This is a genomic window from Akkermansia sp. GGCC_0220 (assembly GCF_017566105.1).
Lineage (GTDB): Bacteria > Verrucomicrobiota > Verrucomicrobiia > Verrucomicrobiales > Akkermansiaceae > Akkermansia > Akkermansia massiliensis.
In genome coordinates this window covers 1-388454 of the sequence record NZ_JABFCI010000001.1, presented here as the reverse complement: position 1 = coordinate 388454, position 388454 = coordinate 1, and the positions used below count along the sequence as shown (strand labels likewise).

At 58.3% G+C, this 388454-nt stretch carries 310 protein-coding genes, 6 tRNA genes, 1 other RNA gene, 1 pseudogene, 2 CRISPR repeat arrays and 2 riboswitches; of the genes and pseudogenes, 169 read left to right on the top strand and 149 right to left on the bottom strand.

Going from position 1 to position 388454, the window contains the following annotated elements; translation table 11 throughout:
* Positions 1-15: 15 nt before the first annotated feature.
* Positions 16-1032: a hypothetical protein gene (locus tag HJW02_RS01590; RefSeq protein WP_102722731.1), complete on the top strand. Its 1017-nt coding sequence runs from the start codon at positions 16-18 to the stop codon at positions 1030-1032.
* On the opposite strand, the gene HJW02_RS01585 is transcribed toward HJW02_RS01590, so the two are convergent.
* A complete protein-coding gene (locus HJW02_RS01585) occupies positions 1023-3524 on the bottom strand; it encodes an ATP-binding protein (RefSeq protein WP_102722730.1) in 2502 nt (833 codons plus the stop codon). The two genes, HJW02_RS01590 and HJW02_RS01585, sit on opposite strands and share 10 nt — an antisense overlap.
* Positions 3525-3562: 38 nt before the next feature.
* Positions 3563-4531, bottom strand: a complete 969-nt coding sequence (locus tag HJW02_RS01580; protein WP_102722732.1) for a tyrosine-type recombinase/integrase — start codon at positions 4529-4531, stop codon at positions 3563-3565.
* Positions 4532-5173: 642 nt separating this feature from the next.
* On the opposite strand from HJW02_RS01580, the gene HJW02_RS01575 reads away from it, so the two are divergent.
* From HJW02_RS01575 to trpA, 12 genes are all read left to right on the top strand, one after another.
* The gene (locus tag HJW02_RS01575) at positions 5174-5881 is read left to right on the top strand and encodes a prepilin-type N-terminal cleavage/methylation domain-containing protein (RefSeq protein ID WP_180970953.1); all 708 of its coding nucleotides are present in this window, start codon (positions 5174-5176) and stop codon (positions 5879-5881) included.
* A 42-nt stretch (positions 5882-5923) separates the two neighbouring features.
* Positions 5924-6709, top strand: a complete 786-nt coding sequence (locus HJW02_RS01570; RefSeq protein WP_102722735.1) for a prepilin-type N-terminal cleavage/methylation domain-containing protein — start codon at positions 5924-5926, stop codon at positions 6707-6709.
* Between the two features lie 30 nt (positions 6710-6739).
* Positions 6740-7810: a prepilin-type N-terminal cleavage/methylation domain-containing protein gene (locus HJW02_RS01565; RefSeq protein WP_022397253.1), complete on the top strand. Its 1071-nt coding sequence runs from the start codon at positions 6740-6742 to the stop codon at positions 7808-7810.
* Between the two features lie 90 nt (positions 7811-7900).
* Positions 7901-8641, top strand: coding sequence for a hypothetical protein (locus HJW02_RS01560; protein ID WP_102731802.1), 741 nt, complete (start codon positions 7901-7903; stop codon positions 8639-8641).
* Between the two features lie 21 nt (positions 8642-8662).
* Positions 8663-9652, top strand: a complete 990-nt coding sequence (locus HJW02_RS01555) for an aldo/keto reductase (protein ID WP_102722737.1) — start codon at positions 8663-8665, stop codon at positions 9650-9652.
* 397 nt (positions 9653-10049) lie between these two features.
* Positions 10050-12278, top strand: a complete 2229-nt coding sequence (locus HJW02_RS01550; RefSeq protein ID WP_022397250.1) for a sodium-translocating pyrophosphatase — start codon at positions 10050-10052, stop codon at positions 12276-12278.
* 351 nt (positions 12279-12629) lie between these two features.
* Positions 12630-14036 carry an anthranilate synthase component I family protein gene (locus HJW02_RS01545; protein WP_180970952.1) on the top strand — a complete coding sequence of 469 codons (1407 nt, stop codon included), beginning with the start codon at positions 12630-12632 and terminating at the stop codon, positions 14034-14036.
* On the top strand, positions 14020-15612 hold the full coding sequence (gene trpD / locus HJW02_RS01540; RefSeq protein ID WP_022397248.1) for an anthranilate phosphoribosyltransferase: 1593 nt from the start codon (positions 14020-14022) through the stop codon (positions 15610-15612). The genes HJW02_RS01545 and trpD overlap by 17 nt, the downstream gene beginning before the upstream one ends.
* Positions 15602-16387, top strand: coding sequence for an indole-3-glycerol-phosphate synthase (locus HJW02_RS01535; RefSeq protein WP_022397247.1), 786 nt, complete (start codon positions 15602-15604; stop codon positions 16385-16387). The genes trpD and HJW02_RS01535 overlap by 11 nt, the downstream gene beginning before the upstream one ends.
* Positions 16384-17031, top strand: a complete 648-nt coding sequence (locus HJW02_RS01530) for a phosphoribosylanthranilate isomerase (RefSeq protein WP_022397246.1) — start codon at positions 16384-16386, stop codon at positions 17029-17031. Before HJW02_RS01535 ends, HJW02_RS01530 begins: the two co-directional genes overlap by 4 nt.
* Positions 17028-18200 carry a tryptophan synthase subunit beta gene (trpB, locus tag HJW02_RS01525; protein WP_022397245.1) on the top strand — a complete coding sequence of 391 codons (1173 nt, stop codon included), beginning with the start codon at positions 17028-17030 and terminating at the stop codon, positions 18198-18200. The genes HJW02_RS01530 and trpB (HJW02_RS01525) overlap by 4 nt, the downstream gene beginning before the upstream one ends.
* A 22-nt stretch (positions 18201-18222) precedes the next feature.
* Positions 18223-19002, top strand: coding sequence for a tryptophan synthase subunit alpha (trpA, locus tag HJW02_RS01520; protein ID WP_180970951.1), 780 nt, complete (start codon positions 18223-18225; stop codon positions 19000-19002).
* Between the two features lie 124 nt (positions 19003-19126).
* Here the strand turns inward: trpA and HJW02_RS01515 are convergent, their stop codons facing one another.
* The gene (locus tag HJW02_RS01515; protein WP_102753007.1) at positions 19127-22144 is read right to left on the bottom strand and encodes an autotransporter domain-containing protein; all 3018 of its coding nucleotides are present in this window, start codon (positions 22142-22144) and stop codon (positions 19127-19129) included.
* Between the two features lie 1048 nt (positions 22145-23192).
* Between HJW02_RS01515 and HJW02_RS01510 the strand changes: the two genes are divergently transcribed.
* A complete protein-coding gene (locus tag HJW02_RS01510) occupies positions 23193-32642 on the top strand; it encodes a hypothetical protein (RefSeq protein ID WP_156340809.1) in 9450 nt (3149 codons plus the stop codon).
* Positions 32643-32766: 124 nt separating this feature from the next.
* On the opposite strand, the gene HJW02_RS01505 is transcribed toward HJW02_RS01510, so the two are convergent.
* From HJW02_RS01505 to ykgO, 4 genes are all read right to left on the bottom strand, one after another.
* Positions 32767-33177: an OsmC family protein gene (locus tag HJW02_RS01505; RefSeq protein WP_022397240.1), complete on the bottom strand. Its 411-nt coding sequence runs from the start codon at positions 33175-33177 to the stop codon at positions 32767-32769.
* Between the two features lie 181 nt (positions 33178-33358).
* The gene (locus HJW02_RS01500; RefSeq protein ID WP_102722751.1) at positions 33359-33670 is read right to left on the bottom strand and encodes a DUF1330 domain-containing protein; all 312 of its coding nucleotides are present in this window, start codon (positions 33668-33670) and stop codon (positions 33359-33361) included.
* A gap of 279 nt (positions 33671-33949) precedes the next feature.
* A complete protein-coding gene (metX, locus tag HJW02_RS01495) occupies positions 33950-35113 on the bottom strand; it encodes a homoserine O-acetyltransferase (protein ID WP_102722740.1) in 1164 nt (387 codons plus the stop codon).
* Positions 35114-35199: 86 nt separating this feature from the next.
* Positions 35200-35364 (bottom strand): type B 50S ribosomal protein L36, encoded by a 165-nt coding sequence (ykgO, locus tag HJW02_RS01490; protein ID WP_065529996.1) that lies wholly within the window; start codon positions 35362-35364, stop codon positions 35200-35202.
* 523 nt (positions 35365-35887) lie between these two features.
* Here ykgO and HJW02_RS01485 point away from each other — a divergent pair.
* The 3 genes from HJW02_RS01485 to HJW02_RS01475 all read left to right on the top strand — a co-directional run bounded on the left by HJW02_RS01485 (position 35888) and on the right by HJW02_RS01475 (position 39419).
* Entirely contained in the window at positions 35888-36610 is a 723-nt protein-coding gene (locus tag HJW02_RS01485) for a LamG-like jellyroll fold domain-containing protein (protein ID WP_156340810.1), read from the top strand.
* 590 nt (positions 36611-37200) lie between these two features.
* Positions 37201-39063 (top strand): glycosyltransferase family 9 protein, encoded by a 1863-nt coding sequence (locus tag HJW02_RS01480; RefSeq protein WP_180970950.1) that lies wholly within the window; start codon positions 37201-37203, stop codon positions 39061-39063.
* 74 nt (positions 39064-39137) lie between these two features.
* Positions 39138-39419, top strand: coding sequence for a helix-turn-helix transcriptional regulator (locus HJW02_RS01475; RefSeq protein WP_102722744.1), 282 nt, complete (start codon positions 39138-39140; stop codon positions 39417-39419).
* 33 nt (positions 39420-39452) lie between these two features.
* On the opposite strand, the gene pflA is transcribed toward HJW02_RS01475, so the two are convergent.
* Positions 39453-40235, bottom strand: a complete 783-nt coding sequence (gene pflA, locus HJW02_RS01470; RefSeq protein ID WP_156340811.1) for a pyruvate formate-lyase-activating protein — start codon at positions 40233-40235, stop codon at positions 39453-39455.
* Between the two features lie 16 nt (positions 40236-40251).
* Positions 40252-42519 carry a formate C-acetyltransferase gene (gene pflB, locus HJW02_RS01465; RefSeq protein ID WP_022397233.1) on the bottom strand — a complete coding sequence of 756 codons (2268 nt, stop codon included), beginning with the start codon at positions 42517-42519 and terminating at the stop codon, positions 40252-40254.
* Between the two features lie 375 nt (positions 42520-42894).
* On the opposite strand from pflB, the gene HJW02_RS01460 reads away from it, so the two are divergent.
* The 3 genes from HJW02_RS01460 to HJW02_RS01450 all read left to right on the top strand — a co-directional run bounded on the left by HJW02_RS01460 (position 42895) and on the right by HJW02_RS01450 (position 46389).
* Entirely contained in the window at positions 42895-43572 is a 678-nt protein-coding gene (locus tag HJW02_RS01460; RefSeq protein WP_240454300.1) for a GDSL-type esterase/lipase family protein, read from the top strand.
* A gap of 155 nt (positions 43573-43727) precedes the next feature.
* Positions 43728-44516 carry a GDSL-type esterase/lipase family protein gene (locus HJW02_RS01455; RefSeq protein WP_102722747.1) on the top strand — a complete coding sequence of 263 codons (789 nt, stop codon included), beginning with the start codon at positions 43728-43730 and terminating at the stop codon, positions 44514-44516.
* Between the two features lie 85 nt (positions 44517-44601).
* Entirely contained in the window at positions 44602-46389 is a 1788-nt protein-coding gene (locus tag HJW02_RS01450) for a sialidase family protein (protein ID WP_102722748.1), read from the top strand.
* A gap of 32 nt (positions 46390-46421) precedes the next feature.
* On the opposite strand, the gene HJW02_RS01445 is transcribed toward HJW02_RS01450, so the two are convergent.
* On the bottom strand, positions 46422-47783 hold the full coding sequence (locus tag HJW02_RS01445; protein WP_022397229.1) for an ankyrin repeat domain-containing protein: 1362 nt from the start codon (positions 47781-47783) through the stop codon (positions 46422-46424).
* A 524-nt stretch (positions 47784-48307) separates the two neighbouring features.
* Between HJW02_RS01445 and HJW02_RS01440 the strand changes: the two genes are divergently transcribed.
* Positions 48308-49132, top strand: a complete 825-nt coding sequence (locus tag HJW02_RS01440) for a Cof-type HAD-IIB family hydrolase (RefSeq protein WP_102722938.1) — start codon at positions 48308-48310, stop codon at positions 49130-49132.
* Positions 49133-49282: 150 nt separating this feature from the next.
* On the opposite strand, the gene HJW02_RS01435 is transcribed toward HJW02_RS01440, so the two are convergent.
* A complete protein-coding gene (locus HJW02_RS01435) occupies positions 49283-50374 on the bottom strand; it encodes an MBL fold metallo-hydrolase (RefSeq protein ID WP_102722936.1) in 1092 nt (363 codons plus the stop codon).
* A gap of 127 nt (positions 50375-50501) precedes the next feature.
* Here HJW02_RS01435 and HJW02_RS01430 point away from each other — a divergent pair, with 127 nt between their 5' ends.
* Together HJW02_RS01430 and HJW02_RS01425 are read left to right on the top strand one after the other, a co-directional pair.
* The gene (locus HJW02_RS01430) at positions 50502-50882 is read left to right on the top strand and encodes an NADH-quinone oxidoreductase subunit A (protein WP_022397226.1); all 381 of its coding nucleotides are present in this window, start codon (positions 50502-50504) and stop codon (positions 50880-50882) included.
* Between the two features lie 230 nt (positions 50883-51112).
* Positions 51113-52273: an MFS transporter gene (locus HJW02_RS01425; RefSeq protein WP_102722937.1), complete on the top strand. Its 1161-nt coding sequence runs from the start codon at positions 51113-51115 to the stop codon at positions 52271-52273.
* 42 nt (positions 52274-52315) lie between these two features.
* Here HJW02_RS01425 and HJW02_RS01420 read toward each other — a convergent pair whose 3' ends face one another.
* Both HJW02_RS01420 and HJW02_RS01415 read right to left on the bottom strand, forming a co-directional pair.
* Entirely contained in the window at positions 52316-52603 is a 288-nt protein-coding gene (locus HJW02_RS01420) for a hypothetical protein (RefSeq protein ID WP_146018146.1), read from the bottom strand.
* Between the two features lie 657 nt (positions 52604-53260).
* Positions 53261-53345 (bottom strand) — tRNA-Leu (locus tag HJW02_RS01415).
* 106 nt (positions 53346-53451) lie between these two features.
* Between HJW02_RS01415 and HJW02_RS01410 the strand changes: the two genes are divergently transcribed.
* Positions 53452-53904: a hypothetical protein gene (locus HJW02_RS01410; RefSeq protein ID WP_102726952.1), complete on the top strand. Its 453-nt coding sequence runs from the start codon at positions 53452-53454 to the stop codon at positions 53902-53904.
* Positions 53905-53943: 39 nt separating this feature from the next.
* Here HJW02_RS01410 and HJW02_RS01405 read toward each other — a convergent pair whose 3' ends face one another.
* Positions 53944-54324: a hypothetical protein gene (locus tag HJW02_RS01405; protein ID WP_022396598.1), complete on the bottom strand. Its 381-nt coding sequence runs from the start codon at positions 54322-54324 to the stop codon at positions 53944-53946.
* Between the two features lie 86 nt (positions 54325-54410).
* Between HJW02_RS01405 and HJW02_RS01400 the strand changes: the two genes are divergently transcribed.
* From HJW02_RS01400 to rplT, 4 genes are all read left to right on the top strand, one after another.
* A complete protein-coding gene (locus HJW02_RS01400; RefSeq protein ID WP_102722934.1) occupies positions 54411-56564 on the top strand; it encodes an excinuclease ABC subunit UvrB in 2154 nt (717 codons plus the stop codon).
* A 583-nt stretch (positions 56565-57147) separates the two neighbouring features.
* Entirely contained in the window at positions 57148-58710 is a 1563-nt protein-coding gene (locus HJW02_RS01395; protein ID WP_146018145.1) for a hypothetical protein, read from the top strand.
* A 124-nt stretch (positions 58711-58834) separates the two neighbouring features.
* Positions 58835-59044 (top strand): 50S ribosomal protein L35, encoded by a 210-nt coding sequence (gene rpmI, locus HJW02_RS01390; protein ID WP_012420592.1) that lies wholly within the window; start codon positions 58835-58837, stop codon positions 59042-59044.
* A gap of 149 nt (positions 59045-59193) precedes the next feature.
* Complete coding sequence (gene rplT / locus HJW02_RS01385; RefSeq protein WP_022396602.1) at positions 59194-59577, top strand: 50S ribosomal protein L20; 384 nt, start codon at positions 59194-59196, stop codon at positions 59575-59577.
* A 130-nt stretch (positions 59578-59707) separates the two neighbouring features.
* On the opposite strand, the gene HJW02_RS01380 is transcribed toward rplT, so the two are convergent.
* Positions 59708-60505, bottom strand: a complete 798-nt coding sequence (locus HJW02_RS01380; RefSeq protein ID WP_022396603.1) for a thioredoxin-like domain-containing protein — start codon at positions 60503-60505, stop codon at positions 59708-59710.
* 123 nt (positions 60506-60628) lie between these two features.
* Here HJW02_RS01380 and rseP point away from each other — a divergent pair, with 123 nt between their 5' ends.
* The 3 genes from rseP to HJW02_RS01365 all read left to right on the top strand — a co-directional run bounded on the left by rseP (position 60629) and on the right by HJW02_RS01365 (position 64619).
* A complete protein-coding gene (rseP, locus tag HJW02_RS01375) occupies positions 60629-62074 on the top strand; it encodes an RIP metalloprotease RseP (protein WP_022396604.1) in 1446 nt (481 codons plus the stop codon).
* Between the two features lie 34 nt (positions 62075-62108).
* The gene (locus HJW02_RS01370) at positions 62109-63494 is read left to right on the top strand and encodes a DUF6056 family protein (RefSeq protein ID WP_146018144.1); all 1386 of its coding nucleotides are present in this window, start codon (positions 62109-62111) and stop codon (positions 63492-63494) included.
* Between the two features lie 333 nt (positions 63495-63827).
* A complete protein-coding gene (locus HJW02_RS01365; RefSeq protein WP_022396606.1) occupies positions 63828-64619 on the top strand; it encodes a PEP-CTERM sorting domain-containing protein in 792 nt (263 codons plus the stop codon).
* A gap of 229 nt (positions 64620-64848) precedes the next feature.
* Here the strand turns inward: HJW02_RS01365 and HJW02_RS01360 are convergent, their stop codons facing one another.
* From HJW02_RS01360 to HJW02_RS01335, 6 genes are all read right to left on the bottom strand, one after another.
* Positions 64849-67992, bottom strand: a complete 3144-nt coding sequence (locus HJW02_RS01360; protein ID WP_180973740.1) for a UvrD-helicase domain-containing protein — start codon at positions 67990-67992, stop codon at positions 64849-64851.
* A gap of 19 nt (positions 67993-68011) precedes the next feature.
* Complete coding sequence (locus HJW02_RS01355) at positions 68012-70885, bottom strand: PD-(D/E)XK nuclease family protein (protein WP_102722503.1); 2874 nt, start codon at positions 70883-70885, stop codon at positions 68012-68014.
* Positions 70886-71303: 418 nt separating this feature from the next.
* Complete coding sequence (locus HJW02_RS01350; protein WP_102728431.1) at positions 71304-72221, bottom strand: DMT family transporter; 918 nt, start codon at positions 72219-72221, stop codon at positions 71304-71306.
* A 410-nt stretch (positions 72222-72631) separates the two neighbouring features.
* Complete coding sequence (locus tag HJW02_RS01345; RefSeq protein WP_102722504.1) at positions 72632-79078, bottom strand: alpha-2-macroglobulin family protein; 6447 nt, start codon at positions 79076-79078, stop codon at positions 72632-72634.
* Positions 79079-79508: 430 nt separating this feature from the next.
* A complete protein-coding gene (locus HJW02_RS01340) occupies positions 79509-80696 on the bottom strand; it encodes an iron-containing alcohol dehydrogenase (protein ID WP_102722505.1) in 1188 nt (395 codons plus the stop codon).
* 95 nt (positions 80697-80791) lie between these two features.
* Positions 80792-82300 (bottom strand): hypothetical protein, encoded by a 1509-nt coding sequence (locus HJW02_RS01335; protein ID WP_146018143.1) that lies wholly within the window; start codon positions 82298-82300, stop codon positions 80792-80794.
* A gap of 222 nt (positions 82301-82522) precedes the next feature.
* Between HJW02_RS01335 and HJW02_RS01330 the strand changes: the two genes are divergently transcribed.
* The 3 genes from HJW02_RS01330 to HJW02_RS01320 all read left to right on the top strand — a co-directional run bounded on the left by HJW02_RS01330 (position 82523) and on the right by HJW02_RS01320 (position 84899).
* Positions 82523-82597 (top strand) — tRNA-Arg (locus HJW02_RS01330).
* 356 nt (positions 82598-82953) lie between these two features.
* Positions 82954-84024, top strand: a complete 1071-nt coding sequence (locus tag HJW02_RS01325; protein WP_102722507.1) for a hypothetical protein — start codon at positions 82954-82956, stop codon at positions 84022-84024.
* 53 nt (positions 84025-84077) lie between these two features.
* Positions 84078-84899, top strand: a complete 822-nt coding sequence (locus HJW02_RS01320) for a hypothetical protein (protein WP_146018142.1) — start codon at positions 84078-84080, stop codon at positions 84897-84899.
* Here the strand turns inward: HJW02_RS01320 and HJW02_RS01315 are convergent.
* The 9 genes from HJW02_RS01315 to HJW02_RS01275 all read right to left on the bottom strand — a co-directional run bounded on the left by HJW02_RS01315 (position 84869) and on the right by HJW02_RS01275 (position 92191).
* Positions 84869-85108: a hypothetical protein gene (locus HJW02_RS01315; protein WP_146018141.1), complete on the bottom strand. Its 240-nt coding sequence runs from the start codon at positions 85106-85108 to the stop codon at positions 84869-84871. The two genes, HJW02_RS01320 and HJW02_RS01315, sit on opposite strands and share 31 nt — an antisense overlap.
* Before the next feature lie 222 nt (positions 85109-85330).
* Complete coding sequence (locus HJW02_RS01310; RefSeq protein WP_102753027.1) at positions 85331-87040, bottom strand: hypothetical protein; 1710 nt, start codon at positions 87038-87040, stop codon at positions 85331-85333.
* Positions 87037-87894: a hypothetical protein gene (locus tag HJW02_RS01305; protein WP_102722510.1), complete on the bottom strand. Its 858-nt coding sequence runs from the start codon at positions 87892-87894 to the stop codon at positions 87037-87039. Before HJW02_RS01305 ends, HJW02_RS01310 begins: the two co-directional genes overlap by 4 nt.
* Before the next feature lie 11 nt (positions 87895-87905).
* Positions 87906-89531, bottom strand: coding sequence for a hypothetical protein (locus HJW02_RS01300; protein WP_102722511.1), 1626 nt, complete (start codon positions 89529-89531; stop codon positions 87906-87908).
* A gap of 4 nt (positions 89532-89535) precedes the next feature.
* Positions 89536-89844: a hypothetical protein gene (locus HJW02_RS01295; protein WP_146019666.1), complete on the bottom strand. Its 309-nt coding sequence runs from the start codon at positions 89842-89844 to the stop codon at positions 89536-89538.
* Positions 89845-89894: 50 nt separating this feature from the next.
* Complete coding sequence (locus HJW02_RS01290) at positions 89895-91112, bottom strand: toprim domain-containing protein (RefSeq protein ID WP_146018140.1); 1218 nt, start codon at positions 91110-91112, stop codon at positions 89895-89897.
* 132 nt (positions 91113-91244) lie between these two features.
* The gene (locus HJW02_RS01285) at positions 91245-91466 is read right to left on the bottom strand and encodes a hypothetical protein (protein ID WP_102722516.1); all 222 of its coding nucleotides are present in this window, start codon (positions 91464-91466) and stop codon (positions 91245-91247) included.
* 267 nt (positions 91467-91733) lie between these two features.
* Positions 91734-92018 carry a hypothetical protein gene (locus tag HJW02_RS01280; RefSeq protein WP_102722517.1) on the bottom strand — a complete coding sequence of 95 codons (285 nt, stop codon included), beginning with the start codon at positions 92016-92018 and terminating at the stop codon, positions 91734-91736.
* Positions 92015-92191: a hypothetical protein gene (locus tag HJW02_RS01275; RefSeq protein ID WP_180970949.1), complete on the bottom strand. Its 177-nt coding sequence runs from the start codon at positions 92189-92191 to the stop codon at positions 92015-92017. The genes HJW02_RS01280 and HJW02_RS01275 overlap by 4 nt, the downstream gene beginning before the upstream one ends.
* Positions 92192-92450: 259 nt before the next feature.
* Here HJW02_RS01275 and HJW02_RS01270 point away from each other — a divergent pair, with 259 nt between their 5' ends.
* Complete coding sequence (locus HJW02_RS01270; protein WP_156340813.1) at positions 92451-92627, top strand: hypothetical protein; 177 nt, start codon at positions 92451-92453, stop codon at positions 92625-92627.
* 84 nt (positions 92628-92711) lie between these two features.
* Here the strand turns inward: HJW02_RS01270 and HJW02_RS01265 are convergent, their stop codons facing one another.
* The 7 genes from HJW02_RS01265 to HJW02_RS01235 form a co-directional block, all read right to left on the bottom strand.
* Positions 92712-93242 carry a GYF domain-containing protein gene (locus HJW02_RS01265; protein ID WP_180970948.1) on the bottom strand — a complete coding sequence of 177 codons (531 nt, stop codon included), beginning with the start codon at positions 93240-93242 and terminating at the stop codon, positions 92712-92714.
* A gap of 1513 nt (positions 93243-94755) precedes the next feature.
* The gene (locus HJW02_RS01260; protein WP_102722522.1) at positions 94756-95226 is read right to left on the bottom strand and encodes a hypothetical protein; all 471 of its coding nucleotides are present in this window, start codon (positions 95224-95226) and stop codon (positions 94756-94758) included.
* Positions 95227-95546: 320 nt separating this feature from the next.
* A complete protein-coding gene (locus HJW02_RS01255) occupies positions 95547-96143 on the bottom strand; it encodes a hypothetical protein (RefSeq protein WP_146018138.1) in 597 nt (198 codons plus the stop codon).
* A 122-nt stretch (positions 96144-96265) separates the two neighbouring features.
* A complete protein-coding gene (locus HJW02_RS01250; protein ID WP_180970947.1) occupies positions 96266-97546 on the bottom strand; it encodes a site-specific integrase in 1281 nt (426 codons plus the stop codon).
* 806 nt (positions 97547-98352) lie between these two features.
* Complete coding sequence (locus tag HJW02_RS01245; protein ID WP_146018137.1) at positions 98353-98946, bottom strand: hypothetical protein; 594 nt, start codon at positions 98944-98946, stop codon at positions 98353-98355.
* A 67-nt stretch (positions 98947-99013) separates the two neighbouring features.
* The gene (locus tag HJW02_RS01240) at positions 99014-99667 is read right to left on the bottom strand and encodes a hypothetical protein (RefSeq protein ID WP_146018136.1); all 654 of its coding nucleotides are present in this window, start codon (positions 99665-99667) and stop codon (positions 99014-99016) included.
* A 50-nt stretch (positions 99668-99717) separates the two neighbouring features.
* Positions 99718-99888, bottom strand: coding sequence for a hypothetical protein (locus HJW02_RS01235; protein ID WP_156340815.1), 171 nt, complete (start codon positions 99886-99888; stop codon positions 99718-99720).
* A gap of 519 nt (positions 99889-100407) precedes the next feature.
* Here HJW02_RS01235 and HJW02_RS01230 point away from each other — a divergent pair.
* On the top strand, positions 100408-101067 hold the full coding sequence (locus tag HJW02_RS01230) for a hypothetical protein (protein ID WP_146018135.1): 660 nt from the start codon (positions 100408-100410) through the stop codon (positions 101065-101067).
* A 13-nt stretch (positions 101068-101080) separates the two neighbouring features.
* Positions 101081-102007 carry a hypothetical protein gene (locus HJW02_RS01225; protein ID WP_022396616.1) on the top strand — a complete coding sequence of 309 codons (927 nt, stop codon included), beginning with the start codon at positions 101081-101083 and terminating at the stop codon, positions 102005-102007.
* A gap of 26 nt (positions 102008-102033) precedes the next feature.
* On the opposite strand, the gene HJW02_RS01220 is transcribed toward HJW02_RS01225, so the two are convergent.
* From HJW02_RS01220 to HJW02_RS01210, 3 genes are all read right to left on the bottom strand, one after another.
* Positions 102034-102486 (bottom strand): hypothetical protein, encoded by a 453-nt coding sequence (locus HJW02_RS01220; RefSeq protein ID WP_102726967.1) that lies wholly within the window; start codon positions 102484-102486, stop codon positions 102034-102036.
* A 111-nt stretch (positions 102487-102597) separates the two neighbouring features.
* Positions 102598-103119: a hypothetical protein gene (locus HJW02_RS01215; protein WP_022396618.1), complete on the bottom strand. Its 522-nt coding sequence runs from the start codon at positions 103117-103119 to the stop codon at positions 102598-102600.
* An 80-nt stretch (positions 103120-103199) separates the two neighbouring features.
* Entirely contained in the window at positions 103200-104108 is a 909-nt protein-coding gene (locus tag HJW02_RS01210; protein WP_102736324.1) for a hypothetical protein, read from the bottom strand.
* Between the two features lie 125 nt (positions 104109-104233).
* Here HJW02_RS01210 and tsaB point away from each other — a divergent pair, with 125 nt between their 5' ends.
* The 3 genes from tsaB (at position 104234) to HJW02_RS01195 (ending at position 106823) form a co-directional block, all read left to right on the top strand.
* Positions 104234-104902, top strand: a complete 669-nt coding sequence (gene tsaB, locus HJW02_RS01205; protein ID WP_022396620.1) for a tRNA (adenosine(37)-N6)-threonylcarbamoyltransferase complex dimerization subunit type 1 TsaB — start codon at positions 104234-104236, stop codon at positions 104900-104902.
* 74 nt (positions 104903-104976) lie between these two features.
* Positions 104977-106119: a citrate/2-methylcitrate synthase gene (locus tag HJW02_RS01200; protein WP_022396621.1), complete on the top strand. Its 1143-nt coding sequence runs from the start codon at positions 104977-104979 to the stop codon at positions 106117-106119.
* A gap of 89 nt (positions 106120-106208) precedes the next feature.
* Complete coding sequence (locus tag HJW02_RS01195) at positions 106209-106823, top strand: DUF2238 domain-containing protein (RefSeq protein ID WP_022396622.1); 615 nt, start codon at positions 106209-106211, stop codon at positions 106821-106823.
* Between the two features lie 107 nt (positions 106824-106930).
* On the opposite strand, the gene HJW02_RS01190 is transcribed toward HJW02_RS01195, so the two are convergent.
* Positions 106931-107395 carry a tRNA (cytidine(34)-2'-O)-methyltransferase gene (locus HJW02_RS01190; protein ID WP_022396623.1) on the bottom strand — a complete coding sequence of 155 codons (465 nt, stop codon included), beginning with the start codon at positions 107393-107395 and terminating at the stop codon, positions 106931-106933.
* Positions 107396-107474: 79 nt separating this feature from the next.
* On the opposite strand from HJW02_RS01190, the gene HJW02_RS01185 reads away from it, so the two are divergent.
* A complete protein-coding gene (locus HJW02_RS01185; RefSeq protein WP_022396624.1) occupies positions 107475-108038 on the top strand; it encodes a ribonuclease H-like domain-containing protein in 564 nt (187 codons plus the stop codon).
* 115 nt (positions 108039-108153) lie between these two features.
* Here HJW02_RS01185 and smpB read toward each other — a convergent pair whose 3' ends face one another.
* From smpB to HJW02_RS01170, 3 genes are all read right to left on the bottom strand, one after another.
* Positions 108154-108612 (bottom strand): SsrA-binding protein SmpB, encoded by a 459-nt coding sequence (gene smpB / locus HJW02_RS01180; RefSeq protein ID WP_022396625.1) that lies wholly within the window; start codon positions 108610-108612, stop codon positions 108154-108156.
* Between the two features lie 114 nt (positions 108613-108726).
* Positions 108727-108948, bottom strand: coding sequence for a DNA-directed RNA polymerase subunit omega (locus HJW02_RS01175; protein WP_022396626.1), 222 nt, complete (start codon positions 108946-108948; stop codon positions 108727-108729).
* Positions 108949-109023: 75 nt separating this feature from the next.
* On the bottom strand, positions 109024-109590 hold the full coding sequence (locus HJW02_RS01170; protein WP_022396627.1) for a pseudouridine synthase: 567 nt from the start codon (positions 109588-109590) through the stop codon (positions 109024-109026).
* Positions 109591-109695: 105 nt separating this feature from the next.
* Here HJW02_RS01170 and HJW02_RS01165 point away from each other — a divergent pair, with 105 nt between their 5' ends.
* Positions 109696-110472 carry a hypothetical protein gene (locus tag HJW02_RS01165; protein ID WP_146018134.1) on the top strand — a complete coding sequence of 259 codons (777 nt, stop codon included), beginning with the start codon at positions 109696-109698 and terminating at the stop codon, positions 110470-110472.
* A 103-nt stretch (positions 110473-110575) separates the two neighbouring features.
* On the top strand, positions 110576-111031 hold the full coding sequence (locus tag HJW02_RS01160) for a nucleoside-diphosphate kinase (RefSeq protein WP_022396629.1): 456 nt from the start codon (positions 110576-110578) through the stop codon (positions 111029-111031).
* A gap of 162 nt (positions 111032-111193) precedes the next feature.
* Here HJW02_RS01160 and HJW02_RS01155 read toward each other — a convergent pair whose 3' ends face one another.
* The 8 genes from HJW02_RS01155 to HJW02_RS01120 form a co-directional block, all read right to left on the bottom strand.
* A complete protein-coding gene (locus HJW02_RS01155) occupies positions 111194-112015 on the bottom strand; it encodes a glycosyltransferase family 2 protein (protein ID WP_022396630.1) in 822 nt (273 codons plus the stop codon).
* Positions 112016-112023: 8 nt separating this feature from the next.
* Entirely contained in the window at positions 112024-112968 is a 945-nt protein-coding gene (locus tag HJW02_RS01150; RefSeq protein ID WP_022396631.1) for a glycosyltransferase family 2 protein, read from the bottom strand.
* Between the two features lie 135 nt (positions 112969-113103).
* Positions 113104-113772 carry a prepilin-type N-terminal cleavage/methylation domain-containing protein gene (locus HJW02_RS01145; protein WP_102722532.1) on the bottom strand — a complete coding sequence of 223 codons (669 nt, stop codon included), beginning with the start codon at positions 113770-113772 and terminating at the stop codon, positions 113104-113106.
* 19 nt (positions 113773-113791) lie between these two features.
* On the bottom strand, positions 113792-115060 hold the full coding sequence (locus HJW02_RS01140; protein WP_022396633.1) for a type II secretion system F family protein: 1269 nt from the start codon (positions 115058-115060) through the stop codon (positions 113792-113794).
* A gap of 66 nt (positions 115061-115126) precedes the next feature.
* A complete protein-coding gene (locus tag HJW02_RS01135; protein WP_022396634.1) occupies positions 115127-116785 on the bottom strand; it encodes a GspE/PulE family protein in 1659 nt (552 codons plus the stop codon).
* Positions 116786-116813: 28 nt separating this feature from the next.
* Positions 116814-118460 carry a GspE/PulE family protein gene (locus HJW02_RS01130; RefSeq protein ID WP_022396635.1) on the bottom strand — a complete coding sequence of 549 codons (1647 nt, stop codon included), beginning with the start codon at positions 118458-118460 and terminating at the stop codon, positions 116814-116816.
* 211 nt (positions 118461-118671) lie between these two features.
* Complete coding sequence (gene dusB / locus HJW02_RS01125; protein WP_102722533.1) at positions 118672-119682, bottom strand: tRNA dihydrouridine synthase DusB; 1011 nt, start codon at positions 119680-119682, stop codon at positions 118672-118674.
* Positions 119683-120063: 381 nt separating this feature from the next.
* Positions 120064-120585: a YlbF family regulator gene (locus tag HJW02_RS01120; RefSeq protein WP_102722534.1), complete on the bottom strand. Its 522-nt coding sequence runs from the start codon at positions 120583-120585 to the stop codon at positions 120064-120066.
* A 297-nt stretch (positions 120586-120882) separates the two neighbouring features.
* Here HJW02_RS01120 and HJW02_RS01115 point away from each other — a divergent pair, with 297 nt between their 5' ends.
* Both HJW02_RS01115 and HJW02_RS01110 read left to right on the top strand, forming a co-directional pair.
* Positions 120883-122385 carry a glycosyltransferase family 39 protein gene (locus HJW02_RS01115; protein ID WP_102722535.1) on the top strand — a complete coding sequence of 501 codons (1503 nt, stop codon included), beginning with the start codon at positions 120883-120885 and terminating at the stop codon, positions 122383-122385.
* A 985-nt stretch (positions 122386-123370) separates the two neighbouring features.
* Positions 123371-127807 (top strand): autotransporter outer membrane beta-barrel domain-containing protein, encoded by a 4437-nt coding sequence (locus HJW02_RS01110; RefSeq protein ID WP_102722537.1) that lies wholly within the window; start codon positions 123371-123373, stop codon positions 127805-127807.
* Positions 127808-127965: 158 nt separating this feature from the next.
* Here HJW02_RS01110 and HJW02_RS01105 read toward each other — a convergent pair whose 3' ends face one another.
* The 8 genes from HJW02_RS01105 to larC form a co-directional block, all read right to left on the bottom strand.
* Positions 127966-129132, bottom strand: coding sequence for a pyridoxal phosphate-dependent aminotransferase (locus HJW02_RS01105; RefSeq protein WP_102722538.1), 1167 nt, complete (start codon positions 129130-129132; stop codon positions 127966-127968).
* Positions 129133-129303: 171 nt separating this feature from the next.
* Positions 129304-130869, bottom strand: a complete 1566-nt coding sequence (gene murJ, locus HJW02_RS01100) for a murein biosynthesis integral membrane protein MurJ (protein ID WP_102722539.1) — start codon at positions 130867-130869, stop codon at positions 129304-129306.
* A gap of 13 nt (positions 130870-130882) precedes the next feature.
* Positions 130883-131974, bottom strand: a complete 1092-nt coding sequence (locus HJW02_RS01095; RefSeq protein ID WP_022396645.1) for an adenylyltransferase/cytidyltransferase family protein — start codon at positions 131972-131974, stop codon at positions 130883-130885.
* Positions 131975-132124: 150 nt separating this feature from the next.
* The gene (locus HJW02_RS01090; RefSeq protein ID WP_102722540.1) at positions 132125-132769 is read right to left on the bottom strand and encodes a superoxide dismutase; all 645 of its coding nucleotides are present in this window, start codon (positions 132767-132769) and stop codon (positions 132125-132127) included.
* Between the two features lie 216 nt (positions 132770-132985).
* On the bottom strand, positions 132986-134446 hold the full coding sequence (locus HJW02_RS01085; RefSeq protein ID WP_102722550.1) for a family 10 glycosylhydrolase: 1461 nt from the start codon (positions 134444-134446) through the stop codon (positions 132986-132988).
* Positions 134447-134551: 105 nt separating this feature from the next.
* Positions 134552-135307: a nickel pincer cofactor biosynthesis protein LarB gene (gene larB, locus HJW02_RS01080; RefSeq protein WP_022396648.1), complete on the bottom strand. Its 756-nt coding sequence runs from the start codon at positions 135305-135307 to the stop codon at positions 134552-134554.
* Entirely contained in the window at positions 135304-136119 is an 816-nt protein-coding gene (gene larE, locus HJW02_RS01075; RefSeq protein WP_022396649.1) for an ATP-dependent sacrificial sulfur transferase LarE, read from the bottom strand. Before larE ends, larB begins: the two co-directional genes overlap by 4 nt.
* On the bottom strand, positions 136091-137311 hold the full coding sequence (larC, locus tag HJW02_RS01070) for a nickel pincer cofactor biosynthesis protein LarC (RefSeq protein WP_022396650.1): 1221 nt from the start codon (positions 137309-137311) through the stop codon (positions 136091-136093). Before larC ends, larE begins: the two co-directional genes overlap by 29 nt.
* A 201-nt stretch (positions 137312-137512) precedes the next feature.
* Between larC and HJW02_RS01065 the strand changes: the two genes are divergently transcribed.
* Positions 137513-138523 (top strand): polyprenyl synthetase family protein, encoded by a 1011-nt coding sequence (locus HJW02_RS01065; protein WP_102722541.1) that lies wholly within the window; start codon positions 137513-137515, stop codon positions 138521-138523.
* Positions 138524-138777: 254 nt separating this feature from the next.
* On the opposite strand, the gene HJW02_RS01060 is transcribed toward HJW02_RS01065, so the two are convergent.
* Complete coding sequence (locus HJW02_RS01060) at positions 138778-139434, bottom strand: hypothetical protein (protein WP_022396652.1); 657 nt, start codon at positions 139432-139434, stop codon at positions 138778-138780.
* 523 nt (positions 139435-139957) lie between these two features.
* On the opposite strand from HJW02_RS01060, the gene HJW02_RS01055 reads away from it, so the two are divergent.
* Positions 139958-140515 (top strand): pentapeptide repeat-containing protein, encoded by a 558-nt coding sequence (locus tag HJW02_RS01055; RefSeq protein ID WP_022396653.1) that lies wholly within the window; start codon positions 139958-139960, stop codon positions 140513-140515.
* A 106-nt stretch (positions 140516-140621) separates the two neighbouring features.
* Here the strand turns inward: HJW02_RS01055 and rsgA are convergent, their stop codons facing one another.
* From rsgA to HJW02_RS01035, 4 genes are all read right to left on the bottom strand, one after another.
* On the bottom strand, positions 140622-141677 hold the full coding sequence (gene rsgA, locus HJW02_RS01050) for a ribosome small subunit-dependent GTPase A (protein ID WP_022396654.1): 1056 nt from the start codon (positions 141675-141677) through the stop codon (positions 140622-140624).
* Complete coding sequence (locus HJW02_RS01045; protein ID WP_022396655.1) at positions 141674-142453, bottom strand: class I SAM-dependent methyltransferase; 780 nt, start codon at positions 142451-142453, stop codon at positions 141674-141676. The genes rsgA and HJW02_RS01045 overlap by 4 nt, the downstream gene beginning before the upstream one ends.
* 487 nt (positions 142454-142940) lie before the next feature.
* The gene (locus HJW02_RS01040) at positions 142941-144299 is read right to left on the bottom strand and encodes an MFS transporter (RefSeq protein ID WP_102722543.1); all 1359 of its coding nucleotides are present in this window, start codon (positions 144297-144299) and stop codon (positions 142941-142943) included.
* 158 nt (positions 144300-144457) lie between these two features.
* Positions 144458-146233 carry a peptidylprolyl isomerase gene (locus HJW02_RS01035; RefSeq protein ID WP_102722544.1) on the bottom strand — a complete coding sequence of 592 codons (1776 nt, stop codon included), beginning with the start codon at positions 146231-146233 and terminating at the stop codon, positions 144458-144460.
* A 330-nt stretch (positions 146234-146563) separates the two neighbouring features.
* On the opposite strand from HJW02_RS01035, the gene sufT reads away from it, so the two are divergent.
* Together sufT and HJW02_RS01025 are read left to right on the top strand one after the other, a co-directional pair.
* Positions 146564-147109, top strand: coding sequence for a putative Fe-S cluster assembly protein SufT (gene sufT / locus HJW02_RS01030; RefSeq protein WP_102722545.1), 546 nt, complete (start codon positions 146564-146566; stop codon positions 147107-147109).
* Positions 147110-147113: 4 nt separating this feature from the next.
* Positions 147114-147587 (top strand): hypothetical protein, encoded by a 474-nt coding sequence (locus tag HJW02_RS01025; protein ID WP_022396659.1) that lies wholly within the window; start codon positions 147114-147116, stop codon positions 147585-147587.
* Positions 147588-147960: 373 nt separating this feature from the next.
* On the opposite strand, the gene HJW02_RS01020 is transcribed toward HJW02_RS01025, so the two are convergent.
* Complete coding sequence (locus HJW02_RS01020) at positions 147961-148113, bottom strand: hypothetical protein (RefSeq protein ID WP_022396660.1); 153 nt, start codon at positions 148111-148113, stop codon at positions 147961-147963.
* A 2-nt stretch (positions 148114-148115) separates the two neighbouring features.
* Complete coding sequence (locus HJW02_RS01015) at positions 148116-149006, bottom strand: DUF3472 domain-containing protein (RefSeq protein WP_022396661.1); 891 nt, start codon at positions 149004-149006, stop codon at positions 148116-148118.
* Between the two features lie 105 nt (positions 149007-149111).
* Between HJW02_RS01015 and HJW02_RS01010 the strand changes: the two genes are divergently transcribed.
* Positions 149112-149366, top strand: a complete 255-nt coding sequence (locus HJW02_RS01010; protein ID WP_146018133.1) for a hypothetical protein — start codon at positions 149112-149114, stop codon at positions 149364-149366.
* An 18-nt stretch (positions 149367-149384) separates the two neighbouring features.
* Here the strand turns inward: HJW02_RS01010 and HJW02_RS01005 are convergent, their stop codons facing one another.
* The 12 genes from HJW02_RS01005 to HJW02_RS00950 all read right to left on the bottom strand — a co-directional run bounded on the left by HJW02_RS01005 (position 149385) and on the right by HJW02_RS00950 (position 164409).
* Positions 149385-150767, bottom strand: coding sequence for an NADH-quinone oxidoreductase subunit N (locus HJW02_RS01005; RefSeq protein WP_102722546.1), 1383 nt, complete (start codon positions 150765-150767; stop codon positions 149385-149387).
* Positions 150768-150814: 47 nt separating this feature from the next.
* Positions 150815-152239 carry a proton-conducting transporter membrane subunit gene (locus tag HJW02_RS01000; protein WP_102722547.1) on the bottom strand — a complete coding sequence of 475 codons (1425 nt, stop codon included), beginning with the start codon at positions 152237-152239 and terminating at the stop codon, positions 150815-150817.
* A gap of 21 nt (positions 152240-152260) precedes the next feature.
* Positions 152261-154093 (bottom strand): NADH-quinone oxidoreductase subunit L, encoded by a 1833-nt coding sequence (gene nuoL, locus HJW02_RS00995; RefSeq protein WP_102722548.1) that lies wholly within the window; start codon positions 154091-154093, stop codon positions 152261-152263.
* Positions 154094-154116: 23 nt separating this feature from the next.
* Positions 154117-154434: an NADH-quinone oxidoreductase subunit NuoK gene (gene nuoK / locus HJW02_RS00990; protein ID WP_012420642.1), complete on the bottom strand. Its 318-nt coding sequence runs from the start codon at positions 154432-154434 to the stop codon at positions 154117-154119.
* Positions 154435-154461: 27 nt separating this feature from the next.
* Positions 154462-155262, bottom strand: a complete 801-nt coding sequence (locus HJW02_RS00985; protein ID WP_022396666.1) for an NADH-quinone oxidoreductase subunit J — start codon at positions 155260-155262, stop codon at positions 154462-154464.
* A 36-nt stretch (positions 155263-155298) separates the two neighbouring features.
* Positions 155299-155862 (bottom strand): NADH-quinone oxidoreductase subunit I, encoded by a 564-nt coding sequence (locus HJW02_RS00980; RefSeq protein WP_102722833.1) that lies wholly within the window; start codon positions 155860-155862, stop codon positions 155299-155301.
* A 32-nt stretch (positions 155863-155894) separates the two neighbouring features.
* Positions 155895-157163: a complex I subunit 1 family protein gene (locus HJW02_RS00975; protein WP_102714210.1), complete on the bottom strand. Its 1269-nt coding sequence runs from the start codon at positions 157161-157163 to the stop codon at positions 155895-155897.
* Positions 157164-157198: 35 nt separating this feature from the next.
* Entirely contained in the window at positions 157199-158935 is a 1737-nt protein-coding gene (locus HJW02_RS00970) for a molybdopterin-dependent oxidoreductase (protein WP_240454302.1), read from the bottom strand.
* Between the two features lie 51 nt (positions 158936-158986).
* On the bottom strand, positions 158987-160387 hold the full coding sequence (gene nuoF / locus HJW02_RS00965; RefSeq protein WP_102722832.1) for an NADH-quinone oxidoreductase subunit NuoF: 1401 nt from the start codon (positions 160385-160387) through the stop codon (positions 158987-158989).
* Positions 160388-160416: 29 nt separating this feature from the next.
* The gene (locus HJW02_RS00960; RefSeq protein ID WP_102722831.1) at positions 160417-160998 is read right to left on the bottom strand and encodes an NAD(P)H-dependent oxidoreductase subunit E; all 582 of its coding nucleotides are present in this window, start codon (positions 160996-160998) and stop codon (positions 160417-160419) included.
* Positions 160999-161047: 49 nt separating this feature from the next.
* On the bottom strand, positions 161048-162292 hold the full coding sequence (nuoD, locus tag HJW02_RS00955; protein WP_102722830.1) for an NADH dehydrogenase (quinone) subunit D: 1245 nt from the start codon (positions 162290-162292) through the stop codon (positions 161048-161050).
* A gap of 677 nt (positions 162293-162969) precedes the next feature.
* Positions 162970-164409, bottom strand: coding sequence for a polysaccharide deacetylase family protein (locus HJW02_RS00950; protein WP_180970944.1), 1440 nt, complete (start codon positions 164407-164409; stop codon positions 162970-162972).
* Positions 164410-164635: 226 nt separating this feature from the next.
* Here HJW02_RS00950 and HJW02_RS00945 point away from each other — a divergent pair, with 226 nt between their 5' ends.
* Together HJW02_RS00945 and HJW02_RS00940 are read left to right on the top strand one after the other, a co-directional pair.
* Positions 164636-166249: a putative Na+/H+ antiporter gene (locus tag HJW02_RS00945; protein ID WP_022396674.1), complete on the top strand. Its 1614-nt coding sequence runs from the start codon at positions 164636-164638 to the stop codon at positions 166247-166249.
* A 24-nt stretch (positions 166250-166273) separates the two neighbouring features.
* Positions 166274-166876 (top strand): riboflavin synthase, encoded by a 603-nt coding sequence (locus HJW02_RS00940; protein ID WP_102722828.1) that lies wholly within the window; start codon positions 166274-166276, stop codon positions 166874-166876.
* Between the two features lie 223 nt (positions 166877-167099).
* Here HJW02_RS00940 and HJW02_RS00935 read toward each other — a convergent pair whose 3' ends face one another.
* Positions 167100-167960: a 50S ribosomal protein L11 methyltransferase gene (locus tag HJW02_RS00935; RefSeq protein ID WP_102722827.1), complete on the bottom strand. Its 861-nt coding sequence runs from the start codon at positions 167958-167960 to the stop codon at positions 167100-167102.
* Between the two features lie 626 nt (positions 167961-168586).
* On the opposite strand from HJW02_RS00935, the gene HJW02_RS00930 reads away from it, so the two are divergent.
* Positions 168587-169984: a hypothetical protein gene (locus HJW02_RS00930; protein ID WP_146018132.1), complete on the top strand. Its 1398-nt coding sequence runs from the start codon at positions 168587-168589 to the stop codon at positions 169982-169984.
* A 74-nt stretch (positions 169985-170058) separates the two neighbouring features.
* Here the strand turns inward: HJW02_RS00930 and HJW02_RS00925 are convergent, their stop codons facing one another.
* Together HJW02_RS00925 and HJW02_RS00920 are read right to left on the bottom strand one after the other, a co-directional pair.
* Complete coding sequence (locus tag HJW02_RS00925; RefSeq protein WP_180970943.1) at positions 170059-171918, bottom strand: 4-alpha-glucanotransferase; 1860 nt, start codon at positions 171916-171918, stop codon at positions 170059-170061.
* A gap of 578 nt (positions 171919-172496) precedes the next feature.
* Positions 172497-172643, bottom strand: a complete 147-nt coding sequence (locus tag HJW02_RS00920; protein ID WP_156340816.1) for a hypothetical protein — start codon at positions 172641-172643, stop codon at positions 172497-172499.
* A gap of 32 nt (positions 172644-172675) precedes the next feature.
* Between HJW02_RS00920 and HJW02_RS00915 the strand changes: the two genes are divergently transcribed.
* The gene (locus tag HJW02_RS00915) at positions 172676-173293 is read left to right on the top strand and encodes a hypothetical protein (RefSeq protein ID WP_102722824.1); all 618 of its coding nucleotides are present in this window, start codon (positions 172676-172678) and stop codon (positions 173291-173293) included.
* 112 nt (positions 173294-173405) lie between these two features.
* Here the strand turns inward: HJW02_RS00915 and rimO are convergent, their stop codons facing one another.
* On the bottom strand, positions 173406-174764 hold the full coding sequence (gene rimO, locus HJW02_RS00910) for a 30S ribosomal protein S12 methylthiotransferase RimO (protein WP_102722823.1): 1359 nt from the start codon (positions 174762-174764) through the stop codon (positions 173406-173408).
* A 26-nt stretch (positions 174765-174790) separates the two neighbouring features.
* Positions 174791-176227 carry an NfeD family protein gene (locus HJW02_RS00905; RefSeq protein WP_102722822.1) on the bottom strand — a complete coding sequence of 479 codons (1437 nt, stop codon included), beginning with the start codon at positions 176225-176227 and terminating at the stop codon, positions 174791-174793.
* Between the two features lie 172 nt (positions 176228-176399).
* Here HJW02_RS00905 and HJW02_RS00900 point away from each other — a divergent pair, with 172 nt between their 5' ends.
* From HJW02_RS00900 to HJW02_RS00870, 7 genes are all read left to right on the top strand, one after another.
* Positions 176400-176909: a hypothetical protein gene (locus HJW02_RS00900; protein ID WP_146018131.1), complete on the top strand. Its 510-nt coding sequence runs from the start codon at positions 176400-176402 to the stop codon at positions 176907-176909.
* Positions 176910-177002: 93 nt separating this feature from the next.
* Complete coding sequence (gene dnaG, locus HJW02_RS00895) at positions 177003-178805, top strand: DNA primase (protein WP_102722821.1); 1803 nt, start codon at positions 177003-177005, stop codon at positions 178803-178805.
* Between the two features lie 59 nt (positions 178806-178864).
* Complete coding sequence (gene rpoD, locus HJW02_RS14085) at positions 178865-180958, top strand: RNA polymerase sigma factor RpoD (RefSeq protein ID WP_102722820.1); 2094 nt, start codon at positions 178865-178867, stop codon at positions 180956-180958.
* 38 nt (positions 180959-180996) lie between these two features.
* Positions 180997-181728 (top strand): M15 family metallopeptidase, encoded by a 732-nt coding sequence (locus HJW02_RS00885; protein ID WP_022396683.1) that lies wholly within the window; start codon positions 180997-180999, stop codon positions 181726-181728.
* 95 nt (positions 181729-181823) lie between these two features.
* On the top strand, positions 181824-182876 hold the full coding sequence (locus tag HJW02_RS00880) for a TQO small subunit DoxD (RefSeq protein ID WP_022396684.1): 1053 nt from the start codon (positions 181824-181826) through the stop codon (positions 182874-182876).
* A gap of 248 nt (positions 182877-183124) precedes the next feature.
* Positions 183125-183463: a hypothetical protein gene (locus tag HJW02_RS00875; protein ID WP_208050591.1), complete on the top strand. Its 339-nt coding sequence runs from the start codon at positions 183125-183127 to the stop codon at positions 183461-183463.
* Positions 183464-183688: 225 nt separating this feature from the next.
* Entirely contained in the window at positions 183689-184102 is a 414-nt protein-coding gene (locus HJW02_RS00870; protein ID WP_102722817.1) for a hypothetical protein, read from the top strand.
* A gap of 14 nt (positions 184103-184116) precedes the next feature.
* Here HJW02_RS00870 and HJW02_RS00865 read toward each other — a convergent pair whose 3' ends face one another.
* Positions 184117-184743 carry a hypothetical protein gene (locus tag HJW02_RS00865; protein WP_102733101.1) on the bottom strand — a complete coding sequence of 209 codons (627 nt, stop codon included), beginning with the start codon at positions 184741-184743 and terminating at the stop codon, positions 184117-184119.
* On the opposite strand from HJW02_RS00865, the gene HJW02_RS00860 reads away from it, so the two are divergent.
* Positions 184744-185112, top strand: coding sequence for a hypothetical protein (locus HJW02_RS00860; protein ID WP_208050590.1), 369 nt, complete (start codon positions 184744-184746; stop codon positions 185110-185112).
* Between the two features lie 134 nt (positions 185113-185246).
* Here the strand turns inward: HJW02_RS00860 and rpiB are convergent, their stop codons facing one another.
* Together rpiB and HJW02_RS00850 are read right to left on the bottom strand one after the other, a co-directional pair.
* A complete protein-coding gene (gene rpiB, locus HJW02_RS00855) occupies positions 185247-186935 on the bottom strand; it encodes a ribose 5-phosphate isomerase B (protein WP_275539832.1) in 1689 nt (562 codons plus the stop codon).
* A gap of 174 nt (positions 186936-187109) precedes the next feature.
* Positions 187110-189323, bottom strand: a complete 2214-nt coding sequence (locus tag HJW02_RS00850; RefSeq protein ID WP_243759970.1) for a carboxy terminal-processing peptidase — start codon at positions 189321-189323, stop codon at positions 187110-187112.
* Positions 189324-189891: 568 nt separating this feature from the next.
* Here HJW02_RS00850 and HJW02_RS00845 point away from each other — a divergent pair.
* The 12 genes from HJW02_RS00845 (at position 189892) to HJW02_RS00790 (ending at position 208201) form a co-directional block, all read left to right on the top strand.
* Entirely contained in the window at positions 189892-190857 is a 966-nt protein-coding gene (locus HJW02_RS00845; protein ID WP_180976141.1) for a phosphatidate cytidylyltransferase, read from the top strand.
* A gap of 37 nt (positions 190858-190894) precedes the next feature.
* The gene (gene hrpB, locus HJW02_RS00840; protein ID WP_156340817.1) at positions 190895-193480 is read left to right on the top strand and encodes an ATP-dependent helicase HrpB; all 2586 of its coding nucleotides are present in this window, start codon (positions 190895-190897) and stop codon (positions 193478-193480) included.
* A gap of 114 nt (positions 193481-193594) precedes the next feature.
* On the top strand, positions 193595-195835 hold the full coding sequence (locus HJW02_RS00835; protein WP_102722810.1) for an inorganic phosphate transporter: 2241 nt from the start codon (positions 193595-193597) through the stop codon (positions 195833-195835).
* 518 nt (positions 195836-196353) lie between these two features.
* Positions 196354-197655: a redoxin domain-containing protein gene (locus tag HJW02_RS00830; RefSeq protein WP_102736294.1), complete on the top strand. Its 1302-nt coding sequence runs from the start codon at positions 196354-196356 to the stop codon at positions 197653-197655.
* 8 nt (positions 197656-197663) lie between these two features.
* Positions 197664-199046 carry a CCA tRNA nucleotidyltransferase gene (locus HJW02_RS00825; RefSeq protein WP_240454304.1) on the top strand — a complete coding sequence of 461 codons (1383 nt, stop codon included), beginning with the start codon at positions 197664-197666 and terminating at the stop codon, positions 199044-199046.
* 26 nt (positions 199047-199072) lie between these two features.
* Entirely contained in the window at positions 199073-200842 is a 1770-nt protein-coding gene (locus HJW02_RS00820) for an alpha-amylase family glycosyl hydrolase (protein WP_102722807.1), read from the top strand.
* Between the two features lie 135 nt (positions 200843-200977).
* On the top strand, positions 200978-203491 hold the full coding sequence (locus tag HJW02_RS00815) for an Amuc_1098 family type IV pilus outer membrane protein (protein ID WP_180970941.1): 2514 nt from the start codon (positions 200978-200980) through the stop codon (positions 203489-203491).
* 21 nt (positions 203492-203512) lie between these two features.
* Positions 203513-205156, top strand: a complete 1644-nt coding sequence (locus tag HJW02_RS00810) for a hypothetical protein (RefSeq protein WP_102722805.1) — start codon at positions 203513-203515, stop codon at positions 205154-205156.
* Positions 205157-205171: 15 nt separating this feature from the next.
* On the top strand, positions 205172-205900 hold the full coding sequence (locus tag HJW02_RS00805; RefSeq protein WP_102722804.1) for a lysophospholipid acyltransferase family protein: 729 nt from the start codon (positions 205172-205174) through the stop codon (positions 205898-205900).
* A complete protein-coding gene (folD, locus tag HJW02_RS00800; RefSeq protein WP_022396699.1) occupies positions 205873-206748 on the top strand; it encodes a bifunctional methylenetetrahydrofolate dehydrogenase/methenyltetrahydrofolate cyclohydrolase FolD in 876 nt (291 codons plus the stop codon). Before HJW02_RS00805 ends, folD begins: the two co-directional genes overlap by 28 nt.
* Positions 206749-206814: 66 nt before the next feature.
* A complete protein-coding gene (locus HJW02_RS00795) occupies positions 206815-207597 on the top strand; it encodes an enoyl-ACP reductase (protein ID WP_022396700.1) in 783 nt (260 codons plus the stop codon).
* Positions 207598-207748: 151 nt separating this feature from the next.
* Positions 207749-208201, top strand: a complete 453-nt coding sequence (locus tag HJW02_RS00790) for a hypothetical protein (protein ID WP_022396701.1) — start codon at positions 207749-207751, stop codon at positions 208199-208201.
* A 46-nt stretch (positions 208202-208247) separates the two neighbouring features.
* Here the strand turns inward: HJW02_RS00790 and HJW02_RS00785 are convergent, their stop codons facing one another.
* From HJW02_RS00785 to HJW02_RS00775, 3 genes are read right to left on the bottom strand one after another with little or no spacing between them, the layout of a single operon-like run.
* Positions 208248-209105 (bottom strand): diacylglycerol kinase family protein, encoded by an 858-nt coding sequence (locus HJW02_RS00785; RefSeq protein WP_102722802.1) that lies wholly within the window; start codon positions 209103-209105, stop codon positions 208248-208250.
* Positions 209102-210241, bottom strand: a complete 1140-nt coding sequence (locus HJW02_RS00780) for a transglutaminase-like domain-containing protein (protein ID WP_102733099.1) — start codon at positions 210239-210241, stop codon at positions 209102-209104. The genes HJW02_RS00785 and HJW02_RS00780 overlap by 4 nt, the downstream gene beginning before the upstream one ends.
* 12 nt (positions 210242-210253) lie before the next feature.
* Positions 210254-211300, bottom strand: coding sequence for a tRNA-dihydrouridine synthase (locus HJW02_RS00775; RefSeq protein ID WP_205597322.1), 1047 nt, complete (start codon positions 211298-211300; stop codon positions 210254-210256).
* A gap of 82 nt (positions 211301-211382) precedes the next feature.
* Here HJW02_RS00775 and HJW02_RS00770 point away from each other — a divergent pair, with 82 nt between their 5' ends.
* Positions 211383-212582 (top strand): 4-hydroxy-3-methylbut-2-enyl diphosphate reductase, encoded by a 1200-nt coding sequence (locus HJW02_RS00770; protein ID WP_022396705.1) that lies wholly within the window; start codon positions 211383-211385, stop codon positions 212580-212582.
* A 161-nt stretch (positions 212583-212743) separates the two neighbouring features.
* Here HJW02_RS00770 and HJW02_RS00765 read toward each other — a convergent pair whose 3' ends face one another.
* A complete protein-coding gene (locus HJW02_RS00765; protein WP_022396706.1) occupies positions 212744-212965 on the bottom strand; it encodes a hypothetical protein in 222 nt (73 codons plus the stop codon).
* Between the two features lie 79 nt (positions 212966-213044).
* Positions 213045-213308, bottom strand: coding sequence for a 30S ribosomal protein S20 (gene rpsT, locus HJW02_RS00760; RefSeq protein WP_022396707.1), 264 nt, complete (start codon positions 213306-213308; stop codon positions 213045-213047).
* A gap of 161 nt (positions 213309-213469) precedes the next feature.
* Here rpsT and HJW02_RS00755 point away from each other — a divergent pair, with 161 nt between their 5' ends.
* The 3 genes from HJW02_RS00755 to HJW02_RS00745 all read left to right on the top strand — a co-directional run bounded on the left by HJW02_RS00755 (position 213470) and on the right by HJW02_RS00745 (position 218954).
* Positions 213470-214078, top strand: a complete 609-nt coding sequence (locus HJW02_RS00755; RefSeq protein WP_022396708.1) for a beta-phosphoglucomutase family hydrolase — start codon at positions 213470-213472, stop codon at positions 214076-214078.
* A 196-nt stretch (positions 214079-214274) separates the two neighbouring features.
* Positions 214275-216083 carry a biosynthetic-type acetolactate synthase large subunit gene (gene ilvB, locus HJW02_RS00750; protein ID WP_240454305.1) on the top strand — a complete coding sequence of 603 codons (1809 nt, stop codon included), beginning with the start codon at positions 214275-214277 and terminating at the stop codon, positions 216081-216083.
* A 491-nt stretch (positions 216084-216574) separates the two neighbouring features.
* A CRISPR array of direct repeats spans positions 216575-218487; the repeat unit is 31 nt; unit sequence GTCGCACCCTCACGGGTGCGTGGATTGAAAC.
* A gap of 245 nt (positions 218488-218732) precedes the next feature.
* A complete protein-coding gene (locus tag HJW02_RS00745; RefSeq protein WP_146024276.1) occupies positions 218733-218954 on the top strand; it encodes a hypothetical protein in 222 nt (73 codons plus the stop codon).
* A gap of 55 nt (positions 218955-219009) precedes the next feature.
* On the opposite strand, the gene HJW02_RS00740 is transcribed toward HJW02_RS00745, so the two are convergent.
* The 15 genes from HJW02_RS00740 to HJW02_RS00670 form a co-directional block, all read right to left on the bottom strand.
* Entirely contained in the window at positions 219010-219240 is a 231-nt protein-coding gene (locus HJW02_RS00740) for a hypothetical protein (RefSeq protein ID WP_102749307.1), read from the bottom strand.
* Positions 219241-219523: 283 nt separating this feature from the next.
* Positions 219524-219757 (bottom strand): hypothetical protein, encoded by a 234-nt coding sequence (locus tag HJW02_RS00735; RefSeq protein ID WP_146024277.1) that lies wholly within the window; start codon positions 219755-219757, stop codon positions 219524-219526.
* The gene (locus HJW02_RS00730; protein ID WP_102749309.1) at positions 219754-220392 is read right to left on the bottom strand and encodes a hypothetical protein; all 639 of its coding nucleotides are present in this window, start codon (positions 220390-220392) and stop codon (positions 219754-219756) included. The genes HJW02_RS00735 and HJW02_RS00730 overlap by 4 nt, the downstream gene beginning before the upstream one ends.
* On the bottom strand, positions 220389-220562 hold the full coding sequence (locus HJW02_RS00725; protein ID WP_180976187.1) for a hypothetical protein: 174 nt from the start codon (positions 220560-220562) through the stop codon (positions 220389-220391). The genes HJW02_RS00730 and HJW02_RS00725 overlap by 4 nt, the downstream gene beginning before the upstream one ends.
* Complete coding sequence (locus HJW02_RS00720) at positions 220559-221086, bottom strand: host-nuclease inhibitor Gam family protein (RefSeq protein WP_102749310.1); 528 nt, start codon at positions 221084-221086, stop codon at positions 220559-220561. Before HJW02_RS00720 ends, HJW02_RS00725 begins: the two co-directional genes overlap by 4 nt.
* 2 nt (positions 221087-221088) lie before the next feature.
* Positions 221089-221349: a hypothetical protein gene (locus HJW02_RS00715; RefSeq protein WP_102749311.1), complete on the bottom strand. Its 261-nt coding sequence runs from the start codon at positions 221347-221349 to the stop codon at positions 221089-221091.
* The gene (locus tag HJW02_RS00710) at positions 221346-221591 is read right to left on the bottom strand and encodes a hypothetical protein (RefSeq protein ID WP_102749312.1); all 246 of its coding nucleotides are present in this window, start codon (positions 221589-221591) and stop codon (positions 221346-221348) included. Before HJW02_RS00710 ends, HJW02_RS00715 begins: the two co-directional genes overlap by 4 nt.
* Complete coding sequence (locus HJW02_RS00705; protein ID WP_102749313.1) at positions 221584-221895, bottom strand: hypothetical protein; 312 nt, start codon at positions 221893-221895, stop codon at positions 221584-221586. Before HJW02_RS00705 ends, HJW02_RS00710 begins: the two co-directional genes overlap by 8 nt.
* Entirely contained in the window at positions 221892-222176 is a 285-nt protein-coding gene (locus tag HJW02_RS00700) for a hypothetical protein (protein ID WP_102749314.1), read from the bottom strand. The genes HJW02_RS00705 and HJW02_RS00700 overlap by 4 nt, the downstream gene beginning before the upstream one ends.
* A gap of 13 nt (positions 222177-222189) precedes the next feature.
* Entirely contained in the window at positions 222190-222546 is a 357-nt protein-coding gene (locus tag HJW02_RS00695; RefSeq protein ID WP_102749315.1) for a hypothetical protein, read from the bottom strand.
* A 12-nt stretch (positions 222547-222558) separates the two neighbouring features.
* Complete coding sequence (locus HJW02_RS00690; protein ID WP_102749316.1) at positions 222559-222828, bottom strand: hypothetical protein; 270 nt, start codon at positions 222826-222828, stop codon at positions 222559-222561.
* 19 nt (positions 222829-222847) lie between these two features.
* Positions 222848-223795, bottom strand: a complete 948-nt coding sequence (locus HJW02_RS00685; protein WP_208050589.1) for an ATP-binding protein — start codon at positions 223793-223795, stop codon at positions 222848-222850.
* Positions 223796-223912: 117 nt separating this feature from the next.
* Positions 223913-225940 (bottom strand): hypothetical protein, encoded by a 2028-nt coding sequence (locus HJW02_RS00680; protein ID WP_102749318.1) that lies wholly within the window; start codon positions 225938-225940, stop codon positions 223913-223915.
* Positions 225941-225944: 4 nt separating this feature from the next.
* Positions 225945-226733 carry a hypothetical protein gene (locus tag HJW02_RS00675; RefSeq protein WP_102749319.1) on the bottom strand — a complete coding sequence of 263 codons (789 nt, stop codon included), beginning with the start codon at positions 226731-226733 and terminating at the stop codon, positions 225945-225947.
* Positions 226730-227002 (bottom strand): hypothetical protein, encoded by a 273-nt coding sequence (locus tag HJW02_RS00670; RefSeq protein ID WP_146024278.1) that lies wholly within the window; start codon positions 227000-227002, stop codon positions 226730-226732. Before HJW02_RS00670 ends, HJW02_RS00675 begins: the two co-directional genes overlap by 4 nt.
* Positions 227003-227468: 466 nt before the next feature.
* On the opposite strand from HJW02_RS00670, the gene HJW02_RS00660 reads away from it, so the two are divergent.
* From HJW02_RS00660 to HJW02_RS00510, 32 genes and pseudogenes are all read left to right on the top strand, one after another.
* Complete coding sequence (locus HJW02_RS00660) at positions 227469-227789, top strand: helix-turn-helix transcriptional regulator (protein ID WP_102749322.1); 321 nt, start codon at positions 227469-227471, stop codon at positions 227787-227789.
* Between the two features lie 58 nt (positions 227790-227847).
* Positions 227848-228138: a hypothetical protein gene (locus HJW02_RS00655; protein ID WP_146024280.1), complete on the top strand. Its 291-nt coding sequence runs from the start codon at positions 227848-227850 to the stop codon at positions 228136-228138.
* Positions 228139-228258: 120 nt separating this feature from the next.
* Complete coding sequence (locus HJW02_RS00650; RefSeq protein ID WP_102749324.1) at positions 228259-228981, top strand: site-specific DNA-methyltransferase; 723 nt, start codon at positions 228259-228261, stop codon at positions 228979-228981.
* Positions 228982-229100: 119 nt separating this feature from the next.
* The gene (locus tag HJW02_RS00645) at positions 229101-229433 is read left to right on the top strand and encodes a hypothetical protein (RefSeq protein ID WP_102749325.1); all 333 of its coding nucleotides are present in this window, start codon (positions 229101-229103) and stop codon (positions 229431-229433) included.
* Positions 229434-229529: 96 nt separating this feature from the next.
* Complete coding sequence (locus HJW02_RS00640; RefSeq protein WP_102749326.1) at positions 229530-229784, top strand: excisionase family DNA-binding protein; 255 nt, start codon at positions 229530-229532, stop codon at positions 229782-229784.
* A 73-nt stretch (positions 229785-229857) separates the two neighbouring features.
* Positions 229858-230523, top strand: coding sequence for a hypothetical protein (locus tag HJW02_RS00635; protein WP_146024281.1), 666 nt, complete (start codon positions 229858-229860; stop codon positions 230521-230523).
* Positions 230524-230562: 39 nt separating this feature from the next.
* Positions 230563-231165, top strand: a complete 603-nt coding sequence (locus HJW02_RS00630; RefSeq protein ID WP_146024282.1) for a M15 family metallopeptidase — start codon at positions 230563-230565, stop codon at positions 231163-231165.
* Between the two features lie 101 nt (positions 231166-231266).
* Complete coding sequence (locus tag HJW02_RS00625) at positions 231267-231491, top strand: hypothetical protein (RefSeq protein WP_146024283.1); 225 nt, start codon at positions 231267-231269, stop codon at positions 231489-231491.
* A gap of 104 nt (positions 231492-231595) precedes the next feature.
* Positions 231596-231745, top strand: a complete 150-nt coding sequence (locus tag HJW02_RS00620; protein WP_180976188.1) for a hypothetical protein — start codon at positions 231596-231598, stop codon at positions 231743-231745.
* 39 nt (positions 231746-231784) lie between these two features.
* Positions 231785-232282: a hypothetical protein gene (locus HJW02_RS00615; RefSeq protein ID WP_146024284.1), complete on the top strand. Its 498-nt coding sequence runs from the start codon at positions 231785-231787 to the stop codon at positions 232280-232282.
* A 75-nt stretch (positions 232283-232357) separates the two neighbouring features.
* Positions 232358-233809: a terminase family protein gene (locus HJW02_RS00610; RefSeq protein ID WP_102749331.1), complete on the top strand. Its 1452-nt coding sequence runs from the start codon at positions 232358-232360 to the stop codon at positions 233807-233809.
* A 1-nt stretch (position 233810) separates the two neighbouring features.
* Positions 233811-235565 carry a hypothetical protein gene (locus HJW02_RS00605; protein WP_102749332.1) on the top strand — a complete coding sequence of 585 codons (1755 nt, stop codon included), beginning with the start codon at positions 233811-233813 and terminating at the stop codon, positions 235563-235565.
* On the top strand, positions 235562-236803 hold the full coding sequence (locus HJW02_RS00600) for a hypothetical protein (RefSeq protein ID WP_102749333.1): 1242 nt from the start codon (positions 235562-235564) through the stop codon (positions 236801-236803). The genes HJW02_RS00605 and HJW02_RS00600 overlap by 4 nt, the downstream gene beginning before the upstream one ends.
* Positions 236804-236840: 37 nt before the next feature.
* Entirely contained in the window at positions 236841-237266 is a 426-nt protein-coding gene (locus HJW02_RS00595; RefSeq protein WP_146024285.1) for a hypothetical protein, read from the top strand.
* Between the two features lie 223 nt (positions 237267-237489).
* On the top strand, positions 237490-238272 hold the full coding sequence (locus HJW02_RS00590) for a hypothetical protein (RefSeq protein ID WP_208050588.1): 783 nt from the start codon (positions 237490-237492) through the stop codon (positions 238270-238272).
* Between the two features lie 88 nt (positions 238273-238360).
* Positions 238361-238894, top strand: coding sequence for a hypothetical protein (locus HJW02_RS00585; RefSeq protein ID WP_102749336.1), 534 nt, complete (start codon positions 238361-238363; stop codon positions 238892-238894).
* 26 nt (positions 238895-238920) lie between these two features.
* Positions 238921-239388, top strand: coding sequence for a phage protein Gp36 family protein (locus HJW02_RS00580; RefSeq protein WP_102749337.1), 468 nt, complete (start codon positions 238921-238923; stop codon positions 239386-239388).
* A gap of 368 nt (positions 239389-239756) precedes the next feature.
* Entirely contained in the window at positions 239757-240827 is a 1071-nt protein-coding gene (locus HJW02_RS00575; RefSeq protein WP_180976189.1) for a hypothetical protein, read from the top strand.
* A gap of 258 nt (positions 240828-241085) precedes the next feature.
* A complete protein-coding gene (locus tag HJW02_RS00570) occupies positions 241086-241724 on the top strand; it encodes a hypothetical protein (protein ID WP_102749339.1) in 639 nt (212 codons plus the stop codon).
* A 12-nt stretch (positions 241725-241736) separates the two neighbouring features.
* The gene (locus tag HJW02_RS00565; protein ID WP_102749340.1) at positions 241737-242201 is read left to right on the top strand and encodes a hypothetical protein; all 465 of its coding nucleotides are present in this window, start codon (positions 241737-241739) and stop codon (positions 242199-242201) included.
* 33 nt (positions 242202-242234) lie between these two features.
* Positions 242235-242447, top strand: coding sequence for a hypothetical protein (locus tag HJW02_RS00560; RefSeq protein ID WP_102749341.1), 213 nt, complete (start codon positions 242235-242237; stop codon positions 242445-242447).
* 33 nt (positions 242448-242480) lie between these two features.
* A complete protein-coding gene (locus tag HJW02_RS00555; RefSeq protein WP_102749342.1) occupies positions 242481-243062 on the top strand; it encodes a hypothetical protein in 582 nt (193 codons plus the stop codon).
* 74 nt (positions 243063-243136) lie between these two features.
* Entirely contained in the window at positions 243137-245743 is a 2607-nt protein-coding gene (locus HJW02_RS00550; protein WP_102749343.1) for a BACON domain-containing protein, read from the top strand.
* A gap of 61 nt (positions 245744-245804) precedes the next feature.
* Positions 245805-246161: a hypothetical protein gene (locus HJW02_RS00545; protein WP_102749344.1), complete on the top strand. Its 357-nt coding sequence runs from the start codon at positions 245805-245807 to the stop codon at positions 246159-246161.
* Positions 246162-246188: 27 nt separating this feature from the next.
* Positions 246189-246698 (top strand): hypothetical protein, encoded by a 510-nt coding sequence (locus HJW02_RS00540; protein WP_102749345.1) that lies wholly within the window; start codon positions 246189-246191, stop codon positions 246696-246698.
* A 46-nt stretch (positions 246699-246744) separates the two neighbouring features.
* Complete coding sequence (locus tag HJW02_RS00535; RefSeq protein WP_180976191.1) at positions 246745-249288, top strand: hypothetical protein; 2544 nt, start codon at positions 246745-246747, stop codon at positions 249286-249288.
* A 27-nt stretch (positions 249289-249315) separates the two neighbouring features.
* Complete coding sequence (locus tag HJW02_RS00530) at positions 249316-251490, top strand: hypothetical protein (protein WP_102749346.1); 2175 nt, start codon at positions 249316-249318, stop codon at positions 251488-251490.
* Positions 251491-251512: 22 nt separating this feature from the next.
* Positions 251513-252349: a hypothetical protein gene (locus HJW02_RS00525; protein WP_102749347.1), complete on the top strand. Its 837-nt coding sequence runs from the start codon at positions 251513-251515 to the stop codon at positions 252347-252349.
* A gap of 47 nt (positions 252350-252396) precedes the next feature.
* Positions 252397-253661: direct repeats of the CRISPR family, unit length 31 nt; unit sequence GTCGCACCCTCACGGGTGCGTGGATTGAAAC.
* A 483-nt stretch (positions 253662-254144) separates the two neighbouring features.
* Positions 254145-254246, top strand: a pseudogene (locus tag HJW02_RS14105) (hypothetical protein); the annotation flags it as partial.
* Positions 254203-254595 carry a tetratricopeptide repeat protein gene (locus HJW02_RS14100; RefSeq protein WP_343132755.1) on the top strand — a complete coding sequence of 131 codons (393 nt, stop codon included), beginning with the start codon at positions 254203-254205 and terminating at the stop codon, positions 254593-254595. The pseudogene HJW02_RS14105 and the gene HJW02_RS14100, both read left to right, overlap by 44 nt.
* A gap of 60 nt (positions 254596-254655) precedes the next feature.
* Positions 254656-255552 carry a phosphatidylserine decarboxylase gene (locus HJW02_RS00515; RefSeq protein ID WP_102721833.1) on the top strand — a complete coding sequence of 299 codons (897 nt, stop codon included), beginning with the start codon at positions 254656-254658 and terminating at the stop codon, positions 255550-255552.
* 618 nt (positions 255553-256170) lie between these two features.
* Positions 256171-256857: a PEP-CTERM sorting domain-containing protein gene (locus tag HJW02_RS00510; RefSeq protein WP_180970938.1), complete on the top strand. Its 687-nt coding sequence runs from the start codon at positions 256171-256173 to the stop codon at positions 256855-256857.
* 98 nt (positions 256858-256955) lie between these two features.
* On the opposite strand, the gene rpe is transcribed toward HJW02_RS00510, so the two are convergent.
* Positions 256956-257609, bottom strand: coding sequence for a ribulose-phosphate 3-epimerase (gene rpe / locus HJW02_RS00505; RefSeq protein ID WP_022396713.1), 654 nt, complete (start codon positions 257607-257609; stop codon positions 256956-256958).
* 23 nt (positions 257610-257632) lie between these two features.
* Positions 257633-260206 (bottom strand): leucine--tRNA ligase, encoded by a 2574-nt coding sequence (gene leuS, locus HJW02_RS00500; protein WP_102721840.1) that lies wholly within the window; start codon positions 260204-260206, stop codon positions 257633-257635.
* A 184-nt stretch (positions 260207-260390) separates the two neighbouring features.
* Between leuS and HJW02_RS00495 the strand changes: the two genes are divergently transcribed.
* Positions 260391-262076 carry a sulfatase gene (locus HJW02_RS00495; protein WP_240454306.1) on the top strand — a complete coding sequence of 562 codons (1686 nt, stop codon included), beginning with the start codon at positions 260391-260393 and terminating at the stop codon, positions 262074-262076.
* 707 nt (positions 262077-262783) lie between these two features.
* On the opposite strand, the gene HJW02_RS00490 is transcribed toward HJW02_RS00495, so the two are convergent.
* The gene (locus HJW02_RS00490) at positions 262784-263527 is read right to left on the bottom strand and encodes a hypothetical protein (RefSeq protein ID WP_146017735.1); all 744 of its coding nucleotides are present in this window, start codon (positions 263525-263527) and stop codon (positions 262784-262786) included.
* Positions 263528-263751: 224 nt separating this feature from the next.
* Here HJW02_RS00490 and nspC point away from each other — a divergent pair, with 224 nt between their 5' ends.
* Entirely contained in the window at positions 263752-264954 is a 1203-nt protein-coding gene (nspC, locus tag HJW02_RS00485; RefSeq protein WP_022396717.1) for a carboxynorspermidine decarboxylase, read from the top strand.
* Between the two features lie 23 nt (positions 264955-264977).
* Positions 264978-266915 (top strand): biosynthetic arginine decarboxylase, encoded by a 1938-nt coding sequence (speA, locus tag HJW02_RS00480; protein ID WP_022396718.1) that lies wholly within the window; start codon positions 264978-264980, stop codon positions 266913-266915.
* A gap of 71 nt (positions 266916-266986) precedes the next feature.
* On the opposite strand, the gene HJW02_RS00475 is transcribed toward speA, so the two are convergent.
* Entirely contained in the window at positions 266987-268054 is a 1068-nt protein-coding gene (locus HJW02_RS00475) for a site-specific integrase (RefSeq protein WP_180970937.1), read from the bottom strand.
* Positions 268055-268405: 351 nt separating this feature from the next.
* Here HJW02_RS00475 and HJW02_RS00470 point away from each other — a divergent pair, with 351 nt between their 5' ends.
* The 3 genes from HJW02_RS00470 to HJW02_RS00460 all read left to right on the top strand — a co-directional run bounded on the left by HJW02_RS00470 (position 268406) and on the right by HJW02_RS00460 (position 277171).
* Positions 268406-270544, top strand: coding sequence for a glycoside hydrolase family 2 TIM barrel-domain containing protein (locus HJW02_RS00470; RefSeq protein WP_102721830.1), 2139 nt, complete (start codon positions 268406-268408; stop codon positions 270542-270544).
* Between the two features lie 22 nt (positions 270545-270566).
* Positions 270567-274436: a glycoside hydrolase family 2 TIM barrel-domain containing protein gene (locus HJW02_RS00465; RefSeq protein WP_102721829.1), complete on the top strand. Its 3870-nt coding sequence runs from the start codon at positions 270567-270569 to the stop codon at positions 274434-274436.
* Positions 274437-274585: 149 nt separating this feature from the next.
* Complete coding sequence (locus tag HJW02_RS00460) at positions 274586-277171, top strand: glycoside hydrolase family 2 TIM barrel-domain containing protein (protein WP_102721828.1); 2586 nt, start codon at positions 274586-274588, stop codon at positions 277169-277171.
* On the opposite strand, the gene HJW02_RS00455 is transcribed toward HJW02_RS00460, so the two are convergent.
* Complete coding sequence (locus HJW02_RS00455) at positions 277166-278545, bottom strand: replication-associated recombination protein A (RefSeq protein ID WP_240454307.1); 1380 nt, start codon at positions 278543-278545, stop codon at positions 277166-277168. The genes HJW02_RS00460 and HJW02_RS00455 overlap by 6 nt on opposite strands.
* Positions 278546-278723: 178 nt before the next feature.
* On the opposite strand from HJW02_RS00455, the gene HJW02_RS00450 reads away from it, so the two are divergent.
* The 4 genes from HJW02_RS00450 (at position 278724) to HJW02_RS00435 (ending at position 283991) form a co-directional block, all read left to right on the top strand.
* Entirely contained in the window at positions 278724-280364 is a 1641-nt protein-coding gene (locus HJW02_RS00450; RefSeq protein ID WP_022396725.1) for a beta-N-acetylhexosaminidase, read from the top strand.
* Between the two features lie 365 nt (positions 280365-280729).
* Entirely contained in the window at positions 280730-281416 is a 687-nt protein-coding gene (locus HJW02_RS00445) for a hydrolase (protein WP_022396726.1), read from the top strand.
* A gap of 81 nt (positions 281417-281497) precedes the next feature.
* Positions 281498-282109, top strand: coding sequence for an antibiotic biosynthesis monooxygenase (locus tag HJW02_RS00440; protein ID WP_102721825.1), 612 nt, complete (start codon positions 281498-281500; stop codon positions 282107-282109).
* Complete coding sequence (locus HJW02_RS00435; protein ID WP_102721824.1) at positions 282096-283991, top strand: amidohydrolase; 1896 nt, start codon at positions 282096-282098, stop codon at positions 283989-283991. The genes HJW02_RS00440 and HJW02_RS00435 overlap by 14 nt, the downstream gene beginning before the upstream one ends.
* Before the next feature lie 107 nt (positions 283992-284098).
* On the opposite strand, the gene HJW02_RS00430 is transcribed toward HJW02_RS00435, so the two are convergent.
* Together HJW02_RS00430 and HJW02_RS00425 are read right to left on the bottom strand one after the other, a co-directional pair.
* Positions 284099-284386: a putative quinol monooxygenase gene (locus HJW02_RS00430; protein WP_022396729.1), complete on the bottom strand. Its 288-nt coding sequence runs from the start codon at positions 284384-284386 to the stop codon at positions 284099-284101.
* A 77-nt stretch (positions 284387-284463) separates the two neighbouring features.
* Entirely contained in the window at positions 284464-285402 is a 939-nt protein-coding gene (locus tag HJW02_RS00425; protein WP_102731116.1) for a hypothetical protein, read from the bottom strand.
* A gap of 895 nt (positions 285403-286297) precedes the next feature.
* On the opposite strand from HJW02_RS00425, the gene HJW02_RS00420 reads away from it, so the two are divergent.
* Positions 286298-286630: a hypothetical protein gene (locus HJW02_RS00420; RefSeq protein WP_146018125.1), complete on the top strand. Its 333-nt coding sequence runs from the start codon at positions 286298-286300 to the stop codon at positions 286628-286630.
* Positions 286631-286728: 98 nt separating this feature from the next.
* On the opposite strand, the gene HJW02_RS00415 is transcribed toward HJW02_RS00420, so the two are convergent.
* Positions 286729-287973 carry a 6-phosphofructokinase gene (locus HJW02_RS00415; RefSeq protein WP_022396731.1) on the bottom strand — a complete coding sequence of 415 codons (1245 nt, stop codon included), beginning with the start codon at positions 287971-287973 and terminating at the stop codon, positions 286729-286731.
* 374 nt (positions 287974-288347) lie between these two features.
* Positions 288348-289454, bottom strand: a complete 1107-nt coding sequence (locus tag HJW02_RS00410; RefSeq protein WP_022396732.1) for a substrate-binding domain-containing protein — start codon at positions 289452-289454, stop codon at positions 288348-288350.
* 418 nt (positions 289455-289872) lie between these two features.
* Between HJW02_RS00410 and HJW02_RS00405 the strand changes: the two genes are divergently transcribed.
* The 7 genes from HJW02_RS00405 (at position 289873) to HJW02_RS00375 (ending at position 294040) form a co-directional block, all read left to right on the top strand.
* Positions 289873-290964 (top strand): hypothetical protein, encoded by a 1092-nt coding sequence (locus HJW02_RS00405; protein ID WP_146018124.1) that lies wholly within the window; start codon positions 289873-289875, stop codon positions 290962-290964.
* 1 nt (position 290965) lies between these two features.
* The gene (locus tag HJW02_RS00400; RefSeq protein WP_102721819.1) at positions 290966-291376 is read left to right on the top strand and encodes a hypothetical protein; all 411 of its coding nucleotides are present in this window, start codon (positions 290966-290968) and stop codon (positions 291374-291376) included.
* Positions 291377-291594: 218 nt separating this feature from the next.
* A complete protein-coding gene (locus tag HJW02_RS00395) occupies positions 291595-291777 on the top strand; it encodes a hypothetical protein (RefSeq protein ID WP_146018123.1) in 183 nt (60 codons plus the stop codon).
* A complete protein-coding gene (locus HJW02_RS00390) occupies positions 291770-292681 on the top strand; it encodes a polysaccharide pyruvyl transferase family protein (protein ID WP_146018122.1) in 912 nt (303 codons plus the stop codon). Before HJW02_RS00395 ends, HJW02_RS00390 begins: the two co-directional genes overlap by 8 nt.
* A gap of 51 nt (positions 292682-292732) precedes the next feature.
* Positions 292733-293170, top strand: a complete 438-nt coding sequence (locus tag HJW02_RS00385) for an RHS repeat-associated core domain-containing protein (protein WP_146018121.1) — start codon at positions 292733-292735, stop codon at positions 293168-293170.
* A 32-nt stretch (positions 293171-293202) separates the two neighbouring features.
* Complete coding sequence (locus HJW02_RS00380) at positions 293203-293454, top strand: hypothetical protein (protein ID WP_146019640.1); 252 nt, start codon at positions 293203-293205, stop codon at positions 293452-293454.
* Positions 293455-293470: 16 nt separating this feature from the next.
* Positions 293471-294040 (top strand): hypothetical protein, encoded by a 570-nt coding sequence (locus tag HJW02_RS00375; protein WP_102721816.1) that lies wholly within the window; start codon positions 293471-293473, stop codon positions 294038-294040.
* A gap of 200 nt (positions 294041-294240) precedes the next feature.
* On the opposite strand, the gene HJW02_RS00370 is transcribed toward HJW02_RS00375, so the two are convergent.
* From HJW02_RS00370 to HJW02_RS00335, 8 genes are all read right to left on the bottom strand, one after another.
* A tRNA-Leu gene (locus HJW02_RS00370) sits at positions 294241-294323 on the bottom strand.
* A 135-nt stretch (positions 294324-294458) separates the two neighbouring features.
* Complete coding sequence (locus HJW02_RS00365) at positions 294459-298349, bottom strand: autotransporter outer membrane beta-barrel domain-containing protein (RefSeq protein ID WP_180970935.1); 3891 nt, start codon at positions 298347-298349, stop codon at positions 294459-294461.
* A gap of 103 nt (positions 298350-298452) precedes the next feature.
* Positions 298453-298591: riboswitch (cobalamin riboswitch) on the bottom strand.
* Between the two features lie 156 nt (positions 298592-298747).
* Positions 298748-299338: a bifunctional adenosylcobinamide kinase/adenosylcobinamide-phosphate guanylyltransferase gene (locus HJW02_RS00360; protein ID WP_102721814.1), complete on the bottom strand. Its 591-nt coding sequence runs from the start codon at positions 299336-299338 to the stop codon at positions 298748-298750.
* Positions 299313-300128: a cobamide remodeling phosphodiesterase CbiR gene (cbiR, locus tag HJW02_RS00355; protein WP_180970934.1), complete on the bottom strand. Its 816-nt coding sequence runs from the start codon at positions 300126-300128 to the stop codon at positions 299313-299315. Before cbiR ends, HJW02_RS00360 begins: the two co-directional genes overlap by 26 nt.
* Positions 300125-300865 (bottom strand): adenosylcobinamide-GDP ribazoletransferase, encoded by a 741-nt coding sequence (gene cobS / locus HJW02_RS00350; protein WP_102721812.1) that lies wholly within the window; start codon positions 300863-300865, stop codon positions 300125-300127. The genes cbiR and cobS overlap by 4 nt, the downstream gene beginning before the upstream one ends.
* Before the next feature lie 20 nt (positions 300866-300885).
* Positions 300886-301926, bottom strand: coding sequence for a nicotinate-nucleotide--dimethylbenzimidazole phosphoribosyltransferase (cobT, locus tag HJW02_RS00345; protein ID WP_102721811.1), 1041 nt, complete (start codon positions 301924-301926; stop codon positions 300886-300888).
* A 5-nt stretch (positions 301927-301931) separates the two neighbouring features.
* Positions 301932-302915, bottom strand: coding sequence for an adenosylcobinamide-phosphate synthase CbiB (gene cbiB, locus HJW02_RS00340; protein WP_102721810.1), 984 nt, complete (start codon positions 302913-302915; stop codon positions 301932-301934).
* Positions 302916-302918: 3 nt separating this feature from the next.
* On the bottom strand, positions 302919-305495 hold the full coding sequence (locus tag HJW02_RS00335; protein WP_102721809.1) for a cobyric acid synthase: 2577 nt from the start codon (positions 305493-305495) through the stop codon (positions 302919-302921).
* 336 nt (positions 305496-305831) lie between these two features.
* Positions 305832-305979: riboswitch (cobalamin riboswitch) on the top strand.
* 34 nt (positions 305980-306013) lie between these two features.
* Here HJW02_RS00335 and HJW02_RS00330 point away from each other — a divergent pair.
* From HJW02_RS00330 to HJW02_RS00320, 3 genes are all read left to right on the top strand, one after another.
* Positions 306014-308020, top strand: a complete 2007-nt coding sequence (locus HJW02_RS00330; RefSeq protein WP_102721807.1) for a TonB-dependent receptor — start codon at positions 306014-306016, stop codon at positions 308018-308020.
* Positions 308021-308166: 146 nt separating this feature from the next.
* Positions 308167-310284 (top strand): extracellular solute-binding protein, encoded by a 2118-nt coding sequence (locus HJW02_RS00325; RefSeq protein ID WP_102721806.1) that lies wholly within the window; start codon positions 308167-308169, stop codon positions 310282-310284.
* A gap of 99 nt (positions 310285-310383) precedes the next feature.
* Positions 310384-312726: a beta-galactosidase gene (locus HJW02_RS00320; RefSeq protein ID WP_102721805.1), complete on the top strand. Its 2343-nt coding sequence runs from the start codon at positions 310384-310386 to the stop codon at positions 312724-312726.
* A 250-nt stretch (positions 312727-312976) separates the two neighbouring features.
* On the opposite strand, the gene HJW02_RS00315 is transcribed toward HJW02_RS00320, so the two are convergent.
* Positions 312977-313579: a porin family protein gene (locus HJW02_RS00315; protein WP_022396750.1), complete on the bottom strand. Its 603-nt coding sequence runs from the start codon at positions 313577-313579 to the stop codon at positions 312977-312979.
* A gap of 147 nt (positions 313580-313726) precedes the next feature.
* Here HJW02_RS00315 and HJW02_RS00310 point away from each other — a divergent pair, with 147 nt between their 5' ends.
* The 4 genes from HJW02_RS00310 (at position 313727) to HJW02_RS00295 (ending at position 317367) form a co-directional block, all read left to right on the top strand.
* Positions 313727-315049, top strand: a complete 1323-nt coding sequence (locus HJW02_RS00310; RefSeq protein ID WP_180970933.1) for an amidohydrolase — start codon at positions 313727-313729, stop codon at positions 315047-315049.
* Between the two features lie 160 nt (positions 315050-315209).
* Entirely contained in the window at positions 315210-316598 is a 1389-nt protein-coding gene (lpdA, locus tag HJW02_RS00305; protein WP_102721803.1) for a dihydrolipoyl dehydrogenase, read from the top strand.
* A gap of 53 nt (positions 316599-316651) precedes the next feature.
* Positions 316652-317059, top strand: a complete 408-nt coding sequence (locus HJW02_RS00300) for a nucleotidyltransferase substrate binding protein (RefSeq protein WP_102721802.1) — start codon at positions 316652-316654, stop codon at positions 317057-317059.
* On the top strand, positions 317017-317367 hold the full coding sequence (locus HJW02_RS00295; protein WP_102721801.1) for a nucleotidyltransferase domain-containing protein: 351 nt from the start codon (positions 317017-317019) through the stop codon (positions 317365-317367). The genes HJW02_RS00300 and HJW02_RS00295 overlap by 43 nt, the downstream gene beginning before the upstream one ends.
* A gap of 87 nt (positions 317368-317454) precedes the next feature.
* Here HJW02_RS00295 and sucB read toward each other — a convergent pair whose 3' ends face one another.
* The 14 genes from sucB to HJW02_RS00225 all read right to left on the bottom strand — a co-directional run bounded on the left by sucB (position 317455) and on the right by HJW02_RS00225 (position 333510).
* Positions 317455-318582 (bottom strand): dihydrolipoyllysine-residue succinyltransferase, encoded by a 1128-nt coding sequence (gene sucB / locus HJW02_RS00290; protein ID WP_102721800.1) that lies wholly within the window; start codon positions 318580-318582, stop codon positions 317455-317457.
* A gap of 15 nt (positions 318583-318597) precedes the next feature.
* Positions 318598-321363 (bottom strand): 2-oxoglutarate dehydrogenase E1 component, encoded by a 2766-nt coding sequence (locus tag HJW02_RS00285; protein ID WP_102721799.1) that lies wholly within the window; start codon positions 321361-321363, stop codon positions 318598-318600.
* A 66-nt stretch (positions 321364-321429) separates the two neighbouring features.
* Complete coding sequence (gene cydB, locus HJW02_RS00280; RefSeq protein ID WP_102721798.1) at positions 321430-322467, bottom strand: cytochrome d ubiquinol oxidase subunit II; 1038 nt, start codon at positions 322465-322467, stop codon at positions 321430-321432.
* 21 nt (positions 322468-322488) lie between these two features.
* The gene (locus HJW02_RS00275) at positions 322489-323868 is read right to left on the bottom strand and encodes a cytochrome ubiquinol oxidase subunit I (RefSeq protein ID WP_022396758.1); all 1380 of its coding nucleotides are present in this window, start codon (positions 323866-323868) and stop codon (positions 322489-322491) included.
* A gap of 152 nt (positions 323869-324020) precedes the next feature.
* The gene (locus HJW02_RS00270) at positions 324021-324491 is read right to left on the bottom strand and encodes a L,D-transpeptidase (protein ID WP_102721797.1); all 471 of its coding nucleotides are present in this window, start codon (positions 324489-324491) and stop codon (positions 324021-324023) included.
* A gap of 17 nt (positions 324492-324508) precedes the next feature.
* Positions 324509-324964, bottom strand: a complete 456-nt coding sequence (locus tag HJW02_RS00265; protein WP_022396760.1) for a low molecular weight protein arginine phosphatase — start codon at positions 324962-324964, stop codon at positions 324509-324511.
* Positions 324961-326430, bottom strand: a complete 1470-nt coding sequence (locus HJW02_RS00260) for a CHASE2 domain-containing protein (RefSeq protein WP_102721796.1) — start codon at positions 326428-326430, stop codon at positions 324961-324963. Before HJW02_RS00260 ends, HJW02_RS00265 begins: the two co-directional genes overlap by 4 nt.
* Positions 326431-326448: 18 nt before the next feature.
* Positions 326449-327387, bottom strand: coding sequence for a phosphotransferase (locus HJW02_RS00255; RefSeq protein WP_102721795.1), 939 nt, complete (start codon positions 327385-327387; stop codon positions 326449-326451).
* Positions 327388-327477: 90 nt separating this feature from the next.
* The gene (gene trpB, locus HJW02_RS00250) at positions 327478-328701 is read right to left on the bottom strand and encodes a tryptophan synthase subunit beta (RefSeq protein WP_022396763.1); all 1224 of its coding nucleotides are present in this window, start codon (positions 328699-328701) and stop codon (positions 327478-327480) included.
* Between the two features lie 369 nt (positions 328702-329070).
* Positions 329071-329505: a MarR family transcriptional regulator gene (locus HJW02_RS00245; RefSeq protein WP_102721794.1), complete on the bottom strand. Its 435-nt coding sequence runs from the start codon at positions 329503-329505 to the stop codon at positions 329071-329073.
* A 670-nt stretch (positions 329506-330175) separates the two neighbouring features.
* Entirely contained in the window at positions 330176-330679 is a 504-nt protein-coding gene (locus HJW02_RS00240) for a hypothetical protein (protein ID WP_102721793.1), read from the bottom strand.
* Positions 330680-330706: 27 nt separating this feature from the next.
* Positions 330707-331174, bottom strand: a complete 468-nt coding sequence (locus HJW02_RS00235; RefSeq protein WP_102721792.1) for a GNAT family N-acetyltransferase — start codon at positions 331172-331174, stop codon at positions 330707-330709.
* 99 nt (positions 331175-331273) lie between these two features.
* Positions 331274-331783, bottom strand: coding sequence for a ferritin (locus HJW02_RS00230; protein WP_180970932.1), 510 nt, complete (start codon positions 331781-331783; stop codon positions 331274-331276).
* 98 nt (positions 331784-331881) lie between these two features.
* Positions 331882-333510 (bottom strand): hypothetical protein, encoded by a 1629-nt coding sequence (locus tag HJW02_RS00225; protein ID WP_102721791.1) that lies wholly within the window; start codon positions 333508-333510, stop codon positions 331882-331884.
* A gap of 154 nt (positions 333511-333664) precedes the next feature.
* Here HJW02_RS00225 and HJW02_RS00220 point away from each other — a divergent pair, with 154 nt between their 5' ends.
* Positions 333665-334126: a RidA family protein gene (locus HJW02_RS00220; RefSeq protein ID WP_102721838.1), complete on the top strand. Its 462-nt coding sequence runs from the start codon at positions 333665-333667 to the stop codon at positions 334124-334126.
* Between the two features lie 71 nt (positions 334127-334197).
* A tRNA-Leu gene (locus tag HJW02_RS00215) sits at positions 334198-334280 on the top strand.
* 16 nt (positions 334281-334296) lie between these two features.
* Here the strand turns inward: HJW02_RS00215 and HJW02_RS13985 are convergent.
* Positions 334297-334431: a hypothetical protein gene (locus tag HJW02_RS13985; RefSeq protein ID WP_257228082.1), complete on the bottom strand. Its 135-nt coding sequence runs from the start codon at positions 334429-334431 to the stop codon at positions 334297-334299.
* Between the two features lie 243 nt (positions 334432-334674).
* Between HJW02_RS13985 and HJW02_RS00210 the strand changes: the two genes are divergently transcribed.
* Positions 334675-335268 (top strand): ElyC/SanA/YdcF family protein, encoded by a 594-nt coding sequence (locus tag HJW02_RS00210; protein ID WP_180970931.1) that lies wholly within the window; start codon positions 334675-334677, stop codon positions 335266-335268.
* A gap of 241 nt (positions 335269-335509) precedes the next feature.
* Complete coding sequence (locus tag HJW02_RS00205; RefSeq protein ID WP_102721789.1) at positions 335510-336160, top strand: NUDIX hydrolase; 651 nt, start codon at positions 335510-335512, stop codon at positions 336158-336160.
* Between the two features lie 234 nt (positions 336161-336394).
* Here HJW02_RS00205 and HJW02_RS00200 read toward each other — a convergent pair whose 3' ends face one another.
* Positions 336395-336604 (bottom strand): hypothetical protein, encoded by a 210-nt coding sequence (locus HJW02_RS00200; RefSeq protein ID WP_146018118.1) that lies wholly within the window; start codon positions 336602-336604, stop codon positions 336395-336397.
* A gap of 271 nt (positions 336605-336875) precedes the next feature.
* On the opposite strand from HJW02_RS00200, the gene HJW02_RS00195 reads away from it, so the two are divergent.
* From HJW02_RS00195 to HJW02_RS00095, 21 genes are all read left to right on the top strand, one after another.
* Complete coding sequence (locus tag HJW02_RS00195) at positions 336876-337538, top strand: sugar transferase (RefSeq protein WP_102721788.1); 663 nt, start codon at positions 336876-336878, stop codon at positions 337536-337538.
* 36 nt (positions 337539-337574) lie between these two features.
* Positions 337575-338372 carry a polysaccharide biosynthesis/export family protein gene (locus tag HJW02_RS00190; RefSeq protein WP_022396773.1) on the top strand — a complete coding sequence of 266 codons (798 nt, stop codon included), beginning with the start codon at positions 337575-337577 and terminating at the stop codon, positions 338370-338372.
* Between the two features lie 24 nt (positions 338373-338396).
* Entirely contained in the window at positions 338397-340733 is a 2337-nt protein-coding gene (locus tag HJW02_RS00185) for a polysaccharide biosynthesis tyrosine autokinase (protein ID WP_102721787.1), read from the top strand.
* A gap of 120 nt (positions 340734-340853) precedes the next feature.
* Positions 340854-342350 (top strand): MATE family efflux transporter, encoded by a 1497-nt coding sequence (locus HJW02_RS00180; RefSeq protein WP_180970929.1) that lies wholly within the window; start codon positions 340854-340856, stop codon positions 342348-342350.
* A gap of 4 nt (positions 342351-342354) precedes the next feature.
* The gene (locus HJW02_RS00175) at positions 342355-343215 is read left to right on the top strand and encodes a hypothetical protein (RefSeq protein ID WP_102721785.1); all 861 of its coding nucleotides are present in this window, start codon (positions 342355-342357) and stop codon (positions 343213-343215) included.
* Positions 343216-343228: 13 nt separating this feature from the next.
* The gene (locus HJW02_RS00170) at positions 343229-344215 is read left to right on the top strand and encodes a hypothetical protein (protein ID WP_102721784.1); all 987 of its coding nucleotides are present in this window, start codon (positions 343229-343231) and stop codon (positions 344213-344215) included.
* Positions 344216-344220: 5 nt separating this feature from the next.
* A complete protein-coding gene (locus tag HJW02_RS00165) occupies positions 344221-345552 on the top strand; it encodes a glycosyltransferase (RefSeq protein ID WP_102721783.1) in 1332 nt (443 codons plus the stop codon).
* Entirely contained in the window at positions 345540-346214 is a 675-nt protein-coding gene (locus HJW02_RS00160) for an acyltransferase (RefSeq protein ID WP_102721782.1), read from the top strand. Before HJW02_RS00165 ends, HJW02_RS00160 begins: the two co-directional genes overlap by 13 nt.
* A 76-nt stretch (positions 346215-346290) precedes the next feature.
* A complete protein-coding gene (locus HJW02_RS00155) occupies positions 346291-347535 on the top strand; it encodes a hypothetical protein (RefSeq protein WP_180970928.1) in 1245 nt (414 codons plus the stop codon).
* Positions 347532-348380: a glycosyltransferase family 2 protein gene (locus HJW02_RS00150; protein WP_180970927.1), complete on the top strand. Its 849-nt coding sequence runs from the start codon at positions 347532-347534 to the stop codon at positions 348378-348380. The genes HJW02_RS00155 and HJW02_RS00150 overlap by 4 nt, the downstream gene beginning before the upstream one ends.
* On the top strand, positions 348362-349222 hold the full coding sequence (locus HJW02_RS00145; protein ID WP_102721780.1) for a hypothetical protein: 861 nt from the start codon (positions 348362-348364) through the stop codon (positions 349220-349222). The genes HJW02_RS00150 and HJW02_RS00145 overlap by 19 nt, the downstream gene beginning before the upstream one ends.
* Before the next feature lie 3 nt (positions 349223-349225).
* Positions 349226-350332 carry a glycosyltransferase family 4 protein gene (locus HJW02_RS00140; protein WP_102721779.1) on the top strand — a complete coding sequence of 369 codons (1107 nt, stop codon included), beginning with the start codon at positions 349226-349228 and terminating at the stop codon, positions 350330-350332.
* Positions 350329-350901: a hypothetical protein gene (locus HJW02_RS13980; RefSeq protein ID WP_102721778.1), complete on the top strand. Its 573-nt coding sequence runs from the start codon at positions 350329-350331 to the stop codon at positions 350899-350901. Before HJW02_RS00140 ends, HJW02_RS13980 begins: the two co-directional genes overlap by 4 nt.
* 7 nt (positions 350902-350908) lie before the next feature.
* Complete coding sequence (locus HJW02_RS00130; protein ID WP_102721777.1) at positions 350909-352147, top strand: glycosyltransferase family 4 protein; 1239 nt, start codon at positions 350909-350911, stop codon at positions 352145-352147.
* A gap of 2 nt (positions 352148-352149) precedes the next feature.
* Entirely contained in the window at positions 352150-353301 is a 1152-nt protein-coding gene (locus HJW02_RS00125; RefSeq protein ID WP_205597323.1) for a WecB/TagA/CpsF family glycosyltransferase, read from the top strand.
* 50 nt (positions 353302-353351) lie between these two features.
* Positions 353352-354443 (top strand): adenylyltransferase/cytidyltransferase family protein, encoded by a 1092-nt coding sequence (locus tag HJW02_RS00120; RefSeq protein ID WP_102721776.1) that lies wholly within the window; start codon positions 353352-353354, stop codon positions 354441-354443.
* Between the two features lie 25 nt (positions 354444-354468).
* Positions 354469-355599 (top strand): acyltransferase, encoded by a 1131-nt coding sequence (locus HJW02_RS00115; RefSeq protein WP_205575944.1) that lies wholly within the window; start codon positions 354469-354471, stop codon positions 355597-355599.
* A 521-nt stretch (positions 355600-356120) separates the two neighbouring features.
* The gene (locus HJW02_RS00110; RefSeq protein ID WP_102721774.1) at positions 356121-357356 is read left to right on the top strand and encodes a hypothetical protein; all 1236 of its coding nucleotides are present in this window, start codon (positions 356121-356123) and stop codon (positions 357354-357356) included.
* Between the two features lies 1 nt (position 357357).
* The gene (locus HJW02_RS00105; RefSeq protein WP_102721773.1) at positions 357358-357756 is read left to right on the top strand and encodes a hypothetical protein; all 399 of its coding nucleotides are present in this window, start codon (positions 357358-357360) and stop codon (positions 357754-357756) included.
* Between the two features lie 62 nt (positions 357757-357818).
* Entirely contained in the window at positions 357819-358058 is a 240-nt protein-coding gene (locus HJW02_RS00100) for a hypothetical protein (protein WP_146018116.1), read from the top strand.
* Between the two features lie 196 nt (positions 358059-358254).
* Positions 358255-358410: a hypothetical protein gene (locus HJW02_RS00095; protein ID WP_156340818.1), complete on the top strand. Its 156-nt coding sequence runs from the start codon at positions 358255-358257 to the stop codon at positions 358408-358410.
* 583 nt (positions 358411-358993) lie between these two features.
* On the opposite strand, the gene ssrA is transcribed toward HJW02_RS00095, so the two are convergent.
* Positions 358994-359353, bottom strand: a transfer-messenger RNA (tmRNA) gene (ssrA, locus tag HJW02_RS00090).
* An 81-nt stretch (positions 359354-359434) separates the two neighbouring features.
* Positions 359435-359511 (bottom strand) — tRNA-Arg (locus tag HJW02_RS00085).
* A 214-nt stretch (positions 359512-359725) separates the two neighbouring features.
* Here HJW02_RS00085 and HJW02_RS00080 point away from each other — a divergent pair.
* Together HJW02_RS00080 and HJW02_RS00075 are read left to right on the top strand one after the other, a co-directional pair.
* Positions 359726-361876, top strand: a complete 2151-nt coding sequence (locus HJW02_RS00080; protein WP_102721771.1) for an ATP-dependent DNA helicase RecQ — start codon at positions 359726-359728, stop codon at positions 361874-361876.
* Between the two features lie 327 nt (positions 361877-362203).
* Positions 362204-362296, top strand: a tRNA-Ser gene (locus HJW02_RS00075).
* Between the two features lie 1453 nt (positions 362297-363749).
* Here the strand turns inward: HJW02_RS00075 and HJW02_RS00065 are convergent.
* The 4 genes from HJW02_RS00065 to sucC all read right to left on the bottom strand — a co-directional run bounded on the left by HJW02_RS00065 (position 363750) and on the right by sucC (position 368033).
* Entirely contained in the window at positions 363750-364589 is an 840-nt protein-coding gene (locus HJW02_RS00065) for a hypothetical protein (protein ID WP_102733096.1), read from the bottom strand.
* A gap of 62 nt (positions 364590-364651) precedes the next feature.
* Positions 364652-365644 (bottom strand): hypothetical protein, encoded by a 993-nt coding sequence (locus HJW02_RS00060; RefSeq protein ID WP_102721769.1) that lies wholly within the window; start codon positions 365642-365644, stop codon positions 364652-364654.
* A gap of 298 nt (positions 365645-365942) precedes the next feature.
* Entirely contained in the window at positions 365943-366830 is an 888-nt protein-coding gene (gene sucD / locus HJW02_RS00055; RefSeq protein ID WP_102721768.1) for a succinate--CoA ligase subunit alpha, read from the bottom strand.
* Positions 366831-366851: 21 nt separating this feature from the next.
* Positions 366852-368033 (bottom strand): ADP-forming succinate--CoA ligase subunit beta, encoded by a 1182-nt coding sequence (gene sucC / locus HJW02_RS00050; protein ID WP_022397861.1) that lies wholly within the window; start codon positions 368031-368033, stop codon positions 366852-366854.
* A gap of 202 nt (positions 368034-368235) precedes the next feature.
* Between sucC and hisD the strand changes: the two genes are divergently transcribed.
* The 6 genes from hisD (at position 368236) to HJW02_RS00020 (ending at position 375296) form a co-directional block, all read left to right on the top strand.
* On the top strand, positions 368236-369534 hold the full coding sequence (hisD, locus tag HJW02_RS00045; protein WP_102721767.1) for a histidinol dehydrogenase: 1299 nt from the start codon (positions 368236-368238) through the stop codon (positions 369532-369534).
* A gap of 22 nt (positions 369535-369556) precedes the next feature.
* Positions 369557-370201, top strand: coding sequence for a TetR/AcrR family transcriptional regulator (locus HJW02_RS00040; RefSeq protein ID WP_102721766.1), 645 nt, complete (start codon positions 369557-369559; stop codon positions 370199-370201).
* Positions 370202-370227: 26 nt separating this feature from the next.
* Positions 370228-371124 (top strand): hypothetical protein, encoded by an 897-nt coding sequence (locus HJW02_RS00035; protein ID WP_102721765.1) that lies wholly within the window; start codon positions 370228-370230, stop codon positions 371122-371124.
* 226 nt (positions 371125-371350) lie between these two features.
* Entirely contained in the window at positions 371351-373018 is a 1668-nt protein-coding gene (locus HJW02_RS00030) for a tetratricopeptide repeat protein (RefSeq protein WP_022395992.1), read from the top strand.
* A 78-nt stretch (positions 373019-373096) separates the two neighbouring features.
* Positions 373097-374689 (top strand): hypothetical protein, encoded by a 1593-nt coding sequence (locus HJW02_RS00025; protein ID WP_022395993.1) that lies wholly within the window; start codon positions 373097-373099, stop codon positions 374687-374689.
* 316 nt (positions 374690-375005) lie between these two features.
* Positions 375006-375296, top strand: coding sequence for a hypothetical protein (locus tag HJW02_RS00020; RefSeq protein ID WP_146018110.1), 291 nt, complete (start codon positions 375006-375008; stop codon positions 375294-375296).
* 225 nt (positions 375297-375521) lie between these two features.
* Here HJW02_RS00020 and xseA read toward each other — a convergent pair whose 3' ends face one another.
* Entirely contained in the window at positions 375522-376886 is a 1365-nt protein-coding gene (gene xseA / locus HJW02_RS00015; protein ID WP_022395995.1) for an exodeoxyribonuclease VII large subunit, read from the bottom strand.
* A gap of 3 nt (positions 376887-376889) precedes the next feature.
* On the bottom strand, positions 376890-379052 hold the full coding sequence (locus tag HJW02_RS00010; RefSeq protein WP_022395996.1) for an AMP-binding protein: 2163 nt from the start codon (positions 379050-379052) through the stop codon (positions 376890-376892).
* Between the two features lie 617 nt (positions 379053-379669).
* On the opposite strand from HJW02_RS00010, the gene HJW02_RS00005 reads away from it, so the two are divergent.
* Positions 379670-388454, top strand: an 8785-nt coding sequence (locus tag HJW02_RS00005; RefSeq protein WP_208050587.1) for an autotransporter-associated beta strand repeat-containing protein, incomplete at its 3' end; no start/stop codon positions are given.

Sequence of the window (388454 nt, the reverse complement as noted above, 5' to 3'; positions counted from 1 at the left end):
TGATAACTATTTATTATGGTAGAAAAAAGAAAAATAAAATTTAAAATCGTATGTGACAGTCGCGAAAGTTTTCCTCACAAACAGTATGATGGGATACTATATAGTGACCATCCTAGATTGAAAACTATACAGGAATTTCAAGAATGTATCCAATATTTAGGCTATGATTGCGAATATTTTGGAGGTATTTATGAATTGATTAAGGCCTGCAACCATAAATACCAAAATAATGATTCTATATTTATTAACATAGGAGATGGCTTAGATCAACATTATAGTCGAGTACAGGCCCCAATACTTTTAGAATTACTAAATGTCAAATATACAAATTCAAATCCATTTGTTTCTGCATTATTGAGTAATAAACATTACACAAAACTTGCTGTGCAAGAATATGTAAAAACTCCTTACGGAATACTATTTTACAATGATCTTCCAATACCGCATCGGAGAATAGAAAAATTAACGTTTCCTGTCATTGTAAAACCAAATACGGAAGGTTCATCTGTGGGAATCACTCAACAATCAGTTTGCAATTCACCAGAAAAGGTAGAACAGCAAATCAGAAAAATGAGGGAAGAATTTCAGGAAATTTTAATAGAAGAATATATTCCTGGTTATGAAGTAACTAATTTAATTTTTGGAAATAAAAACAACTTGATAATGAATGAAGTAATAGCATTTTCTGTTAACAATAGTCTTTTTTTTGAAAAAGAAATTTTAGGGTTCAAAGAAAAAATACTTAAAAAAAGACAGCTGCTGCCAGCCACTCAAATTCTCAATGATGACATTATCAAGAAGATAAAACAAACAAGTGCATTATTAATGAAAGAATTAAATATATGGGATGTCTCTAGATTTGATTATAGAATTACACAAGACAATACTATCATTTTACTGGAAATTAATTCAGCTCCTCGACTCAGCAAAACAACAGAACTTGGTTTTATTGCCAATCAATATCAAACATCATATGAATCACTTGTCAATCTTTATCTTAAATGCGTCATGCGACGTTTACATCAATCATGAGAATAAGTTAAAAGCCAATGATCATAAGGAGTGCTGGAACAATATTGTGTATATAGATTCTCGGATTTTTTCAAAACAGACACATCAGGTAAATATTTAGAAGCAATTTTGCTTATTTTATCAATAGAAAATGTATTTTTCGAATAATGAAGTCCTACACAACAGTGATAACGGCATGCCTCTTCATCTGAAAATCTATCATAAACAAATGCCATAGCATTGTGGCATTTACGAATCACAGTTGGGTCAGTATTTTGTATAAAATACTCATTTTCTTGAAGTAAATGAAGCTGTGTATAGGCTTCTTTTTTCTTTCCTAGCAATGCATAGCAAATCGATAAATTTACAGCAATAGTTAAGCCTGCATAGGGGGAACAATTAATGATAGAAGCAGATAATAATTTATCAAGAGCAACATAATAATCCTCGCACAACATGTCTATTACAGCTCGATTATTTTGTGCATAAGAAACTTCATGAGGTTTAATTCTTGTCAGAATTTCTATTGCCAAATCAAACAATTTAATAGCTTGCGTAATATTTCCTTGTCGAAAATATTCAAAACCTAAATTGTTATTACAGCAGGCATATTCATATTCATCATCATAAGTTCGTGCAATTATCGTTGCCTTATTCAAGAGTTCTATCACATCATTGCCTCTATAATAATCTGAACAAGTGCGATACAATTTTGCTACTGATGCACATGGTTGATCATTATTGCGGAAATAATTGACATATTTGTAGTAAATTTTGTGGGCTTCTGATCGAGATTTTTGTCCTCCCATTTCCCACAAAAGGAAATGCTTGATATTGACAGCAGAAATATTTGCCTCGGAGTAAGGTTCTGTTAATGATATTGAATTATTTATGGCAAGAAGAGCATCTTCTTTTCTAAAAACCATATTATAAATTTTTGCCATGATATAGTAAGCAAAATATCGATTTTCAATAGATATTTCTTGTATATCAACTGAATCAATCAACTGCGCAGCTTGATCATAATATCCGAGTTCGTAGCAACAATGAGCTATTATAATATTCTGTTTCGAGGAACAAAATGATTTTGAAGAAAGTAATTGATTAAAAAATTTATACGCATTTGCGAATTTTTTCTTTCGACATAAGTAGGAACCAAATCCAAAATTAATTTTTTCCCAATTTGATTCGGAAGACTGATATGCATGTAGACAATAAAGATATGCATAGTCATCTATACTGATGGAGTTTTTTAAATTATGCGTTTTTATAAAGTGTAAAAACGTGCCGCTCCACATAGATTTAGGTATTTCTATTAACTTTTTATCTATTTTCTGATTAATAGAAAAAGAGATAAGATCATGACGAATACTTACCAATTCATTGAATGGATTGATTTCTATCAAATCTATTTCCTTTAATTTCATAATCGTGACTTCTGGATTTAACGCATTCGCAGGGAGCCATTTAAATAACTTTTGAATTACAAAGGAATTCAATTCACATAATAGAGGAAGAGGTATCGAAATTCCAAAAACAGACAAAATTATTAAAATTATTCTTTCTTCTAATCTATATGATTCTAAGGAAAATTCTACAAACTGTTCTAACATCGAAGTATCAATAGATGTCCATTCAAACTGTGCTTTATTATCAGATATATCGTATTGAATAGCTCCTGCATTGAGCAAGTATCTCAAAATTTCTTTCAATTTTTCTGGATTTCCATCACATATTTTGAAAATTAATTCAATGAATTTATAATCTTCTTTTTTTATATCAAAAGATTTATTCAATATATTGTAAAAATAAGTTATATCGCAAAAAGGGAATAGTTCTAATCTATTTACAGGAATTCTTTCATAGATAATTTTTTCCAAATTATCATTATCTCCCTTATCTTCCTTTGATGTTACAAGAATAAAACGAACATGCTTATTTTCAACATGTCTTTGAATTAAGTTAATAAGTATATCTTGAGTATTTATATCAAGTTTTGATATATCATCTAGCACAATAATCAGTTTTTTATTATGATGTTCGATTATATACTGAATATAGCTATCTAATACTTTATCTGCCGTTTGCTTTTTCTGATTCAAATCAATTATGTATGTTGTTTGATCGTACAGATAGTCTGCGAAATCCGAAATATCGATGCCTTTTCTTTTAAAAAAATAAATTATTAATATTTTTGATCCTTTAAAAATAGAAGTATAATGAATTTTAATAAAATCGCGCAACTTGATATTAGCCACTTTTTGAAGAACCTTTAATAAATTTTTTATATAGTTCCCCGAAGAATCAGAAGGATCCTGGTTGATATAAATACAAAATGTATCATCAATTTTATTATCCAGAACCTCTTTTAAAAGAGTAGTCTTACCACATCCAGAAGCTCCACATAACCATAAGATATCTCCTCTCTGACTCGCATCTCGATAGTTTTTGATCAGATTTCTCTCATTATTACGATTGACAAATGGAAAATCAAATAAAATGGTATTATTCATATGCTAATAAAAAACAGATAATAAATAGTTATCACTCTTTATTGTAGAATTATCTGCATATTTTTTCTTGGGTGAAAATTCTGAAGGATGACTCTTTGTTTGGTGGTGCTGACGTGGGTGTATATCTGAGTAGTGGCGAGGGAACTGTGGCCGAGGATGGTTTGGATGTATTTTATGTCTACGCCTTCTTCCAGAAGGAGGGTGGCGAAGGTGTGGCGGAATGTGTGAGGGGTGACGGGTTTGAGGATGCCGGATTTCAAGGCCAGTTTTTTGATCATGATTCTTACTGACTGGGAAGAGAGGTTGCGACCCAGACGGTTGATGAAGAAGAACGTGTTCTGACGGGAAGAAGGCAGACAGAAGCGCTGGTATTCGTGCAGGGCTTCCAGAATGGCGTCCTGGCATATTTGGATGACGCGTTCCTTTCTCCCTTTGCCATAGACTTTGATGAAGCCGTTATGGAGGTTTACGGACGCAAGGCGCAGAGCGCATAGTTCGGATACCCGGATGCCCGTGCCGAACAGGAGTTCCACCACGGCAATGTTGCGGACGATTTCCTGATAACGATACCCTGTTTTGCTTGAACAGGCGTTTTTCTCCCGGTACAGGGTAGTCAGGATGGAGGACACTTCCATGGAGTCCATGACGGGAGGGAGCAGGAAGGGAACCTTGATGTTGATTTTAAGCTTCCGCATGGGGTTGATGAAGTCATCGTCTTCCATTTCAATGAAGTTCAGCATGGCTTTGAGTGTAGCCATTTTTCTTTTCATGGTTCTGGGCTGAAATCCCGACAATGATTTAACGTATTGCTTCAAATCTTCTGCGGAAATAGCGGGCAAATGGCAGATGTTCCTTTGATTCATCATGAAGCCGGCGAATTGCCTCAAGTCGGTTGCATAGGCTTTCAGGGTCTTTTCACTAAGGTTTTTTTCATATTGGGAATGAAACAGGAATCGTTCGATGGTTTTTTCCAATAGGGATGGGTGTGATGTTGATGTATTTGGCATGGCGGAACGGAATAATAAGAGTGTCCCATGGGTGCAAGGTCCTTTTTGTGCCTCTATCACCAGGAATGCCGGGAGCATGGAATCTTCTGCGGTGCAGGAGTATCGTCCGGCATGGAGGGAACGGGGCCCGGGATGAAGGGGAAGAGTGACGGTCCTCTATTCTTATTATAAGAATGAAGTTCCTTTTCCGGAGAATGATGGAATGCTAGTTCCATTCCATGCGCTTTCGGAATTGTTCCTTTGTACATTAACCGGGAATTTCGTTCTCCAACGAGTAAAGGGTTAGATAGGCTTTCAGGCCCGGAGAAAGGATGAACCGTTTAAACTGCTTGGATCATTATGGGGCATTGCCTGCCCTCGGCTGCAGGAGGAGTGGTCGGGAACTCTGGAAAAGCGGCCTTCCAGAGGCGTTTCAAGAGCTTTTTCCTTCCTATGCTTCTTGAAATGTGTGGATTGAATCAGCCGGAAATTCCTTTCTTCCGGATGGTTCATGGTGCCGGGAATGATCGGGTGGTGAAACCCAGCCGGATTTTTATTCGGACCGGAGCATATCCGGCCTTCCCGTTTCTCAAAAAATGATTGCCGTGCCCGTGTGAAACGGGTAGCATGCCAAAAATCGTTGTTCAATCCTGCATCATCTGTATGAGATATTTTTCCAAGCATTCCGGAACGGCTTCGCACTGTTCCTCGTCAGGGAGCAAGGGGTTTACCCTGGTGGAACTGATTGTCGTCATCACCATTATGGTTGCCATGATGGCCTTGGCCGCCAGCATGTTAAGAGGCGGGGGCAGGGGGCAGGGCCTCCAGTCCGCCGTGGAGATGGTGGACGGCATGGTGCAGGAAGCCCGCCTGGACGCCATGGGCAAGGGAACGTGGAGCCGCCTGATTATCGTGAGCACTCCTGAGGACGAAGCCCGCAACATGCGCACCCTGGGCGTGATGTCCAAAAATACGCGCACCGGAAAGTGGCATCTGGTCAACCGTTTGCAGACTCTTCCCGCCGGGTTTTACATCAGCCCCACCTACAGCACCCTGCTGGAAGGCTCCAAGAAGACCAAGGGCAAGTCCGCAGCCCGCAGCTTTGCCAGCCGTGACGGGCAGGATACCGTCAATCTTCCGGGCAACCGGATGACGGATATTTATTTCATTGAGTTTGACGAGGAAGGCCGCATGTCCCAGCCGAACGCCCCCACCCGCCTGGTGGTGGTTTCCGGTTCCGCCGGAAACGGCAAGGAGGAGAAACCGACTCCGATGGTGGACGGCAAGCCGGGCCTGGCAGGCGGCATCGTGATTTATCCCAAAGGCAATATCAGCCGGCTGAGGACGACGGAGCAGGTGATTCCCAACTAATTCATATTTTACCGGATTTCCCATTTTATGTTGACCAAGTGTATGAAACAGTCTCGTGCCAAGGGGTTCACCCTGACGGAAGTGGTGCTTGCGATCGGCGTGGTTGCCGTGCTGATCGTGGTGTTCATGGCCATGTTCATTCCAGCCAGAAGGACGGTTCAGTCCGCTCTGACCATCCGCGAAGCGGACCGCATTGTCCACGCCCTGACGGCGGAACTTGGAGAGCTTCGCAATTCCGAGCGTGCCGCTCCCAATGCCAGAAAGTCTTCCACCACCAGATATATTTCCGCTTTCGACAAGGCGTTTTACTGGATGCAGTTTACGTCCAAGCCCGCTACGACCATTCTTGTTTACAATTACAGGGCGGATCTGACCAAGGGCGCCCGCAAGGACGGCACCCCCCAGCCCTGGCTGGAGGAAGGCGGGAGCATCCCCGGGCAGAATACGGCGGTGGTGACGGGAGTTTGCCTGGCGAACAACAAGGACCGCTGGGATGATTTCAAGGCGCTTGTCGGCCCCGTCTTCGCCGTGCGCATGACCCAGCTGGTGGTGGAGCGCATGGATTCCAACGCTTACGGGTACAAGCTGGCTCCCAAGTACGGGACTATTTATAATCCCTACAACCGCGGCAAGGTGATTACGGAGCCTTCCCTGTACGTTTATACGCCGGAGAAGGGCGGCGGCCTGAATTTGCCGTGGGGGGCGGAAGTCCTGTACCAGGCGGAGTTTTTCCAGCTGTTGAATACGGACCCTGAACGTTTGCAGCACCTGACGTGGGAGAATTTGAAGACTCCCATCTTTACGCGCAATCTCGCTTTCCGCCGCTAACGGGCATTATCTGAAGACCTCTGAAAAATCATGAAGACATTTGCCAAAATCAAATCCGGCGCGTTCACCCTGATTGAGCTCCTGGCAGCCATGACCATCACCACCGTGCTGGTGCTGGTGATTGTGGCCCTGACCTCCCGCGGGGTGGATATCTGGAGATGGGTGCTGCAGGATGTGCGGACCACCACGCTTGCCCGCACGGCCATGGATACCATGACCAAGGATTTTGAGAGCATGCAGTTCCGTGCCGGTAATCCCTTTGAATGGATGCTGGTGCAGCGGGACAGCGATCTGGTTTCCCGCGCGACCAAGACCACGGCGTCCAGGAAGAAGGGCGGTTCTTCCGCTCTGAATGAAGCCCGCGTGAACCTGATGACCATGGGGCCGGAAGGCGCCAAGATCACGAATGCCTCCCAGTTGATTTTCTTTACCACGGCTACGGACCGCAATCCTGCCAAGTCCAGCATGGACATGCGGAACGACCGCATCATCGGTGACGTGAATTGCGTGGGGTACAAGCTGCTTTACCGTGACCAGATTCTGGACCAGGACGCTACGGCGGAGTCTGACGGCTTTCCGGTTTATTCCCTGTACCGCAATTTGATCAGCGCGGAGGATACCGTGCAGAATCTCCTGGGCCAGCAGGACCTTTGGTCCGCTTATACCCGCTACCAGCAGGATGAGACCATTCCCGCCAATTTCCTGGTGGAAAACGTGGTGGAAATGACGCTGATTTTTGAAGTGGACTACCAGAAGAAGATCGGCAATTCCGGCAGCAACAAGTCGGACAAGGATGCCACGCAGCGGGCGTCCGTGCTGGTGCCCGTCATGACGACGGGGGCCAACCGGCTCGGTTCCTGCACCCAGATGGATGTGTACGGCAACCGTCTGGACATCATCGGCAGCAGCGTGAATATTGACGATTTGAAGTCCGGACGCGTCACTGCCGTGACGATTTCCATGACGGTGGTGACGGATGAAGGCATGGCCCTGGTGGACCAGATCCGGCAGAAGAAGCGTCCCGCCCCCTCTCCGGAGGAATTCTTTGAGCGCTATACCCGGTCCTTCACCCAGCGCGTAGCATTGCCCATGAACCGTTAGGCCTGTAGTATGAGGGCTGATGGGAGCGGGTTTTTCCGCTGCCGTTTCCCGCCCGGAGCGTCCTGCCGTTATTTACACTGTAGTTGCAAAATGTCTGGTTTCGCAAATGTCGTCGGCAATTTGTCCCCTCTGCCGGAGCTGGTGCTGTGGCGCGACCCGGTCGCCAGAAGCGGGGAGGAAGCCATGGCCGTGGATGAAGCCCTGCTGGAATGGGGAGAGAAGCCCGTGCTGCGTGCATACCGCTGGGCGGAGCCGACCGTGACCTACGGTTATTTTGACGAGGAAGCCACGGCACGCGCCATTTTTCCGGGAGAGGAACTCCATTTTGTCCGCCGCTGGACGGGCGGGGGAATTGTGGACCACCGGCAGGATATCCCCTTTACCCTGGCCATGCACCGCCGGGGAGAGAAGGAACGGCCTTCCAGCGCCACCCTGTACCGATGGATTCACGGGGCTTTGGCCCGTGTTTTGAGAGATTGCGGCGTGGAGTGCGTGATGCTGGACGGAGACGCCCCGGACGGTGGCCGCGCCTGTTTTGCCAGCCCCGTGACGAGTGATTTAGTACTTCCCGGCGGGGAAAAGCTGGCCGGTGGCGGCCAGAGAAGAATACGCGGCGGCGTTCTCCATCAGGGGAGCATCCAGAATTGCCTTCTTCCCGCCGGATGGGATGAAATGCTGGCCGCCCGTCTGGCGGACGGACATTCCCTGTGCGTGGAAGCGGAGCTGTTTCCCGGCATGAACGCTAGGGTGGCGGAGCTGCTGGCATCCAAATACCGCACGGAGGCATGGCGCTCCGGCGTGCGGCATGAGCGTACGTCCCATGCCCGGTAACCCTTCCCGTTTTTCCTTCCGATGAGTTACCTCCCCGATCCCGGCCGTTACAGTCATCTGGACTATCGCCGTTGCGGGCGCAGCGGGCTGCTGCTTCCTCCCGTTTCCCTGGGGCTTTGGCACAATTTCGGCGCTGCCGACGATTTCGAGAATGCGCGGCAGCTTATCCATGGCGCTTTTGACGCCGGCATCACGTATTTTGACCTGGCGAACAATTACGGGCCGCCTCCCGGCGCGGCGGAAGAATGCTTCGGCCGCATTTTCATGCAGGATTTGTCCCGTTTCCGTGACGAGCTTGTCATCGCTACCAAGGCGGGGCACCTGATGTGGGCCGGACCGTACGGGGACTGGGGTTCCCGCAAGCATATGCTTTCCAGCCTGGACCAGTCCCTTTCCCGCATGAAGCTGGATTACGTGGATATTTTTTATGCGCACCGGCATGACCCGGAGACTCCGCTGGAAGAGACGGCGGGGGCCCTCGTCACGGCGGTCCGGTCCGGAAAGGCCTTGTATGCCGGTATTTCCAAATTCCCGGCAGAGCAAACCAGGCAGATATGCGCCATGCTCAGGGAGGCCGGCGTGCCGTGCCTGGTCCACCAGCTCCGTTACAACATGTTCAACCGGGAGCCGGAAGAGTCCGTTTTTCAGGCCATCCGTGAAACGGGCACCGGGTGCGTCGCCTTTTCCCCCCTGGCCCAGGGAATGCTGACGGACCGTTATCTGGAGGGAATTCCAGCGGATTCCCGTGCGGCAGGTTCCTCCGTCTTTTTAACGGAAGAACGGGTCCGGGAGCATGGGGAGAAAATTCGCAGCCTGGCTGCCCTGGCCCGGAGCCGCGGCCAGAGCCTCGCCCAGATGGCGCTGGCCTGGGTGTTGAGAGACCCCGTGGTGACCACGGCCCTGATAGGCGCCAGCCGCCCCCAGCAAGTCATGGATTGCCTGAAAGCCCTGGAAAATACGCGGTTCACCGCGGAGGAGCTTTCCATCATTGACGGAATGGCGGACAGGTAGGCGCTGTTTTTTCCAATGGGAGCGTTTGCTTTTTCTTTTTATCCAGTTTTCCCGGAATCAGGGCAGCTTCAAGAATTGCCGGAGATAGCTGGCCAAGGAGAGCACATTGCGCGGAATACCACGGTTTTTTGCCGTTTTCCAGGGCTTCCGGCAGCAGAAAACCGTAACAAGAAGTAGGCAGTGGGAAAGAGGTGCGGCCCAGCCGCTTCCGGAACCACCGGAGTCAATTTGGATTAATCGGTGCGGTACTTGCTTCTTCCGTGAATCCGCCGGATTTTCCTGCGGTGCTGGTCTTTCCGCAGGAAGGTGAATTTTCCGTTCCGAACGGAGGTTTTTTCTTGGAGTAAAGTGGACCAGGTGTTATGTTCCTACCACTTTAATTTAAAGTGTACTGACAATGATAACCATCCAGGATTTATTTTGGCTCATCCCATCGGCTTCCGTGCTGGCCCTCATTTTTGCGGCCGTCTTTTTTTACCGCATGAAAGCCCAGGATGAGGGGAACGAGGTCATGAAAATGATCGCCAAGCACGTTCGCAGCGGCGCCATGGCCTATCTGCGGCAGCAATACAAGATCGTCACGATCTTCTTTGTGCTGATTACCGTCGTATTCGCTTTTCTGGCGTACTGCCTCCATATCCAGAATCCCTGGGTGCCGTTCGCGTTCATTTCCGGCGGCTTTTTCTCCGGCCTGGCCGGCTACATCGGCATGAAGACGGCCACATACGCTTCCGGCCGCGTGGCGAACGCCTGCCGCCATTCCCTGGACGCCGGCCTGCAGATCGCCTTCCGTTCGGGCGCCGTGCTCGGCCTGACCGTCGTGGGCCTTGCCATGCTTGACATTGGCGTCTGGTACTGGGTGCTGGACTGGTTTTATGAAGACATGGAGCTTTCCATGCGCCTGGTCGTCATCACCACCACCATGCTGACCTTCGGCATGGGGGCCTCCCTCCAGGCCCTGTTCGCCCGCGTGGGCGGCGGCATTTTCACGAAGGCCGCGGACGTAGGGGCCGACCTGGTGGGGAAGGTGGAAGCAGGCATTCCGGAGGACGACCCCCGCAATCCCGCCACCATCGCGGATAACGTGGGCGACAACGTGGGGGACGTGGCCGGCATGGGCGCGGACCTTTACGAGTCCTACTGCGGTTCCATTCTGGCATCCGCGGCCCTTGGCGCCGCGGCTTACATGGCCGTGCCGGAAATGGCGATCAAGGCCGTTCTCACACCCATGCTGATCGCCGCCCTCGGCACCATTCTCTCCCTGCTGGGCGTGTATGCGGTGCGCGTAAAGCGCGGCGCTTCCCAGACGGAGCTGATGGCCGCCCTGAACCGCGGCATCAACCTGAGCTCCTTCCTGATCGCCATCGCCTCAGCCTTCCTGCTCCAGCTCATCGGCCTGGACAACTGGGCGGGCATCTGGGGCGCCATCGTCACCGGCCTGGCGGTGGGCATCATCATCGGGAAGAGCACGGAGCATTACACCTCCCATGACTCCTATCCCTGCCGCAAGATCGCCCACAGCGCGAAGACGGGGCCCGCCACCGTCATCATCTCCGGCATCGGCATCGGCATGATTTCCACCTGCATTCCCGTGATCACCATCGTCGTGGGCACCGTGCTGGCCTACGGCATGGCCTCCGGGGACTGGCATTTCACCGGCGCTGAAATGAGCAAGGGCCTGTACGGCATCGGCATTGCCGCTGTCGGCATGCTTTCCACCCTGGGCCTGACCCTGGCGACGGACGCCTACGGCCCCATTTCCGACAACGCCGGGGGCAATGCGGAGATGAGCAAGCTGGACCCGGAAGTGCGCCGCCGCACGGACGCCCTGGACGCCCTGGGCAACACGACCGCCGCCACGGGCAAGGGCTTCGCCATCGGTTCCGCCGCGCTGACCGCGCTGGCCCTGCTGGCCTCCTACATTGAAGAGCTGAAGATTTCCATCCAGCATTGGGGGGACGCCACCGGAAACACCATGTACAAGATTAATGACGCGGTGAGCGTGGAAGTGTCCAAGATAGCTTCCTGCACGCTGCCTGAATTCATGAATTACTTCCAGGTGACCCTGATGAACCCGAAGGTGCTCATGGGCCTCTTCGTGGGCGCCATGATGTCCTTCCTGTTCTGCGGCCTGACCATGAACGCCGTGGGCCGCGCCGCGGAGAAGATGGTGAAGGAAGTGCGCCGCCAGTTCAAGGAAATCAAGGGCATCCTGACCGGGGAAGCGGAACCGGATTACGTGCGCTGTGTGGAAATCTCCACGGCGGGCGCGCAGCATGAAATGATCTGGCCGTCCGTGCTGGCGGTCATCACCCCCATCTGCATGGGCCTCGTGTTCGGCGTTCCCGGCGTGTTCGGACTGCTGGCCGGCGGCCTGGCCTCCGGCTTCGTGCTGGCCGTGTTCATGGCGAACTCCGGCGGCGCATGGGACAATGCCAAGAAGTACATTGAGCAGGGCCACGTGGGCGGCAAGGGATCGGAAAGCCATAAGGCCGCCGTCATCGGCGACACCGTGGGCGACCCCTTCAAGGATACGTCCGGCCCCTCCCTGAACATCCTGATCAAGCTCATGAGCATGGTGGCCATCGTCACCGCCGGCGTCAATATTGCCGTGACGCTGTTCTAAAGGTTGACAGTCATTATGTTCAAGGCCCGTGGGTTCAGTGGAATCCACGGGCTTTTTTTCCGGCGGCAGGAAGGACGCCGTGGATTTTTTTCGCCATTGACGGAAAGTTTTTTTGACAACGCCGGGCGGGAGGAGTAATAAACGCGCAGATGCAATTCAGCACTGGACAGCCCTTTTTTAGCACGACCCGTTATTATGGCAACGGCTATTGGTGGCGTATACCCATGTCCGGACGGGGGAATCCCGATGTGCAGTAGTAGCATCCAGCTATGACCGTTTTTCAAGAACTGCTTTGATTCCTCCGAGAGTCAAAGCAGTTTTTTTATTTTCAACTTACACCATCATCCATCCATGCAACCACCATCCATCATCACCCTCCAACAGCGCAGCCGGCGGCTGAGCGCCGATTTGGAAACGCCCATCAGCCTGTTCCTGAGCCTGACCCAGAACCAAACTCCCGGCCTTCTGCTGGAGAGCGCGGAGGTGGATGGCAGATGGGGCCGCTACAGCGTCATCGCCTGCGATTACCTGATGACCGTTTCCTGCGTGGACGCCAGGCTTTCCCTTTCCATCAGCGATGACCGGCTCGCTTCCCTGAAGGAGCTGGAAGGCATGCCTTACCTGGACGGCCTGCGCTCCCTGATGCAGCGTCTGGAACTGGTGGGGGACGACATGAGGCAGGCTCCCATCACGCGGGCTCTGTACGGCTACTTCGGGTATGAAACCGCCGCCCTGTTCCAGCCCAGGCTGGCGCAGGCCATCAGTCCCTCTTCCGCGGAATCCTGCCTGGTATTGGCGGGCACGGTGATCGTGTTTGACCATTTGTACAACCGCCTCACCCAGATCAGCCTGGGCGAACACCGGGACCTGTCCCACGCGCCCCTTCAGGAGACGGAAGAACCTTCCGTCGGGGAGGTTTCCCGCACGCCGGACCAGGCGGGCTACATGAAGGGCGTGGAGCATATCAAGGAGCTGCTGCACGACGGGGAGGCCATCCAGGTGGTGCTTTCCTCCCAGGCCTCCGCGGAGTTCCACGGAGACGCCTTCACGCTGTACCGCCGCATGCGCAGCATCAATCCCTCCCCGTACATGTTCTTCATGCGTCTGCCGGAGGTGACGCTGTTTGGTTCCTCCCCGGAACTGATGGTGCGCTGCACGGACGGCAAGCTCCAGCTCTCCCCCATCGCCGGGACGCGCAAGCGGGGCAGGGATGATGAGGAAGACTCCGCCCTGGCCGCCGACCTGCTGAAGGACCCGAAGGAGTGCTCTGAACACGTGATGCTGGTGGACCTGGGCCGCAACGACCTGGGCCGCGTCGCCAAGCCCGGCTCCGTGAAGCTGGAACGCCTGATGGAGATTGAACGTTTTTCCCATGTGATGCACATGACTTCCCGCGTGACCGCCCAGGTGAACGACGGATTGGACGCCCTGGACATCCTCGGCGCGGCCTTCCCCGCCGGAACGGTCAGCGGCGCTCCCAAGGTGCGGGCCATGGAAATCCTGGCGGAGGAGGAACCCCTGCCGCGCGGGCCGTACGCCGGCTGCATCGGCTGGCTGGGGCTGGACAGGAACGGCGTCCACATGGATTCCGGCATCACCATCCGCAGCATGTGGGTGAAGGACGGCCGCATCCACTGGCAGGCGGGCGCCGGCATCGTGTACGATTCAGACCCGGCCGCCGAATGGCAGGAGTGCATGAACAAAGGCAAGATTATTGACGTTATTTTGAAAGGAGAAGACCATGTTTCTGTTCATTGATAATTACGATTCCTTCTCGTGGAATCTGGTGCAGGCGTTTTACGCCCTGGGCCGCAAGCCCGTGGTGTACGCGAATGACGATCCGCGCATTCTGGACCTGGCGGCCAGCCCGGAGCTGGAGGCCGTGTGCATTTCCCCCGGCCCCAGCCATCCGCGCAACGCCGGGCTGTGCCTGGAGTTCCTGAAACGCCTCCCCGCCGCCGTTCCCGTGCTGGGCGTATGCCTGGGACACCAGCTCCTGGGCTACTTCGCCGGAGCGGAGGTTTCCCGCGCTCCGTACGTGATGCACGGAAAGAGCTCGGACATCATCCATGACGGTTCGGGGCTGTTCACCGGCCTTCCCAACCCCATGACCGTGGGCCGTTACCATTCCCTGGTGGTCCAGTCCAAGGAGGACGAGCCCAATCCCCGTTTTACCGTCACCTCCCGCGGGCCGGAAGGGGAAGTCATGGCCCTGCGCTATAATGACCGCCCCTGGGTGGGCATCCAGTTCCATCCGGAATCCATCCTGACGCCGGACGGCCTCCAGCTCCTGGGCAACTTCCCGGACAACATCGTTCCGGCAGGGCAGAAGGAAAAGCGCATCAACCGCATTCTGGACACGCTGGCCGCCGGGCAGGACCTGACGGCGGACATGGCCGCCGCGGGCTTTGCGGACATCATGGACGGCCGCATGACCCCGGCCCAGGCGGGCTGCTTCCTGATGGGCCTGCGCATGAAGGGAGAGACCCCGCTGGAGATGGCCCATGCCGTCGGCATCGCCCTGGGCCGCGCCAACCGTGTGGAAGGGCTGGAAGGGGACTGCATAGACGTGGTTGGCACGGGCGGCGACGGCCGCAGCTCTTTCAACTGCTCCACCGCCACGTCCCTGACGCTGGCCGGAATGGGGTACAAGGTGGTGAAGCACGGCAACCGCGCCGTGTCCTCCTCCTGCGGCTCCGCGGACGCCCTGGAAGGCCTGGGCTTCCCGCTGGACGTGGCTCCGGAGGACGTGCAGCGCCTGCTGGACGAGCGGAACTTCGCCTTCCTGTTCGCGCCCAATTTCCATCCCGCCTTCCGCAATGTGGGCCCCATCCGCAGGGAGCTGGGCATACGTACCCTGTTCAACCTGCTGGGGCCCCTCATTAATCCGGCGCGTCCCACGCACATCCTGCTGGGCGTGGCCCGTCCGGAGCTGGTGGAACTGCTGGCGGAGACGCTCAGCCAGTCCCACATCCGCAGGGCCGCCGTGGTGTACGGCGCAGGAGGGTATGACGAGGTGACGCCGCTGGGACCCACCAAGATGATGATCGTCCATAACGGCAGGCTGACGCCCATGACCCTGGACCCCGCGGACTACGGCATCCAGCCCTGCGAACCGGAGGACCTGGCCGTTCGGTCCAAATCGGAAGCCGTGGCCGTGCTGAAGGACATTCTGGCGGGGAAAGGCCCGCGCGCCATGATGGACATGGTGATTCTCAATGTGGGGGTGGCCATGTTCCTGCTGGAGGACCACATGGACCTGGCCGTCTGCATGGCGAAGGCCCGTGAGGCCGTCTGCGCCGGAGTAGGAAGGAGAACGCTTCATGCTGCTTGACCGGTTCAGGGAAGCCAAGGCGGAGGAAATAGCCCTGCTCACGGACATGGCCTCCCGCCGGGAGCTGCCGCACCCGTGGAAGGGGCACAGGCCGGACTTCCTGAAAGCCATCGCGGAGCCGCCCGCCGGGCAGTCCGTGGCCGTCATTGCGGAGTTCAAGCAGTCCTCCCCGTCGCGCGGCGTCATCGCCACCGGGCTGAAACCGGAGGAAGTGGCGGAACAGTATGCCGCGGCGGGCGCCTCCTGCATCTCCGTGCTGACGGAGGAACAATTTTTTGGCGGCCGCATCGGGTATCTGGAGCGCATGAGCCGCGCCGGGCTTCCGCTGCTCCGCAAGGACTTCATCTTCCACCAGCTCCAGGTGATGGAGACGGCCTCCACCCCGGCTTCCGCCCTGCTGCTCATCGTGCGCCTGACGCCGGACGCGCGGACGCTCCGCATCCTGAGGGAACAGGCGGAAGCCTACGGCATGCATGCCGTGGTGGAGGTTTTTGACGAGTCGGACCTGGCAATTGCCAGGGAATCCGGCGCTCGCATCATCCAGGTGAATGCCCGTGACCTGGATACGCTTGAAACGGACAGGACTGCCTGCCTGGACATGGGGAAACTCCGCCGTGAGGGGGAGGTGTGGATCGCCGCCAGCGCCATGAGCGCCGGGGCGCATCTCAGGGAAGCCGCGGAAGCGGGCTTCCAGGCCGTACTGATGGGGACTGCCCTGATGGACGGCGGAAAGCCGGGTGAAAAACTGGCTGCAATTTTAGAAGAAACAACATGAAGAAGCATTCATTCGCAATCAAGGTGTGCGGGATTACCCGCCAGAGCGATTTGTCAACCGCCATGGGGATGGGAGCCCATTTCTGCGGATTCATCTTTCATCCCAAAAGCCCGCGTTATATTGCTCCGTCACGCGCCGCGGCCCTGGACTCCGCGCTGATCCGCCGCGTGGGAGTCTTCGTGAACCAGAACGCGGAGGAAATCATGGACGTCATGAAAACGGCCCGGCTGGAATTCGCCCAGCTCCATGGCGCCCAGTCCCTGGACTGCGCCCGCCGCATAGGCCCGGAAAAGGTGATCCGCGTGCTGTGGCCGGACCGGTATGAATCCCTGGCGGCCCTTCAGAAGGAAATGGAACTCTGGGCGGACAGCTGCGCCTGGTTCCTGCTGGATGCGGGCAGCCACGGCGGCGGCCACGGCGTCTCCCTGGACTGGAACGCCCTGGCGGCTCTCAAATCCCCCCGGCCCTGGTTCCTGGCGGGCGGCCTTTCCTCCGCCTCCCTGAACAAGGCGCTGGAGCAGTGCACCCCGAACGGCATTGACCTGAACTCCGGCGTGGAAGCCATCCCCGGCCAGAAAAGCCCGCAAAAGCTGCTGGCAGCCCTTAAATCACTCATCTCCTACACCCCTTACCATATCGCATGAACAAAGAAGGATATTTCGGCAACTTCGGCGGCCGCTTCGTACCGGAAGCGCTGCGCCCCCCGCTCATGGAGCTGGAGGAAGCCATGGCCACCATCATGCCGTCCCGCGAGTACCGGGACGCGCTCCAGGACCTGCTGGTCAACTACGCGGGCCGTGAAACGCCCCTCACGTTCTGCCCCCATCTCTCGGAAAAGCTGGGCTTCCGCCTGTGGCTGAAGCGGGAGGACCTGCTGCACACCGGAGCGCACAAGATCAATAACGCGCTGGGGCAGGCCCTGCTGGCCAGGATGATGGGGAAAACCCACCTCATTGCGGAGACCGGGGCGGGGCAGCACGGCGTGGCTACGGCTACGGCGGCGGCCCGGCTCAAGATGGACTGCACCATCTTCATGGGCGCGGAGGACGTGGAGCGCCAGTCCATGAACGTCATGCGCATGAAACTGCTTGGCGCCCGCGTGTTCCCGATAGAAAGCGGTTCCCGCACCCTGAAGGACGCCATTAACGAGGCCCTGCGCTACTGGATTTCCCATCAGGAGGACACCCTGTACTGCTTCGGCACGGCGGCGGGGCCCCACCCGTTCCCCACGCTGGTCAGGCAGCTCCAGTCCGTCATCGGCACGGAGGCCCGGGCCCAGATGCTGGAACGCGCCAGAAGGCTTCCGGACGTGGTAGTGGCATGCGTGGGCGGCGGTTCCAACGCCATCGGCATGCTCCACCCCTTTGTGGAAGATGAAGGCGTGCGCCTGGTGGGCGTGGAGGCCGGAGGCACCGGGGAGCCCGGATGTTACAACTCCGCACCCATCAACCTGGGCAGCCCCGGCGTGCTGCACGGCCACGTGACCATGCTTTTACAGGATCAAGACGGGCAGATACAGCCGTCCCACTCCATCTCCGCCGGGCTGGACTACCCCGGCGTGGGGCCGGAGCACTCCCACCTGGCGGAAATCGGCCGGGTGCATTACGGCGTCATCTGTGACGCCTCCGCGCTGAACGCCTTCCAGACCCTGACGCAGGAGGAAGGCATCATCCCCGCCCTGGAATCCTCCCATGCCGTGGCATGGGTGCTGGACCATGCGGACGAGCTGCCCGCGGGGGGTGACGTGCTGGTGAACCTCTCCGGCCGCGGAGACAAGGACCTGGGCATCGTTAAAAAATATCTGAACCTTTAAGCAGCATCTTTCCATGAACAACATGCAGAAATCACCGTTGCAGGAAGCCGTGGAGCACGCCCATTCCCTCGGCAGGCGCGCCGTCATCCCCTTCATCACCGCCGGATTTCCGGACAAGGAATCCTTCTGGACCCATCTGGAGCGGATTGACGGAGCAGGGGCGGACATCATTGAAATAGGCGTTCCCTTCTCGGACCCCGTTGCGGACGGTCCTCTCATTGAACAGGCCTCACGGGACGCGCTGGCCCGCGGCGTAAGCCTGAAATGGATTCTGGACGGTCTGAAAGCCCGCAAGGGCCGCTTTTTCGCCAAACTGGCGCTGATGGGGTACGTGAACCCCTTTTACCAGTACGGGCTGGAACGGCTTGCCCTGGATGCGGCGGAAGCCGGAGTCAGCGGCTTCATCGTTCCGGACATGCCGCTGGAAGAATCCGGCATCTTCAGGGATGCCTTTGACCCCCACGGACTGACGCTCGTCACGCTGGTGGCTCCCAACACCTCCGTGGAACGAATGCGGGAATACAAGCCCCATACCTCCGGCTTCGTTTACGTGGTTTCCGTGCTGGGGACCACGGGTGGAAAGGTGGACCTGACGCAGAGCGTCACGGAAACCATGCGCCGCGCCCGGGCCGTATTTGACGTGCCTCTGGCACTGGGCTTCGGCCTCCAGACGCCGGACCAGCTTGACGCCCTGCCGGAAGACGCCCGTCCGGACGCCGCCGTCCTCGGCAGCGCCCTGCTCAGGCACATTGCGGAAGGGAAGGATGCGGCGGAATTCCTGGGCAAATGGACCGGAAAATAAAATAACATTTCTGTTAACGTTAAAAAGAGGCTGTGCAGAATAACTGCACAGCCTCTTTGCTGCTGGCCGCCCGTCAAAGATAAAGTAATTTTGACGGTTTTCCGGCGCCTGCAATCAGGCTCTGTCAATAGGCATAACTGACGCCGGCGTTAAACCGGTGCGCCGTGGCCTTGCTCCTTCCCTCAAACTCGTACCCTGCATACATCCTCCAGCGCGCGTTCAACTGCAGGGCGCTGTTCACGTTCACTCTCACCCCGTTCCGGTCAGGAGACGTTCCTTCCGCTTCCCAGCGGTACCCGTTGAGCAGCCGCTCCGCCTGCGCACTTGGGTTCCTGCGGTACACGTCCGGCACGTAGCTCACCATCGCGCTGTTGATCCATTCCCGGTCTTTCAGCTCACTGCGGTGCGTCAAGCCCACTCCCACCGGTACGCTCAGGTTCTTCAGGCGCCCCTTTTCAAAGCGCCTCGCGTCCCAGCCCGTTTCCGTAAACGCCTCCTGCGTCACGTCCGTATACTCCAGCCCCAGCATGACCTCCATTGCAACGGTCTCGTTTACCCGGCGGCTCCACTTCCCGGTGAATGTTCCAAACAGGGTTTCATTGGTCCACTTGCCGTGGGACCGGCCGCCCGTGTGGAAGGAATTCATCTTGTTGTCCGTCCAGCCATAGCCTGCCGTTCCCGTCACCAGCAACGTATTCTTCCTGTTGAGAACCTTGTGCCAGCCGCCGTAGAGCATGCCGATGCGCGTCTGCTGGTCAATATCTCCCGCAAAGCTGCGCCCGCGCATCTTGCCGTACAGGTCTCCGAAGCCCAGGCCCAGGATAGCGTGGGAAGTGATTCTCCTGTCCGCTCCCACGGAATAGCCGCCGCCGTGGTAGTCAAATCCGTCCCGTACTCCCTCGGAGGCGTGGTTGAGGAAATCCCCCATGCCCTTGACCCAGTAGTTGTTTTCCGGCCCGGTGATGAAGCGCTGGGCATCCAGGTTGCCCAAGGCGGCCCGGGACATCCCAAGCGCGTTGGCGGCGCTGGACCACATGGAGTTCATGGCCAGGGTACCTGCCAGTTCCGGAAGGATGTCCCGGATGGCGGAGTCCTCGGCGGGAGTCCAGACCAGTTGGAGTTGTTCCGGGAAGCCGTCACCATCCGCATCTACCCACTGGTGGCTCCAGGAGCCCGTGTAGGCATAGGGGCTGTCCACCCGGTCGGACCCGGTAGCCAGAGAATGGGCGCCGGAGAAGTCATCCGTGTGGGTCTGGTTGGCATCCGTCAGGACAATGAAGGCGCGCTGCTGCGCCCAGGAATTGTCTGCATAGAAGTAGTCCGCGGTAGTGCCCGTGTCCATGATGCCTATGGATCCGCCCAGGATGAAGGAACCGGTGGCGGAGATGGAAAGTCCGGTGGCGTTTGCCAGGGAGGCGGCTTCCTGCGCCTGCTTCTGCATGTCAAAGACGAAGCCGCGGGAAAGATCCACGTTTTTGGCATTGATGAAGGCGCTGGTTCCGGGGCGCAGGACGACGTCATTGTTGGTGATGGAGAAGGAGGCGGCATTGATGACGCTGCCCCCGGTGATTTCCAGAGTGCCGTGTTCCAGAGTCATGGAGGTATCGTCCCGCAGGCCGGCATTGCCGAAGACGACATTGTGTTCCAGGATGAGGGAGCCGCCGTAGAGGGTGGTTTGTCCCTTGAAATCGCTGTAGCGGCTGGCCACGAGGTGGGCGTCGTCTCCCTGGTAGAGTTCCCCGCTGAAGATGACAGTGCCATCCGTAGTGTGGGAGATGCCGTCGTCATCCGTGTACTGGTTGAGAGAGAGGGTGACGTTTTCCGTAGAACTAAAATAAGCCGCACTGGTGATCGGATCATTAAAGCGAACCTCCTTTCCTTGGGCGGCGGCCAGTTGGAGATGGTTGGTTCCGTCTACATGAATGGCGTTGGCAACGCCGTTTACCACGGAGAAGGAGCCGTCATTGTGTTGAGTGAACGTTCCCCCGGTCATGTTGCCGCTGAAGAGCACGTCATGCGTGAATGCCAGAAAGCGGCTGGAATTGTCGGTAGTGATCCCTTGCAGGTAAATGGCTCCACCGTAGGTAGAGGAATAGTTATTGGTGAAGATGGCGCCGTTACAGATCGTGAGGAAAGAGTTAACACCCTGCATATAAATCGCTCCGCCAGAGGAGTTGGAGTAGTTGGTGGAGTAGTTGGAGGAGGAGTCTGAGTAAGCATAATTCCCGGAGAAGGTAGCGTTGTCCCCCAGCGTCAGCATTGCATGGTCTCCACGCATATAAATCGCTCCGCCAGAGGAGGTGGCGGTGGTGGCGGTGGAGTAGGTGCCGGACTTGGAGAAAGTATAATTCCCGGAGAAGGTAGCGTTGCTCCCCAGGGTCAGCGTTGCATGGTCTCCCTCCATGTAAATTGCTCCGCCAAAGGAGGTGGAGGGGTAGTTGGATAAGTGGGAGGTGGAGTCGGAGAAAGTATAATTCCCGGAGAAGGTAGCGTTGTCCTCCAGAGTCACCGTTGTATAATCTCCACTCATAGCAATCGCTCCGCCAGAGGAGGAGGAAGAGGAGTAGTTGGAGGAGGAGAAAGCATAATTCCTGGAGAAGGTAGCGTTGTTCCCCAGGGTCAGCGTTGCATGGTCTCCCTCCATATCAATAGCTCCTCCGTAAGCACTATTGTTTGAATTATCAACATGGTTATTGAGAAATTGAACCTCTCCGGTGATTTCCAGAGATACGTTATCATCTGCTGTGCGTATCACTCCTGCGGCGCCATTGCTCCAGATGACGGAGTCCATCTCCAGCGTGTACTCTCCCGCTCCCAGGTTGTACAAGGGATTCTTACCCAGGCCGGATAAGTCTACGGCACAGAGTGCAGCCGGATCAGCGGAGCGGAAGTTGACAGGAACGGTTAGACCGGTAGTCAGGGAGGCGTCATCGTTGTTCAGAATCACCGTATCCCCGGCAACTAGGGCGACGGAGGAGACCAGTTCCTCCAGGGTGGAGTATATGTTATTGTTTGGATCGGAATATTGAGATGCGTCTACCATGAAGTCCGCCGCGGAGGCGGAGAAGGACAGGGAAATAATGGGAACCAGCAGAGAGGCCAGGAGGCTGCGGCGCAGCAACAAAGGAAGGATGGGTTTCATGATCAATAATAAGAATAAATATAGCCTTATGGCAAAGAGCAGAACTAAATAGCGGATTTCTAATCCGTATTTTTCTTCAGCCGCAGGAAGAAACTCAAGCAGGTACCATTTGAGAAATATCGGGTAACAGGATTGATTGTTGGAAAACTATGTATTTCTATGTGATTAAGTATTTTTGGGGCATTAAGAAATTTGCCGCGGCAAAAAAGAAAAGAATGAAGCATGGGGTTCTGAAAGATGAAGGGGTTTCGCTCAGCGCTCTATTTCAGAAGAGGAATTTGTCTTAAAATAATTCCCTATCATTGTAGTAGGATTGACATCGGATTAGAAATCCGTCACATGCCGGAAAAGGAGAAAATAATCATAGGACCCCGGAAGGAATAAACAGATGGAATTCCTCTGTTGTGCTTGGAGGAGATTGATTGATAAAGCCGGGAAAACGCGTTCAAGCCATGGAGTCCTCCAAGCTATCTGATGGCCGTTCTCCCGGGAACAAGGGGGCTCGGCCTTGCAAGTCCGTTTCTCTTCCGGATCCGTTCACTCTTCCTGTGTTTCAACGGACGCCGGTTCAGCGGTCCGTTCGTGCGGAGCCGTGCCCCGGAGTTCTGCTCAGACGCTTTACAAAACTGCGAGAGTGGGAAATTTTGGAAAATGGACCAGAGGCATATCCAGTCATTCTTCCTCAATCTCCAAGCAGATTCCTTCATAACCTGTTGCAGGGCATCTTTTTATTTTATCCTGCCATTAAAAGGGCAAATGCGGATTCGCAATCCGCTGTCTCCATATTCACCTATTATTCAAAATTCAATTATTGAATAACGTTTAACGAGCAATGAATTATCTATTTCCAAAATAATCCATTCAGAGCGAACTTGGAAAATTTTGTCAATGGGAATATTTCTGTACTGTTAGAAAACCGTTGCAACTGACTCTTTTCCTTTGACAGCGGATTGCGAATTCCTTATTTATATTCACAATCATATTCCCCTTGCCGTGTTGTGGGAAAGGTTCTTTTATGATTTATAAACCCTTAATTGTCAAACGTTACATGAAATTGCACCTTCCCTTGAATCTGCTGGCTGCCCTGATGACTTCCTTCTCAGGAGTAACACTTGGAACTGCCACTTTTGCAGGAGTCTCTGGTCTTTTAATAACTGTATCACAGGCTTATGCGGCGGACGTTGCTTTTAACGGAACGCAGGTTAACGTAGCGGCGGGGGGTACTTCCGCCTATGAAGTGGGCACTGTCACGGCTTCCACCACCTTGAATTTTGCCGGAGCCGGCACGGCCACCATCACCAATTTGAATGGAGACGCTCCGGAAGCCGTGCTGACGGTAAACCGCGTCGCCAACGGAAGAACGGCCCTCTCCACCCTGACCCTGAACGGGGCGGGCACCTTCAACGGCATTATTTCCCTCTATTCCAACACGACGGGGGGGACGCAGAACAACATCCTGAACCTCAACCACGCGCTGGCAGCCCAGAACGCCACCATCAAGCTGGGCGGCTACGGGTATACGACCGGAGCTTCCGTCCTGCAAGCGGGCGTGAACACCTCCATCAGCAAGCTGGAGCACAACAACGCCGCCGCCCTGATTACCGGGGAGGGAACCACGCTGACCATCACCGGGGATTCTTCCTCCTACGGCGGAAGCTTCGGCGGCACCGTGACGGTTGATTACACGGGGGGCGGCACGTTCACCCTGGGCAATTCCGACAAGACCGTGGCTCTGACCCCTGCCGCTTCCGCGGATGCCACTCTTAAAATCAGCAGCGGAACGCTTTCCCTGTTTTCCGGCAATGTCAACTGGTCACAGAAGCTGGTCATGGGGGACGGCACAACGCTCACCGTGCAGGACGGCCCCGCCGTTTCCGGATATTATAACTATGACGCCACTTCCATCAATGGGGATGGCTTTACCTTCTCCGGGGCAGCCACGTTCGGCACCGGAGTGAACCTCACTACCCAGTACGGCAAGAACATCAAATTCACGGGCGTGCTTACGGCCGCCTCCGGCTTTTCCATCAGCGGGGCCGATAGCGAATACACTTATTACACCCTGACCGGCACGGAAAACCAGATTGGCGGGACCATCGCCATCACCCGCAACTCCACTTCCCTGGGCATCAACGCTTCCGGTTCCCTCGGCACTGCCGCCGTAACCACTTCCTCCGGCAGCCAGTACCTCACTTATTACGGTACGGCGGGAGAAGCGGCGGACGTCATTGACAACTCCATCACCGGGGCAGGCAACTTTGTAGCCCAGTCAGGCTGGGTGCACCTGTCCGAGAACGTAGCGCTTACAGGCACCTACACCGTCAATTCCGGCGCCGTACTTTCCAAGACCGGCGCCATCACCGCCGCGCTTGCGGGAGGCAGGCTGGATGCAGGCAATGGAACCATGAATGTGACGGGACTGACGGGGAATGGAACCATCTCCGCCTCCGCGGGCACCATGAATTTCCAGGACGCCTTCACAGTGGGGGAAACGATGGGCATCCTCGCCAACGGTTCCGGAACCATTACGGGCAATGTAACGGTGGACGGCGGACGCCTGTACTACACCTCCATGGACAATGTGGGCAGCGTGCTTCAGAACGTGACGCTGACTTCCGGCCTGATTGATTTTTCCGGTTTCCAGGAATTCCAGGATCTGTTCGGTTCCGAAGCCCTGGTGAATACCTCCTACAACCTGGGCGTTGACCTGGGGACGGGGTTCACGCTGGCGGATATTGACGAGTCCCTGTACACCATCACCACCGTTGACGGGAAAACGGTTATTACCTTCACGGGATCCGGCGCGTATGATACCGCATGGGATTCCGCCTGGGAGCTGGAAAACGCCCCCACCTCCGGCGCCGGAACACTGGCGGACCAGCAGACGCTGGCCCTGTACAACATTCGCGCCGCGTCCATGCAGGAGGGCTTCGGCTCCGTGAACGTCGTGACCGGAACGGGTGACCTGACGGGAGTGACCCTGGCAGGCGGCTATTACAACACTGCAACCAATGCAACGGCCACGGAGATCACTACCGGCATCTGGACGGATGTGCTCGGGGGCAATTACGGCCTGATCATCGGCGGCAGTTATGCCAACAACTGGAGCGGCACCGGCAAGTGGAACATCACGGGTGACGTCCATACCCAGATTCAGGGGGATACCTCCGTCAACTGGGTGGTGGGCGGCAACTACAAGGACGGCCAGGCTGCCGGCATTACGGGGAACGTTTACGTGTCCGTGGACGGAAATGCCGTGGTCAAGGGGAGCGTGATAGGCGGCGGCACCGCGGCCCACAACTCCACCAACAACATTGACGGCAGCACCTTTGTCGTGGTGCGCAGCATGCAGAGCGTGACGGATGAAACCGTCTCGCTCAATTCCGTAGCCAGGGGCTTCATCATCGGCGGCAGCGCCTATGAAGCCAACTCCACTTCCAGCGCCGCCATCACCGGAAGCACCAATGTGACGATTGACCTGGGGACTGCCTCCGGCACCTTCGTCAAGAGCATCGTGGGCGGTTCCTACTCGGGCAGCTCCGGAACATATACGATCAACGGGGACTCCAACGTCAGCATCACTGCCGCCAGTGACGCCGTCTTTACCGGGGCCATTTACGGCGGCGGCTACGGCACTGCCGGAACTTCCACGGTCAGAGGCAATTCCAGCCTGACGCTGGATGGCGGCGCCTATACGGGAGCCCTTTATGCGGGCGGCGGCGGAGCAAGGTCCGCCGTGAACGGGAACGCCACCCTCACCGTTAAAAAAGCCGTGTTCCGAGCGGGCAGCACGCTGAATGTGTCGGAAGGCACGGTAGGGGGCACCTCCTCCCTGCTTCTGGGCGGTTACGGCAATACGGCGGACCAGGCCATCTCCTTCTCCAATACGGTCATTACCGGCTTCGACATTGTGACCATGTTCCAGAACTCCTTCTTTACGGGGAACCTGAACGTGGACGGCTCCAGCACGCTGGCCCTGGCGGGAGGCGCCGGAACGGGAATCAACGTGAATGGCACGTTCGCCCTTTCCGCGGAAGGGGAATTGAATCTGGACCTTACCGGGTTTGGCGCCTTGACGGACGGCATGTCCGTGCTCTCCACCACCGGACTGACCAACATCTCTTCCATCAAGGCCGTCTTTGCGGACGGCGTGGCGGGAACCATCACCCTTTCCAACAATGGCAGGGACCTGGTTTACACGGCGGAAACCCTCCTGCTGTGGGCGGGCGGTGAAAACGGGGTCTGGAGCGCGGAAAACATCTGGACGGACGGCGGCACGCCCGCCACGTATGCGGACGGCCTGGCGGTTTCCTTTGCAGACCAGGCCGGAGTCGCCACCTCCGCGGTGCAGCTTGATTCCGAGGTTTCCCCCGGCTCCATGCTGGTCCGCAACACCACCACCCGCTATGAGCTGGCGGGAACCGGAGTAATTGCCAATACCGCCGTTACCAAGGAAGGCACGGGAACCCTGGTGCTGGGCTCCGCTTCCATCCTCGGTACGGGAACCACCGTAGCCGTGAACCAGGGCGTTCTGGCGTTCGGGTATGATACGGACCTGCCGGCCACGGGCATCACCTGGGGCGCGGGTTCCTCCCTGGGAGCGGCCAACGGCGCGACGGTCACGGTGAATCTGGGAACCGTGACCAACCCGGCGTTCTCCCTTGCCGCGGATACCAACTCATTCATTAATCTGGTAACGCCTTCAGACCTTACCTTCGGCAATAACATCACGGGAGCCGGCTCCGTCCGGAAAACCGGTACGGGGCTGCTGAAATTGACGGGGGCCAACTCCGGCCACCTGATCGTGCAGGAAGGCAACGTCCAGATAGGGGGCGGCTCCACTGCCATCAATTGGGGCAGCGCCGGTTCCTCCGTCACCCTGCAGAACGGCACGTCCCTGATCATTGCGGGCAACAGCGCCCACCACACCATCGGTTCCGATCTGATTCTGGGCACGGCCGCATCTGACGCGGTCTCCCTGAAATGGGTGGACGCCTCCCAGGCAAACGCCACCAATTACCAGCATAACTTTACGGGAACCGTTACCGTCAACGGGGCGGCCACCCTGGTGGGCCGGGACAACTGGGCCAAGGAAATGGGCTTCACCGGAACGCTTACAGGCGCAGGCTCCCTGACCTACAGCCGCGGAGGGGGCGACGGCAGGTACAACTCCAACGGCAAGCTCATCATCGGCGGTGACGCCTCCGGATTTACCGGCATGATCACCATGAACGCCGCCAACGGGTACAGCACGGGGCTTGACATGCGCACCTCCATGGCGCAGGGCGGGGTCACCCTCACGTCCGGCACGGACACCACGGGATTCGCCTTCATGCGCGTGCTGGGGGATATTGAAATCGCCTCCCTGGACGGCACGGCCAACTCCCAGGTGGGCGCCGTGGGGGGAGCGCGTACGCTGACGGTGGGTTCCGGCACGTATAACGGCACCATCACGGACCACGGCGTTGCCATCGCCTACGGAGCCACCACCATCTCCTATGACACCACCGGAGTCCTCTCCCTGACCAAGGTCAGCGATGAAACCCTGACGCTGGGCGGAACGGTCAGCTACACGGGGCTGACGAACATCCAGGGTGGAACCCTTGCCCTTACTGCCGCAGGGGCCACGTCCCTGGGGAACATCACCATGGCGGCCAATACGCGGATGACGACCGCCGGGGCCCTGAATCTGGCGGCCAGTTCCACGCTGACCCTGGATATAAGCTCTTCCATCGGCGTGGGTGGGGCCTTCGGGGCCGGTACGTTCAACCTCACCCTGAATGGCCTTGAAGGCATTACGGAAGCCGGGGAATACACCCTGATTTCTGCTGCCAGCGGACTTGATGCCGCCAGCGCCATCTTCAACTGGGCCGGCTATACCGGAGACGAAACGCTGATTTACACGCTCGAACAGACGGGCACCACCCTCAAGTTGGTGGTGACTTCCGCCGGGGACGTTTGGATCTGGCAGGGAACGGAAGGCATGACCTGGAGCGACACGAACACGGGAGCCCAGTGGGGCATTGACGGCTCTGCGGATACGGCCGCCGGCCAGAACTTGGTCTTCAACAGCTCCGGAGCGGGAACCGTCACCCTGTCCGGCGCGGTGAATCCGGCCTCCATCACGGTGAACAACGCCGCGGGCAGCGACTATGTATTCGCCTCAGACGGCACCGGAAAAATTGCGCAGGGCACGCTGACCAAGCGCGGCGAAGGCAAGCTGACCCTGAACCTGGACAATACGGGCTGGGCGGGAGCCATCTCCCTCCAGCAGGGCGAGCTGGTGGCCCAGGTGGCCAACTCCCTCGGTTCCGGGGCTGTCACCATTACGGGCGGCACGCTCACGCTGGCTACGGCTGACGTCCAGCCGGGCATGGGCATGATCAACCTTCAGGGCGGGAGCCTCAATCTGGCGTCCGGCACCTTTGCCACGGCGTTCACCGCAGACAACATGACGTGGACGGACGGCTCCCTGATCCTGGGTGAAAATGTGACGGCTACCGCCGCCAAGGCCCTGGCCAACGGAAAAACCGTGGAACTGGCCGCCGGCTCCATGCTGACGGTCAGCGGCGCCAATGACAACACGGCGCTGAACCTGGATGCCTCCGGCACCGGCACCATTTCCGTGGGCCTGGGAACCAGCTACGGAGCCAATGTCCTGAACATGAGCACGGCATTCCAGGGAACCCTGTCCGTGACATCCGGGTACTTCCAATTGAACAACGTGACCATGGGAGCAGACGGCACCGTGAACCTGGCGGACTCCAATGTCCGTGCGGAATGGAACGGCACGGTCGGGGGCGCCTTTGCCAATGACATCATCTTTACGGGCAACCAGATATTCGCCACCAAGGACTTCACCCTCAGCGGCGATCTGAGCGGCACGGCGTTTTCCACCCAGGGTGCGGGCAACATCACCCTGACGGGCGGCGTCAACCTGGACGGACAGCTCAAGGTGCACCGCGGCACGGTTACGGTGAACTCCGCCAATGTGACCAAGCTGGGGGACAGCATTGACATCCAGAACAACTCCACGCTGGCCTTTGCCCGCGACTTCTCCTACGGCGGCGTCATCAGCGGCACGGCCGGCAGCACGGTATCCGTAAACGCCGGAACGCTGGAGCTCACCGGAGCGAACACCTTCCTGGGCACCCTCTCCATTGCGGGCGGCGCTACGGCGCGGCTGGGTGACGGGAGCGCCTGGGCCGGGGCCCTCTCCGGAGCCGGTTCCCTGGTCGTCGACACCACGGGGAATATAACGCTGGCGGCCGGCAACACCGGGTTCACCGGTTCCACTACGCTCTCCGGAACGGGCACCGTCACCCTCGCGGGGGCCGACTCCCTGGGGTCCGGGCGGGTCACCGTCAACAACGGGATTCTTGACCTGGCCTCCCAGAATGCGGCCAACGCCATCCTGATCACGAAGGGAAGCCTGGCAAACGCGGGAGCTAAAACCACCGGAAACGTGGAAGTGGCCGCTTCCGCCGGAACGCAGGGCGCCCTGAACACCATCAATCTGGGCGGTCTGTCCGGCTCCATGGTCGGCTCCATCGTCATGGAAGAATACTCCCGGCTCACCGGCATCTCCGGCGGCCTGGACATGACGGGAAAGACGGTGACGCTGAAACTGGATTCCGGCAGCCTTACCGCGGGCGGAACAACCGGGCAGGGCGTCATTGATGCGGACAGCCTGACGCTCTCCGCCGCCAACACGACCATCAACCTCAGCAACCAGGGCGTCCTGGACCTGCTCTCCGCCAACCGGGATTCCGCCGACGGCGTAGGGCTGGTGCTGACGACGGGAACGCTGACGGTGGACAACTACAAGCAGATAGCCTTCTCACCGCTTCTGGCCTCCCTCGGTTATGCCGTGACGGAAGTCCTGGGTGCGGACGGAACGCTGATGGTCAGCGGCAATACGGACCTCGTCTACCTCGTGGACACCACGCCCAACTCGGACAACCCCAACATCAGCGACTACGCCGCCCTGGATCCCTACAAGGCCGTGGGCATCAACGGAACCACGCTCAATGTAAGCCTGAACGGTGCTCCTGAAGCCTCCCGGAACGGAGACGGCCTGAAAGTCAGCAACCTGATCGGCAGCAATGGCGCTCTGGTGGTGACGAATACGGCGGCGGACGCTGCCGCCAACCATGCCGTGGTAGACCTGATCCAGAACGTTGACGCCGGAGGCAACAGCTACGGCGGCACCATCAGCGGGGACCATGTGGACTTTATCAAGAAAGGAGCGGAAACCCTCACCGTGGAAGGCAGCTTCACCGGAAATGACTCCATGCTGAGCTCCACGGAAGGGAACATTGTCCTGAACGGTACGGGCAACAGCCTCACTACGCTGGAGCTCGCCGGGGGAGACATCACGCTGGGCGGCAGGAATGACGGCGCCTCCCGCGTGACGACGGTGGAAAACCTGGCCTCCGGCACGGGTGGAGGAACCCTGGACCTGGGCCGCGGCGCCCAGCTGGTCCTCACCGGCCAGCAGGCCGGCAGCCATGTGACTGATGTGACCATTTCCGGTGACGGCACGCTGACTCTCGGAGGAACGGGAACGGACTCCTCCCTGACGCTGGGCAACGGCTCCTCCCTGGACGGCGTTCTGCTGGACATCCGGGAAGGTTCCGCGCTTTCCACCGCGGCCGGCTCCGTGAACACGGTCTCCGGCCTGACGGGCGGGGGCGCCCTGAAGCTGAGCGGTGCGGAAATGACGGTGGACTCCTCCGCCTCCCATACCTTCACCGGTACGCTGGACGGCGCATCCGGAACGCTCAACGTCAAATCCGGCAACGGCAGCGTGCAGACCATCAAGGGTGCGGGCAATGCCGGCTACAACCTGAACGTGAGCGACGGCGGCGCGCTGACCCTGGCCGGCGCGGCTGCGGAAGGCGGCAATCCCGCCCAGGCTGCCTACAAGGGCATTACAGTGAACGGAGGCACGCTCAACATCGGCAGTGCGGACGCTCCCAAGACCCAGTTGACTCTTGGCACGGACGGCTTGAGCGTGACGGGGAACAGCACGGTTACCATCACCACGTCCTCCACCACGGTGGATGGCCTGGGGAACCCCTTCGTCACCTCCAGCGGAAACATTACGCTGGGCGACGGAACGGGGGAAGTCACGCTCGTCATGAGCAACCTGGACACCCTGGTGACGGGGAGCACGGAAACGCTGAACATGGAACTGTTCAAGACGACGGACGGCGCGCTGGTATCCCTGGGCGACAACGTCACCCTCCAGGACATGATCCTCAGCTCCCTGTATGAAAACCTGTCTCTGACCACGAATGACAGCATGACGGCCATCATCCTCACCGGCACGGCGCGCACGGAAAACATCTTCCGTGACTCCTCCCTGACGCGGAACGCGGCCACCGGGGCGGACCTGCTGTGGAACTCCCGCTACCATATGGAGGAAGGCACCACCCTGCGCGACTTCTACACCTCCGTTCTGCTCTCCCAGAACGCGGGCGACTACTCCGGCGCGGCCCGCAAGCTGGCCGCCGCCGCGGGCAGCACGGTCACCAGCCTGGGCATCGCCCAGCGCGACTCCCTGCGCGACCAGATGGGCTGGATCCGCAACCGCGTGGCGCAGATGGGCGTGAACCCCGCGTACGTCCATGAGGACATGCCGTACTTCCACATGTGGATGCAGGGCACCGGGTCTTATGCCAAGCTGGACACCAAGGGGGATGAAAGCGGCTATGAGCTCACCACCTGGGGCGGAACGGTAGGAATGGACGTGGACATCAACGACAACTTCACCGCTGGCGCGGCCTTCACGGCCAACTACGGAAGCCTCACGGCGAATGCGGCGGATACCGCGGACGGTGACCTGGACAGCTACTACGTCAACTTGTTCGCCCGGTACCAGTCCCGCAAATGGTCCCACCTGCTTATCCTGACGGGCGGCTGGAATGATGCCAAACTCACGCGCACGGTGGATTACGGCACGGGTTCCTACCAGGCCCACGGCAGTACCACCGGGTCCGGCTTCGGCGCCATGTACGAGCTGGCGTACGACATCGCCCTCAATGAAGACAAGAGCGTGATTCTCCAGCCCCTGTTCAACGCCTCCATCGTGACGACGCGCATGGACGGCTACAGTGAAAGCGGCTCCGCCGGAAATGTCGGGCTGAGGGTGGAGGACCAGGAACTGACCACGGCCGCAGTCGCCGTGGGCGCCAGGCTCTCCGGCCTCATGGGCTCCAACGTCTTCGGGCGTGAAGCGCTGGGTGAAATCCGGGTGAACGTCTCCCAGGACATGGGCGACCGCCGCGGGCAGGCCAATGTGGGCTTCCTGGCGGACCCCTCCTACACGCGTCCGGTGTACGGCGCCAAGGTGGGAAGCACGGCCTTCCAGGCCGGTGTGGGGCTGAGCGTCCCCGTAGGCACCCAGGGCGTCATCTTCGTGGACGGCAATGCGGACATTCGCAGCGGTTCCAGCTCCATCAACGGAAGCATCGGCTACCGCTACAACTTCTAAAGGAAGAAAACGTCAGTTAATCAGAAGGCCGCTGCGGAATAATCCGCAGCGGCCTTCTTCGTGAATGGGCGGGATTTCTTTATAGGATAACGTGAAGAGTGATTTCCGCCCTCTCATGGGCGGCTTACTTCCATTCCCATTCAACGGGCGTTTCCATGTCCGGCCTCAGCGCCTGGCGGACCGGGCAGCTCATGGCCGTTTTTTCCAGCATGGAACGGAGGGGATGGCTGCTTTCCAGGGGCATTACGGCCTTCAGCTCAATCTTTTCAATCCCCTTGGAGGATTCCACCGCGCGCGCCAGAACGCGCATGCCTTTCAGGTCCACGCCCTTTCTGGCCGCGACCACGGAAACCAGGCTCATCATGCAGGAGGCGAGCGTGGAACCGAGCATCACGCCGGGGGAGGGAAACTCTGCGCGGCCTTCAAAAGAGGCGGGCAGGTCCGTGGCAAAAGTGATGTTGGAGGGAATGTAGGTGGTTTCACAGCGGAATTGCCCGACGTTCTCCGTCTCGGAGGTGTAATGAGTATCAGTCATAGGAGTGTGACAGCGGAACCCTGGATCGGGTTCACCTGAATTTGGTTATTTTTTTAGTTGGGCCGTCGCGGAAATCCGATTTGCAGGGGTGCCGGTCCATTCCGGCATGCGCGGCAAAGCCTCCCCTTATCCCCGTTCTCCTGTGCTTGCCAGGAAATCAATCCTGATCTGATGCAGCCCTTCACCGAGCTTCATCACCATCCGTTCCTTTCACGATGATGGCGTGGCTGTCAACGGAATCTTCACGCAGTGACTTGATCTGCCGGTATTCTTCCGAAGAAAAGCAGCGTTCCAGGCTTTCCCTGGAGGGAAAACGGATGACGATCACGCGGTCCGGCTTCCACCCGGAGCTCAGCGGAATGACCTCATTGGTCCTGACCAGGTATTCGCCGCCGTGTTTTTCAACAATGGGCTTCACTTCCCGGATGTAGGAATCGTATGGAGTGTCTGCATCGGAGCTTAAAGAAACCGTTACGATAAAATAATAGCTCATATCCTTCCTTTCCCTGGTGGCCGGCCCCTGTGCGGCTGCCATGAAATGCTCCGTGGGGAATTCGCAGTTTTCATGATTCGCCGGAAGCGTCCGGTGCCTTGACAGGGAGACTAAAGCCGGAGGGCTTTGCTGTCAATCCGTCTTCCGGGCTTGCCCGGACCCGTGGCGCCTCCTTGTTTGTGGGAATCGCTTTACAAGGGCGGGGGCCCTTGTTTCCGGGGATGCGGTTATCAGGAGAACGGATGGGGAGGGAGGTTTCCCCGGCTTGAACGGAAAAGCTTACGGAGTGTGTTCCGGGTGCCCTTCCGCCAGAATGCGCCGGATGGGTTCCGCGTAAAGCTCCGGCTCCAGCAGGAAGGAATCGTGCCCCTTGGTGGAAACGATGGTATGGAACTCCACGGGAATGCGCGCGGATTCCAGCTGCGCCACAAAATCCTGCTGTTCCGCCGGGCGGAAGCAGCAATCCGTATCAATGGAAAAGACGAGCGCGGGAATTCCTGCGCGGCGGAAGCCTTCCAGAGCGGTTTTAAACGTTCCGTCCGGAGCGTGGTCGCGGATGTCGAACTCCGCCCACATGTCCGCAATGCGGATGTAGGCGTTCGCGTCAAAACGTTCCGCAAACTTGGTCCCCTGGTGCAGCATGTAGCTCTGTGTGCTACGGGTGGGCGTCATCCATGTGAGCAGTCCGGACTTGCCCCCCACTTCCTTTCTGGCGCGCTGTTCCAGGCCTTCCTGGTATACGAACGACTTGTGGCCGATGATGCGCGCGAACGCCAGCCCCTTTTTGGGGGCCGGTCCCTGGTAATAGTCGCCCCCGCGGAAATCCGGATCAAGCTCGATGGCCAGGATTTGTTCAAACAGGGACAAACGGTGTTCAATGGAAGCCCGGTAGCCGGAGCCGATGGAAATGAAGCTCCGGACCCGTTCCGGGAACTGGCACGCGAAGCTGAGGGCGATCAGGCCGCCTACGGACGGTCCTGCCAGATGGATGCGTTCTATTCCCAGGCTGTCCAGCAGAAGAGCCTGGAGGCGCGCCTGGTCCGCCGCCTCCACATGCGGGAAACGGGAGCCGTAGGGCAGGCCGTCCGCGGGGGATGGGCTGGCCGGTCCGGTGGTGCCGTAGCAGCCCCCCAGGTAATTGGCGCAGATGATGCAGAAGCGGTCCGTATCCAGCGGCTTGCCGGGGCCGATGATGCTGTTCCACCAGCCCTCGTGGTTTTCCGGCTTCCAGAGGGACCCGGTGCCCGGAACTTCCGGATTGTAACCGTAGGCGTGCTGGCTGCCGGAAAGAGCGTGGAACAGCAGGATTACGTTGTCCTTCTCCGGCGTCAGGGCGCCGTACTGCTCGTAGGCCACGCGCACCTTGTCCAGCACGGCGCCGTTCCGCAGGGAAAAGGAGCCGGGCAGGTCCAGAAATCTGGTTTGGACGGTGGGAAGCTGCATGGATGTGCGGGAAGGGGCTTTGTCAGCAAAAAAAGACCGGCACCCGGCGGGCGGCGGTCTTCTTGAAATCTGTGCTGGGCCAGGGTTTACTTGACGCCCTTCTTGGAAAGACGCGTACCTGCCGTGGCGCCCTGGCGGGCTTTAAACTTGGGATTGCTCTTGCAAATCACATACAGCGTGCCCTTGCGCTTCACGATTTGGCAGTCTGCGTGGCGGCGCTTCATAGAGGCTAAGGAAGAAAGAACTTTCATGGTGTGTAACTCCGGTTTGGTGTTCGGTTCGGGAGACGGAATATACCGTTTGGTTAAGAATTGTAAAGTCATTTCTTTACCAAAAGTAAAATTGCAGTTCCGGACGAACTGCTTCTGCGGCTTGCGGAAGAGAAGATAGTACGCATGGACGGATTTGTAATCCGAAGTCAAGCCTACAAAATTGAAAGAAAAAAGGTTTGGGCAAATTTCGCTTGCCGGTGCCCGGTGATTTTGCGGCTCCGTCGCCTGGGAGCGGAAGGCTCCCGCCTTTCGTGGTTGAAACCCGTTCTGTAGCGCAGCGGAAGCTTCCGTTCAATAACCGTTGCCGCATACCGCCTGGCTGGGGAAAGGAGCTGGGTAATATCAATTAAGGTTCGTACCCACGATGCCGGAGTTTCGCGAAGGACAGCTTTTCCCGACTGTAGAATCAATACCGGATTACAAATCCGGTATTGGTTTTGCATGGAAGGGAAGGTTCTGGATATTCCCTTCAACCAACTGACGATCAACTCTGTTTAAGATAATGAAAAAGACATTCTTAACCATCATGCTGGCTGCCGGCATTGGTTCCGCCTGCGCCGCAACTGCCGCCGCCTGGGAATTTTCTTCCGGCACTCCCTCGGAACAATTCATGACGGGAAGCGGCATCAATCTGGAAGGATGGAGCATTTCCTCCCCGGTCAATTCAGCGGCTTCCTATACGGACTGGGCGACGGTGACGGGCGGGGACCGCAACATTTCTACGCAGACGGTGGGCATGTGGCTGGATTTGTCCTCCCTGGGGTCTGCCGCCACTATTTACAGCTTTGGAGAGACGGGTTTTCTCCGCGGCCTCCAGCTTGTTTACAACGGGGACGGCACGTTTACTTCCAGGAGAACGGGAGAAGCGGGCCAGACCTTCACCATTGGGCAGGACGTCATTGACGGAGGATGGTTCAACCTCTCCATGTCCCTCAGTACGGATACCACCACCCGGAAAACGGATTTCCAGATTTTCCTGAACGGGGAAAACATCGTGGATACCCCCCAGTTGTCCGCGGGGCTCAACGGCGGCCAGAACGGAACCGTGACCGTCGGCGGAGGCACGACGGATGAACATTCCTTCAGCATCGCGGATTTCAAGGCTTATGGTACCGCATTGACGGGACAGGAAATCAAGGAGGCGTGGAACATGGTTCCCGAACCAGCGGCCGCCTCCTTGAGCGTTCTGGGACTGATGGCGCTGCTGGTGCGCCGCCGGAAGTGAGAGAGGCGGAAAAAATACATTTTAAACGGCAGGCAGCAGGGCGGACATTTCCGGTGGGAATGTCCGCTTTTTTATTGTTTCACGGAACTGTTGCAGAAAGAAGGCTCTTCTTTTTCCGATGGCGGCTCTGGGGCGCCATGACTGGTGGAGTTTCTGTTTTTCCCGGCCCTTCCTTCGGACGTGCGGATGTCATGTAAACGGTATCCGCTGTCCGGACGGGATACATCTTTTCCATGACCTGCTGCGGTCCGGGTCCCTGTATGGCCCCGGGCTGCAGCTTGCGGCAGTTGCAGCCTTCCGGAAGCTTTTTCCTGCATTTGGAGGAGTAACAGTTCATGGTGAAATCCGGAACGGGACGGGAGGGCGGTGCAGTTTCCGTTCCGGCAGCGGTTCTTTTCCGCCGTGGGAAGGAAGCATGGAACGGGGCTTCCCGGGACGGCAGGCCGCCGGAACGCGGGAAGGAAGCCGCATGCGGGAGAATAAAGGGTTTGTGGACCGGAAGGGATTCGTATAAAATGTTCTCCGGTTTTCTTATGACGAGCTCCCCTTCATCCTCTCCTTCCCGCCCTGCATTTGCCCATCAGCTGGGAATGAAAGGATTCCTGATCATGGAAGGGCTGCTGAAGCTCGTGGGCATGAAAACGCTTTACCGCCTGGGACGCGTGGCGGGCGGCGTGGCGTGGTACTTGCTGCCGCAACGCCGGAAAATTGTGGAAAGAAACCTGCGCATTGTGCTGGATCCGGCCCTGCGCGGCAGGGAACTGCAAAAATTGAGCAGGGAAAATTTCAAAAGGACGATAGCCAATTTCCTGTGCTCCGCGAAGACGGCCACCCTGACGGATGAGCAGTTGAAAAAATGCGTCACCATCGCGGGGCATGAAGAATTTGCCGCTCCTGCGGCGGAAAGGCGCGGGCAGGTATGCGCCATAGCCCATTCCGGCAACTGGGAGGCGCTGGCGAGGATACGCGTGTTCTTTCCAGAAGTGGAACGTTACGGGTCCATGTACCGCCAGTTTGACAACCCGCTGATGGAGGAATACGTATACAAGCGGCGCACGGAGCGGGGCACGCGGATGTTTTCCAAGGAAGGCGGCATCAAGGCTCCCATGAAGATGGTCAAGGAGGGCGGCGCCCTGGGTGTGCTGAGCGACCAGTTCGTCTGGGAGGGGGTGTATGTCCCCTTCTTCGGCAAGGTGACCGGCACGACGCCGTTGCCCGCTTTGCTGCGGAAGAGGACGGGAGCGGATATGGTAGCCATCGCAGTACGCACGGATTCTCCCGGACACTGGATAGCGGACATGGGGAACGTGGTGGATTTTTCCAACTCGGACGGTTCCCTGGCGGGGGACACCATTGAAGTGAACCGGAGCCTGGAAACGTTGATCCGCAAGTCCGTTCTGGACGTGTTCTGGATGCACCACCGCTGGAAGTCCATCGACCGCTTTGCTCCGCAGGATAAAAAAACGGACGGCCTTCTGGAAAACATGGAGCTGCAGCCGTACCGCATTCTGGTGGCTGTTCCCAGGGCGCTGGATGAAGCCCTGGTGACCGTTCCCCTGGTCCGTGCGCTGAAAGCCGTCCGGCGCGACATGCAGGTGAACGTCATCTGCCCGTCCGCGCAGGCGGGGGTATGGAAGGCGGTGCCGGAAGTCACCCATGTTCTGCCGCACGATTCCCTGAATCAGCTCCGGGAGGCGCTGGCCGCGGATGAATTTTACAATGACGGTCCGCTGGACCTGGGCGTCATGCTGGACCAGGACATGGAAACGCTCAAGGCGCTGGAACCGTACGGGCCCATGATGTTCTCCGGGCTGGACACGCATCCCGGCGCACGGAAATACAAATTCCGGGTGAAGGCTCCCGTGCTGCGCGCCGCTCCCCCCATGCACCGGGTTCAACTTTATCTGCAACTGGGGGGGCTGCACGGGCTGGATGCCTGGAATCCGTCCCTGTTCCCGGTGAAAAAGGCGGCTGCGGCGGAAAACGCCCCCATCCTGCTGGCTCCGTTCTCCAGCTTGGGCAGCGCCAGTGAATGGAGTGAGGAACAATGGGCGGAGCTGGTTTCCCTTCTGCCGGGGAGGGCCGTACTGGCCGCTCTGGAAGAAGACCGGGAACGCGCGTCCGCTCTGGCGGAACGCCTGAATGTGGAGCTGGCGGTGGGAACTCCGGAAGCCTTGTTCCCCGTGATGGATGCCGCCGTGGCGGCCGTGGCTGTGGATGGTGACATTCCGTCCCTCTGCTCCTTCCGCGGTCTTCCGGTGGTGACCCTGTTTTCCACCCGCCTCCCGGACGTTTGCCGGCCCATGGGCCCCTTCAACCGCTCCCTGTACAGCCACCAGTGCTGTTCCCCCTGCTTCCTGAAGGAGTGCGACCGTGATGTTCCCTGCAACCGCCATATTGCCGTGCAGGAGGTATTGGATGCTCTGAGGGAAATAACAACCTCTGAAATTTAACGGGTTTCTCTACCAAGAAAAGAGCTTAGTCCTTTTTCTTATGATGAAGAAACGCCTGTGTTAAACAGGAAGTCATGTCTAAAGGCATTAATTTTAAAAAGTTGAGAAATGATGCCGGTTTAACGCTGGCACATCTTGCTGAATTGTCTGGATATGACGTGACCGATATAGTTCGTTTGGAACAGGGAGAAAAAATTCCTCCCTGCATACGGGAATGTATTCTTGCGTTGCTGTTACAAGCACGGGAGGAGGGTCTGGCTTTGGATGTCAGAATATGGCGTGAACGTGCTTTAAAAGCTGAATATAAGGTAGAGATTTTACTTGGAATGGTAAAAGGAGGAATGGATGTTTTATAAACGCCTCATGGTTGAAAAGAATTTTTCCTGCCTTCAATGCACGGAACTTTTTAAATTTTCTTCCTGGCGGAAGATGTTGCGGACCTGTTCCGTCAGTTCCTCGGAAGGTTCCGGAACGTCCTTCAAGGTGTAGTCCAGCTTCAGTTCATCCCACTTGAAGCGCCCCATCTGGTGGAAGGGGAGCACGTCCACGCGCTCCACGTTGCCCAGGCGCGCCGCATGGCGGGAGAGCTCTGTGATGTCTTCCATGTTGTCCGTGAGGCCCGGAACCAGGACGTAGCGCAGCCAGACGGGTTTGCGGAGGGCGGCCAGGCGTTCCGCGAATTCCAGGGTGGGGCGCAATTCCCCGCCTGCCAGGGCCCGGTACCGTTCCGGGTTCCACGCCTTGATGTCCAGCAGGACGAGGTCCGTATTCGCCAGCAGTTCTTCATCCGCGTTCGCGCCCAGATGGCCGGAGGTGTCCAGGCAGGTGTGCAGCCCCAGTTTCTTGCATCCTTTCAGTACGGTTCTCGCAAAATCCGGCTGGAAAAGGGGATCTCCCCCGGAAAGGGTGACGCCTCCGCCCGCCGCCAGCAGGAAATCCCGGTAGCGGGCTATTTCTTCAAGGACGTCGGCCGCGCTTCTGCGGCGTCCCCTCCGCACGTAGGAGGTGTCCGGATTGTGGCAGTAGCGGCAGCGCAGGCTGCACCCGGACAGGAAGAGGACAAAGCGGATGCCTGGACCGTCCACGGTGCCGCAGGATTCCACGGAATGGACCAGTCCGGTGACGGCAGTTTCACCGTCCGGGGCCGGATTCTGGGAGAAAGCCTGCGGCATCCGCTTCCTGGCTGGGTTAACGGGTATGGAAGGTGCGGTTGATGACCTCCTGCTGCTGTTCCCGGGTCAGCTTGATGAAGTTCACGGCATAGCCGGAAACGCGGATGGTGAGCTGAGGGTATTTTTCCGGGTGGTCCATCGCATCAAGGAGGGTTTCCCGCTCCAGCACGTTCACGTTGATGTGGTGCCCGGTGGCGGCAAAGTAGGCGTCCAGCAGGGAGACGAGCTTCGTGCGGCGTTCCCCTTCTTCCTTGCCCAGGGCCTGCGGCACGATGGAGAAGGTGTAGGAGATGCCGTCCAGGGAGTCGCCATAGGACAGTTTGGCTACGGAGAGCATAGAGGCCACGGCTCCGTTCCTGTCCCTTCCGTGCATGGGGTTGGCGCCGGGCGCGAACGGTTCCCCGGCGCGGCGGCCGTCCGGCGTGTTGCCCGTCTTCTTGCCGTACACCACGTTGGAGGTGATGGTCAGGATGGACTGGGTGGGCAGGGAGTTGCGGTAGGTGTGGAGCTTGCGCAGCTTTTCCATGAAGTTGCTGACCAGGCTGCATGCGATTTCGTCCACGCGCGGGTCGTTGTTCCCGTAGCACGGGAATTCCCCTTCCGTCTTGAAATCCACAATCAGGCCCTCTTCATTGCGGACGGCCTTCACGGTGGCGTACTTGATGGCGGACAGGGAGTCCGCGGCCACGGAGAGCCCGGCGATGCCCGTGGCCATGGTGCGCAGGATTTCCGGATCATGCAGCGCCATTTCAATGCGTTCATAGCAGTACTTGTCGTGCATGTAGTGGATGATGTTCAGCGCGTCAACGTAGGTTTTGGCAAGCCAGTCCTGCATCTTGTCGTACAGGGCCATCACTTCGTCGTACTTGAGCACTTCCTCCGTATAGCGCGGGGAGGGCGGGGCCACCTGTTTCCCCTTGAGTTCGTCCACGCCGCCGTTCAGGGCGTACAGCAGGCACTTGGCGAGGTTGGCGCGCGCACCGAAGAATTGCATCTGCTTGCCGATGCGCATGGCGGACACGCAGCAGGCGATGCCGTAGTCGTCGCCCCAGTGCGGGCGCATCAGGTCGTCGTTCTCGTACTGGACGGAGGACGTTTCAATGGAAACCCTGGCGCAGAAATTCTTGAAGGCTTCCGGCAGGTTCCCGGACCACAGCACCGTCAGGTTCGGCTCCGGAGCCGGACCCAGGTTGTACAGCGTCTGGAGCATGCGGAAGGAGCTGCGGGTGACGAGGGTGCGCCCGTCTTCCCCCATGCCGCCGATGGATTCCGTCACCCAGGTGGGGTCCCCGGAGAACAGGTTGTTGTAGTCCGGCGTGCGGATGAAGCGGACGATGCGCAGCTTCATCACGAACTGGTCAATGATTTCCTGCACTCCCTCTTCCGTGATGAGGCCCTGTTCCAGGTCGCGGGTAAAGTAAATGTCAAAGAAGGTGGAGACGCGGCCCAGGGACATGGCCGCGCCGTTCTGTTCCTTCACGGCGGCCAGGTAGCCCAGGTAGGTCCATTGCACGGCTTCGCGGGCGTTCCCGGCGGGGCGGCTGAGGTCGCAGCCGTAGGAGGCGCCCATCCGGGCGAGTTCCTCCAGGGCGCGGATTTGTTCGCTCATTTCCTCGCGCAGGCGGATCAGCTCATCCGTAAGGGGGGAATTTTCACGGTTTTTGAGATCCTTGCGGCGTTCGGCAATCAGCTTGTCCGTGCCGTACAGGGCCACGCGGCGGTAGTCCCCGATGATGCGGCCGCGGCCGTAGGCGTCCGGAAGTCCGGTGATGATGCCGGCGGAGCGGGCGGCGCGGATGTCGGAGGTGTAGGCGTCGAAAACGCCCTCGTTATGCGTCTTGCGTATCTTGTTGAAAATATCCGCCGTTTTTTCGCACATCTTGAACCCGTAGGATTCCAGGGCCTGCTGGGCCATGCGCAGGCCGCCGAAGGGCATCAGGGCGCGTTTCAGGGGAGCGTCCGTCTGGAGGCCCACCACCACTTCCAGCTCCTTGTCAATATAGCCGGGCTTGTGGGAGACGATGGAGGAGACCACTTCCTGGTCCGCATCCAGCACGCCGCCGTTGTCTATTTCCCGTTTCAGCAGGACCTTCAGTTCCTCCCAGAGCCGGAGCGTGCGTTGGGAAGGGCCGGAAAGAAACTCTTCATTGCCGGAATAGGGCGTGTAGTTGTTCTGGATGAAATCCCGTACGTCAATGGACTCCGTCCATGCTCCCGGCTTGAATCCCTGCCATTCCTGCGGAAGGGCGGGGGACTCCTTCAAGTCTTTTACTATGCTGATCATAAATAGGATGTAGTGAAGAAGACCGGAGAAAGACGCTCCGCGCCCGCTGAAAGCCCGGAAGCGGCGAAACTCCACACCGCCTGATTATACCGGGAATGTTAGCGGTCAACAAGGCCAATTCTTCCAGGCGGGGGAACTGGAACGGTTGCGCTGGTCTGTTTCAGGCATCTGGCTGTTCCGGAATAAAAAATGAGGGAAATTTACGGTTATGGGGGATAGTTTTTTCTTTACTCTCCAAATTGCCGCCAACAATATTTTAACTATCATTTTGATGAAATCCCATTCATTCCTCTGTTTGTTGCTGGCGGGAGTTTCTTGCGCAGCCTTTTTCTCCGGCCGTGCGCCAATGAGCTGCCGTCTACGCTAAAGCCTCAGGTGAACGAGCGCGCCGTTTATGACTGGAATGGCCGTCATAAGGCCGTGATGGAGAGGAACCGGAGCGTTAATCCGGAATATGCCGTCTTTGGCGACAGCATTACCCACCGCTGGGGAGGGGAGCCTTCCGGAGACAACAGGGCCCTGGGGACGGGAAAGGAGGCATGGAAAAATCTTTTCTCCCCTCATACGGTGACCAATATGGGGTTTGGCTCAGATTACGTGGACAATGCCTACTACCGTGTGCAGCTTGGGGAACTGGACGGAATCTCTCCGCGCGTGATCATCGTGCTTTTGGGAACCAATAATCTTGGCGGCAGGAAGGATACCCCCCAGTCATGCGCGGACAACCTCAAGGCTTTTGTGAGCCTGGTGGGCCGGAAGTGCCCGGCCTCTAAAATCCTGCTCCTGGGCATTCTGCCCAGAAAGGAAAAGGCGGTGGCGCCCTTGATTGTAGAAACCAATAAAATGATATCCGTTCTTGCTGATGGAAAGAGGGTGTTTTTTGCCAATCCGGGCACGGCGTTTCTGGCAGAAGATGGCGTGTCGCCAAAGAGCGGCCTGCTGGTGGATGGCTTGCATCCCAGTGCTACGGGATATGACGTGCTGGGGAAGGAATTGAGTTCGATTCTGGAGAAAATAGACGGCAGATACAAGGGAGGTTCCGTAGTTCGGTAAGACAGGAATGGGAGGATGCGCGTCCTGATGTTCCGGCGCGGCATGGCCGGCTGTCGGGGCAGTGGTCTTTTTCTTCCGGGAAAGGCCGCTTCAGCATGTGGTCTTGATGCGCGGAAGTATTTCTTTAAACTGCTTTTCAATTCCGTTTTTCCGTCATGAATTCCCTGCTGTATACGTTCACTGCGCTGCTGGGCGCCGCCTGCCTGGCGCTCCCCGCATTTTCCGCTCCTGCGGCCGCGCTGCCCGCCACCCTGAAGCCAGAACCCCACCAGCGGGATCCGTATGACTGGAATGCGCGGCATGAAGCCGTCAAGAAGCGGAACCGGGCCGTGAAGCCGGAATACGTGATGATAGGGGACAGCATCACCCATCATTGGGGAGGGGAACCCTCCGGAGACAGCAGGAAGGCGGGGGAGGCCTCCTGGGAGAAATTGTTCGGTCCCCATGCGGTGACCAACATGGGCTTTGGCTTTGATTACGTGGACAATGCCTATTACCGCGTGCAGGACGGGGAACTGGCCGGCATCTCCCCGCGGGTCATCATTATTCTGCTGGGAACCAACAATCTGGGGCACCGCAAGGATGCGCCGCAGGCCTGTGCGGACAATATCAAGGCATTTGTCCGCCTGGTGCATCAGAAATGCCCCTCTTCCAAAATCCTGCTGCTGGGCATTCTGCCCAGGAGGGAGAAAAACCTGGCGGAGCCGGTGAAGCAGACGAACAAGCTGCTCGCAAAGCTGCAGAATGGAAAAAACGTCTTTTTTGCCGATCCGGGGAAGGCTCTCCTTTCCGCGGACGGCGTTTCTCCGCGCAATGAATTGATGAAGGATGTAGTGCATCCCAATGCCAAAGGGTATGAGGTGCTGGAGAAGGAACTGTCCGTACTTCTGAAAAAGCTGGATGCGAAATACCGCGGCGGGAAATCCGCGGACAAGCATTCCTGACGGTGGTCTTTTTGCGGAAGGAGGGAATTGTGCTTGAAGGGGAAGTCCTGTTTGAGGAAAATGTACCGCCTTTAGTATTTGATTTATGAAAAACCTGTTGTTTGCGTTGTTTGCCGGTTCCGTCTGCTGCTGTTATGCCCAGCAGAACGCCGCTCCCGCTCCGGAGCCTGAAATTGTCGCTACGCCGCCGTCCGATGCCGGACGCGGCCTCATCCGCGTGAACTCCCGTGAAATCCGCCATTACTCCGGCACCCGCAAGGAACCGGACTACCTGGTCAGCAAGGACAACGGAAAGACCTGGGAAATGAAGGCGGCTCCGAGCGGTTACCCGCCCAACTACGGTGGCATTCCCAAGGAATCCCCGGCGATTGCGCGCAACCCCGTGACCAGGGAATTCATCCGCGTGCAGCCCATCGGAGGGTTCATCTTCCTCTCCAAGGGAGGCCTGGACGGCAAGTGGTTTGCGGTCACGAACGACGGCAAGCTGGAGGAAGACTGGAAAAATCCGGAGAAGCAGAAAAATCTGAAAAAACTGGGCGGCATCATGCGCACGCCCACCTTTGTCAACAAGGGCAGGAGGGTGATCGTGCCGTTCCATAACATGGGCGGCGGCACCAAGTTCCATATTTCCGACGACGGAGGCCTGACCTGGCGCGTGTCCAAAAATGGCGTTACCTCTCCCAAGCATGAAGCCAGGCCGCCCCACCAGGGCGTCAGGTGGTTCAACAATGCCGTGGAAGCCACAGTGCTGGAAATGAAGGACGGCACCCTGTGGGCGCTGGCCCGCACCTCCCAGGACCAGGCGTGGCAGGCTTTCTCCAAGGATTTCGGTGAAACATGGAGCAAGCCGGAGCCGTCCCGTTTCTTCGGAACCCTGACCATGAATACGCTGGGCCGCCTGGATGACGGAACCATCGTCTCCCTGTGGACGAACACGATGGCCCTGCCTGAAAACGCCACGGCAGGCAACGGCACGTGGGAGGACGTGTTCACCAACCGTGATTCCCACCACATTGCCCTTTCCAATGACGAGGGCAAGACCTGGTACGGATTCCGGGAAATCATTCTGGACGAACACCGCAACCATCCCGGCTATGCCACCCTGGACGGTCCGGAGGACCGCGGCAAGCACCAGAGTGAAATGGTGCAGCTTGACAAGAACCGCATCCTGATTTCCCTGGGGCAGCACAAAAACCACCGCCGCCTGGTCATTGTGGACCGCCGCTGGGTGGCTGCCAAAACGCGTTCCACGCAGACGGGCAGGGACCTGGACGGCCAGTGGACCATCCATACCTATATCCCCCAGAAAAAAGGCCATTGCAGCTATAACCGCAAACCCTCCGCTGAACTGGTGCCCGACCCCTCTGGAGGTGGAAAAAAAGTGCTGCAAATCAAACGCCTGAATGATCCAGAACTGGTTAATGAGAAATCCAATGTGGATTACCAGAACGGGGGCGCCACCTGGAACTTCCCGAACGGGACCACGGGGCTGGTCAAGTTCCGCTTCCGTGTGGCGGACGGGGACCAGGCGGACGATTCCGGCCTTCAGGTTTCCCTGACGGACCGCCTGTTCAATGCCTGTGATACCACCACGAAGGATTACGCCCTGTTCACCTTCCCCATCAAGCTGAAGCCCGCGCCCCATCTGCTGCTGGGCATGAAAAAAGTTCCTTTTGCGCCCGGCGCGTGGCATGAAATTTCCATTCTGTGGCAGGGGCCGCAGGCTGTGGTCTCCCTGGACGGGAAGAAGGCCGGAACGCTGAAAATGGCCAATCAATCTCCCAACGGAGCCAGTTACATCCATTTCATCAGCACCGGTTCCAAACCGGATGCCGGCATCCTGCTGGATACGGTGAACGCCCGGGTGAAATAAAAGGCGTCCTGCCGCAGGGGGGCGGCAGGAACTCAGCGGCCTCTCTTTTTCGGAAGCGGTGAAGCGTTTAACTCCGGCAGGTTCTTCAGGACCATGTGCAGATGGTCGTTTGACCGGTTGCCTATCTGCTGGAGGACCGTGCGCCCGTACTTGTCACGCAGGGAAGGGTCTGCCTGGTGGTCCAGCAGCAGGCGTGCAATGCCCAGTTTCAGGCGGTCAAGGGAATCGTCCCCCAGCAGCATGTCACGGCAGCACAGCATGAGGGCCGTTTCCCCGGCTGCGTTTTGATGGTTGACGTCCGCCCCCTCGCTGATGAAAAGATTGACCAGTTCCCTGATTTGGGGGAGATGGGATATATCAATGAAAGCCAATTGGCGGCACAGGTTCAGCAGGGCCGTGTCTCCCCCGGAATCCGGCGGAGCCGTGTTCATGGGCATGGCCGCGTTGACGTCCGCCCCGTACTCCAGCAGGGTATGCGCGATTTGCAGCGCGGTTTTCGGGGTGTTCAGGTTCAGGGAAAGAAGGGGAGGGGTCATCTCTCCGCGGAAATTGGGATCATACCCGGCTTCGCAAAGCTTGCGGACCAGAAGAGGGTATCCGGCAGCGGCGGCCCAGGTCAGCAGACTGGTTTTTTTACCCCTCAATTCCGGCTGGAGGGAAATATCCGCCCCGCATTTCAGAAGAAACAGAGCCGTTTCCTCATAGGGCGCCCCTCCGATGCCGGCTACGCAGGTCATGACGAGGGGAGGCCAGCCCATCGGGCCCGGTTTATCCACATCCGCGCCGTTCTGGATCAGCAGGTTAAGGCAGGAAAGCCTGTTGTGCACCGGCAGGGGTCTGGTATCGTCCATTCCGGGCTGGCAGGCATAAGTCAGGGGTGTATCCCCCTGTTCGGACCCCGGGATGGAGGGAAGGGCCTGGTGCGGCAGGATGATCTGGAGGTTCGGGTCCGCGTTGCGCTGCAGAAGGCGGCCCAGCAATTGCACCTCTCCGAGCCCCGCAGCCAGGTGCAGCAGGGTTTCGTGGGACGAGGTGCTGCAGCGGCCGTCCGCGCTCTCCGCCGTATTCCGGATCATCTGGAGCCTTTCCCTGATTTCGTCCTGCATGTACTGGCGCATGGAAACCTCGGAAAACATGTGCCAGTCAATATGGCGGGAATTGGGGGAAAGCCCGCGGAAAATGAAACGCTCCGGGCTGCGGTGCGCCGTGAAATCCGCTGCGGTAAGAATTTGCTCCCTTTCCGCTTTTGTCCAGATAGGGTTGAATTTCCATTCCGCGGGGGAAGGGTCATTCCTGAGGAACCAGAAAATGGTGGAGCCTGCGACAAGAGCCGCAAAAACGCTCAAAGCTCCAAGAAACCAGAGGGTTTTCTTTCTTAAGGTCGTGTGTATCATAAGCAGGGGAACTGCAAAAAGCCATGATGCAGGAATCCGTAACTTCGGGCAATGAAAAAATGGTACGCGCAAGGAATGCCCGGAGCGAATTATATGGAAATTTAAACGGCGGATTGTAATCCGGAGGGAGATTTTTTCCTGCCTGACATGGAAAAGAAGCCCGTGGATAAAGTCATTTGCGAGGGTGGCGGAAAATATGGTGTCATGCCCCGGACGTCATATTGGACATGGGTCTTATGATGTGGTTCATTTAATTCCAATTATTTGAATTATGTCCGGATTACAATCCGGTATGATGCGTTAGGCGTTGCGGTTGTGACGTCTGTCTTAAAATTTCTTTCATTTGCTGTTGTTGCCATTGAAGTTAAAAAATGCAGGGAGCACCAGTTTTCCGTAAAAACAGCCGGAAAAAAGGCGGCATTTCCGTTACTGTGTGCTGAAACGTCTCTTCCGCCGCCTGGCCCGTGCTGTCTGAAGCCGCTCTTGCCTTGGAAGAAACGGCGCATGATGATTCAGGCAACGTTATGGACTCCGTCAAACTTATTGCGTCCGATATGGATGGAACGCTGCTCAATGGAAAGGGAGAACTGGACCCTGCGTTTTTCTCCCTCTTTAAAAAACTTGAACACCGGGGCATCCGCTTTGCGGCGGCCAGCGGGCGCCAGTATGACGGACTGCGCCGGACCTTTGCCCCCGTGGCGGACCGGATGCTGTTCATTGCCGAAAACGGCGCCTATGTGGCGTCTGGTTCCAGAGAATGGCTGGTGCTGGACATGGACCGTGAAACGGTGGCCGGGCTGATTGCCATGATCAGGCGCATTGAAGGGACGTGCATTGTCCTTGCGGGCCTGGACTCCGCATATATTGAAGATAAACAGCCGGAATTCGTCCGGGAGGCCCGCCGGTATTACACCCGCTGCAAGGAGGTGGATGACCTGCTGGACGTGCAGGGGGACAAGCTGCTGAAAATAGCCGTATATGACTTCAAGGGAGCGAAGGAAAACAGTTATCCCCGCCTGAAGCATTTGGAGCATGGCTTCCAGGTGGCCGTCTCCGGAGAAAAATGGATGGACATCAGCCGGAAGGGGGCCGATAAGGGCGCCGCCCTGGAGCTGATTCAGCGGAAACTGGGCATTTCTCCGGAGGAAACGATGGTCTTTGGGGACCAGATGAATGATGCGGAAATGATGCGGCAGGCCCGGTTCAGCTATGCCGTGGCGAACGCCGTGCCGGAAATCCGTGCCATGGCCGCGTTTGAGGCCCCGTCCAATCAGGAAAACGGAGTCATGCAGGTGCTCGGAAAGTTGCTGGAGGTCCATGCTCCGCAGGGTGGGGCCGGGGACTGCTGAGCCGTCCGGTCCATATTGCCGGGAGCAGGGAAACTGGTAAAACAAGGGCATGGGGCATCCTGGCGTGGCTGGCAGGCTTATGTTCCATGCCGGTGATGGCCGTGTTCGCCTGCGTGGGCGGCGTTTTGCCGGGAACTGGCTTTCTGCTGTTCAAGCTGGAGGATCCCCTTCTTGGGATTCTGGCGGGGTGTCTGGTTCTGATGGAAGCGGCTGGGGACTGGGTTCTCCATTTGATGGGAGCGTAAACCCGTTGTCCGCGGCAATGAAGGATGCTTCCTCCACGCCTTCCCGGCGAAGGGCTTCCCGGAAATCGTCCAGCGTTTCCTGGTAGCCGTCGTCCGCCAGTTGCCAGGTGCCGAAGTGGAAGGCCATGCCCTGCCTGGCGCGCAGCGTTTTAAAGGCCCGGACTGCGTCGCGCGGCGACAGATGGACGCCTGCCATGAGTTCTTCCGGAAGATAGGACCCGATGGAAAGAAGGGCCAGGTCCGGAGAGCCGAGGCGGTCCCGTATTTCCGCGAAAAAGCGTGTCCGGGCCGTATCTCCGGCAAAATAAATGCCCGGACCGTCCGCCGCGCGCAGGAAAAAGCCTCCCCACAGGGACCGGTTGGCGTCTCCGTGGAATGGACTGCGGCCGCTGTAATGCCGTGCGGGGGTGAAGGTGACGGTGGTTTCCCCATCCCCGGACGGCAGGGCGGCGGACTGCCACCAGTCCAGCTCGCGGATCTGCGCCTGTGCGCCGCAAGGGCGCAGAAGCAGGCGGCGCAGCCCCAGAGGAACAAGAAAGACGGGGTGGAAGCGTTCCTCCAGCCTTTTCAGGGTGGGCGCGTCAAAATGGTCGTAATGGTCGTGTGAAACCAGTACGGCGTCCACCTGCGGCAGATCCTCCCATGCGATACCCGCGGGCCGCTTCCGTTTGGGGCCCATCCATGCCACGGGGCTCACGCGGCCGGACCAGACGGGGTCCGTCAGCACGTTCAGGCCGTGCAGCCGGATCAGGATGGTGGCATGATTGACCATGACGGCCTCCCATTGCCCCCGTTCCACGGGAACATGAAAGGAGGGAATACGGGCGTTTTCCGCCACGGACGGATAGGGGCGCGGACGGCGCGTGAGCATCCATTTGACGATGCTCCAGTGGCTGCGGTGCGGTATCGGTTCCGGAGAGTGGAACCGTTGCGCCGCCCGTTTTTCTAAGGAAAATGTGCGGCAGAGCCGTGACTGGAGGAAGGAATGCAGGGACATGGGGAACGCGGTCCATCATAACGGTTCCGGTTCCGGGAGGAAACGGGCGCCCCCGTCAGCATGAAAGCCGCCGCCCTTTTTAGTTTTGCTTTTCCGGGGCGTATATGGTACATCCGTGCCAGACGTCATGAATCAGGAATTCTTTTCAGTGCTTGTGCAAGTGGTGGCAGCCCTGGGGCTGGCCGGCATTATCTTGTTGCTCAGTATCTTGATGGGCAAGCGCTCCTCCGTGCGCAAGCCTGCGGACATTCCCTACGAATGCGGGATGATTCCCATGGGGGAAGGCGCTCCCATGTTCTCCGTGAAATTCTACATGGTGGCCATGCTCTTCGTCATTTTTGACCTGGAAGTGGTATTCCTCTATCCCTGGGCCGTCAACTTCCGGGACTATGTGATGATGAATCCGGAATCCTTCACGGCCATGTGCATCTTCATCGGCATTCTGCTGGTGGCCTACCTGTACGCGCTGGGCAAGGGGGCCCTGAACTGGCACCACGATCCCCGCTGACCCTTCCTTATTCCATTTCATCAAACGCCGTGCTCCGTCGGGAACGCGGCGTTTTTCATGGGGAAGAGAGGGGACAACCCTGGGAAATCCTATGGCGGGGAAAAATCCCCTTAAGGCTTATTCCTTGCCTCTATGTCTCTTTTGCGGATAAATTCTTATTGTATGAAAGATGATTTCTCTTGCCAGGGAAAGGGAATGGGGATAGCGTCTGCGTGACCAGGAAATCCAGCATGAATCTGCCTCTTCCCAAAACGACGCAGGGAGTCTACCGCCTGTCGGTCAGCACCTTCTATTTTCTCCAGGGCCTGGTATTCGCCAGTTGGGCGTGCCGTATTCCGGACATCAAGAATGCGCTGGGACTGAATGACGCCGACCTTGGCTCCGTGCTCTTTGCCGTTCCGGTGGGGCAAATGTCCGCCATGGCGCTGTCCGGCTATCTGGTGGGCCGTTGCGGCAGCCGGAGGATACTGATAGCGGCTTCCATCTTTTATCCCGCCGTGCTTGTGTATCTGGGCATGGCGTCCTCCTTCTGGGAACTGGCGGCGGGGCTGTTTTTCTTCGGGGTGGCCGCTAATTTGACGAATATCTCCGTCAACACGCAGGGCGTGGGAGTGGAGCGGCTGTACCAGTGCAGCATCATGGCCCGGTTCCATGGCTTGTGGAGCCTGGCGGGATTCTTCGGCGCCCTGCTGGGGGCGGTGATGGTGGACTGGAAGGTATCCACGGAAATGCACTTCATCGCCATTTTCCTGATGTGCATGGTCATTCTGGCCGTCTTTTCCCCCTCCCTCCTGCCGCGGGATGCACGCCGCTCCTCCACCCAGGGCGGAGGCATGTTCCGGAGCATGGATGCCTATGTCTTGGTGATCGGACTGATCGCCTTCGGAAGCATGGTGAGCGAGGGAACCATGTTTGACTGGAGCGGCGTGTACTTTGAAAGCGTGGTGCAGCCCGGTCCCGGACTGGTGCAGATGGGCTACGTGGCGTTCATGAGCACCATGGCCCTGGGACGCTTTACGGCGGACCGCATGGTGATGCGCTTCGGCCCCGTGCGCGTGCTGCGCGCCAGCGGCATTCTCATTGCCTCCGGGCTGCTGGTCTCCGTCCTGTTCCCCATGCTGTGGTCCGCCACGCTGGGCTTCCTGCTGGTGGGCTTCGGAACCTCCTCCATCGTTCCCCTTTGCTACAGCATGGCCGGAAAATCCAAAAAAATGATACCAAGCGTAGCCCTGGCCTCCGTCTCCACCATCGGCTTTCTGGGCTTCCTGCTGGGGCCTCCGGTCATCGGCCACATTGCCCATGCTTTCTCCCTCCGGTGGTCCTTCTCCCTCATTGCCCTGGTGGGGCTGGGCACGGCGTTCATCGCCCCCTTCCTGAAAAAGTTCAGGTAAACTTCCGGAAAAGGGAATGAGCGCGGGCATGCGGGTACGTCATTAAGAGCAACCTATGCAGCCCTTATTATCTATTCCAAAGTTATCTACAGGCAATTCTTCTATTTCTATGATGTTGTTTATGAGAATATCGCATTCCGGCAATTTTTTGATTTCCACTTCATATAGATTGTTGCTGCCGAGGTGGGCATAGACTACATAGATTTTACGGGGATCGGGTGAATAGTCTGGATTATCCGGGTAAAGAGACTGGATAGCTTGATAAATATCAGTTGGTGTGAGGGTTCCGCAATTGGCGTGATGAACATGGGCGCATGCTTGAGTGTGCATGTCTGTCGATGTGTAGATGACCGAAACGCACGATCTCAGGCCGACGGAGGACAATACTGCCGGATTGGCGTCAAATGTTAACAAGCCTTTATAATTGGTAATCAGCGGTTTGGTTTTTACTCTCCGCCTTCTGGGAATAAATGGAGCCGGGCCCTGATAGCGGCCGGGAGACAGTTGTGACCGTATTGTTGGGGGTGTGGTATGAAATTTCCGATATTAACGGGTTCTATTTTCTCTTGGGTATGGTATGCATGATTGTTTTTTTGTGTTGATAATAAGGATTTTAAATTAATTTTTAAGCAGAATTTTAGAATATTCTCTTTGCCGGAGGCACGAATTGACTTCCAAATGTACGGACAGGGCAGGCGAGTGCGAAGGGCGGCCGTCGGCTTTTCTGTTGGGAGCCGTCAGCCGGGTACTTCTTGTCATTACTGCGGAGTAATTCATTCAATCGCCTTACCTGATGGTGACAAGCGTAGATAATGATGAATAAGGCACTGGATTGTTGTTTTACATGGCGGCCAAATACCCGTGCATGATGTAGTTGGCATGGCGGAAATACCTTGTCAAATAGGGGCGAAAGCGGCTTGAAAGGGTCCAATTTTTCACCATAAAAAAACCCCCTCTTCAAGTTGTTTACTTAAAGAGTGTTATTGATGGTGCGCCTGGCAGGACTCGAACCTGTACGCCTTTCGGCACCAGATCCTAAGTCTGGCGCGTCTACCAATTTCGCCACAGGCGCGACGAATGCGTGGGCGCACTCTGCCATACCGCGCCCTGGCGTTCAAGATTAAACGGGGGAGCTTTGTCTTTGACATGCCCCAGGGCAGCCCGTATGGTGGCGGCCTATGAAAATGTTAATTACCCTGTTGAGTGTCTGTCTTCTGGCCGCGTCCCCCCATTCACGGGCGGATGTCAGGCTGCCCAAAAGCACTTTCACCACGGACCGAATGGAAGAGGCTCTGAAAACAGCGAAAGAGCAAAAGAAGCCCGTGGCCTATCTTTATACGAACACGGCCACGACCTGCCCGCTGGCCGCCGGCGTGACGGAGGGATTTCTTGAAGCCGTGGGAAAACGGTGCGTGCTGGTTTATCTCCCGGTGAAGGGAGGCAAGTCCACGGTGGCCGCTCCCGTGAAGGAGGCCCTGGAAAAGGGCAAGTTTTATCCCAAGCTGGTGCTGACTGCCAGCGACGGCTCCGGGGCGCAGTGCTTTACGTATGAGGCCTACCAGGCGGATTCCAAAAAAGCGGCGCGCGAGATCAAGAGGCAGATTATTGCCCTGGCTAAAAAGCAGTCCTGAACCGGAGGACGGAACATTCCGGGCGTTCCGCAGGGCAGTTCAGCCCATGATTTGCGCCGGAAAGGGGAATATTTTCACAAACAGGAAATCCAGCATTCCCACGCACAGGGCGATGCAGATGGCCTTTTTGGGCGACAGGCGGGGAGCCGTCTTCAGCCAGATGACGATTCCCGCGTGGACCGCCAGGGAGATGCCCACGGACCACCAGAAGAACGGAATGCCCGTCATGGCAAAGAGCGCCGCCAGCGGATAGGTGAACGCCAGGAAGATTTTCATGATGGCTTCCCATTCATGTCCGCGCACCATCATCAGTTGCTTGGATAGAAGGGAGACGTACAGGCAGGAGGGGACCACGACGCACAGGATGAGGGAGACGAACCCTTTTTTTGCATACCGTTCTTCCTGCGTGGGAATGTACATGCCGCATATACTGGGTCAGCAGGGGGGAATTGTCAAACATTGTCCTAGCCCGGCGGGGCGGGGGGATTATACTGGCTTCCTCGCGTATGTCGTCTTTTGAATTAAATTCCTCCTTCAAGCCCTCCGGGGACCAGGAGCAGGCCATCGGCAAGCTGCTCAAGTCTCTGGAGGCGGGCAACAAGCACCAGGGCCTGCTGGGGGTGACCGGGAGCGGCAAGACGTTCACGATGGCGAATCTGATCGCCCGGATGAACAGGCCCACGCTGGTGATTTCCCACAACAAGACGCTCGCCGCGCAGCTTCACTCGGAGCTGAAAAGCTTTTTCCCGAATAACGCGGTGGATTACTACGTTTCCTATTTCGACTATTACCAGCCGGAGGCGTACATCGCCAGTTCCGACACTTATATCGAGAAGGATTCCGCCATCAATGACGAGCTGGACCGCCTGAGCCTGAACGCCATGAATTCCCTGATGACGCGCCGGGACGTGATTGTGGTGGCGTCCGTCTCCTGCATTTACGGCCTGTCCACCCCGGAAGATTACCGTAACCTGACCCTGCGCATTCGTGAGGGAGACATCATGGACCGGGACGTGTTCCTCCGGCAGCTGGTGGAACGCCTGTTTGAGCGGCAGGATTTTGATTTTACCCGCGGCACGTTCCGCGTGCGCGGGGAGGTGGTGGAGGTGTTTCCCGCCTATTCGGAAGGGGAGGCGATCCGCGTGGAGTTTTTCGGAGACGAGGTGGAACGGGTTTCCCTGATTGATTCCACCTCCGGCCGCGTGCGGGAACGGCTGGGGAGTTACACCTTTTTCCCGGCCAAGCAGTACGTGGCCGCTCCGGAAAAACGGGCCGCGGCGCTTAAGGCCATCCGGGCGGAGCTGGAGGACCGCGTGGGATGGTTTGAGAAGCATGGGCGTCTTTTGGAAGCGCAGCGCCTGAAACTGCGTACGGATTACGATCTGGAGCTGATTGAAGAACTGGGCTTCTGCAAGGGGATTGAGAATTATTCCCGCCATCTTTCCGGCCGCCTGCCGGGCAGTTCCCCCTCCACGCTGCTGGATTTCTTCCCCAAGGATTCCCTGACCCTGATTGATGAAAGCCATGTGGCCGTGCCCCAGCTGGGCGGCATGTACGAGGGGGACCGCAGCCGCAAGAATATTCTGGTGGAGCATGGCTTCCGCCTGCCCAGCGCGCTGGACAACAGGCCGTTGAAATTCCATGAGTTCATGGAGAGGCAGAACCAGATCGTGTACGCCTCCGCTACGCCGGGGCCGTTTGAGCTGGTGAACTGCCGTGCGGACAACAAGACTTATATTCCCGTGCGCCGTGCCGCCAGGTCCGGGGAAAAGGCGCCGGAAGGCTTCAAGGGGATTCTGTTCACTTCCCCCAAGGATATCCGCGTCACTCCCAGCCCGTCTACGGAACCGGTGGAGAAGTTTGATCCCACGAAGCGTTCCACACCCCTGATTGTGGAGCAGATTATCCGTCCCACCGGCCTGCTGGAGCCGAAGATCACCATCCGTCCCCTGAAAGGGCAGATTGACGAGACGATTGCCCTGTGCAACGAGCGCGTTGCCAAGAATGAACGCGTGCTGGTCACGACGCTGACCAAGAAGACGGCGGAAGACCTGACGGAGTACCTGAAGGGGGTGGGGCTGAAGGTTTCCTACATTCATGCGGATGTGGACGCGATTGAGCGCGTGGAGATTCTGCGCGCCCTGCGTGCCCGGAGGATAGACGTTCTGGTGGGCATCAACCTGCTCAGGGAGGGGCTGGATTTGCCGGAAGTCTCCCTGGTGTGCATTCTGGATGCGGACAAGGAAGGTTTCCTGCGCAATGAAACGTCCCTGGTGCAGACGGCGGGCCGCGCCGCGCGCCATTTGAACGGGGAGTGCGTCCTGTTTGCGGATGTAATGACGGATTCCATCAAGCGGCTGATTGAGCTGACGGATTACCGCCGGGGCATTCAGGAGAAGTACAACCTGGAGCACGGCATTGTTCCCCAGACGGTGAGCCGGTCCGAACAGGGGCAGTTGAAACTGTATGCGGAAGAGGATGAAGAGTCCTTCCGCGTGGCGGAGGACGAGGCCGGGTACGGGCTGGAAGAGCGCATTGCCAGGCTGGAGGCGGAAATGAAGGAGGCGGCCTCCCATCTGGAATTTGAACGCGCCGCCCTGATCCGGGATGAAATCAGGCAAATGCGCGAAGGCGGTAAAAAAGAGCAGGGCATTCCTTGAAGAATGCCTCTTTTCCCCTCCGGAACGGGAAAGCCCGGATGTTCCAGACCGGGACGGAGGCAATGACGCCATTTTTCCGGGATCATCGTGCCGATGATTGATTTTCAAGCGTTTTTCCCGGGAGAAATGTTCCGCGGCAATCGCTGCCAAAAACGGGGAACCCTTTTACGGAGAAGGCATGGGAGGTTGCCGCATTTCAAAAAACGAATTGCTAATCCGGGGTCAAGGCCTGTTTTTTATAACAAGGGACTTATGCTGAATAGCCATGTCCTTATTGAGAAACGTTCCCTTGTGGTGAACCCTTCCGGAATTGCATGACCGGCCTTTGGAGCGGCGCAAGCCTTTGCAGCCGTTGAAAAGCAGGTGTCTCGCTACGATTCCCTGACTTTCAGGGAAAAAAGTTTTCTGCCGTTCCTGTTGATGTCCGGATGCCGCAAGGCTTGCGGCGCTCCCTGTGGCATGGAGTCCATTCCGTGCTAATCCGTAACGGATTAGCAATCCGTTAGTTTATCCGTCCAGGCGCCGGAGCGGCACTGGGTTCATTGACTGTGACGGAATGATGTTTGGCGTATTCTTTTTCTTCGTGATTCTAGCTTCTCTGCTTGTTTTATGGCGCTGGCGTGCGGATGACTGCATGCTGCCGTGGAAGAAGGTGGTGGCTGCCTGCGGAATTTGCAGTGTCATTCTTTTCCCCCTGGGTCTCGTGTTCCGTGCGGATGGCCTGTGTTTCGGAACCTGGGAGGGCGCCGCATCCTCTATTGTCCAGTATGGAATTTTTTTAATGGCTTTATGCCTGTCCGTACAGGCGTTGAATGGCGTGGTATGGTATGGCGCGCGCCATGAAACGGAGTGGAGCCCCTGGGGGAAATGGGGCGTCATGGCCGTTATTTCCATCGCTGTGCTGGCGTGGTGGTGGCATGCGGGTTCACGGTGTTCCTTTGATTTCCAATATCGCCAGTATCCCCAGATCGTCAGCGGACAGTATAATTTGATGCATACGCTGGCCCACACCCTGCTGTGCAAGGGTGTTTTAAGCGTCTGGCCGGAATTTCAGGCCATCGTTCTGGTTCAACTGGGGCTGCTGTTGTCCGTTTGCTTCATGATCGTTTCCTGGGCGGCGCGTGAACGGATGCGGGCGCTGATCGTGCTGGGAGCCGTCTTGCTGTGCCTGTTCCAGTTTGAGATGGTGACGACGGTGATCAAGGACGTTCCCTATTCCATTTTCCTGATGGCGCTTACGGTGGGATTATGCTCCTGGTTATTGGAAAAACGCACCTCCGCCCTGTGGCTGATCGGTCTTGGGCTGGCCGGAACCGGGAGCCTGCGCTATGACGGAGCCGTTCCGTTTTTTCTTACTGTCGCGGCCCTGTCCGTCCATATGTTCCATCACCGTGCGGAATTCCGCCGCCTGGGGATTCCCGTGATAGGGGGAATTTGCTGCTGGCTGTTCGCTTTTCTCGTCCTTCCCTTTCTGATGGATGCGGAAAGCGGCGCGTCCGGCACCAAGTATGCCAAGATGGCTCATGTGGTCTGTGATATTGTTGCAGAGGGCGGGAAGGTGAGTGACGGAGACATGGAGCTGATTGAACGGGAAATCATGCCTAGGGACGTCATCATGAGGCAGTACCGCCTTTATGAAGATTCCCTGCATCCCGCAGTGTCAGCCGGGTACGGGCAGAAGTATCTCCACACGGGCCTGTTTGAGTCCTGGGAGACGGGAATGAAGTATGGGTTTGCGTGGACCTTGTCCGGCAAAGGGGAACTTGTCAGGAATCTGTTTTTCTCCGTTTCTGCGGACAATCCCCTGCTGGCGGGGAAGATTCTTCTTCTGAACAGCCAGATGGTTTGGAACCTGCCTGCGGGCAATGTCAGGGATATGCCGCAGCTTTCCCTGTTTTACGGCTGCGTGCTCAGCTTCCTCGTTTACGGAATGATGAAGAAAAAGGCGTATCTGATCCCTTTTGTGCCATTTTACGGAGTGGTTCTGGCCATTGGCGCGGCGGCGACTACGTATGAAGTCCGCTATATGCTGCCTCTGGAATTGCTGTTCCCCGTCCTGCTGCTTTATTCCATCTCCTGCGCCAAAAGAGCGGATGTCCCGAAGGAGGGAGAGAAAAAGGAAGGCCGCCTTTCCTCCGGAATTTGAGCGTGCCGCACTGGTCCGGGAGGGGGACCGGGCAGGTGGGGAAGCGTGCCATTTTAACCGGAAAAATGTTTCGGGGTCATTTTCCACTTGCCAAGAGCGGATTGGCGCCTATACTCCTTCCACCATGACCCGCAAAGGTGGTATCAATAAAACTCGCAAGGCAGTCGCCAAGCGTTTCAAGGTTACCGGCACGGGCAAGGTACTGCGCCGTAAACAGGGTAAGCGCCACATCCTCCAGAAGAAATCCAGCAAGCGCAAGCGTCAGCTTGGCAAGGTGGCTCTGGTGGACGAAACGCAAGTCTGGGCAGTCAAGCAGAACCTGCCTTTCGCCTAAACCGCGGAAACGCTCGACCAACGCCGAGCTTTCCCCCCGCTGAACGGGGGGCCTTCATGCAGCCTTCTTCCAATGAGAAGATAAGAACAGGCGAGACTGCAGGGAGGTGAGGAAGAACAGTCTGTTCAAGATAGAAATAGAAATAAGCTATGCCACGTGCCACTAATGGACCGGCCTCTCGCAAGCGCCGTAAGCGCATTCTCTTGCGTGCCAAGGGTTTCCGCGGTTTCCGCAGCAAACTCTTCCGCTATGCCAAGGATGCTGTTTACAAGGCTTGGCAGTATGAATACCGCGACCGCAAGAGACGCAAGGGACAATTCCGCCGTCTCTGGATCGCCCGTATTTCCGCTGCCGTCCGCGACCGCGGTCTGACCTATTCCCGCTTTATGGAAGGCCTGAAAGCCGCCAACGTTGATCTGGACCGCAAGGTTCTTGCCGACCTGGCCGTCTCCGACGAAAAGGCTTTTGACGCCATCTTCGCCCAAGCGAAGAAAGCCATTGAAGCCAAGGATGGTGCCGCTCTCCGCGCCTAAGACGCAGCAGAGTCCATCTGTTCAGTAAACATTAACAAACAGCCCCGGAGGTTAGCCTTCCGGGGCTGTTTTGCGTCTTCATGTCCGGGTGCGGAAAAAAAACGTGAAATCCCGCCAGCGGAGGATTCGTTTATTCGGATTCGGCCGTTGCCTCCTTTTCCTTTTCCGCGCTGGCCAGCTCCTCCACCTTCCGCACCAGTCCATCCATGCTGCCGGAAGCGATTTTGTTCCCGTTGGCGTCCACCAGCACCAGGGAGGGGATGGGACCGGGATAATTCTTGCGGATCAGGGGGCTTTCCTTGGAAAGGTTGTCCAGGTAGCCGAACAGGAAGACCGGCCACGGCATCTTATTGGAAACGGCCCATTTCTGGGCGCCTTCCAGCGCATGGTCCATGCTGCACAGGACTACTTCCAGATCCTTGCGGGGAGCGATTTTATCCCGGTACACCTCCAGGTTGCGCGGAAGGGAGGCCCTGCACGGGCCGCACCAGCTCGCGGAATAATACAGGATAAAATACCTGGCGTTCCATTTGCCGTCCATTTTGACGAACTTGCCGTCCTTTTCCCGGTAGGTCAGCCCTTTCAGCTGTTTGCCCAGGACTCCTTTCGGGATGACCATTTTAGCCAGCTCCGCATCCGTCTTGCCGACCAGCTCCTTGTGGAAGTCAATCCAGTCCAGGTCCTCCCTGGAAAGTTTTTTGAGGGGAAAGGGGATTTTCTTTTTCGTGAAGACGTTCTGCATGATCGCGTTGACGCTGTTCAAGCCGGCCAGCCTGGCCTGGAAGGTGGCGCCCGTTTCCTTGTTCGTCCAGGTCCGGGTCATGGAGGGGATGTCCGCTTCTTCCTGAGGCGCGGCGTGAAGAAAGGGCGTACAGGCTATCAATGCGGCTGCCGGAATGCCCGTCATGAGAAACTTGGAGACAATCATCTTTCGTTGTTATGGTGTTTTCTGCCGCATGTCCAGAATTTAAATGTTCCCTCTGTCATTAGGACATCCTTGAAGCTTGTCCGCCGGGAGGCGTCATGATAGCCTGACCCACAAAGCACTACCATGGATAGCATTCTTTCCGTTCTTACCACCATTGCCATTATCTTCGGTGTGGTGATGTTGTTTAACTTCATGATTTTCATTCATGAACTGGGTCACTTTTTCGCCGCCCGCTGGCGCGGCCTGTACGTGGACAGGTTCCAAATCTGGTTTGGACGCCCCATCTGGAAAAAGACCGTCAACGGCGTGCAATGGGGGGTGGGCTGGATTCCGGCCGGCGGCTTCGTTTCCCTGCCGCAGATGGCTCCGATGGAGGCTATTGAAGGGAGAGCGGAGCTTCCCAAGGATTTGAAGCCCGTTACCCCCTTGGACAAGATCATCGTGGCCGCCGCCGGCCCCATCGCCTCTTTCCTGCTGGCCGTGTTTTTTGCCGTGGCCGTCTGGATGGTGGGCAAGCCTGATGTGGAGATGGGGGTGACTACGGTCGGCTTTGTTGCTCCGGACAGCCCTGCGGCCCAGTCCGGCATTCTGCCCGGCGACAGGATTGTGAAGGTGGACGGCCGCCCGGTGGACAAGTGGGCGGGCAATATGGAAGGCGTCCGGGAACTGATTATGCTGGGTGAGCATGACCAGGTAGTTTTTACGGTGCAGAGGCCTGGGCATGAAGGAGAGATGGAAATTTCCTGCGGGTTCCGGATTCCGGAAACGTCCTGGTGGCAGCGCTCCGGCATGCGCCAGGTAGGGCTGATGCAGGCGATGCCCTGCGTCATCGGGGAAGTGCTTCCCAATTCTCCTGCCGACCAGGCCGGATTGAAGCCGGGCGACGTGGTGACGGCTGCCAACGGGGAACGCATCTGGAGCCCTGCGGCGCTGGATGGGCTGTTGAAGAAGAATGAACCGCTTCTGCTGGACGTGACGGGCAAGGATGGCGCCGCGAGGCAGGTGAACATCCAGGGCAGGCTGCCGGAGAACTGGCACAACGGCGCGAACGGCTCCCTGCTCAAGGGCGCCCAGCCCATTCTGGGCGTAACCTGGGACCTCAGCTCCGTGGGCCGTGACGTAACCGTGCATCCTACTCCGTGGGCGCAGATCAAGCAGAGTTTGAAATGGATGGGAGATACCCTGGCGAAGGTGGCGGCCCCCGGCAGCAGCGTGGGCGTGGAGCACCTCTCCGGCCCTGTGGGAATTGCCAACCAGTTTTACAAGATGTTCTCCCTGGAGGAAGGCTGGAAGCTGGCCCTGTGGTTCTCCGTGGTGCTGAACGTGAACCTGGCTATCCTGAACATCCTGCCTCTTCCTGTGGTGGACGGCGGCCACGTGGTGATGAACACCATTGAGCTGGTTTTCCGCCGCCCCCTGAACGTGAAAGTGCTGGAATTCGTGCAGTTCGGCTTCGTCTTCCTGCTGATGGGCTTCTTCCTGTTCGTGACATTCAAGGACGTGGGGGATTTCTTTGGCAAGAAGCCGGACAAGCTGCCCACCCCGGTATTCAAGGCCGTGACGGATTAAACGCGGGCGGCGACCCTTGATACGGCTTGATTCCATGAAGCAGTCACTGGCGGCGCGTTTCCTGTTCCGGGCGGTGGTGCTGGCGCTTCTCGTGTACGCCATGCTGCTCACCTGGTGGACCCCCTTCACCGGGGACAGCTTCATGCATTCCGTATTCGGGGCTGGCCACCGTCTTGCCTTCCAGCCCGTGCTGGAACGGTGCTGGTGGTCGTACATGAACTGGAATCCCCGCCTGGGGGAATTCCTGGCTGTCTTTACGGCCACGGCGGGGAAGTGGCTTTTCCTGGCCGTCAATCCCTTTGTGATTCTTTCCCTGGCCCTGATGATGTTTTACCTGGCGCGGGGAAGGAGGGTGAATTCCGGGCACTGGCGGGATGTTCTGCTGTTTTCCGTGGGCGCCCTTCTTCTGCTCACGTCTTCATCCAGGCCGGGCATCACGATGTTCTGGCTGTCCGGAGGGACAAACTATGCGTGGTCAGCCGCCGTCTGGCTGGGCTTCCTGTGCCTGTACCGCGGCTTATGGGCCGGGACCTCCCGGATTAAGGACAGGCCCTTTTCCTGGCTCTGGATAGGCGTGGCGGCTTTTGCCGCCGGGATGACCAACGAGAACCAGATTCCCGCTTCCCTGGGCATGCTGTTCCTGTACTGGCTGTATGCGCGCTGGAAGAGCCTGGTTCTTCCCCGCTGGTTCTTCGTCGGCTGGGGTTTTCATGCCCTGGGTGGCGCCTGTCTTCTGCTGGCTCCGGGAAACGGCGTGCGTCTTCATTCGGAGACGGCGGGTGGCGCCGCCGTCCTTCATTCCTGGGCGGAGCGTTTCGGCGCCATTCCGGAACTGATGAATGCTTTTTACGAGTTCATGCCGCTTCCTAAAATCCTGCTGGCAGCCGTCGCCGTGGCCCTGATCCTGCTGACGTGGAGAAGAGGTTGGAAGACTTGGAAGGGGGCTTCTCTCCGCCGCATGTGCGTTTCCCTTCTGTTCATTCTGGTGGCCCATGCCATGGCAATCAGCTTTTTTGTGCGCGTGATTCCCGCGTGGCATGCCATGTTTTCCGCCACGGTGCTGATGATGACGGGCATCCTGGGGCTGTACGGGGTATGGATGGACGCCGCGCAGAGGCGTTGGATTCCTTCCTGCGTGCTGCTTGCGGCGGCCGGGCTGGCCCTGTGGGTATGCTCCGGGTATCTGGATGCCTTCCCGCGCATCCACCGCCAGTGCGAGGAACGGAAAATGTTCATCCGCCATGAACTGGAAAAGGGAGAGAGAAACATTGCGGTCCCTCCTTATGAGCCCGTGCCTCTGGCTCCCTATGTTTCCGTGATGTGGCGCATGAGCAGCGGAGACCCGGATGAATTCATCAACCGTTCCATTGCCCGTTATCTGGGAATTGAAAGCATCAGGGTGGCTGTGCCTGAACATTGACCGTCTTTTTTGGCGAATAGCTGTTTTCCCGGCGCGGCCGTATTCCGGTGGAAACGGCGGCGCGGTAAAAGTCCGGCTGTTTTTATAAACCGCCCTCCGGCCATCTTTTCTTTACTCGAATGCCGGTGGAACAGGAATGCTCTTGCGGGTCAATAATCCGATGATTGCATAAATTCTTTAATTAATATTAAATCTATTTATATTAAATACATTATATATATTTATGTCTTGATATGAATCACTCAATACATGGAAAACAAAAAAGATATATTATTTAATTTTTAGTGTTTTCCATTGACATCGGATTATTGATCCGGTTTACTTTGTGTCACCATGAAGAAGTCCTTGTTTTCTCTGGCTCTGATTTCAAGTTCCCTGCTGGCAGTGCAGGCGGCGACTGTGCAAATTGACTTCGGGCGCGATGACGCCGCGACAGACGGAGCCCTCAATATGAATTACGACCATTCCTCCGCAGCCCTGGGCACGATGCCGGGCGACGTCACTTTGGGATGGAGCACGGCCGGATACCCTGTGGGGGATGACGGCCATACCACGACCAAGACGCCGGGCGAAGAAAACGGGTGGAAGAACGCTTTTGGCGGCAGCATGCCTTTCTCCCTGGGAGACAGCTTCCGGGACGGCCTTTTAACGCAGACGGCGACCGGTTCCGGTTCTTTTACCGTCACTTTCAGCGGTCTTGCCGCCGGGGAATATACCTTGTCCCTTTTCGGCGGTTTCACGGGTAAGGACGTCTTTGCCGGACAGACGTGGACGATCGGAGGCGCCGATGCTTCCAACGCGACCTGGACAAACTTTGGCACAAACGCCAGCGGTGATTGGAACGAGCTTTCCACGACGACGGGCGACAGTTCCGGCGTTCTGGCTCCCGGGAATGCCGCAGACGGCTCCAATCCTTCCGCCAACAAGGGCCTTTATTCCACGGTGGAGCACATCGTGGTGGGAGAAGACGGGACGCTTACTCTCACGATTCAGGGGGACGGTTCCAGCAATTTTGGCCGTACGGCCCTCAATTACCTTTCCCTGACCCAGGTTCCGGAACCTGCTACGGCTACTTTGAGCCTGCTGGGCCTGGCCGCTCTGTGCCTGCGCCGCCGCCGCGCCTGACCAGGAAGGTTCCAACCGTTCTTATTCAAAGCTGTTCCGCGTCCGCGCGGGACGGCTTTTTTATTTAACGGCCTTTCCCTTTCCGCGCCTTCGGGGCGGCATGTTTTCCAGCCGCGGCAACGGTTTTTTCCATAGGGGCATTATCCGTCGTTAAAACAGGAACGCAGGGAGGAACGGCAAGGAAAATGCGGGGAAAGACAACTGCCGGTCCTTCAGGAAAAAAATTCCTTTAAATGCGGATGGTTTCCTTCAAATGGGTGGAAACAATGATGCACGCGATTCGTTCCGGCGGTATTCCGGTGATTCTGGACACGATGCGGGCGTAGGCGTTCAACTGGTTGGAGTGGCGTTTCCGCAATTGCTCCGGAGAGTCCGCATGGTCCGTCTTGAAGTCCACGATGCAGGCGCTTCCGTCATGAAGGAGCAGCCTGTCAATCACGCCGGAGATCCAACTGTTCCCGTCAATGGCTTCAATGCGCTGTTCCTTCATGATGCGTGCCGTTCCGGGAGGGGTGAAGAGTTCGCGGATGGAGGGAATCTCCATGCAGGCGGCCACCGTGCGTTCCGCCTCCGTGGCGGGATGAAGAGCCCATTCCGGCTTGTCCGATTCATCCCAGCGGGTAATCCGTTCAAAGACGGCGTGAACGGCTGAACCGAATGCGGCGGATTCCGCATCGTCGGCATATCTTCCTTCGTGGGCCGCGTCTTCTGCCGCCGGCAGGCCGGAGGGGGAAAGCCGCTCCCTGACCATCGGCCGTTGGAGGGGCCATTCCGGCGTGTCTTCCTCCGCCCGTTCCCGTACGGATTCCGTGAATTCTCCGTACCACCCGCCATGGCCGCAGGAATACAGGCATTCCGCCCCGGATTCCGGAAGCGTGTCTTCCGTTCCTTTTTCACAGGACCGGGCTGCGGAACGGACGACCTTCCACATGGAATCCGCGGTCATTTCACCTTTTTCTTCCCGGTAGGGAAGAATGACGTACGTGGCCCGCTTGGCGCGGGTGAGCGCCACGTACAGCTTGCAGAAGCCGTCAAACTGCTGCTGGGCGCGCCACTCCCGGTAAAGCTCCTGGAGTTGCGGAACGTTCGTGTAAACGTGCCTGGAAGGGACCAGCACGATTCCTTCTATGCTGCCCTCCCGGTTCTTTTTGACAAAGTGGGTCAGGTGCCTTCCGTCTGCAAAGGGGGCGTCCCTGCCGATCTGGGGCAGGATGACGATGTCGAATCCCAGGCCCTTGGATTTGTGGATGGTCATGATCCGGACGATGCCCCCGGCAGGATCCTCCCGGCGGGTCACGTCTTCCATGTGCCTGATCCATTCATCCAGGGAAACGCCCTTCTCGTCCACCTGTTCCGCCTCATTTTTCCAGACGGCCAGGCGGTCCCGGTGGAATTCGGTCAGTTCCGTTCCCGTCCGGGCCAGCCTCCGCTCCAGTTCCTCCATGACGGCGGCGTAGCCGTCCCGTTCCAGCAGGAGGCGCCAGGCCTTCCAGTCCATGCCTTCAGGCCGTTCCGGAGTGACGAGGGGCCGGAGGGGGGAATGGGTGAGCAGGCCTGCGGCAAAGGGGTCTCCCGGCATGAGCAGCCAGCGGAAGAAGTACAGCAGGTTTTTTCCCAGGGGGGAATCCACGCCCACCGGAACGTCGTCGCATACCTCCGCGGGAACGCCGTGGTCCGTCAGCCAGGTCTTGATGGCTAGCGCCTGGTTTTTCGTGCTGACCAGAATGGCGGTTTCCAGGCCGCGGCGCAGGGCTCCGGTACGTTTCAGGATGTCGGCTGCCGCCTGGCACACCAGGTCGTTGGCGGTGGAGGATTCCGCCTTGGGCGTCTGCCAGATTTGGGAGACGCCGGACCGGCCTTCCAGATGGGGGGCGCACCGGTGCTCCGGATATTCCCCCCATTGTTCCAGGGCGGCGGGTTCGCAGTCCGGAGCCGTCCGGGCGTAGTCGCAGATGTCGTTCACCAGGTCCAGCACGGGCTGGACGGAACGGTAGGAGGTGGACATGCCGCGTTCTTCCAGTTGAAGCTGGGTGGAAACGGAGCGGAAAAGCTCCGGATCCCCGCCGCGCCACTGGTACACGCTCTGCTTGATGTCCCCCACCACGAAGATGCTGCCTTCGCTCCCGGCCTTGGATTCCGTCAGGTCGTCCAGAAAAGGCTTGATGACGCGCCACTGGGACTGGGACGTGTCCTGGAATTCATCCAGCATCCAATGGTCATAGCGGCAGTACATGCGGTATTGCAGGTCCCTCTTGAGCTCCGGCGTGACGGCTCCCCCTCCCAGCATGCGCGTGACGTCGTGAAACAGGAACCTTCCCTTGTTGCGGACCAGGGAGGAGTATTTGCCTTCAAAAAGGAGCATCAGTCCGTGCGTGGCGCGGGTGCGGCGCAGCGCCTGCAGGACCTCCATGCGCAGCCAGCTCTGGATGAGTTCTTCCAGCGGAGGGGACCAGAAGTCCTTGAATTTTTCCCGCGCTTCTTCCACGGTGATGTTCCAGGAAGAACCTCCGTCCGTGCGGAAGCGCACGCGGCCCAGCCTGGCGTATTGGGAGAAACCGTTCAGGAAGCGCAGGAACAGTTCTTTGCTTTTGGAGCCGTTTTTCCCTTCCGGAGCGGGCGCCTGCTGTGCCTGGAAAGCCACGGCATGCAGGACGGCGTCAAATTGTTCCAGGGGAACGGGGGGGGCCAGTTCTTCCGGCGTGAAGCCCAGCGCGACGGGGTTTCCCCATGTTCCGGCGTCCGGTTCGTCCAGAAAAAGTTCGTGGTAGGTGTTGAGACGCCGCATCATGGAATCCTCCGCATCCGCGGCTTCCGCATCGGAGTCCGCTCCGGAGAGGAAGGCGTCTTCAAAATTCCGCCTCCGCTCCCTGTTCACGGAGCATTCCCGGTACAGGGAAAGCAGGGCTTCGCGGCGCGCCAGCTTCTCCGCCGTGGTGTCAATCATGCTGAAGCCGCTGACGCCCAGCTCAAAGGTGCTGGTGGAGGCAATCTGGGCAAAAAGGCTGTCAATGGTGCAGAGGTTGAGGCGCGCCAGGTTCTGCACCAGGATGTGCAGCAGATGCCGGAAACGCTCCCGGTGCAGGTTTTCCGCCTTCCATGCCTCCGTTGCTCCGGGCCAGATGCCGGGTTCCCCCGGCGTTCCCTTGATGACCGTCCAGAGCTGTTCTTTCAGGCGTTGCGCCCCCTCCTCGTCCGTAGCCCCCGCAGCCAGGTCCGTCAGGATGCGGTCCTTGAATTCCCCTGCCGCCTTCCGGGTGAAGGTGATGGCGATGAGCCGTTCGGGGTGGCTGCCGTGGTTCAGAGCCAGCAGCCCCAGGAAGCGCAGGGAAAGCTGGTAGGTTTTTCCCGTTCCGGCGGATGCGGAGATCAGCATGTTGGTCAGGGAGAACATCTCAGAAAGGCAGGTGGGGGGTGAGGTTGAGGCCCAGCAGGTCCTGCAGGCTTTCACGCCGGGAGGCCATCAGGTCCTTGAACACGTCGTAGGAGGGAGGGTTCCAGCCCAGTTCCTCCGCGGTGATGAGTCCGCGGCCTTCATGAAGGAGCTTCATCAGCTCCACCGTCCAGGCGCGCGCGCTGTCCAGCGCGCATTCCTCATAGCCGGGCATGGGGTCGTGAAGCGTGTCCCAGGCGGAGATGCCGATGTCCAGCGGATTGGCGGGAAGGGCGTAATACGCCGCCGAAGGGTGGCCGCCATAGGCTTCCGCGGCCCACAGCACGTAAACGGGCAGTTGCAGGTCTTTCCAGCGCGCGTGCGCCAGCCTTCCGTTTTTCTGGCGTTTGGTGTAGGGCCGCAGGGCCGGGGAAAGCAGGGACAGGGCGTCCGGGCGCCCGATCGTTTCCAGATGCTTTCTTTCACAGGATGCGGCTGCTCCCGTTTTGTAGTCAATGACCCGTATGCGGCCGTCCGCGTGGCGGTCGATGCGGTCAATGCGGAATTTCATGGGGAAGCCGCCCAGGGACCAGTCTTCCACCTGGTGCTCAAAGGCGATGCAGGACCAGCCTTCCTGAAGGTCCTGCAAATGCTGGACGGCGTAAACGGAAAGCCTCTGCTCCATGGAGCGTTTTTGCAGCAGCAGGGGCATGAGGGGCGTGGGGCCGTATTGTTTCCGGAAGGTTTGTTCCAGTATTTCCGTGATGGCGTCCTGAAGGGCGGCGGCTTCCATGCCGTCTTTCAGGACGGCATGTTCCCGGCAGAAGCATTCCAGAACATCGTGCAGCATGGTGCCCAGTTCGTTGACGGCCATGTCCTCCTTGTCCGGCAGGAACTCCTCCTCATTCATGTGCAGGGCTTCCCGCATCCAGAAGCGCATGGGGCACGCCAGGAACCTTTTGAGGACGGAGGGGGAAAAGGCCAGCCCTTTTTCCTTCCACGGGTTTTTGTAGCCGGGCGCCATCGCGCCGATGTCCGTGGCGGCCTTCCAGCCTTCTGCGGGCTGAAGGTACCAGCTTCCGCGCTGGTAGGGGAGGGGTGCGGGCGGATCGCTGATTTCCCGGAAAAGCTGTTCCACGCGGTGCGGCAGTTCCGCGTCCGGGCAGCGCATGAGCAGGGAGGAAGGCGTCAGCGGATCGTTTTTGCTGCTGGTCCGGGAGAGAATGATGGTGAGGCTGCCCTCCCGTTCCCGTGAATGGAGCAGGGCGGTCAGCAGGAAGCTGTCCCGGGCTTTTTTCCGGTTGAAGGAATCGATGCCTAGGGCTTCCCTCAGTTCCTCCGGCATGAACTGGTCGGAAACGCCGCCTTCCGGTACGGTCCCCTCGTTCAATCCCGTCAGAATAAGGTGTTTCTCCGGGCGGAAGTGGACTTCCATCCAGCCCAGGGAATCCAGTACCGCGTGGGCCTTCCTTCTGTTTTTGACGCGCAGCGGCTGAAGGCATTTCATCAGGAGCTGGAGGGCCGTCTCCGGTCTGGAGAAGGCGGTGGAGCGTTGCTGAAGGCGTATGAGGCCGGAAAGGCAGGAATGGAGCATTTCCATGGCTTCCGTTTCCGGACCGTAGGCGTTCGCCAGAGCCGGGAACCATTCCATCAGCCTTTCCCCCAGCGTGCCGGGTTCCGCCATCCGGTTCCGCCAGGCCAGAATGGCCTGGATGGAAGGGAGGGCGGCCGGATAAAATTCCTTCAGCCTGGAAATCAGGTAATCTTCCGATTCCGGAAGGAACTTCTGCTGGATTTTATCCAGCGCGGCGCAGCAGTACTGCTGGTTGCCTATTCCCAGGGAGGCGCAGAGCAGGGAGGAACGCGCCAGGCAGAAGACGGGCCGCGCCGCGCCCTTTTCTTCCAGCGCCTGCCGCAGGTGGCGGAGCAGGTCCATGACGCCGGTTCCGGCAAAGGGTTTCCCTTCCGGATTGTGGAGGCCCCAGCCGTATTCCCGCAGGGCGGCATCCAGGGCTACGTTCATGTCCGGATCACAAACGCCCAGGGCGACGTCCGGCGTTGTTCCCTCCGCTGTGCGGGCGACCATGCGGCACGTTTCCCCGGCCAGCCGGGCAGGGTTGGCCGTGATCCTGATCTGGGCGTCGCTGATATGGATGGGGCACTGGGTCCAGACTTCCGGAAGGGGGCATCCCCAGGAGTCAAAGGAACCGGCTTCCTCTTCCGGCGCGTGTATCCATATCTGGACGGGCACGCCGCTGCGTTCCGCATGCTGGAGGGCCTGGCGCAGGGGGCGCGGAACGTCCGCTACGCAGGCCAGGATGACGTGCCCTCCTGTTTCCCGCAGGGAATGGAGCAGATGCGGCGGTGCTTCCGCCTCCATGGCGGTTCTGTCCGCAAGCTGCCAGCCTTTCAACTGTTGCGTGCAGTACTCCGACAACCTGTCCATGTCCGTCCAGCGTTCGTCACGGCCCGCGCAGGAATCCTGGGCCATGCCGCAGGAAATGCCCTGGTTCGCCATGGCGTGTTTAAGGCTTTGCAGGCTGCCCGCCATTTCCAGCATGCTGGAAAAATCCTCCGGCATGTGCCGGGGGAACAGGCGCGGATAAAGACGGTGGGGAGAGGTTCCCAGCGCCTGGAGCCAGCCGGCCAGCTCTTCCAGGACGGAAGCCGTTTCCTCCTTTTCCTCCAGCCGGGGGAACTGGTCCGCCGGAATAACCTGGGGGGCGAAGATGGCCTGTGCGCTGGAAATGGAGGCAAGGTATTCCCTCAATTGCCTGCCGGATTCCCGTGTGGGGACCAGCACCAGATTCCGGTGGAAGTCGTTTCCCAGGGAAAGCAGCCGCTCCGCTACAGCCCGGCAGGCCGGTTTGTCCCAGGATAGAAAGAGTCGGTTCATGGCAGGGAAGCAGGACTCCCCGGAAAGGGGAAAAGGCGGAGACTACGGGCGTATTATACCTTGCCGGGGCGTATTTTCCCATCTATTTTTTCAGGGCTGCCGGGAGGGGGATGGGAGATCACGGAGTGTCAGGGGCTTTAGTGGCGTTTTAGCTTTGAGGGAGGGATGCCTTTTTTTGTATCCGCGGATTTTTGCCTGGGAAGGAAGGCTTCCGGTTTTTGGACGGGAGCTTTTCCGCCCCTTCGTGGAGGGGAATTTTCTCTTGCTGTGTTCCGCCCGGCGTCCGTAGGGACCGGGAGGACCTTCTTCCCAGAAGGGAGTTCACCAAGTGGCTTTTTCGGGAATGCCCCGCCTCCCTAAACAAGTGTGTTCATTCCTGCGTGGCTGTAGAAGGCCGTTTTCTGAAGTTCCCGATTATTTACGGCTCCTGAACGGCGGTCTTTTTTCCGGTTCTGGTGACCAGAAGCACGCCCGTGAAAACCAGCAGGACGGAAAGGGTTTTCATCCAGCCGAAGTGGTCCATCCCCCACAGCACCGCTACGGAAGAGGCAATCACCGGCTGGCAGTAGTTGTACATGCTGACCGCGGTGGGTTTCAGCCGCTGCTGTGCGAAGGACAGGCAGATGTAGCTTACAAAGGTAGCGAATGCCACCACGTAGGCAATGCCCAGCCACGTTTGCATGGGAAGTGCGGAATAACGGATGGAAACCACGTCCCGGAAGGTGAAGGGCAGGCAGGCGATGGCGGCGTAGGTGAACATCCATTTCATCAGGGTGACGGGCGAGTATCTGCCGATCAGGTTTTTAAAGAAGACGAAGTAAACGGCTACGCTGCACTGGGAGGCCAGGCAAAGGATGTCCCCCAGCAGGTTGTTGTCTCCCGGCAGGGCCGCCGCACGCCCTCCGCTGCCGGAAACCAGCAGAATGGCTCCGATGGCGCTGGCGCAGACCCCGATGATTTTTTTTCCCGTGATCATTTCCCGGAGGACGAAGGCCGCCAGAATCATGGTCAGTACCGGCGTAATGGTGGTGATGATGGCCGCATCCGCCGGAGAGGTGAATCCCACGCCCACCGTGAAGGCCATCTGGTTGAAAATGATGCCGAACAGGGAGGCGTAAAACAGGGTCAGCCGGTCCTTCCTTGCAATGGTTTCCCCGGGCACGAAGGCGGAGGCCAGCCAGAACAGGATGGCCGCTCCCAGCAGGCGGAAGGTAGCCAGGGAAGCGGAGCTGACTTCCCCCGGCTGCATGACCAGTTTGCTGACCGGAGACATGAGGCCCCAGATAATGGCCGCCGCTCCCATCGCGATATGTCCCTTCAGGGTTCCGGATTCCATGGTACGGCCCGCTGCGCAGCGGGCAACGCATTCTCCGCTTCCGCGGACGGATTGCAAGAGTTTTTAGCGCGGAACCGCAGCCCCGGAGAGAACGGCCAGGCGGGGAGAGGGGCATGCTCATCCGGGGAATTGGGAAGGTATGGCTCTCCGGTTTTTTCCCCCTGACGCCGGGCAGGTCCGGTTTCCGTCTTCATTTGATTTTAACGGGAAAATGATTGACCCGCCGTTCGTCCAAAATTGCATCGGCTCCTATGGGGCGGGAGTGGCGGTATTGCCCGCTTTCCGCCTCAACTCCATGCGGCAGGATTTGAGGCGGAACAGGAATAAGAAGACCCTGGCTGAAGTCCTGTTCCTTTACGGGGACGCTGATGCAGGCGTTTTTATCGGGGTCCCTGCGGGTGGCCGGGCTTCTATTCGGCAGGCATGGAGATGCCGATTTTGTGTTCCTTGCTGTTGCCGCGGAGTTCCGGCGCGTACATGGCCTCAATGACGGCCGGCAGGGCGCTGAAGCGTCCCGGGCGTTCCGCGCGCAGGCGGTGGCTGATCTGGTATTGTCCCATGGGCAGGGAGGAAAGGAAGACGCGTATTTCTTCATCCCCTATTTCCTTGTAGCCGGATACGGTCCCCATCCAGGCGTAGCCGCTGGTGGTTTCCTGTGATTCGCATCCCGCGGGCTTGGGGTCCAGGAGCATGAGGTATTCCACGTCGTTCTTCGTTTTCACGGTCATCACCACTTCAATGATGTCGCCGCTGGCGATGACGTCTCCGTCTTTCAACAGCGTGCGGCGGGTCAGGTCCTTGCCCTGGGAGACGAGCTCTCCGGCATCCGTCTGGGTGTCCTTCACGGAGTCGTCCTTCACCGTTTCCTTCCGGATGCAGTAGTAGGAGCGTTCCACGGTGACGGCATTCCCCGCGGCGGGAATGGGGTCTTCCAGGGAGAAGTAGCTGAGGGTGGAATTGGCATAAATGTTTCCGCTGCCCTTCTTCCTGCGGATGGTGATGACGTGGCTGCCGTCCGCCAGGTCTTTCCCGCTCATGCGGAAGGCGTTGTCAAAGGTGAACAGGGTCTCCTTCGTACTGGCGACCGTTTTGACCGGAACGCCGTCGTAAAGGATTTCCGCTTCCATGTCCTCCATGCCTTCCCTGGTCTGGAGAAGGTAGGCGGACAGGGCTTCCAGACAATCCGCCGTATCCTTGGTGGAGTCCCAGTAGGAACCGTTGGCGCGGTTGTTGAGCAGCCATTTGGCCAGGCGCGCCGTGACGGGATTGCCGGGGTCGCTCTTGGCCATCAGTTTCAGGTAGGCGGCCTGCGTGGCTACGCCGCTGCCGTACCACCGCCACCAGTAGCCTTCATTGGGAAGGCGCAGCCATGCGGTTTGCAGGGAGTCGTCCTGCTGGAGGAACTGGGAAATGATGGGCATTACCTTCTTGAAGTCGTCCATGCGGTGGGCGTCCAGCAGGATTTCCGCCAGTTGAACCTGGCTGATGACGGGAAGTTCCAGCCTGTCGCGGAACAGGTAGCGTTCCATGGGCAGGTTTTTGACGCCGCATTCCGCCAGAACGGAATAAACGAGGGTGTCCGTGGCGGAGACCGTCAGGCGGTAATCCCCCAGCTTGCGGATGGCTTCCTTCTTCTTCGGGCCGTCCGGCAGTTTTTCCAGTTTCCGGTATTCGTCTCCTTTCTCAAGAAGAGCGGCCTGGCTTTCCTGATAGTTTTTCAGCCAGCGGACGGCTCCGGAAAGCATCCCATCCGGGACATTGACCGTGTTTGAAGCAATCTTCAAGCCGTGCGCCACATGGGCCGTCATGACGGGGTCTCCCTCGCTGGCTCCTCCGAACCATCCCCAGGAACCGTTGGAGAGCTGCTTCTCCCGGAGGGAGGAGATTCCCTTGGCGGCCATCTTCTTCAGCGCGGCTTCATCATAAACGGGGTTGCGTTCCAGCTTCTTCATGATGCTGTCATGGAAGGCCTTGTTCTTGATGGCCTGGGGATTCAGATTACGGTGGCTTTCCAGCGCCGCGCCAGGATTCAGACCGAGCTGCTTGAGCGCGTCCGTCACGACGAGAGCGGGCAGGAAGCGGTTGAGCGTCTGTTCCACGCAGCCATAGGGGTATTCCGCCAGGTAGGGCAGGGCTTCCACCATGCTGAGGGCGATGCTGGGGGAAACCTTGACGACCAGCTCGCTTTCCTCCCTGCGCCGCTGCTGCGGCAGGGAAATGGAGAGTTTCTGCTCCTGTTCTCCGGGAAGCACCACGGCGCTCCCCGCATGGAGCTGCTTCATGCCGTGCACCAGCACGGGGAAGTTCATCTGCATGGCGTCTCCGGTGGAGCCGGACGCCGCCTCCATGGCGACGGCGGCGGTTCCCTCCCTGATGGCGGCGGTCCACCAGTTGACGACTGCCTGCCCCTGGGCGGGAACGTCCACTTCCCGCACGGCGGAATTGTCCGTATCTGCGGCGAGCCCCTTTACGGCCGGAGCGTCAGCCGGGAGAAGTTCCAGGCAACCGTCTTTCAGGGAAATGGAAACGCGGGCGCGGACGGCCTTGTCCGTCCGGTTGCGGACCAGGGCGCTGAGCATCACTACGTCTTTTTCCACAAAGAAGCGCGGGGCCTGCATGCTGACCATGAAGTCCTTCGTGGTCAGGAATTCCGCGGAAGCCTGCCCTACCTGCAATCCGGGGGTGATGGCCCAGGCGGCGGCTTTCCAGGTGGTCAGGTTGTCCGGCATCTCCACAGGAACGGTAACGTTCCCTTCCTCATCCGTCCTGAGCGTGCCGCACCACTTGATGCAGTCCGCAAAATTGGTGCGCAGTTGAATGTGCGGGGAACTGTTCTCCTGCACGTCTGCGTCTCCCTGTCCGGCTGCAAAGGAATCACTTTCTGCGCTTTCTTCATCCGAAGCCATCTGCTGCATGGCCGGAACCGGTGCGGCGGCGGGGACTGCCGCTCCTTCAGCCAATACGCGGCTTGCGGCTTTTCCGCTGATAGCATAATTACCGGATCTGACTCCTGCGGTAGCAAAGCCGTTGACGGCTCCTTTTTCCCTCCGCAACAGATAGCCGTAGTCACTGTAGAGCAGGGATTGGAAGTAGGGCTGGTCCGGGCCGCGGTCCTGCTGCGTTCCGGCGGCCGTCATTTTTTTCAGGCTGAGAAAGCCGGTTTCGTTCAGGCTCCCCCAGACGGTCTTGGCGATGTCCGTAATATTGGGGCGTGCGATATATTCCAGAGCCTTGTCATAGACGGCCAGGGTAACGATGCCGTTCCTGACGGGTTTGCCGTCCGGCCCTTTGACCTGAACCGTTACTCGCCCTTCTTCACCGGGCTGGTATTGGGATTTGCCCGGTGTTACGGAAGGAGCCAGAATCTGGCTGGCTGGCGGAATCAGCAGTTCGGCGGAAGCCGTGTGAAGTTCCCCGTTTCTGACGGTGAAGGCGTTCACGCCCATGTTGGGCATGTCTTCCCGGGTCAGGGGGCATTCCACCAGGGCGGTTTGCCGGTCCAGAGGGACCAGGCTGCGGGACTCGTCTTTCCAGGAATTGCGCAGGAAGGTCCAGACGCGGGCGTCCGGATAATCAGAGGCGAGGAGCAGTTTGGCCGTATCTCCCGGTGCGTATTCCTTCTTGTCCGGAGTGATGGAAAGGGGATTGATTTTAAAAGGATTCTGTTTGCCCTTGCCGTAGGAAAGGAACTGGAAAGACTCTTCCACCCTGTTGCCGTGTTCGTCCTTCAGGGTAGAGGAAAGGGCATACAGGCCGGATTCCCTGGTCTGGAAGGACAGGGTGGCTTCCCCTTCCTTTCCGGTGGTGATATTCCAGGTTTCCAGAGCCTCCCGGCTGCCGTCCGCGCGGATATGCTGCAAAACGGAGGTTCCCTTGGCGTGAGCAATCTTGGCGCCGTCCGCCGTGGCCGCGGTGATGGAGGCCTGCACCGGCGTTCCGGTGGGGGCGTAGCCGCGGTTCAGGGCGGTGAAGATGTTGAACGGGCGGAAGGTGGCGATGACCTGCCCGGAAGCGGAAACTTCCCGCAGGGAGGCATCCGTCACGCTGGCGGAGACGCGGTAGGTGATATTCTGGGATGCGAAATCCCGGGCGTCCTGCGCCGTGGAAAGCTCCACGGACGCTTTTCCGTCCTTATCCAGCGGCACCGTCTTTTCCAGGACGGTCAGGGGTGCATCCGGAGAAAAGGGAATGTAGTACGGGCTGAAAGACCTGTCGTACAGCCAGCTCCATTTCCAGTAGGGCGTCCAGACATCCGCTCCCAGTGTCCGGGTGATCGTAATGGTGGCCTTCCCCTCGCTTACGGGACCGCCCGCGTAATAGTCCGCCTGAATGGAGACGGGAATGGGCCGGCCCAGGCGGATGGGTCTGGAGGGGGCGTCCATCCTGACGGAGAATTCCGGCTTCTTGTACTCTTCCATACGGAAGAGAGGGGCATACAGCCGGAAATCCGGGTCCGCGGAATCATGCAGCTTCAGCTTGGCTCCATACTGGCCCAGCGGAGCTTCCGCAGGAATGAGCAGTTCCAGTTCAAAACAGCCGGTAGAATCCGTCGTGACGGTTTTTGGCGGAAAAACGCTCTCATCCCCGGTTGGGGAAGTAATGGTCAGCGTCAGCTTTTTTCCGGCGCAGTCCTTCGTTCCGGGATTTGCGATGTCCGGACGGAAGAGGACGCCCTTGAACCGCGCCGTCTGTCCGGGGCGGTATACGGGCTGGCTTTCCAGGAAGAAGCAGGAATAGGGGTCGGAGGCCTTGTTTGCCGTATCCATGAGATAATTGCCGGATTCCCAGCCGTAATCCGATACTCCCGCCAGCACATAGCTGTCCCCTTTGGAAGCGATGCCCAGGAACATGTTGTAAGAAGGAGTGCGGGAACCGCGGGGAGGGATTGTTTCTATCATGGCTCCGTCCTTGTCCGTGGTTCCCTTCACCTGGTGTTTTTGGAGCGTTTTATCCTCCTGGTAGCGAAGGAGGCGCAGGCTGCCCCCTTCCACGGGCATTCCCGTTCCGGCATCCGCCAGGAACCATAGGTTGCCTTCCGGCACGGAACGGCGCACCAATACCATGTCTGACAGAGTGAGGAAGCGGTGGAACCGGTAGCCGTTATCCAGCGTGACGGTAAGCAGGTACCAGCCGGGCTTGCGGGTGGGCACGGGAATCTGGGCGATGCGGTTCAGGTGCCGTTCCCCGGGAGCCAGAGCTACCTTTTCCCCTTTGATTTCTTCACCCAGATAGCGGGCGTAGGACGGCTCATGCAGCAGATTGAAAAGGAGGGTCCCCAGGCTGGAATACTTTTTCCTGTACGCGTTGCCCAGCGTGCTGGAGGTCTGCACCTTGTCCATGCGTTCCTCCTGCCACCGCTTCATATCCACGGAGCGGGCCGTCACGCTGGCCTGGGCGGCGTTGCGGTAGGAGAAGGCGACCGTCACCGGTTCCCCCGCCAGCAGCGTTCTTTTATCCGCATCAAACATTCCGTTGGGTTCCGTGATGGAGGCAATGCGCTTCTTCAGGTTGTCCGCAACGTGCAGGAAATCCTCCTTGTCCGTTTGATTCCAGGATTGTGCGTTCCAGGTCTGAAGGATTTTGCCTAAAAGCTCCGCGGCAGCGGGCCTCTGGTTGCGGGCCAGGAACTCATTGGCTGCCAGATTGCCGGCGTTAACGTAATAATCCGGCTCCGGAGTTACTCGGACCGCAGCGGCGATCCGGATGAAATCGTAATCCGGAGGAAGGGTGGTGAGCAGGAATTTTCCGTTGCCCGTCCGGTCGGTTTTAACGACGGTCTGGTTCGTTTTCAATTCCTCCGGGTTGATGCCCGCCACCATGCCCGCGTTGCCGGGGCCGTACACGAACTCCTGGTCCGGAGCCGTATTGGAATAGGAGAACAGCCGGTGGCACCAGGAGGCGGTGAAATAGTTGACCTGGTTGGCTAGTTCCGGGTTCGCCTGAATGGCGGCGTCCAGCAGCCAGCGCATGCGTTCCCCGTCGTTTTTAGCCGTCTCCCAGGAGGAAGAGGCATGGTAAAAGACGACTTCCGGCTTCCCCGTTTTGGCATTGACCGTGACGGGCACGGTGGCGACGTTCCGGAACGGGGGGGCTTCCTCCCTGGCGACGTACCCCGGCAGTTCCTTCAGGCTGGTGAGGTTCCCCAGGGCGGCGTAAGCCTGGAAGGGGGAAAGGGAACTGTAGCGGCTGCCTTTCACCAGCAACGCCTGAGCCGTCATGAAGCGCAGTTGTCCCAGAAGCTTCATGTTCTTTTCCTTCTCCGCCAGTTGCATGGCCTTGGAAAGGCACCGCAGGGCTTCCACCCGGTCCCTCGCTTCCCCGGAATATTCCCCGTCCCATGGCTCGGCGCTGCGGATGTAGGCGCCGTCCACCAGTTTGAACGTATGGCTGGCGTTCTGGTACAGATGGGCAGCGTCCATCAGGAAATAGGGATTGCCGCCGTGGCGTTTCATCTGCTCTTGCAGGATGGTATCCAGATTCGTGGAATCGTCCAGGGCATTGAGACGGGTCAAAGCCTGGTAATAAAGAAGAAGGTCCGCTCCGCTGTACTGGTCGTCGTATTCGTCAAGCTGTTTTAAAGCCTGTTTGGCCGCATTCTTGAACAACCTCTTTTCCAAAAGCTTTTCAATAGCCTCAACGGACTGCTTCCTCTGCTGGGAGATGGAAGTTGCCTTGTCCGCATCCTTGGCGCCTTTTTGGGATGAAGAAGTGGAATCTTCCGGAAGTCCTCCCTTGTCATCGGCATGGGCGGACGGGCCGTCCTGACGCTGTGGTGGAGTGGAAGCGGCTGCCGGGCACGGCATTCCGGAAGCCAGCAAGCCTCCCGCCAGAAAAAGCAGGGAAAAGATTCTGTTCATTCAACCAGACTACTTCCATGTAAAATATTTGGCAAGTTACAAGTAGGTTACAACATGCGGGAGATTGTCTTAATGCCGTTCAATGGCCAGAAGCGTTGGAAGGATTGACTTTCAACGAGCAAACCGGACTTCTTTTACGTTCCGGCCTGTATTCCGGTGCGGATCGTCTGCCGCGGCGTCCTTTTTGAGCTTTCAGGGCGGCTTCCTCAGGTTCCCCTCCGGAGGATATGCAACCGCCGTCTTCTCTTCTTCCCAGGGAAAGGGACTGCCTGGGTATATTTATATTCCACTGCCGTCCCCTCGTCCCGAATCAGCTCTGCCGGATGAGGGAGCCGAACCGCATGCATGTTCATGTCTCTGCGGGAGGGAAAGACGGCCTGCATGGCTGGCCGTCCCGGAATGCAGGATGAAGGAAGAAACGGGGATGCCGTCAATCGGGCAGCGGGCCTTCGCATGCCAGGCGGTAAATGGCCTGGACGTCCCGGGCGTCCAGTTTTTCCAGCCCCCCGATGGGGCCGCGCACGCTGATGGCCTGTTCCGCCATCAGTGGAAAATCCCCGGACTTGATGTTCAACTCTTCCATGGTCGTCGGAAGCCCCAATTCCCGGTAAAAACGTTCCAGACGGGAAATGCCTTCCCGGATGAGGGCATCCGGCTCCCGGAAGGAACCCTCCACACCCATCACCTTCACGGCGAACTGCGCGAACATTCCTTGGTGTTTGGGGGAAACATACTTCATCCATGCCGGGGTGACGACGGCCAGGCCCGCGCCGTGGTCCACGTGATACAGGGCGCTCAGTTCGTGCTCCATGGCGTGGCAGCCCCAGTCCTGTTCACGGCCCACGCCCAGCAGGTTGTTATGGGCGAGGTTGCCGGAAAACGCAATCTCCGCCCAGGCGTCGTAATCGTGCAGGTTCCCATTCAGGATGCGGGCGTTTCTCATGATGGTGCGCAGGGTGGTTTCGCAAAGGCCGTCGGAAAGGTCCGTATGCAGGGTTCTGGTGAAATAGCGCTCAAAAATGTGGCTCATCATGTCGCTGACGCCGTTGGCCATCTGGTGGTGCGGGAGCGTGAAAAACAATTCCGGGTTGATGATGCTGAACACGGGGCGCAATTTGGGAGAACCGTACCTCAGCTTCCGCCTGGTTTCTTCATTGGTGATGACCGTGTTCGGGCTGCTCTCGCTGCCTGCGGCGGGAATGGTCAGCACGGTGGCGACGGGCAGCGGGTCCGCCTGCGGCTGTTGTTTGGAAAGATACAGGTCCCATACGTCCCCTTCATGGGGAACGCCCAGCGCAATCGCCTTGGCGGAATCAATCACGCTGCCGCCTCCCACAGCCAGCACGAGGCCCAGGCCGTGTTCCCGGCAGAGGCGGATGCCTTCATATACCAGGGGAAGCGTGGGGTTCGGCTGGACGCCGCCCAATTCCTCATACTCCACGCCGGCGGCTTTCAGGGAAGCCGTGACGGCGTCGTAAAGGCCGGAACGCCTGATGCTGCCGCCTCCGTAGTGGAGGAGGACTTTTTTGCCGAACGGCTTGAGAAGGGCGCCCGCTTCATGCTGGGTTCCTTTTCCGAAAATGAGCGTGGTCTTGTTATCGTAAACGAAATTGAGCATGGCGGGGATGCGGTGACGGTACCTTTAACACTACGGCTCTTCCGTCCCCGGCTCAAGGCTTTTGTGCGCTCCGTTCCGCTTCCGGAAGGGCGGATTTATTGTTCCGGAGGATGTTTTTCCATATACCGTTCCAATTCCTCCCTGTTTTTCCGGAGCTGATTCAATTGGCCGGAGCCTTCCTGAAGATAATTGACGTCTCCCGAAGTCCAGAACGAATAAACGTGGTCCAGCACGGATGACTGAATAGGGGGGCAGGAATCCTCATCTTCCATGAATTCTTCTTTCAGAGCTTGCAGAATCAGGTCTTTGCAGCCCAGGTCCGTACTGAACAGCATGCCAGAGAAGGCTCCGTGATGATTCTTGCCGCCCCGGAAGCGGGAAAGCAAATGGAGATAAGTCTTCAATTCCTGTTCCGCAGCAGGTTCCAGTTTCAAAAAGGAACGCCGGACTCTCATTTCTTCCCCGTTCCACCACAAATCATAGGGCGTCATGGCGGGCGGATGGTCCATCCGGCTGAAATCGTACAGAAAGCGGGAATGCCGTCCCAAATACGTGGTGGCTGTGTGGAGAAATCCCTGGTGGATATAGGCGCCCCCGCACTGGCCGTCCGAATAAATTTTCATCCAGGCCGTGGCGTGTTCCGGAGCATTGGGGAACAGATCCTTCCAGACCGGATTTGTGGAAAGAGGCAGCGTCATACACTCTTTCCGAAGGAATGCTTCAGCAGACTTGCCCTGGCGCAAAGAGGGCTTTTTCCCTTCCCAAAAGTTATTTGCCGAGTCAGGACAGGAAGAATAAAATTTTGCGTCCAACTCTCGCCAGTAAAAACCGCGCGGAGGAACTTTCTTCATTTCCCCGGCAATTCTGCGGGTGTCGGCGCATAACTCATGAATCATGAGCTGGGTCTCAGGCGTAAAATTATCCATGCTCGCCGCGTCAACAAGAAGATGGAAAATGTGGAACATCTGGCGTTTCAGGGGTAAACGGCCGCGGTAATAATGCAATTCCGTGGCAATCAGGCCGGGAGCCGCGGAGTAAAAGGAATATCCTTGGTCACAGCACCCGAACATCTCCGCAGGAATGTCCAGCACGGCGGTTTCCAGGCACTTCTTCCAGGTGGTTTTGAGTTCCTGCGCCAGAGCATGCGGCAGGATGGCAACGCCGCGGCGAACGTAATTCCTGCTGTACTCCTGCCAATGCAGACGGCGGATTTTTTGATCCTTCCATGCATTCAGCAGAGCGGCAGAGGGGTGTAGCCATGCAGGGAATGTTTCTTCCGGAAAATAATCCGGAAGATATTTTTCAAGAAGGGAGGCCCACCAGCTCTTCCACAGGGGAGCGCTGTTGATAAAATAATCTGTTTTGTTGCCTTCTGCCGCTACCGCCCAGTGGAGTTCGTTTCCTATGAGGGCGACTGCGCGTTCCGGCTCCCAGGAGGGACAATCCACAGCGGCCATTTCATAATTCCGGGCCGCTTCCGGCAAAAGCAGAGACAGGACCCGGGGAGTATACCGTTCCCATTCCCAGTAAAGGCGGAGAGGGTAATACTTTACCTCCTCCGGGCTCAATCCTGTTTGATCCGGGGTTGGGGCGGGCCGGTACATGGCGCGTATGGCCGGCCTTGCGTCCGGCAGGCTGTCATGACAATGGCCGTATCCGGTCAGGGAAACGCAGAGAACAGAGAGAAAACAAGCAGTTGGGAAAAAACTCACGAAAACGGTTCTAGGAAAAAAATGCTTCAAAATCAAGGTTCATGGAGTAATTGCCCTGCTTTTTGCTTGAGCGGGGAAACCTTCCCGTTTATTGTCCTGCACGGACAATGTCCGGTCCCCGTAGTTCAATGGATAGAACGGGTCTCTCCTAAAGACTAGATGTAGGTTCGATTCCTACCGGGGACGCCACTTATAAAACTCTGTAAGTTAACTGCTTGTGGGGTTTTTCTTTTGCAAAACTCCCTCAATCAAAATTCACTAAAAGCGTGTAAAAACATGCCAAAACGTTAGAAAAATTGCACCACTTTAGCACCACCTTTTTCTCGGGCCGATGACGAAAACGATAAGGGAAAAAGAATGCTTCCTGCCGGGAGGGGGTGCGGAGGGTTTGATAAACATACTCTCCGTTCAACTTTGTCAATTTGCACGGGATTCATATGAATATGATTTGAAAGATGTTGGTCATCAATAAAGTTTCTTTTTTATACGAAGTTTTCTATTTTTGAAACTTGATCTAATTCGGAAACTTTTTATACTTCAGATACATGCTCAATGGATGGACATTTCAGAATCAGTTACAGCATAAGAATTCGCTGATGGAAGGTAAGCTTGTCTGGGATTCATCCTTGGATGAAGTACCCATGAAGTTCTCCGTCCCGTCTGTTCCCTATGTGTTTACGGCCATTCCGGAAATAAAATCCAAGTTTACTCCTCTGGATATAGACAAATTTATAGAAATGGCAAGGCACCGAAAAGATAGCGGCTCTTTTTCCCACTTCTTGATTGTTCCTTATTTATCAAAGTCGCATCTGGATCTTCTGGACCAGGAGCCCTGCATCCTGGCAGCAGACCTGTGCGGCAATGGCCTTATCAAGCAACCTTCTTTCTACATGCGCCTTTCCGGAAATCCCAATCAGTTTCCGTCTCCCACACGAGTGCCGCGTCCGTATAGCAACACGTCTGCCCAGGCAGCCATGGTTCTTGTGGAAGAAAAACTCTGGCCAGCCCAGCAGCAAATTCTGGAACGCATAGAGCTTCGGGGTGGGAGGATGACAAAAGGCCAGCTTTCCAGATTGATTACCTCTTATGAACAGGATGGCGCCATCCGCAGGGAGGGGAGGTCTAATGTTATTGTCCATAACCCTGGGCGTCTTCTGGACAGGCTGCATCAGGAATGGAAGCAACCGGAAGGAGAAGGCCCATACAATTACCGGCTCCCCTCAGAATTGAATTGGAGGGAGCTCATTATCAAGGCCAATGAACACAGAGTCAAATGGTGCTATGCTCCGGAGTACTCCTTGCGCCGCTATGCCTCCTTCGGGGAAGGCGGTCCCATGATCCTCTGGACGGAAGACCCTGCTTTCTTCTGGGAATATGGTAAAATGGAGGCGGTAAGCTCTCCGGCCTTCTCACAGTTGGAGCTCTCTTTTATTTCCTCTCCCCTGGCCTTCTTCCAGGCGGAGAAAGCGTTTGACGGTTCCATCTGGTCAGGTCCCGTCATGACCTGGATTCAGGCTTCTCGGGGGGATGCCCGCCAGCAGGAAACTGCTCAGCAACTCTATACAGACCTCGTTAACTTCCGCTACTCCAAGCTCCTCAACTTCGCGCGCTCATGAATGCTTTACCTCTCTCTCCTCTGGACCGGTCTCTCAAACAAATCTGGCCCTCCATGCAAAAACTTGATCCCGATGTCCAGATCCTTGGGGGTTATGGCCTCCTCCTCAAACAAAAATGGCTGAGAGACCAGGAAGGTGCCGTTCCCCATTTCATCCCCATGGCATCATGGACCAGGGAAAGCATTCCCCGTACCACCAAGGATATGGATATGGGCATCAGCCCAAGTCTAATTGTCAGTATGGAGGCCCAGAGTCAAATCCAGGAACTATTGACGCTCCAGGGCTTCGTTCCGGACCCGGAACCCAACAACCGCCGATGGGCCTGGGATGGAGGAGCGGGTATTGAATTGGAATTCCACGTTCCGGTTCCTCCCCCGTCCCTAAAAGACAAGTTGGAAACGGACAGTAAGCGCGTCAAAAATCCGCTTCTCCACCGTCGGAATTACGGTATCCACGGGCGTACCAATCCAGAACTTATAGGCTTTACGCACCACCTTTCTTTTAAGTACGACGGCCTTCGCCTAACCGTTCCGAATGTCTTGACAGCAGTTATGATGAAACTTGTTGCATTCAAGGAACGACTTCTTTCTTACCAAGAAGAGCCTGTGGTACGCAAAGGCAACTACTTCCAAGCGGAAAAACACGCCCGTGACGTCTTCCGTGCCGTAGCGATGGAAACGGAGGAAGACCAGCGGATGTTCCCTGACATTTTGCGGGAAGTGGGAGAGTCTCCCCTGTACCAGAATTGCCAGGAAATTATCCGGGATTACTTCTGCACCCCAGGCCAGGATGGTTTTGACTTCGTATCAGGTTTCTGGCACGAACATGATCGGGACTCTATCCTTCAGGAATTAAGAAGGTGGTTCAAGGTTTGATCTGGTTTCCCGGTAGAAGTACCACGTCCCGCCGTCAGGCTTCCGATCAGGTCGGCAACGCTCTTCCTCTCCACCGTGAACCGGCCCTCATGGCCGGCAAGGGAATAATCCCCGCTTTGCAGCGTTCCGCACCTAGACGGGAAGTGCTCAAAGGTGAGGGGCATTTGCTCCCTGTTGTCGATGATGATGACGGGGTGTTCCAGATTCATTTTTTGTCTCTCTCGCGTGCGCGCGTACGCGTACGCACATGTGTATATTTTTTCTCGAAAAATGTACCCAAAGGGTTAACTCATTCATTTTTCAATGTCAATATGGGTACTTTCATTTGTACCCATAGCGTACCCATAAGAAAGCAATGTATTGAATGTTAGTTGTTTTTGTTGAATTGTACCCGTGTTTTTCATTTTGTACCCATTATTTATTTCTTATATTCAATGAATTATGCTATCAATTGCAATCCTGATTCCCCGTTCCTTGCGGTCAATTCGGGTGTTGGGGCGGAAAAGCTGCTCTTCCATTCCCTTCACGTTCAGGAGAACCTTTTTCACGTTCACCCCCTCCCATTCCGAACCCTTGAATATCTCCCCGATCTTTCGGTTCTTCCTGGTGGCGGCAAAGTAGACGCATTTCTTCCCGTCCGCCGCCTTCCGGACGTACAAGCCGTAGCGTTCCAGAACGGTGGAATCTTCCGAAACTTCCGCGGCGGACGCCTCTTTGATGAACTCCCTGAGGGTGCGGTTCCCCATCATGGGCGGAGAATACCCCAGAAGCCATTCCAGGCAGCGTTCCCCGTCGTCGTCCAGCACACGGGCGTAATCGCTCCCGGAGGCCATGGCGGCGCATTCCTGCATGTCCTGGGGCGTCAAGCCTTCGGTGCTGGTGACAAAGTGCGCGGCGGTGTAGACGGTGGAGAACATTTCCGCGCGGCGGCCGTCCTCTCCCTGGCTGGACAGGTATTTCCTCAATGCTTCGATGTTGCGCCGGATGGCCGGCGCATGGTGCATGATGCGGGTGACGTATTTGCGCCCCAAGTCCCCGGCACGGATGACCGCGGCCAGTTCATCGTGCTTCCGGAAAATGGGGGCGGCTTCGGCAGGGTCTTTCTTTTCCAGTTCCAGTTCAAAAATGCGTGATTGCTCGCTGGCTTTCTCGATCATGGAGCGCACGGAGAACAGGAGAAAGGCGTTTCTCATGAGATAGGTGACGCTTTTCCCGTCCGCGCCGCCCTTGGTGATTCCTACGTCCCCATCCGTGGCGGTTCTCAATAGGGCAAGGATTCTGACCATGTTGGCGGTTTTGGCGGGGTTGTCGGAGTCCGCTTCATCAAAGATGACCGGGCAGGAGTCGCTTTCAAGCTTCTGACGAAGTCCGGCGTCCGTGGTTTCCAGTCCCTTGAAGTACCGGGCCACGCCTCCAATCAGTAATTCAATGCTTTTCCTCAAGGTGGTTTTACCGGTTCCCGCGGGGGCGTTGATCCAGCCATGGGCGCGGAAGTGCAGATACCCGGAAAGAATGGCCTGCGTGACGAGGCCCAGGCACAGGAAGGCGTCTTCCTTGCGCTTCCAGGAGTGCGCCCCGATGAAGGCCGCAACGGTTTTTCCTTCTTCATCCGTCAGAATGTCGTCTGACGGGGCCAGAAGGGGCTTTCCGGGCAGGTAGAGAGGCTTTCCCGTCCGGGCATGGTCCACGGGCAGGAAGGGGCGTTTCTGTGCGTTTTCCGGGCAAAATAGATAGACGGCATTGCCCGCATGGTACACGGCGGCCCCGTCTTCGTCCCATACGCCGCATTTCCGTATGGCGTCAGGGTCAAATTTGCGGTTGCCGGTTGCGTTAATACAGTAGTCAATGGCCCGGTCCATGACCTGACGGATTGTCAGCTTGCCGTCCGGGTCCAGTGTTTGTTCCCACCATTCCACTGGGGCAAGGAAGCGCATATTCAGCGGCGTGTGGTCCCTGGGGCTCCAATGGAACAGGAGTTCGGAACGGCGGGCGTAGTAGATGAATTGCGCTCCCTGGGTTCCCAAGGCCAGGAAGGGGGGCTTTTCGGCCTCTTCCCTGGCTTTCTGCAGGGCGGCGGCTTCTTCGTCCATGGAGTGCGCCCCTGGGGTCAGGGGCGTGGGTGCTAGGTCTCGGTTCATCATCTTTTGCGGTAAGGAAGGTTCACAACACCTCCCGGGCGTTTCTGTCTCTCGGTGGTATTGGCCCATTTGCCTATTGCGTCAATTTGTGTATTGATTCCCCTAAGCCCCTGATTTAATTCCTCTTTCAATCCATTAACGGCGAGCTTCGTTGCCAGACCTAATTCCTGAAGTTTAGCAACGTAGAGTTTGCCTATTTCCCGCATTTCTTCAGGGTCAATGAATCCATCAGCCGCGGCGGCTTCAATGTTTTTACGTATGGCGTCAAGGGCCTTGTTGGCTAAAGCTGATTGCTGAGGCGAGGAGTTTTCACCAGTCTTCATGATCAACCCCTGTACAAAGGTTTTAAATGCTTCTTTGGCTTCCTTCTGCTGTTCCCGCTGAAGGTTCTTCAACTCCTGTTCTTGCTCCTTCTCAAGCTTCTCCTGAGCCTTCTTGGCTTCTTTCGCCACCTTTTTGTCTTCTCTCTTGTTGAACAGGTCGATGTTCCCGACATTAATACGATCCTGCGTTCTCAATCCCCGTTCCTGGTCAACAATACTGTTCACGTAATTTGCCATGATGTCTCCCAGTTCCCCGGCTTTTTCGATAGCAGCGGCAAGACTCTTTTCAACTTCCTGCGCTTTAGTGTTTTGGTCTTCCAGGGCTTTCTGATATTCCCCGGCGCGGCTGTTCACGTCTGTTCCCTTCTGGTAGGATGGTTCAAAGTTCACATCAGATTGGCGGAACAACTCCCGGAGTTCGTCTATTCTGACAGTGGCGGCGTTTCCTTCATCCTGGGCGGTGTCACGGGCAGAAATAAGTCTTTCTCTCTTAGGGTAAAAGTGGTCTTTAAGCTTCTTTTGAGCATTTTCCACGATTTCCTTTCCTATAAGGCTTCTTGCTTCTCTCTCAAGTTGCTTATTCGCTCTTCTGTTTTTTGAAGTTCCTTATTGCTCGCATCAATCCGTTCCTGGGCCTTTTGCTGTTGATTGAACAGGTCTCGAACTTCCTGAAGGGAAGGCATTTGCCCTTGAATGAACTTCATGTCGAAATCCTTCCCCTGCCATTCATCACGGGCTTGAACGGCGGAATCTAATTTCTTCCCATGGTCCATGAACTCTTTCTGGGATACCTTCAAATCCAGAAGCCTTATTTTTTCGTCAAGATTCTGGTTGATCATCATCATTCCGTAGTCCCGTTGCCGCTTGGTGATCTTTCCGTCTTCAAAGTCATTGTCCAGATTCACGCGAGCAAGTTCGGCTTCCTGCGTGTCAATTCCCTTCTGGCGGGCGGCTTCCTCACGGCGTAGCTGTATCTGTCGCTCAATCTCCTCTGTCTGCAAACGGTATTGCGTCGTAATGCCCTTCACAAAGTCTTCAAACCCTTTGTTTATGGCGTTTGTACGGTCATTCCGGTTGTCCTCCATCATCAGGGAATAGCTCTTTTTGACGGCCTCGGCGGTGCCCGCAGCTATTTTTTTTATCCTTTCAGCCTTCTTTTCCGCCTCCTGGGCCAGCTCGTCGCTTTTGGTCTTGAAATGGTCAATCAGAGCAGTAATGCCGGCGGTGAGTCCGTCGATGAGCAGTATGGCCCAACCAAGCGGCCCCATGGCCGTCTTGATCGTCGTACCGAAGAGGCGGATGAACGGGATGGCACCCCGCAGGGAACTGGACATGCCAAGGATGCGCGTTGCAGCAAGGGTGACTTGTCCGGCCAGCCCCTTCACCTGTCCCGCTGTGAGCTCTCCGGCATCCCCTGCCGTCTTGATGCGCCGCCCCAAGTCCTGGATATTCTTCAGGGCGTCCGCCTGGGCCACGTTGTCCCCGGCCTTCCGGGCCTCTTCCAGCTTGGCAATGTAGGTTTCAAGCTCGGCCTGTAATTCCTCATAGGTGGCGGTGGCACGGCGGTTCCCGGCTTCCAGGCGTTCCACCGTAGCCGCGGCGACCTTCTGCTTCCGGGCCTCCGCCGCTTCTGCCTTGTCTGCCGCCTTGTCCGCGGCGTCCATTTCCTTGTTGTAGTCGTCGATGATTTTTTGCAGGTTTTCGTCAAGGCCATCCCCCCACTTCGCCCCAAGGTCCAGGTTGGAGGCTCTATCGTTGAGAACCTCAAAGACGTCATCCACCTGTTCCAGTTTCTTCCGAAACTCTTCGGAGGTCAGAACGGCATTGGTGACTTCGTCGATAAAACCGGTCAGGCCCGGATTGTCGTTAAAATCGGCTTTCATCCGGGAACCGGCAGCGGTCAGAGCATCAGCGTATTCGTCAAGCTTGCTCCGGGCGTTTTCCAGAGCCTTTTCCTGCCCCGGTCCCATGCCCTCACTCACGGCGGCGCTGGCATCTTCGGCAGCCGTTTTGACACGGCCCAGGGCATCGGTCACTTGGTTGATGGCTTCCGTACCTTCTCCGGCTCCCTGGGCCGCTTCCTTGGTCTTGTTGATGGCCTCCGCCGTCTGGTCGGCTCCGGAGGTGTCGGCGGTGGTCCTGATATTGATGTTTAGTTCTTTGTCTGACATGGCTTTATTCCTCCGTGGTTTTGGGTTCCATTTTCTGAATTTCTTCAATGATGTATGCGGGCAGTTTTCCATGTGTCAGACATTTCCGAATAAGCTCGGCTTTCTTCCGGAACGCTTCGCATGTCAATAATTCCCGGCAAACAAAGACGAAGGCTAGTCGTGAGGGAAGATCGGAAAGTTTTGCCGCTTTCATGATAGTCTCTTCCATTCCTTCTATGGCGTGGGCTGTGATTGGATTTGCAGCAATGAATTCAGCAATGAATTGTGCCGGTTCTTCGACAGTATTATTTTTCTGTTCTGGTGTTTGATTCATGATCATGTTGGTTTGATGTTGGTGGTTTCGCTGGGTAGTTGAAAGGGGGTTCATGCCATGAGTGCCGGGGCGTTCATGGCTTCAAAAAGACTTTCATACAGGGCGCGTTCCCCGGCACACAGAAGCATGTTCCGGGCGTCCTTGTAGGGGGGCGTCCAGTCACGGAGAACGCATCCGGCCACGGCCAGCCGTTCCCGCAGCTTGGCGGCGGCCTCACGTCCGGCCCGGTCCGCGTCCAGGGCAAGAATCACGTTCTTTCCGGCAAGCAAGGCGTCCCAGCCTGTTTTCATGCCGCTGGCACCAGGTATAGCCACCACGGCGGGAATCATGGCTTCCAGGCTCCCGCGCCGGTCTTCGTAGGGGCGGCGCGTGTCTGGATCCGTGTCTTGCTGGTAGGCTTCCCGGAAGCCTTCAAGGGCTTGCCCTATGGCTAAACAGTCGCTTTCCCCTTCCGTGACGATGACGAATCGCTTGCCGTGGGTGGAATCAATACCCCAGGGAGCCGCGGCTTTCCCTATGGGCCAAAGGAAGCGGATTCCGTGCGGATTGCCTTCGGTGGGGTTCATGGTCCCGTGGGCTTCCCATTGCCCGCTGACGAGCTTCAAGCAGGGGTTGGCATGGTGGTCCCGTCTCCGAAGCTTTGCTCCGGTGTAGCGGGTGTTTCCGTCCTCGTCTTCGGCTTGGTACAGGTAGAGAAGGCGCCGGTCTTCCGTGGCTCCCAGAAGCCCGCGGCCCTGCGTTGTGTCCGTGTGAATCAGCATCATCAGCGGAGAAAGGCCCAGTTCAGCGGCCAGTTCTCCGGCAAGCTGTTCGTCCGTGGCAAGGCGTTCTCGGCATGCGTCCAGTTCCGCCGCGTCCAGGTCGGAAACAAAACAGGAGGGGGCCACCGGAGGAGCGGCGGCGAGTGACGGCGCGGGGCGGGGCCTGACGGGCCTTCTACGGGCAGGAAGGGGCGTTCCGTCATCATCGGGCGGGCACACTCCTAAAACGTCACATACGCCCCGCAGAATGTCGGGAAAGTCCCGTTGCGTGTCCTGGCTGTTCATTCCGGCGTGAAGGTCGAACACGTCGCCGCCCTGGTCACAAACCCAGCACCGGAACCGACCTTCCCCCTGGTATTCTGTTACCTGCAATTTGGGGCGCGTGTGGGTTCCAAACGGGCAGGGATAAATCATGACGCCCCCGCGCTGCTGGGGTGGGCCCAGGACGCGCCGGCAATATTCGTTCAGGGCGTCAGGCGTCTTCAGGTCGGAGAGTTCAAATTTCATGCAGGTTTGTTCTTGTATTCCCTGCAATCGCATAGAGAATGCCCGCAAGGAATTGATTGATACTTGGTAGTTCAGCATTCCAAAGCCGTCCCCATGTTGGCGCATGAGGGGCGGCAACTCTTTCTTGTGGGTTCATTTACGCATCTCCTTTTGAGTGTGAAACCAGAGCATTATCTCTTCCACGCGAAAACGCTTGATTCCTCCGCGCTTCCCATTGCCAATGGTGAAATGGGGCATTCCTTCCTTGATTTGTGCATCAAGGGTGCTCAGGCTGATACCAAGGTATGAAGCCAGCTCTCGACGGTTGAGAACCGGCTTGATTCCTACTCCTTGTGTGTTTTCTTTTGCAATCATACGTTGTGTAGTGTTTCTTTGCTTGTCCTTATGCGTGGACACTTCTTCTTAATATACACTTTTTTCTGATTGTGTTAGTGGCAAAGTTCTTGAACATATTTTGACGCAATATGATTACTTATGATGCACTGATAGACATTTTTTACCCTATCTTCATGCCTGAAAAATACCCCAAATATACCTTTTTCTAGTGAAATCTTTAGACAAAAACCGCCCCGCCTTCTGCTTGTCTGCTTCAGGCGGGGCGGTTTATTTGAATGTTCCTCTCTATTCTCTCACTTCCGGTATAAACATTTCACCAGGAGGCAATAAATCTGCCACTTTGCGTTTGTACGCCGCCAGAAGCTCCGCAAGTCTCCTCACATGCGGTGGAGCTGGTTCTTTTTTCGCCTTCGGCATTCCTTTTCTCCAATTTCCACCATTCTTCCAGCATCTATAAGGAAGACCTTCTTCAACCATAATCCGCACAACGTCGGAAGCGGGCAACCCGGTAAACACCTCCATTTCCGCTAGTCTGTCCATAGTCGCATCATCCAATGGAAGGGAATTCATCTTGTCGTCTCCTTTCCAAGGAAGGGTTTTTCCGATAACAGGCGCGCTCCCCTGTTGAGAAGGGCAGAAATGAACTCTTCCGGGGTCTTCCCGGCCTTGGCAGCTTTCGCCTTCAGAATGGCAAGGATGTCGGGGTCAATATCCAAAGTGATTTGATACGGTGTTGCATTCATAACAATGCAATAAATACAACATTGTTGAAACATGTCAACTCAACAATGTAGCGTATTCGATTTTATCCTTGCAACATCGTTGAATCAAATACATCTTCCTTTCATGGAAAAGCAATCTGTCAAAGACTGGTTGAAAAGAATTGGAAAAGATAGAACGTGGCTTGGAACGCAATGCGGAGTAGGAAAGAGAATTGTTGATTCGTGGCTTTCAACTTCGCGTCCCATTCCAGGACCAGCGGGAAGAATTATTGAACGCCTCATGGTTCAGTACCCCGCCACGTCCAACGCCCCAGAAACTCCCCCCAGCGCGGCGGACAATGCAATCACGCTCACGGTGAACGATGCCACGTTTGACGCCTGGAATAAGGCCGCCACAGTGGAAGGAAAACTTCTCCGTCAGTGGTGCGTGGACGTCATCAATGATGCCTTGGAATAAGTCCTCGTCACCCTTCCGCAACCAAAAGAAAACGCCCCGTAACGTATTGCACGTCTGGGGCGTTTCTGTGTTCAAACGAAGCGGCTATTTTCGCTTGGCGAGGGTTTCAAGCAAGCCGACGGCGCGGGAAAGTAAACCGCTAACTTTGGCGCACCAGAAGAAACCAAGACCGGAAAAGATGAGAACCACGGCCCCCGCAATAGCAAACCCCGCATCAACGATAGGCTCCCCCTTGTGAGTGGAAGCGAGGAGAATGAGACACACAGCGGATAGAACAAAGCAAGCTATGCCAACAATCTGAAAAATCAGTTCAATAGTTATTCCCAACGAATCAATGTCCTTCTGCATCTCTTTCGGGGGCTGCTCCTTTGGAATGGGATCATATTCATTCATCAATCTTTCCAAAGCTTGTTTTTTAGATTTCTCACAGGGGTGGACTTCTTTCTTCTGTTCTGGCTCTAAAATTGTCCAAAATTCCACCCACTCTTGACTGCCAACAATGCAAACGAGGGTGTCTTCAGTCATCTTGCCGTCTGTGTAAAAGGTTTCCAAAGATTCAAAGAGATAAGGCCCTTCCGTGCGCCCGTCCTCCGTGGCAATGTAATACTGTTCCATGCTCTCCATCATTCCCGCCTGGGACGTTCGTTCAAGCTCAAAATGGAAATGGGGTGGCGTTTCACGACCCCACCGGCACCCGGAACCGGCCTCAATTCAAGGTCAGGATGCGGGGCAAGGGCTTTCCTCCTGATTGACGGCCTTCCCTTATTCGCTTTTCCCGTCCCTGAGGGTCTTTTACCTTCGGCAACGGCACTTCCCCGGCAGGGAATAACCCCAAACGGTAAGAGAGCCGAAGAATAAGACGAGTGCGGGCCTCGGCGTTCTCCTGGTCCTTGGTTTCCAGGTCAACCTTCACCCACTTCCGGGGCCTGGACACTCCCATGAACAGGGAAACATTCAGTTCAAACTTTCCGGCCTCGTTATGCTGCAAGTAATAGGATGCTTCATTCATTCCTTCATCATGGGCCACTGCATCCCTTTCGGGCAATATTCGGCAATGGACATTGAAATGAGACTGGAAGGGGCGTTCCAGAACCGGCCTTGGAACCAACATAGGTTCCCAGAATAACCAGTGTAGGTTCTTTTCCGGTTTCTGTCCGCATTTTGTCCGCTTCTCATGCGGACGTTTGTCCCCTCCGTAACGCCCATGTACGCATGAAGGCATTACAAAGGCGTTGCACCTTCATTCCTCCCTATGTGCCTGAAACTCGCTTTCAGAAAGCAGAATAAGGCGCGTTTCCCCTTCCAAGGCACGCACCAGGGCTTGAACGCCCCGCGCCATGCTGAAGGCCTCCTGCGCGTCCCTGGTGCCTAGTCCTACTTCGTAGAGCTTTCCCACAAGGCGCGGGTCTTTTACCCATGTCAGGCGCATCTTCCAGGAGCCGGGGCGCCCCTTTCTGTCTGGCTTGTTCCTTCGTAAGCGAATCGTCCTCTTCAGCATTCCCCAATGGTGGAAGAATCCTGGTATGGTTGCATGCCCCTGAAAATGGGCTACGTCGTCATTCCGTGACCAATACGCGCGCGGGCGCGTACTGTTCAGAAAAGGCAAGCGGCTTCCATGAATCCAGCGCGGGTTCCGTCGTGAAATGCGGAAGGGTGTAACCAACAGGAATACCCTTGTTCCAGAAATGAGGAAGGCCATGCTGCAGGGGTATTCGCGCGCGTACTGATTTGAAAATCCAGGGGACAACCGCAAACAAAGGGATTTCCCTCGCGCGCATGTGCGTACTGGTCGGAAAATACCTTTCCCTGAAGGTGAACAATTCCGCTTTCTATATTTTAGGACACATTCCGGACCCGGTATTTTCCCATGCGCGCGGGCGTAGGTGTCTGAAAAATCCGTCGCGGGTGGTGCTCACACTTGCACGGCATACGCATAGCAGATGCGCAGCATATGCCATCGGAACGGGAAGAGCTTGCCGCATTCCGGGGCGTTTCCTTGGCATCATTCGCCCCGGGTGTTCTCAAACATGCTCTATTCGCCCCGCTTTTGCCTGTTCTGCGCCGTTTCTCTTCCAAAATGGTACATGATAGCGAAAAAGGAGGAAACGGCTTAAAAACGGCCTTCAAATCATTCTTCCTCTTCCTGCATCTTTTTCCGGATCTGTTCAATCCGGTCCCGGACGGCGGCAAACCTGGTTCCCCTCCCTTGACCGGATGCCGCCACCGGGCCGTCGTTGGTCCCGTCCAGTTCCCCGGCAGGGCGGTTCCCGTAGCGGGCATTCAGCTTCCCGGCCAGCCAGCGGCGATAATTGGCGCGGCTGTTGTCCATGTGGGCGCGCTCCGGGGTGCTGGCGTCCAGAATGGCAAGCCCCTCTTCTGCCAGGGCATGGGCACCGATTTCCCGCGCGCGTGCGTAGTTGTCCCGAAAGTCCGGCCTATCCTTCATCCATCGGTACACGGAAGCACGTCCCGGCATGCCCTTTCTTCGGAGAATGCCCATGAGCATTTCACCGCTGGCCAGCCGGTCCAGAATCTCTCTGGCCAGCTTCGGAGAATACCCGCTGGGGCGTCCCTGATTCCGTGGAGTGGTCCTGCTCATTGTGCCGATCATTCCTTTCCATTACACGGAGAAAAGCTCCCCGGCAACTCTCAAGGTCGGACATTGTGCCGGGCAAATGTCGGACAATAGTCAGACAAGCCAATCATGAAATGTACCCATAACGGCCTGTTTTGTACCCAAATGTACCCATGAATGTACCCATAACAAGGTTGATAAATGAATGAGTTATATACTATGGGTACAAAGGAACAAAAAAATATACATGATGCGCGCGTATATACGTGCGTGCGCGTACTGGTTGGAAAATAATTTCACAAACTCCCCAGTTTCAAAGGGAAAGGTGCTCCAGAGCTTCGGAATTATTCTTTCTTTGTGTCTTTTCTAGGCCTTCCTCTCTTTCTTTTCGGAGGCGGCCACTCTTCTTCTCTCTCAAGTTGGAAGAAAAGTTTTAACGAACAACAGCCAGTAAGTTTTCTCCAAAATAATTGAGACAAAGTAACAATAAAACTATTCTTGCAGCCATATGGCGGGGGAAGTTCTATGATCGTTTTCCCTCTGGAAGACGTCGGCAACCATTCAAGCATACATTGATGCATTAACCGCCTCATATAGGAATTTGTATCCGGGCCACCTAAATCCCGTTGAATCTGTACATCAGATGTGTTTTGAAGGATGTATTTTTTTAATTCTACCCGTGTAGGCACCCTCCCTAATTGATAAAAGAGGTCGCATACATATTCCCCAATCAATATCCTTTTGTCTTTTATTCCTTCTGTTCCAAAATAATATGGATAATCTAAATTATGTTTCCTACAAAATGAACGGGTTACTCCTGTACGTATGTGTATATCTTTTGAATCATTGACAGTATTAAAAGACTTAGTATATTTTCTTTCCCCTGTTCGTGGATTTACTCTTTCTTTTATGTAAAAGACTGGATCAAGCAGATTCGCCATATACCTTTTTTCCCCCTTAGTCAGGATAACAGGACGTAAGCACTTATCCCAATTTCCGCCTTGTCGTCGAACTTCGATGACTACCCATCCTTTACGGTTTAACGGGTATTCCTTTGGCTTCGTCATTCTCCACCGCCTTCCGGGTAAACATTGAACCATGCTTCCGCTTCGTCCTGTCTCTTGGCCTGTCTGTAGTGCTTCTCCATTACAGAAACAGAATTTCCCATCCATGCGGCAACACGGGCATAGTCTTCATACATGGCACAGGCATAGGAAGCAAATGAATGGCGAAGGGCATCCTTTTCCCATCTGATACCGACTTTTCTCAATTCTTTTATTGTGCGCCCCTGGTATCCTTCACGGCGGTCCGTTGTATCACCCGGCACAATATACCCGGTGGGCGGTATACCGGTCTTGGTGGCCCATTCCAGCCATTGCTTACAAACATCTGGCAACGGCACAAACCGTGCGCGTCCCGTCTTGGACTTCCCATGATGAACCTTTACCAGATTCCCTTCCATGTCTATGTCTTCCCAAGAAAGGCGGGAAAGTTCCCGCGGACGGATACCGCAAAATGCCCCCAGTACAAGCCAGGGAATGGAACCTGGGCGGATTTGTTGAGCCGTGGAAAGAATTCTGGTCAATTCCGCCGCGTTGTACACTTCCCGGGGCGGTTCCGCCGCCTCTATGGCTGGTAATAGTTCGGAAGGATTCCGAGCAATCTTCCGTTGTGTAACAAGCCAGTTGAGGAAAATATTTACGGAGCGGCGGTAATGTCCCATTGTGGTTTTGCTGGGGTAACCACCAGAACGCCCCACAATGGAATCATGCAGGCGGCTTTCCAGTTCCCGCAATATTTCCGCATCATCGAACACGGAAACGCAGGCAGCACTCTTCAGCAAGGGATCAAGTATCTTTCCCGCATCTCTCACGCGGCGCGCAGCAAGCTTTTCCGCCTGTTCGCTATTGCGCCCCCTGGCTTCCTTCTCTTTATGCTTGGCGAACTCAAGGAACATGTCTCGTACCAGTGGACGGACTTCATCCTGTTTTTCTTCCCATGTGATCAAATGCTGGATAGCCTTATCAAGCGTTAGAGATTCTTTTCCCTCCATCAAACGCCCCTGCCTATGTGCACGCCAGGAAACGATAGCGGCCCGTTCCGTGGGGGTAAGCTGAAAGGCCTTTCCTTCCTGGTCCAGAAGAGCGGCTATTTCCTCATAACGCTGCACAGCGGCATCACGTGCCGGGAAAGTCTCCATTTTCTTTTCCCCGGCCAGGGTATTCACAATGCGCCAGCGCACTGGCTCACCCGGTCCTTTGGAATAGGAACCGATGCGGATTCCGCGAACCCGTTTTTCAGGCTTGCGTCCTCCATCATTCCAGATACTCTTTTCCCTACTCATGTGTTCCCAAGCGTTCCTGTTTGTTGGCATGGATTGTCGCCTTTTTCACCTGTACATGGCAAGAGAAAGTTGCACCATTTTAGCACCACCAATTTTTAACTCATTGGAAATTAGGTATAAACTGGTTCCTCCTAAAGACTAGATGCAGGTTCGATTCCTGCCGGGGACGCCACCTAAATCCTTCTAATACCTTGCGTAAGTATTGAAAATGCAAGGATTTTTATTTATTGCATTCCCCTAATGCATCTCTGATCTTCTGGGTCGAGCTACATTCAAGGGTACATTTTGTACTTTTCACAAGACATGCCCGCAATTTCTCCATCATGATGGCTGAGTGGAAGAAGAGAAACCATGCTTGGCTTGTTGCGTTGTGCGTTGTAGGGAACAGCAGGTAAAAACGGAGAGAATACCCGCCATTCTCAATGGTGGCCCATCCGAAAAAACGAAAGCTTTTGTAATGAATTGATTAAGGCAAGTAATTTGACACTAACTCCGGATTGATTTTAGTTTCGAGTGCCAAGTGTTCTATCAAGCAATTTGGCCTTTCAATCTTTTTTCAAGGTGCGATCGATAAATTGATGAATCTCTTGGTCGGAATATCCTGCCATCTTGATATATTTACGAATCTCTGTTTTTTTTGCCGGGAAATAAATTAGTAAGAAGAATCATGAAATTCTTCTCCGAGCGTTCAATAATGTTCTTTAGCAGAAGGTTTCGGGAAGTTTGCGTGTTGCTTACAACGGTGTAATCCTTGAATTGCTGGTCGTTGTCATGAATCCGTTTGTTCATGTCTTTAGAGACGTCATTTATCTTTTTTTCTGTTTCCGGTCCTGTTCCTTTTTTTGGATTTGAGCAATTTTAGAAAATGCGTTTTCCATGATTTCAATGTTTTTCTTCAGCGTGGCTTTTGCTTCTTTATCAGAAACGAATACCGGTTCGTCCGAGTAGGATTTTGATTTAGTGCCGTTGAGGAAGTCACGCATAATGGCAGCCCCGTAGGATGCCATCGATTCTCTTGATGCTTTATCATCGGGAAAAAGGTCGCGATAAGTGGAAATGGCGAGCATTTCCAGGGCTTCCTCCTTAAGATAAAGTTCTGCGTCGCGGCTGTTTATAGTGCGCCTTGCCTGATCGGCTGAATCTATGGTAAGAAGAGGTGTATTGGCGATAAAATAAAGAATCCAAGGGATATTGTTACGAATTTCTTCACTTGGAAATTCATTTTCTCCTGTAGACTTCCTGATGCGTTCGAGCTCCATGGCTGCTTCCTTGAAAAATTCTTCTGATTGACCTTTATCAAGAAGTTTTTTTAATGTTGATGCTGATGTCTGAGCGTTTTTTAAAACCTCAAGAGAATCAGGTTTGACGAGGCTGGCATCAAATAATTGTATTTTTGCCATAGTAGGATAGATGGAAAAAATGAAAATTCCAATTGATATTAATATATTTATCATTTTATATAAAAATTTATAATATTTGTTCTATAGCCTTTACCGAAAAAGGGACTTTGAATTTTGTAATGGTTCCGGAACAGTTTTTCTGTTTCGGGAATTCAGGATCATTTGTCCGTGTGACGGTAAATGTCTGTTGGATTTGTTCAATACGCTTCTTAATTTGAGTTGCTTCATAATTGGATAACCATGTCCATTTGCACGTTCCGTTTAATTTGGCAATGGTGTTAAATAACATAACCAAAGTTACGTGGTCATCTAATTCATTGCGCAAATTAGGAGGATCTCCCTTATTGCCGGGATCATGGTCGTTAAGTTTAAATGGCGGAGGTTCTTTTGGGTCAAGGACGGTACCCCCATCTTTCTCTATAATGCCACAGTTGGAAAAGCTAACGGACGTTGGATGTACAGTAATGATAATGTACCCAGTAATGCCGAACCCAATATTTGATTGATTGCTGTATTCTTCTCCTTTTTTTCCTGTTAAACGAGTAGGTTTTTTAAGGTTAAAAGTAATTTCTGCCGGAGGAAAATCCTCAGCTTCTGCTTTGACGGTAACATTATTATTTTCCATGATCAAGTCAGCCATCAAGGTTGCAGTGGTTCCGCGTCCATTTAACGTTGCTCCTTTTCCCTTCTTAGTCCAGGTAACCTTCGTATTCTTATTCAATGGCTTGCCTCCTTTGCGTGTTAGTGTCAGTGTTACAATTTCTCCTATGCCTATTTCTTTTCGCCCCTTATCCTTTTTTTATTCAATTTTTTAATGATACAATCAGCTGATGGGTTTTCTGTTTGGGATGTGATTTCCAGCATCCTGTTTTCTGCATGAACGTCTATGACGTTCATAAGGGCACAGGCGAAGGCAATCATAAAATATTTCTCTGTTCTCATGGCGTTGGATTAAAAGATCTTAAAGGTTAGAATGGATAAAATGACTTATAGAGCTGGAACGCGCGAAGTCAACTTGACAAGGTTGGACTCTATCCGGGATTTACACTCTCTTGAAATGGGGAGGGCTTTCAGCACTTATATGATGTGAATATATAGCAATTCTGGATTTGGCTATATTTTTTAAAGTAATTTTATTTCCTTGTTATTTGAGCAGATTTCCATTTTACCATGTTTTTTTATGAATAGTGGATGGAGGAAAGGAAAACCACGGAGAGCGGCGGGAAAGCAGGAATACTGAGTGGTCGCTATGTCCAGCTTGTTTTCAAAGCGTTCCTTTTTCCTTGCGCAGACGTTAGTGTTTGTTAGATTGCCCCCGTCGCTACCTCCATGAAGTGTTTTTCCGCGTGTCTCTTTCTCGTGTGTTCAGCTATCCATCCCGCTGTTGCTTCAACGAATGTTCCGTTGCTCCGGGATGCGGCGCTGCATTTGTCCTTCCTGAGAATTCTGGTGGAAGATCCTGTGACCAAAATTATTCCCCAGTTGCTGCTGGGGATGTCATGCGTTTATGAAGATCAGCTTGGGGGCCCCGTTTTTTATGAAGAGGCCCCGGAAGAGCTTGTCTGCACGGATTCAACGGGAAGAAGCCTGAAGATTTACAGGGTTTCCGCCGATGCAACCAAGGCGTCCGGCGTGGGACACGGTGATCCCGTCTGGTTTGCCGTCGCTATCCAGCGCCCTGATCCCGGTGCGGAGTGGGTGCGCCTCCGGGGATTTCTTTTGTGCGCTTTTGCTGATGACCTGGTGGAGCTGCCCGCTGTAGTCCTGCCTCTGCTGGAGGAAGGAACCAGGGTGGAATTGCCTCTTGAAAAGCCGCGGAAGGACAAGGTGGCCCTTACGCTGGAAAAAAACTTTAACCGCTGGAATCTGAAGGTGGAGGGAAGGAGTGATTTTTATTTCAATTCCATGAGTGTCAGGGAGGAAAACGGGCTTCCCCTGAAAGGCCGCGGCGATTTGAACAGCCGGGGCAGGAAGATGCGCATGTGGGGGAAGGATTACCGTGTTTCCGCCCGCTGCCGCTCCTTGCGCGTGGTGGTTTCCTATTGGAATAAGCGCATGTTCCGCAAGGTGCCCGTAGATATGAAGATCGGCCTGGGAGGGGCTGCCATTCCCGGCTGTTAGTCCGAATAAGCAGATGAAATGGTTTGTCACAATCGCCTGCTGGTGTGCGGGAACGCTGATGGCGGCGGATGTTCCCATCAAGAGCGCTTCTTATTCCGGCACCAGCTTGAAGGGCCCCGTCATCGGGCTGTCTTCCATGGGACTGGTGAGGGGGGAGCCTTTTAATTTCACCAAGACAGGCATCGTGCTGTATTGCGTGTTTCCCGGTTCTGAAATGCTGGCTCCGGAACAGCCGGAACAGGAATTGACGGCTGTCGATTCCAATGGCGTGCGTCTGAGGGTGCGCTCCGTCCGTCTATGGGAAGGGGTTATTGAGGACAAGAGCTTGAGGCGGGTAAACGTGAGCCTTAATTTAAAGGATGTTCCTTCTCCGGGAGCCCGCTGGATTCAGGTGAGCGGCACTCTTTTTCTCCCTTTGTGCCAGGGGCTGGAGTCTCTGGATTTCGGGATGGTGGAATTGAAGGAGAGCGGAGTTTCCATTCCGGTGCCGGACCCTATTGCCGTGCGGAGAGCCCTGGAGAATAACCGGGTGGAGGTAGCCGACATGTCCAAGCTGGAGACGGTGACGCTGAAAGTGACCAGGCAGACGGGGCGTAGCCGTCATGCGCCGGCGAACGAACCGGGGGAGGAATGGAAGTTCATGGTGTATTCCGAGGTGTATTCGGAGAAGATGTTCCGGGCGGAGGATTTTGTGTTTCACGATGTGAAAGGCGCAAGATTGAAGCCTGTCCCTACCTGCGACCATTCTTATAATGAATACAGGGGGAAGTCCTTCCTGTTCAGGAAATCGCCCCGGTTTGTAGAAGTGGCCGCCCTGTACCAGGGGGCCTCCCGCATCAGGCCGGTTCCCGTGAATATCAAAATAGGGATAGGCGGCGTGGTGCCGGAAGTCCTTCCGGCGCCTGCGGAGGTTCCTCAGGCAGATTCCGGTTCCCGCTGATTGGTCTCCAGCTATCGCCGATTGCCTCACCATTTGAGAAGGGCGTTGCCTCCCTGGGCGAATCCGGAGAGCAGGGTGCCTGCCGCGGCGGTTTTCTGGGCTCTTGCATTGGCGCGGCCCATGTACTGTTCCATGTTCGCCCGGTTGTACAGGGACTGGGCATTCCTCATGGCTGCCGCCGCTTCATCCTGAATCCGGGTTTGCAGGCGCGTCGCCAGGGCCTGTTCCCTGACCGGCACGGAACCATCCCGGAGCAGGGAGGACTGGGCGGCGTCCAGGCGGGCGTCGCCCATTTGCCGTGTGGCGTCCTGCTGCATGCGTTTGGCATTTTCCACGCCCGTCTGTTTCTGGAGGTCCGCCTCGTTCCTGAGGGTGGCGGCGTTTGCATCCGCCGCCTGCCTGGTGGCTTCTGCACTTTTTTTCTGGGCGGACGCGGAGGCCGCGCCCGCTGCCGCCGAAGTGGCGGCCAGTGTTATCATTCCCAAAGATGCTGGATCAAATCCCATGCGCGCATCCTGATACGAAAAACGGTTCAGGCGCAAGACGCCCGAACCGTTTGACATGAATCAGGGTTTGGCACAGAAGGGTTGCTATTCAATCACGATGCTTTCAATGTTCAGCACCGGATTTTCAGGAGTGGAATGAGGATCAATGGTTCCGGTAATGATGACGGCGTCACGTTCCTTCAGCCCGTTCACACCTTTGGCGGAGTGTTTGATGGGCTGGCCCTGGTCATCCACAAATTGAACGGTCATCGTGTTGTTTTTCCGTATTTCCACCGGCACCGTTCCGGTGGACCACACTCCGCGCTCCTTCATGTTGGCCAGGAGCTGGGCCGGATCCCCGATGGTGAAGGAGGCAATATTTTTTGAGAAAACGGGTTCATCCCCCAGTACGGCTCCCTTGACGGTGACTTTATCGCCTGGCGCCGCTTTTCTGGCATCCGAGACGACGAGTGCCCGCGGGAGGCCTACCATGTTTTCCGCGAATCTCACGGCCATCTGCTGGGTGACGTTTTGATCGGAGGTGAGGGCATTCACGGTTTCCTTGGGGTTGCAGCCCATCAGGGAAACGGCGGCCATGGTCAGGGTAATGAAGTGTGTGGCTTGCATGGAATCTCCTTTTTGCTGAAAGGTTGGATTCCTTTTCACCTTCTGCCGTTCATCCTTGCCGGTAAGGAAAAGAATATTTTTCACAGGAACAAGCCGGCCGCCAGCATGAGGAGGTCCCTGAGGGCGTCCCACAGCCTTTCCGCATTGTGGACGCAGTCCGTCAAAAAGCGGTGCAGGCTTACGGCGTTGAACAGGCGCAGCAGCACCAGGAAGAGAAGCAGGTTGGCAAAGTAAACAAGGATTAGGGAGAAGAAGGTTCCGTTGTCCGCCAGGTCCGGCTGGTCCTTGGGGATGATCCATGCCGTCCAGAACAGGTGGAAGCACCACCAGAAGCCCAGGCCGGAGTAAAGAAGGGCCTGGCAGGTGACCGTGGGCCAGAAGAGGTACGCCATCCCCCAGACCAGCCCCCACAGCATGGCCCAAAGAGGCAGAAAATAGGGAGAAAGGGAGATGAAGAGGTTGTTTTTATCCGTCTGGATGTATCCCCCATCCAGATCCGCCTTGAAGGCATGGATGGAGCCGCGGCTGCAAAAGACCGCCAGCACGTGAGTCAGTTCATGGCCCAGCACGTACAGGTACAGCAGGGATGAGGTGAACAGCCTGCTGCTGCCCAGCACCACCCACACGGCCGCCCCCATCAGGGCGTACCATACGGGGATGGAGAAGAGGATGTTGAGACTGCCGGAAGCGTGGGCGAGCTGGTCGCACAGGGACATGGCCGTAATCAGGGCCAGCGGGAGCAGAAGAAGGGTGGCTACGGCGTGCCTGACGAACCGGGTTTTGCGCGGAAGGTCCATGAAGGTGAATTCCTGGCATTCGTCCTCCCAGCATTCGGAGGTGACCTGGGCGCGGTAGGTCTTGTCCCAGGCGTCACGGTTGCATTGCCTCATCATGTCGCCAAGGCTTGCCGTGGAGCGCGGCTTCCGGGCGGTTTCTGCATACCGGCGCCAGTCCTGGCGCGGCGGTGTGTGTCTGGGTGCCTTGGGCATGCGGTGGTGAAGTGCAAGGCCAGCATAAGGGGACTTCCGCATAAATGCGAACCAAATTTGTTGCTTCCGGAAAGCGGGGGAAAAAATGTTTTATGCGCGCCGGAACTTCCTGTATAATCCACCGCATGCAAGATGCTCTGCTGGTTCTGGAAACTTCCTGCGCGCAGTCTTCCGCCGCGGCATGGGGCGGAAAGGAACTGCTGTGCCGGGTGGAATGGAGAGCTGAACGCAACCATTCCTCCGCCATCTTTGAGGCGGTGCGCCAGGCGCTGGATGCCCTGGAAGGACGGTGTTTAAAGGAAATTGTGGTCGGTTCCGGGCCCGGCGCCTACGGGGGAATCCGCGTGGCTCTTGCCGTGGCGGACGGCCTTTCCCTGGTGCACGGTTCCCGCGTGGCGGCGTTTTCCTCCTGGAACGGACTGGGCATTCACGACGGGAAGGCCTGCGTGATGTCCGACGCCCGGCGCGGCGGCTGGACCTGGGGAAGGCTGGAAAACGGCATTCTGGCGGCCGCTCCGGAAGTGCTGCCCGCAGAGCAGGCCCGCGCCCGCATGGCGGAATGCCTGGAAAATGGCGTGCCCGTTTATTCCACGGAAACGGCGGAAACTCTGGCAGCCCGGGAAATGACGGGGGGCGTTCCCGTGTACCCGCATGCAGAGGCTCTGGGAGTCGCATGGCAGTCCCTGGCCGCGGGCCGCAGGGAGGAACTTTTGGAAGGTCCGGCGGAACCGCTGTATGTAAGGGCGCCCCACATCACCTGCGCCAAACGCCCCGCGTGGGCCGTGAAGGCGTAATTAAGGTTTGACTTTCTGGAAGATTGTTAGACTTTTAATCGGTAATCTTCATCACTAGTAGCATTTTTTAAAACATGAGCAATGACACTTTTTCCGCACGACACACATATCCCAAAGGTTTAAAAGGAATCATAGCTAATGAATCTGCCTTGAGTGATGTGCGCGGTGAGGAAGGGCGTCTGCTGTATCTGGGCTACGATATTGATGACCTGGTGGAGATGTGCTGTTTTGAAGAAGTGATTTACCTGCTTCTCAACAAGCGGCTGCCCAACCGGGATGAGCTGGAGGGCATCAAGAAGCGCCTCCGTTCCGACCGCGACCTTCCCCAGCCCATTCTGGATTTCTTTAAAACGGCCACCAAGTCCGCCCGGCCCATGTCCGCCCTCCGGACGGCGGTTTCCATGCTCGGCATGTATGACGACCGGACGAAGGATTCCGGCCAGTTGAAAGAGATAGGCCTCAGCCTCATCGCCAAGGTGCCCGTGATGGTGGCGTACTATTACCGTCTGTGCCAGGGGCTGGACCTTCCCCCCGTGCGGGAGGATCTGAATGAGGCGGAACATTTCCTGTGGCTGCTGAAAGGAGAGGAGCCGAACCGGGATGAAGCGCACATTCTGGACGTGGCCTACATCCTGCATGCCGACCATGGCATGAATGCCTCCACCTTTGCGGCGCGCGTCTGCATCGCCACTCTTTCAGACATGTATTCCGCCATCACGGCGGCCATCGGCACGTTGAAAGGGCCGCTTCACGGCGGCGCCAATGAAGGCGTGATTGAGATGCTCAAGGAAATAGGTACGGAGGACAAGGTGGATTCCTACATTGAGGACAAACTGGCGCGGAAGGAAAAGATCATGGGCATGGGCCACCGCGTGTACCGTGTGCTGGATCCCCGCGCTCCGCATCTGCGCCGCATGGCCATCCGCCTTTCCTCCCGGATCGGGGAACCCAAGTGGATCCGCATGTCGGAACGCATCGCCAAACTTGTCCGGGAACGCAAGGGGCTGAATGCCAATGTGGATTTTTATTCCGCCACGGTTTATTACAGCATTGGCATTCCCACCAGGCTGTTCACCGCTATTTTCTCCATTGCCCGCTGCTGCGGCTGGGTGGCCCAGGTGCTGGAACAGATGGAGGACAATACGCTGTACAGGCCCCTGACCCTTTATACGGGCCCCAAGGACCGCATTCCGGTGCCTACCATTGACATGCGGTAAAAGTTTTTTAACGGAAAAGGCGCCGGAGGTAATCTCCGGCGCCTTTCCTGTGTCGGCTCCCGCGCTTTTCTGCTTCTCCTCTCTCCCTCATGAAAAATTATCCCTTCTACCTGCTGGCGGTATTCGCCGTGCTGTTCATTGCCCTTGGCATTTCCCCTTCTTCCCGTTCCGTCTGGGTGGCGGAGGTGATTCCCGTGGCGCTGGCGGTCGTCCTCCTGGCGGCCGGGTTCCGGAGATTCCGTTTCAGCAACTGGTCCTACACGCTGATGTTTTTCTGGCTGGCCTGCCATACGGTGGGGGCGCATTACACGTTTGCGGAAGTGCCTTTCGAGTGGTTCCGGGAGCTGGTGGGAGCCCTCCGGAACCCGTTTGACCGGGTGGCCCATTTTACGGTGGGGTTTTATGCGTTTCCCGTAGCGGAGTATCTGGTGCGCAAGCAATATGCGGGGAAAGTGCTGGCGGGGATTTTCGGCCTCTTTTTCGTGATGGCTGTAGCCGCGGCGTATGAAATCATTGAATGGCAGTATGCGGTCATTGTGGGCGGGAATGACGCGAATGATTTTCTCGGCTCCCAGGGCGATATATGGGACGCCCAGAAAGACATGTTCTGCGATACCTGCGGCGCTGTCGCCTCCCTGATTCTCTTTTATCTGGTGCGCCCCTGGCGGCGGAAGGGCGCGGAGACCGCTTCTTCTCCTGGCTAGGGAGCTCCTTCCATTTCCGATTGGACCGCCGCCGTTGCCGGGAAGTCCATTCATGCCCGTGGCCTGTCGTGACTGGGGCGGCAAGAAGGATTGCTCCGGTCTCCGTGTCAGATGCCGAGCTGGCGCAATCCTTCATAGAGGACAATCGCCACGGCGGTGGAGAGGTTCAGGCTGCGGGAGCCTTCTCCGGGCATCGGAATGGTCAGGGCGGTGCCCGCGTGTTCCTTCAGCATGCTTTCCGGCAGTCCGCGGGATTCCGGGCCGAAGACCAGGTAATCCCCCTCCCGGAAATCCGCCTCCCAGTGGGAGCGGCGCGCCTTGGTGCTCAGGTACCAGAACCGCGCGGAGGGATCTGCCGCCTGTTTTAACTCCTCCAGGCTGTCCCAGACATGCAGGTCCACTTTGGCCCAGTAGTCCAGTCCCGTGCGCCGCACGTGCTTTTCATCCAGGCTGAACCCCAGTGGCCGGATCAGGTGGAGCCTGGATCCCGTTGCCAGCGCCAGCCGCCCCGCAGCCCCCGTGTTATGCGGAATTTCCGGATGGAACATGACGATGTGGAAACGGGGCTGCATGAACCTATTTTCACCACAAACGCGCCTTCCGTTCAAGTGGGACTTGTCCAAAAGTGGCAAATAATGTACGTTTCCTCCGATGAGAGACATCGTGTATTTTGACTTGGAAACCCGTCATTCCGCAGCGGAGGTGGGCGGCTGGCACAATACGGCCGACATGCGCGTTTCCGTGGGCGTGACTTATTCCACGGCTTCCGGCAAGTACACGATTTATTCCGAGGAGATGGTGGACGACCTCATCCTGCAGCTTCGCCAGGCCGACCTGGTGGTAGGGTACAACCACGAGCATTTCGACTACGGCGTGCTCCAGCGCTATACGATGTGGAATATGATCGACATCACGAACAACCTCGATTTGTGCAAGGACATCGAACAGCGCGGCGGCGTGCGCGTCAAGCTGGATTCCGTGGCCGCCGCTTCCATCGGCTCTTCAAAAACGGCCGTGGGCACCCAGGCCCTCAAGTGGTGGGCGGAATACGTGCAGACGGGAAATACGGACCTGCTGATGGATATTGCCCGCTATTGCTGTTTTGACGTGAAGGTGACGCGGGATGTCCACTGGTACGGGGCGGAGCACGGTTTCATCCGTTATGACGACAAGAAGGGCGGCCAGGTGGAGTTGCCCGTGGATTGGAAGTTATAGTCCCTTTCCCGCGGCGGCTTTTCTATAGGGCGTTCCCGCTCACTCCGGCAGAATACAGAGCGGAGAGCAGGGAAACGGGAACGGCCTCCGGAAAGGAAGAAGCGGACGGCGTTGATTAACGGCGGTTGATGCGGGCCACTTCCCGCTGGGCTTCCCGCATTTCCACGCGGGCCTTCAGGTCATAGCGCTGGTCGCGGTGGGTCTTGCCTTTGCCAAGGCCCAGTGCCAGTTTTACCTTGCCGTTTTTCCAGTACAGCTTGAGGGCGACCAGGGAACAGCCTTTTTGGGAGGTCTGCTGTTCCAGTTTGAAAATTTCCCGTTTGTGGAGCAGCAGGCGGCGCGGGCGGCGCGACTGGTGCTGAAAGAACTCTCCGGCAGTTTCCCACGGCTGGATGTCGCAGCCGTACAGGAGCATCTGGCCGTTTTCCACCCTGGCGAAGGAATCGGCGATGTTCACCTTGCCGGCGCGGATGGATTTGACCTCCGTTCCCTTGAGTTCCATGCCGCATTCGTAGGTGTCCAGGATTTCGTAATCCCGGCGGGCTTTCTTGTTGGTGGAGATGTCGGAGCTCATGACTGGAGGGGAGGGATGAAAAGGCCCCGGGCTGGAAGAGCCGGGGGCCTGGTTGAAGAGGGGATGTTCCGTGCGGAAATCCGGGCCGGAACGGCAATAAGGGGGACGTGCTTTTTACTGGCTGTCTTCCTGGAGGCTGTCGGATTCCGCATGATAGACGAGCTTGCCTTCAACGATCTCCGTCAGGGCAATGTTCGCGTTGCCCATGTGGGGGGTGGTGGGGACCAAGGGAGCGCGGCCATTGTTGAGCTGGGCAACGCGGCGGGAAACCACGTTGATCAGCATCTGGGGCTCGGGAATGATTTTGGCGGCTTGTTCGACGAGTTCGGCTTTCATGTAAAAAGGTCTAGGTAGGATCTCCTGATGCGGAAAGACATATACAGGCTGCGCCTCCCCCTAATCAAGCCTATATTACGGCATGAGCTCCCTTCGTTCACGGGAGTCCAGCTCCTTCCACGCGCCGGGTTCCAGGCCGGACAGGGTGAACCTCCCGATCCGGACGCGCAGGAGCCGGAGCGTGGGAAACCCGATGGCGGCGGTCATGCGCCGCACCTGGCGGTTTTTTCCTTCCACGAGCGTCAATTCCAGCCATGAGGTGGGAATGGCTGCGCGGTAGCGGACAGGAGGATTGCGGGGCGGTACGTCCGACTCTCCGTGCATGGGGCGCACCCGGCAGGGCAGCGTGCGGTACCCCTGGATGGAGAGGCCGCCGCGTTCCAGAGGAAGCAGGTCCGTGGCGGACGGAACGCCTTCCACCTGGCTCCAGTAGGTTCTGGGATGCCGGTTGGAGGGGTTCAGGAGGCGGTCCACCAGGGCTTTCTCATCGGATAAAAGCAGCAGCCCTTCCGAATCCGCGTCCAGCCTGCCGACGGGATACACGCCGGCAGGAAAGCCGAATTCGGCCAGTGTCCGGTGGTGGGGAGCCTCCTGCGTGAATTGGGAAAGGACCCCGTAAGGTTTGTTAAACGCCAGAATCATGCCGTGCGCGGCAAGCGTAGCATGGGGCGCCGTCTTTGGCACGAGAAATTGAAGCGGCTTGACTTGCCCGCGCCGGGGAAGGAAAGTAACCCCATGCATGGAAAAATGGCAGGTTTTATCCTGATGCTGGCGTGCTGCGTGCCCGGCTGGGTTCAGGCGGCTCCGGATGCAGGAGAAGTGAAGGCGAAGATCGCGCGGAAAATCTGGCAGAATGAATGCGCCGGAACAGTAAAGGGGCTGGTTTCCTGGAACCGGGGGGAGGCGTTCCCCTCCCTGGGCATTGGGCATTTCATCTGGTTCCCCGCCGGGATTACGGAAAGGTTTGAGGAAAGCTTTCCCTCCTTTGTCCAGTTTTGCCGTAAGAGGGGAGCACGCGTTCCGGAATGGTTTTCCGGCGCGGCCCCGTGGCGCACCAGGGCGGAATTTGAAGCGGCGGACGTACGGGGCGGCCTTCCTGAACGGATGCGCCAGTGGCTGTCCAGCCCGGCGGCTCTGCAAATGCAGGCGGATTTCATTATTGCCAGGTCCGTGGCTGCCCTGGGGCGCATCAAGAGCCAGTCCCGCCGTCCGGCGGAAATGGCTGCCCGCTACAATGCCGTGGCGACGGCGCCCAACGGCATGTATGCCCTGATTGATTACGTGAATTTCAAGGGGGAGGGAACCAACCCCGCGGAACAATACCGGGGGCAGGGTTGGGGGCTCAGGCAGGTGCTGGAGGAGATGCGCCCGGCCTCTCCCGGACAGCCTGCGGCGGTTGAGTTTGCGGAGGCGGCCAAAAGGGTGCTCCAGCGTCGCGTGGACAACAGCCCGCCGGCCCGCGGAGAGGCGCGCTGGCTTGCCGGATGGCGGAACCGGTGTGATTCCTATAAGAGAAGCCTGTGACGAATTCCTTTCCCGGCGGAAAAGACCAGTTGCGCAATTATCCTTGACCTGCCGGGGATTAGGGTGTAATTCCCTCACTTCATCCTGAAACTTCGCTAATTTTATGCCAAACACTCAAGAAGAAACAACGCTGATTTTGCTGAAACCCGATTGCGTGCGGAAAAACCTTTCCGGCACCATTTTGAAACGTTTTTTGTCCGAAGGGTTTCGCCTGCGCGGCATAAAGATGATTCAGCTTGACGAGCCGGTCCTCCGGGAACATTACGCCCATATTCTGGACCTTGTCGTCAATGGGGAACCGCTTTTCCCGAAACTGCTTGATTTCATGACCAGCTCTCCGGTCATCGCCATCGCCCTGAAGGGGCCCGGCGTCATTGTACGCGTGCGCGAACTGCTGGGGCCCACCAATTCCCAGAAGGCGCAGAAAGGCACCATCCGCGGCGATTACGGAACGGACAGCATGATGAACATCTGCCATGCTTCCGACAGCCGGGAATCCGCCGCCGTGGAACTGGTGAGATTCTTCCGGGAAGAAGAGCTGTTTGACAGCCTTAATTAAGGTTTTATCCTTTTTCCATCCGGTTTGTGACGGGCCGCGGCTGTAAAACGGCTGCGGCCTCTGTCGTACCGGGAAGCGCCTTTATGGAAAGGAAGGGAGTGCCGGAGATTGGGAGGACGGGCCGGAGGCTCCGGGGAGGAGGGAAGGAGAGGGAGCAGCGGATTACTTTTCCCAGGGAGTGGTCAGGTAAAGGAAGGCCTTTTTCATGCGGTAGGCCTCCCGCATGAAGCCGTCCAGGATGTTGTTGCAGCTCTGCTTGGAAAAGGAATAGCCGTAAACGCGCTTGATGGCGGCGTCTTCGCTGTGCTGCTTCTGGCGTTTTAATTCGGCGTCCATGTCCCGGCGTTCCACATTGGGGGCGCTCAGGTTGTCGCCGTGCCAGCGGAAATCCGCCAGCAGCCTGTTGTAATGGACAAACTTTTTTCCGGCACGGCCCAGGCGCGCGTAATATTCCCCGTCCATATCGTAGCGGAACCGTTCGTCCAGCAGAAACCCTTCTTCAATCGTGGTGCTCCGGCGCAGGAACAGTGCGGTGGAGGCCAGGTAGGTTCCGTACCAGATGTGCATGTTCAGGCTGTAGGGAAGGGCTTTCATGGGCCGCTGGAGGGCTCCGTCCGGGCCGATGAAGTTCCAGGCGCCGTGCACGATGTCCGCATCCGGCCGGGAATCCGCAAAAGCCTTGACCGCAGCCAGAGCGCCCGGCAGCAGCCGGTCGTCCGTATTCAGCCACATGACCCACTTGCCGCGTGCCTTGCGGAATCCGCGGTTGATGCCTTCCGACATGCCGGAATCCTTTTCCACATGGAGTTTCAGGTGCGGATAGGAATTCAGGATGTCCAGCGTTCCATCCGTGGAGCCCGCATCCTGGATGATGTGTTCAAAGGTGGCCCCTTCCTGGTTCTTGACGCTTTCAATGCACTCCCGCACGTACCTGGCGTAGTTATAGCTGGGCGTGACGATGCTGAAATCCGGTTCGGTATCCATGGGGAGGGCTAGTTGGAAGGAGCGATGGAGCGTTCCCTGGCAATGTAAATGGGGCGCTTTTTAACTTCCGTATAGGTCTTGGCCAGGTACTGGCCCAGGATGCCCAGGCACAGCAGAACGATGCCTCCCATCAGGCAGAAGACGCACACCATGGAAGTCCAGCCGTAGGCGGAATGGGGCCAGATCAATTCACGGATCGTCAGTACAATGATGGAAAGGAAGGAAATGAAGGAGAGGAGCACCCCCATGATGGAAGCCAGCGCCAGGGGAGCGGTGGAAAAGGCCACGATGCCTTCAATGGAATACAGGAACAGTTTGAAGAAAGACCACTTGGTTTCTCCGGCTACCCGTTCCACGTTCTCGTATTCAAACCATTTGGTGCGGAAGCCCACCCATTCGTACAGCCCCTTGGAAAAGCGGTTGTATTCCTTCAGGGAAAGCAGGGCTTCCAGCACGGGGCGCGTCATCAGCTTGTAATCCCGGGCCCCGTCCACGATGTGCGTGTCCGATATCCGGTGAATCGTCTTGTAAAAGGCGCGCGCGAAGAAGGACCGCAGCAGCGGTTCCCCCTGCCTGGTGACGCGGCGCGTGCCTGCGCAGTCGTATCCTTCCTCCTCGATGGCTTTCACCATCTCCGGAAGCAGGGAGGGAGGATCCTGAAGGTCCACGTCCATGACGGCCGCGTAATCTCCCGTAGCGGCTTCCAGCCCCGCATAGATGGCGGCTTCCTTCCCGAAGTTGCGGGAAAAGGAGATGAATTTCACCTCCGGGGAATGCTCTGCCAGTTTCTTGACCATTTCCAAGGTATGGTCCGTGGAACCGTCATCCACGAAGATGAGTTCCAGGGCATAGGCCGCCAGGTGTTCCTTGAAAACCCGGTCTACTTCTTGCTTGAACGCCGGAATGGCCTGTTCTTCATTCAGGCAAGGAACAATCAGGGAAATGCGTTTCATGGCAATGCCCGGATCATACGCCAGAACCTGTCCGGATGCCAGCAAATAGTGCCCTGTACGCAGAGCGGCCTTCCTCTGCCGGAGAGGGAGGAAGGCTGCCGGAAAAAAGGGCCGTTCGCGGAGAAAAAGGAAGGATCAGAACTTCGGCAGGTTGCCGATGTCGTCTTCGTTTTCAGGGGCATGCGGGTCTTTGAGATCGCTGTCCCCGTCCTTGCCGAAGGACCAGAAATCATAATCCGGATTCAGGCCGTTGCCCATTTTCAGGTTCTTGGCATTGGCGGATTTGGTGGGGATGGCCTGCTCGCTGCCCAGGCGGTAGCGGTAGGGGGAGCCCCACGGGTCCGCCAGAATGTAGAGGGTGACCGGCCTTCCGTCCTTGCTTTTCACGTGGACTTCCCGGACGGTCGGGTTGCTCTTGGGCTGGGTGGCGGGGTTCAGTTCGTCATTGTAAATGGTGGTATCCCTGCCGGGCACGCCTTCATTCTTGTGATCCCCGAACAGGGCCATGTAAACGACGTTGGAGCTGTATTCCTCACCGTTTGCCACGGCCACGCCGTGATTGTTGAAAGGGGCTTCCGTACCGTAGGGGTAGCGGTCATGGTCGCTGTGGTAGCTTTCCAGCCCCATTTCAATCTTGCGGACGATGGATTCCGTGGCCTGCTCGTTCTTTCTGGTTTCAAGCCAGGTGTAGATGGAGATGGTCAGCGTGGCCAGCACCACGATGATGACCATCACCACCAGGATTTCCATGAGGGTGAAGCCCTTTGCCACCCGGAGGCGGCTGTATGCGGAGCGAATCTTCATCTGGTTCTGCGTAGGGAGGTTAACCCATTTTTTCAATGACCTGCAGTAGGGGCAGGAACATGGCGAACACGATGCCGCCCACGACCACGGCCAGGAATACGATCATGATGGGTTCCAGCATGGAGGTCATGGCCCCCACGGCATTGTCCACTTCATCATCGTACACGTCCGCGATCTTGAGGAGCATGTCCGGAAGCTGGCCGGTTTCTTCACCCACGTCCACCATGGAGATCACCATGGGCGGGAAGAGCTTGGAGGAAGACATGGGCGTTACCACGGATTCACCTTCCTTCACGGAGTCATGGATGAGGCCGATGGCGTCTCCCACGATCATGTTGCCGGCGGTGTCCTTGGTGATGGTAAGCGCCTGGAGGATGGGAACGCCGGAGGTCACCAGCGTGCCGAAGGTACGGGCGAAGCGGGCGATGGCGCTCTTGCTCTGCACGTTGCCGATGACCGGCATGGTCAGCAGGGCGGAGTCAATCTTGCGGCGGCCGTTGGGCGTCTTGCTCATGGCCGTGAAGATAGCGTACAGGATGGCGACGACGGCGGCCAGAATGACGGCGTTGGGCACGAATAAGGGCGCGGCCATGAACCAGTCACTGATGCCGAACACGAATTCGGAAATGGCGGGAAGCTCCTGGTTCTGTTCCGCGAACATCGCCTTGAATTTGGGAACGATGACCAGCATCAGGAAGATCACGATGCCCACCGCAATGAACAGCACGATGGAGGGGTACACCATGGCGGAGATCACCTTGCTCTTCAGTTTTTGCGCCTTTTCCTGGTATTCCGCCAGGCGGTTCAGCACGACTTCCAGCACACCGCCGAGTTCACCGGCCTTCACCATGTTCACGAACAGGCGGTCAAAGATTTTGGGATGCTGGGCCAGGGCTTCGGAGAAGGTGGAGCCGCCCTGCACGGAATCGCCCAGGGCTTCAATGGTCACGCGCAGGTTGGGGTTCGCCTCCTGCTTGGCCAGCACGTTCAAGCTCTGGAGCAGGGGAAGCCCTGCGTCAATCAGGGTGGCGAGCTGGCGGGTGAAAATCATCAGGGCCTTGGCCTTGATTCTGCCGCCCAGCCTGCCTTTTTGCTTCTTGCCTCCCTTGGCCTTCTTCTTGGCGGCGGGCGTTTGCTGAATCTTGCCTTTTCCCGCTTCTACGATCTGGGTGGGGTACAGGCCATGCGCCCGGATGGATTCCATGGCCTCCGCTTCGGAATTGGCCTCCAGGGTACCCGTTTTCTGGTCGCCTTTATGGTCAAGTGCTGTATATTGATATTTAGGCATATATGTGGTGTTTTAAGTGTTTTCTGCTTGGTGGTTGAAATGGTGGGTGCGGTATCCGGCTGTCCATTAAGTATACTTCAGCACTTCTTCAATGGTGGTATTGCCGTCGTAAATATTTCTCAGGCCGTCTTCACGCAGGGTGGACATGCCCATTTCAATGGCCTTCTGCTTCAGCACCACGGAGGGCGCGCGGTCCGTAATCATGTCCCGCAGGGTATCGTTGATATCCAGAAGCTCGTAGATCCCCTTGCGGCCCTTGTAGCCGGAGTTGGAGCATTTGTCGCAACCGCGGCCCGTGAAGAAATGCTTGTCTCCCAGTTCATAGGGAGACACGCCAAGCTGGGAGAGGATGGTGGAGGAGGGTTCATACGGCGTGCGGCAGTCCGGGCAGATGGTGCGCACCAGGCGCTGGGCCAGCACCCCTTCCAGGGAGGCTGCCACCAGGAAAGGTTCGCAGCCCATGTCCACCAGTCGCGTAATGGCGCCGGCGGAGTCGTTCGTGTGCAGGGTGGAGAGCACCAGGTGGCCCGTCAGGGATGCCTGGATGGCGATCTGGGCGGTCGCCATGTCTCGCATTTCCCCCACCAGAATGCGGTCCGGGTCCTGTCGCAGGAAGGCGCGGAGCACCATCGGGAAATCCAGGCCAATAGCTTCATTGATCGGGATCTGGATAATGCCGTCGATGTCGTATTCCACGGGGTCCTCCGCCGTCAGCACCTTGGAATCAATGGTATTGATTTCCCGCAGGGCGGCATACAGCGTGGTGGTCTTGCCGGCGCCGGTGGGACCGGTGACGATGAAAATGCCGTTGGGCTTGTGGACCGTATCCAGAATATATTCATGAATATGCGGGGGGAGCCCCAGGTTGTCCAGGTTCAGGTTGACGGAAGAGCGGTCCAGCACGCGGAGCACCACGGATTCACCGTACTGGGTGGGCAGGGAGGAAACACGCATGTCCACCGCCCGGTTCCCTATCTGCTTGACGATTCGGCCGTCCTGCGGAACGCGGCGTTCCGCGATGTTCATGTTCGCCATGACCTTGACGCGGGAAATAACCGGGACGGACAGGTGAACGGGCGGCGGCTGCATTTCATAAAGGGAGCCGTCCACGCGGTAGCGGATTTTGAATTCCTTTTCAAAGGGCTCAAAGTGAATGTCGGAGGCTTTTTCCTTAATGGCCTGCGTGATGACCAGGTCCACAAAGCGGATGACGGGCGCGGCGGCGGAATCTTCCGTTTCATTGTTGACCTGCATGTTGTTGAGCTCCTGCATCAGGTCCGTCATGGCGGCGGATTCCCCGCCGTACAGTTCGTTGATGCGTTCGGAAATCTGGTAATCCGGAGCGATGAGGACGTGGATGTCCTGGCCGAGGGCGAAGCGCAGGTCCTCCACCGTCTGCGGATTCAGGGGGTCCACCAGGCAGACGTACAGGCCTTCCGGGCCGTGCCGCACGGGCAGGGCGCCGTGCAGGCGCACGAGCGTGGCCGGCATCATGTTCTGCACGTTCGGGTCCGGCTGGAAGTTGTCCAGCGTAATGAATTCCGTCCCCAGGTCGCTGGCGATCATCTGCCAGATATCGTCCTTGCTGCCGATGATGCCGAAGTCTGCCAGCACTTCCGGCAGCTCCTTGCCGGAGACGGTCATTTCCTCCTTGATGTCCTTCGCCAGGGATTTGTCGATCATTCCCCGGCCGATAAAAAGTTCCAGTGTAAGATTGGTGTCCATAATAATCAGAATGAATTGCGGGGGAAAATCAGTTGGCGTCTCCCATGGTGACGTTCAGCACTTCTTCCGGAGAGGTGAGGCCGGCCAGCACCTTGCGCACGCCGTCCTCTCTCAGGGTTCTCATGCCCAGTTCCCGGGCGCGCTGGCGCAGCTGGGGGGAGGTCAGGTTCTCGTTGATCATGCGTCGCACTTCGTCGTCGATCTCGAAAATTTCAAACAGGCCCATCCGGCCCTTGAACCCGCCGCCGCGGCAGAAGTCGCAGCCGTGGGGGGCCTTGATCTGGCCCGGAGTGAGACGGGACATGTCAATGTTCAGCGTATGCGCCTGCTTTTCCGTCAGCACGCCGTCCACCTTGCAGCGGTCGCACAGCTTGCGGACAAGGCGCTGGGCCATGATGGCCCGGACAGAAGAGGCGATCAGGAAGCGTTTGATGCCGATGTCCGCCAGACGGGCCACGGCGCTGGGGGCGTCATTGGTGTGGAGGGTGGAGAATACCAGGTGACCCGTCAGGGAGGCGTTGATGGCGATGCTGGCCGTCTCCATGTCTCGAATTTCCCCGATCATGATGATGTTGGGGGCCTGGCGGAGCATGGCGCGCAGGGCGGCGGCAAAGGTCATGCCGATGTCCGCCTTTACCATCACCTGGTTGATGCCGGAAAGTTCGTATTCCACGGGGTCTTCCACCGTGATGATCTTTTTATCCGGGCGGTTGATGTGGTTCAAGCACGCGTAAAGGGTGGTGGTCTTACCGGAACCGGTGGGGCCCGTTACCAGGATGATGCCGTCCGGAAGAGTGATGAGGCGGTCGAACACGGCTTCGTCATCCGAGAAGAACCCGAGCTGGGGGAGGCCCAGCACCAGGGCTGACTTGTCCAGAATACGCATGACGATGCTTTCCCCATGGTTGCTGGGCACGGAAGACACGCGGAGGTCAATCTGCTTGCCGCCGATGTTCATCTGGATTCGGCCGTCCTGGGGCATGCGCTTTTCCGCGATGCTCATGGTGGTGCTCATCACTTTGAGGCGCGCGATGATGGGGCTGAGCAGCTTCTTGGGATGAGTGGCCACCTCCACCAGCTTGCCGTCCACGCGGTAGCGGATGCGGAGCCGGTTTTCCATGGGCTCAATGTGAATGTCGGACGCCCGCATCTTGAAGGCGTCCGTCAGCATCTGCTGCACCAGGCGGATGATGGGCGCGTCTCCGTCGTCCCCGTCCAGGCCGGCGGCGTCTGCCGGAACGGTCAGGTCACGGTAAAATTCTTTCAGGCGGCTTTCCACCGCGCTGTGGGTGGCGACGCTGAAAATCACGTCGCGCCCCATCAGTTGGGGCAGGCTGTCCATGGTTTCCAGATTCAGCGGGTCGTCAATGGCGATGTTGACGGAAAAGCCGTCGTCGGAAATGGGGATGGCCCGGAAGCGCCTGGCGAGCTCCGGCGTGATGAGTTCGCGCACCTCCTGGGGAATGTGCATGGAGCCCAGGTCCACGACGGGCAGCAGGGATGTGGAAGCCGCCACCTGCGCGATGACGTCTTCTGTAAGATAATTGGCCTGGATCAGGAAATCGACCAGGTCCTGGGTGGGAGATTTTTGACTGCGCGCGTATTGAAGAATCTCTTCATTCAGATAGCCGGCCTGCGTAAGAAGTTCGATGAGATATGATTCGTTGGAGTACACGTCGATCTCTGGAGTCTATGGTTGGAAGTCTGCCGAAACGGGACGGCAGGATACTCCCCTATTTCTGACAGGTTCGAGGCGTAAAGTCAACTTAGCTTCCCTCAAAAGGGCATTTTTTTTCAGGTGCGGAGGGGGAAGGGGAAGACGGCCTTCCTCCCATGCCGCTTGCCGGGCCTGCGGAATCTCCCGGAGGGCGGGATTTTTCCCGCTCTCAGGAGCGCCGGCGGGGAAGGGTGGAAAGCAGGTCTTCCAGCTCCGCCATGCTGGAGACGCGAGCCAGGCGGGAGCGCATTTCCTTGGCTCCCGGAAACCCCTTCGTGTAAGCCAGAATGCGGGACCTCATGTGGCGCATGGTGTGGAGTTCGTCCCCGTAATGGCGGGACTCCAGGGCCATCCGGGCATGACGCAGGATCAGGTCCGTCTTTTCCTGCGGATCCCTGGCCGGAGGCATGGCGCCGTGCAGCAGATAATATTTGGCGTCTCCGAAAATCCATGGATTCTCCATGGCCGCCCGGCCGATCATGACGCCGCTGACGGCTGTGTTTTCCTTCACGTACGCTACCGCCTGCGGGGTGGAAATATCCCCGTTCCCGATGACCGGCACGGACATGGCCCGTGCGCATTCGTCAATGATGTCCCAGTTGGCCGTGCCGGAATACTGCTGGGAACGGGTGCGCCCGTGAATGGTAATCATGGAAATTCCTTCATCCTCCAGCAGGCGGCAGGCGTCCATGGCGCACAGGCTCTGGAAATCCCAGCCAATGCGTATTTTGGCCGTGACGGGGATGCGGTCGCCCACGGCTTTCACCACGCCTCCGGCCACGGAGGCCAGCAGGGGAAGGTCTTTCAGCAGGGAGGACCCTCCATTTTTGCCCACCACTTTGGGGACCGGACAGCCGAAGTTGATATCGATGAAATCCGGTTTCTCATGGTCCAGGATTATTCTGGCGGCCTCTCCCATGTGGTTCCCGTCCGCGCCGAAAAGCTGAATGCCTATGGGGCGGTGCGCGTCTTCTATCTTCGTGTACCTCCGGTTTCTCTCCCATGACTGGAGAATGCCTTCCGCAGAGACGAACTCCGTCACCATGACGTCAACCCCCAGTTCCTTGCAGATGGTGCGGAAAATAGGGTCCGTTACTCCGGCCATCGGAGCCAGGAACAACGGGAAATCCGTTTTGATAAACGGCAGGGAAGCGGAAGCTGGGCGGTTGGAAAAAGTCATGATTCCTTAGAATGAGGCTAGCATGGGCCCATCTCCCGTTCAAGCGTCTTGCCCGTCCTGATGAAGAAAGCGGGGTGGGGAAAATGCAGGCGGCGTGCAAATGCGGCCCTCTTTTGAAAAAGCCTTTATGGAACGCCGCAGGCTTCTGCGGCATCTGAGAGAATATGCGGTCATGGGCCGCAATTTTTGATATTGGTTCGCTGGCGCTCAGTTTTTCCGGTTGCCGCAAAGGCTTGTGAAGCCCCTGACGGTTTTCAGGCCAGGGCGTGTGCCGGACTGGATACGTACATGTCCTGGAAGGGCGGCGTTGACGCATGCCGTCAATGAAAAACGGCTTCACCTGGGAGTGAAGCCGTTTGACGAAAGGTTGAAAGATCGCTTTTAGTGGTTGCCGCAGCCGCAGCCCCCGTCCTTGTGATCGTGGTCGTGGCCGTGGTCGCAATTGCCGTCGCAATCGCAGCTTTCCTTGTCGCAGCTGCCGCCACAGGAGCAGGAAGTCTGGGCGCTCATGGCGCGCTGCCGGGCTTCCTCGATTTCTTCCGGAGTGGGCGCACGGCCAAGGTCGATGGACATGCCCAGATAATGATTAATGGTGTTCAGGAGTTCATCGATGGTCTGGCGGGCTTCCAGGAAGCCGCGGGCGGCATCGTTCTTGACCACGTTTTCACGCAGGGTATCGAACTTGGAGATTTCCTCTTCCGTGGGGGGCATGCCGGCCAGGTGCTTGTTGCGCAGTTCTTCTCCGTAGGCGTTTACTTCTTCAAAAAGCTTGGTTGCCTCCGGATTCTGGAAAAAGAGGCCGATTTTTGCCTTGGAGGCCACAACCTGGTCTTCCTTGGCAAGCAGGTTGCAAAGGGCTTCCGTGGCGGCGCGCAGGTTGTCATTGAGAACGGGGGTATTCATATAAGGTTCATTTAATCATGCCTTTCCGGACAGGGCAACCCGGTTGCGAGGCATGGCGTACATTTCCGTGTCACGGCCTGTTGCGGATTACAAATCCGAAGTCAATACTACTTTTTCATATCAAATGCATTTCTCCAACTCTACCCATTATTTCCCCGGATATTCTTAACAAGAAGAATATTTGTTAGAAATTGTCATATATGCTTGAATATGATGAATATTCTTCTTACATTTGCATTGTTGCCTATCTAGTTCGGATTTGTAATCCGCACAATCCCACTTGTTGCTACCCAACCTATGACAGGGAAAAATGATTCCATAGCTATGCTGGGGTGGAAAATCCCGCTGATGCTTCTTATCTGGTCCGTTATCGTGATTGGAGCGTGTTCGGATACCTCTCCCTTGTACTCCTTTTATCCATCTCCGGACCCTTCCATTTTTTTCATGTTCGGGCGGGGGCTGCTTCACGGGCTTCTCCCCTATGTGGAAATGGCGGACAGCAAGGGGCCCCTGCTGGTTTGGATTTATTATGCCGCCGCGTGGATTGACGGGCATTCATTTGCCGGAATATTCCTCATTCAGTGCGTAACCCTTTTTACGACGCTTCTGCTGGCTTGCGGGACGGCGCGTTTTTATCTGTCACAGCGCGGCAGCCTGCTGGCTTCCATGCTATTGTGCCTGTTTCTGTTTGATTCGTTTCCCTTCCAGCGCGGGGGAGGGGTGGAGGAATTGTGCTGGCCGGGGATGGCGGCCGTGGTTTACGGGCTGGTCCGGTATTTCCGGATGCGGGACAGGCGCAGCCTGCTGTTTCTGTTCGGCACGGCCGGGGTATTTGCCGGGGCAGCCTCCATGATGAAGTTCTCCATAGCCTTTCCCGTGTGCGCTTTAGGCGGGGTTCTGTGCCTGTGGCTGTGGTGGAACGGGCGGAGAAAAGAAGCGGCGGTGGCTTTAGGGGTGGCGCTAGCCGGCTTCCTGGCCGTGGTTGTCCCCTGTTCGGCCTGGCTGGTATCCAACGGTGTTTGGAAAGAAGCGATGAATGAGTACCTGTTGTGCTCCGTGCGTTATGGAACGGTGTCCCAGGATACCACATGGTGGGCCAGGCTGCTCAGGCCGGCTCCGGTCCGCTGCCTGTCCGACGTACTGATGTGGGTGGCCGTCATCTGGGCTCTGGCGATAGCGGGCTGGCGTCAATTAAAAACGCAAAAGGCGCTCCTCTTTACGGCCCTGCTGTATATCTTCTTCAAGGTGGAGATGTTCAGCGTGTACAACTACTATTACAATTCCATCCTTTCACCCATGATGATCTGGGTGACTATCTTCTTTGTGGCCCGGGCGGAACGGCGCTTTTCCCTGTGCATGCCGCGGATGGCGGCCGCAACGCTGGCAATCGCCTGCCTCACGGGGGCCGGAGTGGCTGCCGGGCTGACGGGCGCCGTCCGGAAAGGAGACTTTGTCTGGAATGGCAGGGAGTTTTATTCCCCCGCCGTCCGGGAACGGCTGGCCTCTTTTTCCGAAGCCTCCGTCCTGTATCTGGGCTGGCTGGACAGGGGCTTCGGCATTACCTGGGACTGGAAGCCGTGCGGAAGATACTGGTTCCTTCAAAACTTCCCGTCGGAGGAAATGGTCAGGGAGCAGTATGATTACATTGAGCAGGGTATACCGGACATCATCCACACCAGTTCACGGGATGATGATTCTTTTCTGCGGCAGCACGGCTATAAGCCTTTGATGCCGGAGCTGGACGGGGGATTCTGGTGCCGGGTGTCACAGGGGGACGGCGAGCCTTCCCCCGAAGAATAAAAGGACCGCTCCATGAATAAGGCGGTCCCTGGAAAGTGGGAAGTAGCTGAGTCGGCGATTAGTGCGCCTTGCAGAATTCTTCGAAGCGGTCCAGCGCTTCCTTCAGCACGTCCGGCTTCTTTCCGTATCTTGTCTGCATTCTGGTAGAACGGGATAATTTGTCCTTCAATCCATCAGTTTTTTGAGCCGGGGAAGCTCCGGTTCTGCAAAGAACGGTCTGTCTGAATAGGCTGAATGGGGAATGACTTTTCTTCCCCTGCTTCAAAAGAAGTTCACATTGAGCAGCCGGATTCCAATGTTGCGAACCTTTCGGAGCTCCATAACCAGTTTGATGAGTTCTTCGTTGATTTTACGCTTGGGGCTATGGCGCGGCCGCCGGGTTTGCGCTGTAAGTCCTTTTTTCCCTTTTGCTTTCATTTTCATTGTTTCTTTCTGACTCAGTGTTGAAGCGATTTCTATGAATCTCACAATCAATTATTTGTATCAAAATCGGATTTCCAATCCGGAGACAAGCTATAAATTTGAAAAAAAGCATTTAATACAAAATTATTTGGACCATAGACAGAAAATTTGAATGGACGGAAGACGTGCATTCGGGAAAGAAACAGATGGGAATTTTTCTATTCTTCCTGTTGCCATCAGGATTTTTCAAGGAACCAAAAAGCTTGTCGTCAAAATGTTATAGGTTAGTTGCATTGATATTATTTCCCGTTCCAGGGATGGAGCCTTCTTTCAAGCCGTTGGCGCATGGGCCCTGTCTCCGGATTGGAAATCCGCTAATTTGCATTCATTCCCTACTGGAAAACATGACATTTATATCCATGAACCATTCAGCGTCACGATTTTATCTCCTGCTAAACTTATCCTGTTTTGCTGCGCGCGCAGCTGCCGATTCCCCAGTCATAGCCTAATATAGCCTTTCAAGCGTATAACTTCTGAAAATTGCTCAAAATCGACTAATCCGTTTCCAAATCCATTCAATACCATGAGACTACATCTTCCTTCCTCTTTGCTCCGCTACGTGCTTGCGGGCCTGTTCATCTGCACCTTCCCGGCCGCATCCGGTGCGGACTACACGGTGAACAACACCCAGTCCGCCATGCCGGGCAGCAACCTGTACGGCACATTGGAAGAATTGAGGGCGTCCGGTTTGCTGCGTGCCAACGACACGGTTGTCCTGCATAACGACGACTCCACGCTGACAGGAGGCCTGAATCTTCTCATTAACGTTCAGTCCGACAACACGGCGGCAGCGCGCACGCTGGATCTGGCTGGGCTGGGAACAACTCCCATGTTTTTCCTGAAGAAAGGAGACCATGGCGCTGACATGAATTCCATCATCTGGGAGAATGCGGGCAACCGGGTTCTGCGTGTGGAGGGATTCGGCAGCAATGCCACTCTGAATCTTACCGGAGCGGTCACGTTCCGCAACAATACGGGAATCTATGATGATTCCACCGCTCCGGGCGGCGGCGCGATTGCCATTCAGGGTCAAGGTCTCGCTTCAGTCTCGCTGGATGACAATGCCGTTTTCACCGGAAATTACGCATCTTCCGCAAGCGGAGAGGTTAGAGGAGGCGCAGTTCTGGCGTTCTCCAACGACGCCCGGATCACTCTGGGCAACGGCGCCGTTTTCCATGCCAACCATGTTTTGGCGTCAGACAAAGCAGGCGGCGGGGGCGGCGCAATGTTTACCAAGGGCGGTTCCTCCTCCATTGAAATAGGTGATGACGCCACATTCACGGACAACTATGTCCAGGCTGGCAAGTCCAGCTACGGAGGAGCGATAGGCGCCGATAGAAACGCCACCTCCATTACCCTGGGAGACCGCGCGACTTTCAGCGGCAACCATATTTCCACCTCGGCAGACGGAGCAGCCAGTGAAGGGGGGGCGATCAGCACCTACATCACGATTGGAGACGCCTCCGTCACACTGGGAGACAGAGCCGTCTTCACCGGGAATTACATCCTGGCCGCCGGAACGGGAAAAGGGGCCGGCGGGGCGGTTGCGGTGCGGGCAAATGGAGGCCCTGCATCCCTCACCGTTGGGGCGGGTGCAAGCTTCACGGGCAACTATATCTCCGCGTCATCCGGTGACGGAGGTGCCATCTGGATGTCTTCAGGGGGGGCCTGCACTCTGGGAGCCAACGTTTCCTTCACCGGAAATTACATTCAGGCGTCTTCCGGCAGCGGCGGGGCGATTTACCTGAAGAATCAGCAGCTGACCATTCAGGACGGGGCGAATTTCACGAACAATTACGCGCCCACGGCAGGGGGAGCCATCCTGATCAACAATTTCGGCACCAACGCCGCCCAGCAATTCCTGGCGCAGACCCACGACGTTCTTTTCAGCGGCAATATGACAGGGGGAACCTTCACGCGCAACGATAACGGAACGTTTACCGTAGACGGGGGAACAGCCAACGCCATCCATGTTGAAAGGTTAGGCTCTTTGCAGTTGGCGGCCGGAGAAGGACGGAACATCCAGTTTGACGACCCGATCACCTCAGGAACGGACTACGCAATAACGCTCGCGATCAACCGGTATACGGATGACAATGGGACTGATCACGACACCTCCGGCACGGTCGTCTTCAGCGGAACACGCTATCAGGGTACGGACGCCCATCTGGTTGCCAGCCGTTACAACAACTTCCGGGGAAAAACCACTGTATACGGAGGTACGCTGGAACTCAGGGACGGGGTCGTTTTCGGCCGCACGGGGAGCATGACGGACACGGGAACCTCCTTTACGCTTAATGCCGGAGCCACTCTTCGAAGCAAAGGCGCCGTCAGCGAGATCAATGCCGCCTCGATCGTCCTCAACGGCACGGTAGACACCGAAGGCACGCTCCTGCTGAACGGAAACGTCACAGCCTCCGACGCAATGCTCAAAACCGGACAGGGAGCCCTTGACCTGAGGAATACCGGAACCAATCTGTTCACGAACGGAGTTGCGCTCAACGAAGGCAGCATCCTGATTAACGACATGGAACAGATTCGGACCGGCTCAGGCGCGTACATCACAGGTTCCGGCACACTGGACATCCGGTCCGCAGGCACCGTAACCCTCCCGGATTCGCTGGCCGGATTTGGCGGAACCATTGCCCTGACTGATACCCGGCTCCGTCCGGACGCCACAGGACAAACCGTGCTCGGCACCGCAACCCTGCGGCTCGGAAACGGCTCCGAACTCTCCGTCACGGAAAATTTTTCCATCAGCAAGCTGCATCTGGCCGGAGGAACGCTTACCGTCCAGGTGGACGGTGACGCCTCCCGGCTGGAACACCAGCTCTCCGTCTCCGGCAGTCTTGACATCACGTCGGCATCCACGCTGGCCGTCTCCGGTCTGAAAGACAGTCTGGACCACATAGCTCCCCAGCCGGGTTTCCTGGACCGCGATCTTCAGGAATTGGCTCTGGACGGCACCATCAACGCGGACGCCCTGCTGGTGGTACAAGCCGGGAACGTCGCGAATACAACTCTTCTGGACTTGGTGGATGCTGATACGGGCGAGGCCATCACCGGCGGCGAGGAACGCGAAGTTACCTATCAGGATACCGTTACCGCGACCTACAGCTACATTGCCGTAGCCGGCACCAATGAGCACAGCGGCCAGACGGGGATCCACCTCACCTACGGACTCAAGGAATTGAACATCCATGATGGGAAAACCTGGGTTCTGGACGCTCCGGCCGATCCGGACAGCGACCGGACGCTCATCGCCCGGATTACAGGCGGCGGCGCGCTGCAGCTGAATAGTGACGCGGCCGGCATCACCATCACCTCCGCCACGAGCCACACGGGGGGAACCCTCATCAATTCCGGCCTGGTCACTGCCGGAGCGGACAACCTCTTCAGCGCCGGAATCCTGGAGGTCAAGGAAGGTGCAACATTTGACACGGCCGCCACCGCACAAACCAACAGTAAAGGGTTTATTCTGCAAGGCTTGCTCAAGGGCGGCCAGGCATTCTCCAACACGGGCGCCATGTATGTCTTCACCAGCGCGCAGGTGGAATCGGCGCTTGCCAACACCGGAACGCTCCTATTGGCCAATACATCGGGCACAGGGCAGGACTTCCAGCTTTCGGGAGGCCTGAAGGGCGACGGAGGGCATGTAGCCTTTGAAGGAAGCGGCCGTGACACATTGAAGCTCGGCTCCCTCTCCGGATCGCAGGCCTTTACAATGAACATCAACCTGGCCGCCGGAACAAGCGACCGCATCTCCATCGCGGGGGAGGCTTCCGGCACGCACACGGTTCATTTCATCCTGCAAGGCGGCATTCCCTCCTCCCCGTCCTTCATACACGACATGATCACATGGGACAGTCTGGCGGAAGACAGTAATGCGGCAACGCTCTTTACCGGAACGCTTGATGCGGGTTTTTACTCCTACGGCCTTAAACTCAACGCAGCAGGTAATGGATACGACCTGTCGCCGGAGGGCTACAACAACCTGGGCGGCGTACTGCTCAATGTGCTTGGCTGCATGAGTACGGGATGGTTTGAACAGCTTGACACCCTCTCCAAACGCATGGGAGAGCTGCGCATGGGAGCGGACTTTTACAGGCAGCAGGACCAACAGGCCAGGAACGCCGGAGAGGCGCCCAGGGGGCACTACTGGGCGCGCACGGCTTCCGGACGCACGGACACGGACCTGGGCATCGCCGGAGTATGCGGCTTTACGGAATACCAGTATGGGGCAGACAGCGGCGCGGACTGGATTGTTGCATCCGGGAGAAACAGCATGCTGGCTGCCGGTCTCTTCGGAGGATATCGCCGGAGTGACCGCCGCTTCCATGACGGCTGGGGAAGCAAGGGCAGCACGGACAGCGGTTACGGAGGCCTTTACGCCTCATGGCTGCACAGCAGGGGGTGGTTTGCGGACGCGGTTCTCAAGGGAATGAGCTACAATGCCGCATGGAGCGCGGTCCAGCCCGGGGGCACGGAACGTGGCGGCTATGACAACTGGGGATTGGGAATGAGCATGGAAGCCGGGCGGCAGTGGAGCAGCGCCGGAGGATGGTTCCTGGAACCCTCCGTGCAAATCGCATGGCTCCATTCCGGTTCCACGCATATCGTTACGAACCAGGGCCTGGAAGTGGCGGGAAGCGCAGCCGACATCTGGCAATTTGCCGGACGCCTGCGAGCCGGACGCACATGGAGCGTCAACGGAGGCAGGCAGCTGGTGCAGGGCTACGTGAAAATCGGTGTTACGCAGCAGGCAAGCAATGGCGGTGAAGTAAAGGCCGCCGGCAACCAGTGGCGTCCGAATACGGATGGAACCCGCGGCATGGTTGGCTGCGGGGTGGCATGGCAGCTCAGCGCCCGCGATCAGGTGCACCTGGACTACGAATATGTCTACGGAGACAAATACGATCGTCCCTGGACGATCAATTTGGGGTATACGCGGAGCTTTTAGGCACGAAGGAAATCATGTCTCTTCCTCCACCCGGCAAGTTCACTCTTGCCGGGTGTTTTGTTTCTGGCGGTCCTGCCGGAAAGTCTTCTCATGAGGAATAAAAAAGACCGCTTCATGAATGAAGCGGCCCTGAGATTGGAAAAATCAGTATTCGACGCTTAGTGCGCCTTGCAGAATTCTTCAAAGCGGTCCAGCGCTTCCTTCAGAATGTCCAGCGTGGTGCAGTAGCTGATGCGGATGGCCTTGTCATTGCCGAAGGCGATGCCGGGAACGGCCGCCACCTTGTAGCGTTCCAGAAGCTTGTCGCACAGGTTCAGGGAGGTGAGGCCCAGCTTGCTGGTGTCTACGAAGAAGTAGAAGGCTCCCTGCGGTTCCACGACGCTGACGTTCGGGATGGCGTTGAGGCGGGACAGGACATACTGGCGGCGCATGTCGTATTCGTCACGCATGTCGCTGATGAAGCTCTGGTCCCCCGTGAGGGCCTCAATGCCGCCGTACTGCGCGAAGGTGCAGACGTTGGAGGTGGTGTGGTCCTGAATCATCTGGATGGCCTTGGCAATGGGGGCCGGAGCGGCGGAGTAGCCCATGCGCCAGCCGGTCATGGCGTAGCCCTTGGAGAAGCCGTTGATGGTGATGGTCAGGTCGTACAGTTCCGGGCTCAGGGAGGCGATGCTGACGTGCCTGGTGTCTCCGTACACGAGGTGTTCGTAGATTTCGTCAGCCAGGATGAGGATGTCTTCGCTCAGGGCCACTTCTCCCAGGGCGCGCAGTTCTTCTTCTGAATAAACGGCTCCGGTCGGGTTGTTCGGCGTGGTGAGGATCACCATCTTGGTGCGGGGGGTCATGGCTTCCTCAAACTGTTCCGCAGTGAGCTTCCAGCCGTTTTCCGGCGTGGTTTCCACAATGACGGGAATGCCGCCGCACATGCGGACCATTTCCGGATAGCTGACCCAGTACGGGGAGGGGATGATGACTTCGTCCCCCTCGGAGACGGTCGCCATGATGGCGTTGAAGCAGGCGTGCTTGGCGCCGGCGCCCACGGTGATCTGGCTGGGATCATATTCCAGATTGTTTTCCCTCTTGAGCTTGTCGGCAATGGCCTGGCGGAGTGCGGGCAGACCGGCGGAAGGGGTGTACTTGGTAGCTCCGTTATTCAGGGCCGTGATGGCTGCCTGCTTGATGTTGTCAGGAGTGTCCATTTCCGGCTCACCGCCTGCCAAACCGTAAACTTCTTCACCGGCGGCCTTCATAGCCTTGGCCCGGTTGGTCACCTTGAGGGTCAGGGAAGGGGTCAATGCAGCAATGCTGGGGGAAATCATGTCCATTGTTGTGGTGCGATCGTAGAATTTTGATGCCCTGGCGGAAAACAGGCTATTCCCCGCACAGGCGGAAAAACTTTACTCACTGAGCGCACCCCTGGCAAGGAGAATGCTTGTGAAGGCCATTCTTTTTCTTGCGGAGCGCGCGCCTCCCCTCGCGGAAGGGAAGTTTCACTGTCAGCGTTTCATGAATTTGGCCCGTACCGCGTCCAGTTCCGGCGTCTTGAACAGGAAGGCCGCCGCCAGGTAAACGATCCCGGCGCAGCCGCAGACCAGGGAGATGCCCAGGAGCCTGGCCGGGAAGGACCAGTTCAGAAAGTCCTGGAGGAACCACGTTTTACCCGCCCAGCACACGGCTCCCAGCAGGACTCCCGCCGCCAGAATGCGGCCCAGGCCAGAGAACAGCGTCCGTCCGTCCACGCCGCCCAGCTGGCGGCGCAGGTAAAGGAAGTAGAAGAGGAAGTTGAAGGTGGTGACCACGGAGGTGGTCAGCGCCAGCCACGCCGCGTTTTTATGCAGGCCGTAGACAAAGTAGTAGTTGAGGCCGATGCTGATGGCCAGCGCCACGGCGGCGGCGATCAGGGGTACCCAGCGTTTTTCCAGGGCCAGGAAGACGGGCTGGACCACCTTGGTCCCGGCGTAGCCCAGCAGGCCCAGGGAATAGGCGCCCAGCACCTCCCCGGTATAGCGCACCGCCTCCTGGTTGAAGCGGCCCCACTGGTACACGGAGGAGACGAATTCCGTTCCCAGGATGAAAAGGATCAGGAACGCGGGCACCGCAAAAAACGCCACCAGCCGCAGCCCTTTGGCGATGTGGACGGCTACTTCCTTCCTGCCGTCCCCCACCATCATGCGGGAAACCGCGGGGAGGACCACCATGCCCGTCGCCACGCCGAAGAGACCCACGGGAAGCTGCCAGAGGCGGAACGCCGTGGTCAGGGCGGTGACGGAGCCTTTCTGAAGGTCCAGGGCGAAGCCCGTATTGATGAAGATGGTGAACTGCGTGACGCCGGAAGCCAGCACGGAGGGAAGCATCAGCCCCCAGATTTTGCGCACGCGGGGATCGTCCCAATGGAAGTTGGGCTTCCACCGGAAGCCGGTTTTGCGCAGCTTGGGGAGCTGCACGGCAATCTGGGCCGCCCCTCCGATCGTGACGCCGCAGGCAAAGCCGTACAAAGCCCTGGGGCCGAAAGTGGGGTCAATGAAGTATCCGATCAGCAGGCCGAACAGGATGGAGGTGACGTTGAAGGCGGCGGAGGCCAGCATGGGCAGCCCGAAGATCCCCACCATGTTCAGGGCCCCCATGACGAGGGCGGACAGGGAGGCGAAGCCGATGAAAGGCCACATGATGCGGCTCAGGTCCGTGGCGAACAACTGGTCCGTCAGGGAATGGTCCCCGCTGTACAGGGCCTCCATGACGGGGCCGGCAAAAAGAATTCCCAGCGTCACGATGGCGACCATCAGCGTGGAAAGCTGGGTGGCTACCTTGTTGGTCAGCTCCCAGGCGGCCGCGTCGCCTTCCGCCTCCCGTGTTTTGGAGGCTACGCTGGTGTAGGACTGGGAGAGAGCCCCTTCCGCAAACAGGTCCCTCAACAGGTTGGGGATTCGGAAGGCCGTATAAAAGGCATCCAGCACTCCCGTAGCGCCGAACAGGGAAGTGTACACGATTTCCCTGGCCATGCCTGTCAGGCGGCAGGCAAAGATGGCGCCGGAGGCTACCAGGCTGTTCCGCATCAGGGACATGAAAGAGAAGGGCTTACTTGAACAGTTGGCGGCAGTACGGTTCCACGCGCTTCATGGCCGGATTGTCCTTGACGGCCTGGTCGCGGTCGTCCCGGCAGGGGAAGAGATACAGGGCGTAGCCTCCGTAGCCGCCGCCCAGGTATTTTTTGGCAAGGGCGTTCGGGATGTCCGGCAGGGGCTGCATTCCTTCGTCAAGCTGAACGCTGTAGTACAGGGCCACGCCTGCGGCCAGGGTATTGATGTTGCGTTCCAGCACTCCGGTGCGGGCAATGAGGGAGGATTGGGAGATGCGCACGTAATCGCGCTGTTCGTCCGCCATTCTGGGAGTGTCGTGTTCCTCCCCCGTGTACAGAATGGCCATTCTTCCTTCCAGGAAGTCGCCCGTGCCCTTGACGTCCAGCACGGGGGAACTGCCGGAACGCCAGACGCACAGCCCCGTTTCCGCAATGACGGCGGGGTCCTGCCAGCCGACGCCCAGAGCGAGTTCGGAAGCGACCGGGTCGCGTCCTTCCAGCATGGCCCACGCGCCGCTGCCGCCCAGTCCGGACCGCTTTTCATACGGCCATTCGCAGAGGGACACCATGGGGGTGATGGCGCAGTTGACCACATAGGAGCCTTTTCTGGCGTAGCGGGGAACGTCCAGCCATCCTCCGGCAAAGTCCACGCGGAGCGGCACGGTGGACGGGGCCTTGATCCGGTTCACCAGCATGGTGGTGGAAACGGGGGCGAATTTGGGAGGCGTCTTGGGAAGCACCACATAACTCGCGCCCACACGGGAGCACAGCTCCTTCTTGATGCCGCTGTAAAGGTCGTCCTCCGTCACGGCCAGGACGTCGGGCCTTTCCTGAAGAAATTCCTCTTCAAAGTCCAGGCCCTTCTTCATGCCGGTGCCCAGAATGACCTTGTCCACCATGCGCAGGCTTTCCAGCAGCACTTTCTTGTGTTCGTCCGGAATGGACGGTTTGCGCTGCTTGTGGTGCCACAGCACGGGTTCCGAGGCAAAGGAGACGATCAGATAGTCGCCCAGGGCCCGGGCTTCTTCAAAAAACTGGATGTGACCGGCGTGGACGATGTCATAGCAGCCTGAAACGAAAACTTTTTTCATGCGCGTGGTGATAGATAATTAGTCCACGGCAGTATGCCCTATTGCTCCGCCGGATGCAAGAGCCGGGTGGAAGTACGCCAAAAAACGGCACGGACCTTAGAAGGCCCGTGCCGTTGAAGAAAAAGAAAAATCAATGTCTGCCGGAACCGGTCAGGACGCCATGGCTTCCTGGTAGCGGCGTTCCACGTCGTCCCAGTTGATGAGGCGGCAGAAATCTTCAATATAATCCGCCCGGAGGTTCTGGTGCTTCAGGTAATAGGCGTGTTCCCAGACGTCGCAGACGAGGATGGGGACGAGACCGGGAATTTCCAGGTTCTGGTGCTTTTCCGCGCCGCAGATCACCAGCGTCTTGCTCATGGGGTCCACTCCCAGAATGCCCCAGCCGGAACCTTCCACGCCCTGGGAGGCGGCCTTGAATTCCTTCATCATGGCTTCCAGGGAACCGAATTTTTCCTTGATGGCGTCCACCAGGGGGCCCTGCGGTCCCTTCTTGGGGTCGGGCGTCATGTTGGTCCAGTAAATGGTGTGGAGGACGTGGCCGGAAACATTGAAGGACAGGTTGCGCACCCAGTTGGTGGTGGCGGAGGCGTCCAGCTTGCCGTCCGCGATTTCACGGAGCTTTTCAGCCGCGGCGTTGGCGCCGGCGACATAGGCCGCATGGTGCTTGTCGTGGTGGATGCGCACGGTTTTTTCATCCAGCATGGGTTCAAGCGCGTCGTAGGCGTACGGAAGGGGCGGTAACACGTACTTGCCGTCGGCATAGCCGACCGTGGAGGGATCTTGCTTTTTAGTCATCTTGTGCTGTGGTTGTATAGACGGCCCTGTTGCCCGGGCCTGGCTGATTGTTCCCAGCGCCGCCAATGAGGAAAGGGCGATGAAACGCCTTCTGTTCATGTCCGCGCCACGGGAATTCATGGAAGTTTGGACATGGATGGATTTGGAGTTGTTCAAAAAACTTAGAACATCGGGCATTTTTTTCCTTTCCCGCCGGAGGCTGCCGGAAAAAGCTTCCTACCTTCTGGCCGCCGCGGCGGGGCCCTGGGCTCCGTAGGCGCTGACGCCCCTGACGGCGACGGACCCGGCATCCCCCAGGAAGGATTTGGGCAGCGTCACGCGGGTCTGGCTGCCCGGCAGAAGGATGCGCGTGGCCCACTGGCTGCCGTAGCGCGCCTGGACGGCCCATTTCCGGGAGGGATTGCCGGACGGCTGCCAGGAAAGGGTTACGGTGGAACCGTTGTCCGCCACGTAAAAATTCTGCGGCTGGCCCGGCGTTCCGGTTCCGCACCAGGGCATGGCGGGAGGGACGGCCATGGAGGGATACAGCCTGTTCAGGTATTTCTGGATGCCTCCGGCATTCCTCATGATGGATTTGACGCTCCAGAAGCACTGCCCGGGGGCGGTTCTGGCCAGGGAGCGGGAATAATTGACCTGCGCCGCGATTTCAGAGGCGGGGCGTCCCGGATCCTCGCTGCTCATGATGCGCGCCGTGGCGATGCCCGGCCATACCGGGCGGCTGGTGTTCTGGGCGGCCCACCACTGCATCAGGACCGGAAAGCTCTGCTTGGCCGGGCTGCAGCGCCAGTAAAGCTGCGGGGCCAGGTAATCCACCCATCCGCGGGAAAGCCACTTGCGGGCGTCGCAGGCCAGGTGCTCGTAAGCGTCCACTCCCGCTTCAATGCCGCCGGGAACGCCCGGACGCCAGATGCCGAACGGGCTGATGCCCACGCGCACCCAGGGTTTGGAGGATTTGACGGACTTGTACATGTCATGCACGAAGTCGTCAATGCAGGCCCGGCGCTGGGAGGGCGACTTTCCGTCGCTGAAGCTGGCGGGGGACCAGGTGCGGCCGGGCGTGGGGTAGGGGTAGAAATAGTCGTCCAGGTGCACGCCGTCAATATCGTAGCGGCGCACGACGTCCAGGATGACCCTCATCGCGTGGTCACGGGAGGCGGAGGCGCTGGGATTCATCAGCAGAACGGAGCCGTTGCGTTTCATCAGGTCCGGACGGGTGAGGGAAATATGGTTGCGGCCCACGGCGTGCTTTACGTTCGCCTTTGCCCGGAAGGGGTTGAACCAGGCGTGCAGTTCAATGCCGCGGCGGTGGGCCTCCTGAATGGCGAAGGCCAGGGGGTCATACCCCGGATTGACGCCGGGCCCGGAGAGCCACTGGCTCCACGGCTCCAGGGAGGACTGGTACAGGGCGTCCGCGTTCGGGCGCACCTGGAGAAAGACGGCATTCAGCTTCAACTGAGCGCAGGTATTCAGGATCGTCAGCAGCTCCGCACGCTGGGCAGCGCCGGAAAGGCCGGAACGGGAGGGCCAGTCAATGTTATGGACGGTGGAAATCCACGCCGCGCGGAATTCCTGCGGGGCGGCGGGGACGGATTCTCCGGAGGGCTGCCACCCCAGCGCCTGGGAGGCCAGGGCCAGCAGGGAGCAGGAAAGGGCATGGAAAAAGGGAAATCTGGTCATGATGGGATGGTGAGGAATGCTTCTGGGACATTTAACGCCCATTCGGTGAATCTGTCCATGGCGGATGCCGGCGGTTCCGTCATGGAAGGGCGGCGGCCGTGGCATTCAGCGGGGCCGGGACGCCAGGCTGTTGACCAGATGAGCGTTGAATCCGGCCCCGAAACCGTTGTCTATATTGACGACGGACACGCCGTTGGCGCAGGAGTTCATCATGGCGAGCAGCGTAGTTACTCCGCGGAAATTGGCTCCGTAGCCCACGCTGGTGGGTACGGCGATCACGGGGGCTTTTACCAGCCCGGCCAGCACGCTGGGAAGCGCTCCTTCCATGCCTGCCACAGCCACCAGCACGGTGGCCCGGCGGATGGAATCCAGATGGGAAACCAGGCGGTGCAGGCCCGCCACGCCGCAATCCCGGTACCGGAGCACCCGGCTGCCCAGGAATTCCGCCGTCAGGGCGGCTTCCTCCGCTACGGACTGGTCCGAGGTGCCCGCGCTGACGATGCCGACGAAGCCCTCCGTCTGCGGAACGGGGTTCGCCATGATGCGCATGAGGCGCGCTTCCGGGTGCATGTCCGCCTCCGGAAAGGCGCGGTTCAGGTAGTCCAGCGCCTCCACGTTCAGGCGCGTGGCCAGCACGTTCTGTCCGGCGGCAAGCAGGCCGCGGGCTATCTCTTCAATCTGGTCCGGGGTTTTTCCTGCGCCGTAAATCACTTCCGGGCATCCGGTGCGCTCCAGGCGGCCGTAATCAATATCCGTATGGGAAGATGCGGGCGCAGTGGCGGCCCGGATTTTTTCCGCCGCTTCCTCCGTGGAAAGGCGGCCTTCCTCAAGCTGATGCAGGATGGCGGTAATGTCATTCATGATGGTTCGTTCATGCTGCCTCTGGAATATCCTTCCAGGTCCAGGGTGATGTAGCGGAAGCCCAGCTCCCGCAGGCGGTGCGCTATGGGAGCGGCAAGCTCCCCGCTCCGGAACAGTCCGCGTTCCTCCTCCGGCAGTTCAATGCGGGCCAGGTCGTCCCCGTGAACCCGGACGCGGCAGCCTTTCAGCCCCAGGGAGCGCAGGAAGGCCTCCGCCGCATCCACGCGCCGCAGCAGGGATTCCGTCACGGGGCGGTTGTGCTCCAGCCGGGTCAGCAGGCAGGCATAGGCCGGCTTGCCGCTGACGGACTCCGGCAGGCCAAGTCCGCGGGCCACGCTGCGGATGTCCGCCTTGTCCATGGCGGCTTCCAGAAAGGGGCTCAGAATGCCGAGTTCCTGCAAGGCTTTGCGCCCGGGGCGGTAGTCGCCCAGGTCATCCGTGTTGGAGCCGTCTGCCAGCAGGGGAAAGCCCGCTTCCGCGGCTCTGGCAGCCAGGGCGGAAAACAGGGCATGCTTGCACAGGTAGCAGCGCAGTGGCGGATTATCCGCAAGGGAAGGCAGGATGGGGAACGCCAGTGTCTCCTGGCGAATGCCCAGGCGGCGGCACAGCTCCGCGCTGTCCCGCACTTCCTCCTCCATTACATAGGGAGTTTGCGCGGTCAGGGCCAGGCAGTGTTCCGGCCCCAGAACCTTGGCAGCAGCAGCCAGCAGCACGCTGCTGTCCAGCCCGCCGGACAGGGCGACGGCGATGCGCTCCCTGGGGAGCAGGACGGCGCGCAGCCGTTCAAACGGAGTCTGTGGAGGAGGAGTCATGGGAGGGGGTGGGGAAAAGCCCCATCAACTGGCACTGTTCCAGCGGCAGTCCGGTGTTTTCCGCCAGGGTTCTGCAATCTTCAAATTCCGCCTTCCGGTGATGGGGGCGTCCGTTCATGAAAGAGGTTTTTACATGCACCGTTCCGTGGGGAGTGCATACGGAGGCGCTCTCCCGGCGCAGGATGTGGCGGCACGTATCATGCTGGCGTATCCCCGGCGTGCTGCTGTGCAGGAAAAACGCTTCCCTCACGCGGTCCGCCTGTTCCGGCAGGCACAGGGCGCAGACTTTGACCGCCAGGCGCCCCTTCTTCATGCAGATGGACTCCTGCCAGGCGTCCAGCGCGCCGGCCTCCATCAGCTTTTCCGCCAGGTAGGCGGTCTGTTCCGGCGTCATGTCGTCTATATTGGCGCACAGCTCCGTCAGCAATTCCGGGGAACTCTCCTGTTCCTCCGTTTCCACCAGCATCACCCGGAGGATATTAGGCAGGGGGAGCCCCTGGCGGTGGCCGATGCCGTAGCCGGTTCCGGTGATGCGGCCCGCCAGCGGGGCCGGGACAGGCCGCGCCAGGGCGGCAATATAAGCTGCTCCGGTGGGAGTGGTGGCCTCATGGGTGGTTCCGTTCAGGGTGGACTGGAAGCGGCTCGCCAGCAGGGCTGTGGCCGGGGCCGGAACGGGCATCGTTCCGTGCTGGCAGGTCACGGTGCCTGAGCCCAGTTCCACCGGTCCAGTGAAGACGGCGTCCGCCCGGAGCAGCTCCAGGCAGATGGCGGCCCCCGTGATGTCAATGATGGAGTCCACCGCTCCCACTTCATGGAAATGGACTTCCTCCGGCGTGGTGCCGTGCACCTGGGCCTCCGCCTCCGCCAGCAGGGAGAAAATGGAAAGGGCCGTCCGCTTTACGGCGTCTGAAAGGCCGCTTGCCCCAATAAGCCTGCGGATATCCGCCATGGTCCGGTGATGGTGTGCATGGCCGTGGCCGGAATGGCCTTCTTCCACCGTCAGTACGTCAATCCGCGTTCCCTGGATGCCGGACTGCTGCGCACGGCGGCATTCCAGTTTCCATTCCCCGTGCACGTGCAATTTGGACAGCTCCCGTTCCAGGCTTTCCCTGTCCACGCCCAAATCAATCAGGGCGGCCAGATTCATGTCTCCGCTGATGCCCGCGCTGCAATCATAGACCAAGGCTCTCATGATAGGCCAGTGTAGAAGGAAAACATCCCGGCTCAAGGTCAAAGTGAGCCTTATCTCCGCAGGGTTCCCGGCGTCCGGCAGCGCGGGTTTGGCTCATTGCCGCCCGGCCATGCAAAGATGGCCTGTGAAATACATTGCTAGAGAACTTCAAATATGCCACAATTCCTGCGGCGCTGACCAGCGCCGGCCCTCGTCCATATCATGTCCATCCCGTTCTTTTCGAAATTACGATCCCAGAAGCACTATCTTCAACTGGTCAAGCCGGAATTGAAGCAAGTTTCTGAGTTTGTGGAAGCCCAGGCATCCTGTTTTGACCCGGAAGTCACCGACTACATGGAAACAGTGTGCCAGTCCAAGGGGAAAATGCTCCGGCCGGCCCTGGTTCTGCTGGTAGCCGGCGCCACGGGCGGCATCAAGGAAGCCCACATCCGGCTGGGAGCCCTGCTGGAAATGGTGCATCTGGCCTCCCTCGTGCATGATGACGTGATTGACGAGGCCGACAAGCGCCGTGACGAGGCCACCGCGAACGCCCTGTGGGGCAACAGCCTGGCCGTACTGCTGGGGGATGTTCTCTTTTCCCATGCCATGGTGCTTGGTACCGAGTTCGGCAGCACGGAATTCTGCCGCAGGCTGGCGAACACCGTCAGGGACGTATGCCAGGGGGAAGTGGCCCAGTCCAGCCGCCTGTATGACCTGAGCATGACCCGCGAGGAATACTTTGAAATCATCCGGAAAAAAACCGCCTCCCTGTTCTCCGCCGCTACGGGCGGCGCGGCGTGGATCTCCGGAGTGGCCCCGGAAGTGGAGGAATCCCTTTACCAGCTGGGAGACCTGCTGGGGGTGGCCTACCAGATTTACGACGACTGCCTGGACATGGTGGGCGATGAAGACGATGCCGGCAAAACGCTCCACACGGACGCCACCAAGGGCAAGCTGACCCTCCCCATCTTCAACTTGCTGGAATGCGGGGACAGGAACGTGGAAGCCACGCTCAGGGACGCCATTGAAAACCGTGAAGTGGTGGATTACTCCGCCTTTCAGGACAACCCCGTTTTTGCGGAGGCCCTGGACAAGTCGATCCAGGTGGCTCTGGAGAAAAACGAGGCTGCCCGTGAAATCCTGTGGCTCCTTCCCCAGACGGAATACCGTGAGGCCCTGGCGGAAATGACCTTCTACATGGACGAGTTGCTCAACGACTGCCGTATCTCCTGAGCTTCATTCACATCCTTAAAAAGGGAGGACGGTTTCCGGAAATGGACTTCGGCAACTTGTCTGGAATCCAGAACGCTGTTCACGAAGGCAGGCTCCGTGGCATTTTTTTAAACCGGGACCGTTTCCCAGGGCTCCTTCCTCATGAAACGGTCCCTCTATCCGGGCCTGCGTGCCTCCCTGCTTCACTGGACGGAAAATCCGTTTCCATGGGCTGGCTTTTTTAGAGCGGGAGACCGATGAAGATGCCTTGCAGGTCAGCAGGCGCAGCCTCTCCGGCGGCCTGGCGAAGCTTGTGCGGGCAGGATGGTGATGATTTGGTTCTGCAGCAACTGCACTTTGGAGGCGCGCTGTGCTGTGATGTTATTGGTTTGCTGGAGGGGATAACACCCTTGATTGCTGTTACCGAGCTCATCTATATCAAATAACCGGTTTTCTCCCCAGTGCTTGGCGAGCAGTTTGGAGTTATCCGTTGTTGCATATCCGGCAATAACGCACCAATGTGCATGCGGAAGGTCCGTCCACTGGACGCCAGTCCGGGGGAAACCGTGTTTTTCGTTTTGCTTATCATTGATAACTTGAAAAGGAACGAGGGCATACCCTCCCTGATCAATGGTGTCCCGGATGGTTTGTTCATGAAATAACTGGCAGGCGGCGGAGCAGCTTCCGTTGGCTCTCGCATGGATGAAACGGGCAAAATCGTGGGGATGGAAAACTTCCCCTACCTCGCTTAAACAGCCCTCTGCACGATTGGTGAGGGGATATTGAACGGCCAATTTTAAAAGCTCCATATTCGTCCATGCGGCATCAGGATTGAAGCAATTGAGGACATAGGAGGCTGCGTAAAAGCCGCAGGAGGGGTGGGACGTCTGTCGGTCCATCTCCTCCCGATAGGTATTGGGAACGGTACACATGACGTAGCCTGCGTAATGGGCTGAGGAGAAGGCGAGTATATTTTGGTTCCGTGTCATCTTGATTACCGGGGTTCATGGAGCCGGTGAATGAAGATATACGGCTGGAGGAAAATTCCGGAAAGGCTGGCTTGGCGGGAGGAGGCATCCGGTTTTTAAAAGGCGCCTAAACCATGTTGGAAAAGGGCGCCGTATTCAGGATTCGGGGTGTAGCGTTGGCTCGTTTGGAACTATACGGATGGGAACAGGTAGATAGCAAATGGAGAGGGGCAACGCGTTTTTTGGCGGCGGCAGGGAGCATCCGGAATGGTTTTATCTTTTTCCTCAGGCGTCAGCCGGGCCTGCGAGCATGCGCGGAGGCGGGACGGCTTGCAGACAGCCAGCTTCCATGCTAAAAGGCAGGGAAGGAAAGTAGAATAATTCGGCGGGTATGGAAGGAAAGTTTTCTCCTGCGTTCTGCTTCCCGGAAAACGGTGATTCCGGAACATTGAAGCAAACACGGAGCGGCAACTCCCATCAACATGATATGACTGAAAACGAGACCTTTGAGAAAGTGGATTTCCATGAAATGGAGCTGGATGATGAATACTATGATTGCGTATTCGTCGCGTGTGATTTTTCAAAGCTGGTCATCCGGAATACCGATTTTGAGAAGTGCGAGTTCAGGGCGTGCAATTTCACGCTGGCCAGCTTCAAGGGAGCCCTCCGGGATGTTGCCTTTGCCGACTGCAAGATGACTGGCGCAGACTTTACGGACATCGACAGGTTTTCGGACGGCCTGGTCTTTGAAAACTCGCATCTTGATTATGCCAGCTTTGTAGAAGCCAGGTTGCGGAAAACCGTTTTTCGCGGCTGCAAGATGTATGAGGGGTACTTCAATGACGCCGACATGGCGGAATCCGTTTTTGACCGCTGTGACCTGGAACGGGTTTCTTTCGTCGGAACCAATTTGGAGAAAGCCGATTTTTCAACCTCTTTCAACTTTTCGATCAATCCCGCCATGTGCAAGCTGAAAAAGGCGGTCTTTTCCCGGCATGGGCTGGAAGGGCTGCTCGCCCATCTGGACATTGACATCAGGGGATAGGAGCGCGGCCACGGTTTAACTGGAATACGGAATAGGCCGTTATAGCGGGTAAAACAAGAATGCGGGCATTCCCGTTTCAGGAATGCCCGCACCGTTTCAACGCAGGTTAGAATTTGGAATTCCGCTTCTTCACTTCCTCTACGAGTTTGGAAAGGGATTTTCCCTTTTTGCGCTTATCATGTTCCGAAGCGGAAAAGTATTCCGCTTCCCGCCGGAGCTTCAGATAGCTTTCATAAACCTCGCGGTCCAGCAGGCCGGTGTTCACTGCTTCCAGGACGGCGCATCCGGGCTCATGGATATGCCCGCAATTCTTGAAACGGCATGCCGCCGCGAAGTCGGAAATATCCAGCGCTTCTGCAAGGGAACCGGGCTGGCCGATCGCCAGGCCGAATTCCCGGACGCCCGGAGTGTCTATTAAAACGCCCGAACCGTCCATCAATACCATTTCCCGGCGGGTGGACGTGTGCCGTCCTTTGCCCGTGGAGGAGCTTATATGGGAGGTGGACAGGACCGGTTTTCCGCACAGCGCATTCACCAGGGAACTTTTCCCGACGCCTGAGGAACCGACAAACACCACTGTTTCCCCTTCCGGAATGGACTCCCGCAGCCGTAGAATCGACTGGGGTTCATGAATGCTTGTAAAAAATACAGGCATCCGGCGCTCCAGGTGTTTGACCTGTTCTTCAATGCCCTGCCTGTCAAACCCTAGATCGGCCTTGTTCAGCACCAGTACGGGTTTGATTCCCTCTTCCAATATCTGAACCATGAAACGCTCGGCTCTGCGGATATTGAAATTATCATCCAGGCTCTGGACAATGAATGCCTTGTCCACGTAAGAGGCGATGGCCTGCCTGTCGGAAACCGTTCCGCTTTTCTTGCGGTACAGGGTCCGTTCATGGGGCAGCACATCGACGATGATTCCTTTCGTTTCATCAAAGGGCTGGAAAATCACCCAGTCGCCCGTGCAGGGCAGTTCAAAGGCTGGTTTTTCATACATCATGTTTCCCCTTAATTCGCACTGGAACACTCCGTTCTCCGCCACGATCTCATAACACGTCCTGTGCACGATGGCGATGCGGCCATGGGGCAGGGCGCTGTACGTAGATTCCCGTTTGAGCCGGCTTAACTTCTCATTCCAGCCGTAAGCATTTAAATGAATCATTGTTCCGTCTTTTTTGCGATGTAAAACACGTAGCCGTAGAATTCCTTGTACCTGCGGTATAATTCCTCTTCATGGCGCAGGGATGCGACTAATTCCGCGGCGGCTTCATTTCCCGGATATTGATGAAGGAACATTTCCTGCACGGGAACCTGCGGAGCGTAATAATGCTCCGTCCAGCAGCTTTCCGGCAGAATGAAGGAAGCGACAGGCACGTACCCGGCCCTCTGTATCTGGGCTATCTTGTTGGGTATGGTGTCTATCTCCGGATACATGTCCATCCAGAAGCGGTGAATCTCTTCCGGACGTTCCGCGGTAAACCACGAGCTTTCGGAAATGGCCAGGTAGCCTCCCGGTTTCAGGAACTTGCGCCATTCGTTCAGCCCCCGTTCAAAGCCGATATTGTAAATGGCCCCTTCCGACCAGATCAGGTCCAGTTCTTCTTCTGCAAAAGGGAGCTTGTCCATGGAACCGACGATGCCTTCTACCCTGTCCTGCAAGCCTGACTGTGTTGCCTGGCGGTTGAAGATGCGGATGAAATCCGGGAACAGGTCAAGCCCCGTAACGCTTCCCTGAACATGTGCGGCAAGCGTCCTGGTCTGTCCGCCCGTGCCGCAGCCGAGGTCGGCGATGCGGGATTGTCCGGTCAGATTGTCAATGAAGCCGAGGGCCTTGAGGGTAGCCTCCGGGCTGCCGGGGCCCTGCCGTTCCAGGCGCGAGAAATATTCGCAGATGAAATTGAAATCGAATTCGTGAATTGTTTTGTTTTTATTACTCATTAATTTAGTAAATGTTGTATGCCATGAGGGCACGGCACAGCGGCGCCGTCATCGTGGCAGATAGATTAACGTTGAAATTCCAATAATACGGAACTTCCTCCCGGAAGGGATAATCCGGGAGCAAACAAAAGGGGACAACCGCTACGGAAAGTACCGGTTGTTTACAAGGCCGAGGCCGATTTAAATGAAGTATTAAACATGAAGCAAAGATATATCGTCTTGTGCCGGACTGGAAATGCGCTGCCGATAAGATTGTTTCAGAAGCAACTTTTCCGGTGCGGCGGGGAACAGGGGTAAATCCCCGTTCGCCTCATATCTTCTCTGTAATTTGTATTTCCAATACTTTCCCGAAAGTATGCCCGCGGACAGGATGTGCGGGCCGTGCCGGAATTTCGCACGGTCCGGCTGTCTTTTTCAAGACATTATTATGTCTGCTGTTCTCCGGAGCCGGAAAAAACGTCATTCCCGCGCGTCGGGGATGCTTCCTCTACTCCGTCTTTCCGTACCTGCGCGCCCGGAAGGAATAGGCTACCGCCACCACGGCGGCGAGTATGGCGTACAGGATGAAGCGGTCTGTGGAGATGGCGTTGGCGGATTCTCCGTTGGACAGGAAAAAGGTGATGGCGGCCACCAGCATGTTGCCTGCAAAGATGGTGAGGTTCCAGAAGCTGGTGATGACGCTTTTCAAATGCAGCGGAGCCTGCGTGTAGGCGAATTCGAGGCCGGTGGTGCTGAGCAGGATCTCGGAAATGGTGAGCACGCAGTAGGGGATCAATTGCCACGCGATGGACATGGAGGCGCCTCCCTCCAGCCTGTATTGCAGGAAAGCGACAATCAGGAACGTCACGGAGCTCAGGGCCAGCCCCGTTCCAAGGCGCACCAGGGGCCGCGCCAGCGTCACCACCTTCGGATAGACGAATACGGTGATCAGTGGAATGAACACCATCACGAAAATGGGATTGGCCGCCTGGATTTGCGCCGGCCCGATGGACCAGTCTCCGCCGCCCGGGAGCGGGATGGAAAGGGGAATCATCCTGCTGCCCTGGGCCACCCAGGAGGAGGCCGTCTGTTCAAAGATGGACCAGAAGGGAATGATGAAGACAAAGATGGAGAGGATTTTCAGGATGTGCCGGGCGTCCTCCACGGCGGAAGCTCCGCAGCGTTGCTCCGCATTCTTCCAGCCCCCGTGGAACAGGACGATGAAGAGCACTTTCCAGAAGCCGGCGCGGCCGTTGTTGCGTTCAGGCGGCGTTCTGTGGTACTTCTTGCGGCCCAGCCAGAAGACGAAGGTGGCGATGCCCATGAAAATGCCCGGAACGGCAAACGCCCAACTGTACCCGTAATGCTGTTCCATGGCCGGAATGACCAGGAAGGAGAAGAAGGAGCCCAGGTTGATAGCCCAGTAAAAGGCATTGAAGGCCTTGGTCATCAACTGCGGGGATTTGTCCGGAATCTGGTCCCCCATGAAGGCGGAGACGCAGGGCTTGATGCCTCCCGCGCCCAGCGCGATGATGAACAGGCCCGTCATCAGGATGTAACGGCGCGCTTCAATGGTATGGAAGAGGTCCGCCGTGGCCAGGACTCCGTGCCCTACGCAGTAAAGCAGGGAAATGTAAAGAATGGTCTTGTACCGGCCCCAGACCTTGTCCGCCAGCCATGCGCCCGCCAGGGGAAGCAGGTAAACCATTCCCGCGAAGACGTGAAGGGTGGCGGTGGCCCAGTTTTCGCTCATCAGCAGGTGGCCCGTCATGTACAGCATGAGGATGGACTTCATGCCGTAGAAGCTGAAGCGTTCGCAGGCTTCCGTTCCGATGATGTACCTGGACTGGGCGGGGAGGGCGCTCATGGATGATGAAGGGGGAAGGGGGGCAGGGATGGCGGAACAAGGGCAATAAAAATGATGGCCCCGGTGCGGGGGCCATCATAGGAAGGCATTTTGGCGGCATTCCGCCCCTGTGCGGCGGGACACGGGGGTAATGACGGCTGCCATGGAAAGGAAGGGTGTTAGCGTTCCTGGTTCAGGATGGGGGCGATCTCCACCTTGTACTGGGCGATGCACGCTTTCAGCCAGTCCAGCATGATCATGGATTTGGCCTGGGCGGTCAGGGCCGGGGCAATCTGCTGGGTGGCCTTGATCTGGAACTCCGGCGTATCCTCCAGTTCGCGCTTGACGAGCTGGGTCAGCAGGATGCCGTCCCCCGTGTTGATGGGCTGGGCCATCCGGCCGGGGTTAATGACGGAAACCGCCTGGAACACTTCTTCAGGGACCGGGAGTTCCTTGGGCGGAGCCAGGCGGGAATTCATGGCGCGGTCCAGAAGGGCCTGGAGTTCTTCCTGGCTTCTGGCGTTTTGGAGGTTGACGCTGCTCAGGAGGGCGTTCGGATTGATGAAGGGACCGTAGGCGGCGGTCTTGGCTCCGGCCTTCCCGGCGATGGCGTTGAACTGTTCCACGGGCTTTTCAGCCTTCTGCAATTCCGTGTTGAGTTCGGCGGCGGCCTTGTTCATGGATTCCACGGTCATGCTTTCCAGCAGGTCGGCGCGGGCGCTGTTGCGGGCGGTTTCATAAGGCAGCGCCTTTACCGGGGTAACGCCTTCCAGGCGGACCAGGACGACCTGTCCGTTTTCCAGCACCTGCATGGTGCTGATCTGTTCGGCTCCGGTCTTGGCGCGCGCTTCTTCAATGGCCTTGGCGTCCGCATCCGCATTCAGGGCGGGGGCTCCCGTCAGGGAGAAGGCCACGTCCAGCAGGGTGGCGCTGCGTCCGTCGGAGGCGGACTGGTTGATCGGCTGGTTGATTTCCTGGGGCGCATTCTTGCGCGTCACGGCCGTGTAGGACTTCTTCTCCATCTTGCAGACGTCGGGAGTCTTGGCCAGGGCTTCACTGATGGCCTGGTCCATGTTCCTGCCGTTGGTGGCGTTCAGCGGTTCCCAGATGTCATTTTCCACCAGGTTCATGGTTTCCATGGTGGCGTTGGAAATATCGCCGGGCTTGGGAGCCTGGGCATCGCCCGCGGGGGTGAAGGTGTACACGGTGAAGAAGCGGGCTTCCTCGTTCTTGTAATTTTCCTTGTGCTTGTCCCAGAAGGTTTTGATTTCCTCTTCTCCCGGGTCCGTCTTGGGACGGAAGGCGCTCTTTTCCAGGAAGGCGGTGTTGATCGTGATCTGCTGGCTGTTGGACTCCGCCACGGCTTCGGCAAAGCCGGATTCCACGGAAATGCCGCCGGTCAGCACATCCTTGATGCGCACCAGGCTGATGGTGTCTTCCATCAGGCCGCGCAGCAGTTCCTCCTGAAGCTTCTTGCCCATGTTGCCGCGCATGGAAATGAAATTGTCGTACTTCCGGGGGTCGAAGACGCCCTTCTCATCCTGGAATTCGGGAATGTTGCAGATGGCGTCGTCAATCTCCGTAGTATTGGGCGTCAGGCCCAGCCGGCTCGCCTCCCTGCGGATGATGCCGCGGTAGGCCAGGAAAGCGGCGTTGGGATTATTCGTTTTCAGCAGGTGGCAAAGTTCCCGCAGGCTTTCTTCCGAGCTGAAATTGTCCTGGAGCAGCGGGCCGAAGGTGGAAGGGAAGGAGAAAGCCACGGACAGGCCGGTTCTGCCCATGCTGTTGTAATCCTTTTCTCCGTAAGACTTGCCGTCCACGGAAACGAAGGTTTGCTTGAACATGCCGGTCAGGGAGCCGCCGCTTACGTCCCCGCCGATGAACATGAGGCCCACAAACACCAGGGCCATGGCTGCCATGATGACGATTGTATGTTTACGTAAGTAATCTAACATGGAATGTTAAGTTGAAGATGCGCGTGTGGCCGGTCCCGGACTGACGGCAGCCTGGACAGCCCGGACCTTTTACACCTTTTCCCGCCGCTAGGCAAGAACGAAGCTTTCCGCTTCCGGCGGCTTTTCCAAAACATTGCGGCATGCGCTTTCCTGTCATGAAGGGCGTTTCCGGTCACGGCAGAACAGTTTTTGACCTCGACGGTGATGCAAATACCCCTTATGTTGCTCCTGCGCGGAAGGTTCCGGATGCCGCAGGGCGGTCCGGCCTCGTGGGGCCTGTTCCCTCCCGCGCATGTCCGTAGCCGGATGTTCCTTTAATCGCAAGGATTTATGCTGAACCAGGTAGTAGAACTCAAAAGAGAAGTGACGGCGGTCCAGATCCCCAGCGGGGATGTGCTCACGCTGCCGGAGGGGGAACGCGTGTATATCACCCAGATACTGGGCGGCTCCTATACCGTGGCTACGGACCATGGCCTGGCCCGCATCTCCCGGGAAAATGCGGACGCCCTGGGAGCGGAAGCGGCGGAAGCCTCCCCGGAGGCGGCTGAACTGGATGAAAACGCCACGCTTGAAGAACGGGTATGGGATACGCTGAAATGCGTGTACGATCCGGAAATCCCCGTGGATATCGTCAACCTGGGCCTGATTTACGACGTGACCGTCATCGAGCTGGAAAACGGCCTGCATCACGTGGCGGTCAAAATGACTCTTACGGCGCCCGGCTGCGGCATGGGACCCCATCTGGTGATGGAGGCCAAGGACCGCATTGAAGCGCTGGAAGGCGTGGAGGCCGCGGATGTGGAAATGGTGTGGGACCCCCCCTGGAACCAGGACATGGTCAGCGAGGAAGGCAGGATGAAACTCGGATTGATCTGACTCCATGCCGGTGACATTGAAATTATCCGACGACGAGGCGCGCGATCTGGCGGAAATGCTTTCCACCGCCGCCACGGTGGCCGCCTCCAACCAGCAGGACGGGGCGGAAGGACGCCTGGTGGCATGGGGAAAGCTGGTCTCCCGGCTGATGGAGGAACTATCCGCCACGCCCAAACTGAAGGGCCGCATTGCCTACGCGGACGATCTGGGCGGGTACGCCTTCACCCGGGAATATGAGGAAAACGCCTTTTTCCAGGACTGCCTGGACGAGTACCGGGACAACATTTTCTGGGCGGACCTGGTGACGCGCATGGCGGACAAGGCCATCAGCGAACACCTGGGGCCGGAGTACTTTGAAAGCATGCCGGAGGAGGAACGCCGCCGGACGGCGGAAGCCCTGGAAAAATCCCTGTGGCAGGAATGCGCCAGGTACGGCATTGACCGGCTGGGTTTCATCCTTCCCCCGTCGGACGGTTAAAAGGGAAAATTGTTCAAGGAATATCCGTGAACCGGATACTGCCTGAATGGCGGACGGCCCGGACTGCATGCGTGGATGCGCTGGGGATGGCTGGCGCGTGCGTCGTGCGTTTGCGTGGCTATTGAGCAGATGGACGGCGTATTTATCCTGTTCCAGGTTTTTGGCTGGCACGCGTTGCGGAAGCGCCGCAAGCCCTGCGTCAGCTGAAATGAAAAACGTCCGGCAGGGGGGTACTGGTTTTCAGGATAAAAAGTCCGCTGGCGCTCAGTTTTACCTTGGGGGCCGCGGGGGAGCTGCGGCAATCCCCGGATGGGCAGGACAAATCCGGGCAGTTTCCGCGGACCGGGAATTGTTCATGCGCCGGGCCGGAGCCTTATTCCTCCGGGTCCTCCGGCATGGGAGGGGTAGGGCTGCCCAGGTGTTCCGTCTCCTTGGGAGTGGAGAGCACCTTGTAATACGCCCATGCGGCGGCGGTCAATACGCCGCCGATGGAAACGATCATGGTTAGCCAGCCGGTAAGGGACATGATTATTTGATGTTCTCCTGAACGAGCCTGGTGACGACTTCATCAGGCTGGACAGGATTGGCATCCTGGGGCAGGGGACGGTTCTGGAACAGTTTGAAATCCGTCATTTTTGTTTCTCCGCCCGTCTGGAGCAGAACGGAACCGTTGGGCTGGATGTCTGCCATGACGTTGGTGGAGGGGGTGGGATCGCCGGTGAACGTCACGCTGGTGTTGGGGTGCCATTTGCCGTCCTTGTACGCGAAGCTGGGGCCGAAGAAGGCGCCGCGGGCTTTCTTGGCGGATTCAAAGTTGCGCATGAAGTCTTCCACGAATCCGACGGAGAAGGAAAGTTCCTTTTCCGAGGAATGCGTTTTCCATTTGGAAATGAGGTCCCAGGACTTGTCCTTGTTGTTGAAGTAGTAGCCGCTGATTTCCTTGAATTTCCCCATCTTTTTGACGCAGACGAGGAAACGCATGTTTTCCCCGACGGTCCAGGGATAGTCCACGAAGCTCTGGCCGCCCGTTCCTTCGCCGCCGAAGCGGCCGGAGCGCGCGTTTTCACCCAGCTTTACCAGTTTGGTGCGCTCTTCTTCCGGCACGCTGTTGGGGTTGTCCCCATGGGCCACCGGGTCCCAGATGGAAAAGATGATGACTTTTTTACCGTTGGACTGTTCCTGAAAGCCGATGTAGCCGTCGTCAAAATTCATGGCGCAGAAGTAGGTGCCCGGAACGGATGTCTTGGCTTTCACTTCATTGTACAGGGCGCTCGCCTGGGCCGGGTGGCCCTGCTGCATGACATGGACGGAACGGCACTGGCGTTTTGCCAGCAGTTCCGGGTCTTCCTGGGCATGCAGGAGAGTGGTTCCGGAGAACAGGGCGGCGCAAACGACGGCTGTGGCGGAGAAAAGACGCATGGTTTTGAATGATTGATTGATGGTTGGCCGCTCTCCGTCCGGAGGGATGGAGGCTAGCAAATAATTAGTACGGGCTAATTACGTTTGCCCTGTGGAAAATCTCGCATGGAAACTGCACTTTTTTCAAGATTTTTTCGGCATGAGCATTCCGGAGAAATTCATGAAACTGGGGGAGAACCGCAAGCCTTTACGGCAACCGGAATTGCATATCCGGAAGGACGCCCCCATGATATGGCCTTCCCTTTGTTTGCTTTCGTTCAATTCACCTGGTTGATTCCTTTGGCTCTTGTGAAGGTTTGCGGTGTTACCGGAATGAAGAAGGCCGTTCCGCACGGGATGCGGGAACGGCCTTCGGGATGATGAACGGGAAATGTCGTTCTACCGGATGGGGTTCAGGAAGAGGGGCATCAGGCCTCCCAGCACGATGAAGATGGAGAAAGCGGCCAGCATGACGCCGGAAATGACGGGAACCTGTACGGGGTCCGCGTCTTCTTCGGGCTTGTCCCAGTACATGGAGCGGATGACCTTGAAGTAGTAATAGAAGCCGGAGGCCGCGCAGATGATCATGACGGGGAGCATCCAGCCCAGGTACAGGCCCGTGTTGATGACGTGCACGAAGGAGATCATTTTGGCGAAGAAGCCGGCCGTCAGAGGCACGCCCGCCAGGGAGGCGAACATGATGGTGATGGCCAGGGCCAGCCGGGGATTGGTCTTGCCCAGGCCGCGGAAGGCGGAGATTTCCTCGCTCCCGCGCTGGATGCGGATCATGGCGAGGGCGAAGAAGGCGCCGAAGGTCATGACCAGGTACACGGCCAGGTAGAACGGGGCGTTCGGGGCAAGCCGCCCGTCCATGGTGCCGATGAAGAGGGGAAGGATGAAGCCGGCCTGCGCGATGGAGGAATAACCCATCATGCGCTTCAGGTTGGTCTGCGGAATGGCGCCCAGGTTGCCCACCAGCAGCGTAGCCGCAGCCATCAGGGCCACGACGAATTCAACGGGGGGCAATGCGGCGAAGGGAGCCAGAATGATGCTGAGCAGGGCGAAGCCGGCCACCTTGGAGGCCACGGAGAGGAAAGCCGTCACTGGAGTGGGTGCGCCCTGGTATACGTCCGGAATCCACAATTGCATGGGAACCGCGCCGATTTTGAAGGCCGTGCCGAGCAGCAGCATGGCGAGGGCCAGGTACATGGCGGGGGCCGTCTGGCCCGCCAGCGCGTGGCTGACGATGGCTCCGTCATAGATGAAGGTTCCCGTGACGCCGAAGTACCAGGCCAGGCCGAAGACGAGGAAGCCCGTGCTGACGGCGCCCAGAATCAGGTACTTGATGCCCGCTTCCGTGGAGCCCAGGTTCCGGCGGAAGTAGCCCACCATGATGAAGGAGCTCAGGGTAAGCACTTCCAGGGAGACGAACAGTTCCACCAGGTTGGAGGCCTTGCACAGGGAGGTGATGCCCACGCAGGCCAGCAGGGGAAGGATGTAGAATTCCCCCGTGCCGTCCTGGGACTTGGAGTCGTTGGAAGAGAGGTTGATGACGGCCCGGAAGTCCACGGACAGCAGCAGGGTGACTGCCGTGGCGACAAGCGCCAGGATGATGTAGACGTTGTCATAGAGTCCCCCCATGTAGAAGGGGAGCATCGCCAGGGCACCCGCCGCGCCAATCAGCCCGAAGACGAATTTGGGCGTCTTTTTGCAGAAGGTCTCGGCCAGGAGCATAAGCATCGCCAGGCCGGCCAGGATGAATTCCGGAATATACGCTTGCATGGGTAAAAGAAGATCGGGTTAAACTTGGATTGTATTCGGAAGGGGAATCAGGAGAAGAACTGGAGCACCAGCGTGGGGAAGAAGCCGAAGACCGCCAGGGTGATCGTCAGGAAGTAGTTGGCCGCCCGTTCGGAAGGCAGCAGTTCCGTGGCGTAGGCTGCGGCCTTGGAGAGGTCCCCTTGGAAGATGTTGCGGTAGGCCCTCAGCATGTACACCGCGCCGATGACCAGGCCCCAGAGGCACAGGATGGTGGCGATCTGGACGGGGCCGAAGCCGTTGGTGAAGCCGGCGAAGCCGGAGAAGAAGACCATGAATTCCCCCGGGAAGTTGGCAAGGCCGGGGAGGCCGATGGAGGCCATGCCCGCCAGGCCGAAGACGAAGGCCATGCGCGGCAGCCTGGTGCTCAGGCCCCCCAGGGAGTTGATTTCCAGCGTGCCGGTTTGCTTTTCAATTTGTCCGCAGAGCAGGAAGAGCAGGGCGATGGTCAGGCCGTGGGCCAGCATCAGCAGGGCGGCCCCTTTCAGCGCCCAGGGGTTGGCTTCCGCGGAACCAGAGGCCACCAGGGCGGCGAAGGCCAGGAAGATGTAGCCCATGTGCATCACGGAGGAGTTGCCCAGGAGCAGGTCCAGCCTCTTCTGGTTGACGGTCACGTAGCCTACCCAGATGACGTTGCAGACGAGCAGGACAAGGAGGATGTTCGTCCAGGGGAGGAAGCCTGTTTCCATCAGCGGCTGGAACATGAAGAGGCCGTACAGGCCGAACTTCTTGAGCACGCCCGCGTGCATCATCGCCACCGGGGCGGGGGCGGAGGCATACGCGGGGGCTGCCCAGGAGTGGAAGGGGAAGAGGGAAATCAGCGTGCCGAACCCGGCGATCAGCAGGGCGCCGATGAGCTCCGCATGGGCGAGTTCCCGGCCGCCGGCCATGAAGTCTTTCAATCCGGAGAAGGTGAAGCCCGCCTGCGTGCCGATCATCAGCAGGGCGGCCAGCAGCACCATGGAGGCAAGCCCCAGGTAAAGCGTGGCTCGCCAGGCCGTGGTGCGGCGGTCGCCGCGCCCGTACAGGCCGATCATCACGAAGGTGGGGATCAGCGCCAGTTCATGGAAGGCGAAGAAGGAGATGATGTTGTCGGACAGGAAGGCCCCGGTGGCGCCCGCGGAAATCAGCAGGGCGGAGTTGTACCAGGAGGCTTCCCCTCCCTTGGGCGGGTTGGTGCCCAGTACGGTGGCGAAGGTTACCAGGATGGTCAGCAGCAGCATCACTTTGGCCAGGGCCGGGGCCAGCGTGAGCTGGAGGTCCATCCCTTCAAAGCGGGACCAGCAGGAGGAGCAGCCGTCAAAGCTAACCAGGGCCCAGATGCCGAGGGCCAGCGTCAGCGCGGCGCTGAGCAGGGCTGTCGGGCGTGCGGGCGCCTTGCACAGACCGATGAGGGCCGTGGCAATCAGAGGAATGAGAACAAGCCAGATAAGCATGGTGTGTGGTTGGTTGGTAGGTTAGCAGGAATAGAAGACGGTGAAGTAGATGACCAGGAGCAGGCCGATGCCGAAGAGGGCCGTGTAGGCGGCCATGCTGCCGGACTGGAGGCGGCGCAGCAGGGACCCAACGGCGGCGGTCAGCCGCGCCAGGCCGCCCACGATGAGGCCGGAGATGATGAACTGGTCCATGAAGTCGATGATGGCGGCCAGGGAGCCCTGGATGCCCCTGACCAGCACCTTGTCATAGAACCAGTCAATGTAGAGGCGGTTGGCGAGGGCGCGGGAGACGGCATTGCCGGAGAGCTTGTCGGAGGCCGGGGATCCCGCATAGAAAACGGCCGCCAGCAGGATGCCGAGCACCAGCGCGCCCATGGAGACGTAGAAGGGCATGCCGATATGGAAGCTTTCGGAAACGAACCCGTTGAAGGGCACCAGCCTGTCAGCCATGAAGCCGTAGCCGGAGATGAGGGCCAGCACGGCCAGGATCAGCAGGGGAACCAGCATGAGGCCGCCCACTTCCCCGGCGTGTTCCGAGCTGTGGCTGCGGCTCTTGCCGAAGAAGACCACGAAGATCACGCGCATCATGTAGAAGGTGGTCAGCAGGGCCACGCCCGCGCCGATCCAGAAGAAGACCGGGTTTTTGTGCAGGGCGGCTTCCAGAATGGCTTCCTTGGAGAAGAAGCCGGACGTGAACGGAATGGCGATCAGGGCCATGGTCGCGATGATGAAGGTGAGGGAGGTCAGCTTCATGCGCTTCATGATGCCGCCCATTTTCCAGATGTCCTGTTCATGGTGGCAGGCGAAGATGATGGCGCCCGCGCCCAGGAAGAGCAGGGCCTTGAACCAGGCATGGGTGAAGAGGTGGAACATGGCCGCTTCCCCGGCCAGCAGGCCCAGGGCCATGACCATGTAGCCCAGCTGGGAGAGGGTAGAGTAGGCCAGCACGCGCTTGATGTCATTCTGCTGGGTGGCCATGAAGGCGGCGATGACGGCCGTGACGGCGCCGATGACGGCAATGACGTTGCAGGCCAGGGCGGGGAAGGCTTCCACGCCGATGGAGTACTGGACGCGCACCATCATGTACACCCCGGCGGCCACCATGGTGGCCGCATGGATCAGGGCGGAGACGGGGGTGGGGCCTTCCATGGCGTCCGGAAGCCACACGTGCAACGGGAACTGGGCGGATTTGCCCACCGCCCCGCAGAAGAGGCACAGCACCGTGATGTTCAGCAGGGTTTCACTGAGGCCCGCGGGCATTTCCATCAGGCTGAAGTCCAGCGTGTTGGTCAGCGCCCAGAGGGTCAGGATGCCGATCAGGAAGCCGAAGTCACCCACGCGGTTGCAGATGAAGGCCTTTTTGGCGGCGTTTGCGGCGGCGTCCCTGGTGTACCAGTGGCCGATGAGCAGGTAGGAGGAAAGGCCTACCAGCTCCCAGAAGATGAAGGTCATGGCGATGTTGTTCGCCAGGACGATGCCCGTCATGGAGAACATGAAGAGGCTCAGGCACGCGAAGTAGCGCGTTTTCGCCTTGTCCTCCGCCATGTAGCTCAGGGAGAAGATGTGGACCAGCAGGCCGATGCCCGTGACCACCAGCATCATGCGGGTGGAAAGGGGGTCCAGCACAAAGCCCAGGTCAACGGAAAAGACATCGGAGATCGGAAGCCAGGAGAAGGAGGCGGAGCCGGTCTGGTCCAGCAGGCCCAGGGAAAGAACGAAGGTCGCGAGGCAGGAGAAGGTGGAGGTGAGCGCCGCGACGTTCGGACGCCGGGTCAGCAGGAACCAGTTGAAGGCGGCTACGACCAGCGGCAGGAAGAGCAGGAGCCAGGTGTATTGAATATCAATATTAAACATGTTCTTGAAGTGGTATGTTGCTCTTAGTCTTTCAGCGTGTTGAGGTCCTGCGTGCTGGCCGTGCGCCTGGCCCGGTACAGGGAGACGATGAGGGCCAGCCCGATGGCTACTTCCGCCGCGGCGATGGTCAGGATGAAGATGGACAGGGCCTGTCCGTCGTAATTGGGCAGCCCCATGGTGCCCTGGGCGCGTGAAAACGCCACCAGTGACAGGTTGGCCGCGCTGAGCATCATTTCCAGGCACATGAAGATGACGATGATGTCACGCCGGACAATCACCCCCATCAGGCCGATGGCGAACAGGACGCCGGAGAGGATCAGGTAATGCGTAAGAGGTATCATGATGATGGCTGTGGTAAGGGGTTCGGGTTATTTGCCGGAGGGGCGGCGGCTCAGCACGACGACGCCGATGGAGGCCACCAGCAGGGCCAGCCCGGCGATGACCAGGCTCCGGTTGTATTTGTCAAACAGGGTGCGGCCCAGCAGGGCGGTATCCGGGAATTCCCCGTTGTCTATTTCCGCGCGGATGGTGGTGCCTTCCGGATAGAGGTGTGCGGAACATTGGGGGGAGAGGGGGGGGAGGGTGATGGACGGTGCTATGCCGCAGGTGGAATGGAGCAATTGGTCAAGAGATGCCTTGGTGATGGCATAGTCCGATCCTCGTGTGCATCCGCCGGAAGCAACGCAGGGTTTCTGCGCGCATTCCCCGGAAAGGTTGTTGGTTTCCGTTTTCCCGGAATTGGCGCTGTCCTGGCCGATCTTCAGATCGTTCCACGCCTGTTCCGCGGTGGCCATCGGGCAGCGGTGCGTTTCCTTCGCGCCGGGCAGGGAGTAGATGATGCCGATGAGCTGGCCCAGGAAGAGGCCGGCAATGATGACGCCGATGGCGACGGAGACGGGCCGCCGGAAGGGGGAGGTTTCCCGCTTCACGTTCAGCAGCATGATGATGAACGCGAAGAGCACCATGATGGCTCCGGCGTATACCAGAATCTGGAGAATGCCCAGGAAGTGGGCGCCCAGCCCGATCATAATGGCGGCCGTGGCTCCGAAGGAGAGGGCCATCATCATGGCGGAGGAAACGGGGTTGCGCATGAAGACGACCATCAGGGACAGGATCACGGCCAGGGCCCCGAAGACGTAAAAGAGTATGTCACTGGCAAAAATGTTCATAACGTACGGAAATTGGAGTGAATGTTTCGGGGTGATTTATTTGTATTGGTTCCACTTGTTGACCAGTCCCTTGCGGGTGCCGCCCATTTCGTAGAGCTTGGCCTTGTTGTGGATGGCCTGGGCCTTGTCCGTGGGGGTGAACAGGTAGTCCTGGCTCATGAAGATGGCCTGTTCCGGGCAGGCTTCCTCGCACATGCCGCAGTAGATGCAGCGGAGCATGTCGATCTGGAATTCCCTGGGCGCTTTTTCCACCTTGCCCCAGGGGCCTTCCTTGACGGCGCCGGGGGTGATGGTGATGGCGCGGGCAGGGCAGATGAATTCGCAGAGCTGGCAGGAGACGCAGCGTTCGCGGCCGTCTTCCCCCTTCACCAGGACGGGAGCCCCGCGGTAGTATTCCGGCAGGTGCTTGTCCCACCGGAATTCCGGGTACTGCATCGTGACGCCTATGCCGGAGCCGGCCAGCTCTTTCTTGTTGCGGGATTTGCCCAGCAGAGCCAGAACGAGGTGCTTGATGGTGATCCAGAGACCGCCAAGGATGGATTGCAAGTAGAACCGCTCTCCGAGGGAAATCTTCGGGCGCTTGATCGTTTTGAAGGCCATAATAGTGATGTTGTCGGGATAAAGAAGGTTGATTACTTGACGAAGTACAGGATGGCGGCCGTGATGAAGATGTTGATGACGGCCAGTTCAAAGAAGACCATCCAGCCGAGCTTCATCACCTGGTCGTAACGGAAGCGGGGGAGCGTCCAGCGCACCCAGACGAAGAAGAAGACGAAGAAGAGGAGCTTGAGCACGTACGCGATGAGCTGGCAGATGACCGCCACCCAGTTGGCCACGTGTTCGTTGAGCCAGCCGTCCAGGCCGAAGCCGATGGACCAGCCGCCCAGGAACAGCGTGATGACCAGGGAGGAGCCCACCACCATGGCGGCGTATTCACCCATGAAGAATTGCGCGAATTTCATGGAGGAGTATTCCGTGTGGTAGCCGCCCACGAGGTCCGTTTCACATTCGGACATGTCAAAGGGCGTGCGGTTGGCTTCCGCGAAGATGGAGGTCAGGAAGATGATGAAGCTGATGGCGATGGGAACCAGCAGGATCCAGCGCTGCCAGCTCAGGCCCTCGCCCCACACGGGGAGCATGAGCCAGCCGTTGGCGGCCTGGTATTCCACGATGTTGGAGAGGTCCAGCGTGCTGTAAATCATCAGAACGGGGATGATGGACAGGCCCATGCTGATTTCATAGGAGATCATCTGGGCGGAGGAGCGCACGCCGCCCAGAAAGGGGAATTTGGAGTTGGAGGACCAGCCGGCCAGCACCAGGCCGTATACGGAGAGGGAGGAGATGGCGAACATCCACAGGGGCCCGACGCTGAGGTTGGCCACCGCCATGTTTACGTTGCCGTAGGAGGTGTGGAGGTCTCCGGCAAAGGGGACCACGGCCGCCGTCATCAGCGGGGGGGCCAGCACCAGGATGGGGGCGATCCAGAAGTACACGCGGCGCACGAAGGGAGGCGTGAAGTCCTGCTTGAGGAACAGCTTGCCGCCGTCCACCATGGGTTGCACGAGGCCGAAGATCGGAATGTCGCGGTCCAGGCGGAAGAAGCGGCACAGGTTGGCGATTTTGCCGTCATGGGGAAGGCCGAAGTAGTCCAGCGTCTTTTTGAACGGCAGGTCTGACTTAGCCCCGAAGCGGCGGAAGATGCTCAGCGGGATGCCGGCGCGGTTGGGCCCCACGCGGTCCTGAATCCAGGCGGCCACCCGGCGTTCAATGTACACGCAGACCGGAATGAACAGGATGGTGATGGCGAAGCAGATGACGATTTTGATCAGCAGGGTGATGATGTAGAACCACACAGGGTTGCTGAGCACCTCGTCGCAAAAGGTTAGAATCGAATCAATCATGGCGGATTAACAGGTTGTGTGCGTGTGAAGTGTGATTAGCGGCCCTGGCTTTTTTCGCGTTCCACCACGGGGATGGTGACGCCGGTTTCCAGAATGGGCTGGCCCCCGTCTCCGATGGAGCCCCAGGTGACGCCGTTGAGGGCGCTGTATTCCGTGCTCATGACGGTGAGGACGTCCAGGGCGGAGTTGAAGTCTTTCAGCGCGGGGTTGCCGCCCAGCAGAAGGGTGATGTCCCGGAGAATCTGCCAGTCATCCCGGGCGTAGCCCACGGGCTGGATGGCGCGGTTCAGGCGCTGGATGCGTCCGGTGACGTTGATCATGGTGCCGAATTTTTCAGCAAAGGTGACGCCCGGCAGAACCAGGTCCGCATGGCGCGCCGTTTCATTCACGCTGTGGGCGGTCATGAACAGGTAGTCCAGCTTTTTCAGGTCTTCTGCGGTGAAGCCGGCTTCCGGGGCGGTGAGGTCTTCCCCCAGCGTGAGGATGCCCTTGATGGAGCCGTTGCGCACGCCGTCGCGGATGGCGGCCAGCCTGGAGCCGGGTTCAATGCCCAGCACCAGCTTGGCCCCGTTCGTGTTCGGATTGCGGTCCGCAGCGATCAGCATGCCGTCGCTTTCTCCCATGCGGGGGACGATGTCCACCAGGTCCGTGCCGATTTGCGCGGCCAGATGGCGGACCATGTAAAGTTCTTCGTTGGTCATGCGCCCGGAGGCGATGATGGCGAGCTGGTGCGGGGCGACGCGCTTGACGGCTTCCGTGACGGAAGCCAGGGCGGGTTCCCAGGTGGACGGGCGGTGCGGAGCTCCCGCGTCCGTGCGTATGACGGGCTGGGGAATGCGCGTTTCCGCGTTGATGTATTTGTAATTCAGGCGGTGGGAGTCCGGCATCCAGCAGGAGTTCACGGCGTCGTTCGGGCGCGGGGTGATGCGGTACACCTTGTCTTCACGCGTCCAGAGGATGATGTTGGTGCCCGTGCCGCAGTCCACGTCAATGGTCTTGGTTTCCTTCAGGAACCAGACGCGCATCTTGAAGCGGAAGTCCTTGGAGGTGAGGGCGCCTACCGGGCAGAGGTCCACGGTGTTCAGGGAGTAGTTGCTGTCCAGCTCGCGGCCCGGATAGACCGTGATGGCGTTGAAGGTGCCGCGCTGGGCCATCGTGAGAACTTCGTCATGCATGATGTCGCGCATGAAGCGCACGCAGCGGCCGCAGAGCACGCAGCGCTCCTGGTCCAGGTTCACGCGCGGGCCGATGCTCAGGTTCTTGCCCTTCTTGGTCTTCTTTTCCTCATAGCGGCCTTCCACCTGGCCGTAGTCGTTGGAGTATTCCTGGAGCTTGCATTCCCCGGCCTGGTCGCAGATGGGACAGTCCAGCGGGTGGCTGGTAAGCAGGAATTCCATCACGCCGCGGCGCGCCTCGCTGGCGAGGGGGCTGTCCGTACGGATGCCCATGTTTTCCGCCACCGTGTTCGCGCAGGAGATGATGGGGCGCGGCATCCACTGGATGCGCTGGTAGCCGTTTTCATCATAGGAGGGAGTCTGGCCCGGAGCCAGCCGGGGCGGCATCCCCTGTTCCACCATGCACATGCGGCAGGAGCCGACGACGGCCAGCTTGGGGTGGTAGCAGAAGCACGGGATGGGAACGCCTACGGAACGGCAGGCGTCTGCAATCCGCGTGCCGCGCGGGAACCGGTGCCACGTTCCGTTGATCTGGACGTTCACCTTGCCTTCCGCGGCGGCAATGTCTTTGGGGAGTTTGGAAGCTTCTTCACTCATGATGACGGATGGGAGGGAAATGGTATTGAAAAGTGGTGTTGCGTTCTGCTGTTAGCGGGTGAGGAAACGGGTTTGTTCCCGGCCTTCCCTGGTATGGGGCAGGCAGGCGTTGAAGGGATCCGTCAGGGCCACGAATTCCTCCTTGAACTTGGAGACCATGGCCTGGGTGGGCCATGAGGCGGCTTCACCGAAGGCGCAGACCGTTTTCCCTTCAATCTGGTTTGCCACTTCAATCAGCAGGTCCACGTCGGACGGAGCGGCCTTGCCTTCCAGAATGCGGGTGCTGAGCTTCATCATCCACGGGCAGCCTTCCCGGCAGGGGGTGCACTGGCCGCAGGATTCATGCGCGTAAAAGCGGTTGATGTTGTTCATGGCCCAGGGCATGGAGCGGGAGTCGTCCATGACGATGACCGCGCCGGAGCCGGACATGGAGCCGTGCTGGGAGATGCTGTCCAGGTCCAGCGGAATGTCGAAGAAGGAGATTTTGCCCATGGTGCCGTCCGGGTTCTGCACCTTGTATTCCACATCCGTGCGCATGACCTTGGAGGAGGAGCCGCCGGGAATAACGGCCTTGAACTCGCGGCCGTCCCGCGGGCCTCCGCAGACGTCATACAGCAGTTCGCCGAAGGTCATGGCGCCGGAAACGATTTCATAGAACCCCGGGCGTTTCACGTCGCCGGAAACGCCGATGATGCGGGTACCGGGGGAGCGCCGGGCACCTTCCTGGCTGTAGGCTTCTCCGCCCATGGAGATGACGTGCTTCACCTGGCAGAGGGATTCCACGTTGTTCACGATGGTGGGGCAACCGTACAGGCCGATGGCGGCCGGGAAGAAGGGAGGCTTGATGCGCGGGTAGGGGCGCTGGCCTTCCAGGGAGTTGAGCAGGGCCGTTTCCTCACCGCAGATGTAGGCGCCCGCGCCACGGTGCACGTGGATTTCCAGATCATAGCCGGAACCCTGGATGTTGCTGCCCAGGAAGCCGCGTTCGCGCGCTTCCTGAAGGGCCTTGAGCATGATTTCCGCGGCCATGGGGAATTCCTCCCGCATGTAGATGTAAGCCAGGTGCGCGCCTACCGCGTAGCTGGAGATGACCATCCCTTCAATGAGCTGGTGGGGGTCCTGGTGGACGATGTAGCGGTCCTTGAAGGTGCCGGGTTCGGATTCGTCGCAGTTGCAGACCAGATAAACGGGCTTCGTGTTGTTCGGCGGAATGAAGGTCCACTTCACGCCGGTGGGGAAACCCGCGCCGCCGCGGCCGCGCAGTCCGGATTTTTTCACCTCGTCAATGACGGCCTTCGGCTCCATGCCGAGCGCCTTTTTCAGTTCCTCATAGCCGCCGTCGGCCAGATAGCAGTCAATGGAAGTGTTCCATCCTTCGCGGTTGACGTTTTTCAGGATGCGGCGCGTTTCCCTGGGGTGGGGTTCTTTACCGGGAAGATAGGTGATGCTCATGGCGAAAATCTGGTGCGGGGTGGAAAGGGTTAGGCGTTCTGGTGCTTGGCGATCACTTCCTCCAGCAGTTCCGGAGTGACTTTTTCATACAGAAGGTCGTTGACCATCATGTTGGGGCCGAATCCGCAGTTGGCCAGGCATTCCACTCCCTCCACGCTCCACAGGCCGTCCGGGCTGACGCCGATGGGGTGGTGGTGGTCAATGCCGCTCTTGTCAATGCCCAGGCGCGCGCAGATGGCGTCAAAGAGGCTGTCCGCTCCCGCCATGGCGCAGGAGAGGGTGCGGCACACGCGGATGTGGGTCTTGCCGGGGCACATCTGGCGCAGGCCGGGATAGAAGGTGACCACGCCCAGCACGTGGGCGGCGGAGATGTTCAGTTTTTCACCCACCCAGGCGATGGCGTCTGCGCTGATGAAGCCGAATTTTTTCTGGATTTCATGCAGGATGGGAAGCACGGCGGATTTCTGCTTGCCTTCCGGATAATGCGTGACGTATTCGCTGGCGGCGGCGTCAAGCTCCGGCGTTACTTCAAAGGCCGGGTAAAACCGTTCGCCCGGGCTGGGCTGGTGGGCGATAGTCGCGTCGATGGCGTTTTCAGCGTAATCGGACATGGGGAGGAAATTTGGTGTTTGAGTTGGAAAGGAAAAGGGAAGCGTGTGTTTAGCGGTCGCATTCGCCCATCACGAAGTCGAAGGAGCCGAGAATGGCCGGAACGTCGGAAACCAGGTGGCCTTTCAGCAGTTCCGGCAGGATGGAAAGATTGCAGAAGGAGGGGGAGCGCATGCGCAGGCGGTTGGGAAGTCCGCCCCCCTTGGAGTCCAGGAAGAAGCCCAGCTCGCCCTTCGGGTTTTCCGCGGCAAAGTAAACCTGCCCGGCGGGGGCGTTCACGCCCATGGTGGTGGCCATGAACTGGCGGATCAGGGATTCCATGTCCGTCATGACCTTTTTCTTTTCAGGCAGCGTGCCCTTGGTGTCCACCATGTTGATGGGGCCGTCCGGCATGGTTTCAATGACCTGGCGGATGATGCGCAGGGACTGGCGCATTTCCTCAATGCGCACGGTAAAGCGGTCGTAGCAGTCGCCGTGTTCACCCACGGGAACGTCGAATTCGTAATTCTCGTAGCCCAGGTAGGGGTTGGTTTTGCGCAGGTCGCGCTTGACGCCGCTGGCGCGCAGGTTGGCTCCGGTAATGGCCCAGGAGAGAGCCTTTTCACGGCTGATGACGCCCACGCCCTGAAGGCGGTCGATGAAGATTTTGTTCTTGAGCAGCAGGGCTTCCGTTTCATCCAGGGTCTTGCCCGCTTCGTCACAGAAGACGAGCACTTCCTTCAGCATTTCATTGGGGACGTCGCGCGTCTGTCCGCCGATGCGGGTGTAGGAGGAGGTGAAGCGCGCTCCGGTGAGCTGTTCGTAGAAATTATGGATTTTTTCACGTTCCTCGTAGCAGTAAAGGAACACGGTCATGGCGCCTACGTCCATGCCGTACACGCCGACGCCCAGGATATGGGAGGAAAAACGGGAAAGCTCCAGGGCCAGCACGCGCAGGGCCTGGCCGCGGGGGGGCAGTTCCCAGCCCAGCAGTTTTTCCACCGCGCAGGCATAGGCGATGTTGTTGGAAAGGGGGGCCAGGTAGTCAAAGCGGTCGGTGTAGGGGACGAACTGGTTGTACTGGATGGTCTCCCCGATCTTTTCCATGCCGCGGTGCAAGTGGCCCACCACCGGATCGCAGCTAATGATCTCTTCACCATCGAGTTCCAGCACCAGCCGCAGCACGCCGTGGGTGGCGGGGTGGGAGGGGCCCACGTTCAGGGTCATCGTTTCTCCGAGCGGTTCGGAAGTATTGGTGAGATAGTCTGCGTTAGCGGCTGTATCTGCAATGGCGAAAGTTTTAGTGCTCGTCTTCATGTGGATGTCCGTGCCTGGCTGAACCTGATAATGGTGCCGAATGATTATGCCACTTCACACCATGCGGGCAAGCCAAATGTCAGTTTTTTTGGCATTCCGGGGGAGCTTTCCGTGTTGATGCGGAAGTCTCCTCAACTTATGAATGTTAGGCTATTCTAACATTGAGCCCCCATGTGGGAGAGGAGGAATGGGAGGAGGAATGCATTTGGAATCCCATGCCGTCTGCAACGGCAGGAAAAACATGAACCGGGGATATATTTTTCTGTCCGGAGGACTCTATGTCCGGGAAGAGAGGGCGGCGGATTTTCCGGCATAAAACTTTTCCGCAGGAGAACGGAGAGGGTGTTAATGATTTTCTCCATTTTCTCACGTTTTGCAAAAGATGCGGCTTCTGGCCGCATATGCTCTCAGCTGCCGCAAGAGCTTGCAGCGCTCCATTCAATTTGCTGGAAAGAGCCCTGGTTTCTCAGGGGTTTTGAGACTTGCGGGTTTTTAGGAGCTTTTTCCGCCACATTGCGGAGGGAGAGTGCCATCTCTTTTTCCGTTCGGAGTTTTTACAAGGGGCCGGAGCCCCTTGTTCCCAGGAAGGAGTTTATGGCGGAAAACACGGGTATGAAGTTTCCGGTTGCCCGTTTACCCGCGCTCCGGAGGGACGATGGCTGCGACAGCAGCCGGAATTATTTGACTACATTCTGGGGAATGAAGTGCATTTCCTGCTCCGCGATGCCGAATTGCCAGGTGGCTGTCTGCCACAGGTTGGCGGCAAGGTTTTTCCAGCGCACCTGGACGGTTACGGGGCTGAGGCGCAGAGGGCGGGAAGGCGTCCATTTCAGGATTTTTTCCTTGGGGTCATACTGGGCATTCACCAGGCCGAAGCCGGAAACGCGCATTTCCACCTGTTTGGGATCGAAGGCTGGTTCACGGGCCAGGGAAATGGAGATGTCCGGGTTCTGGTTTTTCACCACGGTATTGGCCGCCGGGTAGACAGGCTGGGCCGGGGCCGGATAGGAATTCAGGCTGTTCCCGCTGCTGCTATTGTTGCCGGGAGTGGCCGACGGCGTTTCCGGAGCCGTGGGCACGTTGAAATTCAGGGCTCTGGTGAATGTCTTGGGATCCTTGCCAAAAACCATGTAGCGGTGAACCCGCCAGCGGTCCGTGTCCTTGGTTACTTTCTTGGGAATCACCGTGAAGGCCGCCTGGAATCCGACTTCCTCCGCCTTGGTGATCATGTCCGGCAGGACGAATCCGCCCGGGTAGCAGTAGGCTTCCACGGCGGAACCGGGGAATTTTTCCTGAAGGATTTTCCGGGAATTGCTTATTTCCGCCGTAGCCAGGTCCAGAACCGCCTGGGTTCCCTTCCGCTGGGCGGCGCGCCATGATCTGGGGTACAGGTGGCTGACGGAGTGGCTGCCCAGCGTGGCGCCGTTATCCAGCATTTCCTGGATTTGGTCATGGCTCATGGCGGAGCCGCGGCCCGTGATGAATTTGGTATAGGGGAAAACGGTGAACGGGAATCCCGTTTCCTTCAGGATGGGGTAGGCATCCGTGTAAACGCTCTTCCAGCCGTCGTCAATGGTGATCATCACGCATTTGGCGGGGAGCTGCCTGCTTCCCAGTTTCCATTCCAGGAATTCCTTCATGGAAATGACGGGCACGCCGCTGGCCTTCAGGGCCTGCATCTGGGCGCGGAACACGTCCGTATTCATGCGCATTTCCGTGGCGGGAAGGGTACGGCTGAAATCATGATAGCCCAGGATGGCTACGCGGGTTTCATGCTGGGGAACCGGAACGGGCGAGAAAGCCGTGGGAGGAATGACCGGGACCGGGCCTGCGGGCTGCACCGGTGCATGCAGGTTCGTTTCCCCGGGAATAGGCTCCGCATTCGGGATGGGCTCCGCCTGGGGGATGGAGGAAACCGTTTCTCCGGGAATGGGTTCCGCCATGGGAATGTTTTCATTCCTGCGGTTGGCTTCAATCAGTTCCCTGACGGGGACAACGCCGGCGGCAGGGTCCCCCTTGATGGTGCCGCCGATGACCGGTCCGGGCGCGAGGGGAAGGGGAGTGGCGGGCGGCAGGTCGGGCGGAAGCTCCGCGCACGCGACACCGGCTGCAATCAAGAAAATGGAAAGGAGGCCTGGGGCGGAGCGCATACCTGCAACTACTATTTTTAAGTTTCCTGTTCAACCTTAAACTCAGGCAGGCATGACAGCCTTTTCCCTGCCGTGCGCGCTCCTTTTCAGGTCCGTGCGGGCTTTTCCCTCCTGAACGCGTTCCCGTTAAAAAGCATACAGACTCATTTTCCGCTCGCGGAAGAAAGGGGAGGTGTTTAGTCTGTCCGCAGACATGAGCTGTATTTGTCATTTCTTCAAAGTTCTGGCGCGCCGTGCGGGTCTGCTCACTACCGTGGCTGCCGCCGCCTTTTTCCTGGGGGCTCCTGCCGGTGAAGCTTCGGCTCGCGCGGCGGAACCTGCCTATCCCGCTACGGAAGTGGGGGGGGAATCACAGTACAGCCATTTTCCCATTCCCCTGAACCAGTACAAGCCCGCGCCGCCGGATGCCAGCCTGTCCCAGGTGCTCACGGAGCGCAACAAGCAGTCCGGCGGGTTCAACCTGGCCGTGACGCTCGTGTTCCTGGGGGCTATTATCCATACGTTCCTGGCCGGGCGGTTTGAACGCTATTCCCACAAGCTGGCCCTGCGCTACAAGGAAAAGCTCAAGGAAACCAATTTCCGCGTGATGCATCCGGAAGAACGGCTTCCGGTTTCCTTCGCCTCCGCCATCTTCCATTTCCTGGGGGAAGTGGAAGCCGTGTTCGGCATCTGGATCATTCCCTTCATGTTCGTGTGCTGGAAGTATTATTCCTTTGAGGACTTCTCGGCCTACTTGAATTACGACTGCTCCTTCACGGAGCCCATGTTCGTGATGATTATCATGATCATCGCCTCTTCCCGCCCCATCTTCAAGCTGGCGGAATCCGTAGTCAACTACGGCGCCAAACTTGGAAAATCTTCGCCCGGGGCCTGGTGGATTTCCGTGATGACCCTTGCCCCCCTGCTCGGCTCCCTGATTACGGAACCTGCCGCCATGACGATCGGCGCCCTGATCCTGAGCAAGAAGTTTTACGACCTCAAGCCGAAGAAGACCCTGATGTATGCAACGCTGGGGCTGCTTTTTGTGAATATTTCCATCGGGGGCACCCTGACGCATTTTGCCGCCCCCCCCGTGGTGATGGTGGCGGAAAAGTGGGACTGGGGTCTTGCGCACATGATCCAGCACTTCGGCTGGAAGGCCGTTTCAGCCATCATCATTTCCAACCTGGCCTACTTTTTCCTCTTCCGCAAGGAATTCGCCCGCCTGGCCGCCCAGCAACGCGAGTTCAACGAGTTTGACGACGCCGTTCCCCAGTCCTGGGAAGACCGCAATGACAAGATACCGGCGTGGGTGACGCTGGCGCACGTCTGCTTTCTGACCTGGACGGTTCTCTTCGCCCATGAGCCGGTCATGTTCATCGGCAGCTTCCTCTTCTTCATCGGCTTTACGGTGGCTACCCCGCAGTACCAGAACCAGATGTCCCTGCGCGTTCCCATGATGGTGGGCTTCTTCCTGGCGGGCCTGGTCATTCTGGGCGGCGTCCAGGCCTGGTGGCTGGAACCGGTGCTGACGCGGCTGGGGGACTACGCCATGATCGGGGCCACGCTGCTGACGGCGTTCAACGACAATGCCGCCGTCACCTTCCTGGCGTCCACGGTTCCCAACCTGCCGGAAGCCGTCAAGTATTCCGTGGTGGCCGGCGCCGTGACGGGCGGCGGCCTGACGGTAATCGCCAACGCCCCCAACCCGGCGGGGCAGGCCATTCTGGGCAAGTACTTCAAGGGCATCAATCCCCTGTGGCTGTTTGCCTGGGCGGCTTTTCCCACCGCCATCGTGTTCATCTTCTTCACCTGCTTCGGCCATTAAGGGCCGGAACCGGAGCTTACTCTTATGTTTACCGGACTCGTTGAAACAACAGGAACCGTGGAAGGGTTTACGCCCATCAACGGCGGAGCCAGACTGACGCTGATTATTCCATTCGGCCATGAACTTTCCCTGGGGGATTCCGTCGCCGTCAACGGCTGTTGCCTGACGGTGGACGCCCTGGACGGTGAGCGCGTCTCCTTTGACCTGCTTTCCCAGACCCTCCGCGTCACCAGCCTGGGAAACCTCCAGCCGGGGGGGCTGGTGAACCTGGAACGCGCCATGTCCGCCATGGACCGCTTCGGCGGCCACTTCGTGATGGGGCATGTGGACAATACCGGAACTATTACGGCCCTGGAGCCCGTGGGGCAGGACCACCGCCTGGAAGTGCGCATTCCGGATGAACTGGCCCGCTACTGCATTGACAAGGGCTCCATCACCATTGACGGCATTTCCCTGACGATTGCGAATTTGAACGGCTCCCTGCTTGAATTCTGGATCACGCCCCATACCTTCGGACGCACGAACCTGCAACGCGCCGTTCCCGGCCAGCCGGTGAATCTGGAAGTGGACATGCTGGCCAAGTATGTGGAAAAGCTGTTCGCCGCCCGTGAACATGCGGAGGGCTAGTTTTTTCCGTGAGGGGAAGTGAAATGTGGAATCCGCAGGAATTGGCGTGTTTTTCCTGCCGGTAACCCGTACGTCTTCCCCTTTCCCGTAAAAATGCGTTCACCTGGGAGCCAGGGCCTCCCCAGACTGGGGGAAGACGCGTTGCCGGGAGTGGGAGGCGTGGTTCCGGCAGAGGAGGAACGATGTGTGGAGAGCCGAATCAGGAAATGCGGAACGGCTTGTCTTACTTGACCATCCCTCCCTTGGCCGTGACCCATTTGCCGCGCTTGACGGCCCGTTCAAAGGACAAGCCGTGACGCTCCGCCGCCGCCTTCGTTTCTTCCCACTGGGAGGCCAGAATGCCGGAGATGACCAGGACGGCATCCTTTTTCATGGCCGCGATAATGTGCGGAAAGGCTTTTTGCAGAATGGTGGAAAACAGGTTGGCGACGACAAGGTCCCCCTTCTGAAGTTCCGAGGGCGTCCATTCGAAAACGTCCCCGACGAATAAATCAAGCTCTTCTCCGGTGACGTCATTGCGTTCCATGTTGTGCCGTGCCACTTCAATGGCCATGGGGTCAAAGTCGAAGGCCGTGGCGTGTTCCGCTCCCAGCTTCAGCGCCGCAATGGCCAGCACGGCGGTTCCGCAGCCGATGTCCGTCATGCTCCAGCCGGTTCCCCTGCGGGATTTGGCAGCGTCACAGATGAAGCGCAGGCAGGTGGACGTAGTGGCATGGTCTCCGGTCCCGAAGGCCATTTCCGCAGGAACGCTCAGGATATGGCGCGCGGGGAATTGCTTCCGCAGGGCGGTCAGCTTCTCCGGAGAACTCTGCTCCGTAATGACCAGGGCATCCCTTATTTTAAGCGGAGCGCGTTCTTCCCGGCTCTGCGCCGCCACCCAGTCCCGGGTTTTGATTTCCCGGACGGTCCCCCCAAAATATTCCTTCAAGGTCAGGGCGTCTTCCTCATGGTCGCAGTAGACGGTGATTCTGATGGTCTTGCCCCCCTTGATGATGGTGATGGAGGCATTGGGATTTCCGGCAATGCGTTCGCTCCAGGCGTCTTCCCATTTGGCGGGGGACAGTTTGTTCCAGCTCCAGATCATGCGGGGAGTATGGTTGCTTTTCCGGCGGTAGGCAAGGATGGATATGCCTGTTTGGCGAGAAGATTCATCGGCCGGAACGTCTGCCCGGAATATCAGTAAAAAGGCAGATGAAGTTCCATAGGAAATGGTTGAAATTCATTTTTCATGAGCTGTTAATTTCCTTTGTGCGGATTGTTAATCCGAGGTCAAGCTTCGATTTTAAGGACAAGGAACTTGTGCCAAACCTTCCCGGATCATTAAAAGCTGTTCTCCCTTCTGGAATGGCTTGTCCGGTACCTGGAGCGCCGCAGGCCTCTGTGGCAATCGGCATTCACCGCGTCCCTCGGACATGCCGGATTTTAGAAGAGTAAATTACCTAATTATCAGTTTTTTACTTAAATTTTACGGAGATCTGCGGAGCTTCAGCCGGCTATCAGAAACATTGCGTTTTTTCATGCAATGGCTCCGGTTTGGCCGGTTCCGGAAGAGAGTCATGGGCTGCATATTTCTTATATTTTATAACGGATTAACAATCCGTAAATTATGATTTTCCAATCAATTTGAGCTTTTTAAAAATGGATTTACCTTTGTCCATAAAATATTCTCCTCTTTACAGGCTTTCCATACTCTATCTCATGATTCCCGTCATGATATTCATTGCAGGATGGATGCATTGGTATATTGCTCTGCCCCTGTTGGGAAGCTATTGCTATTTAGAGTTTTTAGAATATCGAAGAAGCAGGCGCTGTTTCTGCTGGCGCTTATTTATAAAAGAAAATTGTTCTGTCAAAAGACTTATAACGGGAATCATTCTGTTGTTATGGCTTATATTATCCGGCTGGGGGGGAGTGGTGTGGCAGCATCCTGATTTCATCGTCCGGAATTCCATGCTGGGCGCCCTTTCGTTGGAATCCTGGCCCGTCAAATATTCGGAAGATACCTATTTTTGCTATTACTTTGCCAGTTATTTGCCAGCGGCACTGTGCGGGAAAATATTCGGCTTGGCAGCAGCCAAGATAATTTTGGTGCTTTGGTTTTCCTTGGGATTGTATCTGGTATGGTTGTGGATGTGTGAATATTGCGGCTCTTTTTCCTTCATGGTGTTGAGTTCATTAATCTTATTCGGTTCCCTTACTTCCGTCCGGCTGTTATTTAAAGTGTTCCTTCCAGGCCTGGAATACGGGCTTCCGTTTATTTCTATTGCTCAGCAAATTACCTTAACGGCGCATCAGGCAGTGCCAGTCATGCTGATTCTTTGCCTGATTGTAGCGGGAAGAGTGAAAGTGGAACAGTCGGTGTTCCTGCTTGCGGCTACCGCTTTGTATTCCCCTTTGTGCGCATTTTTTATGTTGTTTATATTTTTAGCCTTTCTGGTTCAGGAGAAGATTGGCAAATCCGGAGAATGGAAACAGTTGTTTTCCTATGGCAATATCATAAGCGGGGCGACGGGCATTTTAATTGTTTTATTTATGTCCTGTAATATTTCCGTTTCCCGGAAAAGTTATTTTTTGTTTCCCTATTCCGACGTTGTTTTTTGGATTTATATTATGACTTCTTTTGTTTTTTACTGCCTGTTCTGTATGGAGGAATACAAAAAGGATATTATGTTTTACACCGTACTGGCGGTGTCTCTGGCGCTTCCTTGTTTCTATATCGGAAATGATATCAACGATTTTGCATGCAAAAGCAGCATCATTGGAACATTCGTTATATTGATGTTCGTTCTCAGGAGCGTTGTACGCCGTCCCCGCAAAAAAATATGGTATATGGCCTGTCTGATTTTTGGGGGAGCGCTTGTCTCTTGCCCACTGGGAATTTACGCTTCATGCACTCCCCTGTTTTTAAGTATTCAAGACAGCCTGTATGGCTTTCTTCCCGATTCAGCCGTCAAATTGCTGCTTCGCGGGAAAACGTGTTTTCCTCATATGAAGTATCAAGACGGCTGGGGAAATACCATGTATCATCCCGAACATTACTGGTACCCGAATTTCACAGGTAAAAAGAATGGCTTGCTAGGCTTATTCTATAAATTGGACAAGTCCTGATGATGGCAATATCACCGTGCCCGGGAGAAAGGCGTTGGCATGCCCCGGCTCAATTCGCCATTCCTTTGTTGCCGTTATAATGTTTTCCCGTTGGGCCACATCAGCATCCGTTTCAGGAAGCGTTCGTTGTTGACGGTGACCTTCGGGAAGAGGCGCCTGCTGGATTCCTTGAGCGCCCTGATGGCGTCTTCTCCCTGCAGCGGCGTGCGGTCGGAACCGCTGATGACGGTGCGCAGCCACGCGGTCTGGGGCATGTCATAAGCTTCCACGGCTTTAAAGGGCATGCGCTCCCTCCAGTTGGTGCCTCCCGTGGTGCCGGGGATGTTCAGGCGCTTGTTGACGTCAAAGAGGGCAGGCCAGAGAATGGCCGCGTAACGGGAGTTGGAACGGAACAGGGCATTGTACATGGCCGTCTTGATTTCCAGGTTCCAGTAGGAGAGCCATGTGTCCGGCTGCATCCCGGCGAAGTCCGCAAACCATTTCAGCAGGCGCGCTCCGTCCTCCGCCTGGCGCACGATGTTTTCCTGTTCCGGGTTGGACGGCGTTTTGGGAGAGATTCCCTCCCACAGACCCAGCTTGCGGGCACGCTCGATTTTGGCGTAGCTGTCGTTCCAGGTCTGCATGATGGTTTCAAAATCATGCGTGCCGAATGCCGCGAAGGAGCATTCGTGATATTCCTTTCCGGGGATGATGTTGCCGTCCGGTTTGATTTCCCAATGGGGAATCTTGAAGCCGGGAATGTCCAATTGGCGCATGTTCGGGCGCACGTATTCCGGCACGCAGCCCAGGTCTTCCCCCACCACGCTGACGCCGGGGGCGGCAGAGATCAGGAGGCGAAGGTACAGGTCTCCGTCCGTCAGGTTCAGGTTGCGGTCCACGGCGTTGTCATCCCCGCGGGGCTTGAAGCCGGGCAGCCTGCCGCCCGTTCTCTGGGCCGCCTGCTCCAGCGTGAGCGGCAGGAAGACCTCGTTTTCCGTAGGCTTCCACGGGAAGGAGTAAATGCGGTAAAAGCCCAGGATATGGTCAATCCTGTACATGCTGAAAATCTTGGTGCAGTATTTTACCCGGCGCCGCCACCAGGCGAAGTTGTCCTGGGCCATGACTTCCCATTTGTACAGGGGAATGCCCCAGTTTTGCCCCCATTTGCCCGTGAAGGGGTCCTCCGCGTAGTTGCCTTCCGCAGGGGCGCCTCCGCACCAGTCCGTATCAAACAGGTAGCGTTCAAAAAAGACGTCCGCACTGCACAGGGAAACGCCGATGGGGATGTCCCCCATCAGTTTCACGTTGCGTTCGTCCGCATAAATCCGGATGAATTCCCATTGCTTTTCACAGAGCCACTGGAGCCAGCGGGCAAAGTCCTTTTCTTCCTCGTAATCGGCGGCGATGGTTTTGGCCCGGGCCGGGTCCTGCTCCGGCCAGTGCCACCAGATTTCCGTGCCGAACAGGTCGCAGAGAACCTGGAAGCAGACAAAGTCTTCCAGCCAGCTTCCCTGTTCCTTCACCCATTCCCTGAACTTGGGCATGATGCCCTCATATTCCGGCTTGGTTTTGAAGTTGTTCCATGCGCCCCGCAGAATCCACATTTTCCAGAACCTGGCCTTGGGGTAGTCTACCAGGTTCGGGCCGGAGGGCTGTTCCCACGGCAGCGTGTCCCCGGTTTCATTGAATACGCGTTCTTCCAGGCCGGGGATGGTCCAGGGTTCCAGGGAAAGGTACAGGGGTTCCAGAGCCACGGAGCTGATGGCGGAATAGGGGGAAGGGTTTTCGTCCCGGCCCAGGGCGTTGACGGGCAGCAATTGGAGAAATCCCACGTGGGCATCCGCCGCCCAGTCAATCCACTGGCGCAGAGCCGTCAGATCCCCGATGCCGTGGTCGTTGTTGCGGCGCAGGGAGAACAATGGCAGAACTACGCCGGCTAATCTCTTCTCATCCATAACAGAACAAATGCTTGAACGGTTCCCCCGGATGGAACTGTGCCAAACGTGGGAACCGCAGGTGGCAGAATAGCATTGCCGGGAGGAATGCGGCAAGCCTAATACGTTGCCTTTGCGCCATGATTTGAGGTTTCCCCGGGAAGAGAGCGGGGAAGGGAATCCGTAAGGACGGCCTGTTTTTCCCCGCCTGGGGAACCGCTTACTTTTCCCGGCCCCGGCTGCCTGCCGGGAGCGTGTTTCAGAGATGGAATAGGTTCCGCTGCGGGGAACAGCATGATGGCCGGGGTTCCCTGTTTGTTGATGGAAAATCCCGGTCTCCGCTTTTTTCCGTCTTCCTTCCATGAAGTGAAGGGGCCCGGCAGGAGTCGGGCATGATTTCTTCCGCCCTGCGGATTTTGTATTTGCAGAGCGGCGTGGAGAAGTAATCGAAGCAGGCGCCGGACCCGCGGCAGGACAAGGGAGGGGGCTCCGTCCGAGTCATCAGGGGGGGCGCATCAGAGTGCTGCCCTGGGTTTCTTTTGCCTTCATCATGCAGCATGACGAAACAACCAGGAAAAGCGCCGGGAAAAATCCCTTGATCATTTGGAAGTGAGGTTGATATGCTGCAAGCCTGTACGGAAGTTTTCTTGACTGTCCAGCACGAAGGAACGCTTATTGGCGGGAAAGCCGGGATTTTTCTTGTTGAAACGGCATCCTGCATCAACAGGCGCAAATTCTGCTTCCATCCGCAATCTGTGGCAGTTAAGATGCCCGGCAAATGAAATTGGCACTTCTCCCTTCCGCTCTGCTGGTGCTGCTGGCTTCCTGCGGTCCGAACAAGCATTTGAATGCCTGGGACCGCCAGAGTTCAGCGCTGGATCCCGTAGGCATCACTTCCAAGAAAATGGCGGCCAAGAACAAGGCGGACCAGGCATTTTACAAGCCGGGGGAATCCGTTACGTTCAAGAAGGAAAAAATGATGGTGTTCGAGCAGAATCCGGAGAATAATTTTTCCACGAGCGGAACCGTCAGGGGCGGCGTGAAAACCGGGAAGGTGCTGGTTTGCGGTGATTTGTTCGCCAAGGTTGAGTTTGAGGACGGCAGCCAGGGTTACGTGAGCCTGTCGGAAATCGTCAATCCGCAGGAAATGATGGGCTTTTATCCCGTCACCGCTCCCGACATGGTCGGTCCGGACGGAGCCCTGCTTCCGTTGCCCGCGAACATGGGCGCCGTCAGTCCGGAAGCCGCTGCGGCTTCCCGCGAACTGGATTTGTTCCGGATGGATACTTCCCTGGTCCCCGTTCCGGATTCCGCTTCTCCGTCACCTTCGGGAGCCGCACCGCAGGAAGCCCCTCCGGCCAGCGCGCCTCTCCCGGAATCAAGCGTGAAACAATAAGCGCCTTTGGCTCAGATGCCGGAGATGAGTGATAAGGGATCAGATATATCCCGGCTTGCGCCGTGCCTGTCGCTCTTGTCCCTGATGCTCCCATCCAGCCGCCCGCGGAATCTTATTCCGCCGTCAGTTCATACGCCACGGCATCCGTTACGGTGACGGTGGCGAATTCGCCGACAGGCAGCGTCAGGGGGACGGAAACGGTGCCGTCGATGTCCGGGGCGTCCCATTCCGTTCTGGCAACGCCGGGAGCGTCCACCAGCACGCGGATTTGCCTGCCGATCTGTTCCTGGCCCGTTTCCGAGGCAAGGCGGGTCAGGAGCATGGTGGCTTCATTGTAGCGGCGCGCCTTGGTGCGGTGGTGCACCTGGTTCGGCATCTTGTAGGCCTTCGTGCCTTCCTCACGTGAGAAGGTGAAGATGCCGGCCCGTTCAAAGCGGAACTCCTCAATGAACTCCATCAATTCCTGATGGTCGTCCTCCGTCTCTCCGGGGAATCCGGTGATGAAGGTGGTGCGGATGGCGATTCCCGGAACGGCCTTCCGGATGTCCCGCAGGAGGTTGCGGATGTAGTCCCCGTCCGTCACGCGCTGCATGGCGCTGAGCATGTTGTCGGAAATGTGCTGGAGGGGGATGTCCACGTAGCGGGCCACCTTGGGGCTTTCCGCGATGGCGGCGGTCAGTTCATCGCCCCAGTGGGCGGGGTGGGTGTAAAGAAGCCTGATCCAGAATTCCCCTTCAATGGCGTTCAGGGCGCGGATCAGGGAGGCCAGGGACTCTCCGCGGGAGGAGTCCACCGCGCTGCGGCGGTTCGGGCGCGCATCCGTCCATTTGTCCATGCCGTAATAGGTGATGTCCTGCGCAATGAGGCAGATTTCCTTCACTCCGGACCGGATGAGGGCTTCCGCTTCACGCACCACGTCCTGCTGGGAGCGGCTGCGGTGGCGTCCCCGGATCATCGGGATGATGCAGTAGGCGCAGCCGTGGTTGCAGCCTTCCGCTATCTTGATGTAGGCCGTATGCGGGGGAGTAAGGCGGTAGCGCGGCGTGTCCCAGTCCGGAACATACTTGCACTTGCCTTGGATGAAGTTCCGGTCCTGCACGGTCCGGTCCATCACCTCCGTGATGATTTCCGGGAGCCTGGTGATCTGGTCCGGGCCGATGAAGGCGTCCACCTCCGGCAGCAGGGCGGGCAGTTCCTTCTGGAAGCGCTGGGACAGGCAGCCTGCCACGATGAGCTTCTGGTTTTCCGGATAGGCTCCGCTTTCCCTGGCGCGCACGACGTCCAGAATGGCGTCGATGGCTTCCTGCTTGGCCTGGTCAATGAAAGCGCAGGTGTTGACCACCATCACGTCCGCCAGCTCAGGTTCCGGAGTCATGGTCATGCCGGCCTTCTGCATGTGGCCGATCATGATTTCAGAGTCGATCAGGTTCTTGGGGCAGCCCAGGGAAATGAGTCCAACGGTGAGAGGCATGGCAGTGAGTGAAAAGCGTGATGGCGTCAGTCCCCGGAGGGGGATTCGTCCCTGACGACGACGAGGTCGAACGGACGGATGTCCACGACGCGCACAGGGGTACCCTTAATCAGTATGCCTTGTCGAGAGAAAACCTCGCATATTTCGCCATGGATCATGGCCTTGCCGTTGGGCTTCAGTTCCGTGACGGCGTTCCCCCGGTCGCCTACCTGCACGCGCGCAATGTTGACGGCTTCCCCGGCGGGGCCGCCGCTGACCGTGGCGTTCGTGACGCGGCGCATCAGGACGGAGTCCGGCAGGTACTTCATCAGCACGGCGATCAGGATGGCGCCCCCGGTCAGGCCCAGGGCCAGTTTCAGGAGGGGGATGCCCAGGACCATCACCAGCGTGTTGACGTCGTCCCACTGTCCGTCCCGGATGATGTGGTCCCATTCCCAGGAGCTGATCATGCCGCCGAACAGGGCCAGGAAGATGCAGATACCGCCCGCAATGGCCGCAATGAAGGTGCCCGGGATGACGAAGAATTCCACGCACAGCAGGACCACGCCCAGAATGAGCAGGGCCGCCGTTTCATAACCGGCCAGGTTCCCGGCGATGTTGTTGCCGAAGAAGAACAGGGCAAACGCGGCAATGGCCACGATGCCGCCGATGCCGAACCCAGGCGTCTTGAATTCCATGTAGATGCCGCCGATTCCCAGCAGGATCAGTATGGGGGAGGCCCACGCAATCCAGAGGCCGATGCGTTCAAAGGCGGTGGGTTCCGCCGTGACCGTGGGGGCGTCCACCTTCTCCTGAGCCAGCAGGTCCGTGACGGAGGTGGCCGTTCCCTGGGCCAGCAGGGGCCTGCCGTCTTCCAGCCGCGTGGCGGCCTCCTTGCCCGTCAGGGTCAGGAGTGCGCCTTTTTCCAGCTTGACGGGGCCGAATTGCTGCTCCTGGTCGGAGGGGATCATCATGGCCTTCACTACTTCCGGGCGGTAGCCCTTTTCCGTTACCACGGAGCGGGTGAAGGCCCAGAAGGCGCTTTCCGCCTTCTTGCGCATGACGGGGTCCATCTCCTCCCCGGAGGAGGTGATGATGCCCGCCGCGCCGATGGAGGAGACGGGCGCCATGTAAATCTTGTCGCATGCCGCGGAGATGAGCGCCCCGGCGGACATGGCCTTGGGATTCACGTAGGCGTAAGTGGGGATGGTCAGCGGCTGGATGCTTTTCATCATCATCTCGCTGGTTTCCCAGGCCAGGCCGCCGGGCGTGTTCAGGTCAAACACCACGGCGCGCGCCTGTTCCTCCTGCGCCCGCTTCAGGATGCGGTTCATGAAGCCGAAGCTCTGCTTGCTGGTCAGGGAGTCCTCCCCCACCGGAATGACCACTACCCGGTCGCGGAAGGATTCCTCCGCGGTCGCCCGGAACGGGGACCCGGCAAACAGGGCCAGCAGAGCCAGCAACAGAAGGTGAATGTTCTTCATGCCTGCAAGCTAACACGTTCCTCGCCCGCGCTCAATGGGGAAATACATTCGCCTTGCCATGAGTGGATGATTTTCTATCTTTATTAAAAGAAGTTAGCTATTTAATAGTTGATTGTTGATCTTTTTTATTCCATAATATGTTATTATGGAAGATTCTTAAATTTTCGGAAAATTGAAAAAAATTATTTATGGATGTGTGGATAAAATATGGGAAAATGATAGCGATCTGTTTGAAAAATCCGAATGGACTATTACTTTCCGTTTAGGATATTATTTACAACGTGTATTAGAAATTGAGAAATCGATTGTATTAAAAGGTTATGTAGTTGATTCTGAATATAATAGATTTGAAGATGATCAAAAGAAAGCATTTAAAGAATGTGAAGAATGTGGAAAAAGGGAAAGTTGTTTAGGAGATGTTGATTATAATAAAATTATACGACCTGATTTAGTGATTCATATTCGAGGGAACAATGATGAATACTCAAATTTGATTGTAATTGAAGTTAAAAAATTAAAATCAAATAAAAATGATTATAAAAATGATTATGATAAATTGAAATATTTGACATGTAAGAAAGCTAAATATCACTACCGAATAGGTGCCCATGTTGTATTGGATAAAACAAAAAATAAATCTGAATTTAAATGGTTTGAAAATGGAGAAGAAGAAAAAGAATAGTAATTATATGGTGATTTTTAGGTAGTAATCATTGCTAATATTTCAACTACTAATTGTCCTTATAGGAATTCTGTGATAAACTAACCGCGCCTTATGGGAAGGATTGATGAAGACAGCATCCGGCGCGTTCTGGAAGCCACGGACATTGTAGATGTGGTGGGTTCCTATCTTTCCCTGAAAAGGGCCGGGTCCCGGTGGAAGGCGTGCTGCCCGTTCCATAATGAGAAGACGCCTTCCTTCATCGTGGACCAGACCCGGCAGAACTTCAAATGCTTCGGCTGCGGGGAAGGGGGATCCGCCATCACCTTCGTGATGAAGATGGAAAACCTGGGCTTTGCGGATACCGTGCGACGGCTGGCGGAAAAAGCCGGCATTACCCTGGTGGAGGAAGTGTATGACGCCGCGGAGGAAAAGCGGCGCAAGGCGCGCACGGCCCTGCTGGTGGCCCATAAGAAGGCGGCCGAGTTTTTTCACAGGCTCCTGCTCCGTTCCCCGAAGGCGGCGGAGGCCAGGGCCTACCTGAATTCCCGCGGATACGGGGCGGACATGGCGAAGCGCTGGCAGGTGGGCTGGGCTCCTGATTCTTCACGGGAGTTCCTGGCCTGGGCGCGTAAGGAGGGGCTTCCGGACCAGGTTTTGATAGATTCCGGCCTTGCCAACCGCGGAGAGCGCGGGGACCTGTACGCCCGGTTCCGGGACAGGCTGATGTTCCCCATTAACAATGTGTACGGGGAATGCGTGGCGTTCTCCGGACGAATTCTGCGGCCCCAGGAAAACGTGGGCAAGTACGTCAACTCCCCGGAAACGTCCATTTTCAAGAAAGGGGATGTGGTGTTTGCCCTGGACAGGGCGCGCGGTCCCATGGGGAAGAGCGGCAAGGCCCTGCTGTGCGAAGGGCAGCTTGACGTCATCGCCTGCCATGAGGCCGGCATTTCCTTTGCCGTGGCTCCTCTGGGAACGGCGTTCACGCCGGAGCACGCCAGAACGCTTTCACGTTATGCCTCCCGCATTGTCGTATGTTTTGACGCGGACAAGGCGGGCATGGCGGCGGCGGACCGCGCCTTCCGGGAGCTGGCCCCATTCGGCAAGGATGTTTACCTGGTGAATCTTCCGGAGGGGGACGATCCGGACTCCTTCATGAAGAGGGAAGGGAAGGAAGCGTTTTCAGAGATGGTGGAGCAGGCCCGTCCTTTCTTTGAGGTCCGCATTGAACGCGCCAAGGAACGCGGCCTGCTGACTGACGCCGCCGCCAGCGCCGCCTTTGCCCGTGAGATGACGGCCCTGCTGGCCTGCATGAGCGACCCCGTGGCCCGCGACCTGGCAACGGCGGACGTCGCCACCAGGATGCGCACGACCGTGAATGACCTGCGGAGCGCCGTCAGGACGGCCGGACGCCGCAAGGGAAGGGAACAGGCACAGTCCGCGGACCGTGCGGCGGCTGCGGAAGTTTCTCAGACGCAGCCCCCCGTGAAGATGGACCGCGCCGTGGCCGTGCTCTGCGAGTTGTCCCTCCAGAACGCCCGTGCCCAGGGGCTCATCGTGGACCGTATTGAAGAATTGCTGGAGCCGATGCGGATGCTGCAAGGGGGGAGAATCCTGAAAAAAATCCTGGCACGGCTTCCTTCTCCGGACAGTCCCGCGGCCATTCAGGCTTTTCTGGCGTCCCTGCCACAGCCGGAACGGGATGCCCTGAACCTGCTGAACCTGGACCCGGTGCCCATCCCCGATGTGGACCGGAGCGTCCAGGAAGCCTGCTCCGGCATTGCTAAGGCGGCCCTGGAAAGGCATATCGCGTCCCTGATGGCGGAATTGGCGGACCCCTCCACGGACGCCGCCAGAAGGCTGGAATTATCCAAACTTAGTGTTGACTTGAAGCGTTTGCTGGGTACAATGTAGTGCCTCGATACCTCCGGGTATTGATATAATGGTGAATTGTGCCCTCTTCTTTTCAAGATATGTCCAAATCCGGTGACCCATCCTCCTCTTCTCCCAAGAAGACTTCCGCCAGCAAAAAAGCTTCTGAATCCAAGGAAAAAGTAGCATCCAAGCCTGCCGCAAAAACTTCCAAAACCACTTCCAAGGCAGCCCCTGCCAAAAAAGCCCCCGCCAAGGCCGCCGCTCCGGCGGCTAAAAAGCCCGCAGCCGCCAAGCCCTCAGCGGAAAAGAAAGCCCCGGTGAAAAAGGCGTCTCCGGCCCCTGCCGCCGGGAAGGCCGCAGTACCCGCCAAAAAGGCTCCGGCAAAGGCGCCCGCGGCCGCACCGGCCAAGAAAGCCGCCGCTCCCGCCGCCAAGAAGGCTCCTGCCAAGCCGGCGGAAAAGAAACCCGCCGAAAAGAAGGCCTCCAAGCCTGCCGCTAAGGCGGAAGCTCCCAAGAAGTTGAGCGAAATCCTGGAAGAGGAACGCAAGAGGGCCGCCAGCCGCAAGGTCACGAATCCGATTGACGCCCCGGAAATCCAGGAAAAAATCCGTGAACTGATCAAGCTCGCCAAGGAGCAGGGCTACCTGACTTTTGACGACATCAATGACTCCCTTCCCAACGACATCGTTGACCAGCAGGACTATGAGGCCATCATGGACCGCCTGCGCAGCATGGCGTTTGACATCATTGACGCGTCCGACGTGGACAGCTACACGGACCGCACCCGCATCAACACGGAGGAAGAAGACGAGGAGGAAAAGCTTGAAGCCAAGATGGACATTCTGGACGACCCCGTCCGCATGTACCTGAAGCAGATGGGCCAGGTTTCCCTGCTCACCCGTGAAGAAGAAGTGGCCATCTCCAAGAGGATTGAGGATGCGGAACAGAACGTCCAGCGCTGCGTGCACCGCTTCGGCTTCATTGCGAACGCCTATCTGGACGTGGCCTACCGCCTGCTGGACAACGAGGAACGCTTTGACCGCGTCATCCTTGACAAGAAGATCGACTCCCGCGAACGCTACATGAAGGGGCTGGCCCAGCTCTGCGCCCAAATCCAGCAGACCCATCAGGACGCTTCCAGCGCCTTCCGCAAGCTGTACCGCAGCAAGGAGGCCGCCAAGTCCGTGAAGGCCCGCCAGGCGGAGTTCGACAAGATCACCGGCGTTCTGGTGAAGCTCTTCGGCCGCCTGTACTTCAAGCACAAGGTGATTGAGGATTTCTGCTCCATGATTGACGAGGCCCGCGACCGCGTGCTCCGCATGCAGAAGAAGGTAGCCCAGGATCCGTCCAACAAGGAGCTCAAGGAACACCTTGCGGAACTGGAACTGCGCATGTGGATGACTGCGGATGAAATGGGGGAAGCCTATCAGGAGCTCCGCAAGTGGCTCCGCGAAGCCCGCCGGGCCAAGGACGAAATGGTGGAAGCCAACCTGCGCCTGGTCATTTCCATTGCCAAGAAGTACACCAACCGCGGCCTTTCCTTCCTGGACCTCATTCAGGAGGGCAACATGGGCTTGATGAAGGCGGTGGAAAAGTTCGAATACCGCCGCGGCTACAAATTCTCCACGTATGCCACCTGGTGGATCCGCCAGGCCATCACCCGCTCCATTGCGGACCAGGCCCGCACCATCCGCATTCCCGTGCACATGATTGAAACCATCAACAAGCTGATGCGCGTTCAGAAACAGCTGGTGCAGGAATACGGCCGCGAACCTACGCCGGAGGAAATCGCGGAGGAAATCCACCTGCCCGTGGAACGCGTGCGTTCCGTGCTGAAAATGGCCCAGCAGCCCATTTCCCTGCAAGCCCCCGTAGGGGATTCCGACGACACCTCCTTTGGTGACTTCATTGAAGACAAGGCGGCGGAAAATCCCATGGAGGAAGCCTCCTTCTCCTTCCTGAAAGAGAAAATCAAGGATGTGCTGGACACCCTTACGGACCGCGAGCGCGAGGTTATTGAACAGCGCTTCGGCCTCCGGGACGGCAGCCCCCGCACCCTGGAGGAAGTGGGGCGCCAGTTCAGCGTCACGCGGGAACGCATCCGCCAGATTGAGGCCAAGGCCCTCCGCAAGCTGCGCCATCCCACGCGCATCAGCAAGATCAAGGGATTCCTGGAAATGACGGAATCCTGACCGGATTTGCGCCGCATGCCGTGCTACGCTCCGTGGTCATGAAGACCTGCGTGGCCGCGGCATGCGGCATTTTCATTTTACTGGCTTCCTGCTCAGGCAGCGGGGAATTCAAGCCCTCTTTCAACCAGCCCCTCCAGCCCGTGATGCAGCCGGGCTTTGTGTACGTGGACCAGGTGGCCCCGCTGGTGAAGACCAACCTGAAGTATGCCGGGTATGACAATTTCGTGGGGCGTCCGCTGGACGGCTACCACGGCAGGCGCGCCATCCTGCGCACCCAGACGGCGCACGCCCTGAAAAAAGTCTCGGAAGACCTGTACAGGCAGGGCTACCTGCTGGAAATCTATGACGCCTACCGCCCCCACACCGCCGTGCTGGACATTTGCAAATGGGGCGCGGACGCCGGAGACCAGAAGATGAAAGCCCGGTATTACCCGAACATTGACAAGGCCAAGGTGTTCGGGGACCACTACGTGCGCGACTTCTCGGAACATTCACGCGGCGTGGCTGTGGACGTCTCCCTGCTGTATGCCAAAACCGGAAAGCCCGTGGACATGGGCGGCCATCATGACCTGCTGGACCCCAGTTCCGCTACGGACACCGCACTGGTGACCCCGGCCCAGCACCGGAACCGGATGATTCTGAAAAAGGCTTTTGAAAAGCAGGGATTCGCCAACTATTCTCCGGAATGGTGGCACTACCGCCTGCTGAATGAACCCGCGCCCTCCCTGCATTATTACTTCCCGGTGTGGGACGGCATGGCCTCCCGGTAAATCTTTGACGCGTCCGCTGTCACGGACCGGGCATTTTATCCTTTGATTTTTTTCCGACGGAAATAGGATGGCGGAATACTGAAGAATTTGACCAGATGAAAGAAGAACATTCCCATGATTCCGCCGTGCAGCCTGAAGCCTACCGCTGGGCTGCCGTAATGGCCCTCCCTCTGCGTCTGGTAGTAGGCTGGACGTACTTCTCCGCGTTCTGGCGCCGCCTGGTGCTGGAAAACAAGCTGATTCCGGATGATCCGGGATATATCGGCGTCAAATTCAACCACTTCCTTCCTAATGCGCTGGGAATCAAGCCGGTCATTGAATATCTGGTGACGCACCCGTCCGAACTCTGGTGGTTCATGGTGGCGTTTACCATCATTGAATTCCTGGTGGGGCTGATGCTCATGCTGGGGCTGCTGACGCGCCTGGCGAGCGTGGGCGTTTTCTGCCTGGCGCTGGGCATTCTGCTGGGTTCCGGCTGGCTGGGAACCACTTGTCTGGACGAATGGCAGATAGGCATTCTGGGCATGTGCGCCGGACTGCTCCTGTTCCTGACCGGGGGCGGTTCCTGTTCGCTGGACGGCAGGCTTTCCAAACTTCCGTGCTGCGCGCGCCGTTCCTCCCTGTTTGCCTGGGTGGGGTCCGGTCCGCTGCCGCTGGGATACGGCCGCATGGCCCGCGTTTCCATCTGGGGAGCCGTGTTCATGATGCTGGTCACGCTGGGAACCAACCAGTTCTTTCATGGCGGCGTATGGGGGCCGCTCCATAACAAATCCGTGAAGCCCCTGCTGGAAGTCAGCGGGGCCTCCCTGTCCGGGCAGGAATTGCGCTTCAACGTATTCCGCACGGAAGGCGTGGATACCTACGGCTCCTTCCTCGTCCGCATCAGACTGACGGACGGCCAGGGCAACACCCTGTGGAAAATGGAGGCGGACCAGCTTTCCGCGCTTCCCCCCTCCGCTATGGAGAACGCTTATCTGGCAAAGGTCAAGCCGGGCGCCTTCGGGCTGGTCGTTCCGCTGGGGGCCAGGGCCGGCGTAACACTCCCCGCCGCGCTTTCTGCGGTTCCGGAAGGTCCGCTTTCCGTAGTGCTGACGGATGTAAGCGGCAAGGAATGGTCCGCCCCGGTCCGGAAGGCCGGCGGCGTATGAGCGACCCCGGAAGAAGGAGAAAGGCGGGATAAAAGGAAAGAATTCCCGGATGGGGATTCTTTCCGGAGGTGGCTATGTTTGTCCGTGCCGCGCTGTTTTTCATCTTCGAGAGCTTCTTTGTTTCAAAGCGATATGTTCCTTTCCATCTTGACAGAATGAAGGGAGGGGATAAAAGGGGAGTAATGAAAACTACCCTGATCATACTCTGTCTCGTCTGCTTTTCGGCCGTTTCCCCGGCGGAAGAAACCTTGAAATCCCTTCTCAAGGAAAGGGAACGGCTTTTATCCAGCATGGCTGAACTGGCGCAGGAACAGTACAAGTCCGGCATGGTTCCCTGGGAGGAAGTGACGCGGGCCAACTTGAACTTGCTGGAATTCCGCCGAAATAACGCCGGATCTCTGAAAGAAGCCATCGCCGTCCAGAAGGAACTGGTCAGGTATCTGGAGCAGCTCTTTCGGGATGCGGAAAAGGCCTATGCTTCCAGCGTGGGAGATAAAATGATGGTTCTCAAGGGCCGGGACGCATGGCTTGCCGCCAAGTGCACCCTGCTGTCCATGGAGAGCCGTTTGGGAGGGGAAGGGAAGTAGCCGGAAGCTGCGGCTGCACGGTGGCGGTATAAACGGCATTTGTTCATGCCGGGTTTTTCCATGCCGCTGAAAGGCGCGCATGGCTGTTGTGAATGATGGTTCCCCGTATTGGGAAAGCCCCTGTTTTCTTTCCGGACGCGGGAGGCCAGGGTATTCGTGCAGCGTTTGCCGCTGGACGCGTCCTTTCCGGATGCGGCGGCAAACCGCAACCCATGTTGAAACATCATGTCTGACGAGAAAAATAATGATTCATCCTTCCATTTTCCGGAATCGGATGAAAAGCAGTTCCTGGAAAAAATGGAACGGCTGGAAGGCAAGCTGGATGATCTGGAGCAGCAAGTGCTCCAGGCTCTGTCTGAAGTGGAAATCCCGAATACCTGGCTGGAGGAATGGGAAAAGTTTACGAACTCTGCGCCTGAATCCGGTGAACGGGAAATCAGGAAGTGGGTGGAAACCCAATTGGGCAAGCTGAAGGGGTTTGAAGCCCTGGACCAACTGGAACAGAACCAGATCGCGTCTCTATACCAGGACGCCCTCCTGTTCTCCCGGGAGATTTTGTCCAGAAAAGAGCAATTGGGCGGCACGCTGACGGATGAAGAACGTGATGTGCTGAATTATATTCAAAATTCAATTCGATAAATACCATGACTCCATTACTTCATCTCAGGCACTTGTTTGACTTTATAGCAACCAGGTATTTTTCCCGCCAGGATGGAAGGCGCAGGCTGGATGCCTTTCTCGTTCAGGAAGGCCATGCGGCGCTTCCTCATTATAATTATATCATGGAAAGGCTTTCGAGGTTGCCTCTGACCCGGCATTCCGCTCTGGTCCAGATATTGGCCGGCATTGTGACGGCGGTGATAAGTTGCCGCCTCCATTACAGGGACAATACGCATTATCCTGCCCTCATTCCCACTTGGATCACTTTTTCCCGGTATGCCTACCTTAATCCGGGAGCCGGAGGGTATCTGATGGGAATGGCGCCGCATCCGGACGCAGCCCTTCTGCCAGGCGTTCCATTGTCCTCCCTGAATCATGCCTTCTCTCCTTTTGGCGGTGCAACCGGGTACGATCCCGTTAGTGGGCATGTCCATGTGCGCCATGGGTTTAATGCCTACATCAAGTGCTCGGGCAATAACATTTATGTTGCCTTCCGGGGGACGGATACGGGACATTGGGGTGTCTTGGTTCCCAACGTATTGACGGATATTTTCCAGTTGTATTCCTGTGACATTTGCTACGTTAGGGCGGCGGGACTGATTCGCCATTTGTTGAATCATGTGCCGGGAATAGTGTCCTTGCAGGCCACCGGGCATTCCCTGGGAGGCGGCATGGCCCAATTCGGGGTGGCGGCCAATGTAGGGTCTCCTCTCCCGGTTGGCGGCGTCGCGGTGAATGCTGCGGGATTGTCCGGTAATTCCTTGCAGGCGCTGGGTGCAGACCGTTTGGCGGCCGCTGCCGGCGTCTTGGACCATATAACCACTTGCTGTGATCCGGTCAGTACGTATGGCGGAGGATTGGTGGGCGGCCGGTACCGCATCCCCAGGCAGAACGCGCCCCTTTCCAACGGCCATGGCATTGCCGATGTAGCCGCCTGTTATATGGCGGCGGCAGGGGGTGGGGGAAACATCCCGGCAGATCCTCGCTAGTGTACCGGAGGGAGTTGAACGCGGAAAGGGGAGCCCCTTGAAGCAGCTCCCGGCACTTCCCTCTTTTCTTGTGAAAAACGCAAGCCGTCCCATTGCTGGCAATGGGACGGCTTGAACGTGAAAGAGCAATTTTATTAGTGAGGCAGGCGGAAGTTGCGGTTGAAGGCGGAGACTTCCTCCTTGAGCTGGGCGAAGCCGTCCGGGTTCGGGCAGACCTGGTCGCCTACGTACAGGGCCAGGGCGCGGGCGATGAATTCCGCTACCTGTTCCACGTCTTTTTCCTTCATGCCGCGGGTGGTCACGGCGGGCGTGCCGATGCGGATGCCGGAGGGCTTCATGGGGGAACCCGTGTCAAACGGGATGGCATTCTTGTTCACGGTGATGCCCACGCGGTCCAGGGCTTCCTGTGCGTCCGCCCCGTTGATGCCCTTGTTGCGGAGGTCCACCATGAATACGTGGTTGTCCGTGCCGTTGGAGACGATGCGGAAGCCGAGTTCCGCCATTTTGTCCGCCATGGCCCTGGCGTTTTTCACGACCTGGGCCGCATAGTCCTTGAATTCGGGTTTCAGCGCTTCCCCGAAGCAGGCCGCCTTAGCGGCAATCACGTGCATGAGGGGGCCGCCCTGCATGCCGGGGAAGACGGCGGCGTCAAGCTTCTTGGCGTATTCCTCCTTGCAGATCACGAAGCCGCCGCGCGGGCCGCGCAGGGATTTGTGCGTGGTGGAGGAGACGAAGTCCGCATAGGGAACCGGGTTCGGATGCTGTCCGCCGGCCACCAGGCCCGCGATATGGGCCATGTCCACGAACAGGTAGGCGCCGCAGGCCTTGGCGATCTGGCCCATGCGTTCAAAGTCGATCGTGCGGGAATAGGCGCTGGCTCCGGCCGTGATCATCTGCGGCTTCACTTCCAGGGCCAGTTTTTCCAGCGCGTCATAGTCGATGGCTTCCGTTTCCTGGGATACGCCGTAGTGAACTACGTTGTACAGCTTGCCGGAGAAGTTCGCGCGGTGGCCGTGGGTGAGGTGGCCGCCGTGGGAAAGGTCCATCGTAAGAATGGTGTCGCCGGGCTTCAATACGGAGAAGTAAACGGCCATGTTGGCCTGGGAGCCGGAGTGGGGCTGCACGTTGGCATGGTCCCCGCCGAAGATTTTCAGCACGCGGTCAATGGCAAGCTGTTCCACCTTGTCCACTACCTCGCAGCCGCCGTACCAGCGCTTGCCGGGATAGCCTTCCGCGTATTTGTTGGTCAGCAGGGAGCCCTGGGCTTCCCGGACGGAGGGGGAGGCGAAGTTTTCAGAAGCGATCAGCTCAATGTTGTTGCTTTCGCGGCGGCCTTCCTCCTGGATGAACGCGGCCAGTTCGGGGTCCGTCCATTGCAGGGGGCTGCCGGAGGATTTGACGACGCGGCGTTCATGGCGGCCGCCTTCAAAGTCCGCGTGCAGCCATGCGTCCAGCACGTCTTCCACGCTTTCATTGTCCACATAGGCGGAGGCCAGGCACAGCAGGTTGGAATCGTTATGCTGGCGGGAAAGGGCCGCGGCGGGGGCCGTGCGGCAGAGGGCGGCGCGCACGCCCACCCAGCGGTTGGCGGCGATGCTCATGCCGATGCCGGACCGGCAGATGAGGATGCCGCGGTCGTTGGTACCGTCAGCAATGCTGCTTGCGACTTCATTGGCGTAGTCGGAATAATCGCAGGAATTCTTGGTCATGGTACCCATGTCGGTCACTTCATGGCCCCATGCCTTGAGGAGTTCTACTACGGTTTCCTTGAGGTCGACTCCGGCGTGGTCCGCGCCGATGGCAATTTTATATGTCGTATTCATGATGGTGCTCATTGCTGACGGGCAAAGATACTGCCTTATTTCACCCCGGCTGGCAAGTCCCGGATTCATTCCGGCACGTTCCGGAAGGAGCGGCGGCCGCCTTTTACCCCGGAAAAAAGGGCCCCGGTTCCTGGAGGAAACCGGGGCGAGTGGGAAGGAATGGGGAAGGGACCGTTATTTTCCGGAGGATTCCAGCTTCAACATGTCCTGGACGATGTTGATGCCTTCGCGGAGTTCCGGGTCAAGGCCGGAGGGATATTCCGGGGAGTCGTCCAGTTCCGCCGTGGGGTCTTCCGCCAGGTGCATGAACTGTTCGTTGTCCTTGTCCGGGTCCGCCAGGGGAAGCTCCCTGGCGTTGACGTCGTCCAGCGTCAGGCGGTAAATCTTGTACTTGGTGGCGTCTTCCTTGGCCATTTCCGCAAAGCGGCCCTTGCGTTCCTTGTTGATGGATTTGCGGCGCTCTTCCAGCATGGAGTTTTCCTGTTCCCGCGTCTTCTTGTTCAGGGAGAGCTTGTTGTCCTTGATGCGCTGCTTCATCATGGCGATGTCTTCCCTGGCAATCTGGAGGTCGCGGTCTTTTTCCACGCGCTTCGCGCTGGCTTCCTTCAATGCGGGCAGCATGGCCGTGATGGAGGAGTCCTTTTTGTAATTGGTGCAGGGCGTGATCTGGTCATAGGGCATCGCGTAGTCCAGAATGTCTTCCCCCAGTTCAAACGCCGCCGTAGCGGTGGGAAGCTGAATGTCGCTCTCCACGCCCTTGAGCTGGGTGGAGCCGCCTGCCACGCGGTAGAATTTCTGGGTGGTGACTTTCAGCAGGCCGGCACGGTCCCTGGCTGCAAAGAAGGGCAGGTACTGGCCGATGTCCACCGGCTGCTGCACGGAACCCTTCCCGAAGGTGGAGTCATCCCCCACGATCACGGCGCGGCCGTAGTCCTGGAGGGCCGCGGCCAGAATTTCAGAGGCGGAGGCGCTGAGCTTGTTGATGAGCACCACAATGGGGCCGTTGAAAAGCTTCTGGCGGTTGTGGGCGGATTTGATGTCCACGTTGCCGCGGGTGTCCTTGATCTGCACCACGGGGCCGTTCCCGGTAAAGAAGCCCGTCATCAGGCGCACTTCCTCCAGGGAACCGCCGCCGTTGCTGCGCAGGTCAATGACCAGGCCGTCCACGTTTTCCTTGTTCATCCGTTCCAGGATTTTTTTGACGTCCTTGGCGCAGCGGCGGTCGCCGCCTTCCATGTCCGCATAGAAGGAGGGAAGGCTCAGCACGCCGATGCGGTTCTGCCCTTCCGGCGCGCCGGTGAGTTCGATGATTTCGCCCTTGGCGAGTTCGTCCTTCAACGGCACCTTGGAGCGGGTCAGCGTGATGATCTTGGCCTGGCCGGGAGCGTCCGCCGGTTCCACCTTCAGGCGCATCTGGGTGTTTTCAGCCCCGCGGATCATGTCCACCACCTTGTCCAGCTTCAGGAACAGGATGTCCACCATTTCTCCGGAGTTGTTGGAGTCAATGGCCACGATGCGGTCGTTCAGCTTGAGCTCTCCGGATTTGTCAGCCGGACCGCCCACGACGATACCCGTGATTTTGGTGGAGCCGTCGTCTTCACTGCCCAGCAGGGCGCCGATGCCGGTGAGCTCCGTGCCCATGGAAATCTTGAAGCGGTCCACCTGGCGGGCGCCCATGTAGTCCGTGTGCGGGTCATAGGTCATGGCTACTGCGCTGAGCAGGGTTTCCGCCACGTCTTCCAGGTCCGTTTCCTGAATGTTGCGCTGGATGCGTTCATAACGCATGAGCAGTTTTTCCTCCGCAGGCTTTTCATTGGCCAGCGGGTCGGGCTTGTTCTGTTCCTTCGCCAGGCGCGCCACGGTTTCACGGCGCAGGATTTCAGACAGGAGCTGTTCCTCCACCATGTCTTTCCAGACCTGCTGCATTTCCGCCTCATCCTTGGGCCACGCGGCGGTCTTGCGGCGGGAGCGTTCAATGGACCGGTCCTTGTCAAAGGTAAAGCCGCCCTTTTTCAGCAGGTCCCGCGCATAGGCGATGCGCTGCATGGCGCGCTGCCGGTACAGGGCGTGCATGGCCTGGGCCGCGTCCATCATCTGGCCGGACATCAGGTAGTCGTCCAGTTCCCTGCCGTATTTCTTCTTGAGGGCGTCCACATCCTGCTGGGTGAAAAATATCTTGTTGGGATCCACCTTGCGCAGGTAGGTTTCCAGGAATTTTCCGGACAGTTCGTCGCTGAATTCCTTGCGGGAGAAGTGGAAGTTCTGGAGCAGGAGGGACATTTGCTTGCCCACCTGGTTGAAGTCCGTGGCCGCGGAGGCGCAGGAGGTGATGGCGGCTGCGGCCAGGGCCGAGAATGCTGTAAGTCGAATCCAACGGAATGAGTGCATGTTCATAACGGAAAAGGGTGCGGTTTTCTCCATCAGGGAAAAAAAGCTAGTGCTGGGATGTGAGTGTTACTGATTTGTAGGTGATTGTCTATCTTATAAAACGTCCACATGACGCTATTTTACGCGCCGGGTTTCCGGAAGGGGGAAAGGGACTGCCGGAGGGCGGAAGAACCCCCGTCCGTCCGGAAGGAACGGCATCCGGCGGGGTTGCAATCCTCTGCGAATGCAGGGCGCGGGAGAGAGGAAGAAAGAGGCAAATTCATTAGTGGACAAATACACCATAAAGTTTGAAATTCTGTGCGGAAGTCCGGCATTTGTCATATTGGGGCCGTACAGAAAGGAGAACGCGGTTTCCGGAGACTTTTTCCCGTGCGCCGTAGCGCCGCCCGCTTGACGGCAGCCTTTTTCTTTTTCCGCCGCCGCATTTCTCCCGGAGCGGGGAAGGCATTCCTTCCTTGTCAGCGGCGGGGGAGGGCCGGACGGGGCGCGGATGTTTCCAGTATGGCCGCCGCGGGGAGGGGAACATTTCAGGATTGAGGTCACGGAGGTTTTCTGTACACTTCGCGTGATGATGAGAACACCGAACCAGGACAAGAAGCCTTCCGGAAGCAAAATGGGCGTTCTGCTGCAGCGTTCATTCAGCACCGTGGTTCTGCTGGGTTTGCTGGCGGGGGCCCTGTGGTGGGACCGTGAACTTGGGTATTACGGGCTGGTCTGCATCTTCTGCATCCTGGCCTCCTGGGAATGGAGGCACATGCTGCTGCGTTCCAGAAAAGCCTCCCAGCCGAACCTGAGCTTTCTTTTCGGCGCGGCGTATCCCGTGCTGCTGTCCTGGGCGTGCTACGTGACCAAGTTCCGGGAAATCGCCCCTACGGAGAATGCCCCGTTCCTGATTCCCCTTCCCCTTCTGGTGGCGCTTGCCGCCCCGGTCCTTCTGGTCGTGATTTCCTTTATCCGTGAAATGAAGTATCCGGTGGTGGGAAGCCGGGCGCTCCGTTCCGTCGGGACCACGCTGCTTTCCTTCATTTATCCCGGCTGGCTGTTCGCCTTTGCCATTCTGGCCCTGCATCTGGCCTATATGAGGGTGGGGTATGTTTATCCGTCCATCGTCATGTGCGTGCTATGGGTCATTCTGGTGACGAAGATGGCGGACATTTTTGCCTATGTCAGCGGGTTCCTGCTGGGAGGCCGCATTTTTTCACGCAGGCTCATTCCCCACATCAGCCCCAAGAAGACGTGGGAGGGCATCCTCGGTTCCTGGGTGCTGACGAATGCGGCGGCCATCGGGCTGGTTTTCCCGATGTTCAGGGTCTCCGTCCTGTCCATGCCCCAGATGCTGGTGCTGGCGGGCTGCGTCTCCTTCATTTTCCTGCTGTCCGTTTACGGGGACCTGGCGGGCTCCCTGGTGAAGCGCAGCCTGGCCATCAAGGATTCCGGCTCCCTGCTGCCGGGGATAGGCGGCATTTTTGATTTGATTGACAGTCCTTCCTTTACCGTGCCGTTCTTCTGGTTCCTGCTGGCCTGCATCGGTTGAACGGCCCGGGCATGAACGGATTCCCCTGTAACCCGGTATGGATTCCCCCTCCCTTCCCATTGAGGAAATCCGCGGAGAATTGCTGGACGCGCTGCAAGCCCCCTCTCCGCGCATCCTGCTGAAAGCGCCCACGGGCTCCGGCAAGTCTACCGGCGTTCCCCCCATGATGGATGACGCCGGGCTGGGGGAACGCGGCCTGATCGTCGTCGTTCAGCCCCGCCGGATGGCCGCGCGCCTGCTGGCGCGCCACGTGGCCCGGTTGCGCGGAGTGGAGCTGGGGAAGGAAGTGGGGTATGTGGTGCGCTTTGAACGGCACATTTCCCCCCGCACCCGCATTGCGTACGTGACGGACGGCATGCTGGAACGCTGGCTGACGGAGCGGCCCGCCCTGGAAGGGGTGAGCGCCGTGGTGTTTGATGAGTTTCACGAACGGAGCCTCTCCGGAGATTTGTCCCTGGGGCGCGTATTGGACTTGCAGGAAGGCCCGCGCCCGGACATGGCCGTGGCGGTGATGTCCGCCACGCTGGAAATATCCGGCCTGCGGGATTACATGGGCGCCTCCTGCCGGGTGCTGGAGGCGCACGGAAGGCAGTATCCCGTAGAAACCGTTTACCGGGCTCCCCGGCTGGTCAGCGATGGACGCGGCAGGGTATCCCCCCCTCCGGTATGGGAGCAGGCGGCGGACGCCGTGAAGGAGGCGGTGAAGGATGACGGCTGCGGGGACGTGCTGGTATTCATGCCGGGCGTGTATGAAATCCGGAAAACGGCGGAGTTGCTGGCAGGCAGGCCGTGGATGGGCGGCCGGGACGTTTTTCCTCTTTACGGAGCGTTGACCCCGGAACAGCAGAATCGCGCCGTGGAGCAGGGGAAGAATCCCCGCGTCATCGTTTCCACCAATGTAGCGGAAACCTCCCTGACGATTGAGGGGGTGCGCACGGTGATTGATTCCGGTCTGGTGCGCCGGTCCGGCTGGGACCCCTACAGGGGCATGGATACGCTGCACCTGACGAAGATTTCCAAGGCGTCCGCCGCCCAGCGCGCGGGCCGTGCCGGGCGCGTGGCTCCGGGCCGCTGCTTCCGGTTGTGGAGTGAGGCGGAGCAGGCGCGGAAGGCGGATTTTGATCCGCCCGAATGTTTCCGGGTGGATCTGGCGGGGGCCGTGCTGAATCTGGCCGCGTGGGGCATAACCGCGCCGGAAGGGTTCCGCTGGCTGGATGCGCCGGACCCCCTGGTGATGCAGCGGGCCGTGAACCTGCTGGCCGCCCTGGGAGCTACGGAGGCGGACGGGAGCCTGACGGACGTGGGAAGAAGGATGACCGCTTTTCCTCTGCCGCCGCGGCTGGCGCGCCTGATGGCGGCCGGGCAGGATGAACAGTGCGTGGTGGAGCTTGCCGCCATTGCGGCCCTGATGCAGGGGGAGGGCGTAGCGATGAAGGGCGGCTTGAACGACAACCTGCGCGATTCTGCGGACTATACGGATTTTCAGGCGGAGTGGCGCGCGGTGGAAAAGGCTGTGGACGCCGGGTTTGAGGCGGGGGCGTGCACCCGCTGGGGCATTTCCGCCCGCGGGGCGCGGGAAGTGTGGATGGCGTACCGGCAGCTTTTGTCCATCGGCAGCCGGGGGAAATCCCGGGAAATGCCGGAGCCGGATTTCACGGCGGCGCGGCTTGCCGTGGTCCGCGCCATGATGGAGAGCTTTGCGGACCATGTGGGCGTACGGAACGGAGTGGCCGCCAACACGTGCCGCATGGCCGGCGGCGTGGGGGGCAGGCTGGCGGAAGGCAGCGTGGCGTTCCACGGGGAGCATTTTGTGGCGGCGGAGGTGGCGGAGTTGTCCGGAAAGGCGGTGGAAACCCGTGTGGGCCGCTGTACGCTCATTGACCCGGAGGAGCTGCGCGCCGTCTGGCCGGAGCGTTTTTCCGGCGGGGAGGCGGCCGTCTTTGACGCCGCGCTGCGCCGCGTGCGCCTGCACCGGAGACTGATGTATGAAGACCTGGTGCTGGAAGACCGGGACCGCGGGGACGCTCCGCCGGAGCTGGCCGCCCCCATTCTGGCGGAAAGGGTGGTGGACGGAACCTTGAAGCTGGTGAAATGGGATGACGCCGTGGAGCAGTGGATACGCCGCCTGAACGGTTTAAGCGTCTGGATGCCGGAACTGGAACTCCCCCGTTTTTCAGAGGAAGACAAGCTGGTTGCCATCTCCCTGGTTTGCGAGGGAGCCGTGGGCTACAAGGACATCAAGGAGAGGGAGATCATTCCCGTGCTCCGGGACTGGCTCTCCGGCTGGCAGGCGAAGGCGCTGGACGATTACGCTCCGGTGAGCCTCACGCTGACCAACGGCCAGCACGCGAAAGTGAGGTACGGGGAGGATTCCACGCCTGTGATCGGCCTTACGGTGCAGCGGCTGTTCGGCGTGGCGGCGTCTCCGCGCATTGCCAACGGCTCCGTGACCGTGAAGGTGGAGGTATTGGCCCCCAGCCAGAGGCCTTGGCAGGTGACGGGCTCCCTGGAAAGCTTCTGGCGGAACGGCTACGGCCAGATGAAAAAAGACTTGGCGGGGCGCTATCCCCGGCACCGCTGGCCCGATCCTGAAGAGCTGGATTTCCTCCCCCGTTCCCGTTGAGAAGGCGAAAGGATTTTTCTGTAACAAAACAGTAGCAAAATCGTCCGTTTCCGTGTAAAGAGGCGGTGGTGCAGCTCGCGGACGCCCTCCGCCCACCATTCACAAGAGACAGTTATGGACTCAATTTACTGGATTATCATCGTAGCCCTGCTGCTTCTGGCGGCATTTGACCTGATCAACGGCGTAGCGAATGACGCCGTCAACTTCCTCAACTCCGCCATTGGTTCCAAGGCCGCCCCCGTGCGGGTGATCCTGACCGTGGCTTCCATCGGCGTGCTGGTGGGCGCCTGCTTCTCCGGCGGCATGATGGAGGTGGCCCGCAACGGCATTTTTCACCCGAACATGTTCAGTTACCACGAAGTGATGCTGCTCTTCCTGGGGGTGATGATCAGCGAGGTGATACTCCTGGATACCTTCAATACATTCGGCCTTCCCACGTCCACCACCGTTTCCCTGGTGTTCGGCATTCTGGGCTCCGCCGTGGCGACGGCCCTGTTCAAGATTTCCAAGCTTCACATGACGCAGTCCGTGTGGGACTTCATCAATACGGACAAGGCGTTTGAAATCGTCACCGGCATTCTCCTTTCCGTAGCCATCGCCTTCACGGTGGGCACCATCGTCATGTGGGTTTCCCGCCTGGCGTTTACGTTCAAATACCAGTCCCGCTTCAAGTGGTTCGGCTGCTTCTGGTGCGGCATCGCCATGACGGCGGTGGCCTACTTTGCCGTGTTCAAGGGCTTGAAGGAATCCACCCTGATGGAGCCTTCCTTCATTCAATACATTGACCAGAACCTGGGCATGGCCCTGCTGGTGGCCTTCGGCGGTTTTTCCGTGCTCATGTTCCTGCTCCAGCACCTGTTCATGACGAACATCCTGCGCCTGACCGTGCTGGCCGGCACCTTCTCCCTGGCCCTGGCCTTTGCGGGCAACGACCTCGTGAACTTCATCGGCGTGTTCATGGGCGGCCTGGATTCCTTCCAGTACGCCACAGGCGTAGTGGAGGCCGGCGGCTCCGCCTCCTCCATCACCGCCATGGAATGCCTGATGCCCGGGCAGGGCGTTCCGGTGAACCATTACATTCTTTTTGCCGCCGGATGCATGATGATTTTTGCGCTGTGGTTCTCCAAGAAGGCGAAGACGGTGATCGCCACCGGCGTGGAGCTTTCCCGGCAGGGTGAAGGAGGCATTGAACGCTTCGGCTCCGTTCCCCCCGCCCGCGCCATCGTGCGCAGCGCCATCGCGCTGGGGCGCGGGGTGAAAAAGCTTATCCCCGCCCGCATGCTGGTGCGCATGAACCATCAGTGGGATGCTGCCCCGCAGCCACTGAACCCCAAGGACCGCGTGGCTTTTGACCTGATCCGCGCCACGGTGAACCTGACGGTGGCTTCCCTGCTGATCGCGTGGGCCACGGGCAAGCAGCTCCCCCTTTCCACCACATACGTGACGTTCATGGTAGCCATGGGTTCCTCCCTGGCGGACAAGGCGTGGGGCAGGGAAAGCGCGGTTTACCGCGTGACCGGCGTACTGACCGTAATCTCCGGCTGGTTCATGACCGGCCTGGCCGCCTTCACGCTGGCCGCCGTCATGGCGACCGTCCTGCACTACGGGCAGGTGTACGCCATCTTCGGGCTGCTGGCCCTGGTGGTCGTCATCCTGGTGAAATCCACCATCATGCACCGCAAGCGGGAGAACAAGCTTTCCGTAGAGCGTTTTGACCAGATTACGGAGGAAAACATTCTGGACGTGTGCAGCCACCAGGTCGTGGACAGCACGCTCAAGCTGCGGGAAATCTACAATGACACCGTGGAAAACTTCTTCCAGGGGGACCGGAAGGCCCTGAAAGAGCTGGCGGACGCCGCGGAACGCCTGGCCCTGACCAGCAGCGAGCACCACAAGTACGACATTCTCCCCATCCTGTACAAGATGCAGTCCCGTTCCCTGGACATGGGCTACCACTTCGTGCAGGCCCTGGAGCATTTGAACGAAGCCACGCAGAGCCTGGCGCAGTTTTCCGAGTCCATCTTCACGTATGTGGACAATAACCACACGCCGTTCACGATTGACCAGGTGGACGACTTGAAGGAGGTGCATACCGCTCTAATGAAGCTTCTGGATGAATACTGCAAGATGCTCCAGACGGGAACGTACATCCAGTTCGACTATACCATGGTGGCCCAGGAACAGCTCCTTCAACTGGTGGCAAAGGCCACCAAGCGCCAGATCAAGCGCGCCCAGCGCAACCAGACGCGCACCCGTTCCTCCCTCCTTTATCTGAACATGCTTAATGAAATGAGGTTCATGGCCGTGCAGGTGCGGGCCCTGACCAATGACGAACGGAACTTCGTGGCGGCGTAAGGCGGCGGGGAACCGGGCTTTTTGCATGAAAAGGAAAGAAAAATCTTGAGCGTTTGGTTCATGCAGGTATGCTGAATGGACAGGGGTGTTCGATAAGGAAGGAACGAGAGCCTTCCGAATCACCAGGAACGACCCTGATTTCATAGGTAGTTAGTTGGAGCGGCTGCGGAAGGAATTCCGCAGCCGCTTTTTTGCCCCCGCAGGAGGGGGGCGGACCTTGTGTCATACAAAAGAAGGAATGTTTGAACATATTTCCCGCCCGGCTGTCTCACCCATAACGGTTATGATCCGGATGCAGTGAAAGAGAGAGCACTTCATCCACTTAAGGACTCAACCGTCTTCATAGGTAGTTAGTTGAACAGCAGCCCCGGCGAAGGGATTCGCCGGGGTTTGTTCGTCTCCGGATGGCGCATTCCACGCCGTAAACGGCTGGAAGGAAGCGGGGAAGGAAGAATAGGAGGCGTTTTGCCGCGGGGTTTGATTGACGAGCGGGACGCATCAGGGCATAGTGGCAGGGTATGAAGAGAGCGTTTTGCGTGATAGCCGGTGCATGCAGCCTGCTTGGATGGGCTCCGGCGGACGAGGCTGGCATGAAGAATGCGCTGGCGGACTGGCAAATGAGGCAGTCCGACTGGGAATCCGCATTCAAAACGGCTGAAAGCGATGAAAAAAGAGCGGAACTGATGGAGAGCCGTCCGAACGCCATTCCGGTGGCGCAGGAATTGTGGAGGCAGGTGGGGAGGGACCTTCAAAAGCCCGAGACTCAAAAACCCTACCTTCTCCCGGCTGTCATTTGGTTTCTGGACCATCCCCAGGCCGTGGCGCAGGCTTTCCCCAACGGAGACGTTGCCAGGAAAATTGTCGTGCTTTGCCTGGACTCCCTGGAAAATACCCTGTTCCGGGAAAAGGGAGCGGGAAAAGCGGCGTATGCGTTGAGCAACTCCCGCGACCTGCGCTGCCGCGTTATTCTGGAACAAATCAAGGATTACAACCAGTTTCCGGAAGACCAGGGGCTGTCCGCCCTGGGGCTGGCCATGGTGATGAAGGAAACGACGGGAATGCTCCAGGATGACGTCAGGCTGGTGGCGGCACGCGGAAAGCTGCTGAAAGACGCCATCATCAAATGCTATGATTCCAGCTTCGGTCCCGTTCCGGTCCGGAATCTGGTGAAGGAAGAGCTGTATGAAATACGCAATCTCAACATTGGACAGACCGGGCCCAAAATAAGCCTGCCTTCCACCGCCACGGGCGCGGAAGTGACGGTCCCCTCCGGAGACAAGCCCGTGCTGCTGGTTTTCTGGGATCCCCGGGATGTGCGCTCTGTCCAGTTTTTGCAAAAGGCCGTTTCCCTACGGAAGGAATTTCCGGGCCTGACGGTCATGCCGGTGGCCCCCGGAAACAGTGAGGACGTGAAAAAGGCCCTGCTGAATTTGGAGATGGATACTCCCTCCCTGGTAGATGAAAAGGCGGCGGCGTTCAAGGATTACCGCGTGATGCTCACGCCGCGGGTGTACCTGCTGGACCCTGCGGGGAAAATCCTGATGCGCGGCACGCCGGACATGCTGTTTGACGCGAATCTGTACGCGGTCATGGGCAAGCTGGAAGGGAAAAAGAATGGAAAGGCGGACGAGAAAAAGGCCCCGGCCGCCCCCGCTGCCGTGAAGCCGGCTCCGCTGCCGGCCAGGATCAACTCTCCGGATACGCGCATTCCCTCCGTTCCGCAGCCTGCCGCGCCCCGGCCAGCGGCCCCGCCTGCTTCCTCCGGTGCGGAGCAGCCCTCTTCTCTTTCCGCTCCCCCCTTGCGGCCCATGCCCGAATAGCCTGTTCCATGGAAAATATTCCATTGAGAAAGGCCGCGGAGGCTGTGGCGCGCTTGCTGGCCGGAGCGGGGCACACGGTGTATTTTGTGGGAGGCTGCGTCCGGGACAGGCTGCTGGGATATCCCGTGAAGGACATTGACATTGCCACCTCCGCCCGTCCGGACGAGGTGCTGCGCCTGTTCCCGGACGCCTGGGAAGTGGGCGCCGCCTTCGGCGTGGTGCTGGTGCGCCGTGGCGGTTTCTCCTTTGAAGTGGCTACGTTCCGCAGGGACGGCAGCTACAGGGACGGCAGGCGCCCGGAATCCGTCTGCTTCACGGATGCGGAGGAGGACGCCCGGCGCCGTGATTTTACCATGAACGGCCTCTTTGAAGATCCGTTTTCCGTTCCTCCGGGTTATGTGGTGGATTATGTGGGCGGCGTGGGAGACATCCGGGCCCGCGTGCTGAGGTGCATCGGGGAGCCGGACCGCCGTTTTGAGGAGGACTCCCTCCGGCTGATGCGCGCCGTCCGTTTCGCCGTTACCAGGGAAGTGCGGGTGGAAGCGGAAACTTATGCCGCCATTTGCAGGAACGCCCCGCTGCTGGCCCGCATCGCGCCGGAGCGCATCCGGGAGGAACTGGACCGGATTCTATTGTCTCCAGGAAGGAAACGGGGCGTGGAAATGCTGGTGGAAACGGGGCTGATGAAGCATGTTATTCCGGAGGTATACGGCATGATCGGCTGCACGCAGCCTCCCCAATGGCACCCGGAGGGGGACGTGTATGCCCATACGCTGATGATGCTGGACGCGCTGGGGAAGGACGGCGCCCCCGTGTCTCTGGAGCTGGCCCTGGGCGTGCTGCTGCATGATGTCGGAAAACCTCCCTGCCGCCAGGTGGATGAAACGGGGCGCATCCGTTTTTCCGGTCATGACAAGGAGGGCGCCTCCATGGCGCGGGACATTTTAAGGAGATTGAAGTATTCCAATGCCGTGATTGATGCGGTGTGCGCCATGGTGGAGCGCCACATGCGCTTCATGAACGTGCAGCAGATGAAGAAGTCCACCCTGCGGATGTTCATGAGCGCTCCGCATTTCAGCGACGAGCTGGAGCTTCACCGCCTGGACTGCCTTTCCTCCAACGGATTGATGGACAACTGGCAGTTTGTCAGGGACGCCATGGATTCCTACCGGGACGCACCCCTGGTGCCTCCGCCCCTGGTGACCGGGCGCGATCTGCTGGACCTGGGGCTGCCCCCCGGACCCGATTTCAGGAAATGGCTGTCCCGTTTGCAGGAGCTCCAGTTGGAAGGAACGCTCCGGACCAGGAAGGAGGCCCTGCTGATGCTGGGGCAAATTGCCCCGGTGGAACAGAATACACTTGCAGAGTACCTGGAAAAGTTAGCATTATAGGCCGCAAGACCTCATCCTTTCAGCTCATGCGCCCGGTCATTTATCAACTGTTTGTCCGCCATTTCTCCAACATGGAAACCCATGGGGTGGACTGGGGGACCCGGGAGACGAACGGGTGCGGCACCTTTAACGGCGTGACGGACAAGGCCCTGAGGGAAATAGCCCGGATGGGCTTTACCCACATCTGGCTGACCGGGGTGCTGAGGCACGCCACGCAGACGGCCTATCCCGAGCTTCCCGCCCAGCCGGAATCCATCGTAAAAGGCCTGGCCGGCAGTCCCTATGCGGTGGTGGATTATTTTGACGTGGACCCGGACCTGGCCTCCATGCCGGAAAAAAGAATGGAGGAGTTCAAGGCACTCGTGAAACGCTGCCGAACGGTGGGGCTGGTGCCGTTGATCGACTTCATCCCCAACCATGTTTCCCGCGCCTACCTGGCGGACTGGGACGGCCATGACGATTTCGGAGAAGGGGACGACCACCATACGTTTTTCTCTCCGGAGCAGGGGTACTTTTACCTGACCTCCAACAGCCCGGGGGACGGCCCTCCCCTGCATTTGCCGGACGGCCTGTTTGAAGGGGAAATGACCTTCGGCCGCGTCACGGGCAACAATGCCGTTACGTGGAACCCCACCAGGTATGACTGGTATGAAACGGTCAAGCTCAACTACGGCTATAACTTCCTGGCCGGACTGCCGGCCCTCCGCCTGCTGCCGGACTGGACGAGCCCCAAGCAGCGCGTGCCCAAGACCTGGCGCATCATGGACGACATCCTTTCCTTCTGGCAGGGCCTGGGCATCGGCGGTTTCAGGTGCGACATGGCCCACATGATTCCCATGGCCTTCTGGAAATGGGCCATCTCCCGCTCCCGCGTCCGCCTGCCGGACGTGTTTTTCATGGCGGAAGCGTACAATGACCACATGAAAACCACCCCCGGCGATCCCTGCGCCGCGCTGCTGGAATCCGGGTTCAATGCCGTTTACGATTCGGCCTGCTACCGCCTGGCGCTCCATGTGTACACGGAAAAAAACTGGGCAAACGACTTCGACCGCCTTTTCCGGAGCGACCCCAAATACATGGCCAACGGCGTCCGCTACGTGGAAAACCATGATGAAACGCGCGTGTGCTCCCCGCTCTCCTGGGGCGGGGTGGGCCGCATCATCCTTCCGGCGATCATGACGCTGGTGTACGCGTCCGGCCGCGGTCCCGTGCTGGTGTACAACGGGCAGGAAGTAGGGGAGCGGGCGGAGAGTCCCGGCGGCTACGGCGGCCATGACGGCCGCACCAGCATTTTTGACTACACCTGCCTGCCCCAGCTCCAGCCCTGGGTGGCGGACGGACGGTTTGACGCCTCTCTGCTGCCGGAGGATTCCGCGGAGCTGAGGAACTTTCATCAGCGGCTGCTTCCCCTGATGCAGCATCCGGCGCTGGACCGCGGGGATTTTTACGGCCTGAACTGGGCCAACATGAAAAACACCACCTTTGGCAGGGAACCTGCGGAAGACACCTCCGGCCACTGGGTGTACGCCATGCTCCGGCATGATGCCCGTGCGAGGGCCACCGTGCTGGTGGTGGGGAACCTTTCCCCGGAGATCAACTTCTACAACCTCCGCATTTCCATTCCCCAGCACGCCTTCGGCTGGTGCGGCATCCAGACGGACCGCGTGCGTGTCAGGAACCTGATGGACGGAGAGGGGGAAGACCGGGTTTTTGACCGGAAGGAACTGATGGAACGCGGGCTTCCCCATCCCCTGAAACCGGGGCATGTGGGCGTGCTGGAACTCTCTGCCGTTTAAAGGGGCATTCCCTCCGGAGGGGTGCGGCTGCCCTTTCCGATATTTTTTGCTCTGCTGGGCGTTTTTATAATGACGGGCGGTTTTTAATTCGGTATAGTCCCGGAAATTCCTATGACTAGACGTTTCCCTCACTCCATGTCTGCCATTCAGCAAATTGCCCTGGCGCTTGCCGTTGCCGGTATTGGAGCCGGCCAGGGGCTGGCCCAGGAAGGAGCAGGGGCCGCCCGCCGGACTGCGGCCCGGATGGAAGAGCAGGCCCAGGCTTCCATGCTGCTGCTGGGGCAGGCGCGTCAGCTGTATTCCGAGGGCAAGTACCAGGAAGCCCTGGACAATTACCGCAGGAGCCTGACCGCGCTGCCCAAGTCCCCCAACATGGAGAAGCGGCGCCGTTTTCTGGAAACCAGCATTGCGGACGCCAGCGTGGCCGTGGCGCAGGAATACATCAAGGTGGGGCGTTACGACGAGGCCGTCAAGCTGCTGGAAGATGCCTTGAAAGCTACGCCGGACCATGCCCTGGCCAAGCGCACGCTGGAAATAGCCCGGGACCCGGTTCGCACGAATCCGGCCCTATCCCCGGAACACGTCAAGAACGTGGAGGAAGTCAACCGCCTGCTTCGCCTGGCTTACGGCTATTATGAACTGGGCCAGTATGATGCGGCCCTGAAGGAATTTACCTCCGTCCTCCAGACAGACCCTTACAACACGGCGGCGCGGCGCGGCATGGAGCTGGTCAACCGCGCCAGGACCGCCTACTTTGACGCTGCCAGGGATGAAACCCGGAGCAGCGCCCTGGCGGACGTCTCCAAGCTGTGGGAGATGCCCGTTCCCCTGACGGAAACGCCGGAGGAACCCGCTTCCTTCTCCCAGCCGCTGGACAATCCGGTGGTGAATGTGGACCAGAAGCTGGGCATGATCCGTCTGCCCCGCGTGCAGCTGGACGGCGCAACGGTGCAGGAAGCCGTGGACTATCTGCGCAGCCTGGCCAGGACGCATGATACAACGGCCATGACGACGGCGGAGCGCGGCGTGAACATTTCCGTGGACCCCGGTCCTGCGGACAGCGTTTCCGCCAAGGAGACCGCCGGCAAGAGAATTACGCTTAATCTTCAAAACGTGCCGCTCCGCGACGCCCTGGAATACGTGGCGCGCGCTTCCGGCCTCATTCTGCGCACGAACGCCTTTGGCGCGGAGCTGGTATCCAGCTCCGACGGCACCTCCTACATGGTGACCAAGGCCATTGCCCTTCCTCCGGGCTTCTTCTCCGGCCTGTCGGAATCCTCCGATTCGGAAAATGCCGATCCCTTCGGTTCCGGGGATGCCGGTTCTTCCGGCATGACTCTGAAACGGGTGGACCCGCAGAAGGCCCTGGCCTCCCTGGGCGTGAAATTCCCGGAAGGCAGCTTCATCAAATACAACTCGGGCAACTCCACCCTCCTTTTCCACGGCACGCCCAAGGACTTGAGCATGCTGGAGGAGCTGGTGGCGTCTAAGACGGCGGAACAGCCCCTGCAGGTGGTTGTCAGCGCGACGTTCCTGGAAGTAAATCAAACGGACCTGGAAGAATTGGGCTTCAACTGGATCGTGAACCTGAACCTGGACCCCTCCAAGTGGTTCATGGGCGGTGCGGGCACCAACAAGAATGACTACAACAACACCGTGCTGGACAGCGCCGCCAGCGTGGTCGGAGCCGCCGTCCCGGCAGGGGTGGTGGGTGGACTGAGGTCCGGCAACCAGGTTTTTACGGAAGACAGCATTGACGGCATGATTGAGCGCGGTTCCTCCGCCAGAAGCACCGGCGTGGCCTACGTTCCCGGCGGTGCGCCCAGCATCGTCACCATGCGCGGCATGTGGAGCCAGGCGGACATCACGATGATCATGCGCGGCCTGAGCCAGAAGAAAGGCACGGACATCATGCAGCATCCTTCCGTGATTGTGCGCCCAGGGGAAAAAGCCACCTTCTTCAGCGGCAAGGAACTGATTTACCCCACGGAATACGATCCGCCCGAAGTTCCCAACAGCACGGGCAACAACAATAACGGAGACGACTGGGGCGACTATGACGACGATGGCGGAGACCGCCTGCCGGTCATGCCCATCACGCCCGCCCACCCATCCGCCTATGAAACCAGGCAGCTCGGCACGGTATTCAACGTGGAGGTAACCGGCATCAGCGATGACAAATCCATCGTGGAAATGACCGTAGTGCCGGAAATCGTGGACTTTGACGGCTTCATCAACTACGGTACGCCGCTCTTCGTCCCCGTGGCCTCCCAGGAGAAAAATGCGAAGGAAGACATCGTCATGGTGAAAGCTTCCGACAACTTCATTCTCCAGCCCGTATTCTCCACGCGCCGCCTGACCGCTCCGGTACGCATTGCCACCGGCAGCACGCTCGTCATCGGCGCCTTGAAAAAATCCACCTCCATCACGTATGAGGATAAAATCCCCATTCTGGGGGATATTCCCTGGGTGGGCCGCCTTTTCCGCTCCAAGGGATCCAAGGAAGAGCGCAAGGCCATCATCATCATGGTGAAGGCGGAAGTGGTGGACCCGGGCGGCAAGCAGCTCTACACGCCGGGCACCGCCGTTCCGGATGAGGAAGCTCCGGCAGGGCTCGCGCCTCTTCCCGCCCTCAGCAATGCCCAGTAACCTTTAACCGGATTAAGACTATTGAAGAACAGTGATTCCGATCCTGAGTCCTCTTCTTCCTCCCAGGGGGCGGACAATATCATGCGCCAGCTGCATGCCTCGGATTCCCAGGGCGTGGAGCGAAAGAGGGAAGTAGTGGTGCGCCCGGACGGCAGCAAGGTCATCCGTGTGGAAAAACGCCGGCGGACCTACAATGACGACCACGGGGACGCCAAGCAGGCCGTGCTGAAAAACAAGCGTTTCCTCATTGGCCTCTGCATCCTGGTCCTGCTGGTTGTGGGCGCCCTGGCGGGAACGTACATGTACCGCCTGACTTCCTTCAATACGGAGGAATTCGCCGGGCGGCTGCAATCGGACCTCTCCGCCGCCTGGGGCGGGAAGGTGGAAGCCTCCGGCATGGCGATGGACGGCCTTTCCATGAAGGCCGCCCGCATCAAGGTCACTTTCCCGCAGGATTCCTGCCTGTCTTTTGTAATGATGGAAGGCGTTTCCGGAGAAATCTCCGCCACGTCCCTGTTCATGGGAAAAATCAAGGGGGAAAGCCTGAACATGGCCAAGGTCACGATTGGCCTGCGCCCCGGATTCTCCAAATTTGCCGTGCCGCAGACGAAGCGGGAACTCCCGTTCGTCTTCCGGCGGTACACCTCTCCGCGCCTGGAGGTAGGTTACGCCCACAAGACGGAGGAATTTACCCTGGAACGGAATGACGGCCCCTTCTACATGACGGCGGAAGCCTACATCCGCACGTCCGGAAACGGTACGGAACCGGAATACGTGCTGGACCTGTCACAGCAAAAGCTGAAAATCAAGGGCTGGCCTCTGATGGGCGTCGACTCCGGCTCCATCATTTTAAACGGAAACGGCGTCAAGCAGCTCACCTTCTCCGGTTTTCTGGACAAGGGGCGCCTGCTCAACAAGCCTACGGACCTCAGCCCCTTCATGATTACGGGGAATTTCCTCCTGGGTACGGATTTCCGCCATCAGGCCTGGACCCTGACGGGCAGGAATTTTGACCTCCTCTCCCTGGTGGGGGATGACTTCGCTTCCTTCCTCAAGGTACAGATGGGGGAACAGGAAGTGGATGAAAAGCATGAATTGAAGCTGGACTTTGCGCTGCCCGTGATGGACGAACAGAAAAGGCCCTCCGTAAAAGGGTACAGCGGTTCCGTCATCAAGGCGACCATGCTCAGGCTGCCCGTCCTGCGCCTGTTGGCGGCCATGACCGCCCGGAACACGGAAATAAGGCTGCCTTACTCTTCCCCAGTCTTTACGTCCGGCTCCTTTCTGCTGGAAAGCGACGGAACGGACCGTTCCGCCTCCCTGAAAGAGATTTCCCTGTTTGAGCAGGGCTTCCTGGGAGTGACCGGGGTTCTGTACAGCAACGGTTCCGCCGTGACGGGAGAGCTGGTCTTTAAAATCCCCTCCTACATGGTGGATAGCCGACGCCTGCCGTCCGGCGTTACGCAGGAGGGGCATGAAATCATTCTCCCCGTGAAAATTTCCGGTACGCCGGCATCCCCGCAGGACAACTCCGCCGGCATGCTCCAGGAAGTGGAGCCGCGCGCGGACCGTCCGGGAATGGGGACTGCCCCCTCCCGCGGAACGGCTCTTCCCGCTCCGTCAAGTACCCCGCCCGCCCGCATTACGGTGGACGGATTCATGTGATATTGCCGAGGATTCATGTTGCTGCTCAACCCCATTGTCCGAAAAACGTCCGAAAAGCGTTCCCGCTGGTGGACCAAGCTGGCCGGCTTCGGCCTGTGGTCGTTGCTCCAGCCCATCTGCATGAGCCTGAATATCCGCTCCATCAAGGAGGAGCACGACGACGTCTACACGGCGCCCTTCCTGGTGGCCCTCTGGCACAACCGCACGACGGTGCCCGGCTACGCCTGGTCCCTGGCCCAGAAGCCGCTCAAGATGTGCGTGCTCACCAGCGCCAGCAAGGACGGCGCCCTGGTGGAGGCCGTATGCAAACACTTTGGCCTGGATTCCGTCCGCGGTTCCTCAGGACGGCGGGGAGCCCTGGCCTACATGGAAATGATGAGGAAGGTGCAGGAGGGGGACGTCTGCTTCTGCCTCACCCCGGACGGTCCGCAGGGCCCCATTTACCAGGTGCACCACGGCATCATCAAGATGGCCTCCCAGTCCGGGCTTCCCATCGTTCCCGTGTGCATCGAATATGAAAGCTGCTGGAGGCTGAACAAGGCCTGGGACCGCTACGCCATTCCCAAGCCGTGTTCCAACGTGAACATTCTATGGAAAAAGCGCCTGTTCATTCCTCCGGACGCAACGGATGAGCAGGTAGCGGACTACGCCCGCCTTCTGGCCGGGCTGCTGAGCGAGGGGCTTCCGGACTTCCCGCCACTTCATCAATCATTATTATGCAAATCATCGACGGAAAACAGGTAGCCTCCCAGGTGCTGGAAGAGGTTGGAAAGGACATTGCCCGGCTCAGGGAACAGGGAATAACGCCCGGCCTGGCCGTGGTTCTGGTGGGGGAGGACCCCGCCTCCCAGGTGTATGTGAATTCCAAAGTGAAAAAATGCGCGGAGCTGGGAATGAACTCCCGTAAAATCGTTCTCTCCGCGGATGCCTCCCAGGAAGAACTGCTCCAGGTCGTCCGTGACTTGAATGCGGACCCCTCCATCCACGGCATTCTGGTGCAGAGCCCGCCTCCCCCCCATATCGACGAGGCGGCCGTGGTCCTGGAAATAGACCCCGCCAAGGATGTGGACGGCTTCCACCCGGAGAACGTCGCCAAGCTGGTGCTGGAGGATGAAACCGGTTTTGTGCCCTGCACCCCGCTGGGCTGCATGAGGCTGTTGCAGGCGGCCGGCATTGAAACGGCGGGCGCGAATGCCGTGGTCATCGGCCGCAGCATGATCGTGGGCAAGCCGATGGCCCATCTTCTGATGTCCAAGCAGGCGAACGCCACCGTTACGGTGGCCCACTCCCGCACGAAGAACCTGCCGGAGCTTTGCCGTTCCGCAGACATCATCGTGGCGGCGATAGGCAGGCCCGCATTCGTGACGGCTGATTTTGTGAAGGACGGCGCCGTGGTGGTGGACGTGGGCATCAACCGCGTGGAAGATGCCTCCGCCAAGCGCGGCTACCGGATTGTTGGAGACGTGGCCTATGATGAAGTGGCGCCCAAGTGCCGGGCCATTACCCCCGTGCCCGGCGGCGTGGGGCCGATGACCATCGCCATGCTGATGGCTAACACGGTCAAGGCCTGCCGCCAGCAGACGGGAGCCTGACGGAGCGCCGTGACGTCCGTTTTTCTTGTCAAATGAAGGAAAGTAGGGCAGTATTCACTTACCATTATGTCAAGTAAATTACTCGAAGGCAAAGTTGGTGTCGTAATCGGCGTGGCGAACAAGCGCAGCATCGCGTTCGCAATTGCCAAGGCATGGCATGAAGCGGGCGCAAAGCTCATCTTCAATTATCAGGGCGAACGCCTCAAGGACGGCGTGCTCAAGCTGGTCCATGAAAACTTCGGCGAAGACGTCCCCGTTTACGATCTGGATGTCAGCAATGATGAATCCATCAATGCATTCTTTGAAAAAGTCCGGGAACACACGGACAAGGTGGATTGCATGCTGCATTCCGTGGCTTTTGCCCCGAAGGAAGCCCTTGGCGGCAGTTTCCTGGATACGGGACGCGAGGCGTTCAAGATTTCCCTGGATATCTCCGCCTACTCCCTGGTGGCCCTTTCCCGCGCCGTGGAGCCCATGATGTCCGACAACGGCAGCATTCTGGCGATGTCCTACCTGGGTTCCGAAAAGGTGGTGCCGAACTACAACCTGATGGGCGTTTCCAAGGCCGCCCTGGAAGCCTGCACCCGTTATCTGGCGTATGATCTGGGCCGCGCCCGCGGCATCCGCGTCAACTGCATCAGCGCGGGCCCCATGCAGACGCTTGCGGCACGCGGCGTTTCCGGCTTTAACACCATGTTCAAGGTGTATGAGGAACATGCCCCCCTGGGCCGTTCCTGCACGGGCGAGGAACTGGGCGCTACCGGCGTCTTCCTGGCCAGCGACGGCGCAGCCGCGATCACCGGACAGGTGATTTACGTGGACGGCGGCTATCAAATCATGGGCATGTAGCATTCCCTCCGGGAAAATTTCCCCTTTGTTTCAGGCCGTACCGCTTGCCGGTACGGTCTTTTTGCGCTGTTTCCGCGGGTATGACAGGGATGCGCCATCTCTCCTGTCAAAAATTCTTGTGTTCCGGTGTCTCATTTTTATAAATAAGAAAATGACAGCCTCCCCTCGTTATCTGTTTAACGGAGAAACGTGCGGCAGCTTGGATGAATTGTTCCTCCGCTACGGGAACTCTTCTCATAAAGCCCATATCTCCCTTGTTGGCGGGGACGGAATGCACATGCAGTCCGTTCCGGTGGGTAACGGCCTTTATTATTGCGAGGTGGGGGATGACGCCCATGGCTACGTCTGCCCCCATGAAATGCCGGTTGAGGAATTGGAGGAACAATTCCGCCGTTTTGATTCAGGGGAGGATTTCTCCTTTGTGAAGGAAGATTGGAGCTTTTACGAACCTTCCGCCTCTCCGCTTCCGGCGATGGTCAAATGGATTGGCGTCGCGGCCCTGATGGATGCCGCCATTGTACTGGCCTTCACCGGGCTTCCGGAGGTCCACACCGTCCATCTTTCCTGCATGCTGGATACGTTTACCCGTTTTCTGCTCAGTTAAGGCGCGCAGGGGCGGCCTGTTGAAGGAAGCCTTTTGCGGCTCCGCTTCAGGGGGCGAGTACCTTCAGCGTGCCGTGGCGCGTGATGCGGACCGGGGCGTTGCCCATATAATCGCCGTCCAGTTCACAGGCGGCCTGTCCGGCGGAAATGACGGTTCCCCCCGTCATCCGGATATATTCAAAGGAGCCGTTCCGCCGGGAATGGAAGCCTCCGTGGACGGCGGCCATCAGGCATTCCCCGATGATGGAGGGAATGGAATGTTTGAAAACCACGGCGTCCAGAAGACCGTCGTCATTATCCGCTTCCGCAAAGAAATTCAGCGGTCCGCCGTACCTGCGCCCGTTGCCGAAGAGGATGGAACGGCCTGCCACCACCCGCCCGTCATCCGTGGACAGGGTCAGCCGGGGCTGCCGCTCCGTGCAAACCCGGGCGCCGGCAATGACATAGGCGAAGGCCTTCCATTTCTTTTTCATTTCCCACGTGGTCAGTTCCACGGCACGGGCGTCCGCGCCTATGCCCGCCATCTGGAGAAAGGGCTGCCCGTTGAAGGCGAACAGGTCCACGTCCCTGGGACGTCCCGCATTCAGAACATGCAGGGCGTGGTCAAAATCCTGCCGGATACCGATTTCACGGGAGAAGACGTTCATGGTTCCCGCGGGGAAGGGGGCCAGCGCCGTTTCCGTATTGCAGAGGGCCCTGGCCGCCACGCCCAGCGTGCCGTCCCCGCCCGCCACGGCCACGACGGGAGTTCCGGAATCCGCCCGGGCGGCCAGGTGGCGCAGCATGTCTTCCCTGCTTTCCGGCTCAATGACGTCAAAAAGATCCCGGTGGCCGTCCAGCCAGCGGCGGAAGCGGTCGGCCCTGGCGCTGCGCGCCGTATTATTGAAAAACAGGGGAATCCTCATGGAGCGGTCACGGAGAAATTCAAAATCTGCACCGGGGCTTCCGTATGGGCCACGGGTTCATGGCGCACTGTTCCGTCGGGCAGCATGAATTCCAGAATGCCGCGGGAGACGTTGTCCGGCAGGCGCACTTCCAGAAACTTCCTCATGTCGTCGGATGGGCCGGGGGTGGTGCCTTCCGCCAGGACTTTCCCTTCTTCCGACTTGAGAACGACGCGCAGGGGCAGTCTTCTGCCGCTGCCTTCCTTCCCATCCCTGATATCCAGCATCAGCCTGCTGCCCGGCAGGTACTCCGGCTGTGCCGCCACCCAGTCCGACGCCAGTTTCATATAACGGTCCGTGATCCTGACGGCGGGGACGGTCCGGCTTTCCGGAGGGAAGGTCAGCGCGCGCCGTTTTTCGTCGTAGCGGGCTTCCCAGATCAGCGGGAAGAACTCTCCGGCGCCCTCCTTCTTCCAGGAGGTGGCGTAAATGGCGTTCTCCGGCTTGCGGGGGTCCAGCATGCTGATGGCGGACATCACCCACGGGGTGTTGAAATCCTTCTCGTTGTACTCCAGCATTTTCCATTCCCCGTCACACCAGGCTTCCACCCAGTTGTGGTTGCCGCGCACATGGTTCCAGGTAAGGACGCCGGCCATGCGGGCCGGAATGCCCACGGAGCGGAGCGCGCAGACGAGCAGGATGCTCTGGCCCGTGCAGGAAACCTTGCCGGATTGCAGGGATTCCTTCACCCCCTGGTGAGGAATCCTTCTTTCCGTGGAATAGCGCACATTCAGGGTTTTCTGGATGCAGGAGGCAATCGTGAGGGCGGCTTCCCGGCCCGTCTTGCATGCGGAAACCAGCGGCGCAAAGAGGTTGTGGAACTGTTCCCGCCATTCGTCGCGCGGCTCGTTGACCACGGCATAGGGGAGCACGTTGTTTTCATAAAGCTCCCACGGAACCTTGCCGGCCCAGGGGAACTGGCTGCGGGCGTCCAGCGCCAGGCGGACTTCCCGGTCCAGCCGTTCTTCCGTAATCGTTTCCCTGTCCTGCGCGGGCATGTAGGCGCGCAGGAATTCCACTCCGTCCGGAATGGCGTCATGGGCGGCGCAGAGAGCGGCGGTCAGGCCCAGGAGAAGGGCGGAAGGCAGCGGATTCATGAACACCGGAATTCATACCTGAATTCCGGGAGGGAGACAAGCTTCCTCTTGCGCAAGTAGGGCATGGAAATGGGCGAACAGGTGCGTGTCTTCCGGCGGCGTGGGGGCAAACGGGGCGTCATTGTCCAGGATATCCTCGCAAATGCGCATGAAATCGCGGGAGGTTTTCGCCCTTTTCATGTAATGGTCAAAGGAATCCGGAAGCCCGCGCGCGGTGTAAACCAGGTATTTTTTCATGCGGTGGATGTGTTTTTCCTCCACATAACGCTTCTGCATTTCCAGCGTGCGCTCATGGAGGCGGCGGATGTAATGCAGCACGTCCCGGAAGGTGGGGGAAGCAGGGGCTCTACCCTGGAAACGGTCGTAAAGCTGGGAAAATATCCATGGATTGCGCAGGGCCGCGCGCCCGATCATCAGGCCTGCGGGCCGGGCCAGCCGCACCCACGCGTCCGCCGTGGCCGCATCCACAATGTTGCCGTTGGCGACCACCGGACAGTCCAGCGCTTCCACGGCCCATTTTACCCATTCCGGATGCACCGGGGAGCGGTAGCCTTCCCGTACGGTGCGGGCGTGGATGCACACCCTGTCCGGGGTGTGGGCGGCAATCACGGGGAGAATGCGTTCAAACTCGTCCGGATTCTCGTATCCCAGGCGGCATTTGACGGTGAAGGCCCCGGCGGGAAGAACGTCCCGGAGCGCGCCCAGGGCCGCGTCCATGGCCTTCAGGGAGCGCAGCATGCCCCCTCCGGCGTTTCTCCTGCACACCATCGGGGCGGGGCAGCCCATGTTCAGGTCCACCCCCGCGCAGTCGTGCTCCATCAGGGCCAGCGCGTCCCTCGCCAGGTACTCCGGTTCATGGCCCACGAGCTGGCCGTAAATGGGGCGCCCCGTGGGATTTTCATCAATGGAGCGCAGGATGTATGGCGACATCTTTTTATGATGGGCCACCGTTCTGAAATACTCCGTGATGAAATAATCCGGCAGTGAATTCAAGTCCTTCAACGTCTTGAGGAAAGCCAGATCCGTCACATCTTTCATGGGGGCCAGGGCCAGGAGCATGCGCCTGTGCATACCGTGAAAAGCCCCGGTTGGCAAGCTGTGATTGTCTTGACGAAAGAAGGAAAGTGTGGAAGCTGTGAGCATGAATCAGGACTCAACCCGCAAAGCCAGAGTGAATGTGAGACGAGCCGAGGTGATGGAACAGGTGGAGAAGGAAATCCAGCAGCATTACCAGAGTGAATTGATTTCCCATATCCGGTCTGCGGGCAACGTGTACAACCTGGGCCACACGGAATTTTTCCTGGCGAGGGAGTTTGGATTCTGCAACGGCGTGCGCCGCGCCATAGACATAGCGTATGCGGCCCGCAGGGTGTTCCCGGACCGGCGGATTTTCCTGATCGGGGACATCATCCACAATCCGGAGGTAAACCGGCAGCTGGAGGAAATGGGCATTCAGAAGCTTCCCTGGAAGCAGCTTGATTCCTCCTATGACCGGATTGCCGCGGACGACGTGGTGATTATTCCCGCGTTCGGCGTGCCCACTCCCTTCATGGATGCGCTGGAGGAAAAGGGCGTGCAGATTGTGGACACGACCTGCGGGGACGTGATGAAGGTCTGGAAAAGGGTGAAGAATTACGCCGCCATGGGGATTACCTCCATCATTCACGGCAAGGCCACCCATGAGGAAACCAGCGCCACGGCCTCCCGGGCCCTGGGGGAACGGGGAAAGGGGAAATACCTGGTGGTTTACGATCTGGAGGACGCCCGCATCCTGTGCGACTACATGCTGGGCCGCGGAGATCGCGAGGCGTTCCTGAAACGGTTTGAAGGCTGTTATTCCCCGGGATTCGATCCGGACCGGGATCTGGAGGAAGTGGGCATCGCCAACCAGACCACCATGCTGAAGACGGAGACGCAGACGCTCCAGAGGATGGTGAAGGACGCCGTCGTCCAGAGGGACGGGGACGATGATAATTTTTATGTGTTCGACACCATTTGCGGCGCTACCCAGGACCGCCAGGACGCCCTGTACGAGCTGTTGAAGAACCCTCTGGACGTCATGTTCGTGGTGGGCGGCTACAATAGTTCCAACACCACGCACCTGGTGGATATCGCCAAGGAGCATGTGCCCACGTATTTCATTGAATCCGCAGAAAGCATCAAATCCATCCAGTACGTGGATGCCTTTGACACGGAAACGCGGGAAGTCCGCCGCATGACCACGGAACCGGTGGTGCAGAATCTGGGCAAATCCCTGAAGGTGGGGATTACGGCGGGCGCTTCATGCCCGGCCAACCTGATTGAGGCCACTATCCTGCGCATTGCAGAATTGCGCAAGTAGCGTCGCGCATCCGGAGCTGGAGGGATGCGGAGAAATGGGCACGCCTTCCACCGGGAAGGCATCTGCCGTTTTTCTCACGAAAACGGAGCGGTGGCCGAACCCGCGGGAGAGGAAAACAGAGAAACAGGAATACGGCGGAAAACGGCGCCGGGCAGGACTCCTTAATTTTCCAGGTCTTCCGGGGTGACGGAACGCTGTTCCCGGGAGGCAAGCAGTACGGCCTGTTCCACGACGTACTCCGTATTGGAGTCGAAACGGTAGGCGTTGCAGTTGGGACACACGGCAGTGGTCAGGGACACGATGGAGCCGCAGGCTTCGCAAACCTTGAAGTCCCCGGGACGGTCAATAATCAGTTTGGCTTTATCCAGGCGGGATTGCTGCATGGGAGGGGAAAATAAAACAAGCCGCTCAGCAGAACAGAGCGGCTTGCCATAAAGATCGTCAGAAAACCGAAGTGAAAACTCAGGCGATTTTTGCGATGGCCTTGGCGGCCTTGCTCTTGTAGTTGGCGGCGCGGTTGGCGGGAATGGTGCCCACCTTGGCGGCCTTGTCAACGGCGGAGGAGAAAGTGTTATAGGCAACGGCAGCGGCTTCCTTGTCAGACGTTTCCACCGCAGTGGCAATCTTCTTGCGGAGGGTCTTCAGCTTGGAGGACACAGCGCGGTTGCGGGCGGTGCGGGTTTCTGTCTGACGGATGCGCTTGAGTGCGGATTTGGTATTGGCCATGTTTTAAAAGAGGTTCGGTTTCCGTTTCGAGGTGGCAGAAACATTAGAATAACAGGACAAAATGTCAAGCTCTTGATATATTTTTTAAGGCATTCCTCCTAAGCGCGGGCAGACTGCGGGCTTTACCGGAAAAAGGGTTTGTGGCATCCTGTGCCCCCGTTATGAAGAAACGCGTGGATTTGCCTGAAAAAAAATATGAAGGATATATTTTTGATCTGGACGGCACCCTGGTGGACAGCATGCCGCTCCATTACAAGGCATGGCGCAAGGCCCTGGCCCGTGCGGGGGCGCCGGACCGCGTGTTCCTGGCGGATGAATTTTATTCCTGCGGCGGTAAATCCGCCAACGACGTGGTGCGTTTTCTGAACGAACGGTACGGCATGCACATGGATGCTGCTTCTACCGCTGCGGACAAGCGCCGCATTTATCTGGAAATGCTGGAAGAGGAGGGCATGCAGCCCATCCGGGAGGTGGTGGAATTCGTGCATTCCCTGGGAGACGCCCCCAAGGCGATCGCCACGGGAAGCGCCATGCCGGGAGCGTCCCGGACGCTGGCCGCCGCCGGACTTTCAGGTCTTTTTGACGTGATTCTGACGCCGGATGAAGTGGAGCATGGCAAGCCTGCGCCGGACATGTTCCTGAAAGCGGCGGAACTTCTGGGGGCATCCCCGGACCGCTGCGTGGTTTTTGAAGACGCGGAACCCGGCATGAAGGCCGCCGCAGCCGCCGGAATGGACTGCGTGCACGTCCGCCGCGCGTCCCTGGCCTGATTCCCTCTCCAGCGGCTTCCGCAGAGGGGCGCTTTCCGGCCTTCCCCTCCTCCCGGGATGCACGCCTGCATTTTAATGAAAAGGCTTCACATTACGCCCGGAATGCGCTAGAACCTTTTTTCCTATTGAACAAATAAAATATTATTTGCACATGAGCACAAACGACAAAACATCATCCGCCCCGACGAAAACCCGCATGACAGGAGCCGAAGTGCTCGTGGAATGCCTCGTGCGTGAAGGTGTAGACGTCGTCTTTGCCTATCCCGGCGGCGCCAGCATGCCGATTCACCAGGCCCTGAGCCATCAGCCCAAAATCCGGACCATCCTGCCCCGCCACGAACAGGGCGGCGCGTTCGGCGCGGAAGGCTACGGCCGCGTCACGGGCAAGGTGGGCGTCTGCATCTCCACTTCCGGCCCCGGCGCCACCAACATGATCACCTCCATTGCGGACGCCTATCTGGACTCCACTCCGCTGGTGGCGATTACGGCGCAGGTCATGCGTTCCCTGATCGGCCGCGGCGCCTTCCAGGAGACGGACGTGTTCGGCATGACCGCCCCCATCGTGAAGCACAGCTATCTGGTGACGGAACCGGAAGAACTGCCCCGCATCATCAAGGAAGCCTTTTACATCGCCTCCACGGGCCGTCCCGGCCCGGTGGTGATTGACATGCCCAAGGACGTGCAGGAAGCCGTGTTCTCCCCGGACTTTGACATGGAAATGGACTTGCCCGGCTATAATCCGGTGCTGCCCGTTCCCACGGAAAAGCTGGAAGAACTCATTCCGCTGATTGAAGGCGCCAGCCGTCCCGTCATTTACGCCGGCGGCGGCATCATCTCCGCGGAAGCCTCCGCGGACCTGCTGGAATTTGCGGAACGCTCCCAGATTCCCGTGGCGACCACCCTGATGGGCATAGGAGCCATGCCGGAGACCCACCCTCTTTCCCTGCGCTGGCTGGGCATGCACGGAGCCGTGTTTGCGAACAACGCCGTGAATGAAGCGGACCTGGTGATCGCCCTGGGCGCCCGGTTTGACGACCGCGTGACCGGCGCCGTCAACATGTTCTGCCCGGACTCCACCATCGTCCACATTGACATTGACGCCAGCGAGATCAACAAGAACAAGAAGGTGGCGCACCCCATCCGCGCGAACGTGAAGGACGCCCTCCAGGTTCTCAACGCCGCTCTGGCCGCTCAAGGCTGGGAACGCAAATCCTCCGGCTTTACCCGCACTCCGGAATGGTTCGGAGTGATTGAAGACTGGAAGAAGCAATACCCCTTCTCCTATGAAGACCGCAAGGGCTATATCTCCCCGCAGGCCGTCATTGAGGAACTCTACCGCCAGACGGCGAACAAGGATCCCATCATCTGCACGGGCGTGGGCCAGCACCAGATGTTTGCCGCCCAGTTCTTCAAATTCGACAAGCCCCGTCGTCTGGCTACCTCCGGCGGCCTGGGAACCATGGGCTACGGCCTTCCCGCCGCCATGGGCGTGTGCCTGGCCTGTCCGGACAAGCTGGTGGTGAACATTGACGGAGACGGCTCCATGCTCATGAACATTCAGGAGCTGGCTACCATTCACGTGGAGCGCCTGCCTGTCAAATGCATCATCCTGAATAACCAGCACCTGGGCATGGTGGTGCAGTGGGAAGACCTGAAGTATGACTCCAACCGGGCCCAGACCTTCCTGGCGGACCCGCACGACAGCTATGACCCCACCCACAAGACGGAAGACGTCATCTACCCGAACTACCCGCTCATCTGCGCCGGATTCGGCGTCAAATGCGAGCGCGTGCTCCGCATAGAGGAACTTCCGGCGGCCATCACCCGCATGATTGAATCCCCGGAGGCGTACGTGCTGGACGTAATGGTTCCTCACGACGTGCATGTGCTGCCGATCATCCTGGGCGGCATGAGCTACAAGGACGTGATTCTGGAACGCATTGCCGGGGACGGCTCCGCCAAGAAGGCGTCCGAACTGGGCAAGGAAATTCCGACGGCCCTGTAAGGGATATTCCGTCATTCATTCGTTAACGGGAGCCGTCCGCAAGGGCGGCTCCTTTTTAATGGCAGCGGAAACCGGAGGGGAATTCGGCTTCCGGCAATGGGGAAAACGGCGCGCCGCCCGGGAGGCCTGTTGTGTATGTGTCTCCATGTTGGCGGCTCCGGGGATGCACGGTTCTGTTTGAAGGAACGTGGAAGATGTTGCTGGACGCGGCAGAGGGGAACGGCTAGCATCAATGAACCAAGTTGAATGCAAGCCGGACCGGACGCGGCGAAGATGGAATATTACGGAATAACGCCGCGTCTGATGCCGCCTTGCGCCAACCCCAAGCTCACAGAAAATTCCCGGGAGACCGGCGCTTGCTGTAAGTGATTGGGAAATGGATATTGACAAAAGAATCACCTCTTATCGGGCCTGACCGTATCCGGCTTCCGCATCAGGTTGGCGCAAACCCCTTGCTGCGCCCTTGATGCTCAACCCGTATCCTCCAGGCCGTCGCACCCTCACGGGTGCGTGGATTGAAACCTGATTTTCCTGCTCTTCCGTCTTGTCTAAACTGTCGCACCCTCACGGGTGCGTGGATTGAAACCGCGGGCAATGTGCAGTTGACCGTAGCCACCGGGTCGCACCCTCACGGGTGCGTGGATTGAAACCTGTGCTGGAATTCGTGTTCGACCGGACGCTAGCGTCGCACCCTCACGGGTGCGTGGATTGAAACATCCCATACCGTAATTCCGAACGCCCGGTAAAGTCGCACCCTCACGGGTGCGTGGATTGAAACTCATCCTGTCCTGGTTCTACGTTCCCTTTCTGGCGTCGCACCCTCACGGGTGCGTGGATTGAAACGCTTGACTGTACATGAGATTTTGGCACAATTCAGTCGCACCCTCACGGGTGCGTGGATTGAAACAACCAACCCGTAACCTCATAGGCCGCCTCAGCGTGTCGCACCCTCACGGGTGCGTGGATTGAAACCCAGGTTTTTCCGCAGGCTAGCGTCCGGTCGAACAGTCGCACCCTCACGGGTGCGTGGATTGAAACCTCATACGGCCCGCTATAGGGTGGAAATGCTGGAGTCGCACCCTCACGGGTGCGTGGATTGAAACAGGTTTGCAAGCCTGTTATCTGTCTTATCGCCATGTCGCACCCTCACGGGTGCGTGGATTGAAACCGTTAATTTTGAGACATTGTAGCAGGTGCCATAGGTCGCACCCTCACGGGTGCGTGGATTGAAACAATCCCCGGCCAATGGCTTCGCTCAAAGCCTTCGGTCGCACCCTCACGGGTGCGTGGATTGAAACAATTCCTGATTGAGGTGACCATCGAATCCATCCGGTCGCACCCTCACGGGTGCGTGGATTGAAACACCGAGGACTTACTGATTCTATCCCGCATAATTCGTCGCACCCTCACGGGTGCGTGGATTGAAACAGAGTAAGTATCTTGCTGTTGACGTAACCGGAGGGTCGCACCCTCACGGGTGCGTGGATTGAAACCAATACCTTGAATGCCAATGCTATCCATGGCCGTGTCGCACCCTCACGGGTGCGTGGATTGAAACCCGTCCACTTGTCCATCATGGAAAGAAGCCAGGGGTCGCACCCTCACGGGTGCGTGGATTGAAACCGCATAGGTGATGAAGGCAGGGGAGAAGTTACCTGTCGCACCCTCACGGGTGCGTGGATTGAAACCGGGCTCGTAGCCTCTGTTGGCGATGGCTGGAAGGTCGCACCCTCACGGGTGCGTGGATTGAAACGACCCCAGCAATGAAAAGCTGGACCCGGACTTCTGTCGCACCCTCACGGGTGCGTGGATTGAAACACCCGAGGGCACCCTGCTGGTCCTGGATGAGTGTCGCACCCTCACGGGTGCGTGGATTGAAACCTGAATAGCTGGATAATTTTTGAAGGGATAGGCAAGTCGCACCCTCACGGGTGCGTGGATTGAAACCTCCATGCTAGCGGCGTATATAAAATGACGCACAAGTCGCACCCTCACGGGTGCGTGGATTGAAACATAAGTTGTATGTGGCTAGCTGCTTCAGCGTCATGTCGCACCCTCACGGGTGCGTGGATTGAAACTATACGCCGGGTGATGGACCTATAGCTTTCAACCTGTCGCACCCTCACGGGTGCGTGGATTGAAACGTAACCTACTTCATAGGGAGTAGGAATATGGGGTGTCGCACCCTCACGGGTGCGTGGATTGAAACAGCGTCAATGTCCATGTCTTCATCATTGTCCCTCGTCGCACCCTCACGGGTGCGTGGATTGAAACTGTTTGTGGAGACCCTTAGCGGCAAGACCAAAGGGTCGCACCCTCACGGGTGCGTGGATTGAAACATTGTATTATGTGGTTAGGTTTATTTATTGTGCCGTCGCACCCTCACGGGTGCTGAGGGATGACAGGATAGTTGATATAAGTTGATTTAGGGTTGAAATCCGTTGGAATCTTAGAAAACACGGGAGTTGGAGCGCTCCTGGCCAGACAGGAGATATCTTATAAAAGTCGAAGCCAAAATGCGGAGAAATGACAGGTATCTGATATAAGTGCACTGGCTATGCAGAGGGGCTGCACAAGGGGTGAAAGCATGAGAAAAAAGCACATGCAATCGCATTGCAGAAAAGGTGAAAGCTGATTGAAATAGCGACCATGTCTGAATCAAATACACCTCTTGTTATAACGCCGATCCCAGTGTACGGATCAGTCACTGTCATCTCGCCGCAGGACCAAGACAAAGAACACCCCCAGACCTATCATCTGCGAGAGTCGGCCATCGTGCTGATCTGGGCCACTCGTCAAGGGCATAAGGTAACAGCGTGGGTGCGTGACGTACTCGACAACGTGTGGATCATCGTCCATGAAGACGATTGACCCAAGAAACAAAAAGGCCGCCAGGTTGTCCCTGGCGGCCTGAATGGTATCTGGGCTAGTCATCGCATAAAGCGCGGACAAATGGAGTCATCTCCTTGCCCGGATGATCCTCTATCAGCTTACCCGTCCGCTCATCGACGATACCCAGAATAGTAGAATAGAGGCCGTCAGCATACAGGGATTGCTTGGTGGCAACAACAAGTATCTGGATGGCTAGATTGGACTGTTGGCCATTGCGATCAATAACGTAGCAATTAAGCTTATCGCCTGGAGTTAAGGTTTTCATGATGTTTTTTCTGTTTCAATCCACGCCCCTGTGAGGGCGAAAAGTTAGTTGTTATCCGACGGAACACTGGGCTGCTCCATGTCGATGAGGATGGGATTAAACTCATCGACGACTACACGGCCGGAGTATCCTCTCACTACATTACTCGCGGGGGGGCAAGACTGAACCAACCTAATGCCTCGGCGAGGTCTCCGGCACCACTCCAGTGTCGCGTCGGCAGGTATATCCGTCTCCAGCATGGTGCGCTGATATGGCAGCAGGCGCAGGATCGTGTCCAGTATCCTCATGGTTGCTCCTCCTGTGGGACGATACGCCATCCAGATCGGACCTCGTTACTGCCGATGTCAATAACCCAGTCCTGCCAAATATGATCGACTAGCACCCCCTTGGATGGGCTGAATACTGCCATAATGCGGTATCCATCCAATTGAGATAAGCAGGCAGACTCAATCATGGCTCCCTCCTTGGCAGCTCTAAGAGCCTCCGGCCAGGTGAGCGGATAGTCAGGATCACTCATGACTGCACCTCCTGGTCTGGCATCCATATATTACTGCGGAATCCCCGCGCGGTGGGCTTATGCGGCCCAGGAGTGGTGACAATGCGTACAGCCCCCACATGATCAGCCAGCTTGCCGGGCGGCATCGTGCGCGGATCAGCATGCGGCTCGTAGGTATCCTGGCCAGTCTCGGAGGCTAGTTTGCGGGCATCCTCCCGACCCCGGTTGATGATAGTATACATCAGGTGCTGGACATGCTCCACGGCAGCGTAATGCCGCAATGCCTGGTACACATCCCGACCCGTGCAAGGCAGGTGCAACTGGTCCCGCACGATCTCGGCCAGATAGTCTGGGCTGGTCTCGTAGCGCATCATAGCCTCGCGCAGGTTGTGGAGGGCCGTGTCCATCTCCGACCAAGTCCGGTCCTTGATGGAGGACGTGCCCAGGTAGGTAGCCAGTCTATTATAGATAGGCACGTAGTGCTCCTGGGTTGCCTTGGTAAGTGACTCGGTGACTCCTGTGGCAGCCCAAACCTCGTCATGCCGCCAATCCACCAGGGACGGCAGGGGGCACCCCTGGGACTGGATGCACTTGTAGGCCTTGCCGGCCATGATGGACAGTACGGTGATCTGTCGCTTGGTAAGTGGTTTGCTCATATATCGATGTTGGGCTTGAAGGGTGTAGGGTTAATCAGAGCATTGATCAGTTGCTTGTGCTGCGTCGGCGTTAGATAGATTAATGTTGCGGTACTGGCCCCACGGATTGCTCCTGTGGTAATGGACAGGATGATGTGGTGCCCCATGTCCTTGACCTCAATCTCAGTCATGCGCTTATCCTCCCTGCTGTGTCAGTCTTAGGCTCTACCCAATATGCCTCCGTCTGCTCAATGCGTAGTCCCAGGGCGGCCAGCCGCTCGTCATCCAGCTCGGCCTTGAGCTTGTCCTTGTCCGGCTTGGGATCGGACACCTTGAGGTAGGCGGTGAGTCCCATCTCCTTAATCTTGTTGCAAACGGCTCCCCAAGTGAATTTGCGGGAGAGTAGCACCAGTGTGGGATTGCCCAGTCTCCAACCCCATCGGGCCTTGCCGGTCTCTCCGGACTTGGCGTCCCCTTGCAGGAGCGCCTCCCGGTTGCGGATGGCATACTGCTCGGCCTGGGCCAGCTTGGCGGTGATCAGGTTGTTGAGGCCATCAACTACTCCGCCGTGCTCCTCGCGGGCGGCCAGAATGGCCTTGTCCAGTCGGGCCTGAGCCTTGTCTCGCTTGACGGTCAGCTCGGCGATCTGGTCCAGGCATTGCTCGTACTCGGCCAGGGTGGCCAGTCCGGTGTTGCGTGTTGTTAATTTAGTCATTGTTATGTGTGTTGCTTGTTGATTTGTTTACTTTTGCGGGCCACCATGGATACGACGTCCTGCCAGGTGAGACCGGGCGTCTGTAGCCATGCGTAGAATTTAGCTCCATCCACCGGGACGTAGCGCTCTCCCAGCTGCTCCAGACGGATGGCAATCATGCCCGGCCAGCGTGGGTCGTAGATAGTCCAGTAGTTGCCGGAGCTGGCAAATCTGGACAGCTGCATGCTGATCAGCGTGCACAGGGTCTCTGGATCGTAGGTCATGGCTGGTCAATGTACATGTAGATGGGAGGGATGGGATTAACCGGCTCGGCACCGTCTATCAGCTTGTGGATCAGGTCGTCGGATGCAGCATATCCTCCGTGATGGGATATATAGATATCTCCCCTGAGCCTATCAGCCAGGACGGCTCGACACTCCGGGCAAACCGCATAAGTCTGTCCATGGCGCTGGATGATCTCCAGGCGTGCGTGCCGGTGGTAATAGCAGTAGATGGGATTAGTCATGACGGCTGGACCTCCTCTCCATATCGGTAAAACGGGGGAGAAAACACCTCTCCAGCTTGCCCGTGTCATGATTAAGATGCGCATTGATGCCCGTGACATCGTGCATGAGATTGAAGTTATCAGCCTGCTCCATGTCAGCAAGCCGCAGAGGGCAGCCGTTGCAGTGACACGCCTCCAGGTCCATCTGGATATCCAGCTCATCGACGTCTGTATTGCCGTACTTGTGGTATAGGGCGCAGGCCCGCTTGGCGATGCGCTCAATGATCTCACGCTCCGCAGGTGTGGCGGTAAACAGGTCTTTCATTGCTCGCCCTCCCGGTTATGGTGAATAGTATCAATTATCACCTCACCAATGGTGTCGGGATTACTGGCGATGAACTCATTGATCAGCGTGGCGACACGGGCGGCAGGGGTCTCATGGTCGGCCTTTTGGATGGTCTCGCTATAGATGGCGAGTCCGGACCGTCCGCTGTCCGTGATGACGTCCTCGATGTGGAGGACAAAGTTGCCTCCCTTAGGGTCCAGCGTGAAGTTGGGGGCTTGCCGCCGCCCGTCCTGTTGTTGATTGGTGTTGGTGCTGTACATGATAGTAATGGTGTTATTGGTTGGTGGTTGAGGTGGGTTGATCGGCCTCGGATGGACCGACGGTGATGCTGGCCAGGCGCATCTTGCCCAGTAGGGTGTGCAAATGAGATATGGCCAGATTGAGCGAGTCGTAGTCAGTCTTGGACAGGAGGGCCGCCTTGCAGTGGCTGACCCGCTCAATGTGGATATGCTGGGTGATGTAGAGCAGTTGCCGGTGCTGCTCCCACTGCTCCTCGCTTAATACCGGGATGAGCTCCAGGGACAGGCTGTGATGCGTGGTGATGAGGGCGTCGAGGTCGGCTAGGCGGAGGACCACATATCGGGTGCCGTCCAGGTCAACGATGGTGTACTTGATGGTCTTCTTGCGCATGGTATCGGAGTGTTAATGGGTGTCCTGTGCAAGCATGGCGTCGCGCAGCAGGGTCAGGTCCTGCAGGAGATCGGGCAGCTGATCAGCAGCATCGGTGAGGACCTGGTGGATATCGCCCAGGTCGACCGGATCGGTCGTACCAATGGCTCCCCATGTTGTCAGCGCCGTGCCGACGAGGTCAACCAGCTGCGGTATGCCTTCGGCAATCCTGATAGCGGCCAGGGTTTCTGGCGGCACCGTAATGGTGAGCGTGTTTTTCTCGGTGTTGGGTTGTTGTTTCATGTTTGCTTATTGTTTGTGGTTATACGTGTTCCGGCATCTTGCCGGCTTCCATTTCTTCAAGTTTTCTAACCGCGGCCAGGTAGTAGTCCCAGGTGAGGTCCACCCCTGCATTGTTGGCTGCCTCCAGACCCTTGCGCAGGCGCTTGGTAGTCTTGCCAAATCCGTACAGGTTGGCCTGCTGCTTGAGGGTGGCCAGCATGGCCCGGCTGGGAGTCGGATAGCCGTAGTAGGTCCAGAGCGTCTCCAGGTCACGGGTCTCAATGTAATCCGGGAGGCGGTAGATATTGGCCGCTCCGCGCTTGGAGGTCTGCTCCAGGATGCCCTGCCACTTGTCATTATGCTCCACGTACTCAGCCAATACAGGTGTGCCCACCAGGAGCATGCCGCACTGGGTCTCATCGTATATCTCCCGCAGCTGCTCAATGCCCTTGCGTCCGGTCTTGTCGCTGTCCAGCGCGTGGTGGATCTCGTCGACAATGAGCAGGTGCTCCGGAGTCAGGCGGTTGACAATCTTGGCAATCTGGAACTCGGTGTTGCCTTTGACCGACAGGCCTAATTGAGCGGCAATGCGGTAGAGCAGCCGTCCCGGACTGGTGACTACCGGGCAGCGCACCAGGATGACCGTGCCGGGGTGGCGGCGGGCATACTCCTTGAGCGCCCAGGTCTTGCCCCACTGCGTCTTGCCCACCAGCATGGAGGCGTATTGATTAACGTGGGTCAGCTCGGCAATCTGCATCACGTAGCGCGCCAGAGCCGTCTCAATAAACGGGCCGTCCGAGGTTGACTGCTGGCGTAGGGAAAGGACGCCGCACAGGTCGTCCAGCTTGGCCAGATGGGGGCCGGCAGGCGCTTGGTAGGTACCGTTGAGCAGACGGTGCATGACCGTCGTGCTCACCGGCAGCTTGTCGGCCAGAGTACGCAGGGTCCACTGATGCTCGACGGCGTAGTTGATCAGGTCCGTAAGCATCTTCTTGTGGCCTTGCTTGTAGGGCGTGGCCGGGATGCGTGCCAGATATCTGCTCAGGTCGGCGTCGTTGTTGATTTTGGTGATGTCGTCCATATTGTTATTATTGTGTTTATTATGTTATAAAAATCTTACATCGGGCAGGTCGTGGGGCAGCTCGTCGTCATCGTTGCCGCTGGCGGGGATGAGGCTGATGTCCGGCATGGACTCGGCCGCCGCCGTGGCTGCCCTAGTCACGGCCCGCTTATCGGCAGGCGTGGGGGTGAGGGAGTATGCCTGGGCATACTCGGCTGCCGTGACCGGCTTGCCCTCCATCAACCGCCTGTTGTGCTCGCGCTTGCGGACAATATCCGCCTCGTCCTTGGCTCCGATGATGCGGGCATACTCCAGCTGATGCTCCCGGCGCCCGGCCGCCTTGCCCATGGCCTGCTCCACGGCGTGCGTATCCGCCGTGCAGACCCTCTGCACGAGGCCTGCAGTGCCGATGATGCGGCCGTCCTGACCGCACACAAATAGCTGGTTGGCATCGTAGGGATTGACGTAGCCCTGGTACTTGCCGTGGGCCAGCTCCCGGATGGCTCCGTCAGGAGTAACCACGCGGGCCTCGTAGATCAGCTCCTCGTCCTGGATAGCCTTGTCGCGCATCCGGATGTAGGCGCTGGCCACCTTGATGGGGCGGGCCAGGTCCATGCCCAGTATCTGACAGATGCACCAGGCGGGCAGCTTGATAAGCCTGTTGCCCGGCTTGGCCTCCTCGTAATCCCATGCCTCGGTGGGGCTCATCCGGCGGCGGTGCACCAGGTCGGCTCCGGTCTCGCAGGCGGTGCGGATGATCTGGGCGGCCATGGACGGCTCCACCTCGCAGGACGGAGTCCAGGGCGCGGAGGGTGACAGGCGCAGCTCCTCAACCATGTAACCGCAGCGCTCCCAGCCCTCCAGCTTGTGGGTGGTGCGGGCATTGATGTCGCTGACAATCTTAGTGAGCTCGTGACTCAACTCGTCCATGGTCAGCATGTAGTGCTTGAGTTGACCGGCTCTATCCGCGGGCAGCTTGTCCATCGCCTTGATGAGCTGGTCCTCGGCACGCGCCAGGCCGTGCAGGGTTTCCGGCGGCGTGCGGTCGTGGCCGGTGGCCCCAGGCAGATGGCTGATGCGGTTGTGCTGCAGGTTGTGGTAACTCTCCAGGGGGGCCTTGTGGCGCGGGTTGCCCACCCCACGGCCGCCATGGCCCTGCTTGAGCGTCTGGCGCACGCCTCCGATGCCGGAGCGGTCCACCTTGATCAGACCGCCGCTGGCATGGTAGAGCAGCTCCTCCATCTCCTTGTCAATGGCGGCCGTCCCATTCTCGACCACGAGGGTGGTTCCTCGTGGGGAGTATCCGATTGTAGCTCCCCACAGGGCCAGGATGCTGCGCATGTCCCGCTTGTTAAGATGGATCATCTTGCCCGTCTCCTCGTCGCGGCGGCGGATTTTTTGGCCCCACGCTACACGCTTGCCCGTAAGGTACTCCAGCACCCCAAGCTGCAGGGGCTGCCCCTTGTCGCGGCCGGATAAGACCTGGAGGTCCAACCACACGTCGTCAAACAAGAAATGACTGCCCAGCCAGAGTCCCTCGCGGGTGGCCAGTACCTGGGCCAGTTGGGGCGCTGCCGTGCGGATGCCCTGCTTGAGCGCCACCGTCTCCAGGGTCTGGGGGGCAAGCCGCTGCAGGTTGCGCAGGCTCCAGCCGGAGGGGATGCGCGGCCAGCCCGGCCAGTCCTCATAGCCGGGGATGGTGTCGCGCCTCTCCGTCCAGGTCTTGATAAGCTGCAGCCTGGCGGTGGGTATGCCCCCATTGCGCTGGCACTGGGTGCAGAGACCGTGCCAATAGGCCAAGAATTTGCTGAGGGTAACACGGCTACGGGCCTGTATCTTGCGGTAGCGGCGGTCCACCAGGGAGAGGGGATTGTCTCCGCTGTTGCGCCAGATATCATACCAGCGGCGCATGGTGACGGAGGATATGCCACAGAGGGCTGCAGCATCCCGGATAGCTCCCTGCTGCGCTCCATAGCAGGCGCTGGCCTCCTTGATGCGCTTGCAGGCCGCATAGATGGCCAGCACTCTGTCCCGCTCCACCAGCGGTAAATCGTCCATGGTGATATTGTCCATTGTGTTATAATGTAGTTGTGCCGTTGACCAACCCATCCATCGTGGCCTTGACTCGCTGCTCGTCGACGTTGGATATCTTGCGGGCGTAGGCGGCCAAGGACTCAGCGAAAAGCTCGCGCTCCTGGAGACGCAATAAGTGGATGTAGCCTTGGTCCACAAAGGTCCCCAGCTGCTTGAGCAGGCAGGCCGCATCCTGCTCGGCCTGGTGCCGGCGACGCTCCAGCTCATCCGGGGGGAGATTGAGGGCGGCCAGGTCATTGGCCAGCTTGTCCATAGGGGTGAGGGCCAGCGCTCCGTCAGGGTTGCCGGCTCCAGTAAATCCCAGGGGCTTAACCCGGTCATGCGTTGTCCGCTTGCGGGTAGAGATAACTCCCAGGTTGATCTCCATCTGTCGAGGTGTCTCGGCTCCGTCGGTTACTTTATCCACTAGGGTGGGCAGTTCGGAGACAGGTTCACCGCTCAGTCCGGCGTCCAGGAGATACCTCTCCGTATTGGCCAATCGACCGGCTGCTGTCTTGTAGCAGCGCATGTAGCGGTTGGACATCTGCTGGGTAAATTGAAACCGTGGTTTCAATTTATCGTCTTTGGCGAAGAATTCACCCCACTCTCCATGGGGAGTCGCGGCCTTAAGCTCGGTCAGCAGCTTGCCCAGCTTGAGTCCTGCCGTCACGGCATTGCGGCCGGCGCATGCCGCCATCTCGGCCTGCGCCTGGGCATACCGATGCAGGCGGTTGGCTTCGCTGACGCCCAGCGTCACCCGCGTTTCAGCGGTTATCATTAGCTCGTGTTTCATTGGTCAAAATGTTGTTGACGATTGATCTCTTGCTGTAGGATGTAGCGGTTGAGGGCCACCCTCAGCTTGACCAGGGCCTTGTCTTGCAGCTCCCAGATAGCCTTGTCGGACAGGCCCAGGTAATGAGCCAGGTTCGAGCAGGTAAGCGGTCCGTCGTGATGTACCTGGTAATGGCGGCGCACCTCCGGGATGTTCCACAGGGCTCCCCAGATGGCCCACTCATCAGCAGTCATGGGGGCGTCCATATCAACGGGGGTGTCGTCCATCATCGTGTGGCCTTTCTATAACTGGCAGGCTGGCCGTGCGCGGGTCCTTGATGCCGTCGCGCACTTGCCGCTCCTCCGTATCCAGATACCAGCCTCCTGCCTTGACCATCCCAAAAAATGCCAGGGCCATGACTGCTATGGCGGCAATGAGATTGGCGGCGTTCCTCAGCATTGTTACCTGCTCCTCCTTAATGATGTCAGTTTTTTACGCGGCAACCTCCTGATGCGAGCTTTCAGGGCATTGCCTCGGTCTGGGGCCCCTTTGAGTACTCTGCGTACGTGACTAGGTGATACCCCTAATGCTTCGGCAGCCTCAACAGGCGTATACCCCCTGCTCAAGAGCCACTGGAGTGAGATGTCTTCTTGTGTTCTCATAAGAGATTTGTTAGGTTCTTCCTATGGCCGCCCTTATGGGGCGGCCTTATGAAGAAACTAATACCAGTAACGTAATATTTGGCAAGCACAAAATATGAAGAAACTTCTATTTCAAGATAATTTGAGAGAGCTGATGAAGCAAAAAGGGTTCTCTCAGGTCATGCTTGCCGAATCTACTGGTATATCACAAAGTGCTATATCTCTTTATCTTAGAGGTAAGGCGACTCCTAAAGCGGGGGAGTTGCAAAGAATGGCGGATGCTTTGTCAGTATCGATGGACTATCTATGGCGACGTACTGGAGCCGAAAGTCTACAAGAATCTTCATACTATGAACATAAATGGAGAGAGTCAGAACGAGAGCTCGCAAAATTGCGTGAGGCCTTAAAATTATTAGTTAACAATGTAAGTAAATAATGACCAATTAGATATGAAACCATGGCAGTTTTACACTCTCACCGTAATAGGCATCTGCTTGATCGCTCTTACTGGGGCAATCTCATACAGCTTGTACAACCTTTCTACCCAAATAGCTGATGTGACAAGGCTACCTCAAACAGGTAGCCAAGAAAAAATCAGCAAGCGTCCAATCAAATACGAATACCGATTCCGCGCATTATACAAAAAGGATTTTTACGACGGAAAAGAAGAACCTTTGATCTCCCCCAATAGCCAAAAAGACCTTGATTTTTTTGGATGGGATTATGCTGGCACTTTGTTTGACGACGGCCGCTGGATTTTTGTCCTTATGAAGCGCAATATCTGATGTATGACACAGCGCAACATTCTGATCATAAATTTTATACATCTAACAAGCATAACAAATTCATAATAAATTTGTTGTGACGTTAGAGAGAGGTGCTTGCGTGAGCTATGCTCGCGTCCGATGACCAACACACATACCATGTTGCATGGGGACTGCATGTCCCTGATGATGACGATGCCGGAGGCATCCTATGATGCCGTGATCACCGATCCTCCCTACGCCAGCGGCGGCCTCTCTACCGCTGCCAGAGCACAAGACCCACGCGTCAAGTACCAGCAATCCGGCACCCGTAAATACTACCCGACGTTTAGCAATGACACCCGCGACCAGCGTACCCACCTGATGTGGTCCGTGCGGTGGATGGAGCAGGCCCTCCGCCTGACGCGCCCCGGCGGCTGGCTGATGGTATTTAGCGATTGGCGTCAACTCCCGCTCACCTCCGACGCCTTGCAGATTGCCGGCTGGACGTGGAGGGGCATCATCCCCTGGGACAAGACGGAAAGCTGCCGCCCCCAGATGGGACTGTACCGCAACCAGGCCGAGTACGTCCTGACCGCCACGCATGGAGGATATAACAAGTCCGTCAAGCTATGCCCTCCGGGAGTGGTCCGCGAGCCAATCCGCCCCAAGGATAAGCTCCACTTGACGGGCAAGCCGGTCCCCCTGATGGAGCACCTCATGACCATCTTGCCTGCCAAGTCCCGCATCTTGGACCCGTTTGCCGGCAGCGGAACCACCCTGGTGGCTGCGCGCAACAAGGGACATACGGCCGTGGGCATTGAGCTGTCACCGGACTACCACCGCATCGCCTCCGACCGACTCGGCCTCGTGCTCACTGCCTAATCTCCGTCGATACCCAGTACGGCAAGACCGCCAGGAAAATTCCCGGCGGTCTTTTTATTAATGTTAATGACATAAGTACAAATTTTGTATTTTCATACTTCTGTATATTCTATTCCTATATGCACAAAATATTACTTAATTCAACGTCAAATAACGAAATTGAATCCATTACTATTGACGGAAATAATGCCTTGAAATGGAATTTTATGCATGCATTGCTCAACAATATTTTTGAAACGGATAGACACAATGAAGTAGAAGCCCTAGAAGACATAAAATTGTGGGCGAACCTATCAGATGATGAAGTGAACCAAATCCTACCATTCTCTCCATGTGAGAGAAAAGGTGACACGATGCATTTGAAAAGCCCTGCTGCCGAAACTGCGCCTGATGAATTGTTAATCCGTATTTATGAGGCAATAAAAGAAAAAGCTCCCCACGTTTTAGGTTAACAACATCCAACCATTGCACGCCCCCTGCAGCATCCCTGCAGGGGGCTTTTTTTGGCCGTCATTAGAGATGGCAAAAAATTGTGGTAAGGTTGAGGCATGGACGACAAGACGCTCAAGCACTGGGCCTCCGGGCCCCTCTGTACCATTACCCAGGCAGCGGCCCTGCTGGGAGTGTCCTCACAGACGGTCAGGCGCATGGTGATGCACGGCAGCCTGATCGCTTGGCGTCCCAACCCGGCCGGAAGAAAGTGGCTGCTCTACCGTCGCCAGGTGGAGGCTATGGCCGTCACTCTCCAGAGACGGGCCATCCGTCACGCCCGCCTGCTGCAGAGCACATTCGACTTTTTTTGACGCCAAATGCGCCAAATGCAACAAACGCGCCAAATGCAACAGAGGGTCGCCGGGAATGGGCTAAAGTGCCCCCATGAGCTACACTCCCTCTCCTGTTGATAATACTACTGGTGCACATGATACAATCCCGGCTCCGGGTGGAGCCGGGAACACCACCACCAACAAGACGCCATTTTACCTGTCCAAATACTTTTGGACCAACTTGGCCGCCTTACTGGCTCTGATCATCCCCGACGTACGGGCCTGGCTGGACAGCAACCCCATTGAATTCTTTAGCGCCCTTGGCGCGGTCAACATCCTGCTGCAGTTTATAAGCGGCGGGAAATACCAGCTTGCCGGAGAGGATGGCCAGAGTGGCCAGTCCGCCAATCCGGCCGGCGTCCTCCCTCTCCCCGTCGCTTCCATGGGGGAGGACGTCGCTCCCCCTGTGGAGGACCGGAGCCAGTATCCTGATCAGGATACGTCGTCCATGCCCAATGGCTCCGGGTCCTCCTCACCTTTGTCCGGGACGACCCGCCTGATGATCGTCCTGGGCGCGTTGATGATCCTGCTTGGCAACTCCTGCAGCAAGGATGCCGACCCGGTAGCCACCAGCGTGGCTCTTACCGACGGGCAGGTGGTGGTCATCCGTGGTGGCTCATCCCTGGTGGTGGACCGTGACTCCCACAGCGTTGCCTGGTCCCAATCAACTCCGGACGTTGTCGTAGTACCGCCAGTCGTCCAGGCCACGTCCAAGTAACCTCCACTCTCAACTCTTAACCCTCCACTCTCCACAGCAATGACCTACGCAGAGTTACAATCCAACACACTGGCGTGGCAGCGCGCCCTCAAATTTGCCGGATTTTACCGGGGCCAGCTTGACGGCATCACCGGTCCGCTGACCCGTGAGGCGGCGGCCCAGTGGCGCGAGAGCCATCAACAGCTCCAGACCCGCTACGGCCGGCTGGACAAGCGCACGGAGGACAACCTGCTTACCCTCCAGCCTCTGGCCGCGCTCAAGGTGCGCCAGATGATGACGGCCCTGCGCGGTCTTGCCGACTGGCGGCTCATCTGCGGACTCCGCACCTACGACGAGCAAGACAAGCTCTACGCCAAGCGCCCCAAGGTGACCAACGCCAGGGGAGGGCAGTCCATGCACAATTTTGGCATTGCGGCCGACGTCTGCCTGTTTAGGGACGGCCGTGATATCTGGGCACCCAGCGAGGGACCGGACTCCATCTATAAGCCCGTGGCGGCCCTGGCCCATAAGCTGGGTCTGGTGTGGGGTGGAGACTGGCGCTCGCCCTACGATCCCGGCCATGTCCAGCTGGGCTCCCTCCCCACGGCCACCCTCCACCGCGCTTACACCACCGGGGCCAGCACGCTGGCCCAACTGCTCTGATCATGATCCTTGCACTAATAGCAGACGCCGCTGCAGGCATCTCGCCGGAGGCAGTGGGCACCATCCTCGGCGTTGCTCTCGGCTCGTCCGGGACATGGTGGATGGTCAAGGGCCGCAAGGCTCCCCAGCAATCCGACGATCCCCAGCGCTTCTTGATGGAGGACAAGTACGCCACCCGTGAGGAGGTGGCGGAACTCAAGGCCCTCCAAGCCAAGACCACCGACGACATGCACAAGAGGCTCAACGGCATCACCGTCAAGCTTAATGAGATGTCCGGCACCCTCACCCTGATGATCGACATCCTCAAGACCCGTAAATCCTTATGACCACTCGCGCCAACATCAAGATCACCGTCCTGCAGGTCCTCGACCGGCTGCCCGCTGCCTATACCCAGCGCGTGTCTGCCCTCCGGGCCGAGGTATCCCTGGACATGTCTCCGAGTCCAGGTACTGCCGATATCGACCTAGCTATCCAGGAGCTGGAGGCCCTGCGCCTGATCACGTCCACCACCTGCATGATCACTGGCGAGCGCAAGTACGCCATCACCGACGCCGGCCGCGTCCAGCTTACCCAGATATGAGGTAACAGTGAACAGGTAATAGTTAACAGTATTAACGCTATGCTCCGCAAGCCCAGACCAGACAGTGTGATCGGCTCCCAGTTGCCCCCCATCATCAAGGACGACGTAGACACCATGCTGCTCTCCGGCGAGTCCTACCGCAAGGTGCAGCAGCGCCTGGAGGAGGACGGCATCAAGCTGAGCCAGGAGGCCATCCGGCGCTACTACCACTCCCAAATCCTGCCGGCGCGTCTGGCCCGGCAGAACAAGACGGCCGAGGAGCTCAACAAGATATCCGTGGAGGGGGTGGACGAGGCCACCATGCGGGCCATCCGCTCCGCCGCCCTGGACCTGGCCGCCTCCCCGTCCTGCGACCCTAAGGCCCTTAACATCCTGGTGGGACTCATCCTCAAGGCCGAGCAGCTGGCCCAAGACAAGCGCCGCCTCAAGATACTGGAGGCCAAGGCTGCCCAGGCCGACGCCGCCAAACAGGTCACCCAGTCCACCCTCACTCCAGAGGAGCGCGACCGCAAGCTGCGCAATATCTTTGGATGCTAACGCATCCGGTTAATAGGTAACAGTTAATAGTTAACACCAAATCAACTCTCATCTCTCCACTCTCAACCCTCCATCATGTCCTCCTCCCTGATCACAACGCCACTGGATCTGCTGCTGCCTTACCAGGCGCAGTGGGTGGCGGACGAGAGCCGGTTTAAGGCCGGCATCTGGTCCCGTCAGTCCGGTAAGGATTTTAGCACGGCCGCCGAGGCGGTGAGGGATGCGATGATCAGGCCCAAGACCACCTGGATGATCGCAGCCCCCTCCGAGCGCCAGGCGATGGAGTCGCTGTCCAAGTGCAAGGAGTGGGCGGAGGCATTTAGCGTCGCACTGGCTGCCGAGGAGATTGAGCGCCAGGACGGCCCCAACACCCTGCTCAAGTCCGGCTCCATCACGTTTGACAACGGCAGCCGCATCCTGGCTGTCCCCGGCCGGCCGGATACCGTGCGAGGCTTTAGCGCCAACCTGGTGCTGACGGAATTCGCATTTTTCGAGGACCCCGATGCGACGTGGCGTGCAGTGCTCCCATCCATCACCAATCCCCTCCGGGGCGGTGAGAAAAAGGTCCGCCTCATTACTACCCCCAACGGCAAGACGGGTCGTGGCGCCAGGACGTACAAGATCATCAACGACAACCTGCTTAACCCCAGGGAGGGCCGCAAGCAGCACTGGTCCTGCCATGTGGTGACCATCGCCAAGGCAGTGGAGGATGGCCTCCCGATCGACATCGACGAGCTCCGCGAATCCTTGGACGACCCCATTGGTTGGGCTCAAGAGTACATGTGCGAATTCCTGGACAGCAGCAACGTGCTGCTGCCCTACGACCTGATCGCCACGGCTGAGTCGGCAAGTGCCACGGTGTCCTGCGACCCGGCCATCTACCTGGGCAACAAGCTGGACCTGCGCCTGGGCATCGACTTTGGACGCACCAACGACCCGACGGTCTGCTGGACATTGGAGCGGGTGGGGGACGTGCTCGTCACCCGCGAGGTACTGGTGCTGCGCAACATGTCCGTGCCCGACCAGATGGAGGTACTGCGCCACCGCATCAAGGCGGCCAGACGCGTCTGCTACGACTACACGGGTGTGGGCATCGGCATGGGCGATGTCCTGGTCAAGGAGTTTAAGCGCTGGCATCCGGAGGGCCATGAGTATGGCAGGATCGAGCTCTGCACGTTTACGCCTGCGTTTAAGCGCCTCATCTTCCCGCGCCTCCGCCAGGCCTTTGAGGCTCCGACCCGCGTCCGCATCCCCATCGACGTGGAGGTGCGCGAGGACCTGCACGCCATGCAGCAGATATTTAGAGGTACGGACTACAGCTACGAGGCCCCGCACACCAGGGAGGGACACTCCGACCGGTGCACGGCCCTGGCTCTGGCCCTGCGCGCCGCCGACGGCCACGTGCAGCACCATCTCCCGGCCCCAGGCACCGGCCGCATCATCACGGGAGCGGGCCTGTTTGGCGGCCGCTCCCACGGCTCGCTCTTTGGCGGCCGTCCCATCCTACATCAACTCCTGGCAGCATAGTATGATCAGACGACTCTACAACTACATCCTCCACCGCAGGCCCCATGCAGAGGGCGTGCAGCGGGCGCTTACCGCGCCGGACAAGGCATCCCAGGACAGCAAGCCGGCCATGTTTGCCGCACTCGCCCTGGCCGAGCTGGACAAGGTACGCCGCCGCCAGATTGAGCGCGTGTGCCCGCTGGACTACCTGAGCGTGGATACCATACGGCGCTGCCTGCAGGACTGCCAGCTGGGCGCCTATGCCGAGCAGCAGTGGATCTGGGAACAGATGGAGCGCTACGACGCCATGCTGATGACCTGTATTACCAAGCGGGACGACGCTCTGAGCAAGTACGACTGGTCTATCACGGTCAAGCCGGACCTGGACGACCGCGACAGCCTGCTGGCCGAGAGCCAGCAGCGCACCATTACCGACCTGTGCAACGCCATCGTTAACATGGACGAGGCCATCACCTCCCTGTCCCAGGCGTCCCGCCGGCACTACAAATTCTTGCAGCCCTACGCCGACAGCGATGGCCTGCATCTGTTGCCCATTGACAACTGGCTGATGTGCCGGGACGGCTACCGGGGTCCCTGGGGGTACAATCCCAACGCCCAGTTTGGCCGCTACCGGGGAGAGGCCTTGCCGGTCCCGCTGGACGACCTCATCCTGCGCCTGCATCCCCGGCCCATCGACATGCCCGCCCAGATGCTGGTGCTTAACCGTAGCACGACGCTGGCCCAATGGGACGTGTTCTTGGAGAGGCTGGGTACGCCGCCGGCATTTTTTGTGCTTCCTCCTGACTGCTCCGAGGAGCTGCGTCAGGAGTACATCAAGATGTCGGCCATGTGCTACTCGGCGGCCACCGGCGTCATCGACCACGACTCCGATATCAAGTCCATCCCGATATCCCAGACGAGCGTCGACTTGTTTGACCGCCGTTACAAGGTGGCCACCGAGGAGATCGCCATGCTGACCACGGCCGGCAAGCTCACGGTCATGACCGAGTCGGGCTCCGGTACCTTGGCCGGGGGAGCACAGGCCGACGGATTTGCCGACTGGGCCGGCGGCGAGGCATCCTCCATCGCCTCTGTACTGACAGTCCAGCTGGTCAACCGGGTGCTGGATGAGTACCACCCCGGCCAGCCGCACCTGGTGAATTTTACGCTCTCCTGCGTGGACAAGACCACGCCGGACAAGGAGATTGCCAACGCCGCCGCCCTGCGTGCCGCCGGCTACGACATCGACGACGCCGAGGTCAGCGAGCGCACCGGCTGGCAGGTGACCGCCGGGGTCTCCTCCTCCCAGCTCTACGCCATCAAGGCCGCCGGCTACGTGCCCCAGCAGCAGGCCATGGAGGGTGTCGTCAAGATGCCCCTGCAGCCCGCCCCCCAGGAGACGCCCTACACGCTTAACTCCCGCCGCCGAGACGCCCTCACTACCCTGGCTCTGCACCGCAGCACCACACTCTGGGAGCCAGCCCGCCTCCGTCTGGAGGAGGTGGTCGCCCACCGCCTGCAAGACATCGACAAACGCCTGGAGCGGGTCACGCTGGAGATGCTGCCCCTCTCCCCGGCGGAGCAGGCCCAGCTGGCCCTGATGCTGCAGGTCCCCGGAGAGGAGGAGATCGTCTCCACCGCACTCCAGATTGCCCGACGCCTCCAGGAGGCCCGCAACGAGGGGAGACGCCGCGCGGCGGCCATTGACCCGTCTCTCACATTATCCACCCCTGCACGACCCCTGCACGGCGCAAATTCAGCCCAATCCAACGCATGAGCAACTACCGAGACAGATACATCGCCCGCGGCATCCCGGATTTTGACCCGGCTGCCTGCGCTCCGTACCCCGTCGGCCAGGTCCCGCAATCAGGCTGGTACCTGATTGAGCCGGCCGGCACCTACACCATCCCGGTGCCCGACACCTCCATCGCCCCAGGCAAGCGCTGGGACGTGGACGAGGTCATCGACGAGGCAGCACTGCAGGCCATCTGCGAGTCCTACGATCCTGCCATCAACGGCGGCAACGGCATCCAGGTCAACAACGACCACCTGCATCTGCGCACCACCGGCGATAACCCGGCCCTGGGCTGGTGCAAGGCGCTGGACTACGGCCGGGTCGACGGCAGCCTCTACCAGGCTGCCTACATCGCCTGGGTCAAGGACACCCACCATGACCTCAACCAAGGCAAGTACTGGGCATTTAGCACCGAGTACAAGCTGGCCGACTATAAGCGCGTCTACGACAACGGCTACAGCCCGACGCGCCTGTCCGGTCTGGCCGTCACCAACAACCCGGACCACGAGGCCCAGCCGGGCATCATCCGCCAATCCGCTGCAGGCGATGTGGTCGTCCACAGCCGCAGTGCCACCATCTCCCAAACCACAACCATGAGCAAGAAAGCAACACAGCAACGGGTCCTGCACTCCGACGATGCCGCCGGAGATGAGGAAAAGAAGAAGCAAGAAACCAACACCAACAATGACAATCCTTCGCCCGCTACCACGGAGGAGGAAAAGAAAAAGGAAGACGAAACCAATACCAACAACGACGACCAAAACAAAGACGAAACCAACTGCAACTCGGACGACGAGGGCTGGCTGGGGATCTGTAACGAGATCGCCAAGGCACTCAACCTGTCCGAGACCGCGACCGGGGACGACATCCTCAAGGCCGTGACGGATCTCAAGACGGATTTTGATTTGCTCAAGCAGCAGGTCGATGAGTCCAACGGAGGCTCCGTTGCCCACAACAGGGCACCCCTGCCGCGACAGCTGCATAACAAGGGCAACCAGCAGCGCATGGACCCCAAGGTCACTCCTGCGGGTGTGATCACCCACCGCACGCCGGAGGGCAAGGCCGTCAAGGTGCCGCAGAGCGACGTCGATCTGGTGGCCCATTGCCGCAAGGCCGTGGACGCCGAGGTCACCAAGCACGGCCGCGCTCTGACTCCGGGCGAGTACAACCGCACCTGGACCAGGGCTGCGGAGGAATTCACGTCCTCACGCAGCAAATAGCTCCACTCCCAACTCTCAACACTCAACTCTAAACAAGATGATTATTAAGCAAACTCCCGTGGTGCGCCGCGACTGGCCGGCCGGCACCACCGGCACCGACAAGAGCGAGGGCAAATTCGCCAAGCTCTCCGCTGACGGACAGACGATGTCCCTGGTGACGTCCGCCACCACCGTCCCTGACGGCGTCGTCAGCAACCCCGACGGACGCGACGGCGCCGACGGCAACGGCGGCGACCTGATCCTGATGCCTCATCCGGGCATCGTCCAGGTCCGTCTCAACGACACTCCCGGCATGATCGAGACCGGCACCTATCTGGTGCTGTGCGCTGATGCCACCGTCAAGGCAGCCACCGGCACGGCCGGTGAGCTCATCGTGGCTCAGTCCATGGCCCCCAACACCAGCGGACAGGGCAGCTGCCTCCACGAGGCCCTGCTCGTCGCCTGGGCAACGCCCACCGCCTAATACGCTATTAACTGTTAACTAATCACTATTAACTCATATGAGCACATCTGCAACTTACGCCGTCAACCTGCCGCTGACCAACTACATCGTCGGCTGGTACGGCACTCAACTCCACGACCCGGCACGCTTTCTTGCTCCGGGTGTCAAGGCCCCCGGCTTGCTGACCTCCTACAAGCGCTACCTGCGCCAGGACGCATTTGCGGTCTCCGATACCCGGCGCGGCATGTACGAGGCACCTCGCACCATCGACATCCAGGGAGAGGACCTCCCGGTCATGTTGGAGGAGCACACCCTCAAGATCGGCATCGACGACCGCGAGCTGCTCGGTGCCATCGACCAGGAGGTCTACCGTAACAGCCTGCGCCAGGCCAAGACCCGGGGACTGGCCCGCCGCATGTTGATTAGCCACAACAAGGAGGTGTTTGATTACGCCAACTCCATCATCCCCAGCATCACCAAGGTGGGCGACACCAACGAGGCCAACAAGTGGACCAACCTGGACCTGCCCTTGGCGGATATCCTGAAAAAGATGGCTAAACAATTTGCTCGGAACAATGGAGTCTATCCCAACCGCATCCTGACTACGGGCGATATCTGGGACCTTGTTGAGGCCAACAAGCAAATCCAGTACAAGATGGGTGAGGGGTCTCCCAAGGTACTCACCCAGGACAAGTTCCTGGATTTTATCGGTCTAAAAGGAGACGACATCCCGCCGGTCAAGATCATGCGCTCCATCGCCTCCTACAATCCCGGAGGCGTGGCGGGAGCAGAGGTGGACAACGTCAGCATCGTGGGCAGCAATTTCTACTTGTTTTACGCTGACGACGATCCGAGCCCATTTGACATCACGGCGCTCAAGACGCTCAACATCGCCGGAGACGACATGTACAGCACGGTGGAGACCTACCGTGACGACGACATCTCCACAGAGTGGCTGCGCATCAAGGGCCACCACAAGGTGGTCTTCTCGGCTCCCTCCTGCATGATGCGCATGCAGATCGCTTAATACAGGGTGGAGTGTGGAGAGTTAAGAGTTGAGATGCTCTTGCCTCCACGCTCCCTCTCTTAATACTTACCATCAATACACAATCAAGATGACCGCTAAATCAACCAAGACCAACAAGGCTACCAATCACGACGCTCCTCAGGCTCCCGCTCAGGATATAGCACCTGCCAATACCGACCAGGAGCAGATCACGCCGCCCGCAGAGGACACCGCTGCCGAGGCATCCACACCGGAGCCTGTAGCCAATCCCGCCAATCAACCTGCCGTAGACTCCCCCACGCCCGCCGACAAGGGTGACGGCACCAACCAGGAGGCAGGGAACGATCACGGACCCAACATGACCGAGGACGAGTACGAGGCCCTATATGGCCCCGCCAAGACCCTGGAGCCATACGTCGCCTCCTTGCGTCCCATCCAGGCCGGCTTGACTCCCAGACAGGAGATCACAGCCATCATCGCCGGCGGTATCATCGGCGGCTTGCTGGCCCGTACCAAGCCCTACGAGACCCTCGACCTGCATAAGGCGGCCGAGACCCTGGGCATGTGTGACACGATAGTCGATATGATCCTGCACCTCGACGATCCCGCCCCGGAGTCCCCGGACGAGCAACCCAACTCTTAACTCTCCACCCTCTACTCTCAACAACAATGTCAAGCTGGATCACATTGACGGCGGACATGCTCACGGAGGCCATCGACCGAGCGGAGCTGGAGGCCATCACGGCCGCCGACACGGATGGCACCGTCATCCCCGGCATCATCCAGGACGTGACGGCAGCCGTGCGCGAGGCCATTGCTGCCAACGCCGCCAATGTGATGGACCTGCAGAGCGACACCACCATCCCGCGCACGCTCAAGCCGGAGGCCCTGGACATGATCGCCTGGCGTCTGCTCAAGCGGTTTGCGGTGATGGTCTCCGAGGACCGGGATAAGGCCAACACAGCCGCCCGCGAGCGGCTGGAGGCCGTCCGGGCCGGCACCCACCGGGTGATCGGTCCGGATGGCCGCATGCCCGTGCCTCCCGGTAAGCGCCCCTACGTCCAGGGACCGCGCCCTGCCTACGGCTCCGGAGCTCCGGGGTTGTTCCCGTCCCCCGGACGGGGAGTTAACAGGTAACAGCAGCTCAACTCTCCACTCTCAACCCTCCTCACTCAACAGCAATGCCCTCTCCCTCGGATATCATGCGTGCCAAGGTCACGGTGCCTGCTGCCGGCATGTCGTCGGCGGACTGGGACGGCGTGGACCCGGATATCCGCGAGCGCTCCTACTGGACGGCCAGGCAGGGGCACTATGCGCGTGTGCAGGGATTTAGGGATCGCTCCCAGGGCATTGTGGACGGCAACCTGTCCGAGGCCGACGCCCTGCGCGAGGTCCGCGCGATGCTCAAGGCCACCGGCTACCAGCCGGAGCCCGGCACAGAGGGCACCATCCAGGACCTCAACTCCGACGCCCGCCAGCGCCTGATCCTGGAGACCAACGTGGCCATGGTCCAAGAGCGAGCCTACCGGGACTCCATGATGGGGTCGCTGGCCTATCCGGCCCAGCGTCTGGTGCGTATCCGCTACAGCCGCCAGCCCAGGGACTGGGCCGCCCGCTGGAGGGAGGCGGCGGCGGCCGTCAACTACGAGGGCGTGGCCACCGACGGCTCCCACATCGCGCTGCTTACCTCGCCCATCTGGCGCAAGCTCAGCCGATTTGACCTGGACTATCCTCCGTTTGATTTTAACTCCGGCATGGGGGTTGACCCGGTTGACTACGAGGAGGCTCAGCGCCACGGCCTGGTTATCCCGGAGGCGACGGTGGATGACATGGACGGCGAGTCACTCAACGCCAGCCTGGAGGCGTCCATCGCCAAGATGGACGGCGACCTGCAGCAGGCATTTGTCGAGGCTCTGGAGGATTGCGTGGAGGTGGAGGGAGACCGCGTCTACTACACCGACCCCAACGGCACACGCCCGGTGCACTGGAGCGAGGCCGGGCGTGTGATCTGCGGGCAGCGCCCTCCCGTCATCCCGGACACCCAGGCCAGGGCCATGGTCAAATTCGTGGAGGACCAGCGCAAATTTGACAGGAGCCAGCGCGGAGTCCAGGACTACGCCACCCAGGAGGAGTGGGACGCCCTCTACGATGCCGTCAACCGCATCACGCCCACCGACGTCCGGGAGAGCGGCACGCTCTACCGGGGCATGTCCATCGACCCCAACAACGCCGACCAATTCCTGGTTGCCATCAAGCGCGACGGCTACCAGGCGCTCCCCACCAAGATGGTGGACAGCTGGTCACGCACGGAGGAGACGGCGCAGCGGTTTGCCGGCAGCGGCAAACCGGGCAACGAGAGGATCATCCTTGTCAACGAGGACTACCGCTCCGGCCACCGCATCGACACCATCGTCCGCACTCTCCAAGATCAGAGGCGTCTTGTCAACAAGTCCGACCAGCATCCCCATACCAACGAGAGCGAGGTCCTGTTCATGCAGCAGGTCCGCCACGGAGTCAACAAGATCGTCCGGGGGAGGGACGGTACGCCCACCTACGTCTATGTCAGCGAGCAGTAATAACAGATCAACCCTTACGCCGGAGATGGCGGTTCTGGCGGCCGTTGTTATGGCGGCCGCTTACAAACGGTCTGGCCGGCTGCCAGCCCTGGGCGCGGGCTCGGCTTTCCCAGTCGGACGGCTCCGGTCGGATGCCGGACGCAGCATCGCGCGGTCTGGCCAGCTCCTTGAGCCACCAGCGCAGGTCGCGGTTACTGATCTTGCCGTCCATCCCACTCATGTCCCCCTTATGCCTCAACCCTTAACTGATGTCAACTCATGATCAGGTTGCACGTAGATGTGATTGGGCTTAACCGGCTCCCCCTGGCTCCCGCCATCCGCACGGAGATGGTGGCTGACGTGGCCAGGGCTGCCCGCCAGGCAGTAAGGGATAGTTTCCAGGACATGCTCGACCGCACCCAGTCCCAGAGATTCTGGGGCGCGGCCAAGCGATCAGTCAACCCTCCCGTCATCCGGGACAACAAGGCCACCATCGACATCACCCACATCGGCGTGCGCCTGCAGTGGCTGGGCGGCACCGTCAAGCCCTCCGGCCGCAAGTCGGAGGTGACCGGTCGCCGCATCAAGAGCCTGCTCATCCCGTTTAAGGATTCCCCCCTGCGCCGGCGCTCCCTGGCATCCCTCAATATCCCGGAGGAGGAGGTCATGGTCCTGGGCGACGTCGATACCGGCAGCGCCATCCTGGCCCGCGTCAAGCAGCGTAAGCGCCGCAACAAGGACGGCCACTACCAGGATGTCACACCACTGGGTGCCCTGGTCAAGTCCGCCACCATCCCGGCCCATCCGGAGGTGATGCCCTCCCGCGAGCAGATGCGCAAGAATGCCGTGTACGCCGCCACCCTGGTCCTCAACCGCCTCCTGGCCCAGGCCGACGACAACTCAACACTCAACTCTTAACTCTCCACTCTCATGGACAAGGATTACAAGCTCGCCGAGCATCTCATCAAGCACCTGCAGCAGGACGACGTCCTGGCTCCGATGGTGTGCCCAACCGTGTGGGACGACCAGGACCAGGTGGACGCCATCAACCGCGTGGCCATTGGCAAGCCCGGCAGCGTCGCCGTCACTCCTGCAGGATACGTCCCCCTGCTGGACATGGGCGTTGATGCTCCGATGGTGCGCATGCACGCCGTGCTGGCCGTGAGCTGCTTTGCCAGGACAGCCGGGATGCCCGGAGGCATGCCGCCTCTGCGCTGTCTGTCCGGCATGGTCGGGCAGGCGCTGCACGCGGTCCGCACCTGGGACCCGGTCGTCGACCGCGTCTGCTACGACATGCCTTCCGTGGCATCCGTCGAGGATTACGATATGAGTAAGTCCAAGCTCACCGGCTTCCGGGGACGGGCCATCATCCTCTACGCTCCCGTCAACTTTTAATTTTTCCCTCATCCTCACCCACAACACACAACCATGGCTAAGACCAACACAACCAACAACACAGATACGACCGGCACGACTCCGCAGGCTCCCGCCCAGGAGGATACGCTGGTGTTAGTCCGCGTGACCAAGACGGGCACGCTCATCAACGGCGCTTACGGGCGCGCAGGTGCGACCGCCAAAGTGACAGCCTCCCAGGCCAAGGCCCTGGAGGCGGCCAAGCTGGCCGTCATCATCGGCGTGTAACTACCAACCATTAACCAACCACTAATCACTGATATGTCTAGATTTATCATCCCCGGCCTGATCATCGGCTCCAAGGTCAGCATCGCCAAATTCGGAGCCTCCATCGGCAGCGGCGACCAGGCCAAGACCGTGTCTGCAGACTGGCTGCCCGTCCCTCCGAGCGACGAGGACCCCGGCCCCTGGCTCTACATGGGCAAGGTCCGCACCAGCAACCCTCAGATTGAGCCCAAGACCGCAGAGATTGAGGGCACCAGCGTCGGCGGCACCTACGAGACCGAGGAGATGCAGCTGGTCACCAAGCGTAAATTCCTGTTTGCCTCCAACTACATCACCCCTGAATTCCTGCAGCTCTCTTTTGGGCTGCGCGAGGACTGGGGCACGGAGCAGGTTGTGTTTGCCGCCGGCTCCACGCAGATCGACGTCTACGTCTACACGGAGTGGACCGACGCCTACCGCGACGGCGCCAGGATCATGAGCGCCTGCATGCAGGGCCGCCTGCGTCTGGTCAACCCGGCCAAGGCGGCGTCTGATCCGTCCCTGGCCGAATTTGAGCTCAGCGTTGTTTACAACCCGCTTTGCAAGCTGACGCCTGACGCGGACTATCCGGCGGCCTAAGCACGCCACTTCCTCCCGGCGATCCGCCGGGAGGAACCTTTCTCAACTCTCCACTCTCCTCCCCCCACACTGATATGATACTCCTGATTGACTTGGCCACCATGGCCGTCATGCACCCCGGCGGCATACCGGTCACCGACCTGTCCCTGGTGCGCGGCGATAAGCTGCCCCTGCGCATCACTCTGCTGGATGAGGGCACTCCGGTGACTCCCTCCGGCACAAGGCCGGCGCTGGCCGTCAAGACCGCCCTGGGTGACGATACCCTGGTCCTGGCCGCCACCAACCTGGAGCCGGTCGACGACGCTCTGGGGCTGGCTTATGTTGGCAGCTTGTCGGTCAACACGACTCAGTTGATCGCAGCCATGGGCAGCGCCGATCGCATCGACCTGGTCGCGGAGGTGGTCATTATTGACGGAGACGGCTCCCAGCGCACCTCATCCCTGATCAAGGTAAGAGTGCGCCAGGATATCATGCCGGCAGACGTCGTCCCTCCAGATGACGTCATCGTCAACTGGGAGGAGATGGTGGCCGCATCCCTGGCCAACCAGCTGCCAGACGCCTTGCACAACGCCGGCATGTATGTCACTCCGGCCAGCGGCACGGCATCCATGTCGCCTCCCGGCTATGACCAGGACCAGACCGTGGCATGGTCATGGGCTCGGTTTATATTTGGCGATGACCTCTTGACCGGTTATGTCGGATCGATCTGCAAGGTGCGTGACGTGTACATGTGGGCAGTCCTCGGCACGACGGACACCACACCGCGCTGGCTGGACATCTGGCGACGTGCTCCGGGCGGGGACTGGGTATTGGCGGCACGATCCAGTCAGGCCGTAGCATCCAGCACTGACGTGGACCTGTACATGTGGGGGATGATTGCCGATACGGATATTGTAATCGGGGACGAGGTGGCGCTGCACGTCTATGGTGGCACGCCCGAGGCGCCAGTGGAGATCCCCCTGTCCATCGCCCGGCAGATGGTGACGGCAGCCGACGGGCGCGGGATTGCGTCTGCGCTGGACGGACCGATTACCGATGCCACCGTCATGCCCGCAATGATGTTGTCCTGTACTTATCAGGACGGCGTCAGCGTGGGAGGGGTTAATCTGGCCACCCGCGCCGAGGTGCAGCGGTTGACGGATTATGCTGCCGCTACCAGCAAGCAGACATACCAGGATGCCCGCGCATCCGAGGCGGCCAGGGACGCAGCTCAGGAGATTGCCGAGGGTCTGGCCATCACTGTTGGCACGGTCACGACGGGCGAGCCAGGCAGCCAGGCAACCGCCTCCCTGACACCCGGCAGCACGCCGGGATCGTGGCAACTGGACATGACTATACCGCGCGGGGACGTGGGCGCTGTGGACACCTCCAAATCCTACACATGGACACAGCCACAGGTATTTGATGCCACCGTCACGGCATCCAGGGGCGTTCGCGTGCCGCTGCCTGCCACGGCCCAGGAGGCTATCTCTTACGAGGCGCTGATAGAGCAGCGGGCCGCAGATGATTGGCGGCGGGCGAACTACTACATGGAGACGCTGATCCCGTCTTGGGTGACAACACTGGTGCGGCAGATGCAGATGTCCGACGCTTATAATGTAGTCACGGCCAACGCATCCTCTAAGGAGGCGGTGTATACCAACGATCTGCACGATTTTTTGATTACCATGATGCCCTCCGCCGGTGTGTCTTTGATTGGCCGATCTACAGGCGCGTGGAAATTTGCCAATTACATGGGAGATCATAACAATAGTGCTTATGCCGCCGCCGTTGTATGGCGGATTATCGGCTCTGACAAGGCGTCTATCCTGCTGGGGAGCACATCCCAAGGGTACTCATCGACAACTAATCCGGCAGCGCCCTGTTATGCTCACCCCATCCATTGGGCTGACTACAATCTGGACGCAGCGGATTACAGGTATCCGTTGCTCAACGCAGTCAATAATTACACCAGCCGGGACATGGCACCCGCATGGCAGGTGACGATTTATCCCACAAGCTACCTGGGGAGTACGACGTCTTGCCTGATCCGAGGCACGGATTATGGGCGCGCCGTTGGCGACCAGCTATATATGTGGGCGCTTGTGCCCAAGATCACTTACGTTGCCGTGGCAATGGCACCCCGCGCAGCCGCCGATCATCAAAACACGATGAACAGATGGGAACTGTTTGTCGACGGCAATTATGTTATGCCGATGACATCCTTGTTTTGTGGCAGCGGCCACACGGCCTGCGTCACAGTTAAGGCCAAGGCTCACGAGGCAAGCAGTACCTTGCAAGTGGGGCTGCGTATGGGAGGCATGAGGATTGACGCAGCCCCCGCGCTGGGGGTCAACGATGTACGATCCATTATGGGGCGCGTGGTGATGGACGGAGTAACGGCCAAGCCTATGCCGGCGGTGACGGCTTCCGCGCTGGATGTACCTGCGGAGGGCGGTGAGGTAACGCTGACGGTATCGTCCACGCTGTCCGAGGCGGTTTATATACTCAACGATACCATGTGCGGGCATGACCCCGCCGCCGTATGGTGCATGCAGTCCTCTGAGCAGACACCAGCCGGAGGCGGCCAGATCACCCTGACGCTGGCTCCCAACACGACTGGCCAGCCCCGGCAGGTGTGGGCGTTTGTCGGCCATCACTACGCCCAAGCCTCCGTCGTCAAGATTAACCAATTAGCTTAACAACAACATGCAAGAGATACATTTACATTTTCCGCGCCCAGGTAAGTGGGACAAGTACACCATGACAGCCGTGTACCAGGACGCGGACGGCTACACTCACACTGACCATTATACCCAGGATGACATACCCGCCGATCAGGCCCCGGTCCTGGAGGCAACAGTCACCGCAATCGCGAGCATGGGTGAGGACTGGCAAGCCTCCCAGGTGTGGGCACAACTGGGAGACGACTCCGTGATCAATAACCCCGCTGCCCGCGAGGGGGCCGTCGAGGTGCACGAGGCCGTACTACTGACGGTTGAGGCTGTCAATAGTGCCGGCGGCCGGCGCATTTGCACACCCTCCGAGTACATGCAGTTTGTACTCGCGGACCCCAGCGCGGTGGCGTTTTTCCGGTATTTCACGGCTCTCAACTCTTAAGTCTCACCTCTCCACTCTCATCACACCATGCACTACCTCTCTCTCGACACGGTCATCTACCGTCCGGACGGACTCCGGGATATCGTGCTGTGCCAATACGACGACGTGATGGAGGAGCTGGTGACCGTCAAGCCATCCGTCCAGATCCAGCGCGAGGCCGTCATCGGTAGTCCCTGGATGCACCAGGCAGCCCGTGGCAACGCCTCCCTGCAGATGTCTTTTACCCTCGTGCGGGCGTTTACGACTTTCGCCCGCGCCCATGCCTGGGGACTCGACCTGCAGGAGGCGCTCACCCTGCACCCGGAGGGTGTGGTTACCTGGTTGTCCTGCTACTACCAGGGCCGGCCGGGCCGGACCAGGACCTACCACGCTACGGTTGACCTTGCCCAGCCTCTGCCGCTCACGAGCGATCATGACCTCGGTCCGGATGGGCCGCGCCTCGGCCGCCGTCCGGAGGATATCCGGCTGCCGGATGCCGAGGGCAAGGTCTGGGCTGCCCTGCAGGTATCCCTCACCCTCACGGGAGACATCTCTTAACCACTCTATTAACTTTTAACTATTAACTAATAACTATCATATCACCATGGCAGACAAGGATTACAAGGTACAGGTAGGTGTGGAGGCCAAGGCCGACACGCGAGGACTGGATCAAGTCAACAAGGGACTCGACAAGGTCCGCAAGACGGCACACCAGGTCAACGAGGAGCTGGGCGACAAGGAGGTCGCCACCAACCTGGAGGAGGTGACCGATGCCGCTGAGGAGACTGCCGATGCCCTGGACAAGACCAGTGACGCTGCAGAGGGTGTGCAGGAGGCCGTCAGTCAGGTTGGCCAGGAGGCCAAGACCACCGGCAATGAGATGGACAAGGCCGGCAGCAAGGGAGAAGAGGCCGGGCGCAAAATGGAGAGGGGAGCTAGGAGAGCGGCGTCCGGATTGGGTAACCTCAAGAGCAAGGTACAGGCGACGTTTAACATCCCTACCGAGCTGGAGGCTGCCTACAACCGGGGGGTGGCGTGGGGCAAAGCCATCCTGGATGCCTGGGATAAATACATTGAGGGCGTGGACAAGGCCGCTGTCAAGCGGGCGCGGGAGCTTAAGGACCGGCTGGCCACCGAGGCCGCCACCCGCGAGCAGGCTTATACCGATGCGCTGACCAACGCCAAGCGAGAGCGCATCTATGACGAGGAGCAGCGCAGGATCACGGCCATCAATGACCTCTACACCCAGCGCCTCCAGCTCATCGGCCAGCTGGCCGTCAACCGCACGGCGGAGGTGGATCATGTCGAGGCCCTCCGTCAAAAGGAGCTGGAGCTGCAGCGTACCATCGTCAAGACCCGCGAGATCAGGGGGGAAATCAGTAAAGAAACGGCCGCCGCCCTGATGGCCGACCTGGACGCCTCCGAGGCCAAGTCCGCTGCCAAGTCTCGTGAGGATCGTCAGCAGATCATGCTGGATGCAGCCATCCAGGCACGCGATGAAACGGCCAAACAGGTGGCCCAGATCAAGGCTGAGCAGGAGCAGGCGGCCAAGTCGCCTTATGCGGGTGTGACTCCGGATGGATATCGCACACTCAAGCGACGGGAGGAGGTGCTTGACAAGGCGCATCAGGAGGCCAAGGACCTCCTGCCGCAGAAACAGAAATTAGAACAGGAAAAACAACGCCTCGAAAAAAGTATTAGCCTACTCGAAAAGACGCAGGAACTTAACAAGCAGCAACGGATGAATCCGTTGCTGGGGGCGGAAAATGCCATCTATGAGACGGAGCGCAGATTACAGGCAGACCGTGCCCGATTGGAGCGCATCAATAAAGAGTTGGGCACAGCCAACATTGCTATTGCCAAAGACAAATCCCAGCAAGCAGAGCGTCAGCTTGTTGAAGATAAAATAGATGCCATTGAGGACTATTACCGCACTAGCAATCCTCTCAAGTCGTACTCGGCTAACAACGATGGTGCAGAGAAGATGAAGAATGATATCGCCGCAGATATTGCAGCTCAGGAAGCCAAACAAAAAGATATCAAGGACCGTCTCAAGGAAAAAGAAAACCAGCTCAAGCTGGACGAGGCCAACGTCACTACTCAGCAGCAGATACTGCAGTACCAGCGTGAGATCAACTCCAAGGAGGCTACCATCGCCGCCGCCAAGGCGGATCAGGCCAGCGCCGTGGCTGCCGACGAGCGTCGGCAAAAGGACCTCGCCGAACTGGCCAGCCAGCGCAAGGGCGTCCAGGAGCGCTGGCGCGAGCACTACGACAAGCTCACTGCCAGCCAGGATTACAAGGAGCGTGAGACTCCCAGGCTCAAGCGGCTGCTGACCCAGGGGCAGCACATGGCCGATGCCGGCTACATGTCCGAGCAGGACGCCGTGCGCCTGGGACAGATGCGCGACGAGGCCCTCAAGGGGTTGCCCAGGGAGCTGCGGGCCAAGGTCAAGTGGATGGTGGACGACATGATCAAGGGATACTCCAGAGCCGCGTCCGGAGAGAGAGAGTTGTTGACTCCCCTGGAGCGCAAGGACCTGGAGGCGAGTCGCTACAAGGCCAAGCTGGACGGCCTCTCCGACATTACGCCCAGCCTGCCCAAGGATGGGGCCGCCAGCAAGATTGTGGCGATCCTCAAGGATGTGGCCAAGTACGGCATCCTCAATGAGGCCACCGTCAAGCGGCTCCAGTCCCTGTCCATGCGTATCAACGGAGACGATGCCGCCGGGCAGCGTGTCGTCTCCCTGGTCAAGGAGCTGGTCCAGGGCGAGCTGGGCCGGATATTGATGACCATGTCCAGGCCTCAGCCGGTCAAGCCCCGCCGCGTTACTCCGGAGGGCCGCGACCTGGACGCGGAGGATGCGGTGCGCACGCGTATCCGGGCCGGAGCCCAGGCGCCACAACCTCCTCCGCATCCTGCTCCCCAGCCTGCAGCAGGCCAGGACTACAGCTCCATGATCGGCGAGTTTACCCGGCAGATGTTTGGTCAGAGCGACACCTCTGGCCGTATCCTGGATGTCATGCAGCAGTTTGTCACCATCGCCAAGCAGGCGGCCGATAACTCCTCCCGGCACAACGACCGTTTGAGCACGATTGAGCGGGAGGTGGCAGCCCTCAAATCCCGTGAGCAGTACGGTCGCCATTAACCCCTATCCATCACCGATTGATCCTCCATGCACGTCATTGAGCTAACAGGCAGCGCCATCAAAGGAGCCAAGTATGACTGGCGCAATTTTACGGCCGCCAAGGTATCTTGGCTGCAGCTGGCCCGCGACCAGGACGAGCCGGCTCCCTATGCCTACCTGGATGATGTGCGCGTAGTCTGGGACGGCGTCATCGTGCTACAGGGCACGATCCGCAAGTGCGCTCTGGAGCAGTCCGGCAATGCCTGGCGCTGGTCCATGGAGGCATGCGATATCCTCCAACCCCTGGAGGCGGCCTTGTGTTTCAATCCTGGCGGTAAACTGAGCGGCGGCTTGTCTCCCTATGTCTCCGGAGGCGGGGGTGATGGCGTGGACGTGCCGCGCAAGATCAAGATCGCCAGCACGGTGCAGTGGCTGCTGGAGGATGCCCGCAAGTACGGACTGCTACCGGCAGACGTCGGCATTGAGGTGGCCGTATCTCCCACGGCCTGGATGTGGGACACTGCGTTGGGCTGTGACATGTATGCCGGGGTGTTGCGCAAGCTTCTGGGCGGCCGTCCTGGCATGGTGTGCTGGGTTGATTACTCCGGGGCCTCTCCCGTGATCAAGGTGGCTGACGGAGAGGAGTTGCCGGTGGCGACGCTGGACCGTGTGCGCGATCGGTTGTCCGGTATCAACCTGTCTCCCCGCCCGGACCTGGTGCCTCCGGCCGTGGGCGTCGTACTGACGGCCGGACGGCAGGCTTACCAGTCCCAAGTCTGGCCCAAGGGAGCTGACCTGCACCAGGAGGGATGTGTCACCATCCAGGTGGCGCTGTCCGGTGGCGCCACCTCCACCGGGGACGAGCCTCCGGTCAGCAGTGAGGACCCCGTCTGGGATTTTACCAAGCCGATTGTCGAGGTCAGGGGCGACAGGCTGCCCACGGGTACGGGGGCGGCCGACCTCAAGTGGTGGCAGTCCCAGGTGCCGGAGCTGGCCAAGGCGACTGGAGTAGGATTGGGGATCATCAAGCGGTCTCTGATAGCGGATGTAGAGGGCAGCGACCTGTCCAATTACTCCACCGATGATACGGCCCAGCGATATCGCCACGCGTCCGGTCAACTGTCCACCATCTGCAAGACCATTAAGTGGAGTTACATAGAGCTGCGCCAGGTCGTATACACCGACACCAAGCCTCCCAAGGGCACCGAGATGATCTTCACCAAGACCCGCAACTTTGGAGGCCGCGTCCGCTATTGGGGATGGCTCAAGTGGCGCGGGCGCACCATCAACAAGCAGCGCATGCGTTACCGGGCCAGCAAGTCCGGGGATGCCGGGGGGGATGACGGCAGCGATCCGCCCATCAGCGGCGGAGGCACACCGCCGTCATCCACGATGGAGTGGCCGGATTATACGTCCATCCTGCGGCAGTATTACGAGATCACCCGTCCGCTGCCCTGGGAGGGTGCGGTTACGTCCCTGCGCGCCCTCTGTCCGGCCGGGTTGGTGGGCCGCCGGCTCGCCCTGGAGGGCGCTCGCCGTGCGTACCGGGACATGGCTACCGTCGTCCAGGGAGTCTCAGTGGATTTAGCCGGCGAGACTACATCACTCACGACGGGCGTACCCTCTCACCTGTCCCTGCAGGACATGGTAGACCGCATCCAGCAGATGGCTGCCGACCAGCAGGAGCTGGACCAGGAGCAGCAGCAGGACAACCCGGTCCAGACATTGCAATATGACGACGAGGCCTACAAGTCACCGGATGCCCCGACCATCGGCCCGGAGGGCGGCATGGTATGGAGCGAGGCGCCGGAGCAGCCTCCCGCCTACGGCTATCAGGTCACCCTGGAGCGCGCCGAGGGCAGCGACGACATAACCGGCTGCCGAATTCGTCCGGGCAAGCTGATGCTCTCCGGCCGGTACATCGGTACGGTTCCCACGCCCAATAGCGGGGAGTGGTTTGCGTCCTCGTGCACGGCAGGCGAGATATGGCTGGACGTCAAATTCAGTGGTATGGGCAAGCTGACCGGCACCTCCATAGCTTACGAGCAGGGGGCGGTCAACCCCCTCCGCCTTCAGATGGAGGAGGGCGACCCCTCGGAGGTGTTTTCCTATTCCTTCCACTTGGCCACCATCCGGGACAAGGAGGTCATCCAGCACATGCTGGGCACCATCCAGGTGCCGGTCTACGGAGGCACTTTCTATCCATACGGCCCCGCCATCTAAATTTTACCCTATATATAATAGTATGATCAGGATTTTTATTTTTTCGTACTCCGGAGACGCCGACGAGGCAGCAGCTTGCGTGCGGTGCGCCCGGATGGCCGTACCCTATGCGAGCGTGACGGTGGTAGATGATGCAGCCAGTCCGGTACAGGAGGATATCGCAGATGCTCTCCGGTCCATGGGGGCGGACTACGTACAATCCACCTGGGAGCGCAACGGCAACCTGCGTGGCCCGGATTGTATCCGCGGCATGCTTTCCGAGATGTGCCGGGAGGCCGAGGATGACGATATCCTGGTCAAGATTGACTGTGACACGGCTCTCCTGGATGACGGCTGGCTGCGGTGGATGGAGTCCCGGCCATGGTGCCCGATGTATGCCTCTGGGGATTTTATCGACGGCTCCTGGAGGATTTACGGCTGTCTGTACGCCTTGCGCGGCTGGATGGCCAGACGTCTCTACCGGGAGATGGACTGGACGCTCCTGGACGATTCAGCGCCGGAGGACGTGACGATCGGCCGCGAGGTACTGGCCAGAGTGCCGGTGACATTGTGCCGGGTTGAGGAGCCGTGGCGACAACGATCTCCTTGGAGCGAGTGGACGGCCTGGTGCTGGCCTAGCAGGACGGTGAGAGCCGAGAGCTATGCGGCCAGGTTTGCGATGGTGACCACCGGTTCCCCTCGCATGGATGACCGGCCATCCAGCGAGCGGGCCAGAGTGATGCACCTGCTGGCCGACGCCAGGGAGCGGATGCTCCGGGAGGGAGTGGACAGGGAGGACGATGAGGCGGTGGATTGGGGTGAGCTTCTGGCCGCGTGTAAGGGTGAGGCAGAGTCTATGCAGACACCCTGCGCGGAGTAGGCAGACAGGCAAGTTATATCAGATACCTGTCATAGTTCTATCAGATGCCTTGGCGCGTTACAGTGCGTGGATTGAAACCGGATTGGATTCAGGCCGTCCCGTAGGGGAAGCTGTCGCACCCTCACGGGTGCGTGGATTGAAACTGGCGCGTTTCGGTCAGGTTGATCTGGTAGCGCAGTCGCACCCTCACGGGTGCGTGGATTGAAACTTTTCCTTATCGTTTCTCACAAACCCTTCCGGCAGTCGCACCCTCACGGGTGCGTGGATTGAAACTGAAGGTGTGCCGCAAGCGAAACAATACAATAAGTCGCACCCTCACGGGTGCGTGGATTGAAACTTGAACTTCGCAAGGTCCGAGTTGGTGATACGGGGTCGCACCCTCACGGGTGCGTGGATTGAAACACGGCATCTGCCTGTTCCCCGTTTTGCCGGAGGAGTCGCACCCTCACGGGTGCGTGGATTGAAACTCTCCATGGCGTTGCCAAGAACATTTTTCAGGAAGTCGCACCCTCACGGGTGCGTGGATTGAAACTAATCATATCCCTACTACAACGGTAGGAATTAGAGTCGCACCCTCACGGGTGCGTGGATTGAAACTGTACTCCAATTTCAGGGAGGATGTAGTTAACGTGTCGCACCCTCACGGGTGCGTGGATTGAAACAATCGCTTTCCCGCCTTTGGCCTTGCTTGCTCGAGTCGCACCCTCACGGGTGCGTGGATTGAAACTTGCAAATATAGATAAAGATTAACTATGAATAAGGTCGCACCCTCACGGGTGCGTGGATTGAAACAAGGAGCTTTTGTTGGTCCTTGTGGAGGGCAAATGTCGCACCCTCACGGGTGCGTGGATTGAAACATATCCAGGTGCCCGCGGATGCTCTCCGCCCCGGGTCGCACCCTCACGGGTGCGTGGATTGAAACGAGAAAGTCACCCTTGCGGGTATTTGCTCCGGCTGTCGCACCCTCACGGGTGCGTGGATTGAAACACAGGCCCGGCGCTGGAACGGCTCATTGACTACCGTCGCACCCTCACGGGTGCGTGGATTGAAACCACAGAGTGGATATTATAGATATAAAAGTATTAGGTCGCACCCTCACGGGTGCGTGGATTGAAACTCTTGTTACCTAAGAGGCCCCTACTATGGCACAGTCGCACCCTCACGGGTGCGTGGATTGAAACCGATAAAAAACAGATACTTTCCGTGTTACTGCAAGTCGCACCTTCACGGGTGCGTGGATTGAAACCCGGGAGCCAAGACAAAGCGGCTTGTCCATGTCAGTCGTACCCTCACGGGGTGCGTAGAATGAATAGTGCAGTTGTTTTTAATGATGTCTGCATGGTAAGGGAGGTGATTATTTTGATAAATGGTTTTAAATGGTTATTTATTTAATATTCTTTTAAGGAGGATTTTTATGTTGGGGAGGACGCCGGATGAACAACTTTCCGGATGGTTTATTATGGTTTCCGGACAGCCTGTCCGGAAAAGGGAAGCAGGCAAGCGGTGCATTTCCTGCGGCATGGGATTTTTTTCCGCGTTCACAGTTTGTGATGGATGAAGCCGGAGCAATCCAATATAAAGATAAGATGCATATAGACTGGTTGAATGATTTTTTGGAATGGACGCCTATTTTGCTGATGGTGCTGGTAGCGGTCGTTTTTCTGGTGGCGCTGAAATGGAGAAGCGGCAGGATGAAGAAGTTTCTGGAGGAGTGGAAACGTAAGATCGTCCGGCAGGCGGAAGCCGGGAATCCCTCCGCCCAGTTCCGTCTGGGGCGCATTTACCAGGAGGGGGACGGCGTGGAGAAGGACCCGGACCGGGCGGAGGATTGGTTTCACAGGGCGTTGCCCGGGTTGAAGCAGAAGGCGGATGCGGGAGATGCGGATGCCGCCTTTGACCTGTATGATTGTTTTCATGAAGGTCTGGGCGCGGAGAAGAGCGATACGCAGGCCCTGCACTGGCTGCAGCTTGCAGCGGAGCAGGGCAAGCCGGAGGCCATGTTTGACCTGGCCCTGGAGTACCGGGAAGGCGGCCTGGTGGAGAAGAATGAGGATTTATTCATGTACTGGCTGCGTAAGGCTGCGGAAGCGGACGAGAGGGACGCCCAGTACCTGCTGGCTGCCTGTTATGAACACGGCAATGGAGTTCCGCAGGATTTGAATCTTGCACGGGAATGGTATGACCGCGCGGCGGAAGGAAAGGATTCCGGTACGGAGGAGGATCCGGAGCGCGCACAGGGGAAATAGGAGGCGGCGAGCCTCTTTCGGCTGGACAAATGGGGAAGCGGGCGACACTCTAGGCGTTTCATGGAGGGCATACGCTATTACAACCGCTACACGGGCAGGGAAGAACGGGAACAGGTGCTGGGGGAGAAGTACCTGCAATGGATTTACGGCACTTCCACAGGCCGGGCTGCACTGCATGTCCTGATCAAGCGCGGCGTTTTTTCCCGTCTGCTGGGGTGGCTGAAGAACCGTTCTTCCAGCGCGCGGTCCATCCCCTCTTTTGTGGAGGAGTACGGCATCAATATGGAGGATTCCCTCAAGGGGATGGGAGAGTTCAAGCATTTCAACGATTTTTTCTACCGCCGCCTGAAACCGGGAGCTCGCCCTCTGGCCGGTGGGGAGGATACGGCCGTTTTTCCCGCGGATGCCCGGCACATGGGCTGGGAACGCGCTGACCGAATCAAGAGCGTTTTCGTGAAGGGGCAGAGTTTTGACCTGCCCTCCCTTATGGGGAGTGAAGCGCTGGCCGGACGGTATGCGGAAGGCGCCGTCGTTTTGTCGCGCCTGTGCCCCACGGATTACCACCGTTTTCATTTTCCGGTGTCCGGGGTGCCCGGCCCGTGGACGAGGCTGGGCGGTCCGCTGGCGAGCGTGTCTCCGTACTGCCTGCGCCGCCGGCTGGCGTGGCTATGGACTAATAAAAGGAATTTGACCCTGATCCGGTCGGAGTTGTGGGGAGAGGTCGCCATGCTGGAGGTGGGCGCCACCGGGGTGGGGCTGATTGAGGAGACGTATGTTCCGGACGTTCCCGCCGCAAGAGGGGGGGAGAAGGGGTATTTTGCCTTTGGAGGCTCCACGGTGATGTGCTTTTTTGAACCGGGCAGAATACGCCTGGCTCCCGACCTTCTGGAAAAGACGGCGGAAGGCATGGAGTTGTTTGCCCGTCAGGGAGATATGATGGGCGTCTCTGCGGAGTAGCTGCGGTCCGGGAAGGGGTGCGGCCATGATGTCTCCGGATTATGAATCCGGAGTCAAGCTTACAAAATTGAAAGAAAAAGGTTTTGGGGAATTTGAGCTTGTCCATATCATGGGAATTGTCAGAGGGTATTCCTGATGTAATGGGCTTTCTTTTCGTTCCAGTAATGGTTAATAACCGTCTTTACGCTTCAGCGGCGGCCTCCATCAGGGCGGGAGGCCCTGGCTCCCGGGAGATATGCGGCTGTGAAAGGGGACGGTGGAAGTGTTGATGGAGTGTGGCTTTGCGGCACTGGCGCCTGAAAGCGGCAGAGTTCCTGCTTTTCGTTGTTGAAACTCTTTCTGGAGCATAGCGGAAGTTTTTTTTAATAGCCGTCACTGCATTCCGGTGAGGGCATCCATCAGAGCCGGGAGGTCCTGGACTACCAGACGATATGCGGCCGTAAAAAGTGAATGTGGGAAATGTTGATGGAATGTCCATTTGGAGTTTTTTCCAGCCAAGCCGGGGTCTGGAGAAGGACAGCTTTTCCGGATTGTAGAATCTTTAACGGATTCATAATCCGCTATTTCCTTGGGCAACGGGTTCCATTCCGTATTTCACCCATTAATAAGAATAAATTTATGAAGTGCCTATGTATTCTTGGTGTTCTGGCCAGCCTGGCAACGGCACAGGCGGCTACTGTGTTGAGCACGACGACCAAAGACGATCCTTCCACCCTGACTTCCGGGGGATACGGAGCCTATTACGGTTTTTCCTTTGACCTGGACCACATGCTTCTTTCCTCCGGGGAAGGGATTTCACCGAATTCCACGGTGTTCCTGCAATCACTGGATATTGCCAAGGCGACGAACAGGACGGATGCCACCGACGGGCTGTACGTGACGATTTTTTCCTCCGCCGCCACCAAGGACGGAACGACGTTCGTGGGGCAGTCCACGACCACCATTGACATGGCCGGAGATAGCGCCGGAGACGGAGCGGCCTCCTGGGAGAAGGCCGTGTTCAATAATTTGCAGCTTGATAGCGGCGTAACTTATTACGTGGCTTTTACGACGACGCAGATTTCAGATGCCACCAGTTGGGGTGACGTGAGCTTTTCCTCCGCCAGATTGAGGCTTGGCAAGGAAGCCGACGGCGTGGACATCGGGGATGTGTATAAGAATGCGGGCTTTACCAGTACGGAGGGTTCCGTATGGGGACCGGCGTTGAGGGCGGAAGTGACGCTGGCCGCCGTGCCGGAACCGGCTTCCGCCTCCCTCGGCCTGCTGGGGCTGGCCGCCCTGCTGATGCGCCGCCGCAGGTTCTGATTAACGGAGCCATGAATGAAAGAGTCCGGCACTCCTCCCGGGAATGCCGGATTTTTTGATTTTCCGGAATAACGGGCTGGGTAAGGACCGTTCGCAGGTTACTTCATTTCCGCAATGGCGCGGGCCATGTCCGGAGCCTTGAAGGTGGAGGAGCCCGCCACCAGCACGTCCGCCCCGGCCAGGGCGCACTGCGCGGCATTGTCTTTGCCGATTCCTCCGTCCATTTGAATCAGGAAAGGGGCCTGGTGCTCCGTGCGCCATTCGGCGGCTTTTTCCACCTTGTCCAGCACGGAGGGCATGAAGGATTGTCCGCCGAAGCCCGGCACCACGGACATGACCAGCAGCAGGTCTATTTCCTCCAGGTAGGGAACTACGGCGTCAAAGGGCGTGGCCGGGTTGACGGCCAGACCGTTTTTCACTCCGGCTTTCCGGATGCGCCTGAGGGTGTCGCGGATGTAGTGGGGGTCCCCCAGCTCTACATGGAAGCAGATGAGGTTGACGCCCGCTTTGACAAAGCGGTCAAAGTAGTGGTCCGGCCGTTCAATCATCAGGTGGGCATCCAGGAAACGGTCCGGCCCCACCGCTTTTCTGACGGCGGCGCAGATTTCCGGGCCGAAGGAGATGTTGTCCACAAAGTGGCCGTCCATGATGTCCAGGTGCAGCCAGTCGGCTCCGGAGTCAAAGGCACGGCGCGCTTCCTCCCCGATGCGGGAGAAGTCGGCGGCCAGCAGGGACGGGGCGATCATGGTCATGATGGCAGAGTCTTTCCGGGGTGTCAGTTGGCTACGATGTTGACCAGGCGGCCGGGCACGACAATTACCTTGCGCACGGTGACGCCGTCCAGGAAGATTTTTACCTTGGCGGAGGCCAGGGCCAGCTTTTCCAGTTCTTCCCGGGAGATGTCCCTGGGCACTTCCAGCTTGTCCCGCAGCCTGCCGTTCACCTGGATGACCATGGGAACGGTGTTTTCCACCAGCAGGGCTTCCTCCCAGACAGGCCAGTTTTTCTGGCAGAGCTGCGTTTCCGCCAGGGCGGGGAATTTCGCTTGCAGGCGGCTGTGAATTTCTTCCGTGAGATGGGGGGCAAAGGGGTTCAGCAGCGTCAGGAAGGCGTCATAGTCCTGTACGTCCACCACGTCCGCGGAGGTCATGGCGTTGGTGCATTCCATCATTTTGGCGATGGCGGTGTTGAAGGACATGTCATTGATGTCTTCCGTCACTTTCCTGATGGTTTTGTGCAGTTCCTTGCGCACGGGGAGCACGTCGGCTTCCGGAGTGTCCGCCGCCAGCTTGGGGTTGATTTCCCATTCGCCTTCCTGGTTTTCCCGGAAGGCCACGCGCCAGACGCGGGCCAGGAAGCGGGAGATGCCTTCCACCCCCTTGGTGGCCCAGGGCTTCACGTCCTTGAGGGGCCCCATGAACATTTCATACAGGCGCAGGGAGTCCGCTCCGTATTCGCGGACGATGTCGTCCGGGTTGACGACGTTGCCGCGGGACTTGGACATTTTCTGGCCGTCTTCCCCCAGGATGAGGCCCTGGTTGACGAGCTTCTGGAAGGGCTCGCTGGTGGTGAGGTAGCCCAGGTCAAAGAGAACCTTGTGCCAGAAGCGGGCATAGAGCAGGTGGAGCACGGCGTGTTCCGTGCCGCCCACGTACAGGTCCACGCCTCCGGGGTTGCCGGTGGAGCCCATCCAGTATTGTTCCGCCTCACGGCTGACGAAGCGTTCCGTGTTTTCCGGATCCAGGTAGCGCAGGTAGTACCAGCAGGAGCCGGCCCACTGGGGCATGGTGTTCGTTTCACGGTGGGCCGTGGGAGTGTACGCAATCCATTCCGTGGCCCTGACCAGCGGGCCGCGGGGGTCGCCCGTGGGGGCGAAGTCGTCCAGATCGGGCTGGAGCACGGGGAGTTCGCTTTCCGGCAGGGCGCGGTGGCGGCCGTCTTCCCAGACGATGGGGAAGGGTTCCCCCCAGTAGCGCTGGCGGGAGAAGAGCCAGTCACGGAGCTTGTAGTTTACCTTGCGGCGGCCCTTGCCGTTTTCCTCCAGCCAGAGGATCATTTTTTCCTTGGCTTCCGGAGTGGGCAGCCCCGTCAGGAAGCCGGAGTTCACGCTGGCGCCTTCATAACCGCAGAAGCCGCGCCAGTCAATGTCTTCACTGGGCGGCTGGACCACCTGGAGAATGGGGAGGCCGAATACCTGGGCGAAGGCGAAGTCGCGTTCGTCATGGGCCGGAACGGCCATGATGGCTCCCGTGCCGTAACCCATCAGCACATAGTCCGCAATCCAGACGGGGACCTGTTCCCCGTTGGCGGGGTTGACGGCATAGGCTCCGGTGAAGACGCCCGTTTTTTCCTTGGAGAGGTCCGTGCGTTCCAGGTCGCTCTTGGAGGCGCACTGGGCGCGGTACTGTTCCACGGCGTCTTTCTGTTCCGGCGTGGTGATGGTGTCCACCAGCGGGTGTTCCGGGGAGAGGACCATGTAGGTGGCTCCAAAGAGGGTGTCCGGCCTGGTGGTGTAAACGGTGATGGTTTTCCCGTTCAGGGTGAAGTCCACTTCCGCCCCTTCAGATTTGCCTATCCAGTTGCGCTGGAGCAGTTTGATGGATTCCGGCCAGTCCAGCGGCTCCAGTTCGTCAATGAGGCGCTCCGCGTAGTCCGTGATGCGCAGCATCCACTGGCGCAGGGGGCGGCGTTCCACCCGGTGGCCCTTGGATTTCCATTCCTCCACTTCCTCGTTGGCCAGGACGGTGCCCAGGTCCGGGGACCAGTTGACGGCCGCTTCCGCCACGTAGGCCAGGCGGCGCTGGTCGATTTCCTCGCGGCTCAGCCCCTGTTCCTCCAGTTCGGAGACGGGGCGCGCCTTTTTCAGTTCCCTGTTGTAGTAGGAGTTGTAAAGCTGGAGAAAGATCCACTGGGTCCAGCGCACGTATTCATGGTCCGTCGTGGCTATTTCCCGGTCCCAGTCATAGGAGAAGCCCAGCATCTTGAGCTGGCGGCGGAAGTTGTCAATGTTTTGGAAGGTGGTGACGGAGGGGTGCTGCCCGGTCTTGATGGCGTATTGCTCCGCGGGAAGGCCGAAGGAGTCCCACCCCATGGGGTGAAGGACGTTGAAGCCGTTCATGCGCTTGAAGCGCGCCACGATGTCCGTGGCGGTATACCCTTCCGGATGGCCCACGTGCAGGCCCGCGCCGCTGGGGTAGGGGAACATGTCCAGCACGTAGTATTTGGGTTTGGACGCGTCAAAGCCCTCTTCTCCGGGATTGCTTACTTTAAAGGTTTTCCTTTCGTCCCAGATCTGCTGCCATTTGGGTTCAAAAACGTCAAAGGGATATGGTTTCTTGCGCTCGGACATGATGGGGAGGAATGTATACTCCGCCTGCTGGCCAATCAAGCCTAAACCCGGTGGCGCAAAAGCGTTTCCGCCGCTTCCCGGAGGATGATGCCTTTTTCCGGAAAAAAGAGGAAAGACCAGAGGTTGCTTGTGCGTATTTTTAGGTTGAAAGGATTTTGACGATTATATTAAATATGTTGCGACCATGAAGTTCTCCGCCTGTCTCCTGTCCGCCGCCTGCGGCGCGTTTTCCCTGCTTGCCGGGGCGTCCGCCCAGAGCAATACTTCCCACCCCGTTTCCGGAAAGAAGCCCAATATCATCGTTTTCCTGGTGGATGACATGGGCTGGCAGGATACGTCCCACCCGTTCTGGTCCGACGACCGGGGCAACCCGAAGAAGACGTTCCTGAACAAGCGCTACCGCACGCCCAACATGGAGAAGCTGGCCGCGCAGGGCATGACGTTTACGGATGCGTACGCCCACCCCCTCTGCACGCCTTCCCGCGTGAGCCTGATGTCCGGCATGAATCCGGCGCGGCACCGCGTGACCTGCTGGGTGAGGGAGCAGAACGGAACGACGGACCGCAACAACAAAAATCTCCAGCCGCCGGACTGGGCCCTCAACGGCCTCCAGCCGGTCGGGATTCCCGCCCGGGGGACGACGAAACGCCCCATTTCCGGGGAAGACATGCATTACAACATGACGCGTCCCTTCGTCACGGCGGCCACGCTGCCGGAGATGCTGAAGAAGTGCGGCTACGTCACCGTGCACTGCGGGAAGGCCCATTTCGGCACCCAGGGAACGCCGGGATCCAACCCGTTGAATATGGGGTTTGACTACAATATTGCGGGTACGGAGATCGGTCACCCGGCAGATTACCGCGGTTCCAAGCATTACGGAAAAGGGTTCAACCATGTGCGCGGGCTGGATGAGAATAATTATTACCAGGACGACGTGTTTTTGACGGAGGCGCTGACTCTTGAGGCCCTCAAGCGGCTGGAAGCCATCAGGACCAATCCGAAGGAGGCCGGCAAGCCCTTTTACCTGTACATGGCCCAGTACGCCCTGCACGCCCCGCTGGATGAACGCGCCTACGACAAGAGGTTTGCGGATTCCTACAAGAATCCGGAGGACGGGCACAAGTGGTCTCCGGTGGAGAAGCATTATTCCGGGTTGATCGAGGGGATGGACAAGAGCCTGGGGGATATCATGAAGTACCTCAAGGAGCATGACATGGACAAGAACACGGTGCTGGTGTTCATGTCGGACAACGGCGGCCTGGCCATTTCCGGCAGGCTGGGCAATGAGGACGCCAATTATCCCCTTTCCTTCGGCAAGGGATCGTGCATGGAGGGCGGCATCCGGGAGCCCATGATCGTTTCCTGGCCCGGCGTGACGAAGGGCGGTTCCAGGTGCGCTGTTCCGGTGGTGATTGACGACTTTTTCCCGACCCTTCTGGATATAGCGGGATGCCGGAACGCCAAGGTTCCGCAGAAGCTGGACGGCCTGAGCCTGGTCCCGCTGCTCAAGGGAGGCCGGTTCCCTGCGGACCGTCCCCTGCTGTTCCACCAGCCCAACAACTGGGGGGAAAACAATCGTCAGGCTCCTCAGTACGGCGCTTCCACCGCCCTGCGCCACGGGGACTGGAAGCTGATTTACCGTCACGGGAACCAGAGCTTTGAGCTGTACAATTTGAAGAAGGATATCGGTGAAAAGGAAAACCTGGCTGTCAGGGAGCCGCGGAAGTTGAAGGAAATGGCCGGCCTGATGGGCAAGCTGCTCCGCGAGCGGAAGGCGCAGATGCCCACCTACAAGAAGGGTAATGAACTGGGCGCGCCGGAAGGAAGCTCCGTTCCGTGGCCCGACCAGGTGAAGAAGGGCGGGAATTGAGATTCCGCAGCAGTTTCCGGTTTCTTTTCCATCAGGGCCGGCAGATGTGCCTCTGGTGAAGGCGGGTGAATGGGAATGCCCTGCTTCCGGCAGGGCATTCAGCTTGTGACCGCCTTTGCCGGAAGGGCAGTTTCCCCATGAAACGGTCTGTTCACAGGCGCTTTTCTCCGCGCCGCGTTCCTGTTCTGAAAAGACCTGCGTAAGCGCCGCAAATTTCTGTGTTTCCGCATGAACAGGCGGACGGAGGGCGTACGCTGTTTTGATTAACGGACTTTTTTCAATATCCGTTCGCTGGCCCTCAGTTTCTTTTCATCTGCCGCAAAGGCTTGCGGCGCTCCATGCGGTCCGCGTGGAATCCTCCGGGCTTTTCAGGCAAGCCATTCCTCCGCAGGCTGTCCATGGAAAAACACGGGAAAACGGCGTATTCCCCGGCACGGCCATTCTGCCCCCATCCGGGCAGGGAGCCTTCCTGCCTTTCCTGCGGTAGCTTTTCCGATATTCAGCGGAGGAAGTTTCCCCTTCCCGGAAATACGGTCCCGCTTAAAAACGCAATTTTTCCATTCTCTTTTTTCAGGATGGGGAGAAGGTGAAAATAACGGCAAACTTGCTTTTGTTCCGGAGGAACGGGGATAAAAAACGCTCCGCCGTACGTGCCGGCGGAGCGTGATGGAAATTAAGGCGATGGCATCCCCGGAAGGGGAGGCATCTTAAAAGTCGTCGGAAGCGGCGTCATCCGTCGCCGTGGCGTCGCCGCCTTCAGTCGCGTTATCCGCAGCGGGAGTTTCTTCCGTTCCGGTAGCGTCTTCCGCAGGAGTTTCCTCCGTCGTGCCGGGTTCGGCAGCCGGAGCTGCGGCAGGCTTGGCGGCGGGGGCGGCAGCCGGAGCGGTTTCCTTGGGAGGAACGACCACCTTCACGGCGGGGGGCGCCGGAACGGGCGTTTCCAGGCCGTCAGCCTTGCGTGTGCTGACGCGGAGGCCGTCCGCATAGGCCAGGTTTTTCAGGATGGCATAGCCCAGGGCGGGAGCGCGGTCCGTCGTGTTGACCAGCATCTTGAAGTGGTTGTTGACGGACATCTTGCGGGCGTCCCTGCCATTGCGGAAGGGAATGATGCCCACCAGGTTGCCGTCATTGTCAATGCAGATCGCCCAGTAGGAGCGGTCCACCTGGATGAAGTACTGCGGACGGATGTAGTCCATCGTTTTCCATTCGGCTCCCTTGATGTATTCCTCCATGGCGCGGCGCGCATTGGCCGGCATGCCGCCCCAGTCGGCGTAAACCCTGGTGGTCAGCGTTTCACGGCCGTTGTACCCGTGTACGGAAACGTGCTGGGCAGTAGCGAATTGACGGGCGTAGCTCTCGGGAGAGGTAGGTTGGCAGGAGCTGGTGAAGAGCGCTGCTCCGGCGGTCAGGATGCAGGCTGCTGCAGTGGTGAAGGGATGAATGTTAGTCATGGCAATCGCAATGGTTACGTTATAAAAGAGGAAAACACATCCCATTTCAAGGAAAAGAATGCAGGAAGTGCCGATTTGTGGCGTTTTTTGACGTTTCCGTTTGATGAGGGGAACCGCGCAGGCGCGGCGGAAGCCTTTCATGCGTGCCGCCTTGAGGGTATGATGGTAGATTACTCAAATTTTTCTCGCAAATCGTTCTGAATCGCTTAGGTTGTCGTTGCTTTATGTCCGCCTTCGTCATCAGCGAGTCTGCCCTGGAACGCAACGCCCTTATCCTGAGGGATGTGGCGGATGCCGCCGGGTGCCGTATCGTGCTGGCTCTGAAAGGTTTTTCCTGCTGGCCCTGCTTTGATGCCCTGTCCCCCTGGCTGGACGGCTGCTGCGCGTCCGGCCTGTGGGAGGCGCGGCTGGCCCGGCGCAGGTTCGGGAAGCATGTGCTGACCTATTCTCCCGGCTATGCTCCGGAAGAAATAGCGGAGCTGGCGGAGATTTCCGACCACCTTGATTTTAACAGCCTGACGCAGTGGAGCCGCTTCCGGGAGGAGGTGATGCGGCATCCCCGCTTTCTTTCCGGGGAGCTGAAGTGCGGCTTGCGCGTCAATCCCCGGTTTTCCACCGGCCACACGCCCCTGTATGACCCCTGCGCGCCCGGCTCCCGCCTGGGCGTCACGCCGGACGTGATGCAGGGGGCGGATTTGACCGGCATTTCCGGCCTTCATTTCCATACCCTGTGCGAACAGGGGGCGGATGACCTGGCGGCTACGCTGGGCGCGGTGGAACGGCACTTCGGCCACATCCTGTCCCGCCCGGAGATGACGTGGCTGAACATGGGCGGGGGCCATTGGATTACCAAGCCCGGCTATGACCGGAAGCTGCTGGCGGAGCTCGTCCGCCGCATTCGCGAGCGCTACGGGGTGGAGGTCTGGCTGGAGCCGGGAGAGGCCGCAGCCATCCATACCGGCGTGCTGCGGTGCAGGGTGCTGGATATTTTTTCCTCGGAAGGGGTGGAGCACGCCGTTCTGGATGTTTCCGCGTCCGCCCACATGCCGGATACGCTGGAAATGCCCTACCGCCCGGACGTATTCCAGATTGTCCGGGACGCCTCCCTCCGTTCCGCGCGGCAGCCCGCCGTGCAGATGGCCGGGGAGAGCTACGCGCTGGCGGGGAACGCCGGGGAGGGCTCCCATACGTACCGCCTGGGCGCGCCCACGTGCCTGGCGGGAGACCGGATAGGGGATTATTCCTTTGCGGAGCCCCTGGCGGCGGGCGACGAACTCGTGTTTGACGATATGGCGCATTATACGATGGTGAAGACCACGTTTTTCAACGGCGTGCGCCACCCGGACATCGCCGTCCAGAGGAAGGACGGCTCCGTGGAGACGGTGCGCCGCTTTACTTATGAAGATTTTGAAGCCCGCCTGGGCTAGAACATTTGACCAGACAGATTGACATGGCAGCAGCTAAAGAAGGCATCAAGCAGAAAGTCCGGGGTTGGAGTCATCATGATTCCGCAGATTTGTACGGCATTGACGACTGGGGGAACGGTTATTTCCGGATCAACAAGAAAGGGGAGGTGACCGTACGCCTGAACGACGAGGACGGCGGGAAAAAGGATATCAGCCTGTGCGACCTGCTGGAAGGCCTGAAGGAGCGCGGCACCACCGTTCCCGTGCTGTTCCGTTTCCGGGACCTGCTGCGCAGCCGCATTGCGGAGCTGAACGACAGCTTCCGGAAGGCGATCAAGGAAGCGGATTACCAGGGCAAGTACCAGGGTGTCTACCCCATCAAGGTGAACCAGCAGCGGCAGGTGGTGGAGGAGATCGCGGAGTTCGGCACCAAGTATGATTACGGTCTGGAGGCCGGTTCCAAGCCGGAGCTGATTGCCGCCATGGCCCACATGCACAATCCGAATGCCTACCTGATCTGCAACGGGTACAAGGATGACGAATTCATTGACCTGGCGCTGACGGCCCAGAAGATGGGGCTGAATATTTTCATTGTGCTGGAAATGCCTTCCGAGCTGGACGTGATTCTGGAACGCGCCCGGAGGATGGACATCCGCCCCAATCTGGGCGTGCGCATCAAGCTGGCGGCCAAGGGGTCCGGCCTGTGGCAGGAGTCCGCGGGGGACAAGTCCGTCTTCGGCCTGAACGCGGCCCAGGTGGTGGACGTGGTGGATAAGCTGAAGCAGGTGGATGCGCTGGATTGCTTGAAGCTGCTCCATTACCACCAGGGTTCCCAGATTCCGAATATTTCCGTGGTGCGCGAGGGGCTGACGGAGGCCGCCCGCATTTACGTGGACCTGGTGAAGGAGGGCGCGCCGCTGGGCACGCTGGACATGGGCGGCGGCCTGGCCGTGGATTACGACGGGTCCAAGACGAATTTCCATTCCTCCTGCAACTATTCCATTGCGGAGTTCGCCCGTGACGTGGTGGAGGTGGTGGGGGATATGTGCACCAAGTACGAGGTGCCCCATCCCACGCTGGTGACGGAGTCCGGGCGTGCCGTGGTGGCCTATTATTCCGTGCTGGTGTTCAACGTGCTGGACGTGACGAGCGCGCCGGGCGAGGAACCGCCGCCCGAGCTGCCGGAGGATGCGCCGGAGCTGTTGAAGGCTTTTGCGGATACGGACCGGACCCTGGCCAGGAAGAACATGCAGGAGTGCTACAATGACGCCTGCTATTACCGGGACCAGCTGCGCGCCCAGTTTTTTTACGGGAACGCCACCCTGCGCCAGCGCGGGCTGGGAGAGGCCTATTACTGGCACATCCTGAGCCGCATTTCCCGCATGCTGGCGGAGATGGAAACCATTCCGGAAGACCTCCGGGAGCTTTCCTGCTCCATGGTGGACTTTTATTACGGCAATTTCTCCCTGTTCCAGTCCCTGCCGGATTCCTGGGCCATCCGCCAGCTTTTCCCCGTGATGCCTCTGCACCGTTTGAACGAACGGCCCACGAACAAGGCCGTGCTGGCGGACATTACCTGTGACTGCGACGGGAAGATAGACCATTTCATCGACCGTGAGGACGTGGCTACCGCTCTCCCCCTCCATGCCATCAAGCCCGGAGAGGACGATTATTACATAGGCGTGTTCCTGGTGGGGGCCTATCAGGAGACCCTGGGAGACCTGCACAACCTGCTGGGGGATACGAACGTGGTGGGCGTGCACCTGGAAGGCGGCCGCCCCGTTTACACCCATGAAGTGGAGGGCGATACGGTGGCTGACGTCCTTTCCTACGTGGAATATGACCCCAAGGAGCTGATCAACAAGTTCCGCACGTTTGCGGAACAGGCCGTAGCCGACGGGAAAATATCGCCGTCAGAACGCCGGAGGGCTCTGGAAGTGTTCCGTTCCGGCCTGAACGGATATACCTATTACGAGCTGTAGGAAACGGCCTTTTTTCCATGCCCCGGCAGGGAAAAGGGCCTTCCGTTCCAAAGCGTTTTTCTCTTTGCCCATCAGGCCGCCGGCGGTTCTTCCGGCGGTTCCGTCTCCGCAATGACCTTGGCCGGCGTCAGCCCCCAGAAGCGCGTGGCCGTTTGCGGGGAAATGCCTTTCATGTTCAGGTACCGCGTGCGGAGCAGGGAGGAGGAGCGGTGGCCCATTTCCATTTGCAGCAGGTTGTAGTCCTTGAAGTGCTTGGCGTGATAGCTGGCATAGGTATGCCGCAGGCAGTCAGGCACCCATGATTTCTTTCTTCCGCCCCAGCCGGCTTTTTTGCGGATTTTGCGCCACTTGATCGTCCAGCCCTTCGGGCAGATGGGCGTGCCGGGTCCGGGCTTGCTTTTGTCACGGCAGAATTTGAGCCATTTGGCAAGCACGGGCAGGATGGTGACGTGTCTGGCGCCTCCGGTCTTGGTATGCTTGGAGTTCAGGATCACGCAGCCGTCGCGGATGGCGATGTTTTCCCAGAGCAGGCGTTCCACTTCCTGCGGACGGATGCCCGCAAAGATCATCAGGGCCGCTCCAGCCACGCAGCTTCCGTCAAATTCATCCATGCACGCCTTGAGAAGCTGGGTCACTTCTTTCAGCGTCAGGGCGGGAATTTCCTGCTCCCGCAGGAAGGGCGTATCCACGCGGAGGATGGGGTTTTCATCACACCATCCGCGCTTGACGGAGAAGGAGAAGATGCCGCTCAGGATGAGCCTCGCCTTGTGCCTCTGACGGGACGTGGTGAAGGTGTTCATCAGGATGCTCTGGCATTCCTCCACGCTCAGGTTCCGGAGGGGCGTGTGCTCCAGTTCCGGGTTGCTCTTCTTGAGCTTGTGGATGATGCTCCTGATGTCCGTCAGCGTCCGGGGACGGCGATGGCTTTTGGAACGCAGGCATTCCACGGCCGCCGTACCGAAGCTGACGGTATGGTGTTTGTTCTTGATGGCGTTCAGTCCCAGGGAGACGACTTCCCTGCACCGGGTGATGGTGCAGATTTCATCTCCCAGGGCCTCCTTGATTTCCAATACCAGCCTTGCAGCCTGGATCAGGGTGACTGATTCCCCTTCCAGAAGCGCGGCTCCAACGTATTTCAACTTATTTGTATTCGGTGCTTTTCTCATACTCATTCCTCGTGTTTGTACAAACACGGTTTTAATGAAAAAGGCCATCCTTATAGTAAAGAAAACTTATGCTTTCCATCGGAAAACGCGTAACCGTAAAGGATATGTTGTTACTTATGTTTTCTTTGATCCGATCGGAAAATCAAAGTTTCTGGTAGTGCAGGAACCGAAAATGTTAGAAAGCATGGTTATGTTCATGAATGTCAAATTGAACACTATCCATTTGACGCCAATAAATTCTTGTTAGAAGAAGGGGAGAACTCCCCCGCAGGATGAAAGTATTTTACATGCCTGAACGTATGAGATAAATTATTCCGCTGTACCATGAACATCAGAATTCACTCTTTCAACGTATCGTGTGCCGGGCTGTGCTGCGCCCTGGGCTCCTTTCTGGCGGCTGATGCCCGTGAGGTCCATTCCCTGAACGGCTCCTGGGATTACAGCTTCAACGGAGGCTCTTCCGGGAAGGTGGCGGTTCCCCATACCTGGAATGCGGAGGATGCCGCGGACGGCGTGAAGGGGCAGCGCGGAGACGCCAAGTCCGTCAACAGCGACGCCTACCGGCGCGGCTCCGCCGTTTATTCCCGCACTCTTCCGGTGGCCCCCAGGCCGGGCAAGAGGTATTTCATCCGCGGCGGAGGCGCCAGCATCGTTTCCGAGGTTTCCGTCAACGGGAAGCCTGCCGGCAGGCATGAGGGGGCGTTTACCGCTTTCTGTTATGAAATCACTCCCCTCCTGAAACAAGGCGCCAACACGGTTTCCGTTCTGGTGGACAATACGCAGCGGGAACATATAGCGCCCCAGCGCGGGGATTTTTCCATGTTCGGCGGCCTGTACCGGCCCATTGAGCTGATTGAAACGGACGGCGTGTGCATTGACCCCCTCTTTTACGCCTCCCCCGGCGTCTTCATTACGACGAAGTCCCTGGATAAGTCCAAAGCGGAGGTGGAAGTGAAGACCCTGCTGAACTCGGACGGGAAGGCGCGGGACGTGGATGTAGCCGTGGAAATCCTGGACATGAAGGGCAGGAAGGTGGCCGGAAAGACGGTGAAAGCCGCCGCCGGGGAAAAGAAGAACCTGGAGGTTCCCGTAACGCTGGCGATCGCCAAGCCCGTGCTCTGGAACGGAGTCAGGAATCCCTACCTCTACCAGGTGAAGACTTCCATCAGGACGGCGGACGGCCAGACGGACGAAATAGTGCAGCCTCTGGGCCTCCGGACCGTTTCCGTCGATCCCGGGAAGGGCTTTGTCCTGAACGGGAAGCCCATGCAGGTCAAGGGCGTCAGCCGCCACCAGGACATGAAGGGGAAGGGCTGGGCGCTTTCTCCGGAAGATGAGGCGCGGGACATCCGGCTGATTGCGGACATGGGAGCGGACGGCTTGAGAACGGGCCACTATCCCGCCTCCAGTAATGTTTACGACCTGTGCGACAAGACGGGGCTGGTCGTCTGGTCCGAGGTGCCCAACGTCAACCTGGTGCGTGATACGCCGGAGTTCCGGGAGAACAACCGCCTCCAGGCCCGGGAAATGATTTACCAGCACTGGAACCACCCCTCCATTTGCATGTGGGGCATTTTCAATGAAATCGGCCACCAGCCGGAGGCTTCCTCCAAAGGGGTGGACATGGAGGCTGAATTGACGGAACTGAACAAGTTCGTGAAGGAGACGGACCCCTCCCGCATGACAGTGGCGGCCAGCAACCAGGCGGGCCGCAAGAAGCTGAACAATATTCCGGACCACATCGCGTTCAATACGTATCCCGGCTGGTACGGGGGCGGCCCGGAAACCATGAAGGGGAACCTGAACGGCTACATCCGCGATTACGGCGGCAAAATGGGAATCGCCGTCAGCGAATACGGCCATGGCGCCAGCACGGGCATGCATGAGAATCCGGCCAAAAGGCCGTCCCCCACGGGGTTCTGGCATCCGGAGGAATGGCAGTCCCAGGCGCATGAGATCAATTACAAGTGCATCAGGGAGAGGCCGGAGGTGTGGGGCTCCTTTGTCTGGAACATGTTTGACTTCGGTTCCGCCTCCCGCTTTGAGGGGGAAAGCCCCGGCATCAATGACAAGGGGCTGGTGACCTATGACCGCAAGACGCCCAAGGACGCCTATTTCTTCTACAAGGCCAACTGGAGTCCCCAGCCGACTGTGTACATTACGTCCCGCAGGTTTGCGGAGCGCACGGAAAAGACGGTGCCCGTGAAGGTTTACAGCAATGCCCCTGCGGTGAAGCTGGCCGTCAACGGGAAGGCCGTGGGAAGCGTCAAGCCGGATGAATTGAAGCGCGCCGTCTGGCCTGAAGTGACTCTCAAGCCCGGCGTCAACACCATCACGGCCACGGCCTCCATGGGCGGGAAAACGTACACGGATTCCTGCAAATGGACCTTGAAGCCTTCCGGGGAGGAAGGAAAGAAGGATTCCGAGCGCTATCAGGACCCTTCCATCAACAAGTACAAGTAAGCAATCCAGCACCTGACCCGAGATGAAGACGGTACGAGCATTCCTGTTTTCCGTGATGTGCCTGGCTCCGGCGCTTCCCCTGCTGGGGGAAGCCCCGGACTGGGAGAATGAAGAGGTGACGGGAATCAACAAGGAGGCTCCCCGCGCCTCCGTTCTCCCGGCGGGAGACAAGACGCTGAGCCTGAACGGTGACTGGAAGTTCAAGTTTTCCATGACGCCGGACGGGAGGCCTGCCGATTTCTTCAAGCCTTCCTATTCCGTTTCCGGATGGGATACGGTCAAGGTGCCTTCCAACTGGCAGCTTGCGGGCTATGGAACGGCCATTTACACGAACGTCCCGTATCCCTTCAAGCCGAATCCCCCCAAGGTGATGGGAGAGCCGCCCAGGAACTGGCCGGCATACAAGGAGCGCAATTCCGTGGGCTCCTACCGACGGGATTTCAATCTCCCCGCCTCCTGGAAGGGGGAGCAGGTAATGATCCGGTTTGACGGGGTGGAGTCCGCCTTTTACGTGTGGGTGAATGGCCGGAAAGTCGGCTATTCCGAGGATTCCTATACGGGCGGCGAGTTCGACCTGACTCCCTATGTGAAGCCGGGCAGGAACACGATTGCCGTGGAGGTGTACCGCTGGAGCGACGGCTCCTATCTGGAGGACCAGGATTTCCTGCGCCTTTCCGGCATTTTCCGGGACGTGACCCTGTTCGCCCAGCCGCAGGTGCACGTGCGCGACCTGTTCCTGAAGGCGGGGCTGGACAGGAAGGATTACACGACCGGGGTGCTGGGCGGAACGTTCACCATCCGCAATTCCGGCAAGAAGGATATTCCCGCCGGAATGAAGCTGGATTATTCCATTGAAGGGATTTCCACCAATTTAAATTGGGAGGGCGGGAGCGGCTCCGGCCGCGTGCAGACGGACAACAGGGGCAGGCTGGATTCCGGCACGCTGGAAGTTCCCGCCATTCCCGCCGGAGGCGAGGTTCAGGTGGCTCTGGACAGGAAGTTTCCCGGCGTGAAGCCGTGGACGGCGGAAACGCCCAACCTGTACAAGGTGACCTATTCCCTGAACGGGAAGGACCCCCGGTCCGTCAATACCGGGTTCCGTTCCGTGGAAATCGCCGATAACGGCGCGGTGCTGGTCAACGGAAAGGCCGTCAAGTTCAAGGGCGTCAACCGTCATGAAGCGCATCCGGACTACGGGCGCGCCATCCCGCGGGAGGTGATGGAAAAGGACGTGCAGATCATCAAGGCGCACAACATCAACACCGTCCGCTGCTCCCACTATCCCAACCATCCCTATTTCTACGAACTGTGCGACCGCTACGGCCTGTACGTGATGGATGAAGCCAACTGCGAGGCCCACGGCATCCGCAACAGCGGCATGGATATTTCCCGGAAGCCTTCATGGAAGAAGGCGCATGTGGAACGCAACATGAGCATGGTGCACCGTTCCAAGAACCATCCCTCCATCGTGTTCTGGTCCCTGGGCAACGAGTCCGGCAACGGGCCGAATTTTGAAGCGGCCTCGGAAGCCATCAGGGCCTATGACGATACGCGCCCCCTCCATTACTGCGAATTCCCGCACGGCCATAAGGCCGTGGACATGGATTCCGCCATGTATCCGCCCGTGGACCGGGTGGAAAACTGGGGGAAGCAGAAGACTTCCCGCCCCTTCTTCGTGTGCGAATACGCCCATTCCATGGGGAATGCCCTGGGCAATTTCAAGGAGTACATGGAAGCCTTTGAGTCCTCCCCTCGCATGGTGGGCGGGGCCATCTGGGATTTTGTGGACCAGTCCCTCCGCGCCAACCCTGCCGGGAACGGCATTTACAAGCCCGCGCCCTTCAAGGGCGTGACGCAGGCCTACGGCGGCATGTTCGGGGACAGGCCCAACCAGGCCAATTTCTGCGACAACGGCATCATTCTGGGCAACCGGAACACCACGGCCAAGACGAAGGAAGTGAAGAAGGTGTACCAGTACATGGCCTTTGACCGCAAGGACGGTTCCCTGACCGTTCGCAACAAGTATTTCCACAAGCCGTTGAAGGGCTATACGCTTTACCTGGTGTCCCTCGCGCCCGGCGGCAAGCATGCCGTGGAGCGCATGGCTCTGCCGGAGACGGCCCCCGGCAAGTCCGTGACGGTGAAACTGCCTTCCGCCGCCATGCAGACGGGCTCCCTGATGGTTCTGGCGGACGCCCGGTTCAAGCTGCCGGAAGACGTGAAGGAGCTTTCCGCCAAACAACTGGAGCATGTGGCGGACGAGTGCGAAGCTTACGAGTGGTTCCCGGCGGCCGTGGAGAAGGAGGCTTCCGTGAAGGCTCCGGCGGCGCTGCCCGCCGTCTCCGTGCGCCAGGGCGATCCCGTGGTGGTGCAGGGGAAGGGCTTTTCCGCCTCCTTCAAGGACGGCATGCTTTCCGCCCTCCGGTACGGCAGCCAGGACCTGATTCTGCCCGGCTATCCGGTGGCGCTCCAGGCGTACCGTTCCCCGGTGGACAACGACGCCTGGATCAGGAGCAAGGTTGAGGGGAAGATGAAGATGCAGACCATGAAGGCGGAGTATTCCGATGTGAAGGCCGCCGTCATTTCTCCCGGCGTGGCCCGCATTACGGCGCAATTCCGGACGAAAGGCTCCGGCCTTTCCTTCTCCGGGGAGGTTGCCTGGACGGTGTTCGGCAACGGCGTCATCAATGCCTCCGTCAGAATGTATCCCTCCGCCAAGGGGGAAGAGCTCCTGCGGCTGGGCGTCACCTTCGGGATGCCTGCCGCCTATGACCAGGTGGAATACCTGGGGCTGGGGCCGTGGGACAATTACCGGGACCGCCGCACGAGCTGCTGGAAGGACGTGTTCCGCACTTCCGTGGACGACATGTTTTTCGCCTATTCCCGCCCCCAGGACATGGGCAACCGCATGGAGACGGACTGGGTGGCCCTGTCCAGACCCAAGGCGGCTCCGGCGCTGTGGGTAGGCTCCGCTTCTCCCAGGGCCCCGCTGGAAGTGTCCATCCTGCGTTATACGCCGAAGGAGCTCAACAACGCCAAAAGCCTGGACAGGCTGCCGGAGAAGGACAAGGTGATCGTGAATCTGGACGCCTTCCAGATGGGGCTGGGCGGTTCCTCCTGCGGGCCGCGCCCCCTGGCGAAGTACCAGACGCTGAGCGAAGCCACCCCCCTGGGCTTTGTGCTGGCCCCCACGTCCGCCCTGCTGAACCTGGGGCGCGCGGGACTGGGCGTGCCCCATTCCCCCGTGATTGAACGGGACGGGGACGGCATGGTCAGCTTGGTTTCCTCCACGCCCGGAACGGAGATGAAGTATTCCGTCAACAAGGGGCCGGAAAAAACGTACCGGAAACCCTTCAAGCTTCCCGAAGGGGAAGTGAGGGCCTGGGCTGCCGCCGGGAAATCCGGCAAAGTGCCTCCCACGTCTCCCGGCGAGCGGAAATTCCCCCTTATCAAGGGGCAGGGCGAATGGAAGATCCTGAGCGCTTCCTCGGAAGAGCCGGATACCGGCTTCGCCCACTTTGCCATTGACGGGAACCCGGATACCTGCTGGCATACGTCCTATACGAACGGCCTGCCGGGCTTCCCCCACTCCATTGCCGTGGACATGGGAACCAGAATGAAGTTCACCGGATTCATCTACACGCCCAGAATGGACAAGGACAAGGGCCTCATCAGCCAGTACACGTTCTCCGTTTCCGATGACGGGCAGAACTGGAAGGAAGTGAAAAAAGGCCAGTTCACCTACCATTACATCCGGAAGGATCCGGCTGTTCAGCGCATCGACTTCGGCAAACCTGTGGAGGCCCGCTATTTCAAGCTGGACGCCCGCTCCCCGGTGAAGGGCGGCGAGCAAAGCGCCACCGTTGCTGAACTGAATATTATTACCCAGTAACGATCGGCGGGAGCGCCGCTTTCCTGAATGAAGGCTTTTTTCCAGCCGTGCAGCCCGGAAGGGGTGCACGGCTTGTTGCTGCGGGCGCTCCAGGGAGCGGAAATGTTTTTTGGTTGAAAGAAAGAGCACCGTGGAATGGTAGCATACGCATGCGCAAGATGATTGCCTGTATGCTGGGCGCCGCCGCCCTGTGTTTTTCCATGGCCGGAGCGGAAACGCCCGTTTCCGCCGCGGAGAAAGCTTCGTCTCCCTGCAGGAGGATGGCCTGGAACCGCGGCTGGGAGTTCCGGCTGGAAGACGAGCCCGGTAAAAGCGGCTGGCAGACGGCGCATTTGCCACATACGTTCAGCCTGCCCTATTTCATGTCCGATTCCTTTTACACGGGGCGCGGCTCCTACCGCAAGAAGCTCGTGGTGCCGGAGGAATGGCTGGGGCAGAAGGTTTTTCTGGATTGCGGCGCAGCCTTCCAGGTGGCGGAGGTGACGGTGAACGGAAAGGCCGCAGGATGGCATGAAGGGGGGTATACGGCGTTCCGGACGGATTTGACGCCTTTCCTGAAACGCGGGGAGAATTGGGTGGAGGTGCGCGTGGACAACCGCTGGAACCCCCGCATCGCCCCGCGGGCGGGAGAGCATACCTTTTCCGGCGGCCTGTACCGGAACGTGCATCTGCACGTGTGTTCTCCCGTGCATCTTCCCGCGCACGGCATCTGGGTGCAGACGCCGGAAGTGACTCCTTCCCGCGGGAAGGTCCGCATTCTGGCGGCAGTGAAGAATGATAGCGAGAGGATAAAGAGGGTGACGGTGCGCCACACCGTGAGGGAGGACAAGGGTGGCCGCGTGGTGCTCCGCGGGGAAGAGCCCGTGGAACTGGGCGCGGGAAAGGAAGCGTGCGTTCAGACGGACCTGCCTCCGCTGGCCGCTCCCAGGCTGTGGAGTCCGGCCGTTCCCAACATGTACCGCGTGACGACGGAGCTGGTGGGCGAAGGGGGAAAAGTGCTGGACCGGGCGGAGAATCCCCTGGGCTTCCGCACCCTGGAGCTGACGGCGGACCGGGGCATGCTGATTAACGGGAAGCCCGTTTACCTGCAAGGAGCCAACGTGCACCAGGACCACGCGGGATGGGGGGATGCCGTGACGGACGCCGGAGCGCGCCGGGACGTGCTGCTGATGAAGGACGCCGGGTTCAATTTCATCCGCGGCTCCCATTATCCCCATTCCCAGGCTTTTCTGGACGCCTGCGACCGGGAGGGGATGTGCATGCTGAATGAAGGCATTTTCTGGGGCATGGGCGGCTTCAAGGAGCACGACAGGTACTGGAATTGCGACGCCTATCCCACGGAAGAGAAGGACCGCGCCGCGTTTGAGGAGAGTTGCATGCGCCAGGTGAGGGAGATGGTGCTGCAATTCCGCAACCACCCTTCCATCGTCATCTGGAGCATCAGCAACGAACCGTTTTTCACCCGGCATGCGCCGGAGGCCAGGGCCCTGTGCGGCAAGCTGATTGCCCTGGTGAAGGAGCTGGACCCGACGCGCCCCGTGTGCGCCGGGGGAGGCCAGCGCGGCGATTTCGACAAGCTGGGGGACATGGCCGCCTTCAACGGGGACGGCTCCCATGTGAAGACGCCCGGCAGGCCCAGCATGGTGACGGAGTACGGTTCCGTGAGCTGCAGGAGGCCGGGGGCTTATGCGCCGGGCTGGGGAGACATGGCCGGGGACAAGCAGGCGGGGGCGCGCTATCCCTGGCGCGCGGGGGAGGCGGTCTGGTGCGGTTTTGACCACGGCAGCATCTGGCCCTCCGGCGGACGCATGGGCATTGTGGATTACTTCCGCATTCCCAAGAGGGCCTGGTACTGGTACAGGAATGAGTTTAAAAACATTCCCCCGCCGGAATGGCCCGTGGAGGGAACGCCTGCGCAGGTGAAGCTGTCCGCGGACAAGAAGGCCATCAGCCCGGCTGACGGCACGGACGATGTGCACGTGACCGTGAAGGTGGCGGATGCCTCCGGCAGGCAGATAGCCAATGCCGTTCTGGTAACGCTCACGGTGGAATCAGGCCCCGGAGAGTTCCCCACCGGCAAGAGCATCACGTTCACGCCCGGGACGGACATTGACTTCATTGACGGCTGCGCGGCTATTGAGTTCCGGTCTTATTACGCCGGGAAAACGGTCATCAAGGCGTCTTCCCCGGGATTGAAGGGGGACAGCATCCAGATTGTTTCCCGGAACGCCCCGGCGTACGTGGCGGGCAGGAGCGCGGAAACGAAGGAGAGGCCCTACAGGCGTTTTTCCGCGCAGGAGAGGGATGCCCAGGTGGCGCGGTACGGGCAGTCCGGAACCGGAGCCGGAGAGAAGGCGAACCTGGCGGCTTTGAGGCCTTGTTCCGCTTCCTCCAATCTTCAGGACGCGATGAAGGCGTCCGATGGCGACGGCGCTTCCGCATGGGTGCCGTCCGCAGAAGACAGGGAGCCATGGTGGCGGCTGGACATGGAGTTTGAATTCCGCCTGGACCGGGTGGAGGCGAAAGCCGCCGGAATATGGAAAGGGCAGCCTCCCGTGGTGCAGGTCAGCAAAGACGGCAAAACCTGGAAGGATGTGAAAACCGTTCTTCTGAAGGACGGGGCCGGATTGGTCGCCGCGTGCTCCGGGGAGGCGAAGGCCAGGTATGTCCGCATCCGGCTGTCGCCGGGGCAGGGGATTGCGGAAGTGGCCGTGTGGCCGGCGGATGCCTCATGAGGGGGCCTGTTCCTCCGGGGCGGGGGGCTTTTTCCGGCCTCTCCGCGTGCCGGAGCTTCCGGAATCCTCTTCCGCACGCTGGCGGCGCAGTTTGTCCCAGTATGCCAGCCGCTTGTTGATTTCCCGTTCAAAGCCCCGTTCCGGCGGCTTGTAGAACTGGCGGCGGGGCATCTTGTCCGGAAAGTAGTTCTGCCCGGAAAAGGCGTCCGGAGCGTCGTGGTCGTACGCGTAATTTTTTCCGTAGCCCAGCTCCTTCATCAATTTGGTGGGCGCGTTCAGGATGTGCGCCGGAGGCATCAGGGAGCCGTATTCCCTGGCCGCCTTCCGGGCCGCTCCCCAGGCGGTGTAGGCGCTGTTGGATTTGGGGGCGCAGCCCAGGTAGATGACCAGTTCCGCGATCGCCAGCTCTCCTTCCGGAGAGCCCAGGCGTTCATAGGTGTCCCACGCGGCAATGGCCATTTGCAGCGCGGCGGGGTCCGCCAGGCTGATGTCCTCCATGGCGAAGCGGGTGAGGCGGCGCAGCAGGTAGAGCGGGTCTTCCCCGCCCTGGAGCATGCGCGCGGCCCAGTACAGGGCGGCGTCCGTATCAGAGCCGCGCAGGGACTTGTGCAGGGCGCTGATGAGGTTGTAGTGGCCCTCCCGGTCCTTGTCGTAAACCGGGGCGCGCTGCTGGACGATTTTCAGCAGGGCCGGCGTGTCCAGCGTCTCGTCAGGCTTGCAGAGGTCAAAGACGCTTTCCATCAGGTTGATGAGGTAGCGGCCGTCCCCGTCCGCCAGTTCAATGAGGGTGGCGCGCGCCTCCGGAGCGAGCGGCAGCTTGCGCTGGAGAAGGGATTCCGCCCGCTCAATGATGCTTTCCAGCGCCGGAGCGTCCAGGGAATGCATGACGAAGACCTTGCAGCGGGAGAGAAGTGCGCTGTTCAGTTCAAAGGAGGGGTTTTCCGTGGTGGCCCCCACGAGCGTGACGGTTCCGTTTTCCACGTATGGCAGGAAGCCGTCCTGCTGGGCGCGGTTGAACCGGTGGATTTCATCCACGAAGAGGAGGGTTCCCTGGCCGTATTCCCGCCGTTTGGCGGCCTCGTCAAAGGCTTTCCTCAGATCCGCCATGCCGGAGAAGACGGCGGAGAGCGCGACGAAGTGCATGGACGTGCGCGTGGCCAGGATGCGCGCCAGCGTGGTTTTTCCGCAGCCGGGCGGCCCCCACAGGACGAAGCTGGTCAGCTTGCCGGAATCCGCCATGAGCCGGATGGGCCCTCCCTCTCCCAGCAGGTGGTCCTGGCCCACGATTTCCTCCAGGGCGGCCGGTCTCAGGCGGTCCGCCAGGGGCCGGTCCGCGAAGGCGGCAAACAGGCCCGGCGTATCGTCTTTTTTCATGGTGTCCATCATACGCCGCGGGAAAAAGGAAGGCAAGGGGCGCATCATGGCATTTCAGGCGGAGCGGACGGGCTGGCGTGTCATGGAGCGGGAGGTTCCCTGACCGCTTTTAACGGGATTAAGGAAAAACGGGAAGAAAAGGAAAGACTCCCGGCAGAAGCGGTGTATACTGGACGTGATGTTCCGCTATGTTTCCCCTGTATTCCTTTTCCTGCTCTCCGGAGCATGCTGCCTGACCGTGAATGCGCAGGACCAGATCATTCCCCGGCCCGTTTCCGTCAGGATTGCGGACAAAAGCGAGGCGAAGCCCGTGAAGCTGGATGGAGGCACGCGCATCGTGTGCCGGGAGAAGGACGTCGGGTTCCAGCGTCAGGCCCGTCTGCTGCAGCAGTTTTTATCAGGCGGAACAGGACTGCCCCTGGCGGGGATGGGGGGAACGGGGGCCATCCGAATAGAGAAGGATGCTTCCCTGAAACAGTACGGACCGGAGGCGTACCGCCTGGAAGCGGCGCCCGGAAATATCGTGATCAAGGCTGCTGCACCAAAAGGGGTGTATTACGCCGGACAGAGCCTGGCGCAGATGCTGCCTGCCGCGTTTTTTGACGATGGCGCGGACAAGGGGGCGGTAAGCTGGACCGTGGCGGAGAAGCCTTTTTCCATGCTGGATTATCCCCGCTTTGCGTGGCGCGCCTTCATGCTGGATGAAGCGAGGCATTTTTTTGGAGAGGAGGAGGTGAAGAGGCTGATTGACCAGATGGGGCTTCTGAAAATGAATATCCTGCACTGGCATTTGTCCGACGATGCCGGATGGCGCGTCCAGATTAAAAAGTATCCCAAGCTGACCTCCATCGGCAGCAAGCGGAGAGACACGGAGATAGAGACGTGGGGGAGCGGCAAGTATGAGGGCAGGCCCCATGAAGGTTTTTATACGCAGGAGCAGATCAGGCGCATCGTCCGCTATGCGGCCGACCGGAATATAACGATTGTGCCGGAAATAGACATTCCCGGGCATTCCGCCGCCGCCACGTTCTCCTATCCGGAATTGAAGTTGTCCGCCAAGCCCGTGACGGAGATTCCCGTGAGCTTCAATGACGGAACCGCGTTTGACCCCACCAACGAGCGGACCTACCAGTTTCTGGGGGATATCATGACAGAGCTGGCGGCCCTGTTTCCCGGCGGCATCATCCACATCGGCGGCGACGAGGTGCGGTATAAGAAGTACTGGGCGGGCGTGCCCCACATTGAGGAGTTCATGAAGAAGAAGGGCATCAGGAATTTCCCGGACCTTCAGATCATGTTTACGAACCGGATTTCCGGCATGCTGGCTAAGAAGGGAATACGGATGATCGGATGGAATGAGATTCTGGGTTCCGACGTGCACAATGACGGCGGCCAGGGGGCCGCTCTGGGCAAGCTGGACGGGAAGGCCATCATCCATTTCTGGTACGGGTCCGACAAGATTGCCACCAAGGCGGTTGAAGACGGTCACCAGGTGGTCAATTCCACCTCCCATATGACTTATATGAACAAGGGTTACGACAAGCTCCCCCTGTCCAAATCCTATTCCTTTGAACCCGTTTTCGCGGGATTGAAGCCGGAACATCAGCAGAACGTCATCGGCCTGGGCTGCCAGGTCTGGACGGAATGGATTGCAGATGCGGACAAACTGCACCGCCATGTGTTCCCCCGCATTGCCGCTTATGCGGAAACGGGCTGGACCCGGAAGGAGGACAAGAATTTTCAGGATTTCCAGAGGCGGCTGCCTGGATATGAGAAGATTCTGGATGCCTTGAAGATCGAGCACGGGGAAGAGAAGTAACGGAACGCGCCGCCTCCGCAGCCGGAGGACGTTTTCAGGAAAGACAGGCTGGTTTCCCGTTCCGGAGGGAACGAGATGAGGGGAAACCTGTGCCGTTCCTCCTTTCCGCGAAGGAGAGGCGTGATTTCCGGGAATGCGCTCGTTTTTGGTGCGGAGATGACTGCCTTTTCCAGGGAAGCCTCCGGTCCGGCGGAGAACTGGCTGTCTTTTCAGGAGAGCCTGCCGCCTTAAAACGGTTTGTCACACTCTGGCATGGTGTCAACAAAAACAGGGAAACTGGTCTCCAACCAATCATGGACCAGCGGTTTTCTGACCGCCTGCGGTCCCGATTTCACTAATTAAACATAGATTATAAGGAGAATAAGATGATGTCCCTGATATCCTCGCATTATCATCAGCTGTACACGCCGGAAGACGCTGCCGTAGTTTTCATTGACCACCAGCCCCAAATGACCTTTGGCGTAGCCAACATCAACCGTGCCGACCTGATCAATAACGTCACCCTGCTGGCGAAGGCCGCCAAGCTGTTCCAGGTGCCCACCGTGATTACGGCCGTGGAAACAGAGGGCTTTTCCGGCTATGTCTGGCCCCAGCTCCTGGATATTTTTCCGGGCCAGCACGTCATTGAACGCACGTCCATGAATTCCTGGGATTCCGACGAGTTCCGGAAGGCCATCAAGGCGACGGGCCGCAAGAATATCCTCCTTACCGGGCTCTGGACGGAAGTGTGCGTCACGTGGCCCGCCATTGAGATGATCGGCGACGGTTATAACATTTACGTGGTGGAGGACTGCTGCGGCGCCACCTCCAAGGACGCCCAGAAGGCGGCCCTTTCCCGCATCGTCCAGGCGGGCGGCACGCGGCTGACGACCATCGGAGCCCTTCTGGAGTTCCAGCGCGACTGGAAGAACAAGGAACATTACGACGCCCTGATGAATCTGCTCAAGCAGCAGGGCGGCGCTTACGGCGTGGGCGTGGAGTACGCCTACACGATGGTTCACCATGCTCCCCAGTCCGCCCTGTCCCCGCAGGTGGTGAAGCATGACGCCTGATTGCCCGCAGAGTTTTTCCGGCGCTCCCTCCGTTAACACGGGGGTGCGCGCCGGAAGAAAAACCCTGAACATTCATCAGGCATGAACGCCATCAATCCTTCAGAGGAAGTGACCGTTGTGGTGCGCCGGCATATTCTGCCGGGGCATGAAGGCCAGTTTGAGCACGCCATGCGGGATTTCGTCAATTTTGTGCTGAGCTGCCCCGGGCATGTGGGCATCAGCGTCCTGCGGCCCTCCGACGGAAACGGGGAATATGTGGTGGTGGACCGTTTCGCGAGCGCCGCCGCCAGAAAAGCCCTGGTTTCCTCCCCGGAGTACGAACGCTGGATGAAGCTGCTGGGAGCCCATACGGAAGGGGAGGCCCATATCCAGGAGATGAACGGCCTGGACGCCTGGTTGAACCAGCCGGGCACCCCGATGGTGACGCCGCCGCGCTACAAGACGGCGGCGGCCACCTATCTGGGCGTGTGCCTGGTCATCTTTCTTCTGAACATTACCGTGGGTGGGCCCATCCGCAGCGTGCTGCCCGGATGGCTTTCCTTTTTCCTGTTCAACGCCTGTGTGGTGGCGCTGCTGACCTGGGTATTCATGCCGCTGATCAGCAGCATTCTGTCTCCCTGGCTTTTCAGGGCGCAGGCCGGAACCATTCCGGGAACAACCCCGAACCATGATGAAAACAATGAAAAACAATGATAAGGTTTACGCCGATTTGATGATCTCAAACGGCAACATAGCAACGCTGGATGAACGCGGAACGATGGCCCGCGCCGTCGCCGTCAAGGATGGAAAGATACTGGCCGTGGGGTCCGACGAGGACGTTGCCCAGTACAAGGGGCCGGATACCCAGGTGATCGACGCCGGGAAAAGGACCGTCATTCCCGGCCTGAACGATTCCCACTTGCACGTGATCCGCGGCGGCCTGAATTACAATATGGAACTGCGCTGGGACGGCGTGCCCTCCCTGGCGGACGCCATGCGCATGCTCAAGGAGCAGGCCCGCAGAACGCCGCCGGGACAGTGGGTGCGCGTGGTGGGCGGCTGGAGCGAGTTCCAGTTTGCCGAACGCCGGATGCCTACGCTGGAGGAGATTAATGAGGCGGCGCCGGATACGCCCGTTTTTGTGCTTCACCTGTACTGCCGCGCCATGCTCAACAAGGCCGCCCTGCGCGCCTGCGGGTATACGAAGGATACGCCCAACCCTCCGGGCGGGGAAATCCAGCACGACAGCGAGGGCAATCCCACCGGCCTGCTGATTGCGCGGCCAAATGCCACCATTCTTTACGCCACGCTGGCCAAGGGGCCCAAACTGCCCCTGGAACACCAGATCAATTCCACCCGGCATTTCATGAAAGAACTTAACCGCCTGGGCCTGACCAGCATCATTGACGCAGGAGGCGGCTATCAGAATTACCCGGAGGACTACCAGGTGATTGAAGAGCTGCACAAGCGCGGGGAAATGACCGTGCGGATTGCCTACAATCTGTTTACCCAAAGGCCCAAGGAAGAGAAGGAGGACTTTGCCAAATGGATCAGGATGACCAGGCCGGGAGAGGGGGACGATTATTACCGCTGCAACGGAGCGGGTGAAATGCTCGTCTTTTCCGCCGCGGACTTTGAGGACTTTCTGGAGCCGCGTCCGGACCTCCCCGGAGACATGGAATCCGAACTCAAGGGGGTGGTCAGCCTGCTGGCCGCCAACAAATGGCCTTTCCGGCTGCACGCCACGTACAATGAGAGCATCTCCCGCTTTCTGGACGTGTATGAAGAAGTGAACCGGGAGATTCCCTTTGACGGCCTGCACTGGTTCTTCGACCACTGCGAGACCATTGACGAGAAGAATCTGGAACGCGTCAAGGCGCTGGGCGGAGGCATTGCCGTGCAGTGCCGCATGGCCTACCAGGGGGAATATTTCATGGACCGCTACGGCAAGGAGGCGGCGGAACATACGCCGCCCGTGCGCAGAATGCTGGAAATGGGCATTCCCGTAGGGGCCGGAACGGATGCCACGCGCGTGGCGAGCTACAATCCATGGGTTTCCCTGTACTGGCTGACCACCGGGAAGACCGTGGGCGGAGAACCGATGTACCGGGAGGAAGACTGCCTTTCCCGTGAGGAAGCCCTCCGGCTTTATACGCAGGGGAGCACCTGGTTTTCCTCCGAGACGGGCAAAAAAGGAGCGATTGTTCCCGGTCAACTGGCGGACATGGTCGTGCTGAGCGAAGATTATTTCTCCGTTCCGGAAGAGGAGATCAAGGGAATAGAATCCGTGCTGACCGTCATGGACGGCAAAATCGTTTATGCCGCGGGACCGTTCAAGGATTTGGACCCGGCGCCCATTCCGGTACTGCCCGAGTGGTCCCCCATTGCCGTGTTCGGCGGATACGGCGCTCCCCTGGACCCGAAGAAGGCGGCCAGGGCCGGCGTGCCTTTCCAGCAGGAGCACCGGCATTCCTCACACTGCCATGAACACGGCTGCATGCATTCCGCGTTCATGCTGATGGAGGGCGCGGCGAATGCGTCGCGGCCCAGGTATTCCGATTTCTGGGGCTCCGGGTGTGGTTGCTTCGCATTCTGACGGTAAATGATGCGAAGCTTCCTGCGCCCCGTCTCCCTGGTGGGACGGGGCGCTTTTTCCTTTCCCGGAAGGGGTAGGGAATAAGGCTGCGGTTTTTCCTGCCGGAGTTACAGCACTTCCCGGTACAGGGAAATTTCAATGGCTTCCTCCGTCATGTCGCTCAGGAGTGGGATGATGCGCTGGAAGTGCTCGGAATCCGCATGAACGTCCACGGCTGCCTGGTCCTTCCACTCTTCAATGAATGTCAGGATATTAGGGTCATCAATGTCCTCATACAGGTGGTAGGAAACGTTGCCGGCTTCCGCACGGCTGTTTTCCACCAGTTCCCGGGCGGTGGCGATGAATTCTTCCCTGGCTCCTGCTTTGACGATGCTTTTGGCTGTAATCTTAATCATGGCTATGGCTGTTTTGGCCGTATCCAGAGTAAGGGAGCGGGAGAGCCCGTGTCAACGACCCTTTTGAGGCGTTCCGGTCATGGCTGCGTATCCTTCAGGATTTTCAGAACATAGGCGCGCGTTGTATCCGTATGCTCCGCGCCGCGTATGCAGGAAAGCCCCTGGTAGAGTCCCACCGTTTCCAGGCGCAGGTCCATATCCTGTCCATCCAGATCCTCCCGGGTGGGTGGGGGATAATTGGAGGCGGGACCGCTCAGGGACTTCATCCGCATGGTATCCATGTTGAACAGGCAGCTTTGCATGCCATTGGTGAATATCAAGCTGCCCTGGCGTTGTTTTTCCTCCGGCCGCAGCCTGTAAATGGTGATGGCGCTTTCCCCGCCGGGATTGATCAGGATGGCGGGGAAAACATGCTTGTTCCCGCCTTTCTCCCGGACGGTCAGGTCAAAGTCGCATTCTCCGAAAAACCTGTTGGTGACACGGGAGGAGATATGGACCTCCACGGGCACTTCCTGCGGCAGGGGAACAAGGGTGGCAGCAGACAGCGCGGACCCCGGCGGGAGTTCCGGAACCGGGAAGGGTACGGTGATGATGTCAATAACGCAACTGATGACGCCGATCAGCACGAACAGCAGGATGCCCTTGTTCCGGAGCTGGACGGGAAGCAACTTCCGGGATTCCCCCGGATAAAGCTTGCTGGCGGATTTGTCCTGCTGCAGGCAGTATTCGGTCAGGCGTGAAATGACGGCCAGGGCGCAGGCCATGGCTGCCAGCCATGCAAGCGTGAAGGCCAGGTCCTCCACCATGGGACCCGTGGTGAAAAAGCTGAATAACCAGATGATGAAGGCCGTCAGCAGGAGAAAGACGACCAGGAAGGCCATGCAGCCGAAGGGCGCCGTGGAGACGGGAATCCAGCGCCTGCCGCGCTTGCCGCAGGCGCGCAGAATGAGGATGGCAATAAAAAAAGCAACAATTGCCAGCGTAGAATAAAAATGTTGAAACAGGTAATCGAGCATGGCATGCGGGGAAAACTTGGATAGTAGCTGGTCGGGGACCGATTTCATGCCAGTTTCCGAAAAAATATCCGGAAACAAGCCGTTTTTACATGATGAAATGATAGGCGTCGAATTTTGGAGCTCTTTATCATTTTAGCCTTTTTTCACCCTTGCTTGCAAGATTTTTCATTTCCTTGTTTCCCGCTATTTGAATTTAATATGCCGGAAAAGAATTATTCTACAATTGAATATGGAGGAAAAGCCGGTTCCATCATCTTCCAGAGAGGAAACAGGGCGCAGGGCTAGCGGAAGAAAAGGGTGTTGCGGAATTGCGGGTTACAAAACAACGGGAAACGGCACAAAGGAGTTTCCCATCCCCGTGAAGCCGAAAAGTGATTCATATCCCCGTCCCGGAGTTCTGTACCGTCTCCGTTCCGGCTCCTCCTTGGGGGGGACGGATTGCCAGGGGAGCCTTTTCTTCGGGTCCGGCTCACTTTTATTGAAAGATAAATGATAACGGGAAGAAAAGTTTTAAACTTGTTGGCAATGAGTGTTTTTTATCTTGATGTGGAGTTTTGGCGCAGGTGATTCCTGAATCAAAAGTTTATCTTGTTGTTCCGTTTTATTCCCTGGGGGAAAGGTGATTGAGGGCCGGATTATATTCAAAAGAAAAGGAAGCTGACTTTATGAGGGCACTTGCAGAAATATCGGGAAAAATGTTCCTCTGTCGCGCTAATATAAGACCGGAAAATGAATAAAATGGAATTTAAAACTTTATTTCAAACATTTCTAAGAAAGTGCAAATAAATTCGTTAAAGATGATAGTGGAAAGTTTGTCGAGAGATTAAACGGGAAGCCGGTTTTTTCCATAATTATCCGGGCGCGGAGAAGAAATTGAATGGAGAAAATAAAGTTCATGGATGAGGAAACAGGCCGATTCCTTTCCCGAATTTATTTTTCTCTTCCGGATGATGAAGGGAACTATCGTTCCTGTTATTACGGTGTTCTTTTTAAGCCGGAACGGAAGGCCTCTTGGACTGGAGAAAAAGCAGTCATGGGTTGCATCCGCCTTCCCTTTTTTCATGTTCTTCCGCCCCTGCCGTGCCATTCAGCCTGTTTCCTGCCGGGCTTTTTCTTTTTCAAGAAGTTGTACATACCTTATGGAAACAGCGTGAATGCCGCAGTTGCGGTCAATTATGCAATCTCCTTCCCGCGTATTTGCCTTGAGCCGGAAAAGGGGTTGGGCTAGTGGCTGGCCGAGTGTTTTACCTGGCCGGGAGAAGTTCCGGGTAGGCTGAATTCCTCTCTGTTATGGAAAATGGAGAAAAAGGTGCTGCCAGAAAAAAGCTATCCCTGTACCGGGTCCGCCAGCACTTTTTTGAGCTTCGCAAAGCGGGGCAGGGAGCATTCCTTCTGCATGGCCGTTTCTCCCTGGATGAGGGGCAGAACGTAGTCGATGAACGGCTGTTCAACTCCATTGCCGCGGGTATTGATCCATTCACGGGGGACGAGTTTTTCCACGTTGGCCACGTCTCCCAGGCTGGTCAATTTGGTCTTGCAGGAGTAGATGCCGTTTTCCGTGCTCCGTTCGAAGGCGACCATCTTGTCCGTCTGGCCGGAAACGGCCGCTTCCACGGCGGCTTTCCCCGCCATGTAGGCTTCATCAATGTCCGTTTTGGAGGCCACGTGGGAGGCGCAGCGCTGGAGGAGGGAAAGTTCAATGCTCCTGACCTTGGCCCCGGTCTGCCGCTTGACGGATTCCGCCAGCATGGCGCCCAGTCCGCCCAGCTGCGTATGGCCGAAGACGTCCCTGTCCCCGGATTCCGCGACAAAGCGGCCGTCCGCATATTGCACCCCTTCCGAGACGGCGACCATGCAGCTCCCGTTACGCTTGTAAATCCGGTCCACATCCTGCCAGAATTCTTCCATGCGGAAGGGGACTTCCGGCAGGTAAACCAGGTCCGGTCCGGCGCCCGCATAAGTGGCCAGGGCGGCGGAACCGGCCAGCCATCCGGCGTGACGGCCCATGATTTCCACGATGGTGACACGCCCTTTGTCGTACACGCGGAGATCCTGGTGCACCTCCATGCAGGAGGTGGCGATGAATTTGGCGGCGGAACCGAAGCCGGGGCAGTGGTCCGTGCCGTAAAGGTCGTTGTCAATGGTCTTGGGGATTCCGATCACGCGGCATTCATAGCCGGATTGCTGCATGAATTTGGATATCTTGTTGCAGGTATCCATGGAATCATTGCCGCCGTTGTAGAAAAAGTAACGTACATCGTACTTCCGGAACACCTCCAGCAGGCGGCGGTAGTCCGTATCATCCACGGCGGGATCCGCCATCCGGTAGCGGCAGGAGCCCAGGGCAGAGGCCGGGGTGTATTTCAGCAATTCCAGTTCCTCCGGGTCTTCCTGCGCCATATCGAACAGGCGTTCCTTCAGCACTCCTTCAATCCCGTTGGCGGCTCCCAGCACGCGGGTGACCGGTTCGCATTTCAGGGCCGTCTGGATGGCCCCCAGCGCGCTGGCATTGATGACGGCGGTGGGGCCGCCGGACTGGCCGATGATGCATGCTCCTTTCAATGGCTTCATGGGGGAAATGGTGGATGGGAGAGTTCTGTGGAGCCCCGTTCCGCAGCGTGGGGGCCGGGGGATGAAATCAGAGTCGAACCTATCTGGAGCCCGGAGGGATGTCAAACATTATTGGTCTGCCGGAGGGACTCCCGCAGCCCGGGCGGAAGAGAGGGAAACGCCGGGCATCCGCTATTCGGTTTTCATGCTTTTCCGGGATGGCGGCCAGGTGTTCTCCCAAGGCGGGCGCCGCCGGTGGTCCGGTGGGTTTTGTGTGCGGAAGAGGCATGCGGAAATCCGTGCTGTACAGCCTGGGGCTTATTACCAGGGCACAGATGGCGTTTACGCGCCTTTTTATGCCCATGGCGTCCCTTGTTTCTTCCGGGAAAGCGTATTTATGCGGACGGCGGCGTGTGGCGCACGGAGACGGACTGCCCGGGGTAGATTTCCGGGATGACGGAGATGCTCTTGATGTTTTTGCCCGCAGTCAGGGCACGGAGCATCCGGATGAGCTTGTGAACCGTTTTTGTCTGGTTCTCCTCGTAATAAGTGATGGTGGGCAGCAGGCGCTCCATGAAGGGTTCATACGTCAGGCTGATCAGGCTGAGCTGGTCCGGAATGCTTAAAGAGCGGGCTTCCACCCAGGAAAGGAGGGGAACGATCTGGTTGCCCCGCGTAGCTACCAGGGCGGACATGTCCGGATGTTCCTTGAACGCTTTGGCGAGGTATTCAAAGAAAAGGGGCGTCTCAAACGGGGTGGGAATCAGCACGGGGTTCCAGCCCTTTTCCGCAAAGCTGAAAAAGCCCTTCTGCATTAACTGGTGGCCCTTCAACGGGTCCGGGGGGAGGCACAGGCCGACGGTCCGGTGCCCCTTGTTCCAGAGGTGCTGCGCCGCATGGTGCGTGGTGGCCGCCCAGTGGCGGTCCAGATAGGGCAGGTTGCTGCTCTGGTAGGAAGTGCCGCGCACGATGCAGGGAATGCCGTGCGTCTTGAACCAGAGCTGGGTCTGTTCCGAGGAGCGGTGGAGTATCCAGCAGACGCATTCGGATTTGGTCACCAGCTTGGCGAGACGCTTGTCCGGGTTGTTGCCTAAAATCCAGGGAGCTTCAAAAATGCGGACGCTGATGCCGTCTTCCTCCAGAATCTTGGAGATGGTGTACACCTCCGCCAGCACGCTTTGCGCCAGCCTCTTGAGGGGCTGGGGCGTCAGAAAGCCGATAATGCCCCTTTTTTCCTGAACAGGATGGGAGGGGACGGTTTTTCCCGCTCCTTCCTCCGTAGTTTTCAGGATGCGCCGCGGAACCTTGATGCGCGCGGGAGCGATCCATGCCTCCCTCTCCAGAAGAGCCAGAGCCTTTCTGACGGTCTCCCTCCCTACGGACAATCTGTGCCCGAGCTCCCGTTCGCCGGGCAGGATGTTGACCAGGCTGCCGCTGAGGATCATCTGTTTGATTTTATTGGCTACGGTTTCAACCAATGAAGATGCGGGCAACGAAGTCATACTCTTTTATATACGTACTGCCTTGCGTGAATTCGAGTCAATTGTAGGGATTGGTTCCGCAGCCAAATTCAGCGTGAATGTCCTTGTTGCGGTAAGTTGTTGGAATTCTGTAATCTAGATAAAAATATGAGTCCCTGGTCTTTTTTAATGTCGGAAAGTGGAGAAATCATGGGTAAAGGATATATTATTATCAATGGATTACATGTTTCCCGCGTTCGCAGGTGGGTGGTTTGTGATTATTTTATAAAATATTCATAATAAACATCTTGATTTATCTTTTCTGTCAAGCGGTGTCATTTTTTCATGCCGGTTGGCTCCGCATGCGGCGTGCCTCTCTCCGGGGAAGTGGCAGGAGGCATGCACGTATCAGCATGGATGATTACTGTCTCTTTTCCGGTGCTAAATCTGCTCAATGAAAGTGAATACCATACCGGGCGCGGCTTATGCGCTGACATGTACGGCAGCATGCTCTGTCCAGGCTCTTCTCTCCGATGCTTCTTGCCTGACTGTTCTGGAAACGGAAAACTCCGGACAGTATATCTTTGTGGCCCCTACGGATGCGGTGGAGGTGTCCGACGAACATGCACTGGTAACACAGACTTTTAAAGTAGCCGCTCTGGGATTGGCTGCCCAGGGCGGCATTCGGCTGGGAGAAGATGCCGTTTTGAAAAATCTGACGGCGGAGGCGTCCACCTTTTCCGGAACCGTCAATGCCAACGGCGGTATCAATGCCGTATCCGCGCTTGCGGCCGGAGCCTCCAACACCGGCCTCAACGCGGGCAGCCACGCCGTCATGTCCGTTCTGAGGAATGTGTACCATCTGGACCATGCGAACGGAACCGTTACCACCCTGGAGGGAAGCAACGTCAAGATGGAGCGTTCCTTGGCGGACTGGTGCGGGCTGTCCTGGGCGGGCACGCTGACGGCGCACAAATGCGTCCTGGTCAAGTCTGCCGTCACCAATACCAATTACGGAGGAGCCATCAGCCCTGCCGGAACCGGCAGCTATGCGCTGGTGATGTCTCTGCTTTCCGGTGTGAATTTGGCCGCGACTCAAACTAAATTCGGCTGGACCGGGTATTCCGGAACCGTCACCGCCACAACGGTGGAGAATATTCCCGGACCGCTTTTTTATGTGGATGTAGCCAGCAGAAAAGTGGTGGCCAGGTCCGGAGACGGACAGGTTGTAACGGAGCTTTCCTGGGCTGCCTTGAGCCTGGACTGGGTATCCCGGCTTGATTTGATTGCGGTTCCCTCTTCATCCGGTACCTGCAGTATTTATCTGGCCCGGCATACGGGGATAAGCTCCGGGCACGGGAACCACTACAATTTCAACCGCCGTCATCTTAATCCACAAGCTTATTACCTGGGGGAAGTTTCTCTGGGGCTCGTCAGCAATGACGTCCACTACGCTATTATAGATACTTGCTCCGCAGAGATGGCCATGTTCAGGGTAAGCGTCATCCAAGGGATTAATCCGGCTGACTATCTTAAAATAGAAACAATTTAACATGAAAGAATTACAATTTTATTTCCCGCGACCCGGCAAGTGGGATGAATTCACGTTGACTGCCGTTTTCCCGGATATGGCGGGGTTTGTTCAGAATCAGCGCTACAGGCACCGGGAGCTGACGCCGGAACAGTTGCAGGCTTTTTCCGAAGTAGTGTCCGCCCTTACCGTCCTGTCTGACGAATGGAAGGCCGTTCAGGCATGGGCGAGGCTGGATATGTGCATGACCGGCACATCCACGGAGGGTAGCGAAGGCATGGTCAAAACAGTGGAAGCGGTTACCCTGACCGTGGAAGCTGTCAATGGCCGGGGAGCCCGTAAACTGTTCACCAACGCAAATTATCCAGAATTTACAATTCCGGAAGCGGGGGCGGTGGCATTTTTCAAACATTTTACGGATAGCCGTCAATAGCAGGCAGCCCATCCGTTCTCGTTCAAGGGGGGATGCCCAAAGGCGGGAGCTTTCCGTTTTACGCCAATAGGCATGGATGCTCCGAATGGAGCAGGCGTCGCTGCATGCAGCTCATTTTTTAACCGCACAACGAGAGATTCAGCACGTCCGGATTCGCCATATTCGTCAGGAGCATGGACCATCTCTTTTTCTTATTCATTGCAATTCCCTATACAATTATGAATATTCCAATTAAACGATTATTCGTCAACGTGTTCCATGACATCTGCGAAGGCTCCGGAAAGGAGCTTCTCCACCAGATCTGCGTCTGGCGCAAGATGGGACTGGAAGTGCCACACGTTTCTTCCAGGGATTGCCTGGGCACTCTTAACGAATTTTGTGAAATCATACCGCATGCCTGAATCCATTTCCATTCTTCCTGCTCTCATTAAACTGGGTGGATTTCAATATTGCGCCAACCATGGCAACATAGGAGATTTGCTTATTGACATCGCCACGCGGCAGTTTTTCCGTCGCCATCATCTGCCAGCGCAGGAAAAACCTCATCGGCATGTGGTGTATGGCGGTGGCGGAAGGTTCGTGTCCTTTTACGGTTCTCTGGATGAGCAGAAAGAGGAACTGACGGCCCGCTCAGTGGAACGGTGCATTATCCTCCCGCACAGCTTTTATCAGGTAGATTCTCTTATTCGTTCCTTTGATGAAAGGCACCTGGTCTTTTGCCGGGAACAGCGTTCCCTGGATTATTGCCTTTCGCTCAATGAGCGGGCGCAATTTCTCCCGGCGGACGACATGGCTCTTTACTTCTGCCCTAATTCCTTGCCGTCTTTTATCCTGGAAGAAAAGGGAACTCCCGCTTGTCCGGAACCATGGGCGGTTTCCCTCCTGGAAAAAATCCGGGAATCCGTGCAGGAATCTTCTTTCTGCGCATTCCGCGAAAATTACTGGCAGCAGGGGGCTTTTCTGCCGCGCCGGGGCAAGGAGAGCGCCCTGCCTGCGGAATTGATCCTGGGACGTGATATTTCCGATCTTTGGAATGGCTGGGGCGACGGTTCTGCCGAGCAGGCTTTTCTAATAGGGGGCCTTCTCTCTATTCTGAAGGAATTGGACATCGTCATTTCAGACCGCCTGCACATCTGCATTGCAGGTCTGCTTGCCGGATGCCGGGTATACTTCCTGGACAACAACTACGGAAAACTTTCCGGAGTTTATCGTCAATCCCTGTCCGATCATCCAAGAGCGAATCTCCTTCCTCACTCTGAACTTTCCGTACTTTTTCCCGAGATATTTTCCCTTGTCCGCGAATAGTCTGTTTCCGTCCATAAGCTCCTCTCCAGGGAAAAGGCATGGACAGGAGATGTGATTCAACCTATGCAGTGGAGTAGCGAATATTGTGATGAGGAACTTACTCTCGTCTATTACAATTATCGTCATTACAATTCAGCTGACGGCAGGTGGATCAATAGAGATCCTATTGCTGAAAAGATAGGGAATAATGTTTATAGAATGATTCTCAATAATCCGGTCAAGCTTGTTGATTTACTTGGTTTAATAGAAAGAGGTCCATTTGATGGAAAACATCCTACTGTCAAATCGTGTTCCTTTGGAGAGTGTTGTCAAGAGAATATAAAAAGATTTTTCCAATGGTTCACGGCATCCAAAACACGTCGTGAAAGAGATTTTACAGATTATTGGAGAAAGTATGGTACAAAAGAATCATGGGATAATCATCGTACGGAATTTTTGAAAGCTAGGTTAAATGCGGTGAACTGCACTAAGATTATTTCTATAAAATAATTAATAATAAATTCATTACGATACATCCTGAATTGGAAGTAGTACGTGAATGGATAGACGAAGTGGCGTTGCTTACTGATCCTGGACCATTTCAAGTTCTAATTTCGGATCCTGGGCCTGTGCAAGAACCGGTTGGCAGTGGATGGGATGCATTTTGGGAAGGTGCATTTGCAGGAGCGCTAGCTGCTCTCATTGGTGGACAATTGAGGCCCCAAATTGCATTACCGGAGGAAATCGGTACTGTCCCAATTGGTGCTATTGTAGGAGGAGTTATGGCTTTATAATAAAAAGAATTAATTAATGGCAAAGATTGAAAAAAACATGATTGAAGCTCTCCTTGCACGGCCAACAAGCAAGCAGGTACTGGCCTTTGAAGGAGTCTTTTTGGAAGATTTAAATGATTATGTGAAATGGGCAATTGATTCTTTACATAATTCCCTGGGCGAAGAAATGGACGAAGCCCTGCTTTTGTTGAGTTCGCATTTTGGAGAGCCTTCAATTAATTATTTTGAGTTGAAGGACGATCTCCGAGCATTTGCCTCAGCCGCCAGAATAATTCCTCCAAAAGGCAAGGATGCCGTTAGGCTTTATTGTCTTGGATGTCTTCAAGATGTTGTCTGTGGTTTGAAAGGAGGAGTAGAATCTGAAAAAGACATGCTTCAGCATTTATCAGATTTACTTGGAAACTATACAGGGGTGGATGAATTTGGATTGATTCCGGAAATGGAATACCATTGGTGGCATCTTCAACAAGGAGAATCCCATGACGATATTGTAGGAGATTTTTGCAGGGAAGCAGAAAGACTAGTTCATTTGTTGCATGTAAAATTACATCGCGAGGGCGAATATTGGAAAATTACAGTAGAATAATTTTTAATATAAAGTATGTAATTACTGATGATTTTATTTATAGATATAGTGTTCCGGAAAAAGTTTCAAAAATTATATCTATATAAACACACAAGTGTTTCTTCTGGAAATTATTGCATTCAGTTTTCTGCTTCTTAGCCGAGAGCTGTTAACTGATAAAAGAAAACCCTGAAAGCTTAATGCTTTCAGGGTTTATTTATTGGTACCGCCGGTGGGACTCGAACCCACACTCTTTTGGAACTCGATTTTGAGTCGAGCGCGTCTACCATTCCGCCACGACGGCACGTGAAGTGGAAGAATTAAGCGGCAAGAGGGCTGTGGAGTCAAGAATTTCCTGTGGAATGTGGGAAGCCTGCCGAAAAAACGGAGGGAATCCGCGGTGGATTCCCTCCGGAATGTTTCCGAATGGGAAGAACGTTTAGAACGAATAGCGCACGGTGGCGTTAACGCTCTGGTTGGTCATGTGTTCCCTCTGTTCCAGATGGTAGAAGGTTCCGGCGCTCCAGGCGCTGGAAATGACCCAGTTCAGCCCCGCATGGACGATCAGGGCGTGGCGTCCCGGATGGACGCCGTCTACCCGGAAGGGCGTGCCGAAGGCGTCCGTTTTCACGGAAGCGTTGCGGCGGGAGACGTCTCCGGCGTAGGCAACCGTCACCTGCGGCAGCAGGTACTGGCCCCTGCCGACGGTGATCTGCTTCTGCCAGGTGACGCCGGCGGGGATGCTCCAGTTCTGCACGGAGCCGTCCTGGTACCAGGCGGTGCCGGAACCGGAATGCTCCCCGAAGGAACCCTGGGAGCCGTGCAGGAATTCAATGCCTGCGAAGGGTTTCAGCACATCCGTGCTGCTCAGGCGGATGTTCCAGGTTCCCTTCAGGCCGAAGCCGTACACGTCATCGTTCCAGGAGGCGGTGGCGGGTCTGCCGCCCAGCGTGCCGTCCGCATCGTTGTCCATGCGGCCGTAGGTGAAGTAGCCGTCAATGTCCACGCTGTTTCCACGGAGCAGGTCGCGGTGGTAACGCTGGTAAAGGGCCAGCATCAGGCCGTCCTGGTTCGCCTTGAACTGCTTGTCCGTGGAGTGGAAGGAACCGAAGGTCTGGCCGAAGGCCGCACCGGATATCCAGTTTTTCGTCCAGGCGTAGTCCAGGCCTACGGCATAACCGCCGCCCTTGTAGTCAAAGCCGGAGGCTCCCGTGGCGGAGGAAACGTTCATGAAGTCCCCCAGCCCGGAGAACCAGATGTTGCGCCTGCCCGGTCCGCGGAAATCCAGTTGGGAAGCCGCCGTATGGGCGAAGCTGTCCACCACCCGGACGGAGGACCACAGCGTGTTGGCGATGCGGGAGGCTTCTTCTCCGCGCAGGGCTTTCACGGCGTTGATGTTGACCTTGCCGCTGAAGATCAGGTGCAGCCCGTCGCCGGAAACCGTGAAGCCGGTATCCGTGACCAGGTCCGTGCGGCCCTTCAGCGTGGGGTCGATGCTGGTCAGGTCCCACAGGGATCCGTCCGGATCAATGACCGTATCGGGGTCCAGGTTGACCAGGGACAGGGAGAAGCTTTGTTCCTTGCTGAAAAGCAGGTTGTCCCCGATGACCACATTGACGTGCGCTCCATCCACATGGTAGGAGGAAGAGACGTTCATTTGGGAATAGGTGTCCGCTCCGGTATGGGCGGCGTCCGCCGCCGCCGTTCCGTTCACGATGAACGTGAGTTCCTGCACTCCCCCCCACGCGTTCAGGCCGCCCTCATAGTTGTGGTAGCCTGCGGAGGAGCCGGAGCCGATCACGATTTCACTGCCGTAATAGGTAACCTCTCCCTTGAAGGCGCCGGAACCGGAGACGGTGGAACCGCTGTTGGTTTCCACGCCGGATAGAACGGTGGAGCCGTTCAGCACCAGATGCCCCGGATTAGCCGGATGGGCGAATGCCTCACCCAGGCGGATGCTCCCGCCTTCCACGCCCAGACTGGCGTCCCTGCCGTCCAGAACGAGGGTGGCGTTGTTGCTGATGACGACGTTTTCCGCCGCATAGGAACCCTTGGCGACAACCTTCACATCCTGTGCCGTGACGTTGAGGTTCGCGAAGGCGCCTCCGTCGGCGGCGGAGGCGCTGTAGCCTGCCGTGCCGGAGTGTTCCCAGTTCAGGGTCTGTTCCTTTTCATCCTTGCCCGCCAGCGTCAGTTGTCCGGAAGCGCCGCTGACGGTTCCGGAGGAAATGACGGCGTCCGACTGGCTCAAGTCAGCCTCCCCGCCTTCCAGCACGATGCCGTGCTCAGGCAGGTTTTCCCCGATGATGACCTTGGAGCCTTCACCCACATGGATGCTTTCTCCGGGGTTGACGACGATGGGGGCGCCTTCACCCAGGAATACCTGGCCCTGGAGGCGGTAGCTCATGCGGTAGTTTTCCAGTTGGAAGTTGTCCACCCTGGCTCCGTACATGGCGGTGATGCCGTTCTTGATCTGGTCCAGCGTGACGACCCAGGCGGAATCCGTGGCGTTGAGCACCGTGGCGCCTACCGTGGCGTTTTGCGCCAGGTCCAGATTTACGTTCAGGCCGTCAAAGCCCACTTCCAGGGCCGTTCCCGCCGCATTCTGCACCAGGGTCCCGTTGAGCAGCGTCATGCCTTCCGCAATGGTGAGCGTGCCGCTGCCGGAGATGGAGCCCTGGTTGTTGACGACGGCCCCGTCACGGAGTATCTGGGAGTTCCCGGTCAAGGTGACGGCAGAGCCGTGGCCCACGTTGACCCGGTTGAACAGGCCGGCGGCTTTTTCCGTGGAGATGGTCCAGTTCGCTTCGTTGTCCGCACTGCCCACGTTGAGCGTGACGGAGGAATGGTGAGTGGCCGTATCGGACTTGCTGGTGTTGACGGTTGTCCGCACCGTGTAGTCAAACAGTCCCGGAGCGGCTTCCGTTCCGGACAGCAGCGTAATGGTATCCACGGAGCCTTCCGCTCCGGAGCCGCCCAGTTCCCAGATGCCGCTGATGGAAGCTCCGGCGTGGACGGTGACGTTGTCCGCCGTGTTTTCCGTGGAGAAGCCGGAACCCGTATTGGACCCGCTGTACAGGGCATACCCCGTTGCTTCGTCCCCCGTCGCCGTTGCTTCAATGACGCCGGTGGAACCGATGGTCGTCGTGATGCCGGCTCCTCCCATCAGGGCCGCCGCCGTGCTGCCGGCAGTTGCCGCTCTGACGGTTCCGTTGATAGTGCCGGTGGTCAGGGAGAATTCCGCCAGCAGCCCGTAGGCTTCCGCAGCTCCCGTGGAGGAGGCGGAGATGAAACCGCTGATGTTTCCCACGGACAGGGAGCCCGTGGAACGTGCCCCGGCGGCCGTTCCGGCCATGGCTTCCGCCCGGATGGAGCCGCCCACATTGCCGATGGTAATATTGGAATGGGTCTGGTAACCCCCTTCTTCTCCGGCGAAGAGGCCGTAGGCGTCCATGCCGTTGGTCGTGGCGGTAACGCTTCCCGTTGCTCCCATGTCGCCCAGCGTGATGTTTTCCCTGGCTTCAATGCCGATGGCGGAAAAGTCCTCGCTTTCATCATTGGAGCCGGAGGCTGCGGTGATTTGACCGTCCAGCCGGGTAATGTTCACCTGCCCGTAGTTGGACTGGATGCCTCTGGCTCCGTAGCCGCCGGCCGTCGCCGCGGAAATGCTGCCGGTGGAGGAAAAGGTGCCGATGTTGACGTCCTTGTAGCGCGGGCCCTGGTAGTCCATGGTATTTCCGTAGGCATACAGTCCCCTCGCATAGTTTCCTGTTCCCAGGTCCACGGAGATTTTGCCGGCCATCGTTCCAATGTCCAGGCGCCCCTGATAGGCGTAAATGCCATTGGAGGAGAAATTGGCCGTGATGGAGATGAGGGCGTCTTCCGTGATCGTTCCGATGGAGAGTATTTTCCCGTAGCTCCGGATGCCGGTGGCATTCGTTCTGGCTGCGGAGATGTTGAATGTTCCTGCCAGGGTGCCGATGTCCACATTGACTCCGGAGGAGGTGTCAATGCCGAAGGCGTTGTTTGCCGTGGAGGAGACGTTGAATACGGCATCCCCGGCAATCGCGCCAATGCTGAGGGTGCCTGATTTTCCCCAGATTCCGCGCACGTTGCTGGAGCCTGTCACGTTGAATGTGGCGGAGACCGTTCCCAGGGCCGCATCTGAGGCGGTTCTGGCTACAGTGGCGTCATAAGCGCCGGCCAGGTCTTCCCTGGCAGTATCCTGGGCATGGACCGTTCCCAGCATGCCGAGGCAGGCCAGGGTCATAGCCACAGCCTGCATCCGGTGCCTGGCGTGGCACGGTGTTTTTTCAGGAGTGTTGAACATTCCGGACTTCAAGGAGGCCGGACCATCATAGTCTGCTCCGTTCAAGCGGAGCGTGTTGGATGAATGCATGTGTATGGTCTGAATGCCGGAATACTCGCCGGCGGTTCATAAAATACTTCGGGGCTGGCGATCTGGCTCATTGCAGGTTTTTAAGCCGTGCAATATACAGTGGCGGTACCGCTCCGGATTCACACCGGATTCCCCATCTATTTCCTGCCCGTACCACGGGCTTCCCGGAAGCGCCTCCCGTAAATCATGAAGGCCCGGCCAACATACCACAGGGGCACGGAACGGTCAATCTCCGGCGCATTTCTTTATGTGAAAATGCGCAGACCGTTGAAATTCAAATCTTTTTTGCCTTCGCCCAGTTACATGGAGGGGAACCGTCCCTGGACGTCCTAACGTTTTTTCACGGTCAGGGGAAGCCCTGCCACCATGAAGTAAACTTCGTCCGCGCTTTTGGCTAGAAGCTGGTTGGCGATGCCAAGCCCGTCGCAGTAGTGGCGCGTTTCCGCGTCCGCCTGGCTGATGCCCATGCCGGTTTCAGAGGAGACCAGAACCCAGGGCACGGGGGATTGGGGGATAAGTTCCTTCAAGGCCTCTATTTCCTCAATCAGCGCTTCCTGGAACGGCTCGTAGTCCGTAGGGTCCTTCTGGGCGTACAGGGTATTGGAGGCGAGCAGGGTGACGCATTCCAGAATGACGCCGTCCACCTGATCCAGCAGGCCGGATTCCCGGACGGCGGCGGCCACATGGCGGGGGCATTCCAGCGTAAGCCAGCTTGCCGGGCGCCGTTCCCGGTGCTTGCGCACGCGGTATTCCATGGATCCGGCTCCGGGCCACACCTCCGCCGTGGCGACGTACAGGATTTTTTCCCCGAATCCGGCGGCTATCTGTTCGGCGTATTGGCTTTTGCCGCTTCTGATGCCGCCCAGGACGAGCGTCATGCGTGCAGGATTGGCGTCAGTGTTTGGAGATGTAGCGTTCATGGGATTCCAGCATGGCCTGGTGGGAGTTCAGAAAGTCGTCCAGGCTGAAGACTTCCAGAGTGATGAGGGGGGAGAAACGGATGTCCCACATGGGGTGGAGGATGGCGTCCAGCGTGGCGGCGGCCATGTGGTGCAGGGATTTGTGGTCCCGTTTTTCCAGCCCGTGCAGGTGGCACATGCGTATGTCCGGCAGCCAGAGCGGCAGCAGTTCTTCCGGCCGCAGGCCTTCCTTCCAGACATGGCCTATGTCAAAGCAGCGGGAATGGGGCGTGGCGGAGACCAGCTTGTCCAGGTAGTCGGTCGGGTGGCGTTCCAGGTTTTCCAGGGCCAGGCATTCCGGAGCGGGCAGATGGGGCGTGATTTGCTCCAGGCTGCGGAGGATGCGTTCCGTTTCACGCTCCGTAAGATGGGGGCGCATGTCCGGGCCGGGAATGTGGTCCGTAACCACGTGCATGACCCACGTGTGGGGCTCCAGTTCCCGGGTCAGGTCAATGGCGCGGATGATGTTTTCCGTGTAGCGGCGCCCTGATTCCTCCGTGGCGAAGCCGCCGTCCGTGGGCAGGTGGACGTTCCACTTGACCCCGGCGTCCGCGGCGATTCCGGCCAGCTCCCGGATTTCCGCCGGGGTAATGAGTCCCTCCCCGTGGTCTCCGGCTTCCAGCAGGAGCAGGGCGATGTCATCCGCGTAATGGACGCATTCCCTGATGGCGGGGACGTAGTAGTCCGGGATGATGAAGGAGGTGCAGCCGATGTTGAGGCCCGGGACGCGGCATTTGTGCGGAGTTTTCATAAGGTGCAGAAGGTGAGCAGGACGAGCCATTCCGTGCATTCCACGGTGCAACCGAACACGTCCCCGGTGACGCCTCCCAGGCGGCGGCGGGCATACAGGAGCAGGGCCGTGGAACCGGCCAGGGCCGTGAGCAGGGCGTACAGCCCGTGCCACCCTGCCAGCGCGCAGGCAGCCAGGGTGACGGCGGCGGCTATCAGGGCGTGGACGGGGCGCGTCCCCTGCTTGAAGGCTTCCCCCATGCCGCCGGGGCGCGCGCCCGGAAAGCGCATGGCGATGAAGATCTGGCTGCGCGCCAGCAGCCCGGCCAGCGCGCACGCCGTGAGCAGCAGCTCCCATGAACCGAAGGCCGCCAATGCTGCCAGCGCGGCGCCCTTGAAGGCCAGGTTGAAGAACAGGGCCGTGCCGCCGAAGGTACCCAGGCGGGAGTCTTTCATGATTTCCAGCCTGCGTTCCCTCGGCACTTCCACGGGCAGTCCGTCCCCGCAGTCCGCCACTCCGTCCAGATGCAGGCCGCCCGTGATGGCTACCCAGCAGGCGCAGCCGATGACGCCGCAGACCAGCGGGGGGAAGAGCAGGGTAGCCGCCCAGGTCAGGCCGCCTGCCAGCCCCCCCACGACAAGGCCGACCAGCGGGAGCCATGCGGAGATGCCGTTCAGGTCGTTTTGCAGCGGCCACGGGCCTACGGGCAGCCGGGTCAGGAAGCCGAAGGCGGAGCGGATGGTGGTAATGACGGCCATGGTGCAGGGAAAGGGAATATTTAGCGCGGAACGGTGATGTCCAGTTCCGGCAGGGTTTTCATTTCAGACAGCACGCGCGTGGCGGCATCCAGCAGCGGAAAGAACAGCGCCGCCCCCGTGCCTTCCCCCAGGCAGAGGCCCAGGTCCATGTACATGGTGACGCCGATGTGGTCCATAATGAGCTTGTGCCCCGGTTCCGCGGAGTTGTGGGAGCCGATGAAGTACTGAGCCGCTTCCGGCCGGATGCCCTGGGCGATGGCTGCCGCCGCCCCGGCAATGAAGCCGTCAATGACGATGGGGACGCGCAGGGAGGCCGCGCCCAGCATCAGCCCGGCCATGGCTCCTATTTCCGGTCCTCCTACCTTCGCCAGCACGTCGATGGCGTCGGAGGGGTCGGGCTTGTTCAGGGCGATTCCCTGTTCGATGAGCTCTATTTTTTTACGGATGACTTCCCCCTTGACGCCGGAGCCGCGCCCCGTCACGGTTTCCACCGGGGTGCCCGTGAGCACGGCCACGATGGCGGAGGAGGGCGTCGTGTTGCCGATGCCCATTTCTCCGGCGGCCACGATGTCCAGCCCCCTGGCTTTTTCCTCCCGGGCCATGTCGATGCCCACTTGCAGGCATTCCAGTGCCTGTTCCCTTGTCATGGCCGGGCCCCTGCTGAAATCGCTGGCTCCGTGCATGACCTTTCTTTTCACCAGCCCCGGCAGGTCGCCGAAGTCGTAATTCACGCCCACGTCCACCACGGAGAGGCGGGCTCCCGCGTTGCGCGTGAAGGCGTTGATGGTGCCGCCGCCTTGAAGGAAGTTGCGGGTCTGAATGTAAGTGACGTCCGTGGACGTCAGGCTGAGGCCGTGGTCGGCAATGTGGTGGTCCGCGGCGAAGAGGACCACGGCCTTGTCCTTCAGGCGCGGCGCGGGATTGCCGGTCATGGCGGCAATCTGGATGGCTACGGGTTCCAGCTTCCCCAGCGCGAGGGGGGGCTTGGCCAGTATTTTCTGATGTTCCAGGGCGGTTTTGGCGGCCTGTTCGTCCAGCGGGGGAATATGCAGTTTGTTCATGATGGTCAGAAGCGGGGAATGAAGAAAAGGATGAGGGAGAAGATCAGCGTGCCCGCGGCGGCGGTCACCCACATGAGGCGTATGGCCAGGGCCAGGTCACTGACGGCGGCTTCCGTGCGCCCGGTTCCTATCCACGGGTAGTCCGCAGGAACCCCCTTGTAGGAGACCGGACCGCCGATGCGGAGGCCCAGCGCGCCCGCGAAGGCCGCCTCGCTCCAGGCGGAGTTTGGGCTGGCATGGGCGCGGCGGAAGGTCCAGCCCGTGGTGAATGCCCTCCGGGCGGAGGTTCCCTTCACGAAGAGGGCCGCCAGGGAGATGCACGGCAGGATGAGGCGCGCGGGGATAAAGTTGAGCGCATCGTCCGTGCGTGCGGCAAAGGTGCCGAAATGTCTGTACTGGTCGTTCTTCTTTCCCCACATGGCATCCAGGATGTTGAAAACGCGGTGCGTCAGCGCGGCGAAGGCCGCCCCGGAGGCGCCCCCTGCCAAGCAGCCTGCCGCAGCCCAGAACAAGGTGGAAAAGACGCCGTCCGTCAGATTTTCCGCCACGCTTTCAATGGCCGCCCTGGCCATGCCGTGACGGTCCAGCCGTTCCGTGTCCCTCCCTACGATCATGGAAACGGCGTGCCGCGCCTCGCCGTCCTTCCCGCTGCGCAGGGCGTTCGCCACCCGCAGCGCATGTTCCGCCAGGCCGCGCGGGGCCATGCAGATGTAAATGACCAGAACGGCCGGAATCCAGGGAATCCACGGGGAGGGGAAGACGGAAAAGGGAAGGCAGAATACCGCGCAGGCAAGCCATGCGGCGGCGCAGGTTCCTAAAGCCGCCGCCGTTCCCGCCGTAAAAGTCCCTCCCCACAGCCGCCGTGCCAGGGTTTCCGCGCGGCGCGCGCACCAGCCGATCAGGCAGACGGGATGGAACCTGTTGGGCGGATCCCCCGCCAGAATATCCAGCAGAAGGGCCGCAGGCAGGATGAACGGGCACGGAAGCATGGGTCAGCGTTTCAGTTGAAGAATACGGTAGATGGCCTTGAGGTCCAGATGCTCCCGGACTACGTCCGCCAGGCGGTCCAGCGCGCCGTCCAGGTCATAGGAGGCGTGCAGGGATGGATTGGGGGACAAACCGGAATCCACTCTGACCATGTTGATGAACGCGCGGCGGAACTCGTCGCCGTCCAGAATGCCGTGCAGGTACGTGGCCCAGATTCGGCCTTTGCCGTAGCCGCAGGGGGAGCCGTCTTCCCGGAACATGATGGGGACGCTCGCTCCCTCATGGCGGGTGACGCCGTGGTGGATTTCATAGCCCGCCGCGGGAGGGGCCAGCGGCGTGCTTGCCCGGCGCACGTTGAGCAGGGTTTTGGCGGCGGCGAAAGTGGTGGAAAGCTCCAGCAGGCCAAGCCCCGGCGTCCGTTCCTCCGCGGATTCCATGTGCAGCGGGTCCAGAATGTCCGTTCCCAGCATTTGCAGGCCGCCGCAGACGCCCAGCATCCACTTTCCCTGTTCAGCGTGCCGGCGGATGGGTTCTTCCAGCCCTGCGGCGCGCAGTCCGGCCAGGTCCGCCGCCACGCTCTTGGTGCCGGGCAGGATGACCAGGTCCGGGTTCCCCCATTCCTCCCGTGTCCGCACCTGGCGGAGGCGAACGTCCGGCTCCGCCGCCAGCGGGGCGAAGTCCGTGAAGTTGGAGACGTGGGCGGGCATCACTACGGCCACGTCCAGGCAGTCCGCGTGCCTGGCTTGCTCGTCCTGTTCAAAGGGCAGAGCGGCCCGGTCCTCTTCCGGAATGCTGATGTTCCGTATCATCGGGATGACGCCCAGCACGGGCCTGCCCGTACGGTCCAGCATGTAGCTGTGCGCCGGGGCCAGCAGCTCCGGGTCTCCGCGGAACTTGTTGACCACAAAGCCCGCCAGCAGCTCTTTTTCCCAGGGGGCGAACGTCATCCACGTCCCCAGGAAGGAGGCGTACACGCCGCCCCGGTCAATGTCCCCGGTGAGCAGAACTTTGGCGCGCGCATAGCGGGCCATGTTCATGTTCACCACGTCTGCGGATTTCAGGTTGATTTCTCCGGGGCTTCCGGCCCCTTCCAGGCAGAGGACGTCATACTCGTCCGCCAGGGAATCGTACGCCCGGCGCACGTCCGGCCAGAAGCGCCTTTTGGCCGTAAAATATTCCCGCGCCTCCATGTGGCCCACGGCGCGCCCCATCACGATCACCTGGGAGCCGGTGTTGGAATGGGGCTTGAGCAGGATGGGATTCATCCTGGCATCCGGGTCGATGCGGCAGGCCTGGGCCTGCACCATCTGGGCGCGGCCCATTTCCTCCCCCAGCGCGGTTACGCCGGAGTTGAGGGCCATGTTCTGCGCCTTGAACGGGGCCACCCGGTGGCCGTCCTGAAGAAAAATGCGGCACAGGGCCGCCGTGAGCACGCTTTTTCCAGCATCGGAGCAGGTGCCCTGAATCATCAGGGCCGGTTTGGGCAGTTTGCGGAGAATGGCGGGGCCGCCTCCCTTCAGCTCGGCCCGCAGGGCCTCTGCCAGCAGGGCGTGTTCTTCCGGCGTGCGGACGCCTGCACGGAACCAGCCGCCGTTTTCCAGCCCCGGATAATTGGAGCAGTCGCGCAGCGCGATGCCGTGGTTTTTCAGGAGCCGGGCGGCCAGGCCGGAAGGCGCCCCCGCCAGACGGAAGAGCAGGAAGTTGGCCCCGGACGGCAGCACGGCGGCGCCCGGCAGGGCAGAAAGCCTGCGGAACAGGTCTTCCCGGCGTTCCCGGTTCAGGGCGCGTTCCCCGTCCGCCCATGAAGGCGGCTGTTCCAGCACGGCCCGCGCCGCAGCCGCCGCAAAGGCGTTCACGTTCCACGCGGGCAGGGACTGCCTCAGCCGTTCCGCCAGCGGAGCGGCGCAGACGGAAAAGCCGCACCGGACGCCGGCCATGCCGTAAAATTTGGTCAGGGAACGCAGGACCACCAGGTTGGGCAGAAGGGCCGCGTCACGGAGAAGCGATTCCGTTCCGTCCGCATAATCAATGAAGGATTCGTCAATAATCCAGATGACTCCGGGGCGGTCCCGCACGGCCTGGCGCAGGGCCGGAACGTCCAGCAGGCCGCCGGACGGATTACAGGGATTCGCCAGGAAAACGGCGCTTCCGCCTGCGGCCTGTTCCGCCGTCAGGAGGGGAGACGGAATGAAGGAATTCCGTTCCTCCGTCCGGATGGAAAGAACGTCCGTGCCATGGCGCAGGCAGGCCAGCCTGTATTCGGAAAAAGCGGGTTCCGGAATAACGGCCCGTTTCAATTCCAGCGCGCGCGGGAGGGCGTGAATCAGTTCGTTGGCTCCGTTGCCGAAGGTGAAGCAACCGGAAGGCAGCCCGTAATGAACCGCTGCCAGTTCCCGCAGCTCCGCCATGTCCGGGGAGGGGTAGGGAACGGCTGCATCCATGGCCTTCCACAGCGCGGAGGCAATGAACTCCGGCATTCCCTCCGGCCTCAGGTTGACGCTGAAATCCAGAATCTCCCGTTCGGGCCGTCCGGCGTCCGCCGCCAGGGATTTTAAATCTCCTCCGTGTGAAAAACTGTTCATGCCGTAGTAGTAGAGACCGGAATTCCGGACGTCCGCGCGTGCCGGGAAAAGGAAGGAAACGCCTTGAAGAGACGGTTTTTCCGGGAGTTGGGAACTCCGCTGAAAACGGAAATCCTTCCCCGCTGCGGGAAGGAGGGTGCAAGGCGCGTCATGGGCGCATCATGTCCTGTTCGCGCCGGGGGTGACAAGACAAAAATGGAGAACTCCGGTTGGAAAAACGGGATGGCGCGCGGCGGCTGAAAAAAGGAAGCGTCCATAAAGCGGCGGAATGTTCAAAGAAAAATTTTTTTGGCTTGTCATACCGGTCTCTTTGGTATTTCATCCGTCTCATGAACCCTTATGGGAAGGGTTACAGACCTCAGGGACGCCCGTAGCCGGGCAGGAAATAGATTGGGGAATACCGGTGTGAATCCGGAGCGGTACCGCCACTGTAAGCGAGCCTGTCTCGCAAGCCAGAAGACCAGCCTGTGGGGTTGTCCAACTGTTCGGCGAGTTACCGAACGTAAGGCACCACAACCATGCTTTATACGAAGAAAGCCCTTCAGATGGGCGCTATTGCCGTTGGCCTTGCCGCATTCGCAGGCCAGTCCTCTCTTGCCGAGTCCGCTAAAAAAGAAGACTCCAAGCCCTCCGCCAGTTCGGAAACCATGCAGGTCATGCCGGAATTGACCATGGCGTCCCACTTTACGGGCGTGCCGTACAACCGGTCCGGGGTATCCGTTTCCATCATCAATCCGGAAGAATTCCAGAAAGCGGGCATTGAAACCCTGACAGGAGCCCTTTCCCAGACTCCCGGCGTCTTCACGCTGGACGGCGGCGGCACCTGGCAGCGCGGTTCCGTGAGCAACACCGTCATCCGCGGGATGAACAAGGAAACCTACACCCTGACCATGGTTGACGGCATGCGCATCAGTGATGTCAACATGTCCGGCAACAAGCTGCTGGGGATCACCAATCTGTTTACGGTGGGCAATGTGGAAGTGGTGAAGGGCGCCCAGGGCGCCGTCTTCGGTTCCGGCGCCATTGGCGGCGTTGTCGCCATGGACACCCCGGAAGGGGAAGGCGATCCCGTGACCAGGATTTTTGCGGAAGCCGGTTCTTTCCATTCCTTCAACAGCTACGCGACTTCCTCAGGCAAGATCAAGAAGCTTTCCTACTTTGTGGGCGTGGGGTTTGAATCCACGGAGAACGATCCCACCATTTATCCGGCCATTTATGACAACCGGAAAGGCATGAACGACTTCCGCCAGTGGCAGGAAGCCGTGCGCCTGGGCTATGACGTCAATGACAAGGTGAAGGTGGGCTTTACCTACCGCCGTCTGGACTCCTACTTTGAATACCCCACCCCGTATGTGGATTACGACCAGTGGCCCGCCGTGACGGACCCCCACCTGTACAACACGGAAGACAAGAACCGCAGCAATCTGGTGACGGGGCGCGTGGATGCGGAAATTACCAAGCTGTGGTCCACCAGCTTCATGATCGGGCATTACAACATGGATTATTCCGCGCACACGCCGGGCTTCGATTTCCAGCCCAACGTGATGCGCAACCGCCGCTTCCAGACGGAATGGCGCAATGCTCTTACGTGGAACAAGGAATGGAAGACGGTCGCCGGCATGGCCTGGGACCGCTCCGACTACATGAGCGAAAACAATTACGTGGCCAAGGATGAATGGCAGAGCACGCTTGCCTTCTTTGCGGAGCAGATGTGGGCGCCCACGGACAACTTTGACGCCAGCGTGGCCCTGCGCCTGGAGCATGATTCCGTCTGGAACAACCACTTCACGTGGCGTTATTCCAATTCCTGGAAGGTGACGGGCAAGGATTCCCCCACCCGTATTTTCGGTTCCGTGGGTTCCGGCTTCCGCGCCCCCACCTACTTTGAACAGTACGCCGCCAATTACGGCTACGTGGGCAATCCGGACCTGGACGTGTCCAAATCCCTGGGCGGAGACCTGGGCGTGGAACAGCGCCTGGCGGACAACCATTACGCTTCCGTGACGGGGTTCTGGACCCGCATCAACGATGAAATCGGCACCAGGAGCGTAGGTACCTGGCCCAACTCCTACACGACTTACGACAACTTCTCCCACGCCACTTCCTATGGCGTGGAAGTAGCGTTCAAGGGGCAGTTCAAGGATGCGTGGAACAGCGGCTATTATGCCAACTACACCTTCACGATGCCCAAGCGCGACTCCATCGGCAACTATGAAACCGTCCAGATGGCCAATACCGCCCGCCACACCATCAACGCGGAGGTTTACACCTCTCCGGTTGAAAAACTGACGGTCGGCTTCGGTGTAACCTCCGCCATGGGACGCACGGACTACAACTATGCCCGGCTGGACAACTTCTTTACGGTGCGTTTGTTCGCCAGGTACCAGGTGACGGACAATGTGGCGCTCCATGTGCGTGTGGAAAACCTGTTCGACCAGAATTTCATCATCACGAATGACTATAACTTCGGACCGCGCCAGGCCCGGGGGCTGGGAGTCTTCGGCGGCGTGACGGTCGAATTTTAATTGCTTTTCAGGACTAATTGTTGATTGCACCCCCATCTTCCGTCTTGCGGGCTGTTTCAGGCGAAGGGAACAGCTTCGGGCGGAAGATGGGCTTTTTGTTTTCCGGTGGTTCCGGAATCGGTTAACATGCGGCGGTAATCTGAGCTGTGTTTCGCTGGCTGTACATTCTGGGGGCGCTGGTCCTCGCCGTCTTTCTTGCAGGAGTTTTTTACTTCTCCCAGCGGGAAGCGGACGTTTGGCATGAGGCCTCCGGTCAGGCGGACGGCAGGGGCATGCCTGCCGTATTTGACGGCTTCGTGGAACGGTGGAACAGGTCTGTGGAACGGGAACTGCTCCGGGAACTGGCAGGCGGCGAGCGGAAGAAAAGCCTGCTGTCCGTCTCCCGTGGCGATGGGGATGGGCGGCGTCTGGCCGAGCAGGAGCGTTCCGTGGAACGCATCGGCAGAAGGCTGGAGCTGAAAGACCATATCCGCCAGCTTCCTCTGGAGGAGGTTCCTGCGGGATTGGAATGGCATACCGGAATGGAGGAACCGGAAGTGGGTGACCCCCGCGCCGTGAAAGGGGGGCTGGTCCGGCTGTGGATCAATACGCCGTTTCCCGGAACCCTGCGGGCGTTCGGACCGGGAAGCGAAAACTTTTTCAACTATTCCGCCATTGATAACGTGTGGCTTCCCCTGGTGGGGCTGCATCCGGAAACCTTCCGGCCCATTCCGGGGCTGGCGGACCGCTGGGCCGTCTCCGCGGACGGGAAAACCGTTTTTTACCATCTGGACCCGGAAGCGACGTACTCGGACGGCCGTCCTGTAAATGCGCAGGACTTCCTGCTGAATATCTGCCTCCGCACGTCCGGCTTTGCCCGGGACCCCTTCTGGACCACCCTGTTCCGTTCCACGTATGACCAGATTACGGTGTACGGGGATTCCGTCATTGCCCTGACGCTGCCGTCCCCCGGGCCGCTGCTGCCCTACATGGCCTGTGTGGATTTCCATCCGGCCCATCCCGGTTTTTACCATGATTTCAATTCCCTGTTTCTGGAACGCTACCAGTGGAAGGCGCCCCCGAATACGGGGGGCTACGTGGTGGTTCCCGGTAAAATACGGATAGGCGAGCGCATTACCCTGGCCCGCGTGAAGGACTGGTGGGCGAAGGACAGGAAATACTACCGCTATTCCTGCAATGCGGACCAGGTGGAGCATGTATTTGTAAACCTGGAAAACAAGGCGGTTGAAATGTTCCGCCGCGGGGAGCTGGACATGATGAACGTCCGCAAGCCGGAAGTGTGGGAAAACAGGCTGGAACTGCCGGAAGTGCACCGGGGCTACATAGACAAGTACAGCCTGGAAGCCGGTTATGCCTGCCCCCCGTACGGCCTGTATCTGAACTGTGCGGACAAGCTTCTGAAAAACGCCGGCATTCGCAGGGGGCTGGCGCATTCCGTGAACATGGGCATGGTGATTGATACCCTGTTCCGCGGGAATATGAGAAGGCTGGGCTCCTACATGGAGGGGTACGGCGATCTGACGCTTCCGCTGAAAGCGCCGGAATACGGCAAGAAAAAAGCCATGGAATATTTTGCCCGCGCCGGCTACCGGGAAATGGGGGAAGACGGCGTGCTGAAGAATGAACGGGGGGAACGGCTGGTGGTGGAACTGACCTTCGCGGACTCCTCCACCCTGATGACCAACGTCTGTTCCATTCTCCGGCAGGAGGCCCTGAAATGCGGGGTGGACCTGCGCCTGGACCCCCTGACCTATAATGTCTGTTCCCGGAAGGTATTTGAAAAACGGTACCAGGCCGCCCTGTGGGCGTGGCCGCTCCAGACGCCGTTCCCCCGGCTGTATGAAACCTTTGCTTCCGAGCTGGCGTACGATGCCCGCGGCAACCCCGTGGGCAACACGAACAATATCTTTGCCGTGGCGGACACGGAACTGGATGCGGCCCTGGACGCGGAGCGGAATGCCCCGGATGGCGCCGCCCTGAAAAAAGCCCTTCACCGCGCCCAAAAGCGCATTCATGAACTCTGCGTCTGGATTCCCGGCTGGCGGGAACCCTACACGTACGTCGCCTGCTGGCGCTGGATACGCTGGCCGGAATCCCCCACGCGGTTCTGTTCCCCCCGGATTTACAACCCCCTGGAATCCCACTTGTACTGGGTGGATGAAAAAATGAAGAAGGAAACGCAGGAGGCCCGGCGCCGGGGCGTTCCGTTTGAGGAAAGGCATCAGGTGATACGTGTTGAAAGACCGGATGACGCCGCTCCGTAATAAAACCAGGCCGCCGGCTCCTTTTTAAATTGAAAGGAGGCGGTTTTTCATCATAATTCCCCTTATTATTCCCTAGAACCGTTTATTGACTCCATTATCATGAAAATATCACTTTTTTCCGCCCTGTTTCTGGCAGGCCACCTTTGCATGGCCGCTCCCATGCCCCTGCCGGAATCCAATGACGGCGCCAAGCATGTCTTCACCACCAACCAGGAAAACTTCCTGATGGACGGAAAGCCTGTCAAAATCATCTCCGGGGAAATGCACTACCCGCGCGTGCCGCGTGAGCACTGGCAGGACAGGTTCCAGCGCATGAAGGCCATGGGCATGAACACCGTCTGCACCTATCTGTTCTGGAACGTGCATGAACCGGAACCCGGCAAGTGGGACTTTTCCGGCAACCTGGACTTTGTGGAATTCATCAAGGAGGCGCAGAAGGCCGGCCTGTGGGTCATCGTGCGTCCGGGCCCTTACGTTTGCGCGGAATGGGAATTCGGCGGGTTCCCCGGCTGGCTGCTGAAGGATGAAGACCTGAAGGTCCGTTCCCAGGACCCCCGTTTCCTGGAACCGGCCATGGCTTATCTCAAGAAAGTCTGCTCCATGCTGGAACCGCTCCAGATCACCAAGGGCGGCCCCATCATCATGGCCCAGGTGGAAAACGAATACGGCTCCTACGGCTCCGACAAGGACTACGTGAAAAAACACCTGGAAGTCATCCAGAAGGAGCTTCCGGGCGTGGTGCCCTTTACCTCGGACGGCCCGAACGACTGGATGATCAACAACGGCACGCTGCCCGGCATCGTTCCCGCCATGAACTTCGGCGGCGGAGCCAAGGGCGCCTTTGCCAACCTGGAAAAGCACAAGGGCAAGACTCCCCGCATCAACGGCGAATTCTGGGTAGGCTGGTTTGACCACTGGGGCAAGCCCAAAAACGGCGGCAGTACGGAAGGCTTCAACCGCGACTTGAAGTGGATGCTGGAAAACAACGTCTCCCCCAACCTCTTCATGGCGCACGGGGGCACCTCCTTCGGCTTCATGAACGGGGCGAACTGGGAAGGGGCCTACACGCCGGACGTGACCAATTACGACTACGGCGCGCCCATCTCTGAAAACGGAACCCTGACGGACCGCTACCGCACGTTCCGCCAGACCATTCAGGACTATTACGGTGATACGTACAAGCTCCCGGAACCGCCCGCGCAGCCGGAAATGATGGAGCTGCCGCCCATCACGTTCACGGAGAAAGCCGGCATGTTCAACCGGCTCCCGCAGCCTGTCATCCGCAAGGAACCCGTGCACATGGAAGCCCTGGGGCAGAGCCTGGGCTTCATCCTGTACCGGACGAAGGTGAACGGCCCGGTGAAGGGCGAGTTGAAGATGAACAACATGCAGGACCGCGCCATCGTTTACGTGGACGGCAAAAGGCAGGGTGCGGCGGACCGCCGCTACAAGCAGGACGCCTGTGACGTGGTCATTCCCGCGGGTCTCCATACGGTGGACATCTTTGTGGAAAACATGGGCCGCATCAACTTCGGCGGACAAATCCAGGGAGAACGCAAGGGAATACGCGGCCCCATCACGCTGGACGGGAAGAAGCTGGAAAACTTCCTCATCTACAACCTCCCTTGCAAGGGCGTGGAGCTTCTGTCCTTCTCCGGCAAGAAGCCGGGCGGCGACCAGCCCGTGTTCCACCGTGGATATTTCAACGTCTCCAACCCCAAGGATACCTACCTGGACATGCGGGACGGCTGGAAAAAGGGCGTCGTGTGGGTGAACGGCCACAATCTGGGCCGCTTCTGGTTCATCGGCTCCCAGCAGGCGCTTTACTGCCCCGGCGAATACCTGAAACCGGGGAAAAATGAAATCGTGGTGCTGGACGTGGACGGCGGCTCCGGCACGGTGAAAGGCGTGAAGGAAGCCATTTACGAAGTCAACAGGGACCCTGCCATGGCGGACATCTTCCGCGTGGGCAAGCCCGTAGCTCCCGCTGCCAGCCAGCTCGTGCACAAGGGAACCTTCGCCAAGGGCGCGGACCAGCAGGAAATCAAATTCCGCGCTCCCGTCCAGGCCCGCTACATCGCCCTCGTCAGCAAGAACGCCCATGACAACGGTCCGCACGCCGCCATTGCGGAGCTGAATTTCCTGGATGCCTCCGGCAACCTGCTTCCCCGCGAACAGTGGTCCGTGGTCTATGCGGATTCCCATGAAACGGCGGGGGAAGCCGCCCAGGCGGGCCTGGTGATGGACAACCAGCCCACCACCTACTGGCACACCAAGTGGCAGGGAGACAATCCCAAGCACCCGCACATGATCGTGCTGGACCTGGGCAAGGTGCAGAAGCTCTCCGGCTTCCGCTACCTGCCGCGCCAGAACCGGGAAAACGGCCGCATCAAGGACTATGAAGTCTACGCGTCCCCCAAGCCGTTCAAGCCTGCCAAATAAGGATTCCCGGAAATCCTGATCTTTCCAGGGCCGCTCCATCCCAAAGGATGGAGCGGCCTTTTTCCTTTTGGATCACTTTTGGAGGCAACAGAATCTTCACGCGAACGCGGCATGCGCTGGTTTTAAGAACACGTGTTTGCTGATGCCTTGGTTACCGCATGGCATGCGTCTCCCCCCCCCCGGCATGAAAAAGGCGGCTCCGTGGTGTACGGAGCCGCCGGGAGGCAGTAATGAACTCAATGATTAATTGTTAGAAGTTCCAGGAGAAGCCCAGCTTGATGGTGTGGTAGCCGGGATCACTGTAGCCCTGAATCTGGTAATATTCATAGCCGATCAGGAAGTCAGCGCTCTTGGAGATGCTGAACTTGAACCCGGCCTGGGCTGCCCAGGAAAACTTGGTGGTGGAGATGGTGTGGGAACGGCTCCCGTCTTCCAGCCCGTGGATGGTGGTTTTAATGTCTCCGTACGTGGCGCCCGCCTTGCCGCCCAGATAGAACATCGTGTAATCGCCGATGGGGAGGTTCAGCGTATAACCGGCCATCATCGGAACGTAGGTGGAGCGGACGCTGGCGGTATAGGGGCCGCTGATGCCCAGGTCATGCACGCTGGGATGGTGGGAGCCTGCCAGAATGCCGCCGTTCAGGGAAATCTGATGAACAATGCTGCCGGTTTCAATGTAATTGAAAATGCTCAGATTGCCGCCGGCCACGTTGGGCATGGCATCCTTGGTGGCGATGCCGTAAGCTCCTTCCAGGGACATGCCGAACTGGCCGTCGTATTTGTCGGCGTGGTAGGCATTGGCGGCGGACACGGAGGCCACGAGGGCCAAACCTAGCAGTATAGTCTTGTTCATATGGGGATAAATGGTGAATTTAACTGTGGTTCATTCTTGGCAGTTTTCTCTTTTGAAGTCAAACATGAAATGTCAAATTTGCATGAAATCCCCGGGCGCCGGGAGATGAAGTTGCCAGAACGGGCCCGGTGGGGTACATTCTGCGCCATGGAACAACAAGCGTGTGATTTGCTGGTGACCGCTTCCCGCATGCTGGCGGGCGCGGGGCAGGCCGGCGCCGCCGGAAATGCGGCCGTCGCCGTCCGGGACGGGAAAATTCTGGAAACGGGGAGCGCCGCGGAACTGGAAGCCAGGTGGAAGCCTGCCGCCCGCAGGGACCTGGGAAATGTCCTGCTGATGCCGGGGCTGGTCAATGCCCATACGCACGTTCCGATGACCTTCTTGCGCGGCTTTGCGGATGACCTGCCTCTGATGGAATGGCTGACCGGGCATATTTTCCCTGTGGAAGCCCGCCTGACGGACAGAATCGTCTCCCTGGGGGCGCGGCTGGGCATGTATGAAATGATGCGGACGGGCACGACGGCTTTTGTGGACTCCTATTTGCTGGAAATCAACGTGCTCCGGGAGGCGGAGCGCATGGGAATGCGCTGTGTGGGCGGGGAGGCTCTTTTTGCGTTTCCCTCTCCGGCGTACGGCGGATGGGATGCGGCGGAAGCCCTGTACCGGGAGCAGGCGGCGCGCTTTGCGGGCCGCGGCAGGGTGCAGGTGGCCCTGATGCCGCACAGCGTATACACCACCAGTGACGACGTGCTCCGGCGTTCCATGAAGCTGGCGGAGGAACTGGACCTGATGCTGCATATCCATCTGTCCGAATCCGCTGGAGAAGTGGAGCAGTGCCGCTCCCTGCACGGGGACAGGCGCCCGGTGGCTTATGCCCGGGACATGGGGCTGCTGAATGAACGCACCGTGCTGGCCCACATGGTGGACGTGACGGATGAGGAACTGGAACTGGTAGCCTCTTCCGGAGCGGCAATCGCCCACAACCCGGTCAGCAATTTGAAACTGGCTTCCGGCTTCGCCCGCGTGCGGGACATGGCGCGGGCCGGCATTTCCGTCTCCCTGGGAACGGACGGAGCGTGCAGCAACAACAGCCTGGACATGTTTGAAACGATGAAGCTGGCCGCCCTTCTTGCCAAGGGATGCAGCGGGGACGCTACCGCGGTGCCCGCCACGCAGGCGCTGAACATGGCCACGGCGGAGGGCGCCCGCATCTTCCGGACGCCGGGGCTGGGGACGCTGGCTCCGGGAGCTCCCGCGGACATGGTTGCCCTGGACCTGGATGAACCGAACCTGTGCCCGATTTTCAACGAAGCGTCCCATGCCGTTTATGCCGCTTCCGGCAAGGACTGCGTGTTCACCATGGTGGAAGGAAACATCCTGTACGACTGCGGAACCTACACGGACGGCCTGTACGCAGACACCGCCGCGGAAATGCGGGACCTGGTGGAGTGGCTGAAGGGGAAGGAATAAAGACGGAAGACTAAATACAAAAGAGAAAATAGTCTTTAACAGGCATTTCCCCTCTATTTAATCTTTAGTCTTTCATCTTTTGTCATTGGGGCGCCGTTCAGGCGGCGCATGCTCATATTCCTTCTTTACCCGCAAGGGGGGATGCCTTTATAGTAATTTCATGCAATATGATCTCATCGTCATTGGTGGAGGCCCTGCCGGCTATGTGGGCGCCATCCGCGCCGCCCAGCTGGGAAAATCCGTGGTGTGCGTGGAACGCGACCGGGTAGGGGGCACCTGTCTGAACTGGGGTTGCATCCCCACCAAGGCGCTTCTGAAAAATGCGGAGGCTTACCTGACCGTGACGGCCCGGGCCAAGGAATTCGGCATGACGGTGGAAGGCGTCAGCGTGGACTGGAGCGAAGTGATCGGCCGTTCCCGCAAGGTCAGCGACCGCCTGGCCGGCGGCGTGGGTTTCCTGTTTAAGAAAAACAAGGTGGACTCCGTTACGGGGGAAGCCTCCATCACCGCCCCCGGCAAGGTGGAAGTGAAGGCCGCCGACGGAACGACGAGCGTTCTGGAAGGGAAAAACATCCTGATCAGCACCGGCTGCGTCACCCGCACGGTGCCCAGCCTGCCCCTCAACGGCACCACCATCATCGGTTCCAAGGAAGCCATGGTGCTGGAAAAGCGGCCTGAAAGCATGATCATCATCGGTTCCGGCGCCATTGGCACGGAATTCACCTACATTTACAACTCCTTCGGCACCAAGGTAACGCTCATTGAAGCGCTTCCGCGCATGCTTCCCAATGAAGACGACGACTCCTGCCAGACGCTGGAACGCGCGTTCAAGAAGCAGGGCATCAAGGTCATGACGGGAGCCTCCGTGGAATCCGTCACGGAAACCTGCGACGGCAAGGTCAAGGCCAACGTGAAAAACAGCAAGGGACAGGAAGAGGAAATCACGGCGGACGTCTGCCTGGTGGCCATCGGCGTGAAGCCGGTCGTTCCCGCCGCTCCCGGCCTGGAGCTGACGGAAAAGGGATTCATCAAGGTGAATGACCGCTACGCCACATCCATTCCCGGCGTTTACGCGGCGGGCGACGTGATCGGCGGCGTGCTGCTGGCGCATACGGCCACCTTTGAAGCCGTGCAGGCCGTGGAAGGCATGTTTAAGCCGGACTACCAGCCCAGGCAGGTCGGCTTCTTCCCAAGCTGCACGTACTGCTACCCGCAGGTGGCTTCCGTGGGTAAAACGGAACGCGCCCTCAAGGAAGCGGGCGTGGAGTACAAGGTGGGCAAATTCCCCTTCCAGGCCATTGGCAAGGCTGTGGCCGCCGGAGAAACGGACGGCTTCGTGAAAACCCTGTACGGCGCCAAACACGGCGAACTGCTGGGCGCCCACATCGTGGGGCCGGAAGCCACGGAACTGATTGCCACGCTGGGCGTCGGCATTCAGGCGGAACTGACGGACGAGGATATTCACGCCACCATCTTTGCCCATCCCACGCTGTCGGAAGCCATCCATGAATCCATGCTGGCTTCCGAGGGAATCGCCATCCACATGTAACGGTTTTCACGGGAAGAGCCCCGGAACGGGGCTCTTTTTCTCCGTTAAAAAAGATGAACGGTACCCTGCGCTGGAAACAAAGGCTTCAAAACCTGAATAAGGCTTTTTCCCGGTTGCGCCATGCTTGCGCGTTGCCGGAATACAATGAATTGGAAATGGCCGGACTGGTGCAGACTTATGAATTTACGTTTGAGCTGTGCTGGAAAACGTTGAAAGATAAACTGGTCTATGACGGCTACAGCGTTAACAGCCCCCGCGAAGCCATCAGGCAGGCGTTTGGCGCAGGCTTGATAGGCCATATTGATTGCTGGTTTCAGGCGTTGGAAAGCCGCAATTTGTTTGTACATACTTATGATGATTCCAGCGCGGAAGAGGCGGTTTCCCTGATTAAGGGAAAATTCTTTTCCATGCTGGCCCCATGTGTGGAAAATCTGAACATGATGGCGGAGAAAGAGGACTGAACGATGGCCTGACGGCCAAGGTGCGCTCAGGCATCCGGGAAATTCTTTCACAGACTCCGCAGATTAGGAAAGCCGTTTTATTCGGTTCCCGCGCCCTGGGCACGTGGAAGCCTGCGTCCGATATCGATCTTGCCCTGGAGGGCGAGGACCTGGATTTGTCCGTCCTTTTGACTCTCCAAGCGCGTCTCACGGAGTTGAACCTGCCTGTGGAGGTAGACTTGATTATTCGTAACAGAATCACCAATCCTGATTTGGAGCGTCATATCCATGCTTATGGCAAGGAGTGGTTTTCCCGTTCCATGGAATGAAGGGATTTTGATCCCGGAGAACCCCTGTAAAACAGGAAAGACATTCAGTCTTTCCTCTTTAGTATTTAGTCTTTTTCTCCCCGGTCCTCATAGCTCAAACACCGGATTCTCCACGGCGTTTTTCACCGCAATAAGGAACTGCACGGCCTGCTTGCCGTCCACCAGGCGGTGGTCATAGGAAAGGGCCAGGTACATCATGGGCCGGGCGACGATCTGGCCGTCCCGGACCACGGGGCGTTCCTGAATGGCGTGCATGCCCAGAATGCCGCTCTGGGGCGGGTTCAGAATGGGGGTGGAGAGCAGGGAACCGTAGGTTCCCCCGTTGGAGATAGTGAAGCAGCCCCCTTGCAGGTCCTGCATGGACAAGCTTCCGCCGCGCACTTTTTCCGCCAGGGCGGCGAGTTCCAGTTCCAGTTCCGGGAGCGTTTTCCGGTCGCAGTCCCGCAGCACGGGGACCACGAGGCCCTTGTCCGTGCCGATGGCTACGGAAATATCGTAATACAGGTTTTCCACAATGTCCGTGCCGTCAATTCTGGCGTTGACCTGGGGCACTTCCTGAAGGGCCTTGACCACCGCCTTGATGAAGAAGCTCATGAAACCGAGCTTGGTGCCGTACCGTTCCCGGTACGCCGCATTGAATTGTTTGCGGAGCTCCATCACGGCGGACATGTCGCACTCATTGAAGGTGGTGAGGATGGCCGCCTGATGCTGGGCCTCCACCAGCCGGGCCGCGATGGTGCGGCGCAGGGGGCTCATGGGTTTCCTGATGAAACGCGGGGGAGCCTCCTTTTCAGGCTTTCCGCTCTCTCCAGCGGAATTCTGTTCCGGGGCGGACATTTGCTTTTCCGATTTTTGCTCCGGGGATTCAGTCCTGGCGGCGGGGGCTGTGGAAGAGGGTTCCTCCCGTGTTTCCGGCGCTACGGTTTTCTGCGGTTCCGGCGGCGCGGGAGCCTCTTCCTTTTCCGGTGCGGCTGCGGTTCCGTCAGCGGAGGAGATATGGCCCAGGACAGCCCCGATAGGAGCTTCCGCTCCTTCCGGGACGAGGATTTCCAGCACGCCGCTTTCGTCCGCCTCCAGGTCCGTGGAAACCTTGTCCGTTTCCAGCGTCACCAGGGTGTCGCCTTTGGCTACTGGGTCACCGGCATTCTTGTGCCACGCGGCTACGGTGGCGGTGGTGATGGATTCTCCGAAGTTGGGGATCAGGATGTCGCTCATGGGAGGAAGATGGGTTCAGGATTGCGCCCGCGGCCCGAAGGCGGTGGCGATGAGTCTTTTTTGCGCGGCGGCGTGCAGGGCCTTGGCGCCCTCCGCAGGGCAGGCCATGGGCGGCCGCCCTGCATAGCGGAAGGAGGTGGCGAAGAGGCGCCCCATCCTGTTCCGCAGGTGGCCCCAGGCCCCCATGTTGGAGGGTTCCTCCTGGCACCAGACGAAGTCGCGCACCTTCTGGTAGGGGGCCAGCAGGTAGGTGAGCTGTTCCTGGGCCAGCGGGTAGATTTGTTCCAGCCGGATGATGACGGTATCTGAAATGTTCCGCTCTTTCCGGTAGGCGGCCAGGTCATAATAAACTTTCCCGGTGCAGAAGACGGCGCGTGTCACCTGGTCCGGCGCGGGAGCGTCCGGGTCCGGCAGCACTTCATGAAAGCGGGAGGGAGCCAGGAATTCCCGGTGGGGGGAGACGGCCTCCGCCCGGGAGAGCAGGCTTTTGGGCGTGAAGACGATCAGCGGCTTGTGCACGTTCTGGTGCACCTGGCGGCGCAGGGCGTGGAAGTACTGCGCCGGGGTAGTGGGATTGATGACCTGCATGTTGTCATCCGCGCAGAGCTGGAGATAGCGTTCCATCCGGGCACTGGAATGTTCCGAGCCCGCCCCTTCATAGCCGTGGGGGAGCAGCAGCACGATGCGGTTTTTCTGGTGCCATTTGGCCTCCGCGGCTGCAATGAACTGGTCCACGATGACCTGCGCCCCGTTGGCGAAGTCCCCGAACTGGGCCTCCCACATGACCAGCGCGTCCGGGCTGTCCAGCGCGTAGCCGTATTCAAAGCCCAGGACGGAGGCCTCCGAGAGGGAGGAGTTGTAAATGCGGAACGTGGTGGTGCCGTGGTTCAGCTTTTCCAGGGGGGTATACAGGGAGCCGTCGTTGAAATCATGCAGGACGGCGTGCCTGTGGGAGAAGGTGCCGCGCTGGCAGTCCTGGCCGGACAGGCGGATGTGGTGGTCTTCCGTAAGCAGGCTGCCCCAGGCCAGGGCTTCCGCCATGCCCCAGTCCAGCAGTCCGCCGTCACGGAAGGCTTCCCGGCGGCGTGAGAGGAAGCGTTTTTCCAGCGTGGGGTGCGGGGTGAAGCCGTCCGGCAGTTCCGTCAGGATGTTTCCGACGCTTTGGAACAGTTCGGGACTGATCCCCGTGCGTACGCTGGTGCGCGGGATGGGCGTTTCATCCGCGTCCTGCGAGGTGGCGGGGAGGATGTAATCCGCCGGGTTTTCCTTCATCTGCTGCAAGGCCTGTTCCATCCCGTCCCAGATGTGTTCCCGGATGTCATGCTCCTGCTGTTCCGTCAGTTCTCCGCGCTCCCTGAGTTCCGTTCCGTACAGGGCGGCTGCGGTGGGGCGCGCCTCAATCCGCTTGGTATGCATGGGTGCGGTGAAGGCGGCCTGGTCCGTTTCATTGTGGCCCAGGCGGCGGTAGCAGTACATGTCCAGAATGATGTCCCGCCCGAACTTCTGGCGGAACTGGAGCGCGAATTCCGCCGCCCACACCAGGTCCTCCGGGCTTTCCCCGTTGATGTGCAGGATGGGGGACTGGAGCATCTGCGCCACGTCCGTGGCGTAGCGGGAGGAACGGGCCTCGTCCGGTCCGGTGGTGAAGCCGATCTGGTTGTTGATGATGAGGTGCACGGTGCCTCCCGTGCGGTAGCCTTTCAGCAGGGAAAGATTGAGCACTTCCGCCACGAGCCCCTGTCCTGCGAAGGCGGCGTCCCCGTGGAGGACGAGCGGCAGCACATGCTTGCGTTCCGCGTCTTCCAGGTTGTGCTGCATGGCCCTGGCTCGTCCTTCCACCACGGGATAGACGGCTTCCAGGTGGCTGGGATTGGAGGAGAGGCGCACGTGGAGTTCCTGCCCGTCCACGTGGCGCGTGGTGGCGTAGCCCAGGTGGTACTTCACGTCGCTCCTGCCGATGGGGGATTCCGGCAGGTAGTCCGGCGTGAATTCGTGGAAGATGGTTTTCAGGGGCTTGTGGAGGATGTTGGCAAGCACGTTCAGCCTTCCGCGGTGGGCCATGCCCATTTCAATGTGGGATACGCCGACGGCGGGGCACCGCTTGACGAGCGCATCCAGCAGGACGATGGCGCCTTCCCCTCCTTCCAGGGAGAACCGTTTTTCCCCGATGAAGCGCTTGCCCAGGAATTCCTCAAACAATTCCGCCTTGCAGAGATGGAAGAAGGCGTCCCGCCGGACTTCCGGACCGTAATCCACGCCGTTCGCCCGGAGCTTGATCTTTTCTTCAATCCAGGAGCGGATTTCCAGGTTGTCTATGTGGTGGTATTCGAACCCGATGGCTCCGCAGTAGGTTTTTTGCAGGTGGCTGATGATTTCACGCAGGGTGAACGTCCGGCCGTCCATGAACGTGCCGATGTTGGCGGGCTGGTCCATGTCCTCCTCCCGGAAGCCCATTTCCTCCAGGTTGACGGGGGTGCACGCCTTGTCCGGGGAGGCCAGGGGATTGAAGTGGGAGCACTGGTGCCCCATGACCCGGTACGCGCGGATAAGCTGGTTGACGCGCCCGCGGCATTCCGCGCTTTCCGGCGGGACGGTGTAGGGGGAGGCATCCGTGTAGTTCCCTGCGTTTCCTTTTTCCTGCGGAGCGTTGCCGCTCCCCAGTTCATAGCCCTCAAACCAGGCGGCCCAGAGAGGGTCTACGGACAGGGGATCGTTTTTCCATGATTGGTGGAGCGCCGTGATTTCCTCAGGCGGGAGTCTGGAGAAGATGGAGGCGTTCATGCCGAAAGATGGGTTGATACGGGGCTATTCCATGTTCACTAATCGCTATTCTCTGCCCGCAGGGCGTCAATAGCTGTGTTCGTTGAGCTGGACCTTCCCGCGGAAGACCCAGTAGATGGCGGCGGAGTAGGCCAGGACGAGCGGCACGCCCAGGATGGCGATGTACGTCATCACGACCAGGCTTTCACGCGTGGAGGAGCCGTTGACGAGCGTCAGGGAGTTCTCCGGGTTGGGCATGGAATAGAGCAGGTTGGGGAACATGGCCGCCCCGAAGAGGGCCATCATGCAGCCCATGGTGGAGCAGGAGGCGACGAAGGCCCAGCCCGGACGGTTCCTGTGGATGAAGATCCAGATGGCGGTGATGGAAATGACCGCCAGCACCGCGATGCCGTAAATCCAGGGGGAGCGGTGCAGGGCCGCCGCTACGTGCGGCACGTACAGCAGGGTGGCCGCTCCGTGAAGGATGATCAGGACGGTGAAGATGATGACGCAGGGCCTGAGCAGTTTTTTGATCTGTTCCTGCAGGCTTCCCTGAGTTTTCATCAGGAGGTAGATGCCTCCGTGCATGGCGAACAGGGCCACCGTCGTCAGCCCCAGAAGAACGGAGTAGGGGTTCAGCAGGCTGAGGAAGGTTCCGGTGAAGTTGCCCTGGTCGTCCAGCGGAATGCCCTTGGTGACGTTCCCCATGGCTACGCCGATGAGCAGGGCGGCCAGGAGGCTGCTGATGGAAAAGGTGGTGTCCCACCCCCTGCGCCACCATTTCATGGGCTGCTTGCTCCGGAATTCGATGGAGACGGCGCGGAAGATGAGGGTGAGCAGCAGGAGCATGAAGGCCAGGTAAAACCCGGAGAAGACGGAGGCGTACACGTACGGGAAGGCGGCGAAGAGGGCGCCGCCCCCCGTGATGAGCCAGACTTCGTTTCCGTCCCATACAGGGCCCACGGCGTTTAGCGTGAGCCTTCTGTTTTCATCACCCTTGATGAAAAGCTGAAGGGCTCCGGTGCCCAGGTCAAAGCCGTCCAGAATGGCATATCCGGAGAAGAGCACGCCGACGAGGATGAACCAGATGATTTGCAGGTCTGTAAGAGTAAGATTGTCCAACATGGTTTTAAGAGGGGCTGAAGGTTAGTCTTTGACGAAGGGGACCTGGAGCTTGCCTTCCCCGGTGCCGTCGTCTTCGTTTGCTTCCTGGTCCGGACCCTTGTGGATTTTATGGGTGATCTGATAGAGGAAGAGGGCCAGCAGCAGGGCATAAATGACGAAGAACATGCCCAGGGAGGAAAGGGCTTCCGCCGCGGTGAGGGTGGGGGATACGGCATGTTCCGTTCTCAGGATGCCGTACACGATCCATGGCTGGCGCCCCATTTCCGCCACGGCCCAGCCCACCTGGTTGGCTATTTGGGGGCCCAGCACGGAGAAGACGAAGCACCAGAGCAGCCAGCGCTTCTGGAAGAGCCAGCCTTTTTTCCAGCCCCACAGGCCCACCAGGAACAGGGCCCCCAGGGCGCAGCCGATCAGGATCATGATGTGGAAGGAGTAGAAGACGGGCAGGATGGGGGGGCGTTCGTCCTGCGGGATGTCGTTCATGCCGGTGATGGTCGTATCCAGGTCATGATGGGTCAGGAAGGTGAGCATGTACGGGATGGAGATGCCCGTCACTTCATGGGTGGACGGGTTCATCCAGCCGACGAGGTGGAGGGCCAGCGGAGCGCCGGTTTCCATCACGCCTTCCATGGCGGCGAATTTGGCGGGCTGGTGGATGGAGACTTCACGTGCGCTGGAGTCCCCCGTGATGCCCATGCCCACCACGCCGATGAGGCCGATGACCAGGGCCACCTTGAAGCTTTTTTCAGCTCCTCCGGTGAAGCGTTTTTTCAGGATGTACCAGGCGGAGACGCTGAGGACGAGCGTGGCCCCCGCCAGCCAGCAGCCGGCCAGCGCATGCGTCAGGCGGTCCACGGTGGACGGGTTGAACACCACGTCATAGAAGCTGGTGATATGGGCCTGGATTTTCCCGTTCACTTCCACCAGCTTGTACCCGGCGGGCGTCTGCATCCAGGAGTTCGCCACAATGATCCAGATGGCGCTGAAATGGGCGCCCAGGGCGACCATGCAGGAGGAGAAGAAGTGCATTTTGGGGCCCACCTTGTCCCAGCCGAAGAGCAGGATGGCCAGGAAGCCGGATTCCAGGAAGAAGGCGAAGATGCCTTCCGCCGCCAGAGGGCTGCCGAAGATGTCGCCCACGCAGCGGGAATAGTCAGCCCAGTTGGTGCCGAACTGGAATTCCATCACGATGCCGGAGGCCACGCCCAGGGCGAAGATGATGCCGAATATCTTGGTCCAGAATTTGGCCTGCTTGTGGTAGAGTTCGTTCTTCGTTTTCAGCCAGAGGCCTTCCAGCGCGACCAGAACCACCCCCAGGCCGATGGTCATCGGCGGGAAGATGTAGTGGAACATGATCGTAACGGCGAATTGAAGACGGGATAATAAGACCGGATCGTCCATGATTGCTTGGGGATGAGTGGATGTTTATGGAACAGGAGGCCGGCAGCCAAATACCGGTACCTTCATACTTTATACATCCCAAGAGGACCTTTGTTCAATTATTTTCCTTTTCCCTGAATAACTTTTTTAGATTGTATCTAAAAAAGAACGGTTTAGCACTGGATGAACACGTCCATCCCCTCTTCCGCCAGGGCAAAAAGATCCAGCATGTCGCGGGGGGAAAGGCGGATGCAGCCATGGGAGGCCGGGGCGCCCAGCAGGTCCGTATCATTGGTGCCGTGGATGTAGATGTAGCGGCTCCGCGTGTTGGCGTTGTGCGGTTCCAGGCCGTCCAGCCACAGGATGCGCGTCAGGATAAAGTCCGAATGTTCATCCAGGCTTTCCGGGATGGCGGCGGGGTAGCGGCCCGCCGGAAGGCGTGAGATGAAAATGGTGTCCTCCGGCTCTCCGTCCCCGATTTTTTGGCAGACGCGGAAATGTCCGGTGGGCGTTTTTCCGGAGCCCTCTTCATGGCCCGTGCCAGCTTTTCCGCTGGAAACGGGGCACCGGAGCAGGATGTTTCCGGATTCTTCCAGCACCAGCTCCTGGCGGGACAGGTCAATGCGTATGGAAGGGGCGGCCATGGGGGTGGAAAGAGTTGTCACGCTTGCTGTTCCATCCGGGCGATGATGGCCTGGATGGCGGCTGTCAACTGCCGCGCCACGCTGTTGTAGGCGGCCTGACCGCAGCCGATGGGGTCCGCAATGCTGCGGTTGTCCGTGTAGCAGGTGACCAGTCTGATCTTGTCCGCATGCTCGGGGAAATTGGCAAGCAGGGCGGCCAGGTGGCTTTCCGTCATGGCATAGACGTCCGTGGCGTTTTCCATCAGTTCTTCCGTGACGGGGCGGCTTTCATGGCAGGAGAGGTTGACGCCGTGCGCCTGGAGGACGTGGAGCGTTTCCGGGCTGGCCTCCTGCCCGTGCCATGCGGAAGTTCCCGCGGAACCGGCGCGCCATTCCGGATGATGCGCTGAAAGCTTCCGGAACAGGCCTTCCGCCATGGGGCTGCGGCAGGTGTTGCCGGTGCAGATGAAAAGGATGTGCTTGCGCTGTGTCATGAGTCGGGATGTTCTCTTTTGGAATGGTGGGGGATAGGCACCTCGTTGGGTTCCTGGTACAGGTTGTCCGGGGGGAGCACGTGCCCGGCTCCATTCCCCTCCGGCGAGGGGGCTCCGGCGTCTTCCTCCTCCTCTTCATCCGCATCGCGGGAGGGGGGGGAAAGCCAGGGAAACAGGCAGCCCGCCAGCACTACGCACAGCACCGCCGCCACGGGCGTCATGACGGGGAACCAGGTGTCATGGACGGAAAACAGGTACCACGCGATGACCGGGGCCGCCAGGATGCAGAGCCCCCAGATGGTGAAACGCCCCCGGCGCTGGAAACGGAGGGCCCATACTGCCAGGAGCAGGACGTCCAGCACGATGACCCACTGCACCCATACGGGGGCTACCGGAATCAGGACGGCCGGGGCCGGAGCCAGCGCCCCCATGAGGGTGCGGATGGTTTGCGCCGCCAGGAGGGCCTGTGCGTCCGGCGTGTCGGAAAGGGCGGACGGTTCGGAAACGAGAACCGCGTCCGCGGAAGAAAGCAGTTTTCTGACGGCGGTGGTATCCGGCGGCCGCAGGCCGGACATGACGGGGACGATCACCTCCTTGGTGTCCAGCATGGTGGGGCTGCTGTGTTCCGCCAGGGGAATGCGGCCATATTTGTCCAGCGGAACGGAACGCTTGCCGCCCAGGAAAAGGGTGTCGCCCGGAATGATTCTCACGTCGTCGGGTTTCAGGTCCAGCGCGTTCAGGGCGGCGGCCAGCGGAAGGGTGGGGATGATCTCCTCACCCCAGCGGATGAAAAGCGGCGGAGAAACCCTGTTCTCCGGGGAGGGGGAAAACAGTTCGTTGTTTTCCACGACGGTTCCCAGGGAGGGGGCTGCCGTGGTCAGTTGCGGAGCTTCCCCCACCAGCCTGTCCGCGCGAGGGAACAGGTCCGTCTTTCCCACGATGTTGGCAGCGGGAATAACCAGGCCTTTCCAGTCCGGCGGGAGGGGGGCGTGGCGGGAGGACTCGCTCATCTGCCGTCCCAGCGCCTTGTGGCGGAAGCGGTCCAGCTCATACCCCACGGCGGCTTTGACGATGCTGTCCGGCTCTTCCTCCCAGGCCATGGGAGCCATCACGTAAACATTCCTGGCCCCCTGCTCGTACAGGTGGCGGAACAGCACCGTGTAATCCATGGGATTGGGAGGATAGGCGGCAAAGCTGTTCAGGGAGGATTCCCGGTGCAGGGAAACCACGGGAAGCTGGGCCGTCTGCCCCTTGTTGAAATAATCGTAAGGCTGGAGGACGATGCTGCTTTCCGCATTCAGACCTTCCGGGCGCACGGTCCGGTACTCTCCTGCCAGGGAACGTTCCGCCGCTCGCTCATAACAGAAAATGGTGGGCGGAAGAAACACGTACCCCAGAATCCAGCCCAGCCCCAGGGAAATCTGGAACAGGGACAGCACAAGCAGGAATCTGGGGGTCAGCGTCATCAGGGGCAGGGAGAAAGATCATGCTAGCATGGCCGCCAGCGGTTCTGCAAGCGTGGAGCCGGGCAGAAGCTTCCGCAGGTGTTCCAGCCCGGCGGGAATCTGGGCCAGATACCAGGTTTTTCCCTGGTTGTGGCCGATGTTGGCGTAGGCGCCCAGCATCTGCATGAGCCGTTGCAGGGCGCAGGCGCGGAAGATGCGGTCATCCAGGGGCTGCCCGGAAATCTTTTCCCACTCCCTGATCAATTCCTTCGCCTGCTCCGGTTCCAGACGGGCATAGCCGTCATAAACCAGGGAGGCCAGGTCATACTCCGGGCGTCCGCCGCGCATGCCCTGGAAATCGATCAGCCAGGCCTTACCCGCGTGGATGTGCACGTTCTGGGACTGGCTGTCCCGGTGCACGGGGCATTCCGGAAGGGAGGCCAGGAATTGCGCCAGCTCTTCCAGGGCCGGATGGTTCAGGAAGGAATCCGTTTCCAGCCCCAGGTGGGCCCCCAGCAGGTGTTCCGCAAAATAGGATTGCTCCCAGCGGTACAGGGCTTCGTCAAAGGCGGGCTGGAGGGGGAACTCCTCCGGAAACGGGCAGGAGTGAAGCAGATGGAGCTGTTCCATGGCCCGGATGTAGCGCAGGCGCAGGGAGGGCCAGGACTCTCCCCGGAAGGCCAGCAGGCTGGCGTCTCCCAGGTCTTCCACCAGCGCGGCCCCGCAGCCGGGGCCGAGCGGTTCGTAGTCGTAAATCTCCGGCACGTTCACGCCGTGGGCGTGCAGGTGCCGGTCCGCGGGGATGAAGGAATCATTATCCGCGCGGTCATTGCCCCACCGGATGCCGATGCATGTGCGGGAGCCGAGGCGGATGCGGACGATGGTGCGGCCGGACGCTCCGAAAGCCAGGGTATGGAAATCCTCTTCCCGCGGAACGACGTGGAAACTCCGTTGAACCAGGCTGGACAATTCTTTCATGGAGGGGCGTGGCGGAAGGGCCTTGCGGAAAGGGGGCGGACGGAGGGCAGGGAAATCCTCCCTCCGCCGGAAACGATGAAGGGGATGAAATCAGGAGGGGAACTGGCGGTCTTCCCCGTAGCCGTAATGCTCCACGACGTAATCCACATCCTTGTCTCCGCGGCCGGAGCAGTTGACCAGGATAGCGCCTCCTCTGTTTTCCCGGGCCCACTTCATGGCGTAGGCGATGGCGTGGGAGCTTTCCAGGGCGGGAATAATTCCTTCATAGCGGGAAAGCTTGAAGAAGGCGTCTACGGCTTCCTCATCCGTGGCGGTAACGTAATTCACGCGGCCGATGTCGTGCAGGTAGGCGTGTTCCGGACCCACGGAAGGATAATCCAGCCCGCTGGCCACGGAATGGACCGGTCCCGGATTGCCGTCCTCGTCCTGGAGCATGATGCTCTCGAACCCGTGCAGGACGCCCTTGCTCCCGTAGGAGATGGAGGCGGAATGATCCCCGAGCCTGGGCCCCTTGCCGAGCGGTTCCACGCCGTAAATATCCAGCGGGTCTCCCAGGAAGGCGGTGAACATGCCCATGGAATTGCTGCCGCCGCCCACGCAGGCGCACACCGCGTCCGGAAGAAGCCCCGTCATTTCCATGAACTGCTCCCGGGCTTCCACGCCGATGCACATCTGGAAATCGCGCACCATCTGCGGGAAGGGGTGGGGGCCTACCACGGAACCGATGCAGTAAATGGAATCCTGATAACTGTTCAGGTAGGAATCAAAGGCGGAATCCACGGCTTCCTTCAGGCTCTGGAGGCCGTGCGTGACGGGCACCACCTTGGCGCCCAGGATTTTCATGCGGGTGACGTTGGGGGCCTGCTTGGCAATGTCCACCGCTCCCATGTGAATCTCACACTCCAGGCCGAAGAAGGCGGCAGCCGTAGCCAGGGCCACGCCATGCTGCCCGGCGCCCGTTTCCGCAATGATGCGTTTCTTGCCCATGTATTTGGCGAGAAGGCCTTCACCCATGCAGTGGTTGAGCTTGTGGGCGCCCGTATGGTTCAGGTCTTCCCGTTTCAGGTAAATCTGGGAAGTGCCCAGGTGGCGGGAAAGGCGTTCGCAGTGGTAAACCGGGGTGGGGCGTCCCTGGAACTGCTTGCGGATGCGGCGCAGTTCATTGATGAACTGGGCGGAGTGGGCTATCGTCTGGTAGGCTTCCGTAATTTCTTCAAAGGCGGGAACAAGCTCGTCCGGCAGGTAAACGCCGCCGTATTCGCCAAAACGGCCCTGGGCGTCCGGAAAATTGCGTAAATAGGTATGGAGATCCATGGTCTGTTGCATTCGTGACTGCCAGTATTTAGCACGATGCCCCAGTTCAGGCAAAAACAATCTCCGCAGGAAGCCCTTTTAAAAAAGCGGGGAAGGGAAAAATCATCCGCAGGGGGGAGCGGAACGGACCAGTCCGGAAGGCCGGAAATCGGGATGGGACCGGACAGGGATGCCGGGGATGGCCGGTTCATGGGGAATCTCCGTTTTGAGGCCGTGAAGAACGCGGCCTGCCCCTGCTGCAAGGGAAGGAAGCTCCTCCCTGTTCACCATGCTCCTGAATATAATAGTAAAAGAAAGGGCAGGCGTTGCCGGAGATCCGGCTTCCGGACTTTTTTACCCGGAAAGGAACGGAGGGAAGAAGGCCGGAAATCAGGCCAGGCGGCGCTTCCTGATGGATTTTCCGGTATCAGCAAGCGTCTGCCGTGCGTCGGGGTCCGCTCCGGCCATCAGGGCGGCCAGGTCCCGGACGATATTCTGGCGCATGCGGTCCACCAGGTCGCGCCCTTCCTGGGTGATGGCGACCATGATTTTGCGGCGGTCCTTGGCCGCGCTCATGCGTTTCAGATAGCCCATCTCCTGAAGTTTGTCCACCATGCCGGTGGCCGCTGCCGTGGAATGCCCCATCTTCAGGGCAATGCTGGACATGCTCAGGAAGTCCTCGCTGGCCAGGTAGGTCAGCAGGAAAAACTGGGGATAGGAAACCTTGCCCTCATTCAATTCTGAAGAAAGATTCAGAATGCAGGAACGTTGCGTGAACAGGATGAAATCCGCCAGCTTGTTTGCTTCTTCGGAAATGGAGCTCATGGTCGTGGTGAATGTCTGGGGTAGGTTTGGTAACGGTGCCGTCCGGAGGCTTGGCGGCGGTTCAGCCAACCTACCGCCGCCGCCTTCCGCGAGCAAGTCAAAAATATAAATTTTTATTAAAATTTTACATTTGCAGATAATAAGCCTTTTGATGGTATTCCGGATACAATATGTTGAATGTTAATAGAATGATTGTATTTTGAGGATAGAATGTGAATAACATGTTAAAAATAGTCGTAAGCTGTTGATGAATGAAAGTTTTTTCCGGAACTGCCGGGAAACCGGCATAAATCTGGCATAAAAGGGCGCGTCAGCATGACAAGCCCGGACCGGAAAGAGGCCTCATGCAAGGGCTCTCCATGGGAAAGGGAGGCCTGTTTCAGAAAAGTTTTATACGGGTGCGCGCCAGGAAAAACAGGATGCTGCCGCCTTTGGAGGCAGGTCCCGTCATCAGTTCTGGACTGCCGGAGAAGAGAAAAAAGCCGGTTCTACCCCCGGAAATTCTTATGGATGCCTGGCGGGCATCGGCAGGCAATGGCTCCTTGTTGAGTCCGGGCTGCTTTATTTGCCGGACAGGAGTGAAGGCAGGGAAAACCCCTTTAAACGGGCCTGGAAGGGTGCAGAAAGGGAAAGACGGCGGTTGCTTGCCATGCCGATGAACAAGCGTGTTCTAGATACGTCTGGCGGCGAACGCTTCCCCCTGGAGGAACCAGTGCATCCCGTCCTCCGTGGCCATGTTTCTCCAATGGAACGTATTTTCCGTAAGTTCGGAAAAAATCCATTTCATCTTTTGCCCGGTAATTTCCGTCAGGACAATCCGGCTGCCTTCCTTTCTCGCTTCCAGCCGCGTGGATTCTCCGGCCACACCGTAAAAAATGTCCCATGTCCGTTGCTGGGGATTGTAAATTCTGATCGTCGTGCCGTAGGCGGCGTCCGGCCAGGTTTTGATCTTCCGGGCCTCCCGGGAAGGGCAGATGAACACATCCTGGACGGCCATGCCTTCCAGAACCCATGAAAAAATCCATTCCCCTTTCACGTGGCGTTCATGCTCCGTGCCGTGCCCGTCAACCCATTCAATATCCCAGGTTCCAACGAGGGGGCCGAACCAGTTGTCCTCCTCCGGAATGAGGCTGTTTTTCCCCGGGCTCACCAAAGCTGTTTCAAAATCATTCATCTTTAATAATTCCATTTAAAAAGTCGGTTACACGTCCAGGCGCATTGTCCGGGATGCTGTTATAAAATGTTCACGCTCGTAAAATCTTCTGCCGCTGCCGTTATTCTCCCATACCATGAGTTCCAGGTATTCCTGGTTTCGTGATTTTGTCCAGCGTTTGACTTTATCCAAAAGCAGGCGTCCTGTTCCATTCCTCCTGCATCCCCGCATGACGAAAAAGTCTATGATGCAGGCATATTTATGAGGAACTACGGAAGGATAGGGAGGTGGCGCGTTTTCTTCAACATGCACGAATCCGATAACGGCATCGTCTCTTTCCGCGATCATATTATCGCCGCTGCCGCTTTCAATCACAGGATTCGGGCAATCTCCCGTTTCAGTTGCCGCAACGCAATTCTCCGGTTGTTGTGCAGCATTACAGGCAAAAAAATCATCGTATAGAGCGCTTGTTTTTTGGACATCCTCCCTTGCAGCCGGCCTTATCTTGATGTTCATGCGCTCCTGATAGCCGAACTGTTCTGCCGGCCATTCTCCGGAAAAGTGTTTTCATGGGGAAAACGTGCCGGAGAATGGCCGGAAAAGCGCCTGAATAAGTTAATTGGCGGGGGGAGGGGTAAAGGTGCGGGCCGCCAGCTCCTTGTCCATGAGCAGCATTCCCTGGCCTTCTCCCTTGATCATGCGCAGTTTGCTGATGATGTCCTTGACGGTTTCTTCCTCTTCCACCTGTTCACTGACAAACCAGTGCAGGAAAATATCCGTAGCGAAGTCCTTTTCCTCCTTGGAGAGGCGGACCAGGTCATTGATGCGGCGCGTGACCTCCTGTTCGTGGGACAGCGTTTCTTCAAACATTTCCAGAATGTTGGACCAGCTCGCGGCCGGGGCATCGATGGACAACATGGTAAACTGGCCTCCGCGCGCCAGAAGGAAATCGTAAAATTTCAAGGCATGGGCGGTTTCTTCCTGGTACTGGACGCGCATCCAGTGGGCGAACCCCGTCAGGCCGGCGTCCTGCAGGTAGGCGGACATGGCCAGGTAAAGGTTGGCTGAATACATTTCCCATTTGATTTGCTCATTAAGAGCGGTTGCCATTGTTGTACTGATCATATGTAAAATCCTGTTGATTTCCTTTTCTTCTACAAAACAAAGTCCGCAGAATCAAGATAATCCTGCGGACTGTATGACGGGGGAATTCGGGAAAGGCGTCAGGCTTTTGCGGCAACCGTCTCCGGAACATTTTCCGCAGGAAGCTCTTCCTCCACGGGAGGGGCGGCTGCTTCCGCAGGCTCGGCTGCCGTGTCAGTTTCTTCAGCGGGTTCCTCCTTCTGCTCCTGGGGCGCGGCGGCTTCTGCCACCGGCATGTCCGGCGCCTTCTCTTCCGGTTTCTGCTTCTCCTTGGGAGCCTTTTTGGGAGAGGGGGCCTGGGCCGGAACGGCCTTCGGACGGCTGACGGTGTTGTTGGAGAAAACCAGAATGTAGCCCTGTTCGGACAGCCAGAACAGGTCGCGGACCAGATTCTGCTGTTTTTCCGTAGCCTGGGCCACTTCCTCTTCCGTGGCCTTTTCCGGGTCCGGCACGGGGGCCAGCTCCCTGAGCATGGCGTCCACGCCCTTGCCCGGATTGTTGGCCGCCCAGGTGGCGATGGACATCAGGGAATCCGAAAGAACGGTGCCTTCTTCCATGGCCTTGGGGCGTGCCGGGCCGGTGTAATGGTTGCCCTTCCACTTGAAAATGGGCATGTGGTGGCGCGCCAGCCCGTGGCAGAGGTTCGGAATCAGCATGCTGGGATGGCGGCGCGTGGTGCCGGACAACTGGATCAGGTGCGCCCACAGGCCGGGGGAAAGATGGTTTTTCTTCACGGCTCCGTTGACGAACACCTTGTCCGTGACGTCATAGCACTCTTCAAAGTGGTTGGACTCGAAATCCTGTTCCACGGCGGCGGGGGATTCCAGAAGAACCTCGGAGGCGCCTTCGCGGACGGGCTTCCAGGCGGTGCGCTTGGAAACGGCTTCCTGCCATGCCTGCACGGCTTCCTCGCTCTTGTCCGTCACGATCTTGGAACGGAATGCCTCAAAGGGCATGCTGGCAAACTTGGTGCGGTGCAGGTTCATCAGGGCGGACTGGTAGCCGTGCCAGTTGACGGGGCCCACCAGTTCATTGTTCAGGGAACACTTGGCAATCGCCTTGAAATCGCCCTTGGGCGCTTCCACTTCCTGTTCCACGGACTCGTAATACTTGGGCATCCAGGAAGACTGCCAGAGATGCTTGACGGCCTCCTGGCGGGAAATGAAGCAGGCTCCGTCGCCGTGCTTGCAGTGGTAAAGGTCCGGGCCGTTCTCCTGCTTCATGAACACCAGGTCATAACGGTCGTAGGAACCCATGACCACCTTGGCAAGGTCCAGCAGGGAAATAGTGCGGCGGTGCTTCTGCACCTCCTGGTGCAGGGCGGCCAGGCCGGAATCCACGGGGCGCAGCTCCACGCGCAGGCCTTCGGCCGGTTCCGCCATGGGCGGGCGGGGCGCCTGTTCGCGGCGGTCTCCGTCGCGGCGCGGGCGGAAGGAACCGCGGGTGCGGTCTTCCCGGTTGAATCTTCTTTCACCATTCTGACCGTCAAAACGGCGTTCCCCCCGGGGCTGGCGTCCTTCGCGGCTGTCGCGTCGCGGACGGCGGTCGCCTCCCTGCCTGTCGCCGGACCTGCGTTCCGGATAGGACGCGGAACGTTCCTGACGGGCTCCCGGTCTCGCCCAGGCCGGACCAAATTGGAAGTCGGCCAAGCCGGAAAGGTCCGGAATTTGCTGCTTGGGGTCTGTGGAAGGAGTTTCTTCGGTCATCATGTACGGGTTGTTTCAATAGCAACTAAATGAGGTAGATGGCAATCATTTTACGTGCAAACAGGCCGAAAATTGTTCAAAATGTCATGAAATGCATCTGGAAACGCAAATATTTCCGGTGCATTCTTCCAATCCAACCTTTGTCAAATTCTCTATTATGGATAAAATACGTCAACGCCTTTCCGATCTTGGTTACGCCATTTACGATGCGCCCGCGCCCGTGGGTTCCTACGTGCAATGCGTGCGTACGGGCAACCTGCTTCACCTCTCCGGCGGCATCTCCGTGAACGGGGAGGACAAATACTTCGGCAAGGTAGGGCAGGACTTGACGGTGGAAGAAGGGCAGGCCGCCGCGCGAGCCGCCGTTCTGAACCGCCTGGCCGTCATCGTGCAGGCCGTGGGCTCCCTGGAAAAGGTTTCCCGCATTGTGGCCGTGAACGGATTTGTGAATGCCGGCCCGGATTTCTACGACCATCCCAAGGTGCTGAACGGCGCGTCCGACCTGCTGGTGGAAGCCTTTGGCGAAATCGGCCGCCACAGCCGCACGGCCGTGGGCGTGTCCGCCCTACCGCTCAACGTGGCGGTGGAAATAAGCATGGTTGTGGAAGTCTGCGGCTAGGGATTTAAAAACCGGAAGGGGATTCGTGCTTGAATCCCCGCGGCATTCCTGTAGAGTGCCGTCCGGTCAATGCCCTCGTGGCGGAATGGTAGACGCTGCAGACTTAAAATCTGTTGTCCGCAAGGACGTACCGGTTCGAGTCCGGTCGGGGGTACTTCGCTAAATACAAATTACAAATCTATGTAGATAAAAAGCCCGCTGACAGCGGGCTTTTTTGTTCCTGGCATGCCATCAGGTTTTTGAGTGGTGGCATCAATAACCTCTGAATCCCCGTTTGAAGAAGAAATAAGTTGGTTGTGTTCCATTGCTCCGTTTATGATACGGGGAAACAATGAAAGAACGCTGGACAAAAAAGTTGCCGGACAAAGAATTGAACATGGGGAAAGCAGGCCATTTTTGGCTGGAAAATCTGAATACTGCTTATGAAGTTTTTCAATAGATGCTGGTTTGGGAAGCCGGATAGTCCGTGCCGGAGCGGAAAAAGAGGGGTCTTGCTGGCGTTGAAGATAACAGGCGGCGTTCTTGTGGGAATGGTTTTGTTGTCCGCTGTGTCAGAGTGGTACATTTTTTCCGCTTCCGGAGGCAGGATTTTTGAGCACTCCGCGGATGTTCCCGTTCGCGCGCCTGCCCTGGTGCTGGGGTGCTCCCCTGCGTTCATGGGAGGCCCCAACGGGTATTTCTATAATAGAATGGATACGGCGGCGGAACTTTGGAGGGCCGGGAAGGCGACGGTTTTTGTCGTTTCCGGGGACAATAGCTCCCACTCCTACAATGAACCGGAATGGATGAAGCAGGCCCTGGTGGAGCGCGGCGTTCCGGAGGACCGGATTGTGTGTGACTTTGCGGGGCTGCGGACGCTGGATTCCGTCGTGAGGATGAAGGAGGTCTTTGGCGTTTCAACCATGATCGTCGTTTCCCAGGAATTTCACAATGAACGCGCCCTGGCGATCGCTGCACATGAGGAAATGGACGCGTGGGCCGTCAGCGCCCCGGATGTTCCCAACCGCAGTTCACGCATTAGAAGCTGGTTCAGGGAGCGCGCGGCGCGCGTATGGATGATGCTGGACTTGTGGCTGTGGGGGCGTGAACCCCGGTTCCTGGGGGAACCCGTGGCGGTGCCGGAAGTAAAAGGGGAAAAATGATCAACGCCTCATGCGGCCTGGAGCGTCATGAGGCGTCTTTTTTCATGCGGAACGGCAAACCTGGGGAGTGCCCGTACCTTGGTCCATTAAGACTGGATGAATCAATCGTGCCGGTTACGCGGGGAAATCTGCCATGGGGATGGGGAATGGTCCAGAAGGCCTGAGTGAACAATCCGCCACGGAAGGCGGCCGGATGGAAAATAAGGTTCGCCGGGATAGCTCCTTGTGGTAACGTGGACGCATGGATGACGCTGGTGAAACGGTCCGTAATGCGCTGCCTCCGCAATGGCTGGAATGGGCGGTGGAACTTCAGTTTATGGCCCAGGCGGGGATAACGTATGCGAAAGACCCCTATGATCTGGAGCGTTTCCAGCGGTTGAGGGAAATCGCCGCGGAAATCATGAGCGCCAAATCCGGGCTGGATATGGATACGGTCCGGGGGCTGTTTTGCAGTGAGACCGGATTTCAAACGCCGAAAATGGATACCCGCGCGGCCATCTTCCGGGAAGGTAAAATATTGCTGGTGAAAGAAAAAGGCTCCGGCTTGTGGTCCATGCCGGGCGGCTGGGTGGATGTGAACCAGTCCGTGCGGGATAACACGATCAAGGAAGTGCGGGAAGAAGCCGGACTGGAAGTGGAAGCGGTACGGCTGATAGCCCTGCATGACAGGAACAGGCACAACCCTCCCCCCTATGCGTACGGGGTTTGCAAGGTCTTTGTATTATGTGAAGAAAAAGGCGGCTCCTTCCAGCCCAATCCGGAAACGTCTGAAAGCCGCTGGTTCGGACGGGATGAACTGCCTCCCATGGCTTTGGAAAAGAACACGCCGGAACAGGCGCTGCTGTGCTTTAATGCGGCGGACGATCCCTGCTGGAATCCCGTGTTTGATTAAAAAAGGGAACATATACGGCAAAATCATTGACTCTTTCCGGGAAAGTGCTATGCCAGTTCCAGCGGCTTGCGAAAAGCGGGCTGTTTTATTCCGGCTGTAACGTTCCCTTCTTCTAGCGGTCAGGAAGGCCGTCTCTCCAACGGCAAAGGCTCGGTTCAACTCCGGCAGGGAATGCCATCCGCCCTATGGCATCATAGGAACCGGTTTTTTGTCTTGATGCCTGTTGCCGGCAATTCATTGTCCGTGAAGATGTGCGCTTTTTGGCGCATGCCCCAGGCGCATTTCTTCGGAATGCCTCCTTTTCCGAAAGAATTTGCCAGCCCTCGGAAATTCAGGTTTCTTTTTCCTTAATTTTCCTGTTTTTCCATTGCGGTCCTCTTCAATTGCGGCATTTTGAACCCGGAATATTCTGGTTGTTCCTGTGAGCGTGGAAAGCGGTTTCATTTTTCAGGAATGGCGGGTTTTTCGCCTTTCCATTTTGTTGTTGTTGCGTTCATGAAAAGTGCGGATTTCAAATCCGCCGTCAATGACGAATTAATATTTTTTCATGCGGATCAGATACTTGTGGTTGAATATATAAATGGCAGCGCTTCCGCAAGGCGGCGTGAAAGGAAATTTTAGAATCATGCAAGTTATTTATCATCATTGATGATGAGCGTTTTTCTCCGGAAAGTCAGATGCCGGATTTGAAATCCGGTAGTTTGCGTGCGGAGCCATGTATAATTTTTTTGGAAAACGCGTATTGGATATTGCCATATCCTTATGGACATTGATAATCGTATCGCCTCTTCTGGCCGTTATATCCATAATACTCCTGGTTCATACGCGGAAGTCTCCGTTTTTTTTCCAGACGCGTGTGGGGTACCGCGGGAAATTGTTCAGGGTTTTTAAATTCAAGACCCTGACGGATGCCCGTGATTCGGAGGGGCTCCTGCTTCCGGATGACTTGAGGTCTTTTCCGCTGGGAACTTTTTTACGCCGCTATTCCCTGGATGAACTGCCTCAGCTGGTCAACATTATCAAGGGAGACATGTCCATTGTAGGCCCCCGGCCATGGATTCCGGAGCAGCTGGATGTTTTTCCCGGCCGCTGCCGCATGGCGCGCTGTTCCGTCCGGCCCGGATTGACCGGCATGGCCCAGGTATACGGAAGGAACGGAATCCCGTTCTACAGGCGGTTGTGCTACGACATCGTTTACGCCCGGAATGTGTCCCTGTTCATGGACGCCAGGATCGTTTTCCAAACCGTTGTCCGGTTGCTGGCCCATAAGGACGTCCGGCAGTGCGAGGACGCTTTCAGGAATATCTCGGGCAGCATGCTCATCAGGAACGATCTTTCCGTGCCTGTGCCTTTTCCGTCCAAGCAGGAAGAATCCTGATTATTTATCCATTTAAAACCATAACCTTATACCTTAATGATGATGAACCGCCCCTCTCTTTTTTCTCCCGGAATTTTCCGGCTGGCCTCCCTGGCTGTCTGCTCCCTGCTGCTGGCCTCCTGCGTCAATCCGAAAGAGGTTCTCTATATCCAGGACATTACGGGTGAGACCCGGCAGGATATAGTCACCAAATACCAGACGACTATTCAAAAAGACGATCAGCTTTATATTTCCGTCAGCAGCAAGCAGCCGGAACTGACTACCCCCTTCATCATGGCGGAAATGGGCAATTCCATCTCCAACAACGCCAGCAATTCGCGGCCCAAAGGGTACCTGGTGGACGACGAGGGATATATTGTCCTGCCGGTCATCGGGAAGATGAAGGCCGCCCGGAAGACGTGTTCCCAGCTTGCCCACGACATTTCCGCAAAGCTCCGCAACAGTGATTACATCAAGGACGCCTCCGTCAACGTCCAGATCATGAACTTCAAATTTTCCGTTCTGGGAGAGGTGAATAATCCCGGCTCCTACCAGGTGGACGGCCAGCGCGTCACCATTTTTGACGCCATCAGCCGGGCGGGAGATTTGAATATCGACGGCAACCGGGACATCGTGCTGATCCGGGAAATGGAGCGTGACCGGAAGATCGTCAAGCTGGACCTGCGCAGCAAGTCCATTTTCTCCTCTCCTTATTACTATATCCGGCAGAATGATATTATTTATGTCACTCCGTCAGACCGCAAGATCAACATGAGGAGCGAAAGCGCCCAGTACTACGCCTGGGGCCTTTCGGGCCTGTCCCTGCTTATCGCCGTCATCGCCATCAGCCTGTAAGCCGTTTCATCCTGTTTTCCTTCCATGCCCGTTTCAGTGATACAGCCTGAGGACAACGATATTTTTTCCTTCCGGTTCATTTTTTCCACGGCCAGGAGGTATTGGCCCTGGATTCTGGCGTGCGCCCTGCTGGGCGGGGGGCTGGCTTATTTCATCTGCGCCCGGCAGGGGTATCTGTACCAGAAGACCGCCCGCATCATGCTGAGGGATGACAAGCAGAAGAATGCCCAGGTCTCGGAAATCATTCTTTCCGATCTGGGGTTCAAGCCGGGGGAGGCCAACCTGGCGAACGAGAGCTATGTGGTCAAGTCCTCGGAGGTGATGAGCCGTGTGGTGAAGGGGCTGGGGCTCGACGTCTCCTACTGGGAAAAGCGGAATATCCGGGAAGTGGATCTTTACCATACGACTCCCCTGAAGGCGGAGTTCAGTGAACAGGTGGCGTTTCAGCCTTGTTCCCTGGCGGTTACTCCGCTGAATGGCCGGGAATTTTCCCTGTCTTACCGGGCGAAGGAGAGCGGGGAAAACGTTCTGCACGGAAAGTTCGGCGTTCCGCTGAAGCTTCCCTTCGCCACGGTGAATGTATGCCCTACTTCTTATTTTTCTTCAGGCAGCATGGGAAGGACCATTTTCGTGGAGCGCGTTTCCGTGAAGGAGGCCACTGACGGAATGCTGGGCCAGCTGAGCGTAACGCGGCCCGATTCCAAGGAAAGCAGCCTGCTGGAGCTGACGTTGAGGCTTTCCCATCCGCAAAAGGCGGAAGACGCCCTGAATTATCTTATTGAGGTTTACAATGACCATTCCAGGCGGGAGAAGCAAATGGCCGCCTCGCGGGCGGAGGAGTTCATCGTCAAGCGCATTGGAAAGCTTGGCGGCCAGCTCGGCGGCGTAGACAAGCAGGTGATTGACTACAAGCGCAACAGCCGGATCGTCAAGGATATGGATACGACGCTGGATGCCACGTTCAACAGGGTGCAGGAAATAGGAACGGAACTTTTCTCCACCAGGACGGAGTTGATCCAGGTGAAGGTGCTCGCCAGGCTGCTGGCGGACCGGAGCCGCCAGCAGGACATGATCCCCGCCAATATAGGCATTCAGGATGCGGGAATTGCCAAGCAGATCGAACTTTTCAATGACAATTTCCTCCAGCATAAAAAGTTGTTCGCCAGCGCGGGAAGGCAGAATCCCATGGTTTCCTCCCTCGCGGAGAATATGAAGGAGATGCGCGAATCCATTGGCCGTTCCATCGCCAATTACTGCAACGCGCTGGAAGTGAGGATGGGTGAACTGGAAAAGGAGCGGAATGAACTCAACCGGCTTTTGTCGGACATGGCCTCCAAGGATGAAGGCCTGGTCCCTCTTCTCCGGGAGCAGAAGGTCATGGAGGAGCTTTACCTGATGCTGCTGAAAAAGAGGGAGGAAAACGCCCTGGCCCTGGCTACGACGGAACCAAGCGCCCGCATTCTGGAACCTGCGTTTGGCTCCAATGCTCCCGTAGCGCCCAGACTGCCCCTGATGACGATGGGCGGCATGGCCGGAGGCGCTTTTGCAAGCCTTTTGGCCCTGCTGGCCGGGAACGCCCTGAATACGAAGGTGCGGGATAAGAAGGATCTTGCCGGCCTGACGGACCTGCCGCTGGCAGGGGAGCTGCCCCTGCTTTCCGGAAAGGAGCGGAAGAAGCTGCCCCTGGTCGTCACGAATGGCCGTTCCTTCATGGAAGAGTGCTTTCACATCCTCCGCAATAATGCGGAACTTATGCTGCTGCCCAATCCGGAGGAAGCGCCCCGCATCCTGTTCCTGACGTCCACAAGAGCGGGGGAGGGGAAGACGTTTACGGCCCTGAACCTGGCCGCCGCGTATGCCCAGACCGGGAAAAAAGTCCTTCTCATTGATGGAGACCTCCGCAAGGCCAGCCTTTCCGCCTTTTACGGAGGGAAGAATGCCAGGGGCCTTGTCCACCTGCTGATGAATCCGCAGGTTTCTCCGGATTCCGTCCTGCAATCCGGCAAAAGATTCCCGGGATTTGACCTGGTGACGGCAGGTCCCGTTCCCCCCAATCCCGTCGCCTTGCTGACCCAGGGCCGTTTGGAAGAGCTGCTCCGGTACTGGCGCGCCCGGTATGACCGCATCATTCTGGACGGCTGTCCCTATGAAGCCGTGGCGGATGCCTCCCTCATGGCGCGCCATGCGGACCTGGTCCTGTATGTCATCAGATGCGGCATGATCGAGAAGCAGTACGTCCCCGTCATCCAGGGGCTTGCGGACAAGGGCGAATTCCGTTCCGGAGCTGTTATCCTCAATGCGGAGAATTTCAAAAATTCCCGTTTTCATTACTACGACGAGTATTCCGAAACTGACGGATAGCGCCGTTAACCGCCCCCTTTTCTTCAGCATTAGCCCCATAGCCTTTTTCCCGGGATTTTCTTCTTCCACCGTTTCATGAACACCGTCTCCAGAGTGATAAGGAACACAGGATTCCTGTATATGAAAATGGGCGTCACCATGTTCGTTTCCCTGTACGCGACGCGCCTGGTCCTGAATGCCCTGGGAGTGGACGACTTCGGCATTTTCAACATGGTGGCGGGCGTGATTGCCATGCTGGCTTTTCTCAACGCCAGCATGGCGGCGGCTACCCAGCGCTTCATGAGCTACGCGGAGGGGGAAGGGGACCCGGAGAAACAGAAAATCGTGTTTAATATCAGCGTGGTGCTCCATCTTGCCATTGCCGTGATGGTCGGAATCCTGCTGTACGCTGCGGCCCCCATCCTGTTCGGGCATGTTCTCAATATTCCGGAGGACCGGGTTGTTGCCGCCAGGTGCGTTTACTGGGCCATGATCGCCAGCACCGTGTTCGGCATTCTGGGCGTTCCCTGTGAAGCCATGCTGAACGCCCATGAAAATATGCTGTACTTCGCCATCATAGGCGTTCTGGAATCTTTCCTGAAACTGGGAGCGGCCCTGCTTGTCGTTCATGTGCCGGCGGACAAGCTGATTCTGTACGGGGTGTTGATGGCCGGGATTTCCATCCTTGCCATGACGGCCATGCTTGTTTATTGCCGCAGGAACTATGCGGAGTGCGTGATTGCGCCGCGGCGTTACTGGAAACGCGGCGTTTTCCGGGAAATGGGAAGCTTTGCGGGCTGGAATTTCACGGTTTCCGCCAGCAGCATGCTGTCGGAATACGGCGTCGGCATCGTCCTGAACCACTTTTTCGGCGTCGCCCTCAATGCGGCGCAGGCCGTCGCCCAGCAGATCAACGGGCAAACCATGGCTTTTTCCGGAACCATGCTGAAGGCCCTGAATCCGGTCATTTCAAAAAGCGAGGGGGCGGGCAACCGCGGCCTCATGCTGCGGGCCTCCCTGTCCGGCTGCAAATTCGCCTACCTGCTCATGGCGGTTTTCGCCATTCCGCTGATTCTGGAGGCTCCGGGGCTCCTGGGCCTCTGGCTTCATTCCGTCCCCGCCTGGGCGGTCCTGTTCTGCAGGCTCCAGCTTGCCAGAACCTTGCTGGAACAGCTTTTCCTCAGCCTGGGGTCCGCCATTTACGCGGAGGGGAACATCCGCCTGTACACGCTGGTGAAAACGGGGTCCGGAATTCTTTTTCTGGGCGCTACCTGGGGATTCTACCGCATGGGATGGCCTCCCTGCATGATGTATGTGGCCGCCATTCTTTTCGTAACCCTGCCGGGGGGGCTGCTGGCCCTTTCCATCTGCGTGCGGCGTCTTGGCCTCAGCCTGCGGGATTTTTCTTTCCGGGTGCTGGCGCCGTGCCTTGTTCCCAGTGCGGCTACGTTTGCCGCGGGCATCCTCCTGTGCCGGATTGATGCGTCGCTTTCTCCCGTTCCGGTATTGTTCCGCACCTGCTCGCTCCTGGCCGTCTTCCTCCTTTTCCTCTGGTTTTTTTCTCTGGACGGCAGGGAGCGCGGCACCCTTGTTTTTTTCCTGAAAAGCGCCTGGAGGAAAATTCAGTTTTCCAAATAATTCCATGAAATCCTATTCCATTCTCGTCAATACCTGTGATTCCTTTGAAGACTGCTGGGAGCCTTTTTTCAGGCTCTGGTCCCTTTATTGGCCCGATTGCCCCGCCCGCGTCTACCTGAATACGGAGTACAAGACCTATTCCGGTCCGGAAAAAAACGTCGTTTCCCTGAGGAGCTGCGCAGGCCGCACCATTCCGGGGCGCAGGAGGGCTACATGGAGCGAATGCCTGAAATGGGCCCTGGAGGCCATGGAAACGGATACGGTGCTGTACATGCAGGAGGATTACTTCCTGACGGCGCCGGTGGACGGCGGGGCGGTGGAAAGATACGCGGCGCAGATGCGCGCCCATCCGGAAATTCCCTGCATTCAGTTGACGCCGGAGGGAATTCCGGCCCGCGAGCCTTCGCGGTATGAAGGCCTTTTTACCAGTGACCCGGATTATCCCTGGTACGCGTGCTGCCAGGGCTCCCTGTGGCGCAGGGAGGCGCTGCTTTCCCTGTTGAGGAAGGAAGAATCCGCCTGGAAGTTCGAATGCTTCGGCAGCCGGAGGGCGAAGTATTCCCGCATGGAGTTTTTGACGGTGGACCCCTCCCTGTTTTCCCGGGAGGGGTACCAGATCATTCCCTACATTTTCACGGGCATCATCCACGGCAAATGGTACGGGCCGGTGGCGGAGCTGTTTGAACGGCACGGCATCTCCATGGATTTTTCCAGGAGGGGTTTTTTTGATCCGGAGGAAAAGCCCCCTTGCTCCGCGAGAATCAGGAATGCCGCCAGGAACTGGAAGACGTGGCGCAGCCGGCTGGAGCTCCGGTCCATGAAGCGCCGCTTCCTTCGGGAGGAGAATGCCTGCGGAGGTAATTAAACTTGTCCATGCCATGATTTCACTGACGCACCAGGGTTTGCATTTGCTGCGCCGCATGTTTGACCGCTGTTCCGGCAGGGAGGAACTGAACCCCCCTTCCTGTGAACTGGACGCGGACGCGGCTTCCGCGATGATTGAGGACCTTCTCCGCTCCGGCCGTCCCGCCATGGTGGGGCGGTTTGGCTGCACGGAAATGTCCTGCCTGCATAATTATCTGGAAATTGGGAAGGCGGGCAGGAATCCGCTGAACTACATCACAGGCCGGAGGGACCAGTGGTGGTGGAATAAAAGCATCATGAGGCAGATGAGGGAGTGGTCCGGCTTTTTCCCGGCCGCGCCGGAGTATCTGGCCCGTTTCTGCGAGCTGATGCTCTGCGACATGAAGGAACTGGATATCCTGGGAAGCTGGCTTCCATATGAACGGGAGGTGATGCCCATGATCCGGGACGTTCCCCGCGTGCGCCTGCTGAATCTGGAGCCTTACTGGTCTTCCCGGCCATGGAGCAGGGCCCTGGAGGGAAGGAAGGTGCTGGTGGTCCATCCTTTCGCGGAAAGCATCACGCTCCAATATGAACGGAACAGGGAAAGGATTTTTGAAAACCCGGAGGTCCTTCCTTCCTTTTCCCTGGAGACGCTGGCCGCCGTCCAGAGCCTGGGCGCGGGGCCGGACCGTTTTGCCGACTGGTTTGAAGCCCTGGCATGGATGGAGGGGGAGATGGACCGCCGGGATTACGATGTCTGCCTCATCGGATGCGGGGCTTACGGCTTTCATCTGGCGGCCCATGCCAAGAGGAGGGGCAGGCAGGCCGTGCATCTCGGCGGGGCTCTTCAACTGCTGTTCGGCCTGCGGGGCAGGCGCTGGGAGGACCCGGCCTACGGGGCGGATCCCGGCGCTCTCAAATATGATTATTCCCGGCTTTTCAATGACGCGTGGGCGAGGCCGGGGAGAGAGGAGACGGTAGGCCACGCCAGCCGTGTGGAGGGGGGGTGCTACTGGTGAAGAACATGAACCCTCCGGAAAAAAGGATGAACGTGCTCTGGCTGTCCAATATCCTGTTTCCCGAACCGTGCCGGATGCTTGGGCTTCCGGAACCGGTTCTGGGAGGCTGGATGTACGCGGGAGCGCAGGAGCTGATGAAAGCCGCCCCGGATTTAAAGCTGGCCGCCGTCATGTTTTATCCGGGGCGCACCATGCGCCGCATGGACGGGGAGGCCATGACCTATTACCTGGTTCCCGCCCCTGCGGACATGGGGGGGTACAGGAAGGAACTGGAACCCTGTTTCCGGGAAATCAGGGACATGTTCGGCCCGGACGTGGTCCATATCCACGGTTCCGAATATCCGCACTCCCTGGCCTGGGTGCAGGCTTGCGGGGCGGAACGCACGGCCGTTTCCATCCAGGGGCTGTCTTCCGTCTGCGCCGGGTTCTATCTGGGCGGCATTCCTATCCGGGAACTCGTGAAATCCGTTACCTTCCGCGATCTGCTGCGCCGCGACACGCTTTTTGCCCAGCAGCGGAAAATCAAGGCGCGGGGAAAATACGAACGGGAGCTGTTCGGCAGGGTGCGCCATGTGATCGGGCGTACCGCCTGGGACCGTTCCCACGCATGGGCCATGAACCCCGCGGCACGGTACCATGTTCTCCAGCCCACGCTCAGGGAACCCTTTTACAGTCATGAATGGGATGCCGGAACATGCGAAAAGCATACGGTTTTTCTCAGCCAGTCCCACTACCCCCTGAAAGGGCTGCACAAAGTGGTGGAGGCTCTTCCCCTGGTCCTGCGGCATTATCCTGACGCCAGGGTGAAGGTGGCCGGACCGGACTTCCTGTCAGTCCCTGCGTGGCGCAGGAACGGCTACGCCCGTTATTTGGGAAACCTGATGGAACGGCTGGGAGTCCGGGACCGTTTTCGCTGGCTGGGACGCCTGGACGCGGAACAGATGGGCAGCCAATTCCGGAAGGCGCATGTCTTCGTTTGCCCCTCCATGATTGAAAATGAGTCCAATTCACTGGGGGAAGCCCAGATGGTGGGCACTCCCTGCATCGCGTCCTATGCCGGGGGGATGATGGATTCCGTGTCCGACGGGGAAACGGGTTTCCTGTACCGGTTTGAAGAGACGGAAATGCTGGCCATGCTGGTGTGCCGCCTGTTCGGGGACATGGATTTGTGCAGGCGTCTTTCCTTCCGCGGAAGGCAGGCCTCTCTGGAGCGCCATGACCGTTCCGCGAATGCGGAACAACTGAAGCGCATTTACGGGAGCATCGCCGGAGAGGCCGGGAACGGGACGGAGGAACATGAAGGAAAGGGAAGGGAGGGGGCCGCATGCAGCAATTGATTTATCTTGCCAGGAAAGCCGTGCTCCGCTGCTGGGCCGTCTGCCTGCATCCCCTTCACAATTGGTATGCCAGGTGGCTCCTGTATGCCGGCAACGCGGTTTACGGCCCCGGCCTCTGTTCGTTCGGCATTCCGGACGTCAGGATATCCAGGGGAAGCCGCCGCCGTTCCGTGCCGTGCCGCATAGGAAGGGAATTTACCATGCGGAACGGCCCCCACGGCGTCTCCCGTTCCTCCCAGCGCTGCCTGATTTCCGTGGACAGGGACGGCGTGCTGCGCATCGGCAACCGGGTGGGCATCAGCAATACCGTGATTATCTGCACGCAGTCGGTGACGATCGGAGACGATGTAAAGGCCGGATTCGGAGTCCACATCATGGATACGGATTTCCACGCGTTGGACCCGGAAGCCAGGCGGGGAGCGGAGGACAGGCTTCTGCGCCGGTCCGCTCCCGTCAGGATTGGGAACAACGTCTTCCTGGGTGCCGGAACCTTCATTTTGAAAGGCGTTTCCATCGGGGACAACGCCGTCGTGGGAGCACGTTCCGTGGTAACGCGTTCCATCCCTTCCAATGAGGTGTGGGCGGGAAATCCGGCGCGCCGCATCCGCCGGGCGGAGGAGGGGAAAGCTCCCCAGGTGATGGAAAGGAGCGCGCATGCGTAATACGGCCCTTTCATGTCAGGCGAATGGAAGGCCGCCCCTTGATGGGAAATCCCGCCTTCCTTCAAGCATCCGGGTCGTGCTCCCCTTCATCATCCTGGTGAAGGCCATGATCATGCTGGCCATGTACTCGTCCGCCGCCGTCCTTCACCCGGTTTGTACGGAACAGGCCATTTCCCTTTCCTCAGCCCTCCTGCTGTCGGTGTCCTTCGTCATCATGCGGAAGTATTTCCGGAGGGAGGACGCCCCCGTTTATCCCCTCTTTTCCATTTATTTCCTGTGGGTATTCATTTGCTGCCTGCGGGGCGTCTTCGCCGTGGACGGCTACTGGTCCGCGCGGGCCCTGGTGACGAATGCCCCCACGCTTTTCATTCCCGTGCTGGTTTACGTGTTCAGCCTGCCGGAGGTGACGCGGCAGGTCCTGTCCGTCTGGTTCAAGGTGTTCATCCCCGTTTTTTTCCTGTTCATGTTCACCCTCAATCCGGACTTTTACGCCTCCCTGCTGAATCCCCTGCTGATGCTGGTTCCGTGGCTGCCCCTGCTGCCCCGGAAATGGAAGCTGGTGGTGCTGGTCATGGCATGCCTGATGGTGTGCGTCAGCATGGGAGCCAGGAGCCAGATTTTAAAGGCGCTGGTGGCTCTGTCCCTGCTGGCCGTCTATTGCGGCAGGGATTTGCTCAAGGACTGCTTTTACAGGATGATGCGGCACGCCCTGTTTTTAATTCCCTCCCTCTTTCTCGCCCTCGGGCTGGGCGGCGTCTTCAATGTCCTGGATGTCGGCTCCTACGCCGGAGCGCCGGGAAGTTCCGTGGAGGACGACCTGCTGGCGGATTCCCGCAGCATCGTCTTTGAAGAGGTGGCTTCTTCCTCCCTGAAGGACGGCTGCATTTTGCTGGGGCGCACCCCGGCGCAGGGGTATGAAACCAGTTTCCAGATGTCCAGTGATGAGCGCCAGTCCTACCATGACCAGAAGCGCCGCGCCTGGTGCGAACCCGTCCTCCTCAATATTTTCGCCTGGACGGGGGTGGTTGGGCTCTTCCTTTACACGGGATTTTACTGGCAGGCCTCCTATCTGGCCATTTACCGCTCCAACAACCGCTGGATGAAATTGCTGGGAGTGTTCGTGGCCTTCCGCTGGCTCTGGGGATGGCTGGAGGATACCAACTTCAATCTGGATATCATGAACATCTCCCTGTGGATGATGATCGCCATGTGCTATTCCAGCCGCTTCCGGGCCATGACGGACGGCGAGCTTCACGAATGGGTGGAAAGCATCTTCCGCCGCCGTTCCTCCAACCCTTTCCCCTCCATACGCATTCCATGAAAACTGACGCTGCCTCCGGAAAAAAACTTGCGGTCCTGATGACGTGCCACAACCGCAGGGAAAAAACGCTCCGCTCCCTTGCCGCCCTGTTCTCCGCACTGCCGGAAGCGGAGCTGGACGTCTCCGTGCATTTGGTGGATGACGGTTCCTCCGACGGCACCGGAGACGCCGTGCGGCAGGCTTACCCCTCCGTTTCCGTCATCACGGGGGACGGAACCCTGTTCTGGAACCGGGGAATGAGGACGGCATGGGAGGACGCCCTGAAGAAGGATGCGGATTTCTACCTGTGGCTGAATGATGATACCGTGCTTCATCCGTTTGCCGTAAGCCATCTATTGGAAGCCTCCCTCCGGATGGAACACGCCGCCGTCATCTGCGGCTCCACCTGCCATCCCGGCACGGATGAGTGGACTTATGGAGGCACGGCGGGCGGGAAGCCCGTTATTCCGGATGGAACCCTGAGGGAGTGCGAATTATGCCACGGGAACATTCTGTGGGTGCCGCGGCGGGTGGTGGAGCGCATAGGCATTCTGGACGGGTTCTACCTGCACGCGCTGGGGGATTACGACTATTCCCGTACGGCGCGCGAACGCGGAATAAAGCTGCGGGTGGCCCCCGCCTGCCTGGGAACCTGCGAACGGCATGACAAGGCCGTAGCCTGGACGGACCGGAAGGTGCCCCTGGCAGGCAGGCTCCGCAATTTGTATTCCCCGCTGGGGAATGCCCAGCCCAGGTATTACTTCCACTACGTCCGCAGGCACGACGGCCTGCTGGCCGCGTGCAAGGCCATGATCTGCATGCATGTACGAGTTTTTCTCCCCTTCTTATGGACAGCAACGAAATAGACTGGGTGTTCCAGACGGATGACGAAGAGGTGCTGGAGACGTACAGGACCCGTGACAATTACCTCATGGAGCGCACTCCGGAGGGGGATGATTCGCGGTGCGCCGTTTATTTCAGCAGCAACGACCTGTACTTTCCCAACAACCGCGCCCGGTTCCATGAACGGGTCACCCTGCGGAATACGTTTGAATGGTTCGGAACCAGGGTTCCGGGCTGCGGAAGGCACATTTTCATCCGCGACGTTTTCAAGCAATGGTACCTGGGCGGCATCAACAGCCGCCTGAATTCTCCGGAAAAGGTGCTGAAGTGGCTTGAAAACGAGACGAAAGGCTGCCGGGTAACGATGGTGGGCAGTTCCTCGGGAGGCTATGCCGCCGTTCTCTTCGGCTCCCTGCTGCATGCGGAGCGCGTTTTCTCCTTCAACGGCTATTTTGACCTTGCGCCGGAAACGGAAATGGAAGACGCCGCCAGAATCAATCCCCTGCTGGTACGGTACGGGAACGACCCGGAACGGGCGCCTTTTTACCGCCTGGCCCCCTTTCTGCATGCGGAGACCCCCGTTTATTATTTCCACTCCCTGTTTTCTTCCATTGACCGCAGGCAAAGGGAGCTTCTGGGCGGCTGCCGGGGAGTGCACGTCATCCCCTTTCATTCCCGCCGCCACGGAATCCCCTTCCTCAAATGCTGTTTAAGCCGCCTTTTTCGGAGTACCGATGAGGAGCTGCTGGAGCTGTGCGGCTCAATTCAACGGCCCTTGCGGTTTTCCCTGCGGTATGCGGGCGTCCGGAAGACGGTTTCCGGCTTCTTCAGGCAAGCGTGGCAATATTACAGGAAAAGGCACTGAATCATGAACGGCAACAAACGGAAACTGATGGTCTTTCATCAATACCTGGCGCCTTACCGCATTGATTTTTTCAATGCGCTGGCCCGTCTTGGAGAGATGGAGGTATTTTTTGAATATGAAAATTCTCCGGACCACCACTACAACAGGCCGGAAATGGAAGCCCGCTGCGCGTTCCGCCCCCAATACCTGAACCATGTCCGCGTGGCCGGGCGGCGCATCCCCTCCGGCCTTGCGCGCGTTCTGCGGCACGGACGGCCCGATCTGGTGATCGTTCCGGAGTTTTCCATTCTGGCTCTGGAGGTATGCCTGCTGCGCGCGGTTTGCCGCTGGAAATTCAAAATCGTCAGCATTTGCGATGACAGCATGGACATGATCCGCGGAAATGAATTGTCCCGCATGCATGCGCTGGCGCGGAAGGCGGCGATGCCGGTGATGGACGATGTGATTCTCCCGGACAGGGAGGCATGCCGCTGGTACCGGGAACATTATGGAAAGGGCGTCTTTTTTCCGATTGTCAGGGATGAACGGGCATTCCGGGAACAATGCCGGGAAGCGCTTTCCATGAGCCATTCTATGCAGCGGGAATACGGCCTGCACGGAAAACGGGTGGTCCTGTATGTGGGGCGCCTGGCCCCGGAGAAGAATCTGGAATGCCTGGTCAGGGCGGCCGCGGCCCTTCCGGAGGACGCCGTTCTGGTGATTGCGGGGTCGGGAAGCCTGGGACCGGAATTGCAGGATCTGGCCGTCCGGCTGGAGGTCAGCGCCATTTTTACCGGCTGGCTGGAAGGCGAGCGCCTGGCGGCCTGGTACAATCTGGCCGACGTTTTTGTCCTGCCCAGCCTGGTGGAACCGTTTGGGGCGGTTGTCAATGATGCGCTGGCCGCCGGGTGCTTCTGCCTGGTTTCCGGGCGCTGCGGCTCCGCCTGCCTGATCCGCCGGGGCTGGAACGGGGAATTGTTCGATCCGGAAGATGAAAAGGGGCTGGCCTCTCTTCTCCGGAAAACCTGCCTGGACCGCGGCGGCAGTCCGTCCCCTCCGCGCCTGAAAGAATGCCTGATGCCTGCGGGATTCCGGGAATACGTCAACCATCTCATGGAACATATTGTATGATGAATGCTTCCGCCAATGCCGCCCCGGGCAGGTCCCGGCCCATCCTGTTTCTGCGTTCCCTGGCTAACGGAGTGCGCAGTTTCATACGGTTCCGCCTGCTTCAACGCTGGGTCACCGTGGAGGGAATGACCAGGATAGGAAGGCATGTGCATCTGAATTCCCCTCACAAACGGATCATTTTCGGGAACAGGGTGCAATTGGGGCCGCACTGCCATGTCTCCTGCGATATACGCTTTGGAAACAGCGTGTTGTGCGCCGCCCGCGTTTCATTCATCGGAAAAAGGGACCATTCCTTTAACAGGCCCGGTTGCGCCATCTGGGATTCTCCCCGGAATTGGGAGGACGGCATGACGGTCATCGGCAGCGACGTGTGGATTGGGCACGGCGCCGTCATCCTGGGAGGCGTTTGCGTAGGGGACGGGGCCATTGTAGCGGCAGGCGCCGTCGTGACCGGAGACGTGCCGCCCATGACCGTGGTGGGCGGCAATCCTGCCCGGGTCATCCGCCGCCGCTTTGCCGCCCCGGAAGAGGAGGAAAGGCACCGGAACTACCTTAATTCCATCAAATAGACAAGCCATGATGCAAATCCTGATTAACGCTTATGCCGTCAACCCGGACTGGGGCAGCGAACCCGGCATGGGGTGGAACTGGGTCATCCACCTGGCCATGCACTGCAAGGTGCATGTGATTACGGAGGGGGAATGGAGGGAAAACATAGAACGGGAGCTCGCCCGCCTTCCCCAGGCCGGCAACATCGTGTTCCATTATCTTCCCGTACCGGAAAAAATTCGCCGGATGTGCTGGGACCAGGGGGACTGGCGTTTTTACCGCCATTACAAAAAATGGCAGGAACGGGCGCTTGCGCTGGCGCGGCGCATCATGGCGGAAAACCGCATAGACGTCATTCACCAGTTGAACATGATAGGCTTCCGGGAGCCGGGGATGCTGTGGAAAATCGGGGGAATTCCCTACATATGGGGACCGGTGGGGGGAATGGAAAATACGCCGGTGGCCTACTTGCGGGAAAGCGGCTGGGGGCAGGTGGGGAAGACGGCATTGAAAAACGTGATCAATACCGTGCAGGCCAGGTTCCAGCCCAGGGTGCGGAAAGCCATGAAGCGCGCTGACGCCGTGCTGGCTTCCGTTCAGGGAGTGCGGGAGAAAATGGAACGGTACCATCGCCGGGAAGCGCTGCTGATGAGCGAAACCGGCTGCGCCGCGCCGAAGGAGAAAGTGCGGAGGGCAACGGACGGCGGACAATTCAGGCTGCTGTGGGCAGGCCGCATGATACCCAGCAAGCAGTTGGCCCTGGCATTACAAACCCTCACCCATCTCCGGGATTTGCCGGAGCTGAAGCTGCATATCTGCGGGGGAGGGGAGAGGGGGCGGGGCTACCGGAACCTTGCGGAACGGCTGGGCGTGGCGGGGCAATGCGTGTGGCACGGCACAGTCTCCAATGAAAAGGTTCAATCACTCATGCGGGAAAGCGACCTCTTTTTCTTTACCAGCATCATGGAAGCAACCTCAACCGTGCTTGTGGAAGCCCTGATGAACCGCCTGCCCGTGCTCTGCTTTGATACCTGCGGCATGGGAACCATCGTGGATGAAACCGTGGGATGCAAGATACCCCTGACCCGTCCCGGACGGTCCGCCCGGGACTTTGCGGAACGCATCCGTTTCTTTTTCCATCACAGGGAGGTCCTGCGGGATATGGATGAAGCGTTTTACACCAGGCAGAGGGAACTGGACTGGAACCGCAAGGCGGAAAGGATGGCCGGCATTTACCGCGAAGTTTTGAAGGCCCGTCAACATTGACCATGAGTGAAAACCGTATGGAGACCTATTTCAACATCAGATACGAATTTGACCGTGAACGCGTTTTCCGGCGCATGGACGAAGTGCTCCGTTCCGGGGGCGCCGGATACATCTGCGTGGCGGACGGCCATGTACTTTCCGAGGTACAGCGCAACCGGGAATACAGGAATGTGCTGAATGGAGCGCTCCTGACCATTTGCGACAGCGGCTGGGTGCCCGTCTACCTGAAATGGCTGCTGCATGCGGACAGGCCCCAATACTGCGGCGCCCAGATTTTTAGCGACGCCATCGGCATGAAAAAATACAGAATGATGTTCCTGGGAGGAAACCGCGAGACGCTGGATGCCCTGCGCCGGACCCTGGAACGGGAAGATCCCCGCGTGAAGCACATGCCTTTTGAGGAATTGCCGTTCTGCCCTGTGGATGAATTTGACTACGCGGCTATTGCCGGGAGAATCAATGAATACCTGCCGGACATCGTCTGGGTTTCCCTGGGCGCTCCCAAGCAGGAAATATTCATGAACAGGCTGTGCCCCCATCTTCAACGGGGGGTTATGGTGGCCGTGGGCGCCGTCTTTAACTTCGCCTCCGGGCGGCATATCAGAAGGGCCCCTGCCTGGATGGTGGATTGCAGGCTGGAATTTCTCTACCGCATTTTCAGTGAACCCCGCAAGCAAATGAAACGCTGCTGGAAAATAATCTCTGTCCTGCCCTGGATTTTTATCCGTGAAAAACAACGGCAAAAGGCGGCCAGGCCGGCTGCCGCCTCCGGAAGGGAAAGAAAAGCGTCCCCTCTTCCCTGCACGCTAGTCTCATGTTTCGGCCGGCTTCCCGGCAACATGGATGACCTGCTGGCTGACTGGGGCAGGAAAGAAGGCAGGAAATTCATCATTGTCAGCGACGATGCGAGGTTCTGGAACCTGCCCTTCAACGCCAGCCTGGTGCCGATGGCTTTTTGCGAACTCCAGTCCCTGGTAAGGAAAAAACTGGGAAGACGGCATCAAATTAACGTTCCGGAGGACCTCCCGCTGCTTCTGCCGCAATATCCGGTTCTCTTTGAGGACTATGTGGAAGGGAACCGGGAATTGGAAACAATAGCTCTGGAATGGGAGGCCGGTTCCTCCCATGCACCGGTTCCCGCCGCTCCGGTTTAATGCTTACCCCTCTCCATACAGCAACATCCACACCTTAATACATTTCAACGATGGCTACCAAAATATTCGTCTCCGGTTTTTACGATATCATTCATGCCGGGCATATCCAGTTTTTCCGTGAAGCGCGTTCGCTGGGGGATTTCCTCATCGTCTCCTTCGCCTCCGAGCAGGTGCTCTGGAAAAGCAAGCGCAGAAAACCATCCATCCCGGACGGCCATAAAAAAGTGATTCTGGAAAGCCTGTGCATGGTGGACAAGGTGGTCTGCGGAGAACATCTGGAGCCGGGAATGGATTTTGAACACGTTTTCCTGAAAGAACGGCCCGATATCCTGGCTGTTACGGAAGATGACTGTTACGGCGACCTTAAAAGGGAACTGTGCGCAAGGATTGGAGCGCGGTATGTGGTGCTTCCCAAAACGCCTCCCTGTTCCGAACAGATTTCCACCACCCAGCTGGTGAACAGAATCAAGGCCCCGCTTAGCGTTCCCCTGCGCGTGGATTTTGCGGGGGGCTGGCTGGACGTTCCCAGGCATGCGCGGCAGGGGGCGTACATTGTCAACTGCGCCATCAGTCCGTTTGTATCCCTGGACCACTGGCCCTATGAACTCCGGTCCGGACTGGGAGGCAGCGGAGCCTGGGCCATGCTGCAGGGCCGGGACCCCGTCCAGTCGGAACTTGCCCTGGGGGTTGGCTGGCAGGATCCGGCCGTGATTGCGGAAACGGGGCTGTGCGTCTGGCGTTCCGGCGCCGTTCCCGTGCTGGACATCAAGAGCACCGGTGACTTTCTGGCCGGGAAAATGGCGGTCTTCCACACCGGGCATGACCATGATACGCCGGGAATGGCTGACGGGTGCAGGGACTATGCCCGCATCGCCCAGTCTTCCCTGATTGCCCGCGCCGGAGTGATGGAGCGCAGCATTCATGAACTGGCTGCCGGAGTGGCGCTGTACCATAGCGTGCAGCTCCAGGAGGGGATGGCCCCCCTTCCAACGCTGGGGAAGGAACTGGCGAAGAAATACCTGGGAGGCGGGTTCGGCGGATATGCCCTGTACCTGTTTGCTTCCCGGGAGGACAGGGATGAGGCGGTGCGTCTTCATGACGGCATGAGGGCTGTGGAGCCGTATTGCAAAAGCCCCTTCTGATTCTTTTGCCGGAATGAAAATGTCCATGGTTGAAGAATACTCTCCGGACACGGAGCCGGAAAAGGCGCAGTCTGCCTGTCCGGGGGCCGTTCCCGGGACGCCGCCGAGGGAATGCTGGCTTGACCTGGGCAGGGTGGTTGGCCTGTTCTTCATCGTCCTTTTTCATGCTGGGGGAAGCGGGGTGGAATTCCCTCTCTTCTTCCAGCGGGTGCCTTTTCTGTTCATGGCGGCGGCCTACTTTGTGGGACGCAGGAAAATGTTCGACTGGCGTCATTCCCCGTGCAGGTACGTTTTATTTTATCTGGCATGGAACGGCGCGGCTTTTCTGGAAGCGTTCTTCAGGCATTGGATTTATTTAAGCCTGGGCCATTCAAGCACGTGGGACTGGAGCAGCCTGCCCTGGAAGCTGACGGGAGTGGGAACCACCTTCCCCTACGACGGCCCCCTGTGGTTCCTGAAATACGTGATGGCGCTGAGCCTGCTCTCTCCGCTTTTATTTGCCCTGGGAAAAAGGAAGCTGCTGATTCCCGCGACGATAGCCGTTCTCTTCTCCGTAGTGCTGTTTCCGGAGATCAACGCGCTGTTTTCCGACCCTCCCCGGGTTCCGTGGGCGGACTCCCTGGCTTTTTTCATGCTGGGGTTCTGCCTTTCCTCCCTGACGCTGGGCGAAATCAAGCTGTTCCTGAAGAAAATAAGTTACTTTTCCCTTCCCGCGTGGGCGGCAATAGCGTGGATGAACCATGGCGGCGTCATCTCCACGGAAACCCTGCACACCATCCCCTGCTGGATTCCGGGGATTCTGGGACTGGGCTCCCTGTGCGTTCTGCTGGCGGAAAAGAAGTTCTTTCGTAACGTGGCGCGGGCATGCGCTCCCCTCTTCTTCTTCATTTATGCCGTCCATTGCCTGATCCTTCCCTGGTTGATGCCGCTCCTGTCAAGAATTCTGCCGGAGGGAGTACCTTCCGCCATGGTTGCGACGGTTCTGATATTTGCGGGAGCATTCTTTCTTCATCAATGGGTGGTCCGGCATTACCCCGGCTGGGAATACCTGATCTTTGCCCAAAAGCGGAAAAAGCCGCCGATTGACGGAAAGGAAAAAGAGAGGTTTGCCGTCGGTTCCCTCCGCTCCGCCTCCATGAATGAACCCCGTCTTTAGCGGTCTTCTGTTTTTCCTGTGCCTTCTGATCGGGAAAATGGGAACCTGCATGCTGGGGCGCAGACATCCTCTTTTCAGATGAGCCTCTATTGATGCTCTTTTTCCAATTTCTCCTCCACCGCGTTCAATATCTATTCTTCCACGGACAAGCCTTTCTTGACGGCCATATTTCTGGGCAATAACGGTTTCATCCAGTCCCGACGTTTCACGCAGGATGATATTTTTCAGGAATGGGTAGAAACTTTCAACGAAGTGGGTAGCACGCGTTGCCGTCTTATCCGATGAACGGAAAGTGCTCCAAAGCTGGGTGTGGCTGGACCAGGCCATCAGCTCACCTGTAGAGGAAGGGAAATCATTCCTGGAATCCAGGGATGCGGTTGCTCTGACCGTGGAAGCAGCCACCGCCCAGGAAGGGCGCGGGTTTTTCACCAGCCAGAATTTTCGGAGTTCACGATGGTGGACGGGATGGCAGCGGCGTTGTTCAACCGCTTCACGACAAGCAATAACAAAGAATAACAAGCATGAATAAAATTACTTCTATCAATGGGATTCTCCTGACTCCTCTGAATGAATGGAGTGAGCATGTGGAGAATGAAACTGTGCATGTTACAGAGGAAGAGCGCACCGCATGGAACGCCAAGGCGGATGCCGCCGCTCTTTCTACAAAAGCCGACGCGTCTTCCTTCAATGCGCACAAGGAAGATGCCGCAGCCCACATAACGGTTCAAGAACGCGAAACGTGGAATGGCAAGCAGGACAAGCTGACAGACGAAGCGGGCAACATGACGCTGGACGGCGGCTTGACTGCGGAGGGGACGATCAACGCCAACGGGGGCATCAATATTCCGCTTACCGTGGGAGCGCAAACAGGCACGGCAGCCGTGAACCGCTTATATGCAGCAGGGCTGGCCGGGGCTACGAATGTCTACACGATGCCTTATTTTCCTGACACTTCAAAAATTGTGACTACTGGCTCAGCAGTCACGGCCATATATGTTCCTTACCATTATGCGCGCGTTACGGCGCCTGCAAATAAAACCAGCTCCATCAAGTTTCCCTTTCTGGGGCTCTACGGCGGGTGGAACTACAGCAACTTTGCGGGGTTTTCTATATCCCTGCATAGCTACACTGCTCTTAAATTCACTATTGGGCTGGGGGCTGGAGCCAAAACCTACAGAAGCGATTTAACTCTGGACTCCTATGCTCTCATTCCCGGCAATGACCTCGCTTATGCAAATGGAGAAATTCTGGATATTACGTTCGATGCAGTCAGGGATACCGTTCGCAATGGTTACACTATTATAGTGCGGGAAATTTATGCGGAAATAACGACACAAAAATGGAAAGTTAAAACCACTACCAGCTTTGTTCCAGCAAGCCATAATGAGCTGATCCCAGCTACGCTTAATAAAATCATCTATCAGCAAAGCCAACCGGCTTCTTATTCCAAAGATTATGATGGCGTTGGCTCTCTCTATCTGATGCTGGGCGGCAGTCAGCAAGCCTCCCTGTGCAAAATCGCTGCCGTTCGTGGGCTTCGGTCCTTTGAAACTTCGTTTGGATTCAGTTCTTGCTATGTGGATTTAGCGAAAGTCGATAGTGGGACTGCGGTTGTAGAGATTGGCTCTACAGAGCGCACGCTTTATCAGCCAAATAACATCAACCCGGTTGCAATGGCTCTCGGTGCAATAGCTGCGAACACCATTGTTTCTGAAGTAACTGAAGACTTTGTAGATATCAACACCCCCTTAGCATAATATGAATAACGCAGAAATACAGATACAATTCCCCCAGCCTGGACAATGGGGGGACTTCACCCTGACGGCCATTTACCGGGACGCGGACGGCTATACCCGTACTGACCGCTACAAGCAGGAGGACCTGCCCGCTGACCAAGCTCCGGCAATGGAGGCCGTCGTGACCGCGCTGGTAGGGCTGGCGGAACCATGGAAAGCCGTCCAGGTGTGGGCGCGTCTGGATGAATACGTCAATCTTGTCCGGCATCCTGATGAGCCTGCATCTGGTGGGAGCGTCTGCCTGACCGTGGAGGTTATTAATGACCAGGGAGGACGCCGGACATTTACCTCTTGTGACTACCCGGAATTCGCCATCCAGGACCCTGCTGCCGTGGCGTTCTTCAAATACTTCGTAGAGTAAAATCATGCGCAAGTTAAATGGCGAGCAAAAAAGGGCCGTCCTTGACGGCGGGGAAGCAGGGCATGAAAAATGCCTACGGAAAAAGCAAGGCTAAAACCGGCCTGAAATGGTGGGAACGCCTTCTGTGGGTGACCCTGGCAGGAGCGGCCTATGCAGCCTCCGCCCTGCTGGGCGGTTGCGGACATAATGTGGACTTTACCCAGGACCGCACGGAGGTTTGCAAAGGCGGCTCCTGCCTGGTCATTAAGCAGGGGCATATCTCCCGCTCCCAGGTTCACGTTGCCCGTCGTTCAATATCCTGAAAAAGTAAGACCATGTGCACTAAAGCCCACGCTGCCTGAACCTTTTAAGGGGGTATAAGCCCGAATGGGTCATGTTCGTGGGCTTTATTGCCCGTGACTTCCCGTACCACGGCATGCGCGCCTGCATGGATGCGCGGACGAAGGCCCTCACACAAATCAACATGGGGCTCTTGCAACTTGAACGGCATATCGGAAAATGAATATCGCTTTAGACATCGGATACGCCAACAACACGGGCGCCCGTGGAAACGGGCGTGAAGAATACGCTGTGGCCAAGACCATTGCCGGTCATCTGGCCCCCATGCTGCGGGTCCACGGGCGCGCCGTCACCGTCACCGACTCCCCCGTTTGAGCGGCGACGACCTTGTCCGCCACCGTGAAGGCCATCAACGCGGGGAACTACGGCATATACTCTCCGTTCGCTCTGACTCCTCGGACTCCCCCTACGGCCCAAGGGGCTCGCATCTGCTACTGCCGTAGCTACCATGATGACGGCGCCTATACGGATTCGCTGAGAGTAAAAGCCTTGGCTTCATCCCTATCGCTGAGCCGCTCTGCAAGCTCCTGCGGGGTCTCCCTGACCGCTCCTGCTGGTTCTCCAAATCCAGCCTCCGCACACCCTCCGTGAAACGGTGCCGCCCGCCATGCTGGTGGAATGCGGCTTCTTTTCCAATCCCGGAGAGCCAACCGCAAATACAACCGACTCGTCGGCCTCTCCTGACCTTCCAGCAACCATGCAAATGCCCCTATTCCGAATCAGGGAACAGTCCCCCCGAAGCCCTCTCCCGTCCACCACAGGGGAGGGCTTCTTCATGCCTGCAAGACACACCTCCGACTACAAGACATTGTTTCCAAAACGAATTTCAATGTCTTGCAGTTTTATAAAAACAAAAACCGCAAGCATTCTTTTTCAAACGCTTGCGGTTGTTTTGAGATGGTGGAGGCGACGGGAGTCGAACCCGTGTCCTGAAGGCCGTTGATGCCGGCATCTCCATGTTCAGACGCATATTGCTGCTTTCGCGGCCGCTTCGTCATGCGCCAACTAGGCAGGCTCGCTAGTTGCCTGTGGAAGTCTCGTGCGTTGCGCGGCAACCCCGCATTGCACCAGCCTGCTGAATATTCGTCGTCCCCTCTAGCAGGCGTTGAGGTTCTGACGCGGCTGAACTAATTAGGCAGCCAGAGCAAGGTCGTTAGACTCTGCATTTATTTTTTTAATCGGCTTTTTAGAAGGCCAGCCGATTAACCTTCACATGCAGCCAGCACCTCAGACTTCCAGTCGAAACCATGGCGCCCCCATATGTATTTACCGGTAGAGACAAAAAATCCCGCCATGGCGTTCAGGCAGGAATTATTTTATTTACCGGTGGTGATGCAAGTGGCACGCCCGTAGGGATTCGAACCCCAAACCTTCTGATCCGTAGTCAGACGCTCTATCCAATTGAGCTACGGGCGCTTTAACTTGCGTCGTGTACCGCGTAAGCGGTGAGAGGAATATAGGGTTTTCTTCGGGAAAGTCAAGATGTTTGTAAGATGATTTGAGAAAAAAATCTCATTTTTTCTCTTCCCGGGAGAGGAGTCCTTCAAAGACGGGCCGTTGATTCCGGAGCGCAGAAAGAGGGGAAAGGCGTTGCGTCACGGAATGGGCTGTGGCACACTGGACGGAGAAAATGAGCGAGTTCAAGGTGATCAGGTCGCCGATGGAGGCATTGAAGGAGTACTTCGGCTTTTCCAGTTTGAGGGAGGGGCAGGACCGCGTGGTGGCTTCCATCATGGAAGGCCGCAACGTGCTGGTGGTGATGCCCACCGGGGGAGGGAAATCCCTGTGCTACCAGCTTCCCGCCTTGTGCCGGGACGGGGTCTGCCTGGTGGTCAGCCCGTTGATCGCCCTGATGAAAGACCAGGTGGACGCCCTTGCCGCCAGAGGGATTCCCGCCACCATGATCAACAGCTCCCTGAGCTTTCCTGAACAAAGGGAACGCCTGGCCGGCATGAAGGACGGGGCGTTCAAGCTGGTGTATGTGGCTCCGGAGCGTTTCGGCCATGAGGGGTTCATGCGCGCCCTGGAGGAGGTGGACGTGAATATGGTTGCCGTGGATGAGGCTCACTGCCTGAGCCAGTGGGGGCATGATTTCCGTCCGGATTATTTGAAGCTGGGCAGGGCTATTGAAGCGATGGGGCGCCCGCAGGTAGCGGCTCTGACCGCCACGGCCACTCCCCGCGTGCGGGAGGATATTCTGGAACATTTGAGGCTGGACGACCCGGTGACGATTGTACGGGGATTTGCGCGGGAAAACCTGCATTTCCGCATTACGGCTTGCGATACGCACAAGGACAAGTACAAGAGGCTGTACGAGCTGGTGAAGCGCCATAAGACGGGTATTATCTATTGCTCCACCCGCAAAAAGGTGGAGCAGGTCTATGAGGCTCTTTCCGAACTTGGCCTGAACGTGACGGCTTACCACGCGGGCATGACGGATGAGCAGCGGGAAGAGGCTCAGAACGCCTTCATGAACCGCCATGCGGACATCGTCATTGCCACGAATGCGTTTGGCATGGGCATTGACCGTGCCGACGTCAGGTTTGTGGCCCATTTTGAGGTTCCCGGCAGTGTGGAGGCCTATTACCAGGAAGCTGGCCGTGCCGGCCGCGACGGGGATGAAGCCTATTGCGAGCTTTTGTTCAACCACGCGGATTTGCGGACCCAGGAGTTTTTTATTGAGGGGGTGAATCCGGGCGTTCCGCTGATTGTGGAGCTGTACGAGTTGTTAAGGAAGCATTGCAGTGCGGAAACCCATGATGTGGCGTGGTCCATGGAGGAGATGGGGGAACGCCTCAAATGCCGGAATGCCATGCAGGTGGGGGCCGCCTTGTCCGTTCTCATGCGCAATGGCGCGATCAGCCGCCATGACGTTCCGGGGCAGCGCGTGAAGCTTACCAGAGTGACGGACCCCGCCGTAAGCGGCTTGAAGATTCCTCTGGACGAACAGGCCCTGCGGGAAAAGGAGGTGAGAGACCGGGAAAAACTGAAGGCGGTGACGGAGTTTGCTTATTCCACCGGCTGCCGCCAGCAGTGGATTTTGAATTACTTCGGGGAGGAGGATGGAGCCCCGTGTGGCCGCTGTGACCAGTGCCTGACGCTGGGAGTGGAGGAGGGACAATCCCTGGGCGAGGAGGAAACAAGGGTGGTCCGGCAGGCGCTGAGCGGGATTGCGCGCGCGTCCGTGCGCATGGCGGACGGTTCCTGGCAGGGAAGGTGGGGCAGGACGAAAATCATCCAGATGCTCAAGGGGGCGAAAAACCAGGAGATTTTAAAAACCTCCCTGGCCCGTCTGAGTACGTATGGCATCCTTTCCCGGTGGAGCGAGGACGATATCCGCCAGTTGTTCCGCGCCATGCAGATGGCGGGGTTGACCAGAATGAGCGGAGAGGCGGACCGCCCCCTGATTACCCTGAGTCCGAAAGGGAATGAAGTGATGATGGGGCGCAGGGAGGCGTCCATGCTCTGGCCCTTTGCCCGCCGGGAAAAGGCTTCCGCTCCCACGGGACAGGCCAGGGTGCGGGCCACGGGGGATTTGGCCGCCCTGGGCGAGTTTGACGAAGATTTGTTTTTGAAATTGAAGGAGCTCAGGAATGAGCTGGCCCGTGAAGCCGGAATTCCGGCTTATGCCGTATTCCACAATTCCACCCTGGAAGGGTTGGCCAGGCTGAAACCCACCACCCGCCGGGGCGCCATGAACGTCCACGGCATCGGGGAGCAGAAGGCCGCGAAGTATCTGGATGATTTTCTGGAAGTGATCGCAGAGCATTGCGAGGTTTAAAAAGGTTTTCCGGACCGCTTGCACCATGTCCGCGCCGCCGTGGGGGAACTGATGGCCCTTGTTTTCCCATGGTCCGGCCGCTGAATGTTCCTGCGGGGTTGCATTTGCAGATGAAAAACGGCTTCCGGTTGATTTTATGTTGGGAGGACGTTTGTCCGTCTCTTGAATCCGGACGGGAAATTCCAGTGGGAGGTGGCGCTGAAACCCGGTGAAGAAAAGGAACTGACCTGCCAATATGCCTGCCTGGAGTAATTCCTGCCTGTACTATTTATGTATTGACTTCATTTTGGGAAGTGTGTAATTTCTTTTCCACACATTACCCAAGACGGAGCGGTGGCTGAGAGGCTGAAAGCACTCCTTTGCTAAAGGAACGTACTGGCAAAACCGGTACCGAGGGTTCGAATCCCTCCCGCTCCGCCAAAACATTTTTCTTCTTAAGAGTCTGTATTTTAACGATACAGGCTCTTTTTTGCTTTTTTGGCAGGTGTTGCAAGAAGAGAGAAAGGATCATTTGCCTTTTAGTCAAATGCCTGGCTGCACTGGTTTAGAAACTGGCAAGGGAGAGTTGCATGGAGATACAGTTCAGCAAGCTATCTCTGCCGGAGTTCTTCCAGCGTATGAATGGCAAGGCCGGGGAATGAGGTGAGCATGAAAGAAGCCTGATTGTTCTGAAATTATTAATGGGGGAGGATTAAAAAATGGCGATGCTGTCCCTTTCCATTATTTGCTGCAGCGAATATGGTTTTTTATTGATTGATTTTCTCTGTGAAGCTTTTATTAAAAATGGATAATGTATCCTCTTTATGAAAACCATTCTTTTTTATTGTGGGCATTTTACCTTGTCCTCTCTTACGGGAGCGGAACACCGTTCCTGTGGTATGGGACAAGCGGAAAAAACAGGGTTGTTCCGGATAGTCCCATTGCACTTTCCATGCAGGGAGAACGGTGGGAGGACCCTGTCTCCGGATGCTTTGGCCAGTTTTATGTTTAAAAATCAAGGAAAGATTCCTATTTATCTTCTTGACTTTTTTGACGTAGGGAAAGAAAAGCTTTTTTCTCTGAGAGGGATCATTTGCAATGACGAGGAGAAAAAGTGCTGTATTACATGCCACGTCTCAAGATTGAGTTGTGCCATCCACTGAGGTATGTGGATTTGCTCCTTGGCGGCATTTACGTTGTATCTTTCCCTTTGCCAAAGCTTATCAAGGATCGATATCCGGAAGGACTTCCTTAAGGGAAATCCTTCCTAACGGGGGAGTATGAAAATCAATTTGGCCGTAATTGCTTTAAAGGGAAACTAGTTTCCTTCCCGCCGGGTTTACGGTAGGGGAGTAGTCCGTGGCTTTCATGAATTCCCATGCTCGCTCATCTTGGCACGAAGCGGGCTCTTACCGGGGTTCTCTCTCAGGGGGAAAGAGGGTGCATACCGTTTCCCGCACTTCGTCAAGTCATTTGGCACGGATGTCCGGAGTGCTGGCTACAAGGATGCAGAACATTTTTCTTTCAAAAACATGCACGCTGCAGAAAGCGAAGATGCAGTCTTTAAAAGCCGGGGCTGTCCCCACCAGTTAGGATGGATGATGACAATGCCGTCAACTTCCCTGGTTTCCGGCTGATGGAGAGCTGTCCAGGCGTTTTCCCGGGATGTCGCTGACCAGTTCCATGTCCGGCCGAACGGGGTTGGAGTGCTCCCGGCAGAGGTCATGAAAGCGGATGGTGTGGCCCTGTTCCTTGAGTACATGTACTGCCGTGGCGGCAATTGCTGCATTAAAACTGTGCTTGTAGGAATGTCCTAAGATGACGGATATTTCATGTCCGTTTGTGAATGTTCTTTGTGTGCTTGCGGCAATGCATTGTTTCGGAAAGAGAGAAGTTATTTCTTTTTCTTAAGAAGCCGGTCATGTGCAAGGCGATGCTTTCCTTTGTAGAGAAAGTCAGTTTTATTGTTCCTGCCGACGGTGCGATCAATCAAATTAGGAATTTCCTCTTTGGTATAGCCGGCTTGAAGAAGGAACTCTTCGACTTTGGAATATTTACCAGGAAAGATGGAAACAAGAATTTCCATAAAAGATTTTTCCAGGTCTTTAGTTTCGTCTTCGATTACTTGATTTCTAGAGTTAATAAATGATTCACCATCAGCAACTTCGTTGAGAAAATTCCAAAGCTCTGAAATTTGTTCTTGAGATTCAATATAAATAGTTTTATTTTCTTTTAAGTTTTTAGATTCTCCGTTTGTTTCTTTATATTCCGTGATTCTGTAGGGATTATGTTCTTTTGATTCTTTGAATTGTTTTAATATTTTTGCATAATAAGGCAAAAATATATGATGGATAATCTGTTTTTTAGAAGATTCTTTCATATCATTCGAATTCTTAATAAGTCTTATATATTTATCGAGGAATAGACAAATCTCGGATTTTTGATTGATATCGGCCATTTCATCAATCTCAACTTCCGGTTCGGTTTTCTGATATGTTTTAAAGGAAAATAACGGAGCTGAGGCGACAAGATAACAATGCCATATTTTGTCGCTCAATTCAGTATTAATATTATTTTGCGTCGTTAAACCGAAGGTAAATGTATGTTTTTCGGCATTTTTATAAAAGGATTTAAAATGCTGATATTCTAGCAAATCCGAAAGTTTCTGGATAGTGGCAGATGGTTGTTTAAATTGATCTAAGCAGGCAGGACTTTTCAGAGAAGAATCAGCCATAACAATAGGACACAACGAAATGAGTAGACTAATGATAGATATATACATAAATGATAGTACTTTCATAAAATTTCACCTTCATCAGAGTTTCTTTTAAATTCTAATCCAAATTTTACAATAGTTATAGTTATAGACATTTTTATTGCTTCTATATTGAATATTTGGTTTGTTTTCCCTAATGAAATGGTATCTTTATTTTCTTCTTTTAAATTAATATATTTTTTACATATCCACCAGAAATTTTGTGGATTCACTCCCGACTTGCGAATTGCGTTAAGGTTAACTACTGTATCTCCTGTTTCAGCAACCATGTCATAAAGATTATTTTTATCTCTTATTCTAACAATTTTATTAACTCCGTGTCCTGTATGTGCTGATGCTAGTACCGGTTTTTTTGAATTATTGTCTCTCTCAGGCCATTCAAGACCTCCGTCTCGCTCAACAGCGTTAATTTTTTTAAAACTTACATTAGTGGGCAATAAGGTTAATTCAATGAATCCTATGAGACCATACTTTCCTTTCGGGAATTTAATTTTTTTGGTATCAACTTTATCGTTGCCATCTTCTGTTTCAATTTCTCCACTAAATTTCTTTGCCTCTATCTTTGTAGGAACTTTGATATTAATTGAAATCTTTGCTTCCTTCCCTTCACTGGTTTGGGCAACAATTTGAACGTTCGTATCTTTTGTTAATGATTTTTTTGCAATTAGACTAATCTTTTGTGATCCTTTTAATAAGTCGGCCTTTGTTTCTTCGAAGCCGTTTCCTTTAATATTCCAAGTAAGTTCCTTGATGCCGCCTTTAGGTTTTCCAACAAGTAAAAATGTGATTTTTTCTCCGATACCGATATCTGTTCTTTTTCGATCTTCTTCCTTATCTAATCCTTTCTTAATATAATAATCTGCTGAACATAATTGTGTTTGAGATTTGATCTTAAGAGAAGCAGAAGCTTCTTGCTCCGTTTCTTCAAGATCGTCATTATTATCGTTTGCTAATAAATTGTTGCAACTGTACAGAATTCCTAAAAAGCAAACAAGATGAGAGAGATATTTCATAAATATGCTAAAATACGTATTTTAAATTGAATCTTTTGTAAAGAAAAATGATTTAATTTTTAATAATGATATTTATTATAATTATTATATAAGTGAATTTGTAATATGGAAAATACATAATAGGAATGTTTCTGTGCATTACTAGAAAGCTTCTCCTGTTTAGATACCTGAAAGATGTCTGTCTTCTTATATCCAGGTCCAATCAGCATCATGGGATTGATGCCGTGTCCTTCCAAGAAAAAGCGCCTCCTGAACAGGAGGCGCTTTAGGATTTGATTGGGAGTGTGTAAATGAGGGCTTACATTCCCTTGTTTTTCATGGCTTCCGCCAGAGCGGCGCCCATCTGGGCGGGCGTCTTGGCGACCACGATGCCGGCTTCCTTCAGGGCTTCCTGCTTGGCGGCGGCGGTGCCTTTGCCTCCGGCCACGATGGCGCCTGCGTGGCCCATGCGGCGTCCCTTGGGAGCCGTGGCTCCTGCGATGAAGGCGGCGACGGGCTTTTTGCAGTTGTTCCTGATCCATTCGGCGGCTTCTTCTTCTTCCGAACCGCCGATTTCACCGATCATGATGAAGGCGTCCGTGTTGGGGTCTTCCGTGAAGAATTGAACGGCCTGCTGCTGGGTCATGCCGTGGACGGGGTCGCCGCCGATGCCGATGCACATGCTCTGGCCCAGGCCCATGTTGGTGACCTGCCAGACGGCTTCATAGGTGAGCGTGCCGGAACGGGAGACGATGCCGATTCTGCCGGGCTTGAAGATGTAGGCCGGCATGATGCCGATCTTGCAGTTGGCGGCCGGGTTGACGATGCCGGGGCAGTTCGGGCCGATGAGGGTCACGTCCTTGTCCTTCAGGAAGGCTTTCACCTTCTGCATGTCCTGCACCGGGATGCCTTCCGTGATGCAGACGATGAGCTTTACGCCAGCGTCAGCGGCTTCCATAATGGCGTCCGCGGCGAAGGGCGGCGGCACAAAGATCATGGAGGCGTTGCAGTCCGTGGCTTTTTTGGCTTCCGCCACGGTGTCGAAGACGGGGACCTTGCCTTCAAAGAGCTGGCCGCCCTTGCCGGGGGTCACGCCGGCGACCACGTTGGTGCCGAAGTCCATGCAGTTTTTGGCGTGGAACGCGCCGGCGCTGCCGGTGATGCCTTGCACAACCAGACGGGTGTTTTTGTCAATGAGAGATGTCATTGTCGTAATAAATAGTGAGGGTTATTTGACTGCTGCGACCGCTTTCTGGGCTGCTTCGTCCAGGTTGTCGGCAGGGATGATGGCAATGCCGCTGTCTGCGAGGATTTTCTTGCCGATTTCCACGTTGGTGCCTTCCAGGCGGACGACGAGCGGGATTTTCATGTCAATGTTTTTCGCCGCGGCCACAATGCCCTGGGCGATGACGTCGCAGCGCATGATGCCGCCGAAGATGTTGACCAGAAGTGCCTTCACATTCTTGTCGCTGGTGAGGATGCGGAACGCGTTGGTTACCATTTCCTCTGTGGCGGAGCCGCCCACGTCCAGGAAGTTGGCGGGTTCGCCGCCGTAGTATTTGATGATGTCCATCGTGGCCATGGCCAGCCCGGCGCCGTTTACCATGCAGCCGATGTTGCCGTCCAGGCCGATGTAGTTCAGGTCATATTTGCCGGCTTCCACTTCACGGGGGTCTTCTTCCGTTTCATCCCGCATTTCCATGATTTCCGGGTGGCGGTACAGGGCGTTGTCGTCAAAGTTGAATTTGGCGTCCAGGGCGCACACGCGGTCGTCCGTGGTGACGACGAGGGGGTTGATTTCCACCAAGGAGCAGTCCAGCGCGGTGAAGAGCTTGTAAACGTTGGTGATGAGCTTGGTGGCCTGGCGCAGCAGGGGACCGGTCAGGCCCAGGGCCACGGCGATCTTGAGCGCCTGGAAGGGGAGGATGCCCAGGGCCGGGTCAATGTGTTCGCGGATGATGGCTTCCGGACGGGTGGCGGCCACTTCTTCAATGTCCATGCCGCCTTCCGTGCTGGCTACGATGACGGGGCATTCACGGGCGCGGTCCTGGAGAATGGCGAAGTAGCATTCCTTTTTCAGGTCCACGGCTTCCGCCACCATGATCTTGCTGACCAGCTTGCCGGTTTCCCCGGTTTGCTTGGTGACCAGAACCTGGTTGAGCATCTTGCCGGCTACGTCTTCCACTTCCTCCACGGAGTCAACGACATGCACGCCGCCCTTGAAGCCGTTTTTGAAGGTGCCTTTGCCACGGCCGCCAGCGTGTACCTGTGCCTTAACTACGTATTGGGAAACGCCCATGTTCCGGGCTATTTGTGCTGCTTCCTGAGCAGTGGCGGCGGCAATGCCCCTGGGGGTAGCCACGCCAAAGCGCTCAAAGAGTTGTTTTGCTTGATATTCGTGAATGTTCATGACAGTGGGCCGTTCGGCCAAATGTTTGCGAAAGAAAGGCTATGCCTGTTTTTTGTGCCGGTCAAGGGAGAATGGTTTGGTCTTTTGATTTTTTGTCCGGGAGATTCATGGAGTGCCTTTGGAAATCAAAGAGGACAGAAGGCTTGACTGCATGCTTAAAGATTGTGAAACTTCCTTCTCATTTTTCCGTATTATATCTTTTATGAAAATTTACCGTCCTTCCGACACCTGCTTTGACGAAATGAAGAGCCGGATGAACCGCCGCGCTCTCCCGGAGGATTCCGTAAGGGATACCGTTAACGCTATTATCCAGGACGTTTCCGCGCGCGGGGACGAGGCCCTTTTTGATTATGCCGCCAGGTTTGACAGGGTGCATCTGGATCCTTCCTCCCTGTTCGTGACGGAGGCGGAGCTGGCGGGGGCGGAAGCCGCCGTGGAGGATTCCGTGAAAGAGGCCATTGCCGCCTCCCTGGCCAACATCCATTATTTTTCAGACCGCAGCCGCAGGCAGGACTGGTCCGGCGTGAACGCCCAGGGTGTGGAGGTGGCGGAACGCTTCCTTCCGTATGACCGCGTGGGCATTTATATTCCAGGCGGGAAGGCTCCCCTGGTGTCCACGTCCATCATGACGGGCGGTTTTGCCCAGGCCGCCGGCGTGCGGGAGATTGTGGCCGCTACGCCCTGCGGGCCGGACGGGCGGGTGAATCCCGCTCTTTTATATGCATTGAAGGCTTCCGGCGCTACGGAGATTGTCAAGATAGGCGGAGCGCAGGCGATTGCCGCCCTTGCGGTGGGAACGGAGAGCGTGAAGCCGGTTGAGAAGATTTTCGGCCCCGGCAACCGTTTTGTGGTGGAGGCCAAGCGCCAGCTGGTGGGAGCCGTCGCCATCGACCTGCTCCCCGGACCCAGTGAGGTGATGGTGCTGGCGGATGAGACCGCAGACGCGGAGTTCCTGGCCGCCGACCTGCTGGCGCAGGGGGAACACGGTCCGGACAGCGTGGTGGTGTTCGTTACCACGTCGGAGGCGTTATTGGAACAAGTGGAAGCGGAGGTGGAACGCCAGGCCGCCCTGCTGAGCCGCGGTTCCATCATCCGGGAGGTGCTGGACAAGCACGCTTACGGTTTTCTGGTTTCCTCCATCCAGGAGGGGGTGGACCTGGTGAACGCCTTCGCTCCGGAGCATCTGGTGCTCGTCACGCGGGATGAAGACGCCGTGCTGGACGGCATCCGGACGGCGGGCGCCATTTATGCCGGCGCTTTTTCCACGGTGGCCTGCGGGGATTTCCTGGCAGGCCCCAGCCACACCCTGCCGACCGGCGGGGCCGGCAAGTCGTTTTCCGGCCTGCGGGCGGACCAGTTCCAGCGGCGCACCAGCGTGGTGCGGATGAACCGGGAGGCCGTGCTCAAGTCCGCTCCGTACGTGGCGGAGTTCGCCAGAGTGGAGGGGCTGGACGCCCACAACCATTCCATCCAGGTCCGCGCCGCCCGCGTTGACCGGTAATTCCAAACTTCCCCCACCCCCCATGAAACGACAGCAAGGAACCAAGGAACGATTGCTGGACGCGGCGGAGTGCCTGTTTGCCGAGCACGGCTATACAGGCACTTCCATGCGCATGATTTCCCAGCAGGCATCCGTCAACATCGCCTCCGCCAATTATTATTTTGGCGGCAAGGAAGGGCTTTGGAAGGCGGTCATGATGAAGTATGCGCCGCAGGCGCGGGATTTCCGGATTTCCATGATGAATGAGGCCATGGAGAAAGGCACGGTGCGGGCGCTGGCCCACGCCTATGTTTACCCTTCCTTCCACGGCCTCCTGCATGTGAAGCTGGAAGAACTGGGCAATTTCCCCCATTACCTGCGCCTGCTGGCCATTTGCCACGTGCAGACGCCGGAGATAGCGGTGGAGTATATCAAGGAGGTGTATTCCCCCATACGCCGGCGGCTGCATGACTGCATCCGCACCATGTTTCCGGGCGCTTCCACGTACCAGGTTTTCTGGACGGTGCTGGCTATTGAAAGCATCATGATCGGCCTGCTGACCCGTTTGCGGATGATTATGGAGCTGATGGAGAACAACCGGGTTCCCAAGGGCAGCGTGCAGGATTTGTTTGAGCTGATTGTCCGCCAGGTGGACGGCCTGATCCATTTGTGTGAAAAACCAGCATAACCTTTTCACTGCCGTCCGCATTCCACATGTTCAAGTCCCTCATCCGCACGTTTGCCATCGTGGCGGCTTTTATTGCGGGGTACATGATGCCCGGCCTGCACGTGTATAGCTGGACGTTCAAGTGGATGCTGATCGTGATGCTGTTTGTGACGTTTCTGGGCATCCGCTTCAAACGGATGAAGCCGGAGCGCGCGCACTGGCTCCTGGTAGGGGCCAACCTGCTCGTGGCCCTGGCGGCCTGGGGCGCGTGCCGCCTCGTTTTCGGAGACGGGTACCTGGCGGAGGCCGCTTTCTTCGTGGGCATCATGCCCACGGCCACGGCGGCTCCCGTGGTGATGGGGCTGCTGGGCGGCAGCGTGGAGTTCATGCTGACGGCCCTCCTGCTGCTTAACGGCATTATTTGCGCCCTGCTGCCTTTCATTCTGCCGGCGGTCGTGGGGCAGGGCGGCTTTGAGATTTACCTGAACGTGGCCCAGAATATTTCCCTGGTGATGCTGCTGCCGCTGGTTCTGGCCCTGGCGGCGCGGCGTTTTTATCCGCGGGCCATTGCGTGGCCGCGGAAGCTGAAGGACGTCACCTTCGGCATCTGGGTGGTGATTCTGGTTTTGATCGCGGCGAACGCCTCTTATGATATTTCCTCCCGTGACGGCATTTCGGAGCGCGTGCTGGAACAGATCGGCGCAGTTTCCCTGCTGGTGTGCGGGATCAACTTCGGGCTGGGGCATTTGCTGGGGGGGCGTACCCGTGCCGCGGAGTGCAGCCAGGCCCTGGGGCAGAAGAATACCACGCTGTCCATTTACCTGGCGCTGACGTATGCCAGCCCCATCGCCGCGCTGGGGCCTACGTTTTACGTGCTGTGGCATAATTTATGGAATGCCTGGCAGTTGTACCGGGCGTCCGAACGGAAGCGCAGGAACGGCTGACGTAAATTGCCGCGCATGGCCCGGAGAAAAGCGCCCGGCGGAAGGCGGAGAGAAGGGCCGGAAAGTGGGAAAAAGGCAGGAAAAAGCTTTCCCGGGCCGGTCCCGGGGACTGGCGGGGAAACGGTTGTCGTCGGCTGGTTTGTTCGCCTTCAGGTGCAGCGGAGATTTCCTCCCCATGCAAAAAGCTTGAAATTCAGGGAGCGCCGGGTAACGTTATGCACTTGTTATGCAGGCCCCTTCTCCTTTGAAACCCCTGTCTCCGCGCACCAAGTGGCTGATTGCCCTGTGCTTGTGCGCGCTCGTGATGCTGCTGGAGTTCCTGACGTACCATATGGCGTACCGCATCGGTTATGATGAAGGGATGCTGACCACACCGCCGGTGGTGGTGCAGAAGAGCGATGAAAAGGCCATGCAGAATTTATCCCGCTTCATGGCGGATGTTTTCGCTTCACGCGAGAGCCTGGCCGGCATTCTGGACAACCGGGAGGAACGCCTGGCATGGATCAGGGATCCGGAGTTGCGGACGGAGACGGCCTGGGGCCTCACCCGTGAGCTGATCAGCCGGGACGGCGTGGACCGCGCCCTTCCTGCGGCCAGGGAATTGATTGACGCCGGATATGCCTCCGGGCGCTACCGGGTGTGGGCCCCCCGCGCGGACGCCGTGGCCAAGGCCCTTCTGGCGGAGCACCAGTATTCCCCGGCCTACGGTTATTTGAAAACCGCCGTGGAGGGGTATGAGAAGGAGGGAATGGCCGAGCCGCTGGTGCGGGCCCTCCAGACCATGAGTTCCATTGACCAGATGCTGAACAGGAATGAGGAGGCGAACGTGCTGCTCCAGCGCGCGGTGGACGCCGCCGCCCATCTGGGGACGGACGCCCTCCCGGTCCGGTCCAGGCTTATGGCCGCCCAGGGCCGGCTGGCGCGCGCCACGGGGCGCATTCCGGAATCGCGCGCCTATTTCAAGAAGGCCCTGGCCCTGTGCCCCCAGCCGGACAAGACGACCGGTGACCTGGCCCTGGCGAGCATCAGCATGGGAGAAGCCATGCTGGAGGCCGGCAGGAAGGATGAGGCGCGGGAATTGTTTTTAAAGGGCCTTACCGGTTCGGAGAACGCCTCCTACTTGTTGAATGACTGCCTTAACGCCCTGCGCGGGCTGGCGCGCATTTCCACGGAGCAGGGGAATTATGAGGAAGCCCTGGCTTATCTTTACCAGGCGGAGGGCGCCGCCCGCGGCGTGCTGCCGGCGGACCATGCATTCTGGGCCGGGCTGTACGATCAGAGGGGGTGGGTGAACATCATGCGCAAGGCCGCTCCGGAAGCCCGCGCGGATTTCCTGAAGGCGATTGCCAACAGCGCGGCTTCCCCCGTCATTTCCGCCCAGTCCCTGGAAGGGCTGGGCAAAGCGTGGCTGGATGCCGGGGAGGGGGACAAGGCCAGGGAAAACCTGCAAAAAGCCCTTCAACTGCGGGAATCCCACTTTGCCTCGGACGTCCTGTCCCTGGGCCGGGTTTATTATTCCCTGGGGCTCGCCAGCGATATGGCGGGGGACCGGGAAAGCGCCCTGCACGCCTATGCCGGAGCAGTGGATTCCCTGCTGAAATGCGGGGAGGGGCCGGAGCGCAGAAGTCTGCTGGTGCAGTCCTATTTGTGCAAGGCATACGCCCTGTGCGACGGAGAGCAGTGGAAGGAGGCCGTGGAAACTTTTGAAGCGGTGCTCCCCATGCTGGAGGGGGAACAGCGGTCGGAGAATTACAAACAGCTTGGCCGCTGTTACGATGAACTGGGAATGAAGGAAAAGGCGGATGCCTGCTGGAAGGAATCCGGTTTTCCCCGCGTGCGCATGGCCTCTCCCGGGCGCAGGCCGTCCGGGAACGCCAGATCCTCCCGGCGGTAGGCTTCGGGCGGTCCTCGTAAGACGTTGCGAGGTGTTTATTTTGCTTGATTTGTGCCGCCTTTTTGGCTCAATGCCTGCATGAGTTCCGAGCGCCATTTTTCCAACAAGCCCTACCGCCCCTCACGCAAGAAGAAGTCTTATTGGAAGCCGGTTCTCTTTCTGGTGCTGCTGGGGGGGCTCTGGTTCGGCTACATTCAGTACTGGCCCACGATTGAAGGGTGGTTCAAGCCGACCATTCACGAGGTGCACAGCCAGACGCAGGCCATGGGCCATTTGCAGGGCATGCTGGCCTCCTGGAACGGTTCCGACGCGGAGCTGGCGCAGATGGCTTCCTCCGTGGACAAGCAGGTGGAATGGATGAATTCCCCGGAAGCGCGGGATTCCTTTGCGTGGCTGCTGGCGGTGGAAATGGACAGGCGCGGCATGCTGAAGGAATCCGAACCGATGCTGGCGGCCCTGCTGGAAAAGAAGCTGGCCGATTCCGCCTCCATGCCGGCGGAGGACAGGAACCGCCTGCTGGGCGTCAGCCTGAACTGGGCGCGGGAGTTTGCAGGCCGCAAGCATGACGCCACGGCGGAGAAGCTTTATGAAGTGATTTTGAAAAATACGCCGGAGGAGCAGGTATCCATCCGTCTGGCATGCCTGGAACCGCTGGCCCACTATGCGTATGACCAGGCCAGGTTTGAGCGTTTTTCCGCGTTGTGCAAGCAGGCCGCCTCCCCTGTCATGAGGAGCATGCTGAAAAAGCCGGAGGACGTGAAGAGCATGGTGAAGATTCTGCTGCTTCAGGATACTCTGCCGGACAAGACTACGGGGCAGCCCGGCGGCACAGGAAGCGCCATTGCCCGGGAACTGCTCACCAAATTCCGCCTGACCGCCAGTCCGGATATGGGCCGAATCATCCTGAACGAGCTGAATATGCCGCTCAATGCGCGCCGTAAGTATTCCCAGGCGGAGCTGAAAGCCATGGCTGACCAGTTGGAAGCCGCCCTGATCTGCTTTCGCGCCGCGGAAACGGAGATGGACTGCACGCCGGAAACGATGCTTGCCCTGGCGCGGGTAAGGATGCAGATGGGGGATTTGAAGGAGGCTTCCCGCCTGCTGTCCCGTGCGGAAGGGACAGCGATGACCCTGGGCGTGGATGCCCCGCGCATTCTGAGCGGTTCCAGCCTGAGCCAGGACATTGAGGCTCTGCGTTCCCAGCTTGAGAAGTACGGCCAGGCGGAGGCTCTGGTGAAACGGGCTTATGAGGACGTGAACATCGCCGCCGCCTTCCTGAAAGCGCGGGATTATGACCAGGCGATGAAATATCTGGACCAGGCGATGAAGGTGGCCCGTGAGAACACCACGTTTGTCCAGGCCCTCCAGCCGGTCATTCTGAATCTTCAGGCTGAGATAAGCGCGGGCAGAGAACAGTGGCCCCTGTCGGAAGCCCAGTATGGAAAGCTGGTTGAAGAATGGGATGCGCTGAGTCCGGAAGACAAGGCGAAGCTCCAGAATAATCTGGCCTCCATCCAGTCCGGAGACCTTTACAACAAAATTCACCGGAGCTGGGCTGACGTGTGTCTCAAGCAGAACCGGACCACAGAGGCCCGGCGGGTGCTGGCGAAGATAGGGGAAGCCCCGGCGGAAGAACCGGAAAAGCCTGCTTCGCGCCGCCGCCGCAGATAATTGAAGCCCTTTTCAGCAGGCTGACCCGCGCGCCCCTCCGCGGGAAGCGCCGCGGGCGACAGACGGCGGAAGAATGCCTTGGCAGCGTGCCGCAGGCCTTTGATCGGCTTATCCGGCACAGCCGCATTAGTGCCGGAATTGCTTTGCCGGGCCGCTCTTGGCTTTCCCGGGCGCGGATGGCGGAAAGGGGGCGTTTTGGTACAGATTGCCGCTTTCTCCGCCGCGCATGCTGCGGTATTCCCGCTTTCCGGACGGAGAACGGCTTTTTGATGTGATAGGAGTATGCGCCACCTGTACCGGATGCAACGTTTCCGGTATGATTCAAGGCTCCGGGGAAGCTGAAAAAACAGCTTCCGCAGATTCCTCAGCTGCGGACTTTGGCTTTCTGCCGCACGTGGCCGAGAGCCCTTTTTCCGTGGATCATTTTTTCACGGCGGTCAGCGGCGGACTGACGGCGGGAACGCACGGTATATTTTGCGAAAATTTGGCTAACCGTAAGGTTCCCCTGTTCAAAAAGTGTGAAAATGTTATCTCTCACTCTCATCGCTTCCTGAAGCGCCGCATCAGCGCCCCCGTATTGAGAATCGGAGAAATAACGAGTGAATAAGCGCTTGTTCTTACAGATCGCCAACCGATAGCCTTGAAAGGCTGTCGTTTCGTAAGTGTAGCGGGTGATGTTTTTACAAGGCATATGTACAGAAGTTATGGGACCGGGTAATAGGAGCAGTGACAGGCTTCTATTAGGATAGGTTCCACTTCCTGTAAAATCCAGAAAAAACACAATTTGTTAGATTGAGTGCAAAAAATGCAATGCTAGGCTCTTGTGGACAGCCTATTGCGGTGTGTCATCCCTGACATAAAAACAGCCGTCGGAGACACGGACTTTCAATTTTTCTCCTGCATGTACCTGGTTCGTTTGCCGTATGAGCTGCTTATTCTGGTTTTCCACCAGGGCGTATCCGCGGCGCAGCGTTTGCTCCGGGCTGTGAGCTTCCAGCCGGGCTTGAATAAGAGCCAGTTGTGAAGAGAAATCCGCCATGCGCACGGCGGCCGCATGGGCCAGTCCGGCCTGGAGGGAGGCCAGAAGCTGCGCGCGCTCCCTGTTGCGGTGGGTGGGATGGCGCATTTGTAACTGATGTTCCAGTTTGTTGATATGGAGCGTGTTTTGAAAAATGCGCGTGGCCGCGGCGTTCAGCAGGGTTTCTTCCATGTCGTCCAGGCGCTGGGCGTAAGGGGAGAGCAGGGAATCCGCATCCAGCAGTTTTCCCCGCAGGTAAACATCCAGTCTCAGCTTGGAACGCAACAGGGAATGCCGTGCGGAGGCGTGCAGGGCCTGTTCCATTCTAGCCAGCTTGCGGAGCCATTCCGGACCGTCCGGCGTAGCCAGCTCCGCGGCCGCGGTCGGGGTGGGGGCGCGCAGGTCCGCCACAAAGTCCGCAATGGTGAAGTCCGTATCGTGGCCTACTGCGGAAATCACGGGAACGGTGCATTCGTAAATCGCGCGCGCTACCGTTTCCTCATTGAAGTTCCACAGGTCTTCTATGGAGCCGCCCCCGCGGCCCACAATGAGCACGTCCACGGGCGGCAGGCCGTTGAGAGGGGCTGCGGACCAGGCGCGCACGGCAGCGGCTATTTCATGCTCCGCTCCCGCCCCCTGGACGCGCACGGGCAGCAGGTAGGCTTTCACCCACGGGGCGCGGCGTTCCAGCACATGGCGTATATCCTGGATGACGGCGCCGGTAGGGGAGGTGACGATGCCGATGGCGCGGGGAAAGGCGGGGATGCCCTTTTTGCGTTCAGCGTCAAACAACCCCTCCCGCTGGAGTTTTTCCTTCAGTTCCAGAAAGCGCGCCTGCAGGTCTCCCTGGCCGGCGGCTTTCACCTGCCTGATGACCAGTTGAAGCTGGCCCCGGTCCGGGTACACGGTGGCGCTGCCCAGCACATGGACCTTCATCCCTTCCTGGAGCCGTACGGGGCATTTGGAAGCCGCAGCCTTGAAAAAGGCGCAGAAGATTTCCGCGCCCTGTTCCTTCAGGGTGAAGTAAACGTGGCCGCTGGTATGGTGCTTGACGTTGCTGAGCTCTCCCACCACCCACTGGGTCCCCACGGCAATGCTGACCGTATCCCTCAGGCGGTAAACGAGCTGTTTGACCGTGATGGGCCTGGGAGCGGCAGGCGTTTCCTCCGGGAATTCCATGGGTTATGGTTCAAAGGGAATGTTCAGCGCTTCATAAGCCAGCATCCTGCATTGCTTGATGTCCAGCTTGCCGGAGGGCAGCACCGGAATGTGCTCCACGGGAATGATTTCCTTGGGGCACCACAGGGCCGGGAGCCCCTGGTCAATCAGGCCGTGCCTGATGAGGGTGCGCGCCTGGTGCACGTAGTCCGTCACCAGGGTGGTGAGCAGGGCCACGGCCTCCCCCTTCACGGGGTCCGGAATGGTGACGACGGCTATCCGCCGTTCCTCGTCCGCCGGGTCCAGGTTCCAGATGTTCATGATAGCGGCTTCCAGGGCTTCATGGGGCACCATTTCCCCGCCTATCTTGGAGAAGCGGGAGATGCGGCCTTCAATTTTCAGGAAGCCGAATTCGTCCGCAGAACCGATGTCTCCGGTTTTCAGCCAGCCGTCCACGAAAATGTCGCGGTCGGCTTCCGGACCGCCCAGGTAGCCGGGGAAGATATTCGGCCCCTTCAGCCAGATCATGCCGGAGGTCGTCACGGGTACCACGCGGCCCGTATGCGGGCTGGTGATGCGTACGGCGATGCCGGGAAGCAGAGCGCCCACGGAGCCCTTTTTCATGCCGGGAATGAAGTCTCCGGCGGCGTTGGACGGGGCCGGGTCAATGAAGTTGACGGAGCAGACCGGGGAGGCTTCCGTCAGGCCGTAGCCTTCGCACGGAACGGTGCCGAACTTTTCCCGGAAGGCGGCGGAGAGCTCGTCCGGCAATTTTTCCGCTCCTACGATCAGGTAGCGCACGGTTTTGAAGGTGTCCGGCTCGCAGCGCTTCATGAAGCCGCGCAGGAAGGTGGGGGTGGTGACCACCAGGCTGATGCCGTACTGCTTGATGAGGGCGCCCAGGCGCTTGGCCTCCAGCGGGGAGGGGTAGGTGACCATGTCGTACCCGCCGATCATCGGGTACCACAGCCCGATCGTGATGCCGAAGCAGTGGAATACGGGGAGGCTGCCCAGGAATCTGCTTTGCGGCGCCAGCGTGATGCGGGAGGAACACTGGGAGATGTTGGAAAGGATGTTGTGGTGGGTCAGCGGCACGCCTTTCGGTTCTCCGGAGGAGCCGGAGGTGAACATCAGCACGGCTTCATCCGCGCCCGTGGGCGCATCCAGCCCCAGCTTTTTAATCATGAACCCCGCTGTAAGGAATTTGATGGCCACGCCCCAGCGTTTGGCGGAGCCCTTGAGCAGCGGAATCTCCCGCTCCATGAGGATCAGGTCCCGCTGGGGGGGCCACGGGAAGTTCTGGAGCTTGCGCATGAAGGTATCCGCCGTGATGAACCAGTCCACGCCGGATTGCTTCACGGAGCTGGCAAAGGCCCCTTCCGAGGCGGAATAATTGAAATTCACCGGCGTTTTTCCGGCGAACAGGCAGCCCAGGTTGGCGATTGCCGCTCCCTTGCCGGGCGGCAGAATGATGCCTACGCGGCGGTTCGTGGTGATCTTTTTCAGCCGTTTGGCAAAGGCCACGGAGATGGCCAGAAGCTGGCCGTAGGTCAGCGTGGTATCGTCAATGCCGTCGATCACCCGGCAGTCGGAATGAAGCTTTAGGCTGCGGAACAGCAGGGCGGACAGGGAGCCGTGCAACTGCGGCAGCGTGGCATAGGCCTGGGCGGAGCATTCCAGCCACGCGGAGGTGAGGCGCGCCGCCATTTCCGCCCCGGGAGCCAGCTTGGGGAGAATGTGCACCTGGATATCCGCCTGGGCGTCCGTATCCGCCTCCGCGTCCAGCACGGAGCTGGTGTAAAAGCCCGTGCATACCGGCACGGGGGAAATATGGAGTGCTTCCAGGGCCTTGATCACCCGTGGGGGAATGTGGCTGATGGAGCCTTTCACGTGGGCTACGGGACCGGGCAGGAATACTACCCTTCTGCCCTCGTTGATGCGTTCCATGATGGCGGAACGCAGGGCAATGGGATCGCTGCCCCCGGCCTGGAACAGGATGCCGTCCGCCTTGGTGGATTCCAGATGGGCGGCGGTGGCCGCATCCGGGGGGAGGCTTTCTTCCACCAGGTACGTCATGCGGTCCCTGCCCAGTTCCTTTTCGAACATCAGCAGGGTTTTATGAGATACTTTGTTGAAAATCAGCAGGTCGCCGGAGTCGGATAGATTGGAGGAACCAAAAATGGCCATGGGAAAAGGGGAAAAACTTGCTTGACGTATTCTAGCAACTTGCCGGGCGGGGAGCAAGGAGGAAAGAATACATCCCGCGCTGCTTTTGCTCCCTCCGGACCGGTCCCGGAATTTGTCCCTGGCTCCGGCATGCCTTTTATGGGAAGGATGTTGTTTTTCATGGGACTGACTGGATTTCACGCTTCTGCTCCCGCGGCGGAATTTCCGGAAACAAGCGGTTTCATGATGAAATCCTTAGGAGGTTTTTTACTGTGCCCTTCATGGATGGCTTCCCGGCTGCCTGAAGGCCCTGCATGCAGGGAAAGAAAATGAACGGATTTGAAATCCGGACAAGAAGGGCGTCAGGGAAGTCGTGAGAGTGGTGGAAATGAAATAATTTGTTTATGATCAGATGTTTATTTTAAATTCTGTTGGTTTTGTTTTTTGAATAATGTGGCTAATTTGAATGAGGGCATGGAATAGAATGGAGATAACGGAAATAATTTAAAGCTTTGGAAACGGCACTTCCAGATTGACACCGGATTTCAAATCCGATATTTCATCTACCTAATAGCATGTCTCATTTCTGCTAAAAGACCACGTCTTTCTCAATATATTTATAATTAATTGTTTTCTTTATGAAGCTGCATTTGCCCCTCAATTTGTTGTCCGCTCTTCTTGCCTGCTGCGCTGCGTTGTCCGCCTCTGTTCAGGCTGATCCCCTCACCATTACGACCAACCAGACGTTTGATACGGACGTTACCTGGAATGAGGCTACGACCATCGGCGCCAACGACCTGACGCTGACCATTGAGGCCGGAAAGACGCTTACCCAGGCGGAGGGAGCGTTCAACGTCGGGGACAACAGCCTTACCATTACCGGCGGCGGCGTGTTCAAGATTGAAACGGCGGCTACCGTGAAAGCGGGGAATGGCTCCGGAACCAGGACCCTGACCATTGACAACGCCACGCTGGATTTGAGCTCTCCGGGAGCCAGCCTCAGCATGAAAGGGGATAATTATACGCGCTACAAGGTAACCGTCACCAACGGCGGCGTGCTGCGCGTGGGAGAATATGCCTATGACGGCGCGGGGCTGGGTTCCATGGCCGTCAATACGGGGTACTGGACCTTGAACAACGGGCGCCTGGAGATTACCAAGGAAAGCGACGGAACCTTCGGGAACGGCCTGACAGTCGCCGCGGGCGGCGGCGCCGTGGAGGTGGTGAATGCCGGCAGCACCATGTCCATCACTGCTGACAACACTCATAATATCCAGCTGAACGGCGCCCTGACCATTACCGGAGCAGGGAACATGATCACGGGCAGTGACAATGCATTCCGTGGAACCGGGCGTTTGATCAAGGACGGCTCCGGAACGCTGACCCTGGCCAATTCCTCTTCCTTCACGGGCGGCGTGGAACTGAAAGGGGGCACCCTCATTGTCAGCCATGCCTCCGGAATGGGAACGAACAAGAACCTTTCCGTAACGGGGAATGCGGCCATCGGCGGCATTTCCGCGGGGTACGGCGGGCTTTCCCTGTCCGCGGGAGCGGGCCTGGACGTCTCCGCCGTGGACAGCAATGCCGGCCTGTCCATGACCGGCGGCGTCCTGTCCCTTGGGGGGCAGAATACGATGACCGGCAACCTGAACCTGGGAGCGGCCGTGCGGATTGACGCCACTCACATGACGGTGAACGGCAATCCCCTGCTGGCCCTGAACGGCGCCCTGACGGTGAACGGCAGCCTGCTGCTGGAGAATAGCGACAGCGTGAGCTGGAGCGCGGGCACGTACAATCTGATTAATGCCACGGGCGGCATCACCGGGGATCTGGCCAATACCATTCTGCTGGGGACCGAATACATCGGCAACTGGAGCACGACGGACAATACCCTGAAATTCGTCGTGGCGCAGGTCACGTCGCTGACCTGGACGGGCGGCGGAGACAATACGTGGACGGTGGGAGGAACGGGGAATTCCCCCTGGAATGCGGGATTGTCTTTTGCCAACGGCAACGGAGTCATCTTCGGCGACGTAGCAGGCAATGCACCGCAGACCGTGAACATCGCCGGACAGGTGAATCCAGGCCTGATCGTCGTCAATGCTGAGGCAACCGGTTACACGTGGACGGGGTCCGGTTCCCTGGTGGGAAGCTCCAAGCTGCAGAAGACCGGCAGCGGAACCTTGTCCATCGCCACGGACAACGCCGGTTTTTCCGGAGAAGTCCTGCTGGGCGGCGGCACGGTGGAAATGCAGCATGCCTCCGCGCTGGGCACCGGCAGCATCATCTTTAATGGAGGCGCGCTCAAGTACGGCACGGGCATTACGGCAGACGTCTCCGGCCAGATCAAGACGGATGCGCTGGCTTCCAACTCCATTCTGGTGGACACGAACGGGAATGCCGTAACGTGGGCTTCACTGGCCGGCTGGACGGGGACCGTCACCCGTACGGGAAGCGGCAGCCTCCTGCTGGGGGCCGGCACTTATGGAGGCAAATTGACCAACAGCGGCCCCGGTTCCCTGGTCATTGGCGCGGGGGACTCCACCCTGAACGGGGGAATCAACGGCACCATCACCAAGACGGGTACGGGAACGTTAACGCTGGGCCTTAATTCCTTCAACGCTTCAGGAGGAGGAACGCTGGTTGTGGAACAGGGCACCGTGATGCTTGCGGACGAAACCGGAACATGGAGCTCCAACCTGAACATTACGCTGGGGGAAAATACCGTGATGGACGTAGCGGGCGCCAGAACCAAGGTGACGGGGACGGGTACTCTTACCATGGGGAACGGCTCCACCCTGCATCTGAGGAACGGAAATGCCGCCGGCGCGAATTTCGACATGAAAATCGTCCTGGATGCCGCAGGAGGATTTGCTTTCCTGAATGGAGCCATTTATGGAAATGCCACCGCGGTTTCATCCACCATCACCGGAACGGGCGGCCTTAAAATCATTTCCGATGCCGGGGGGAACAGGTGGGGTTTTAAAACGGGCTGGGTGAAGAATTCCTATGACGGGGATACGGAAATAGCCGGAACGGGCAACCTGGTCAATCTGACGTACAATATCGGGGACGCCTCCATCGTCTCCGGCCAGACCCTGACCCCGTGGGGGCAGGGCAACGTAACGCTGGGCGGCAGTGAGAAAAACGTCACCGTGACGTTCAGCAACTTGAATTCCAATACCGTCACGGGGGGAGTTTCCCTGGACGGGGACATCACCCTGAAAGGGACGAATGCGGCCACGGCGCTGAGCATTTTTAACGGAGCCACCGTGAACGTGAACCTCAACGGCAAGGTATCCGTGGAAACGTCCGGCACGGGAACGGCGGCCATCGCGAGCGGGGACAGCCTCCAGATGCTCGGCGGCCTGGGCGGAACGGGCACGCTGGCTGTCAATACCCGCAACAATGCGGGAGCCCTGACGCTGGGCGGGGACGTCTCCGGTTTTTCCGGAACGCTGAACCTTTCCGGAGCCAACCTTTACCTGAATGCGGATACGGCGCTGGCCGGAACGCTGAACGCCTCCACCGCCAAGGTGACGGCGCTGCGGAAGCAGAACGTGACCGGAACGCTGAACGCCGCTTCACTGGCCGTTGACGGAAGCGCCCTGAGCGCGGACGGAGCGACGCTGACGGTGAGCAACCTGGCGCTGGGCGCGGATGCGGGCGTCAGCCTGGACATTAACGGGAATATCACCGCGGGGACTTATACGCTGGTTTCCTGGGACAACCTGACGGCCGGCAACTTCGCGGATGCGGGGACGATGACCCTGACCGGGGCGCTGGCCAGCCTGTACCAGGGAACCTTCAACGTAAACACCGGGGACAAGACGGTGACCGTTTCCGTCAGCATGGCGGACGGCGTGGTAGTCTGGGACGGCAACCCGATCGGCGCCGTGGACAACACCACAACCTACCTGTTTGACGGTACGCACACGGGAGTGGCGTCCCTGACGGGGGACGTGAATGCCAAGGCCATTTATTTCAACAACGGGGCAGGGCAGGACCTGGAGCTGACCAACAACGGAGGCAAGCTTTCCGGAAACGGCGCCATGACCAAGCTGGGTGAAGGAAAAGTGACCTTCAACAGCTCCAATAACGATTATTCCGGCGCGGTCAACATCAAGGAAGGAACCGTTGCCGTGAAGGCGAACATGGCCCTGGGGACCGGAACGGTGACCGTGGACAGGACGGGACGGCTGGAAATCGGCGTAACGGGCGGAATTGCGGATATTCTGGGAGCCACGATGCCGACGATTAACGGAGGCACGATCGCCTTTGCTTCCGGAGGCGCCAATACGCTTGGAACCAATCTGGCCAACGGCTCCGGCATCAATCTGGAAGTGTCGGGAGCCGGAACGGCCCTGACGGTTTCCACCGCCCAGACGAAAACCGCGCTGACCACGGTGGGCGAGGGCGCGGTCCTGAACCTCGGCAAGAATGGAAACGGAGGAGAGTCCATCCTTTACGGCAACCTGATGGTGAACGGCGGCACGCTGAATACTACGGCGGGCGATCCGTTCGGCTACAATAATAGCGGGAACTTCGGCACGCTGACCCTGAACAACGGCACCTGGAATGTCGGCGGCGGCAATACGACCATGGCCAATACCAGAATGGTGTTCAACAACAGCCGGGTCATTCTGAATATACCCGGCTGGGGATTAAACGGCTTCGACTTGTTCAGCGGCACCAATACCATTGTGACGCAGCAGTCCGCTACCGGAATGAGCGTCTTCTCTGTGGCGGAGGGAGCCCCCTCCACCGGTCAGGCGAATGCCCTGACCCTCCGCGGCGGCACGGTCATCTTTGACATAGCGCGCGGGAATTTTGCGCTGGACGATACTAATACGGCAGATTTGAAGCTGGATGTAATCGTAGCCAAGGAAGGCAACGGCGCCAACCTCGTAAAGCAGGGGAACGGCGTGCTTCAACTGACCAAGGCCAGCGATTATACCAACCAGACCCTGATCAAGGAAGGGACCATCCTGCTGACGGGAGCCGGCTCCCTGGGTTCCGGAGCGGTGACGCTCGGCGGCAATGGAGACGCCTTCCTGACCTATGCGGTGGATGCGGACCAGACGGTGGCCAACGCCATCGGCGGAACGGGTTCCATCACCCAGAAGGGTCCGGGCAAGGTGACGCTCAGCGGCGCCAATACCTATGCCGGCACGACCAATGCGGAAGCCGGAACGCTGGCGGCGGGAAGCGCTACGGCGTTCGGGACCAGCACGGTCTCCATCTCCTCCGGAGCGACGCTGGACATCGGCAATTATGCGGTGAATAACGCGGTCAACGTGAAAGCCGGCACGGCGGATGCGCTCTCCACGGGCGCCATCACCAGCAACGGCGGCTCCATCGGCAGCCTGACGCTGGGCAGCTACTCGCGCCTCAACGTCACCGGAGACATGGCCATGGCTGCGGGCTCCTCCTTCACCTTTGACATGACGGGACTGACGGCGGGAGGAAACGCCCTGGTGACGCTCACCGGCGGACTGACGCTCACCGGAACGCACAACGTCACCCTCAACAACTACGACACGCTCACCGACGCGGGAGACTATTCCCTGCTGACGGTGGGAAGCGGAACGCTCACGCTCGGCTCCTTCAACATCGGAGATCTCATCAATGACGCCCATCCGGAACTGACCTACACGCTGGGACTTTCCGCGGACGGCAAAACGCTTCAGCTCAAGATTGAGTCCTCCGCGAACATGCTCACCTGGAACGGAACGGCGGACGCCGGAACATGGAGCGCGGGCGACGTGAGCAACTGGACCTACGGCGGAAGCGGCTCCGCGCCGGCGACCACGGACGGGCAGCCCCTGCTCTTTGACAACACGGCAGCCAACAAAACCGTGACGATTACGGGAGACGTGGCTCCCTCCTCCATCGTCGTCAGCAACAGCGGCGCGGACAACACCTACACCTTCCAGGGAGACGGGCACATCACGGGCGCCACGACCATCCTGACCAAGAGGGGGGACGGCACCCTGCAAATCCGCAACACGAACACCTACGGAGGCTCCACGTCCCTGGAAGGGGGCATTGTGGACATCAACGGAGACGGAGCGCTGGGAACGGGTTCCATCATCTTCGGCGGCGGCACCCTGCAGGCCTCCGGGAACGTGACGCTGACGCAGACCATGGTGCAGAAAAACGCCGGGGACGCGGTCAAGCTGGCTGCCTCCGGAACCGGCACCACGCTGACGGTGGACACGGCCGGGCAGGACAGCTTCCTGTCCCTCAACTGGAACATCTCCGGGAATGGAGCCGTGGCGCTGGGGAACATCGCCAATACCAAGATTCTCTCCGGAACCGTGACGGTGGCCAGCGGCTCCACCCTCAAGCTCTCCGGAGGCAATGAAATCGCCCTCTCCGGCGTACTCAAAAACATCAGCGGCACGCTCGCCAAGACGGACGGGGGCTCCCTGCTCGTCAAGGCGGCCAACGGCCATGACGCGCTCAACGGCACGCTCTCCAATGCCGGAGGCAGCATCGTCCTCTCCGGCTACGGAGCGGCCACGGCCAACCGCACCGTCACGGTGAACGGCACGCTGAATGCCGACCTCATTGACGTCACGTACGGCGTGACGCTGGACTTGAAGAAAGACCTTGATATCGCCACGCTTCAAATCGGCGGCGGCACCATGGGAAGCAACACGCAAGCCTCCGCGGTCAACGTCAACACGGGCGTCACCCTCACCAGCACCAGCGTCAAGCTGGGCGGGGCCAACGGCCAGGGAGCCCTGGCCGGCAACCTCAACATCAACGGCGGCACGGCCGTCCTGGGCGGCATCAACCTGGAAAACGACTCCAACTCCGGCATCACGCTGGCCGGCAACGGAACCCTCACGCTGGGCGGTGACATCACCGGCGCCTCCGGCACTCTCACCCTGGGAGAAGGCACGCTCAACTCCACGGCGGACTGGAGCGCCTCCCTCAGCGTCCTCCTCAACGCCGCCTCCGGCAAAACCGCCACCGTGGACACTACGGGCGGCAGCATCACCCTCAACGGCGCGCTCAGCGGCACTGGCAGCCTCCTGAAAACCGGCACGGGCACACTCACGCTCGGCAACGCCAGCGCAGGCTACACGGGTACGGTCACGCTCACCTCCGGCACGCTCGCCCTCACGGCGGACGGCTACAAGGGAGCGCTCAACATCACCGGAGGCACCCTCACGGGAGGAAACAACCACAAAGGAACCAAAAACGTTACCGTCAACGCGGCCTCCGGCGTCACTTCCATCTCGCTGGGCGGCCTCTCCGGCTCCTCGCTTAAAACCATCGGCATGACGGACGCCGGAACGGTCATCAGCGGCCTCAACGGCGCCGCCAGCCTGGACAGTGCCAGCCTGGTGGTGGGAACGGGCAACGTCTCCAAAACACAGGACCTGGCCGGAAGCACCTCCATGATCCAATTTGACGCGGACGGCACCCAGCTGGAAATTGAAACCCTCACCCTCACCCTCTCCGCCGACCTCATCAATGCCATGCAGGGCTGGGGAGCGGGCGACCGCACCGCGTGGCTCAACCTCACGAACGGAGCGCTGGGCTACGGCACGGCCGTCTTCAACCCGCTGCTGGAAACCCTCGGCTTTGCCGTCACGGGCATCAACGGCGGCTCCATCGGCATCACCGGTGACGCCACGCAAATCTACGCGGTAGGCAGTGAAGACAAAACCGTCTCCAGCAACTCCGAACTCGACCCGTACCGCGCGGTCATCGTGGACGGCAACCTCGCACTCAACCTCCCGGGCGTGGACGATACGGCTGACGGCCTGACGATTAACAACCTCTCCGGCGCGGCCTCCGGCGTCATCAACATCACCAGCACGAACGACAAGACGGCATCCGTCATCCTGAACAACGAGCTGCTGGGAACAGATCCGAATACGTCCGGTCCCGATACGAAGTACTCCGGAACCATCAACGGCGGCACGGCCAACATTACCAAAACGGGAGAAGGCTCCCTGGAACTCGCCGGAACCCTGAACACCAGCGGCACGCTGGACATGCAGGACGGCAGCCTTATCCTCTCCGGCACGGCGGACCTGGGCTCCATCAGGCTCAACTCCACCAACTCCGGAGACCTTTCCTCCCTGGACATCACTGGAAAAACGCAAGCGGGAACGCTCACGGATGAAGGCAACGGCGGCAACCTCGCCATCGGTAAAAACGGCACGCTCACGCTTACGGGAGCCGGCTCCGAACTTTCCAACAGCACCGTTTCCGGAACCGGCGTGCTCCATGTGGCGGACACCGCCTCCCTCGCGCTCAACGGCACCTCCAAGCTTGACGGCGTGCAGGTGGACCTGGACGGCAGCGGAATGCTGGAACTCGGCAACGCGGCCAACACCATCTCCGGCCTGACGGGAACCGGCGCGCTGAACAACGGGTCTGCCCTGGAAATCACCACCGCCGGGAATGCCTTGTATGAAGGCACCCTCAGCGGGGAAGGCAGCATCACCATGAACGGCACCGGCACGCAGGTTCTGAAGGGGAACGGCGCGATCGGGCAGGCCCTCAGCGTCACCAAGGGCACGCTGGAACTGACGGGAGCGGAAGGCGGCAACGGCTCCGTTACCTATAAGAGCCTCACGGCGGCAAGCGGCGCCCATGTGCGCCTGAGTCCGGTAGGGGAGGGAACCGGAGCGGTCAACACGACGCTCACCGTCGCCAACGGACTCAACCTGCAAAACTCCCATCTGGACCTGGTCATCAACACCAACCGTGACGACCTCTTCTCCAGCCCGGTCATCACCGTGCAGGCCGGAGACGTCAATCTGGACGGAACTACCGTTTCCCTGGGAAGCCTGGGGGACTACGACGATCCGGCGGACCCGACGGCCAACCTCAACTTCACGCTGGTGGACGCGACGGGAGCCGGAACGGTTTCGGCCAACGGAGCCACGGTGGACGCCTCCGGCTACTTTGACTTCTACTACCAGGAATTCGGCATCCGGACGGAAGGCGGCAAGATTGTGGTGACGGGCATGGTCAAGACGGAGAACGCCTTTATGGACGCGGCCAACACGGCCAACTCGGAAGCGGGGGCCAACCTGCTCTGGAACAACCGCGGCAACGCGCCGAAAGGCACGCAGCTCGGTGACCTGAGGGAAGCCGTCAGAAACGACATCCAGTCCGGCAACACCTCCCGGGCGGCACGTTCCATGGCAGCTGCGGCAGGCAGCACGGTCAACGCGCTGGGAACGGCCCAGAAGGACGCCCTGCGCGACCAGATGGGATGGATCCGCAACCGCACCACCCTCATGGGCGTCAACCCCGCCTACGTCAACGAAGACCTCCCCTACTTCCACATGTGGATGGAAGGCACGGGCTCCTACGCCAAACTGGACACCAAGGGAGATGAAAGCGGCTACCAGCTCACCACCTGGGGCGGCACCGTGGGCATGGACGTGG

Bases quoted from the DNA above. Each gene is read 5' to 3' on its own strand.
- HJW02_RS01590 (WP_102722731.1), top strand. From the start codon at position 16: ATGGTAGAAAAAAGAAAAATAAAATTTAAAATCGTATGTGACAGTCGC.
- HJW02_RS01585 (WP_102722730.1), bottom strand. From the start codon at position 3,524: ATGAATAATACCATTTTATTTGATTTTCCATTTGTCAATCGTAATAAT.
- HJW02_RS01580 (WP_102722732.1), bottom strand. From the start codon at position 4,531: ATGCCAAATACATCAACATCACACCCATCCCTATTGGAAAAAACCATC.
- HJW02_RS01575 (WP_180970953.1), top strand. From the start codon at position 5,174: ATGAGATATTTTTCCAAGCATTCCGGAACGGCTTCGCACTGTTCCTCG.
- HJW02_RS01570 (WP_102722735.1), top strand. From the start codon at position 5,924: ATGAAACAGTCTCGTGCCAAGGGGTTCACCCTGACGGAAGTGGTGCTT.
- HJW02_RS01565 (WP_022397253.1), top strand. From the start codon at position 6,740: ATGAAGACATTTGCCAAAATCAAATCCGGCGCGTTCACCCTGATTGAG.
- HJW02_RS01560 (WP_102731802.1), top strand. From the start codon at position 7,901: ATGTCTGGTTTCGCAAATGTCGTCGGCAATTTGTCCCCTCTGCCGGAG.
- HJW02_RS01555 (WP_102722737.1), top strand. From the start codon at position 8,663: ATGAGTTACCTCCCCGATCCCGGCCGTTACAGTCATCTGGACTATCGC.
- HJW02_RS01550 (WP_022397250.1), top strand. From the start codon at position 10,050: ATGATAACCATCCAGGATTTATTTTGGCTCATCCCATCGGCTTCCGTG.
- HJW02_RS01545 (WP_180970952.1), top strand. From the start codon at position 12,630: ATGCAACCACCATCCATCATCACCCTCCAACAGCGCAGCCGGCGGCTG.
- trpD (WP_022397248.1), top strand. From the start codon at position 14,020: ATGTTTCTGTTCATTGATAATTACGATTCCTTCTCGTGGAATCTGGTG.
- HJW02_RS01535 (WP_022397247.1), top strand. From the start codon at position 15,602: ATGCTGCTTGACCGGTTCAGGGAAGCCAAGGCGGAGGAAATAGCCCTG.
- HJW02_RS01530 (WP_022397246.1), top strand. From the start codon at position 16,384: ATGAAGAAGCATTCATTCGCAATCAAGGTGTGCGGGATTACCCGCCAG.
- trpB (WP_022397245.1), top strand. From the start codon at position 17,028: ATGAACAAAGAAGGATATTTCGGCAACTTCGGCGGCCGCTTCGTACCG.
- trpA (WP_180970951.1), top strand. From the start codon at position 18,223: ATGCAGAAATCACCGTTGCAGGAAGCCGTGGAGCACGCCCATTCCCTC.
- HJW02_RS01515 (WP_102753007.1), bottom strand. From the start codon at position 22,144: ATGAAACCCATCCTTCCTTTGTTGCTGCGCCGCAGCCTCCTGGCCTCT.
- HJW02_RS01510 (WP_156340809.1), top strand. From the start codon at position 23,193: ATGAAATTGCACCTTCCCTTGAATCTGCTGGCTGCCCTGATGACTTCC.
- HJW02_RS01505 (WP_022397240.1), bottom strand. From the start codon at position 33,177: ATGACTGATACTCATTACACCTCCGAGACGGAGAACGTCGGGCAATTC.
- HJW02_RS01500 (WP_102722751.1), bottom strand. From the start codon at position 33,670: ATGAGCTATTATTTTATCGTAACGGTTTCTTTAAGCTCCGATGCAGAC.
- metX (WP_102722740.1), bottom strand. From the start codon at position 35,113: ATGCAGCTTCCCACCGTCCAAACCAGATTTCTGGACCTGCCCGGCTCC.
- ykgO (WP_065529996.1), bottom strand. From the start codon at position 35,364: ATGAAAGTTCTTTCTTCCTTAGCCTCTATGAAGCGCCGCCACGCAGAC.
- HJW02_RS01485 (WP_156340810.1), top strand. From the start codon at position 35,888: ATGAAAAAGACATTCTTAACCATCATGCTGGCTGCCGGCATTGGTTCC.
- HJW02_RS01480 (WP_180970950.1), top strand. From the start codon at position 37,201: ATGAAAGGATTCCTGATCATGGAAGGGCTGCTGAAGCTCGTGGGCATG.
- HJW02_RS01475 (WP_102722744.1), top strand. From the start codon at position 39,138: ATGTCTAAAGGCATTAATTTTAAAAAGTTGAGAAATGATGCCGGTTTA.
- pflA (WP_156340811.1), bottom strand. From the start codon at position 40,235: ATGCCGCAGGCTTTCTCCCAGAATCCGGCCCCGGACGGTGAAACTGCC.
- pflB (WP_022397233.1), bottom strand. From the start codon at position 42,519: ATGATCAGCATAGTAAAAGACTTGAAGGAGTCCCCCGCCCTTCCGCAG.
- HJW02_RS01455 (WP_102722747.1), top strand. From the start codon at position 43,728: ATGAATTCCCTGCTGTATACGTTCACTGCGCTGCTGGGCGCCGCCTGC.
- HJW02_RS01450 (WP_102722748.1), top strand. From the start codon at position 44,602: ATGAAAAACCTGTTGTTTGCGTTGTTTGCCGGTTCCGTCTGCTGCTGT.
- HJW02_RS01445 (WP_022397229.1), bottom strand. From the start codon at position 47,783: ATGATACACACGACCTTAAGAAAGAAAACCCTCTGGTTTCTTGGAGCT.
- HJW02_RS01440 (WP_102722938.1), top strand. From the start codon at position 48,308: ATGGACTCCGTCAAACTTATTGCGTCCGATATGGATGGAACGCTGCTC.
- HJW02_RS01435 (WP_102722936.1), bottom strand. From the start codon at position 50,374: ATGTCCCTGCATTCCTTCCTCCAGTCACGGCTCTGCCGCACATTTTCC.
- HJW02_RS01430 (WP_022397226.1), top strand. From the start codon at position 50,502: ATGAATCAGGAATTCTTTTCAGTGCTTGTGCAAGTGGTGGCAGCCCTG.
- HJW02_RS01425 (WP_102722937.1), top strand. From the start codon at position 51,113: ATGAATCTGCCTCTTCCCAAAACGACGCAGGGAGTCTACCGCCTGTCG.
- HJW02_RS01420 (WP_146018146.1), bottom strand. From the start codon at position 52,603: ATGCACACTCAAGCATGCGCCCATGTTCATCACGCCAATTGCGGAACC.
- HJW02_RS01410 (WP_102726952.1), top strand. From the start codon at position 53,452: ATGAAAATGTTAATTACCCTGTTGAGTGTCTGTCTTCTGGCCGCGTCC.
- HJW02_RS01405 (WP_022396598.1), bottom strand. From the start codon at position 54,324: ATGTACATTCCCACGCAGGAAGAACGGTATGCAAAAAAAGGGTTCGTC.
- HJW02_RS01400 (WP_102722934.1), top strand. From the start codon at position 54,411: ATGTCGTCTTTTGAATTAAATTCCTCCTTCAAGCCCTCCGGGGACCAG.
- rpmI (WP_012420592.1), top strand. From the start codon at position 58,835: ATGACCCGCAAAGGTGGTATCAATAAAACTCGCAAGGCAGTCGCCAAG.
- rplT (WP_022396602.1), top strand. From the start codon at position 59,194: ATGCCACGTGCCACTAATGGACCGGCCTCTCGCAAGCGCCGTAAGCGC.
- HJW02_RS01380 (WP_022396603.1), bottom strand. From the start codon at position 60,505: ATGATTGTCTCCAAGTTTCTCATGACGGGCATTCCGGCAGCCGCATTG.
- rseP (WP_022396604.1), top strand. From the start codon at position 60,629: ATGGATAGCATTCTTTCCGTTCTTACCACCATTGCCATTATCTTCGGT.
- HJW02_RS01370 (WP_146018144.1), top strand. From the start codon at position 62,109: ATGAAGCAGTCACTGGCGGCGCGTTTCCTGTTCCGGGCGGTGGTGCTG.
- HJW02_RS01365 (WP_022396606.1), top strand. From the start codon at position 63,828: ATGAAGAAGTCCTTGTTTTCTCTGGCTCTGATTTCAAGTTCCCTGCTG.
- HJW02_RS01360 (WP_180973740.1), bottom strand. From the start codon at position 67,992: ATGCTGATCTCCGCATCCGCCGGAACGGGAAAAACCTACCAGCTTTCC.
- HJW02_RS01355 (WP_102722503.1), bottom strand. From the start codon at position 70,885: ATGAACCGACTCTTTCTATCCTGGGACAAACCGGCCTGCCGGGCTGTA.
- HJW02_RS01350 (WP_102728431.1), bottom strand. From the start codon at position 72,221: ATGGAATCCGGAACCCTGAAGGGACATATCGCGATGGGAGCGGCGGCC.
- HJW02_RS01345 (WP_102722504.1), bottom strand. From the start codon at position 79,078: ATGAACAGAATCTTTTCCCTGCTTTTTCTGGCGGGAGGCTTGCTGGCT.
- HJW02_RS01340 (WP_102722505.1), bottom strand. From the start codon at position 80,696: ATGCTCAATTTCGTTTACGATAACAAGACCACGCTCATTTTCGGAAAA.
- HJW02_RS01335 (WP_146018143.1), bottom strand. From the start codon at position 82,300: ATGTACCGGCCCGCCCCAACCCCGGATCAAACAGGATTGAGCCCGGAG.
- HJW02_RS01325 (WP_102722507.1), top strand. From the start codon at position 82,954: ATGCTCAATGGATGGACATTTCAGAATCAGTTACAGCATAAGAATTCG.
- HJW02_RS01320 (WP_146018142.1), top strand. From the start codon at position 84,078: ATGCAAAAACTTGATCCCGATGTCCAGATCCTTGGGGGTTATGGCCTC.
- HJW02_RS01315 (WP_146018141.1), bottom strand. From the start codon at position 85,108: ATGAATCTGGAACACCCCGTCATCATCATCGACAACAGGGAGCAAATG.
- HJW02_RS01310 (WP_102753027.1), bottom strand. From the start codon at position 87,040: ATGATGAACCGAGACCTAGCACCCACGCCCCTGACCCCAGGGGCGCAC.
- HJW02_RS01300 (WP_102722511.1), bottom strand. From the start codon at position 89,531: ATGTCAGACAAAGAACTAAACATCAATATCAGGACCACCGCCGACACC.
- HJW02_RS01295 (WP_146019666.1), bottom strand. From the start codon at position 89,844: ATGAATCAAACACCAGAACAGAAAAATAATACTGTCGAAGAACCGGCA.
- HJW02_RS01290 (WP_146018140.1), bottom strand. From the start codon at position 91,112: ATGAAATTTGAACTCTCCGACCTGAAGACGCCTGACGCCCTGAACGAA.
- HJW02_RS01285 (WP_102722516.1), bottom strand. From the start codon at position 91,466: ATGATTGCAAAAGAAAACACACAAGGAGTAGGAATCAAGCCGGTTCTC.
- HJW02_RS01280 (WP_102722517.1), bottom strand. From the start codon at position 92,018: ATGAATTCCCTTCCATTGGATGATGCGACTATGGACAGACTAGCGGAA.
- HJW02_RS01275 (WP_180970949.1), bottom strand. From the start codon at position 92,191: ATGAATGCAACACCGTATCAAATCACTTTGGATATTGACCCCGACATC.
- HJW02_RS01270 (WP_156340813.1), top strand. From the start codon at position 92,451: ATGGTTCAGTACCCCGCCACGTCCAACGCCCCAGAAACTCCCCCCAGC.
- HJW02_RS01265 (WP_180970948.1), bottom strand. From the start codon at position 93,242: ATGGAACAGTATTACATTGCCACGGAGGACGGGCGCACGGAAGGGCCT.
- HJW02_RS01260 (WP_102722522.1), bottom strand. From the start codon at position 95,226: ATGAGCAGGACCACTCCACGGAATCAGGGACGCCCCAGCGGGTATTCT.
- HJW02_RS01255 (WP_146018138.1), bottom strand. From the start codon at position 96,143: ATGGCGAATCTGCTTGATCCAGTCTTTTACATAAAAGAAAGAGTAAAT.
- HJW02_RS01250 (WP_180970947.1), bottom strand. From the start codon at position 97,546: ATGAGTAGGGAAAAGAGTATCTGGAATGATGGAGGACGCAAGCCTGAA.
- HJW02_RS01245 (WP_146018137.1), bottom strand. From the start codon at position 98,946: ATGGCAAAAATACAATTATTTGATGCCAGCCTCGTCAAACCTGATTCT.
- HJW02_RS01235 (WP_156340815.1), bottom strand. From the start codon at position 99,888: ATGAGAACAGAGAAATATTTTATGATTGCCTTCGCCTGTGCCCTTATG.
- HJW02_RS01225 (WP_022396616.1), top strand. From the start codon at position 101,081: ATGAAATGGTTTGTCACAATCGCCTGCTGGTGTGCGGGAACGCTGATG.
- HJW02_RS01220 (WP_102726967.1), bottom strand. From the start codon at position 102,486: ATGATAACACTGGCCGCCACTTCGGCGGCAGCGGGCGCGGCCTCCGCG.
- HJW02_RS01215 (WP_022396618.1), bottom strand. From the start codon at position 103,119: ATGCAAGCCACACACTTCATTACCCTGACCATGGCCGCCGTTTCCCTG.
- HJW02_RS01210 (WP_102736324.1), bottom strand. From the start codon at position 104,108: ATGCCCAAGGCACCCAGACACACACCGCCGCGCCAGGACTGGCGCCGG.
- tsaB (WP_022396620.1), top strand. From the start codon at position 104,234: ATGCAAGATGCTCTGCTGGTTCTGGAAACTTCCTGCGCGCAGTCTTCC.
- HJW02_RS01200 (WP_022396621.1), top strand. From the start codon at position 104,977: ATGAGCAATGACACTTTTTCCGCACGACACACATATCCCAAAGGTTTA.
- HJW02_RS01195 (WP_022396622.1), top strand. From the start codon at position 106,209: ATGAAAAATTATCCCTTCTACCTGCTGGCGGTATTCGCCGTGCTGTTC.
- HJW02_RS01190 (WP_022396623.1), bottom strand. From the start codon at position 107,395: ATGCAGCCCCGTTTCCACATCGTCATGTTCCATCCGGAAATTCCGCAT.
- HJW02_RS01185 (WP_022396624.1), top strand. From the start codon at position 107,475: ATGAGAGACATCGTGTATTTTGACTTGGAAACCCGTCATTCCGCAGCG.
- smpB (WP_022396625.1), bottom strand. From the start codon at position 108,612: ATGAGCTCCGACATCTCCACCAACAAGAAAGCCCGCCGGGATTACGAA.
- HJW02_RS01175 (WP_022396626.1), bottom strand. From the start codon at position 108,948: ATGAAAGCCGAACTCGTCGAACAAGCCGCCAAAATCATTCCCGAGCCC.
- HJW02_RS01170 (WP_022396627.1), bottom strand. From the start codon at position 109,590: ATGATTCTGGCGTTTAACAAACCTTACGGGGTCCTTTCCCAATTCACG.
- HJW02_RS01165 (WP_146018134.1), top strand. From the start codon at position 109,696: ATGGCAGGTTTTATCCTGATGCTGGCGTGCTGCGTGCCCGGCTGGGTT.
- HJW02_RS01160 (WP_022396629.1), top strand. From the start codon at position 110,576: ATGCCAAACACTCAAGAAGAAACAACGCTGATTTTGCTGAAACCCGAT.
- HJW02_RS01155 (WP_022396630.1), bottom strand. From the start codon at position 112,015: ATGGATACCGAACCGGATTTCAGCATCGTCACGCCCAGCTATAACTAC.
- HJW02_RS01150 (WP_022396631.1), bottom strand. From the start codon at position 112,968: ATGAAACGCATTTCCCTGATTGTTCCTTGCCTGAATGAAGAACAGGCC.
- HJW02_RS01145 (WP_102722532.1), bottom strand. From the start codon at position 113,772: ATGAAGATTCGCTCCGCATACAGCCGCCTCCGGGTGGCAAAGGGCTTC.
- HJW02_RS01140 (WP_022396633.1), bottom strand. From the start codon at position 115,060: ATGCCTAAATATCAATATACAGCACTTGACCATAAAGGCGACCAGAAA.
- HJW02_RS01135 (WP_022396634.1), bottom strand. From the start codon at position 116,785: ATGGACACCAATCTTACACTGGAACTTTTTATCGGCCGGGGAATGATC.
- dusB (WP_102722533.1), bottom strand. From the start codon at position 119,682: ATGACTTTTTCCAACCGCCCAGCTTCCGCTTCCCTGCCGTTTATCAAA.
- HJW02_RS01120 (WP_102722534.1), bottom strand. From the start codon at position 120,585: ATGAATACCCCCGTTCTCAATGACAACCTGCGCGCCGCCACGGAAGCC.
- HJW02_RS01115 (WP_102722535.1), top strand. From the start codon at position 120,883: ATGACAGGGAAAAATGATTCCATAGCTATGCTGGGGTGGAAAATCCCG.
- HJW02_RS01110 (WP_102722537.1), top strand. From the start codon at position 123,371: ATGAGACTACATCTTCCTTCCTCTTTGCTCCGCTACGTGCTTGCGGGC.
- HJW02_RS01105 (WP_102722538.1), bottom strand. From the start codon at position 129,132: ATGGACATGATTTCCCCCAGCATTGCTGCATTGACCCCTTCCCTGACC.
- murJ (WP_102722539.1), bottom strand. From the start codon at position 130,869: ATGTCCCTGATGCGGAACAGCCTGGTAGCCTCCGGCGCCATCTTTGCC.
- HJW02_RS01095 (WP_022396645.1), bottom strand. From the start codon at position 131,974: ATGAAAAAAGTTTTCGTTTCAGGCTGCTATGACATCGTCCACGCCGGT.
- HJW02_RS01090 (WP_102722540.1), bottom strand. From the start codon at position 132,769: ATGACTAAAAAGCAAGATCCCTCCACGGTCGGCTATGCCGACGGCAAG.
- HJW02_RS01085 (WP_102722550.1), bottom strand. From the start codon at position 134,446: ATGACCAGATTTCCCTTTTTCCATGCCCTTTCCTGCTCCCTGCTGGCC.
- larB (WP_022396648.1), bottom strand. From the start codon at position 135,307: ATGAATGACATTACCGCCATCCTGCATCAGCTTGAGGAAGGCCGCCTT.
- larE (WP_022396649.1), bottom strand. From the start codon at position 136,119: ATGACTCCTCCTCCACAGACTCCGTTTGAACGGCTGCGCGCCGTCCTG.
- larC (WP_022396650.1), bottom strand. From the start codon at position 137,311: ATGAGAGCCTTGGTCTATGATTGCAGCGCGGGCATCAGCGGAGACATG.
- HJW02_RS01065 (WP_102722541.1), top strand. From the start codon at position 137,513: ATGTCCATCCCGTTCTTTTCGAAATTACGATCCCAGAAGCACTATCTT.
- HJW02_RS01060 (WP_022396652.1), bottom strand. From the start codon at position 139,434: ATGTGTACCGTTCCCAATACCTATCGGGAGGAGATGGACCGACAGACG.
- HJW02_RS01055 (WP_022396653.1), top strand. From the start codon at position 139,958: ATGACTGAAAACGAGACCTTTGAGAAAGTGGATTTCCATGAAATGGAG.
- rsgA (WP_022396654.1), bottom strand. From the start codon at position 141,677: ATGATTCATTTAAATGCTTACGGCTGGAATGAGAAGTTAAGCCGGCTC.
- HJW02_RS01045 (WP_022396655.1), bottom strand. From the start codon at position 142,453: ATGAGTAATAAAAACAAAACAATTCACGAATTCGATTTCAATTTCATC.
- HJW02_RS01040 (WP_102722543.1), bottom strand. From the start codon at position 144,299: ATGAGCGCCCTCCCCGCCCAGTCCAGGTACATCATCGGAACGGAAGCC.
- HJW02_RS01035 (WP_102722544.1), bottom strand. From the start codon at position 146,233: ATGTTAGATTACTTACGTAAACATACAATCGTCATCATGGCAGCCATG.
- sufT (WP_102722545.1), top strand. From the start codon at position 146,564: ATGCTGAACCAGGTAGTAGAACTCAAAAGAGAAGTGACGGCGGTCCAG.
- HJW02_RS01025 (WP_022396659.1), top strand. From the start codon at position 147,114: ATGCCGGTGACATTGAAATTATCCGACGACGAGGCGCGCGATCTGGCG.
- HJW02_RS01020 (WP_022396660.1), bottom strand. From the start codon at position 148,113: ATGTCCCTTACCGGCTGGCTAACCATGATCGTTTCCATCGGCGGCGTA.
- HJW02_RS01015 (WP_022396661.1), bottom strand. From the start codon at position 149,006: ATGCGTCTTTTCTCCGCCACAGCCGTCGTTTGCGCCGCCCTGTTCTCC.
- HJW02_RS01010 (WP_146018133.1), top strand. From the start codon at position 149,112: ATGGAAACTGCACTTTTTTCAAGATTTTTTCGGCATGAGCATTCCGGA.
- HJW02_RS01005 (WP_102722546.1), bottom strand. From the start codon at position 150,767: ATGCAAGCGTATATTCCGGAATTCATCCTGGCCGGCCTGGCGATGCTT.
- HJW02_RS01000 (WP_102722547.1), bottom strand. From the start codon at position 152,239: ATGCTTATCTGGCTTGTTCTCATTCCTCTGATTGCCACGGCCCTCATC.
- nuoL (WP_102722548.1), bottom strand. From the start codon at position 154,093: ATGTTTAATATTGATATTCAATACACCTGGCTCCTGCTCTTCCTGCCG.
- nuoK (WP_012420642.1), bottom strand. From the start codon at position 154,434: ATGATACCTCTTACGCATTACCTGATCCTCTCCGGCGTCCTGTTCGCC.
- HJW02_RS00985 (WP_022396666.1), bottom strand. From the start codon at position 155,262: ATGAACATTTTTGCCAGTGACATACTCTTTTACGTCTTCGGGGCCCTG.
- HJW02_RS00980 (WP_102722833.1), bottom strand. From the start codon at position 155,862: ATGGCCTTCAAAACGATCAAGCGCCCGAAGATTTCCCTCGGAGAGCGG.
- HJW02_RS00975 (WP_102714210.1), bottom strand. From the start codon at position 157,163: ATGATTGATTCGATTCTAACCTTTTGCGACGAGGTGCTCAGCAACCCT.
- HJW02_RS00970 (WP_240454302.1), bottom strand. From the start codon at position 158,935: ATGAGTGAAGAAGCTTCCAAACTCCCCAAAGACATTGCCGCCGCGGAA.
- nuoF (WP_102722832.1), bottom strand. From the start codon at position 160,387: ATGAGCATCACCTATCTTCCCGGTAAAGAACCCCACCCCAGGGAAACG.
- HJW02_RS00960 (WP_102722831.1), bottom strand. From the start codon at position 160,998: ATGTCCGATTACGCTGAAAACGCCATCGACGCGACTATCGCCCACCAG.
- nuoD (WP_102722830.1), bottom strand. From the start codon at position 162,292: ATGAAGACGAGCACTAAAACTTTCGCCATTGCAGATACAGCCGCTAAC.
- HJW02_RS00945 (WP_022396674.1), top strand. From the start codon at position 164,636: ATGAGCTGTATTTGTCATTTCTTCAAAGTTCTGGCGCGCCGTGCGGGT.
- HJW02_RS00940 (WP_102722828.1), top strand. From the start codon at position 166,274: ATGTTTACCGGACTCGTTGAAACAACAGGAACCGTGGAAGGGTTTACG.
- HJW02_RS00935 (WP_102722827.1), bottom strand. From the start codon at position 167,960: ATGATCTGGAGCTGGAACAAACTGTCCCCCGCCAAATGGGAAGACGCC.
- HJW02_RS00930 (WP_146018132.1), top strand. From the start codon at position 168,587: ATGATATTCATTGCAGGATGGATGCATTGGTATATTGCTCTGCCCCTG.
- HJW02_RS00925 (WP_180970943.1), bottom strand. From the start codon at position 171,918: ATGGATGAGAAGAGATTAGCCGGCGTAGTTCTGCCATTGTTCTCCCTG.
- HJW02_RS00920 (WP_156340816.1), bottom strand. From the start codon at position 172,643: ATGGAAGCAGAATTTGCGCCTGTTGATGCAGGATGCCGTTTCAACAAG.
- HJW02_RS00915 (WP_102722824.1), top strand. From the start codon at position 172,676: ATGAAATTGGCACTTCTCCCTTCCGCTCTGCTGGTGCTGCTGGCTTCC.
- rimO (WP_102722823.1), bottom strand. From the start codon at position 174,764: ATGCCTCTCACCGTTGGACTCATTTCCCTGGGCTGCCCCAAGAACCTG.
- HJW02_RS00905 (WP_102722822.1), bottom strand. From the start codon at position 176,227: ATGAAGAACATTCACCTTCTGTTGCTGGCTCTGCTGGCCCTGTTTGCC.
- dnaG (WP_102722821.1), top strand. From the start codon at position 177,003: ATGGGAAGGATTGATGAAGACAGCATCCGGCGCGTTCTGGAAGCCACG.
- rpoD (WP_102722820.1), top strand. From the start codon at position 178,865: ATGTCCAAATCCGGTGACCCATCCTCCTCTTCTCCCAAGAAGACTTCC.
- HJW02_RS00885 (WP_022396683.1), top strand. From the start codon at position 180,997: ATGAAGACCTGCGTGGCCGCGGCATGCGGCATTTTCATTTTACTGGCT.
- HJW02_RS00880 (WP_022396684.1), top strand. From the start codon at position 181,824: ATGAAAGAAGAACATTCCCATGATTCCGCCGTGCAGCCTGAAGCCTAC.
- HJW02_RS00870 (WP_102722817.1), top strand. From the start codon at position 183,689: ATGTCTGACGAGAAAAATAATGATTCATCCTTCCATTTTCCGGAATCG.
- HJW02_RS00865 (WP_102733101.1), bottom strand. From the start codon at position 184,743: ATGATTCAACAAATGGCGAATCAGTCCCGCCGCCCTAACGTAGCAAAT.
- rpiB (WP_275539832.1), bottom strand. From the start codon at position 186,935: ATGAATACGACATATAAAATTGCCATCGGCGCGGACCACGCCGGAGTC.
- HJW02_RS00850 (WP_243759970.1), bottom strand. From the start codon at position 189,323: ATGCACTCATTCCGTTGGATTCGACTTACAGCATTCTCGGCCCTGGCC.
- HJW02_RS00845 (WP_180976141.1), top strand. From the start codon at position 189,892: ATGATGAGAACACCGAACCAGGACAAGAAGCCTTCCGGAAGCAAAATG.
- hrpB (WP_156340817.1), top strand. From the start codon at position 190,895: ATGGATTCCCCCTCCCTTCCCATTGAGGAAATCCGCGGAGAATTGCTG.
- HJW02_RS00835 (WP_102722810.1), top strand. From the start codon at position 193,595: ATGGACTCAATTTACTGGATTATCATCGTAGCCCTGCTGCTTCTGGCG.
- HJW02_RS00830 (WP_102736294.1), top strand. From the start codon at position 196,354: ATGAAGAGAGCGTTTTGCGTGATAGCCGGTGCATGCAGCCTGCTTGGA.
- HJW02_RS00825 (WP_240454304.1), top strand. From the start codon at position 197,664: ATGGAAAATATTCCATTGAGAAAGGCCGCGGAGGCTGTGGCGCGCTTG.
- HJW02_RS00820 (WP_102722807.1), top strand. From the start codon at position 199,073: ATGCGCCCGGTCATTTATCAACTGTTTGTCCGCCATTTCTCCAACATG.
- HJW02_RS00815 (WP_180970941.1), top strand. From the start codon at position 200,978: ATGTCTGCCATTCAGCAAATTGCCCTGGCGCTTGCCGTTGCCGGTATT.
- HJW02_RS00805 (WP_102722804.1), top strand. From the start codon at position 205,172: ATGTTGCTGCTCAACCCCATTGTCCGAAAAACGTCCGAAAAGCGTTCC.
- folD (WP_022396699.1), top strand. From the start codon at position 205,873: ATGCAAATCATCGACGGAAAACAGGTAGCCTCCCAGGTGCTGGAAGAG.
- HJW02_RS00795 (WP_022396700.1), top strand. From the start codon at position 206,815: ATGTCAAGTAAATTACTCGAAGGCAAAGTTGGTGTCGTAATCGGCGTG.
- HJW02_RS00790 (WP_022396701.1), top strand. From the start codon at position 207,749: ATGACAGCCTCCCCTCGTTATCTGTTTAACGGAGAAACGTGCGGCAGC.
- HJW02_RS00785 (WP_102722802.1), bottom strand. From the start codon at position 209,105: ATGAGGATTCCCCTGTTTTTCAATAATACGGCGCGCAGCGCCAGGGCC.
- HJW02_RS00780 (WP_102733099.1), bottom strand. From the start codon at position 210,241: ATGAATCCGCTGCCTTCCGCCCTTCTCCTGGGCCTGACCGCCGCTCTC.
- HJW02_RS00775 (WP_205597322.1), bottom strand. From the start codon at position 211,300: ATGCTCCTGGCCCTGGCCCCCATGAAAGATGTGACGGATCTGGCTTTC.
- HJW02_RS00770 (WP_022396705.1), top strand. From the start codon at position 211,383: ATGAATCAGGACTCAACCCGCAAAGCCAGAGTGAATGTGAGACGAGCC.
- HJW02_RS00765 (WP_022396706.1), bottom strand. From the start codon at position 212,965: ATGCAGCAATCCCGCCTGGATAAAGCCAAACTGATTATTGACCGTCCC.
- rpsT (WP_022396707.1), bottom strand. From the start codon at position 213,308: ATGGCCAATACCAAATCCGCACTCAAGCGCATCCGTCAGACAGAAACC.
- HJW02_RS00755 (WP_022396708.1), top strand. From the start codon at position 213,470: ATGAAGAAACGCGTGGATTTGCCTGAAAAAAAATATGAAGGATATATT.
- ilvB (WP_240454305.1), top strand. From the start codon at position 214,275: ATGACAGGAGCCGAAGTGCTCGTGGAATGCCTCGTGCGTGAAGGTGTA.
- HJW02_RS00745 (WP_146024276.1), top strand. From the start codon at position 218,733: ATGTCTGAATCAAATACACCTCTTGTTATAACGCCGATCCCAGTGTAC.
- HJW02_RS00740 (WP_102749307.1), bottom strand. From the start codon at position 219,240: ATGAAAACCTTAACTCCAGGCGATAAGCTTAATTGCTACGTTATTGAT.
- HJW02_RS00735 (WP_146024277.1), bottom strand. From the start codon at position 219,757: ATGAGTGATCCTGACTATCCGCTCACCTGGCCGGAGGCTCTTAGAGCT.
- HJW02_RS00730 (WP_102749309.1), bottom strand. From the start codon at position 220,392: ATGAGCAAACCACTTACCAAGCGACAGATCACCGTACTGTCCATCATG.
- HJW02_RS00725 (WP_180976187.1), bottom strand. From the start codon at position 220,562: ATGACTGAGATTGAGGTCAAGGACATGGGGCACCACATCATCCTGTCC.
- HJW02_RS00720 (WP_102749310.1), bottom strand. From the start codon at position 221,086: ATGACTAAATTAACAACACGCAACACCGGACTGGCCACCCTGGCCGAG.
- HJW02_RS00715 (WP_102749311.1), bottom strand. From the start codon at position 221,349: ATGACCTACGATCCAGAGACCCTGTGCACGCTGATCAGCATGCAGCTG.
- HJW02_RS00710 (WP_102749312.1), bottom strand. From the start codon at position 221,591: ATGACTAATCCCATCTACTGCTATTACCACCGGCACGCACGCCTGGAG.
- HJW02_RS00705 (WP_102749313.1), bottom strand. From the start codon at position 221,895: ATGAAAGACCTGTTTACCGCCACACCTGCGGAGCGTGAGATCATTGAG.
- HJW02_RS00700 (WP_102749314.1), bottom strand. From the start codon at position 222,176: ATGTACAGCACCAACACCAATCAACAACAGGACGGGCGGCGGCAAGCC.
- HJW02_RS00695 (WP_102749315.1), bottom strand. From the start codon at position 222,546: ATGCGCAAGAAGACCATCAAGTACACCATCGTTGACCTGGACGGCACC.
- HJW02_RS00690 (WP_102749316.1), bottom strand. From the start codon at position 222,828: ATGAAACAACAACCCAACACCGAGAAAAACACGCTCACCATTACGGTG.
- HJW02_RS00685 (WP_208050589.1), bottom strand. From the start codon at position 223,795: ATGCTTACGGACCTGATCAACTACGCCGTCGAGCATCAGTGGACCCTG.
- HJW02_RS00680 (WP_102749318.1), bottom strand. From the start codon at position 225,940: ATGGACAATATCACCATGGACGATTTACCGCTGGTGGAGCGGGACAGA.
- HJW02_RS00675 (WP_102749319.1), bottom strand. From the start codon at position 226,733: ATGAAACACGAGCTAATGATAACCGCTGAAACGCGGGTGACGCTGGGC.
- HJW02_RS00670 (WP_146024278.1), bottom strand. From the start codon at position 227,002: ATGATGGACGACACCCCCGTTGATATGGACGCCCCCATGACTGCTGAT.
- HJW02_RS00660 (WP_102749322.1), top strand. From the start codon at position 227,469: ATGAAGAAACTTCTATTTCAAGATAATTTGAGAGAGCTGATGAAGCAA.
- HJW02_RS00650 (WP_102749324.1), top strand. From the start codon at position 228,259: ATGACCAACACACATACCATGTTGCATGGGGACTGCATGTCCCTGATG.
- HJW02_RS00645 (WP_102749325.1), top strand. From the start codon at position 229,101: ATGCACAAAATATTACTTAATTCAACGTCAAATAACGAAATTGAATCC.
- HJW02_RS00640 (WP_102749326.1), top strand. From the start codon at position 229,530: ATGGACGACAAGACGCTCAAGCACTGGGCCTCCGGGCCCCTCTGTACC.
- HJW02_RS00635 (WP_146024281.1), top strand. From the start codon at position 229,858: ATGAGCTACACTCCCTCTCCTGTTGATAATACTACTGGTGCACATGAT.
- HJW02_RS00630 (WP_146024282.1), top strand. From the start codon at position 230,563: ATGACCTACGCAGAGTTACAATCCAACACACTGGCGTGGCAGCGCGCC.
- HJW02_RS00625 (WP_146024283.1), top strand. From the start codon at position 231,267: ATGGTCAAGGGCCGCAAGGCTCCCCAGCAATCCGACGATCCCCAGCGC.
- HJW02_RS00620 (WP_180976188.1), top strand. From the start codon at position 231,596: ATGTCTCCGAGTCCAGGTACTGCCGATATCGACCTAGCTATCCAGGAG.
- HJW02_RS00615 (WP_146024284.1), top strand. From the start codon at position 231,785: ATGCTCCGCAAGCCCAGACCAGACAGTGTGATCGGCTCCCAGTTGCCC.
- HJW02_RS00610 (WP_102749331.1), top strand. From the start codon at position 232,358: ATGTCCTCCTCCCTGATCACAACGCCACTGGATCTGCTGCTGCCTTAC.
- HJW02_RS00605 (WP_102749332.1), top strand. From the start codon at position 233,811: ATGATCAGACGACTCTACAACTACATCCTCCACCGCAGGCCCCATGCA.
- HJW02_RS00600 (WP_102749333.1), top strand. From the start codon at position 235,562: ATGAGCAACTACCGAGACAGATACATCGCCCGCGGCATCCCGGATTTT.
- HJW02_RS00595 (WP_146024285.1), top strand. From the start codon at position 236,841: ATGATTATTAAGCAAACTCCCGTGGTGCGCCGCGACTGGCCGGCCGGC.
- HJW02_RS00590 (WP_208050588.1), top strand. From the start codon at position 237,490: ATGTACGAGGCACCTCGCACCATCGACATCCAGGGAGAGGACCTCCCG.
- HJW02_RS00585 (WP_102749336.1), top strand. From the start codon at position 238,361: ATGACCGCTAAATCAACCAAGACCAACAAGGCTACCAATCACGACGCT.
- HJW02_RS00580 (WP_102749337.1), top strand. From the start codon at position 238,921: ATGTCAAGCTGGATCACATTGACGGCGGACATGCTCACGGAGGCCATC.
- HJW02_RS00575 (WP_180976189.1), top strand. From the start codon at position 239,757: ATGGTCCAAGAGCGAGCCTACCGGGACTCCATGATGGGGTCGCTGGCC.
- HJW02_RS00570 (WP_102749339.1), top strand. From the start codon at position 241,086: ATGATCAGGTTGCACGTAGATGTGATTGGGCTTAACCGGCTCCCCCTG.
- HJW02_RS00565 (WP_102749340.1), top strand. From the start codon at position 241,737: ATGGACAAGGATTACAAGCTCGCCGAGCATCTCATCAAGCACCTGCAG.
- HJW02_RS00560 (WP_102749341.1), top strand. From the start codon at position 242,235: ATGGCTAAGACCAACACAACCAACAACACAGATACGACCGGCACGACT.
- HJW02_RS00555 (WP_102749342.1), top strand. From the start codon at position 242,481: ATGTCTAGATTTATCATCCCCGGCCTGATCATCGGCTCCAAGGTCAGC.
- HJW02_RS00550 (WP_102749343.1), top strand. From the start codon at position 243,137: ATGATACTCCTGATTGACTTGGCCACCATGGCCGTCATGCACCCCGGC.
- HJW02_RS00545 (WP_102749344.1), top strand. From the start codon at position 245,805: ATGACAGCCGTGTACCAGGACGCGGACGGCTACACTCACACTGACCAT.
- HJW02_RS00540 (WP_102749345.1), top strand. From the start codon at position 246,189: ATGCACTACCTCTCTCTCGACACGGTCATCTACCGTCCGGACGGACTC.
- HJW02_RS00535 (WP_180976191.1), top strand. From the start codon at position 246,745: ATGGCAGACAAGGATTACAAGGTACAGGTAGGTGTGGAGGCCAAGGCC.
- HJW02_RS00530 (WP_102749346.1), top strand. From the start codon at position 249,316: ATGCACGTCATTGAGCTAACAGGCAGCGCCATCAAAGGAGCCAAGTAT.
- HJW02_RS00525 (WP_102749347.1), top strand. From the start codon at position 251,513: ATGATCAGGATTTTTATTTTTTCGTACTCCGGAGACGCCGACGAGGCA.
- HJW02_RS00515 (WP_102721833.1), top strand. From the start codon at position 254,656: ATGGAGGGCATACGCTATTACAACCGCTACACGGGCAGGGAAGAACGG.
- HJW02_RS00510 (WP_180970938.1), top strand. From the start codon at position 256,171: ATGAAGTGCCTATGTATTCTTGGTGTTCTGGCCAGCCTGGCAACGGCA.
- rpe (WP_022396713.1), bottom strand. From the start codon at position 257,609: ATGACCATGATCGCCCCGTCCCTGCTGGCCGCCGACTTCTCCCGCATC.
- leuS (WP_102721840.1), bottom strand. From the start codon at position 260,206: ATGTCCGAGCGCAAGAAACCATATCCCTTTGACGTTTTTGAACCCAAA.
- HJW02_RS00495 (WP_240454306.1), top strand. From the start codon at position 260,391: ATGAAGTTCTCCGCCTGTCTCCTGTCCGCCGCCTGCGGCGCGTTTTCC.
- HJW02_RS00490 (WP_146017735.1), bottom strand. From the start codon at position 263,527: ATGACTAACATTCATCCCTTCACCACTGCAGCAGCCTGCATCCTGACC.
- nspC (WP_022396717.1), top strand. From the start codon at position 263,752: ATGTCCGCCTTCGTCATCAGCGAGTCTGCCCTGGAACGCAACGCCCTT.
- speA (WP_022396718.1), top strand. From the start codon at position 264,978: ATGGCAGCAGCTAAAGAAGGCATCAAGCAGAAAGTCCGGGGTTGGAGT.
- HJW02_RS00470 (WP_102721830.1), top strand. From the start codon at position 268,406: ATGAACATCAGAATTCACTCTTTCAACGTATCGTGTGCCGGGCTGTGC.
- HJW02_RS00465 (WP_102721829.1), top strand. From the start codon at position 270,567: ATGAAGACGGTACGAGCATTCCTGTTTTCCGTGATGTGCCTGGCTCCG.
- HJW02_RS00460 (WP_102721828.1), top strand. From the start codon at position 274,586: ATGCGCAAGATGATTGCCTGTATGCTGGGCGCCGCCGCCCTGTGTTTT.
- HJW02_RS00455 (WP_240454307.1), bottom strand. From the start codon at position 278,545: ATGAAAAAAGACGATACGCCGGGCCTGTTTGCCGCCTTCGCGGACCGG.
- HJW02_RS00450 (WP_022396725.1), top strand. From the start codon at position 278,724: ATGTTCCGCTATGTTTCCCCTGTATTCCTTTTCCTGCTCTCCGGAGCA.
- HJW02_RS00445 (WP_022396726.1), top strand. From the start codon at position 280,730: ATGATGTCCCTGATATCCTCGCATTATCATCAGCTGTACACGCCGGAA.
- HJW02_RS00440 (WP_102721825.1), top strand. From the start codon at position 281,498: ATGAACGCCATCAATCCTTCAGAGGAAGTGACCGTTGTGGTGCGCCGG.
- HJW02_RS00435 (WP_102721824.1), top strand. From the start codon at position 282,096: ATGAAAAACAATGATAAGGTTTACGCCGATTTGATGATCTCAAACGGC.
- HJW02_RS00430 (WP_022396729.1), bottom strand. From the start codon at position 284,386: ATGATTAAGATTACAGCCAAAAGCATCGTCAAAGCAGGAGCCAGGGAA.
- HJW02_RS00425 (WP_102731116.1), bottom strand. From the start codon at position 285,402: ATGCTCGATTACCTGTTTCAACATTTTTATTCTACGCTGGCAATTGTT.
- HJW02_RS00420 (WP_146018125.1), top strand. From the start codon at position 286,298: ATGGATGAGGAAACAGGCCGATTCCTTTCCCGAATTTATTTTTCTCTT.
- HJW02_RS00415 (WP_022396731.1), bottom strand. From the start codon at position 287,973: ATGAAGCCATTGAAAGGAGCATGCATCATCGGCCAGTCCGGCGGCCCC.
- HJW02_RS00410 (WP_022396732.1), bottom strand. From the start codon at position 289,454: ATGACTTCGTTGCCCGCATCTTCATTGGTTGAAACCGTAGCCAATAAA.
- HJW02_RS00400 (WP_102721819.1), top strand. From the start codon at position 290,966: ATGAAAGAATTACAATTTTATTTCCCGCGACCCGGCAAGTGGGATGAA.
- HJW02_RS00395 (WP_146018123.1), top strand. From the start codon at position 291,595: ATGAATATTCCAATTAAACGATTATTCGTCAACGTGTTCCATGACATC.
- HJW02_RS00390 (WP_146018122.1), top strand. From the start codon at position 291,770: ATGCCTGAATCCATTTCCATTCTTCCTGCTCTCATTAAACTGGGTGGA.
- HJW02_RS00375 (WP_102721816.1), top strand. From the start codon at position 293,471: ATGGCAAAGATTGAAAAAAACATGATTGAAGCTCTCCTTGCACGGCCA.
- HJW02_RS00365 (WP_180970935.1), bottom strand. From the start codon at position 298,349: ATGTTCAACACTCCTGAAAAAACACCGTGCCACGCCAGGCACCGGATG.
- HJW02_RS00360 (WP_102721814.1), bottom strand. From the start codon at position 299,338: ATGAACGCTACATCTCCAAACACTGACGCCAATCCTGCACGCATGACG.
- cbiR (WP_180970934.1), bottom strand. From the start codon at position 300,128: ATGAAAACTCCGCACAAATGCCGCGTCCCGGGCCTCAACATCGGCTGC.
- cobS (WP_102721812.1), bottom strand. From the start codon at position 300,865: ATGGCCGTCATTACCACCATCCGCTCCGCCTTCGGCTTCCTGACCCGG.
- cobT (WP_102721811.1), bottom strand. From the start codon at position 301,926: ATGAACAAACTGCATATTCCCCCGCTGGACGAACAGGCCGCCAAAACC.
- cbiB (WP_102721810.1), bottom strand. From the start codon at position 302,915: ATGCTTCCGTGCCCGTTCATCCTGCCTGCGGCCCTTCTGCTGGATATT.
- HJW02_RS00335 (WP_102721809.1), bottom strand. From the start codon at position 305,495: ATGAACAGTTTTTCACACGGAGGAGATTTAAAATCCCTGGCGGCGGAC.
- HJW02_RS00330 (WP_102721807.1), top strand. From the start codon at position 306,014: ATGCTTTATACGAAGAAAGCCCTTCAGATGGGCGCTATTGCCGTTGGC.
- HJW02_RS00320 (WP_102721805.1), top strand. From the start codon at position 310,384: ATGAAAATATCACTTTTTTCCGCCCTGTTTCTGGCAGGCCACCTTTGC.
- HJW02_RS00315 (WP_022396750.1), bottom strand. From the start codon at position 313,579: ATGAACAAGACTATACTGCTAGGTTTGGCCCTCGTGGCCTCCGTGTCC.
- HJW02_RS00310 (WP_180970933.1), top strand. From the start codon at position 313,727: ATGGAACAACAAGCGTGTGATTTGCTGGTGACCGCTTCCCGCATGCTG.
- lpdA (WP_102721803.1), top strand. From the start codon at position 315,210: ATGCAATATGATCTCATCGTCATTGGTGGAGGCCCTGCCGGCTATGTG.
- HJW02_RS00300 (WP_102721802.1), top strand. From the start codon at position 316,652: ATGAACGGTACCCTGCGCTGGAAACAAAGGCTTCAAAACCTGAATAAG.
- HJW02_RS00295 (WP_102721801.1), top strand. From the start codon at position 317,017: ATGTGTGGAAAATCTGAACATGATGGCGGAGAAAGAGGACTGAACGAT.
- sucB (WP_102721800.1), bottom strand. From the start codon at position 318,582: ATGAGCGACATCCTGATCCCCAACTTCGGAGAATCCATCACCACCGCC.
- HJW02_RS00285 (WP_102721799.1), bottom strand. From the start codon at position 321,363: ATGAACGCCTCCATCTTCTCCAGACTCCCGCCTGAGGAAATCACGGCG.
- cydB (WP_102721798.1), bottom strand. From the start codon at position 322,467: ATGTTGGACAATCTTACTCTTACAGACCTGCAAATCATCTGGTTCATC.
- HJW02_RS00275 (WP_022396758.1), bottom strand. From the start codon at position 323,868: ATGGACGATCCGGTCTTATTATCCCGTCTTCAATTCGCCGTTACGATC.
- HJW02_RS00270 (WP_102721797.1), bottom strand. From the start codon at position 324,491: ATGGCCGCCCCTTCCATACGCATTGACCTGTCCCGCCAGGAGCTGGTG.
- HJW02_RS00265 (WP_022396760.1), bottom strand. From the start codon at position 324,964: ATGACACAGCGCAAGCACATCCTTTTCATCTGCACCGGCAACACCTGC.
- HJW02_RS00260 (WP_102721796.1), bottom strand. From the start codon at position 326,430: ATGACGCTGACCCCCAGATTCCTGCTTGTGCTGTCCCTGTTCCAGATT.
- HJW02_RS00255 (WP_102721795.1), bottom strand. From the start codon at position 327,387: ATGAAAGAATTGTCCAGCCTGGTTCAACGGAGTTTCCACGTCGTTCCG.
- trpB (WP_022396763.1), bottom strand. From the start codon at position 328,701: ATGGATCTCCATACCTATTTACGCAATTTTCCGGACGCCCAGGGCCGT.
- HJW02_RS00245 (WP_102721794.1), bottom strand. From the start codon at position 329,505: ATGAGCTCCATTTCCGAAGAAGCAAACAAGCTGGCGGATTTCATCCTG.
- HJW02_RS00240 (WP_102721793.1), bottom strand. From the start codon at position 330,679: ATGAATGATTTTGAAACAGCTTTGGTGAGCCCGGGGAAAAACAGCCTC.
- HJW02_RS00235 (WP_102721792.1), bottom strand. From the start codon at position 331,174: ATGAACATCAAGATAAGGCCGGCTGCAAGGGAGGATGTCCAAAAAACA.
- HJW02_RS00230 (WP_180970932.1), bottom strand. From the start codon at position 331,783: ATGATCAGTACAACAATGGCAACCGCTCTTAATGAGCAAATCAAATGG.
- HJW02_RS00225 (WP_102721791.1), bottom strand. From the start codon at position 333,510: ATGATGACCGAAGAAACTCCTTCCACAGACCCCAAGCAGCAAATTCCG.
- HJW02_RS00220 (WP_102721838.1), top strand. From the start codon at position 333,665: ATGGATAAAATACGTCAACGCCTTTCCGATCTTGGTTACGCCATTTAC.
- HJW02_RS13985 (WP_257228082.1), bottom strand. From the start codon at position 334,431: ATGGAACACAACCAACTTATTTCTTCTTCAAACGGGGATTCAGAGGTT.
- HJW02_RS00205 (WP_102721789.1), top strand. From the start codon at position 335,510: ATGGATGACGCTGGTGAAACGGTCCGTAATGCGCTGCCTCCGCAATGG.
- HJW02_RS00200 (WP_146018118.1), bottom strand. From the start codon at position 336,604: ATGAAACCGCTTTCCACGCTCACAGGAACAACCAGAATATTCCGGGTT.
- HJW02_RS00195 (WP_102721788.1), top strand. From the start codon at position 336,876: ATGTATAATTTTTTTGGAAAACGCGTATTGGATATTGCCATATCCTTA.
- HJW02_RS00190 (WP_022396773.1), top strand. From the start codon at position 337,575: ATGATGATGAACCGCCCCTCTCTTTTTTCTCCCGGAATTTTCCGGCTG.
- HJW02_RS00185 (WP_102721787.1), top strand. From the start codon at position 338,397: ATGCCCGTTTCAGTGATACAGCCTGAGGACAACGATATTTTTTCCTTC.
- HJW02_RS00180 (WP_180970929.1), top strand. From the start codon at position 340,854: ATGAAAATGGGCGTCACCATGTTCGTTTCCCTGTACGCGACGCGCCTG.
- HJW02_RS00175 (WP_102721785.1), top strand. From the start codon at position 342,355: ATGAAATCCTATTCCATTCTCGTCAATACCTGTGATTCCTTTGAAGAC.
- HJW02_RS00170 (WP_102721784.1), top strand. From the start codon at position 343,229: ATGATTTCACTGACGCACCAGGGTTTGCATTTGCTGCGCCGCATGTTT.
- HJW02_RS00165 (WP_102721783.1), top strand. From the start codon at position 344,221: ATGAACCCTCCGGAAAAAAGGATGAACGTGCTCTGGCTGTCCAATATC.
- HJW02_RS00160 (WP_102721782.1), top strand. From the start codon at position 345,540: ATGCAGCAATTGATTTATCTTGCCAGGAAAGCCGTGCTCCGCTGCTGG.
- HJW02_RS00150 (WP_180970927.1), top strand. From the start codon at position 347,532: ATGAAAACTGACGCTGCCTCCGGAAAAAAACTTGCGGTCCTGATGACG.
- HJW02_RS00145 (WP_102721780.1), top strand. From the start codon at position 348,362: ATGGACAGCAACGAAATAGACTGGGTGTTCCAGACGGATGACGAAGAG.
- HJW02_RS00140 (WP_102721779.1), top strand. From the start codon at position 349,226: ATGAACGGCAACAAACGGAAACTGATGGTCTTTCATCAATACCTGGCG.
- HJW02_RS13980 (WP_102721778.1), top strand. From the start codon at position 350,329: ATGATGAATGCTTCCGCCAATGCCGCCCCGGGCAGGTCCCGGCCCATC.
- HJW02_RS00130 (WP_102721777.1), top strand. From the start codon at position 350,909: ATGATGCAAATCCTGATTAACGCTTATGCCGTCAACCCGGACTGGGGC.
- HJW02_RS00125 (WP_205597323.1), top strand. From the start codon at position 352,150: ATGAGTGAAAACCGTATGGAGACCTATTTCAACATCAGATACGAATTT.
- HJW02_RS00120 (WP_102721776.1), top strand. From the start codon at position 353,352: ATGGCTACCAAAATATTCGTCTCCGGTTTTTACGATATCATTCATGCC.
- HJW02_RS00115 (WP_205575944.1), top strand. From the start codon at position 354,469: ATGGTTGAAGAATACTCTCCGGACACGGAGCCGGAAAAGGCGCAGTCT.
- HJW02_RS00110 (WP_102721774.1), top strand. From the start codon at position 356,121: ATGAATAAAATTACTTCTATCAATGGGATTCTCCTGACTCCTCTGAAT.
- HJW02_RS00105 (WP_102721773.1), top strand. From the start codon at position 357,358: ATGAATAACGCAGAAATACAGATACAATTCCCCCAGCCTGGACAATGG.
- HJW02_RS00100 (WP_146018116.1), top strand. From the start codon at position 357,819: ATGAAAAATGCCTACGGAAAAAGCAAGGCTAAAACCGGCCTGAAATGG.
- HJW02_RS00095 (WP_156340818.1), top strand. From the start codon at position 358,255: ATGAATATCGCTTTAGACATCGGATACGCCAACAACACGGGCGCCCGT.
- HJW02_RS00080 (WP_102721771.1), top strand. From the start codon at position 359,726: ATGAGCGAGTTCAAGGTGATCAGGTCGCCGATGGAGGCATTGAAGGAG.
- HJW02_RS00065 (WP_102733096.1), bottom strand. From the start codon at position 364,589: ATGGCTGATTCTTCTCTGAAAAGTCCTGCCTGCTTAGATCAATTTAAA.
- HJW02_RS00060 (WP_102721769.1), bottom strand. From the start codon at position 365,644: ATGAAATATCTCTCTCATCTTGTTTGCTTTTTAGGAATTCTGTACAGT.
- sucD (WP_102721768.1), bottom strand. From the start codon at position 366,830: ATGACATCTCTCATTGACAAAAACACCCGTCTGGTTGTGCAAGGCATC.
- sucC (WP_022397861.1), bottom strand. From the start codon at position 368,033: ATGAACATTCACGAATATCAAGCAAAACAACTCTTTGAGCGCTTTGGC.
- hisD (WP_102721767.1), top strand. From the start codon at position 368,236: ATGAAAATTTACCGTCCTTCCGACACCTGCTTTGACGAAATGAAGAGC.
- HJW02_RS00040 (WP_102721766.1), top strand. From the start codon at position 369,557: ATGAAACGACAGCAAGGAACCAAGGAACGATTGCTGGACGCGGCGGAG.
- HJW02_RS00035 (WP_102721765.1), top strand. From the start codon at position 370,228: ATGTTCAAGTCCCTCATCCGCACGTTTGCCATCGTGGCGGCTTTTATT.
- HJW02_RS00030 (WP_022395992.1), top strand. From the start codon at position 371,351: ATGCAGGCCCCTTCTCCTTTGAAACCCCTGTCTCCGCGCACCAAGTGG.
- HJW02_RS00025 (WP_022395993.1), top strand. From the start codon at position 373,097: ATGAGTTCCGAGCGCCATTTTTCCAACAAGCCCTACCGCCCCTCACGC.
- HJW02_RS00020 (WP_146018110.1), top strand. From the start codon at position 375,006: ATGATTCAAGGCTCCGGGGAAGCTGAAAAAACAGCTTCCGCAGATTCC.
- xseA (WP_022395995.1), bottom strand. From the start codon at position 376,886: ATGGAATTCCCGGAGGAAACGCCTGCCGCTCCCAGGCCCATCACGGTC.
- HJW02_RS00010 (WP_022395996.1), bottom strand. From the start codon at position 379,052: ATGGCCATTTTTGGTTCCTCCAATCTATCCGACTCCGGCGACCTGCTG.